The organism is Methylobacterium sp. BI1 (genome assembly GCF_056680125.1).
In genome coordinates this window covers 3,027,720-3,473,809 of record NZ_CM155267.1, presented here as the reverse complement: position 1 = coordinate 3,473,809, position 446,090 = coordinate 3,027,720, and the positions used below count along the sequence as shown (strand labels likewise).

Below are 446,090 nucleotides of genomic sequence, written 5' to 3'. Positions count from 1 at the left end.
GCCCCGCCACCGTACGGGCGGTGATCAAGGCCCTGTTCACCGCGCAGTCGCAGATCGAATCCGATCGCGCCGCGGCGCTGAAGGACACCGTCGGCACCTATTACAAGACCACCATGGAGGCGGCGGTCGATGCCTCCGCCAAGCAACCCGTCTGCACGGATCAGCGCAACCAGACCGACTTCATCATCGCCCGCGGACAGTCGATGAAGGAGATGGGCTACGTCAAGACGGCGCCCGGGCCGGATGCCTTCGACTGGAGCCTGATGGAGCAGGTCATCGCCGAGAACCGGCCGCTCTATGACGGGCTAAAGCTGAAATCGGCCTGACGGACCCCGCGTCTCCCGGCCCCGGTGCCGGACCCGATTCCCGATCTTCCGCCCGATTCCCGATCCTCCGAAAGGCAGCCTCATGGCCGCGACGGACGTTTCCCTCGGCGCAGCGACGCCGGTTCCCGCACAGGCCGCGCAGGCGGCTCCGGGACAGGGGCGGGCCTTGGCTCCCCCGCGATACCCCCGCCTGCGCGCGGGTCTGGCGACCCTCGGCTGGAGCCTCGCCTCCCTCGGCCTGTTCGCCGGCCTGTGGGAGGCCCTCTGGGCCCTCGGGTTCCTGAACCCGCTGCTCCTGCCGCCCCCGCACCTGTTCCTCGCCGACCTGCCCGCGACCCTGAAGTACTTCGACCGGTCCAACCGGATCGGCAGCCGCAGCGAGGGCGGGGGCGTGATGCCGCTCCTCGCCACCATCGGGTGGACGACCATGCGGGTCACGGTCGGTCTCGTCCTCGGCTTCGTCGGCGGCGTACTGGTGGGCGCGCTGCTCCACTATGTCCGGCTGTTCCGCAACCTCGTCCTGCCCACGGTGCTCCTGCTGGCGCCGATCTCGCCGGTGGCCTGGCTGCCGGTGGCGATCTTCGTGTTCGGCATCGGCGACGTCCCGGCGATCTTCCTCGTGTTCATCACGCTCTTCTTCGCGATCGCGCTGACGACGAGCGCGCAGATCGCGGCGGTGCCGGTCACCTATCTCAACGTCGCCCGCATCATGGGCGCGGATGCGCGCCAGACCTTCGTCCGGGTGGTGCTGCCGGCGATCCTGCCGGGGCTGTTCATGACCCTGCGCCTCAACCTGTTCGCCGCCTGGATGGTGGTGCTGATCGCGGAGGCGGTGGGCGTCGGCAGCGGCCTCGGGCAGATCGTCTCGCTCGCCCGCTCGACCTTCAACGCCCGCCTCAGCTTCTTCACCATGGCGATCATCGGCCTGCTCGGCTTCGGCTTCGACTGGGCCCTGCGCCAGGTCCAGGCCCGGATGCTGTGGTGGATCGCCCCCCAGGGAGGCGGTCGATGAACGCTCCGGTCCGGACCCCCGCGCTCCGCCGCCCGGCCGTGAACCTGTCGGGTGTCGGCAAGACCTGGACGCCCGCCGGACGCAGCCCCGTCCAGGCCCTGCGGGACATCGACCTCGACATCGCCCCCGGCGAGTTCGTGGTCTTCCTCGGCCCCTCCGGCTGCGGGAAGTCGACGCTGCTCTACATGATCGCCGGGCTGGAGCCGGCGAGCGCCGGCACGATGGAGGCGGACGGCCTGCCGATCGCGGGGCCGTCGGCCGAGCGCGGCCTGATCTTCCAGGACGCCTCGCTGTTCCCCTGGCTGACGATCCTGGACAACGTCGCCTTCGGCCTCTCCATCGGCGCGGTCCAGAAGCTGAAGCGCCGGGAGATTGCCGCCGAGATGCTGCGGCGGGTCGGCCTCGCCGACATGATGGACAAGAAGCCGGACGAGCTCTCCGGGGGTATGCGCCAGCGCGCCGCCTGTGCCCGGGCGCTCGCCCTGCGCCCGAAGGTCCTCATGATGGACGAGCCCTTCGCGGCCCTCGACGTCCAGACCCGCGCCAAGATGCAGGACTTCCTGCTGCAGATCTGGCGCGACAGCGGCGCCTCCATCGTCCTCGTCACGCATTCCATCGACGAGGCGGTCGCGCTGGCGGATCGGGTCGTCGTGTTCACCGCCCGTCCCGGCCGGGTGAAGACCATCGTGCCGGTGGATCTGCCCCGCCCGCGCAACCCCCGCGACCCGCGCTTCCACGACCTGCGCGACCGCTTCGGCGAACTCCTCGCCGACGAGGTCGACCGGGCCTTCGCGGAGCAGGAGGCGCGCTGAGCGCCGGTCCCGTCCGCCCCCATCGCTCTCAACCGCCTGAAGGATCAGCATGACCGAGATCATCGTCGAGGCCCGCACCATCGTCACGGGCGTACAGGACCGGCATACCCCGATCGTCCACGACAATGCCGCCGTGCTGGTGCGGGACGGCGTCGTCGTCGAGGTCGGCGATCCGGCGGCCCTGCGCGCCGAGGCACCGGACGCGACCGTGCATCGCTACCCGCGCCACGTGATGCTGCCGGGCTTCGTCAACAGCCATCACCATGTCGGGCTCACCCCCCTGCAACTCGGCTCGCCCGACCACGCCCTGGAACTCTGGTTCGCCACGCGCATCGCCGCCAAGCGGGTCGACCACGAACTCGACACCCTCTATTCCGCCTTCGAGATGCTCGCCTCCGGCGTCACCACCGTGCAGCACATCCACGGGTGGATGGCCGGCGGCTACGCGCAGGTCCACGGCGCGGCCTCGCAGGTGCTCGGCGCCTATCGCAAGATCGGGATGCGGGCCTCCTACTGCTACGCCGTGCGCGAGCAGAACCGCCTCGTCTACGAGGCCGACGAGGCCTTCTGCGAACGCCTGCCCCAGCCCGTCGCCGGGCAGCTGATGGCGCATCTCAAGGCGCAGTCGATGCCGTTCGCGGATTTCCTGACCCTGTTCGAGACCCTGAAGGCGGAGAACGCGGGCGAGCGCCTCACCCGGATCCAGCTGGCCCCGGCCAACCTGCACTGGTGCAGCGACGAGGCGCTGCAGACCCTCGATGCCACCGCGCGCAAGCACGGCGTGCCCATGCACATGCACCTCCTCGAGACCGCCTATCAGAAGGAATATGCCCGGCGCCGGACCGGCAAGACCGCCGTGCGGCACCTGCACGACCTCGGCGTGCTCGGGCCGCACCTGACCCTCGGGCACGGTGTCTGGCTGACGGCGGAGGATGCCGATATCGCTGCCGAGACCGGCACCTGCATCTGCCACAACTGCTCGTCGAACTTCCGCCTGCGCTCCGGCGTGGCGCCCCTCAACCTCTACGAGGCCAAGGGCATGACCGTCGGGATGGGCCTCGACGAGGCGGGCCTCAACGAGGATCGGGACATGCTCCAGGAGCTGCGCCTCGTCCTGCGGGCTCACCGTACCCCCGGCATGGACGACGACGTGCCCACCTGCCCGCAGGTCCTGCGGATGGCGACCGAGCACGGCGCCAAGACCACGGCCTTCGGCCAGAGCATCGGCCGACTCGATCCGGGCCGCTTCTTCGACGCGGTGCTGATCGACTACGACAAGGCGACCTATCCCTACCAGGACACCGACATCCCGATCCTCGACGCGCTGATGCAGCGCGCCAAGACGGGGGCCGTCGATGCGGTCTTCGTCGACGGGCGGATCGTCTACGCCGACGGCCGTTTCACCCAGGTCGACCGCGATGCCGTGCTCGCCGAGATCGCCGAAACCCTCGGCCGGCCGCGGACCCCCGAGGAGGTCGCCCGGCGGGAACTCGGGCGCGCCGTCACGCCCTACGTCAAGGCCTTCTACGACGGCTACCTGCCCGACACCCCGCGCCAGCCCTTCTACGCGCCGTCCTCGCGCGCCTGACGGCCCGCGCACGATCCGCCACGGAAACACGGGGTCCGACACGAGGACGAGTGGACATCCTGTTCGACGAGCCGACCGGTGCCCTCGACCCCGAGATGGTCGGGGAGGTGCTCAGCGTCATCCGCGAACTCGCCAAGGAGGGCACGAACTCGCGAAGGAAGGCCTCCCGATGGTCGTCGTGACCCACGAGATGCGCTTCGCCCGCGATGTGGCCGACACGATCATCTTCATGGAGGGCGGCCGTATCCGGGAGGTCGCGCCGCCAGGGACTTTCCTCACCGATCCGCAATCGGAACACGCCAGGCGCTTCCTGACCCGCCCCTGACCGTCGGTCCTGCGGCTCGCCCTGCGGTTCGTGGAGATGGAGGCTTTCATCCGCTTCCGGATCCGCGAGGGGACAGGCGGAACGCTCGAATCGGGTCGAGTCACGCCCGTCCCCTCTGCGACCGGGTCGGGTGGCCACCGGAACGGCGGCACCGGGTGGTGTGCTGCCGGTCCGCGTTCGGAATCCTTCGCGGAAAGGAGGCCGTTCCTGGCATGGGCGCCCGTCCGAGCGCGACGACCGTTCACACGGCCTTGCCCGCGAGATGGCCGATGCCGGCCGTGACGGCCATCGCCAGGGCGCCCCAGAACGCCACGCGCGCGGTCGCGCGCAGCACCGGCGCGCCGCCGACCCGCGCGCCGAGCGCCCCCAGGACGGCGAGGAACACTAGCGACGCGGCGGAGACGAGGGTGACCACGCGGTCCGTGGGCGAGACCGCGGCCACGAGGAGCGGCATCGCCGCTCCGGCCGAGAAGGTCGCCGCCGAGGTCAGCGCCGCCTGAATGGGACGCGCCGTCGTGAACTCCGAGATACCGAGCTCGTCCCGGGCATGGGCGCCCAGCGCGTCCTTGGCCATGAGCTGGTCGGCGACCTGCAGCGCAAGCGCGCGGTCCAGGCCGCGGCCGATGTAGATCGCCGCCAGCTCCTCGCGCTCGGCGGCCGGGTCCTGTTCGAGCTCGCGGCGCTCGCGGCTGAGATCGGCCCGCTCGGTGTCGGACTGGGAACTGACCGAGACGTACTCGCCGGCCGCCATCGACATCGCGCCGGCCACCAGCCCGGCCGTGCCGGCGACCAGGATCTCGCCGGTGGCCGCCGCCGAGGCCGCGACGCCTACGATCAGGCTCGCGGTGGAGACGAGCCCGTCATTGGCCCCGAGGACCGCGGCGCGCAGCCAGCCGATCCGGTCGATCAGGTGGCTCTCGGCGTGGGGTGGGCGCATGGCGGTCAGGGTCTCCCGGTCGGAGTGGTGGGGCCTCGTTCCGGCAGGATGCGGCGCAGGATGCCGTCGTGCCAGAGGTAGTGGTGCACCAGGGCCGCCAGAGCGTGGAACAGCGCAACGGCCATGAGAAGGTTGGCCGCGAGCCCGTGCCAGTGCGTCAGCGGCCGGCGCCACTCCGGGTCGCCGAGCCTCGGCAGGGCAAGGGGACCGCCCAGGTTCACGCCGCGCACGAGGGCGTTGGCGATGCCGAGGCCCGCGATGACGAGGAGCAGCAGGTACAGGGCGGCGTGGGTCGCCTTGGCGAGCCCATGCAGGGGGCCGGGATCCGCGACGGGCAGCCGACGTCCCCGGGTCTGCCGCCAGGCCAGCAGGGCGACGATGACGCCGGTGAGGACGAAGCCGAGGTCGACATGGGCCGACCAGATTCCGGACCGGAGGGCGCCCTTCGGGACGAGATCTTCCAGGAAGGTGCCGATCAGCCAGAGCGCCAGCACCAGCGCGGCCGTCAGCCAGTGCAGGGTGATAGTCACGCCGTCGTAGACCGGATGTCGGGGATGCATCGCAGACCTCGTGAGAAACCATCGGCGACGGAATACGCCCCTACGGGCGGGGGCCGGCAGGCGCCGGAGACGTCTGGGGCGACAGGTCGACGGGCTTGTTGTCGTTGAGGTCCCAGCCCGTGTTCGGATCGGTCTTGGTCCGCTGGAGCTGGGCACGCATCTGCCACTGGTACTTGGCGATGCCGTGCTCGACCTCCTGCAGCAGGTTCGAGGTCGTCGGATCGACCGGTTCCGTCGCCTTGATGGCCGCGTTCACCTCCTCGCCGACGCGCTTGTAGGCGTTGGTGAACCAGGCCAGGATCTGGGCATCGTCGAGGAAGCCGCCGGGGATCTCCGGAACGCCGGACGTCCGCACGATGGTGTTGGCGCGCCCATCGGCCGAGGCCCCAACGGCGAGCAGGCGTTCGGCGATGGTGTCGGCGTACTTGGACAAGCCCTCGTAATGCTTCTGAAGAAGCAGGTGCAGCGGGTAGTACAGGGTGCCGGACGCGTTCCAGTGCGCCTGCTTGGTCTGAAGCTGGAGCTGCTGCAACTCGGTGAGCGTCTGCTGCAGGGCCGCGACGTCCTTCTTCACGGCGTCGGCACCGCCGTCCAGGCCGATGACGGGCAGCCCCGACATCTCGTTGGTCGGGAAGGCGCCGACCGGCTGCGGGCTCGTCGTCCGGGTCTGCGAGGCGGCGCGGACATCGTCGGTCCTGGTCGCCGCGGCGGGCTGGTCGGCCTGGGCGAGATCGATCCGCGACAGGACCGTCATCGCATTCGATGCGGTCGGAGAGGCAACGGGGGCGCCGTTGGCCAGCACGGGAAGCGGAAGGGCCGTCCCGACGAGGAGCAGGGCCGAGAGGAAACGCAGGTTCGTCATGGGATGCCGCTGTTGACCTTGGGCTGGACGCCGCCGGGAAAGGCGGCGTGGGCCTGGGAAACGGCTGCAGTTTAGAAGCGTTCGAGAATGAACCGGAATTTAGGATTCGGGTTGCGGCCGGAATCACCGATCACGCCGCGCCCGCATCGGTCGCGCCGTTCCGGTGCCGCTCAGTCCCCTTCGTTCAGGCAGCCCATATCGGGTGGTGCCGTCGAACAGTTCAACGAACAGGTCTGTTCGGCCCTGCAGGACCATTGCAGCGAACCGCGACTGATGCAGGAACCCGCACAGTGCTTGTGCGGCACGCCGACGGGCTCGGTGAAGGATGGCGGCACCGCTCTCGGCGGCCCCGACGGCCGCGCCAATGTCGGCGACGACAGCATGGCCAACCCGAAGAACAGGCAAAATCCCGTCCGGAGATTGAGAGCCTCGAAATCGATCATCCCCAAGGATCGATACGCGGGCGCCCATCGACACCAGATCTAAATTAAAATTCATTTTCGAGCGAAGGACTTGAAGACAGACCCGACGAGAATATCGGCGCGAACCGAATGCAGGTATCCTGACGACGTCGGAAGCATTCGCATCAGGGTCCAGGCCCGGTGATCCCGGCACGCTCAGGCACGGTCGCAGGACCTTGGCCTCCCGGACAGGCGACCTCGAAGCGACACCCGCCGCCGGCCCGCTCGGTCAGGGCCAGCGCGAATCCGTGCAACTTGGCGATGGCGGCGACGAGACCGAGACCGAGGCCATTGCCTCGCGTCTGGCGGGCTCGCTCCGCCCGGTAGAAGCGCCGGAACACCTGCTCCCGCTCGGCGGCGGGGATCCCGGGCCCCGTATCCTCGATCACGATCAGGGCCTCGCCGTCCCGGTGCAGGAGGCCGATCCCGACCCGGCCACCCGCGGGCGTGAACTTGATCGCGTTGTCCAGGAGGTTCGACACCGCCTCGAAGATCAGGCTGCGGTCGCCCGCGACGGGCGGCACCGCATCGTCGATGTCCGGGGCCAGGGCGACCCCCTTCTCCTCGGCCAGCGGCTCGAACAGCTCGACCGCTTCGCTCAGCACGAGCCGCAGGTCGACCGGGCCGAAGGCGGCGCAGCGCCGGCCATGCTCGATCTCGCCGATGCGCAGCACCGCCGTCACCATGTCGAGGGTCTGGTCGATCCAGACCAGACCCTGGTCCACGGCCTGGCGCAGTTCGGTGAGATCCCGGGCCTGCGTCCGGCCGCGCTCCAGGCGAAGCCGGAGGCGCGTCAGGGGCGTCCGCAGGTCATGGGCGACGGCGTCACCGACGCCGCGCACCTCCTCCATCAGGCGCTCGATCTCGTCGAGCATCCCGTTGACGTCCTGGGCCAGGCGATCGAACTCGTCCCCGGCCGGGCCGACCGGCAGGCGCTGGCGCAGGTCGCCGCGCATCACGCGCGCGACCGCCGCCTCGGTCGCGGCCAGCCGTCGCCGGGCCCGTCCGGCGAGCAGCACGCCGCCGAGGATCGAGAAGGCCAGGGTCGGAACGAGGGCAAGGCCCAGCGCCCGGATCACCGTGGCCTTGGCGCGGTCGATCTCGTCGGTGTCGTGGGCCACGACCACCACGCTGCCGTCCTCCAGGGACCGGGCGGCCGACCAGAGTTCCTCGTGCAGGCGCCGGCCCGCGATGGCGACCTGCGTGCCGATCCGGTGGACCTCGCCGTCCAGCGGCAGGTCCGCAGGCCGCGCGTCGAGGTTGCCCGCGAGCTTGCGCCCCGCGGCGTCGAACAGGCCGGCGAAGTGCACGCTGTGCAGGTCTTCGCTGATCCAGGTCTCGATGCGGACCGCCGCCTTGGCGGGATCCCGGGCGGCATAGCGCGCTTCGTGGCGCAGGACCTGGGCGAGTTCGTCCTGCATGAAGGCGGCGGTCTGCCAGTACACGAAGGCGAACAGCAGCAGCGACAGCAGGGTCGACCACAGGGCGATGCCGAGGGCCCACCGGAAGGCGGTGGAGCGCATGACGCTAGGCATCGGGCGTCAGGGTGAAGCCCTCTCCCCGGACATTGTGGATCAGGATCGGCTCGCCGCCGGTCTCCAGCTTCCGGCGCAGGCGCCCGAGATGCACGTCGATGAGGTTCGACTTCGGGGTGAAGCGGTAGTTCCACACCTCCTCGAACATCATCGCCCGGGTCACGACCTGTCCGGGGCGCCGCATCAGGTATGCGAGCAGCTTGAGTTCGCGCGGCAGTAGGTCGAGGTCGCGTCCGCCCCGGCGCCCGGTTCCGGCGATGAGGTCGAGCTCCAGGCTGCCGACCCGCAGGACGGTCTCGCGCGTGTCGGTGGGGCGGCGCAGCAGCGCCTCGATCCGGGCCGCGAGCTCGCCGAGGACGAAGGGCTTTCCCAGGTAGTCGTCTCCGCCGGCGCGCAGGCCCCGGATGCGCTCGTCGACGTCGCCGAGGGCGCTCAGGACCAGGGCCGGGGTCCGGTCGCCCGACCCGCGCAGGTCCTGCAGCAAGCTCAGACCGTCCAGGCCGGGCAGCATCCGGTCGAGGATGATGGCGTTCCAGGTTTCCGCCCGCGCAGCCTGTGCGCCCTCCGGACCGGTCGAAACCCAGGCCACCGCGTGACCGCGCCCGCGGAGATCGCCCAGCACCTCTTCGGCCGTCGCGGCATCGTCCTCGATCAGCAGCAGCCGCGCCACCCGTGTTCCCCCGGTCACCCGTCATCGCCCAGGAGCACCATATGGGGCGGCTGGCTCGAAACCCGCCCCGAAACCACCCGTGTGAACCCGAATTTAATGGCGACGCCCGCAGCCCACCCTATGTCTTAGAATAGATCTAAACTGATGGGTGGACGTTCCGGTGCTGGTGGAGGGGGAGACACGCGCAGCCGCGGACGGCGAGGCTCGGCCGCCCATGCAAGGCGCGGCGCGTCGAGCCCCGGAGACTGCTGCGCAGGGCATGACCGAGGCGGCGGATCCGAAGTCCGCCATGGCCGGGCGTCGCTGGACGATGGCGCTGATGGTTGTCGCGTTTGCCCTCGGCCTGACCGGATGGTGGTACCGGGAGGCGGTGCAGGCGTTCGCCGAACCGCTGCTGGTTCGGGCCGGGCTGTCCTCCCGTCCCGAGGCCGCCACACGATTCGGGTCCGCTTCGCCCGAGCGCGCAACCGCGTCCGAGGCGCCCGCCGAGGACACTGTCGTGACGCTGGATGCCGAGGGGCAGCGGCGTCTCGGACTGGCCTTCGGACAGGCCGAAAACCGGCGGATCGTCCTGCCGGTCCGGACACCCGGCACCATCGCCTTCGACGAGCGCCGGGTCACCCGCCTGAAACCCCGGACCTCCGGTCGCGTGCTCAGTCTCGCGGTTCAGCCCGGCGACCGCGTCGGCGCCGGACAAACGCTCGCCACACTCGATGCCTCCGGCGTCCTCGACGCTCGCAACGGCCTCGCCGCGGCGCAAGCCAGCCTCGGAGAAGCCCAGTCGACGGAAAAGGTCGCCGAGACCAACCTCAAGCGCGGCAGCGACCTCGTGAAGATGGGCGGGGTCGCCCAGGCCGAGGTCGACCGGCGCCAGGTCGATCGCGCGAAAGCGCATGCAGCCACCCTCTCGGCGCAAGCGCAGGTCGACCTTTATCGCGCGCAGTACGAGCGTCTCGCACCCGCGCCCGGTCAGGCCCCCGGCACCAGCGCCATCGTCTCGCCGATCGACGGCGTGGTCACGGCAGCCGGGATCACCTTGGGCGAAGTCGTCGATACGAACCGCGATGCCTTCACCGTGGCCGACCCGTCGCAGATCCAGGTGCTGGCGAACCTCTACGGACACGACATCACCACCGTGAAGGCCGGCGACCGGGCGACCATCGAGGCTCCGGTCGTGGCGCATCCGCGCTTCGAGGGCCGGGTGCGCTCGGTCAATGCCGCCATCGACCCGATGACCAACACCGCCCCGGCCCGGATCGAGGTCGCCAATCCCGACGGGAGCCTGCGCGCGAACATGTTCGTGTCCGTGGAGATCGCCGCCGATCTCGGGCGCGCGGGCGTCACGGTGCCGTCCGCCGCGATCCAGCAGACGGAAGCCGGACCCATCGCCTTCGTGCGGACGGGCGCGGACCGCTTCGAGAAGCGGGCGCTGATGCTCGGCGTCCAGCGTACCGACTGGGTCGAGGTGACGTCCGGCATCACGGCGGGCGAAACGGTCGCGACGGAGGGAAGCTTCGGCCTCAAGGCCATCCTGATGCGCGCGCTGCTCGGCGCGACGGATTGAGGTCGCGATGAACGCCTGGTTCGCCCTTCTCATCCGCCGCCGCTGGCTCGTCCTGGTCCTGGCCCTCGCCGGGGCCGTCGGCGGCATCGTCAATCTCGAAGGCCTGTCCATCGACGCGGTCCCGGACATCTCCCCGAAGCAGGTGATGGTCCTGACCCTGTCGCCGGGCCTCGGCCCCCTGGAGGTCGAGCGGCTGGTCAGCTTTCCGGTCGAGAACGCCATGGCCGGCGCACCGGGGCTGACCGGGATCCGCTCGACCTCGCGCTACGGCGTCTCGGCCGTCTACGTCACCTTCGACGACGCCCTGTCGATCACCGAGGCGCGCGCGCAGGTCTTCCAGCGCCTGCCCCTGGCCAAGGCGACGATGCCGGCCGGCGTCGGCGACCCGGAGATGGGTCCGATGGCGACGGGCCTCGGCGAGATCTACCAGTTCGAGGTCCGGGGACCGGGCTACGCGCCGATGGCCCTGAAGCGCATCCTGCAATGGACCATCGCGCCCAAGCTCAAGCTCACCCCCGGCATCACCGACGTGAACGTCTATGGCGGCGAGATGCCGACCTACGAGGTCCGCATCGCCGCCGAGAGCCTCCACCGCTACGGCGTGACGATGGGGCAGGTCTACACGGCGCTGTCCGAGAACAACGCCGCGCGGGGCGGCGCCTACATCGAGCACAACGACCAGCAGGAGGTCATCCGCGGCCTCGGCCTCGCCAAGGGCACCGCCGACCTCGCCGCGACCGTCGTGGCCACGGGCCCGGGCGGCGTGCCGGTGACGGTCGCCACCCTGGGCGAGGTGGTCGAGGCGCCGAAGGTCCGCCTCGGCGCCGTCACCCACGACGCCGCTGGCGAGACCGTCGTCGGCATCGCCATGATGCAGCAGGGCGAGAACGCCAGCGCGGTGGTCGAGCGGGTCAAGCAGACCCTCGCGGATCTCCGGCCGCAACTGCCGCAGGGCGTCGAGATCGTGCCGTACTACGACCGCAGCACCCTGGTGGCGCGGACCATCCGCACCGTCGAGCACAACCTCCTGGAGGGGGCGGTGCTCGTCATCGTCGTGCTGCTGCTCCTTCTGGGCAATCTCCGCGCCGGCCTCGTGGTGGCGGCCGCGATCCCGCTCTCGATGCTCATGGCCTTCGCGGGCATGCGGCTGTTCGGGCTCTCCGGCAACCTGATGAGCCTCGGGGCCATCGATTTCGGCCTCATCGTCGACGGCGCCGTGGTGATGATCGAGAACGTCCTGCGGGCGCGCGGCGAGCACCCGGACCGTCCGGCCGAGACCGTGATACGGGAGGCGACCGTGGAGGTGGCCCGGCCGATCCTGTTCGCCGTCGCCATCATCATCCTGGTCTACCTGCCGGTCCTCGCCCTCGAAGGGGTCGCGGGCAAGATGTTCCGGCCGATGGCGCTGACCGTCATCCTGGCGCTCGCCGGCTCGCTCGTGCTGACGATGACGCTGATGCCGGCCCTGGCCGCCATCGTGCTGGCCGGCCCCGGCATCGGCGAGCGCGAGACGCGCCTCGTCCACTGGGTCCGCAGCGCCTACACGCCGGTCCTGCGGCTCGCCGAGCGCCGCACCGGCCTGACCGTCCTCGTGACCCTCGGCCTCTTCGCCGGAAGCTGCTGGCTGGCAACGCGCCTGGGCGGCGAATTCCTGCCCAAGCTCTCGGAAGGCTCCATCGTCATCACCTCGGAGAAGCTGCCGGGCATCAATCTCGATGCCTCCCTCAAGGTGATGCACCGCATCGAGCAGACCCTGAAGTCGTTCCCGGAGGTGAAGCGCGTCGTCTCGCTGACCGGCAGCGCCGAGATCCCGACCGACCCGATGGGCGTCGAGTCCACCGACAGCTTCATCACGCTCACCGACCCCTCGACCTGGACGACGGCCGAGACCCAGGACGGGCTCGTCGCCGCCCTCGACAAACGCCTGCGCGAGGCGGTGCCGGGCGTGTCCTACGCGTTCTCGCAGCCGATCCAGATGCGGATGGACGACCTGCTAGAGGGCGTACGCGGCGACGTCGCGATCAGCCTCTACGGCGACGACCTGAAGGTCTTGAAGGACAAGGCGGACGCCATCGTGCGCGTGGTCTCCGGCGTCTCGGGCGCGGCCGACGTGAAGGCCGAGGCGCAGGCCGGCATGCCGGCGCTCTCCATCCAGGTCGACCGGGCGGCGGCCGCCCGCTACGGCGTCAACGTCAGCGACGTCCTCGACGTGGTGGAGAGCATCGGCGGCCGCACCGCCGGCATGATCTACGGCGACGACAATTCCATCACCGACATCGTGGTCCGCCTGCGCGCCGGCGACCGCGGCGACGTCGCGCGCATCCGCGACCTGCCGGTCGGGCGGAATGGGAAGACGCTCGTGCCCCTGTCGCTGGTCGCCTCGGTGGAGGTGGCGACGGGTCCGGCCCAGATCAGCCGCGAGCGCCTGCAGCGCCGGATCTCGGTCCAGGCCAATGTCCGCGGCCGCGACGTGCAGAGCTTCGTGCGCGACGCCCAGGCGGCCGTGACGGCGCAGGTCAGCCTGCCGCCGCGCTACGCCCTGCAATGGAGCGGCCAGTTCCAGAACCTGCAGGAGGCGACGGCCCGGCTCTCGGTGGTGGTGCCGGCGGCGATGGCGGCAATTCTGGTGCTGCTCGTGGTGATGTTCGGCGATGTCCGCCTGGCCGGACTGATCTTCCTGAACGTGCCCGTGGCCGCCACCGGCGGCATCGTCGCCCTGTACCTGCGCGACCTGCCGTTCTCGATCTCGGCGGCCATCGGCTTCATCGCCACCTTCGGCATCGCCATCCTGAACGGCGTGGTGCTGACGAGCTACATCCGCGACCTGGAGCGCCTCGGCCTCGACCCGCGCGAGGCGGCGACCCGGGCCGCCGAGATGCGCCTCCGGCCCGTGCTGATGACCGCCCTCGTGGCGACCCTCGGCTTCCTGCCGATGGCGCTCTCGACGAGCGCCGGCGCCGAGGTGCAGCGTCCCCTGGCCACGGTGGTGATCGGCGGCCTCGTCACCGCCACGCTCCTGACGCTGGTGGTCCTGCCCGCCGTCTATCCGTACCTGGCGCATCTCCGGCTGCCCTGGCGCCGCCGCGCGGCCGAACCGGTTCAGCCCGTTCGCCGGGGCCGGTCGGCCCGCGCCGATGTCTAGGATGCCGGATGTCCGAGTTGGGCTCCGTGCATCGTAGGCCTTGTCGGCGATCTGGCGCTTGGGCGGCACGACAGCCGATTGGCGGGCGACGCGCTCGATCGACCCGGGTCGCCGAATGGGTCGCTCCCGAACTGCGGGATCCGTTCCGTGAGAGGAGCCGCCGAAAACGGTTAGGCGGAGAGTCTGAGGATGACCGCGGACGACCCGGCGATATGGGCCAGGGTGACCAGGACGGACCCGGTATGGAGGACGGCGAAGCGCTTGCGTTTGCCCGTGTCGGTCGCGACGTTGATGGCCGGCATGAGGATCTGGCGCGCGAGGAGTGCCGTCACCGCGATGAGCCCCAGGATGACGGCGGAGGTCGTGTCGACGGCGGCTGAGAGCGCGGCGCCACCGAGAGCGCATCCGAAGACGAAGACGTAGAAATGCGGGAAGGCCCGGCGCAGGAGCGGACCCGCCTCGGCGGGCGGCAGGGCGCTGAACAGGAACGCGGCGAACCCAAACGAGTAGAGAACCATCCCGCCGAACAGCAGGGCCGTGAGAAGGAGAGCCGCTTGCGAGAGCATCGTGACCGAACCTCAGTGGTTTTGCCCGCCCGCGTGGGGCGCCGTCGCTCCCGCGTGGCTCCGACGTGCCATGTCCGTCTTCGCAGGGACGGTCCCGCGAGCCGAAATCCGGCCGAAGGGACGACCAGGGCCTAGATCGACTTTTCCGAAGACTGCTTCGCGCAGGCCGTGAAAACATCCGCGACGCGCAAATCGGCATGGGGGGTCATTCCGGCCGCATCATTCAGGCAGGACAGCACATCCTTGCGAGGGGCCGCTCCACCCAGGGAGTCCTCCAGCTGCTTCAGGACGCGGTCCCGGTCCGCACCGGAGGCCGTCTTCCAGTCGCGCAGGGTATCCTGCGGTTCCAAGGCCATGGCCGGCGTCGCAACCGAGGCCAGCATGAGGACCAACACGGCACGAATTGGCATTTGGAGCCTCCGCAGATGCGTCGCTTCGGGAAGGGTGTCGATGCGCCCCCGTCCCGTCCTCGGGCCGGCAGACACCCGAGTTTCCCGGAGCCTGAGGGTATCTGTGAAGGCGAACCGACATGGCGATGCGCCTTACCACCGCATGCATGGGTTCAGGGTATGCACAGCCCCGGAGGCGCGGCGACACGGAAAGGGCTTGGCCGCGACCGAACGACCGCCGGAGCGCCGGTCAGATGCAAAGCCGCGCGAGGCTGCAGAACGTTGCTCGATCGGATGAACCCCTCCCGGGCGAACACTTGGTCGAGACGGGTCCGGCGAACGAACGCCCCCCGTCGCCTGGCCTGGGGCAAGGCAGTGCTGCGGGCGCCGCCGGACGGCGAATCCCCGCCTGAGCCATGACGGCTCCGGGCTGCGGCGGCCTTCCGGCGACGCGGTCAATCGCCCGGATCGGCCCAGGCGGCGAGGCCGCCGGACGCCAGGGCGTCGCGGGCGCAGTCGGCCCCGAGGACGGCGATCTCTTCGAAACTGGACCAGGCGCGGAGATCGATGCCGGCGAGGGCCGGCTTCAGCACCACGCTCGCCTGGCTGACCGCCATCATACTCTGGGCGTCGCTGGAGACGGTGGCGGCCCGGAGGAGCAGGGGGGCGATCGCCGGCATCGCATCGGGTGCGCCGAGCCAGCGCCGCAGGGTGCGGCCGCGCCAGGACCGCGTCGGCATGGCCTGGAAGGCGAGGTCGCTCCCGACATCCACCGCCAGGACCCGGCCGCGCTTCAGCCGGGCCATCACGTCGGCCGGGAGGTTGTTCATCATTCCGCCGTCGACGAGGACGCCCTCGGGCGTGCAGACCGGCGGCAGAAGTCCCGGGATCGCGATGCTGGCGCGCAGGGCCTCCGCGACGCGGCCCGCGCGGTGGATCATCGCGCTGCCCGTCGTCAGGTTCGACGAGACGCAGAAGAACGGCAGCCACAGGTTCTCGATCGTCGCGGTCCCGAAGCGTTCGGCGAGCCCGGCATCGACCTTCGCGCCCCGGGTCAGGGCGAGGTAGGGCAGGGTGTAGTCGTTCAGCGGATTCCGACCGACGAAGGACTCGATCGTGCGCGCGCGGATCTCCGCCACGTCCCATCCCATGGCGACGCTCGCGGCGATGATCGCCCCCATGCTGGTGCCGCCGACCAGGTCGATCGCCAGGCCCGCCTCCGCGAGCACCTCGAGAACGCCCAGATGCGCCAGGCCACGGGCTCCGCCCCCGCCCAGGACCAGCCCGCGCGCGCAACCGCTGACGAGCCGGGCCAGGCGGGCCATATCGGGGGCGCGGCCCGGGCGGACATGGATCGCCAGGGCGGCGGGACGCACGGCCGGAAGGGCGGCGGTGTCCGGATGGAGCGGCCTCGGCAGGTGCGCATCCGCGCCCTGGCAGATGACGAGATCCGTTTCCACCCAGTCCGAGCGGAGGCGCCCCCCATAGGCGCGCGCCGCCGGACGCGGCGGCGCACCGGGATCGGCCAGCAGCAGAACGTGATCGGCGTGACGCAGGCAGAGCTGGCACCAGGGGCAGTCGATCTCGTGGGCGACGAAGATCGTGCGGGCATGCGCGGCCTCGAAGGCATGGAACCAGGCCTCGTCCGCCCCGGCCGGCCAGTCCGCGAGGCATCCGGTCCGGCCGGGCAGGACGGCATCGAGCGCTTCGGCGAGGCGAAGGCCGAAGCCGGTGGTGTCGGGGCCGTCCGTCACCGCCAGCACCGCGAAGCTGCGGGGCCGGTCGTCCAGGGGCTTGCCCTCGTAGACGGCGCGGAGGCGCTCGGCGACGAGGCGGCTGAAATAGAGGAGCGTCGCCGGGTGCTGCGCGATGATCCGCTCGAAGGCAGGGCGCGCCAGGTACAGAACGTGACTGTCGCGCAGGGCCGTCGCCGTGGCGGAGCGTGGCGCCGCGGAGAGGAGGGCCATCTCGCCGAGGGTCTCGGGCGGAGCGAGGCGGGCGATCCGCTTCGGGCGGCCGGTCTGGGGATCGCGCTTCGAGATCCCGATGCACCCGGAAACCAGCGTATACAGCCCGTCGCCGGCGTCGCCCTCCGCGAAGAGCGTCGCGCCGCCGGGAACGGCGAGGGACACCATGTGGGCTGCGACGGCGTCCGCGAGTGCGGGCTCCAACCCGGCGAGAAACGGGATGTCGCCGAAACCCACGCCGTGCCCGCTCATGCCGGATCGGCCTTCAACTGCTGGGCGGCCCTGGCGTAGCCTCCATCGGCGCCGTCGACGAAATGGACGTGGCCGGCACGCATCACCGAGGGGCTGATGCAGGTCACCACGGCCGAATCCTGACGGGTCAGGCCGAAGCGCAGGAGCCCCGCGGTCCGGGCCGCGGCGAGCTGCGCTTCGATCGCGTCGGCGGTCGCGTGGGGACAGGCGACGGTCAGGCGCAGACCGTCGTCGAACTTCCGGAAATCGGCATTGGCGGCGAGGTGGCGCCGATAGGTGCGCGGGGAAAACCCGCCGACGGGCAGGCCGAGCCGGAACACCGCATAGGCGAGGCAGGCCCGTCCGAACACGGCGATGCGGCGGAGCATCCGCGAGCCGGCCAGGGGCCCCGCGGCCGCGACCTCCGCCGCGAGGCCGGACCAGGGCGCGCGCATGTTCGGTCCCTGGGGCGGCAGCGGCCGTCCCGCGGCGGGGCTCGCCTCCACCACCGACAGGACCGCCTCGAGGGCGTTCCGCAGGTCGCGGCGGTCCGCCCCCGGTCTCGGGACGACGATGAGCGAGAGGACGACGCCATCCTTCGCCGCCAGGGGTTCGAAGCGGCAGGCCAGCCCGGTGAGGTCCGGCCGCGGTCCGTCCACCGTCGGCGTCAGGGCATAGGCGCCGCGCTTCATCAGCGTGTCGGCGAGGGTCAGGCCGCCGCCCATGAACATCGCGTAATCGGCATGCGCGGACGCCGCGTAGCGGGCGACCCGCAGATCGGCCCCGGCGGCGCGCAGGGCACCGACGGGGATCAGGGCCGTGCGCAGGTCGAGCGCGAGTTCGGCGCGGACCCAGCCGGCGGTCGCGGCGAGCACGCCGGCCACCGCCGCACGGTCGGCCGGGGCCACGAGCACGCTCGCGCCGTCGCCTCCGAAGGCGTAGCCGAACGAGACGCCCTTGAGCGCGTTGCGGACCGCTGCGATCACGGCCGCACCGGCGAAATTCACCGCCCGATAGCGCCCCTGCGCGATGGCGCCCGTCGAATCGACCACGTCGCAGAGACCGACCGCCCAGTCGTCCGGCACGCGTGCGTAGCGGCTCTCGTCGAGAACGTCGGCGAAATGTCCGAGGCAGGGCAGGGAGGCGTAGGAAAACGCCGGCTCGCCCGCTCCCGTGTCGTGACCACGCTCGTCCTGACCACCCTCGTCCTGGCGCATCGCCCGCCACCCCCGGGCGGCTCCGGTCGCCGCCTCCCTCTGCCGAACGACGGCACGGGTCCGGAGCCGTTCCGATTAGCGGGTCGACCCCTTGGTGCCGCCGAACATCATCTCCGAGTCATCGGCATAAGGCGAGACATCCTTCACCCTGTCCACCGGGAGCAGGACCATCATCCGTCCGTTCGGTGCCCTGACGACGTTGAACTTGCGGCCGTTCCTGTCGGATGCGACGGCGACGGAGGCCTCCATCGTCTCGAACGGCGACAGCGCGAAGCGCGTGCCGTAGGCCTCGATGGACCCGTCGGTTTGCGCCAAAGCCGGGGACGCCCACGCTGCGACACAGGAGAAACCCGTCGCGATCGCCAAGCGGATCATGTCTCGCATCCTTCGGAAACGTCGTGACCTCGAAGGGGCAAGCCGATCACGCACCGGACCGTCGCCGGACCCCTTCGCTCCGTTCGACGGTAACGCCTCGATGGCAGGACCGTACAATACCGAAATGGCATGGTGACGATCAGCGTTCTGCGGGCTTTCACGGCGGCGAAGACTGTCGAATCGGCGCCGTCCCTCCGTTGCACGAGGGCGCGACAGGACGATCGCTTGCCATTCTGTGGCCAGGGCGGCGATCCGGTCGCCCGGGCTCGCCGGCGACGGCCGAGGCCGAGGTCTGGGCATCGGCCTCGGCGGCGGGGCGGCCGAACCGTGCGCCGGAAGGTGTTTTGCGAGTTGCCGGCATCAGGCTCACCCCGGCGCGAGGCCCGAAATCCGGATGCCGAGCCTCTCGGGACCGCGCAGGGACGCCCCCGGCCGGTAGGGCGGGGGATCCGCCATCAGACGGGGCGCGACCAGACGGCGGCTGAGGGCCACCAGGGCGATCTCGGCCTCGATCCGTGCGAGCGGGGCGCCCATGCAGTAGTGCAGCCCGCCGCCGAAGCCGAAATGCTGGTTGTCCTCGCGGTCCGGATCGAAGCGGTCCGGCTCCCGGAAGCGGGCCGGGTCACGGTTGGCGGCGGCGAAGAGCAGGATGACCGGCGCCCCCTTGGGGATGGTGCGCCCCGCGATCTCGATGGCCCCGAGGGCCTTCCGGGTCCGGAAATGCACGGGCGGCTCGTAGCGGAGCAGCTCCTCGATCACGCGCGGCGCCCGCTCGGGATCGGCGCGCAGGCGCTCCAGCTCCCGGGGATGGCGCAGCAGGGTCAACATGCCGTTGGTGATCAGGTTCACCGTGGTCTCGTGCCCCGCCACCAGCAACAGGATCGCCGTCGAGATCAGGTCGAAATCACCCATCGCCGGCTTGCCGGAGGGGCTCGGCACCGCGAGGGCGCTGAGCAGGTCGGCCGTGGGGCGCCGCCGCTTCTCGCGGATCAGGGCCCGCATGTAGCCGGAGATCGCGTCGAAGGCCGCGACCGTCCGGTGCCGGCTGGCCTCGTCGTGCCGGGCATCGGGCTCCAGGGCGGTGGCGAGCTGCGTCGCCCACGCTTGGAACTGCGGCTCGTCCGCCTCCGGCACGCCGAGCATGTCGCAGATCACCGAGACCGGGAGCGGGTAGGACAGGTCCTCCACGAGGCAGACCTCGTCCCGCCCCCGGCAGGCGTCGATGAGGGCATCCACGTCCCGTACGACGCGCTGCCGCAGCGCCCGCACCCGCGCCACCGAGAATTCGCGCATCACGGCATGGCGGAGGGTGTCGTGATCGGGCGGATCGCGGAAGATCAGCGGGCGGTGCGCGGTGGCGATCCGGTCCTTGAGGGGGTTGAGGAGCCAATCCTTGAGAGGGTTGCCGGTGCGGGGGCGGTGGGACGGCGGCAGGTCCTCCGAGCTGAGGCGGGGATCGAAGATCAGGCTCCGGATCGCCGCATGCGTGCTCACCACGGCGCTGCCGTCGCGCTGGATCGCCACCGGGCTTTCGCGGAGGCGCGCGTAGAGCGGATAGGGGTCGGCCCGGTTGGCCGGGTCGAGCACCGCCTGGAACAAGGTATCCTCAGCCATGGCGAACCCCGATCGGGTGGAAGGTGGCACGCGCGGGCGGAAAGCCCGGCGCATGGGCGAGGAACGTCCCCTGGTCGGTCGCCTCCTCGATCGGCGGAAACGCCCGGCCCTCCGCGACCGCCTCGGCGTAGGCGGGGAGCCAGCGTGCCTGGTCGAACGACACGGCACCGATGCTGCGCCCGGCGCGTCCGTAGACGGCCAGGAAGCGCCGCGAGGCGCGCGTGCCCTGCACGATCGCGACCGCGTCGGCGCCGGCGTTCGCGCCCACCGCTTTGATGTTGATCCCGAACTGGCTCGACCAGAAGGCCGGCAGATGCCGATAGGTCTGCTGGTCCTCCGCCGCCGCCAGCATGTTGCGCGCGGCCTGTGCGGATTGGGCGACGGCGTTGCCCCAATGCTCCACCGACATCAGGCGGTCGCCGCAGAGCGCGTTCGGCCAGCGCGCGACGTCCCCGGCGGCGTAGATGTCGGGGCAGGGCGTGCCGTCGGCGCGCAGGACGCGACAGGCGCCGTCGCAGGTCACGCCGCGCGAATCCGCCATCAGGCCCGCATCCGCCAGCCAGTCCGTGGCACGCGTCGCACCGAGGGCCACGATCACGAGGTCGGCCTCGACGGCGCGCCCGTCCGCGAGCTGCGCGCGGACGACCCGGCCCGACGCGTCGCCCTCGAAGCGAAGCACCTGTGCGCCGGCCTGGAAGGTGACGCCGGCATCCCTCAGGCAATCCACGAGCACGCCGCCGACCCAGGTGCCGAGGGAACGGGCGAGCGGCGTCGGGTTGGGATCGACCACGGTGACCGGCAGTCCGAGATCGCGGCAGCAGGACGCCGCCTCGCAGCCGATCAGGCCGGCGCCGACGATGAGGACGCGCCGCGGGGCGCCGGCCAGTGCGGTCCGCAGGCGGGCGGCATCGTCCCGGCTGCGCAGGGTGAAGACGTTCTGCAGGCGCCCCCCGGAAGCCGCCGGCCAGGGCCGCGCCTGCGCCCCGGTGGCGATGAGCAGGCGCTCGTAGGCGAGCCGCGTCCCGTCCGCGAGGGTGATCGCGCGCGCCTCCCGGTCGAGGGCGGTCGCCGCGTGGCCCAGGCGCCAGCGCGCGTCGTGGGCGACGAGTTCCGGCAGCCCGGTCGCGTCCGGTGCCAGTTCGCCGGACAGGACGTGCTTCGACAGGGGCGGCCGGTCATAGGGCCGATGCGGTTCGTCGCCTACGATCGTGAGACGCCCGGCATAGCCGTTGCGGCGCAAGGCCTCCGCGCCCCGGAGGCCGGCCAGCGAAGCGCCGACGACGACGATGCCGGCCGTGTCCCCGGCCGTCACGATGCGTCTCCGGGCTCGACCTGCAGGCTGATGGCACGGACCGGACAGGCCTGGACGGCCCGCTCGATCTCGCCCCGACGCGCACGCGGCGGCGCGGGATCGTAGAACAGGATCTCGTGGCCCCGCACCGCGAAGGCACCGGGTGCCGCGTAGCAGCACTGGGCGTAACCCTGGCAGCGGTTGAGGTCGACCACGACCCGCAAGGGGACGGGCGGGTCCGGGATCGGATCGGCGACATGCGTCATGGGTCGTGCCTCGCGGGTCGTCAGATGCCGATGAAGGGATCGACGTGATCGTCCGCCTGCGGAATCAGGCGGGCGACGGACGTCCAGGGCAGGCCGGTGGTGCCGACCAGCACCAGGGTGGCCATGAAGCCGACCAATCGCAGCGCGTCGCGCGGCGCCGGGCGACGATCCGGTGCGGACCGACATCCACGCCGGACTCCGCCGGGGAGCGTGAGCGCGCTCATGCGACGGCCTCCTCGACGACGGCGTGCGCCCCGGCGGCCTGGTCGATGGCATCGAGGATCGCCCGGCCCGAATCCAGCGCCTGGAAGTCGCGCGCCAGGGCCGCGGCACGGCTCCGGAAGCGGGGGCTCCCGAGAACCGTGTCGATCGCCGCGCGAAGGGCGTCGGACGTCGGGGCGTTCGTCGCCAGGTTGAGACCGGCTCCGGCCCAGGCGATGCGCGCACCGACCTCGGCCTTGTCCTCGGTGAGCCCCGCGGCGACGATGGGGACGCCCACCGCCAGGGCCTGCGAGACGCTGCCATAGCCGCCGTTGGTGACGAGGAGGCTGACCTGCGGAAGGAGAGCGTCGAACGGCAGGAACGAGGCCACGCGCGCGTTGCCGGGCAGCGGCGCCGTCAGGGCTTCGACCGGGCGGCCACCGGTCGTGACGACGACGAGAAGGTCGTCGCGGTCGGCCAGGGCGGCGAGGGTCGGCTCGATCAGTTCACCGAAATCCGCATTGGCCAGCGTCCCCTGCGTGACCAGCACGACGGGCTTGGCCGGATCGCGCGCCTGCCACCACGCGGGCAGCGCCGCGTCGGACTTCTGCGCCGGCAGGAGACCGACGAAGCGAAGATTGCGCGGCAGGCGTCCGAAATCATACTCGAAGGCCGGAACGGTCGGCTGGAGGAACAGGTCCGGCAGGACGGCGATGGCGTGCGGGAGCGAGGCCGGCAGGGCTGGGACGCCCAGCCGGGCCAGCTGCGTGTCCGTCGCGGCGCGGACGGGATCGACGAAGGCCGTGTCCATGCCGGCCTTCAGGAGGGCATAGTGGGCGCGCTCGGCCTCCGTCCGCGCCGGCGGGAGGCCGAGTCCGACGGGGGCCAGGTCCGGCCGGTCGAGGAACAGGAAGCTGACGTTCAGGGTGACGATGGGGGGACGCGGGCCGGACCCGAGCAGCAGGGGCAGCACCCCGAGCATCATGCTCCCGGCGACGATCACGTCGGGTTCCTCCGCGGCGATCAGCGTCCGCAGGACCCCGGTCTGGAGGGGGATGGGATCGATGAAGCGCCGGGCGAACTCGATCCGATAGCGCTCCGGACCGGCCGGCAGGTCCGTCGCCCGGTACTCGGCCGCGTCGCCGTCGTCGTACGGCGCGAACCGGAGGCCGGACGCCTCGATCTTCGTCCGGAACCGCTCGGCGGTCATCATGACGACGTCGTCGCCCCGCGCCGCGAGCCGACGGCCGACGGCGAGGAGGGGGTTGATATGCCCGGTCAGGGCCGTGGCTGCGATCAGCACCTTCATGGTGAAAACTCCTCGCTGCGCGGGTTGCGATGCTGGGATCTCGCGACCGGACCGCGATGGGTTACGCGGGTCCCGCGGCCTGCGTGCGCCTGCGCACCGGCCCCTGCCCGGACGCGGCCACGCGGCCGCTTCACAAAGGCGGGCCCGGCGGATGCACGCATGCGACCGGCACCGGCCGTCGAAGGGCACGCCGACGACCCGAGCCATCGCCGTCGGCCCTCCGGGTCGCCCGTCCGAGGACCGGCCTCGGGCAGGCCTGGCGCTGCCGGCAGGGTGCAACGACAGCGCTCCGCGTTCAAAATTTCCGCAAGATTTTCACAAGACCTCCGAAATTGTCCCGATCCCCGTCCACGGCATCATACGGTCGCCAGCCTAGGCGTCGCGCAGTTCCGGCGCTCATGCCGTTTCGGCATTGTCGTCATAGGGGCTCTTTATATTGGATCGGCGACATCGCGGATCCTTGATATCCTCGATCGCGGATGTCCGGATCGTCGACCGCCGGAGGGGCCGACGGTGCGACGCCGCACGGCCTTTGCGGGCGTGACGTAACGCGGGCGCCGCGGTCGCGAACTCCCGGCATCCACCCAGGAGATATGCCATGCCCCCCCTGCGTCGCACCGCGCTTCTCACCGCCGCCCTGACCCATGCGACGGCCTTCGTCCTGGTCGTCGGTACGGCCTCCGCGAAACAGCCCGCGCCTTCGCCGCTTCCCGCGGCCTCGGCCCTGCTCCGTCCCATGACCGCCGGGAACGCGACGAAGGTCCCCGGCATCGGTCCGGCCAACCCTGGGGTGCCCGGCCCGGTCCGGGCGGCAGCCGACGGGCACCTCGGCCGGCTCTTGCGAGGGGCCGTCTGCACGGGTTGCTGAGATCGGTTCCGGACGACGGAGCCATCCATCCCGCCTTTGCCTCACGACCGCTCGGGCCGCAGGATTTGCGGTCTCGGCCCACGTCCTCCAGCGCTCCCGCGCGAAGCTCCGCCGGAGCCGGCGCGATCCAGGCGCGATCAAGCCGCGATCACAGCGCGATCAAGGAAGGTCAGGACCATGGAACTTCACGAAATCCGCTACTTCCTCGCGGTCGGCGAGACGCGCAACTTCACGAAGGCCGCGGACGCCTGCCACGTCACGCAACCCGCCTTGACGCGGGCGATCCGCAAGCTCGAGGACGAACTCGGCGGGATGCTGGTGTCCCGCGAGCGCGGCAACATCCACCTCACGGATCTCGGCCGTCTGCTCGAGCCGAGCCTGCGCGCGATGATGGTCCAGGCGGGCGAGGCCAAGCGCACGGCGGAGAGCTTCCTGCGCCTGAAGGGGGCGCCGATCCGGCTCGGGGTGATGTGCACCGTCGGACCGGTCCGGTTCACCGGCTTCCTCAACGAATTCCGCGTCTCGCATCCCGGCATCGAACTGACGCTGATCGAGGGCATGTCCTCGGAGCTCAAGGAACTCCTGCGTAGCGGCGACCTCGACGTCGCCGTGATCTCGGACCCGGAGGGGTTCGAGCCGCCGCTCCACGCGAGCGTGCTCTACCAGGAGCCCTTCATCCTCGCGTGTGGACCGACCCACGCCTTCGCCGCCCGTACGGCGATCACGCTGGAGGACCTCGAGGGCGAGATCTACCTCCAGCGCATCCATTGCGAGTACCGGGATCGCCTCGCGCAGATGCTGGCAGAGCGCGGCGTCACCATCCGGCGCGCGCACCGCAGCGAGCGCGAGGACTGGATCCAGAGCATGGTGGCGGCCGGCATGGGCGTCTGCTTCCTGCCGTCGTTCTCGGCGACGGTCCCGGGCCTCGTGCAGGTCCGTGTCGTCGACCCCGAGGTCGCGCGCGAGGTCTGCATCGTGACGATCGCCCAGCGGCATCCCTCGCCGCCGATGGCGGCCCTGCTCGCGGCGCTGGATGCCTATGCCTGGACGAACGACGGCGAGTCCCACGACCGGACGGAGCCGGCCCGGCCGGGCGCGGGCGAATGGGCGCGCGTCTGACAAGGGCCGGAGAGGCGGCGCCGGCGCGCTACGGCACCGGGACACAGAGGTGCCGGTCCAGCGCATCGAGGGCCGGAACAGCCCCCGCACGCCCTAGCCCGATCCGCAGGCGATCCGTCGGGACCCGCCCCAGGCGCGAGCGCCACAGGCTCGCCGGCAGGACGAGGATCCCGGCCCGGCGGGCCAGATCCCGGGCGAAGCCGTCGGCGCCCTCGGGCCCGAGATAGCGCGGGAAGGCGAAGGCCAGGTTGTGCCAGGCGTCCGCCCCTAAGGTCTCCGGATGCCGGGCGATCAGGGCGTCGAGGCGCGCGCGGCTTCGCGCACCCACCGCCCGGCTGCGGGCGAGGATGCGCGCCTCGGCACAGAGGGCCACATGGGCCAGCACCTCGCTCGCCGCGCACAGGCAGCTCGACATCCTGTTCTTGGCATTGAGGGCGGCCTCCAGGAGCCGCCGGTCGCGACAGGCGATCCAACCGACGCGGAGGCCCGCGAGGCCGAACCCCTTCGACAGGCCGTCGATGGAGATGCCGCGCTCGTAGAGGTCGGCGACCGCGGCCGTTCCCTGCGCGCGGTCCGGGGCGAGATTGGGGGCGAGATTCAGGGTATGCCGGTAGACCTCGTCGCAGACGAGCCAGAGGCCGCGCCGGCGGCAGAGCGCGACGAGGTCGCCCATCGTCGTCGCGTCCAGGGTCGCGCCGGTGGGGCTGTTCGGCATGTTCATCAGGACGAGCCGGGTCCGGGGCGTGAGCGCGGCCTCGACCTCGCCGACGTCCAGGCGCCAGCCCTCGGTCTCCCGGAGGGCCACCCCGGTGGCGCCGCAGAGGGCGGTGACGGCCTCCTCGGAGGGCTGGTAGATCGGGAGCACGACCACCGCATGGTCCCGCGGCGTCAACAGTGCCGCGACCACCGCGGCCAGGGCCTCCTGCGCCCCGGCGCAGCAGAGCACGTCGTCGGCCGTCAGCCGCCGGTGGCGGGCCGCCACGGCACCCCGCAGCCAATCCGCTCCGCGCGGGTCGAGGTAGCCGAAGCCGAGGCCCTGCCAGCGCGCGCGATCGTCCTGCCCCGCGAGGTCGAGGAGGTCGGAGAGGGTCGTCGTCTCGGAATCCGAGGCGGCGAGGTCGTGCCGGACCGCCGGGATCCAGCGGCTCAGATAGGCCGCGAGGGCGAAGGGCTCCGTCACGGGCGCGGTGCCGGATGGGCCGGCGCGGCGGTCGCCGCCACCCGCAGGAAGGTCGTGACGATCTTCGTTCCGGCTCGAAGCGTTCCCCTGAACGAGCCCGCGACCTTGGACGCGCCGGCCGTCCGGCAGCGATAGGGCAGAGGGACCTCGTCGATGCGCAGGCCGGCCCGAGCCGCCTGCATCTGCATCTCGATGTTCCAGCCGTAGGTCATCTCCCGCAGCGCCAGACCCTGCAAGGCGGCCCGGTCGATGGCCCGGAACGCGCACATGTCGCTGTAGCGGGCCCCGTAGAGCGCGCCGATGCCGAAGCCCGCCAGCCGGCCGGCCAGGACTTGGTGCCAGAGCATGGCGCCGGGCTCGCGGTCTCCGCGGGTGCGGGAGGCGAGGACGAAATCCTGCTCGCCGCGCAGCACCGGGTCGGCGATCCGCGCGATCAGGTCGCCGCGATCCGCCCCGTCGCCGTCCATGAAGACGATGACGCGGTGCGCCGGGTCGGCGGCCTCCGCGCCGCGGGCGCAGGCCCGGCCGTAGCCGTGCCCGCCGTCGATGACCCGCGCCCCCGCTTCGCGGGCGATGCGGGCGGTGCCGTCCCGGCTGCCGCTGTCGGCGACGATCACGTCGCCGGCATAGGCGGCGGGGATCTCGCGGATGACCCTGCCGATCGAGCCGGCTTCGTTCAGCGTGGGAATGACGACGCTCACAGGCTCCATCGCATCCCGCAATTCTGGCAGGGCGCCGGCGGCGCGTTCGAGAGGAGCGCGGTGCGGAAGTCGCGGTAGGCCGGGCTGTTCCAGATCTCGCGCAGGCTCTGCTGGGTGGCGTCGCCCAGGGTGTAGTTGCTGTAGCCGCGCACGGAGAAGGGAGCGATGCAGCAGGGCAGGGCCCGGCCGTGCGCGGTGAAGTACATCAGCGACCAGGGTCTCCGGCAGGTCGCCCAGGGCTGGTCCTCGCTCGTGCGCTTCAGGCTCAGGCCGGGCTCGGTGGCGCCGGAGGCGTCGAGATTGACGCCGAGGTCCCGCCCGATGGCCTGGGCCGCCGCGATCGCCGCGAGCTCCTCGCCCTGGGTCGATTCGAAGAGCGAGAGGTCGGCGCGGGCCATGCCGTACCCGACCTCGTCGAACACGAGGCGCTGGAGATGGACGTCGGTGACGCCCATCGCGGCGGCCAGGCGGACGAAGGCGGGGAGCTGCGCCACCGTCTCCCGCATGCCGGTCAGCCAGAGCGAGACGGCGGGCGTCGCGGCGCCGACCTGTTTCTGGAAGGCGACGAACTTGCCGACGTCGCGCACGATGCGGTCGAAGAAGTCCTTGCCGCGCACCTTCGCGTAGGACGTCCGGTCCGCGGCGTCGAGGGAGACGCGCAACTCGTCGAGGCCCGTATCGATGAGCGCCTGGAAGCGTTTCGGCTGCAGCAGGGTGCCGTTCGTATTGAACAGCACGTAGGTCCCCCGGTCCTTGAGGTAGCGGATCATCCGCGGCAGGTCCGCGACCAGCATCGGCTCGCCGACCCCGTGCAGGACCACGCGGGCGACGTTCGGCACCTGGTCGACGATGCGGGTGAACAGCTCCCAGCTCATGTCGGCCGGGGGCTCGAGCGCCTCGAAGGTCCGCGGGCAGGTCTCGCAGAGGAGATTGCAGCGGTTCGTCACCTCCAGATAAAGGCAGACCGGCGGGGTCTCCGCGTCACCGGAGCGTTCCCGCCCGACCTCCTCGAAGTAGCGGCGCGGGTCCTTGATCGCGGCGGAGGCTGACATCAACGCTGTCCTTCCGGGCTTGGGATCGGGGTGACGGTGCGGGCCCTGAGCAGGTCGCGGAGCGCGAGGGCGATCGCGGGCCCGAAGACGAGGCCGGGCCAGAAGAACCGCTCGTCGAAGGGGTCGACGTAGAACAGGACCGGCGCGGCCGAGAGCCAGACCACCGCCGGGATCGGCGCGACGACCGCCGGGAGGGCAAGCCAGGCGTAGTACCAGGCGTAATGCGGGTTCGCCGCGGCGGTGGTGCACGCGATGAGGATCGCGGTGTCCCGGCACAGGGCGATGGTCGCGGCCGGTCCCCACAACGCCGGCCCGCGGGCGATGCGGAAGGCCAGCGCCCCGAGCAGGATGGCGGCGCCAATCAGGTAGATCCGTCCCGCTCCGTCCGGCAGGGGCACGAGATGGGACAGCCCGGCCAGCAGCCAGACCCCCCGGCCGGAGCGATAGCCCTCCTCGTCGCCGTAGGCGGACAGGAAGCCGAGGACCCCGGAACCCACCGAGAGATAGGGGGCGTAGAGAAGGGCGATGACGGCGAGGCCGGCCAGCACCGGCCTCCAGAACCGGCCGCCGCGCAGGAAGGCGGGCGCGGCCGCCACCGGCAGGAACTTCACCAGAACGGCCGCCGCCAGCATCGCCCCGGCGAGGCCTTCCCGCGCCCGCGCCCGGCACAGGAGCGCGATGGCGAGCAGGCCGATGGCGATGGCGTCGACATGGCCGTCGCAGGCGAAGGACCAGAGCGCGAGGGGGTTCCAGGCGTAGAGCAGGACCCGTTCGCGCGGGAGCCGCGCCAGCGACAGCAGGCCCAGGAGACAGAGCAGGGCCAGGGCCTCGAAGCCGACCATGGCGAGCTTCATGCCGAACACCGTCGGCGTGAGCATGCCCACGAGGGCGAACACGGCCTGGGCCGCCGGGGGGTAGATCGTCAGCGCGTAGGTCGCGCGGTTGATCCAGGGGAACACCGCCGGGTCGCGCAGGTGCGCGAGGGCCGGATCGACGGGCAGGTAGCGGTAGGGATTGATGCCGGCGGCCTGGACCTGCCCATCCCAGACATAGCGGTAGATGTCGCTCGACAGGAACGGCAGCGCGGGCAGCAGCGCCGCGCGCATGACGAGCGCAAGGCCGACGATGATCCAGAAGGCGCAGGGCGGCAGGGCGGTCCGCAGCACGAGCCGGACGGCGAGGAGGTAGACTCCGACGCCGAGGGCCAGGATCCCGACGAAGACGTTGGCCCGCTCCGGCGAGCCGACGGTGTCGGCGCCGGGCACGTGCAGCATCAGCGCACCGAGCATGAGCAGGGCGAGCAGGAGGCCGAGCCCGGTCAGGCGTGCCAGCGGCGCGTTCATGCGGGGGCCAGACGGGCGGCGAGGCGCCCGGTCCGTTCGAGCCTGCCGAGCAGCGCCCGCGTGACCGGTGCGGGGTAGCCGCCGGTCTCGGCGATCAGCACGGACAGGGACGGGGCGTCGTCGACATCGTACCAGGGATCGAGCTCGACCAACGGGAGTCCGATCGCGCGCGCCCGCGCCCGGGTCGCCGCCGCGACCGAGCCGGTGCTCCAGGCGATATCCGCGAACATCTCGGCATGCGCGGCCTTCAGGCCGAGGAGGTAGTATCCGCCGTCGTCCGACGCGCCGAGCACGGCCCGGTCGCCCGGGGCGAGAAGCTGCTCGGCCGCCTCGATCAGCCGGCGGGTCGGCAGGGTCGGGCTGTCGGAACTGAGCACGCAGGCCGCCGCATGGCCGCGCTCCAGCATGCCCCGGATCGCGTGGAGCAGGCAGCGGCCGAAGCCCTGGACGCGCGCCGGCATCGGCGGCGTGCCGTCGGCCAGGACGAGCCCGGTCCGCGCCCCCACATGGGCGGCGACCCGGGCCTCCGATCCGTGCGGCGCATAGGCCGCGTAGGCGGTGATCGGCGCGGATCGGGCCGCGTCCGCGATGTTGGCGGCGGTGTCCCGGAGGAAGGCGGCGCTGAGCGCGGCGGCCTCGTCCGGTGTCAGCGGCGGGCACAGGCGGGTCTTGGAGCGGCCGGCCTGCGGGGCCTTCGCCATGATGCCGATGGCGCAGGTCGGAGGGCGCGGGCCGCCCGCCGCGCGGGGCTCGGCGGCGCTCACAGGCCGCTGAACCAGTTGAAGCCACGGCTCTCCCAGTAGCCGGCCTGATAGACGTTGCCGACTTCGATCGCGGTGATCCATTTCGGATTCTTGAAGCCGAGCTTCGTCGCGGTGCGCAGCCGCAGGGGGTAGCCGAACGGATCGGGCAGGGTCTCGCGGGCGTACCGGGTCGCCAGCAGCGTCTGCGGGTGCAGCGCGGTCGCCATGTCGATGCTGCTCGGATAGTCGTCGGCGGTCTTGAAGGACACGTACCGGGCCTTCAGGTCGGCGCCGATCCGCTCGAGGAAGGTCCGCAAGGGCACGCCCGACCATTGGCCGATATAGTCCCAGCCCTCGACGCAGATGTGCCGGATGATGATCTCCTTCTCCGGCAGGGCCGCGAGATCCTGCCGCGTCCAGGACCGCTTGTTCTCCACGAGGCCCGCGACCTCGAGGCGCCAGGCCTCACCGTCCACCGGACGGATCTCCTCGATCGGATAGTAGGCGTTGAAGCGCGGCGGCTTGAGCACCCGGCTCTCGGGGTATTCGGGCGCGAGCCTGTTCGGATCGAACAGGGCGGCCTGGACGCCGTCGTTGAGGGACGAGACCGCCCGCAGGGCCTTGCCGACGGCGCTGGATTCGCCGACGTCGCAGCCCGTCAGCATGGTCAGCGCCCCGAGCGAGAGGCCGCCCCGCAGGAGACCGCGCCGCTCCAGGGAGCGGATTTCCGGGCGATGGTCGTCGAGGATGTGGGGGTCCGGGCGCGATCCGGGACGGAATAGGGACCTCATCGCGGCTCTCCAGCGTGGGGGTTTCGGAGGCGAGGCGGGGCGAGGCGCGGACCGCCGCTGAGCATCGCCCAGAGGGTCCGGGGCACGAGGAGGGCCAGCGTGACGTGCACGAGCAGGAAGCAGACGATGACGGCCATGCCGAGGAAATGCGCCAGGCGGGCGCCCTGGAAGGTGCCGAACAGGTCGACGAGCCAGGAGAACTGGACCGGTTTCCACACCGCCAGACCGGTGATGACCTGCATCACCCCGGCGACCATCACGACGAGGTAGAGGATCTTCTGGACCGCGTTGTAGACGGTGAGATCGTCGTGCGAGATCTGGAAGCGCAGCGTCTCGCGCACGGTCCGGATCACGTCGGCGATTCGGATCGGGAGGAGCCGCTCGCGAAACCGTCCCGTGACGAAGCCGTAGACCAGGTAGGCGAGGCCGTTCAGCGCCAGCACCCACATCCCGGCGAAATGCCAGAGCAGGCTCTCGGCCGCCCAACTGCCCAGGCGGACCGGCTGCGGAAAGTACAGCGACCCGAAGATCACCGAGTCGTTGTAGATGCCCCAGCCCGAACCGATCATCACGATCATCGCGACCGCGTTGATCCAGTGCATGATCCGCACCGGCCAGGGGTGCAGCCGCGGTCCGTCGGACGCGAAGGATTGGGAGATAGTCACCGTCATAACCCCCTTTTCGTCGCGAAAACGAGGTTCGTTACCATGTGACCTAAAAGAAGATTGATGACATTTTGTAATCGCGAGGATGCACAAATAGTATCGTCGACAGGTCACGGTCATGTCTTGCCAAGACGAGCCGACCTCGCCGATCATGAAACCCTTTCCGCGCCGAGACCGGCCCCTCGGGGCCTGCCCTCGCGGGCCGCGCGCCGACGGAGCATCCCCATGGCCCTTCGCCTGTCCGTGATCACCCTGGCTGCGCTGGTCTCGACCGCCGCTGTCTCCGAAACGGCCGTCGCCACGTCGACGCTCGCGGAGAAGGCCGCCCGCCGCTACCCGCAGCCGGTCCGGGTCGGCGACCTCGTCGGCCGTCAGGTGCTAGAGCCGGTTCCGGCCCAGCACGTGCTCGGCCGCGTGGCGGCCATCGACCGGAACCCGCGCGGCGGGATCGACATCCTCATCCGGTCCGGAGGCTTTCTTGGTTTCGGCACGCGGCTGATCGCGGTGCCCGTCGAAGCCGTCGCGCTTCTCGGCGAGCATGTCGCCGTGCTGGACTTCACGCCGGAGCAGCTGCGCGAATTCCCGACCGTGAATGACGCCGACCTGCGCGCCCTCGCCCCCGACGCGAGCATCCGCGTCGGGCTGACGAAGCCGTTTCATTAGTCAGGCCGTCCGGACGGCTCACGGGCCGTCCGCTTGCAGGACGGGGCGAGGGACATCGTGAGCCCGGGGCCCCTCCACCGCCTTGCCCTGGGTGAAGTCGCGCCAGAGCAGGATCAGCGCCGCCATGACCGCCGGGCCGAGGAACAGCCCGAGGAGGCCGAAGGTCTCGACGCCGCCGAGAATGCCGAGCAGCACCCAGAGGAAGGGCAGGCGGGTGGTGCCGCCGATCAGGGCCGGGCGCACGAAGTGGTCGGCCACGAAGGTGACCACGAAGCCCGCCGCCACCACGACCACCGCCGGCACCACCGCGCCGTTGGCGAGCAGGATCGCCGCCGCGATGCCGAAGACCAGGGGCGCCCCGAACGGGATCATCGCCGCCACCGCCGTGAGGGCGCCCAGGAGCACCGGATGCGGCACGCCGGCGAAGTAGTAGACGATGCCCAGGAGTACGCCCTCGCCGAGGCCGACCAGCACGAGGCCGTCCACGGTGCCGTGGACCGAGGCCACCATCTGCCGCGCCACCCGCTCGCCGCGGGGACCGAACAACTTGGCGCTGGCGGCCAGCACCTGCGCGGCGACCGCGCGGCCGTCGCGGAACAGGAAGAACAGCGCCACCAGGGTGAAGCCGAACAGCACCACGCGGCGGACGATCTGCGCCCCGAGGCTGCGGGTCACCCCGATCACAGAGGAATTGTCGAAGCGGTGCAGGAGCTCCGAGCCGGCGGCCGGGTGGCTGAGGTTCTCCGCCCACCAGGCCTGCGCCTGCGCCGCGCCGAAGGGCAGGTGGCCGAGGAAGTCCGGCACGGGGATGCCGGATTTCTCGAAGGAGCGGGCCCAGGCGACCACGTCGTGCGCCTCCCGCGCTGCCTGCACGCCGAGCACCACCAGGGGGATCAGGAACACCAGGGCCACCGCCGCGGTGAACAGGAGCGGCAGCAGCAGGTTGTGCCGGCCCGGCGGCCAGCGCCGCTCGGCGCGGGCGTAGAGGGGGCCGAGGGCGATCGCCAGGATCACCGCCCAGACCAGGGCCGGGATGAAGTGGTGCAGGACCCAGATCCCAAGGCCCGCCAGGGCGAGGACCAGGGCGAGGCGCGCGAGGCTCTGCGCCGAGCCGGAGAGCGGGTGCGCCCCCGCACGCGGCGGATGATCGGGAAGCAGGCGCGGGTCGGGCGCGCCCGCCGGCGGCGTGCCGGCCGGCGTCACGGAGGGAAGCTGGACCATCGTGTTGTTCGACCTCGTGCGGAGCGGCCGCGGCGGCCACGTCCTGCCAGCCCATCTAGTCCATCGCCGCGGGATCGGAATGGAGGCCCCGGCCGGATCGCGACGCCGTGATGGCCACGGTTGCCCCTCTGGACCCCCTCGTGTAAGGGACCGCCTTCACTGTCCAGGGCGGCGGCAGCGCCGGCCCACGGGGCATGCTGCGCGACCGGGGGCACCGGGCATCATGCGCCGGATCGCTCCGGCCCCCGATCGGCACGGGCCGAATCCGGCGGGATACCCAGTCACACGGCGAGAACGCATGTCCGACCAGACCCATACCGCCACCTTCGACCGCGTCGCGGACATCATCGCCGACACCGCCGACATCCCGCGGGACACGATCACCCCCGAGAGCCACGCCATCGACGATCTCGGAATCGATTCGCTCGCCTTCCTCGACATCGCCTTCGCGGTCGACAAGGCCTTCGGCATCAAGCTCCCCCTCGAGCGTTGGACCCAGGAGGTCAACGAGGGCAAGGTGCCGGCCGAGGAGTACTTCGTCCTGAAGAACCTCTGCGCCCGCATCGACGCCCTCGTCGCCGAGAAAGCCGCCAAGGCCTGAAGCCGGACCGCCCGGGCAGCCCCCGGGCGACCGACGCCGCCCCTTCGACCCCGCCCGCCCGGGACCCAGGACGCCATGCGCCTCGAATATTTCGAGATGATCGACGCCGTGACCCGCTTCGACCGCGAGGCCGGCCGCATCGAGGCCCTGGCCCGCGTGCCGATGGAGAGTCCGGTCTTCGAGGGGCACTTCCCCGACCACCCGCTGGTGCCGGGCGTGCTGCTCACCGAGACCATGGCCCAGGCCTCGGGCTACCTCGTGCTCGCCCATCTGGGTTTTCGGCAGATGCCGTTCCTGATGGGCGTTGACAAGGCGCGCTTCCGGTCCTTCGTCGGCCCGGGCGCCGAACTGCAGATCGAGGCCAGCCTCGAGCATGACGGCTCGGGCTACGCGGTGACGAAGGCGGCGATCCAGCACGACGGCAAGCCCCTGGCCAATGCCGAATTGCGCTTCCGAACCATGCCGTTCCCGGCCGGCCTCGACGGGCCGATGCGCGCGCGGGCCCGCAAGATCGGCCTGTTCGATCTCGCGGGCGAGCCCGCGTGAGCGGGCGGGCGAGCAGATACGCATGAGCGTCCAGAGATGAGCGACGAGGTGAGATGAGCAGTTCGCGCGACGTCGTCGTCACCGGCATCGGCCTCGTCTCCTGCGCGGGCGAGGGCATCGCGGCGCATCTCGCGGCCCTCGACGCGGGCGCGCCGGCGCGCACCGACACCGAGGCCTTCGCGCCCTACACGGTGCACCCGGTGGCGCCCCTCGCCCTCGACGGCCAGATCCCGAAGAAGTCCGACCAGCGCCAGATGGAGCCCTGGCAGCGCCTGGGCGTCTACGCCGCCGGCCTCGCCCTGGATGCCGCCGGGGTGAAGGGGGATGCCGACCTGAAGGGCCGGATGCACCTCGTGGTCTCGGCCGGCGGCGGCGAGCGCGACACCGCGGTGGACGGCGCCATCCTCACGGGCCTGCGCGAGGCCGCCGATCCGGGCGCCTACCTCAACGAGCACCTGCAGAACGACCTGCGCCCGACCCTGTTCCTGGCCCAGCTCTCGAACCTGCTCGCCGGCAATATCGGCATCGTCCATGGGGTCACGGGGGCGTCCCGCACCTTCATGGGCGAGGAGGCCGCCGGCACCGACGCCCTGCGCATCGCCCAGGCCCGGATCGCCTCGGGGCAGGTGGACTGCATGCTGGTGGGCGGCTCCTACAGCGCCGAGCGGCCGGACGTCATGGTTATCCACGAGATGGGCGGCTTCCTGCGCGCCCGCGACTTCCGCCCCGTCTTCGACCGGACCCCGGCGGACGAGGCGGGCTTCATCCTCGGCAGTGCCGCCGCCTTCCTGGTGCTGGAGGCGGCCGAGCATGCCGCCGCCCGCGGGGCCCGGGCGCTGGCGCGCCTCGGCCCGGTGGCGAGCGACCGCACGACGCGCGCCCCGGGCAGCACCGAGGCCAGCCTCGCGGCCCTCTGGGCAGCGGCAGGGATCGCGGCGCCCGAGATCGTCCTCGCCGGGGCCACCGGCGTCGCCCCGGTCACGGCCGAGGAGGGCGCGGCCCTGGCGCGCCTCGCGCCGGGCGTGGCCGTGACGGCTCTGGGCGACCTCACCGGCCACACCCTCGAGACGGTGGCGCCCTTCGGCGCGGCCCTGGCCGCAGGCCTGGTCGCCGAGAAGGGCCTGCGCGAGGTCGCCGTCACGGTGGTGGGCCATCGCCGCGGCGAGGGCGTGATCCGCGTAACGGCGGCCTGACCCCGGGGCGATCCCGGACTCCGGCCGTGGCGAAATAGAGTGTAAGACGGCGCCATGACGAACCAACCTCTCAGTGACACCAGGGTTCGGGACGCGAAGGGCCGGCCGCTGGTGGCGGTCACCGGCCTCGGCATCGTCACCTCCCTCGGCCAGGGGCAGGCCGACAACTGGGCCGCGCTGACCTCCGGCCGGTCCGGCATCCACGCCATCCGGCGCTTCCCCACGGAAGGCCTGCGCACCCGCATCGCCGGCACCGTCGACTTCCTCGACACCGACCCCCTGGTGGCGCCGGCCCTGTCGCAGCGCTTCGCGGAAGCCGCCGCCGACGAGGCGATCGCGCAGTCCGGGATCGGCCGGCCCGGGGACTTCCCCGGCGCCCTGTTCATCGCCGTCCCCCCGGTGGAGATCGAGTGGCCGCAGCGCCAGGCCCTGGCCGAGGCCTCCGGCCAGACCGGCCCGATCACCTACGCGGACCTGCAGCGCGCCGCCGCGAGCCGCCGCTTCGATCCCTGGCACGACCTCTTCATCTTCGGCACGGTGGCCGACCACATCGCCGACCGGTTCGGCACCAAGGGCTCGCCGATCTCCCTCTCCACCGCCTGCTCGTCCGGCGCCACCGCGATCCAGCTCGGCGTCGAGGCGATCCGGCGCGGCGAGGTCACGGCCGCCCTCTGCATCGGCACCGACGGCTCGGTGAACCCGGAATCCCTGATCCGGTTCTCGCTGCTCTCGGCCCTCTCCACCCAGAACGACCCGCCCGAGGCCGCCTCGAAGCCCTTCTCGAAGAACCGCGACGGCTTCGTCATGGGCGAGGGCGCGGGCGCCCTGGTGCTGGAGGACGCCGAGGCGGCGCGGGCCCGCGGGGCGACGATCCTCGGCTACGTCCTCGGCTGCGGCGAGAAGGGCGACGGCTTCCACCGCACCCGTTCGAGCCCCGACGGTGCCCCCGGCATCGCGGCGATCCGCGCGGCCCTCGAGGATGCCGACACGCTCCCCGACGCCATCGACACCGTGAACGCCCACGGCACCTCGACGCCTGAGAACGACAAGATGGAGGCGATGAGCTGCGCCGCCGTGTTCGGCGACCGCATCCGCACCCTACCGGTCTCGTCCAACAAGTCGATGATCGGACACACCCTCACGGCCGCGGGCGCAGTGGAGGCGGTGATCTCGCTCCTGACCATCGCGCATGGCCGGATCCCCCCGACCATCAACTACGCGGTGCCCGACCCCGCCATCCCCCTCGACATCGTGGCCGAGGCCCGGGACGTGCCGGTGCGCCGGGTGCTGTCGAACTCGTTCGGCTTCGGCGGCCAGAACACCTGCCTCGTGCTGGCGGACGAGCCGGCATGACGACGGAGCCGAGCCCCGGGCCCGGCCGCCGCGTCCTCGTCACAGGGGGCGCCTCCGGCCTCGGCGCCGCCATCGTGCGGGCCCTGGTCGCCGCCGGCCACGACGTCGCCTTCACCTACCGCTCCTCCGCCGAGGCCGCCGAGGGTCTGGTGGCGGAACTCTCCGCGTCTCATCCCGGCCGCACGGTGACCGCGCGGGCCCTCGACCTCGCCGACCGCGCCGCCGTGGAGGCGTTCTGCGCGGACATCGAGGCCGGCGACGGCTTCCACGGCTTCGTCCACAATGCGGGCCAGTCCTACGACGCCCTGGCGGCGATGCTGGACCAGGACCGGGCCGAGGCGGCCATGCAGGTGAACTTCTGGTCGCTCACGCGCCTGGCGAAATCCCTGGTCCGGGGCATGATCCGCGCGCGGGCGGGACGGATCGTCGCCATCGGCTCGGTGGCGGCCCTCCGGGCCAACCCGGGCAACGCCGCCTACGCCGCCACCAAGGGCGCCCTCATCGCCTATTGCCGCACCCTGGCGGTCGAGTCGGCCAAGCGCGGCGTCACCGTCAACGTGATCGCGCCGGGTTTCATCGATACCGGGATGATGGCCCCCTACGCCGCCTATCGCGCCACCATGGAGCGCCAGATCCCGGCCGGCCGCTTCGCCCGGCCGGAGGACGTCGCCGCCCTCGCGGCCTTCCTGATGGGCGAGGGCGCCGCCTACATCACCGGCGCGGTGCTGCCCGTCGACGGCGGCCTCACCGCGATGATGGGCGTCCATCGTTCCTGAGGCCGAACCGAGCATGTCCCCGATCCCCGCCGCGCTGGTCCTCCTGCTCCTCGCCGCCGGTCCCGCCGCCGCGGCCGACGCGTTCCGGGTCGACGGCCTCCCGCGCGGCGAGACCCTGAGCATCCGCGAGACACCGGATGCCGCCGCCCCCGCCCTCGGCCAGGCCCCGCCGGGCGCCCGCCTGCGCGGCTTCGGCTGCACCGCCGACACCCCGAGCGGGCTGACCTGGTGCCGGGTCAAGGCCGGCCCGATCCTCGGCTGGGCCCGACGGCGCTACCTGTCGCCGGAGTGAGGCCGGCCCGGCGGGTTGATGCCTGGTCCCGCGGAGGCTAGCGAGGGGCGCATGAACGCCCAGTCCCCGCGGGGGCATCCGCGGCGCCCCGCGAACGGAAGCGAACCCCATGCAATCCCTCCAGCTCCACGGTGACCGCGACCTGCGCCTCGAGGATGTCGCGGAGCCCGCGGCCCCCGGCCCCGGCGAGGTCCAGATCCGCGTGCGCGCGGTGGGCCTGAACTTCATCGACGTCTGGGGCTTCCGCGGCATGGCCTTCGCCAAGCGCAAGCTGCCCCTGGCGGTCGGGGCCGAGGCCTCGGGCGAGATCGTCTGCGTCGGGAAGGGCGTCACGGGCCTGGCCGCGGGCGACCGGGTGGCGATGTACGGCGCCCAGACCTGCGGCCGGTGCAAGGCCTGTCGGGACGGCCGCGACAACCTCTGCGAGGACGTCTCCGGCGTGATGGGCTTCCACATCGACGGGTTCGCCCGCGAGCGGGTGACGATGCCGGCGCGCCTCGTCATCAGGATGCCGGACGGCGTCAGCTTCACCGATGCGGCCTGCGCCCCCGTGGCCTTCGGCACCGTGCAGCACATGCTGTTCGACAATGCCCGCCTGGAGCCGGGCGAGAGCATTCTCGTCCATGCCGGCGGGTCGGGCATTGGCACGGCGGCGATCAAGATGGCCAAGGCCATCGGCTGCACGGTCTTCACCACGGTGGGCGACGACGCCAAGGGCGAGAAGGCCAAGGCGCTCGGGGCCGACCACGTCATCAACTACCGCGAGGAGCGCTTCGAGGGCGAGGTCCGCCGCCTGACCAAGCGCAAGGGCGTCGACGTGGTCTTCGAGCATGTCGGCCCCGACACCTGGAACGGCTCGCTCCTCTGCCTCAAGCGCGGGGGACGGCTCGTCACCTGCGGCTCCACCTCGGGCGTCTCGACCAGCATGAACCTGATGCAGCTGTTCCAACAACAGTACCGCATCACCGGCTCGTTCGGCTGCTCGATGGCCAATATCCGCGACGCCATGGCCAAGATGGCCCAAGGCATCACTCCCGTGGTGGACACGGTTCTACCGTTGGCCGATTTCGCGCAGGGGCTGGAGCGCCTGGAATCCCGGAAGGTGTTCGGCAAGATTCTCGTGACGCTCTGAGTTGCAGCGCATGCGGGTGCCCTCCCGGGCTAAAATGAATTATGCCAGGGGCCAGGGTCGTCGCCGGAACGCCCCGCGTCACGGGATTCGTTTTGCTTCGCCTTGCCCTCGTCCTGAAGCGTAACCTGCCGCGGCTGGCCGGCCTCGCCATGATTCCCCTGATCCGGGGGCTGTTCTGGCTGGCGCGCCTCCTCGGCGCCGAGCGGGCAAGCCGGGTCGGCGGCTGGATCACCCGGACGATCGGTCCCTTCCTGCCGGCGCACCGCATCGCGACGGCCAACCTGCGCGCGGCCTTCCCCGAGCGGGACGAGGCCGCGATCCGTGCCCTCGCCCTCGAAGCCTGGGACAATCTCGGCCGGACGGGCGCGGAATACGCCCATCTCCACACGCTGTTCGATCTCGACCCGGCGGATCTCTCGGCCAGCGGCCGGATCACGGTGGCGGGCGAGACCCATTTCGCCGACCTGCGCGACGACGGGAAACCGGGCCTGATCTTCTCCGCCCACCTGGCGAACTGGGAATTGCCGGCGATCTGCGCGGCCCAGTTCGGCCTCGACGCCACCGCGATCTTCCGCCCGCCCAACGACGCGGCCTCCGCGCGCCTCGTCCAGGAGGTCAGGCGCCAGACCATGGGCGGCCTGGCGGCGGCCGGGCAGGGCGCGGTCTTCGCCATGCAGGGCGTGGTGGAGCGCGGCGGCCATCTCGGCCAGCTCATCGACCAGCATTTCACCCGGGGCGTCGTGGTGGAGTTCTTCGGCAAGCCGGTGCTGGTCAATCCGCTCCTGGGCAAGCTTGCCCGCCACTACGAATGTCCCGTCCACGGCGCCCGGGTGGTCCGCCGCGACGGCACGCGCTTCCACCTCGAGCTCACCCCACCCCTCGACCTGCCGCGGGACGCCTCCGGCGCCATCGACGTGCGGGGAGCGATGCAGGCGATGACCCGGGTGATCGAGGGCTGGATCCGGGAGAATCCCGGCCAGTGGCTCTGGATGCACCGGCGCTGGCGTCCCGCGATGCTGCCGAAGCCCAAGCCCGCGCCGGCCCCGGCTCCGAGCACGGCGGCCCCGGCCGGCGCGCCGGAGGATCGAGCGACCGTGATGACGGGGAATGATCGGGCGACGGTATCCTAACCCCATGAGTCGCGCCGCCCCGTCCCTTCCGCGCCGAACCGTCGGCCTGCGCCTCGCCCTCCTGGTCGCCGCCGGCGCCCTGTTGGCCGGTGCGACCCAGGTCCGGGCGGGCGAGCGCACCCCGGTGGTGATCGAGCTCTACACGAGCCAGGGCTGCGCCTCCTGCCAGCCGGCCTCGCGGGTGCTCGGGGAGTTCTCCCGGGAGCCCGGCGTGATCGCCCTGACCTTCCCGATCACCTACTGGGACTATCTCGGCTGGAAGGATGCCTATGCCCAGCCCGCCTTCACGGCGCGGCAGCGGGCCTACGCCTCCCTGCGCGGCGAGCGCCAGGTCTTCACGCCCCAGGCCATCGTCAACGGCGAGCCCTCGATGATCCGCTCGGATCGCAACTCCCTGGAACGGGCCCTGCGCCGGGCCCGGGCGACCAGCCCGATCCAGGTGCCGGTCCGGAGCTGGGAGGAGGGCGATCGGATCTGCGTCGATGTCGGCGCGAGCACGGGGCCGGACGCCAAGGCCGAACTCTGGCTGCTGCCGGTGATGCGCCGACGGCGCATCGCCATCGGCGGCGGCGAGAACAAGGGACAGGTGTTCGACTACATCAACGTCGTGCGCGGGATGCATCGCATCGGCCCCTGGACGGGCCATGCGGCCCACTTCGAGGTGCCCCGCCACGCCGCCCAGGTCGCCGATGCCGATTCCTACGTCGTCGTGCTCCAGGGCGGCAACGAGGGCCGTCCCACCCGCATCCTCGGCGCCGCCAAGGCACCGGGCTTCTAAAAGGCACCGGGCTTCTAAAAGGCACCGGGCTTCTGACGCGTGCCAGGCTTCTGGCGGCGCCCCGGGATCGCTCCCGGGGCACCGTTTGACCGAGCGGCCAGTCTGATCGGGCTGGGGAGGCTCAGGCCAAAAGCGGGTCCGGCGACGGCTCAGTACGTCCCGAACTTGTAGTTCAGGCCGGCGCGGACGACGGCGAACTCGTCGGAGCGTCGGCTGGCATAGCCGGTCGTAGCTGCATAACCCGTGCCGGAAACGCTGTACTGGGCGCCCGTCGAGTTCGAATAGGCGAACACGCCGTTGGTGCTGTTGCGGTCGAGGCTGACGTAGAGGCCCTCGACCTTCACGGTCACGGCGGAAGACTTGAAGAAGTTCAGGAACGAGTCGGTGGGCAGGGCGTACTCGATGCCGCCGCCCGCGGCCCAGCCCGTGCGGAACGTGTCGCTGCTGCTGTTGGGCAGGCCGAAGCTGGAGCCGCCCCCGCCGCCATAGGCGAAGCCGCCGGTGCCGTAGACCAGGGTCCGATCGAAGGCGTAGCCGAGTCGGCCGCGCACGGTGCCGAAATAATCGAGGTTCGACAGGCCGTTCGGATTGACGAAGGTCAGGTCCGCGTTGGGCGTGCCGACGAAGGACGCCGTGTTGCGGTTGGTGCCGAAGCCGAGATACTGCGCATCCGCCTCGACGCCGACCACCACGCCGGAGCCCGGCGTGAACTGGTAGTTGTAGCCGATTTGGCCGCCCCCGGTGAAGCCGTTGTTGGCGTTGCGGTTGCTGAAGGCCACGAGGCCCGGATCGGCGCCGTTGGCGATGACGCCCGAGGCGGCCGTCGTGCCGATCACGGTGGCACCGCTGCTGCTGTTGGCATCGAAGCCGTAGCCGGCGTTGAGACCCGCATAGAAGCCGGTCCAGCTGAAGACCGGAACCGTGGTGAAGACCGGCGGCGCGACGCGGCGCGGAAGGTCGGCGGCGGAGGCCGCGCCGGCGAGCAGGACAGCCATCGGGCCGGCCAGGAGAAGGGGCTTGGTCATGAGATCCTCGTTGTCTCCCTGGGGAGATGGCGAACCCGAACGACGGTTCCAACCCGCAGACCGGTGCCGGACACCCCGGGCGGAAACCCGCGGGTGCCCGGGCGTCTCCGAGACGAGGCCGGTCCCGATCTCCGCATCCGTGCGCCGGCAGACACGGGTGCAAGGGAATCGGGCGGTCGTCTGCGCCTGCCGAACCCGCCCGAGGGCGGCGGCAGATCTGTACGGACGTCCGTTCGAATGTCCGTGGCCGGTGCGACCACGTCCGGACCATGCGTGGGAAAATTACCCACGTCAATTCGAGAGCCGTCATGCGCGTGCGCCTCCACACCGGGGAGGGGGCGCGCGAACGGATGGCGTGTCGGCTCAGGCCAGCGGGCGACGCCGCGGCAAGGACGTCAGTCGACCCACTCGCCGGCGCGCATCACCGGGACCGCCCGGCCCTCGGCGGAGAGCCCGTCGACGTCGATCCGGTCGGAGCCGATCATCCAGTCGATGTGGATCAGGCTGCGGTTGGCGCCCCGGGCCGCGAGGTCGTCCTCGCTGTAGTCCGCGCCGCCGTTGCGGAAGCACTTGCTGTAGGCTTGGCCCAGGGCGATGTGGCTCGCGGCGTTCTCGTCGTAGAGGGTGTTGTAGAACAGGAGTCCCGAGGCGGAGATCGCCGAAGAGGCCGGTACCAGGGCGACCTCCCCGAGGCGGCGCGCGCCCTCGTCCGTCTCCAGCACCTTGGCGAGCACGTCGCCGCCGGTGCGGGCCTTGGCCTCGACGATGCGGCCTCCCTCGAAGCGCACCTGGATGCCGTCGATCAGGGTGCCCTGGTAGGAGAGCGGCTTGGTGCTGGTGACGGTGCCGTCCACCCGGTCCTTGTGCGGGGTGGTGAACACCTCCTCGGTGGGGATGTTGGCGTTGCAGACGATGCCGCTGCGGGAGGCCGAGGCGCCGCCGCACCACTCGTGGTCGTCGGCGAGGCCCACGGTGAGGTCCGTGCCGGGCCCGAAGAAGCGCAGGGCCGCGAAGCGATGGGTGTTGAGCGCGTCCATCCGGGCGTGCAGGGCGGCGTTGTGCGCCTCCCAGGCCGCCACCGGGTCGGGGCCGTCCACCCGGGAGGCCGCGAAGATCGCGTCCCACAGGCGGGACACGGCCTCGGCCTCCGGCAGGTCGGGAAACACCGTGCGGGCCCAGGGCGTCGTCGCCGCCGAGACGATGGTCCAGTTGGTGGAGAAGTTGGCGATGAGTTCCAGGGCGGGGACGTAGGCCTTCGACCGGGCCCGGTTGGCGCGGGCCACCTTGGCCGAATCCTGGCCGGCCAGGAGGGAAGGATCGTCACCCGCGATGGCGAGACGGGCCGCGCCGTTGCGGTAGGCCTCGGCCATGCCGCTGTAGAGCCAACCGGCGGCGGTGTCGAAGGCCGCCTCGGGGGCGTGGGTGAAGCGCGCCAGGGTGGCGGCGTCGTCCGTGTAGAAGGTGGTGACCAGGGAGGCTCCGGCCTTGTAGGCCTGCTCGGTGATGCGGCGGGCCAGCGGCACCGTCTCCAGGGGCGCGGTGATCACGAGTTCCTGCCCGGGTCGGAGACCCAGGCCGACCTTCACGGCGACTTCGGCAAGGCGCTCCAGGCGCTCGGCATGCTGCGCCTCATACGGCGACGCGGCCCCGGTCGGTGTGGACCCAGCAATTGTCTGCGCGATCCCGTCCATGCCTGTCTCCCGATGCTGCCTTCAGCGACGTGCGCTCAAGATCAGGTCTCGGGACGGCAGGTCAACCCTCGGCGGACGCAGGCCTGGCGGCCCGACCGCGGCGGGAACTCAGGCGGCGCGGGACCAGGTGATCTCGCCGAGGTTCTCGCGGAAGGCGAAGCGCAGGAGATGGTCGGAGACCACGTTCTCCAGGCGCGTCAGGGCGGCCGGATCGGGCGTCGCGACCCGCATCAGCAGGGCGTCGGGACCCGCCTCGAAAGTGCAGACCCGGTCCTCGCCGAAGGGGACGCGGCCGGCATCCTCGGTGGCTTCCACCGGAAACTTGTGGCTCCAGTGGCGGCAGAGCTGCTTGAGGTAGCGGCTCGCCTCGGCCGTCGGGACTCTCGCCTGGGAAGTCGGCATCGAACGTGTCTCCTGCTCGGTCTTCGATCGCGACGGCTGATCTGTTCTCTCTCAAGAGAGGGCGGAAGGGTTAAGACCGGGCTAACCCACCGCACTGCAACCAGCCATCCGCCGTTGTCGTGCAACCTCTTCCGCCCGCAGCGGAGCCGATTTATGGCGCATTGCCGTCGACAATCTGGCAAGGCTTTGTGCGGCGCACAACAACAATCCGGCGGGGGCCGGTCCGGTTCCGACTAAATTTTTGTCGGGGCTTCGGAAACGCCGCACGACGCCGCCGCGCCGGCGCCCCCGTCGGGCAGGACCTTGCCCGAGTTGAGGACCTTGCCCGAGTTGAGGACCTTGCCCGAGTTGAGGACCTTGCCCGGGTTGAGGATGTTTCCCGGGTCCAGGGCGGCCTTGAGGCTGCGCATCAGGTCGAGGGCCACGGGATCGGCGTAGCGCGCGAGCTCGTCGCGCTTCAGCAGGCCGACGCCGTGCTCGGCCGCGATCGAGCCGTCGAGCCCGGCGACGATGTCGTGGACGATCCGGTTGAAGCGCTCCCAGGCAGCGAGGAACGCGGCGCGGTCCATGCCCACGGGCTGGCTCAGGTTGAAGTGAATGTTGCCGTCGCCGAAATGCCCGAAGGCGCAGACCCGCAGGCCGGGCATCGCCACCTCGCAGGCGCGCGTCGCCTCGGCCAGGAAGGCGGGCAGGCGGGAGAGCGGCACCGAGACATCGTGCTTGATCGAGGCGCCCTCGGCCTTCTGCACCTCGGATAGGCTCTCCCGCAGGTCCCAGAAGGCGTTCGCCTGCGCCTCGCTCGCCGCCAGGGCCGCGTCCGCGAGGAGGCCCGCTGCCTGCGCCCGGGCGAGCAGCCCCTCCATCAGGGTGCCGGCCTCCTCGTCGGAGCGGGTGGTGGAGACCTCCACCAGGGCGTAGGCCGCGTGCGCCCCGGCCAGGGGCCGCCGGGCCCCGGCCCGGTGGCGCAGCACGATCTCCAGGCCGAAGGGCACGATGTACTCGAAGGCGGTGAGGGCCGGGCCGGCCTCCGCCCGCAGGGTCCGGAACAGGGCGAGGGCGGCCTCGGCCGAGGCGAGGCCGACGAAGGCCACGGCCCGCGAGACCGGCCGGGGATAGAGCTTCAGCACTGCCGCGGTGATCAGCCCGAGGGTCCCCTCCGAACCGAGGAACAGGTGCTTGAGGTCGTAGCCCGCATTGTCCTTGCGCAGGCCCTTCAGCCCGTTCCAGACCCGGCCGTCGGCCAGCACCACCTCCAGTCCGAGGACGAGGTCCCGGGCGTTGCCGTAGGCGAGGACCGCCGTGCCGCCCGCATTGGTGGAGAGGTTGCCGCCGATGCGGCAGGAGCCTTCGGAGGCCAGGGAGAGCGGGAACAGCATCCCGGCCTCCGCGGCGGCGGCCTGCACGTCGGCCAGCACCATCCCGGCCTCCACCGTGATGCTGGCATTGACGGGATCGACCGCCCGCAGGCGGTTCAGGCGCGCCAGGGAGAGGACGATGCCCCCCTGCGGCAGGCCGCCGCCGACATGCCCGGTATTGCCACCCTGCGCCACCATCGGCACCCCCGCCTCGGCACAGGCGCGCACCACGAAGGCGACCCCCTCGGTATCGGCGGGCCGCACCACCGCGTGGGCGCGTCCGCGCCGCAATCCGCGGGTCTCGGTAAGATGGGGGGCGAGGTCGACCGGATCGGTGAGGACGTGGGCGGCGCCGAGATGCGCGGCAAGGCGTGCCAGCAGGCGGGAAGGATCGGTCACCACGGCACTCGCAACGGCAGGCCTCGGCACGCGGCGGGATGGCGCGGCTTGGCCTGCCGCCTATGATAGGGATGGCGCGGCGTCCTGTGCAGGGCGAGCGACCGGGCGCCGCGCCGCATCCGCCCAGAAACGAGGTTGGAGAGACCCATGCTGTCCGTGATCCCGAACCCGCCCCGCATCGCCCTTCCGATCGTCGGCAGCGACGACCTCTTCCCGGTCCGCCGGGTCTACTGCGTCGGCCGCAACTATGCCGCCCATGCCCGCGAGATGGGCAAGGACCCCGATCGCGAGCCGCCGTTCTTCTTCATGAAACCCGCCGACACCCTGCAGATCGTGACCGGCACGGAAGCGGTGGACCATCCCTACCCGCCGCGTACCGAGAACTACCATTTCGAGGTCGAGATGGTGGCGGCCCTCGGCCTGGGCGGCCGCGACATCCCGGAAGCCTCCGCCCTCGACCACGTCTACGGCTACGCCGTCGGCCTCGACATGACTCGGCGCGACGTCCAGGACGAGGCCAAGCGCCTGGCGCGCCCCTGGGACCTCGCCAAGTCCGCCGACGCCTCGGCGCCGATCGGGCCGCTGCACCCGGCCTCGGCCATCGGCCACCCGGTCCAGGGCGCCGTCACCCTGGCGGTGGACGCGGGCGAGCGCCAGCGCGGCGACCTCTCCGAGATGATCTGGTCGATCCCCGAGCAGGTCGCGCTGCTCTCGACCTATTTCGAGCTGCACCCGGGCGACCTCATTTTCACCGGCACGCCCTCGGGCGTCGGTGCCGTCCGGCGCGGGGAGACGATGACGGCCGCCATCGACGGCCTCGGCGCCATCCGCCTGCGCGTCGTCTGAACCGCATGCTCCTGCAACGCCCCTGGATGCGGCGCCTGATTCACTACGGCGCCCTGGCGACGCGCGGCATGACCCTGGGCGTGCGCGGCGTCGCCATCGACGCCGAGGGCCGGGTCTGCCTCGTCCGCCACACCTACGTGTCGGGCTGGCACCTGCCCGGCGGCGGCATCGAGGCGGGCGAGAGCGCGGTGGTGGCCATGGCCCGGGAGTTCCGCGAGGAGGCCGAGATCGTGCTCGATCCCGGCCATCCCCTGCGGCTGCACGGCTTCTACCACAGCCGCGCGGGGGCCGGGCGCGACCACGTCGCCCTCTACGTGGCGACCGCCTTCGCGGTGCGGGCACCGAAGCAGCCCGACCGCGAGATCGCCGCCTGCGGCTTCTTCCCCCTCGATGCGCTGCCGGCCGAGACCACCGCCGCCACCTGCGCGCGCCTGCGCGAAATCCGCGAGGGCCTGCCTCCGTCCGCGCAGTGGCAGCCCTGAGGGGCGGTGCGATGCCGGCAAACGGCCGACGTGGCGAGCGCCTGGATTCAGCGCTTGCAACGCCCGGCGGAATGGTGTTTAGAGACGCCGTCCGGGGCCGCCGGCGGGTCTTTCCCACCAGCGGCGCGGTTGTGAGCGGGTGTAGCTCAGGGGTAGAGCACAACCTTGCCAAGGTTGGGGTCGAGGGTTCGAATCCCTTCGCCCGCTCCAATTGACCGAACGGGACGACCGAAGCGTGAGCCGCTGCAAGGCGGCTTTTTGCTTCGTTGAGACGACGAACCGTCCGGCGCGAGGGTCTCCCTCGTCACGACGGGTGTGAGCGGGTGTAGCTCAGGGGTAGAGCACAACCTTGCCAAGGTTGGGGTCGAGGGTTCGAATCCCTTCGCCCGCTCCAAATCTCCCAACCCTTTCAGAACCGACCGAACGCCCTCCGGGGCGTTTTTTCGTGGGCAAGCCCATTGGCCGGCGGTGCGGCGTCAAGCCTGCATGCGTGCAGCGGCCCGGTAGGCCGCGGGCGTCACCGCGTAGCGCCGGCGGAAATGCTGGCGCAGGGTCGCGGCGGTGGCGAAGCCCGCCGCCTCGGCGACGGCCTGAAGTGGCTGGTCCGCCTGCTCCAGCAGCTCCCGGGCCCGGGCGAGGCGCAGGTCGAGGAGCCAGCGGGCCGGCGTCGTGCCGGTCGCGGCGGAAAAGCGGCGCAGCAGGGTCCGCGGGCTCATGCCGGCCCGGTCCGCCAGAAGGGCGAGCGGCCAGTCGCGGGCCGGTGCCGCCCGCATGGCATCGAGCAGCGGCCCGATCCGCGCCGCCTCGTGGAGTGTCGGCACCGCACCGGCCACGACCTGGGCCTGGCCGCCGTCCCGGTGGGGCGGGACGACGAGGCGCCGGGCCACCGCATTGGCGGCGGTCGGCCCGAAATCGCGGCGCACGAGGTGCAGGCAGAGGTCGATCCCGGCGGCCGAGCCGGCGGAGGTCAGGATCGGGCCCTCGTCCACGTAGAGCACGTCGGGGGTGACGCGGATGCCGGGATGGCGTGCGGCCAGGGCCTCCGCATGGCGCCAGTGGGTGGTGGCGCGGCGCCCGTCGAGCAGGCCCGCCGCCGCGAGCACGAAGACCCCGGAGCAGATCGAGAGGATGCGCGCCCCGCGGGCCGCGGCCGCCCGCAGGGCGGTGGCAAGGGCCTCGGGGACCGGCTCGTCCGCACCGCGCCAGCCCGGCACCACGATGGTGCCGGCGCGCTCCAGGAGATCGAGCCCGCCATCGGCGAGGAGGCGCACGCCGCCCTCGGCCCGCATCGGCCCGGGGTCGAGCCCGGCCACGGCGAAGCGGTACCAGTCCGGCCCCATCTCGGGACGGGGCAGCCCGAAGATCTCCACTGCGACGCCGAACTCGAAGGTGCAGAGGCCGTCATAGGCCAGCACCACCACGAGACGGTCGGCGGAAGACAGGCGCGCCTGCGACTTTGGCATGATCGCGACGCTAACCGGCAATCCGGGCCGCCGCCAAGAGCCGCGCCCGCTGGTAGCTGTGTCGTCCCCGAAGCCGGAGACCGACGATGAGCCCCGTGACCGCCATACCCGCCTGTCCGCCCGCGATCGCCTGCGATCACTTCCGGCGCCGGCTGGAACTGGAGACCGACTGCGCCGACGTGGCGGCCGCCCTGGAGGCCGGCCCACCCGACTTCGTGCTGCTGCACGCCGTCGGCTCGGCGGCGGCGTTCCGGCGGCGTCACATCCCCGGCGCCGTGCATCTGCCGCACCGGCTGATCACGGCCGAGCGCCTCGCCGCCTGGCCCGCCGACACGATGTTCGTGGTCTACTGCGCCGGACCCCACTGCAACGGGGCCGACCGGGCGGCCCTGCGGCTCGCCGAACTCGGCCGGCCGGTCAAGCTCATGCTCGGCGGCCTGACCGGCTGGGCCGACGAGGACTTGGCCTTTGCGGGCGACGAGGACTTGGCTTTCGCGGGCGACGAGGACTTGCCCGGCGACTTGGCCGGTGACTTGGCCCTCGCGGGCGAAGACCAGTCCGGTGAGGGCCATTCCTGAAATCGGCCATCGTGCGTGAGCCGACTCTTCAATCTTCCTTTACCATAGGGAGAACAAAGTTGCCGTCGGGGCGGCGCCTGGGTCCGCCCCCAGCCGGACGGCCATGTTCCTCTTCACCACGCCCCCCGCCAATGCCCGCGATCCCGGCGCCAGCCGGGACCTGGGCACGCGCGACGGCGCCGCCGGGCGCACGGGGGCGTCGAGCGGGGTCATCGAGGCAATCCGCGACGGGGCGCAGACCTCCGGCGCAGGCTTCGACTACCTGCTCGCCACGGCCCAGCGTGAATCCGCCCTCGACCCCACCGCCAAGGCGGGCACCTCCTCGGCCACCGGCCTGTTCCAGTTCATCGAGCAGACCTGGCTCGGCACCCTGAAGACCGCCGGCCCCCGCCTCGGGCTCGGGACCTACGCGGACGCGATCACCAAGAGCGCCGACGGCAGCTACGCGGTGAGCGATCCGGCGGCCAAGCAGACCATCCTCGACCTGCGCCGCGATCCGCGGATCGCCGCCACCCTGGCGGGGGCCCTGACCGAGCAGAACCGGGAAGCCCTGACCAGCGCCCTCGGGCGCGAGCCCACCGGCGGCGACCTCTATGCCGCCCACGTCCTCGGCGCGCGGGGGGCCGCGGCGCTCATCACCACCGCGCAGGCGAGCCCGGCCCGCGCCGCCGCCCTCGACATGCCGGAGGCGGCCGCCGCCAATCGCGGCCTGTTCTATGACAGGACCGGGCGCCCCCGGGGCGCGGCCGAGCTCTATGCCCACCTCGCTGCGGCCCGCACGGGCACGGCACCGGCCACGCCCGCCGCCACGATCAGCCTGCCCGAGGGGACCACCGCCTACGCCTCCCTCAACGAGGGCGGCCTGCGCTCGATGTTCCAGACGGATCCGCGCCAGCAGGGCGGCGTCTCGGCCGGGGTCGCGCGCCTCTGGCAGGGGCGCAGCGGCGGCACAGATGCGGTTCGGCCGGACCCGGTCCGGGCAGCACCGACCTATTTCCCGCGCTCGGACGGCACCGAGAGCGTGACCGGCAGTGCGAGCCCCGTCGCCGCCGCGCCGGCGACCGCCGCCAACCCCGTACCGGCCGCCACCGCGGCCCTGGTGGGCGCCCCGCTGCCGCCGCGCCGTCCGGCGGAGTTCGGCGCCTCCGGCCAGGCGCCCCGCCCCGGCGCCCCCCTCGACCTGTCCCTCTTCACGATCCGGAGCGGCTCATGATCATCCGCCAGTTCCTCGCCTGGACGCAGCACAGCTCCGCGGCGCGACGGGCTGAGGCCGCGGGTGCCCTGGCCCGGGCCTATCTCTACGACGGCCTCGGCGAGGACGTGGCCTGGGAGGCGGAGGCCGCGCTCCTCGCCCTCCTGGACGATCCCTCGAGCCTGGTTCGCCGGGCCCTGGCGGAGGCCTGCGCCGCCTGCGCGAACGCCCCCCGGCCCCTGATCGTGGCGCTGGCAGGCGACCAGGCCGAGATCGCCACCCTGGTGCTGGCCCGCTCGCCCGTACTCAGCGACGCCGACCTCGTCGACGGCGTCGCCATCGGGTGCCTCGCCGCCCGTCGCGCCATCGCGGGCCGGCTCGACCTGTCGCCGGCCGTCGCCGGGGCGCTCGCCGAGATCGCAGAGCCCGAGGCCCTGGTCGTGCTGGCCCGCAACCGCAGCGCCCACATCACCACCGGCAGCCTGATGCGGATGGTGGAGCGCCACGGCGACGGGGCCGCCCTGCGCGAGGCGATCCTGGCCCGGCCCTACCTGCCCCTCGAGGTGCGCCAGAGCGTGACCACGCGCCTCGCCGAATCCCTCTCCGCCTTCGCGGTGTCCTCCGGCTGGCTCACCCCGGCCCGCAGCGCGCGCGCCAGCCGCGAGGCGCAGGAGCGCACGACGCTCGCCTTCTGCGCCGAGGCCCATCCCGTCGATCTCGCCCGGCTCGTCGCCCACCTGAAGGCCTGCGGCCAGCTCAATGCCGGCCTGCTGCTGCGGGCGATCCTGTCCGGCAACATGGCCTTCGCCGAGATGGCGCTGGCCGACCTCGCCAGCCTCCCCGTCCGCCGGGTGGCCGGGCTGATGCACGACGCCTCGACCGCCGCCTTCGCCGCCCTGCACCGCAAGGCCGGCCTGCCGCCGGTGCTGCTGCCGGCCTTCAGCGCCGCCCTGTCGGCTTGGCGCGAGGCCGGGTCGGGCGCCATCACCAGCGCCGGGGCGGGCCTGTCGCGCCTGATGATCGAGCGGGCGCTGACCGCCTGCGAGACGATGCCCTTCGCCGAGGCCCAGAGCGTCATGGCGCTCCTGTCCCGCTTCGAGGCGGAGGCCGCCCGCGACGAGGCCCGCGTGCTCGCCCGCGAACTCGCCGCCGAGGCCGAGCGCAGCGAGATCCTGCGGATCGAGCGCGAGATCCTCGACGCCGAGTGGCGCGAGGCCCAGCGCCAGGTCCTGGCCGAGTGGGATGCGCCGCAAGCCCTCGAGGCCGCACCGGCCGCCGCAGCCCGCGAACCAGCCGACGAGACCATCGCGGCGGTCGCGCCAGAGACTTTGGGAGGAACGTCGGAAGAAATCTCGGAAGAGGTGCTGGAAGCGATCCCGGAAGACGTGCTGGAGGAATTCGCGCGGGTGGCCGTCACGTCCGCTCCGGTCGCGCCGCCCGTCGTGGCGGAGCTGCCGGCCCCGGATGTCTCGGGGGAATCGGCCATCGCCCCGGTCGCGGAAATCGAGGCCGAGGCGCCGGCGGACGTCGAGTCGGCCCGCACCGATCCGGTGGGCCTGATCCTCGACGGGCTCTCCGACGCGCTGATCGCCGAGTTCGAGGGCAGCCGCGCCCGGCGCCGCGCCCTCGCCACCGAGGTCGTGCTCGATGCGATCCCCGAGGCGCTGATCGCGAGCTACCGCGAGGACCGGGCGCGCCTCGCCGCCTGAGGGGCGATCAGCCGAACTGCTCGCGCAGGATGCGCTCGTCGAGGCTGTGGCCGGGATCGTGCAGCAGGGTCAGGTTGGTGGCGTGGTCGAGCCAGGTCTCCACCGTGCAGACTCGCCGGAACTCGGTGTGGTCGGCCACCGCCGCCACCGGCCGGTGCGCGGCGTCCAGCACTTCGATGAGGATGCGGGCGTAGTCCGGCAGCAGGGCCCCGTGCCAGCGACGGGGCCGGAAGGCAGAGATCGGCGTCAGGGCCAGGAGGCGGGCGTTGAGGGGCAGGATCGGGCCGCCCACCGACAGGTTGTAGGCGGTGGACCCGGCCGGGGTCGCCGCGAGCACGCCGTCGGCGATGAGCTCCGGCAGCCGGACATGGCCGTCGATGGAGATCCGCAGCTTGGCGGTCTGGTGCGTCTGGCGCAGCATGTAGACTTCGTTCAGGGCGCGGGCCTGATGCCGGCGCCCCTCCGTGTCCACGGCCTCCATCATCAGCGGGTGGATGATGCTGCGCTTGGTGTTCTCCAGGCGCTCGAGCAGCCCGTCCTCGCGGAACTCGTTCATGAGGAAGCCGACGGTGCCGCGGTTCATGCCGTAGATCGGCTTCCCGGCATGCATGAAGCGGTGCAGCGTCTGGAGCATCAGGCCGTCGCCGCCCAGCGCCACCACCACGTCGGCCTCGTCGGGCGGCACGTGGTCGTAGCGCCGCATGAGGGTCGCGGCCGCCTGGCGGGCGTCCTCCGTGGGACTCGCCACGAAGGCAAGCCGTTCGAACCGCCGGGCCATGGGCTCACATCCGTCTTGCCGACCAACTTGCCGACGCGGAGCATTCGCGCCAGCGTCCCGATCCCAGTCCTGCCGGCACCCCCGCCGGCCCGCTCCCGCCGGTGGAGCGGCAGAGCCCTGGTCGGAGACCCATAGCATGGAGCGGCCGCTTCTCGTCTACACCACCTTCCCGGATGCCGGCACCGCCCTGAAAGTCGGAGAGGCGCTGGTGCGGCTGCGCCTCGCGGCCTGCGTCAACGTCCTGCCGGGGATGCTCTCCGTCTACGCCTGGAAGGGCGCGGTGGAGCAGGGCTCGGAGGTCGTCGCGATCCTGAAGAGCCGCGAAGGACTCGCCGAGGCCCTCGGCGCCGCCCTGAAGGCGCGCCACCCCTACGAGACGCCGATCATCCTGCACCTGCCGGTGGCGGGGGCCGATCCCGACACCGCGGCCTGGATCGCGGCGGAGACTCAGGGGCCGCCGATCGGGTAGCTCCGGCCCTTCCAGAGGGGCGTGCCGCTGCCCTTGCGCCGCAGGAGGGCCGTCCACTGGATCGCCAGGGCGACCAGCACCGTGGCCGGGTGCAGCGGCACCGTCCCCAGGGGTTCGCGGGTGACGAGGGTGATCGCCGCCCGGGTCGCCAGGGAGACGAGGGCGGCGGCGAAGGCCAGGAACGCGGCGTGGCCGGATCCGAGACCGCCCAGGGCCGCCAGGAGCAGGAGCCAGGGCAGGACGTGCCCGCCCACCAGGAGCAGGGTCCAGACCGGCAGGGACCGCGGGGTCGCCATGCCCTCGTGGGCGTTCTTCGAGAAGCCGGCCCAGCTCTGGCCGAAACCGCGATACATCCGGCAGGTCGCCAGGGCGTGCCCGGCCACGAGGTCGGTCCGGTAGCCGGCCTGGCGGAACCGGCGCGGCAGCACGACGCCGTCGTGCAGGCTGGTGCGCACGGCGCCGTGCCCGCCGGTGGCCGCGTAGGCCTCGCGGCCCACGAGGATGAGCTGGCCGCAGGCGGCGCCGAGACTCGGACGCGGGGAGGCCCGCATCATCGCCATCGGCAGGTAGCCGAGGAGCAGGAAGTTGATCATCGGCACCGTCAGGCGCTCGCCCAGCGAGCCCATCAGCTGGCGCGGCACGCCGCTGACGAGGGCGCTCTCGGTCCGGCGCGCATGGGCGGCGAGCGCCGCCGCCGCCGCGGGCGCCAGGCTCACGTCGGCGTCGACGAAGAGGAGATGTGTCCCGGTCGCGGCCTGCGCCAGGTGCGCGCAGGCGTGGTTCTTGCCCGTCCAGCCCTCGGGCAGGGGCGGGATCGAAACGAGGCGCAGGCGCGGATCCTCGGCGGCGATGGCGGTCACGATGGCGGCGGTGTCGTCGGTGGAATGGTCGTCGCCGACGAGCACCTCCAGGGCGACGCCGGCGCTCGACAGGGCCGCCCGCACGGTGGCGGCGATCACCGCGGCCTCGTTGCGGGCCGGGATCAGCACCGAGACCCGGGCCCGGACGTCGAGGTCCGGCTCGGGGGTGCGCAGGATCGAGAGGTTCACCCAGGCGACGAGGGCCGGCAGCAGCGCGCAGGCCAGGGCCAGGATCGCGAGACCGAGCATCATGGAACCGGATCTCCCTTCTGGCGGTGGGCCGGCTCGAAGCGCCGCCCCGTGACGACGGCCCCGAGGCGCCGCCAGAGATCGTAGATCCCCCCGATCCCCTTGGCACCCGACGCGAGCGGCGTGAAGCGACCGGCCTCGCGGGCGACCACGTCGGCGCTGAGCTGGTCGAGGGTGGCGGTCAGGTCCGCCTCCATCCGGGCGAGGCGCTCGGCCCGGGGCAGGGCGAGCAGCTCGACGCCGGGGATCGGTGCGCCGAAGGCCGCGAAGGCCTCGCCGCCGCGCTCCTCCCAGAAGGCGTATTCGAGGGCCAGGGGCACGAAGAGCGCGTCGGGGGCGATCTCGGGCAGGCGGCCGACCCCGGCGCGCAGGGCCAGCGGTCGGGCGCGGACGTCCTGGAAGCGCCCCTGCGCGGTGATCCAGATCATCCGGTTCGGCGCCCCCAGGATGCGCCGTGCCGCCTTCAGAAACTGGGCGGCGCCGCGGGCCGATTCGAGGTCCACCGCGAAGGCGCCCATCCGGGCGAAGACGGCGTACTTCTCCAGCATCCGCGCGTCGAAGGGGGCATAGCTCTCCCGGCGCGGAAACAACCGCCCGGCCAGGAGAATGACCACCGCGGCGTCCCACCAGGCCGGATGGTTGCAATAGACCACCACGGGCCCGGGATGGTCGGCGCAGGCCGGCACGCCCCAGCGGGCGAGCCGCAGGGCATTGAGGTGACGTCGGACGTAGCGGTCGAAATACCCGACCATGAACCGCCAGACGGCAGGCGATCGGGCGGGGCCGTCCTCGCGGGACACGCGTCGGGCCTTCAGGCGCTGGCGCGCTCCTCCCCGCCGACACCGCTGCTCCGCGCGTCGGTGTCGAGGGCATCCGCCGCGATCCAGCCCGACATCATCACCATCGGCATGCCCGGACCCGGATGGGCCGCGCCGCCGGCGAGGTAGAGGCCGCGCACCTGCCGCGAGCGGTTGCCGGGCTTGAAGGCCCCCATGAACTTGCCGTGGGAGGCGAGGCCGTAGATCGCGCCGTTGAGCACCTTGTAGCGTTCGTGGATGTCCTGCGGGGTAAGGTGGCGCTCGACGACGATGCGCTCCTCGAGATCGGGCATGTTGGCCGTGCGCTTGAGCTTGTCGAGGATGACCTGCCGGTAGGCCGGGAACATCTTCGACCAGTCGTGGTGCGGGCGCAGGTAGGGGGTGTGGACCAGGACGTAGAGCGCCTCGCCGCCCTCGGGTGCCACCGACGGGTCGGTGGAGGAGGGGGCCGCCAGGTAGGCGGTCGGGTCCGGGGCCGGCTCGCCCTTGTGGTAGATGTAGTCGAACTCCTCTTCCGGATCGCGCGAGAAGACGAAGTCGTGGTGGTTCAGGTGCTCGTAGCGCTTGTTCAGCCCGAGATAGAGCACCACGCCGGAGCAGGCCGGCTCGAAGCTCTTCTTCTCGTAGGACTTGCCGACATCGCCGCCGACGAGTTCCCGGTAGGTGCGGACCGAATCCATGTTCGAGATCACGGCGTCGAACGGGGTGATGCCGGAGGCTGTCTTCACGCCCTTGACCGCACCCTTCTCGATCGCGAGGCCGGTGACCTCGTCGCCGGGCCGCAGGGTGGCACCGAGTTCGGAGGCGAGCTTCGTCAGGGCCTCGGCCACCGCACGGGTGCCGCCCATCGGGTACCAGACACCCTCGGCAGTCTGCATGTGCGCGATGGCGCAGAGCACGGCCGGAGCGCCGTAGGGGGAGGAGCCGACATACTGCACGAAGTGGTCGAGCATCTGCGCGAGGCGGGCGTCCTTCACCTTCGAGCGGATGGTACCGGCCACCGACGAGCCCATGCGCAGGGACAGCACGTCCCGCAGGGTGCCGGGATTCATGTTGGCGCGGATGTTGATCGTGTCGAACAGGTCCTCAACCGGCTTCCAGAAGAAGAACTTGTTCGAGACGTCGTGCAGGTGCTCGGAGATCTCGAGGAACTTCTTGTAGCCCTCGCCGGCGCCGGTGCCGGGGGCGAAGCGCTCCATGTCGGCGGCCATGGTCGGCACGTCGGCCATCAGGTCGAGATGGGTGTTGTCGTCGAAGAAGCAGCGCCATTGCGGATCGAGGCGGCGCAGGTCCAGGTAGTCGTGGATGTTGCGCCCGGCCTCCTGGAAGATGCGCTCCAGCACCTTCGGCACGGTGAGGATGGTCGGCCCCATGTCGAAGCGGAAGCCGCCCTCGTGCAGGACCGCGGCCTTGCCGCCGAGCCAGTCGTTCTTGTCGTAGAGCGTGACGGTGTGGCCGCGCGCGGCGCTCACGCAGGCGGCCGCCAAACCGCCCAACCCTGCGCCGACGACGGCGACCGAAGACCCAGCCCGCATGTTCGTGTCACTCCCCGGGCCGGTCCGAAAGCCCATCCCCTGCCTGAAGCTAGACCGGATGGCCGCGCGGTCAACGCGCTAACCGGTCGCGGCGTGGCCTCACGCCGTCTTCGCCCGTACCTTCTTAGATCGTTCGCCGCGACACCAGCCCCAGCGCGACCGCCAACCCTGCCGCCGCGACGGCGGCCATCACGCCCCAGGCGGGGAGAGCGGCGGCCCACCCCTCGCTGAGGGCGTTCTGGTAGGCCTCGATCGCCCAGGCGTTGGGGGTGAGCCAGCCGGCCTCCTGGAGCCAGGGCGGCATCAGGAAGCGGGGCACCATGCTGCCGCCGACCGCCGAGAGCAGCAGGACGCCGAAGGTGGCGGCCAGATGCGCCTGCTGGCGGGTGGCGGAGGCGGCGCAGGCGGCGAGCGCCAGGCCGGCCGCCATGGCCGAGACGAGGAGGGAGGTCACCAGCCAGGCGCCCGCATGGGGCAGGATGTCGACCCCGTGCAGGAGAGCGGCGGCCGAGAAGATCAATCCGGCCTGGACGAGGCCCTGCCCCACCAGGAACAGGAACTTGCCGAGCACGACCACGGCGAGGCCACCGGGGCCCGCCATCAGCCGGTCGGCGAGGCCGGACTGACGCTCGTCCACGAGGGAAAGGGCGCCCTGCATGGCGGCGAAGAGCAGGAACACCGCGGTGATCGCCCCCGCATAGTAGCTCACGCGGTCGTTGGTGGCGCCCGAGGCGGTGCTGCGCCGCTCCACCAGGGAGGCGAAGGCGAAGGGCTCCTTGCGGGCGCGCTGCTCGGCGAAGGCCTGGTTGAGGAAGGTGCGCTCGTCCGGGCCGATCTTGCCCGAGCGCTCCACGTCGGCGACGATCCGGGCCAGGACCACGTCGGGCAGGGCCTCGTTGAGGACGCGCTGGAGCTGGCCCAGCGCGATCGGGGTGGCGAGCGCCTTGGCCGGGTTCTCGATCAGGACCACGGGCTGGTCGGCGCGGGTCGAGCCGGCATCGAGGTCGCCGCGCAGGACCAGGGCCACGTCGACCTCACCCCGGCGCACCGCCGCGACGGCGCCGTCGAGGTCCGCGGCGGACAGGCGCCCCACCCGGAGGGACGGGTCCGCCTCCAGGGCCTGCATCAGGCGTTGCGTCGTCGGCGTCCCGGCCAGATCGAGGAGGCCGAGATGGATGCGGATGCGGTCGCCCAGCGCGCCGGAGAAGATCGCGGCAAAGATCACGAAGATCACGGTGGGCAGCACGAAGGCCATCACCAGGGCGGCCCGGTCGCGCACCAAGCCGAGCAGCATCACGCGGAAGGCGGCCGAGATCATGCGCGGGTCCCCCGTGCGGCGGGGCCATCCTCGGCCGGTGCCGACGAGACCGCCAAGGCATCGCGATAGACCGCCTCCAGCCCGGGCGCGCGGATACGAATCTCGGCGATGGGCACGCCCGCATCCCGGAGATCGGCGAGCAGGTCGGCGCCGTCGCGGGGTGTGCCGCTGAGGCGGCGCGCCCGCCAAGTCGAGCCGGTGTCGACGGGCAGGAACCCGGTCCGGCGCAGCACCGCCTCTGCCGCGGCGTCGGCGGGGGCGACGAGGGCCGCCTCGTGTTCGGGGGCCTCGGCCCGGATGCGGGCGAGGAGGTCGGACAGGCGGCCGTCGGTGACGATCCGCCCCTGCGCCAGGATGGCGACCCGGTCGGCGAGGCGCTCGGCCTCGGCGAAGTCGTGGGTGGCGACGAGGAGCGCCGTACCGGCCTCGCGCAGGCGGCCGAGCACCGCATGGATCGCCGCCCGGGCGTGCAGATCGACCCCCTGGGTCGGCTCGTCGAGGAGGACGAGGCGGGGCCGCGCCATCAGGCTTGCAGCGATGTTGACCCGGCGCTGGTAGCCGCCCGAGAGCAGCCCCACCGGGCGCCTGGCGACCTCGCCAAGGGCGCAGAGGGCGAGGCCCGTCGCCACGGCTTCGGCCCGCTCGCGCCGGGGGATGCCGGCGAGCTGGGCGAAGACCGACAGGTTCTCGGCCACCGAGAGGCGGGGATAGAGGGCGATCTCCTGGGGTACCCAGCCGATCGCCCGGCGCGCCGCCGGTGTCCGATGGGGGTCGTCGCCGGCAACGCGGACGGTGCCGCCGTTGGGCGCGAGCCGGCCCGCGACGAGGCGCATCAGCGAGGTCTTGCCGGCGCCGTTGGGGCCGAGGAGCGCGAGGGTCTCGCCGGCGCCGAGGGCGAGGTCGACGCCCGCCAGCACGCGGGTGCCGCGATAGGCGAGGGCGGCGCCGGCCACCCGCAGGAGCGGCTCGGAACGGAGGCTCACGCGGCGCTCAGCGGGGCGGCAACGCGCGCGACAGGCGAACCCGCACGCCGACCCCCGGCTCGCGCACGGTGAAGCGCGCGCGCACGAAATCCGGGCGGGCGGAGCGGGCGGATTCCCCGGAGAAGCCGTAGGGCTCGAGGGGCAGGCCGAGGCCGGTCCGGTCGAGGCGGCCGTTGCGGTTGGTGTCCTGGTAGGCCACCGCGGCATAGATCCCGGGCGTCACGTCCGCGAAGACAAAGCGCTGGGCGGCGGCCCGGGGCTCGGCCTGCTGCCCCGTCCGGCAATCAGCCTCGGACAGGCCGTCCTGGCACAGGGCGACGGAGATCAGCCCCCCGGGCTCGATGCCCTCGACCTCCACCGCCACGGAGGCGGCCCGGGCCGCGCCCGAGACCAGGAGGAGGGCGCCGAGGCCGGCCAGGGGCCGCGACAGCCCCTTCAAGTGGCGTCGCCCGAGGCGGCCAGGGGCGCGGTGGCCGGGATACCGGCGCTGGCGGCCCCGACGCGCCCGGCGGAAAGCTCCTCGATGAGGAGGCGGGCGGTGATGCGCGCGCCCTCGTAGATCACCGGCAGGCCGGAACCCGGATGGGTGCCGCCGCCCACGAGGTAGAGGCCCGGCCCGAAGCGGTTGTGCGGGCGGAAGTAGAGCATCTGCATCAGGTCGTGGGCGAGGTTGAAGGTGGCGCCCTCGTGGACGAAGAACTCGTCGCGCCACTCGGTCGGATCGACGATGCGCTCGTAGCGGATGCGCGATTCGATATCGCCGAGGCCGAGCAGCTTCAGACGATCGAGGACGAGGCGGCGATAGGTCTCCCGCAGGCCCTTCCAGTCGATGCCCGCCTTCAGGTTCGGCACCGGCACCAGCACGTAGAGGCTGGTCTGGCCGGGGGGCGCCATGCCGCCGTCGGTGAAGCCCGCATGCTGCACGTAGAGCGAGGGCTGCATCGGCAGGATACCGTCGGTGATCTCCCGGATGTTGCGGGCATAATCCTCCGACAGCAGGATGGTGTGGTGGCCGAGGGCCTCCGGCATCGACCCGTCGAGGCCGAGATACAGCATGAATGTCGAGCAGGAGAGGCGCGCCTTCTCGATCTTGGCGTCGCGCCAGCGCGGCCGGTGCTGCTGCGGCACGAGGTCCTGGATGACCTTGGCGAAATCGCCGTTGATGACGACCGCGTCGGCCTGCAGGGTCTCGCCGTTGCAGACGACGCCACTGGCGCGCTTGCCCTCGAACAGCACCCGCTCGACGCCCGCCCCGAGGCGGATGTCGACGCCCATCCGGCGGGCGAGGCCCGCCATCGCCTCCGAGACGGCGCCGCAGCCGCCGACCGGGTGATAGACGCCGTGCTCGTATTCGAGGAACGACAGGATGGTGAACAGGCTGGGGCACCGGAACGGCGACATGCCGAGGTACTTGGTCTGGAAGGCGAAGGCGAGGCGGACCCGGGGGTCCTTGAAGTAGCGCCGCAGATCCTTGTCGACGCTGCGCCCCGGATGGAGGTGGGGCAGGGCGGCGATCATGGCGGGGGAGGCCATGGCCCGGAGGGTGTGGAAGGCCTGCTCGAGGACGGGCTTGAAGAACTTCAGCTTGACCCGGTTGTCGGCGAAGAACTTGCGCACGTTCTTGGCGTCGTCGGGCGCGATGCGCGCCACCTCGGCCTCGAGCCGGTCCATGTCGTTCGTGGCGCGGATCTCACCGCCCGCCTCGAACACCAAGTGGTACTGCGGATCGAGTCGCTCGAGCTTGACGTGGTCCTCCAGCCGCTCGCCGCAGGTCTCGAAGATGTCGGCGAGGATCTGCGGATAGAGGAAGAAGGTCGGGCCGATGTCGAACCGGAAGCCCCCGGGCGCTTCGACGGTCTTGGTGCGTCCGCCCACCGCCGGATCCTTCTCCAGCAGCGTGACGTGGACGCCGGCGCGGGCGAGAAGAAGCGCGGTGGCGAGGCCGCCGGGACCGGCACCGACGATGATGACGCGGCGTCCGGACAAGGTCCGCAAGCCGTCCCGAGACTGCAACAACGCTCACAACTCCATCGTCTACAGGCCCACGTGCCTCGTGCCTTTGGCATGTGGCGCGGGAGCATGGTCCGTCCAGGGCTCGCGGTCTAATCTTGACCGTAGCGGTACGGGCGGCAATGGGGGCGCAGTGTCGCGCACCGCACGCCGCCCGGCCCTGCCGCTTCCCCGTCCGACGCTACGCCGCTCGGGACAGGTGATGCAGCGCGATCGCGCCTGCCGTGGCCACGTTGAGCGAATCGAAGTCCGGCGCCATCGCGATGCGGACGGTGCGCAGACGCGCCATCAGATCGGGCGGCAGGCCCGGCCCCTCGCTGCCGAGAAGGAGCAGGGTCCGGGCGGGGGGCACCAGGGCCGCCAGGGTCTCGGCCCCGGCTGGGCTCAGGGCCAGGGGTTCCAGGGCGTGACGCGCCGCGAAGGCCAGGAGCGCATCGGCATCGGGGAGTTGCCGGAAGGGGACGATCAAGGCGGCGCCCGCCGAGACGCGGATCGCCTTGCGGTAGAGCGGGTCGCAGGTGCCGGCATCGAGGAGCACCGCGTCGGCGCCGAAGGCGGCGGCGTTGCGGAACAGACCGCCGACATTGTCGTGGTTGGTCAGGCCGACGAGGCCGACCGCGAGGGCCGGCGCCGGGGCGGGCGGCAGGCCGGGGAGAGGGGCGTCGGCGGCCTCCGCCCCGCGCAGGCCGACGCCGAGGACGCCCCGGTGGATCGGAAACCCGGTGATCGCGCTCATCACGGGCTTCGCCGCGGTGTAGACGGGCACGCGCTCGGGCAGGCGCGCCAGGGCCGTCCCCAGCCCGGGCAGGCGCTCGGGCGCCAGAAGGACCGATTCGAGGCCGAACCGGGCCCGGGCCGAGAGCATGACCCGGAGGGTCACCTCGCCCTCGACGATGAAACGGCCGGCGCGCCCGACGAGGTCGCGCTCGCGCATCGCCGCGTAGGGCGCGAGGCGCGGGTCGGCGGGATCGTCGATGACGACCGGCTCGGGCCGGGAGCGGGCGGTCAAGGCGGCGTCAGGCGCTCGCCGGACGCCCGCCCATGCGCACCGCGAGGGGATCGGCCTCGGCCTTGGTCGGCACCTTCACCAGGGCCTCGCCGTCGAGGACGACCTCGCCCGCCACCGAGCAGGTGCATTTCAGGCGCGCCCGGCGGCGCTCCGGCACCAGCTCGGCCACCTCCACCGTGACCTCGACGGTGTCGCCGATGCGCACGGGCGCGCGGAAGTTCAGGGTCTGGCTGATGTAGACCGCGCCGGGGCCGGGCAGGCGGGTGCCGAGCACCGCCGAGATCAGGCCGGCGGTGTAGAGGCCGTGGGCGATCCGGGTGCCGAAGGGCGTGCGCGCCGCAAAGTGCTCGGACAGGTGGATCGGATTGCGGTCGCCGGTGATCTCGGCGAAGCCTACCACGTCGGAGGAGGCGATGACCTTGTTCAGCGTCTCGGACAGGCCGACTTCGAGATCCTCGAAGTACAGGACGCGCAGTTCGGGCATCATCGGCAGTTTCCCCTGACTTCGGGTGTGGCACGCGGGTCTCGTGCGGCGTGGCTTTTCGCCTCGCACAGGCGGCGGACCAAATCCAGTATCCGGCCGTCGAAAAGCACCAGCCCGGATCTCGGGCCTCGACAGCCGGCGGCATCTCGCGGCATGGAGACCCTCGTGGCGCGGCGCGGTTCCGAGTCCGGGCCGACCACGCCCGCCCCAGACAGGTCGAGACGCCGCCTTTGTCCGCCACGCCCACCCCGTCCGCCACCTTGCGCCCGGTGGTCGCCCGCGTCGCCGGGTTGAATCTCGCGTATTTCGGCATCGAGATCACCGTCGCCCTGGCGATCGGCTCGCTGGCGCTCATCGCCGACAGCCTCGACTTCCTCGAGGATGCGGCGATCAACCTGCTGATCTTCGCCGGGATCGGCTGGAGCGTGCGCAACCGGGCCCGCCTCGGCGCGATCCTCGCCGTCATCCTGCTCCTCCCGGCGCTCGCCACCGCCTACGCCGCCTGGCTCAAGTTCGCCACGATGGCGCCGCCGGCCCCGATCCCCCTGACGCTCACGGGCCTGGGGGCGCTGGCGGTCAACCTCACCTGCGCGATGATGCTGGCCCGCCACCGCTCGGGGGGCGGCAGCCTGACCCGAGCGGCCTATCTCTCCGCGCGCAACGACGCCTTCGCCAACCTGGCGATCATCGCCGCCGGCCTCGCCACCGCCCTGACCCTGTCGGCCTGGCCCGACCTCATCGCGGCGGCCGGCATCGCCATCCTCAACGCGGATTCGGCGGGCGACATCCTGAAGGCTGCCCGCGCCGAGTGGCGCGCGGCCAAGGCCGCCCCCGAGACCCCAGTCCCCTGACGAGACTCCGGTCCCCTGAGAGGCTTCGAGCCCCATCATGCGCCTGTTCCCCATCTCCGACCTGCACCTCGAGCGCCGGCGCCTCGACGTCGTCCCGCGCCCGAGCCAGCCCTTCGACGTGCTGGTCTGCCCCGGCGACCTGCACGAGGGGCGGCCCGAATCGGGGCTCGCGGCCCTGATGAGCCTGGCGCAGGGACGCCCGATCGTGCTGGTGCCGGGCAACCACGAGCACTACGCCCCCACCGGCGACCGGCGCACGGCCCCGGAGCTCCTCGCCGCGCTGGAGGCCGAGGTGCTGCGCCTGCAGGGGGCGGGGGCGGAGATCCACCTGCTCCAGCGTGGGTCGGCGATCGTCCTCGACGGCGTCCGCTTCGTCGGCACGACCCTCTGGAGCGACTGGTCGCTGGCCGGCCTCTGGCTCGACGGGACCGTGGCCGACGTGCCCGAGGATCCGGTCGCCTACGCGGCCGCGCGGATGACCGATCCGGTCACGGGCTCGCGGGAATATCGGGGCTCCATCCGCAACGGCGACGGCACGGCCTGGTCGCCCGCCGACGCGATGGCCGCCCACCAGCGGGAGCGCGCCGCGCTGATCGCAGCCCTGGCCGCCCCCCATGCCGGGCCGACCGTCTGCGTCACGCACCACCCGGCGAGCCCGCGCGCGGCCGAGGCGTTCCGCCACGTGCCCGGGGTGCCCTGGTGGGTTCCGGCGTTCTACGCCACCACCGTCCTGGACGACCTGCCCGAGGCGGACCGGCCCGACCTCTGGGTCTCGGGCCATTTCCATGCCGGGCACGACCTGCGGATCGGCCGGACCCGCTGGGTGGCGAACCCGGTGGAGGGGCGGGACTTCTCCGCCGATCACATTCTCACGATCGATTGAGACCGGACGGACGCCGGTCGCGTACCTGTCCGGCAACGAAACGCCGGAGCCTCCCCATGAACGCCTTCATCGCCGTGGTCCTCGTGTGCGCCAACGGCATCCCGATCGAGGCCTGCACCGACGACAAGGCGAGCGAGGTCCGCAAGGTCCGCGTCGCCAACGAGCTCGGCTGCACCAACGGCTGGCAGGAGATCATCGCCCGCACCGACCTGCGGGACGAGGTCGGCAAGACGAGCTACCTCAAGACCGAGTGCCGCCGGGTGAAGCAGGCCGACTGAGCCCGGCCGGGGCCGGCGCCACCCCGGCTACTTGTCGTACTTGATGTAGGCGAAGCGCGGATCGGTGGGCGTGCCCTCCAGCGCGCCGCCCTCCGTACCGGGCTGCCAGCCGACCACCTCCTCGATCTTCGCGGCCAGGGCGAAGTCCTTCTCGGTGATGCCCTTGGCGGCGTGGTTGGTCAGCCGCACCTCGACCCAGGCGTAGGAGGCGGTGATGTCCGGATGGTGCCAGGCGGCCTCGGCGAGATGCCCCACCGTGTTGATCACCATCAGCGTGCCCTTCCAGCCGGCGGTCTTGTAGGTGCGCCGGATCCAGCCCTCCTCCAGGCGCCACGCCGGAAGCTCGCGCGCGAGGCGCTCCGTGACGGTGGCGTCGTCGATCACGTCGTCCCGTGTGCCGGCCATGGTCCCACCCTCCCTCGAACATGCATCGTTGCCGAATGTCTGCGCCGCGCCCCGTCCAGGCGCAAGGGATCGCGCCGGGCTCGCGAGGAACGGGGCCGGATCTGGAGGGATGTCACGCCCCGGAAGCGACCATCCGCCCGGCGGACTTGCCAATTCGTCCTGTGGACGCCCTGTGCCCGACCTCCTATGAAGATTGCCAACCAACGCCGGCCTTCACGGGACAATCCGAGCGTTCGACTTCGAATCCAGGGAGAGTCCCTCATGCTGTCACGGCGCGGATTGCTCGCGACGGCGGCACTGTTGCCCCTGCCCTGGAGCCTCGCCCGGCCCGCGCGGGCGGCCGGGCCGTCCTTCCGGGTCGGCAGCCTGCCGTTCGGCACGGTCTCCTGGGAAGCAGCGGTGATCAAGGCGCGCGGCCTCGACAGCGCCAACGGCTTCACCCTCGACGTGGTCAAGCTCGCGGGCAACGACGCGGCGCGGATCGCATTCCTGGGAGGCCAGGTCGACACCATCGTGGGCGATCTGCTCTGGGCCGCACGGCTCGGAAACGAGGGCCGGGGGATCCGGTTCTTTCCCTATTCGACGACCGAAGGCTCGCTGATGGTGCCGGGCGACAGCTCGATCCGGACGCTGGCCGACCTCAAGGGCAAGCGCCTCGGCGTGGCGGGCGGTCCCCTCGACAAGAACTGGCTCCTGCTGAAGGCCCAGGCACGGGACACCGCCGGCATCGACCTCGAGACCCAGGCCACCATCGCGTTCGGCGCGCCGCCGCTCCTGGCGCTCAAACTGGAGCAGGGCGAGCTCGATGCCGGGCTGCTGTACTGGACCTACTGCGCCCGCCTGGAGCCCAAGGGCTTCCGCCGCCTGATCGGTTCGGACGACATCATGCGCGCCTTCGGCGCCACCGGCTCGATGGCCCTGATCGGCTACCTCCTCGACGACGCCACCGTAAAGGACAAGGGCGAGGCGGTGACGGGGTTCGCCCGCGCCTCCAAGGCCGCCAAGGACATCCTCGCCAACGATCCCAGTGCCTGGGACGTGGTGCGCCCGCTGATGGCGGTCGACGACGAGGCGACCTTCCAGGCCCTGAAGCGCGACTTCCTGGCGGGCATCCCGCGCCGCCCCCTCGCCACGGAGCGCCGCGACGGCGAGACGCTGTTCACCGTGATGGCCCGCCTCGGTGGCGAGCGCCTGGTCGGCGCGGGCACGACGCTCCCCGCGGGCCTGTACTTCGACGGCACCGGCAATGGCTGAGGCCGCCCCGCGCCTGCCCGCCGCACCGCCGATGCCCTGATCCGATGGGCTTTGCCACCCGTCTCGCCTCCGTGCTGGTCCTCCTCGCGGGGTGGCAGGTCGCGGCCTCGGCCGCGGGCTCCCGGCTGCTTCCGGCGCCCCTGGCGATCCTGGACTTCATCGCGCGCGAATCCGCCACCGGCGACCTGTGGTGGAACGTCGGCATCACCCTCTCGCGGGTCGGCATCTCCTTCTTCCTGGCGATGACCCTGGGCGTGCTCCTGGGAATCGCCCTGGGGCGCTCACGCCGGCTCAACCTCGTCCTCGACACCCCGCTCCTCATTCTCCTCAACACGCCCGCCCTGGTGATCACGGTGCTGGCCTACATCTGGGTCGGCCTGAACGAGGCGGCCGCGATCGTCGCCGTGGTCCTGAACAAGCTGCCGAACGTCGCCGTCATCCTGCGCGAGGGGGCCCGCGGCCTCGATCCGCAGCTGGAGGAGATGGCGCGCAGCTACCGCTTCGACCGGCGGACCTGGATCGCGCACGTTCTGGTGCCGCAGCTCCAGCCCTTCGCGGTGGCGGCGGCCCGTTCCGGCTTGTCGCTGGCCTGGAAGATCGTTCTGGTGATCGAACTGCTGGGCCGACCCAACGGCGTCGGCTTCGCGATCAACTACTACTTCGTACAGAGCCTGAACGTGGCGGCGATCGTCGGCTACAGCATCGTGTTCATGAGCGTGATGATCGCCATCGACATCCTCATCCTGCAGCGGCTCGAAGCCTATGTCCGACGCTGGCGCTGAGGGGATGGCCGTGCCCGCCTCCGACACCGCGGGTGCGGCCCTGCGGGTCGAGATCCGCCGCAAGGTCTATGGCGGTGCCGGGCTGGAGCCGGTGGAGGCGGTGCGCGACCTCGCCTTCACGGTGACGGCGGGCGCGATCACCTGCCTGATCGGCCCCTCGGGGGCGGGCAAGACCACGACTCTGCGCATTCTCCTCGGCCTCGACCCGGACTACGAGGGCCGCGTCACGCCGCCGCCGGACGAGGCCGGCATCGCCATGGCATTCCAGGAGCCGCGCCTGCTGCCCTGGCGCACCGTCGAGCAGAACGTCCGCCTCGCCCTGCCGCGGCCGGCGCGGGGACAGTCCCTCGATGCCCTGTTCGACTCCCTCGGGCTGACCCCCTGGCGCGACCGCTATCCCGGTGCCCTGTCGCTGGGCATGGCCCGGCGGGTCTCGCTCGCCCGGGCGCTGGCGCAGAAGCCGCGCATCCTCATCCTCGACGAGCCCTTCGTCTCCCTCGACGACAACGCCGCGGCGGCCCTGCGGGGACTCGTGGTCGCGGCGGTGGAGACCTCCGGCATGGGCGTCCTGATGGTCACCCACAACGTCGCCGAGGCCCTGGAGATCGCCGATCGGCTGCTCCTGGTCTCGGGACGTCCGGCGAGCCTCCTCGGAACGATCACCCTCGACCGACCACGGGGCCAGCGCGACCGTAGCTGGATGGAAGCGAACCGGAGTTCCCTCGCCGCGCGATTCCCCAGCGTCATCGCGGGTTGATTCGCCCTGGATCGGACGGCGCGCCCGGCCCCGATCCGAGGATGTCCCCACTTCTCTCAGGGGCGGATGCGGCGAGACCGCGCATCCGACGTGCAGCGTAAACAGCTTCCCGGGAGCTGGATCGGACCGTTGACGATCCCCGAGCCGACGTAATAATTCGCACTATGTTTCATATAACGCATTTTATTTCCAATCAGGGCGCCCACTGGTGAGCGAACCCTTTGCAGACCTTACCCCTATCGCATGCCAGGACCGGCCAAGCTGTGTCTACATGCATCGCGCGCATGATCGATGGGCCGAGATGTTCAAAAATCTTTGTCTTAGCAATTCAAGATATTGCATCGCACAAATTCGTGCTGCGAAGCGTGAGCCTGATAAAACGTCTGCTCCAGGCTCACGAGGACTTGTGCGAAGCCTAGAAGCACGGGGCGCAAGCGTGTTGACGCCGCCGGAATTTTTCTTAGAGTTCGTTCAAGCTTCGGTTTCGAGGGGCGCCGCAAAGGGATAGCGGCCCCTGACTACACAGATCCTGGTTCTAGCCTTTAGTGGTTTGGAAATAAGGGTTTGGCGTCCGCTACCGAGGCGAACCTATCCCTGTCGCAAACAGTCAGATCACGGCGTGATCCTGCGGATTATCCGCATGATGACGGCTGTAAGATCTGTCGGAGGAATCCATGAGAGCGGTACATCTTCTCGCACTCGGCGCCGGCATGGTCGCTTCGACCACGGCGTTCGCCAACGAAGACGTCCTGAAGCGCACGGCCAACCCGGCCGAGCAGGTCCTTCAGACCGTCGATTACGCCAACACGCGCTATTCGAAGCTCGACCAGATCAATGCCAGCAACGTGAAGCAGCTCCAGGTCGCCTGGACCTTCTCGACCGGCGTGCTGCGCGGCCACGAGGGCTCCCCGCTCGTCGTCGGCAACATGATGTACGTCCACACCCCCTTCCCGAACATCGTCTACGCCCTTGACCTCGACAAGGACGGCGTGATCGCCTGGAAGTACGAGCCCAAGCAGGACCCGTCGGTCATCCCGGTGATGTGCTGTGACACGGTCAACCGTGGTCTCGCCTACGCCGATGGCGCCATCATCCTGCACCAGGCCGACACCACGGTCGTCTCGCTCGACGCCAAGACCGGCAAGGTGAACTGGTCCGTCGTCAACGGCGATCCCAAGAAGGGTGAGACGAACACCGCCACCGTTCTCCCGGTGAAGGACAAGATCATCGTCGGCATCTCCGGCGGCGAGTTCGGCGTGAACTGCCACGTCACCGCCTACGACGCCAAGACGGGCAAGAAGGTGTGGCGCGGCCACTCCCAGGGCCCCGACGCCGACATGATCATGGACCCCGAGAAGACCACTTCGCTCGGCAAGCCGGTCGGCAAGGATTCCTCGCTGAAGACCTGGGAAGGCGATCAGTGGAAGACCGGCGGCGGCTGCACCTGGGGCTGGTTCTCCTACGATCCCAAGCTCGACCTGATGTACTACGGCTCGGGCAACCCCTCGACCTGGAACCCCAAGCAGCGTCCGGGCGACAACAAGTGGTCCATGACCATCTGGGCGCGTAACCCCGACACGGGCGCCGCCAAGTGGGTCTACCAGATGACCCCGCACGACGAGTGGGACTACGACGGCATCAACGAGATGATCCTCACGGATCAGAAGGTTGACGGCAAGGAGCGTCCGCTCCTGACCCACTTCGACCGTAACGGCTTCGGCTACACCCTCGATCGCGCCACCGGCGAGCTCCTGGTCGCCGAGAAGTACGATCCGGTCGTGAACTGGGCCTCCAAGGTCGACATGGACAAGGGCTCCAAGAACTACGGCCGCCCGCTCGTCCAGGCCAAGTACTCCACCGAGCAGAACGGTGAGGACACCAACTCCAAGGGCATCTGCCCCGCGGCGCTGGGTTCGAAGGATCAGCAGCCTGCTGCTTACTCCCCGAAGACCAACCTGTTCTACGTGCCCACCAACCACGTCTGCATGGACTACGAGCCGTTCCGGGTCTCCTACACTCCCGGCCAGCCCTACGTCGGTGCGACCCTGGCCATGTACCCGGCCCCCAACAGCCACGGCGGCATGGGTAACTTCATCGCCTGGGACGGCGTGAACGGTAAGATCAAGTGGTCGAACGCCGAGCAGTTCTCGGTGTGGTCGGGCGCCCTCGCCACCGCCGGTGACGTGGTGTTCTACGGCACCCTGGAAGGCTACCTGAAGGCTGTCGACTCCAAGACGGGTAAGGAACTCTACAAGTTCAAGACCCCGTCGGGCATCATCGGCAACGTGATGACCTACAGCCACAAGGGCAAGCAGTTCGTCGGCATCCTGTCGGGTGTCGGTGGCTGGGCCGGCATCGGCCTCGCGGCCGGCTTGACCGACCCGAACGCCGGTCTCGGCGCGGTGGGTGGCTACGCTGCCCTCTCGAACTACACCAACCTCGGTGGTCAGCTGACCGTCTTCTCGCTGCCGAACTAATCGGTCGCACGTTACGGTAAGGCCTTGGGTGCCGGCGCGGGTTTCCGCGCCGGCACCTTTATGATTAGAGTTGGAAGAACAAGATGTGAAACACGCGGCTCGTCAGCCGACGTGGAGTTCCTGGGAGAAACGTCGTTGCATAACATCCGCAAAGCCGCCATCCGTCCCCTCATGGCGGCGTTCGCCCTCGCCACTATCTCGACCTTTGCCGTCCATGCCGAGGACGCCAAGAAGGCTGATCCGGCGCTCGCCAACCAGCTGGACCCCAACGCTCCGGATAAGGACGCCAAGCTGATCGACAAGTTCGCGGCCGTGAAGGTCGAGGATGGAAAGTATCAGGACGCCGAGGGCCACCCGACCTTCCACATCACCAACGATGGCAAGAAGTTCGACTGGTACGCCTATTCGGGCTACCGCCGCTATCACGCCGAGTGCCACGTCTGTCACGGCCCCGATGCCATGGGTTCGACCTACGCGCCGGCCCTGAAGGACTCGCTGAAGACGATCGGCTACGAGGAGTTCATCGGCATTCTCGCCGGCGGCAAGCGCGACACGCAGGCGGGCCAGGAGAAGGTCATGCCGGCCTTTGGCGACAACAAGAACGTCATGTGCTACGCGGACGACCTGTACGTGTACCTGAAGGCGCGTGCATCCGGCGCCATGCCACGCATCCGCCCGAGCGACAAGGAAGAGAAGCCCGAGGCCGCCAAGACGGCTGAGAAGGAGTGCCTGGGCGGCTGATGACGCATCCAGGCTCCCGGACGGGCCTCGCGCTCGCGCTCCTGCTGCTCGCGGCAGGAGCGCGACCCGCGCAGGCACAATCGCTGCCGGACCTCGTCACGACGGACACCCTGCGTGTCTGTGGCGACCCCGGCAACATGCCGTTCTCCGAGCGCAAGGAGGACGGGTTCGAGAACAAGATCGCGGCGATCATCGCCGACGAGCTCAAGGTCAAGATCCGGTACTACTGGCTGACGCAAGGGCCCGGCTTCGTCCGCAACACCCTCGGGACGGGCCTGTGCGACATCATCATCGGCTCGGCTGCCGGGGGTGAGCTCGTGCAGCACTCGAACCCCTATTATCGCTCCGCCTACACGCTGGTCACCCGCACGGGCGAGTTCGACGGGGTCACCCGCCTCGACGATCCCAAGCTCAAGGGCAAGTCCATCGGCGTCATCGGCGGCACGCCCCCGGTGAACCGGATGGGCGAGGTCGGCCTCGTCAGCGCGATGAAGGCCTACGCGCCCTATCAGCTCGATCCGGCCCGCAAGCACCAGACCGTCTCGGCCGAAGTTATCGCGGACCTGGCGGAAAAGCGCATCGACGCCGCCATCCTCTGGGGACCGGCCGCAGGCTGGCTGGCCAAGCAGAGCGGAGTGCCGATGACGGTGGTGCCGCTCCTGCAGGAGCCCGACCGGCCGCCGCTCACCTTCCGGATCGCCCTCGGGGTCCGGCTGGAGGAGAACGACTGGAAGCGCACCCTCAACACGATCCTGCGCAAGCGCCGCGCCGATATCGAGAAGGTGCTGCGGGACTACGACGTCCCGCTGCTGGAGGAAGAGGGCAACAAGCTCCTCGACGCTCCGAGCCCGTGATCCGGCCGAGCTGTTGATCTAGCGAGGATCCGGATTTTGCCCCTCGAAGGACGGGCGACCATATCCCTGGACGACCGCGATGGCGGCGGCGGATCGGCTCCGCCGCCGCCATCCGTCGTTCCGGCTCCGATCAGACCCGCTCGATGCCGTTGGCATCGAGCTTGGCCAGGGCCTCGGTGACCGTCTCCGGGCCGATGCGCAGGGTGGGGGCGATCTCGGCCAGGGGCACTAGCACGAAGGCGCGCTCGCGCACGAAGCGGTGCGGCAGCACGAGGCGTGCGTCCGAGATCGCCGCGCCCTGGTAGGACAGCACGTCGATGTCGATCACCCGTGGGCCCCAGCGGCGCTCGCGCACCCGGCCCATGGCGGTCTCGATGGCGAGGCCCGCCTCCAGGAGTTCGTGCGGGGTCAGGCGGGTCTCGATCCCGATCGCGGCATTGAGGAACCAGTCCTGGTCGGTGTCGCCCCAGGGTGGGGTGCGGTAGTCCGAGGAGCGCGCAGTGACGCGGATGCCCGGTGTGGCGGCCAGACGCGCCACCGCATCGGCCAGGGTCGCCGCCTTGTCGCCGATGTTGCTGCCGAGGCCGAGATAGGCGGCATGCCAGCCCGGTGCGGTACTCATCGGGCTGGCTCCCGGCGGCGCACGATCTCAATGGCGACGCCGTCGATCACGGCCGGGACCGGTGCGCTCGGCTTGTCCACCCGTACCCGAATCTCGGTGATGGACGGGTGCCGATCGAGGATCTCACCCGCGATCGCTTCGGCCAGGGCCTCGATGAGGGCGAAGCGTCGCTGCGTCGCGATCCGGGTCACGATCTCGGTGAGGTCGGCGTAGCTCACGGTCCGGGCGACGTCGTCGGAGCGCCCGGCCGCCCCGAGGTCGAGGCGGACATCGAGGGAGACGTAGAAGCGCTGCCCGAGGCGGGCCTCCTCAGGGAGGAGGCCATGGAAGGCGAAGACCGCGATCCGGTCGACGAGGATGCGGTCGCTCATGCGGAGCGTCCCATCACGGCGTCGACCACCCGCAGGGCGTCCACGTGCGGCCGGACGTCGTGAACGCGCACGATCTGCGCCCCGAGAGTCGCCGCGAGGACGTGGCTGCCGATCGAGCCGAAGAGCCGGTCGACCGGCTTCGTCTCGGAATCGTGCAGGCGTCCGAGGAGGGACTTTCGCGATACGCCGACGAGGACGGGAAAGCCGAGGGCCACGATCTCGGGCAGGCGCCGCAGGGCCTCGAGGTGCTGCGCCCAGCTCTTGCCGAAGCCGATGCCGGGATCGAGCACGATGTCGCCGTCACGCAGGCCGGCGGCCCGCGCGATGGCCAGCGAACGCTCGAAGAAGCGCAGCATGTCGGCGACGATGTCGAGGTCCGGGTCGATGGTCTCGCGGTTGTGCATGATCATCACGGGCGCGCCGTGATCGGCAGCGACACGGGCGATGTCGGGTTCGCGTTGCAGGCCCCAGACGTCGTTGACGATGCGGGCGCCGGCCTGCAGCGCCACCCGGGCCGTGGAAGCCTTGTAGGTGTCCACCGAGATCGGGACGGGCAGGCGGGGCGCGAGGTCGCGGATCACGGGCAGGATCCGGGCCTGCTCGTCCTCGGCCGAGACGGGCTCGTGGCCGGGCCGGGTGGATTCGCCGCCGATATCCACCAGGGCCGCCCCCTCGGCCACCAGGGCCTCGGCCTGGGTGCGGGCGGCCGCGACGTCGGCGAAACGGCCGCCGTCGGAGAAGGAATCGGGCGTGACGTTGAGGATGCCCATCACGAGCACGCGCCGACCGAGATCGGGCAGGAGCGTCGTCAGCGGAGCCGGCAGGTCTGGGGGCACGGGATGCTCGGGTTAAGGCGGGCGCGTCGGGGGCGCGTCCTCGGCCGGGATACCGCTGTCTTTGAACGCAGTGCCGGGTCGGAGCAACACCCATGCCGGGGCCGGGACCGAACGAAGCCCGGTCCTGCGTCGCCGCTTCGCGGCGACGTCCGGTTGACCCGGTCAGGTCCCGCCGCGGTAGCAGCGGATCTCCGCCTCGGCCTGGGCCCGGCGGAGGTCTGCCACCTGGTCGTCGAAGACCTTGGTCGACTTGAACGCGGTGGTGCGCTGGCCGATGCCCTGCCGCAGGGACAGCACGGTGCTGGCCTGGACATACTTGTCGTAGGGCAGCAGCGAGGCGAGGGCGTCCAGGGAGCAGGAGCAGCGCGACAGGGATTCACGCGACTGGCCGTTCGCCGCCATGCAGCCGAAGATGTAATCGGCCCGGGCCTCGGTGGGGTAGTCGTTCTCGGGCTCGGCCGCGGCCGCGGCACCCGCCAGGAGGGCCGCGGCGCAGGCACCGACGGCGAGGCGCGGGAGCCGCTTAACCAGCGTTCGGATCATAGGTCAGGTTCTCCTGCAAGAGTTCGCCGCCCTCGGCGTTCTTGGAGCTCGCCTCGATCGAGACCAGCTCGCCGGGCACGGCCTCGGACGTGACGAAGGTGTATTTCAGGTTCTCGAAACCGCGCATCCGCTCCTTCATCTTGTCGTCGCTGAAGGGCTGGGTCTCGATGCGCCAGGCGTCGACCTTCCGGCCCTTGTAGTCGATCTGCGTCGGCGTCACGGTGGCGTTGTCGCGCAGGCCCTTGCGGATGGCGTTCTTGATGTAGCGCGGGTTGGCCATCAGGACGCGGGCGAGGTCCATGAGGTGATGCTCGAGGAAGAGCGTCATCACCGGGTTGCCGGGCATGTCCTCGAAGGGGCCGGCCGGGAAGCGGTTGGCGCCGGAGAACATCTCCACCCGAATGTTGCGGTTGTCCGCGGCGTTGCCGGGTTCGACGCCGAGCTTGATCGTATCGGTCAGGGGCGGCCCGAACGGCCCCTTCGAGATGCCGCTGCGGCGCAGGTACTCGTAGGTGAGCTTCGAGCCGGGGGGTACGTTCTTCATCTGCGGCTGCTCGAAGAGCAGGTCCGCGGCATTGGGCGGATTCGCGGTGTTCGCCTTGGTGACGGCGGGCATCTCGGGCGCCGGAGGCGCGGCGGGCGCGGTCTGGGCGAGCGCAGGCGCGCCCGCGAGCATCACGAACGCGGCAAGTGTGACGGGCTTCAAAGCGGCGCTTCCTCATTCAGCGGCGTACGCACATTGGGCTGCACGTTACTGCCGATGGTCCGGTAGACGTAGTCGGGCGGCGTCTCGGCCGCCTCCTCGGTGGCGAGATCGCGCACCTTGGCGTGGAGCGGCGAGAGGGAACAGGCCGGGTCGGTGGCCGCCGCATCCCCCGCGAGCGCCAGGGCCTGGCAGCGGCAGCCGCCCCAATCCTTCTCCCGCCGGTCGCAGGAGCGGCAGGGCTCCTTCATCCAGTCCGTGCCGCGATAGGCCGTGAAGGCCGGGGAATTCGCCCAGATGTCGCCGAGCGAGTGGTCGGACACGTACCAGAATTCGAGGTTCGGAATCGTCTCGGCCGCGTGGCAGGGCAGCACCTTGCCCTGCGGGGTCACGTTCATGAGCTTGCGGCCCCAGCCGCCGGCGCAGGCCTTGGGGTACTTCGCGTAGTAGTCCGGCACCACGAGATCGATGACGAGCTGGCCCTTCAGGCGCTCGCGGGCGGCCTCGACGATGCGGATCGAGCGGTCGACCTCGGCCTTGTTCGGCATCAGGGCGGCGCGGTTCACGTAGGCCCAGCCGTAATACTGGGTGTGGGCCACCTCCAGGCGCTTGGCCCCGAGCTTCACCGCGAGGTCGATGAAGCCCTCGACCTCGTGGATGTTGCCCCGGTGGATCACCGAATTCAGCGTCAGGGGCAGGCCGAGCTGGGTCACCCGCTCGGCGAAGGCGAATTTCTGCGGCTGGGCGTTCTTGAGGCCGCCGATCTTCTCGGCATTGGCCGCATCGACGCCCTGCACCGAGAGCTGCACGTGGTCGAGACCGGCGTCGTAGAGGGCGTCGAGCTTCTGCAGGGCGCCCCCGACACCGGAGGTGATGAGGTTGGAATACAAGCCCAGTTTCGCGCAGGTCGCGGTGATCTCGACGATGTCGTTGCGCGCCGTCGGTTCGCCGCCGGACAGGTGGACGTGCAGCACGCCGAGACCCGCCGCCTCCGTCAGCACCCGCTGCCACGTGGCGGTGTCGAGCTCGCCCGAGCGCCGGTCGAGTTCGAGCGGGTTCGAGCAATAGGGACAGCGCAGGGGGCAGCGATGGGTGAGCTCCGCGAGGAGCCCGACCGGAGCCGGCAGGGTGGGGGCGTTCGGCGTGATCGCGTTCATCGCTCTAAGACCCGTTTGGTGGCCAGATCGTTCAGCATCACGAGGATGTCGGCCTCGATCACGGCGGCATCGGCCGTGAACTTTTCGGCCAGCAGCCCGGCGATGTCGCGCACGGACCGTTGGCCGTCGACCAGTTCGAGCACCGCCACCGCGTTGGCGTCGAGGTCGAAGGTGCGCTCGGGCGCCAGGAGGACGTGCTGGTTGCGCACGGCGTCGTGGCGCAGGCGCACGCCGCGGGGCAGGCGCGGCACGTCCTGCGCCGTGAGGGTGCCGGTGCCGGCCGCCTGGGCCACCGCCGGCTCGGGCACCAGCCCGGTGCCGGGCGTCCAGGCGTCGGGCGGGATCAGCCCGGGGGCGACGTAGGCGAAGTACAGGGCGTCGAGCTGGGTCCAGAGCACGTTGCACTTGAAGGTCAGCGCATCCATCGCCTGGCGCTGCAGGGCCGGCGTGGTGGCGTGCTCCTTGACGTAGGCGATGGCGAAGTCCGCGTCGCGCGGGGCCTGGGTCAGGCGCTTGTCGAAGTAGGCCAGCGTGTCCTTGGTGATGAAGTCGTAGTTCTTCAGCATCCCGGCCACCCGCTCCGAGATGATGGTCGGCGAGAACATCTCGGTCAGCGAGGAGGCGATCGCCTCGAGCAGCGAGCGCTCCTTCACGAAATGCACGTAGGCATCCACCGAGAACCGGGTCGCCGACAGGATGCCCTGCGTCGATTCCACGTAGTCGCGGGCAAAGCCCACGCCCTCGGCGAGCTTGAGCCAGCGCTCGATGCCACCGTCGCCGGGCGCGTCGCCGTCGTGGTCGACGATGCGCTGGCGCCAGACCCGGCGCAGGGAGGCGTCGGTCATCCGGGCGAGGACGGCGGCGTCCTTCACCGGGATCATGGCCTGGTAATAGTAGCGGTTCAGCGCCCAGGCCCGGACCTGGTCCTTGTCGAGCTTGCCGTCGTGCAGCAGCCGGTGGAACGGGTGCAGGTTGTGGTAGCGGCGCGCGCCGATGTCGCGCAGGGCCGCCTCCAGCTCCTCGGGCGAGAGCAGGCGCTGGGCCTCATCGGTCTTCGGCGTGGGGAAGGGCGCGGTCATGGCGTGGCTCGCGGATCAGCGTGGAGCGGTTTTAGGAACTTTTCTTATCAATCGCGCCGCGCCCCGTGAAGGCCGCGGGCGCACCGACGCAATTCAATCGGACACAATGTATGTCGTCGGCACTAAACTGCCAGATAGACGCGTCACGAAAGGGTCAGCGTCAAACCGTCATGGGCCACGGTCCAGCCCGCGGCCTCGACCTGACGGCGTTCGTCCGAGCCCTCCACCAGCACCGGGTTGGTGTTGTTGATGTGGACGAAGACCCGATGGCCGATCGCGACGTCGGACAGGGCCGCGATGGAGCCGCCGTCGCCGGTCATCGGCACGTGGCCCATGCGCCAGCCGGTCTTGGTGCCGACGCCGGCCCGGATCATGTCGTCGTCGAGGAGCACGGTGCCGTCGAACAGCAGGGCGTCGACCCCGCCGATGCGGGCCTTGAGGTCCTCGGTGACGCGGGCGCAGCCCGGGATGTAGGCGAGCCGCCGCCCGCCCGCCTCGATCATCGCCCCGACCGTTGTCTCGGTCTCGGCGCCGATCTCCAGGGTCTCGTCCTCGAGCCAGAGGGGCACCTTGCCGGGCACCGCGAACAGGGTGACGTGCAGGCCCGGCACCGGCTCGAAGCGCCGGTCGAGGGCGATCGGCTCGCGGGCGACGACGCCCGCGGCCATCACGTCGAACACCCGGTTGGCGTTGACCGAGTCGAGGATGCCGGCGGTGCCGTAGAGGGTGAAGGGCTGGCCCTCGCGCAGGGTCAGCAGGCCGGCGACGTGGTCGACGTCGCCGTTGGTCAGCAACACGGCATGGATCGGCGAGTGCCGCAGCCCCGTGCGCGGGTGCATCGCCGGATTGTCGAACAGCTGCTGGCGGATATCGGGGGAGGCGTTCACCAGGAGCCAGCGCTCTCCATCGGGGGAGACGGCGATGCTCGACTGGGTCCGCGGCCTGACGCGGGTCTCGTCCTCGCGGGCGAGGGAGCAGATCGGGCAGCGGCAATTCCACTGGGGAAGGCCGCCGCCCGCGGCCGAACCGAGGATCAGGACATGCATGGTGGAACCGACGCTGCCTTGGGACCCTCGGGTTCGACGAAACTTAGTTGAAGGTGTCGATCTCAGCCGACTCGTAGCTGGTGACTTCCATGCCGACGCAGATCTCGGAAACGATGGGGGCAGCCCAGGTCATGGTGTTTCTCCTGAAAGTTTCTTCTGAACGTCAGCAGCATCCCGATCGCCTCTAAGAAGATCGTAAGACACTGACGGCGCAGTGATTTCTGTCGCCGCGCTGGTATCGACAATTTGGCCCGGCAGTTCAAGCGCTAAATTGCCGGTTCCTCCCATCCACCCCCGCGAATCCGCGGCGGGCGTTAACGCGGCGTGCCGGATCAGTGCCGGAAATCCTGTCCCTTGAGATCCAGCATGAAGCCACGGCCCCGCACCGTGACGATGACGGGGCCGCCGAGGCGGACGAAGTCGGACAGCTTGGTCCGCAGGTAACCCACGTAGACATCGACGACATTCAGCGAGAGGCCGCCCTGGCCGGCCCAGAGCTTGTCGAAGATGTCGCCCCGCGAGACCGGGTGGTTGGCGTTGTCCATCAGCAGGGCGAGGAGCTCGGCCTCGCGCGGGGTGAGGCGCGCCGTCGCATCCGCGAAGCCCACCTGACGGACGGTCAGGTCGAGCATCAGCTTGCCGGCCGTGACCAGGGTGCGGGGCTCCTCCGAGGCCTTGCGGCGCAGCAGGTGAGTCTGGAGGCGGGCCAGGAGCTCGTCGAAGACGAAGGGCTTCACGATGTAGTCATCGGCGCCGAGGGCCAGCCCCTCGGCGCGGTCGCGGACCTCGTCCCGGGCGGAGAGGAAGAGAATCGGTCCCGGATACCCGCCTTCGCGCAGGGAGCGGCAGACATCGTGGCCGGAGCCGTCCGGCAGGGTGATGTCGAGCACCACCGCCTCGGGCGCCTCCGCGCGGGCGGCCGCGAGGGCGTCGTCGACCCGCCCGGCCACGCCGACGGAGAAGCCCTCCGCCTCCAGGCCGCGGGCCAGCATGGCGCGGATGTCGCTGTCATCCTCGACGATCAGTACGCGCGTCATGCCACGGTCTCCTGGGCGCCCGTCGGGTGAGGCGAGGGGGAATGCTCGGCGTCGCTGGGGGACAGCGCGGGCAGGTCGAGGGCGACCTGCGCACCGCGCCCGCCCGGCCCCGCCCCGAGGCGGATCGTGCCATCATGACGCTCCACGACCCAGCGCGCCAGGGCCAGGCCGATGCCGAAGCCGGCCTCTCCCGTGGGGCTGTCGCGGCGGAAGCGCTCGAACAGGCCGTCGCCGAGGTCCGGAAAGCCCGGCCCGTCGTCGGTGATCGTCACGACCACGTGCGCACCCTCCGCCGCCAGGGCGACCACCACCCGGGTGAGCCCGGTGGCGTGGCGCAGGGCGTTGTCGATCAGGCTCTCGACCACCTGGCGCAGCCATTCCCGGTCGGCGAGCAGGATCGGGTCGGACGCGGCGGGGTCGAGGCTCAGGTCCACGCGCCGGCGGGCGGCCTCGGAGGCCATGCCGTCGACCGCGTCGGCGAGGATCTCCCCCGCGCCCACTGGCCGGCGGTCGAGCTCGATCTGGCCCGATTCGGAGCGGGCGACGCGCAGCAGATCCTCGACCCGGCGCTTCAGGCCCAGGGCGCGCTTGCGGATGGTGGCGAAGACGGGAGTGACGTCGCGCTGGCGCGCGGCCGCGCGGGCGGCGATGTCGCACTCGCCGAGGATGACCGTCAGCGGCGTGCGCAGCTCGTGGCTGACATCGGCGAAGAAGCGCCGGCGCGAGCGGTCCACGGCCTCGAGCCGGGCATTGACGGCGCGCAGGTCGAGGGTGCGGGCCGCCACGGTGTCCTCCAGGGCCGCGCGGTCGGCGGCGAGGCGGCCCTCGCGCCGGGCGAGGCGGGCGGCCATGCGGTTGAAGTTCGCCACCAGCAGGCCGAGCTCGTCGCGGGTGGCCACCGAGAGGCGGGTGTCGAGCTCGCCCCGGCCCACGGCGCTGGCGGCGCGGCGCACCGCCTCGATCCGGGCCAGCACGGGGCGGGTCACCGCCCGGTAGAGCAGCAGCACGATGGCGAGCGCCCCCGCCACGGCGGCCAGCGAGGCGACCCGCAGGGTGCTGGAGAGCGCGCGGGCGGCGTCCGAACCGGCGATCATCGAGCGCCGCTCCACCTCGATCAGGAAGGAGAGGGGTTGCCCGGTCATGGCGCCGAAGCCGTTCAGGGCGCCCCGGATCGCCGCCTTGCGCGACTCGTCCTCGGACTGGCGCAACACCTGCGTCACCTGCCGGTCGAGGACCGCGCGGGCCGCGCGCAGCTGCGCCAGGGGCCGGGTGCGGGCGGCGTACTGGGTGCGGTCGAGGGGATCGTCGCTCGACGCGATCGAGCGCCCCAGGGCCTCGTCCACCGCCACCAGGGCCCGGTCGACGTTGGTGCGCGCCACTGCCAGGCCTTCCGGCTGGGCGTCCGGGTTGCTCACCGCCTCCAGGGCGGCGAGGCCGTACTGGGTCATGCGCCCCGACAATTCGACGAGGAGTTCCAGGCGCCCCTGCGCCGCGAGGGTCCGGTCGATGGTGCGCTCGGCCGCGCTGATCGAGGCGAGCACCCCGAGGGCGGCCAGGACGACGAGGAGCGCGGTGGCGCCGAGGAGCAGCGCGAACCGGACCTTCAGCGAGCGCATGGGTCTGCCGCCTCGACGGGCGCCGGCGGCGCGAAACCGCGGCGCGGCGTGTTCAGGCCGCCCGACGTGCGCCTTCGCATCCGGTTTGACGTGGCCAGCATGGTCTTGCCAGTTCTTCCCGATCCCGTCACCAGACAGACTTGCTCGTGACCGGACAGACTTGCGGATCAATTGCCCGCGGATCGTTTGCCCGGCATGCTTGCCTGATCCTCCCGTCTACTCGAGCGATCTTGTCGTCACCGGAGTTCGGGCAGGATCTCTAGGCTCCAAGCCGTCCCACTTGCAAGCACAGCCGCGGTCCGCGCGCTCCATCGGCCCTCACAGGTCGCGCGGCTGACTGCCCCGGACGGCGCAGCGCCACTTGGTGACGTGCCATTCCGGGTGCTCCTCCTGCCACTTGGCGATCGCACTCTGGGAATTGCGCAGGCAGATGAAGGGGCTGCGCGCCTCGTAGGAGAGATCGATCTTGTCCTCGCGGCACTGCGAGGGCTGCGACAGGAGGCAGATCGAGAGCAGGATGAGCATGGAGGGACGCCGGGTTCGCGCGGAAACGGCGCGGGGCATCCGGCACTATGGTGCCGCCCCGCGGACGAGGAAGGTCGTCCGATCGGGAGAATTGTGCAAGCCCGGCGGGCGGATCGTCCGGACCCGGGCGGGCGGGGCAGCCGTCAGGCCGCCGCCACCCACAATTCGCCCTTGCCCAGGGTCGCGAGGTCGCCCGAGTAGCGCGTGAGCGCCCCGGCGGCGAGGTCGGCGTGGTCCGGGCTCAGGGGCCGGAGCGAGCGGGCCAGGAGGCGCAGGAACACGAGATCGTGCGTGCCCGTCTCGACGAAGCTCGGGGTCAGCGCCCCGACGCCGCCGGCCAGGATGGTGCCCCGGCGCATGCCGAAGCCCGGATGGTCGCCGAGGCTCCGGGCCGCGAGGGTGCCGGCGATCATCCGCGCGCCCGCATAGGCGCCGGCCCGGCCCACCAGGATCAGGCCGCGGCGCATGCGGTCGCCGCAATAGTCCCCGGCGGCGCCGTGGATCACCAGGGTGGCGCCGTCGAGGCCCGCCTTGGCGGCGTAGACCGCGCCGCCCGCATGGTCGCCGGCATCGCCCTCGATGGTGATCGTGCCGCCGGTGGCGCCCGAGCCCGCGAAGGGTCCGGCCGAGCCGGTGACGGTGACGGAGCCCGACTGCATGCCCGCGCCGAGGCGCTGGCCGACATCGCCGACCACCCGGATGCGACCGCCGCTCAGGGAGGCGCCCACCCGGTCGAGGCGCGACGAGCCGCCCTCGATGACGAGGTCGTCCGAGCCGTCGAGGGCGAGAGTGAAGCAGTCGCCGAGGGTCAGGCCGCGCCGGCTGGTGCCGACCGGGAGCCTCGCCGCCTCGGCCTCGCTGAGGCCGCTCAGGGAGAGCGGGGTGACGTGCAGGAGGTCGAGCCGCTCCGGCGGCTCCTGGCGCAGGGTGAGGGTGCTCATGCTGCTCCGGCCTCGCTGCCCGGCTCCTTCGAGAGCAGGTTCTTCAGGTGATAGTGGTGGCGCCCGAGATTGCCGCCGTAATTGCCGGCGGTGACCGCCACGAGGCCGTGGGCCGCCCCGGCCTCGGTGGCCGCGTGCAGGGCGGCGCGCATCGATTCCGCGACCGCGTCGGAGGTGAGCGCGTCGATGACGATCTCCAGCACGACGCCGACCTCGGCCGAGAGCTCGGTGCCGGCCCGGCCCTTCAGGGTCGGGCAATAGGCGTCGTTGGTCGACGCCATCATGCCCTTGGTGCGGGCGCCGACCTTCGAGCCGGAGCGGACGATGCCGCCCGGGAAGGGCAGGATCGCGCCCGGCACCGCGCGGGCGGCCTCGACCGCGATCTCGGCGACCTTCAGGGTGTCGGCGTGCTTGCGCCCGAGGAACAGCAGGTTGCCGCCGCCCACGGCACCGTCCACCGCGCGGACGAAGTCCTCGCACAGGAACTCGCCGTCCATGACGGGGATGCGCCAGTAGCGCCGGGCCTTGCCGGTCACCGGGTCGGTCAGGCGCTTGGCCACGGCGAAGCCGTCGCCGAAGTAGCGGATCGCGCCGCCGAGCTTGATCTTCGTCGGCCCGTCGACGCCCGCGTAGCAGGCGGTGCCCGGGCAGGTGAGGATGCATTGGCCGACCCGCTTCAGGAGCTGGTCCTTGAGGCCGTTCGGCTCGAAGCCGAACAGCAGCACGCGCACGCCGGGGCGCCCGTCCGGGGTCTCCTCGGGGGAGAGATCGCAGTCGATCCCGGCCTCGGCGCCGCAGCCGATCACCGAGGTGGCGAAGCCGGTCATGACGGTGGCGGCGATCATCGCCCACTTGGCGGTGTCGTTGGTGATGACGATCGCCGTCCCGGCGACGTCGAACGCCTCCGCGAAGGTGTCGATCACCGGAATGCCGTTGAGGGTGAGGTCCGTCATCTCAGTCACCCATCCCTGCGCGACGCCCGTTCACAGCCGGCCGTTTTCTTAAGTCCGACACGTCTCTCAGGTCCGACACGTCTCTCAGGTCCGACATGCGACCTCCGCGAACACGTCCGGCTTCGGGAAGGCCTCGTCGGGCACCGCGAAGCTCTTGAGGCCGGTGCCGAAGCGGTCCTGCAGGTAGGTCTCCGAGCGGGCCGCCATCGCCTTGTCGGACTCGACGGCGAGCTCCAGGGTGCGGCCCGAGCGCCAGGCCACGACCTCGCCGTCCTCCACGATGGTCTCGCCGTCCTTGAGCACCAGCCTGGCGCGGGCGAACATGGCGGTGCGGTTCGGGTCGTCGCGATAGACCGCGACGTCGGCCCGGGCGCCCTCGCGCAGGTGACCGCGATCGGCGAGGCCGAGAAGCTTGGCGGGGCCGGAGCGGGTGAGCTGGGCGATCTCCGAGAAGCTGTACTCGCGCTCGATGGCGCAGAGGCCGGAGCGCTCGGCGATGACCTTGTGCAGGCCGGCGATCTCGCGGTCGCGCTCCTCCTTGTCCATCAGGAAGTGGATGATCCGCGGGTAGTCGGTGAAGGGACCGCCGTTCGGGTGGTCGGTGGTCAGGATGGTGCGCTCCGGCTCCTTGGACAGGAGCATCAGCTCGAGGCCGATCGCCCATTGCAGGGAGCTCACCGGCCCGCGCGGCTTGTAGAGGAACGGCACCACGCCGCCGCCCTCCGCGTCGCCCGCGGTGAGGATCCACTTCTTCGGGTTGGCGCCCTTGCGGCCCGCGAACTGGCGCAGGATGTCGAGGGAGATCGTCACGGTCTGTCCGAAGGCGACCTGGCCGACGTCGTAGGTCGCGTTCGGGTGCGCCTCCATCGCCTCGGTGATGCGCTCGGCCGCCGAGCGGAAGCCGCCGGTGAGGGGGTTCTCGGGATCGGCGACGCCGTAGCCGTAGAACTGCGCGTGGGCGAAGTGGATGCGCCGCCCTTCCGCCGCCTCCAGGGTGTCCACGAAGGACTCGTCGGCGCCCGGGATGCCGAGGTTGTTGCAGTGGACGTGCAGCGGGTGCGGCACGCCGATCTCCTCGACCGCGTCGAGGAGCGCGCCCATGATCTTGCGGGTGGAGAGGCCGTAGACCGGGATCTCGTCGTCGAGGCTGAGCTTCAGCATCCCGTCCTTGAAGGCCGAGGCGCCGCCCGCGTTGATGCACTTGACGCCGAGGCCCCGGGAGGTCGCCACCGAGAGGGCGACGAGGTCGCGCACCGCCGCCTTGCCCTCGCGCGCCCGCAGGAGCTGGAGCAGGTGGTCGTCGTTGCCCATCACCGTCAGGGCGCCGCGGTCGAGGAGCGGGATGTCGGCGAGCTCGAGCTGGGTGGCCAGCGCGTTGGACGGCGGCATCGCCGGCTCGACCGCCAGGGTGTAGCCCATCCGGGCGTAGTTCGCGCCGATCCAGGCGGCCGAGCCGCCCGCATGCGCGAAGGGATGGCCCTCGGGCGCGGCCTCGCTGGCGTAGAGCTCGGGCAGGAGCAGCCGGCTCATCACCACGTTGCCGCCGGCGATATGCGAATGCACCTCGACGCCGCCGGCCATCACCACGCAGCCGGTGGCGTCGATGGTCCGGTCGGGCGCGCGGTCGGAGGCGGCCACCACGCGGCCGTTCTCGATCCAGACCTCGCCGACCGCGTCGCGGCCGGCCGTCGGGTCAACGACCCGGCCTCCGTGAATCCGGATCAGCATGCGGCGCCCTTCTTCTGCATGAGGCGTTCGTGGATAGCGGTGAGGATGCCGGCCGCGCTCAGCTCGGCCGTCTGGCCGGTGGCCGGCGCGTAGGTGATCGCGGCCCGGCGCTCGTCCCAGAGGCTGCCGCCGGCGGTCTCGCCGGGGACGCCCACGGCGAAGACCACGTCGGCGACGTCGCCGCCGGCCTCGGGGCTGCCGACACCCACGATGGCGACGCTCGGCAGGGTGCCGAGCCAGTCGGGCCGGGGGGCGGGAAGAGAGGCGAGCCAGAGCGCGGCGTCGGCCTCGCCGGCGGCGATCTGGCGGGCGCTGTCGAAGCGCCAGGGATCGTGCTCGGGCAGGTGCCGGCCGAAGCCGACGCGGGGCGCTTGGCCGGTGGTCCAGGCGGCGAGCTGCAAGAGGGCACGGCCCTGGAACGAGTCGGAGAGGGACAGGCCGAAGAAGCGCGTGACCTCGTTGAGGTCCTTGATCATGCCCTGGAGCATCTCGACGCCGAGCTCGCCGATCTCGGCCGGGTCGTAGAGAACCACGCCGTACTGGGCGATGCCGAGCCGCCGAGCGAGATCGGCATAGGCCGCCTCGCCGCCGAGGTTGCCCTTCAGGAAGGCGCGCAGGTGGGCGATCGAGACCGCGAGGCCGCCGGTCTCGGCCGGATAGGCCACGTGCCGGGTGGCGCCGTTGCGCGGGCCGCCCAGGGACAGGATCACCCGCTCGGCGCCGGCGGCGCGGCCCCGTGTCGCCTGCGAGCCGGCGATGTCCTGGACGATCGGGCGATCCCAGGGCGCGTTGCCGACGATGAGGACCGCGTCGGCCCGGCCGACGGCCTCGGCGGGCGTCGTCGTCATGGCGCCGGTGCGGCTCAGGGCGCCGAGCTCGGCATAGAGGCTCGGGCCGGCCACGGGGTCGACGGAGGCGCCGAGGGCGTCGGCGAGGTGATAGGCCGCGCGCACCGCACTCAACTCGGCGCAGAGGCCCGCCAGGACAGCATTCTGCGCTGAAGCGAGGAGCGTGGCAGCGGCCTCCACCGCCGCGTCCGCATCCGTCGCACCACCCTTCACCCAGGCCGCCATGCGTTGCACCTTGGAAAATCGAGGGCCCGGCGCGCACCGTATTCGGCGTCGCGCGCGGCGGGACTGAGCCAGTCCATGTCGTTGGGGCGGCACGTTTGCATCGCCGCCGCGCCCCAGGCAACCCCCCTGACCCGCGGGAGGCGAATCGGGACTTGGCCCCCGCCGCGGGAGATTTGCCCGATGCGGGAGTTTTGCCCGACGCGCTTGCGACGGGTCGGCGCTCCGTGGGAGAAGCCGGCGGCGCGGGGTCAGCGGCCCGCCGGGGACACGCGGCGGCTTGGAACGGAGAGGACGGGGCGCGATGGAGGGGATCGACGTGATGCGGATCCCGAGCGGGCCGGGGGAATCCGGCGCCGGCCTTCGCGTGCACGCCCCGGCTCGCCTGCATTTCGGCTTCCTCGACCTGCACGGCGGCCTCGGGCGGCGCTTCGGCAGCATCGGCCTCGCCCTCGACGCCCCGGCCGTGACCCTGACCGCCCGGCCGGCCGCGCGCCTCGACGTGACCGGGCCGGAGGCGCGCCGGGCCGCCGCCTACGCGCTGGCGGCCGCGGGTCATCTCGGGATTCCCGGCCACGCCGCCCTGACCATCGAATCGGCGATCCCCGCCCATGCGGGCTTCGGATCCGGCACGCAGCTGGCGCTGAGCGTGGCGGCCGCGCTGGCGGGCCTCGCCGGGCGGCCCTTCGCGCCGGAGGACTTCGCCAACGCCCTCGACCGGGGCAACCGCTCGGGCGTCGGCCTCGCGGCCTTCACCCAAGGGGGGCTCATCGTCGATGGCGGCCGCGATCCCGACGGCAACCCGCCGCCGGTGATCGCCCGGCTCGCCTATCCGGAGGCCTGGCGCGTGGTGCTGATCCTCGACACCGGCATGACCGGCGTCCACGGCACCCGCGAGGTCGCGGCCTTCCGCGACCTGCCGCGCTTTCCGGAGGCCCAGGCGGCCGAGATCTGCCGCATCGTGCTGATGCAGGTGCTGCCCGCCGTGGTCACGGCCGAGCCGGACGGGTTCGGCGCCGGCATCACCCGGATCCAGCAGCTCATCGGCGACCACTTCGCCCCGCACCAGGGCGGGCGCTTCGCCAGCCCCGCCGTGGCCGAGGCGCTCGCCGCCATCGCCGACCTCGGGATCGTCGGCTACGGCCAGAGCTCCTGGGGGCCCACCGGCTTCGCCCTGGTGCCCTCGGAGGCCGAGGCCCGCGCCCTCGTGGGCATGCTGGAGCGGCCGGGACCCCTGACGTTCCTGATCGCCCGGGGCCGCAACACCGGCGCGTCGGTCACCGCGCTTTAAGACGAATCCCTGTAGAGCCGGGCTTCGGCCCACCCGAACCCGGCGGGCTTTGACAATTCGACGCCTCCGCGCACGATCGGGCCGCGTCACAGCACGAAGGGAGTCCGACGATGGCCCGCTCGATCCTGCACATGATCACGCCCCTGAAGCACATGAGCCCGTTCGACGTGAACATGGCCGTGGATGCGGGCTTCGAGACCGTCGCCACCTACACCAACGCGACGCTCGCCGACGTGACGACACTGGTCCAGGACTCGATCTTCTCGCGCGCGCCCCAGGACGGCGTGCGCACCGGGATCTTCATCGGCGGCAAGAACGCCGAGGACGCCCTCGACATGGTGGACCGGGCCCGGAAGGCCCTGGTGCCACCCTTCGCCAACCACATCTTCGCCGATCCGGCCGGCTCCTTCACCACCGGCGCCGCCATGGTGGCCGAGGTGACCCGCGCCCTGAAGACCAAGTTCGACACCGGCCTCGAGGGCAAGCGCATCGTCATCTTCGGCGGAGCCGGTGTCGTCGCCTACGTCGCCGCGGTGATCGGCGCGCTCCACGGCGCCAAGGCCGTCCTCGTCGGCCATGACGGCGAGGAGCGCGTCAGCAAGATCGCCAACACCATGCGCTGGCGCTTCGACGTCGAGGTCGAGGCGGTGGACGGCTCCACCGTGGCCGCCCGGCGCGCCGCCATCGTCAACGCCGACGTCATCCTCTCGGCCGGCCCGGCCGGTATCCCGATCCTCACCGCCGAGGATCTCGAATCCGCCCCGAAGCTCCTCGTAGCCTCGGACGTCAACGCCGTGCCGCCCGCCGGCATCGCCGGAATCGACGTCAACGCCATCGACGTGCCCCTGCCCACGGGCCGGGGCGTCGGCATCGGCGCGCTCGCGGTCGGCAACGTGAAGTACCAGACCGAATCCCGCCTGTTCCGCCGGATGCTGGAGGCCGACGCGCCGCTCTGCCTCGACTTCCGCGACGCCTACACCCTGGCGGTCGAGGTGGCGGGCTGACGGCCGGCCCGTCGGAGCCGGCACCGGCGCTGGCCGGTCGAACACTTCTCATCGCCGCCCAGTCCGGCCGCGCCCTGGCCCAGGCGGCGCGGCGGGCCGGACTGGCACCCCTCGTGCTCGATCTGTTCGGCGATGCCGACACCCGGGCCCTGGCCGCGGGCTATCGGCAGGCGGACGGTGGATTCGGGACGGGCCGCCTCGGGAGCGATGCCGTCCTCGAGGCCCTCGACGCCCTCGCGGCCGAGGCGTCCACACCGCCCCTGGGCCTCGTCCTCGGCAGCGGTTTCGAGGCCGCCCCCGACCTGATGCGGGCCCTCGCGCCGCGCCACCGCCTCCTCGGCGCCGGCCCGGATTGCGTGGCCGCCCTCAAGGACCCCTTCGCCTTCGCGGCGCTCTGCCGGGCGCACGGCGTGCCGCACCCGGCCGTCACGCGCGACCCCGTGCCCGATCGGGCCGCCTGGCTCCTCAAGCGGGCAGGGGGGTCGGGCGGCACGCATATCCGCGCCGCGCCGGGCGGCCCCGCGCCGGCGGGGGCCTATTTCCAGGCCCGGGTGCCGGGGCGGGCCGTCTCCCTGGCGATCCTGGCAGACGGGGCCGCGATCCGGGTGGTGGGCGTCACCGAGCAGTGGAGCGCCCCGTCCCCCCTCCAGCCCTTCCGCTACGCCGGCGCCCTGGAGCGGGCGCGGCACGAGCCGCCCCTGCTCCCGCCCGAGCGCGTGACCGCGATCGCAGCGGGGATCGGGCGCCTCGCCCAGGCGAGCGGGCTCACGGGGCTCGCCAGCGCCGATTGCCTCGTGGACGGGCCGGATTGGTGGCTCACGGAGATCAACCCGCGCCCGGGCGCCACCCTCGACGTGCTCGACCGGCGCCCGACGCCCCTCCTCGCCCAGCACATCGCGGCGAGCCTCGGCCATCTCCCCGAGCCGGAACCCGCACCAATGGATGCGGCAGCGTCCGAAATCTGCTACGCGGCCAGCGGCTACGCGCCGATGCCGCCGATCTCCTGGCCGGATTTCGTGCGCGACCGCCCAAGACCCGGCACCATGGTGGCGCGCCACGCACCGCTGTGCACCCTGTTCGCCACAGGGCCGGACTCGGCCGCCACGAGAGCGATGTTGCGAGGCCGGGCCGCCGAATTGCGGACCTTGCTCGCCCTGACGGAGGGACACCCATGACCACCAGCCCGAGCGGCGCGAAATTCCCGTTTCCGAGCGTCAACGCCCTGACCGCCCCCCTGGTGGAGCGGCTGGTCGCCGATGCCGAGGCCCTGCGCCTCTCCGTGACCACCGAGAACGGCGCCCGCATGGTCGATGCCGGCGCCAGCGTGCGCGGCTCCATCGAGGCCGGGCGCCGCATCGCCGAGATCTGCCTCGGCGGCCTCGGCACCGTCTCGATCGCGCCGTCGGGCCCGATCGCGTCCTGGCCCTACTCGGTGATCGTGCACGCCGCCGATCCGGTCATCGCCTGCCTCGGCAGCCAGTATGCCGGCTGGTCGCTGGCCGACGAGACCGGGGATTCCGGCTTCTTCGCCCTCGGCTCCGGCCCCGGCCGCGCCGTCGCGGTGGTGGAGGACCTCTACGGCGAGCTCGGCTACAAGGACAGCGCGACCCAGACCGCCCTGGTGTTGGAGGCGGCCGGCGGCCCACCGGCCTCCGTCATCGCCAAGGTGTCCGAGGCCACCGGCCTGGCCCCCGAGCAGCTGACCTTCATCTACGCCCCGACCCAGAGCCTGGCCGGCTCGACCCAGGTCGTCGCCCGCGTCCTCGAGGTCGCCCTGCACAAGGCCCACACCGTCGGCTTCGACCTGCACAAGATCGTCGACGGCATCGGCTCGGCCCCGCTCTCGCCGCAGCACCCGGACTTCATCCAGGCCATGGGCCGCACCAACGACGCCATCATCTACGGCGGCCGGGTGCAGCTCTTCGTGGAGGCCGACGACGCCGATGCGCAGCAGCTCGCCGAGCAGGTGCCGTCGTCGAACTCGGCCGACCACGGCGCGCCCTTCGCCGACATCTTCGCCCGGGTGAACGGCGATTTCTACAAGATCGACGGCGCCCTCTTCAGCCCCGCCGAGGTCATCGTCACCTCCGTGACCACCGGCAAGAGCTTCCGCGGCGGCAAGCTGATGCCGGAGCTGGTCGAGGCGTCGTTCCGGTAGAACGGTTCGCATGACCCCTCCCCCCACAGACCTCGGGCTTGCCGGTGGTCTGCCTTCGAGTGCTCAAGTCGGGCAGGCCCGACTTGAGGTGCGGGGAGGGTGCCTCGCGGAGCGAGGCGGGAGAGGGGGCGACCTCTCCGGACAGGGCGCTCCCCTCATCCGACCCGCTGACGCGGGCCACCTTCTCCCGCAGGGGGAGAAGGAACCAACGTCGAGGTTGTGAGAAAGCATGCGGATCGGGCTCGCGGCCGATAACGGCAACTGGCACAAGGCGCGCCTGAGGGCCGCCCTCGAACAGCTCGGCGCCGCGCCGGTGCTGTTCTCCATGGCCGACGTCGCGGTGGTGACGGGGGGCCCCGAGCCCCTGCGGGTGCCCGGCTTCGCGACCCTGCCGGACGGCGTTCTCCTGCGCACGATCGCGGGGGGCACCTTCGAGGCGACCACCATGCGTCTCGGCGTGCTGCATGCCCTGGTGGCCAGCGGCACGACCGTGTGGAATTCCCCGAGCGCGATCGAGCGCTCCGTCGACAAGGCGATGACGAGCCTGCTCATCGACCGGGCCGGCCTGCCGACCCCGGAGACCTACGTGCTCTCGAAGCGGGACGCCGCCGCCGAGGTCGTGGCCCGGGAGGCCCGTCCCGGCCGCCCCCTGGTGCTGAAGCCGCTCTTCGGCTCGCAGGGTGAGGGCCTCCAGCTGATCGAGCGGCCGGAGGACCTGCCCGACGAGGAGGCGGTGTCCCGGGTCTACTATCTCCAGCGCTACATCGCCCGCAGCGACGGTCTCTGGCGCGACTACCGGGTCTTCGTCTGCGAGGGCCGCGCCATCGCGGGCATGATCCGCGAGGGCGACGGCTGGATCACCAACGTCCATCGCGGGGGCCGGCCCCTGGCCTGGGCGATGCCGCCCGCCGCGGCCGAGCTCGCCGAGCGCGCCGCCGCCGCGGTCGGCGTCGACTATTCCGGGATCGACCTCGTCGAGGACGGGCAGGGGGGCTACCTCGTGCTGGAGGTGAACTCGATGCCGGCCTGGTCCGGGCTGCAGCAGGTGACCGAGGTCGACATCGCCCTCGCGGTCGCCCGCGGCTTCCTCAACGCCGTGCGGGCCGCCCGGCCGCCCCGCCTCGTCGCGGCCCTCGGATGATCGCGCCCGGGGCCGTCGCCGCCGCCTACCGCGCGAGTTGCCTCGACGAGCTCGACGCCCTGAAGCCCGGCAACGTCCACGCCTTCGCCGACGGCCACCGCATGGCGGTGGCGGATTTCATGACGAGCGCCGAGGTCTCGGCCCCGGCCCTGGCGGAGGCGGGGGCGCCGGTCGGCCGGCGCGTGCTGCGGGCGGTCGAGGCGACGATGGACCGCGTCGGCCAGAACACCAACCTCGGCATCCTGCTCCTCTGCGCGCCCCTCGCCCGGGCGGCGGAGGCGGCCTCTCCGCTGCACGCCGCCCTCGCCACCGTGCTCGACGGCTTCGATGCCGCCGATGCCCGCGACGTCTTCGCGGCGATCCGCCGGGCCAATCCGGGGGGCCTCGGACGGGCCGAGCGCCACGACGTCACCGATTCGCAGGGTCCCGATCCAAAAGTCCCGGCCTCGCTCCGGGCCGCCATGGCGGAGGCCGCCCCGCGCGACGCCATCGCGCGGGCCTACGTGACCGGGTTCGCCGACCTGTTCGCGATCGGGCTGCCGGCCCTGGCGGCGGCCCGGGCGCGGGATCTCAGCCCGCCCTGGTGCACCACCGCCCTGTATCTCGCCTACCTCGCCCGGGTGCCCGACAGCCACGTGGCGCGCAAGCACGGCCCCGACCGGGCGGAGGCCCTGCGGGCCGAGGCCGAGGCGCTGCTCGCCCTCGACCTCGCCACGGCTCCCGTGGAGGCCCTGCTCGGCCGGGACCGGGCCTGGAAGGCGGCCCGACTCAATCCCGGCACCAGCGCGGACTTCACGGTGGCGACGCTGTTCCTCGACCGGCTCCTCGGGGCCGGAGCCTGAATTCCGGGGGCGGAACGGGATTTCCGGGCCTCAAACGAAGGTTCCGTACACCGATGAATAAATTGCCAGGCCGACCGGCCTGCGCAGGGTTGTTCCCGGCAAGGCCCCAGAGTAGGGTCCGCGCCGCGATCCGGGCTAACCGGTCCGGTCCCTCGATGGACTGGACGCCGTGAACAAGGATAGCTGCCGGCCGCCCCCTGAGCTCGGGAGCGGCCACGTCTTTTCAAGACTTTGGGAGAAACCCCACATGGCGAAGATCAACAAGGTTATGGTCGGCGAGGCCCTCGTCGGTGATGGCAACGAAGTCGCCCACATCGATCTCATCATCGGACCGCGCGGTTCGCCGGCCGAAGCCGCCTTCTGCAACGGCCTCGTGAACAACAAGCACGGCTTCACCAGCCTGCTCGCGGTCATCGCGCCGAACCTGCCCTGCAAGCCGAACACCCTGATGTTCAACAAGGTCACCATCAACGACGCCCGTCAGGCCGTCCAGATGTTCGGCCCCGCCCAGCACGGCGTCGCCAAGGCCGTTCAGGATTGCGTGGCCGAGGGCACGATTCCCGCCGACGAGGCCGACGACCTGTTCATCCTGGTCGGCGTGTTCATCCACTGGGAAGCGGCCGACGACGCCAAGATCCAGAAGTACAACTACGACGCCGTGAAGCTCTCCATCGAGCGCGCCGTCAAGGGCGAGCCCACCGCCGCCGTCGTCACCGAGCAGCGCAACTCCGCTTCGCACCCCTTCGCGTCGAACGCTTAGATCGGGGGCAGTCCTGGGCAGAGCGCGCCTCCGCCCGCACCGCGGGGCCTGCTCCAGCGACTGGCTTCCATCTTCCTCGGACGATGAACACGACACGGGGCGGCCTTCGGGCCGCCCCTCTTTTTTTACGGATCCCGGGCGGCCTTCGGGCCGCCCCTCCTTTTTGGATCTCTGCGGCCTTCGGGCCGCCCCTTTTTTTTGGATCTCCGGCGGCCTTCGGGCCGCCCCTCTTTCTTGCGCGGGCGCTCAGCCGCGCAGCGTCCCGTCGTGGATCGCGGAGGCCACCAGGGCGCCGGCCACGCCGCGGCTTCGCAGGGCCGCGATGTCCGCCGGGCCCCGCACCCCGCCGGCCGCGTAGAGGCGCGTCGCCGGGCTCGACGCCGCCACCGCCGCCAGCCGGTCGAGATCCGGCCCGGCGCCCACGCCGATCCGCCCCAGGGTCATCACGATGACGTCCCGCGGCCAGTGGGCCGGCGTGTCGTGCAGCGCGGCGGGACCGAGGCGCTCGCCCTCCCGCGTGTCGAGGGAGAACACCGCCCGGTCGCCCAGGGCGCGGACGAGGCCGGCATCCCCCTGGCTCTCGCTGCCGATCACCGGCCGGCCGAGACCGGCGGCGAGGAAGGCCTCGACCCCGGCGGGGTCCGCAAATCCCGCATCGACCCAGAGGGTGGTGCCGGGGCAGGCGGCCGCGATGGCGGCGAGGCTCGCCCCGTCGGGGGCCGCCCCGTCGACGATCGCGTCGAGGTCGGCCACGTAGAGGATCCGGGCCGCCACCGCCGCCAGCAGCCCGCGGGCCACGTCCGCCGGCGCCGACCCCTTTGCCAAGGGCGTGACGATCGGGGCATAGGAGGCGCGGTCCCCGGCCCGCGCCCGCACCACGGCTCCGTGGCGCAGGTCGAGCACCGGAATGATCTCGAATTCGTCCGCCATCCCGCTTCCTCCCGCGTTCAGGCCCGCCCGTGACACCACCATCCGGATCTCCCGCCGCATCCCCTGACATGCCGGTGATCGGCTGGGATCTCGGCGGGGTCCATGTCAAGGCGGCCCTGGTCCGCGACGGCCGCGTCGAGGCGGTGGTGCAGGCGCCCTGCCGCCTCTGGCGCGGGCTTCCCGCCCTCGACGAGACCCTGGCGCAGCTGCCCGACTGGACGCGGGATCCGGCCGACCACGTCGTCACCATGACGGGGGAACTCACCGACTGCTTCGCCGGCCGCACCGACGGCGTGCGGCAGATCTCCGCCTTGGCCGCCGCGACGCTCACCGGCCGGGTGCGGATCTATGGCGGCCGCTCCGGCCTGCTCGCCCCCGAAGCCGCCGCCGCGCACGCCGCCGCGATCGCCTCGGCGAACTGGCACGCCACCGCCGCCCTGATCGGGCGCCACGTCGCCGACGGGCTCCTCGTGGATATCGGCTCCACCACCGCCGACCTGATCCCGATCGCGGACGGGGCGCCGGTGGCAGCCGGCTACAGCGACGCCGAGCGCCTGGAGACGGGGGAGCTCGTCTATACCGGGGTGGTGCGCTCGCACCTCGTGGCGCTGGCCGACCACGCCCCGTTCCGGGGCCGGCGCACCGGCCTGATGGCCGAGACCTTCGCCACGGCCGCCGACATCCACCGCATCCTCGGCGACCTGCCGGAGGGCGCGGACCAGCAGCACAGCGTCGACCTGAAGGGCAAGTCGCTGCCCGAGAGCGAGACCCGCCTCGCCCGCATCGTCGGCCGCGACCGCCACGAGGGCAGCGCCGCCGAGTGGCGCGCCCTGGCGGCGCATTTCGCCGAACGGCAACTCCGGCTGCTGCACGATGCGGCGGCCCTGGTGCTCTCGCAGCGCCCCCTGCCGGACGGGGCGCCCGTGGTGGTCTGCGGCGCCGGCCGCTTCCTCGCCGAACGGCTGGCCGCGCGCCTCGGCCGGCCGGCCGTCGCCTTCACCGACCTGATCGCCGGCCGCCTCGCCGAGGCCGGGGCCAACTGGGCCTCGACCTGCGGCCCCGCCGTCGCGGTGGCGCTGCTGGCCGCCGATCCCACCTGAGTTCCCGGAGGAGAGACCCCGCGCATGAGCACGCCGCAGAAACTCGCCCGCATCCTCGCTAGCCGCTCCGGCGGCGGCATCGAACTGGCCCTCGCCACGGAATCCGGCCAGACCCTGCGGGTGCTGGCGACGTCGGACCAGATCGACATGCTGGTGGACGAGCTGGAGGACATCCTGAACTCGCCGGAGGAGCCCGACGCCCCGGAGCCGCCCGCGGCGGCGTGAGGTGCAGGGGGGGTTGCAGACTCCCGTGGTCGGCGCCCGACGCCCGGTCCCCTCCGTTTGCGCCCCCTCCGAGCCCCTCGGACGGTTCGCTTCGCGGGAGCCGGGGAGAGGAGGGACTCCGTCTGGACCCGGTGGATTTTCACGGGTCCGTGTCCGAGCCCCGAGACCGTCGAAGCGGACGCTGTCGGACGGGCGGGGTTCGTCCTGCCGTCAGCCGCCAGGACGTCGTGCCGGAGACGCGTCCCCGTTCTCCAACGCGTCGAGATAAGCCCGCAGCAGCGAGGCCCGTCGCGGCCGGAAGCTGCCGCCCTCGGCACAGGCTTCGACGATCCGATCGATCCGGAACATCCGGAACGCCTCGCGCAGACGGCACCAGGCCAGAACGACCATCCGCCGCTCCGTGTACACGAGCGCCAGAGGCAGGATCGTGCGCTGCGTGGCCGAGCCGTGTTCGTCCGTGTAGCGGATGGCGAGCGCTTCTTCCCGCCAGCAGGCCTGCCGGATCAACTCCAAGCCCCGTACGGGTGGATAGCGCGCATCGGGCCGGTAGGCCTTCGACACGGCATGAAACAGGTGTTGCTCGCGATCGTCCGGAAGGGTTGCGGCGACCTTGGCCACCACCGATGCCGCCGCCGCCGCGAGTGCGGGATCGCCCATGCCGCGCACCTCCGCCATGCCGAGCGCCAACGCCTCGATCTCGAGGCGGTCAAAGGTCTGCGGCGGCAGCGCGTAATCCTCGGTCAACCGGTAGCCGTAGCCCCGCTCGCCGTCGATCCGGGCACCCGCCGCCCGTAGGCTGTCGATGTCCCGGTACAGCGAGCGCACGGAGACGCCGGTCTCCTCCGCGAGCCGTGCGGCCGTCACGGGTTTGGGCAGGGTGCGCATTGCGTGGAGGAGACGGAAAAGGCGATCGCTCCGTGCCATCGGTCTACTGCCGGTTTCTGTCAGGTAGGGCTTGGTACATCCCGGTCGCGGGGCAGGACAACACGCCCCGCGCATCGGAGAGCGCCATGACTGTCCAGACGACGACTCATCTCAATTTCCGCGGGCAGGCCCGCGAGGCCCTCGACTTCTACCGCTCCGTCTTCGGGGGCGAGCTGACGATCGTCACGTACGGAGACCTGGGGGCGACACAGGACGCGGCGCCGGCCGAGCATGTGATCTGGGGCCAGGTGGCGTCCGATCAGGGATTCCGGATCATGGCCTATGACGTGCAGCCGGAGAAGGCGTGGAACCCGGGCGAGAACGCGTTCTACGTCTCGGTCCGGGGCACCTCGGCAGAAGAGATCACCGTTCACTGGGAGAAGCTTCGCGTCGGCGCATCGGTCTTACAGCCGCTCGGCGCCTCGGCATGGTCTCCGCTCTACGGGATGCTGACGGATCGGTTCGGCGTGACCTGGGTCATAGACGTGACGGCCGCCTGACCGGACAGAGCGGTTGGCGGGCGATGAGTTTGTCCGCCGTCTGGCATCGGAGCCGACGTCGTGGGCGCCGGAGGTGTCGGGTCGGAGGCGGAACGTCCGCTTCGGGGCGACGGGCCAGGGTCCGCTCTCCAACCCGATCCGGCACGTCGCGGGCGGCGCACCGGGTCTCCGACACTCACCGCAGGAAATCCCCGAAGGACCGCGGCCCGTCCGGGACCTTGATCTCGCCCGTGACCTTGAGCGTCGTCGCGTCGATCAGGCTCAGGGTGTTCGAGCCCCAGTTCGCCACCGTCACGGTGCGGCCGTCGCGGGAGGCGGCGATGCCCTCCGGGTGGTCGCCGACCTCGATTGCCGCCACGTTGGTGAGGGTCTTCAGGTTGAACACCGTGACGGTGCCCGAATACTGGTCGGTGACGAAGCCGCGCGGGCCGGCCAGCGCGATGACGTAGGGCCGCTCGCCCGTGGTCACCCGACCGATCTCCTGCCGGCCGGGCACGTCGATCACCGAGACGTCGTTCGAGGTCACGTTGGCGGTGTAGGCGCGGGCGCCCTCGGCATCGAGGGTGATGCCGAACGGATGTTGCCCGACCGGGATCTTCTGGACTTCCCGGGCCGTGGCCACGTCCACCACCGAGACCGAATCCCCCTCGCGGTTGGCCACCAGGAGGGTGGCGCCGTCGGGCGTCACGGCGATGCCGGAGGGCGAGGCGCCGACCTGGATCTCGGTGTCGAGCCGCGCGCCGTCCGGCGAGACGACGAAGATGCGGCTGCCGTACCAGTCCGCGACGTAGACCGCGCCGGATTTCGGATTGACCGCGATGCCGAGGGGGCCGCCGGGCAGGGCGAGGGTGCCCGTCACCGTGCGGCTGGCGAGATCGACCACGGCGAGGCCCGGCCCCTCGGGGCGGGTCACGAAGGCCGTGCGGCGGTCGGGGGAGAGGGCGATGCCGGCGGGCGCACCGTCGATCGGGATCTGGGCGGCCACGCTGCCGGCCTCGAGATCGACGATCGCCAGGGTGTTGGCGCCCTGCGCGGTGACGAGGGCCTCGTCGGCCCGTGCCGGCGCAGCGAGCAGCAGCAGGCCGAGCCAGGCCAGGCTGGGGAGGAGAGGGCCGGCGAAGCGCCGGCCCGTCCCCGTTCGCGATGCGATCAAGAACCGCTCTTCTCGATCTTGGCCTTCAGGGCGTCGAGGCCGGTGCGGTAGAGGCCGCGCACGGCCTTCTGCGAGGCCTCGTCGTTCAGCTCGGGCGGCGGGTCGTTGTTCATGTAGCCGCGGTAGAAGGCGCCGTCCCAGGCGACCTTGGACTTGCCGCCACCGGCATCCTCGACCTTGATGGTGGAGGAGTAGTCGTTGACCGGCAGGGTCTTCACGTCGACCTTGGTGATCCGGTACGAGTAGCTCATCTTCTCGGCGGAGTACTTGTACAGTTCCTCGTCCACCGTGGCGCCGCCCTTGAGCGTCAGCGTCCGGGTGGCCTTGATCTCGTTGCCGCCCTTGCCCTCGGTCTTCTCGACCGGCGGCAGCCAGCTCATGTCCTGGAAGTTGCCGATCACGGCCCAGACCTTGTCCGGGGCCGCGTTGATCTCGACGGTCTCCTCGACCTTCTTGCGGGTCGGGCCGTGCGCCTGGGCGCCGAACGACACCAGGGCGAAGGCCGCCACGGTCGTCAGAGTGAGAAACTTCATCGGGTCTTCGTCTCCTCGGGAAAGCACGTTCTAGGGTGCTGGGGGGGAACGCTCGAGGATGCGGTCGTCGCGGCCGAGGGCCGCGGCGACCTTGTCCTCGATCCAGTCCCAGGCCTCGCGCTCGGCGGGCCCGGCGGTCTTGGCGATCGCGATGGCGTGGTAGCGCATCTCGGTCAGGATCTTGTCGGGCTCCAGCATGTGCAGCCGGGTGGAGAGGATCGCCGCCTCCAGCACCGCCGCCTGCGCCCGGTTGTAGCCGATGAACGGCACGTGTGCCGCCGCATGGACCATCCGTCCCCGGTAGCGGGGTCGCACGGGATCGTCCTCGATCGCCGCCACCTCGAACTCGGCATGGCCGAAGCTCTCGGCGAGGCGCCGGCCGGGGATCCGCTCGCAGGGCACGGTCGCCCAGTCGCGCCGCCCGGTCACGGCCCCGGCGATCACCCGCACGTCGCTCGGGCTGGAGGCGGCGAAGACAGGGTTGTCGGCAAGGTTGAGGATGGTGGGGGAGGGCCGGAACGGGGCCAGGATCCAGTCCGCGCCGTCCTGGATCAGCCCGAACGGCACGAGGTGCAGCGCGCCGGCCTGGTCGGTGGTGGTGACGACGGTCTCGAGGATCAGGGGCATGGGGTCACGCCTTTCCCGTCGCGGCGCGTTTCGCGTCGGGCACGAACGTGCCGCAGACGATGCGGCCGCCGCCCTCTGGCGGCGTCTCCGACACCGCGTCGCCGGCCCCGGTCTCTCCCGGCCCCGTCGTCTCCGGCGCGGCCGCGCCGGCCTCGGGCGGCGTCGCGTCGCGGGCCGCGATCTCGGTAGCGGCCGGGCCGGAATGCTTGGTGTGGCCGGCCTTCTTGAAGGCGGTGGTGTCCTCCACCTCGGCATCGGCGGCCGCGCCCCAGGCCAGGGCCTCGTCCTGGACGTAGCGCTTGCCCAGCCGCCAGGCGGTCTCGGCCTTGGTCAGCTCGCCGCCGAGGTAGAAGGCGTGGGCGCCGTCGCTCCCCACGGTGCCGGTCCTCTGGAGGTCGGGGAAGAAGGCCATCGCGTCGGTGCCGACCGCGTGGAGGTCGCGGTTGAAGACGTGGATCCCGTCCTCGGCCACGGCGATGCGGTAGTTCGGGTCCTTCACCTCGGCCGCCTGGGCCGCGATCTCGTCCGGGGTCTGGACGTAGGGCCGCTTGTCGTGGAGCGCCAGCAGGGCGCGACCGTAGCCCTTGGGCAGGGCCGAATCGGCGCGGGCCGCGAACATCACCCGGCGGGCGGCGTCGTGCTCCTCCACCGTCCGGCGGGTGTGGTTCGAGACCTGGACGATGAGCACGTTGCGGATGGCGAGCTCCGAGCACATCCCGACCAGGAGGGCAGTGACGCCCAGGCTGTCGGCCTCCGTGAGTTCGGTGAGGTTGCCGGTCCCCATCATCATCTCGATGCCGGGCCAGCGCCGCCGGGTCTCGTGGTAGCGGGTGATCGATTCGACGAAGCCGAAATGGATCGGCTCCAGGATCGGGTCGGCCATGTAGGGCCGCCCCGCCTTCTCCATGCGTTCGATGGCGCGGTCGAGGGAGGACAGGTCGTCGGGGCGCACCGGCACCAGGACCGGCACGGCGTCGGTCTCGAAGGCGAGGTCGAGGGTCTGCTCGTTGAGGCTCAGCAGGTAGTCCGCCCCCGCCCGGGCGCCCCGGGTCAGCTCGTCGAGGGAGAACGAATCGACGCTGACCCTGAGCCCGGCGCCCTTGAGCAGGCGCACGCAATCCTCGAGATGCGGGAAATCGGTGTCCGGCAGGCCGCCGAGGTCGATCACGTCGGCCCCGCGGCGGGCGAGGTCGAGGCCCTTGGCCAGGATCTGCTCGGGCGTCATCTTCGAGGCGTCGACGATCTCGGAGAAGATGCGCAGGTCGTGGCGGGAGAGGTCGACCGTGCGGCCGGCGAGGCCGAGATAGGCCGGCAGGTCGACGATCTCGTCGGGGCCGCGCTCCACCGGCAGGCCGAAATGCGCGGCCAGGGCCTCCGGGTTGGCCCGGCAGCGCCCGGGCAGGATGATGCGGCTGGCGCCCTCCGGGATCGTCACCCGGCGCCGGATGATCTCCTCCGTCATCAGGGCGGCGACCTTCACGCCGGCATCGGCGATGCTCCAGGCGAAGCGCTCCGGCGGCAGGGTGGCGGCGACCTTCTCCAGGCGCGCCTTGGCCATGCGGCCGGTGATGAAGACGAGGTGCTCGGGCGCGCTCATGCGGCGGCCCTTGTTGCGTCGGCCGCGGACGGAAAGGCCGCGCCGGGACCCAGGATGGCGATGCGCCCGGCATAGCGCGCCGCGAAGGCCGGGAAGGCCGCGTCGACGAAGCTGCGGGCGGCGAGATCCGCCCAGTCCGTCATCCCCGCCGGCCGGTCGGCAGATTTCACCAGGCAGCAGCGCGGCGCGCCGATCGCGGCGGCGAGCCAGAGGGCGAGGCTGTCGGAGGTGACGTCCCAGGTCTCGGGAATGTCGGGGTGGCCGGCCTTCAGGGCGGCCGGGTCCCAGACCGGAACCCGGCCGGACGCCAGGAGAGCGGTGATGGCCTCCGGGTCGCGGGCGGGGACGAGGCGCGGCTCGAGCTCCGAAAAGACCTCGGCCATGCGGCCCATGGCGTCGAGGGCGAGGCGGTGGGCGAGGGCATCGGAGACGCCGAGGGCCGCCTGGGCGGTTCGCACCGCCTCGGCGAAGGGTCCGCCGCCGGGGACGACGACGCAGGGTCCTGCGGCCCCGTCGGCGAGGTGCGCGAGACAGGCCCGCAGGCGGGGCGCATCGGCGACGAGGCTGCCGCCGAGCTTCACCACGGTCGGGGCGACCGGCGCCCGCATCAGGCGGCGTCCCGCCGGGCCGAGGCGCGGATCAGGCGCACGGCCTCCGCCACCCGGACGGGATCGAGGCCCTGCCGCCGGTCGCCGGCGGCGCAGAGGCCGCCGCGGAAGCCGAGGTAATGCGGACCGAGGGGGGCCAGGATCGCGATGTCGGTCAGCGCCAGGGAGCCGGCGAGACCCGAGACCAGACCATGGTCGCGGCAGGCGCGGGTGAAGGCCGCCAGCGCCGGCGGGGCCAGATGGTCGGTGAGCCGTCGGCCGTCCTTGCCCGCGGTGTCGATCATCGCGCCGAGGAAGCCGGCCCGACGCAGGCGAGGCACGAGGGCGGCGGCCTCGCCGGCCTCCGCGAACAGCACCGCGATCAGATGCCCGGAGGCCGCCATGGCGGCGCGGGCGAGGTCGTCCCCGGATGCGTCGTGACCCACGGCCACCTTCACCACGTCGACGCCGGTGGCCGCCATGGCGGCGATGGCGGGAACCAGGGCCGCCGGGTCCGGCTCGCCCGCCACGGCGCTGGCCAGGGTGCGGCCGCCCACCTGCGCCACGATGGCGCGGACGGTGGCAGGGGGGAGGGCGCCCAGCGCCCCGCGCTCGGGGTCCTTGGCATCGACGAGGTCGGCGCCCGCCCGGGTCGCGAGTTCCGCCTCGTCCGCGCTGCGCACGCTCACGAGGAGCCGCGGCGCCGGCGCGTCGGCGTCGAAGGACCGGAGATCGAAGGGTCGGGACACGCGGGGCACGGACATCAGCGCGGGTTTCGGTTGCTCGGGGCCTCGGGAGGAAGCCATCGACGACGCCCGGGTCGGGAAGCGCCGCGCCCAGAGAGGCGCGGCCGGGGCAGGTTCGGCCTCAAGCTGGCGCTTCCGGCCTGAACGGGGGCCTAGCGCATGGGCGGGGATAAGGGAAATCCCCGTCGTTCGAAACGCCGCCCGGTCAGGACCGGTTCGGCAGGGGCTCGGTGAGGAGGCGGTTCTTCACCACCCAGCGCATGGCATGGGCCCAGGTGTCGTCGGTGTCGGCGCGGATCACCACCCGGCCGCCGCGGATGACCTTGCCGGTGGCGGCCTCCGCGATGGTGACGGTGAGGTTGAAGATCTGGTTGGAGCCCTTCTCGACGTAGCCGCTGACCGCGAGGTCGGCCCCCAGGGTCTTGGCGATGGTGGCGGCGCAGCCGTCGCACTTGTAGAGGGGCGCCTGCTTGGCGATCTCGGCCGCCTGGGGGGCGACGTCCACGGGCTCGATGCTGTCGGCCAGGGCCTTGCGCAGTTCGTCCGTGACGAGGCCGAGGCGCCGGACCTCGTCGGGCCGGGCCTTGCGCCCGCCGACCACGCCGGGATCGAACAGTTCGACCCCGAAGATCGCGGCCTTTTCCGGCGCGGCCTGGGCGGGGGCCGCGAAGGCGCCGGCGGCGAGGAGGGCGGCGAGCCCGAGCGCTGAGCGGACCGGAGACGGGGCCATGATCGGAGACAGGGCCATGGACGAGGTACTCCGCTGAAGGCGGGGCCAGGAGGGACCGAGGGAACGCGCCGGGCGCCCGCACGATCCCGCCGGCCGATCAGTTCCGCGAGATCTGCCCGGAAACGGTCCGGCGCGCAAATGCCGCCGCGCCGCGGGATGGGGCGGGGCGGGGCGCAGGGCTTCGTACGGGGCGCCCTTAGGAACTGCTTAGCAATCCGCGATTGAGCGCGACGGCCCAATGTTGTTAGCCTCGCGGCTACATGCCCAGCCCCGCACGCCTCCTCCTCGCCCCGCTCGCCCTCAGCCTCGGGCTGTGCGGCCTCGCCCCGGCTTCGGCCCAGGGTCCCGCCTCGGCACAGGAGCCGGCCGCGGCGCCGGCCACACCGGCGATCCCCCCGAGCGAGACGCATATCGGCCTGATCTACCGGCCCGAGCCCGCGCCCTCCTCCTACGACGCCGAGGCGATCCCGGAGGACGAGGGCGTCGCCGGCGCCCGGATGGCGGTCAAGGACAACAACAACACCGGCCGCTTCACCAAGCAGACCTACGTCCTCGACGAGGTCGCCCTCGCGGGGGACCAGGACGGGGTGGCGGCGGCCCGCGACCTGGTGGGCCGGGGCATCCGCTACCTCGTGGTGGCGCTGCCGGCGGCCGAACTCCTCGCCATCGCGGACGCGCTGAAGGGGCAGGGCGTCACGATCTTCAACATCGCCGCCCCCGACGACCGCCTGCGCGGGGCCGATTGCCGCCGCAGCGTCTTCCACGTCCTGCCGAGCCGGGCGATGCAGACGGATGCGCTGGCGCAGTTCTTCACCCTGATGCGCTGGCGCAAGATGTTCCTGATCGTCGGGCCGCAGGAGAACGACCGCCTCTACGCCGAGGCCTTCAAGAACTCCGCGAAGAAATTCGCCCTGAAGATCAACGCCGAGAAACCCTGGACCTTCGGCCCCCTGGCCAAGGCGCGCGGCGACACCCCGACCCGCTCCGAGGCGATGGTGTTCACCCGGGGCCTCGACTACGACATCGCGGTGGTGGCCGACGAGGCCGGCGACTGGGGCGACTACGTTCCGTTCCGTACCGTCGACCCGCGCCCCGTGGCCGGCACGCAGGGGCTGATCGCCACGACCTGGCACCCGATGCTGGAGACCTGGGGCGCGGCCCAGGCGCAGAACCGCTTCCGCCGGCAGTCGGGGCGGCTGATGCGGCCCCTCGACTACCAGGCCTGGGCGGCGGTGCGCTCGGTGGGCGAGGCGGCGACCCAGAAGAAGACCGCCGACCCGGCGGTGCTCGCGCCCTACTTCGCCGATCCGGCCTTCAGCCTGCCGGCCTACAAGGGTGTCTCCCTGAGCTATCGCCCCTGGGACCACCAGCTGCGCCAGCCGATCATCGTGGTGCAGCCCAAGGCGATGGTGTCGGTGGCGCCCGAGCAGGGCTTCACACACCAACGCACGCCCCTCGACACCCTCGGCATCGACCTGCCGGAGACCACCTGCAAGTTCCCCGACTGATCCGTACCGTTGCCCGTCCCGTTGCCCGTCACATTCGCGCGAGGCCCGGATCCGCGGGGCCGCCTGCGGCAACACGGTCTCCCACCCGCTTGCGGTCCCGCGCTCCCCGTGAGACGGGGCTGCACTATAGTAACGCCCAATCAATCGCGCACGAGACAGCGATGGCCCAGAGGAGGAACCCCATGAGCCGCGGCGACAGGACACACATGTCCGGATCGGTCCTGGGCCTGGCGCTGCTGGCCGGCGTTTCGCTGGCCAGCCCGGCGCAGGCCTATACGGTCTACGTCACCAACGAGAAGGGCAACTCGGTCAGCGTCATCGACACCGAGACGATGGCGGTGACCGGGACCTGGAAGGTCGGACGCCGCCCGCGCGGCGTCACCACCAGCAAGGACGGCAAGGAGCTGTTCGTCTGCGCCAGCGACGACGACCGCATCGACGTGCTCGACACCAGCACCGGCAAGGTCGTGCGCTCCCTGCGCTCGGGGCCCGACCCGGAGCAGTTCATCCTCGGGCCCCAGGGCAACCTGCTCTACGTCGCCAACGAGGACGACAGCCAGGTCACCGTCATCGACATCGAGAAGAACAAGGTCATGGCCGAGGTGCCGGTGGGCGTCGAGCCCGAGGGCATGGGCCTGTCGCCGGACGGCAAGATCCTGGTGAACACGTCCGAGACCACCAACATGGCCCACTTCATCGACACCACGACCTTCGCGGTGATCGACAACGTGCTGGTCGATGCCCGCCCGCGCTTCGCCGAGTTCACGGCGGACGGGAAGTATCTCTGGGTCTCGGCCGAGGTCGGCGGCACCATCAGCGTCATCGACGTCGCCGCCCGCCGGGTGATCCAGAAGATCACCTTCAAGATTCCGAGCGTGAACGACGAGGCGATCCAGCCCGTGGGCATCCGCATCACCAGGGACGGCAGCAAGGCCTTCGTGGCCCTCGGCCCGGCCAACCGCATCGCGGTGATCGACGCCAAGTCCTACGCCGTGGAGAAGTATCTCCCCGTGGGCCAGCGCGTCTGGCAGCTCGCCTTCACCCCGGACCAGAAGCTGCTCTTCTCCACCAACGGCTCCTCGAACGACATCTCGGTCGTGGACGTGGCGGCCGAGAAGGTGGTGAAGAGCATCCCCGTGGGGCTTCTGCCCTGGGGGGTGGCGGTCTCGCCGAACTAGGCAGCATCCCATCGGCCATGCTTCCGGATGGGCTCATCCGCGTTTCCGGCAGCTGGACGCGTCCCTCTCCCCCTTGTGGGGAGAGGTCAGGAGTGGGGGGGTGCCGCCGGCCTCGGGGGCCTGAGGGTCACCCAGCCACCCCCACCTCCAAATCCTCCCCGCAAGGGAGGCGAGCTTCGCGAGATCGAACACGACGACCGCTCCAAGGCGGCACCGCCCTCGGGCGGCCAACGGGAGGACAACACATGACGCGAACGATGCGGCTCGCCGCGCTCGCCCTGGCGACGCTCCTCGCCACCGGGTCGGCCCAGGCCCTCGACCTGACGAAGAAGCGTCAGAACCTGCCCGACCTCGTCCTCGGCAACGAGGAGGGCAACGACTTCGTCGTGGAGAACAAGGAGATCGAGCTCGAATCCGGCAAGGCCTACCGCCTGCGGATCGTCGCCAAGGGCCGGCAGGAGTACAAGTTCTACGCCACCGAGTTCTTCCGCAACATCTGGTTCAACCAGATCGTGATCCAGCACCTGGAGATCCACGGCAGCGGACCGCCGGACCATTTCGAGTTCGACGATCCGGGCGAGATCGCGATCGAGTTCGTGGCCATCCGGCCCGGCGAGTATCCCTGGTCGGTCCATGGCCTCGAAGCCAAGGGCATGACCGGCAAGTTCATCGTGAAGTAGGATTCCCGTCGATGCGCGCGCCCCCGGTTCTCGCCCTCTCCGTTATGCTCGCCCTCGGGAGCGTCGCCGCCCGCGCGGACGACAAGGCCGCCTGCCTGGAGGGCATCGCGATGATCAAGGCCGAACTCGCCAAGCCCGCCCCGGAGGCGGTCCAGCCCAGGCTCAGGAAGGCCCTGCGGGTGGCCGAGCGCGAGATGGGGGAGGGCGAGTTCGACGAGTGCCTCGACGCGGTCGGCGATGCCAGGCGGGCGCTGAAGCCATGAGTTCGGGAGAGCGCGCGAGCCCCGCCCTCGAGGTCGCCCATGTCAGCCACCGCTTCGGCGCGCGGGCGGCCCTCTCCGACGTATCCCTCAGCGTCGCGCGCGGGCGCTTCACCGCCCTGCTCGGGCCGAACGGGGCCGGCAAGACCACCCTGTTCTCGGTGATCACCCGCCTATATTCGAACCAGGACGGCCGGGTCTCGATCCTGGGCCACGCCCTCGACCGGGAACCGAGCCGGGCGCTCGCCCGCCTCGGCGTGGTGTTCCAGGCCCGCACCCTCGACACCGACCTCACCGTCGCGCAGAACCTGCTCTACCACGCTAGCCTGCACGGCATCGCCCGCAAGGCCGCCAAGGCGCGGATCGCCGCCCTCCTCGACCGCGTCGGCTTGGCCGACCGGCGCGACGACAAGGTGCGCACCCTCTCGGGCGGCCAGTCCCGGCGCATCGAGATCGCCCGCTCCCTGGTGCACGAGCCCCGGCTCCTCCTCCTCGACGAACCCACCGTGGGTCTCGACCTCGAATCCCGCGCCGACATCGTCGCCATCGTCCGCGCCCTGGTGCGGGAGGAGGGATTGTCGGTGCTCTGGGCCACCCACATCTTCGAGGAGATCGACGCGGGCGACGACGCGGTCGTGCTGCACCGGGGCCGCATCGTCGCCCGCGGCACCGCCGGCTCCATCGCGCAGGGCGACGAGACCCTGGAGGCGGCCTTCCGCCGGCTCGTCGCCGAACCCGCCCGGCAGGCCGCATGAGCACAATCGAGCGCACTACCCCCCCGGCGGCCGTCTCGGCACCGGCCGAGGCGCCGGTGCCCCATCTCGGGCGCCTCGACGCCGTCGGCTACCTGATCTGCCTCGGCGGCATCGTACGCCGGGAGCTGCTGCGCTTCTTCAACCAGAAGGAGCGCTTCTTCTCGGCCCTGGTCCGGCCACTGGTCTGGCTGTTCATCTTCGCGGCGGGCTTCCGCAACACGCTCGGCGTCTCGATCGAGCCGCCCTACCAGACCTACGTGCTCTACGAGGTCTACGTGGTGCCGGGCCTCGCGGTGATGATCCAGCTCTTCAACGGCATGCAATCCTCGCTCTCGATGGTCTACGACCGCGAGGTCGGCTCCATGAAGGTGCTGCTGACGAGCCCCTATCCGCGCTGGCTGCTGCTGCTCGCCAAGCTGATCGCCGGCGTCACCGTCTCGGTGGTGCAGGCCTACGCCTTCCTGGCCATCGCGTGGTTCTGGGAGCTTGACATCCCGGCCATCGGCTACCTGGCGGCCCTGCCGGCCTTCATCGCCTCGGGGCTGATGCTCGGCGCGATCGGCCTGCTGCTCTCCTCCATGGTCAAGCAGCTGGAGAACTTCGCCAGCGTGATGAACTTCGTGATCTTCCCGATGTTCTTCGCCTCGTCGGCGCTCTACCCGCTCTGGCGCATCCGCGAATCCTCCGAGACCCTGTACTGGATCTGCCAGCTCAATCCCTTCTCCCACGCCGTGCAGCTCGTGCGCTTCGCCCTCTACGGGCAGTTCGAGCCGATCGCCTGCGCGGTGGTCGTGGGGACCACGCTCGCCTTCTTCACCCTCGCCGTCGTCGCCTACGATCCGGGCCGTGGCATCATGGCCCGGCGCGGCGGCCCGGCCGGAGACAATTCCTGATGACTTCTCGCCTGATGACGTCCCGCACGCTCCCCCTCCGCGCCCTCGCGGGCCTCGCCCTCCTCGGCCTCGGCGCCGGCCCCGTCCTGGCCCAGCCGAAAACCGATCCGGACTGGCCCTGCGTCCAGCGCAAGGTCTCGACCCTGAGCCCGGGTACGGTCTGGACCGGGCCGGACCTCGAGGCCGCCGGCCCCTGGGGCGACGATTTCGAGGCCGCGGCGCTGGCCCAGAAGATCGCCTCACGGCGCACGCCCCTGTCCGAGGTCGATCCGCTCCTCGACGACTTCGTCGCCAAGGCCGGCGCCGACAAGGAGAAGCGCCTCACCCGGGTCTTCGCCGGGGTCTTCGAGGTGATCAACGGCGAGCGCAACAAGGTCGTCGCCGGCATCGGCCGCTACGCACAGGGCCAGCGCCGCATGGCCGAGCGCATCCGCGACGAAGCCGACCAGATCAGCGCCACCAAGGATTCCCCCAGCGCCCAGGATGCCCGCGACATCCCCAAGGACGCCTCGGAGCTGGAGACCAAGTTCACCTGGGACCGGCGCATCTTTCAGGAACGCAGCCAGTCGCTCACCTATGTCTGCGAGGTCCCGACCCTGCTCGAGCAGCGCCTCGGCGAGATCGCCCGCAAGATCCAGGCCCGCCTCTGACGGGCCCCGGCGGCCCGGGGCCCTGGCTGCCCCGAACCGCCTTGCCACTTTCTCCCGGACGACTTGCTGAACTCTCCCCAAACCTTTGAAATCGTAAGAAAAATCGTGTCCGTTGCGCCACGCCGCGCAACCAACCGAGCCGGCATCGCGCAAAAGCGCTGAATCGGCGCGGCGCGCGATTGTTCTCGACGCGCGATCCTCGCAAGACTGTGTTCGAAGCCCCGACCAAGGGGCAGGCACACGAAGACGATCTTGGGGGACTGGGGATGACGAAGCGGACACTGCGGAGCAGCTTGCTGCTGTCGGTGGCCTTGCTGCCGGGCGCCGTACTGGCGCAGGGTGCCGGCGGCCAGCAATCGGTGACGCTGAGCGAACTCGACGTGGTCGCGACCACGCCGGTCGGCGCCACGGGCGGCGGCGGCGGACAGTCCCTGTACAAGATCCCCAACACCGTCGAGACCGTGACGGCGGCCGACTTCGCGCAGGACCGCGCCACCCTCGACCCGACCTTCACCCTGGCGCGCAAGACGCCGGGCGTGAACCTGTCGGACGGGCAGGGCAACAGCTTCCGCCAGACCCTGACCTATCGCGGCTTCGACGCCTCGCCGCTCCAGGGCGCGCCGCAGGGCCTCGCGGTCTACCAGAACGGCGTGCGCATCAACGAAGCCTTCGGCGACGTGGTGAACTGGGACCTGATCCCCTCGGTGGCGATCAACCGGATCGACGTCGTCACCGGCAACCCGATCTTCGGCCTCAACGCCCTCGGCGGCGCGGTCAACATCGAGATGAAGAACGGCTTCACCTGGCAGGGTAAGGAGATCACCGTCAGCGGCGGCTCCAACGGGCGCATCCTCGGCTCGCTGCAATACGGCGAGGTCATCGGCCCCTGGAGCTTCTACTTCGCCGGCGAGGGCCTGCGCGACGAGGGCTGGCGCATCAAGTCGCCCTCCGAGATCGGCCGCGTCTACGCCGACCTCGGCCACAAGTCCCTCGACTCCGAATTCCACATCATCGCGTCGGGCGCCAAGACCTTCTTCGGTGCCGCCGCCGCCACGCCGGTGGACTTCACCCGCGTCAACGAGCGGGCGATCTTCACCTCGCCCCAGACCATCTCCACCGAGCAGGGCCAGATCCAGGTCACCGGCAAGGTCGCGATCTCGCCGACCTGGGACCTGCAGGGCAACGCCTACGTCCGCCGCCTCAGCCAGTTCGTGATCGACGGCAACGACGGCAACTTCGAGCAGTGCAGCACGCGCTCCAGCAACCGCGGCTTCCTCTGCTTCGAGGATGACGGCTTCGAGCGGGGCGCCCTGAGCGACCGCGCCTTCCGCGACCAGTTCACGATCCTGGGTGGCCGGGGCCAGCGCATCCCCTTCACGGCGGGCGTGCCCTACGGCACCCTCGACACGATCCGCACGGAGGCCACCGGCTACGGCGGCACCCTGCAGGCCGCCAACCGCGACCAGGTCTTCGGGCACAACAACACCTTCGTGGTCGGCGGCAGCATCGATGCGGCCAACTACACCTACAAGTCGTCGAGCACCCTCGGGGTGATCAACCCGGACCTCACCGTCACCACCGATCCGCTGAACCCGAACTACGGCACGATCCCGGGCCTCGGCACCGAGGCGATCCGCACGGCGGCGGCCCTGGGCATCGCGCCGAGCAACGTCACGGGCTCGAACCTCTACATGGGCCTCTACGCCCTCGACACCTTCGACGTCACCGATGCCCTGTCGCTCACCGCCGGTGCGCGCCTGAACTTCGCGCGCATCTCGACCCAGGACCAGACCGGCTTCTCGCCGGACGTGACGGGGACGCACTACTTCACCAAGGTGAACCCGGTGGTGGGCGCGACCTACCGCTTCTTCCCCTGGCTGAACCTCTACGGCGGCTACTCCGAGTCGAACCGCGCGCCGACGCCCCTCGAGCTCGCCTGCGCCAATCCCGACCGGCCCTGCCTTCTGCCGAACTCGCTCGTGGCCGACCCGCCGCTCAAGCAGGTCACCGGGCAGACCTACGAAGTGGGCTTCCGCGGCACCGTGCCGAACTTCTACGAGAACGGCCTGTTCAACTACAAGATCGGCGCCTTCCGCACCGACCTGCGCAACGACATCCTGCAGGTCGCAGTGCCGGGCAACGCCGCCCGCGGCTACTTCGTCAACGTGCCGGCCACCCAGCGCCAGGGCATCGAGGTCTCGGGCGAGTATGTCGGCGAGCGCCTGAGCCTCTACGGCAACTACGCCCTGATCGACGCCACCTTCCAGTTCGAGGGCGAGCTCTCCTCGCCCAACAACCCGCTCGCGGATGACGGCCTGATCAACGTCCGGCGCGGCAACAACGTCCCGCTGATCCCGAACCACCAGTTCAAGGCCGGGTTCAACTACCTGATCACGCCGATCTGGACCTTCGGCATGAACTTCCAGGCCTTCTCGTCGTCCTACTTCCGCGGCGACGAGTCGAACATCAACCGCAAGCTGCCGGCCTACTTCACCGCCAACCTGAACACGAGCATCCAGATCAGCCCGAACGTTCAGGTCTTCGCCCTGGTCACGAACCTGTTCAACAACCGCTACGCCAATTTCGGCACCTTCGCCGAGACCGGGCCCGTGGCGGGCAACTTCGTGATCAACGATCCGCGCACCACGACCCTGGTGCAGCCGCTCTCGGCCTATGGCGGCGTCCGCGTGACCTGGTAATCCGGCGCGCCGGTTCGGCCCCCCCCGAACCGCTTGGCCGGCCAGCCCGCCTAACACGCCCCGGCGGGGCAAGGTTCGGTGGAACAAGACCAGGCAGGCACGACCTCAACTCTTCCGGACGAACGACGAACGGCGCAGCCTCCCAGCTGCGCCGTTCGTCGTTGGGGCACCCGAATTCACGCCCGAAACCGCACTCTCACCTCACGATTCAGTGATTTTTCCACTTCAACCCAGGCATGAGTCCAAAACATCCCCTCGGGGGTTGCCGGATTCTCCCGATTCTTCTACCAGATCGCAAGTTGAGTCGTCGACTCGACTCGCCATGACTCGGCCCGACTCGGTCCCGTCATGTCGTTTTCTGGGAAGTACCTGACAGTTCTTCCCGATGATCTTCGGAGTATTCAGATATGTCGTCCCGCCTGTCCGCCGTCACCCTCCTCGCCGTCCTGCTCGGCGCCGCTCCGGCCTTCGCAGCCGACGTCTCGGCCTTCGATCCGGACAAGGACGGCACCATCGACCTCGCCGAGGCGCAGGCCGCCGCTTCCAAGAAGTTCGACATGCTCGACCCCGACAAGGACGGCACCCTCGACGCCAAGGAGCTGAACGGCCTCCTGAGCGCCGCCGAGCTGAAGGCCGCCGACCCGGACAACGACGGCACCCTCGACAAGAAGGAGTACCTCGCGGTGGTGGCGGCGCGCTTCAAGGCCGCAGACCCGGATGCCGAGGGGACCATCGACGCGAAGGAACTCTCGTCGCCCGCAGGCGTCTCTCTGGCGACCCTGATGAAGTAAGGCTGCCCGCGGGGTGGCCGACCCACCCCGGAGAGCCCATCCATGCGGATCACCACCGTCCTGCCCGCCGCCCTCATCCTGCTCGGCGCGGCCGGACCCGCCTTCGCCTCGTCCTGCTCGGAACAGATCGCCACGATCGAGCGTCGCCTCGACAGCACCGGAGCCGAGCAGGTCACGGGCAAGGAGCCGCCCGGCGGCCCGACCTCGTCCCACTCGGACAAGGCCCTCGACAAGGCGCCGAACGTCAAGCCGACCGATCCGTCGACCACGGCCAGCGCCGGCGGCGTCGCCGAGGCCCGCGACCTGATCAAGAAGGCCCGGGCCCAGGACAAGGCCGGCGACATGAAGGGCTGCGAGGACACCATGACCGAGGTCAAGAAGAAGGCCGGCGCCCTGCCGTAGCACTTCCTCCCGCTTCGACCCCGCGCAGACGGCACAAGGGCCGCTCCCCTCCCGGGGGCGGCCCTTGTCGCGTTCCAGGGGCGACGGCCCCGCCGGATCAGCAGGCGTTCGTCAGTAGGCGTTCGTCAGTAGGCGTTCGTCAGTAGGCGTTCTTGGTCCGGAACAGCGAGACCGGCGTCGCCAGCATGATCTTCACGTCGAACAGGATCGACCAGTTCTCGATGTAGTGCAGGTCGTGCTCGACGCGCTTCTGGATCTTGTCGCTGGTGTCGGTCTCGCCGCGCCAGCCGTTGACCTGGGCCCAGCCGGTGATGCCGGGCTTGACCTTGTGGCGGGCGAAGTAGCCGTCCACCACCTGGTCGTAGAGGGTGTTGGCCGCCTTGGCCTGGAGGGCGTGCGGGCGCGGCCCCACCAGGGACAACTCGCCCTTGATGACGTTGAAGAGCTGCGGCAGTTCGTCCAGCGAGGTCTTGCGGATGAAGCGGCCCACGGGCGTGACGCGCGGATCGTCCCGGGTCACCAGCCGGGCGGCGCCGGCATCGCTCTGGTTCACGTACATCGAGCGGAACTTGTAGACCTCGATCAGTTCGTTGTTGAAGCCGTAGCGCTTCTGTCGGAACAGCACCGGCCCGGCGGAGGTCAGGCGCACCGCCAGGGCGACCGCCAGCATCACGGGCGCCAGGGCCACCAGCATCGCGCAGCCGACCACCCGGTCGAAGATGCTCTTGGCGACGATGTCCCAGTCGGCCATCGGCTTGTCGAAGATGTCGAGCACCGGCACGGCGCCGAGATAGGAATAGGCCCGCGGGCGCAGGCGCAGCTTCGAGGCCTGGGCCGAGAGCCGGATGTCGATCGGCAGGACCCAGAGCTTGGCCAGCATCTGCAGGATGCGGTCCTCGGCGGCGATCGGGATCGTGAAGATGATGAGGTCGAGGCGCGTGCTGCGGGCATAGGCGACGAGGTCGCTCACGGTCCCGAGCTTCGGGTAGCCGGCCACCACCGTGTCGGAGCGCATGTCGCCGCGGTCGTCGAACACGCCGACGATGCGCACGCCGGACTCCGATTCCGCATCGAGGGCGCGGATCAGGTCCTCGGCGACGGGGCCGCCACCGACGATGGCGGTGCGCCGGTCGAAATGGCCGCGCTGCGCCTGGGCGGTGATGAAGCGCGCCAGGACGAAGCGCCCGGTCAGGAGGGCGGCGAGGCCGGCGGCGAAGACGCTGGCCATCCAGACCCGGGAATAGTGGTCGGCGATCTTGGCGAACACCATGGCGGTGGCCACCAGCAGGAAGGCCAGCGACCAGGCACCCACCAGCCGCAGCGCGGAGCCGCGCAGGGTACGGAACGCCGCCATGCGGTAGGCGCCCGCGGCCTGGAGCAAGCAGACGGCCAGGGCGGCGAGGCCGAGGGTGGCAGCGAGGTAGCGGGGCGACAGCGGCACGATCCCGGCGAGCTGCAGGCGCTGGATCACGAGGCCGAGGCTCGCCACGAGGGCGAATTCCGCGATCCGGACGCAGCCGGCCAGCACCACCGGCGAGAGCAGCTTCGGGGCGGCCGGGTGCATCCGCGCCTCGGCGGGGGGCAGGGCCGCCGCCGGACCACCCTCGGACTGGGGTCCGAAGCGGCCCGCGGCCTCCAGCAGGTCACGGACATCGAAGGCGCTCATGGCTGACTTCCGGGCTCGGGTACGCGTGTTGGAAACGGGAGCGGGGTTACGGGTCGGATCGGGGCGGAGGAGCGGGCGTCACGGGCAGGGTGGGCAGTGGCGGGACCGAACGGGGCAGCACATCACCGGGCAGTCGTCACGGAGACGTGGGGGCGACGGCGTGGCCGGCGCCGGGAACCCGGGCGCGCAGGGCCGCGGCGTAGCCGGAGAGCACGTCCGACCCCATGCGGGTCATCGAGAAGCGGGCGCGGACCGAGGCCGCCAGGGTCTCGAAGCGCTGGCGGGACGCCTCGGGATCCTCGTCGAGGACCCGCGCGATCGCCTGGGCCAGGGCCCGGCCGTCGCGGGGCGGCACCAGATCGGAGGCCGCGGCTCCGAAGATTTCCGGGATGCCCCCCACATTGGTGGCGACGAGGGGCTGGCAGGCGGCCGCCGCCTCCAGCACCACGTAGGGCAGGGACTCGGCCAGCGAGGGCACCACCATGAGCCGGCCCCGGGCCAGGACCGGGCGGATGGCCTGCGGCGGCTCGAAGGACACCGCCTCGCCGAGGCCCATCGCCACCACGCGGTCGGCCAGGATGGCGGAATCCGGGCCGGAGCCCACCATGAGCAGCCGCAGGGGACGGCCCGCGGCGCGCAGACGCAGGAGGGCGTCGAGGAGGAAGGGCACGCCCTTGGCGTCGCGCAGCTCGCCGATATAGACGAGGTCGACCCGCTCGGCGGCCGGCACGATGGGGGCGAATTCGGCCTCGCTGATCCCGTTGTGGACGATGCGGGTGATGCGGCGCGGATCGCCCGCATAGGCCCGGTGCCGCCCGGCGACGTACTCGCTCTCGAACAGGAACACGTCGGTGCGCAGCCCCATGAGCCGCTCGAGGCCCATGTAGAACCGATGGCGCAGGGTGCCGGGCTTGTAGTTGTAGCTGCCCCCGTGGGGGGTGTAGGCGCGGATGGGCGCGGAGCCGGGCACCACGGCCATGCGGGCGTAGACGCCGCCCTTGGCCCCGTGCCCGTGCAGGACGGTGGCCCCCACCGCCGCGGCGCGCCGGGCGATGGCGCGCAGCGCCGCGAGGTCGGAGGGATGCGGGTTGCGCCGCATCGGCAGGCGGGTGATGCCGAGGGCGAGGCAGGGCGCGAGCTCGGCCAGGGCCTGGGCGGCGCGCTCGCCGCCGGTGGAGGCGTCGCAGACGAGTCCGACCTGGTGGCCCGCCGAGGCCTGCAGGCGGGCGAGATCGACCACGTGCCGGAACAGCCCGCCCACGGGCGCGCGGAACACGTGCAGGATGCGCTGCGCGGGGAGGCCGCCCGAGGCGGCACTGAGGGCCGCGCCCGGGCTGCTGGCACCGGTCGGACCGAGGGGGGACGCGTTCACGACAGCTGCTCCACGCACCGTAGCGCGAGCGGCCGGGCCGCTCGTCCGTCGGGAGACCATGCGCGCGACCGGTGCGCGGACCGTTAAGGCGGTGCCCGCGCCGAAGCGTGCGAATGCCCGGACCAGCGGAATAGTTCTCGGTTCAGTTAGGCGAGTCCTAACCGCCGCGGCGGCATCCTTCGCATCCGGCCGGGGCCGGGACGCGGGCGCTCAGAAGAAGCGTTCCTTGATCACGATCGTGTCACCGGGGCGCACCGGGTAGGTCATCGGCACGATGCCGGAGACGAGGCCGTCCCGGCCCTCGCGGGTGAGCACGGCGTAGTCGCGGGCGGCGCGGGGGCCGAAGCCGGCGGCGATGGCCACCGCGGTCTCCACGGCCATGCCGTTGACGTAGGGGTACTGGCCCGAGGTCGTGACCTCGCCGAGGATGTAGAACGGCCGGTAGGCGTCCACTTCCACGGTGACGTGGGGCTCGCGCACGAAGCCGGCCGAGAGCTTGGCCTCGATCGTCCGGGCCGCCTGGCTGGTGGGCTGGCCGCCGACCTTCACGAGACCGATGAGCGGCATGGCGATGTTGCCGGCCCCGTCGACCGCGTAGATGTTCGAGAGGTTGTCCTGGCCGAAGACGATGACCCGGAGGCGGTCGCCGGCGGAGAGGGTGTAGCGGGCACCGATGGAGCCGGTGCCCGTCGCGTCGAGCTGATCGGTCCGGAAATCCGGGCGCAGGCAGCCGCCGAGCGCCAGGCTCGACGTAAGAGCTAAGAGGAGTGATCGCCGGTTCATCACTACTGCCGTCGTGAGGAGAATTCGAACCGAGCCCTAAGCCGATATGGTTAACGAAGACTGACGTCCCGCCTCGGCCCGCACGAAACGCGTGGTTCTTAACGTCTGGTCAACCTTAAACCGGTCTAGTCGTGGAAAGCCGGCCACCCTGCGGTCGACATCCTTGCCTTGCGTAAAGATCGAGCCATGCCCCGCTCTTCGCTGTTCGAGCCCACGCGCGATGCGTCCCCTGCCGGAAGCGAGGGCCTGGGGCTGTCGCAGCTCGCAGGCGTGCTGCGCCGGTCCTGGCGCTGGATCGTCATCCCGACCGCCCTGGCCACCATCGGCGCCATCGCCTTCGTGCAGGTGGTCTCGCCCCGCTACACCGGCGAGGCGAAGATCCTGCTGGAGAGCCGTGACACGCCCTATACCCGCACCGCCCAGGAACGGGGCGAGCAGCCCCAGCCCATCGACGAGCAGGCGGTGGCGAGCCAGGTCCAGGTGGTGATGTCGCGCGATCTCGCCCGCGAGGCGATCCGCCGGCTGTCCCTGGCCGGCAACGCGGAATTCGACCCCGGCGTCGCCGGCTTCGGCCCGCTCCAGCGCGCCCTGATGATGATCGGGCTGGCCAAGAACCCGATGGAGCGTCCGCCCGAGGAGCGGATGCTGGAGACCTACTTCGACCGCCTGACCGTCTACCCGGCCGGCAAGTCGCGCATCCTCACGGTGGAGTTCCGCTCGAAGGACCCGCACCTTGCGGCCCAGGCGGCCAACACCATCGCCGAGCTCTACATCGCCTCCCTCGACGCGGCCAAGACCGACACCGCCCGCTACGCCTCGACCTGGCTCGGCGGCAACATCGAGACCCTGCGCACCCGCGTGGCCGAGGCCGAGGCCAAGGTCGAGACCTACCGCGCCAGCCATGGCCTGATCGCCACCGGCGGCGCCGGTGGCCAGCCCCTCGGGGCCCAGCAGCTCGGCGAGCTCTCGACCCAGCTCTCCCAGGCCCGCACCGCCAAGGCCGACCTCGCCGGGCGCGCCAAGCTGATCAAGGAGATGATCAAGGACGGCCGCGCCTTCGAGATCCCGGATGTCGCCAACAACGAGATCATTCGGCGCACCGTCGAGCAGCGCATCACCCTGCGCAACCAGCTCGCCCTCGAATCCCGGACCCTCCTGTCCGCCCATCCGCGCATCAAGGAACTGACCGCGCAGATCTCCGACCTCGACGCGCAGATCAAGGCTACCGCCGAGCGCGTGGTCCGCACCCTGGAGAACGATGCCCGCATCGCCGAGGCCCGGGTCGAGAGCCTGAGCGCGGCGGTGGACGCGCAGCGCGACGTGGTCTCGAAGGGCAATTCCAGCGAAGTCCAGCTCCGCGCCCTGGAGCGTGAGGCGAAGGCCCAGCGCGAGCAGCTCGAATCCTACCTCGCCCGCTACCGGGAGGCCTCGGCCCGCGACGCCGAGAGCGCCGCCCCGGCCGATGCCCGCGTGGTCTCGCGCGCCATCACCCCCGAGACGCCGTCCTTCCCCAAGAAGCTGCCGATCGTCCTCCTGGCGGCGGTGCTCGGCCTGCTGTTCTCCATGGGCGGCGTCATCGCCCACCACCTCCTCGGCGATCCCGACGGCCCGGGCCGTCGCCGCCGGCGCGAGGCGGACTCCGAGGCCGAGGCCGAGCGCCCCGCCTATGGCCGCCAGCCCTTCGCCTTCCCCGAAGCCTCCCTCGCCCTGGCGCGGCAGGGCGCCACCGCGCAGGCCGCCGGCCTCGATGCCGCCCCGCCGACGGCCGAAGCGGCCCCCACCCGGCCGACCCTCGCCCCGGCCTGGACCGGGACGGCCAAGGCTGCGGAGACCGAGCCGACGCCCGCCCCGACCTCTCCTCCGGCTCCCGCCGAGGCGGGCGCCTACGCCCTCGACCCGCTCGTCGCCCGCCTGCGCACCGGCGCCGGCCCGGCCCGGTCGGGCGCCGGCCGCGCCGTCCTGGTGATCGAGGCCGTGCCGGCCAAGGCCTTGGAGGCGGGCCTCGCCGTCAGCCTCGGCAGCAGCCTCGCGGCCGACGCGAGCGTCGTGGTGCTCGATCTCAACGGCCCCGCCTGCGGGGCGGAGGATGCCGGCCTCACCGACCTGGTGGCGGGCGAGGCCGCCTTCCTCGAGGTGATCCAGTCGATCCCCGGCTCGCGCCTGCACGCGATCCCGCGCGGCTTCATCGACGCGGGAATCCTGGTCGAGGAGCCGCAGGCCCTGGCGATCACCCTCGACGCCCTGGCCCAGGCCTATGACTGGGTGGTGTGTCGGCTCGGCACGCCGCAGGCCCGCACCGCCCGCGACATCCTCGCGGTGGCGGGCAGCCTGATGGATACGGCGATCATCGCCTCGGACCGCGACCCCGAGGATGCCGACCTTCTCGACCTCTACGCCCTGGCCGAGGCCTCCGGCGCCGCCCAGATCCTGGTGGCCCAGGACCAGGCCGCCGCGGCCCTGGCCCCCGAGGCGCCTGCCTTCGCCGAGGAGGCGATGCCCCTGCGCCTCTCGGCCGCCTGAACCCCGGCCGCCCTCGATCGTCCGGCTTGACCGTCAGTCGGCCGCCGCCCGGCGCCGGCGCAGGCGCGCCACCAGGGCCATCAGGCGCGGGTCGCGCTTGATGCGGCGCTTGAGGCGGGCGGCCGCGACGGTCCGGAGGGCGAAGGCCTGGCCGCGGAGGGTCACCGGCAGGGCGACCTCGCCGAGTTCGATGGTCTCGTCGCAGATGCTGCTCTTGTAGCGGGCCTCGCCGACGCCGAGGTCGAAGCTCCGCCGGCCCCGGGCCGTCTGGTCGCCGATGAGGTGATGCAGCAGGATGTCGCCGGGGCTCGAGCGGCTCACCGCCGGGTCGGCGTCGAAGGCGGTGAACATGCCGCTGTAGCGCTGCCCGTCGACCGCCCCGCCGAAGACCGCGAAGATGCGCCCCGTCTCGACGGCGACGAGGGTCGTCAGCTCGAGGACCGACCCGCCCGCCGGGTCGGCGGCCCGGGCGAGGAAGTCCCGCACCGCCGGATCCGCATAGGGGTCGACGAGCCCCATGGCGGCGAAGCGCGCGGCCTTCTGCCCGTAGAACGCGGCGAGGGCGCGCTCGATTTCCTCGGGGGTCTCGGCGCGCCGGCAGGCCACGGACCCGAAGGCCTCCACCAGCTTGCGCTCCTTGGCGCGCAGCTTCTTGCGGGCATCGCTGCTGAAGACCCGCTTCAGCGTGGTCTCCGGATCGGGGCCGAGGATCAGCCCGTAGCCGTCGCTCGGGGCGGGCTCGGCCCGGTGGTGCAGCGGATTGGCCGCGCCGTCCCAGAAGCGGGGCTGGTGCGAGAGGGCGAAGACGTCGATCCCGGCCTCGCGGCCGAACCGGTGCAGGGCCTCGACGAGATCCTCGGGCGGCATCGCCGCCGCCTCGCGCGAGGCGAAGAGCGGCATGTGGTAGTTGGCGTGCTTCTCGCCCACGACCCGGGCCACGGTCGCCCCGCCCTCGCGGGCGACCACGAGGGGGAGGAGCACGCGGGGACGCCCGGCCGCATCGCGCAGGACCACGATCCGCAGGTCCGCCCCCGGGGCGGTCCGGGCGAAGGCCGCGACCCAGTCGAAGCGCTGGTAGGGCGTCGCCAGCACGGCCGGATCGGCCTCCAGGCCGCGCCACAGGGCCTCGGCGGCGGCCAGATCTGGGAAGACCTCCGCGACGAGGCCGTGCCGCACCCGCGCGCGCATCGCTCCGGCTCCGGTCAATTCATGGGCGAGAACGGCCATGCCATCATCCTTGCCATCATCCTGGGTACCCGCCGGATCGGGATCCGCCGGATTGCTCGGCCGACCCTGCCCCCGCAGCCCTTAACCCCGCGGTGATGCCGGGGCGGCACGCGGCCCCTGTCTGTGTGCGTGGGTAACGAAACCTTGCCGGTTGCCATGATCCCCTGGGGCGACGCCGAAACGGATTCACCATGTCCGCATCCCAGCCCCCCGCCGCCCCCACCGCCTCCGCCGCCCCCTTGAGCCGGCGCCACCGCCTGTTCGCGGCGGGCTTCCGCGCCATCGCGGCCAGCCGGGCGGACCTCTGGCTCGGCCCGGTGGCCCGCGGGCGGGGACTGATCCTGACCTTCCATCACGTCCGCCCGCAGCGCCCGGAGGCCTACGATCCCAACGGGCTCCTGGCGATCACCCCGGATTTCCTCGACCGGACCCTGGCACTGGTACGCCGGCGCGGCTTCGAGATCCTCGGCCTCGACGCCCTGCCGGCGCGCCTCGCCGCGGGGGGACGCCCGTTCGTGGTCCTCACCTTCGACGACGGCTACCGCGACAACGCCGAGCACGCGGCCCCGATCCTGCGGCGGCACGGGGCGCCCTGGACGCTGTTCGTCACCAGCGACTTCGCGAGCGGGCAGGGGCGCCTGTGGTGGCTCGAGCTGGAGGGAGCGATCCGCCGCCTCGATCGGGTCCGGGTGCCCGCGGCGGGCCTCGATCTGCCGGCACGCCATGCGGCCGAGAAATCCGCCGCCTTCGACACGGTCTACCGCCAGCTGCGGTCTGGCCCGGAGGCACGGCTCCTCGCGGTCATCGCCACGCTCTGTGCCGAGGCCGGCCTGGCACCGGGGCGCCTGGCCGGTGGGCTCTGCCTGTCCTGGTCCGAGCTGCGGGACCTCGGCCGCGACCCCCTCGTCACCTTCGGCGCCCACACGATCAGCCACCCGATGCTGGCCAAGCACGACGCGGCGGTGGCGCGCCGGGAGATCGCGGAGGGGCGGGCACGGATCGTGGCCGAGCTTGGCCGCCCGGTCACGCACCTGTCCTACCCGGTGGGCGATCCGACCTCCGCCGGCCCGCGCGACTTCGCCCTCGCCCGGGACCTCGGCTTCGCCACGGCGGTGACGACCCGGCCGGGCCATCTCTTCGCGGCCCATGCGGACCACCTGCACGCGCTGCCGCGGGTCTCGGTGAACGGCCACCACCAGACGGAGGCCGCGCTCTCGGCCCTGCTCTCGGGCGTGCCGTTCCTGGCCTGGAACCGGGGCCGCCGGCTCAACGTCGCCTGAAGCGCCAAGCGCCGGCGCCGAGGCCGGCGCGACGTCGCCGGCGGCGCTCAGCGCCGGCGGCGGTGGCGGCGATAGGAGCGGCTCTCGCCGCCCGCGATGGCGAAGCTGGCGCTCTGGCGGCCGCGGCGGGCGTGCCGGCCGCGCCGCGTGCGATGGCCGATGGAGGCGATCGCCGCCCCCGTCGCCGCGGCGCTCGCGGCGATGCTCTGGGGGATAGCCGCGAGCGCGCTGGCGACTTCGGCCGAGGCCGAGGCGGCGCCGGCGGAGACGCCGCCGGCGACGTTCTTGGCGGCCGGGCCGAACATGGCGAGGCACTGGTTGTAGGCGAGGTCGTTCTTCAGGCGCTCACAGTCGGAGACCGAGCGGGGCGCCCCCTGCGCCTGCGCGGGGGTCACCGCCAGGAGGGGAAGGGTCGACAGGACCGCGAGGCCGAGCAGAAGCGAGGGCGTGCACAGGCGTGGCATTGAGCGGGACGACGGCCTTTTAACGAATGACACGGCGCGCTTCTGGCGCGCGAGTGCGGCGAAAACCCGACGCCGGCCGACGTTTTCTGGCCGGTCCGGGGGTTCTCCCCGGTTCCCGGCGCGTCAGCCCCGATCCCCGGCGTCGTTCTTGCCCATCCAGCTGATCAGCGGCATCAGCGGGAAGATCCAGGCGATGCCGAGGAGGGCATAGAGCACCGCCTGCACGGCGGCCGGCGTCTCCGAGATCCGGCTGTCGGCCAGCGCCATGGCCAGCGGCGCGTAGATGATGATGAAGGCCAGCATCACGATCGTGCCGATCAGCGAACGGGTGCGGCGGCGCATCGGCCTGGTCCTCGAAGCGAACGGATATCTCCCAGCGGGGTAGAGCGCCGGGCGACCGATGGCAACGGCCGGGCCCGCGACCCTTTTCGCACCCCGCCCCGGGGCTCTTACCCGGCTCCTGTCCGGACTTCTGGCCGCAATCCTCCGCCTCAGAGCTCCGCCGAGCGGTTCGACAGCTCCATCCGCAATTGCCGGGCGGCCTCCTGCAGGGCGGCGTCGCGGCGGCGGCGGGGCCGGGGCACCGTGACGGGCATCTCGGCCGCCAGCCGGCCGGGACTGCCGGCGAGCACGACGACCCGGTCGGCGAGGGTCACCGCCTCGTCGATGTCGTGGGTCACGAACAGGATGGTCTTGCCCGTCGCCGCCTGGATGCGCTGCAATTCGTCCTGCAGGCCCTCGCGGGTGAAGCTGTCGAGGGCCGAGAACGGCTCGTCCATGAGGAGCACGTCCGGGTCGACCGCGAGCGCCCGCGCGATGGCGACGCGCTGGCGCTGGCCGCCGGAGAGCTGGTGCGGCCAGCGCTGGCCGAGATCGCCGAGGCCCACGAGGTCGAGCATCGCCTGCGCCTTGGCCAGGCGCTCGGCCTTGGACAGGCCGCCGCCCTCGAGCCCGAAGGCCACGTTGGCGATGACCCGGCGCCAGGGCAGCAGCCGCGCGTCCTGGAAGACCAGGGCCATGGGCGTGCGGCAATCGGGCCGGGCCCGGAGGTGCACGCTGCCGGCGCTCGGCCTGGCGAGGCCGATCAGGACGCGCAGGACGGTGGACTTGCCGACCCCGGATTCGCCGACGATGACGAGGAACTCCCCGCGCGCCACGTCGAGGTCGAGGTCCTGCAGAATGACGGTCCGGGTTCCGGCGCGCTCGTAGGCGAGGCTGAGGCCCGCGATGGAAATGATCGGCTCGGACATCTCAGGCGCGCCACCGTAGGAGCCACCCCTGGAGGGCGACGAAGGCCGTGTCGAACAGGCCGTAGAGGGCGGCCATGGTGAGCATGTAGACGACGACGATGTCGGTGGAGAGCAGGCTGGAGGCCTGCATCATCCGGGCGCCGACGCCGGGCACGCCGAAGATCTCGGCGGCCACCACCGCCATCCAGGCCTGGCCCAGGGCCGTGCGCAGGCCCACGAGGATGCCCGGGGTCGCGGCCGGGAGCAGGATCTTGGTGAGCCGGGACCAGGGCGAGCCGAAGCCGAAGGCCTGGGCCACCTCGACGAGGTCGCGGTCGACGCCGCGCACCGCCCCCTGCGTGGCGAAGAAAACGATCCAGAACACGCCGATGGCGATGATGAAGACGGCGGCCTCCGGCTGGACGCCGAACCAGATGATGGCGAAGGGCACCCAGGCGAGGCCGGGAATCGGCCGCAGCAGGCGCACGATCCAGGCGGTCGCCGCCTCGAAGCCGCGGAACATGCCGCTGAGGAGGCCGAGCGCGATGCCCGCCCCGGCGCCGACGCCGAGGCCGGTCACGTAGTGGCTGAGGCTCGACAGCACCGCCTCGCCCCAGACGCCGAGGCGCACCTCGTTGAGGAAGGCGGCCGGGATCGTGCTCGGCGGCGGCAGGAAGGCCGGGTTGATGAGGCCGAGGCGCGGCATCGCTTCCCAGAACAGCAGGAAGGCGAGGAGCCCGGCCGCCGCCAGGGCGGTGGAGCGCAGGGCCATCATGGCCGGCGCCCCGGCAGGCTGCGGGCCGGACCGGAGCGGGGGCTGCACCGCGGCGGAAGGGGTCTGGGGGTCATCGGGCTCGTGGGGTGTGACGGCGGCGCGGCGGCGCCGGGCGGAGCGGACGCGGAGGGACGGGTGACGGCATTCAGGCCCCGCACGAGGCGGCGTCGCGACTCCGCGGCCCCACGACGGGCTCGGGCGTGCGGGAGCGCCCGGGCACCGGGCCGGCGGACAGGGCGATGGCGTCGTCGCGGCTGACGCCGGCCAAGCCCGCGACCGCGTGGTCCGCGTCGGTGAGGCGCCGTGCGAACGGGTCGCCGATGAAGCCGGCGGTGCCGGTGAGGAAGACGCGCATGGGGTCCCTGGCGGCCGTCCGAACCGGGTCGAGCCTGTCCCCGACCTACACGCAGCGCCGCGCGACCTCAAGAAAGCGGGCGGCCGTCCCCATGCGGACGCCCCGGAGGCCGTTGGGCCCGGTCATCGCGTCCGGCGGCCGAGGGCCCTCGTCCCGGCACGGATCGGGCTCGCCGGACACCCGCCGGCACCACCGCGTCATCCCGGGGCCGCGCGGTGGAGCCCGGGGTCCGGAAACACCGCTGGGATAAGACCGTCCACGGGGCGAGGAGGGCCGCGCCGTGCCGGATCGCCCCCGTGCGGAGCGGTGGGACGCGACGGGCGGCCCCTCAGAACACGTGCCGCAGGATGAAGAACAGCCCGCCCGCCAGGATGATGGCCGCCGGCAGGGTCAGCACCCAGGCGAGGGCCATGTTGCGCACGGTGGCGACCTGCAGGCCCGAGCCGTTGGCCGCCATGGTGCCGGCCACGCCGCTCGACAGGATGTGGGTGGTGGAGACGGGCAGGCCGTAGAGCTCGGCCAGCCCGATGGTGCCGGCGGCCACCATCTCGGCCGAGGCGCCCTGGGCGTAGGTGAGGTGCGACTTGCCGATCCGCTCGCCCACCGTGACCACGATGCGCTTCCAGCCCACCATGGTGCCGAGGCCGAGGGCGAGGGCGACGCAGACCTTCACCCAGGTCGGGATGTAGCGGGTGCCGTCGTTGAGCAGGCCCTCGTAGGCTTTGAGGGTCCTGGCCTCGGCCTCCGGGAAGCCGGCGCCGGCGGCCGGCAGCAGGCGCACCGCGTCGGCGGCGAGGTACATGTCGTTGCGCAGGTTCGGGGTCGCGGCGGCGGGCACCTGGCGGATCGCGCCGTGGCGCTGGACCGAGGCGGCGATGTCGTCCGAGAGGGCGGCGAGGGCCGCGTAGACGGTGGGGGTGTCCAGCGCCTTGGCGCGCAGGGCCTCGCCGACCTGGCCCCGGGCGGCCGCCGCGTCGGGGCGCGGCGCGCTCCCGGCCCGGGTGGCGAACACCGCGCTCGCATCCTTCGATTGCTGCACGAAGGCCGGGGTCGTGTCGTCCGACATGGTGCGGTTGAGGGCATAGGCGGTGGGGGCCGCGCCGATGAGGATCAGCATGATCAGGCCCATGCCCTTCTGGCCGTCGTTGCCGCCGTGGAAGAACGACACCAGGGTGCAGGTCAGGATGAGCAGGCCGCGGATCCAGAGCGGGGGCGGGGCCTCGCCCCGGGGCGCCTCGTAGAGATCCCGGCGCTTGACCACCGCCTTCATGACCAGGAGCAGCAGGGCCGCCAGGACGAAGCCGAGGACGGGCGAGAACAGCAGCCCCTCCAGCACCTTCACGGCCTGTCCCCACTCGACCCCCGAGGTGCCCTGGCCCTCGGGCGCCATCAACTGGTTGGCGAGGCCGACCCCGATCACCGAACCGATCAGGGCGTGGGAGGAGGAGTTCGGCAGGCCGAGCGCCCAGGTGCCGAGGTTCCACAGGATCGCGGCGATCAGGAGCGCGAAGATCATCGCGTAGCCGGCGGACGAGCCGACCTGCAGGATCAGCTCCACCGGCAGCAGGGTGACGATGGCGTAGGCCACCGCGCCGGAGGACAGCATGACCCCGAGGAAGTTGAAGGCGCCGGACCAGATCACCGCCACCACCGGCGGCAGGGCGTGGGTGTAGATCACCGTCGCCACCGCGTTGGCGGTGTCGTGGAAGCCGTTCACGAACTCGAAGGCCAGGGCGATCAGGAGCGCCAGGGCGAGGAGGGCGAAGGCCCCGATCGCGAGGGGCGTCTCGCCGACGGCGTTCATGTCGTGGACGAGGCTGTAGCCGGCATAGGCGAGGCCGCCGAAGAGGACGAGGGCGAAGGCCAGGAGGCCCGAGACGTGGATGCGGCCGTCGAGGTTCGGGCCCGGGCGGCGGTCCGGCCCCGCCTGCGGCGCCGGGGGGAGTCCGGGGGCGATCGCATCGGCCATGGTTCGGGTCTCCCGGCGGGGTGATCGCCGCGGCCGGGTTGATCCCGGCGCGATCCCCGCACGTCCCCGCTCTATGACGGTCCTGTCTCAGGACGATGACAGCCGCACGCCGCCCGACATCGGATCGGATGAAAGCCATCCGTGATTCGTAATGGTTGCCGAAGCAGCCTGACGCCGCTTAAGCAAGCGGCCCGAAACCTGTGCGCTGCAACACACGCATGCGTCAGCACTTGTTTGCCGAGGGGCAAACCCCAGATATAACAGCATCATGACGCTGTCGCGTCCGGTTCGGCCGCGCTTTCGACCTGCTCAAGGTCCGCGATTCTTCCCATTCATGTCCGCGGGTCGCCCGCTGTGTCCATGCAGGGGAGAGGCCCTCCCGAAGGCGACACGCTCCCGATCCGTCACACGCCGCTGGGCCCCGCCCGCGAAAGCCAGTCCGCGAGTCATCCGATCCATGAACCAGCTTGTCCGCATGTCACAGGTCGGCGAGGCCGATGCCATCGCCGAACCCTCCGCCGAGCTGCGGGTGCCGTTCGCGCAGTCCGGTGCCTTCGTCTGCAAATTCATCATCGGCGAACCCAATGACCGCGCCGTCTGCTGCGGCGCCCCGGCGCCGGACGGCAAGAGCTGGTGCGCGTTCCACCGCCGCATCGTGTTCGAGCCGGCCCGTCCCGGTCGCCTGCGCTGATCCGCAACTCTTCACGCGTACGCTGCCTTCAGCCCCGCCGGCACCTCCGGCGGGGTTTTCGTTTGGAGGGCGGATTTCGTTTGGGGAGCCTAGCGGCCCCTAGTCGTCGCTGTCCTCCTCGTAGGGGCGGTAGGTGCGCAGGCGCCGGCCATCGGGGAACTCGACGGTGCGGGACCGCACCACGAGGTAGCCGGCCTCCTGGGCCTGCCGGATCCGGCGGGCCCGGTCGTCCTCGTACACGAACGGACCGCTCGACTCCGGAACGACGCCGTAGCTGTAGCGAACCACCGGCGGCCGCATCGTCATGCGCCGGATGGCGGGGTCCTGATAGTCCTGAGCGCGCGTCACCGTCCGGACGGCAGGACGACGCGCCGGGGCTGCCGCCGGACGCGCGACCCGCACGCGTGCTTGGGTATTCCCACGCGCACTCTTCGCGCGCGCAGTCTTCGGCGTCCGGACCGCCGCGTGCGTCGGGCGCCGCGCTTCGGCGGGCGCCGCGGCCGCCTGCCTGGGCGCCTCCGGAGTTGCCGCCGGTGTGGTCCCCGGGGACTTGATCGAAGGAGATTTGGTGGTCGCGGGCTCGGCCTCGGCGGTCCCACGGGGCGGCGGGTCGGTCCAGGTCCGGCCGGATGTGGAGGACGCCGGCGTCTGCGCCTGCGCGAGGGCGGGCAGGACACCCAGCACCAGAGCGAGGAACCCGAGGCGGCGAGGGACGGCGAACGTCATGGGAACCTCCCAACGAGTCTTACGCTGCGATGAATGTTAATGCCGCGCCAAGATCTGCGGCCCGTCCACCGGCAGAAACTTGGTGAATCAGGCGCCGACATTGGCCCCGTGGCGGGAAACTTAGCGAAACCTTAAGAGTTCGTCCACGCACCGCAACCACCGGCGTGCCGCAGGACACAGCTGTTCGCGACGGGCCAGGGCCCGGCATCTGGCTTCGCCGTTCCAGGCATGGGAAAGGTCGGGCGACCCGGCATTGCCGTGGAGCGCCCCGCGACCATCTTCGTTGACGCTCCACCGGCGTACCCGGCGTGGAGAGGAGAGCCATTTGATGAGACGACTTCCGTCGGTCCTTGCCCTCGCGGCCAGCACGGCCTTCGCCGCCTCGGCGGCCCTCGCGCAGCCCGCCCCGGCGGCGCCCGCGGAGGCAGCGCCCCCTGCGGCGCCGCAGACCTTCGAGAGCCCGATCCAGAACGGGAAGGGCGAGCCCATCGGCAAGATCATGATCCGCGACGGCGCGAGCTCCCTGGTCATGCGCGTGACGATCCAACCCGGCGGCCTGCCCCCCGGCTGGCACGGCATCCACTTCCACGCCGTGGGCGATTGCTCGGACACCGCGAAGTTCGAGAAGTCGAAGGCCCACGTGAACCACGACCAGAGCAAGCACGGCCTGCTCAATCCGGAGGGCCCGGACGAGGGCGACCTGCCGAACGTCTTCGCCAATGCCGACGGGTCGGTGAACGCGGAGGTGTCGAGCGAGACGCCGCTGACCGGCGAGGGCGCCCTCAAGGACGGCGATGGCTCGGCCCTGATCATCCACGCCAACGAGGACGACCACACCACTCAGCCCATCGGTGGCGCCGGCGCCCGCATCGCCTGCGCGGTCATCAAGTAGGCTTTGGGAAGTCAACGTCGGGCCGATCCCGCGGAGCCGCTGGCTCCGCGGGATCTTCCGGAACAGATCTACTTCTGGACGACGCTGACGAGCTTGGCGCCGCGCGCCTTCCGCTCGGGCAGGGCGGCCTTGACGGTGTTGAGGATGCCGGCGGCGTCGAGGCCGGCCTCGGCGTACATGGCGTCGGGGGTGTTGTGGTCCTGGTAGCTGTCCGGCAGCGTCAGCGTGCGCACCCGGACCCGGCCCGCATCCAGCGCCCCCCGGTCGGCCAGCAGGTGCAGCACCATCGCGCCGAAGCCCCCCACCGAGCCCTCCTCCAGCGTCACCAGCACCTCGTGGCGCGCGGCGAGATCCAGGATCAGCGCCTCGTCCAGCGGCTTGGCAAAGCGCGCATCCGCCACGCTCACCGCGATGCCCTCCGCCTCCAGCGCATCGGCCGCCTTCAGCGCCTCCGACATCCGCGTGCCCAGGGACAGCAGCGCCACCCGCGCGCCCTCCGGCGCCCGCACCATCCGGCCCCGGCCGATCGGCAGCGCGACCCCGCGCTCGGGCAGGTCCACCCCCACCCCCTCGCCGCGCGGGTAGCGCAGGGCGATCGGGCCGGTGTCGTGGGCATGCGCGGTGGCCACCATGTGCACCAGCTCGGCCTCGTCGGAGGCCGCCATCACCGTCATGTTCGGCAGGCAGCAGAGATAGGCCAGGTCGAAGGCGCCCGCATGGGTCGCCCCGTCCGCCCCCACCAGCCCGGCCCGGTCCATGCAGAAGCGCACGGGCAGGTTCTGCAGGGCCACGTCGTGCACGACCTGGTCGTAGGCCCGCTGCAGGAAGGTCGAGTAGATCGCCACGAACGGCTTGTAGCCTTCCGTCGCCAGCCCGCCCGCGAAGGTCACCGCGTGCTGCTCGGCGATGCCGACGTCGAAGGTGCGCTCGGGATGCGCCTTGCCGAACAGGTCGATGCCCGTGCCCCCCGGCATCGCCGCGGTGATCGCCACCACCTTGTCGTCGGCGTCCGCCGCCTTGATCAGGCTCTCGCCGAACACCCGGGTGTAGGCCGGCGCGTTCGGCTTGGCCTTGGCCTGAACCCCCGAGAGCACGTCGAACTTGACCACCCCGTGGTAGCGGTCGGCGGAGGCTTCCGCCGGGGCGTAGCCCTTGCCCTTCTGGGTCACCACGTGCAGCAGGATCGGGCCCTGCTCGGAGTCGCGCACGTTCTTGAGCACGGGCAGCAGGTGGTCGAGGTTGTGCCCGTCGACGGGCCCGACATAGTGGAAGCCCATCTCCTCGAACATCGTGCCCGAGCCCACCACCAGGGAGCGGGCGTATTCCTCGGCCGCAGCCGCGCGCTGGTAGAGGCCCTTGGGCAGGAGCTTGCCCAGCTGCTTGGCGGTCTCGCGCAGGGACTGGTAGGTGCCGCCCGAGGCCAGGCGCGCGAAGTAGGCCGACATGGCGCCCACGGGCGGCGCGATCGACATGTCGTTGTCGTTGAGGATGACGATGAGGCGCGAGTGCAGGGCGCCGGCATTGTTCATGGCCTCGTAGGCCATGCCCGCCGACATCGAGCCGTCGCCGATCACCGCCACCATGTTGCGCCGCTTCGGGATCGGCGCGCCCTGCGCCTTGGCGCTCGCCTCGTCGAGGTCGCGCGCCACGGCCATGCCCAGCGCCGCCGAGATCGAGGTGGAGGAATGGGCCGCCCCGAAGGGATCGTAGACGCTCTCCGCGCGCTTGGTGAAGCCCGACAGGCCGCCGGGCTGGCGCAGGGTGCGGATGCGGTCGCGCCGGCCGGTGAGGATCTTGTGCGGATAGGCCTGGTGCCCGACGTCCCAGACGATGCGGTCGTCGGGGGTGTCGAACACGTGGTGCAGCGCCACCGTCAGCTCGACCACGCCCAGACCCGAGCCGAGATGCCCGCCCGTCACCGAGACCGCGTCGATCATCTCGGTGCGCACCGCGTCCGCCACCGCCTGCAGCGCGCTCTCCGGCAGTTGCCGCAGCGCCGAAGGCTCCGCCAGACCGTCCAGAATCGCCGTCGCCTCCGACGCGGTCACCGAACCCTGATCTTTGGAGGTCATCTCTTGCGAGGTTTCTTGCCGTGACACCGAACCAACCTCACGCCCGGAGGGAAAACATGCGCGCAATCGCTTGGCGCCAATGAAGAATTTCGTTCGGGAGCAAGACCGCTCCCTAGTCGACGTCGAGGGGCGCGACGCCCGCCGCCTGGCCGTCGGCACCCAGGGTGATCTTCTGGATGCGTGCCTCGGCCTTCTGCAGCAGCCCTTCGCAGTGGCGCTTCAACGCCTCGCCGCGCTCGTAGATCGCCACCGACTCGTCGAGGGGGACGTCCCCCTTCTCCAGGCGGCGCACGATGTCCTCGAGTTGCTCCAAGGCCTTCTCGAAGGGCAGGTCGAGGCTCGGCTCGTCCGTACCGGACGTCGACGCAACGGCGGGTCGCGTGACACTCATTCTAAACTACCCCATGATTCTGACGGTCTAAGCCGCGGGCCCGGAAGCCGACAACCCGATCCGGCCGGCGACGCGTCGTTTCGTCGTCCGGGGCGGCGTTTGCGCCACACCCCGACGGACCGGTTTCGGCGCGACGACGGGCGGGACGCCCAAAGCTGGATCCATTTATCTGGGAAGAACTTACTCGACGACCTGGAGGTTGGAGCTGAACTCCAGCCGAAACGGCTCCCCCTCGAAGGCTTCCGCACCACGACCGATCGCCGCGATCGCCGCGACCATGCGGCCGTCGCGGCCCAGCATGCGGTCGGCCAGGGCCACGAACAGGGCGTTGGGCGTCGCCGACGGGGCGACCGCGCGGAGCGCCCGGGCGATCCCGGCCTCGTCGCGCTCCGGGGCCAGGGCACAGGCGACGATGTAGGCCGCCGCCGTCGAGCGGCTGATCCCCGCATAGCAGTGGATCAGCAGGGGCTGCGCCCGGTCCCAGCGTCGTGCGAAATCGAGGATCTGCGCGATGTGAGCCTCGCCCGGCGTGACGTGTCCGTCCATCGGCGCCACGATATCGCTGACCTCCACGACGCAGTGGCGTCCCTCCGGGATGACCGCGGGACGGGCGATCGCGGTGCCAACCTTCATCAGGGTCATCAGGTGGGTGGCGCCGGACCCGTCGAGGGTCTCGGGCAGCCGCGACAGGGGGCAGACCTTGAGATGCGGCATCAGGTGGACTCCGGACGCGCGAGACTATCGAAGCGGGCGAGGAAGCGCGCCTGCGCCACGGCGGTGGGCCAGGGAACCAGCAGCGCCTCCGCCTCGGGACCGAGGGGGGCCCGGGCGCCGAAGATCGCATCGGCCTCCGACCCGGAGAATCCGGCCAGGCGCGTCGCCTCGTGATAGGCGGCGATGCCGTCGGCCCGCTTGACCAGGGCGAACAGCGCCGCACCCGGTTCGGGAAGCCCGAAGCGCTGGCGGATGGCGGTGAGGAGCCGGCGCTCCACTGCCTTGTAGGAATCGCCGATCGCGGCCTTGAAGGGCGAGATGATGTCTCCGATGACGTATTCGGGGGCATCGTGCAGCAGCAGCTCGAGGCCGTCGCCGGCGCCGAGGCCCGGCGCCTCCCCGCGGCCGATCGCCTCCACCAGCAGGGCGTGCTGGGCCACGGAGAAGACGTGCGGCCCGGCGGTCTGCCCGTTCCAGCGGGCGACGCGGGCGAGCCCGTGGGCGATGTCGGCGATCTCGATGTCGCGGGGGGCCGGATCGAGGAGGTCGAGGCGCCGTCCGGACAGCATCCGCTGCCAGGCGCGGCCGGGATCGCCGCTCATGCCGAACGCCCGAAGGCGTGATCCGGGATGGCTCGATGCCCCAGGGCGGCGCAGGGCCCGTGCCGGTGGCAGCCGACGAGGTGATCGTTGACGAGGCCGACCGCCTGCATGAAGGCATGGACGATGGTCGGCCCGCAGAAGGCGAATCCCTCCGCCTTCAGGGCCTTGGACAGCCTGCGGGAGATGTCGGTTTCGGTGGCGATGCCTGCCCGGTCCCGCGCCGTGCCCTGGACCGGAGCCCCGTCGACGAAGTCCCAGAGGAAGGCGGAGAAACCCGTGCCGCGCGCCTCGATCGCGAGGTAGGCCCGGGCGCCCGCGATCGTGCCGACGATCTTGGCCCGGTTCCGGATGATGCCGGTATCCTGCATGAGACGGTCGACATCCGCGTCCGTGAAGCGCGCGATCGCCTCCGGGTCGAAGCCCGCGAAGGCGCAGCGGAAGCCCTCGCGCCGGCGCAGGATGGTGATCCAGGACAGGCCGGCCTGGAAGCCGTCGAGGATGAGCTTCTCGTAGAGGGCACGGCCGTCCCGCTCCGGCACGCCCCACTCGGTGTCGTGATAGGCGACGTAGACGGGGTCGAGCCCGGCCCACCAGCAGCGGGCGCAGCCGTCGGGATGGTGGATCAGGCCGGAGGCGTCGGTCAGCATCGCCGAGGGTTTAGCCGGGTGCGGCGGCGGCGTCGATGCCGGGGCGGTCTCAGCCGGCCGGCGCGGTCTCGGGAAAGGCGAAGGTCGCGAAGGACGGCTTCTCGACGCCGACCGGAACCGTACCCGCCCGCAGCGGTTCGCCGGCCGCCAGGGCGTCGGCGAGACGGTCGAGGCGGAGCAGTGCGAGGGCCCGGCCGCCCGCGACGCTGCCGACGGTCCCGAGCGCGCGCTGCCCGGCGATGATCTCGGCCCCGGTCTGCAGCGCCTCGTCCGCGACCGCGACCAGCGGGACGATCCGGGTCCGGGCCGTGCCGCGATGCTGCATGCGCGAGACCACCTCCTGGCCGACATAGCAGCCCTTGCGGAAGTCGACGCCGCCGAGCTGGTCCATCAGGGCCTCGTGCGGGAAGGCGTCGGACCAGGGGAAGTCGCGCCCGCCCTCGGGAATGCCGAGGGCGATGCGGTGGACGTGGTAATCGGCCTCGGTCGCATCCGCCGAGAAGGCGCCGAGCGCGAAGGTCAGGCGCTCGCCCAGTGCCCCGAGGCGGCCGTCGCGTCGGCGGGTCACCGTGGCGGCGGTCTCGGCCCCGTCCCAGGCGGCGGCCACGCCGAGGGTGGGTTCCAGGGCGATCGTCACCTTGGCGCGCAGGCGGTAGAGCCCGAGGCGCTTGGCGAGATCGGGCGCGCGCTCGGCGGCGGCGTCGAGCTGGAAGCCCTCCGGCGTGCGGCCGACGAGGAAGTCGAACAGGATCTTGCCCTGCGGCGTGAGCAGCGCCCCGAGGCGCGCCTCCCCGGGCTCCAGGGTCTCGACGTTGCAGGTCACCACGCCCTGCAGGAAGCTCGTCGCGTCCTCGCCCGAGACGGTGACGACGGCGCGGTCCGGCAGCAGGGCGATCGGCATGACGACTCCTTGACACGAGCGGCGGCGGCATTGCGCACCGTCCGGGCCTGACATAAGCCGCCCGCGACCTCGTCTCAATGTGCGTCCGGAGCGCGGACGGCCCCAGGAGATTCGGAATGGACCAGCCCTTCGACCTCCTCCTCACCGGCGGCACCGTGGTGAACCAGGACGGCGCGCACCGCGCCGACCTCGGCATCCGCGCCGGGCGCATCGCGGCGATCGGCGACCTCGCCTCCGCTTCCGCCGGCGAGCGGCGCGACTGCACCGGCCTGCACCTGCTGCCCGGCGTCATCGACAGCCAGGTGCATTTCCGCGAGCCGGGACTCGAACACAAGGAAGACCTCGAATCGGGCTCGCGCGCGGCCGTCATGGGCGGCGTGACCACGGTTTTCGAGATGCCCAACACCAATCCGCTCACGACCAGCGCCGAGGCCCTGGCCGACAAGCTCGCCCGGGCGCACCACCGGATGCACTGCGACTTCGCGTTCTGGGTCGGGGGCACCCACGAGAACGCGCACCTGGTGCCCGAGCTCGAGCGCCTCCCCGGGGCGGCCGGCATCAAGGTGTTCGTCGGCTCCTCCACGGGCTCGCTGCTGGTCGAGGACGACGCCGGCGTCACCGAGATCCTGAAGCGGACCCGCCGGCGCGCGGCCTTCCACGCCGAGGACGAGCCGATGCTGCGGGCGCAGAAAGACCGGCGCGTGCCGGGCGACCCGTCCTCGCACCCGGTCTGGCGCTCGCCGGAGGCGGCCCTCAAGGCGACGGAGCGGCTCGTGCGCATCGCCCGGGCGACCGGCGCGCGCATCCACATCCTGCACATCTCGACGAAGGAAGAGATGGCGTATCTCGCCGGGGCGAAGGACGTGGCGACCTGCGAGGTGACGCCGCACCATCTCACCCTCGACGGCGACGAGGCCTATGCCCGGCTCGGCACCCTGGTGCAGATGAACCCGCCGGTGCGGAGCGCCGACCACCGCGACGGCATCTGGCACGGGCTCTCCCAGGGCGTCGCCGACATCCTCGGCTCCGACCACGCGCCGCACCTCCTGGAAGAGAAGGCCAAGCCCTACCCGGATTCACCCTCGGGCATGACCGGGGTGCAGACCCTGGTGCCGATCATGCTCGACCACGTCGCCGCCGGCCGCCTGTCGCTCGCCCGGTTCGTGGATCTCACCAGCGCCGGCCCGAAGCGGCTGTTCGGAATCGCCCGGAAGGGCCGGCTCGCGGTCGGCTACGACGCCGACGTGACGGTGGTGGACCTGAAGCGCCGCGAGACCATCCGCAACGATTGGATCGCCTCGAAATGCGGCTGGACGCCCTACGATGGCGTCACCGTGACGGGGTGGCCGGTGGGCACCCTGGTGCGCGGCAACAGCGTGATGTGGGAGGGGGCGCTGACCGCGCCGTCCCGCGGCGAGGCGGTGCTGTTCGAAGAGGCCCTGCCTCCGGCCTGAAAGCCGGCGCGCAGCAAAAAGGGCAGGCGCCCGGCGCCTGCCCTTCGGTCGTCTCGTCGGTCGCGCGCAGGGGCGCGCCGGACCCGATCGTTAATGCTGCGGGCTGGTGGTGAAGGCGCCGCCGCGGATCCGGTCCGGGAAGCCCTCGGCGTAGCGGGCGGTGGCTTCCTCGCCGTAGGTCGTGACGAGTTCCTGGAAGGCCGCGAACAGGGCGGCCTGGGCCATGCAGTCGCCGTCGAGCCCGTCGAGACAGCCTTCGGCGAACGCTTCCGAGACGTAGCCCAGAGCGACGCGCTTGTCGTCGAGATCCGCCTCGAAGGGCGCGGAGACCGTATCCATGTGCATGGGCCACATCATCGTTTGCGCCGGTGAACGACCCGGCGAGTAACCACGAGGATAGGGCGATCGGCGGAGTTCGCAAAGCCAGGAATTGCGAAGCGGTTAACGCGGGCACTCAAATTCTTGGTTTTCGTGTGCCGCTCGCATCCTGTGGCCGCCCGGCATCACTACCCGCCGAACCGGCTCGCCAGGGCGTGCGACAGGCGCTCGCCCTCTGCCACGTAGCGGGCGGCCGCCTCTGTGGCAGCGGGGGTGCAGACCCGGTAGGTCAGGCTGTAGCCGCGATAGCCGCGATTGTAGGCCCCGGCGAGACGGTCGCGCCGGCTCGGGGTCACGCCCTCGGCCTCCATCAGGGCCTTCATCCGGGCCGGCCACTCGGCGGCATCGGGGGCGGCGCAGAGGTCGCGCAGAAAGGCCAGCGCGCCGATGACCTCCGAGAGCCGGAGCAGGTCCCGGTCGTAGGGCGCCGGCGGCGGCTCGGCCGGGGCCGGCGGCTCCTTTTCCTTCTCGGCCGGCTTCGGCGCGGCGCGGGACGACCCGCCGCGGGATTGCTGGGCGGACCCGGCCTCCGGCAGGGCCATCAGCACCGAAAGTCCGCACAGGATCGCGATCCCCGCACCACGGACCGTCACGCCCCGGGCTCCCCGCGCCGGTCGGCAAGGGCGAAGGCCTCGCGCACGGTCCCGGCGAGGCCGGGGGTCGTCGCCAGGGTCTCGAGCTCGGCCAGCGTGGCCCAGCGCACGCCCAGGGCTTCCGGTCCGGCCATCGGCTCGCCGCCGGTCCAGCGGGCCGCGTGGGGATGGACGACGTAATGGTGGCGCACGCGCCCCTCCGGGTCGCGCAGGATGATCTCGGTAGGGCTAAGCACGCCGACCACCGCGGCCGACAGGCCGACCTCCTCCTGCAACTCGCGCAGGGCCGCCTCGGCCAGGGGCTCGCCCGCCTCGACGAGGCCGCCGGGAAGGGTCCAGACGCCGCGCATCGGCTCGTTGGCCCGGGCGGCGAGGAGCACGCGGTCGTCGCGCAGGACCGCGATCGAGGTGCCCACGAAGGGACGGGTCGGGAACAGGCGCGACGCCGCCTCCGGATCGGTGCCGCTCACGGCGTCACCACGGCGATGCGCCCGTCGGCGAGGCCGACGAGGAGGCGGGCGGCCGGGCCGCGGCCGAGGCTGGCGAGGCCGAAGGCGGCGAGGCCGGGCAGGGGCGCGCGCGACCGCTCGCGGATGCCCTCCGTCAGGGAGAGGATCGCCACGGCGCTCCGGTCCGCAATCGGCAGGGCCAGCTCGGGCGCGCCCTCGCGCTCCGGTTCGACCAGGGCCGCGAGGTCGACCTCGCCCTCGCCCGGGGAGACGTTGGTGTAGCCCGGTGCCTCCCGGGTCAGGCGCAGGACGCCGCCCTCCAGGGTCCAGAGCTGCAGCTGGCCGGCGCCGTCGGGAGCCGCCACGGCCGCGATCTGCGGCCGGCCGCTGCCGGAGAAATCCGCGATGGCGGCGGGCTTCAGGGGCTGGCCTCCGGGACCGGCGGCCTGATCCGGACCGCGGGCCATCAGGGTCCAGGCCGCTCCGGGTGCCGCCGCGGCACCGGGCTCGGCCTTGGCGAACAGGGCGAGGGCGGCCCCGCCCGCGGGCGCGACCGTGACGGCGAGGACGATGGGCTTGCCCTCCAGGCGGGCGATCCGCGGCCGGCGCAGGGCGAAGGCCGTGTCGGGAGCGGGCGTCAGGCTGGTGGTGACGACCGGCACGGGCTTCGGGTCGCCGCCCATCGCCACCGGCTGGCGCTCGCGGATGACCAGGGTGCCGGCCTGCTCGGGGCCGCCGGCGAGGGGTGGCCGGGGATCCGCCAGATGGGCGCTCAACGGACCGGAAACCGCGCGCCGGGAGCCGGGCAGGGCGCCGCGCGGGGTCTCGGCGGCCGCCAGTCCCTCCACCGCCTCGGCGCCGAGCAGGGTGGGGGTCACGCGCCCGCTGACGAGGCTGAGAGCTGCGCCGCCGGTATCGCCCCAGACCACGGCGATCGGCGCCTCCGGCTCGACCGTGGCGGGATTGGCGCTGCGGGCGCGGGCGATGGGCAGCAGGCCGGAGGTCGCCACCGCGATCGCGACCTCGCTGCCGGGCCCCCGCAGGGCCCGGGCCCGGAAGGGCAGGTCGAGGATCGTCACCGACGGCTCCGCCCAGGCGGGGGTCGCGGCGATCAGGAGTCCGATGAGAAGCGCGCGGCGCGCCCCCCGTTCAGACATGCTGGCCGCCGTTGATGTGCAGCTCGGCGCCGTTCACGTAGGAGGAGGCCTCGGTGCACAGGAAGTAGATCGCCTTGGCCACCTCGTCGGGGGTGCCGAGACGGCGCTGCGGGATGCCGGCCACGATCTTGTCCGTGCCCGGCGACAGGATCGCGGTGTCGATCTCGCCGGGCGAGATCGCGTTCACGCGGACGCCGAGTGGGCCGAAGTCGCTCGCCATCTCCCGGGTCAGGCCGGCCAGGGCGGCCTTGGAGGTGCCGTAGGCGGCGCCCGCGAAGGGATGCACGCGGGAGCCCGCGATCGACGTGACGTTGACGATGGAGCCCTTGGCCCGGGTCAGTTCCTCGCAGAGGCCGCGGGCCAGGAGGAGGGGGGCGAAGAGGTTGACCTGGAACACCCGCTGCCAGTCGCCGAACTCGGTGGCGATGGCGCCCAGGCGCTCGCCCTGCGGACCCTTCGGCGAGATGCCGGCATTGTTGACCAGCGCGTGCAGGAGGCCGCCCTCGGCGGCGAGGCGGCCCGCCACCTCCTCGATGCCCCGCACCGTATCCTGGGGGTCGGACAGATCGACCTGGAGGTGATCCTCCGGACCCATCTCCCAGGGACAGTTCTCCGGGAAGGGATGACGCGAGCAGGTGATCACCCGCCAGCCGGCGGCCGAGAACCGTTTGACGGTGGCGTGGCCGATCCCACGGCTCGCCCCCGTGAGCAGCATGATGCGCCGGCGTTCGTTGGATGAGGCCAAGACCGTTCCTTCAGGATCGGGAGGCGTCCGGCCGGCGGAACCGCCGTGCCGCCGAGAAACCCCCACGCCACCTTCAGGTCTAAGGGGCGCGGGGGCTAAAATCCAGGGTCATCCCGCGACGCACCAACGAGCCGGCACACCGACGGCGGAGGAGGTCGCCCTGCCTCGCAAATCCTGACTCAGGGATAGAGTCGCGCCCCATGCCAAGCCCCGCCCTCGGAGGCGGCGCCGTCGCGGGTGAAGCGGACGCGATCGTGCAGGCGGAACGGACCGTTCTGCCAGAACTCGATCGAGACCGGCGCGATGCGAAAGCCCGTCCAGTTCTCCGGACGCGGCACCGGGCCCTCCCCGTAGCGCTCGGCCAGGGCCTCGACGGCGCGCTCCAGGGTCGCCCGGTCGGCGAGGGGCCGCGACTGGCGGCTCGCATGCGCCCCGAGGCGGCTGTTGCGGGCACGGCTGGCGAAGTAGGCATCCGCCTCCTCGGCCGTGACCTGGGTCACCGGGCCGCGGGCGCGGACCTGACGGCCCAGGCTCTTCCAATGCAGCACCAGGGCAGCCTGCGGATTCTCGCGCAACTCGTCGCCCTTGGCGGAGTCGACGTTGGTGTAGAACACGAAACCGCGGTCATCGACGCCCTTCAACAACACCACGCGCACGTCCGGCAGTCCGTCGGCGCCGGCCGTGGCCAGCGCCATCGCGTTGGGATCATTGGGTTCCGAAGCCTCGGCCTCGGCCATCCAGGCCGCGAACAGGGCCCAGGGATCGGTGGTGCGGGGGAAATCGCCGTCGGGTCCAGTGGCGTCCTCGGCCCCGCTGCGGGAAGCGGGATCATCGATCCTTAACCGTTCCAAGGCGTAATCCTGTGGTGAGATCCGGGTCGGGGGCACCGACGTGGGACACGAACGTTTCGGCCCAACACGTCGTTTGAGATCAGGTGTAATGCGTCGGCTCGACTGTAAAGCCCAGGCCGTCCCGGAAATTCGTGCCCGCCGCAGGTCGCCCAGCGTCCCGCACCGCGCCACGCGAGCCCTCGGCCTCAGCGTGCTGCTCGGCCTGAGCGGTTGCGGCCTGCCGATCATCACTTTCCAGGCGGAGGAGACGGCGGCCGGCGCCGTGGCGGGGGCGGCCCAGCGCGGCGACACGGCGCGCGCAGCGCTGCCGGACGAGCCGGCGACCACGGGCAGCATCGACAAGCGTCCGCTGGGCTTCGGCAACGACCTCGGCGCCGAGGATTGGCGCCGCGCCAACGCGGCGCTCGCCGTCGCTCTTGATCCGCAGGGCAACGGCCGGCCGGTGAAGTGGGACAACCCGGAAACCACCCTGCGCGGCTCGGTGAATCCCACGGGGCTGCCCTACGTCGCCAACGACCTCGTCTGCCGCGACTTCCTGGCCTCCGTCATCTCGCCGGCGGGCAGCCGCTTCGTGCGCGGCACCGGCTGCAAGCCCTCCGGCGGCGAGTGGACCCTGACCAAGGTGCGGGCCGCCAGGGCATCGTCCTGACGGCTGGCACGGAGGATTGCGGCGGGGTCGTCCGGATCACGGGGCGAACAGAAGCATTGACGCCGCGCCAATCGGAGCGAATTCTCGCGCGAGACCGTTGCAGAGAAGCAACAGGCCGTCCACATGACAGACGAATCCGAAGGTGCCGGGCCCGTGCCCGGTCCCAGGCGGCACCGAGAATCCTGAAGACCGATGCGAAATCCCTACGATGTGCTGGGTGTCTCCAAGGGCGCCAGCGAAGCCGATATCAAGAAGGCCTACCGCAAGCTCGCGAAGGCCTATCATCCCGACCGCAACCAGGACGACGCCAAGGCCAAGGACCGCTTCGCGGAGGCCAACAGCGCCTACGAGATCCTGGGTGATGCGGGCAAGCGGGCGCAGTTCGACCGCGGCGAGATCGACGCGGACGGCAAGCCGCGCGCCACGGGCTTCGAGGGCTTCGGCGGTTTCGGCGGCGGGCGCAGCGGCGGTGGCGGTGGCGGTGGCTTCGACTTCGAGAGTGCCGCGCGCGGCCGCGGCCCCGGCGGGGGCGGCGGCATCGGCGAGGACATCTTCTCCCACCTCTTCGGCGACGCTTTCCGGGCCGCCGGCGCCGGCCCCGGCGGCCCGCAGCGCGGCCCCGTCAAGGGCGAGGACGTGGCGGCCGAACTCAGCGTGACCCTCGAGCAGGTCGCCAGCGAGGAGAAGCTGCGCCTGTCCCTGCCGGGCGGGCGCGACGTGGACGTGGTGGTGCCCAAGGGCGTGGTCGACGGCCAGACCATCCGCCTGCGCGGCCTCGGCAACCCCGGCGGCCTGCGGGGCGCGCCCGGGGACGCGCTGCTGACCATCCGCATCCTCCCCCATGCCCGCTTCAGCGTGGACGGCGCGGACCTGCGCGGTACCGTGGATGTGCCCCTGGAGGACGCGATCCTCGGCGGCCCGATCCGGGTGCCGACCCTCACCGGCGCCGTCGAGATGAAGATCCCGCCGATGACCGGCTCGGGCCGCACCTTCCGTCTCCGGGGCAAGGGCCTGCCGAAGAAGGACGGGACGCGGGGCGATCTCCTGGCCGTCACGGCCGTGACGCTGCCCAGCGGCGAGGATCCGGCACTCACCGAGTTCGCCCGGGCCCGGCGCGCGGCCAAGGCCGGCTGACGCCACCGCCCGGCGGGGCCGGCCGTTCAGGCGCCTCAGGTAGCGCGCGCGACGGGACTCCGGCGCTGTCAGGCTCCGGACTTCCGTCCCAGGCGCGCCTCCGCTAAGGATGCCCGGCGCGAACACGCCGATCCGTCGCCCGACGGGCCCGTCGGCACGCGCCACGGCTCTCGCTCAGGTGACACATGGCGGACACGCACCCGGTTCACGATCACGTCGGCGGCCTTCTCGCCGGCAAGCGCGGCCTGGTGCTCGGTGTCGCCAACAACCGCTCGATCGCCTGGGGTATCGCCAAGAGCGCGGCCGCCCACGGCGCCAAGCTCGCCTTCACCTATCAGGGCGACGCCCTGAAGAAGCGCGTCGAGCCCCTGGCGCGGGAACTCGACGCCCACGTGGTCGGGCATTGCGACGTCACCGATCCGGCCTCGATCGACGCGGTCTTCGCCGCCGCCGCCGAGGTGTTCCCGGAAGGCATCGACTTCGTCGTCCACTGCATCGCCTTCTCGGACAAGGACGAGCTGACGGGCCGCTACGTCGAGACCTCCGAGGCGAACTTCACCAAGTCGCTCCTGATCTCCTGCTATTCGTTCACGGCCGTCGCGCAGCGCGCCGAGAAGCTGATGCCGAACGGCGGCTCGCTCCTCACGCTGACCTATTACGGCGCCGAGAAGTGGATGCCGCACTACAACGTCATGGGCGTGGCCAAGGCCGCCCTCGAGGCCTCCGTGCGCTACCTCGCTGCCGATCTCGGCCCCTCCAAGATCCGCGTCAACGCGATCTCGGCCGGCCCGATCAAGACGCTGGCGGCCTCCGGCATCGGCGATTTCCGCTACATCCTGAAGTGGAACGAGTACAACGCCCCCCTGCGGCGCACCGTGACCATCGAGGAAGTGGGCGAGACCGCCACCTACCTCGTCTCGGACATGAGCAAGGGCATGACCGGCGAGATCCTCCACGTGGATGCCGGCTACCACGTCGTCGGCATGAAGAACCCGGAAGCCCCGGACCTCAGCCTCGACAAGGACTGACGGGACCGGCGGCGGTCCGCCCTCAGTCGTCCTCGGCGAAGGCACCGAACACCTTCAGGCCCTCGATCCAGGTCGCGCCCTCGCGCTTGACGACCCGGTGGGGACGCGTGCCGCCCTGCGCCAGGATGGCGTCGGCCAGCCGCTCGGAATGGGTCACGAGCCAGACCTGCGTGCGTTCGGAAGCCTTCACGATCAGGCGGGCGAGGGGCGCCAGCAGATCCGGATGCAGGCTGGTCTCGGGCTCGTTGAGGGCGATGAAGGGCGGCAGCCGATAGGCGAGCAGGGCACCGGCGAGGGCCAGGAAGCGCAGCGTCCCGTCGGAGAGTTCGGCCGCCTCGAAGACCCGCCTCGGATAGTCGGGAAACACCATCCCGAACCGCGCCTGCCGCCCCGGGACCGGAAGGTCGAGGCGGGCGCCGGGGAAGGCGTCGTCCACGGCGGCTGCGAGGTCGACGGTGTCCTGGCGGATATGCGCGAGGGTTGCGAACACGGCGGCGAGGTCCGAGCCGTCCGACGACAGGGTCGGGGTCGTCACCGCGAGGCAGGGGCGACGCAGCGCCGAGGCGGCATCGGTGCGGAAATCGTGGTGGAAGCGCCAGGCCGTCAGGGCGCTGCGGACCTGATGCAGTTCCGGATAGGCGCCGCCATCCTGGATGGTGCCGAGCACCGTCTCGGACGACAGCAGATCCTCCCCGAGACTGCGCTTGAGTCCCTCGCCGTCGCGCAGGAAACCGCCCGGTCCGTCGCGGTGGAGCAGGGTGGCCGGTCGCCGGGACGAGATCAGGCGAAGCCGTTCGGTCTTGAACTCGGGCTCAAGGGGAAATCCGGCCGCGGCCTTGGGCGGCTTGCAGCCGACCTCGACGGCATAGTCGTAGGCGAGGCCGCTGACGTCGTCGGCGAGTTCGACGCTCCAGCGGATCCGAGCCGACTCGTGGACCTTGCGCATCCCGGCCCAGCTCACCGAGTCGATGCCGCCCTCGGCCACGAGATTCCGGATCAGGACGCCGGTGGCGGCCGATTGCAGGCATTCGAGTGCCCGGTAGAGGTTGGTCTTGCCGACGCCGTTGGCGCCGATGAAAACCGAGAGGGCGCCCACGGGTAAGCGGATTGCGTGCAGCGAACGGTACCCCGACACGGCGACGTCACGGACGGCCAGCATACGCGCGCTCCCATCATCCGCCGAAGCCCCGTAAGCCCCGGGAAGCAACGATTGATTGCAGCCGGGTGCCGGGTCAATCCGGAACGGTCATCCCTGCGATGCCGGCTTTCGCCTCGGGAAATCGCGGGTCCATCGCCTCCAGGGTGTCGGCGATGGTGCGGGCGATGAGGAGGTTGCGGTACCATTTCCGGTTGGCCGGGACCACGTGCCAGGGCGCGTGCGGCGTGGAGCACGCGGTCAGCGCATCCGCGAAGGCCGCCTGATAGGCGTCCCAGGACCGGCGCTCCACCAGGTCGGCCGGATCGAATTTCCAGTGCTTGTCGGGGTTCGCGATCCGGGCCTCCAGGCGCTCCTTCTGCTCGTCCTTGGAGATGTGGAGGAAGAACTTGAGCACGGTGGTGCCGGCGGCGGCGAGCATCCGCTCGAAATCGTTGATCTGGTCGTAGCGGGCCCGCCAGACCGGCTCGGGCACGAGGTCCTTGACCCGGACCACGAGCACGTCCTCGTAATGGCTCCGGTTGAACACGTTGATCATGCCGCGCGCCGGCGCCTTGGCGTGGTAGCGCCAGAGGAAGTCGTGGTCGCTCTCCTCGGCGCTCGGCACCTTGAACGACCACACCCGGCAGCCCTGCGGATTGACGCCCTCGAACACCGCCCGGATCGTTCCGTCCTTGCCGCCGGTGTCGATGGCCTGGAAGACGACGAGCAGGCTGCGCTTGTGCTCGGCGTAGAGCCGCTCCTGCAGGGTGGCGATGCGGGCCCGCTCGGTCGACAGCGCCGCCTTGGCCTCCTCCTTGTCCAAGCCGCCGTCGGTATTCGCGTCGATCGCGTCGAGGTCACAGCGGGTTCCCGGCTGAACGGTGACGATGCCGGGGGCGGCGGGGGCGAGACGGGGATCGATGGTCTCGCCGGCCGCGGTCGCCCGGCTCTCGGCCTCGCGCGCCCAGTGCGCCGAGGAGGGCGGCCGGTGCCCGGCCCGGCGGGCCTCGCTCTTCTTGTCCGCCTTGCCGCGCGAGCCGTCCTTGCGGTGCGAGCCGTCCTTGCGGTGCGAAACGTCACGCTGCGACGCGGAAGCCCCGGTTTCTTCCGGGCTCTGGCCCCGGCGATGCTTGCCGTGATGCTTCGACATGACGAGACTCGCTGTTTCGGTGGACGGCGGACGGGGCGACCGCCGGTATGCAGGCCAGGATGGCAGGGCCAGGATGTGAGTGCGAAAACGATAGCCCGGCTCGGCCGTTCCGCCGAGCGGCGGGCATGAGGCCGTGAACCCGATCTACTTCATCCGCCACGGCCAGACCGACTGGAACGCGGAGGGACGCCTCCAGGGCCAGCGGGACATCGACCTGAACGCCGAGGGCCTGCGTCAGGCCGGTGCCGTGGCCGACCGCCTCGCCGCGGCGGCCGGCGATGCCGACCTCGCCGCCATGGACTTCGTCGCCAGCCCGCTCACCCGGACCCGCCGGACCATGGAGACGCTGCGGGCGGCCCTCGCCCTCGACCCGGAGGGCTATCGCCGCGATCCGCGCCTGGCCGAGATCAGCTTCGGCGCCTGGGAGGGCTCGACCTGGGCCGAGATCCGGCGCTGGGACCCGGCCGGCGCCCTGGCCCGCGACCGCGACCGCTGGGGCTATCGTCCGCCCGGCGGCACCGGCGAGAGCTACGCCATGCTGGTGGAGCGGGTCACGCCCGCCATCGCCGAACTGACGCGGCCCACCGTGATCGTCGCCCATGGCGGCGTCGCCCGGGCGATCCTGGTGATCCGGGGCCACCTCGGCATCCGCGACGCGCCGCGCATCGGAATCCGCCAGGGCAGCGTCCTCGTCCTCGACCGGGCCGGCTGGCGCTGGGCCTGACCGGTTGCGCCCTGCGCGTTCGACCCCGGTTCAAGCCTGCCGCCCAAACGTGCTAGACGCGCCGTGATTTCGGCGCGATCCGGGCGCCTACCCGGCCAAAAGGACGGCGCCCGCTCGATCGGGCGCCGACAGCGGAGCAGCGGATGACCAGTCTCGCCGAGACGACCCGGCCTCGGGCGGCAGCGCGCGGGCCTCAGGAGACGAGTCCCTCGACGGAAGCGGCCGGCCCGCGGGCGGTCCTGCGCGGCGCGGTCCGCCCCGACCTCATCCGCGACGAGACCCTGAGCGAGATCTTCCGCGCGAGCGCCGCGGCACGCCCGGACCATCCGGCCCTCGTCGACGGCGCCCGGACCGGTCCCGACGGCGTCCATCCGGCCTTCACCTATGCGGAGGTCGAGGCGCGGGCCGCGGCGATCGCGCGCGGCCTCGCCCACCGGGGCATCGGCCCGGGCGACGTGGTCGGCCTGTGGATGGCGCGGGGCCCCGACCTGCTCATCGCCCAGATCGGCATCGCCCTTTCGGGGGCGGCCTGGCTGCCCTTCGACGCCGAGGCCCCGGCCGACCGCGTCGCGGTCTGCCTGGAGGATGCCCAGGCCAAGGCGCTCCTCGTCTCGCCCGCCCTGGAGCCGCAGGCCCCCGCCGGCACGCCGGCCCTGACGGTCGCGGGCCTCGCGTCCGCGACACCGGCGGAGGCCGCGCTCCCCGACCTGCGCGCGGCCGGCCTGACGCCGCAACACCCGGCCTACCTCATCTACACCTCGGGCTCGACCGGCGTGCCGAAGGGCATCGTCATCAGCCACGCCAACATCTGCCACTTCCTGCGCTCGGGGAACGCCCTCTACGGGATGCGGCCGGACGACGTGGTGTTCCAGGGCGCGTCCGTGGCCTTCGATCTCTCGATGGAGGAGATCTGGGTGCCCTACCTCGTGGGCGCGACGATGTTCGTGGCCTCGCCCGCCATGATGGGCGACGTCGAGAGCCTGCCGGACATCATCGCCCGGGCCGGCGTCACCGTCCTCGACACCGTGCCGACGCTGCTCGCCATGATCTCCCGGGACCTGCCCACGGTGCGCCTCGTGCTGCTCGGGGGCGAGGCCCTGCCCGAGCCCCTGGTCGCCCGCTGGGCGAGCGGCGCGCGCCAGCTCTTCAACACCTACGGTCCGACCGAGGCCACGGTGGTGGCCACCGCCGCCGAGATGCAGCCCGGCACGCCCGTGACCATCGGCGGCCCGATCCCGAACTATTCGGTGTATGTCGCGGGCGAGGCGCTCGAGCTCCTCGCGCGGGGGCAGCAGGGCGAACTCCTGATCGGCGGCCCCGGCGTCGCCAAGGGCTACCTGAAGCGCCCCGCGCTGACCGCGGAAAAGTTCATCGCCAACCCCTTCGACTCGGATGGGACCGACCCGGTCCTGTACCGCTCGGGCGACGCGGTCTCCCTCGACGCCGCCGGCAACATCCTGTTCCACGGTCGCATCGACGACCAGGTGAAGATCCGCGGCTTCCGGGTGGAGCTCGGCGAGATCGAGTCGCGCATCCAGGTCCTGCCCGGCATCAACCAGGCCGCGGTGGTGCTGCGCCAGGACGATGGGGTCGACCGCCTCGTCGCCTTCCTGGTGCCCGAGCGCGGCACCGAGATCGACAAGGCCGCCCTGCGCCAGACGCTCGCCGAGCAGATGCCGCCCTACATGGTGCCGGGGCATTTCGAGGTGGTGGAGGTGCTGCCGCGCCTGACCTCGGGCAAGGTCGACCGCAAGGCGCTGCGCATCGCCACCCTGACGGTGGCCGACACGTCGGGCGAGCAGGAGCCACCGCGCAACGAGACCGAGGCCGCGCTGCTCGCCGCCGCCCACCGCATCTTCGGCAACCAGGCCATCCCCTTCGAGGGCGACTTCTTCGCCGATCTCGGCGGCCATTCGCTGCTGGCCGCCCGCTTCGTCGGCGCGGTCCGCGAAGTGCCGGCGCTGGCCGCCATCACCCTGCAGGACGTCTACGGCCGGCGCACCCTGCGGGCCATGGCCGACACCCTGATCGAGCGCACCGGCGGCGTCGGCACCGAGATGGCGATCCGCGATCTCAGCTTCCCCGCCCCCTCTCTCCGCCGGCGCTTCCTCTGCGGCCTCGCCCAGGCGGCGGCCCTGCCCTTCGTCATCGCGCTGGCCACGGCGCAATGGCTCGGCATCTTCGTGACCTACCTGCTGCTCACCGGCGGCGGCCTCGGGTTCTTCGGCGAACTCGCCGTGCTGCTGCTGGTCTATATCGGCATCAACGCCGTGACGGCCGCCATCGCGGTGGCGGCCAAGTGGCTGATCCTCGGGCGCACCCGGCCCGGGCGCTATCCCCTCTGGGGGGTCTACTATTACCGCTGGTGGCTGGCGCAGCGGCTGACGCCGCTGGTCCACATCAAGTGGCTGCAGGGCTCGCCCGCCATCGTGTTCTACCTGCGGCTGCTGGGCGCCGACATCGGCAAGGACGCGCTGATCTCCGACGCGGAGATCGGCGCGCCGGACCTGCTCAGCGTCGGCCCCGGCGCCTCGCTGGGCGGCCGCCTCGTCATCGCCAACGCGGAGGTGGTGGGCGATGCGCTGATCATCGGGCGCGTCCGCATCGGCGCCGACGTCGCCATCGGCGCCTCCTGCGTGATCGGACCCGACACCGTCATCGGCGACCATGCCGAGATCGGCGACCTCACCACCATCCCCACCGGCACGCAGGTGGGGAACGCCGAGATCTGGGACGGCTCGCCCGGGCGCAAGGTCGGCGCGGCCGATCCGGAGGCGCTGCCCGCGCCCGCCACGGCCTCGCCCGGGCGGCGCTTCGCCTTCGCGGCCCTCTACACCTTCCTGCTGGCGGCGATCCCCGCCATCGGCCTGCTGCCGATCTTCCCGGCCTTCTACATCTTCGACCAGCTCAGCGATTCCCTCGGGGACATCACCGACATCGACTACCACTGGTACCTGCCGCTGCTGACCTGGCCCACCGCCATGCTGATGACGGCGGGCACGGTGCTGCTGATCGCGGCGATCCGCTGGCTGGTGCTGCCCCGCGTCTCCTCGGGCACCCACTCGATCTACAGCGGCTTCTACATGCGCAAATGGGCCGTGGCGCTCGCCGCGGAGGTGACGCTGGAGACGCTCTCGTCCCTGTTCGCGACGGTCTACATGCGGGCCTGGTACCGCCTGATGGGCGCCCGGATGGGGCAGGGGGCCGAGATCTCCACCAACCTCGCCGGGCGCTACGACCTCGCCGATATCGGCGCGCGCAACTTCATCGCCGACGAGGTGGTGTTCGGCGAGGAGGAGATCCGGCGCGGCTGGATGACGATGCACGAGGTCCATACCGGCCCGCGCGTCTTCGTCGGCAACGACGCCGTGGTCCCGCCGGGGGCGGTGATCCCCGAGGACGTGCTCATCGGCATCAAGTCGAAGCCGCCGGCCAACGAACTGATGACGCCGGGCGACACCTGGTTCGGCTCGCCGCCGATCAAGCTGCCCTCGCGCCAGCGGGTCGATCTCGGCTCGAACACCCAGACCTACGAGCCCGGCATCGGGCCCAAGCTCCGGCGCGGCATCTTCGAGGCGTTCTCGACCTCGTTCTCGCCGATGCTGTTCATCACCCTCGCGATCTCGGCGATCGATTTCTACTTCTACCCGGCGATCCTGGCCCAGGACTGGACCGGCCTCGCGGTCAGCTTCGTGGCGGTCTCCGTCGCCATCGCCTTCATCCAGTCCTTCACGGTGATCGCGGTGAAGTGGCTGCTGATGGGCGTCTACAAGCCCGGCATGCAGCCGATGTGGTCCTGGTGGGCCATGCGCACCGAGGCGGTGGCGGTGCTCTACTGGGGCCTGGCCGGCAAGGTGCTGCTGGAGCACCTCGTCGGAACGCCGTTCCTGCCCTGGATGCTGCGGCTCCTCGGGGTGAAGGTCGGCCAGGGCGTGTGCATGCTCACCACCGACATCACCGAGTTCGACTGCGTCACCATCGGCGACTACGCCACCATCAACCGCACCTCGGCCCTGCAGACGCACCTCTACGAGGACCGCATCATGAAGGTCGGCCGGGTCGAGGTGGGCCGGGGCGTGTCGGTGGGCGCCTTCTCGACGGTGCTCTACGACACCAAGGTCGGCGACTACGCCCGCCTGCGCCCGCTGACCATCGTGATGAAGGGCGAATCGATCCCGGCCCATTCGGAGTGGGAGGGAGCGCCGGCCGTGCCGGTGGTGCACGCGACGACGTGAGGGGCGGCGCTGGACCGGCGACGGCGACCTGCTAACCTGGTCAGTATGACCAGATCGTCGAAGTCACCCGAGTCATCGCTTCCGCCGGGCGCGTGGCCGTTGCAGGACGCCAAGGCACGCTTCAGCGAACTCGTGCGCCGTGTCCGCAGCGACGGCCCCCAGCGCGTCATGGTGCGCGGGCGCGACGAGGTGGTGGTGATCTCCGCCGAGGAATTCCGACGGCTCAAGGGTGAGCTCGACGGCTCGGCCCTGGTCGCCGCGATGCAGGCCGTACCCGCACCGGACGTCGATCTCGATCCGCCGCGCAGCGTCATGCCTGTGCGCGACGTCACCCTGTGACCGGCTGGCTTCTCGACACGAATATCCTGTCCGAGCTGCGCAGGACGAAACCGGAGCGGCGCGTGGTGGATTTCGTGGCCGGGCAGCCCTTCGACCGTCTCTACGTCAGCACCGCGACCCTGGCCGAGATCCGCTTCGGGATCGAATGCGTCGCGGATGTCGGCCGGCGTGCAGAACTCAATACGTGGCTGATCCTCAGGGTCCGCCCCCCTGTTCGAGCACCGGGTGCTGGAGATCACCGAGGACGTGATGTTCACCTGGCGCCTCCTCGTGGAGGAAGGCCGCAAGGCGGGCCATACCTTTCTGCAGCCCGACCTGATCATCGCGGCCACGGCCCTCCGGCATGGATTGACGATCGTGACGCGGGATGTCGCGGATTATCGCAAGACCCGCGTGCCGCTCCTGAATCCGTGGACCGACGCATGCCCATGAGGGAGGCCGCCGGCCATCCGCCAACGTCGCAGGTCCGCTGAAAACCCCAGCGGACCCACCGCGCGACGTTGGCCTCAGGCGGCCTCGGGCTTCGGGCCGAGGCGCTTGTCGAGGTAGGTGTCGACGGTCTGGGTCAGCTCGTCGACCTTGCCGTCGAAGAAGTGGTTCGCGCCCTCCACCATCTGGTGCTCGATGATGACGCCCTTCTGGGTCTTCACCTTCTCGATCACCGGCATGACCTCGCGGGCCGGGGCGACCCGGTCCTCGGAGCCGTGCACGAACAGGCCCGAGGACGGGCAGGGGGCCAGGAAGGTGAAGTCGTAGCGGTTGGCCATCGCGGCGATCGAGATGAAGCCCTCGATCTCGGGGCGGCGCATCAGCAGCTGCATGCCGATCCACGAGCCGAACGAGACGCCGGCGATCCAGCAGGCGCGGGCCTCCGGGTTCACCGACTGCACCCAGTCGAGGGCCGAGGCCGCGTCGGAGAGCTCGCCCGTGCCGTGATCGAACGCGCCTTGGCTGCGGCCGACGCCGCGGAAGTTGAAGCGCAGGGCCGCGAAGCCGCGATTGGCGAAGGTGTAGAAAAGATTGTACACGATTTGATTGTTCATCGTGCCGCCGAACTGGGGGTGCGGATGCAGCACGATCGCGATCGGAGCGCCCTTCTTCTTGGGCGCCTGGTAGCGCCCCTCGAGACGGCCGGCGGGACCGGTGAAGATGACTTCGGGCATGGAAACCAACACTCCTGAGCGGATGTCCCGGTCGGGCATCGCGCGGTGGATCGCCGACGCGAGGGGAACACGCGCGCGTCCGACGCCTGGGCAAAGCCGTGAGGCGTGCCTTGACTCGCTCGGCCACGAACCTAAAAGCGCTCTTAGAATAATTCTAGCGAACTAGAATCGTTCTAAACAAGCGCAGCTCCGGCCAGCTTCGGATCGGCGCGTTCCCCGCACGGTGGGCGATCGGAACACGTATCGTGTCCGCGCCTTAGCATGATCGTGGGGGGCAAAAGCAAGGATTTGTCGCTTTCGCACTTGACGCCGCCAGTGGTTTTTCCCGGATGACTTCGCCCCGCGCCTATCTCGACCACAATGCGACCTCGCCGGTTCGGCCGGAGGTTGCGGCTGCCGTGGCGCGGGCGCTGACCCTGCCGGGCAACCCCTCGTCGGTCCATGCGGAGGGCCGGGCGGCCCGTGCTGCCCTGGAGGCCGCCCGCGAGGCGGTCGCCCGGCGGGTCGGCGCCGGTACGGGCCGGGTGGTGTTCACCAGCGGCGGCACCGAAGCTGCCAACGCGGTCCTGTCCGGTGCCCTGGCACGGGTGGGCCATCCCGCCCCGACGCGCCTCATCCTCGGCGCCACCGAGCACCCCTGCGTCTCGGCCGGACACCGTTTCCCGGCGGAGGCGGTCGACGTCGTTCCCGTGGACGCCGCGGGCCTGGTCGATCTCGGCGCCCTGGAGGCCCTGCTCGCCCGTCATGCCGGGGCGGGCGTGCTGATCTCGGTCCACGCCGCCAACAACGAGACCGGCGTGGTCCAGCCGCTCCCGGCGATCGTCGCCCTGGCCCGGGCGCATGGCCGCGCCCTGGTGCACACGGACGCGGTCCAGGCCATCGGCAAGATCCCGATGGACATGGCCGCCCTCGGCCTCGACGCGCTCACCCTCTCGGGCCACAAGTTCGGCGCGCCCAAGGGCATCGGCGCCCTGGTGCTCGCCGAGGGCGTGACGCTCGGCGCAGGCTTCCTGCGCGGCGGCGGCCAGGAGGCGCGCCTGCGCGGCGGCACCGAGAACCTGCCCGGCATCGTCGGGCTGGGGGTCGCCGCCGACCTCGCCGATCCCGCCTCCGCGGACCGCCTGGCGGATCTGCGCGACGGCATCGAGGCGGCCTTGCGCGCCTGCGCACCCGACCTCGCGGTGTTCGGTGCCGGCGCCCCGCGCCTGCCCAACACCCTGTGCTTCGCCGTCCCGGGGCTCGATGCCCCGACGGCGCTGATGCGGCTGGACCTGTCGGGCGTCGCGATCTCGTCCGGCTCGGCCTGCGCCTCCGGAAAGGTCGCGCGCTCGCCCGTGCTCGCGGCCATGGGCGTGACCCCTGCGCTCGCCGCAGGGGCCCTGCGCGTGAGCCTCGGGTGGAACAGCACCGAAAGCGACGCAGCGCGGTGTCGCGCCGCCTGCGAACGCCTGGTGGAGACCCTATATCGACGGCAGGGGCACGCGGCGTGAGTGCCGCCTTCCCAAGCCATCCGACCCACACCCGGCCCTTGACGCCGGGCATGTCAGGAGACGTGTAATGCCTGCAGTGCAGGAAACCATCGACCGGGTCCGCTCGATCGACCTCGACCAGTACAAGTACGGGTTCGAGACCACCATCGAGATGGAGAAGTCCGAGAAGGGCATCTCCGAGGACGTGATCCGCTACATCTCGGCCAAGAAGGACGAGCCCGAGTGGATGCTGGCCTGGCGCCTGGACGCCTACAAGCGCTGGCAGACCATGCAGGAGCCCGACTGGGCGCGGGTCTCCTACGACAAGGTCGACTACAAGGACATCTACTACTACGCGGCTCCGAAGCGCCCGGCCGCGCTGTCGCTCGACGAGATCGATCCGGAGATCCTGAAGACCTACGAGAAGCTCGGCATTCCGCTCCGCGAGGTCGAGGTGCTGGAGGGCATCGCCCCCGAGCGCCGGGTCGCGGTCGACGCCGTGTTCGACTCGGTCTCGGTGGCCACCACCTTCAAGGCCGAGCTGTCCAAGGCCGGCGTGATCTTCATGCCGATCTCCGAGGCGATCCGCGAGTACCCCGACCTGGTGCGCAAGTATCTCGGCTCGGTCGTGCCGGTGACCGACAACTTCTTCGCGACGCTGAACTCGGCCGTCTTCTCCGACGGCTCGTTCGTCTACATCCCGCCGGGCGTGCGCTGCCCGATGGAGCTGTCGACCTACTTCCGCATCAACGAGCGCGACACCGGCCAGTTCGAGCGCACGCTGATCATCGCCGACAAGGGCTCGTACGTCTCGTACCTCGAGGGCTGCACCGCCCCGAAGCGTGACGACAACCAGCTCCACGCCGCCGTGGTCGAGCTCGTCGCCCTCGACGACGCCGAGATCAAGTACTCGACCGTCCAGAACTGGTACCCGGGCGACAACGAGGGCAAGGGCGGCATCTACAACTTCGTGACCAAGCGCGGCGATTGCCGCGGCGCCAACTCGAAGATCTCCTGGACCCAGGTCGAGACCGGCTCGGCGATCACCTGGAAGTACCCGTCCTGCATTCTGCGCGGCGACAATTCCCGCGGCGAGTTCTACTCGATCGCGGTGTCGAACGGCATGCAGCAGGTCGATTCCGGCACCAAGATGATCCACCTCGGCAAGAACACCACCAGCCGGATCATCTCGAAGGGCATCTCGGCCGGGCGCTCGCAGAACACCTACCGGGGCCTCGTCTCGGCGCACCGGAAGGCGACGGGCGCGCGCAACTTCACCAACTGCGACTCGCTCCTGATCGGCGACCAGTGCGGCGCGCACACCGTCCCCTACATCGAGTCGAAGAACAGCTCGGCGCAGTTCGAGCACGAGGCCACCACCTCGAAGATCTCGGAAGACCAGATGTTCTACTGCCAGCAGCGCGGCCTCTCCAACGAGGAGGCGACCGCGCTCATCGTCAACGGCTTCGTCCGCGACGTGCTGCAGCAGCTGCCGATGGAGTTCGCCGTCGAGGCCCAGAAGCTGATCTCGATCAGCCTCGAGGGCTCGGTGGGGTAGGGCGCAGCTTTCCCTCTCCCTCCGCGGGAGACGGTGGCCCGCGAGGCGGATCGGATGCGGGGACGCCTTGTCCGAAGAGGCCGCCCCCTCTCCCGCCTCGCTCCGCGCGGCCCCCTCCCCCGCAGAGGGGGGAGGGTCGCGGGCACAACGCATTCAAATTCCAGGACTAACCTGTCATGATCGAAATCAAGAACCTCACCGTCGCCATCGAGGACAAGCAGATCCTCAACGGCCTCAACCTCACCGTGAACGACGGCGAGGTCGCCGCCATCATGGGCCCGAACGGCTCGGGCAAGTCGACCCTGTCCTACGTCATCGCGGGCAAGGAAGATTACGACGTCCTCGACGGCGAGATCCTGCTCGACGGCGATAACATCTTGGAGATGAGCCCCGACGAGCGCGCAGCCTCGGGCGTGTTCCTGGCCTTCCAGTACCCGCTGGAGATCCCGGGAGTCGGCACCATGACCTTCCTGAAGGCGACCCTGAACGCCCAGCGCCGCGCGCGGGGCGAGGGCGAGCTCTCGACCCCCGACTTCATCCGCCGGGTGAACGCGGCCGCCGAGAAGCTCGAGATCAACAAGGACATGCTCAAGCGCGCCCTCAACGTCGGGTTCTCCGGCGGCGAGAAGAAGCGCATGGAGATCCTGCAGATGGCCCTGCTGGAGCCGAAGTTCTGCGTCCTCGACGAGACCGATTCCGGCCTCGACATCGATGCCCTGCGCATCGTCTCCGAGGGCGTCAACGCCCTGCGCGCGAAAGGCCGCTCCTTCCTGGTCATCACGCACTACCAGCGCCTGCTGAACCACATCGTGCCGGACGTCGTCCACGTGATGTCGCAGGGCCGCATCGTGAAGTCGGGCGGCAAGGAGCTCGCCCTCGAGCTCGAGGCCTCCGGCTACGCCGAGTACCGGACGGGCGAGGCCGCCTGATCATGGCCGACATCACCCCCCTCCGCACCGCGGCCGAGACCGGGCTGTCCAAGCTCTTCGAAGCCACCAAAATGAAGTACCCCACGGGCGTCTCGATCGCCCGCGAGGAGGCGTTCCGCTACTTCGAGGCCGTCGGCCTGCCGACCCGCCGCGTCGAGGCCTTCAAGTACACCGACCTGCGCTCGGCGTTCCGCGATGCCGCCCACCCCGCCGAGATGCCCTCCGCCGAGACCGCCAAGGCGGCGTCGGCCGGGGCCAAGGGCTTCGCGGGCATCGAGGCCGTGCGCCTCACCTTCGTCAACGGTCACCTGGTCGAGTCTGAATCCGACCTCGGCCGCATCCCGGCCGGCGTCACCGTCACGCCCCTGACCCGGGCGCTCACCGAGGGCCACGCGCTCCTCGACCGGCTGACGCCGGTGCGCCAGGCCTCCGAGAACCCGATCTACCAGCTCAACACCGCCTTCCTGGCGGATGGGGTGGTGATCGCCGTGGAGCCTGGCGCCCAGGTCGAGACCCCGCTGCACCTGCGCTTCGTCGCCTCCGGCACCCAGGCCTTCTCCACCGCCACCCGCGCCCTCGTGGTGCTGGGGGAGGGCGCCGACATCATGGTGCTGGAGAGCCACGAGGGGCCGGACGGCGTCGCCTACCAGCCCAACGACGCCCTCGACGTGACGGTGGCCGACAACGCCACCTTCCGGCATGCCCGCCTGAACGCCGAGGGCCGCGAGGCCGTGGCACTGTCGACGCTCTCGGTGAAGCTCGGCGCCGCCGCCGCGGTTGAGACCGTCAACGTGGTCGTCGGCGGCGTGCTCTCGCGCCACCAGGTCTACCTGAACTTCGCCGGGGCCGACGGGCGCGCAGTGGTGAACGGGGCGGCCATGCTCAACGGCCGGCAGCTCGCCGACACCACCTTCCTGGCCGACCACGCCGCCACCGGCGGAGTCAGCCGCGAGCTGTTCAAGACCGTGGTGGACGGCGAGGCCACGGGCGTGTTCCAGGGCAAGATCATCGTCCAGCAGGCGGCCCAGCAGACCGACGGCAAGATGATGTCGGCCTGCCTCATCCTGTCCGACGACGGCCAGATGATGAACAAGCCCGAGCTGGAGATCTTCGCCGACGACGTCGCCTGCGGCCACGGCGCCACCTGCGGCGCCCTCGACGAGGACCTGCTGTTCTACCTGATGCAGCGCGGGCTTCCGAAGGCCCAGGCCGAGAGCCTGCTGGTCCAGGCCTTCCTCGGCGCGGCCATCGAGTCGGTCAGCCACGACGGCGCCCGCGAGGCGCTGGTCGGCACCATCGAGGCGTGGCTCGCGGCGCGCGGCTGATCGCACCCCGCCGACGGCCCTTCCCCGCGACGGGGGAGGGCCGCGCGTCCGACACCACACAGGTCCACCCATGAACGCACCCGTCCCGAACACCCCCTACGACGTCGCGGCGATCCGGGCGCAGTTCCCGATCCTCGCCGAGAAGGTCTATGGCCGGCCGCTGGTCTATCTCGACAACGCGGCCTCGTCGCAGAAGCCGCGCGCGGTCATCGACGCCATGGTGAACTGCATGGAGACGGGCTACGCCAACGTCCATCGCGGCCTGCACTTCATGGCGAACGCCGCCACGGAGGGCTTCGAGGGCGCGCGCGAGACCACGCGGCAGTTCCTCAACGCCGACTCCACCGACGAGATCATCTTCACCCGCAACGCCACCGAGGCCTACAACCTCGTGGCCTCGTCCATGGGCTGGGCCGGCCTGATCGGGGAGGGGGACGAGATCATCCTCTCGATCATGGAGCACCATTCCAACATCGTGCCCTGGCACTTCCTGCGCGAGCGGCGTGGGGCGGTGATCAAGTGGGCGCCCGTGGACGACCAGGGCAACTTCCTGGTCGAAGAGTACGAGAAGCTCTTCACCGCGCGGACGAAAATGGTGGCGATCACCCACATGTCGAACGTTCTCGGCACGGTGACGCCGGCCCGGGAGATCGTGCGCATCGCCCATGCCCACGGCGTGCCGGTGCTCCTCGACGGGGCCCAGAGCGCCGTGCACCAGCCCATCGACGTCAAGGCGCTGGACTGCGACTTCTTCGTCTTCACCGGCCACAAGGTCTACGGGCCCACCGGCATCGGCGTGCTCTACGGCAAGAAGGACTGGCTGGAGAGGCTCCCCCCCTACCAAGGCGGCGGCGAGATGATCCGCACCGTCAGCCAGGACTCGGTCACCTACAACGATCCGCCGCATCGCTTCGAGGCCGGCACGCCCGCGATCGTCGAGGCGGTGGGCCTCGGCGCGGCGCTCGAATTCATGATGGGCGTCGGGCGCGAGAAGATCGCCGCCCACGAGGCGTCCCTGCTCGCCTATGCCCAGGAGCGCCTCGGCGCCATGAACTCCCTGCGGATGATCGGTACGGCGAAGGACAAGGGCGGCGTCATCGCCTTCGAGATGAAGGGGGCGCATGCCCACGACATCGCCACCGTGATCGACCGCTACGGCGTGGCGATCCGGGCGGGGACGCACTGCGCCATGCCCCTCCTCACCCGCTTCGGCGCGACCTCCACCTGTCGCGCCTCCTTCGGCCTGTATAATACGACGCAGGAAGTGGACGCCCTCGCCGAGGCCCTGGCCAAGGCCGAGATGATGTTCGCCTGACGCATTCCGGCGGCGCGCGGGGTCGCGGGCGCGCGATCCGGGGCGCCGCCCCGAGACGAGGACAGTTTCATGAGCGATTCGGCCATCACCGGCGGGGCGAACACCCCCACCATCGCGAGCGACTCGGCGATCCCGCCCGAGGAACTCGACCGCCTGACCGACGACATCGTGGTCGCGCTGAAAAGCGTCTACGACCCCGAGATCCCGGCCGACATCTACGAGCTCGGCCTGATCTACAAGGTCGACATCGCCGACGACCGCAAGGTCGCCATCGACATGACCCTCACGGCCCCGGGCTGCCCCGTGGCGGGCGAGATGCCGGGCTGGGTCGAGACGGCGGTCGCCGCCGTGCCGGGCGTCCAGTCCTGCGCCGTCACGATGGTGTTCGACCCGCCGTGGGACCAGAGCCGGATGTCCGACGAGGCCCGCGTCGCCCTGGACATGTGGTAGCCGGCGGTCAGGCGACCGGGGGCTCGCGCAGGTCCATGAAGGTCATGTCTGCGTAGATATCCGACAGCGCCAGCTGGGCACCGATGATGGGCAGTTCGACGATCGCGTCCATCGCCTCGTAGGCCTGCGTCTCCCAGCCCTCGCCGTCGCGACGGTATAGAGTGGCGCTCGGCCACCGCGTCTCGACGAGGAGGATGTAGGCGATGGTCGGATGTCGCTTGTACTCTTCCAACTTGCGGAAGCGATCGATGGTGCTTGTCGAGGGAGACAGCACTTCGACGACGAGCCTCGGCAGGCGACTCTCGTAGCTATCGGGCACGAGGTCTCCGCACTCGACCGTCACGTCCGGACGGCGCAGGGTCGTGATACCGGTGCGCAGCCCGATGTCGTCCGTGGTGGGGCGACACCCCGTTCCTCGCAACTGCGCGTAGAGGGTGCCGATGATGTTGACCGTGACGCGATCATGCTGCGTGCTCGCGCCGGTCATCATCTTGACGTGCGGCACCGGCACGCCCTCGACGAGTTCGTAGAGGATCTCCTGGCGCTGCTGCCAGGCAAAGAACGCCTCGATGCTCATCGCCTGTCGCGCCGTCTGTGCCATGAAAGCCTCCGCTCTCGGGCCGAACATAACAGAATTTGGATCGCGGGCGCCCGCGTCCTTGGTCGGCCATGGACCCCGGCCCTCGCAATCCTTATCTTAACCGGGTTCAATCACCCTCACCCGCCCGGGCCTTGAACCCGGCTGTCGGAGAGACATCATGGCATCGAAGTTCAAGGTCCTGTCGCTGACCGACGCGGCGGCCGATCGGATCAAGGCGATCATCGCGGATGCGGACCAGCCCATCGCGGGCGTCCGGGTCGGCGTGAAGAACGGCGGCTGCGCCGGCATGTCCTACACCATGGAATATGCCGAGGGGCAGAAGCCCGGCGAGGACAAGGTCGAGGATCGCGGCGTCACCGTCTTCGTCGATCCGAAGGCGCTGCTGTTCCTGCTCGGCACGCAGATGGACTTCCAGACCAACAAGCTTTCGTCCCAGTTCGTGTTCAACAACCCGAACCAGACCTCGGCCTGCGGCTGCGGCGAGTCGGTGGCGATCACCCCGGTGAACCCCGAGGCGGTCCACGCCAGCGCCTGAGGCGGAAGGCCGGGTCAGGCGACGCTCGACACGTCCATGTCGAGGTCGTCGACCGTGCGGTTGCGGCCGTCGCGCTTGGCCCTGAACATACACTGGTCGGCGCGCTCGAGCAGCGACACCGCGGTGTCGCCCGGGCGATGCGCCGCGAGCCCCAGGGAGATCGTGATCTTTCCGAGCGACTCGCCGGTGGAGCGCTTCACGAGTTCCCGGGCCATCACGCTGGTCCGCACCGTCTCGGCGACCGCGTAGGCGGCCGTCCGGCTGGTGGCGGGCAGCAGCATGGCGAATTCCTCGCCGCCGAAGCGGGCAAGGACGGCGCGGGGGCTGACATGCTCGCGCATGACCAAGGCCACGAGGCGCAGCACCTGGTCGCCGGTGATGTGGCCGTAGACGTCGTTGAAGCGCTTGAACGAATCCACGTCCACGACGACGAGGCAGGCCGGCGCGGCGGCGGAGGCTCCCTGCACCAGCTGGCACAGGCTGTCCTCGAAATGCTTGCGGTTCGACAGGCCGGTGAGCGGATCGGTGAGACTCTCGAGGCGGGTCGCCTCCAGGGTCTCGCGCAGGGTCTCGATCTCGCGCCGGCTCTCGCGCATCCGCGCCTCGAGGGTGCGGTTGTTGGCGGTGACCTCGCGGGTGGTCGCCACCAGGGCGGCGACGACCTTGTGCACGCTCGCCGCGGTCGGGACCGTCCCGTCCAGATCCTTCGCCAGGTTGCGCAGCGACGCATCGTACTGCGCGGTGGAGCCGAGGGAGAGGTCCAGCACCTCCATCACCCCGGCGATCTCGGAGAGCACGCTGCTGCTCGCCCGCTCGGTGGCGTCCGACAGGCGCGTGGGATCGAGGTAGGTCTCGAACAGGCCGTCGACATCGGCCTCGGTGAGACGCCCGGAGGCCGCCGTAAGGCGCTTGAGGGCATCGTTCATCTGCGGCTGGGTGCCCGAGACGTAGGCGTACCAGACCGCGTAGGCGCGCGGCTCGGCCGATGGGCCGTAATCGCGAATCAGCGCGTTGGCACGCTCGGCCAGCGCAAAGCTCCGTTCGCGGTCGCCATGACTGCCGCCCATCGTTCGTCCAACCGTCCCATCCCCCCGGCCCGATTCCGGAGCGGAGCGTCCCCGCATCGCCGTATCCTACGGAACCGATCGTGGAGATGCCGTTAAGGTCGGCCTGGGCGAACGACTTACGACGCCGTTCGCCGGACGAGACCGGTCTGGATACCGGTCTATTTGGAGGATTTGACCACGGCCGGACGCAGGAGGAAGGCCGGCACGTGCGAGCCGAGACCCACCGGCGTCTCGCCCTCGTCCTCGTCGCCGCGCCGCCGCGGCGCACGACGCTCGTCGCGGGACCGCTCGGCCGCGCGCTCGGGACGGGGTGCCCGCTGCGGGGCCTGGGCCGCGGGAGCGGGGGCGAGATCCTGCGCAACCTCCGCCTCGGGGGCCGCTCGCTCGGACGAACCCCGGCGGGACGACCGCCCGCCCCGTCCGTCCCGGCGCCCCTCACGCCTGGGGGCGCGCTCCTCGACGGACGCCTCGGGCCGGTCGCCGGCCTCGGGCCTCGCCTCGGATCGGGCGCTCTCGGCCTTCGGCTCCGCACGGCCGGCCGATGCGGCGCGTGCCTCGGGATTCCGGCCTTCGGAGTTTCGGGCGTCCGGCTTGCGCCCCTCGGAGCGGCGGGCCTCGCCGCCGCGGACCTGGCGGCCGGTCTTGCCGCGGTAGCGCGTGCGGGTCGACTCCCCCTCCGCGGAGGGGGCGGATTCGGGCACCGAGGCGAGGTCGCCCTCGGCCCAGGGGATCGGCTGGCCGATCAGGGCCTCGATGGCGTGGAGCGAGCGCTCGTCGGCCCGGCTGACCAGGGTGAAGGCGTGGCCGGCGCGGCCGGCGCGGCCGGTGCGGCCGATGCGGTGCACGTAGTCTTCCGGGTGATGCGGCACGTCGAAGTTGAAGACGTGGCTCACCGCCGGGATGTCGAGGCCGCGCGCGGCCACGTCGCTGGCCACCAGGAGCGGCACCTCGCCCGAGCGGAAGCCGTCCAGCGCGATGGTGCGGGCGCGCTGGTCCATGTCGCCGTGCAGGGCGGCCACGTTGAAGCCGTGGCTCGCCAGGGACTTCTGCAGCAGCGCCACGTCGCGCTTGCGGTTGCAGAAGATGATGCCGTTGTTCAGCTCGGCCTCGCCCCGGATGAGGCGGCGCAAGAGGTCGCGCTTCTCGTGCCCCTCGGAACTGGTGGCCACGAGCTTCTGCACGATGGTCGAGGCGGTGGAGGCGGGCCGGGCCACCTCGATCCGCTGCGGCGTGTGCAGGAACATGTCGGCCAGCCGCTCGATCTCCGGCGGCATGGTGGCGGAGAAGAACAGGGTCTGGCGCGTGAAGGGCACCATCTTCACGATGCGCTCGATGTCGGGGATGAAGCCCATGTCGAGCATGCGGTCGGCCTCGTCGATGACGAGGAGCTCGACGCCGGTGAGCAGCAGCTTGCCGCGCTCGAAATGGTCGAGGAGCCGGCCCGGCGTCGCGATCAGCACGTCGGTGCCGCGCATCAGCTTGGCGTCCTGCTCCGCGAACGAGACGCCGCCGATGATCAGGGCGACGTTGAGCTTGTGGTTGACGCCGTAGCGATCGAAATTCTCCACCACCTGGGCGGCGAGCTCGCGGGTCGGCTCCAGGATCAGCGTGCGCGGCATGCGGGCCCGGGCACGGCCGTTCTCCAGCAGCGTCAGCATCGGCAGCGTGAAGGCCGCCGTCTTGCCGGTGCCGGTCTGGGCGATGCCGAGGACGTCGCGGCGCGCGAGCACGTGGGGGATGGCCTGGGCCTGGATCGGCGTGGGCTCGGAATAACCGGCCGCCGTGACGGCCTGGAGGACCTTGTCGCTCAATCCGAGGTCGGCAAAAGACATATTCTATGAGAACCGTTGCGCGCGGGAATGGACCAACCGGCGCGGAGGACATCGACACGGCGACGGCTGGCATCAGGGGCGGCTTCGACACACGACCCGCCGCGCACACGCGTTGCGGGGACACTTAGGGCCTTGCACGGCCTTGTCAATCGACGGCAACCCAAGCAGGACGGCTTATCCGCAACCCCGTGCCCCGCGCGCTCGTGGCCGGTCCCTTGCTCGGGCCCTCGCCATCGCCACCCGGGACGAGGTCCGAACCGCCTTGCGCATCCTGCTCATCAACCCGAACACCACCGCGTCGGTCACAGACCTCGTGGCCGGCCATGTCCGGTCGATCGCCGGGGACGGCGTCACCCTGGTGCCCGTCACCGGGCGATTTGGGGCCCGCTACATCGCCAGCCGCGCGGCGGCGGCGATCGCCGGTCACGCCGTCCTCGACGCCTTCGCCGCGCACGGGGCCGGCTGCGACGCGGTCTACCTCGCCTGCTTCGGCGATCCCGGCCTCGCCGCCCTGCGCGAGGTGGCCCCGATGCCCGTGGTCGGGATGGCGGAGGCCGCCTGCCGGGCCGCGCATGCGGGCGGGCGGCGCTTCGCCATCGTCACGGGCGGCGTCCTCTGGGGACCGATGCTGACCGAGTTCGTCGCCGGCCTCGGCCTCGGCGATCATCTCACCGGCGTGCGCACCGTCGCGCCCACGGGGGGCGAGATCGCCGCGGACCCGGAGGCGGCCCTCGGCCTCCTCGCGGCGGCCTGCACCGCCTGCGTCCGGGAGGACGGCGCCGAGGCGGTGATCCTCGGCGGGGCGGCCCTGGCCGGCCTCGCGGCCCGCATCCAGCCCGCCGTCCCGGCGCCGGTGCTCTGCTCGGTGGAAGCCGGGACCCGCGCCGTCCTGGCCGCCGCGGCCGGGGGAGGGCGCCGGGCGGGCGAGACGCCGCCGCTCGCGAGCGAGGGCCTGTCGCCGGCGCTCGCGGGCCTGCTGGCGGGCACCTGACGCCCCCACGCTCGTACGCGCAAAGCGCGAAGTCACACCTATCCCGGGTCACTTGTTCCGGGTCGCTTGTTCCGGGTCACTTTGCGACGCAAAGAATTTGCTTGCATCGGCTTTGCGAGCCCATATACTTTGCAACACAGAGTGAGGCCCATGCCATGACGGATCTGGACAAGGCCCTGGCCGACATCGTCGCGATCCGCGCCCAGCTGGTGCGCGGCAGCGCCTTCCGGGGCTACGGCGCGGCCGCCTTCGCGGCCACCGCCGGCTTGGCGCTGGTGACGGCCACGGCGCAGAGCCTCTTCCTCGACGATCCGACGGGGCAGCCCCTGCTCTTCTTCGGCGGCTGGATCGCCACTGCCTGTGCCGCCCTCGGCCTCGTCGGTTGGGAGATGCGGGCCCGGGCCCGCCGCCACAGCGGCGGCTTCGCCGACGCGATGATCGGGGACGCGGTGGAGCAGTTCCTGCCCGCCGGTGCCGCCGGAGCGCTGCTCGCCCTGGTGCTGGCGCGTGTCTCGCCCGAGAGCCTGTGGCTGCTGCCCGGCCTGTGGCCGGTGCTGGTCAGCCTCGGGATCTTCGCCGGCGCCCGGGTCATGCCGCGCGGGGTCGCCCTGGTGGGCGCCTGGTACCTCGTGGCGGGCCTCGCGGTGCTGGTGGTCACGGCCGAGAGCCACGCCCTCCTGCCCTGGGCGATGGGACTGCCCTTCGGGGTCGGGCAGGGGTTGATGGCGCTGGTCATCCGCCAAGCCTCCATCTCGCACCCGGCCTCGCCCCGTCACCGAGCCCCGGAGGCGGCCGATGACGACGCGTGAGGCGGCCCCCTTCGCCTATGACGGGCTCGACCGGGTCATCCACGAGAAGGCCCGCCTCGGTCTCCTCACCTCCCTGATCGCGCATCCGAAGGGACTCGCCTTCTCCGACCTGAAGCAGCTCTGCGGCCTCACCGACGGCAATCTGAGCCGGCACCTCCAGGTGCTGCAGGAGGCGGGACTCGTCGAGATCCGCAAGGGCTACGACGGCAACCGGCCCCTGACCACCTGCGGCCTGACCGCCGCAGGGCGCGGCCGCTTCCTCGACTACCTCGCGGTGCTGGAACGCGTGGTCCGCGACGCCGCCGAGGCGGCCGAGCGCGCCCCCGAACCCGAATCCGGCGGCCGGCCCCGCCCGGCCTGATCCAGGTCCGCGTCGCTCAACGCCCGAGATCCGTCCTCCATTTATTCGGAAACTTTACAATGCAAAGCACTCTGCAGAACCGAATCCATGTCGGCATCATCATGGACGGCAACGGCCGCTGGGCGACCGAGCGCGGATATCCGCGCCTGGCGGGCCACAGGGCCGGCGTCGCGGCGACCCGGCGGGTCGTGGCGGCGGCCCCCGGCGCCGGGATCGGCACGCTGACGCTCTACGCCTTTTCCAGCGACAACTGGCGCCGGCCGCCGGAAGAGGTCGCCGGCATGATGGGCCTGCTGCGGCGCTATCTCCGGACCGAGGCGGAGCGCCTGGCGCGCGCGGGGATCCGTCTCAGCGTGATCGGCCGGCGCGACCGCCTGCCGGAGGGCCTCACCGCAGCCATCGACCGGGTGGAGCGCCTGACCGCGGCGGGCACCGCCCTGCACCTGCGCGTCGCGATCGACTACTCCGCCCGGGCGGCGATCCTGGCGGCTGCCGCGACGCTGGCGGCCGACGCGGCAGGGGACGCGGGTCCGCCCTCGGCGGCCGCCTTCGGCCATGCGGTCAGCGGCGCGGCGGTCCCGGATGTAGACCTCGTGATCCGCACCAGCGGCGAGCAGCGCCTCTCGGACTTCCTGCTCTGGGAGAGCGCCTATGCGGAATTGTACTTCACGCCGGCGCACTGGCCGGACTTCGATGCGGACGATCTCGCCGCCGCCCTCGACGCCTTCGCCGGACGGCAGCGCCGCTTCGGCGGTCTTCCCGCGCCGGCCCGCGCCGCCTGACGGTCTCCTCATCGCGCACCGTAGCGGCAGGCAAGAAAACACCGATCCGCATCAACTCCCGGCAGAATGCTGCCGACGCTGCAGATCTCAAGAAAGTGTTGAGCTGGGCCTTGATTTCAACACGGCATGCACAAGCCGAAGATCAGCTGTTTCTCGTGGATGTGCGTGATGGCACCTGGGCACAAAGGCCAGGATGACCGATCGCTAACCTTTACCCTTCTTTGACATCTGGGGGCCTAATAGGTGGCCTTGTTGCAGGAAAGCGACAGACCTCGCGTCGGCCAGGGACTACAAGCGCGCCGGCTCTCGCCAACCAGGACCAGGTAAACCAATGAAAAGACTGCTTCTCGCCTCCACCGTGCTCGCCGGCCTGACTGCCGTCGCTTCGGCCGCTGACCTTCCGCGCCGCGCGGCTCCCCCGGTGTTCGTGCCGGTGCCGGTGTTCACCTGGACCGGCTTCTACGCTGGTTTCAACGCCGGTTACGGTTTCGACGCCTCCAGCAACAACCAGGCAACCGTCATCGGCGTGAACGGCGCCAGCACGCTCGTCCTGCCGGGCTCGACCGCTGTCGTCGCCTTCGGCAACGGCCGCAGCAACGACGGCTTCGTCGGCGGTGGTCAGATCGGCTACAACTACCAGTTCACCCCGGGCTCCGGTGTCGTGATCGGTGTCGAGGCCGACGCCCAGTACGTCGACTTCGGTCGTGACCGGAACCGCTTCTCCTCGACCGGCCCGCTGGCCGCCCAGCAGGTCTTCAACCCGGCCGGCGTCTCGGGCCTCGACTACTTCGGCACCGTCCGCGGCCGCCTCGGCTACGCCTTCGACCGCACCCTCGTGTACGGCACCGGCGGCTTCGCCTACGGTTCGGGCGGCGGTCGTGACTTCGGTCTGACCAACTCCAGCCGCGACGACTTCCAGACCGGCTGGGCTGCCGGCGGCGGCGTCGAGTACGCGCTCCCCACCGACTCGTTCCTGAACTTCTTCAAGTCCTCGGCCGTCACGCTGAAGATCGAAGGTCTGTACGTGAACCTCGACCAGGGCAACCGCAACAACGGCGCCTTCGCGGTCAACAACGTCGGCAACGTCGTCACCACCACCAGCCCGGGCGTCGTCCTGGTCAGCGGCGGCCGTCAGGTGCGCGACACCGAGTTCGCCGTCGTCCGCGCCGGCCTGAACTACAAGTTCGGCTCCTACTAGGATCTGAACCAACGGCCTCCCGCGCGATCGATCCGGTCGCGCGGGCCCCGGTCAACAAGAAAGCCCGGCCTCGCGGCCGGGCTTTCTTGCGTTTGGGCTCCTCTTCGAGGCGGACGCCCGCTCGGGAACCGCAGATCGTCGCCCGTGCCCCCGGAATCCCGAAGGCGCGGGCGATCGGCGTTCAGATGTCGAGCTCGGCCCCGTCGGCGAAGGCCGCGCGCTCGGAGATGAAGGTGAAGCGCGCCTCGGGCTTGTTGCCCATCAGCCGCTCGACCGCGTCCCCGGTGGAGTCGCGGGCCTCGTCCAGCACCTCGACCCGCAGGAGCGTGCGCTTCTTGGGGTCCATGGTGGTCTCCTTCAGCTGCGCCGGCATCATCTCGCCGAGGCCCTTGAAGCGGCCGATCTCGACCTTGCCGTTCTTGAACACCGTCTTGATCAGCTGGGCCTTGTGGTCGTCGTCGCGGGCATAGGCCGTCTTGGCCCCCTGGCTGATCCGGTAGAGGGGCGGGATCGCCAGGTAGAGGTGCCCGCGGTCGATCAGCTTGGGCATCTGCCGGTAGAAGAACGTGATCAGCAGCGAGGCGATGTGGGCGCCGTCGACGTCGGCGTCCGTCATGATGATCACCTTCTCGTAGCGAAGGTCCTCGGAGCGGTAGCCCGTGCCGGTGCCGCAGCCCAGCGCCTGGGTTAGGTCCGAGATCAGCTGGTTGGCGCCGAGCTTGTCCCGGCTCGCCGAGGCGACGTTGAGGATCTTGCCACGCAGGGGCAGGATCGCCTGGGTGGCGCGGTCGCGCGCCTGCTTGGCCGAGCCGCCGGCCGAGTCGCCCTCGACGATGAAGATCTCCGAGCCGGCCATGCCCGCCTTGGAGCAGTCGGCGAGCTTGCCCGGCAGGCGCAGCTTGCGGGTGGCGGACTTGCGCGCGACCTCCTTCTCCTGGCGCCGGCGCAGGCGCTCCTCCGCGCGGTCGATCACCCAGTCGAGCAGCTTGTTGGCCTGGGCCGGGGAGGCGGCGAGCCAATGATCGAAGGCGTCGCGGATCGCGGTCTCGACGATGCGCGAGGCCTCGACGGTGGCGAGCTTGTCCTTGGTCTGGCCCTGGAACTCGGGCTCGCGGATGAAGACCGAGAGCATCGAGGCGCAGGTCGCCATCACGTCGTCGGTGGTCACCGCCGTCATGCGCTTGGCCTGGCCGACGCGCTCGGCATGCTCGCGCAGGGCCCGCAGCAGGGCGACGCGCAGGCCGCTCTCGTGGGTGCCGCCCTCCGCCGTCGGGATGGTGTTGCAGTAGGAGGCCGAGACGCCGTCGTCGGTCACCATCCAGGCGACGGCCCATTCGAGGGAGCCGTGCCCGCCCGGCTTGGTGATCTTGCCGGAGAAGATCGCGTCGGTGACGAGCTCCTTGCCCTCGAGATCGCGGGCGAGATAGTCGCGCAGGCCTCCGGGGAAGCGGTGCACGGTCTCGGCCGGCACGTCGTCCATGCCCTCGAGGAGGGTGGGGGCGCAGCGCCAGCGGATCTCGACCCCGCCGAACAGGTAGGCCTTGGAGCGGGCCATCCTGAACAGGCGTCGGGGGTCGAACTTCAGCGCCCCGAAGATCTGGGCATCGGGGTGGAAGCGCACGCGGGTGCCGCGCCGATTCTGCACCCGGCCGACGGTTTCCAGGGGACCCTGCACGTGGCCCCGCGAAAAGGTCTGGCGGTAGAGGGTCTGGCCGCGGGCGACCTCGACCTCGAGTTCGTCCGAGAGGGCGTTGACCACTGAGATGCCGACGCCGTGCAGGCCTCCGGACGTCTCGTAGACCTTCGAGTCGAACTTACCGCCCGCGTGCAGGACGGTCATGATGACCTCGAGGGCGGACTTGTTCTCGTATTTTGGGTGCGGGTCGACGGGGATGCCGCGGCCGTTGTCGGTGACGACGAGGTGGCCGCTCTCCTCCAGCTCCACCTCGATGAAGCTGGCATGGCCCGCCACCGCCTCGTCCATCGAGTTGTCGATCACCTCGGCGAAAAGGTGGTGCAGGGCGCGCTCGTCGGTGCCGCCGATATACATGCCGGGGCGGCGCCGCACCGGCTCCAGCCCCTCCAGAACCTCGATGGTGGAGGCGTCGTAGCCGGCTTCCGCCGCGGCGGGCGGCGGTGCGATCGGCGCCACGGCGGCGTCGAGCTTGCGGCGCTCGGTGGGCTTCGGCAGGGGCGCCTTGCCACCGGCGAACAGGTCGCGTGCGGGGTCGCTCACCGGAGCGCCTCGCGCGGGTGATGGTGAGGCCGCGGGCTTCGCGGGCCGGATCGCAGAGTGAGACCGTGCAGCATTCGCCTTCATCCTCTCACCATACCGGAACAAACCGGAAACAGAAAGGGGTTCCCGCTCCGCGGGGCGGGAGCTGGGAGCCCCCACCGCACAGGGCGTACCACCCCATGACATGGTATGGGGGTGGTTAAGAAGAGCTGACGGTGGCGTGATCCGTGGATCGTTGCTCCGGGCGCCGTGCCTGCCTCCCGCTTCAGGTCCCGACGCGGCCGCCCCCGCGGCGGGTGATCGTCAGCACGGCGGGGCGGGGCGGCATCGCCGGGTCGAAGTCGGGCCAGCGGGTGGCGGGCGCCTCGAAGGTGGCGGGCACCGCCTTCGGGTCCTCCTCGTCGGCCTCGCCGGGATGCTGCACGGCCACGAAGAAGGTGGTGTCGTCGGGGGTGAAGTAGGGGCCGCACATCTCGGCGCCGTGGGGCACGCGGAAGAAGTGCTTGCCCGTGCCGCGGCCCGCCCCCTCCGTCTCCATCGCCCAGATGCCGTCGTTGCGGCCGGTGCGCGAGGGCGCGTTGCCGTCCGTGGCGACCCAGAGGCGACCGAGGCCGTCGACGGCGCAATTGTCCGGCATCCCGAACCAGCCGTTCGGCGTGGTGGCCGACGAGAAGGTGGCGCCCACCGCGGCGATGCCCGGATCGCCGCAGCGGACCAGGATCTCCCAGGCGAATCCCGTGGCGGCGTGGTCGCCGTCGTCGGGGGTGAGCTCGACGATGTGGCCGAAGCGGTTGTCGGCGCGCGGGTTGGCGCCGTCGACCTGATCCGCCCTGCGCTTCCCATTGTTGGTCAGCATCACGTAGACCTTGCCGGTCCTCGGGTTGGCCTCGACGTCCTCGGGCCGGTCCATCTTGGTGGCCCCGAGCCGGTCGGCGGCGAGGCGGGCGCCGATCACCACGTCGGCCTGGGACGCGAAGCCGTTCTCGGGCGTCAGCGGCCCCTGGCCGAAGACCAGCGGCATCCAGGTGCCGCGCCCGTCGGCGTCGAAGCGGGCCACGTGCAGGGTGCCGGAATCGAGGAGGTCGCGGTCGCCGCTGTCGGCCCGGCCGGCGGTGACGAACTTGTAGACGTAGTCGAAGCGCTCGTCGTCGCCCTGGTAGATCACGTACTGACCCTGCTTGGCCACGATGCCGGCCGCGCCCTCGTGCTTGAAGCGCCCCAGGGCCGTGCGCTTCTTCGGGACGCTCGTCGGGTCGAAGGGGTCGATCTCCACCACCCAGCCGAAGCGGTTCGGCTCGTTGGGCTCGCGGCCGAGGTCGAAGCGCTCGTGGAAGCGGCCCCACGCATAGGCGCCGGCCGGCAGGTTGAAGCGCTTGTGGTTGGCGGCCTCCGGCGAGCCGGCGGGAAGGGTGCCGGAGAAGTAGTAGTTGATGTTCTCCTCGCAGGTCAGCCACGTTCCCCAGGGGGTCGTGCCGCCGGCGCAGTTGTTGATCATCCCGAGGGGCGCCCGGCCGGTTGGGTCGGCGGCGGTCTTCACCCGGTCGGTGCCGGCGGCCGGGCCGGTCAGCACCATCGGCGTCCCGGCCGTGATGCGGCGGGCGTATTGCGAATCCGGGACCACCGTCCAGCGGCCATCCTGGCGCCGGATCTCGATGACCGAGCCGCCATGGGCCGCCATCTCGATGTCGACGAGCTCCCGCGTCATGCCCTTGAAGTCGACCGCCTTGCCGTCCTGGCGCCCGAGCCCGGGGAACATCAGTTCCTCGTTGGTGTATTCGTGGTTGACCACCAGGAGGCCGTGCGCCGCCGGGTCGGCCGCCCCCGGCATGGGGAAGTAGCCGACGAAATCGTTGTTGTAGCCGAATTGCTGCCCCTGGGCGGCCGCGGTCTGGTTGCGCGGATCGAAGGCCGGCGCGCCGGGCAGCACCGGGTCGCCCCAGCGGATCAGGATCTCGGCCTCGTGCCCGGCGGCGACGTGGTGGTGCGCGTCCGAGCCCGCTTCGATCTCGGCGAAGGGGAAGCGGGTGCCGGGGGCTTCCGCCGCCTGCGCCGCACCGGCGGCCAGGGCGCGGGGCGTCACCACCGCCGCGATGGCGCCGACCCCGAGGAGCCCGCGCAGGAGGTCGCGCCGGTCGAAGCGCGCCGCCACCACGTCGCCGAAGGTCGGATTCGGGCTGCCGTTCGACCCGCGATCCTCGGCGGCCTCGGCGGCCTGCGAGCGGGTGCGCGTCGGTTCGGTCATGGGGCGGGTCCGGGAAGGCGGGTGGCAACCCCTCCCGCTAGCCGGCCCGCATGGCACCGGTGTGACAAGTTCCTGCCGGACGCCGGCCGGCGACGCGCCCCCGGGCTCGTGTCCGCGCCGTCGCGCGCGAGGGCCCCTGCGACCGGCGTGGTTCCGGGTGAACCCTCGCCGGCCGCGGGACGTCGGGACTTTGTCCCACGCGCCTCAGGCCTGTTCGCCTCAGGCCTGTTCGCCTCAGGCTTTCTTGCGAGCCGCCGCAGCGGGCTTCTCGGCCGCGGCCTTGGCGGTGCTCGTCGCCGGCTTCTTGGCCGCCGCCTTCGCGGCGGGCTTGGCCGGGACCTCGGCGGCGGATGCCGCGTCCCCGTCGGCCTCCTGCGCCACCGCTTTCTTGGTGGGCGCCTTCTTCGTCGTGGTCTTCTTCGTTGTAGTCTTGGTCGAAGCCTTGGCGCCCGCCGCCTTGCGGGCCGGGGCCTTCTTCTTGCCCCCGCCCGCGGCTTCCCGGGCGGCGATCAGCTCCAGGGCCTGGGGCAGGTCGACCGCCTCGGCGGCCATGGTCTTGGGCAGCGTCGCGTTGGTGGTGCCGTCGGTGACGTAAGGGCCGTACTTGCCCGACTTCACCACGATGGGCTTGCCCGTCTCCGGGTGCTCGCCGAGGGGACGGCCCGGATCGGCCGCCGGGCCGCGCCGGCCGCCGCCCTGCTCCTTGGCGACGATGAGGTCGATGGCCCGGTTGGCGCCGATCTCCAGCACGTCGTCGTCGCGCCCGAGATTCGCGTACATCTTGCCGTGCTGCACGTAGGGTCCGAAGCGGCCGAGATTGGCCAGGATCGGCTCGCCGGTCTCGGGGTGCCGCGCCACCTCGCGCGGCAGCGCGAGCAGCTTCAGGGCCATCTCCAGGTCGACCGAGGACGGGCTGGTGCCCTTCGGGATCGAGGAGCGCTTGGGCTTGGGCGCCTCCTTGTCGGTGGAGGCCTCGCCAAGCTGGACGAAGGGTCCGAAGCGGCCGTCGCGCACCGTCACGGGCAGGCCGGAGACCGGGTCGTTGCCGAGCACCCGGGTACCGGGCTGGCCGCCGTTCTCGGAGGAGCCCTCGCCGTCGCCCTCGACGCCGGAGGCGGCGAGCTGGCGGGTGTACTTGCACTCCGGGTAGTTCGAGCAGCCCACGAAGGCGCCGAACTTGCCGAGCTTCAGGGAAAGCTGGCCGGAGCCGCAGGTCGGGCAGGTGCGCGGGTTCGAGCCGTCGGCCTTCTCGGGGAAGATGTGAGCCCCGAGGAGATCGTTGAGGGCGTCGAGCACCTCCGCGACGCGCAGCTCCTTGGTGCCGGCGATGGCCGCGGAGAACTCGCGCCAGAAGTCGCGCAGCACCTCGCGCCAGTCGATCTCGGCGTTGGAGACCCGGTCGAGCTGCGTCTCGAGGTCGGCGGTGAAGTCGTACTCGACGTAGCGCTTGAAGAAGCTTTCGAGGAAGCCGGTGACGAGGCGGCCCTTGTCCTCGGCCACGAGGCGCTTCTTGTCGATCCGCACGTATTCGCGGTCGCGCAGGGTCTGCAGCACGGCGGCATAGGTGGAGGGCCGGCCGATGCCGAGTTCCTCCATGCGCTTGACGAGGCTGGCCTCGGAATAGCGCGGCGGCGGCTCGGTGAAGTGCTGGGTCGAGGCGATGCGCTCGCGCTTCAGCGGGTCGCCCGCCTTCATCGGCGGCAGGCGACGGCCGTCCTCGTCCTCCTCGTCGTCCTTGCCCTCCTGGTAGAGGGTGAGGAAGCCGTCGAACTTCACCACCTGGCCGGTGGCGCGCAGCTCCAGCGTCCGCGGCCCGACCTGGGCGACGACATCGACGGTGGTGCGCTCCAGCTCGGCCGATTCCATCTGGCTCGCGACGGTGCGGGTCCAGATCAGCTCGTAGAGCTTGGCCTGCTCGGCATCGACGGTGCGGGCCACCGTCTTGGGCAGCCGGCTCATGTCGGTGGGACGCACGGCCTCGTGCGCCTCCTGGGCGTTCTTGGCCTTGACGCTGTACTTGCGCGGCGCCCCCGGCAGGTAGCGCTCGCCGTATTCCTTGCCGATGACCCGCCGGACATCGGCGATCGCCTCCGGCGCCATGTCGACGCCGTCGGTCCGCATGTAGGTGATCAGGCCCACCGTCTCGCCGTCGATCTCGACGCCCTCGTAGAGCTTCTGGGCGGCGCGCATGGTCTGGGCCGGCGCCATCCCGAGCTTGCGGGAGGCCTCCTGCTGCAGGGTCGAGGTGGTGAAGGGCGGGGCGGGGTGGCGCTTGGCGGGCTTGGCCTCGACGCTGCCGACCGAGAAGGTGCCGAGTTCGAGGTCGCGCTTGAACGCCGCCGCCTCCTCGCCGGTGCCGACGTCCAGGCGCTGGATGCGCTTGCCGTCCGCGCCGGTGAGGCGGGCCTCGAAGCTGGCGCCGGTCTCCGTCACCAGGGTCGCCACCAGGGACCAGTATTCCCGCGGCTTGAAGACCTCGATCTCGCGCTCGCGCTCGCAGACGAGGCGCAGCGCGACCGACTGCACGCGGCCGGCCGAGCGGGCGCCCGGCAGCTTGCGCCAAAGCACCGGCGAGAGGTTGAAGCCCACGAGGTAGTCGAGGGCGCGGCGGGCCAGGTAGGCGTCGACCAGGGCCTGGTCGATCTGCCGGGGCTGGCGCATGGCGGTCTCCACCGCCGCCTTGGTGATGGCGTTGAAGGTCACGCGCTCCACGGGCATGCCCTTGAGGGCGCGGCGGGCGGTGAGGGCCTCGACCACGTGCCAGGAGATGGCCTCGCCCTCGCGATCCGGGTCGGTGGCGAGAATCAGGCCGTCGGCGCCCTTCAGCGCCTTGACGATGTCGGAGACGCGCTTCGATCCGCGATCGTCGAGCTCCCACAGCATGTGGAAGTCCGCCTCCGGATCGACGGAGCCGTCCTTGGCTGGAAGGTCCCGGATATGGCCGAACGAGGCGAGAACCTCATAGTCGCGGCCGAGATACTTGTTGATCGTCTTGGCCTTGGCCGGCGACTCGACGACGACGACTTTCATGTGCTGGTACTAGCCTCTCGTCAGGGCCTGACCCACAGCAACGACCGTACGCAGATTGTGCGGGGGGCATCGCCACCCGTCCGGAGAGGGGGTCGGCGCGGGGGAGAAGTGGGTCAAGCCCAGGGGGATGTCAAATGACCCCCCCGGCCCGGCCCGGCCTCACCCCCGTTTGGCGAAGGTCAGGGCTGCGTCGAGCGCGCCGTTCAGGGTGGTCACGAGCACGTCGGCGGAGAGGGTGCGGCGCAGCCGGTCGAGGGAGGCCGGATCGCGCTCGCGCCAGAAGCCGACGAGGACCCGGACGCCGGGAATCGCCCGCCGCGCCTGACGGACGTTCAGGCGGATCTGCGACAGGCTGACGGGCTCCAGGTAGGAGAAGCAGACCAGGGCGATCCCCGAGAGGTCGTCCGGCGTCTCGCCCCGGCGCAGCTCCGCCATCGACATCACCTGGGCGCCGAGGCCGTGCCGGCCGAGGATCTGGCCCAGCATCGCGGTCGCCGCCTCGTCGAAGGGCCCGCGGCTCGAGACGCAGAGCACCGGCCGGGGCGCGCGCCAGCGGGCCGGGAGGTCCTCCGGACGCAGCACCACGGTCGCGACCTGCCTGTCGGGCCCGATGGCCGCGATGGCCGCCGAGGTCTCGGAATTGCCGGCCGATCCGGAGGAGCCGATCTTCCGGCTCGCCGGCATGGTGCCGAGCCGGGCGACGACGGTGCGCAGGGCGGTGCCGACTTCGTCCTGGCGGGTCCGGTCGAGGGTCCCGCGGGAGAGGTCCTCCTGGGCCATCAGCAGGCCGGCCAGCACGACCTCGTCGTAGTAGGTGACGAGGGCGCGGGCCTTCAGGAACATCCGTCCCTGGTCGATCGCCTCCTCGGGATCGCCCGCCAGCATGCGCTGGTAGAAGATCTCCGGCGGCGCCAGGGCCGGGCGGTCGCCCAGGATGACGTCGAGGTACCAGAGCCGCTCGATGTGGCGCCCCAGCACCACGAGGCAGACGGTGATGGGGGTCGCCAGCACCAGGCCGATCGGTCCCCACAGGAAGGCCCAGAGGGTGGCGGCCAGGATCACCGCGATGGGGGAGAGCCCGGTGGAATGGCCGTAGAGCAGGGGCTCGACCACGTGGCCGGCGATGGGCTCCACCACCACGAACAGGATCGCGGTGGCGATGACCATGCTCCAGCCCGGATCGACGGCGGCGGCCACGATGAGGGGCAGGAGGGCGCTGATCGCCGCGCCGATATAGGGCACGAAGCGCATGATCGCGGCGAGCACCCCGAACAGGATCGGGTTCGGCACCCCGATGACCCAGAGGCCGAAGCCGATCACGATGCCGAAGGCGATGTTGAGGACGAGCTGGGCGAGGAAGAACCGGCTCAAACGGGCCACCGCGTCGTCGATGGCGGCCGTGGTCCGGCGGAGATCCCCCGAGCCCGCCAGCCGGATCGCGCGGTTCCGCAGGTCCTCCCGCTGCAGCAGGATGAAGATCGTGAAGATCAGGATCAGGCCGGTGGTGGCGAGGGGATGCAGGATCGGGCCGGCGACGGCACCGAGGGTTCCGAGCAATCCGGCCTTGGCCGACGCGATCTGGACGTGGAGGGGATGGGCGAGGCTGCCCGCGCTGCCCTCGGGCGGGGTGGCGTTCGGGTCCGGCTGCAGCTCGGCGCCGAGGTCCTGCACCATGTCGACCATGCGGGAGAGGGTGCCGCTGCCGGCGGTCGCCTCCTTCAGAGAGGCGATCTTCTCGCGCATCGTCACCTGGTAGCGCGGCAGGTCGGAGGCGAGCTGCGCCGCCTCGTTGGCGATCAGGAGCGACACCCCGAGGAGCGCCCCGAAGGCCGTGAGCACCACCGCGAGGACGGCCAGGGCCCGGGGCACCCGGATGCGGCGCAGGAGGCGCACGCCCGGCACCAGGACGAAGCTCAGCAGGATTGCCAGGGTCACCGGCACGAAGATGTCGCGGCCGAGATACAGGGCCGCCGCGATGGTGATCACGAGGAGGCAGGAGGCCAGGGTCGTGAAGACCGGCATCGCCTGCCGCAGGAGGCGGGCGGTGATGGGATCGTCGCTCATGGATGGAATCGGTCTCGTTGGGGTGAGCGACGCGGCTGCCGATGCACACGCATCGGGCGCGCGGGGCGGCCCGCCTCAGGCGATGGCGGGCGCCTGCGGACCGACGGCGGCGTTGATCTGGGTCAGCAGCTTGGAGAAGTCCACCGGCTTCGGGTGGTAGTCGTTGCAGCCGGCCTGGATCGCCTTGTCGCGATCGCCCGACATGGCGTGGGCGGTCAGGGCGATGATCGGGATGCCTTTGGTGTCGCTGCCGGATTTCAGCACGCGGGCGGCCGACCAGCCGTCCAGGATGGGCAGGTTCATGTCGAGCAGGATCACGTCCGGTTGCCCGGTGCGGGCCTGCTGCACGCCGGATTCGCCGTCATGGGCGAGGATCACGTCGTAGCCGCGCCGCTTCAGCCGGCGGGACAGGAAGTCCCAGATCTCCTCGTGATCTTCCACCAGAAGAATTTTCGCCATCGCCCCACTACCCTTCGATCGTCTTCGGCCCCGCTGCCGCCGGATCTGTCGCGGTCCGAACGGTCCGCACGGGACCCAACCCCCGATACACGAGCCTCCCGCGCAAGACAGTCTTGTGAGCAAGACGCGTGCACGGGCCGAGCGGTGAACGCGCGATCGGCCCGAACGGTCCATGGCATCCCACGCGATCGAGCGACACAGGGTCCGTGCCGTGTCCCCCTTCCCCCTCAAGGGGCGCGTGGCACCGGCGCCGGAGGATCGAGGCTCGTCCGCGGACGGTCGTCGCTGAAGCGGCCCTGGCTCCCCGGCAGGAGGCCGTTGTTCTGCATCCAGATCATCAGCATCACGGCCGCCAGCAGCGTCGCGAAGGAGGTGAGGCGGCCGATGTCGCGTCGCCGGACGACCATCACGATGAAGGTCCCCAGGAGCAGGAGGAACAGGACGAGGAGCAGCATGCGGCCTTCCCGGACGGGCCGTCCGGCCGGATCGATTCCGGCGCGGACCGCGGGGCAACGGGATCGATGCCGCCGCCGTTCCCGACCCGCCGGGCCTACGGGGAACCGGGCTTCCACGAAAGAGGCGCCCACGGAACAAGGTTCGGCGCGGGGCCCTTCTCGAAGGGATGGCCCGCACGCGGCCACGGCGTCCCGCAATCCCTCGATCCATTCCGCCCGCGCGCCGGATTCCCGGCCCCCGGGCCACCGGAGATCCGCCATGAAGGCACTGTGCTGGCACGGCAAGGGCGACATCCGCTGCGACACGGTCCCCGATCCGCAGATCGAGGATGCCCGCGACGTCATCATCAAGGTGACGAGCTGCGCCATCTGCGGCTCGGATCTCCACCTGATGGACGGGCAGATGCCCACCATGGAATCCGGCGACGTCCTCGGCCACGAGTTCATGGGCGAGGTGGTGGAGGTCGGGACCGGCTTCACCAAGTTCCGCAAGGGCGACCGCATCGTCGTGCCCTTCAACATCAATTGCGGCGAATGCCGCCAGTGCCGGCTCGGCAACTGGTCGGTCTGCCAACGCTCGAACCGCAACGCCGCCATGGCGGCCGCCCAGTTCGGCTACACCACCGCGGGCCTGTTCGGGTACTCGCACCTCACTGGGGGCTATGCCGGCGGCCAGGCCGAGTACGTGCGCGTGCCCATGGCCGACGTCGCCCCGATGAAGGTGCCGGACGGCATGGACGACGAGTCGGTGCTGTTCCTCACCGACATCCTGCCCACCGGCTGGCAGGGCGCCGAGCATTGCGAGATCAAGGGCGGCGAGATCATCGCGGTCTGGGGCGCCGGCCCCGTCGGGCTGTTCGCGATCCAGTCGGCCAAGATCATGGGCGCCGAGCGCATCATCGCCATCGAGACCGTGCCCGAGCGCCTGGCGCTGGCGCGCCAGTACGGCGCTACCGACGTCATCGACTTCATGAAGGAGGACGTCTTCGAGCGCATCCAGGAGATCAGCAGGGGGGAGGGCGCCGACGGCGTCATCGACTGCGTCGGCATGGAGGCCACCGCCGGCCACGGCATCGCCGGGGTGATGAGCACCCTGCAGGAGAAGCTGACCTCGACGGAGCGCCCCTACGCGCTCGCCGAGGCGATCAAGGCCGTGCGCCCCTGCGGCATCGTCTCGGTGCCGGGCGTCTATGGCGGGTCGGTGCCGGTCAACATGGGCTCGATCGTGCAGAAGGGCCTGACCCTGAAGAGCGGCCAGACCCACGTGAAGCGCTACCTCGAGACGCTGACGAAGCTGATCCAGGCCGGCCGGTTCGACATGACTTCTCTGATTACGCACCGGTCGATCGACCTCGCCGACGGTCCTGATCTCTACAAGACCTTCCGCGACAAGAAGGACGGCTGCGTGAAGGTGGTGTTCCACCCCAACTGAGCCGCGCCCCGCATGACCGGGGCGGAATCGCATCAGGCAGAGCCCGCGTCGCGCGCCGGATTTCGGCGCGCGGCCGGACAATAGCCCGCAGATCAACCAAGGATATCTCGGCCCTCTTGCTCGGATGTGCATTGCGGGTCGCCCCCGGCATCCGCTAAAGCCGGGCAATGTCAGACTTGGAATCGCTCCTCGACCGTCTCAAGGACGCCCAGAGGACCCTCATCACGGAAGCCGCGAAGATCGAGATGCTGCCGCCCGACAGCGTGCTGCGACGCGTGGCCGACCTCGAGAACACGATCGCGGCCGTGGAGGCCCTGATCGAGGAGCAGGCCCATCGCCGTGGCCGCGCCACCGGCTGAAGCCCCGCCGAAGGCCGGAGCCGAGGCCCGGCCCGAGAGTCCGACTGAGGCCAAAACTGGGACCAAGGCCGAGACCCGGACCAAGGTGAAGGCCCGGCCCAAGACTCGGCCCAAGACTCGGCCCAAGACTCGGCCCAAGACTCGGCCCAAGACTCGGCCCAAGACTCGGCCCAAGATTCGGCCAAAGACCGAAAAGGCCGAAGGCGCGCCGCCGCTCGTGACGCCGGACGGACGCTACCTCGTGGTGCGCGGCCGGCTCTGGCGCCGGACCCGCCCCGATCTCGACCCCGCCGCGCGCGACACGCTCGTCGCCGCCCTGATGGCGGCGCGCCGGGCCGTGAAGGACGGCAAGGCGGCCGGGGATCCGGAGGCGGTGGCGCAGGCGCGCCGGGCCGTCGATGCGGCCAAGCACGGCCTGGGCGAGCGCGGCCCCGTCTGGTGGGACGACGGCGCGCCCGACCTCAACCGGCACATGGCCCGCACCACCCCCTACGCCGCCTGGTTCGCGACCGAGGCGGAGGGGCGGACGGGTGCGGCGGGATAGCGCGCCGGCTGGACCCGCGCAACGATTTCGCCTATGTCGGGCGTGCGGTTGATGACCGGTTCGTAATAACGTTTCAGGACCCGGAGGGCAGTACTCCGGCGCCTCCACCATAAGCCCATCCGCGTCCGCGGGTGGTCTTCTGATGGGGGCGAAATAGGATCGACTGGGCGGTAAAGGGATCGCGAGTTCGCTCACACTTCGGTGCGGGACGATGCGGCTGTCGGTAAGGACTCGACCGGTTCGACGCAGGCAACCCCTGTTTCGAGCATTTGGCCAAAACTCTAAATGCCAACGATAACGTTGTCATGGATGCCCGCCTCGCGGCGTAAGCATCTTGCGGTAGGGTAACCGTCGAAACAGAACCCGGAGCTTCGGCTCCGGGACCCACCTTTTCCGCACAGCTTGAAATCGTCGTGAGACCGGCCCCACGCGCGGCCCGGGCGCATAGCCGCATCCGCTCTCCGGGCCGCTGGCCCGAACACGAAAAAACCCCGGCGCCCTCGGCGCCGGGGTTTTCGCGCATCGCGGGACGCCCGCACGGGGCGGGCGTCCCGGATTCCGGATCAGACCGGGGTAGTCGGGTAGGCGCGCACGCGGTTGCGGCCCTCGACGGTGCCGCCCAGGGCGTTGCCCGGAATCGCGTCCGGCGAGGTGGCGGCGGCCGCCTGCGGGGCGGTCCAGCCCTCGGCCCGCCAGTTCTGCGCGCGCTCGTCGACGTCGATCGAGCCGTGCTCCTCCAGGATGTCCATCACCCGGGTCGCCTGGGTCTGGTCGGCCCGGACGGTCACGAGGGTGCCGCCACGGCGCACGCCCTCGCTGTAGGTATGGGCATCGGACTCGCTGAGGCCCGCGCCGGTGAGGCCGCCGGCCAGGCCGCCCGCCGCCGCGCCGATGCCGGCACCCGTCACCGTGGCCACCAGCCAGCCCGCCGCCACCACCGGGCCGACGCCCGGGATCGCCAGCAGGCCGAGGCCGGTCAGCAGGCCGGCCGCGCCGCCCAGGACCGTGCCCACCGTGGCACCCGCTCCGGCGCCGCTGGACGCCTTCTCGGGGGTGTCGCCGTGGACGGGCGCGTCGAGGTCGGTCGTGGAGCGCAGGCGGCCGGCATGCCGGTCCCCCTCGTTGCTGCTCACGATGCTGATGTCGGCATGCGCGACACCGGCGGCCTCCAGCTTGGAGACGGCCCGGCTGGCATCGTCGTAATCGTCGTACAGGGCGGTGATGGTCTGTTGAGCCATGGGAAACTCCTGTGTGCGGGCGAGGGGAGGGGCGGGCGGGCGCGGCCTACTGGGCCGCGACGTTGCCCTTGAAGTCGACGCCGACCTTGACGGGCTTGCCGTCGAGCATCGCTTCGCCGCGCCAGATGCCCTTGGCGTCCTTGGTCAGGCCCTTGACGTCCTTGTAGCCGGCCTCGGTGAGGCGGTGGTGCGTCTGGGCCTCGGTGAAGCTGTTGGCACCTTCCTCGAGCTTGGCGTTCGCGGCAGCCTTGGTCGTGGCGGGCTTGGTCGCGTCCGGCTTGTCGGTGTTGGGCCGGGTCACGGCCTCCTGGCCGCCGGAGGTGGCACTCGACTTGGCGTCCGGGGCCGGGGTCCCGGTGACGGTGGTCTGGGCGGAGGCCGAACCCGCACCGAGGATCGTCAGAAGGGCGAGGGTGGTCAGGGACCGTTTCACGGCGTTCTCCTTGGATAAGTCTGCGACGGGCAAGAGTCCCTCTCAATTCCGCAGCACCGCAAAGCGTTCCAAAGTGAAAACCGGGACTCTTGGCCCGAATGGCCAAGCCGAAGCGTCGTCCCAAAAGTTCCACCTCGTCCTGACAGGGATCACGGAATGAAACGACAAGATGACGAGCCGACAAAGAACTGGTTTTTCCCGGCGCATACATGGATTTTCGTACAGCCTCCCGGCGACAGATCTGCCGGCAAGGCGAAAGATCATCCGCCGATCAGGCGTTCATCCGTCGATTCAAGACAATCGCGCGCGCAGAGCCGGGACAATCGCGCGCGCGGAGCCGGGGGCAGGGGATTGGCCGGGAGGCGGCCGGACAACGCCCCGGCCCGTCCCCACCCCGAACGGCGGTGAGGCGCACCGCCGCGAAAAATCTCTCCGGCCAGGGTTGCCAGCGCAAAAAGGAGCCTCTAAACACCCGCTCACACCGGGGCGGCACCAACGCCCACCGGTCGCAGGCGCCCGTAGCTCAGCTGGATAGAGCACCAGACTACGAATCTGGGGGTCAGAGGTTCGAATCCTTTCGGGCGCGCCATTCCTTTTCAGAGACCTGTCAGTCTACTAAGGTCCTGTGTGGATTAGGGGTTTCCCAGCCTCTATCTCACGGTAGGGAGAAGCGTTTCCGACGCCTCCGGTGGCTCAATCAGGCGCTCCTGTGACCGTTCTCGTGACCGTCTTGCGCTTACTCGCTGAAGCTCCTCGTGCAGATCATTCGTGCGAAGGTGGCTGTACCGTGTGGTCATTTGCAGCGTAGCGTGGCCGAGAATGCGAGAGAGCCGGTAGAGATCTCCCCCATTCTGCACCCACCATGACGCGAACGTGTGCCGCAGATCGTGGAAGCGAAATTCCTCGATCCCTGCGCGACGGCATGCGCCTGCAAACGCTTTCTTCGGATCACATATCCGTGATCCGTCTGCTATGCAGAAGAGGTACGGTGAACATGGACGAGCACGCTCCAAGAGACCTCTGATCGTCTGTGCTGCCAGTGGTGAAATCACGCGTGGGCTGTTGGCAGTTCACTGACCTCTGTGGTGTAGCGAGGGCTGCACATCTCGAACTTCGTCGACCACGTCCGTTTATCGGTCAGTCCCGCATTATGGAGTGGGAACGCCATCGCGTTTGGAACCCCCGCGAGAAACAAATGTCACCGACGACTATGTCTGTTTGCTTTTACGTTCCTCTGTCTTTCCTGACGACGCTGATTTTCGATTTCTTCAGGAATGCCGCGTGGTGGTTGTGCGGTCTCTCTAGACGGTATCCGGCCCGCAGTCATAACGATTTCAACTTTAGCTTCTGCAGCGGATCTGGGACGCTCACCGCCTCCAGCCGCATCGTCTGCGCACGTTCAAGCGCTCGCGCGATCCCGCTTTCGCCGCCAAGGTCGAGGATGTCGTCGGCCACAACACAAGATCCGCCGGCCCATGCGGTGGTGCTGTCCATCGATGAGAAGAGCCAGATCCAGGCGCTGGAGCGGACCCGCCTCGACCGGCCACTCGCCCCCGGCCATCCGGCTGCCCAGACCCATGACTACACCCGTCACGGCACGACGACACTGTTTGCTGCCCTTGATGTCTTGGCGGGTACCGTGCTCGGCCGTTGCATGCAGCGCCACCGGAACGGTGAGTTCGTCCGGTTCCTCGACGCCGTCGAGGCCGCCGTCCCGCCCGGCATGGCGATCCACGCGATCCTCGACAACGTCGCTACCCACAAACATCCGAAGGTGCGCGCCTGGCTGGCTCGCCACCCGCGCTGGACGTGTCCCTTCACCCCGGCTTGGGCCTCGTGGCTCAACGCCGTCGAGGGCTTCTTCTCAGCGCTGACCCGTCGTCGGCTGCGGCGAGGCTCCTTCACCGGCGTCGTCGACCTGCAGGCGGCGATCAAACGCTACATCGCCGAGCACAACCGGCGCGCCAGACCTCTCGTCTGGACCAAACCCGCCACCGACATCCTCGCCGCCGTCAGCCGATCCCCTGAACCATCCGTCCGAGTCACTGCACTAGGGAGGCCCGATCTCAGATCAACGCGAAGCCGCTATTCGAGAAGTGATGGGCTGCGGTCCACTGGTCGACGGAGAAACCACTCTCGTCGTGCAGGATATCCTGAAGGATGCCGAGCAATTCGCTTTTCCCGATCTGACTGCCAAAAGCGGCGCTTCGCTCGCTGCTCGAGAGTGCCCCGCCATTGTCCCAGAAGAACCATTTCAAGGTCAGCGAAGATTGAGCGGCTTGGCCGACGTCGAAGGTCAATATAAGATCGCCGCCGTCCGAGGAGCGCATGCCGCTCACCGTTCCATCGCCCACCAACCTGGATACCGAGATCGGCTCATACGTGCGCTCGGCCCCCGGCTCGAACCGGAAGAGGCTGTCGCCCTCCGCGAGGCGGAAGCCGTTGATGGTGTCGCGACCGAAGCCGGCCGCGTTGCCCACACCGTCCGCGAACAGCAACACATAAGTGTCCGCGCCGTTGCCGGTCCAGATTTGATCGTCTCCGTCACTGAATGCGTCCGCGATGCCTCCTAGTTGAAAGATGTTGTCACCGCCATTGGCATAAATCGTATCGTTTCCGGCCCCGCCGACGATAACGTCGCTGCCGTTACCAGCGGTGACCATGTCGTTGCCGGCACCCGCGTCGATACGATTGTTTCCCCCGTTGGCGCTGATGCTGTCATCGCCATCGCCACCTTGAATGGTGTCGTCACCGTCACCGGCTGTCATCTGATCGGCGCCGTCGCCGCCACTCAGGATATTCTTTCCTCCGGCTGCATGCATCCGGTCGTTCCCACGCCCACCGATCAGCCGATCGTCTCCGATGTCTCCGATCAGGGTGTCGTCACCATCGCCACCATCGAGGGTGTCGTTACCGCCGTTACCGACCATCAGGTTGCCGGCTACGTTGCCGGTTATCCGATTGTCCGCCGCGTTGCCGATCGCGGAATCTGGATTTCCCCCGGTGAGGACGAGGTTCTCCGCATTCTCGGCAAGGACATGGGACACAGAACTGAGCACCGTGTCGATTCCTTCGCCGGCGACCTCGACGACCACGTCGCTTGAGCTATCGACGATATAGCGATCGTCACCGCCCTGGCCCCGCATCCGGTCGGCGCCATCGCCGCCATCGAGCGTATCGCTTCCCCATCCTCCCTCGATCAGGTCGTTGCCGGCGTAGCCGTAAAGCATGACCGCACTGGCCCCGGCATCGCGGTTCGGCACCGTGCCCTCGCCACCCCAACCGATGATGCGGTCGTCGAGATGGGTTCCCGTCACGACCGGATTGTGCCGGGGGTTGTCGATCACTCCGGTCACGGCGAAGTCCAAAGCGGTCGCCTGGATGAACCCTGCACCCGTCGCGGCATCAAATCCCCTGTCGAAGCCACGCGTGTCGAAATCGTCCATGTCGATGGCACTGTCCTGCAACAGGCTCCGGATGTCGGGCGATGTGAGGCGGGGATTGGCTTGAAGCATGAGCGCCGCCAGCCCGGCCGCATGCGGGGCCGCAGCTGAAGTCCCGCCGAAATTCGGGAAGCCGTCGCCGTCAGTGTCCGGGCCGAAGAACGTGTTATCTCCGTCGTCGGGTGCCATGAAGGCCGGTCCCAGCCGCACATCCGGCACGGGCATCTTGTTGCCGTGAACATCGTAGGTGAAGCGTGCCGGGCCGACGCTGGAGAACGGCTCGGACCAGGGCTGCGCTGCGCCATAGGCCGGCGTGTCGCGGTAGCCCACAGCGCCGACAGAGATGGCGTCCCGCGCCGCCGCGTGTCCGTAGAGCGTCCCGGAATCGGCGTTCGACGCGAGGGATTCGAAATAGACCGGCTGGCCGTTGCGCAAGGCGACGAACCGGAATTCGTCGGGGGGCGGCCCATCCACCAAGCCGACCTTGACGTGGAGAACCTCGTCCACACCACGGGTGGCATAGGCAATCTGTTCGATTGGATCGCCACCGATATTCGGATTGCTGATCTTGAAGAGAAACTCCTCCTGATCGTTGTAGAAGTAGAAGTCGAGATCCGATTTTGCACCATGCTCTGGGCTGATGGACCGATAGGCGTCGCTCCATTGGAGGGCGAACTGGATATAGGTGTATGCGGGAATGGTGATGGAAATGTAGTCTTGTCCGGGGGCGAACTCGTGCAGCTGCACGGTCTTGCCGTCGATTACGGTCGGGGCTGCAGCCGCCTTGAAGGGGGCGCCGTATGCGGAATTGCCGTGATTGCCGGCACTCGTGATGTAGATCACGCCTTGGGCCGTCACTTCGCTGATGGCCTGATTGATAGCGCTGTCTTGGTAGGTCGGCTCGTTCTGGTAGAAAAGATCGTCGACGATCACCTTGGCGCCCGCAGCGGCAAGGTCGCGGATCGATTGAGCCATCGTCTGGACCGTCTGTCCGCCGGCCGAAAACAGGATCGATGCCCCCGGTGCTACGTCATGGATGATCTGCGCCATGGCGTCGCCTTCGTCGAAACCGTACTCGCCCTCTTTCAGGATGCGCATGTCGGCAGGCAATTCGCCGGCTTTGCGTTCCCTTTCAGCGTGGTGCATCAGGTCGAAGCTGTCGGAGATCACGCCGACCTTCACCCCGCTTCCATCCAATCCATATTTCGCGCGGGCTGCATCGGTTCCCATCGCGTGATCGCCCTGGCTGACGACCTCGTTCGCCACCTCAGGCGCTGCCGTCCCCCGCGTCACCGACGGTCCCGCGACCGCCGATGTCAGCGGTATCTCGCGGGGTTGGCCGTATTGGAAACCTACGGGGAGCGCCGGAAAAGGCCACCGATCGACGGGATACCAAAGCCCATGACCAGATCGCAGCGACGAGAAAGCATCTGTCTCCAGCCGGGCATCGTCCTCGTCCGAGAAATCCAAGGCGGCTGAGAGGTGGTTTTCGGTCATCTGTCGTCTCCTCTGCAGTAAGACGGATGGGCATCGGACGGGGCGATCAACGGGCCTGAAAAGCGTTCGGGGCGGCCCGGCCCGATCATTCCGAGTGCGTGGAAGGGTCGTGGGGCGAGACATCAGTCCGCGCAGAGGCCGACATCCGCCCAGTGGAGAGCGGGGTGGCCACCCGGTCCATGGCGTGCGCGTCCGCGCCACCTGCCGCGATGGTGAGCCGGTGGGTGTGGAGATCGTCCAGGAGTTCCGTATGCGCGATGCTGACCATGGTCAGATCTGGGATGGCTTCGAGCAGCATCGCGTACATCCCGCGCGCGTTGCCCGGATCGAGCGCGCTGGTGGCTTCGTCGAGGAGAATGACGGATGGCTTGAGGATCAGGGCCCGGACGAAAGCGATCCGCTGCTGCTCGCCCGGTGACAGATGTTGGCTCCATTCCGCGGAGACATCGAGGTCACGGGCACGGGTGCCGAGGCCGACGCGATCGAGCAGGATACCCAGATCGATACCCTGGGGCATCTCGCGTAGGGGATAGATTACGGCGTTCCGCAGGCTTCCCACGGGCAGATAGGGCTGCTGGGGAATGAACAGCGTCGCACCCGGTGGCGGCATCGTGAGCCCCCCCTGGGTGTCTGGCCAGATCCCTGCGAGGGCGCGCAGCAGCGTGCTCTTTCCGACGCCGGACGGGCCACGGATCAGCCAGCGCTCACCCGGTTCGACCTGCCAATGCGCGAGATCGAGAAGCGGCGTTCCATCCGGCCGCGCGAGGGACAGGTGCTCGGCGAGGATCATAGGGCCGCCGGTCTCGGGCCGATGGATCACCGGTGCGACCGGTGGATGGTCGAGGAGCTTGTCGAAGCCGCGCAAGCGGCGCACGGTCCCGCGCATGCCTTGAATATCGGACGCGGCCTGCCAGAAAAAGGCGATCGCGCCGCTGTACTGATTCATTGACTGCTGGGTTTGCATCAGTCCGCCCAAAGACAATGAGCCACTGATGTAGCGAGGCAGGATCAAAAGCAGGGGGACGACGTCCTCGATCTTGCCGAAAGTTACGTTGAAGACCTGGATTTTTAGCTTCTGAACGATCTGGGCGTAGAAGTTGTTGCGAATATCCAGAAAGCGATCGACTAGAACCGCTTGCTCGGTTGCCTCGCCGCGAAGCATGGCCACCTGCTCGGATGCGCGCCGGATCTCGATGAGCTTGAACCGGAAGTCCGCGCCGAAGCGCTGTCCCGCCACTTCGAGACCAGGCAGCCAACGTCCAACATAGAAGGTTCCTACGGCATGCAGGATCGTGCAGAGGGTCGCCACCAGGACCAAGTATCCGCCCAGATGCACAGTGACGGAGCCGAGCGTGATCTGGATAGATCCAGAAGCGTTCCACAGCATCATTCCAAACGTGATGGCTGATATACTGACGTGAAAGAGTGTTAGAAAAGTGTAGAAAAAGGACTTAGTAAATTTTTCAGTGTCGTCCGCGATGCGTTGATCCGGATTGTCGAGAAGATCCAGGCGCTGATTTTCGTAGTAGATGCGCTCACGCAGCCAACGGTGAATATATCTTTCCGTGAGCCACTGCCGCCATTGGAGGATGATGACATTGGCTATCAGGCCAGCGATCCCGGATGTAACGATGTGTAAGGCGATAATAATGGCCAGCAGCCACAGTACGGAGGGAAGACGATCGATCGCCTTGTCACTCAGCATGTCATAAAGCGCCTTCGTATATCTGGTGCCGAGGACGCTGGTGTAGACATCGACGAACGTGAGGCCGAAGGTGATCAGCAGCAGGGGCCATGCCCAACGGGCGTGACGCGTGACCCAGAACCCTGCAACGAGGCGCGCAAAGTGGCGAAGCTTGTCGCCGAACGAGGCAGCCGCCTCCTCCTCAATGGTTTGCCGCCGGTCGCTCGTGATCCCGACGGACGGCCTTGCCTCCTCTCTGGCGCTAGACTGCATGAATCGATCGCCTTTGCTTCGTCTCGGAGCGGAATGAGGTCGAATGTCGGATTGCTGCGCCAGAAATCCGAACCCCTAGCCTCCGCCCGGGATCGACCGACCATCGGTCGAGGGACGGACGCGGATCGGGGGCGTCGCCTGCGGGCAGTGGCTCAACGGGGTCCCCGCCGGCAGGGGGCCTCCGCGAGGCAGTCGAGACTCGCGCGCGCCAGCTCACCGACCGCCGCTGTGAAGGCGGCGTTCGTACGCTCGAGTTGGGTGATGAAGCGGGCGTGGAGGTCCGGCTGACGCGCTTCGAAGAATGGCGGAAAGTCTGTGGTGTGGAACGAGGTGTCGCTCCGCATGATCTCATTCCGGAAGACTTCGGTGCATTCGTGGAAGGCGGCGTCATCCTGCGCCGTCCATCCGGTCGCTGCGGAAGCGATCTGCCCCCCCACCTCGCACCAGTGTGCCCCCACATCCGCTAATGTGCTTCGCGAGATCAGCGGGTCCCACGCGGCGGCTTCCGCCATCCGGCCGCAGGCCCGACCAAGGGGCGTCCGCGCTGCGTCGGTTCCGGCAATCGCCTTCGCTCGAACGATGCTCCAGCCCGCCCGGTCGAGCGGGGTGCCGGCGATCGCTTGATGGTGCAACTCGAGAAGTTCGTGCAGGGACGCCGCCACGTCGGGCGCATCCATCGTGGGCTCCGCCCTTGCGAGAGTCGAGGAGAGCATGAAGACCAGCAGGCGACCCGGCACGCCGTCCAGATCAGAGCCGGGTGTCGTCCGACCGAACCAATCCACCGCCAGTCTCGCGGCGTCACCAGGGTGGATTGTGCGGGCGAACAGGTAGTCCAACAGGAAGGCGAGGCCGGCCGGGTAGCCGGTCGTGGATTCGAACGCACCCGGATCCGCATGGCTGGCGATGCAGCCGGACGGCGGCCCGGCCGAGCCGGTCCTGCGGACACCCGCGTCGCTGACGGTTCCGTTCGCCAAATACGTATCCAGGCGCGCGAGGAGAGCGGATTGAATTCCGGCGTCGTTGGCGAAAGCGACGTATCGGGTCATGAACACGCCCTTGGATGTGATAAAACGAGGGGGATTGCGGCGATTCACAGAATATCGCGACGCAACGAGGTCTCGCAGTCGCGATCAGACCCGGATGAATAGGTCCGTGATCAAATAACCATCTGTTAAATGGGTCGTTAACTCTTGGAATAAGACTGGACCCCTTCGAAGATCTCAGCGAGATAAATTATTGATCTGTCGGATCCTGTTCGCTCAGAGATGGGAATCGATAAAGTGGCATAGGCGCGTCTTACTCAATGCTCCCACGACTCGACCTCGCTCTTCGCCGCGGTCGAACAGGACGAGGAGCGGGATCGCGCGAGCGGCGAAGCGCTCCGCCACGATCGGGCTGCTCTCGACATCGACCGTTACGACCTTGAGATCGGCTCCGTAGATTTCTGCGATTTCGTCGAGGATGGGCTTCAGCGCGCGGCAGGGGCCGCACCATTCCGCCCAGAAATCGACGAGCACCGGTACGCCGCAGGTCAGAATCTCTGCGTCGAACGTGTCGTCGTGGACGGATGAGATGGCATTGGGCATGGCGGAACTCGATCGGCTGGGGACAGGCGGTCGGCGCACTTGGATCATCGGCGACCCTCGCGAGACTTGCGTCGTGCTGCCCGCGTTCGAAGCGAGAGCGGGCAGCACGCTATAGGTCCGGTGGAGCGCGCCTTGAGCGCTTCCCGGAAAGGTGGAGCCAGTGCGCCGTGAGTGAGCGCGACCGCCCGGATTCGTCATGGGTCCGCTCGATCATTCGCGTGGCTCTCAGCCCCGGGAACGATCGGACGCACGGTCAGAAATCGATTGTCGAACGAACCATGAAGATGCGACCCTGTCCTACGGGAATGTAGAAAGGTATCGATGCAGTATTGTAGTAGTATCTATCAAAGATATTGCGTACAGACAGGTCGAATCTGACGTTCTCCATTTTGTATCCCATGACCGCATCGAAGGTCACGAAGCCTGGAATTTTCGGTGCCTGGCTCTTCGGAGCGTAATCCGAGTAACTGAAAGTTTGCCCCCGCGCGCCGCCGCCGATCGAAAGACCTCGGAGGACGCCGTCCGGGAAAGTGTACACGGCAAAAAGGTTGGCCTGCTGTGTCGGTTGCCCCGGCACGACATTGACTGGCGTTCCCGGCTTTGCTTGAATATCGGGCTTATTGACGAAATTCGTATTGCTGTAGCCGCCAATGACCTGCAGATCCGGCGTGATTTGCCCCTGGAAATCAAGGTCGTATCCCTCGGAACGATAGCCCGGTCCTAAGATATTGGCCTGTACTCTGGGATCGAAGAGAATGTTGTTGCTGAAGACATTCGAGAACCTGGCGCCCATGACGGTCAGCTGCCCTTCGAGAAGGCTGAGCTTGAACCCGTACTCGCTGGTCTCGCTGTTGATGGGAGGAGCCGGCTCGGTCCGGTTGATCAAAGCGGTCTGTGCTTGGAAACCCGTTCCCACGCTGCCGTAGACGCTCGCCCAGGGTAGAACGTCGTAGACTGCCCCAGCGTTGTAGGTCAGGGCCGATTGATCCATATTCGTTCTGCTAGTGCCAAAGCTTTGCTGCTCGTACCAGTCATTACGGACGGACCCGAGGATGTGGAGCCGCTCCACAAGATCGATCTTGTCCTGGAACGAAATTCCTGTCTGCTCGCCTAAGGTTCTCGTCCTAAATGCAAAATTCGATCCAAACCACGATTTCGTCGTATACCCGGGAAAAGGCAAATTCCTCAGCGGATCTAATAGGCTGAATTTCACGTCATTGTAATAAGGATTTCCTTTCACGTTGCTGTCAGAACTTCGATAATCGAAACCGAACCGCATCGTATTTTTGAAATATTCGGCTGTCTGTTGGATTTGAAGATCTGTTTGCGTATTCAGCCGCTGCTCAATACCTTCCTGTCGGTTGCCAATCGGGGTGACAATCGGAACCCCGTTAATTTTATCAACAACGCCTGCCGGGACGAAGCCCGCGCCAGCATTGTCCGTGAGGTAGAAGGCCGTGCGATTGCGCAGCTTGAAGTCGAAAAGTCCCAGTTCACCGGCATCGTAGGCCCCGATCCGATGTTCGATGTCGCTGTAGGGATTGAACGACCGACCGGATTGGAAGCTGTTGATGTTCCCGAAGCCGCTCTCCCGCGGGACGCGAATGGGGCGAAGGTTCGTATCGAAGTCGCCCACGGTCACCGGAGAATAGCCAGCGAGAGAATCGATGAAACGGATGCCGACGGTCACCTTTGTGTCCGTGCCCTGCCACCGCACCACCGGCGAGATCAGGCCTTCGTGTGGACTGTTATCTCCGCCGAACGCGTAGTTCGCCGTGTTGCCAGAAACGTTCAGCCGATACGTGACGCCTTCGAGTCCCGAGATTGGGCCGCCAAAGTCGAAAGCGAGCGTTCGGTAGAAGCGGCTGCCGAAGAACAAGTCCATGCGCCGGATCGGTTCGGACGTTGGTTCCTTCGTGATTACGTTGATGGCACCACCGCTCAGGGTCTGTCCGGTGAGCTCGGTGGTCGGGCCCTTGATGACATCGATGCGTTCGACATCGGCGATCGGGATGTTGACACTCAGGGGGCCCGCCGACATGCCGCCGACCAGGAATTCGCTCTGGTTGAAACCGCGGATCGTGTAGCTCGTGCGGCTCAAGGGCTGATCGCCACCTTCCTCGATCCGCACGTTGCTGACGTTTCGCGCCGCGTCGTAAACGCTGGTCTGCGCTTGCGCACGGATCACCTCATCGGTCACGCCGGTGATGGAGCGCGGATTTTCCCGCAACGGGATGTCGAGCCGGGAAGACGATTGGGTTCTGCCCGCGGCGAAGCCGGCATCGCCTCCCTGTGCGTCGGTGACGTCGATCGCCGCGATATCGCCAGCCTTTGGAGCCCCTCCGCCCACAGGTGCTCCCGCCCGGATCATCAGAGCGCCTCCGGGGCCCGGTACGGCGACGAGCCCCGTTCCGGCGAGGGCACGCGCCAGCGCCTCCGGAACGCTCATGTGCCCGACGATCGGCCCGGCCCGGCGTCCGCGGGTCAGGGCCGCCGGAAAGCTGATCGGCTGCGATCCCACACGCGCTATCTGTGTCAGGACGCTATCGAGTTCGCCGGCCGGAATATTCAGTGTGACATCGCCCGCCGCCCAGCTCGCTGTCGCCGGCACGGCGAAAGGTGAGACGACGGCCGTGGTCGCCATCAGCAATGCCAGGAACGGACCGGAACGACGGCGTTGCAGCAAGCTGCACATCGTCGTCGGGCCCATGGATGAGCCGCGTGACCTCTCTTCTCGAACCGACCGAATGTCGCGGTCCCCAGCCCGTGTCCGCATCCCGGCAACCCCCTGCGAAGGAAATGCTTCGCTTCACCGGGTCTGACGTTCAGCGGCACGGAAGCGTCAGCGCGCTGGGCTAAAATTTTCTTGCGAACGGAACTTTCGATCGTGAGCCGATTCCAAAGCGTGATCCTCGCAGATGCGCTCCGCCTTCCTCCCGAACAGGGTCACGTACGATGTTCGGGTGGAGTCGCGATTGTCCCGACGGCCTCTCGTCACCTGAACGGTTTGCCCGCACTTGTGTTTGCTTCAACCCCACCGGGTTTCCCGAAGGCAATTTGGTGTGGGTCAGGTTGCCAAGGCTCGCATCTCGGTCCGGGCATAGTAGCGCGCTTCAGCCCCGGCGGGAGAGATCTTCCCGATTGGTTTGAGCAGGCGGCGGGTTTTGAACCCATCGACCCATTCGAGGGTGGCGAACGCGACGGCCTCGAAGGAGCGCGACAGGCAGCGGCGATGGATCACCGCAGCTTTGAACAGGCTGTTGATCGTCTCCGCCGGCGCGTTGGTCGTAGCTGTCGCCGACGCTGCCGACGGACCTCGACATCAGCCTGGGCGAGCCGATCGGTATAGCGCAGGGCAAGGTATTGAGTGGATACAAACGGTGGTTGCGACGGCCTCGCGGAGGGCGTTCGTGCTGGCAAGTCGGCGGCGTTCGGATCGGGCACTTCGAGAGAAGCTGCGATCGCCGGGTCGTCCCGGGGTCGGGCTGCAGGGGACGCGACGGGGGTTTCGGGCATTCATTGCCCGTGGCCTTTCGAGTCCGTGCTCGGGTCGCCCCGCAAACCCTTGTCCCGCCCAGACTGCCGGATCCAGTTCCGGAGTGTCTCGCCCGAACAGTCGATCTTGGCCGCGATCGAACCGATCGCCGCCCATTGCGGGGTATGCTCGCCTTGATGGTTCAGCACCATCCGCACCGCTCGGGCGCGGACCTCACGAGAATATGGCAGTGTTCGCTTCGTCTTGGCTCCACCTTCTCAAGAATTGGAGCCTCCGGGAAACCCGGCGCCGGTCATACGCCGTGCTTTTGTTCGACTGTGCCGAATGACAAACCAGGAGGGACCTGCTCCTTGCTGCCAACACAAGCGTCTCGCCCCTTCAAGATCGCTCGCACAAGCTCAAATCGGTCGAGAATCCTTCGTAGGCCGTGTGAATAAACTAACTCGATAGCCGGATCTCTCGGTCCCTTGGCGACCGTCTTCACCAGTGCTGCGATACCTAGACAGAGCTCATCTCTGAGCCGCCGCGTTTCATATCCCTGGGTACGCATCGGCGCATATACCGACCCCTCATCAGCGTCCGGCAGTGCCACAGAGAAACTTACGAAAAATATTGAACCCAAGCGACCAACAGAAAACAATAATCAATAAGATAAATCCCTGAGATAGCGTGGCATCAGAATTTCTGCACAACTTCCAAGGTAAAATCGAAATAAAATCGATGGATATATGAATTTTTATTCTATTTCTGAATTTTATTCACATAGAAAATATTGCTTAAAGGTTGATTAGGGCCAGCGGACAGCCTGCTGCGGTCGCTATCTCGTGCGTCGATACGAACGATATCCAAGTCAAAGGCCACCCATAGCGCGCAGACGCTTCCGGGCATGACAAATTGGCCTGGGATTTGCATTTGACAAACCGGGAGAACAGAACAGCACGCACTGAACGTTTACTGTATAATTACAACAAATTGAGCCATTGCCGATGTATCAAGCGCGTAAAAAGGACGATGAATGCCCCAAGCGATATTTCATCGAAATCATACGGTGCTAGATCACTTGTTTCGGACGCACAGCGGGTGGTTGTCTGGTTGGCTAAGTAGGCAGCGCTGGACTGTGCAATCGTCCGATGACCTGACATCGGACGTCTTCCTTGCTCTGTTGACAATACCCAACTTGGAAGCAGTGAGCCAGCCGCGCGCAATGATGACGACGATCGCGCGTCGCCTCATCCACGATGCGCGTCGACGGGACGATCTTCGACGCTCCTATGAATCGGAGTTGATGGCCCTCCCGGAGGCGCTGGAAATCTCAGCCGAGGACCGGTTGATCCTCATCCAAGCACTTCAAGCTTTGGACGCGATGCTCTCAACCTTATCCCACAAAGCGAGGACCGCGTTTCTGAGAAGTCAGATCGAAGGTGTTTCTTACGCAGAGATTGCAGACGAACTTGGTGTTTCGGTCAGTATGGTCCGCAAGTATGTTGCTCAAGGACTGCGCGCAGCCTATGCCACGGTCGATCGACGAGGTTGAGCAGCGTGGGTCGGTCGCATGTCGCCAATGCAACAGCTTGAGGACCCGCACGCGGAAGCCGCGGTCGAGTGGATGGTGGAGATGAATTCGGGCACGATGTCCGAAACTCAGCTCCACGCTTTCGAAACGTGGTTGAGGGCGGATCCCGCCAACGAGACCGCCTGGATTCGGCTCCAAGAGGGCCTGCTGCCATGCGGTATTGCCGCGCGAAACGGGATGATGGGACATGACCTCCTGACCCGGCGTCTCGCGGCGACGCGGCGGAGCCGCCGGACCTTCATCACGGGCTTCGCCGGCGTGATCGGCGTGGGAACGATCGGCTCCGGCATCGCTGACCGGTTCGTACCACTCGGCAACATCCTGGCTGATCGCTTCACACACACGGGCAAGCAAGAGACAGTGACGCTTCCCGATGGAAGCGAAATTGTTCTTGCGTCGCGCACTGCGGTCAACATCGTCTACGAGACCGGATTGCGCGCCGTACAACTCTTGAGCGGTGAGATACTGGTCCGGGCTGCCTCAAGGGCAACGCCTTTCGAAGGCCGAACCGGTTCGATGGTGCTGGAAACCTTCGCCGGGACCTTTCTCGTCGAGAACCGCGGCGAGCGCCTCGCCGTGACCGGCGTGCAGGGGTCGGGCCGCATCAGGCACGCTCCGGGAGGCTATGAGCCGGTTGCTCCCGGAGACTTGGTAGAGTTCGCTGACGGGAACACACAGCGGCGGAAGGTCGATATCGAGGCCGCAACGTCTTGGCTCAATGGATTGCTCGTGGCCAAAGACAGCAATCTGATCGCGATCACGACTCAGTTGCAGCGCTACTTCTCTGGCATCATCCAAGTGGATCCCATGATCGGGGACCTGCGCGCCACGGGCGTCTTCTCCCTGCGCAATCCGGAGGCAGCCCTCGACGCACTCGCCGAGTCGCTCAATCTTTCGATCACACGTGTCTCCCGACTCTGGATTAGGCTCGGTCCGTCGGGGCGAGGCACGGTGTGACAATTATTTTTCGTTACCTGCACCAACTCTTTCGCAGGCTCGACGGTCAACCTGGGCAGGCAGGAAACGGAGAGCTGACGTAGATGAGGGACTTGTCAGGACGAGTGAACCACGCTCCTCTGATTCGTCGGCGAACGTATCGCTGATCCTGCCGGTGGCCATCGCACACGCCGATCGAACGTACCGATTCAACGCCCCACGCGGCGAGCTCGGCACTGTGCTCACCCGAATCGCCTTGGCCTCGGGAACCCCGATCGTCGCGCCGGCCATGTCCGATCTCACGGTCCTGCCGTTCGCGTTTCCATCCGTGCGGAGCAAGAGGCTTACAGCCGAATCGGATGGCGGATGCCTGACCTCGGATGGTGGCGCCCCGCTGCTAGCCCAGGCCGCCCGGCGATTGGACATCGCTTTGAAACTCACCGCGGTGATCCGGGATCGGCAAGACTGGAGCCGGATCGCACATCCGGTACCCGAGATCCTGCTGGCCCGCAGGGGCATTGTCTCGCGGGTCATTTCGCCTCCCTCAGGTCCGTGGTCTCAAGCTCGCCCAGCTTGAAACATGGCTCGCATACCCGCCGGTCACACCGGCTGCAATTTATCTTCTGATTTCAAATACACCCGCGATTTCACCTACATGGGCGCTCGAATTTATCCTCGAACCGGAGCGCCATCTCTTTCCAAAGCCGTCGCTGGGAAGGACAATGCCTTCCGCTGACAGTCTGATGCGGATGCCGGCCCGAGATCCGTCGCGCCGGGAGGCCGGGGTTCGGCAGGCGTGGCCGCGGTGGTCGCGGCAAGCCCTTGGAGGGCCTGTCCCGGCGCCCTATCTCCGGAGCATGACAGAGCCGCCGGACGACAACCTGGATCACTACGCGCTGGGGTTCTACGCCCCCGGCAAGGGTCTGCGGCGGGAGGATTGTCCCTATGCCGAGGGCACCGAGGCGCAGGCCCGGTGGGTGGCGGGCTATGACGCCGCCCTGAAGGAGGGCGAGGGCGCGTGATGGTCTTCCTCCGCCTGCTCCATCTCCTCCGCGTCTGGACCCTGGTATCCGTCCCGGCCGGCATCGTGATCGGCAAGCTCCTCAAGGCGAACCGCCGGGCGACCAGCCGGCCCGTCGACCGTCCGTAGGGGCGGCGCGGCACCGGTCTTCATCGGCGATCGTGCCGTCGCCGAGCCCAGCGCCGGCCGGGGACCGAGCCCCGCCACGTCCTTCGCACACCCGCACGCAGCACCGCGCGGATCAGGAGAGGTGAGGAGCGTGATGTCACGACGTCTGGCCGCCCTTCCGAGGCTCGTCCGCGTGGCGGCCTGGCTGAGCGTGGGCGCCCTGGTCTGGCTGTCCTGGATTCCGCGGGACTGGGAAGCGCGCACCTCCCTGCCGGGGCAGGTCGAGCACGCCGTCGCGTATGCCGGGACGGCCGGCCTGTTCGTCCTCGGCTACGGTGCCGGGCTGCGCTGGTGGCGGATCGGCGTCCCCCTCGTCGTCCTGGGGGCCATCATGGAGGTCGGCCAGCTCTGGGTGCCCGGCCGGACGGCACAGGTCATCGACTTCCTGGCCAGCGGATCGGGCGCCCTCGTCGGCGCTGCCTGCGGCACGGCCATCGTCCGGCGTCTGCGCGCGCACGCGCCGCCATCGCGTTAGGGGCTGGCCGAGCCAGGCGCCGTCACGGGGACGGCCCGCAGGCTCCCCGTCACGCTTCCCAGGGTGCGGCGGGCGAGGCCTTGGAATTCCAAAGGAGCGAGGTCACGACATAGGTCGCCTCGACCGCCACCAGCATCCAGACCGCATCGGTCAGGACGATCCCGAGGGACCGCTGCTCCAGGGCGCCCTCGATGCCGATCGCGACCGCCAGCAGCGATACGATCACCAGAAGGCCCGGCAGACGAACGGCCTGGCTTGCGGCGGCTCCGAGTGAGGCGAAACAGATCAACAGCATGTGCACACCAACGACATCGGTGGCCAGACTACCTAGGTATTAAGACGACACAAGCGAAAATAAACAGCAGTTTTGTGCTTTGCACCATTTCAGCTGCACTGCAATCATTATTCAAGGATCAGCCTCAGCACAGCGTAACCGACCCAACAGAGGAAGACGATCCAGGCGAGCGTCAGGCCGAACCCGAGCCCCAGGACCGCGAGGGTCGAGACCTTGTGCAGGACACGGCCGAGGGCGGCCTGTCGCGGCGGGATCGCGGGCGCGTCGACGAGCGGTTGGGGATCGTCCGGATTCTCCGGTAACCGGTTCATCGATATCGACCTATGGAGATGAAGACAGTCGTGCAGCCTGGGGACGGCAGCCCTCAACGCAGCCGGACGCGCGATTGTTTCCGGGCTCGCTCGGCGCTCAAGACATCGTGCGATCGGCGCAAGCATATCCGTCTTCGCACGAATTTTCCGGCTCTAGCGACGAAGTACGAAAGCTTTGCGTCGAAGATCGGCTTTCTTTTTAAGAACTCTGATTCAAGACAGACATCTTCGGCATTCAGACTTGCCAAAGTCTTCGATTGAGATCGCAGCGGGACCGGACGCTTCTACCGGACGACCGATCTGTCTCGGCGGCCGAGATTCGGCGTGGCGGGACGGGACGACCGTGCCGCCGGCCAGGCGTGTCGGGTGGGAGCGTCCGTCCGACTGGACGGGCGCCCAGCACCGGGGCCCGGACCGGCAGCGATGCACAGGTTCGCACATCGCCCCGCACCGAACCCATCCCGCCCTTGATCGTTATACAGCGACTGCCTATTGCATGTTTGCTGTACGGACAGATCGGGACGATGGAGACCGCGTCGAGAATGGTGTTCCACCTGGAGCTTACGCCTGAGCTTCCCGCGTCCGAGGTCGACGGCGCCCCGCCCGGGCCCGATGGGCCCAAGGCCGTCCCCGCAACGGACGAGGCGGCCCAGGCCGGATCGGGAAAGGCAGAGTCGGGAAAGGCAGAGTCGGGCAGGCCCGACGGACGGCCGATCATCGAGGCCGGCGAGCGGTTCGGGCTGGGCGCCCGGTTGCGCACCCTCTACGCCTCGAGCTTCGGCGCCCGGACGCCCGAACATCTCCTGATCCTCGTCTCCCGTCTCGAGGCGGCCCTGAACGGCGGCGACGGCGGCGGCGACACGTTCCGCGAGGACCTTCTCGGGCTGCTTCCCGACCTGCGGCGCTTCGCGCAGTCGCTCGCGCACGGCGCGGACCAGGCCGAGGATCTCGTTCAGGAAACGCTGCTGAAGGCGTGGCAGAACCAGAAGCGCTACCGGCCCGGTACCAACCTGAAGGCCTGGACCTTCACGATCCTGCGCAACCAGTTCTACACCGAGAAGCGGAAGTCGCGCCGCGAGGTGGCGGATATCGACGGGGCCGCCGCCGGGCAGCTGATCGAACTGGCCGACCAGCTGCACCGGGTTGCCCTCCGGGAGGTCTGGTCCCGCATCCGCACCTTGCCCGAAGCGCAGCAGGAGGCGCTGCTCCTCGTGGCCGCCCAGGGCATGACCTACGAGGAGGCCTCGGCGGTCCTGGGCTGCCAAGTCGGCACCGTGAAGAGCCGGGTCAGCCGGGCGCGCAAGAGCTTTCCCGACACCCTCGGGATGCCCTGACCGTCCGGGGCTCACCCGCCCCTGCGCGGCCGGGGCGGCGGCCCTCGAACGGGGTCGGTCCGACCGGGGTCAGGTATGGAAACCGGGATGGTGGAGCCCGCCGCCGCCGTGATCCGACAGGCCCACCAAGCCCACCTCCGCAGGGGGGCTGGGTTCCGCGGGCATGCCCGCCGGTTCGGGAACGGCCGAGGCCTGTCCGGGGGATGCGAATCCCGAAGAGGCATGAGCCGCGTGTGCCGATCCCGCGTGTGCCGAGCCCGGCTGCGGGGCGGGGGCGTGCGGCGCCTCCGCGGCGAAGACCAGGTTGCCGCCGGCATCGACGCTCGCCGCGAGGGGGACGCTCGCCGCGGCGGGCTTGACCGGGTCCGGCCCGGCGGCGTCCGGAGCGCCCGCATGGGCGGCGTCCACCGGCGGGGCCTGCGCGTGCGACCCCGGGGCGGGATCGGACGCCGCCACGGTCCTGCCCTGTCCGGCTCCCATCGCGGCGCCCCCCGGCGCCGCGTGCGCCGGGTCGGGGCCGGCCGCCGGAGGCTCTCCCGCTGCGCTCCCCGGGTGGGCCGCGTGGACCGGGGCCGCGTCCGGCGCCGCGTGGCTGCCCGGAGCCGGCTCCGCGGCCTGTAAGGCCTGGCCCCGGTCCGCGGCGGCCGCGTGGCCCTCGCCGGTCCGAGCCGGGCCGTGACCGGCGTCCGCCACGTCGGCCCGCGCGCCCGGGTCGCCGCGCCCCTGGACCGGCTCCGGATGGTTCGGCCCCGCCTCCGGCGCGCCCGCAGCGTGCCCGGCCGTTTCGGAACGCGCGCCGACGCCCGGCCGGCCGGCTTCATCGGCCGGGCCGGAGGGCTGGGATCCGGCAGCCCCGGTCATCCCGGGGGTCGCCCCGGCCTGCGCTGCCGCGGCGTGATCCGATGCGGCGTGATCCGAACCGGCATGGTCCGAACCGGCACGAGCGGAGGCGGTCTGGTGCGGCTCGGTGCGCCCGTCCTCAAGATGGGAGGACGGGGCGGGCGCCGGTTCGACGGGCGCCGACGCGGCCCGCGCCGCGCCATGCTCCTGGGCACCGGGTTCGGTAAGGCCGTCGATCCCGGCCTGGCCGCCGCTGCGGTTCGGGGAACCGCCCCCGTCCGAGCCGCCGCCGGCGCGGCCGTCCTCGGCGTGGCTCGCTCGGCCCTGGCTCGCTTGGCCCTGGCTGGCCTGGAGCTGGCTCACTTCGACCTGACCGACCTCGGCGTGGCGATCCTGCGGATGCGCGGCGTGGTCGGACACAGCCGTCGCCGCGCGGGCGCCGTCGTCGCCCGGGCCGTGACGGGCGGACCCGGCGTCGCGCCCCGCCTCGTCCGCGACCCGATCCGGGCCGCCGCGGGCCGCGTCCGACGCGCGGGCGTTCCCGCTCCGGCCCTCGTCCCGGACGGAAGCCGCCTCGGCGAGGGCCGTCGACCGCGTCTCGGCGGCGGTCGCGGCGGGGCGCGTCCAGGGGCCTTGCGCCGGCGCGGCCTCGTGCGCCGGCGTGGCCGCGTCCACCGCCCGGGTCGCGGTCGTCGGAACCTCGGCCGTGGCCGGCGCGGCCGCCCCCGGAGCGCCGTCGCCGGCGCGCGTGGCGCCGCTCTCCGCGACGGCCTCGCCCGGCTTCGACGCGCCGGCGGTGCGGGACGGGTCCGCCTCCGCCACCCGCCCGTGGGCCGGGCCGTCCGCCTCCAGGGCGGCATGGCCGGGATCGCGCGCCGGGGACGGACCGGGGCCCGGGCCGGAGGCGTCCGTCCGGCCGGCCGGCGTGACCGGCGCGGCCGGTTCGCGGGCGGCCGGCGCCGACGCGCCGCTGCCCATCGGCCCGGCCGCGCCGACCGCGCCCGGGGCGCCGGAGGTCGCGGCCGCCTCGGCGCGCTCCCAGGCCGAGGCACCGACGGCGTCCCCGGCGCCGGGGTTCGCCGCCCCGGCGGCCATCGCGTCGGATGCGGCCTCCTCCGCCGGGCGCGCGGCGGCGCCGTCGGGGGCGAAGGCGGTCGCGGCGAAGATCATCGCGGAGAACACGATGGCGTCGACCTGCTTGCGCTGGCCGTCCCGCTCGGCGGCGGCGCCGTCCGGCAGGGCGTCGGCGGCCGGCTGCGGGCGGTTCGCCGCGCCCGGCCCGGCACCGGATTCCGCCGATGCCGCCGCCCGGGCCTCGTCCGGGGCCAGGGCGAGGGCCGCCGCGGCCACGAGGGCGGCCAGGAGCGCCGCGGGATGGACGGTGAGCCGGGTGCCCTCGCCGCCGCGCGGAAACGGCAGGAGTTCGGCGTGGCGCTGCGCGATCTGGTTGATGAGCGCGCGGAAGTCGCTGTCCCACATCGGCCCGTCGAAGGCCGGCGAGGCCACGACGTAGCGGCCGTCGATCCGGGCGACGTGCAGGATCTCGTCGCCGTCCGGGCGGCAGAAGACGAACCAGGGCTCGGCCTCGTCGCTCAGGCCCTGCGCGCTGGCCACCGGCAGGCCGGCCCGGATCAGGGCGGCCTCCACGCGGTAGAACTCCGCGAGTTCCTGCTGCGACCAGCCGCCCCGGCTCGTCTGCGCCGGCCGGAAAAACGAGAGCACCGCACTCATTGGAAGTCCTCTCCCGGGAAGTCCTCTCCCGCGTTCGTCACGATCCGCCGGTCCTATCGCTCGTGGAAGGCGCGCCCGAGCGCGTCGAAGAACGGGCCGAGGAGGTATTCCAGGGCCGTGCGCTCGCCCGCCGAGACCGTGATCTCGGCCGGCAGGCCCGCGACGAGGCGGGGACGCACCGTCTCGGGCAGCTGGCGCTCGTCGATCTCGACGGTGCCGGCGAAGTAGGGTTGCTTCGTCCGCTCATCGAGCAGGCGATCCCGCGAGACCAGGGTCACGGTACCGAGGAGGGTCGGCATCCGCCGGCTCTGGAAGGCCGGAAACTTGATCTCGGCCCGCATGCCGGCCTGGACGGCCTCCAGGTCGTTGGGCGCGAACTGGACGCTGACCACCAGCCGGTCGCTGGTGGGCACGATCTCCATCAGCGGCTCGCCGGAGCGGATCACCTGGCCGAGGGTGTAGACCTTGAGGTCCTGGATCACGCCCGGGTGGGAGGCCCGGATCTCGTGCCGGCGCAGGACGTCCTGCGCCACGACGAGCTTCTCGCGCAGCTCGACGATGCGCTGGCGGGTCTCCAGCAGCTGGGCCGTCAGGGCCTCCTGCCGCTTCTGGCGCAGCTGGGCGGCCTGCATCCCGGCCTCGTTGATGCCGTTCTGCGCCTTGGCCGTCTCCGCGACCGAGCGCCCGATGACCCCCGAGAGCCGCGTGCGCTCGCGCTCCATCATCAGCACCCGGGACAGGGGAATGAGGTCCTTCTCGCGCAGGGCGCGCAGGCCCTCCAGCTCCTGCTGGATCAGGGCGACCTGCTGCTCGACGGCCGTCTTCTCCACCGCCAGCCCCGACATCTCGGTCCGCAGCTGCGTGATCTTGGCCTCGGTGAGCGAGAGCTGCAGCTGGAACGAGGCCTGGCGCTCGGCGAGCTGGCTCGCCTGGTCGTCGATCATCCGCGCGATGGCGGCCTCGCCGCGCCGCTCCGCGATCTCGGGCGGCAGGTCGAGGCGCGCGCCCGAGGCCTGCTCGGCCCGGAGCCGGGCTTCGAGGATCAGGGCGGCGTCGAGCTGGCCGCGGAACAGGTCCGCGCTGGCCCGGGACTGCAGGGGATCGACCCGCAGCAGGACCTCCCCCGCACGGACGCTCTGCCCCTCCTTGACCAGCACCTCCTGGACGATGCCGCCCTCCAGGTGCTGGACGGTCTTGCGGCTGCCCTCGGCGACGATCACCCCGGGGCTGATGACGGCGCGGTCGAGGCGCGCGAAGGCCGCCCAGCCGCCGGCGATCCCGAAGGTCGCCAGGATGAGGAGGTAGCCGGCAGCCGCGTACCAGCGCCAATCCACCAGGCGGGACAGGTCGGCCGCCGCCGGGGGCAGGGCGGGTGCCGCGGCCGGCGAACCGGCGCCCGCCCGTGGCGGGGCTTCTACCTTGGGCAGGGCCTCTCCCTTGGGCAGGGCCTCTCCCGTGGGCAGGGCCTGGGCCTTGAGAAGGGCTGAAGCGTGCGGCAGCGCCATGGCTCAGCCCGCGCTCCGCTGGGGGTCGAAGGCCCGGCGCGGCTCGGGCAGCGCCGAGACCCCGGCCGCCGGCACGACGTGCGGCACCGGGCGCGGCCCGAGCAGGGCGCCCAGGATCGACTCGGCCGGGCCGAAGCTCTGCACCGTGCCGGCATTCAGCACCAGCACGGCGTCGGCATCGGCCAGGAGGGCGAGCTTGTGCGTGACGATCACCACCGTGGTGCCGTCCGCCCGCAGGGCCGCCAGGGCCCGCATCAGGGCCGCCTCGCCGGGCTGGTCGAGGCTGGCATTCGGCTCGTCGAGGAGGACGAGGCTCGGATCGCCGTAGAGCGCGCGGGCGAGGGCGATGCGCTGGCGCTGGCCGCCGGACAGGCCGTGGCCGCCCGGGCCGATCACGGTGTTGTAGCCGTCGGGCAGGGCCTGGATCAGGTCGTGGCAGCCGGCGCGCCGGGCCACGGCGAGGACCGCCGCATCCTCCGCCGGCCCGAAGCGCGCGATGTTCTGCGCCACCGTCCCGTCGAACAGCTCCACGTCCTGCGGCAGGTAGCCGACGTGCCGGCCGAGCTCCTGCGGATCCCAGTGCCGCAGCTCCGCCCCGTCGATGCGCAGGCTGCCGCCGGTCAGCGGCCAAATCCCGGTCATCGCCCGGACCAGGGTCGACTTGCCGGCCGCGCTCGGCCCGACGACGCCCACGAGCTGTCCGGGCTCGATCCGGAAGCCGACGCCCTGCAGGATCGCCCGGGAGGCGCCGGGGGCCGCCACGGCCAGGGCCTCGGCCTCGATCAGCCCGCGCGGACGCGGCAGGGACACCCGCGCGGCCTCCGGCCCCGCCATGGCCAGGAGTTCGGCGAGGCGGCGATGGCTCGCGCGGGCGGCGGTGAAGCCCTTCCAGTTGCCCACCACCGCCTCGATCGGGGCGAGGGCCCGGCCGATGATGATCGAGGCCGCGATCATGGCGCCGCCCGTGATCTCCCGGTGGATGGCGAGGTAGGCGCCGGCGCCGAGGACGAGGAGCTGGAGGAGCAGCCGCACGAACTTCGTGGCCGCCACGATGAGCCCGGCCCGGTCGCTCGCCCGCGCCTGGAGCAGCAGCACCTCGTCGTGGCGCCCCCGCCAGAGCGCCCGCATGGCCCCCAGCATGCCCATCGCCCGCAGCACCTCCCCGTTGCGGAAGCTCGCCCCCGCCTGGTGCCCGGCGAGCCGGGCGGCCCGGCCGGCGGAGTCGAGGGCGTGCCGCGTCGCGACCTCGTTGAGCAGCGTCAGCCCGAGGATGAGCCCCCCGCCGACCAGCGCCATCGTGCCGAACCACGGATGCAGGAGGAAGCAGGCCACGAGGAAGATCGGAGCCCAGGGCAGGTCGCAGAAGGCCAGGATGCCGCTGCCGGTCAGGAACTCGCGCAGGACGTCCACGTCCCGCAGCACGGCGTCGTGCGGCCCGCCGGGCCGCAGCAGCGCCCCGCGATGGGCGGCATCGAAGATCGGCTCCGCCACCCGCCGGTCGAAGATCAGGCCGCCCCGCACGAGGAGGCGCGAGCGCAGCATCTCCAGGGCGGCGTAGACGCCGAGCCCGAAGACCGCGATCAGGGTGATGCCCAGGAGCGTGGTCTCGTTCCGGCTCGGCAGCACGCGATCGTAGATCTGCAGCATGTAGAGCGGGCTGACGAACAGCAGAAGGTTGATGAAGAACCCGAAGGCGACCGCCGTCGCCAGGACGGGCCGCATCGCACGCAGGCCGTCGCTCAGCACCGACCGCGTCGTCTGCGTGTTCATGCTGCGCTCTGCATCCTCGTGCGGGCGCAGGCGACGCGAGATCTGAGCGTCCCCGGCGATCCCGAGTCTGAATTCTTCATCCGCCGATGATAGCGCAGTTTGGACTGTTTCCAACAAGCTTGCCGGCGACGCCGCCGGGCCGTCCACGACGGGCAGCGCGACCGGGCCGCGACCGCGCGCGGGCGCCGGCCGGACCGGCGCCGTCTGGACAGTCTCCCGGGTCCTGCTCTATATGGAATTTACTGTACAAATTGATCGTGCCCCAACCATCGCTGCCCGAGGAGGGATGTCCCGCGTGTACGCTCACCACCAACGCCTGGATTCGGAGGGGGTGCTGGAACTGCGCCGGGAGGGCGGTCGCTTCCTGAAGAACCTGCGCGAGGCACGCGGCCTGTCCCAGCGCCAGCTCGCCGCCCTGGTCGGGGCCGAGTACTACACCTTCATCTCGCAGCTGGAGACCGGACGCGGCCGGATCCCGCCGGATCGCTACCGCGCCTGGGCCGCCGCCCTCGACGTTCCCGCCAAGGACCTCGTCCGGGACCTGATGCGCTTCTACGATCCGCTCACCCACGAGATCCTGTTCGCGGACGACGCGGCGGCGCCGCCCCCGAACGGCTGAGGCGCCCCGGGCCCGCGGCCCCGGGCCAGCCCCCTGCAGTGTCGGGGAGAGATGCAGGTTCAGGGACGGACCGCGTCCTCCTGCACCGGTGCGTCCGCCTTCTGGGTGGTGCGGGCGCGCTCGGCCCGCAGCTCCCGCTCGGCCATCAGCCAGAACTCGACCTCGAACCCCTCGGGGCGGTGGTTGCGCTCCCAGATCTCATGGGCGCGCTCGCGGATCCGCTCGAACGTGATCCCGTCCTCGGACATCGTGCTCTCTGCTCCTTCAGTCTCGGTCACAGCGTCACAGCCCGGTTCTTCCTGCTGGGCCAACGCTTCACCGCGGGATTTGTCCCCCGATCGGCGCGCATACGCCCCGGCCGACCGCCCACGGGGCGGTTGCCGAACCCCGGACGGGTTTGACTGCGGTACCGGAAACGGCCTAGCTTATCCGCGACGGTTCCTCTTTATCGAGGATCAAAAGGGAACGCGGTGAGGACGGGCGTCCGAGGCCGCGGCTGCCCCCGCAACTGTAAGCGGCGAGCCCATCATCAACACGTCACTGGGTGCCTTGCATCTGGGAAGACGATGAGAGGGCGGTGACCCGCGAGCCAGGAGACCTGCCGTCAGTCGTGGTCACACGCGAAACGCATCGGGCGGGGTGTCCTGGTGGGTGTCGGGGTGGATGCCGTTCGGCATCCAGGCCGGCCTCGTTCGCGGTGACGTGCCACTTCGCGCGACCCGTCGCGTCAGCCGTCCCGTCGATGCCCGTCCTCGCCCGCGCGTTCCGCTTGCCCACGCCCGATCCGGCCGCTCCGCGCGGCCCGGACGCGGCTGCGTGGCGGACAAGACCGCGTCCGGCACCTTTCAGCGATTGTAACATTATAACATTCGCTTTAGCGAGGAGGGCTCGTCGGTCCCGACCGATGCCCGCGCCCTGTCCCGGTTGCCCCATGCCCGTCGCACAGACCCAACTCCGCACCGCCAACGCCCCGCGATCCCGCCAGGATCTTCCCGTCGGGCTCCTTCCCGGCGGGTTTCTTCCCGTCGGAATTCTGCCCGTCGGGGTCCTGCCCACCCTGGTCCTGCCCCTGGCGGCCCTCCTCGGCGGCCTGCTGCCGATATCCGCCGGGGCTCAGACCCGGGAGTCCCAGACGCAGGGAGCTCTGCCGGCCGTGACCCTGGAGACCCTGGAGGTCTCGGGCTCCGGTCGCGGCGGCCCGGCCCCCGCCGAGGGGCTCAACCTGCGCAGTCCCGCCCGCAGCGCCAGCCGCCTCGGGCTGACGCCACTGGAGACCCCCGCCAGCGTCGACGTGATCGCGGGCGAGACCACCCGCCTGCGCGGCCAGAACACCGTGGCGGAGGCCGTCACCCAGAACGCCACCGGCATCACCACGGTGGCGGCCCCGGGCAACGGCAACGGCGCCTTCACGGCCCGGGGCTTCGCCGGCCCGAACTCGATCCAGCAGCTCTACGACGGCACCCGCCTGTTCGTCGGCGCCGGCACCGTGACCTTCCCGTTCGACACCTGGAACGTGGAGCGCATCGAGGTGCTGCGCGGCCCGGCCTCCGTGCTCTACGGCGACGGCGCCATCGGCGGCGTGGTCAACGTGGTGACGAAGAAGCCGGTCTTCACGCCCCTCAACGAGGCCCGCGCGGCCCTGGGCTCGGACGGCCTCGCGCGGCTCGCCCTCGATTCCGGCGGCCCCATCGGCGAGGCCCTGGCCTACCGCCTCAACATCAGCGGCAACCGCGCCGAGGGCTGGATCGCGCCGGACGGCAGCTTCCGCAACCTCGCGGTCTCAGGCGCCCTGACCCTGCAGGCGACGCCGGACCTCGCCGTCACCCTGAGCCATGATTTCGGCTATCAGGAGCCGACCCGCTACTGGGGCACGCCCCTGGTCAACGGGCGCATCCTCGAATCCATCCGGTTCAACAACTACAACGTCCGCGACGCCCGGATCCTCTGGACCGACAACTGGACGCAGCTGCGCGCCGAGTGGACGCCGAGCGCCGACGTGACCGTGCGCAACACCGCCTACCGGCTGCAGAGCCGGCGCCAGTGGCGGGACGTGGAGCAATACGCCTTCAACCGCGACACCGGGCGGATCGACCGCTCCGACTACCTCGAGATCTACCACCGCCAGGAGCAGATCGGGAACCGCCTCGACGCCACGGTCCGCGGCAGCCTGTTCGGGTTCCGCAACGAGGTCCTGGCCGGGTTCGACGTGAACCACATCGCCTTCCGGCACACCAACAACTTCTTCTTCGACACCAGCACCAGCGTCGATCCCTTCGCCTACGACCCGGGCACGTTCCCCGCCGAGGGCCGGGCCCGGCCGGCCTACGCCACCAGCACCTCCCAGGCCTCCGTCTTCGCCGAGAACCGCCTGATCCTGTCCGACCAGGTCTCCCTGCTGGCGGGCGTGCGCTACGACGCGCCCGTCCTGCACCGCACCGACCTCGTCACCGGCGCCAGCTTCGACCGCGACTTCCGGGCCCTGAGCTACCGCTTCGGCGCCGTCTACAACCCGACGCCGCTGCTGGCGCTCTATGCCCAGTACGCCACCGCCACCGATCCCGTCGGCAGCCTGATCTCCCTGTCGCAGAGTCTCGCCAACTTCCGGCTCTCCACCGGCGAGCAGGTCGAGGTCGGCGCCAAGGGCGTCGCCTTCGGCGGCCAAGTCGAGTGGACGCTCGCCGGCTACCGCATCGTCAAGGACAACCTGATCTCGGCGGTGCCGGGCCAGCCGACGCTCGCGACCCAGGTCGGGCAGCAATCCTCGGTGGGCGTCGAGGCGGCCCTGAGCCTGCACCTCGCCGAGGCCTGGCGCATTGACGCCAACCTGGCGCTGCTGCATGCCCAGTACGACCGCTTCGACCAGGCGGTCGGCGGCACGGTGGTGTCCTATGCCGGGCGCCAGCCCCTCGACGTGCCGGAGCGCGTCGGCAACCTCTGGGTCAACTGGGCCTTCGCCCCGGCCTGGGAGGCCCGGGTCGGCCTGCAGCACGTGGGCGAGACCTTCAGCGACTTCGGCAACCAGGCCCCGCGCCCGGCCTACACCCTGGTCAATGCCGGGCTCGACCATCAGGTCACGCCGGATTCGCGCCTGTCCCTGCGCGCCTACAACCTGTTCGACACGATCTACGCGATCAGCGGCAACGCCGTGAACGGGGTCGGCACCAACTGGCTCCTGGGCCGGCCGCGCTCCGTCGAGGTCGCCTACAGCGTCCGGTTCTGATGCGGGCCGTGCTCAAGCCCCTGAAGCGCTGGCTGATCCTCGGCCATCGCTGGCTCGGCATCGCCACCGGGCTGTTCCTCGCCGCCTGGGTGCTGTCGGGGCTGGTGATGCTCTACGTGGCCTTCCCGGCCCTGACCGAGGCCGAGCGCCTGTCCCGCCTCGCGCCGATCGCCTGGGACCGGGTCCTCCTCGGCCCGGACGCGGCCCTGGCCCGGGCCGGCCTCGCGGCGGAGCCCGGCGGCCTCAGCCTGTCCATGCGGGCCGGGACGCCGGTCTACCAGGTCACCACCCGCGACGGCGCCCGGCACCCGGTCTCGGCCGAGACCGGGGCGGCCCTCGGCCCGATCGACGCGGCGGCGGCCCGGGCCCCGTTCGGCGCCGGCGCCACCGTGCGGGCGGTGACCCGCGACCAGTGGACGGTGCGCGACCGCTACGACCCGGTGCGCCCCTTCCACGTGGTGGCGCTGAACGACGACGCCGGCACCGAGCTCTACGTCTCGGCCCGCACCGGGGCGGTCGTCCTCGACACCACCCGCCGGGAGCGCCTGTGGAACTGGCTCGGGGCGATCCCGCACTGGTTCTACCCGACGCCCCTGCGGGCGCGGGCGGAGCTCTGGCGCGGCGCCGTGCTGTGGGTCTCCGGCCTCGCCACCGCCGGGGTGCTCAGCGGTCTCGCCCTCGGGATCTGGCGCCTGCGCCTGCGACGGCCCTACGCCTCCGGGGCGGTGACCCCCTATCGCGGGCTCGCACGCTGGCACCACCTCCTCGGCACCCTCGGGGGCCTGAGCCTGCTGAGCTTCGTGGCCAGCGGCTGGCTCTCCATGAATCCGAACCACTGGTTCTCGCCCCGCACGCCCCCGGCGGCCCTGCGGGAGGCCTATGCCGGCCCCCCGGCGCCGATCGCCCGAGAAGCCCTGGACGCGCTGGCCCTGGACGCGCTGGCCCGGCCGGGGATCGTCGAGGTCCGGTTCACCCGGGTCGACGGCCGGAACGTCCAGGTCGCCGCCGATGCGCGGGGCCACCGGGCGGTGGCGCCCGCGCCCACGGAGGCGACCCTGCGCGCCGCCGCGGCCCGCGCCCTGCCGGAGGCCCGCCTCGCCGCGGCCGAGACCCTGACCGCCTATGACGCCTACTGGTATCCCCACCACGACACCCGGCCGCTGCCGGTGCTGCGCCTGCGCTTCGACGACCCGGCCGGGACCTGGCTCCACGTCGACCCCGAGACCGGCGCGCTCCTCGACCGCCTCGATGCCAGTGGCCGGCTCCAGCGCTGGCTGTTCGAGGCGCCGCACCGCCTCGACTTCGGAAACCTGTTCCAGGCCCGCCCGGCCTGGGACGCGGTGATGTGGCTCCTCAACGGCCTCGGCGCGGCCATCGCCCTCTCGGGCGTGGTGCTGGGCTGGCGCCGCCTGCGCCGCACGATGCGGACGGGGTAGGGGGCCTCGGCCGACCGGGCGGAGCCCGCGATGTCGCACGCTGCAACCGGACCGGGCCCGGCGACTTGACCGCCGGGCGCGACGGCGCGCGCCGGGAGAGTTGCCAGCCATGTCCGGAACCGAGATCCGCCTCGCCCTCGACGCGATCCCGATGGGGGGCATGGCCGAGGGGAAATCCGGCGACGACGCGGTGCTGTTCGTGCGCGACGCCACGGGCGTGCGGGCGTTCCAGGCGAAGTGCCCCCATCTCGGGGCGCCCCTGGCCAAGGGCGAGATCTGCGGCGGGCGCCTGTACTGCCCCTGGCACAAGGCCGCCTTCGCGCTGGCCGACGGGCGCCTGGAGGAGCCGCCGGCCCTCGACGCCCTGACGCGCTACCCCGTCCGCCTCGATGGGTCCGACGCCGTCGCGACCCTGACGCCCGAGCCGGCCAAGACCGAGCCGGCACAGGCCAGGACGGCGACGACCCAGCCGGCGCAGGTGCTCATCGTCGGCGCGGGCGCGGCGGCCGTCGCCTGCGTCAAGACCCTGCGGCGCGAGGGCTATGACGGCCGCATCACGCTGGTCGGCCGCGAGGCGCACCCGCCCTACGACCGGACCAAGCTCTCGAAGCAGTTCCTGGCCAAGCCGACCCCGCCGGAGAAGACCTGGATCGAGCCCGACTTCGACGGGGCCAACCGGGTCGAGCGCGTCACCGCGGAGGTCGCCCGGGTCGAGCCCGCCCGGCGCAGCGTCACCCTGGCGGACGGCCGGACCCTGCAGGCCGACGCGATCCTGGTCGCCACCGGGAGCCGGGCGGTGGTGCCGGACTTCCCCGGCAAGGACCTCGACGGGGTCTTCACCCTGCGCAGCCTCGACGACGCACGCCGCCTGAGCGATGCGGCGGGCGAAGCTAAATCCGGCGAAACGAAGTCCGGCGAAGCGAAGTCCGTGGTCGTGGTGGGCGCCGGATTCATCGGCCTGGAGGCCGCCGCCTTCCTCAACAAGCGCGGGCTGTCCGTCACCGTTCTGGCGCGCGAGGACATCCCCTTCGCCAAGCGCTTCGGCGAACAGGTGGGCGCGGCGCTGAAGCGCTACCACGCGGGCAACGGCGTCACCTTCGCGACCGGCTCCGTCGCCCGGATCGCCGGCACCGGCCGCGTCGCGGCGGTCGAGACCGAGGACGGCCGGCGCCTTCCGGCCGACATCGTCCTCATCGGCGCGGGCGCCAAGCCGGAGACCGGCCTGATCGCGGACGTCGCGCCGGAGGCGGATGGCGGCCTCGCGGTCGGCGGCGACCTCGCCCTCGCCGAGGGCGTCTGGATCGCGGGCGACATCGCCGCCTTCCCGGAAACGGCCAGCGGCGAGACCGCGCGGATCGAGCATTGGCGCCTCGCCCAGCAGCACGGCACGCACGTGGCCCGGGCCATGCTCGGCCGGGACGGCGCCTTCGCGGGCGCGCCGTTCTTCTGGAGCAACCAGGGCGACAAGCGGCTCGACTACGGCGGCTACGCCAAGGGCTTCGACCGGATCATCCTGCAGGGCGACCCCGACGCCCTGGACTTCATCGCCTATTACGTCACGGGCGAGCGGGTGACCGCCGCCTGCAGCATCGGCCGCAACCCGGCCTTCACCGCCTTCCTGCACCTCCTCGGCCTGGGCCGCCTGCCCCCGGCGGCGGAGATCGAGGCCGGCGCGGACCTGCCCGCGCTGGCGCGCGCCTGAGGGGACACCGGCCGTTCGGGTCAGCCCCGAACGGCGGGGACGGGTGGACGTCCGACGGCCGGCGTCCGGGTGAAGCGGGGAACGCGTCCGGCATCGGCCCTCGGGGGAGCGCCCCGGGAACCGCACCTTGCCCCACCGCCGATCGATCCGATGCCAGAGGGGGGATTGCGTGGGATTCGACGACGCTTCCGTGACGGGGATGCTGCAGGCCAAGCTGGAAAGGACGTCGTCGCTCGATGCGGACGACCGGGCGGCGCTCTGCGACCTGCCCTACACGATCCGCCGCTTCGGCGCCCGGGAGGACATCTTCCGGTCCGGTGAGACGCCGACCTATTGCTGCCTCGTCCTGGACGGCTGGGTACACCGCTACGGGACGCTCGGCGACGGCGCGCGACAGATCCTGCTCCTATATATCCCGGGGGATCTCCCGGACCTGCAGCACCTGTTCCTCCCCCGGCTCGATCACACGCTGGCGAGCATCACGGCGAGTACCCTCGCCTTCATTCCGCACACCGCGCTCTTCGGGCTGATCGCGCGGCGCCCCCGCATCATGGCCGCCCTCTGGCGCGACACGCTGATCGATACGTCGCTGTATCGCGAGCGGGTGATGTGCCTCGGGCGCCGGTCGGCGATCGGGCGGACGGCCCATTTCGTCTGCGAGATGTATCTGCGCCAGGAGGTGGCCGGGTTGGCCGGCGATCTCCGTTGCCCGATCCCCATCACCCAGGGCCAGATCGCGGATTTCCTCGGGATCACGCCCGTCCATTTCAACCGCTCGCTCGCGGCGCTGCGGTCGCGCGGCCTGATCGCGCTGAATGGCCGGACCCTCAGCATCCTGGATCTGCGCCGCCTGATGGAGGTCGCCGAGTTCGACGCGACGTTTCTTCACCTGGGCGACGATCCGACATCGCGGTTGGTCCCGGACTGCCGCGTGCCGGCGGAGTGACGGCGGCGGAGCATCCCGTCTCCTGCCGGCGACGCGCAGCCCCCTTCGCGCACCGACCAGGCCTGTGCGATCGGCGGATCACGGCGCGATCCCGTGCCCGTGCCCGTGCCCGTGCCCGTGCTTCGCGTTCCCGGCTGACGCTTTCGTGACCGGAAACAAGTTCGGGCCCGTTCTTGATATTTATCAACACATGGGGACAGACGAAAAACCGAAATCGTATCGCAGTCGACATGCGCGGGTTAGGCACCGGACGCTGTATTTCATGCGGCGCGAAGAGGCTTTACCATGAGTTCAAACACAATATTGTGGATCACGACCGTCATCATGCTTGGCGGTGGTCTTCTGATCCTCGTCACGGGCAAGCGCCGCACGCCGACGGAGAGCCTTCACACCATCCTGCACGGGATCGTGCCGATCATCGCGGCATGCTCCTACCTGGCGATGGCCACCGGACAGGGCCTCGTGCTCCTGCCGACCACCGACGCCGTGGCGGCCGGGGCCGCGACGCCGACCCGGGTGTTCTACTTTGCCCGCTACATCGACTGGACCTTCACCACGCCGCTGCTCCTGGTCTCGCTCGGGCTGACCGCCATGCGCCACGTGCGCAAGGATTACGGGGCCATCACGGGGGCGGTGCTGGCCGACGTGATGATGATCGTCACGGCGTTCGCCTTCGGCGCCTCGCTGCAGGGCTGGACCAAGTGGACCTGGTTCATCGTCTCCTGCGTGGCCTTCCTCGGCGTCTACTACGTCATCTGGAAGTCGCAGATGGACGCCAACGCCGCTGAGCGCGACGACGTCCGGGCGACCTACCGGCGCAATGCCGCGATCCTGTCCCTGGTCTGGCTGGTCTACCCGGTGATCCTGGCGGTGGCCCCCGACGGCCTCGGCATCGTCGGCGACGCCGCCAGCGTGCTGGTGATCGCGATCCTCGATACGGTCGCCAAGGTCGTCTACGGCTACATGGCCGTTGTCTCGGACACGAAGGCGACGGACCGGGACCTGGCCGAGACGCCGGCGAGCACCACGCCCCTGCGGCGGGCCGCCTGATGCGCGGGCCGGGCGGGCGGGCGCCGCTCCTCCCGCCCGGCGCCGCCATGCCCTGCGGGATCGCCCTGCCGGTCCTGCTGGCCGGCCTGCTCGGGCCGTGGTCCGTCCAATGGGTCTGTGCCGTCGGCATCATCGTCGTGCTCGGCGTGCCGCACGGGGCCCTCGACGTCGAGATCGGGCGCACGCTGCTGCGCCGCCGCCTGGGCCGGGCGTGGTTCCCGGCCTTCGCCACCCCCTACCTCGCCCTGGTGGCCGGCGTCCTGGTCGCGTGGCGATGCGTGCCCGAAACGACGCTGGCGGGCTTCCTGGCACTCTCCGTCTGGCACTTCGGCACGGAGGAGAGCGAGGGCGGCGGCCTGCCGGCCCTCGTCCGGGGCGGCCTGCCGATCGCGCTCCCCGTCCTGCTCCATCCCGACGCGACGGCACGGGTCCTGTCCGCGGCCACGGGCCTGGCCTGGACCGTCCCGCCCCCGTGGCTGGCCTGGGCGAGCCTGCTGTGGCTGCCGCTGGCGGGCGCATGGGTCGCTCTGGCCATCCGCGACGGTGACGTCCGTCGGCTGGCCCTGCCGCTGGCCCTGAGCCTCTGCTTCTGGGCCCTGCCGCCCCTCGTCGCCTTCGCCCTCTACTTCGTCGTCGTCCATGCCCCGGCCCATACGGCCGCCCTGATCCGGCATCCCACCCGCGTCCCCCGGGTGCACGACGGGGCGAGCGCCTGGTGGCGGGCCTTGCCGACCACGCTCCTCACCGTGCTCATCGGCGCGGCCCTGTGGCCGCTCCATCAGGGCGATCCGGCGGTCCGGCTCGTAGGCCTCACACTGCAACTGCTCGCAGCGTTGACGCTGCCGCACATGCTCCTCGAAGCATGGCTCACGCGAACGGACCGCATCGCCGCCTGGAAACCGACCGTAGCAGGCTAAAAATCGGCCTCCTCATCCATATGGCAAATGGAACATCGCGGCGATCTCAGATGTTGAGGGGCGCTGTTGTTGATCAGACTGGATCTATAGCCGCATGATCGCATCAAGAACATTTGATGAGCCGGAAATTTAGCGATCAATCCGGATTTTCGACACAACTTATCGCGAAAAGGTGAAGCGTCATGGTCGGCATTGTCGTCGTCACGGGGGCAGGCGCGGGGGTCGGCCGCGCCACGGTGGACGCGTTCGCGCGGCGGGGCTACGACGTCGCCCTCCTGTCCCGCGATCCCGGCCGGCTGGAGCGCGCGGCGGCCGCGGTCCGGGGGTACGGCGTGCGGGCCCTGGCCGTGCCCACCGATGTCGCCGATGCCGAGGCCGTCGAACGCGCCGCCGATCGCATCGAGCGGGAACTCGGCCCGATCGACATCTGGGTCAACGTGGCCATGGCGACCGTCTTCGCGCCCGTCCACGCACTGACGCCGGCCGAAGCCGAGCGCGCCACCCAGGTGACCTATCTCGGCCAGGTCTACGGCATGATGAGCGCGCTGAAGCGGATGCGCCCCCGCAATCGCGGCACCATCATCAACGTGGGCTCGGCGCTGTCCTACCGCTCCGTGCCACTGCAGGCCCTCTATTGCGGGGCGAAATCGGCGATCCGGGGCTTCACGGATTCCCTCCGCTCCGAGCTGATCCACGACAAGCTCGACATCCAGCTCACCACGGTCGACCTGCCGGCGGTGAACACGCCGCAATTCGACTGGGCCCTGAACAAGATGGGCCGTCGCGCCCAGCCCGTCCCGCCGATCTACCAGCCCGAGGTCCCGGCCCGGGCCATCGTCTTCGCGGCGGAGCACCGCCGCCGGGAGGTCTGGGTCGGCTACCCCACCGTCCAGGCGATCCTCGCCAACCGCATCGCGCCCGGCCTGCTGGACCGCTACCTCGCCAGGACGGGTTACAGCAGCCAGCTGACGGACAAGCGCCTGCCGGGCGATGCCCCGGCCAATCTGTTCGCGCCGGTGCCCGGCGATTACGGCGCCCATGGCCGCTTCGACGGGCGCGCCCGCTCCGGAAGCTGGGAGATGTTCACCGACCGGCATCGCACGGCCTTCTTCGCGGCCGCCGCCCTCGGCGCGGTCTTCGGGCTGCATCGCCTCGCCAAGAAGTATCGGATCTGAGGCGTCCGCGGGCACCCCGGGCGGCGCCGGCTCCCACCGCCGGTGGGGTTCGGCGCCGTCAGGTCCGCCGGCCGGCTCAACCCGCCGCGCGCCCCTGGGTGTCGCGGCACAGGTCGGCCGCCTCGGCCATCGCCGCGCGGCCCTGGCGCAGGGCGGACTCCGCGTCGGGCAGGGAGTAGAGGGCGCCGCGCACCACCTGCTCCGCCTCGCGGACCGTCCAGCGGTAGCGGGTGGCGTCCTCGGGGCAGGGCTCAACGTCCAGGGTGAGGGGACCCATCGCTTCGCGCGCCATCGTGACCTCCTGCGGTGCCGGGTTCACGGCCTTCGGCGGGTGGACAGTCGGGGAACTCCATCCAGTCCGTGAAGGCCTCGGCGGGGTAGCTGTGCTGGCAGGAGGCGACGTGCCAGGGCCGGGGATCGCCGAGGCCCGCCGGGTCCCAGCGGATCACCGCGCGCCGGTCCGGGTCGGCCCGGTGGATCGCGATGATCCAGCGGCCGTCCTGCGGGGCCCGGTCCATCGCCCTCCAGGTGCGCATCCTGTTCCCTCCCCCTCCGAGGCCACAGGAACGCGCGAACCGGGCGAACCGTTCGGCAGACCGTTGCGGTCGACCCCGGCGCGGAGGCCGGGGTCGACGGGCGGCCTCAGAGGACCGGCATCGCCCCGGCCACGGTGACGAGGGCGCCGGAGGTGTAGCTGCTCTCGGCCGAGGCCAGCATCACGTAGGCGGAGGCGAGCTCCGCCGGCTGGCCCGGGCGCCCGAACGGGACCTGGCTGCCGAAGGACTTCACCGAATCGTCGCTCATCCCCGCCGGGATGAAGGGCGTCCAGATCGGCCCCGGCAGCACGCCGTTCACCCGGATGCCCTTCTCGGCCAGCAGTTGCGACAGGCTGAGCACCATGTTGCTGAGCGCCCCCTTGGTGGCGCTGTAGGCCATCAGCGAGGGCATCGGGTGCTTGGAGTTCACCGAGGAGGTGAAGATCACCGAGGCCCCGGGCTTCAGGTGGGGCAGGGCGGCCTTGGTCACGTAGAACGGCCCGAACACGTTGGTGCGGAAATGGTCCTCGAAGACCGCGTCCTCGATGGCGTCGAGCCCCTGGTTCGGCTGCTGGAAGGCGCCGTTGTTCACCAGCACGTCGAGGCGGCCGAATTCGGCGACCGTGCGGGCCACGAGCTCGCGGCCATGGGCCGGGTCCTTGAGGTCGCCCGGCAGCAGCAGGGCGCGCCGGCCCGCCTTCTCGACCCAGCCGGCCACCGCCTCGGCATCCGCCTGCTCCTCGGGCAGGTAGGCGATCGCCACGTCGGCCCCCTCGCGGGCGAAGGCGATGGCCACCGCCCGGCCGATGCCGGAATCGCCGCCGGTGATCAGGGCGGCCTGGCCCGTCAGCTTGCCAGCGCCCCGGTAGCTCTCCTCGCCGTGATCGGGCTCGGGCATCATCTTGGCGGTCTTGCCCGGGAAGCTCTGCGGCTGGCTCTCGAAGGGCGGGCGGGGATAGGTCGTCAGGGGGTTGTCGGTCACGCGGCGTCTCCGTTGGAATGCCGCGTCAACCGGAGGTCGCGTCGCGGCGTTCCCGGCACGCGATGCCGCGCGACCTCGTCACGATCCTCCCGGTATACCGCGCGCCGCCAGGCCGGCGACGCCGTCCCGCCCGAGGGCGATCCGGTGGTCGACCGCCTCCGCCGCGAGCCCGATCAGCGCCCCCGCGGCGACGTCCACCGGGAAGTGCGCGCCGCGCAGGACCTGGACCGCCACCACCCCGAGGGCCGCCGCCGTCGCCACGCCCCGGATCTCCGGATAGGCCCGGCCGGCCGCCGTCGCCACCGCGACGCTCAGGGCCGAATGTCCCGACGGAAACGACTGCCACGGCCCGACATTCGGCCCGAACCAGCCCTTTTCGTAGAGGCCCTCATCCATCAGCACGTTGGGCCGGGTCCGGTGCACGACCCGCTTCACCGTGGTCTTGGTGGTCGCCGCCAGGATGCCGGACAGCAGCATGTGCCGGCCGGCCTCGGCCAGGGACGGATTCCGCCGGAGCACGCCGAGGGCCAGGGTGCCCGTGGAGAGCGCGAGCAGCCATTTCCAGCCGCCCGCCTCGCTGGCCGCCGCCAGGGCCCGCACCCGGCGGGTGTCCTTGGCGCGCGCCAGCGCGACGCCGAGACGGATGTCCGCCGCTTCGAGGCGCCGACCCATCCCGACCGATCCATCCGTCATCCGTTCGTCCGCCATCCCCGAGAAGCACGGCCGTAAACGCGGTCCCCGGCGGATCGTTCGCCGCACGCCCAGTGGTCGCGCCCGCCGGCGGCCGGTCTCCGCGCCCTGCGCCGAAGGGCGGCTTCGCCGTGGCACGCCGGCGTGACCCATCAAAGATCAAGACTTCGCCCTTAGCCGGCTTCGGCCGCGAAGATAACGCCACGTCGTCACGACGAATCTGCAGGATTCGGCGCGTGCCGGCCATGATCCCGTCACCTTCGCGTCGGATGGCGAGGCATCACGTGACAAGCGCTTGCCGTCCTGCGGACGAGGGCGGATCGCCACGGGGCGAGCGCATGAGGGTTGTTGGAAGCATGACGAATCGATCCACCATCGCGGGCGCCGCGCGCCGGCTGGCGCCCCTGGCTGGGCTCGTTGCCGCCGTTCTGCCGAGCCTCGCACTGGCCGCCGCCCCCAACGATGCCAGCGGCACCTGGCTCACCGAGGATGGGCGCGCCCGCATCCGCACCGAGAAGTGCGGCCCGCAGAACACAAACCTGTGCGGCTACGTCGTCTGGCTGAAGGTGCCCCTGAACGACCAGGGCCAGCCCCGCATCGACTTCAAGAATCCCGATCCGAAGAAGCAGTCCCGCCCCTCCCTGGGCCTGCAGCTGATCATGGGCCTGAAGCCGCAGCCCGACGGCCATTACGGCGGCAAGATCTACAACGCCGACGAGGGCAAGTTCTACGACGTCACGATGTGGTCGGACCAGCCGACGGAACTGTCGGTGCGCGGCTGTCTCCTCGGCTTCCTCTGCGGCTCGCAGACCTGGAACCGGGTCAACGACGTGGTCCCGGGCCAGCTCACCGGCCCGACCAACGGTCCGGGCGGTCCCCGCGCCGATGCGGAGTGGGCTCCCAAGGCGGCGCCGACCGCCGGAGCGGGTGCGCCCGCCGCGACCGGTACGGCCAAGACGCCCGCGCCGAAGCCGGCGGCCAAGCCGGGCGCCGCTCCGGCGGCGCCCCCGGCCGAGTAGTCCGGCGCCGCACCGCGCAGGGGGTCACGAACCGCCGCCGTCCCGCTGAGGGTCGGCGGCGGTTCGCGTTTCCGGGGCCTTCAATCCACCAGGGCGGCGTAGGTCAGCACGCGCAACTCGCGTCGCAGCGGCAGGGCCGAGGAGGGGATGAGCTGCGTCAGAAGCACCACGGCGAGATCCTCGGCCGGGTCGACCCAGAAGGCGGTGCTGGCCAGTCCGCCCCAGGCCACCTCGCCCGGCGTGCCGACGATCTGGGCACGGGCCGGATCGAGCATGACCGAGAAGCCGAGGCCGAAGCCGATCCCCGTATAGGCGGTCTCGGAGAAGCGCGGCTGGCCCATCGCCGCCAAGTCCCCGTCGAGATGGTTCATCAGCATGAGGTCGACGGTCTTGCGCCCCAGGAGCCGGGTGCCCTCGAGTTCGCCGCGCCCGAGCAGGAACCGGCAGAAGCGCATGTAGTCGGACGCGGTCGAGACGAGGCCACCGCCGCCCGAGGCCACCGCCGGCGGGCGGGCGAAGCGACTGCCGACCGCATCGTCGTAGAGCTTCAGCGTGCGGTCCCGGAACAGACTGTAATTGGCGGCCAGACGCGGCAGCTTTTCGGCGGGCACGAAGAAGTCCGTGTCGACCATGCCGAGGGGGCCGATCACCCGCCGGCGCAGGAAATCGGCGAAATCCTCGCCGGACACCACGGCCACGAGGTGTCCGAGGACGTCGGTGGCCACCGAATAGTTCCACTCGGCGCCGGGCTGGGCGAGGAGCGGCTGCCGGGCCAGCCGGGCCACCACCTCGGCGAGGCTCGCCTCCTGGGCCTCACCAAAATCGACGCCGTTCTGGCGATAGAGGGCATCGACGAGGGTCGCCTCCATGAAGCCGTAGGTAAGGCCGGAGGTGTGGGTGAGGAGGTCGCGGATCGTGATCGGGCGTCGGGCCGGCTCGCTGTCGAACTTCGCCCGGTTGCCCCCGGTGAGAACCCGCAGATCCGAAAATTCGGGCAGGAAGCGGGTGATCGGGTCGTCGAGCTGGAAGCGGCCCTCTTCGTAGAGCATCATCACCGCCACCGAGGTCAGCGGCTTCGTCATCGAGTAGATGCGCGCGATGGTGTCGGGGGTGAAGGGCGCGTCGCGGGCGATGTCGGCCCGGCCATGAGCGCGGAAGAAGGCCGTCCGGCCACCGCGGGCCAGCATCACCGACAGGCCCGCGACCTTGCCGTCGTCGACGAGGCGCCGCATCCAGCCGTCGATCCGCTCCAGGCGGTCCGGGCAGAGCCCGAGGGCCCGCGGCTCGCTTGCGATCTCACCGTGCATCACACCTGCTCCGTCCCTGGCTCCGTGCCCTGCCGACCGGACTTGCCATAGCGGCGTGGCCGGACGGCGCAAACCCTGGCGTGCGCCAACACGCAGACGCGCTCGCCCGCACGCCCCATCCCCCCTCGAAGGCCGACCCTCCTCCGAAGCCGTCCCTCCGCCAAGGCTATCCGGCGCTCCCCTCGCGTCCAGAGGGCGGCCCCCGCAGGGCCGAACGGAACGCTTTGCGCTGAGACCGTGGTTCGGTCCATGGAGCAACCATGATCCACCTGATCTTCGGCCTGCCCTGCCTCTACGTCATCGCCCGGGGGGTCTGGCCGCTGCCCTGGCCGCTTCCGCTTAAGCTCGGTCTGGCCGCCCTCCTGCTGGTCGCCTCGCAGTATCACCTGTGGAGCCGCCTCTCCTCCGGCTCGGTCTTCTCACCCGAGTTTCCGCGCCCCATGGTGATGCTGTTCAGCGGGGCGTTCGGTGCGATCATCCTGCTGGCGCTGCTGCTCTTCGCGCTCGATGCCGTCGCGCTGGCGTCCCTGGCCCTACCCGGCGGCAATTGGGAGGTTTCGAGCGCCTGGCGCATCGGCGCGGCCCTGGCGGTCTCGGTCCTGGCGGCGGTCGCAGTGCAGCAGGCCGTGCGCGTGCCCCCGCTGAAGGATGTCACGGTCGCGGTCCGGAACCTGCCGCCGGGCTTCGAGGGATACACCATCCTTCACCTCACCGACCTGCACATCAGCCGCCTGTTTCCCGCGACCTGGGCACAGGCGGTCGTCACGCGCGCCAACGGGCTCGGCACGGATGCGATCCTGGTCACGGGGGACTTCATCGACGGTTCGTTCGCGGCCCGACAGGCCGACGTGGAGCCGCTGCGCGCCCTGACAGCGCCGGATGGCGTCTGGGCCATCCCCGGCAACCACGAGTACTTCTTCGACGTCGAGACCTGGATGCGCCACTTCGCCGGCATGGGGATGCACATCCTTGCCAATGCCCATGCGGTCGTGACCCGCGGCGGCGACGCGCTCGTACTGGCGGGGGTCACCGATCGCTCGGCACCGGCCAGCGGCCATCCGGGGCCCGACCTCGACGGTGCCCTGGCGGGCGCGCCCACGGATGCACCGATCGTGCTCCTGGATCACCAGCCGGCGAACGCTCCGCGGGCCGCCGCGCGCGGCGTGGCGCTGCAGCTGTCCGGCCATACACACGGCGGCATGATCCTCGGGCTGGACCGGCTCGTGGCGCGCGGCAACAACGGATTCGTCTCCGGCGCTTACCAAGTCGGCGGCATGACCCTCTACGTCAACAACGGCACGGGCCTGTGGGCCGGCTTCGCGCTCCGCCTCGGCCGCCCATCCGAGCTGACCCGCATCACCCTGCGCCGCGCGTCCTGAGGGGCGAGGGCACCGATGCCGTGCGTCGCTCTCGCCGTCCGCTGGGCCGGGACCGGCGGCGATGCCGGTCCAGGCCAGCCCGCGCTTCACCATCCCATGGTGCCGGGGCCGCCCTTGAACGGGCCGACAAGGCCGGGCGTGATCCAGCCGCCGTAGAAGCCGCCGGGCTGCGGCGTCGCCCGCGCGTCGCCGACGAAGCAGGCCTCCATCGGACCGGCATAGAAGGCGATGTAGCCCGCGATCGCGGTGAAGTCCGGCGTGGGGTCGGGGTAGGCCCAGGCGGCGCCCTCGGCGCGGAAGCCGCCGGCGGCGACGTCGTACAGGACGGCGCGCCCCTTCCACTCGCAGATGCCGGCCCGGCGGGCGGGCCCGAGCACGCCGGCCACCACGTCGCCGGGCGGAAAGTAGTAGGTCGGCGGATGGCTGGTCTCCAGCACCCGGTATCCGGCACCGGTCTCGGCGATGGTCCGGCCGTCGAGCACGACCCGCAGCCGCTCGGGGACCCTTTCGAGGCGGGGCGGGCGCGGGTAGTCCCAGACGCTCTCCTGATTCGGGCCGGGCGGGATCGGAGTGGGCCACATGCGCTCGGGACCTTGCCTCGCGGGGATCGGAAGGTCGGACAGATAGGGCAGGGCGTTGCGGCCGACCGGTTTTCAGGAGACCGGATTTCCCCCTCCCGCGTTTTCCCCTGGCGCAGGGCATGCTAGCGCAGGCCCGGATCAGACGAAGGGACAACCTGCGTGACCGACCCGACCGCCTTCGCCCTCTATCTCGACTTCGACGGCACCCTGGTGGAGATCGCGCCCAAGCCTGACCAGGTCCGGGTCGATCCCGCCCTCGCTCCCGCCCTGGAGCGACTGCGTGCCCGGCTCGGGGGGGCCCTCGCCATCGTCACGGGCCGGCCCATTGGGGTGATCGACGATTTCCTGGTCCCCGCCCGCTTCGATGTCGCCGGCCTGCACGGGGTCGAACGGCGGGTCGACGGCGTCGTCTCGGGCGGCTCCGCCGAGGATCACCCGGAGCTGCGCGCCCAGGTGCCGGCCCTCCAGGCCGCCGTGACCGCCCTCGAGCACGTCCTCATCGAGGACAAGGGCGCCTCCGTGGCGGTGCATTGGCGCCTCGCCACCCCCAGCGATGCCGCCGCGGCCGAGGAGGCCGTGAAGGCCGCCGCCGCCGCTCTCGGATCGGCCTATCGGCTGCAGCTCGGCAAGGCGGTGGGCGAGATCGTGCCCGCCTCGGCCACCAAGGGCCACGCCATCCGCGCGCTCGCCGAGAACCCGCCCTATGCCGGCCGCAGGGCGATCTTTCTCGGAGACGACCTCACCGACGAGAAGGCCTTCGCGGTGATCAACGAGACCGGTGGCGTCAGCATCCGTATCGGCGGAGCGGAGACGATCGCCTCCCGCCGCCTCATCGATCCCGAGGATGTGCGCCGCCTGCTCTATGCCTGGGCCGAGGGCGCACCGATCGACCCAGACGCCCTGCCGGCCGCCTGAGCCGCCTCCCACCACCGATCCCCTAACCTCCGTTCCCCCGGGCCCCAGACGGAAGCGCCGCCTATGTTCGAATTTCCCGTCCTCGTCGGCGATATCGGCGGCACCAACGCCCGCTTTGCCCTGGTCCCCGAGGCGGGGGCGAAGCCGATCCTCCTCTCTCACGAGGAGACGGCCGGACATCCCGATCCCAGCGCCGCCATCCGGGCCTCCCTGGCCAAGGGGAACGGTGCCGCCCCGCGCTCGGCCATCCTGGCCGTGGCGGCCCGGGTCGACGGGCCGGCGGTGCAGCTCACCAATGCCCATTGGGTGATCGAGGGCGCCCGGATCGGACAGGATTTCGGCCTGTCGCGCTCGGTGGTGGTCAACGACTACGTGCCCGTCGCGGCGGGTGCTGCGGGGATCAGCCCCTCCGAGCTGACGCCCATCGGTCCGGACCGGGAGGAGGGCCGGGCCGGCGATCAGGGCGCGCGCCTCGTCCTCGGGCCCGGCACCGGGTTCGGTGCGGCGGCCCTGTTGCCGGTGGGTCAGCGCCTCGTCATCGTCTCGACCGAGAGCGGCCACGTGGATTTCGGGCCGAGTTCGCCGGCCGAGCTCGCCCTATGGCCGTATCTGGAGCGGGTCGAGGGCCGCATCACCGTCGAGACCCTCCTCTCCGGCCCCGGCCTGACCCGGCTCCATGCGGGCCTGCACCGGCTGCGCACCGGCGCCGACGGCGCGCGCCTCGACCCGGCCGGGGTCACGGAGGCCGGGCTCACCGGCGCCGACCCAGACGCGGCAGCCGCCCTCAATCTGTTCGCCAAGCTCCTGGGCCGCGTCTGCGGCGACCTCGCGCTCACCTTCCTGGCCACCGGGGGCGTCTATATCGGCGGCGGGATCGCGCCACGCATCATCGACGTGCTCCGGCGCGGCGCCTTCCGCGCAGCCTTCGCGTACAAGCCCCCCTTCGTGGCGCAGATGGAGGCGATCCCGACCAGCGTCATCGCCGTTCACGATCCCGCGCTGACGGGCCTCGCCGCCCTCGCCAGCCAGCCCGACCGGTTCGACTATCACGGCCAAGTCTGGCAGGCGCCCTGACCGATCGCGGAACCATGCGCACGGGTCGGTGGAGGCTCGCTCGACTGGTCGCGGGCCTTGTCGCCCTGGGCGCCACCCTGGTCGGACTCGTCGTCCTCGCCGCGCTCCTGACGGCACAGCGGGGCGACCCGGACCTCTATCCGCCGGCAGACGCGGACAGTGTCGACATCGCGCTGGTGTCCCACGGCTGGCATTCCGGCCTCGTGCTGCCGCGGGCGGCCCTGACCGGCGCCGGGAGCGGGGCGGCCCTCGCCAGCATCGCCACGCGGTTCCGCGCCTATCCGCAGATCGAGTTCGGTTGGGGCGAGGCCCGCTTCTACCGGGCAACGCCGACCCTGGCCCAGTTCGATCTCGGTCTCGCCCTCGCGGCCCTGTTCACGCCGGGCGGACGGGCAGGGGTGGTCCAGGTGGTCGGCCTCAAGCGGCCAGTGCGTGACAGCTTTCCCTACTCGGACCTCGTGGCGCTGCGGATCTCGAAACCCGGCCTCGCGCACCTTCTTGCCCGCCTGGAAGGAAGCTTCCGCCTCGTCGACGGGCAACCGGTCGCCGGCGGTCCGGGCCTCTACGGGCCGAGCCTTTTCTATGACGGGGCAGGTCGCTTCTCCTATGCCAACGTCTGCAACCACTGGGCGGCACGCCTGTTGCACGCCGCGGGACTCCCCATCACCCCCGTCCTCGACACGCACCCGATGGGTCTCCTTCTCGATCTGCGCTTTCGGTCCGGACTTGCTCCCCTCCCGCCGGCCGCCAACCTGTCCAAACCGTAATCTTCACGCCACGCCCGGGTCAGGCGGCGCTCTCTACAAACCCGATCACGGCCTGCCGATGGCGGCCCCCCGATCCGGAGACCCCTATGACCGCTCAGCCCAACCGTCTGCGCCGCAACGCCCTCGCCTCCGTCGCCGTGGCCGCCCTCGTGGCGACCGGCGCCGCCGGCGTCGGCCTGACTCAGCCGGCCGCGCCGGCCTACGCACAGTCCCTCTCCAAGAACCCAATCGAGACCCCCGACCATCCGCCGGGCTCCTTCGCCAGCGTCGTTGATAAGGTGAAGCCGGGCGTCGTCGCCGTGAAGGTGAAGCTCGACGACAGTGCCGATTCCGACGACGAGGACGGCCCCGGCCAGGGCCAGCAGGTCCCGCCGCAGCTGCGCGAGTTCTTCAAGCGCTTCGGCCAGGGCGGACCCGGTCAGGGTGGTCCGGGCCAGGGCTTCGGCATGCCCAAGCGCCAGGGTCAGCGTGGCGCCATGGGCTCCGGCTTCATCATCTCGGCGGACGGCTACGTCGTCACCAACAACCACGTGGTCGACAAGGCCAAGTCCGTTCAGGTGACCCTGGACGACAACCGCACCCTCGACGCGAAGGTGATCGGCAAGGATCCCAAGACCGATCTCGCCCTCCTCAAGATCACAGAGGGCGGTACCTTCCCCTACGTCTCCCTCAGCAAGTCGGCGCCCCGCGTCGGTGACTGGGTGGTGGCCATCGGCAACCCGTTCGGCCTCGGCGGTACGGTGACGGCAGGGATCGTGTCGGCCCGCGGCCGCGACATCGGTGCCGGCCCCTACGACGACTTCCTTCAGATCGACGCGCCGATCAACAAGGGCAATTCCGGTGGCCCGACCTTCAACGTCGGCGGTGAGGTGGTCGGCGTGAACACCGCCATCGCGTCGCCTTCGGGCGGCAGCGTCGGCTTGGCCTTCGCCATCCCGGCTGAGACGGTGCAGGCGGTGGTCGACCAACTCCGGGCCGACGGTAAGGTGGCACGCGGCTACCTCGGCGTGCAGGTCCAGCCGGTGACGAAGGACATCGCCGACGGCCTCGGCCTCGACAAGGCCAAGGGCGCCCTGGTGGATCATGCCGAGGCGGGTACGCCCGCGGCGAAGGCGGGCCTGAAATCCGGCGACGTGATCGAATCGGTCAATGGGGCCCCGATCAACGACGCCAAAGAGCTGTCCCGCAAGATCGCCGGCATCAAGCCGGGGGCCAAGGTCGAGCTGACCTACCTGCGCGGCGGCAAGTCCGACACCGCGACGGTGGAACTCGGTGTCCTGCCCAACGACACCAAGGTGGGAAGCACCGATCGCGGCTCCTCGACCAACGGCCAGCCCCGCCTGGGGCTCAGCCTCGCCCCGGCCTCCGAGGTCGGTGCCGGCTCCGAGGGCGTGGCTGTGATGGAGGTCGACCCCGAAGGTCCGGCCGCCGCCAAGGGCATCGAGCAGGGCGACATCATCCTTGATGTGGCAGGCTCCAGCGTCTCGCAGCCCTCGGAGGTGGCCGAGCGTGTCCGCTCCGCCGAGTCGAGCGGCCGCAAGGCGGTGCTGATGCGGGTCAAGAACGCCAAGGGTATCACCCGCTTCGTCGCGGTGGCTCTCAACAAGGCGGGCTGATCCAGGGCCCCCATCCGAAGGGACTCGAACGAGACCGAACGCCGGCCCACCCCGTGGGTCGGCGTTCGCCGTGGCTCTCCCAGGCGGATGGGTGGGACGTGGCGACATCACAGGCATGGAGACCGAAGGCGTGGAAACTGACGGCATGGAATCGGATCCGCGCCGCCTGGCATGCCACGCAACCCTGAGACCGGGAGACCCGCGCGCAGGCGGGGTGACGCGGGCGGTACGAAACGTCATGGTGCGCGCGCTTTTTGAACGCCCGCGCGGCCCCATTCGGACTTGAGCCCACCATGACGACGATCGCCGACCGCAGCACGGCTGACCTCGCGGACCTGCGCGCGCAGGCGCAGAGCGCCTACGACGCCTTCAAGGCCCGCGGCCTCAAGCTCGACATGACGCGCGGCAAGCCGGCACCCGAGCAGCTCGACCTCTCCAACGGCATGCTCGTGCTGCCGGGCAACGGCGACTACACCACCGTGGCGAAAGAGGATGCACGCAATTACGGCGGTCAGCAGGGCCTGCCCGAACTGCGGGCGCTGTTCTCTCATCTCATCGATGCGCCGGCCGATCAGATCGTGGTCGGCGGCAATTCCAGCCTCGCCCTGATGCACGACACCATCGTGTGGGCCCTTCTGAAGGGCGTGCCGGGCTCCGAGCGGCCGTGGTCGCAGGGTGAGACGCCGGTCTTTCTCTGCCCGGTGCCGGGCTACGATCGCCACTTCGCCCTCTGCGAGGAGTTCGGGATCCGCATGGTCCCGGTGCCGATGACGGGGCAGGGGCCCGACATGGACGTGGTCGAGGAGTTGGTCGCCGACCCTGCCGTGAAGGGCATGTGGTGCGTGCCGAAATACGCCAACCCGTCGGGCGAGATCTTCTCCGACGAGACCGTCCGGCGTCTCGCCACGATGAAGACCGGCGCTCCCGATTTCCGGCTGTTCTGGGACAACGCTTATGCGGTGCACCACCTCACCACCGACCGCCACCCGGTGCGCGACATTCTCACCGCCTGCGCCGAGGCCGGCCATCCCGACCGCCCCTTCCTCTATGCCTCGACCTCGAAGATCACCCTGGCGGGCGCCGGTCTCGCGGTCTTTGCCGGCTCGTCCGAGAACACGCGCTGGTTCCTGGCGCGCGCCGCCAAGCAGACCATCGGCCCCGACAAGCTGAACCAGCTCCGCCACGTGCGCTTCCTGCGTGACGCCGCCGGCCTCCAGGCCCACATGGACGCCCACCGAGCCCTCATCGCGCCGAAGTTCGCGGCCGTGCAGGAGGCGCTGGAGCGGCACCTGGGCGGAACCGGGGCCGCCCGCTGGACCCGGCCCGACGGCGGCTACTTCATTACAGTCGAAGCCCGCGAAGGGACCGCCACCGAAGTTGTGCGGCTCGCCAAGGAGGCAGGCATCGCTCTGACCCCGGCCGGCGCGACGTCACCCTATGGCCGCGACCCGAAAGACAGCGTCCTGCGTCTTGCGCCGACCTTTCCCAGCCTCGACGACGTTACGAAGGCGGCCGAGGGTATTGCCCTCTGCATCCTTCTTGCATCCCTCGAAGCCGAGCACCGGGCCCGCGCGCGCTCGGCAGCCTGAACCCTCTGTCGCATTCCGGAAACGTCCGCGCCGGATGATGCGGCGCGTATCCGGGAGGCAACGCGATGGTGACCTTAAGGATGGTGACCCCGAGAACGCGGCAGCGCGCCGGCGTGCTTGTTCTGCCTGGCCTGGCTCTGTGCCTCCTCATGGCCGAGGCGACCCCGGCACAGGCGCGCACCGCCTGGGCGTCCGGGACCTTCGTCTATGCAGACCTTTGTACCCTGCCGGAGACCGGCGCTCGCAGCGGCCAGCGCATCACCCTGCGACGATCGCCGAACGGGGACGGGCTGACCTACGAAGGGGCCGAGCAGGGCGGCCCCCGCGCCGCCGCCGAGATCACCCTAGACGACGCCACCAAGGCGATCCGCTTCGCAGTGGAGACCGAAGCGGGGCCGCTCCACTTCCAGGGCGTCGCCGGCGCAGATGCTCTCACGGGCACCTTCGAGGACGAGGCCGGCGCGCATCCGGTGTTCCTCCCGCGGGTCCTGCGCTCCCATGCGCACGAGGCCTGCCACGGCGACACCACGGGTTCGATCGCCCCGCGGCGGTAAGTGGTGGGCGCGGTCCGTCTCCTGCGCTAGATCGGACCGATGACGCTTCCCCTCCGGCTCGCCGCGATCCTGCTTTTTCCGATGCTGTATGCTGCGGCTCCTGCAGCGGCGGCGGATGGCTGCGATGCCCTGGCCGCGCGGATGATTCGCGCCACCGGCGCATCCCTGGCCGGTCGCGAGGGCGCGCGCGCCGTATTCCGCGCGGCCGATGCCGAGCGGATGAGCCTCGACTGCCGGGCGCACCGGATGGTCTTCTCCGCCCTGGAGCGAGAGCCGACGCGCCGCTACTACGCCTTGATCGGCCTCGCCGCCTGGGCGCTCACCGGGGCGAAACCCGAGACTGTCGAAACTCTCGCCCTCAGACTGCAGCAAGGCGCCCTGATCACGGGACGCCCGCAGGAGGGCGTTGCCGGGCGCGCGGCGCTCCGCTGCGAGACGGCACCCGATACCGATCCGTTCGCGTCGCCGCGGACCCGTTGCGTGCTGATCCCCAGCACCCGGACCGTGCTTCGCCACCGTGCCGGCCTTCCCGTGGGAGCGCAGGCGGGCTAGACCGGCGCCATGCCTGAGATCGCTTCGCCCGAGCCCGCGTCTTCCACCGCTCCCATCGTGACGGCCGGGTCGGTCGCGTTCGCGAACCACCTGCCCTTCGCGCTGATCGCCGGCCCGTGCCAGCTCGAGAGTCGCGACCATGCCATCGAGATCGCCGACGCCCTGAAGGCGATGACCGACCGCCTCGGGATCGGTCTCGTGTTCAAAGCCTCGTTCGACAAGGCCAACCGGACCTCGGGCACCACCGCGCGCGGCGTCGGTCTCGGCGGCGCGTTGCCGATCTTTGCCGAGATCAAGGCACGCTTCGGCTTACCCGTCCTCACCGACGTGCACGAGGCGACGCAATGCGCCCCTGCCGCCGAGGTGATCGACGTGCTCCAGATCCCGGCCTTCCTCTGCCGGCAGACTGATCTCCTGCTCGCGGCCGCAGCCACCGGCCGGGTAGTGAACGTGAAGAAGGGTCAGTTCCTCGCGCCCTGGGACATGGCCCACGTGGCCGCCAAGGTGACGGGGGCGGGCAACCCCAACGTGCTGGTCACCGAGCGCGGTGCCTCGTTCGGCTACAACACCCTCGTCTCCGACATGCGCAGCCTGCCGATCATGGCGCGGGTCACGCACGGCGCCCCGGTGGTGTTCGACGCCACCCACTCGGTGCAGCAGCCCGGCGGCCAGGGCGCGACCTCGGGCGGTCAGCGGGAATTCGTCTCCGTGCTGGCGCGCGCGGCGGTGGCGGTGGGCGTCGCCGGTCTGTTTATCGAGACCCATCCCGACCCGGACCGCGCCCCCTCCGATGGACCGAACATGGTCCCTCTGGAGGCGATGCCGGCACTGCTCGCCGAACTGCAGGCCTTCGATCGCCTCGCAAAGGCAGGGATGGTCGACCGGGAATCCTGAGAGCAGCAAGAATCTCTGTCCAGGCCAAGCCCGTCCAGGGGCAAGCGCTTCAGTGCCGGACTACGGGGGGCGATTCACCAAAACGAGCGAATCAAGCCGCGCTTTGTCCGGCCAGGAAAGCTCGGGGGAACGATCGGAACATCTTGACGTTGGAATATCCAATACGTTCTCGAACGATGATGGACACCATGCGCAAACTTGCCTTGATTTCCGCCCTTACCTTGTCGCTCGGCGGTCTCGCCGCAGCAACCTCCGCTGAGGCCGGCCCGCGCGGTCATGGCTATGGTCATGGGGGCTACGGTCACGGACATGCTTATGGGCACCGGGGTTATGGTCGCGGCTACGCCTATGGCGGACGTCGTCGGGGAATTGGAACCGGCGCCGCTGTGGGTTTAGGTATTGCCGGGCTTGCAGCCGGTGCAATCGCAGCCGGTGCAGCACGCGATGCCTATTATCGTGATGGATACGCTCGGCCTGCCTACGGTTATGGCGCTCCGGCTTACGGCTACGGATACTAAATCCATAAACCTGGAATAAACGGCGCTTAGCTGAGATAAGGTTCTGGGCGGTCGATGAAAATCGATCGCCCATTTTACATTCCACTTCCGCGCTTGAAACAAGTCCCCCAGGCGTAGGAGAGAAATGTTCTCATTTCAAAACCTGACGCACCCACGGGCAGATCGACTTTTGCGCTTCAATCGCATTTGCTTTGGCGACATCCGCTTGTCAGCGCAGGCTGGGTCCGTACCACGCACTGTCGGCCCCTCAGTTCTTCGGACTTTTTATCCGTCCGAACCCGTATCGATTTTCGTGCCTCATTTCACAAGCTTCGCAGAGGGGATCGGGATCTGATCCCTGCAATCGCGGAGGGACGGAATGGCGACTCTGACGGACCTCAACGCAGAACAGCGTGACGAGATCACCTACCTGTCTGGCCTCAATGAGGACGGCACGATCTCAAATGGTAGTTATTGGAGCTATGCCTACAACTGGGCAAGCACAACTCAGGTTTGGATGAACAAATGGTACAACGACAGTGAAGGCGCTCCGCACGCAGTTACGAGCCAAGCCGGAACACCGGGCGGAACGGTCACCTATTCTTTCGAACCCAACATGCTGCCTCAGGCACAAGCCGCCTATACTTCTGCCTTGAACCTGTGGTCGGACATAGCCAATATCCAGTTCAAGTATGTTCCAACACCCGAAAAAGCAAATATTCAGTTCAAAATCGAGGGCCTGCCAGCTAACTGGCCAAATAATGGCCGCGAGCCGTACGGCAGCAAGGATATCCCCTCGCAGACCTCGCCCAAGCCTGGCCTAGGCGGCCAAAGCAACACGGGAGTCGAAGCCTCGGACGATGCCTGGGGCAGTTTCAGCATCGAGAACTCAAACACGATGGGAGCTGTCTTCCATGAGACGGGCCATCTTCTTGGTCTCGGACATGGAGGACCTTACAACGGCGGGACCTTTAATGGTCAGCATGGTCCATACGATACGAATATCTGGACATTGATGTCCTATCTTACGGCCGGCGACCCGAATGCCACCTTCGCATCCCAGCAACCCGTCATCACAGACTGGCAGGGGGGACAAGCCCAAACGCCGATGGCGCTCGACGTTCTCGCAATGCAGCGGTTCTACGGAGAGTCGAACAGCAGCACCTTCGCGGGCGGCCAGACTTACGGCTTCCATACGAACATTACCGGCACCTCCCGGGATTTCTTCGATTTCACCAAGAACACCACCCCATTCGTCACCCTCTACAATCGCGGCGTCGACAACACCCTCGATGTTTCGGGCTTCAACACGAACACGCGGATCAATCTCAACCCCGGCACCTTCAGCACCGCCAGTTCCAACGATGCCGTCACGAACAACATCTGCATCTCCTTCGGCACACGGATCGACAAGGCCGTCACCGGCTCAGGGGATGACGTCATCTACGGCAACGGCAACAGCAACGTGGTCGACGGCGGCAGCGGCAACAACACCTTCGTCGTCACCGGCTTCAGCACCAACTTCAAGATCGACAGAACCAGCGCCACGAGCGCCACGGTCACCGACAAGACCACCGGTGCCGTCGATACCCTGACCAACATCGAAAGAATCAGGTTCGCCGATCCCGTCTGCTTCACCACGGGCACGCGTATCGCCATCGTCCGGGACGGCATCCCCTGCGAGCTACCTATTGAGGACCTGCGCCTGACCGATGTGGCGGTTACGGCCACGGGCGGACGCCGCGCGATCCGCTGGATCGGCCAGCGGGAGGTTCGACCCGACGCCTATCCCGTGCCCGCAACGCAGTGGCCGGTGCGCATCCTGGCTGGGGCCTTCGGCAGGGATGCCGGCGGTCGGGCTGTTCCGGCCCGGGACCTTCGCCTCTCGCCCGGGCACCCGGTGCTGATCGGCGCCGAGGCGCGGAATGGGGGCGGCGTGCTGACCCCCATCATGAATCTCATCGATGGAATCGCGATCCGCCGGGAGGCGGTAGACAGGGTGACCTACTGGCACGTGGAACTCGAACGGCACGATATCCTGCTGGCCGAAGGCCTGCCAGCCGAGTCGTACTTCGAGAGCGGCGCGCGCGCGTGGTTCGACCGGGACACCGTGCAGGCCTGGTGGAGCGACATCGACGGGATCGCGAGCCCGAGGCCTGGCCGCTGCCGACCCGTAGCGTTCGACGGTCCGATCGTCGAGGCCGAGCGCTGCCGGATACGCACAGACTTACGCCTGCGTCTGGCAATGCAGGCCGCCTGGCCCAGCAACGAGACGCAGACGCTGGAGGCGGCCTGAGCCAAGACCGCCCCCGATCTCAGCGAGCCCGGTAGGGTGGCACGCCGGGATCCGGAAGCCAGACGGATTTCGGCGGCTCGCCCGTCTGCCAGAACACGTCGATGGGAATGCCACCGCGGGGATACCAGAAGCCACCGATGCGCAGGTATCGGGGCGTCAGCAACTCGGTGAGGCGCAGACCGATACCCACCGTGCAATCCTCGTGGAAGGCTCCGTGATTGCGGAAGGCCGTCAGATAGAGCTTCAGCGACTTCGACTCGACGAGCCACTGGTCGGGCACGTAGTCGATCACCAGGATGGCGAAATCCGGCTGGCCGGTGACTGGGCAGAGTGAGGTGAACTCCGGCACGGTGAAGCGGGCGAGATAGTCGGTGGCCGGATGCGGGTTCGGCACCCGGTCGAGGCGAGCCGTCTCCGGACGATCCGGAAGGGGCGTCATCTGTCCGAGTTGCAGGCTCTCGGCGCCTGAAGGCGGCTGCGTCATGGGTAAGATCTTCCGAAGACGAGTGGCGGACCTCGTCGCAAGCGTCAGGCCTTATGACGAAATCCAACCAATTCGCCAGCCATGTGCCTGCGGCGAGTGGCAGGCGCGGGGTCCGCGTGCCATATGGGGTGTATGAGCGACGATAACACGGCTACCTACCCCTACACCCTGGAGATCCAGCCGCCCAAGGCGCCGGGCAGTCCATATCAGTGGGCGATTCGCCGGAAGGGGAAGCTGATCCAGCGCTCCGACCGCAATCATCCCACCGAGGCGAAGGCGCGCGAGAACGGGATGGCACAGATCGAATTGCTGCTGTCGGGCGCCGGAGACCGCTGACGCGATCCGGCCCGGACGGGGCACGACAGAATCTGTCGACCTGTAGACGACGGCGGATGAACGGTGCTTGCCCGACGCGAGGCGTTGGCGGATAAGCCTCGGCGGGATCACCCCATCCCGAAGGCGGCCGATAGGGCTGCCTCCGGGAGGGGCCCGGCCTCACGCGACTGAGGCCTCGACAAGCCGAAACGTCCGGAAGGCGCCTGCATGACCGCGATCACCAATATCGCCGCCCGTGAGATCCTCGACAGCCGAGGCAATCCGACCATTGAGGTCGACGTTCTGCTTGAGGACGGTTCCTTCGGCCGTGCAGCCGTACCGTCGGGCGCCTCTACCGGCGCGCACGAGGCGATGGAGCTGCGCGACGGCGACAAGGGTCGCTACGGTGGCAAGGGCGTGCGCAAGGCGGTCAACGCCGTGCAATCCGACATTCTCGACGCCATCGGCGGCATGGATGCCGAGGATCAGATCGCCATCGACGAGGCGATGATCGAGCTCGACGGTACCCCGAACAAGAGTCGCCTCGGCGCCAACGCGATTCTCGGCGTGTCGCTGGCCGTGGCCAAGGCGGCGGCCGAGACCGCCGGCCTGCCGCTCTACCGCTACATCGGCGGAACGCAGGGTCGGGTGCTCCCCGTGCCGATGATGAACATCATCAACGGCGGCGCGCATGCCGACAATCCGATCGACTTCCAAGAATTCATGATCATGCCGGTGGGCGCGTCCTCGCTCGCCGAGGCCGTGCGCATGGGCGCCGAGGTGTTCCACACCCTGAAGGGCGCCCTGAAGAAGGCCGGCCACAACACCAACGTGGGCGACGAGGGCGGCTTCGCCCCGAACCTGCCCTCCGCCGAGGCGGCCCTCGACTTCGTGATGCAGTCGATTCAGGCGGCCGGCTTCAAGCCCGGCACCGACATGGTGCTGGCTCTGGACTGCGCCGCCACCGAGTTCTTCAAGGACGGCGCCTACCACTATGAGGGCGAGGGCCAGACCCGCGATATCGAGGCGCAGGTCGCCTACCTCGCCGGCCTCGTGGACGCCTACCCGATTCTGTCGATCGAGGACGGCATGTCCGAGGACGACTGGGAGGGCTGGAAGCTGCTCACCGACCGGGTCGGCGACCGCTGCCAGCTCGTGGGCGACGACCTGTTCGTCACCAACGTGACGCGCCTGTCGCGCGGCATCGCCGAGCAGACTGCCAACTCCATCCTGGTGAAGGTCAACCAGATTGGCTCGCTCACCGAGACGCTTGCGGCCGTCGATATGGCCCAGCGCGCCGGCTACACCGCCGTGATGTCCCACCGCTCGGGCGAGACCGAGGACTCGACCATCGCCGATCTCGCGGTCGCGACGAATTGCGGACAGATCAAGACCGGCTCGCTCGCCCGCTCGGACCGGTTGGCCAAGTACAACCAGCTCATCCGCATCGAGGAGGGCCTCGGCTCTCAGGCCCTCTATGCCGGCCGTAACGCCCTCAAGGCGCTCGCCCGCCGCTAGAGCCGGCGCCCCCCTGAGTGAATCCGACACGGCCGCGGAGCGATCCGTGGCCGTGTTGCGTCGCGGGGAGCGCCCTATCTTCCCGGGATGTCCGCCTCTCAAACCACAAATCCTGCGCTGACCGTCTACCACGATGGCGCCTGTCCCCTCTGCGCCGCGGAGATCCGGCTGTACCGGCGCTCCGAGGGAGCCGGGCAGGTCGCCTGGATCGATGTCAGCGCCGAAGGTCCGGCGGAGCTCGGCCCCGGCCTGACGCGCGAGACGGCCCGGGCTCGTTTTCACGTCCGGCGCCCCGATGGCACCCTGGTTTCAGGGGCCGCCGGGTTCGCCGCGCTCTGGGCCGTTCTGCCGCGCTGGCACCTCCTCGCGCGTCTGGCCCACCTGCCGGGCGTGCTCGGCCTGGGTGAGCTCGCCTACCGTCTCTTCCTGCCGTTGCGGCCCTGGATCGCCCGCTTCGTTCGGGGCGGTGGACCACGCTGCGACAAGGCTTGCGGATAGGCCGTACGCGGGCGCAGGAGCAGGGAGGGAGTTCACTCCTTCGAGGCGGCGCATGCTCAATCCCATCCAGGCCTTCTGGCTCCGGCCACGCCTCCTCGTCAGCGTCGGGCTCACCCTGGTGCTCGCCCTGATCCTGCCCTTCGCCGACCTGTCGGTCCGACTTCTCATCGGATGGTGTCTCGGGGTTCTGGTCTATTGCGGACTCATCGTCGGCAAAGCCGTCCGTCAATCGCAGGAGTCCCTGCGCGCCGAGGCCTCACGCCTCGATGACAGCGCCTTCACGGTCACGCTCTTCGCGATCCTGGCGGCGGCGGCGAGCTTCGGCGCCGTAGCCATGCTGGTTCTCGGCGGAAACGGCAGCGAAGCCTATCGCGTGGCCCACTTGGCCCTCGCGGCCGCCACGATGATCTGCGCCTGGCTTTTCGTGCAGGTCGTGTTCACGGTGCATTACGCGCACCTCTACTACGGCGCCGACCAGGACACCTCCCGCGGCGGCCTCGACTTCAACGGCGACGAGAACCCGGATTTCTGGGATTTCTTCTACTTCTCGGTCACCATCGGGGCGACGTCCCAGACGTCGGACACCGATATCACCAGTAAGGCGATGCGCCGCATCGCGACGGTGCAGACGATCTACGCCTATTTCTTCAACACCAGCGTCCTGGCGCTGGCCATCAACATGGCGGCCGGCGTCGCGCAGCATTGAGCACGCCGGTGCCGGAACGCATCAGGGCGCGGCCTCCAGGGCCTCGCGGGCATCCGCGTGATCGTCCGCCGTAGCCTCCGGTGCCTCCTGCAGGTCCGGCGCCCGATCGTTGCGGCACAGGCTGATGAGGATTGGGAAGTGGTCCGACTGGATGTGGGCCAGGCGCTCGATCCGGCCGAGCAGGAAGTCGTCGCTGAAGAAGATGTGGTCGAGGGGCCAGCGCAGAAGCGGCCACTTCGCATTGAAGGTCGGATAGAGACCGCGCCCGATGCGCGGGTCGAGGAGCCCGCTGATCCGTTGAAAGAGGTCGTTGGTCTTGGACCAAGCGACGTCGTTGAGGTCACCCGCCACCACCGCGGGACGCCCCTCCGCCTTCACCTCGCGGGCCACCAGGACGAGCTCGGCATCGCGTGCGGCGCTGCTCTGGCCTGGGTGAGGCGGGCGCGGATGCACGCCGAAGAACGTGAAGGTCTCGCCCGAGCGCAAGGTCACGCCGGTGCGCACGGAGGGGACATCGTCTTCCAGGAGGAAGCGCACCTGCGGGTCGGTAAGGGGGAGCTTCGAGTAGAACATCAGCCCGTAGGTGTTGCCCTGCGGCTGGGCCAGCACGTGGGGGTAGCGGGCCCGCAGGGGCTCGAGTGCCTGGGCCCAGGCCGCATCGGTCTCGACCAGCAGCAACAAGTCGGGATCCTGTGCAGCGACGAGATCGAGGATCGGCGCGTAGACTCTGTTCGATTCGAGCACGTTGGCGATCATGATCGACACGCCGGCCTCGGAGCGGCAGGCGCCGGCCTCCGCGGCCACGGCCTGCGGCGAGACCAGACGCGTGAACGGGTAGATGCAGGTCCCCTGGTAGGCTAGGGCTGCCACGAGGCCCGCGGCGAGTGTCAGCCCCGTAGCATCGCGGGCGACGAGCAGCAGGCCCAGGATCACCGGCACGATCAGGGCCGCAATCTGCAGTCGCGGGAAATCGAAGGTGCGGATGAAGCCAGAATTGCTGGGAACGAACGGCAGCAGCGTCGCCGCGACGAGGAGCACGCCGAAGGCCTTGAGGCCCAGTGCCATCCATGTCCCCGCCACACTTCACCTCCCATGCCGTCGCCGGCACGCCATGGCCAAGCGTTGCGGAACGTCCCAGCGCCGGAATGGTGCCCGCATGGCCCGCCGGGAGGTCGGTCATGGAGCCTGACAGCGCAGAGACCGCCGCAGCATGCGCCCGGGTCGACGCGCTCCTCACGCGCCTCGAAACCGCAGCCTTCACCAGCTTTGCCGAGGGTGAAGCCCGCGACCTCGGTGGCCTGCCCCTGGGGCGGGAAGCCCTGGCGGCACGGCTCGGCGAGACCCCGGAACCACCGGCGTGGTGGGACCCGAAGCAGGCCGGCTTCGCCCTGGCGGGGGCGGACCTGACCGATGCGCACCTGGAGGACACGGATCTCACGGGTGCCAACCTCGCGGGGGCCAATCTCGCCGGAGCCCTCGGACGCTCCGCGCGCTTTGCCGGCGCCACGGTGGAGGAGGCGAACTTCGCCGGCGCCGATCTCAGCGGCGCCCGCTTCACCGGCATCGCCGGTGGCGAAGCCAATTTCGATGACGCGATGCTGGAGGATGCGCATTTCGGGGGCGCTGCGATGCGCTTCGCCAAGCTCCGCCGGGCGCTCCTCGATGGCGCCCATTTCGACGGCGCAGACCTCTGGGGCGCCGACTTCACCGGTGCGGATGCCGACTACACGCATTTCCGCGGCGCTCGCCTGGACGAGGTCAAGCTCGTGGGCGTCAACCTGACCTACGCGGATTTCGAGGGCGCCAGCCTCAAGAAGACCCAGCTCTGCGGGTCACGCCTGCGAGGCGCCAATCTCACCGGGGTGAAACTCGACGGGGCCGACCTGTCCGGGGCCGACCTGTCCGAGACCAGTCTGGTGCGGCTCAATCTTTCCACCTGCGACCTGCGCCATGCGCGCTTCGCCGGGGCCTGGCTCAACGGCACCCGGATGCGGGTGGACCAGCTCGGCGGCGCGGTGGGCGAGGAGATCGCCCGGGACTACGTCGCCGCGCAAGCGAGCTACCTCGCCCTGGAACAGAACTTCAAGAGCATCGGCAACCAGGATGCGGCGAGTTGGGCCTACAAGCGCGGCCGCCGGATGGGCCGGCTCCACGCAGGAGCCCAGGCGCGGGCGGCCTGGGAGAAACGCGTGGGCCCGGACCTCGCCCGCCACGGCTATCAATGGGTGGCCGACCGCTTCGTGGAATGGCTCTGCGACTACGGCGAGAGCCTGTCGCGCATCGCCCGCGCCTTCGTCATCCTGATCTTCGTGTTCGCGGTGCTCTACGGCTTGACCGGCGGCCTGATCCCGGAGGGAAGCGACGGACGGGCGACCTACAACCCCCTCGATCTCGTGAGCTACAGCGCCCTCAACATGATGACCGCCAATCCCCCCGAGATCGGCGTGAAGCCGGTCGGTCGCGTCACCAACCTCCTGGTGGGCATCGAGGGCGCGGCCGGCATCATCCTGATGGGCCTGTTCGGCTTCGTCCTCGGCAATCGGCTTCGGCGCTGATCGACGAGCCCCGATCGGCCGTTCTCCCGCCATGACCTCGCTCACCGCACGCCTCGCCGGGCTCTACGAAGGCGATACCGACGGGGCACATCGCTTCCGCTACGGCCTCCTCGTGTTCGATGCGGCCACCGTCGCCTACGTCGTGGTGACCTCGTTCCTGCCGCGCTATCCCTGGATCGAGGGGATCGACGTCGTCCTCGGCCTCGTCGTCCTGCTCGACTTCCTGGCGCGCCTCGCCATCAGCCGAAACCGGGCGCAGGAATTCCTGCACCTCTCCACCTGGGCCGACATCGCCGCGGTGGTGTCGTTCCTCGCGCCGGTGGTAGGGGAGGGGGTCGGCTTCCTGCGCATCCTCAGGACCCTGCGCCTTCTGCGCACGTACCAGCTCCTCGATCGCCTTCGCGCCGACAGCACCGTCTTCCGCGCTAACGAGGACGCGATCCTGGCTGCCACCAACCTCGCGGTCTTCGTCTTCGTGATGACCGGGATCGTCTACGCCACGCAGCATGGCAGCAACCCGGCGATCGGCAATGCCATCGACGCGCTCTATTTCACCGTGACCTCGCTGACGACCACAGGCTACGGCGACATCACCCTGCCGGGCCCGACCGGGCGCCTGATCTCGGTCGCCGTCATGATTTTCGGCGTGACGCTGTTCCTGCGCCTCGCCCAGGTGCTGTTCCGGCCACCCAAAGTGCGGTTTCCCTGCCCAGCCTGCGGCCTGCAGCGCCACGACAGCGACGCGATCCACTGCAAGGCCTGCGGCACGCGTCTCGCCATTCCGGACGAGGGTGCCGATTGAGCGCACCTGGCACCCGGTGCGGCGAGCCCTTGGATGAACGGAAACGGTGCCGGCGCGTTTGCGAGCGTCAGAGGCGTGATCCTGATCTTGCGATCCTATGATGGTGGGGGCTGGTGCGGAACACCATCGCCACCGCGACCATGCCGGCCCCTCCTCCCGCCCGCCCGGGCGTCAACCCCGTGAACCGCATCGCATGACCAGCGCCTACCCGAAGCGTCCCGATCGTGGTTGGCGCAAGCCCCGCATCCTCGCGGGCCTGCCGAGCTCCCCCCTCGCCCTGGTGCTCATCGGCATCGCTGTGGCGGCCGGCATCGGAAACTATCTGGCCGGCGAGGCCAGCCGAAGCGAAGCGGCGCGCCAGCACGCGATCCTCAGCGAGAGCGAGCGCCTGCTGTCGAACATGGTCGAGCTCGAGACCGGCATGCGCGGCTACGTGCTGTTCGGCGAGGAACCCTACCTCGAGCCCTATCAGGCCGCGCAGAACACCATCGACGGGCAGCTCGACACCATCGAGGCCCTGACGAAGCGAACCGATGCCCAGGCGCCCGAGCACATGCGCGACCTGCGCCGGTTCGTCGAGGCGAAGCGGACCTACGCCGCCCACGTCATCGACCTGCGCCGGAACCAGGGCTACGACGCGGCCGTCTCGCTGGCGCGCATGGGGGAGGGCAAGCGCACCATGGACGGTGTGCGGGCGGCCGCGAAGGGTGTCCAGAACCACGCGAACGCCGTCCTCGCCACCAGCGAGGAGCGGGACCGTGTGCTGTCGCTCGTGCTGCTTCTCGTGTCGATCGCCTCGGCCCTCGGGGCGGTCGGGCTGCTCGGGCGCCTCGCCCTGGTACGCCGTCGCGACGAGCAGCGCACCGCCGCCCTCCTCGACGGCGTCTTCGCCAACGCCCCCGTCGGCCTCGGCTTCCTCGACCGTGACCTGACGATCCAGCACATGAACCGGGCGCTCGCCACCATGAACGAGCGGGGCTTCGGCGCCGATCTCGGAGCGCCGATCTGGGCCAACGTGCCGACGCTGCAGGAGCAGCTCATCCCGAAGCTCAAGGCCGCCCGCGACGAGGGCCTGGTGACCACCAACGTCGACGTGGCGGTGCCCACCCCGAGCGCCCCGCGCGGCGTGCGCCATTTCCAGATGAGCTTCTATCCCCTGCGCGGACGGAGCGGCTCCGCCCGCACCGGCGGCGTCCAGGCCGACGGCGTCGGACTCGTGGTCTCGGACGAGACCCTGCGCAAGCTCTCCGAGGAGCGCATGCGCCACAGCGAGGAGCGCTTCCGCTCCCTCACCGAGGCCACCACCGCCATCGTCTGGACGACCAATCCCGAGGGTGGCTTCGAGGTGACGCCCTCCGAATGGACCCGCTTCACCGGTCAGACGCCTCAGGAGGCCGCTGGAGCCGGATGGCTGGGCTCGATTCATCCCGACGATCGCGAACGCACCAACGCGGCCTGGCTCCAGGCGCTGGAAACCCTGGCACCCTACGAGATCGAGCACCGCGTCCGCCGCCAGGACGGAGTATGGCGGATCATGTCGGCCCGCGCCGTCCCGATCCTGGAGGAGAACGGCAGCATCCGTGAATGGGTCGGCACCCATTCCGACGTCACCGCTCGGAAGGAAGCGGAACTCGCCCTGGAAGCCGCCAAGGAGGCGGCCGAGGAAGCCAACCGCGCCAAGAGCCAGTTCCTAGCCAACATGAGCCACGAGTTGCGGACCCCGCTCTCGGCGGTGATCGGCTATTCCGAGATGCTGCAGGAAGAGATCGAGGATCTCGGCGAGGAGGGGCTCCTCGCCGACATGCGCAAGATCGAGGCGAACGCCCGCCACCTGCTGGGCCTCATCAACGACGTCCTCGACCTCTCGAAGATCGAGGCCGAGCGCATGGAGATCTATGCCGAGGCCTTCCCGGTCGCCGAGACCGTGCGCGACGTCGCCGCGACCGTGGAATCGCTGGTCGACAAGAAGGGCAACAGCCTCGCCCTCGAGATCGCGGACGATCTCGGCGAGGCGCAGACCGACCAGACCAAGCTGCGCCAGTGCCTGATCAACCTCCTGAGCAACGCGGCGAAGTTCACCGAGGCCGGGCGCATCACCCTGGCGGTCACCCGCCTAGCGCGCGAGGGGGCCGACTGGCTCGTCTTCCGGGTGACGGACACCGGCATCGGCATGAACGCCGAGCAGCAGGCCAAGCTGTTCCAGCGCTTCACCCAGGCCGACGCCTCGACCACCCGCCGGTTCGGCGGCACCGGCCTCGGCCTCGCCATCACCCGCGCCTTCGCCGAGATGCTGGGTGGCCGCATCGAGGTGGAGAGCGAGGAGGGCACCGGAACGACCTTCACCCTGGCGGTGCCCGCGGCCTACGTGCCCCCGAACCCGGTCGAGGCGGCCCATCACGACCACGATGCCCTGCACCGGACCGGCGAGGCACGACCGGTCGCGGGCGGCCATGTCCTGATCATCGACGACGACGCGTCGACGCGCGACCTCCTCGCGCGCTTCCTGGAACGCGACGGCTTCGCCGTGGCGACCGCCCGCGACGGGCGCGAGGGCGTGGAGCGGGCCCGTGAGCTCATGCCCCGTGTCATCCTCCTCGACGTGACCATGCCCCGCATGGATGGCTGGTCGGTGCTGCGCACTCTGCGGGCCGACCCGGAACTCGGGGCGACCCCGATCATCATGGTGACCGTTCTCGACGAGCAGAACCTCGCCTTCTCGCTGGGCGCCACCGATTACCTGCAGAAGCCGATCGAGTGGGGCCAGCTCAAGTCCGCCATGGAGCGCTTCAAGCCCTCAGAGCACAAGGGCCCCGTGCTGATCATCGACGACGATCCGGATGCCCGCGAGCGCCTCTCCGCGATGCTGACTCGCGAGGGCTGGCGCGTCGCCTCGGCCGAGAACGGCGTGGCCGGCCTGGAGGCGACGGCGGCCAAGAAGCCCTGCCTCATCCTCCTCGACCTGATGATGCCGGAGATGGACGGCTTCGGCTTCCTCAGAGCTTTGCGCGAGCGGGCCGAGTGGCGCGACATCCCCGTTGTCGTCCTCACCGCCAAGGACATCACGGCGGACGACCGCAGGCGGCTCGCAGGGCGTGCCGATCGGGTCCTGCAGAAGGGCGGCCTGAGCCTCACGGATCTGGCTGAATCCCTTCGGCCGCTCGTCGCGCCCGGGGTCTGACGACGCCGGGCCGGGAGGCACTCCGAGCGCGCTTGCCGGCCTCTGCGGGGCGGCCTATAGCCCTGGACCCAGCATGACAGCCGCGCCTCCCAGCTTCCCCCACCGGCACCTGCTCGGGATCGAGGGGCTCACCCGACCCGACATCGAGATCCTGCTCGACAGGGCCGAGGATGCCGTCGCCCTTTCGCGGCAGGTCGAGAAGAAGCGCACCACCCTGCGCGGCCGTACGCAGATCAACCTGTTCTTCGAGCCCTCGACGCGGACGCAGAGCTCCTTCGAGCTCGCCGGCAAGCGCCTCGGCGCCGACGTCATGAACATGTCGGTGGCCTCGTCGTCGGTGAAAAAGGGCGAGACCCTCATCGACACCGCCGCCACCCTCAATGCCATGCGGCCCGACATCATCGTGGTGCGCCACCATGCGGCCGGCGCCGTCCACCTCCTGGCCCGCAAGGTCGACTGCGCCGTGGTCAATGCCGGCGACGGCGCCCACGAGCACCCGACGCAGGCGCTCCTCGATGCGCTGACCATCCGGCGCAACAAGGGCCGGATCGAAGGCTTGCGGATCGCGATCTGCGGCGACGTCCTGCACAGCCGCGTGGCGCGCTCGAACCTGATCCTGCTCCAGGCGCTCGGTGCGCGGGTGCGGGTCATCGGCCCCTCGACCCTGCTGCCCACCGGCATCGAGCGCTTCGGCGTCGAGGTCTTCACCGACATGCGCAAGGGGCTGGAGGGCTGCGACATCGTCATGATGCTGCGCCTGCAGCGCGAGCGCATGAACGGCTCCTTCGTGCCCTCCGTGAAGGAGTATTTTCGATATTTCGGCCTCGATGCCGACAAGCTGCGACTGGCCGCCCCCGACGCCCTCGTGATGCATCCGGGCCCGATGAACCGAGGCGTCGAGATCTCCTCGGAGATCGCCGACGGGGCGCAGTCGCTTATCCGCGAGCAGGTCGAGATGGGCGTGGCCGTGCGCATGGCGGTGCTGGAAGCCCTGGCGACGCATCTGCCGAACGCGTGAGGCGTCTGCCCACCGGCCTATAGGCTGAGCAGCGCTCCCTCCGCCTCCGGCACCCCTTCTGCGAACACCACCCGCGTGCCAGCGAGGCGGACCTCGCCGCCCGCGACGAGGGCCAGGGCCTGGGGATAGAGCCGGTGCTCCTGCACCAGGATGCGGGCAGCGAGGGCATCGGCGTCGTCACCGGGTCGGACCGGCACGGCCCCCTGCGCGATGATCGGACCGGCATCGAGCTCGGGCACGACGTAGTGCACGGTGCAGCCGTGCAGCCGCACCCCGGCGGCGAGCGCCTGTTCGTGAGTGTGCACGCCCTTGAACAGCGGCAGCAGGGAGGGATGGATATTGATCATCCGGCCGGCCCAGGTCTCGACGAACCCGGCGGTGAAGATCCGCATGAAGCCGGCGAGGCATACGAGGTCGATGCCGGCGGCTTCCAATTCGGCGTGCAGCGCGCCGTCGAAGGCCTCCCGGCTCGGATAAGCCTTGTGATCGAGGGCATAGGTCGTGATGCCACGCTCGGACGCGTAGGCGAGACCGGCCGCTTCGGGGCGATTGGATGCCACCAGCACGATCTCGGCAGGGTAATCCGGCGCCTCGGCCGCCGCGATCAGCGAAGCCATGTTCGAGCCACGCCCCGAGATGAGGATCGCGACGCGGGTCTTGCCTCCGACCGATGATGTCCGCGCGGCCGCCATCAGAAGGCGAGCCGGCCTTCGAAGGTCACGGGCTCGGCCCCGCGCGGGGTGATTCGGCCGAGACGGACGGGGGAGGCGCCCCCCAGGTCGAGGGCCTTCGACACCGCGCTCACGCTCTCGGGCGCCACCACCACGACCATGCCGATGCCGCAGTTGAAGGTGCGCAACATCTCGGATTCGGCGACCCCGCCGACCTCCGACAGCCAGCCGAAGACCGGCGGCGGGATGATCGCGTCGAGGTCGATGCTGATACCGACGCCGTCGGGCAGCACCCGGGGCAGGTTGTCGGGGAACCCGCCGCCCGTGATGTGGGCCAGCGCCTTGATCCCGTCGGTGGTGCGCAGCGCCGCCAGCAGCGGCTTCACGTAGATCTGGGTCGGCTCCAGCAGGGCCTCGCCGAGGGTCCGGGCAGGCTCGAAGGGTGCGGGATCGTCGTAGGACAGGCCGCTCTTCTCGACGATCCGGCGCACCAACGAGAAGCCGTTGGAATGGACGCCCGAGGACGGCAGGCCGAGGACGACGTCGCCGGGCACGATGTTGCCGCGCGGCAGCAGGGTCCCGCGTTCGGCCGCGCCGACGCTGAAGCCGGCCAGGTCGTAGTCGGAGCCGTCGTAGAGGCCCGGCATCTCGGCGGTTTCGCCACCGATGAGGGCACAGCCGGCGAGCCGGCACCCGGCCGCGATGCCGCGCACGATGTCGGCGCCCACCCCCGGCACCAGCTTGGCGGTGGCGAAATAGTCGAGGAAGAACAGGGGCTCGGCGCCCTGTACGATGATGTCGTTGACGCACATGGCCACCAGATCGATGCCGATGGTGTCGTGCCGGTTCGTCTCGATGGCGATCTTCACCTTGGTGCCGACGCCGTCATTGGCCGCCACCAGGATCGGGTCCTTGAAACCCGCCGCCTTCAGATCGAACAGGCCACCGAATCCACCGATCTCGGCATCCGCCCCCGGCCGGCGGGTGGCGCGTACCAGCGGCTTGATCGTCTCGACCATGGCGTTGCCGGCATCGATGTCGACGCCCGCTTCCGCGTAGGTCATTCCGTGTCTGGGCTCGCCGGTCATCCGCGCCGCTCTCCGAAGGTCCGTGTTGCGCGACCTCTAACCGCTCCCGCGCGCCTTCGCGAGTCCGTCCTCGCAGCGGATGGGTATTCGCACCGAGGTCCGCGGCCGGGCTCCGATCGGAGGGAGCGCATGAAACGTCGGCATGAGTCCAGCAGCCTTGACCGCGTCCCCTCCCGTTCCCACTGTTGATCTGCGAACGGCGACGTCGCGCACACGACGATTGGGACGGGGAACGGCCGATGCGCGGCAGGGCGATGATCGGGCTGATGGCCCTCCTGGGCTTCGCCCTCCTGCTCTATCTACTCGCCGACGTCATGCTGCCCTTCGTGGCGGGCCTCGCCCTGGCCTACCTCCTCGATCCGATCGCGGACCGGCTCGAGCGCCTCGGGCTCGGGCGGCTCTCGGCCTCGCTCCTCATCCTCGCGGTCTTCGTGGTCGGGCTCGTGGTGGTCCTGCTCCTCGTCGTACCGCTCGCCGCCAATCAGGTCTCCGCCCTGGTGGCGACCCTGCCCGGCATGGTCTCGCGACTGCAGGGCATCCTCGCCGAGCGGGCGGGCCCACTGCTGCAGCGAGTGGGCGGCGCCGACGTACTCACCGATCTGCAGTCCCAGGTCGGCACCCTGGTGGGGCAGGGCGGCACCTGGTTCCTGACCTTCCTGAAGTCCCTGTGGTCGGGCAGCCAGGCGCTGATCTCCATCGCGTCGCTCCTCGTCGTCACGCCCGTGGTCGCGTTCTACCTCCTCGTCGATTGGGACCGGATGATCGCGACCCTCGACGGTTGGGTGCCGCCTCGGCATCGCCCGGTGGTCCGGCGCCTCGGGCGCGAGATCGACGGGGCCGTGACGGGGTTCGTCCGCGGGCAAACCCTGGTCTGCCTCATCCTCGGCACCTTCTACGCGGTCGGATTGTTCCTCGTCGGATTGAACTTCGGCGTCCTCATCGGCCTGATCGCGGGCTTCCTCACCTTCATTCCCTATGTGGGGACGCTGACCGGCTTCCTGCTCTCGGTCGGCGTCGCCCTGGCCCAGTTCTGGCCGGGTTCCGACTGGCTGCATATCGGCCTGACCATCGGGGTCTTCGTGGTGGGACAGTTCCTCGAAGGCAACATCATCTCGCCCAAGCTCGTGGGCGAATCGGTGGGTCTGCACCCGGTCTGGCTGATGTTCGCGCTCCTCGCCTTCGGCTCGCTGTTCGGATTCCTCGGGCTGCTGCTGGCCGTGCCGGTGGCCGCATCCATCGGCGTGCTGGTCCGTTTCGTCCTGGAGCGCTACCTCCAGAGTCCGCTCTACTACGCGGACGCCCCCGCGCTCCTGTCCAAGCCCGAACCCTGAATGGCAACGCGCGACACCATTCCTCCGAAGCAGCTGGCCTTCGACCTGCCGGCCGACCCGCGCTACGGCCGCGAGGACTTCCTGGTGGGGCCGGCCAACGAGGCCGCCTACACGCTAATCGAGGCTTGGCCGAATTGGCCCGACACGGTGTGCCTGCTCACGGGGCCGCCGGGCAGCGGCAAGAGCCACCTCGCCTCGATCTGGGGAACCCGCTCCCATGCCTGGACGGCCCAGGCTTCCGAGATCACCGCAGCGACGGTGCCGCGCTTCCTCTCCAACGGCGCCCTGGTGATCGAGGACATCGACCGGGTGGGAGCGGACGGGAGTGCGCCCCGCGACGAGGCGGCCCTGTTCCACCTCCTCAACCTCGCACGCGAGCGCGGCTGCCCGGTGCTGGTCACCTCCGCCACCTCGGTGGAGGGGCTGGGCCTGACGACGGCGGACCTTCGGTCCCGCCTGCGCCTCGCCCACGGCGCCACCATCCTGCCCCCGGACGACGCCCTGTTGCGTGCGGTCCTCGTCAAGCTGTTCGTCGATCGGCAGCTCGTGGTGGATCTTGCCATCGTGGAGGCCCTGGCCCTGCGGATCGACCGTTCCCTCGGGCGTGCCCGCGAGGTGGTCACCGCCCTGGACCGGGATGCCTTGAGCCGGGGCCGGCGCATCACCAAGCCACTGGCGCTGGCGGTGTTGGAGCGCCTCGGATTCGGGTCGGGAGAACCGGAAGACGAGGATGAGGCGGATTCCGGGGATCATGCCCCGAACTGAGGTCGGCCCGCCGATACGATCGATGGCCAACGACCGTGCCGAAGATCGTCATGCAACCGTCACAAACGCCGGCGCAGCCCATGCTACGACGCCGACCCTCGAAGACCTGTAGGAGACGAACTCTTGGCGGACATGGACTCGGACACGACCGCAGCGGATGCCGGAACCCCGCGTGTCACCGAGGGCCGCACGCGGGCCGCCCGGCCCGCCGCCCGGCGGACCGGGCAGCCCGCAGCGGTGGCCTCCAAACCCCAGCAGGGGAGGACGAGCCGAGACGTCACCACGGATGCCAGGGAATCCGTCTCCGATGCCCTGCCGGATGCCGATCTCGACCTGCCGCCTCCGGGAGATCTGCCGCCCCCTCCCACCGAGGTCCTGCCGGGTGCGGAGGCGCGGGATTCCGTGCGCGAGGCGGGGCTCGCCCTGCGCCACTCCCCGGAGCGCTTCGTCAACCGCGAGCTGTCCTGGCTCCAGTTCAATCGGCGCGTGTTGGAAGAGGCCTCCAACGCCAATCACCCCCTCCTGGAGCAGGTCCGGTTCCTCTCGATCTCGGCCAACAACCTCGACGAATTCTTCATGGTGCGCGTCGCCGGCCTGCACGATCAGGTCCGTGCCGGTCTCGTCCTGCCCTCGCAGGACGGCCTGACACCGGCCGAGCAGCTGACGCGGGTGGGGACCGAGGTCTCGCGCCTCGCCCTCGACCAGCAGGCGCGCTGGCGCGAACTGCGCGGTGAACTGCTCGGCGTCGGCATCGAGCTCATGGAGCCCGCCGGCCTGACCCAGGATCACAAGGCGTGGCTGGAGGACTACTTCCTCAACCACGTCTTCCCGGTCCTGACGCCGCTGGCCATCGATCCGGCCCACCCGTTCCCGTTCATTCCGAATCTGGGCTCGACCATCGCGTTGATGCTGGTGCGCCCCCGTGACGGCCGGACCCTGCGCGCGCTGATCCGGCTGCCGGCGGTGCTCGACCGGTTCGTGCGCCTGCCGGATGCCGAGACCGATGCGACCGCCCGCTTCATCGCGATCGAGCAGGTCATCGTGCTGTTCACCGGGCGACTCTTCCCCGGCTACGCCCTGCGCGGACAGGGCGCGTTCCGTGTCATCCGCGACTCGGACCTCGAGATCGAGGAGGAGGCCGAGGATCTGGTCCTGCATTTCGAGACAGCCCTGAAACAGCGCCGCCGCGGCGTCGTCATCAGGCTGGAGGTCGAGGCCGGGATGCCCGAGGACCTGCGGGCCTTCGTGGCCGACGAACTCGAGATCGGCAGCGACGCAGTGATCTTCGTGGAGGGGATGCTCGCCCTCAACGAGCTGTCGCAGATCGTCGGCATTGATCGGCCGGACCTGAAGTTCAAGTCCTACAACCCCCGCTTCCCCGAGCGCATCCGCGAGAGCGGCGGCGACGTCTTCGCGGCGATCCGGCAGAAGGACTTCATCGTCCACCACCCCTACGAATCCTTCGATGCGGTGGTGCAGTTCCTCGCCCAGGCCGCCCGCGACCCCAACGTGGTGGCGATCAAGCAGACGCTCTACCGCACCTCTTCGAACTCACCGATCGTCGCAGCCCTGGCGGAAGCCGCCGAGCTCGGCAAGTCCGTGACCGCCCTGGTCGAGCTCAAGGCTCGCTTCGACGAGGAAGCCAACATCCGCTGGGCGCGCAACCTGGAGAAGGCCGGCGCGCAGGTGGTGTTCGGCTTCATCGAACTCAAAACCCACGCCAAGCTGTCGATGGTGGTCCGGCGCGAGGGCGACCGTCTGGTCACCTACTGCCACGTGGGCACCGGCAACTACCATCCCATCACCGCGCGCATCTACACCGACCTGTCCTTCTTCACGGCCGATCCCGCCGTGGCGCGCGACGTCAGCCGGATCTTCAACTTCATCACCGGCTACGCGGAGCCCGCCGAGTTGGAGCGGATGTCGGTCTCGCCGCTGACCCTGAAACCGCGCCTTCTGGAAAACATCGAGGCGGAGGTGGCCCACGCGAAGGCCGGACGGCCGGCCGCGATCTGGATCAAGTGCAACTCGCTGGTCGACCAGCAGATCATCGACGCGCTCTACGACGCCTCCCAGGCGGGCGTGCAGATCGATTGCGTGGTGCGCGGCATCTGCTGCCTTCGGCCCGGAATCCCAGGCCTGTCGGAGACGATCCGCGTCAAGTCGATCGTCGGGCGCTTTCTGGAGCACGGGCGCATCTACTGCTTCGGCAACGGCGTCGGGCTGCCTCACCCCAAGGCCGTCGTCTACATCTCGTCAGCCGACCTGATGAGCCGGAATCTCGATCGCCGCGTCGAGGCGCTCCTCCCGATCACCAATCCAACGGTGCATCAGCAGGTGCTGGACCAGATCATGCTGGCCAATCTCCTCGACAACCGCCAAAGCTGGCGTGTACTGGCGTCTGGTGCCAGCGAACGGATCCAACCTGCCGAAGGGGAGGAGCCGTTCAATGCGCACAAGTATTTCATGACGAACCCGAGCCTCTCCGGGCGCGGCAAGTCGTCGAAGAAGTCGAGCCCGCGCGCCCTGAGCCGACGCGCGCAGCGTGGCTGACGGACCGTCCAGAGGAGCCCGCATGGGCCTCGACCCAGCCCGCCCCGCGCCCATCCAGGGCACGCCCTTGTCCGGGGCCGGGGACCACATCGAGCCGGTGGCGATCATCGACATCGGTTCGAACTCGGTGCGGCTCGTCGCCTATGACGGCCTTACCCGGGCGCCCACGCCGCTGTATAACGAAAAGGTGCTGTGCGGCCTCGGTCGCAACGTGCTCTCCACGGGCCGCCTCAACGAGGAGGCGGTGCGCCGAGCGCTGGTCGCGCTCGCGCGCTTCCGGGTGTTGTGCGAGACCATGCGCGTATCGCGCACCTTCGTGCTGGCCACCGCGGCCGCGCGCGACGCCGAGAACGGCCAGGAATTTCTCGCCGCGGCGGAAGCCGCCTGCGGCCAGCGGATCGAACTGCTCTCCGGCCGGCGCGAGGCCGAGCTCTCGGCGCTGGGCGTGATCTCGGGCTTCCACGCGCCCGACGGGGTCGTGGGCGACCTCGGCGGCGGCTCCCTGGAACTGGTGGATGTGCGCGGGGCCACGGTCGGGATGGGCGTGACGATGCCGCTCGGCGGCCTTGCCCTCCAGGATCTCTCGGGCGGCTCGGTCAAGAAGGCCCTCAAGATCGTCCGCGAGAACCTCAAGAAGGCCGCGCCGCAGCTGGAGACCCTGCGCGGGCGCAGCTTCTACGCGGTGGGCGGCACCTGGCGTGCCCTGGCGCGGCTGCATCAATCGGCCCGGGGCTATCCGCTCCACGTCATGCACGGCTACAGCGTCGAGCCCTCGGACGAGCTGAGCTTCCTCGAGGTGGTGGAGCGTACCGACGCGGCTCTGCTGCAGGATGTGGAGAGCGTGTCCGAGGCGCGCCGTCCGCTCCTCGCCTACGGCGCGGTGGTGCTGGAGGAGATCATCCGGATCGGGCGCCCGCGCGAACTCGCGATCTCGGCCAGCGGCGTGCGCGAGGGCCTGCTCTACGAGCAACTCGACCGACATGCTCGCCTCGCCGATCCCCTGCTGGCGGCGGCGGCCGAATTGAACACCCTGCGAGCCCGCTCGCCGGGCCATGCGGAGGATCTCATCACCTGGAGCGACCGCTTCATCGCCAGCCTGGATCAGCCCGAGACCGCCGACGAGCGCCGACTGCGCCACGCGGCCTGTCTCCTGTCCGATATCGGCTGGCGGGCGCACCCGGATTACCGCGGCGAGCAGAGCGTCAACGTCATCACCCACGCGGCCTTCGTCGGGATCGACCATCCGGGCCGTGCCTATCTCGCGCTGGCCATCTACTTCCGCCACGAGGGCATCGCCCCGGAGAAGGCGAGCCCGATGCTGCGCAACCTGGCGGGCCCCCGCCTGTTCGAGCGCGCCCGCCTGCTCGGCGCCCTGCTGCGCCTCGCCTTCCCGCTCTCGGCCGGCATGGCGGGCGCCCTCGGGCGAATCCCCGTCACGATCGAGGGCGGCCGGGTGACGCTGACCCTCCCGGCGGACCAGGGTTCGCTCCCCGGCGACCGGATCCTCAACCGGGTGCGTGGCCTCGGTCGCCTGTTCGGACTCGAAGGCCGGATCGTCGAGGCGGATTGAACCAAAACGCAAGCGGAACCGTTTCCGCGTCCGGTAAGGAGATTTACGGACATGAAGTCACTCTGTGCAGCAGCGGTTCTGGGGCTGACGGTCCTCGGCTCGATGAGCCCTGTGCTGGCCCAGCCCTACCGCGGATACGATGACGGCTATCGCGGCCGCGACGACGGATATCGTGACCGCGACGGCGATTTTCGGGACCGCGGCCGCGGCTATGGGCGTCGGGATTATGGATTCGACGAAGCGGAATACCTGCGCTGCAATCCGGATGTCCGTCGGGCCGTCAATCGCGGTCAGATGGAATCCGGCGCCGCGCATTACCGGGTCTTCGGCCGTCGGGAAGGTCGGCGCCTGAGCTGCTGACGCGCGCGATCGAAGTCGGCGGCTCGGGGGCGACGTCACCGAGACGCCGGCTTCGGTGCCGAAACCCAGGTTCGGCCTCACGTCGTCCGGCGGGCATGGACCGAGGGACCATCGCGAGAGCCGGGGCTCCGTTTCGGACAAGGTGTCCATCCGGAGGACCTGCCCGGTCACCGGCTCAGGCTCCTCACTCGGAACGGTGTGCTCGCGAGCCGGCCCGCCGCCCGATGGGAGCGGAATACCCCTTCAACCAAGAAGGGCCGGGCAGCGACGATGCGTTTCAAGGATCATTTCTCGACCCTGGCGGCCGGGTATGCGGCGCACGGGCCGACCTACCCACGGGCTTTGGTCGATGCGCTCGCGGATGCCGTTCCGGCGCACTCCGTCGCCCTCGATTGCGCCTGCGGTACCGGCCAACTCTCGGTCCTGCTCGCCGATCGGTTCGAGCGCGTCGTCGCCACGGATGCGAGCGCCGCGCAAGTCGCCCATGCGACGCCGCATGCCCGCGTCGCCTACAGTGTGGCGCCCGCCGAGCGGAGCGTCCAGCCGCCGGCGAGCGTCGACCTCGTCACGGTCGCGCAGGCGGCGCACTGGCTCGAACTCCCGGAATTCTACGCCGAGGTGCGACGGGTCGCCCGTCCGGGCGCACTCCTGGCGCTCGTCACCTACGGCGTGCTGCACATCGATGAGGCGGCCATCGATGCCGTGATGCAGCGCTTTTATGGGGAAACCCTCGAAGCCCATTGGCCGCCCGAGCGCCGTCACGTCGAGGACGGCTATCGCACGCTCCCGTTCCCCTTCCCGGCCGTCGCGATGCCGGAACTCGCCATGACGCTGTCCTAGGGCCTCCCTGACCTGATCGGCTATACGGAGACCTGGTCGGCGGTCCGGGCACTGGAGACGGCCTCGGGCCGGGCACCGATCGCGGCGTTTCACGATGCCCTGGCCGCGGCGTGGGGCGACCCCGACGCGCACAGGACCATCCGATGGCCCCTGTCGCTGCGCGCCGGCCGCGTCTGACCTCCGTGCCGAGCGCGGATCAGGTCGCCCGCACCGGGAAGATCGACTTCTTCACGATGGCGTGGACGCCCCAATTGCCGTCCACCACCTGGGTGATGCCGAAATCCACGGCGACGGACATGAGGGAGATCGCTTCGTCCTCCGTCAGCCCCTGTCCATGCATCAGGAACTGCCGCATCTTGCGGAAGGCATCGCGCATGGCGAGGTCGATGGAAGATTTCGCGAAGATCGCGTTCTGCGCGTCCGGTCCGAGATCGGCCAGATAGTTCGGGTAGCTGAAGCCCGAGAGCACCCAATCGTCGGCCGTCTCGATCATTGGGAAATCGAGGGTCTCGAGGGCCGTGCCGGGGAGGTCCGCCTTCTTGTGCAGGATGAACTGGAACGTGCCGGTGAGCGAGCACTCGATGGCGGTGCCGCAGAGTTCGGAGTCACCCTGGCTCGCATGGGGGTCGCCCACCGAGAACAGGGCGCCCGGCACGGCGACAGGGTAGTAGAGGGTCGCGCCCTTGCCGATGCGCCAGTTGTCGATATTGCCGCCGGTGTAGCTCGGCGGAATCGAGTTCACCATCTCGGCTTCCTTGGGTGCCAAGCCCATCGTGCCGAAATGCGGGCGGATCGGCACGCGGAAGCCCTTGAGCACGTCGAAGTTGCGCTTCGTGCGGGTGTGGTCCACCGGCAGGCCCGGATAGTCGATAGTCGGGTGGTCGATACCGGACGGGTCGGTCACGCCCGGCCAGCGAAAGCTATAGACCGCCTGTGCCCAGTCGCGTGCGCCCGTGGCATCGACCTCGTAGATCGTCACCACCTCGCGGGGCCGATCTCCGGTGATCATGTCCTTGTAGTGGTACCCCCAGTTCGCAGCGGCGTTACTGCCAAAGGTGCGACCCTTGAAGGCCGGGTTGGCCGAGGGGCGGGGCATCACGTCGAGGATGCGGACCTCGAGGACATCGCCGGGTTCGGCTCCGCGGATGGCCACCGGGCCGGTACAGATATGCACGCCGAGGCCGCCGCCGGGTCCGAACTTGGTGTCCTCCGGCCCGGCCCCGCGCCGGGCGACGCCCTTCTTGTCCTTGGTCCAGAGAAAGACGCTCTCCGCACCGGGATCGCCGGTGACCATGCGCTCGGCATCGTCGTTGGCATGGTGCGTCAGGGTCTCGATGGTGACGTAGTCGCCGGAATCGATCTCGACTTGTGGCTTCAGGCTGCGGCTGAAATAGCCCCAGTGCACGGTCTCGGCCGTGGCCGGCAGATGGTAATGCGCCGTCCGCATGGAGGCTCGCTGCGCGCTTGCCTGAGCAAGGGCGGCACCGGGCAACGAGAGCCCACCGGCCATCAGTGCGGCGGCACCGCCCGAAGCGACGAAGCCGCTCTTCAGGAAGGCGCGCCGCTCCGGTTCGAGGTCGTCGAGCAGGCGCCGCCGGTGCTCGGTAAAGTGGTTACAACGCGGATCGTCACCTTGGCACATCGCGATCTCCCGCCTACCCATTCAGCAGGAATATTGCATGCAAAGCACCGGCCACGCTTCCGGGGCCGGGACATTCCGGCAACGAGTCGGACGCTTCTGCGTTTGTTCCTCAAGCGAGCGGCTTCGTTCGCGTGAGGGGCGTCGACGCACCCGGGCGTCCTCTCCGGTGCCGCCTCCGTTTCCGTACACAGGATGCCAGAACCTTTGACGACGGGTGTCGACCGTTCCCAACTGCACCAGATCATCGCCGGGCTCTCCGAGGGCGTGATCCTCATCGAGCCCGATCAGCGTATCACCTGGGCCAATGCGGCGGCCCTCACGATGCATGGGGCGGTCGATCTCTCCGATCTGGGTGGAACGGTCTCGGTATTTCGCGAGACCTTCGTCCTGCGATACCGCAACAACCACGTCATCACGCGCACCCCGATCGAGCGCGTTCTCGCCGGCGAGACCTTCGACGAGGTCATCGTCAATGTCCGACGAACGGACAGGCCCGACTTCGATGTGACGCAGCGCATCCGCAGCCTCATCATCAGGGATGCTGCGGGACAGCCCGATTGCCTCGTGCTGATCCTGGCCGACGTCACGTCGCAATTCGAGGCCGAGGACCGCTTCGAAAAGACATTCAGCGCCAACCCGGCACCGGCCGTGATCTGCCGGCTGTCAGATCTTCGTCACGTAAAGGTGAATCTCGGCTTCCTGGAAATGACGGGCTATCGCAGCGCCGACATCATCGGGCGCAGCGTCTACGAAGTCGACGTGCTCAACGAGGCACGCAGCCGGGACTTGGCCATCGCACGCCTCAACGCGGGCGAGACGATCCCGCAGATGGAGGCCTGCCTGCGTCTGCCCGATGGCGGTACCCGCTTCGTCATCGTGGCGGGCCAGCCCATCGACATGGGCGACGAGCCCTGCATGCTCTTCACCTTCGCCGATCTCGAACTGCGCAAGAAGGCCGAGACGGCCCTGCGCCACAGCGAGGAGCGCTTCGCCACGGCGTTCCGCCTCACGCCTGTTCCGACCCTGCTGTGTCGGGCCGACGGTCTCTCGGTGATCGGAATCAACCAGGCCTTCACGCGGATCTTCGGTCATGCGGAGGACGCGGTGGTGGGGCACGAGCTCGACGCGATCGGCCTCTGGGCCAACGACGCGCAACGCGAGCGGTTCGGACACGACCTTGCCGCGCAGGGCAGCGTTCTCGGCTTCGAGGCCTGCCTGCGAAGCCGGGAGGGGGCCGACCTCGACTGTCTCGTCTCGGCCGAGAGCGTCACCATCGGCGACGAACCCTGTCTCCTCACGGTGCTGCAGGACATCAGCGATCGCAAGCGCTCCGAGCGCGAGCTGTTCGATGCGATCGAGACCGTGATGGCCGACACCTCCTGGTTCAGCCGCGGGCTGATCGACAAGCTTGGCAGTCTTCGTCATCCGAGTTCGTCGGAGCCCGCACCGGTCAGGCCCGACCTTACCCGCCGCGAGGGCGAGGTGCTCCGCCTGATCTGCCAGGGCCTCGGCGACGGCGCCATCGCCAAGCGCCTGGGGCTGACACCCAACACGGTACGCAACCACGCTGCCGCCCTCTATCGGAAGCTCGGCATTCACCGCCGCGGCGAAGCCATCATCTGGGGACGGGACAACGGCTTCGCGTCCTAAGTCCCGGCCGCGTCTCCGTCCGAACTGCCGTACCGGTCTGGGTCGGTGTCCCGAGCAAAGAACCGCCCGCTCCTTGTCGGGAGCGGGCGGTTCTCAAAGTCTCCGGCGCGTGTGCCCGGGGGCTGACGCTAGAGCGCGGCCCGGATCGCCGCGGCGATGCGCTTCAGACCGGCCTCGACCTGGCCGCCCTTGATATGGACGCGCAGGGCCCGGCGCCGGCGCTCGGCCAAGACCGCGAAGTCGCCCCGGGCCTGAGCCGCCACCACCGTGCCGAAACCGAGGGTGCGCCCAGGAATCGCGAGATCCGCGGAAGGATCGGCCGTGATCTGCAGGAACACGCCGGTATCGGGCCCACCTTTGTAGGCCTGACCGGTGGAGTGCAGGAAGCGCGGTCCGAATTCGAGGCAGGTGGCGAGGCGGCGCTTGTCGCGCAGCGCAACCCGGGCCTCCTGCAGGATCGCGTGATGGCCGGGATTGCGCGCCACATAGGCCAGCAGCGCCACGTAGTCGCCGTCCTTCGCCCGGGCGAGATGGGCGGCAATGGCTGCCTCGAGCCCTTCGCTGGCCTGGGACAGGGCGCCGGCATTGCCCGCATCCGCGTAGAGGGCGATCGTCTCGTCAGCGAAGATCGGCGTCTCGCCCGGCAGGGCGCCGCTCTTCTCGGCCGCGTCGAACAGCTTCTTCGTCTCGATCTTGCTCGCCTCGACGTCGGGCTGGTCGAAGGGATTGATGCCGAGCATCGCCCCCGCGACCGCCGTGGCGATCTCGAACCGGAAGAATTCCTGCGGCAGCTGCTCCTCGTTGGCCAGGGTGACGTGCGCCACCGGATGCCCCTCGCGCTCGAGGTTGCGCACCGCTTCGTCTTGGTGGGGATCGGCGCGGCCGTCGAGGCGCAGATAGACGAAGAAGCGGTCGCGACCGTAGACGGCGGGCACGTCGACGGGCTCGCCGTCGATAGGGATCAGGCCCTTGCCCGCTTTGCCGGTGGATTCGGCGATGAGCTGCTCGGCCCAGGCGCCGAAGGTGTCGATGCCCGGAGAGGCGATGATCGTGACCTTGTCGCGGCCGGCGCTCAGCGCAGCCGCCCCCATGGCCGCGCCGAGGAGCACGCCCGGGTTCTGAGCCGGCGGGACGGCAGGGCCACAGGAGCGGACCATGATCCGGGCGGTGTCGAGGAAGGCCTTCACGTCGATGCCGGAGGCGGCCGCCGGTACGAGGCCGAACGCCGAGAGCACGGAGTAGCGCCCGCCGATCTGCGGCACGCCATAGAAGATTTTCCGGAAATTGTCCGTCTGCGCCGCCTTTTCCATGGCGGACCCCGGATCGGTGACGGCGACGAAGTGGGCTCCCGCCTGATCGGCGCCGACCGTTTCCTTCATCCGGCCGAGGAAATAATCCCGGAAGACGTTGGGCTCGAGGGTCGAGCCCGACTTGCTCGCCACGATGAACAGCGTGGTCGGCAGGTTGATCGCGGCTTCCGTTTCGCGGACCTGATCCGGGTCGGTGGAGTCGAGGATCCGCAGCCGGGGGAAGCCCTCACGGCTGCCATACGTTTCCGCGAGCACTTCCGGGCCCAGGCTCGACCCGCCCATCCCAAGCACGACGACATCGCTGAAGCCCCCGGCCCGAACGTCCTCGGCGAAGGTTTCGTAGTCGGCGACATGCTCGAGTTCGTCCTCGACGATCCGCAGCCAGCCGAGCCAGCGGTCCTCGTCCGCCCCGCTCCAGACGGTCTTGTCGTGCGCCCAGAGCCGGCGGATCTTGCCGGAGGCGCGCCATTCCTCGACCGCCTTCTTGGCAGCCGTGCCGAGCGCCTCTCCGAGCACCAGGGTCTGCGCGTCGAGCTTCGGCCCCAGGAAATCGGCTCGCTTGGCCGCCACCGCGCCGAGGAGCTTGTCGGCCGCGTCGATGAAGAGTTGGACGCCCTCGTCGACCAGGGTGTCGCCGACCGACTCGATGTTGATGCCGGCCTCGGCGAGACGCGCCATCACGGCCTGCGCGCCCGCGACGTCGCTCTCGATGGCGGCCTTGACGGTGCCGTGGTCGCGGAACGCGTCCATAGTGGCTGGCGGCATGGTGTTGACGGTGTCGGGGCCGATCAGCTCCTCGACGTAGAGCACGTCGGAATAGGCCTTGTTCTTCACGCCCGTGGAGGCCCAGAGCAGGCGCTGCGCCTTGGCGCCCTTCCGCGCGAGGGCCTGCCAGGCCGGCTCGGCATGGATGGCCTTGTAGCGCTGGTAAGCGAGCTTGGCATTGGCGATGGCGACCTTGCCCTTGAGGTCGTCGAAGCCCCCGGCCTCGTCCAGGGCCTTGTCGACGGCCACATCGATGCGGCTGATGAAGAAGCTCGCCACGCTGGCGACCTTCGAGACGTCGCCGCCCTTGGCTCCGAAGGCCTCCAGGCCGGCGATGAAGGCGCGGGCCACCGCCTCGTAGGTGTCGACCGAGAACAGCAGGGTGACGTTGATGCTGATGCCGTCGGCGGTGAGGGCCTGGATCGCCGGGATGCCCTGGCGGGTCGCCGGCACCTTCACCATCAGGTTGTCGCGGGCCACCATCTTGTGGAGGCGGCGGGCCTCCGCCAGCGTCTCCTCGGTGTCGAGGGCGAGATAGGGCGAGACCTCCAGGCTGACGTAGCCGTCGGCCCCGTCGCTCTCGTCGTAGACCGGGCGCAGCACGTCGGCGGCCGCCTGGATGTCGGCCACCGCGCAGCCCTCGTAGAGGTCGATGACCCGGGCGTCGCCCTTGTCCATCACGGATTTCAGGGCGTCGTCGTATTCCGACGAGCCGCCGATGGCCTTCTCGAAGATCGAGGGGTTCGAGGTGACGCCGCGCAGGCCGTCCTCGTCCACGAGAGCCTTGAGCTTACCCTGCGCAACGAATCCGCGGGCGACGAAATCGAGCCACACGGCCTGACCCTGTTCGGGGAAGAGAGCCTTGAGCGGGTTCATGGGAAACTCCTCGTCGTCCGGGCGCCGGGCAGGGAGCCGCGTCGCCGATATCCATCACCGGTTCTGCGCATCTCCCCCCCGAGGGGAGGAGAGGATGGTCGGTTGGCCGGCCCGCTTCCGGCTGCGGAGGCTGGCGGCACCGACCCGGGCCTCGGACCTCCCCCCGAAAGGGGAGAGGAACCGTTCGCGCCGACTTATTTGCTGTGCCGGGCGATCTGATCGCGGGCGGCCTGGAGCACCTTCTCGGGGGTGAAGCCGAACTTCGTCTGCAGGTCCTTGATCGGCGCCGAGGAGCCGAAGGTGTGCATGCCGATGATCGTGCCGGCCGAACCCGCATAGCGGTCCCAGCCGATGACCGAGCCCTGCTCGACGGCGACGCGGGCCAGCACCTCGGGCACGAGCACGCTGTTGCGGTAGCGTTCGTCCTGGCGCTCGAACAGGTCCCAGGACGGCATCGAGACGACGCGGGCCTTCACGCCCTCCGCCTTCAGGGCTTCGTAGGCCGTGACGCAGAGCTGCACCTCCGATCCCGTACCGATGAGGATGACCTCCGGCGTGCCCTCGCAGTCGGCGAGCACGTAGCCGCCCTTGGCGGTTCCGGATGCGGCCGCATACGTCGACCGGTCCAGGGTCGGCAGCGGCTGGCGGCTGAGGGCCAGCACCGCCGGCTGGTCCTTCAGGCTCATGATCACCCGGTAGGCCTCCGCGACCTCGTTGGCATCCGCCGGACGCAGGGTGACGAGGCCGGGGATCGCCCGCAGCGTCAGCAGCTGCTCCACCGGCTGGTGGGTCGGTCCGTCCTCACCGACGCCGATCGAATCGTGCGTGAAGACGTGGAAGACCGGCACCTCCATCAGCGCCGCGAGGCGGATCGGCGGGCGCATGTAGTCGGCGAAGACCAGGAAGGTGGCGCCGTAGGCCCGCAGACCGACGAGGCCGAGACCGTTCACGATCGAACCCATCGCGTGCTCGCGCACGCCGAAGTGGATGTTGCGCCCGCCGGGCTCGAAGGGCGTGAGCGAGCCGGCGCCCTCGAAGGTGAGGTTGGTCTTGTTGGACGGCGCGAGATCGGCCGAGCCACCCAGCATGAACGGCACGTGCTGCGCGATGGCGTTCAGCACCTTGCCGGAGGATTCACGGGTGGCGAGGCCCTTGGCGTCCGCCTCGAAGACCGGGATGTCCTTGTCCCAGCCAACCGGCAGACGGCCCTCGAGATAGGCGTCCAGTTCCTCGGCATGCGCCGGGTCCGCCGCCTTGGCCTCGTGGAAGAAGCCCTCCCAGGTGGCGTAGAGCTCGGCACCGCGCTTGCCGATACCGTTGCGGAAGTTGTCGTAGACCCCGTCGGGCACCAGGAACTGCGCATCCTCGGGCCAGCCATAGGCGCGCTTGGCGCCCTTGACCTCGTCCTCGCCGAGGGCGTCCGAATGGGCCTTGGCGGTGTTCTGCTTCTTGGGCGCCCCGTAGCCGATGATCGAGTTGACGACGATCAGCGTCGGGCGGTCGCTGGACTGGAGGAAGGTCTCCAGGGCGGACGAGATCGCGTGGACGTCGTTGGCGTCGGCGACGCGCAGGACCTGCCAGCCATAGGCGAGGAAGCGGGCCGCGACCTCCTCGGAGAAGGCGAGCTCGGTGTGGCCCTCGATCGTGATGGTGTTGTTGTCGTAGATCCAGCACAGGTTCGACAGGCGCAGGTGCCCGGCGATGGAGGCCGCCTCGGAGGCGACGCCTTCCATCAGATCGCCGTCGGAGCAGATGGCGTAGACGTTGTAGTCGAACAGCGGCAGGTCGGGCCGGTTCAGGCGCTCGCCGAGGAAGCGACCGCCCATCGCCATGCCGACGGAGTTCGCCACACCCTGGCCCAGCGGCCCGGTGGTGGTCTCGACGCCGGTGGTGAAGTGGTACTCGGGATGGCCCGGGGTGCGGCTGTCGAGCTGGCGGAAGTTCTTGAGGTCATCGATGGTGAGGGCGGGCGCGTTGCCGCCGTCCTTCTCGGTGACGCCGGCGAGATGGATCAGGCCGTAGAGCAGCATCGAGGCATGGCCGGCCGAGAGCACGAAGCGGTCGCGGTTGGGCCAATGCGGGTGCGCCGGGTCGTAGCGCAGGTAGCGGTTCCAGAGGGTGTAGGCCACCGGCGCCAGCGCCATCGGGGCGCCGGCATGGCCGGAATTGGCCTTTTGCACCGCGTCGATGGCGAGCGTCCGGAGCGTATCGATGCTGAGCTTGTCGATCTCGCTCAGGACCGCGTTCGGCTTGGTATCTGCTCCGCTCATCTCTCATCGTCCTTCATCTGTGGGCTTGTTCGCCTGGCGCGTCGGAAAACGCTCAGGCGTCGCGCCGTTGGGGTGCGGGCATGGTCGCACCCGGGGATTCGGCTTCCGCGGAGCCGCTGCTCCGCTCCCTGGCCGGCCCCTTGGCCCGGCTGTAGTTGAGAATGGTGTTGACCAGCGTGACGTGGCTGAAAGCCTGCGGGAAGTTGCCCACGAGGCGCCGGGCCTTCACATCATACTCCTCCGCCACCAATCCGACATCGTTGCAGACGCCGATCAGCCTCTCGATCAGCGCACGCGCCTCGTCGCAGCGCCCGAGACCGATGAGGTTGTCGGCGTACCAGAAAGAGCAGGGCAGGAACGCGCCCTCGTCGCCGGGCAGCCCGTCGGTGGTCTGGTTCTCGGTGTCGTAGCGCAGCACGAAGCCGTCGCGCATCAGGGTGCGCCCGATCGCCTCCACGGTCCCGACCACCCGCGGGTCGTCCTGGGGCAGGAAGCCCATATGGGCGATGAGCAGCAGGCTCGCGTCGAGGCGCTTCGAGCCATAGGACTGCACGAAGCTGTTCAGGTCCGGATCGAAACCCTTGGCACAGACCTCGGCGTGGATCTCGTCGCGGATCTCGCGCCAGCGCGCCACCGGGACCTCGCGGGCCTGCTTCGGACGATGACTGATGCCGGTGGTCCGGATCTCGTCCTGTTCGCGGGTCTCGGCCTCCTCGAAGGACCGGATGGCCCGGTCGAAGGCGACCCAGGCCATGACCTTCGAATGCACGAAGTGCCGGCGCCCGCCGCGCACCTCCCAGATGCCCTCGTCCGGCGTGCACCAGACCTTCTCCAGGTGGCGCAGCAGCGCCTCGCCGACCCGCCAGCCGTCCGCGTCCCCCTGAAGACCGCGCTGGCGCGCCTGATAGAGCGCGTCGAAGATCTCGCCGTAGACGTCGAGCTGGAACTGCTCCACCGCCGCGTTGCCGATGCGCACGGGCTTCGAATTCTCGTAGCCCGGAAGCCAGTCGAGTTCGATCTCGGGCAGCATGCGCTCCCCGGCGATGCCGTACAGGATGTGGGCCTGCTCCGGATTGCCGGCCACGGCGCGCACCAGCCAGTCGCGCCAGGCGCGGGCCTCGTCGATGTAGCCGCCATCCATCAGGGCGATCAGGGTGAAGGTGGAATCGCGCAGCCAGCAGAACCGGTAATCCCAGTTGCGCACGCCGCCGAGATCCTCCGGCAGGGAGGTGGTGGGCGCGGCCACGATGCCGCCGGTGGGCTGGTAGATCAGCGCCTTCAGGGTGAGCAGCGAGCGCTTCAGGATCGCGTCCCAGGGCGTGCCGGCGGCGGCGCGGCTGGACCAGTCGCGCCAGTAGCGATCGGTCTCGAACAGCACCTTGCGCGGCTGGATCGGCGCCGGGTCGTCCTCGTGGGAGGCCCCGTAGCTCAGGCTGAATGCCACGCTCTGCCCGGCTTCCACCGTGAATTCCGAGACGGTGGTCTGATCCTGGCCGAATGTCGGCACGAGGGTGCGCAGCACCACCTTGTGCGGCCCCGAAATCGCACGGAGATCGCCGAGTTCGTTGTGCGAGACCCAGGGCACCGCCAGTCCGTAATCGAAGCGGACGCGAAGGCGCATCCGCATGGGCACGGACCCCTCCAGCCCTTCGACGATCCTGACGAGGTGCGCGCCGTCGTTGGCGGGCATGTAGTCGGTCACCCGCACGATCCCGGCGGCGGTCTCGTGCCGGGTCTCCAGGACGAGGCTTCCCTCGCGATACGCGCGCGTCGTGGTGGCCGCATCCGCAGGACCGAGCTTCCAGTAGCCGTGATCCTCGGTACCGAGCAACGCGGCGAAGCAGGCGGCGGAATCGAAGCGGGGCCAGCAGAGCCAGTCGACGCTGCCGTCGCGGGCGATCAGCGCAGCGGTACGGCCATCGCCGACGAGCGCGTAATCCTCGATCCGTCCGGCCATTCAGGTCCTCGTGTCCGCGCCGCCGAGCGTCAAACGGCGCGCGGCGGTGCATCATCGCTGGCGTCCACCTAATCCCCGAACCCGGCAGGGTCCAGGGTCAGCGCGGCAATTGCCGCGTGTGGGACGCGCGAAACGACACCCGGATCAGCGTAGCCGCTCGACCCAGCCGGAAACGGCGGCCCCGAGCGTGGCGGTTTCGGCACCGAGCGCCGCGCCCTGCGCGCCCATGAAGGCCCCGGCCGCTGCGCTGGCCCGGGTCACGGCACGGATCGTCGGTGCGAACGGCAGGGCGACCTCCGGCAACACGCCCTCGTCCGGGTCGGCGGTGGCGCTGGCGGCCTCGACCTCCGCCACGAAGGGCAGGGGCTTGTCTGCCGCGGGAGGGGCCTTGCCGACGACGCGCGGCGCTTCGACCCGGCGGGGGGCCACCACCAGGCGCGTCGCCGTCCGGGGCATGACCCGATGGGCCTGGACGACGGGGGCCGGCTCCGCCTGGGCGACGACGACCAGCGGGAATTGGGTCTGGAAGGCGAGGGGCGCCGGGATGTGGGGCGTCTCGACCACCGCCTCGGGCGCGGCCGCGACCGCCGTCGCCGGAGCCGACGCGGGGGGCGCCACGACCGTCGGCTCGTGACAGAGGTAGGAAGCGCCGCCGAGGAGGATCGCCATCAACAGGGTAGGCAGGAGGGGCGGGGTCACGCCGCGTGCCGTGCCCGTGTCGAACGCCGAGGGAGCGGGGGGCGTGCACGCTGACATCCGGGTCACCTCGCTGCGTGATTCGACGATCGGTTCGATGGCCGTCGACATTAGCCGGTCCGTTTGCGGCGGAACCTGGGCTGTTTCCTCTCCCAACGGTAACGTTCGTCCGGGCATGACGCTTGCCTGCTGGATTTTGCCTGCTGGATTTTGCCGGTTGGATTTCTGACCGGGAGATTTCTCGCCGACGTCCCTGTCGCCCGGCGACGGAACATGGCAGGTCTCAGCCCGGCAGCGACCTGCCGCCCCTCATCCCGATCCCTCCTCAGACCCCGATGACCGAGCCGACCCTCACCGTCGCCGTGATCGATCCGAGCCGGGCGCGCGCCGCGATTCTCGAGGAGGGACTCATGGCGTCGGGCTTCACCCGCGTGGTGGTCCTGCCGGACACCGCCGACCTGCCGGCCCGGGTGGCGGCCCTGAACCCGGACGTGGTCGTGATCCACCTGGAAAGCCCGAGCCGGGACATCCTGGAGCAGATGTCGGGCCTCTCCCGGCACGTGGAGCGGCCGGTGGCGATGTTCGTCGACCGTTCCGACGTGCCGATGATGCAGGCGGCGATGGATGCGGGCATCTCCGCCTACGTCGTCGACGGCTTGCAGCCGCAGCGCATCCGCTCGATCCTCGACGTCGCGATCCTGCGCTTCAACGCCTTCGCGCGCCTGCAGCGCGAGTTGTCGGAGGCGCGGGGCGAGCTCGCCGACCGCAAGCTGATCGAGCGGGCCAAGGGCATCCTGATGACGGCCAAGGGCCTCTCGGAGGAGGAGGCCTACCGGACGATGCGGCGCAAGGCCATGAACGAGAAGCGGAAAATCGCCGACATCGCCCGCGCCATCGTGACCGCGGCGGATCTCCTGGGATGAGAGGCCTGCCCGGATGAGACTCGCCCTCGGATACGTGCCGCTCATCGACGCGGCGCCCCTGATCGCCGCCGTGGAGGGCGGCTTCACCGCCGCCGAGGGCCTGGCGGTGGACCTCGTCAGCGAGCCCTCCTGGGCGACGCTCCGGGACAAGCTGGCGCTCGGGCACCTCGACGGCGCCCACATGCTGGCGCCCCTGGCCCTCGCCAGCGCCCTCGGCATCAGCGGCCCGGAGACCGACTTGGTGGTGCCCCTCGGGCTCAGCCTCAACGGCAACGCGATCACGGTCTCGCGCCCGCTCTGGGCCGAGATGGCGCCGGAGGGCGACGATCTCGACACGATCGCACGCGCGTTTTCCCGTGTCGCACGCGTGCGGGTCACACAGGGTCGCCCCCTGACGCTGGGCACCGTGCACCCGTTCTCGTGCCATACCTACCAGCTCCGGATGTTCGCGGCCCGCGGCGGACTCGACCTCGACGCCGCGACCCGGCTGGTGGTGATTCCGCCGCCCTGGATCGCCGAGGCCCTGCGCTCCGGGCAGATCGACGGGTTCTGCGCCGGCAGTCCCTGGAACAGCGTCGCGGTGGCCGAGGGCTACGGCCGCATCATCGCCCTGGGCTGCGATTTGGCGCCGGACTGCCCGGAAAAGGTGCTGGCCCTGCCCGCCTATGCGGCGGAGACGAGCGCCGCCCTGGTCCGGGCGGTGCGCCGGGCCGGGCGCTGGTGCGCGGCCCCCGAGAACCGGGGCGAGCTGGCGAGCCTGCTCGCCCATCCGAGCCATCTCGGCATCGATCCGGGGCTCATCCGCCGGGCCCTGGCCGGCACCGTGGTCGTCGATCCGGACGGGACCGCGGCGCACGCGGCGCGCTTCGTGGTGTTCGGCGCCGAGGCCGAGCCGCCGCGGCCCGACCACGCCGACTGGATCCTCGCCCAGATGGGAGCCGCCGGGCAGGTCGTGCCCGGACCGGCCCTGGCCGAGCGCGCGCGGGGTATCATCCGGCCCGACCTCTACGCCGCGTCCCTGGCGGACTGAGCGACGAGGCTGCTGCCCGCACCGGCAACCTGCCCGCGGATTGTGCAGCGCACCCGGTGGCGCGCAAGCGGGCAGGCGGCGTCCGGCGCAGGCCGGATCCGTCCGCTTTCCGACGCTTCCGCGGGGGTGGAACGCAGCGGCGCGCGGTGAGGCATTCGGGACAAAAGCCAACCCGGCGAACATCTTGGAACGATTCCGAAGCGATCCGGAGCGCAGTGCTCCGGCCGTTCGGTAGAACTTGGCACGTCCCGTGCAGTGCATCCGAGGCTCGCCAACGATGACGAGCCTTATCCGTCGGCAGAGCCGCTGACCCGAGTCCCCCACGGAACGCAGATCTTGCGTTCGATGGATGTGCTTGGTCGGCGGTTTTTTCTTTTGGCGGGTGCTCCCTTGCTTTCGAGGATGTCGGGTTCGATGACTGACGGTTTCCGCAACAACCGCCGTGATCTGCTGAAGGGCGCTGCCGCGACGCTGTCCCTGGCGGCGCTTGCCCGCACCGCCCTGCCGGGAGGCGCCTTCGCGCAGGGCGCCGGCCCCGAGGTGAAGGGGGCCAAGCTCGGCTTCATCGCCCTCACCGACGCGAGCCCGCTCTTCGTGGCCAAGGAGAAGGGCTTCTTCGCCAAGCACGGCATGCCCGACGTCGAGGTGCTCAAGCAGGCGTCCTGGGGCACCACCCGCGACAACCTCGTGCTGGGCTCCGAAGGCAACGGCATCGACGGCGCCCACATCCTGACGCCGATGCCCTACCTGATCTCGGCCGGCCGGGTGACGCAGAACAACGTCCCCGTGCCGATGCACATCCTGGCCCGGCTCAACACCAACGGCCAGTGCATCTCGGTGGCCAAGGAGTACCTCGACCAGAAGGTCGCCCTGGACGCGCGGGTGTTCAAGGCGGCGATCGAGAAGAAGAAGGCCACCGGCAAGTCGGTGAAGGCGGCCATGACCTTCCCGGGCGGCACCCACGACCTCTGGATCCGCTACTGGATGGCCGCCGGCGGCATCGACCCGGACAAGGACATCGAGACCATCGTCGTGCCGCCGCCCCAGATGGTGGCGAACATGAAGGTCGGCACCATGGACTGCTTCTGCGTCGGCGAGCCGTGGAACGCCCAGCTGGTGCAGCAGGGCCTCGGCTACACCGCGCTCACCACCGGCGAGCTCTGGAAGGACCATCCCGAGAAGGCCTTCGCCATGCGGGCCTCCTTCACGGAGAAGTACCCGAACGCCACCAAGGCCCTGCTGATGGCGGTGCTCGAAGCCCAGCAATGGTGCGACAAGCCCGAGAACAAGGACGAGGTCGCCGCCATCGCGGCCAAGCGCCAGTGGATGAACGTCCCGGTCTCGGACGTCGCCGGCCGCATCAAGGGTACGATCGATTACGGCGACGGCCGCGTGGTCGAGAACAGCCCCTTCGTGATGAAGTTCTGGAACGACAACGCCTCGTATCCCTACCAGTCGCACGACCTCTGGTTCCTCACCGAGGACATCCGCTGGGGCAAGTTCGACGCGCAGACCGACACCAAGGCGCTGATCGCCAAGGTGAACCGCGAGGACCTCTGGCGCGAGGCCGCCAAGGCCCTCGGCGTCACCGCGATCCCGGCCTCCACCTCCCGCGGCAAGGAGACCTTCTTCGACGGCAAGGTCTTCGATCCGGCCGATCCCGCCGCCTACCTGTCCAGCCTCGGCATCAAGAGGATCGCGTGATGGCCAACACCACCACCATCGCCGCCAGCCCGATCGCCGCCGCGGCGCCCAAGCCGAAGCGGGCGCCCCTCGTCACGAGAGCCACCCTCAACACCATCGCCAAGAACCTCGCCAAGAACCTGATCCCGCCGGTCGTGGTGCTGATCGCGTTCCTGGTGATCTGGGAGATGCTGTGCTCGCGCCCCGGCGCCGGCCTGCCGCCGCCCTCGCGGGTCGTCACCGAGGCCTGGGACATCATCGCCCACCCGTTCTACGACAACGGCGGCACCGACAAGGGCCTGTTCTGGCACATCGCCGCCAGCATCCAGCGCGTGGCCCTCGGCTTCGCCCTGGCCACCGTGGTCGGCATCCTCACCGGCACCCTGATCGGGCAGTCGGAATGGGCCATGCGCGGCCTCGACCCGATCTTCCAGGTGCTGCGCACGATCCCGCCCCTGGCCTGGCTGCCGCTCTCGCTCGCCGCCTTCCGGGACGGCCAGCCGAGCGCGATCTTCGTGATCTTCATCACCTCGATCTGGCCGATCATCATCAACACGGCGGTGGGCATCCGGAACATCCCGCAGGACTACCGCAACGTGGCGGCGGTGCTGCGCCTGAACCCGCTGGAATTCTTCGCCAAGATCATGCTGCCCTCGGCGGCCCCCTACATCTTCACCGGCCTGCGCATCGGCGTCGGCCTGTCCTGGCTCGCCATCGTGGCGGCCGAGATGCTCATCGGCGGCGTCGGCATCGGCTTCTTCATCTGGGACGCGTGGAACTCCTCCCACATCTCCGAGATCATCGTCGCCCTCGTCTATGTCGGCATCATCGGCTTCATCCTCGACCGCTTCGTCGCCTTCGTCGGCACCCTGGTCACCCGCGGCACCGCGACGGCCTGAGGAGGAATTCCCATGAGCTATCTCAGCATCGAGAACGTCGGCATCAGCTTCACCCGCGCGGGCCGCACCAACGAAGTCCTGCGCGACGTCAGCGTGAAGATCGACAAGGGCGAGTTCGTCTCCCTGATCGGGCATTCGGGCTGCGGCAAGTCGACAGTGCTCAACATCGTGGCCGGCCTGCTCAAGGCCTCCACCGGCGGCGTGCTCCTCGAGGGCAAGGAGGTGAACAGCCCCGGCCCGGACCGCGCCGTGGTGTTCCAGAACCACTCGCTCCTGCCCTGGCTCACCGTGCGCGAGAACGTGGCGCTCGCCGTCGACAAGGTCTTCAAGGGCAGGAAGTCGAAGGCCGAGCGCAATGCCTGGATCGACCACAACCTGTCGCTCGTGAACATGACCCACGCCGCCGACCGGCGCCCCAGCGAGATCTCGGGCGGCATGAAGCAGCGCGTCGGCATCGCCCGGGCCCTGGCGATGGAGCCGAAGGTGCTGCTCCTCGACGAGCCCTTCGGCGCCCTGGACGCGCTCACCCGCGCCCATCTCCAGGATTCGCTGATGGACATCCATGCCCGGCTGAAGAACGCCGTGATCATGATCACCCACGACGTCGACGAGGCGGTGCTCCTCTCCGACCGCATCGTGATGATGACCAACGGCCCCTCGGCCACGGTCGGCGAGATCCTGACCGTCGATCTCGAGCGGCCGCGTCGCCGCCTCGAACTCGTGGAGGACGCGACCTACACCCATGCCCGCGCCGAGGTGCTCGAATTCCTCTACGCGCGCCACGCCAAGCCCGCCATCGCGGCCTGACAAACAGGCGCTGGCGATGAAGGAGCGTCTGGTGGTCATCGGCAACGGCATGGCGTCGTTGCGCTTCCTGGAGCGGCTCACCGAGCGGGCGCCGGGCCTGTACGACGTCACCGTCGTCGGGGCCGAACCGCAGGCGGCCTACAACCGCGTGCTGCTCTCCTCGCTGCTCGGCGGCGAGGTCGACGAGGCGGGCTGCGCCTTCCGCGGCCTCGACTGGTACGCCGACCACGGCATCCGCCTCATCACCGGCGCCCCGGTCACCGCGATCGACCGCGAGAACGGCCTGGTGATGGTGGGGGAGGCCCACGTCCTGCCCTTTGACAAGCTGGTCCTCGCGGTGGGCTCGTTGCCGATCCGGCTGCCGAAGCCCGGCATGGACCTGCCGGGCGTGCTCACCTTCCGGGATCTCGCGGATGTCGCCGCCATCCGCAAGGCGGCCGTCGAGCACGCCAAGGCCATCGTGATCGGCGGCGGGCTCCTCGGCCTGGAGGCCGCCGTCGGCCTGGCGCGGCTCGGCGTCGACACCACCCTCCTGCACGTCATGGACCGGCTGATGGAGCGCCAGCTCGACCACGCCGCCGCCGGCCTGGTGAAGCGGGCCATGGAGGCGCGCGGGGTCAAGGTGCTCCTCAAGGCCGACACCGCCGCGGTCGAGGGCGAGGGCCGGGTCGAGCGCCTGGTCCTCTCCGACGGCACCGTGCTGCCGGCCGACCTCGTGGTGATGTCGGTGGGCGTGCGGCCCAACGTGGGGCTGGCCCGGGATGCCGGGATCGAGACCGCGCGCGGCATCCTGGTGGACGACCGGATGCAGTCGTCGGATGCCCGCATCTCCGCCCTGGGCGAGTGCGCCGAGCACCGGGGCCAGGTCTACGGCCTCGTCGAGCCCGCCTACGAGCAGGCCGAGACCCTGAGCCGCCACTTCGTCGGCGAGGCGGCGAGCTACCTCGGCACCGCCCTCTCCACCAGCCTCAAGGTCTCGGGCCTGCCGGTCTTCTCGGCCGGCCAGATCGAGGCGCCCGAAGGGGCCGAGACCGTGCTGATGTCGGATCCCGGCCTCGGCCTCTACCGCAAGCTCGTCGTCGCCGAGGACCGGCTCCTCGGCGCGGTCTTCGTCGGCGACATCGCCGAGCAGGGCTGGTGCAAGGAGCTGATCCGCACCGGCGCCTCGATCGCCGAGCACCGCGACGACCTCCTGTTCGGGCGCCCCGCGCCCGCATCCCAACCCCTCGCAGCGTGAGGAGGCTACCCATGGCCGATGCATTCAACGCCGAGCAGAAGCGCTACCTCGAAGGCTTCGCCTCCGGGATCAGCGCGGCCCGCCTGACCGGCGGCCTCGCCGCCGCGCCGAGCGCCGCGCCGCCGGCCGAGCCCACCGGCCCCGACGCGATCCACATCAAGGCGCAGGACGCCACGGTGAAGGCTGGCGGCAAGCTCTGCGAGCAGGAGAAGTGGAAGCGCGCCGAGAACCCGTTCGACGGCCACAACCGCCTCATCGCCGAGGCCCAGACGGGCAGGGCGCCCAAGCCCGAGGACAATTTCCGCTGGCGCTACCACGGCCTGTTCTGGGTGGCCCCGGCCCAGAATTCCTACATGTGCCGCCTGCGCATCCCCAACGGCATCCTGCACCACTGGCAGTTCTCCGGCATCGCTGACCTGGCCGACGCCCATGGGGGCGGCTACGCCCACGTCACCACCCGGGCCAACCTGCAGGTCCGCGAGATCACCCCGGAGCACGGCCAGCCCTTCCTCGACGGGCTGGTCGACCTCGGCCTCACCGCCCGGGGTGCGGGCGCCGACAACATCCGCAACGTCACCGGCTCGCCGGTGGCCGGCATCGACGCCCAGGAACTGCTGGACACCCGGCCCCTGGCGAAGTCCTGGCACAACCACATCCTCAACGACCGCTCGCTGTTCGGCCTGCCGCGCAAGTTCAACGTCGCCTTCGACGGCGGCGGCGTGATGCCGGTACTGGAGGAGACCAACGACATCGGCTTCCAGGCCGTGCGGGTGCTGGAGGGGGCGAGCGTCGCCCCGGGCGTGTGGATGCGCCTCGTGCTGGGCGGCATCTCGGGGCACCGGGACCTCGCCCGCGACACCGGCGTCGTGCTGCGGCCGGAGGATTGCAACCGGGTCGCCGACGCCATCCTGCGGGTCTTCATCCGACACGGCGACCGCACCAACCGCAACAAGAGCCGGATGAAGTACGTCCTCGACGCCTGGGGCTTCGAGAAGTATCTCGCCGCCGTCGAGGAGGTGCTGGGGACCAAGCTCGACCGGGTCGATGCGGCCCACGTCGCGCCCCGCGGCGGCATGGACCGCTTCGCCCATGTGGGCGTGCACCGTCAGGTCCAGGAGGGCCTGAACTGGGTCGGCGTGATCCTGCCCGTCGGCAAGATGACCACCGACCAGATGCGCGCCCTGGCGGCGATCGCCTCCGAATGCGGCGACGGCGCCATCCGCATGACCGTCTGGCAGAACTTCCTGTTCTCCGGCGTGCCCGACGCCAAGGTCTCCGAGGTCCGGGAGCGGGTCGCCGCCCTCGGCCTCACCACCGAGGCGTCGAGCATCCGCGCCGGCCTCGTGGCCTGCACGGGCAATCGCGGCTGCAAGTTCGCCGCCTCCGACACCAAGGGCCACGCCCTGGTGATCGCCGATTACATCGAGGCGAACCTGACGGAGCTGGACGTTCCGGTGAACGTCCACCTCACCGGCTGCCACCATTCCTGCGCCCAGCACTACATCGGCGATATCGGGCTGATCGGCGCCAAGGTCGTGGTCTCGGAGGAGGGCGACACCGTCGAGGGCTACGACATCGTCGTGGGCGGCGGGTTCGGGGACTCGCCGAAGATCGGCACCGAGATCTGGAAGGCCGTGCGGGCCGAGGAGTGCCCGCCCCGCATCGAGGCGCTGCTGCGCAGCTACCTCGCCCGGCGCACAGGCCCGGAGGAAAGCTTCCAGGCCTTCACCGCCCGCACCGGCCCCGAGTCGCTGCGCAACATCGCCGAAGAGCAACCCGTCCTGAAGGCCGCCGCATGAGCGAGCACGTCACGCCCCCCCTGGTCCTCATTCCCGAGACCGCCCCGTTCGACCCGGACCAGCGCGCCTGGCTCTCGGGCTACTTCGCCGCCTTGCTGGGGCCCGCCGTCGAGGGCGCCACGGCCCTGGCAGCGGGCGAGGCGCCGGCCGGCGGCCCAACGCTGGCCGACAACGACGACGCGCCCTGGCACGACCCCTCCCTGCCGCTGCCCGAGCGGATGGAGATGGCCAAGGAACGGCCGGAGGCGCAGAAGCTGATGGCCGCCATGGCGCAGCAGGATTGCGGCCAGTGCGGCTACAACTGCGCCGACTACGCCAACGCCATCTTCCTCAAGAACGAGGAGCGCCTGAACCTGTGCCAGCCCGGCGGCAAGGACACGCTCCGGATGCTGAAGAAGCTCGACGAGGAGTTCGGCGCCGCCGGCGGCGCCGCGCCGAAGACGGCCGAGGCCACCGCGCCCAAGGCCGCCCCCGAGCCCGGCCCCCTCGGCTTCTGCCGCGAGAACCCCGTGGAGGCGACCTTCGTCTCGCGCACGCGCCTCAACGCGCCGGGCGGCGAGAAGGAGACTTGGCACATCGAGATCGACCTCACCGGCACGCCCATCGACTACGTGGTCGGGGATTCCCTCGGCCTGTTCCCCGCCAACGCCCCGGCCCTGGTGGACGCGGTCATCGCCGAGCTCGGCGCGCGGCCCGAGCGCAGGATCGGGGGCAAGACCCTGCGCGACCGGCTGCTGACCGACTACGCGCTGGGCGGCGCGCCGGACGGGCTCTACCAGCTGCTCTCGCTGCTCACCGCGGGCGAGGCCCGCCGGAAGGCGCAGGCGCTGGCGGCCGGCGAGGACCCGGACGGCGACGCCGCCCATCTCGACGTGCTCGGCGCGCTGCACAAGTTCCCCGGCGCCCGCCCCGACGCGGAGGTGTTCCTGGAGGCCCTCGACGAGCTGCAGCCGCGGCTCTACTCGATCTCGTCCTCGCCCAAGGCCGATCCGGGCCGGGTCTCGCTCACCGTCGACGCGGTGCGCTACAGCCACCGCTCGCGCCTGCGCCTCGGCGTGGCCTCGACCCACCTGGGCGAGCGCATCCCCGAGGGCATGCGGGTCAAGGTCTACCTGCAGAAGGCGCACGGCTTCGCCCTGCCGGAGGACCTCTCGAAGGACGTCATCATGGTCGGGCCCGGGACCGGCATCGCGCCGTTCCGCGCCTTCCTGCGCGAGCGGGACGCCACACAGGCGCCGGGCCGCAACTGGCTGTTCTACGGCCACCAACGCCAAGCCTCGGACTTCTTCTACAAGGACGAGCTCAACGCCCTGAAGGACCGCAAGGTGCTCACCCGCCTGTCGCTGGCCTGGTCCCGCGACGGCACCGAGAAGACCTACGTCCAGGACCGCATGCGCGAGACCGGCGCGGAGCTGTGGACCTGGCTCGAGGGCGGTGCGCATTTCTACGTCTGCGGCGACGCCAAGCGCATGGCCAAGGACGTGGAGCGGGCGATCATCGACGTCGCCGGGCAGTTCGGCGGCAAGAACCCCGACGAGGCGGTCGCCTACCTCGCGCATCTGAAGAAGACCGGGCGGTATCAGGCCGACGTGTACTGAGCGCGCCATCTCAACCCTCTCCCCTCTGCGGGGGAGGGTGGCCCGCGCATGCGGGTCGGGAGAGGGGAGCACCGCCCTTTCCGAAACGGTCGCGCGGGGCCCTCTCCCGCAGAGGGGAGAGGGTGGGCGGTCTGCCCCGGCCCGTCTCTTGCCTCCATCCACGACCAGAGAACCCGCCGAGGATCCCGCCATGTCCGCGCACGTCCAGGCACCGGCCGCCCCCGTCCAGACCACCTGCCCGTATTGCGGCGTCGGCTGCGGGGTGCTCGCCACGCCGGACGGGCAGGGGGGCGCGGCCATCGCCGGGGACGCGGCGCACCCGGCCAATTTCGGCCGGCTCTGCTCCAAGGGTTCGGCGCTGGGCGAGACGCTCTCCCTCGACAACCGCCTGCTCCACCCGCAGGTGGACGGCGTCCGCGCGAGCTGGGAATCGGCCCTCGGCACCGTGGCGGGGTCCCTGCGCCGGATCGCCGAAGCGCATGGGCCGGACGCGATCGCGTTCTACCTCTCGGGCCAGCTGCTGACCGAGGACTACTACGTCGCCAACAAGCTCGCGAAGGGCTTCCTCGGCACGCCGCACGTCGACACCAACTCGCGCCTGTGCATGTCGAGCGCGGTGGCCGCCCACCGGCGCGCCTTCGGCTCGGACACCGTGCCGGGCTGCTACGAGGACCTGGAGGAGGCCGACCTCATCGTCCTGGTGGGCTCGAACACCGCCTGGTGCCACCCGATCCTGTTCCGCCGCATGGTCGACGCGCGGGCGAAACGCGGCACCAAGCTGGTGGTGATCGATCCCCGCCGCACCCAGACCGGCGCGGAGGCCGACCTCTTCCTCGGCCTGAAGGCCGGCACCGACACGGCCCTGTTCTCCGGCCTGCTGGTGCACCTCGCCAGCACCGGCTCCCTGGATTACCGCTTCGTCCTCGACCACACGAGCGGCTTCGACGGCGCCCTGGAGCGGGCGCGCGCCATCGCGCCGACGCTGTCCGCCACCGCCGCCGCCACGGGCCTGTCGGAGGCCGACGTGGCCCGGTTCTTCGAGCTCTTCGCCCGGACGAAGCGCGTCGTCACCGCCTTCTCGCAGGGGGTGAACCAGTCGGCGCAGGGCACCGACAAGGGCAACGCGATCATCAACTGCCACCTCGCCACCGGCCGCATCGGCCTGCCCGGCGCGGGGCCGTTCTCGCTGACCGGCCAGCCCAACGCCATGGGCGGGCGCGAGGTCGGAGGCCTGGCCAACATGCTGGCCGCCCACATGCACTTCACCCCCGAGGAGGTGGACCGGGTCCGCCGCTACTGGTCGGCGCCCAACATCATCACGGGCGAGGGCATGAAGGCGGTCGCCCTGTTCGAGGCGATCGAGCGCGGCAAGATCAAGGCCCTGTGGGTGATGGGCACCAACCCGATCGTGTCGATGCCCCGCGCCGACCGCATCCGCCAGAGCCTGAAGGGCCTCGACCTCTACGTCGTCTCGGAGGCGGTGGCCGACAGCGACAGTGCCCGGGCGACGGGACGCCGGACCGTGCTGCTCCCGGCGCTCGCCTGGGGCGAGAAGGACGGCACGGTGACGAATTCCGAGCGCCGGATCTCGCGCCAGCGCAGCTTCCTGAAAGCCCCCGGCGAGGCCCGGGCCGACTGGCAGATCGTCTGCGACGTCGCCAAGCGCCTCGGCCACGGCGAGGCCTTCGCCTATTCGGGCCCTGCTGCGATCTTCCGCGAGCATGCCGGCCTCTCGGCCTTCGAGAACAACGGCACCCGCGACTTCGACCTCGGGGCCGTCAGCGACCTGGCCGATGCGGCCTACGCGACGAGCGCCCCCCTGCAATGGCCGCTGCCGAAGCGCGGCAAGGCGCGTGCCCGGCTCTTCGCCGACGGGCAGTTCTACACCTTCGACAAGCGCGCCCGCTTCGTGGCCGTGCAGGCCCCGGCGCTCGCCGAGGGGGTGAGCGAGGCCTATCCCCTCGTCCTCAACACCGGCCGGGTCCGCGACCACTGGCACACGATGACGCGGACGGGGAAGAGCCCGCGCCTGTCGGCCCATCGCTCGGTGCCCTTCGTGGAGATCCACCCGGACGATGCCGCGCCGCTGGGGCTGAAGGAGGGGGACCTCGCCCGCCTCAGCACGCCGCACGGCAGCGCGACCCTGGAGGCGATGGTCACCGACGCGGTGCGGCCCGGCAACCTGTTCGCCGCCTTCCACTGGAGCGCCGCCACTGCCTCGGATGCCCGCGTCGGCGCCCTGGTGCGCGGCGTGCCCGATCCGGTCTCGGGCCAGCCCGAGCTGAAGGCGACCCCGGTCGGCCTCGCGCCGGTGCCCTATCGCAACCGCGGCTTCCTGCTGACCCGGGAAGAGCACACCCTGCCGGAAGGCTGGTGGTGGGCCCGCGCCACGATCACCGGCGGCTCGGGCCTGCAATTCGCCACGCAGGAGAGCTCCCGCGCCGTGGCGCTGATGATGCGCGGCCTGTTCCAGGGCCACGAGCTGGCCGAATATGCCGACCACGCCCGCGGGCGCTACCGCTGCGCCGTCTACGAGGCCGGCCGCCTCGTGGCCTGCCTGGCCCTCGGCCCCGCCGAGGCCCGCCCGGTCTGGGACGAGGCCAAGGCCCTGTTCGCGGAGCCCGAGCCCACGCCTTCGGCCCGACGCGCCCTCCTGACGGGGCGCGCCGAGACCGCCTCGGCCGGCCCCACCGTCTGCGCCTGCCACGGCGTCGGCCTCGACGTCATCAACGGGGCCATCGCCGCGGGGGCCGGGACCGTCGAGGCGGTGGGCGCCGCCTGCAAGGCCGGCACGAATTGCGGCTCGTGCATCCCGGAGATCCGCAAGCTGCTGCCCGAGGCGCTTGCGCGCAACGCCGCATAGGCTCACTTTCGGCCCAATCGACACCCATCTCCGAGCCCCATGAGCACTCCCCGTATCCCCCGTGAAACCCGGCCCGCCGGCCCCGAAACAACGCGGGGCGGTGCCCCGGCCGGCCTGGAGCCCCTGGCCGTCCTGCCCGTCTTCGTGCCGCTGCACGGCAAGCGGGCGGTGCTGGCCGGCTCGAACGGGGGTGCTCCCTGGAAGGTGAAGCTGCTCGCCGCCGCCGGGGCCCACGTGGACGTCTACGCGCCCGAGCCGAGCGAGGAACTCCGCGCCGTGCCGGCGGAGATCGTCGCGGGCTCCGTCGCCCTGCATGAGCGCCAGTGGCAGCCCGAGGACCTCGCGGGCGCCGCCTTCTGCATCGGCGCCATGGAGGACGAGGACGACTGCATCGCCTTCGTGGCCGCCGCCCGGAAGACCGGCGCCATCGTCAATGCGGTCGACCGGCCGCATCTCTGCGACGTGAAGTTCGGCGCCATCGTCAACCGCTCGCCCATGGTGGTGGGCATCTCGACCGAGGGCGCCGCGCCGGTCTTCGGCCAGACCGTCAGGGCCCGGATCGAAGGCATGCTGCCGCGCGGGTTCAAGGCCTGGATCGGCGCCGCCCGCGACTGGCGCGAGGCGGTCACGGGCCGCTTCCACACCTTCTCGGACCGCCGCGCCTTCTGGGAGCGCTTCACGGACCGCGCCTTCGCGGAGCCCGACCGGGTGCCGACGGACCAGGACCTCGCAGAGCTCCTGGGCCAGACGGAGGCCGCGCCGAAGGGCGGGGCCGTGACCCTCGTGGGCGCCGGCCCGGGCGACGCCGAACTCCTCACCCTCAAGGCCCTGCGGGCCCTGCGCAACGCCGACGTCATCCTGTACGACGACCTCGTGGCACCGGAGATCCTCGACTACGCCCGCCGCGAGGCCCGCACCATGCTGGTGGGCAAGACCGGGCACGGCCCGTCCTGCCGGCAGGACGACATCAACGCGCTGATGGTGCAGCTCGCCAAGTCCGGCAAGCAGGTGGTGCGCCTGAAGTCCGGCGATCCCCTGGTCTTCGGCCGGGCGGGCGAGGAGATCGACGCCTGCCGGGCCGCCGGCATTCCCGTCAGCGTGGTGCCCGGCGTCTCCGCGGCGCAGGGGGCGGCGGCCTCGCTCTGCGTCTCGCTCACCCACCGCGACGCGGCGCGGCGGCTGCAATACGTCACCGGCCACGACCGGCGCGGCGCCTTGCCCGAGGACCTGAACTGGGGCGCGCTGGCCGATCCGAGCGTCACCACCGTGGTCTACATGCCCAAGAAGACCCTCGGCGTGCTGCTGGAGCGGGCGATCGCCGAGGGCCTCGCCCCCGCGACCCCGGCCCTGCTCGTCTTCAACGCCACCCGCCCGAACCAGCAGGTGGTGGAGGGCACGGCCCGCGATCTCGCGGCCCGGGTCGAGGCCGCCGGCCTCGACGGCCCGGCGTTGCTCATGGTGGGCGACGCCCTGCGCCGCGGGGGCGCCGAGGCGGCGATCGCCGCGATCGAGCCGGACAAGCTCGCGATCTGAGGGCAAAGGGCTCGCATCTGCTCAAGGCTGGCCCCCCTCTGCCGTGACCCGGCGCACCCCGGTCCGTGGCTGCAGGTTGCTCGGCTGCTTCAGGTCCCAGACCAGGCCCAGGCGCTCCAGTCCCCGCAGGAGCCACCAGCCCGCATCGGCCTGACCTGGTTCGATCCCAAGGCGCGCCGAGTCCGGCCAGGCATGGTGGGTCGCGTGCCAGGCTTCGCCGAAGGTGAGCCAGGCGGCGGCCGGCAGATCGTGGCCCTGGACCGATTCGCCCTCGACGACCCAGCCCTGCGGGCCATTGCGGTGGGTGAGGTGCACGACGAGCCAATGCCCCGTGAGCGACACCGCGATACGGACGGGAATGCCCCAGATCAGCCACGGCCACCCGCCCGCTGCGTAGAACAGCACGGCCCAGGGCAGTTGCTGGATCATCCACGTCCGTTCCAGCCACCGGAGCACGCGGTCCGTCCCGACCTGCGGCTCCAGAACGAAACGGGGCGGATGCGTCAGGATCAGGTGTGCGTGCATCTGAAGGAGTGCGTCGCGCAGCATCGGCAACCGGTTGGCATGCAGATCGTGACAGGCGGCCTGCCGCTGCGCCCAGTCCCGCATGTCATGGAGGCGGATCATCCCCACCGGCCCGGCCATGCCGACCAGCGTTCCGAGATAGATCAGGAGATGGGCGACCCAGGGTTTGGCCGAGAAGCTGCGATGCACCAGCAGCCGGTGCATCCCGACGGAATGGCCGGCGCAGAGGGTGACGACGGTGGTGGCCGCGAACAGCGCGACGGCCCCGGGCGTGACGAAGACGGGTCCGAAGACCAGAGCCGCGCCCACCATTCCGGTGATCCAGAGCGACTTGGCGGGTGCCCATTCCAGGTGTCCCGCCATGGCGGAGGTGTCCGCATCGGCGATCATCCGGGCGGTCGACGTACAGCGAGGCGCATCGCCCATGGCGGACTTCCATTCACTAATTAGGCAAACACCTAATTGCTGTCGGACGCATTCTTGTCAATGGTTAGTTCATCGCCTAATTCATCCGCCATGCAGCGCGTCTTCGAAGCCCTGTCCTCCTCCGTCCGTCGGAAGATCCTGGCCTATCTCGCCCATACCGAGCTCAGCGCGGGCGAGATCGCCGGGCGCTTCGCCATGTCGAAGCCCTCGATCTCGCAGCATCTCTCGGTGCTCGAATCAGCGGGGCTGATCGTGGGCGAGAAGCGCGGACAATTCGTGTTCTACCGGCAGGTGGAGGACAGCCTCCTCAATACGCTCAACGGCTTCGTTCAGGAGGCCTGCCCGGTCGGCCGGCCGCTCCGCCGCGAGAGCGCGGCCCTGGCGGAGGATCGGCGGCGGGGGGAGCCGGGGACGGACGCACCGCAACCGGACTGAACCCCGCCCGGCCGGGGTTCGGTGGCGACGGCTCGGTGGAGACGGTTTGGTGGATTGCCCGGGGACGGCGCCTGTGGTCTGAAGCCGCCACATCCCTGGATCGCAAGGCCGTTTTCCATGCGTCGCACGCTCCTGCCCCTCATCGCCTTCGCGGTCGGCCTCGTGGGCCTCTGCGTCGCCGCCTTCGTGGTGCTGGCGCCCAAGACCCAGGAGGCCGGGACGAGCAGCGTCGGCGGTCCCTTCACCCTGACCAACCAGGACGGGCAGCGCGTCACCGAGCGGGACTATGCGGGCCGGACGCACCTCGTATTCTTCGGCTTCACCCACTGCCCCGACGTGTGCCCGACCACGCTGCAGCAGATCGGCGACGTGCTCCAGGCCCTCGGGCCGAAGGGCCGGGACGTGCGCGCGCTGTTCATCGCCGTCGATCCCGAGCGCGACACGCCCGCGGCCCTGAAAACCTACCTGGCGAGCTTCGACCCGCGCATCGTCGGCCTGACCGGCTCGCCGGAGGAGGTGACCGCGGCGGTGAAGGCCTATCGCGCCTATGTCCGCAAGGTGCCGACCAAGGACGGCGACTACACGATGGAGCACACCGCCCTGGTCTACGTGATGAACGGCCAGAACCGCTTCCTCAACGCGCTCAATCTCGCCCGCCCGCCCGAGGAGGCGGCGGCCGAGCTCGCCAAGATGCTGTAAGCGACAAGATGCTGTCAGCCAGAAGAGGCTGTAAGCGACGCGATGCCGTAGGCAGGCAGATGCCCTTGGCGGGTCGATGCTGTAGGCGAGATCCTGTGGCTCCGGGCGGCGCGCGGCTCCGGGCCGTCGGCCCTCGCGACGGGGACCGGTGCCACCCCGAACCGTCCGCCCCGGAGCGACCATGACCGTCCTGTCCGCCTTCCCGATCACGCCCGCGAACGCCGATGGCCAGGTGGACCTCGGTGCCCTGCAGGTCCTGCTGCAGCGCCTGGTCACGGCCGGGGTCGGCTCGATCGGCCTGCTGGGCAGCACCGGCACCTACGCGTTCCTGGAGCGCCACCAGCGCCGCCGGGCCGTGGAGGCCGCCGTCGCGGCGGCGGCGGGCCGCGTGCCGGTCCTCGTCGGCGTCGGCGCCCTGCGCACCGACGCGGCGGTACGGATGGCCCAGGACGCCAAGGGCGCCGGGGCCGAGGCCGGGCTCCTGGCGGCGATGTCCTACACGCCGCTCACCGAGGACGAGGTCTTCGTGCATTGCGAGACGGTGGCGCGGGAATCCGGCCTGCCGCTCTGCCTCTACGACAATCCGGGCACCACCCATTTCCGCTTCACCCCGGCCCTGGTCGGCCGCCTCGCCCGGGTTCCGGGCATCGTCGCGATCAAGAGCCCGGCCCCCGAGCCGGGCGGGGCGGCGGCGCATCTCGGCGCGCTGCGCGCCGTGGTGCCGGCCGGGTTCTCCCTCGGCTACAGCGGCGACTGGAACGCGCTCGCGGCCCTGCTGGCGGGCGGGGAGGCCTGGTACAGCGTCGTCGCCGGGCTGTTTCCGCAGCCCGCCCTGGCGATCGTCCGGGCGGTCGAGGCCGGGGACACCGCCGAGGCGCAGCGACTGAACGCCCGGCTCGAGCCGCTCTGGGCGCTGTTCCGGACCTATTCGAGCCTGCGGGTGATCTATGCCTGCGCCGATCTCCTCGGCCTCTGCCGCGCGGCGCCGCCCCGGCCGATCCTGCCGCTGGGGGAGGAGGCGCGCCGGCGGGTGGCCGAGACCCTCGCGGCCCTGGACCTCGCCTGAGCCGGACCGCCCTCACTGCGGGCGCAGGGCGCCGCTGCGGGAGGTGCGGGCGAGGCCGTGCTCGGTCTTGTTCCAGCGGTTCGGCGCGCGGACGAGCTCGTACAGCCCCGACCAGGCGGCGAGGCTGATGAGCAGGAAGTAGACCGGCATCCCCGGGACGGCGGTGAGGAGGTCGAACCAGCCGCGCCGGACGCAGCCGAGGGCCGCCGGCAGCAGCATCGCGAGCAACCCGGCGACGAACAGGGTGACGGAGGTGCCGGTGGGGAGGTTCGCCCAGAACCCGCCGGGGGCCGGGGAGCCGCTCCACGCGAAGGCCGCGAAGTCGTAGGCCGCCCGGCCCATCAGGAACGGGTAGGCGAGGGCGGAGATCACCGTCCCGGGCACCAGGGCGACGGCGCAGAGGGTGCCGAGGGGGCCCAGCTGCCGCAGCGTCCGGCGGGGCGCGCGGGCATGGGTGAGGCTGGTCTGCAGGAATCCCTTCATCCAGCGGGTGCGCTGGTGCAGCCAGGGCCGGACCGCGCGCGGTGCCTCCTCCAGGGTGTCGCTGCGCAGGTCGCCGACGCGGTAGACCGCCCGCGCCAGGCGGATGCCGAGATCGGCATCCTCGGTGACGTTCCACGCGTCCCAGCCGTGGAGTTCGCGCAGGACGCCGGTGCGGAAATGCGTCGAGGTGCCCCCGAGGGGAATCGGGACGCACCAGGAGGCGAGGGCCGGGATCAGGACGTCGAAGAGGGCGGCGTACTCGATGGCGAAGCACCGCGTGAGGCGCCCGTCGTCCATGTTGTCGATGACGAGGCGGCCCTGGAGGCAGGCCGTGATGCGGGAGGTGCGGGCGAAGCGCGTCGCCGCCGCGCGGAGCTGACCCGGGTCGGGCACGTCCTCGGCGTCGTAGACCACGAGGCAGGCCCCGCGGGCCAGGGGCAGGGCGGCGTTGAGGGCGCGCGGCTTGGTGCGGGGCAGGCCCGCCGGCACCCGGACGACCTCGAACCGGGCCGGCAGCGCCGCCGTCGCCAGGGCCGCGCCGGTCTCGCCGTCGTCCGCCTCGATCACCAGCTTGATGTCGAGCTTGGCCGCCGGGTAGTCGAAGCGCGACAGGGCCGCCACGAGGCGGGGCACGACGGGGGCCTCGCGGTGGAGCGCCACCAGCACCGTGTAGACCGGCAGGGCGGCGTCCGGCAGCGCCGCCTCGGGCGGCCGCTCCGCCTCGACGCTGACGGCGGCGATGCGGACCGTGACCATGACCAGGAAGCCGAGCTGCATCAGGGTCCAGGCGCCGGCCAGCACGGGGGCGGGGAGGAACGCGGCGGCGATGCCGGCGGCCCCGAGGACGAGGCCCGCGATGGCGAGGTGCGGCCCCTGCGTCTCCGCCCCCAGCGCCCAGTCGGGCCGATGGCGCTGGAGCGTATCGGCCGCCGCGGCCGCGATGCCCGCCGGGTTGGCGGCGAACACCGCCGCCTGGAGGGCCCGCGGCGTGGTGATGGCCGCCCGCGTGCCCGTCCGCAACAGCGCGGCGATGGCGGCCCCGCGCGGGGCGCGGACCGTGGCGGGCCCCGGGGCCAACAGGGGCGCGACCCCGGCCACGAGGCTGTCGGGATAGTGAGTGCCCTCGCCGAGGCGCAGGTCTCCGGCCAGGAACGGGACGCCGAGGGCGGCGGCGAGGCCGCGGTAATAGGCCTCCTCGGTGATCAGGTCGGCGTGGATCAGGGCCGCGGCGGCATCGGTGCCGCAGGTCCGCGCCAGGGCGGCGGCCCAAGTCAGGCGGACCGCATCGAAGCCCTGGCGCGCGAGGAACGCGATCTCGGGCGGCAAGGGCTCGGACAGCACGGGCTCGGACAGCACGGGCTCGGACAGCACGGGCTCGGACAGCACGGGCTCGGACAGCACGGGAGCAAGCCGGCCGTCGGGGGTGCTGAAACCGCGAAGCGACACCGCGCGCGACCTCCCGGCGGCCCGCGGATGTGCTAGGGGAGGGCCGTGAGCCAGTCCGTTTCCACGCGCAACCCACGCGCCACGAATACAACCTCCGCGTTTGTCGGCCGAAAGGCAAGGCGACTCCGGGGCCGGGCGGCGGCTTGTGCACTGGCGGCGCTCGTGTGCGGCCTCGGCGCCGCACCGGCGGCCCGGGCCGAGGGCGTGACGATCCCCAACTTCTGGAACCCCCGCGCCCGCCAGGAGCGCATGGAAACCCAGCCGAGCGCGCGCACGGTCCGCTTCCTCACCGACGACGACTTCCCGCCCCTCCACTTCGCCGGCCCGGACGGCACGCCCACCGGCTTCGTGGTCGAGCTCGCCCGCGCGGTCTGCGAGCGCCTCGCCATGACCTGCACGGTTCAGGCCCGGCGCTTCGACACCCTCCTCGACGCCCTGGCCGACCGGCAGGGGGACGTGGTCGCCGCGGCGATTCCCCTGACGCCGGCCCTGCGCGCCCGCTTCCTCGCCACGCGCCCCTATTTCCGCTGGCCGGCCCGCTTCGTCGCCCGGACCGACAAGGGCCTCCCCGCCCCCTCGGCGACCGCCCTGGCGGATCGGAGCGTCGGCGTGGTCGGCGGCACCGCCCACGCGGCCTACCTCAAGGCGTTCTTCCCCAGGGCGGTCGCCCGGGACTTCACCGACCTGGCCACCGCCGAGGGCGCCCTGCGCCGGGGCGAGGTCGACTACGTCTTCGCCGACGGCCTCAACCTCGCCCTCTGGATCGGCGGCGTGGACGCCGCGGGCTGCTGCGCCTTCACGGGCGGCGACTACCTCGAGAACCGCTACTTCGGCGAGGGCATCGGCCTCGTGACCCGCTCCGACGACCCGGCCCTGTCGCGGGCGCTCGACGACGCGCTCCAGCGCCTCTGGGACGAGGGAAAATACGCCGAGCTGTATCTGCGGTTCTTTCCGGTGAGCCCGTTCTAGGATCCGGCGCGCCGAATCCGCGGCCCGGCCGTTCCGGCGCGGCGATCGGGCGTTGAGGCGGGACGCATCCCGCGCACCGAGGAGCCCTCCGCCATGCTGCTCTACGAGCATCCGCTCTCGTCCTACGCCCAGAAGATCAAGATCGCGCTGCGCGAGAAGGGCGTGCCGTTCACCGCGGAGCTTCCCGAGGACTTCGGCACGGGACGGGACGCGGGGCCCTTCGCGGCCGCCAATCCCCGCACCGAGGTTCCGGTGCTCCTCGACGGGGACGTGACGCTGTTCGAATCCACCGTCATCCTCGAATACGTCGAGGAGCGCTGGCCGGAGCCGACCCTGCTGCCGGCCGAGCCCGCGGCGCGGGCCTTCGCGCGGCTTACCGAGGAGGTCTGCGACAGCCAGTACGAGGCGGTGAACTGGGGATTCGGCGAGGTTCTGTGGTTTCGGCGCGCCACCGGGGACCTCGCCGCGCACCTGCGCGCCCAGGCGGCGGCGCAGACGGCGGTGCTCCAGGGCTGGCTGTCGCAGCGCCTCGGCGGCGCGGACTGGTTCGGCGGCGCGCGCTTCGGCTGGGCGGACGCGGCGGCGGCCCCGATGGTCAACCGCTCCGTGCATTACGGCCTCGGGCCCGCAGCGGGAACCCCGCTCGCCCGCTGGCACGCCCGGGTGAGCGCGCGCCCCGCGGTGGCGGCGACCTTCGCCGAGTTCGACGCGGCCGCCGCCCGGATGGCCGAGGCCGCCGACCTCTACACCTCCGGCGGACGCCGCCGCGAATACCGCGACCATCGCCTCGACTGGATGATCCGCTCGGGCGGCATCGCGGTCGTCCTCGCCGGCCTCCGCGACGACACCATCCGCTTCTCCTGGCCGGCGCCCCCGACCGAACCCGTCTCCGGGTGACCGCCTCTCAGAGGCGCAGACGCCCGGCACCGGCCGCGACGGCGAGGAGGAGGGCGGCCACCGCGAGGAAGGCCAGGGTCAGGCTGGTGGCGTGGGCGAGGAGCCCGATCGCGGCGGGGCCGGCCAGCACCCCGGCATAGCCCAGCGTGGTCACGGCCGGGATCGCGAGCGCGGCGGGCACGCTCTCCTGCCGGCCGGCGGCGGTGAACAGCACCGGCACGATGTTGGCGCAGCCCGCCCCCACCAGGGCGTAGCCGAGGAGCGTCGCCGGCCAGAGGGGCACCGCCGTCGCGAGGCCGAGCCCGGCGGCGGCGAGGAGGGCGCCCAGGACGACGATGCGGCGGCGTCCGATCCGGCGCACGAGGGCGTCGCCGGTGAGGCGGCCCAGCGTCATGGTCAGCGAGAAGGCCGCGTAGCCGAGGCCGGCCCGGGCCGGATCGAGGCCGCGCTCCTGGATCAGGAAGACGCCGCTCCAGTCGAGGGCCGAGCCCTCCGTGAGGAACACCACGAAGCACAGCAGACCGATGCCGAGCACGGGGCCGCGCGGCAGGGCGAAGGCCGGGCCTCCGGGACCGTCCGCCACCGTCGGAAGGATGCCGGGCAGGGCCACGACGAAGGCGGCCGCGATGGCGGCGACCACGCCCAGGGTCGCGGCCGCGGGCGCCAGGCCGAGGCTCAGGAGCGCGCTGAAGCCGGCCGCCCCCAGGATGCAGCCGAGGCTGTAGAGGCCGTGGAAGCCCGACATCATCGGGCGCCCCGCCCGGCGCTCCACCGCCACCGCCTGCAGGTTCATCAGGCAGTCGAGCAGGCCGAGGCCGATGCCAAGGCCGGTGAGGGCGGCGGCGAGGACGGGCAGGCCGGCGGCGCGGGACAGCACCATCAGGGCCGCGCCGGTGACGAGCACGGCGGCCGCCAGCACGGGGCGGGTGCCGAAGCGTCCCGCCAGGGCGCCCGCCACCGGCATGGTGGCCAGGGAGCCGATGCCGAGGCAGAGGAGGAGCAGGCCCAGCGTGCCGTCATCGAGGCCCGCCCGCGCCTTCACGAGGGGCACCAGGGGCGCCCACGCCGCCACGCCGAAGCCGACGATGAGGAACAGGAGCCGGGTGGCGCGGGTCTCGGCGAGAGGGGCCGCCGGCCGGATCGGACGAAGCGCGGCGGACGCAGCGCGCGCGACCGTGGATCGCGCCGTCAGGAAGCTTGCAGACGTCGGTTTTGCAGATGCGGACGTGGAGCGTGCGGGCATCGAGGAACGTGCGGACATGGATCCTTTCGGGTGCGCCGGACGGGGCCGCGCAGCGGAACGGGACGGTGTTTCGCAGGCGCACGCGGCAACGATATGAAGCCGGACCGCGCCGGGCACACGTCAGGCCCGCGACCGGTGCATCCGCGGCCGATGCCGCGGTCGCGGTTCAAGGCGGCGCAGCTCCGGGCGGGGAGGGGGAGGGGATCAGGCCCGACAGCACGGGCTGGCACGAGGGGGCGCGGGCGCGGCACGAGACGCTCGGGACCGGAAATCGGCGGGGCGGCGTGAGAGCGCGCAGGGTTTCGACCGCGTTTTCACGGCCTCATGCCGGCGGATCGATCCGCGTTGACCCCCCGGGTCGCCCTCCCTACGGTGCCGGCCTCCGCGAATTCCCGCTCCCCGCCATCCTTGCAGAACTGACGCTGTCCCCATGCCGTCCCCGCTTCCCTCCGACCCCGATCTCATCGCGGCGGCCGCCACCGCCGCGGCCTGGCCCTTCGAGGAGGCGCGCAAGCTCGTGGCGCGGCTGGAACGCCGTCCGAAATCGGAAGTCCTGTTCGAGACCGGCTACGGGCCCTCGGGCCTGCCGCATATCGGCACCTTCGGTGAGGTCGCCCGCACCTCGATGGTGCGCCACGCCTTCCGGGTCCTCACCAACGACAGCGTGCCGACCCGCCTGATCGCGTTCTCGGACGACATGGACGGCCTGCGGAAGGTGCCGGACAACGTCCCGAACAAGCCCCTGCTGATCGGCGCCCTGAACCAGCCCCTGACCCGCGTGCCGGACCCGTTCGGCACCCATGACAGCTTCGGCGCGCACAACAACGCCGAATTGCGCCGCTTCCTCGACGCCTTCGGCTTCGACTACGAGTTCCGCTCGGCCACCGAATGCTACCGCTCGGGCGTGTTCGATACGGCTCTCCTCACGGTGCTGGAGCGCTACGACGCCGTGATGGCGATCATGCTGCCGTCCCTGCGGGCCGAGCGCTCCGCGAGCTACTCGCCGTTCCTGCCCCTCCACCCGGTGACGGGGGAGGTGATGCAGGTGGCCATCGACGAGGTCCGGGTCTCGGCCGGAACCCTGGTCTGGCGCGACCCCAAGACCGGCGAGGGCTACGAGACTCCGGTGACCGGCGGGCACGCCAAGCTGCAGTGGAAGCCCGACTGGGCCATGCGGTGGGTGGCCCTGGGCATCGACTATGAGATGGCCGGCAAGGACCTCATCGATTCCGTCAAGCTCTCGGGCGAGATCGCCCGGGCGCTGGGCGGCGAACCGCCGGAGGGGTTCAACTACGAGCTCTTCCTCGACAAGGACGGCAAGAAGATCTCGAAGTCGAAGGGCAACGGCCTCTCGATCGACGATTGGCTCGTCTACGGCACGGCCGACAGCCTGGCGCTGTTCATGTACAACAAGCCGCGCGAGGCCAAGCGCCTGTTCGTCGAGATGATTCCGCGCCAGGTCGACGACTATCTCAACTTCCTGGAGAAGTTTCCCGGTCAGGAGCCGGCCCAGAAGCTCGGCAACCCGGTCTGGCACCTGCATGCCGGACATCCGCCGGCGGCCGAGGCGGTCGGCAAGGGCGGTGCCCTCACCTTCGCCATGCTCCTGAACCTCGCGGCGGTGGCCAACACCGAGGACCCGGCGGTGCTCTGGGGCTTCATCCGCCGCTACGATCCGGATGTCGGACCGGAGACCCACCCCGTCCTCGCCCGCCTCGTCGGCCACGCGCTGGCCTACTTCCGGGACCTGGTGCGCCCGGCCAAGACCTACCGGGCGGCCACCGACGCGGAGCGGGCGGCCCTGGAGGACCTCGCGCAGACCCTCGCCGCGCACGAGGGCTCCGTCGATCCGGAGGGCCTGCAGGCGGTGGTCTACGAGGTCGGACGCCGGCACTTCCCGGACCTGTCCGGCAAGGCCAAGAGCCCGGACGGGCGCCCCGGCGTGTCCCAGGCCTGGTTCACCACCATCTACAACGTGCTGTTCGGAGAGGCCCGCGGCCCGCGCTTCGGCTCCTTCATCGCCCTCTACGGCGTCGCCGAGACGCGGGCGCTGATCGCCCAGGCCCTCTCGGGGGCCTTCCTGGCGGACGCTCCGGCCCCCTGAGGCGGACGAGCCTGCGTCGGTCCCGCGGGAGCGGCGCAGGATAATGTCTGCGTATCGAGGTGTGATTGCGCACAATTGTGCTTGTCGGCAGGGCGCTGGGCGGATAGAACGCCCATCCACTGGACAGAAAAAAGGCCGCCCCGGTGAGGGAGCGGCCCGAAGTCTAGGGAGGAAACGCCCAAGAAGGGCACACCGCGGCGACGCCATCGCCGCGGTGCATGGCCATCAAATGCCATTTCGCACCGCACCATGCAATTGCTTCCGTGTGGGAGCGGGCATGCGCCCAGCGCATGAAAACGATTTCAAGCGCCCTTGCCCAAGCGCCGCTGCCTCCATCCTGCGGGAGGCCCTTTCCGTCAGTGCTCGATGGGATCGGCCAGCCCGAGCTGCGCGAGGCTGAACGCCCAGACCCGTTCCTGAAGCGCCGTGTCCCGGCCCCGCGCCGAGGGCGCCACCGGCTTGCATCGGTCGAAATAGAGTCCCGTCCGGCCTTCGACCTCCGGTGCGGTGGCGAGGTAGAGGGAGGTCGCCGCGCCATCGGCCGGCTTCGTCATGAAGGGGCGGATCAGGCGCCAGCCGAGGCCGAACCAACCGCCCGTCTCCGACGCGAAGCCGCTGGCGATGACGCCGGGATGGAGGGCGTTGCTGGTGACGCCGGTACCCGCGAGCCGCCGCGCCAGGGCCGCGCTGAACAGCACGTTGCCGAGCTTGGCCTGGGAATAGGCGGCGATCGCGCTGTAGCGCCGCGCGTGGCCGATATCGTCGAAGGCGATGCGGCCGCGCCGATGCGCCGTCGAGGCCACGCTGACGATGCGGGCCGGCGCGCCGGCCTTCAGGAGATCGAGGAGCGCGAGGCTGAGCTGGAGATAGGCGAGGTGGTCCAGCGCCCAGGTCCGCTCGATGCCGTCCGCCGTCGCGGCGTAGCGGTCGAAGATCGCACCGGCATTGTTCACCAGCACGTCGAGGCGCGGATACAGCGCCCGGACCTCCGCGGCGAGGCGGCGGATCTCGGCCTGGCGCGACAGGTCGGCGACGAAGCCGTCGACCTGCGCGCCCGGCACCGCGTCGCGGATCTGCCCGGCGGTGCGACCGGTGCGGCCGGCATCCCGGCCCACGAGTCCGACGCGGAACCCCGCCCGGGCCAGCCCGAGCGCGGTCTCGGTGCCGATCCCGGAGGTGGCGCCGGTGACGAGGGCGATCCGGCCGGCCACGGAGGCGGTCCTAGAACACCGCCTGCCCGATGGCGAAGGCGACGACCACGATGACGATGGCCACCACCAGGAACAGGCCGAACAGGATCCGGGCCAGGGAGCCGGCGCCGGAGGCGATGCCGGTGAAGCCGAGGCCGCCCGCGATGAGGGAGATCACGAAACAGATGAGGGCCCATTTCAACAGGGTCATGCGCTACACTCCAGCTCGCGGAACCGACCGATAACCGCCTGGGACGGCAAGCGTTCCGCCCAAGCTCGGCCGTTTTACGAGCCGTGCCCGCCGGGGGCCGGCGCGGCCGGACGGGCCTCGGTTCCGGCCCGCTCCAGGAGGATGTGCGCCAGGGCATGGTAGAGCCCCTCGCGGCAGACCGCCTTCGAGACCGCGTCGGCGATCAGCGCCGCCACCATGAGGGGGATCATCAGGGCATGGTCCTGGGTCATCTCGGTGACGATGACGAAGGCGGTGATTGGCGCCTGCAGGGCCCCGGTCAGGTAGGCGACCATGCCGAGCAGCACGAGGGCGGCCACCGGCACGCCGGAGAACCAGCCCTGCAGGGCGGCGCCGAGGCCGGCCCCGACGCTGAGGGAGGGCGCGAACAGTCCGCCGGGAATGCCGCTGATCGCCGAGAGCAGCGACGCGACGAACTTCAGCGGCGCGAAATCCGGATGGGACTCCCCGGTGCCGTGCAGGAGGGCGCGCGCCTCCTCGTAGCCGGTGCCGTAGACTGTTCCGCCCGAGGCGAGGCCGCACAGGGCGACCCCGAGGCCGCAGGCTGCCGCGAAGGCGACGGGACGGGCGACGATGGCGGCTCCGAGGCGCCCGGGCAGGCCGCGGGCGAACAGGATGACGATGCGGGCGAACCCGCCGCCGGCCAGGCCCCCCAGCGCCCCGATCACCGGTACGGCGATCCAGCCCGGCCCGAACGGCAGGGTGGCGCTGGACGTGCCGAAATAGGTGTAGTTGCCGGTGAGCGCCATGGCGGTGAGCCCGGCCGCCACGATGGCGGCGACGATCAATCCGCCGGTGCGGGCCTCGTAGGCCCGGCCGAGCTCCTCGATCCCGAACACGATGCCGGCGAGCGGCGTGTTGAACGCCGCCGCCACCCCGGCCGCGCCCCCGGCGAGGATCAGCCCCGGCACGCGTTCCGGCGTGAGGTGGCCGGCCGCCGCCATGATCGCGGCCCCGACCTGCACCGTCGGCCCCTCGCGCCCGGTGGAGGCGCCGAACAGCAGGCCGAGGCTCATCACCACGATCTTGCCCGCCGCCACCCTGAGGGAGACGAGGGCCCGGCGCAGGGCGAGCTGTCCGGTCTGGCGCGCCGCGATCACCTGCGGGATGCCGGACCCCTGCGCGTTCGGGAAGACCTCCCGGGCGAGCCAGGCGCAGAGGGCGAAGCCGAGGGGCGTCAGGCCGAGGGCCACCCAGGGCGAGACCCCGAGCACCTGCCGGAACGCCCCCTGGGCGGCATCGGCGAGCCCCGCCATCAGGACGGCGGCGAGCCCGACGCCGATGCCGCCGACGAGGAACAGGAGGCGGTGGCGCCACAGCCCGAAGGCGTCGAGGGTGGCCCCGCGCAGGCGCCGCATGCGCGGCATCACCCCGGACCGGACCTTGGCGCGCAGCACCTTCACGCGCAGCACTTTGGCGGGACGGGTTGGGGGCATGCGATCCGGGGCTCGGGCGGGTCAGTCGGAGGCGGGGGCGGGCGAGGTTCAGGCAAGGGGCATACCCCGGCAGCCCTTAAGCCTTGTCCTCCGCTTCCGCCCGGCAGAGGTCTTCGACGGTCCGGAGATAGGCCTTGGCGTCGAATTTCCGCAGGGAATTCTCGCTCTGGTAGCGCACCGTCCCGAAGATCTTGCGTCGGGCCCAGGGGCGGTCGTGCAGGCCGTAGACCCAGGCGACGTTGGTGAAGGAGTTCGGGTCGCGTCCGTCGAGGAAGTAGCGGTTGTTGAGCCGCAGCGTGCGGGCGAAGCCCTCCTCGGGGGTGGGCGACCATTCGAGGATCTTCTTGCCCCAGTACATGCGCAGGTGATTGTGCATGTAGCCGGTCTCGCGCATCTCGGCCTGGGCGGCGTTCCAGTAGACGTCGTGCGTCCGTCCTTCCGCGAGCTCGGTCTCGGTATAGGTCTTCGGCCTGGCGTCGCCGGCATGGTCGGCCAGGACCTTGCGGGCCCATTCGGGAACGGCGCGCTCGTAGCGGTCGTAGCCGTCCGTGTAGTGGACGTGGTTCATCGCCAGTTCCCGGCGGATGACGACCTCCTCGACGTAGGACGCCTTGTCCTCGCGTCCCCCCGTCTTGGCGGCCCGAACCGCCAGGACGATCTCCACCGGCGAGATCTGCCCGAAATGCAGGTAGGGGCTCATGTGGGAGGCCGCCCCGGCCTCGGGCCGGTTGCGGTCGCTGCCGTAATCGGCGAACGGGCCTTCGAGATAGGCCTTGAGGCGCCGCCGCGCCTCGGTCTCCCCGCCGGTGAAGCGCCGCACCGGTCCGACGGCGCGGTCGAGGCTCATGCCGGCCAGCACCTTGGCCGGGTCGCTGATGTCGACCTCCGATGTCGGCAGGCCGCGCCCCGCCGGGTGCTTCACCGCCCGGGCGGTCAGGGGCGCGACGTAGTCGTCGAGGTGCTTGTGCAGCTTCGGGCGCAGGGTGCGGGCGGCGTATTCGTGCTTGGCCGAGGCGACCTCCACCGGCACCACGACGTCCCCCTCCACCTGCACGATCCGGGTGTCGACGGCCTCGACGATCTCGTCGTACCAGCGCTTCTGGATCGCGAGGTAGCCCCGGTCGAGGACGAGGAGGGCGGCCTCCTTGGCCAGATCGATGGCGACCCGGGCGGGGGAGGCCTTGCGCAGGCAAAAGCCGATGTCGCGGGCCTCGAGACCAGAGGCCGCGTCGGCGAGTCCCTGGAGCAGGAAGGCGTAGTGCCGGGCATTGGCTTCCGGAAAGCCGTTCTTGCCGTCGAGCAATCCGAAGCCGGCGAGCACCGGCAGGCCGAGCCGGTTGGCCTCCGCGATGGCGAACTCGAGCGCCGGATTCTCGTGGGCCCGATTCGCCTGCTGCAGCAGATAGAGCACGTAGCGCCCCTCCGCCCGGGGCTCGGCCTGCTTGAGGATCCGAATCCGTCCCGCCTGAATTGCCATCGTCGCTCATCGCCTCCTGATACTCGTCACGAAAGGTTGGGCCGCCGCCCGTCGCGACGCCCCAGGCAGAAGATTCCACCCCGGCCGGATCGACGCCGAAATATCCAACCTCTGGCGGCGCGAAAACTGAGTTCGAACAACCCTTTAGTGTCGCGTCACTTGAGGCTGCCCCATCCGGGAGTCACGAGAATTTGCGGCTGCTCGGGTGCGTCATTTTGGATACATCGATCGGGCGATGTGTTCCGGAACACGAAAAGCGACACGGATGCTGCCCTATCCGCCTTGCAATTCTGCGCGAGAGGATCAGATTGTGCATTGCGGGAACGCGATGGCGTCGCGGTCCTGCTGCCCTCCTTGGGCGTTTCCTCCCTAGACTTCGGGCCGCTCTTCGGAGCGGCCTTTTTTCTGTCCCGACCGGCTCCTTCTGTCCCGACGGCCTCAGCCGCGCGCACGGGCCCGGATCATGAAGTTGTCGTAGGTGTATTCCGCCACCTGGAACCAGAGGTACTCCTCGTTCCGGAAGGTCTTCATCGCTTCGTGGACCCGCTTGAAGTCGGCGTTCTTGGCGCCGATCTCGGCATAGACGTCGTTGGCGGCCTTGAGGGCCAGCTCCATCACCTCCTGGGGAAACGGCCGCAGCTGCGCCCCGCCTGCCACGAGGCGGCGCAGGGCGCGCGGGTTGCGCGCATCGTACTTGGCCTGCACGTCGGCATGGACCTGGGCCGCCGCCGCCTGGAGGACTGCCCGGTAGCTCTTCGGCAGGCCCTTCCAGGCCTCGGCCTGGATCCAGAGATGCAGCGTCGAGGCGCCCTCCCAGAAACCGGGATAGTGATAGGTCGGAGCCACCTTCTGCAGCCCGAGCTTCTCGTCGTCGTAGGGGCCGATCCACTCGGCGGCGTCGATCGTCCTGCCCTCGAGAGCGGCGTAGATGTCCGGCCCCGGCGTGGCCTGCGGCACCACCCCGAGCTTGGCCAGGACCTGTCCGCCGAGGCCTCCGATCCGCATCTTCAGGCCCTGCAGGTCCGCCTGCGCCTTGATCTCGCGCCGGAACCAGCCGCCCATCTGCGCGCCGGTATTGCCGGCCGGCAGGGCGACGAGCCCGTGCTTGGCGAAGATCTCCCCGAACAGGTCGGCGGCACCCCCCTGGAGCCACCAGGCACTCTGGCCGCGCGCATTCAGGCCGAAGGGCAGGGCGGTGGCCAGGGCGAAGGTCGGGTCCCTGGCGAGCCCCAGGGTCGCCGGTCCGTAGCCCATCTCGACGGTGCCGGCGGCCACGGCATCGAGGAGGCCCTCGGCGGGCACCGGCTCGCCGGGGCCCGAGGGCTGGATCTGGAAGCGGCCGTCGGTGGCCTCCGCGACGATGCGGGCGAGCAGGTCGGTGGCGCCGAACAGGATGTCGAGGTTCTTGGGGAAGGCGCAGGCCAGGCGCCAGCGCAGATCCGGCGTCGCCTCGGCCCGTGCGGGGCGTGCCAGGAGAGTCGCCGCGCCACCGAGGCCCGCGGAGAGGAGAGCACGGCGCCCGGTCGTCGGGCGCGCGGGAGATGGGGGCATGACGCCTCGCTGAGAGATCTCGAATCGTCCTGTTCCGGCGCGTCGCGGCCGATCCGCGGCCCGAATGTCCGCCGTTCACGAACGACGAAGGGCCGGAAACGATCCCGAAACGTGCGGATGACCCGCACAGGCAGACCGGACGTCACGCGCTCCGGGGCAAGCTGCGCCCGAATTCGTAAGCGCGACTCGACCCCGGCTACTTAGCGTACGTGAAGGCGCCGTCGTTCCAGACGTAGAGGACATAGCCCTGAGCGGTGACGTCCCCCTTCCCGTCGAACCCCACCGAGCCGAGCACCAGGTCGAAGCGCTCCGCGTGCAGGGTGGCGGCGATCCGCTTCGAATCCGCCGTCTTCGCGAAGTTGCCGGCGGCCACGAGGGCCTGGAGGGCGGCGTAGCCGTAGATCGTCGAGCCTTCGGGCTCGACCCCCTCGGCCTTGAAGGCCGCGACCACCGCGGCGGCCTCCGGCTTGCGGCGGGGATCGAGGTAGAAGGTCATCAGCACGCCGTTGCTGGCCGGCCCGGCGATGGTGGCGAATTCCTGGGTGGCGATGGCGGAGGTCCCGAACCATTGCGGCTTGAAGCCCCGCTCCGCCGAGATCCGCACGAGGCGGCCCATCTCGCGGGCATCGCCGCCGTAATACGCCACCGCGATCCCGGCCTCCTTCAGGCGGTCGGCGAGGGCCGCGTCATCGGCATCCCCCGCCGCGAAGGCGGTGGCGATGGCCTCGTTGATGCCGATCCGGTTGAGGTTCTCCTTAGTGGCGGCCGCGAGGTTGCGCGAGCCCGGCGTCAGGTCGTTGAGGATGGCGATCTTCTTCTCGCGGAACCGCTCGGCCAGCACGGTGGCCGAGAGCTTGGCCTGATCGTCGTCGCGCCCGCAGACCCGGAAGATCGTCGGCAAGCCCCGGTCGGTGAGCTTGGCGGCGACGGAGGCGGCGGTGATCATCACCGTGCCGTTGGCGGCGTAGACCTCGGAGGCCGCCAAGGAGGCGTTCGAGCAGACATGGCCGACCACGAGGCGCACGCCCTGGGTCGCGTAGTGGTTGGCCACCGCCACGGCCTTGTTGGAATCGCAGGCATCGTCCTGCACGTCGAGCACGATGGTCTGGCCGTCGAGTCCGCCCTTGGCATTGGCGTCGCGCGCCGCGGCCTGGACCCCGCGCAGGACCTGCTCGCCGACGGCCACGTAGGCGCCCGAGCGCGGGACGGCGACGCCGATCACCACGTCGGCCCGGGCCGGTGCGGCGCCGAGGATCGCGGCGGCGAGGAACAGGCTGCCAGCCAAGCCGCTGCCAGCCAAGCCTCCGGCGCGCCCGAAGCGCCGGGCCGCGCGTCTGAACCTCATCCCGCCCCGTCTCACGCCTCGGTCGACCTCGCTTACAGATAGAGGCGGATCGGCCAGCCGCCAAGGTTCGGCGCACGCACCGGGTCCACGGCCCGGTGCCTGCCGGCATCGCTCGAGCCCGAGCGACCCGTGCGCGATGCCGCGCCAGAACGCAAGAGGGACCTGCAAGGGGGACCTGCAAGAGGGACCTGCGGCGCGGGCGCGCCCGCCCGGGGCGCGCGCCTTATCGGGCCGTCGCGTAGACCGAGGCGCCGGCGGTGATCGGCGCGGTGACGGTTGAGAAGACGGAGAGGACCTTCTGGACTTCGGTGAAGGGGGCGTTGGAGACGTAGACGAGGTCGCGGTTGCGCATGCGGAAGGCCTGGGTGAGGAACAGGCTGTTGGGGTCGCGCATGTTGATTCGGTAGACCACCGGCACCAGGGGGGTGCCCAGCAGCGGGCTGCCCGGCTTCAGGCGGCGCACCACCGCGGCCGGCTCGAAGCGGAAGATGAAGGTGCCCGAGGGATCGGCCTGGAAGTCGGACAGGCCGCGCGCCTTGGCGAGCGCCTGGGCGAGGGTGATGCCCTCGGCCTGGAACGGGATCTCGGTGGCGTTGCCCAGCGCGCCCACCGCCAGGAAGGTCTGGGGATCGCGCACCAGGGTCAGGGTGTCGCCCGGGCGCAGGAAGATGTTCTCGGCCGGGTTCGACACCACCGTGGTCAGCGGCACCGTGGCGGTCTGCGGGCCGCGCGAGAGCCGCACGAAGGTCTCGTTGACCGGCGCGCGCACGCCCCCGGCGGTGGCGACCACGTCGAGCAGGCGGTCGCCCTTGCCCGAGAGCGGCACCCGGGCCCCGGCCACGACCTCGCCGGTGACGGTCACGGTCTGGGACACCGCCTTGGTCACCGAGACCAGCACCTGGGGCTGGATCGCCTTGCCGGCGAGCTCGGTCTCGATCAGGGCCTGCACGTCCTGGGGCCGGCGCCCGGCCACCTGGATGCGCCCGGCATAGGGCACGCTGATGGCCCCGTCGCGGGGCACCACCTGCTCGGGGATGAGGGCGGACTTGGAGCCGGCCGAGAAGCGGTCGGCCACCAGCGGGCCGGAGAACAGACCGCCCGAGCCCGCCTCCCAGACCGAGACGGCCACGTAGTCGCCGACCCCGATCACGGGCTCGAGGGAGGGACGCCGGTCCCCGAAGGAGGCCAGCAGGCTGTCCAGCGCACGCCCGCGCAGCGCCTCGATCGTGGCCGCCGACAGGTCCACGATCTCGTAGCGGGCAAACGTCCCCTCGCTCGTGGACACGTCCGCCCCATCCACAACCGCACCCGTCGTCGGTCCGGCCGCGGGCAGAAGCGACGAGCAGCCCGACACCGTCAGGGCGGTGCCCAGGACGGTGCAGAGGGCCAAAGGCAGTGCGCGCATGCGGGATCGCCTGTCGGTTTCTCTCATGGGCTGCCTAGACCATCGCCGGGTCTCTGTCCGTGGCGGCCGGGACACAGTCTCGCGGTGAGCACCCGTGACCCGCCCTTCGTCCCCACTACCCACGTCTTTCCCAAAAAATCGTGTCCGCGACGATACTTGAAAGGAGCAACGCGTTGTGCGTTCTCGTCGGGACGACATCACTAAATTCGCCTAACCTGGGTTTCGGCAGAATCGGATTCGATGACAGCGTCGTTCGACTACACACCGCCTGGGCTCGCCCAGGGTGTTCCGGGATCGGTCCGACGGCGGCACGTCTTCTATATTCCCGGTTACGATCCTGAGGGCAGCAGCCGCTATCGAATGCTGTTCGTTCGAGAGCTGGCCCGCTACGCCAAGCGCTTCGGAGAGCCGAAACGCGCGGTGTCCGGGGCCCATCTCAGCGCCGACGGGCTGGTTCAGAGCTGGCGCGTGGCCGGCCAGCCTGCCACGCAGGGCGCCGAGACCACCTACGACGTGCTGCTCTGGGACGACATCGTCCGCGCGGACTTCCGGCGCCGGCGTCCGCTCAGCGTCGCCCTCCTGGTCGTCGGCACCCTGCAGGCCATCGTCTGCGGCCTGATGCTGCGATTCTACCGGCTGAACTGGAAGTACGGCAACATCATCCTCTACCCGCTGGTGATGGTCCTGCTGCTGGCCCTGTGCACCCTGGCCATCGCCGCCTTCGTGCACGCCCATCTCGGGACGGCCTTCGGGCACAGCCTCGGATGGCCGCTCTGGGTGACGCTGCCGGTGGGCCTCCTCATGGGCCTCGCCTGGATCAAGGCGATGGAGGCCTTCCTCAACCGGATCTTCTTCTGGCAGCTCCTGAACGACTGGGTCTTCAACTGGCAGCACGGCCAGGGGCGAAGACCGGATTACGAGCGCCGGCTGGAGGCCTTCACCGCGCATATCCTCGCCCGCTGCACCACCCTGTCGGCCGGCGACCCCCTCGACGAGATCCTGATCCTCGGCCATTCCTCGGGCGCGCTGAGCGCCGTGGAGGTGGCCGCCCGGGTCCTCGCCCGCGATCCGCATCTCGGCACCGGCGCGACCACGCTCGCCCTCGTCACCCTGGGGTCCGGCCTGCCCCTGGTGGCGATGCAGGGCACGGCGAAGGGCCTGCGCTGCGAGATCGCCAGCCTCGTGACCTCGCAGCGCCTCGTCTGGGCCGATTTCCAGGCGCCCCAGGACTGGATGAACTTCCCCGGATTCAACCCGGTGGTGCACCTGGACCTCGACCTCCAGGGCCGGGCGGTCGCCAACCCGCTGGTGCGCTCGGCCCGGTTCCGCGAGATCATCAGCACGGAGACCTACCGGAAGGTGCGCTGGCGTCCGTTCCGGATGCACTTCCAGTTCCTCCTGGCCAACGACCGGCGCGGGTACTACGACTTCTTCGCGATGACGCTGGGCCCGCAGCGGCTGCGCGAGCGGGCGCTCGACCCCATTCTGCCCGACCCCGCCTGGCCTGACCCCACCTCGCCCGACCCCGCATGGCCCACCCCCGCCTCGCGGAGTCCCGATCCGCCCGATGCCTGTCCGGGGACGCCGCTCGCCTCCTGAGGCCGGGGAGGCCCGCCTTCGCCCGGCATGTTTGCGCACAGCCTCCGCACCCCGCGGCCTGCTAAGAGGCGGGGGCCGGCCCAGCCGGGGCGGCTGCCAGGAAGGGACGCACGATGTCATCAGGCCAGATTCCGGTCCCGGGCGGCAGGCCCACGGTCCTCGTGGTGATGGGCGTCTCGGGCTCGGGCAAGAGCACGGTGGCGTCCCGCCTCGCCGAGCGCCTCGACTGGACCTTCGTCGACGGCGACAGCTTCCACAGTCCCGAGCACGTGGCCAAGATGCGGGCGGGGCACCCCCTCGACGACGACGACCGCGCGCCCTGGCTCGCGGCGATCGGCGCCTGGATCGACACGCAGTTGCAGCGGCGCGCCCCCGGCGTGGTGGTCTGCTCGGCCCTGCGCCGGGCCTATCGCGACGTGCTGGTGCGCGGTCGCGCAGGGGTCCGGATCGTCTACCTGGAGGGCGACCGCGCCCTGATCGAGGGCCGCCTCGCGCGCCGGCAGGGGCATTTCATGCCGGCAGGCCTCCTCGACACCCAGTTCGCGATCCTGGAGCCGCCGGCCGCCGAGGAGAATGCCGTGGCGGTGCGCATCGATGCGGCCCCCGAGACCATCGTGGCAACGATCGTGGCCCGGTTGGGATTGGAGGAGGGCACCCCGCAACCCTGAGCCCCCCGGTTTCCATGCCCCAGTCCTCCGAACCGACCCCCGCCGCGATCGCCCTGGTGATCTCGGACGTCGACGGCACCCTGGTGACCACCGACAAGAGCCTGACGCCCGCGACCCGTGCGGCCGTGCGGCGGCTGGAGGCGGCGGGCATCGCGTTCACCATCGCGTCGAGCCGGCCGCCCGTGGGTCTGAAGTCGCTGGTGGCCGAACTAGGGCTCACCCTGCCGATGGGAGCCTTCAACGGCAGCACCCTGGTCGCTCCCGATCTCACCCTCCTGTCGGAGACGCTGATCCCGGCCGAGGCCGCCCGCGAGGCCGTGCGGCGCTTCGCCGAGGCCGGACTCGACACCTGGGTGTTCGCGCAGGGGCAATGGAACCTCACCGATCCGCGCGGGCCCTACACCGACCTCGAGCGCCGGACCCTGCAGGCCGAGCCGAACGTGGTCGCGGACCTCGCCCCCCTCCTGGACCGGGCCGCCAAGATCGTCGGCGTCAGCGCCGATGCGGCGCACCTGGAGGCCTGCGAGGCGGAGACCGCCGCGGCGCTGGCGGGGCGGGCCGACGTCCATCGCTCGCAGGCCTATTATCTCGACGTGACGCCCCCCGGCTCCGGCAAGGCCGCCTTCGTGGATGCCATGAGCCGGCATCTCGGCCTCGACCGCGCCCGGATCGCGACCCTGGGCGACGCGGCCAACGACGTGCCGATGTTCGCCCGCAGCGGATTTTCCGTGGCCATGGGCAACGCCGCACCGGCGGTCCAGGCCGCGGCGCGGGCCGTCACGGCCACGAACGACGCGGACGGCTTCGCCAAAGCCATCGACGAATTCATTTTGCGGCGCTGAGGCGACCGCCGCCCCGTCGACCGCCCGGGGCCGCGAGGTCCTTGGCAACATTGGCGAATCGCTTCGGACACAATCCGGACACGGCCGCGGCGACTGTGCCATGTGCGACACAGCACATGGGGAAACGGTCACGCTCGGCCCGCCGGAGCCGCTTTCCGGCCTCAATTCGCCCGGACCTTGACCGTCCAAGAACAAGGACGATCCGGGTCTCCGATGAACCAGCGCTTCCTGCTCCTCGCCGTCGCGGCGGTCGCCATGCCGTGCGGGATGCTCCCGCCCGGCGCGGCCCTGGCCCAGGGCACGGCGGCGCGGGACAACATCGATGCGCTGATCGAGCAGCAGGCCAAGGCCAACGGGGTGCCGTCGAGCTTCGTCCACCAGGTCGTCAAGCGCGAGAGCAACTACAACCCGAACGCCAAGGGCGGCAGCGCGCTCGGGCTCATGCAGATCAAGCACGCGACCGCCCGGGGCCTCGGTTACCAGGGGGATGCGGCGGGCCTGTTCGATCCGCGGGTGAACCTCCGCTACGGCATCGCCTACCTCGCCGGCGCCTACCGGGCCGCCAAGGGCGACATCGCCCAGGCCTACAATTTCTACAACCGGGGCTACTATTACGCCGCCAAGCGCCTCGGCATCGAGACCAGCGTCCCCGAGGATCTGGAGACGCCGAAATCCGGTGAGGCCTTCGCGAACGCCTTCGCCCGCGCCGACAGCCCTGCCGTCACCGCCGCCAACACCGCGCTCGCCTACGCCCCGAGCCCCGCCGCCAACGGCGTTCCCACCGAGACGGTCGCGGTGCCGCTGCCGCCCCGCCGGCCCACTTCCCTCGCCGGTCTCGGCACGGTCGAGGTCGCGGCCCTGGCGCCGGCCGACGCCGCCCCGGCTCCCGCCGCGGCCATCAGCCCCCATCCCGGCATCGTCCCGGGCATGACCCAGGCCGGCGCCCAGGTCGAGGCCGTGTTCACGGAGACGATCGAGGTGCCGCTGCCGCCCCGCCGTCCGTCGGCGCTGGCCCTGGCCGCGGTCGGCCGGCCGGTGGTGGCGAAGAAGGCCCCGGTGGCCGGCACCGTGCTCGAGGCTTCGGCCCTGCCGCCCGCAGCGCAATAGGCCGTCCCCGTCCTCGCTCCCTCCCGCGCGGCGTTTGCGCGCAAGGACGGTCCCGACCCGGCTCGGCCGTCACGGCGCCGAGGGAGACATCACAGGGCCGATTCTCCGGCTTTCCCCCGTTCTGGTGCCCCTGACCGCTTGCGTCGGACCGCACCTCGCCTCACATGGTGCAATGCGAAGCCCCGTGCTTCGGTCCGGCTCGGCACGATCATCGCAACGATCCGGGCGCGTTGTTCCGACTTCGGATATCCGCGTTGTTGTTGTTTGACAGATTCGAAACGCCGAAGCTGGGCATAATATTTCCACACCCGTGAGCATAGCTCAGGGATCGACCCCCTGTTGTGGCATCCTGCGTGCGGGCTTCGGCCCGACCGCGAACCGAGGAAACGGACGACGGCATGGCCGGCGCGGTAGAACAAGAATCGACCTTCCTGGCTGATCTCGGCCGGCGGGTTCGTCATGCCCGGACCGTGCGGGGCCTGTCGCGCAAGCTTCTCTCGCAGACCTCCGGTCTGTCGGAGCGCTACATCGCGCAGCTCGAGAGCGGGCAGGGCAACGTCTCGATCATCCTGCTGCGCCGGGTCGCCAATGCCATGGGCGTACGCCTCGACGACCTGATCGCCGGGCAGGAGACCCTGCCGGATTGGCACGTGATCCGCGATCTCCTCGGCAACGCGTCGCCGGAGCAGGTCGCCCTGGCCAAGGGCATCCTGTCGGGCCAGTCCTCGGCCAGCGGCGAGGCTCCGCAGCCGCGCGTCGCCGTGGTCGGCCTGCGCGGCGCCGGCAAGTCGACCCTCGGCCGCCGGGTCGCCGACCGCCTGGGCTGGACCTTCGTCGAGCTCAACGCCGAGATCGAGCGCGAGAACGCGCTCTCGGTGAAGGAGATCTTCGCGATCTACGGGCAGGAGGGCTACCGCCGCCTGGAGCAGGCGGCCCTGCGCCGGCTCACCGAGCATCCCGGTCCCCTCGTGCTCGCCACCAGCGGCGGCATCGTCGCGGAGCCCCTCACCTACGACCTGCTCCTCCAGGCCTTCTTCACGATCTGGCTGCGGGCCCGGCCCGAGGAGCACATGCAGCGCGTGCGCGACCAGGGCGAACTCACCACCACCGGCGACCACCCCTCGGCCATGCAGGAACTGCGCGCCGTGCTCGCCAGCCGCGAGCCGCTCTATGCCCGCGCCTCGTCGGTGGTCGACACCTCCGACGTGCCGGTCGACGTGATGGTCGACCGCCTGGCCGAGGCGATCGAGGCCCGGTTCGGAACCCTCGACCACCGCCGCAGCGCCTGACGCGCCGCGTTCCGACGAACGCGATCCGGACGGCCTCTCCGGTCCGGTCGCCCGCCCGGATGCCGCACGGACTTGATCGACCGTGCACGGCACACCAAGCTATGGACCGCACGGCCCGGCACCGGTTTCCTCTGCCGGCCCGCGCACCGACAGGTACAACCATCCCTTAGCGCCGGGAGGCGGGAGCAGAATCCCGCCGACGCGGCGCGACCCGCGCGGCGAGTCTCGGTATACACAGGGCCGCCGCGACGTGCCCGGTCCAGAGGAGGACCCGATGTCCGCCAGCCCCTTCCCCATCGCCGCGAAAGGCGCCGAGCCGCTGGCGGTGTGCGATCCGATCTGGGCGCGCCTGCGGACCGAGGCCGAGACGATCGTGCGCGAGGAGCCGCAGCTCGCCTCGTTCATCGTGGCGACCGTCCTCAACCACACCTCGCTGGAAGGCGCCGTGGCGCACCGCGTGGCAGCCCGCCTCGGACACGCCTCGCTGCCGGCCGAGCTCATCGCCCACGGCTTCTTCGAGGCGATCACCGCCGAGCCGAGCCTCGGCCAGGATTTTCGCGCCGACATCGCCGCGGTGCTCGATCGTGACCCGGCCACCAGCCGGGCCATCGAGCCGGTGCTGTACTTTAAGGGCTTCCACGCCATCCAGGCGCATCGCCTCGCCCACTGGTACTGGACGGCCGGGCGGCGCGACCTCGCCCTCTACCTCCAGAGCCGGTCCTCCGAGGTCTTCCAGACCGACATCCACCCGCAGGCCCGGATCGGACGCGGCATCTTCCTCGACCATGCCACCGGCCTCGTGGTCGGCTCCACGGCGGTGATCGAGGACGACGTCTCGATCCTCCACGCCGTCACCCTCGGCGGAACGGGCAAGCAGGGCAGCGACCGCCACCCGAAGATCCGCCACGGCGTGATGATCGGTGCCGGCGCCAAGATCCTGGGCAACATCGAGGTCGGGGCCTGCGCCCGCATCGCCGCGGGCTCGGTAGTGCTGCGCCCGGTGCCGGCCAACACCACCGTGGTCGGCGTGCCCGCCCGCGTGGTCGGCACCGCCGGCTGCGCCGAGCCGTCGCGGGCCATGGACCAGCTCGTCGCCATGGACCAGTTCATCCACATGGCCGAGGGCATCTGACGTCGGGCCCGACAGGCCGGCCTCGGTCCGAGGCGCGGCTTGCCCATCCCCCGACGGCGTGGCAAGCGGGGGCCAGCCCGGCCCCGGCCGCCGCCGGCAGGCCCTCGGGGCCGCCGCGCGCGACCGGCCATGAGCCGGAAAACGACCCGAACGCGAGAGGCGATCAGCGTGAACAAGACCGACATTGTGAAGGTGCAGGACTACCTCCGCCGGACCTTCGCCAACACCAACATCCGCCTCGTCCCCCGCCCCAAGAAGGACGACTCGGCCGAAGTCTATATCGGCGAGGAATTTCTCGGGGTGGTGTCGGTGGACGATGAGGATGGCGACCGTTCGTTCAACTTCGCCATGGCGATCCTGGACATCGACCTCGAGGATTGAGGTCTCTCGCCTGCCGCAGGGGCGATCCCGCCGCACGGGCCTGTGCGTGGATTTAACCCTGACGGCAGGAAACCCTTAACGTTTCGTAAACGACGCGGCACACTGCGCGCCACATCGCCTCTCGATGGTGGAGCGTACGCGTCATGACCCTCAGCCCCTCGGCCCTCGACTCCCTGCAGACCCTCTGTGTCGGCCTTGCCCTGTCGGGCCTGCTCGCCAGCGCCTTCGAGCTGTTCACCGAGCGCCGTGCGAGCTTCAGCCTGCTGGAGCGCGGCGGCGTCACGGCGGTGGCGGCCCTGCCGATGCTGGCCTTCGGCGCGCCCTTCATCATTCTGCGCAACACCGTGCGCGGTCGCCGGCTGGAGCGCCGCCCGATCCCCTTCGTGATGATCGCCACGATGATCGCCTGCGGCTGGAGCCTGATGTCGGGCCGCGTGGCCCTCGATCTCGCCCACCTGATCGCGGGGGTCTGAGTATCCGTCGCCGGCCCCGGGCCGGTCCCGGCAAGCACTTTCCGGCAAAAACCTCCTGGGCAAACACTTCCCGGCAAGCACCCGGACCGCCGAGACAAAGAAGGCCGCTCCTCCCAGGGGCGGCCTTTTGCGCGCGCCCTCAGCGGTTGGCGGTGGCCACCGGCGACGCGCCGCCGTTCAGGGTGACCCAGGCCAGGCCGTCCTGTCCTTCGCGCTTGATGAAGGTGTAGCCGGTGCGCGGGCCGGACAGGACCGCGTTGGTCTTGTTGTCGAGGATCAGGTCGCCGCGATCGGTGCGGACCATCAGCACCGCGTGTCCCTCGCCGATCTCGTCGATGACGACGGTCATGCGCAGGGCCCGGCGCGGAAGCCCGCGCTCCACCAGCATCCGGCGCTTGAGGAGTTGGTAGTCCTCGCAGTCGCCGAAGCCGTCGTCGGGATAATCCCAGCGGTCGACCACCCCCCAATGGGCGAGGTCGGTGATCGGCTTGATCCGGGCGTTCACCCGCCGGTTGACCCGGTTCAGCAGGTCTCGGATGCGTGGGGTGAGGGCGATGACGGCCGGCTGCGTCGTGTCGACGGTGCATTCGGCGGGCATCCGGGCGCAGAATGCGGTCCAGGCGGCGACCGGCCGGGCGGGGGCGCCTTCGTCCAGGGCCGCGGCATCGGGCAGGGCCGCGACAGTCTGGGCCTCGGTGCTGGCACCGCCGATGAGCAGGATGGTCCCGACGAGGCCGAACTGCACCGTGCGGGCGAGGCGTCGCCAAAGTCTCCCGCGCGGCCCGTGCGGCAATCCCTCGACGCTTCGCAGTATCGCGTGCCGCATGCCGGTCGCCCTGCCATCCCCTGGTGGAGCGACAAGGTTTACACGGGAACGATCCCGGCTCAATCAGAAAGTTAAACCCGCGTTAACGCGCGCCCGGGCGCGTTGGTTCCACACAGGTTCGTGCGACGAGAGGATGTTTTCGGATCGCACCGTGCCGTCGGGACGGCCGGGACCCGTGAGCCCATTCGGCCTGCACCGGCTTGCTCAGCGGTTGGCGGTGGTGACGGGCGAAGTCACCCCCCCAAGCGAGACCCATGCCACCGTATCCGCGGACTCGCGTTTGATGAAGACGTAGCCCGTCCGGTACCAGGCCAGGACCTCGCTGGTCTTGTTGTCGAGGATGAAGTCGCCACGGTCGGTAACCAGGGTCAGCACGGCGTGACCCTCGCCCTTCTCGTCGATCACGACGGTCATCCGCATCGCCCGGCGCGGCAGGCCGGCCTCGGCGAGGAGCTTGCGCTTGAGCAGCTGGTAATCCTCGCAATCGCCCGAGCCGTCCTCGGCGAGGTCCCAGCGATCCGGCACCCCCCAGTGCTCCTGGTCCGTCACGGCGTGCAGGGACTTGTTCACGCGACGGTTGACCGAGACGATGGTGCTCCAGAGGGCCGGCGTGAGGGCGATGCGGTTGGGCTCGTTCGCGTCGATCACGCATTCCGCGGCATAGCGCTGGCAGAAGGCGGCCCAGGCCGGCAGCGGACGGGCCTCGGCCAGGGTCATGGCAGCGGGGGAGGGCGTGGGCAGGGCCGCCAGGGTCTGGGCCGTCGACGCACCGGTCGTCAGCGCGGCCAGCACCGCGAGCAGGATCAGCGCAATCGTCTTCGTCCGGTCCATGGCGGCGTCCTCACGTCCTATGCCGCCAGGGTGCCGCCGCGGGGCCTGTTCCGCGCTGAAGTCGATCCGCGCAATTTTATCGATTCGCCGGCGCGATTGGGGCTCTCGCGCGACAGGCCGAACACGCCGTCTCGCCGATGGCGCGAAACGGCGCGGTTCCGCCAACGGGTCGGTAACCGTGCTCGGAGAGGGGGCGTTCGGGACGAGGCGCGGGCGGGTCCGCCGTGACACCCGGGAGCGCCCTTGCTATGCCGCGGCCTGGGCGAGGGGGCGGAGCGTTCCCCGCGGGACGGACGTCCCCGCCGAGCCCCGGACACGGAATTTTACGGCACCATGAACATCTTCGCCACCTTCGAGGCCCGCGTGCGCGGCGCCGTGCAGGCCCTCATCCAGGCCGGGCAGCTGCCCGAGGGGCTCGACCTCGCCCGCGTGGTGGTGGAGCCTCCGCGCGACGCGAGCCACGGCGACCTGGCCACCAATGCCGCGCTGGTGCTGGCCAAGGAGGCGAAGACCAATCCCAAGGCGCTGGGCGAGACCCTGGCCGCGGCCCTGCGCGCCGACCCCGACGTGACGGAGGCGAGCGTCGCCGGCCCCGGCTTCATCAACCTCCGGCTGGCCCCCGGCACCTTCCACGCCGTCGTCCGGGCGGCCCTCGCCGAGGGCGAAGCCTACGGGCGCGGCGCCATGCCGGGGGGGCGGGTCAACATCGAGTACGTCTCGGCCAATCCCACGGGTCCGATGCATGTGGGCCACGGGCGCGGCGCGGTGTTCGGCGATGCCCTGGCCAACCTCCTGGTAGCGGCCGGGCGCGACGTGACGCGGGAATACTACATCAACGATGCCGGCGCGCAGGTCGACGTGCTCGCCCGCTCGGCCTTCCTGCGCTACCGGGAGGCCCTGGGCGAGACGGTCGGCCCGGTGCCGGAAGGGCTCTATCCGGGCGACTACCTCGTGCCGGTGGGCGCCCGGTTGGCCGAAATCCATGGCCGTGCCCTCCTCGACCAGCCGGAGACGGAGTGGCTGCCGACGGTGCGGGCCTTCGCCATCGCGGCGATGATGGACCTGATCCGGGACGACCTCGCCCGCCTCGGCATCCATCACGACGTGTTCTTCTCCGAAGCCACCCTCAAGGCGGAGGTGCCCGTCCTGCTGGCGGAGCTTCGCCAGAAGGGTCTCGTCTACGAGGGACGCCTGCCGCCGCCCAAGGGGCAGCTGCCCGAGGACTGGGAGGATCGTGAGCAGACCCTGTTCCGCACCGTGGAGTTCGGCGACGACGTGGACCGGCCCCTGCTGAAGTCGGATGGGTCCTTCACCTACTTCGCCTCCGACATCGCCTATCACCGGACCAAGATCGCCCGGGGCGCCACGGACCTCATCGACGTGCTCGGCGCCGACCATGGCGGCTACGTCAAGCGCATGCAGGCCGCCGTGAAGGCGGTCAGTGACGGCCGCGCCACCCTCGACGTGAAGCTGTGCCAGCTCGTGCGGCTGCTACGCGCGGGCGAGCCCGTGAAGATGTCGAAGCGCGCCGGCGAGTTCATCACTTTGCACGAGGTCGTCGACGAGGTCGGGCGCGATCCGGTGCGCTTCATGATGCTCTACCGGAAGAACGACGCAACCCTCGACTTCGACCTCGCCAAGGTGGTGGAGCAGTCGAAGGAGAATCCGGTCTTCTACGTGCAATACGCCCATGCGCGCTGCGTCTCGGTGTTCCGCCAGGCCGCGCAGGCGATGCCGGGCGAGGATCTGTCCCGGGCCGGGCTCCTGGGCGAGGCCGACCTGTCGCGGCTCACCGATCCGGGCGAGGTCGAGATCATGCGACTGATCGCGCAGTACCCGCGCGTCATCGAGGCGGCGGCGAGCGCCCATGAACCGCATCGAGTGGCGTTCTACCTTTATGAACTCGCCTCGTCGCTGCACGGTTTATGGAACAAAGGCAAAGACTTGCCGCAATTACGGTTTATTAATCCTGACGACCGAAACTCCACACGGGCTCGATTGGCCCTCGTTGAGGCGTTGCGGGGCGTTGTCGCCTCCGGCCTCGCGGTGTTGGGCGTCACCGCGCCGGACGAAATGCGGTGAGGTGATCTCGGCGTGAAGAGGGATGCTGCCATGACGACGAACGCTTCGCGGGCGACGGTCGATTTCGACGCTTTTGCGCGGGATCTGCAGCAGCCTCCGGCGCCGGCCCAGGCACCCGTCCAGGGTGTCGCACCCGTTCAGGCCCCGGCCGCGGCCAAGGCCGACCCCCTGGCCGAACTCGCCCGCATCGTCGGGCAGGACGATCCCTTCCGTGCCCTGCTCCAGGCCCGCGATTCCCGTGCCGATGCGGCCGCGCGGGGCCGGATCGAGCCGAGCTTCGGCGAGGGCCCCGTCCAGGGCCGCCCGGCCCCGGCCCATCAGACCCATGGGCATGCGCAAACCGCCGTGTACGCCCAGGCGCCCGCGCATCAGTCCGCTCAGCAGCCGGTCTCGCCCACGGACGCCTTCGACCAGTATCTCGCCTCCGTCGATCACGGTGCCTATGCCGATTCGCAGGGCGCCTATCCGGATCCCAACGCGGCCGAATTCGCACCCAACGACGCCGATGACCGTGTCCGCGCCCTGGAGCGGCCGCGCAAGCGCAGCCGCCTCGTCTCGGTGGGCGCCGGCCTCAGCGTCGTCGCCCTCTGCGTCACCGGCGCCCTGGCCTGGCGCGGCCTTCACGGCCAGTCCGGCAACGGCGGCGGCGTCCCCACCATCCTGGCCGACACCGCGCCCCTGAAGATCGCGCCGCAGAAGTCCGACGGGGTCGAGATCCCGGACCAGAACAAGCAGATCTACGAGCGCACCGCCAAGGACGGCCAGATCCGCATCGTCAACCGCGAGGAGCAGCCCCTCGACGTGGCCCAGGCCGCCCGCGCGGCCCTCGGGACCGGCGAGGGGGGAGCGACCCCGGGCAGCGCCGCTCCGGCATCGGCGCCGCAGCCGGCCCAGCAGGGCGGCCTCGGCGATTCCCTCGGCGAGCCCCGTCGGGTCCGCACGGTCTCGGTGAAACCCGATACCCCTCCGCCGCCGCCGCAGCGCGAGGCGTCCGCCGAGGCGACGACACCGTCGGTGATCCCGACCATGACCCTGCCGGGCGCCACCAGCGACGGCGCCGCCGCCAGCCCGTCCCTGCGCCAGCGCGCGACCCGTCTGCCGCCGCCGGTGGCGACGACCCCGGTGGCCGAGGCGCCTGCCGCGACCACCCCGGAGCCCGCGCCGGCCCCCGCTCCGCGCGTCAAGGCGCCCCAGCGCGTGGCCGCCGTGGCCCCGGAGGCGACCTCTGCCATCGCCGCCCCGCCGCCCGTCGCGGCAGCGCCGGCCGCGGTCTCCGCGGGCGGTGGCGGCTACGCCGTCCAGCTCGGCGTCCGCACCAGCGAGAGCGAGGCCCAGGCCGCCTTCCGCCAGATGCAGGGCAAGTACAGCCAGCTTTCCGGCCAGCCGGCCCTGATCCGTCAGGCCGAGGTCAACGGCAAGACGATCTACCGCGTCCGCGTCGGGCCCCTCGGCAGGACCGAGGCGAGCAGCCTGTGCACCCAGCTCCAGGGTGCCGGCGGCCAGTGCTTCGTGGCCAAGAACTGAGGCCCGGCCGGAGACGCGGGCGGAACCGGGAACGCGGGAAGAGCCGGGCACCAGCGCGCGCCCGGGTCGCTCGACTGTCTTGCCAGCGCGGCACCTTCGGGGCGGAGATCCCGCCCTGTGTCCACCGCGCCACGCCCGCATCCTCCCGTGCGCGCCCCATTCCGTTCGACGTTTTCCGGCCGCATCCTGCCCCGATTGGCGTGGTGTCGATTCGTCGCCGAACCTTTTCGACCGTCGTCCCGCCCCGCCGGCCCAATCCACCGAGCCAATCCACCGAGGATGCGTCCCCGATCATGACCTCCCGTGCCCTGATCCTCGGCTGCGCCGGCAAGACCCTCTCGGCGCAGGAGGCCGCCTTCTTCCGGGACGTGGCGCCCTGGGGCTTCATCCTGTTCAAGCGTAACATCGGGACGCCGGACGAGGTCCAGGCGCTGACCGACGCCCTGCGCGATACGGTCGGCTGCGCCGACGCCCCGATCCTTATCGACCAGGAGGGCGGCCGGGTGCAGCGCATGGGACCGCCGCACTGGCCGGCTTATCCGGCAGGGCGTCGCTTCCGCGGGCTCAACGGTTCGGCCGCGGCGATCGCACATCTGGGCGCCCGGCTGATGGCCCATGACCTCGCCAGCGTCGGCATCAACGTCGACTGCGCCCCGGTTCTCGACGTGCCGGTGGCCGGCGCCCACGACGTGATCGGCGACCGCGCCTACGACACCACCCCCGAGCGCGTGGCCGAGATCGGCCGGGCCGTGGCGGAGGGCCTGATGCAGGGCGGGGTGCTGCCCGTGATGAAACACATCCCCGGCCACGGCCGTGCCGGGTGCGACAGCCACAAGGGCCTGCCGGTGGTAGAGGCGGACCTCGCCACCCTCGGCGCCCAGGATTTCGTCCCCTTCCGGGCGCTGGCCGACCTGCCGATGGCCATGAGCGCCCACGTGGTGCTCACCGCCCTCGATCCCGCCCATCCGGCGACGCAGTCGGCCACCGTGATTCGCGACATCATCCGCGGCGCCATCGGTTTCGACGGCTTGCTGATGACCGACGACCTCTCGATGCACGCCCTCCAGGGCACGTTCCGGGCCCGGACCGAGGCCTGCTTCGACGCCGGGATCGATGTCGGCCTGCACTGCAACGGCGATCCGGACGAGATGCGGGGCGTCGCCGAGGGCGCCCCCGCCCTGGCCGGCGCCGCCCTGCGCCGCGCCGAGGCCGCGCTGGCCCGTCTGCCCGCCGGACCCGACGCCTTCGACGTGCACGAGGCCCGTGCCCGCTTCGCGGCGGCCCTGTCGATGGCCGCCTGAGTTCTCTGTTGCCTGAATTCTTGATTGCCTGAGTTCTCGGTTGCTCGAGTTCCTGGCAGGTTGAGTTCCCGCGCGCCTCGCCGGATGAGGCGACAACGGCGTGCGGCTGGTCTATGAACCGGCGGTGGGCCGGAAATTTGCATGCCCGCGATGCGGCGATCGGAACGGAGCGAGAGTCACCCGCACTTCTTGTGCTCGGGGTGCCCGATCCTTAGGTTCGCCCTCAATCGACACACGAGACGGCGCCGCGCAGCATTCAGGCTGTGGCGCGGGAGGTTGCCATGGGCAGCATGAGTATCTGGCACTGGATCATCGTCGCCGGCATCGTGATGCTGCTGTTCGGCCGCGGGAAGATTTCGGACCTGATGGGCGACGTCGCCAAGGGCATCAAGGCCTTCAAGAAGGGCATGGCCGAGGACGAGACTGCGACCACCACGGCCGTGCCGCCGCCGAGCGCGGGTGAGCCGGTGCGGACGCTGCCCCATCAGGGGGAGCCTGCCACTGCCAACACGGTATCGGCCGACCGCAAGGTCATCTGATCCGCCGCGCGAGAATGAGGCGCTGCGGCCGATCGTCGGTCTGGCGCACGGCGCCGCGACCTGCCATGGGCAGCGCGCCGTGGATGGGCGGCGCACGGTCGCGGGACAGTCGACACCATGTTTGACATGAGTTGGGGCGAGGTGATGCTGATCGGCGGCGTTGCCCTCATCGTCATCGGTCCGAAGGATCTGCCGAAGGCCCTGCGCACGGTCGGCCAGATCACGGGTAAGATGCGTCGCATGGCCGGCGAGTTCCAATCGCAGTTCAACGAGGCGATCCGCGAGGCGGAGTTCGACGAGATCCGTCGCGAGGTGGACGGGGTCAAGCGTTCGGCGAGTACGATGGGGCCGACTTTCAACCCGGTGCAGACCATCCGCGACGAACTGAAGGGCGCCGTCGACGGCCGGCCCGAGACGAAGACCACCCCTTCGCCGACCCAGGGCCTCGCCAACGTCGCCGACCAGCTGGCCGAGCGCGACACGACGATGCCGGCCCCTCCTGCGCCGATGCCGTCCGAACCCCTGCCATCCACGACATCCCCGCCCGAGCCCGTTCGACACGTGCCCGGGCCCGTGGAGGCGCTCCCCGACCTGCCGGCCCGACCGGCCCCGGAGGCGCCCGCTCCGACCGCGACCCATGCCTGGACCGCCGAACCGCTGCCCGCCACCCCCGACCCGACTTCCAGCGCGTCGCCTCGCTCCGAGACGCCGGCCAAACCCCAGCTTGATTCCGGCCGATGATCAACGAGACCGACGAAGCCGAGATCGAAGCCTCGCGGGCCCCGCTCCTCGACCATCTCATCGAATTGCGGTCGCGGCTGATCAAGTCGCTGGCCGCTTTCGTTGTGATGTTCTTCGGGTGCTTCTTCTTCTCGCGGCACATCTACAACATCCTCGTCTACCCCTACGTCTCCGTAGTGGGGGTCGAGAACGCCAAGCTGATCGCGACGCACTTCCTCGAACAGGTGTTCACCAACATCAAGCTCAGCGTGTTCGGGGCCGGCTTCCTGGCCTTCCCGGTCATCGCCACGCAGATCTACGCCTTCGTGGCCCCGGGCCTCTACCGCAACGAGCGCCAGGCGTTCCTGCCGTACCTCATCGCCACGCCGATCTTCTTCATCCTCGGCGCCCTGGTGGTGTTCTTCCTGGCGATGCCGCTGCTGATCCAGTTCTCGGTCTCGCTGCAGCAGATCGGGCAGCCGGGCGAGGCGACGATCGCGCTCCTGCCGAAGGTGGACGAGTACCTCTCGCTCATCATGACGCTGATCTTCGCCTTCGGCATCGCTTTCCAGTTGCCGGTGATCCTGACCCTGCTCGGGCAGATCGGCGTGATCGATACGGCGTTCCTGCGCGAGAAGCGCCGCTACGCCATCGTCATGGTCTTCGTGGCCGCCGCCGTCCTGACGCCGCCGGACGTGATCTCGCAGCTCTCCCTCGCCATCCCCATGCTGCTGCTCTACGAGGCCTCGATCTTCTCGGTGGCCCGCGTCGAGCGCCGCCGGGCCGCCCAGCGCAAGGCCGAGGGGCTCGACCCGTAAGGCCCCGGCCCTACGAGGCCTCGGCCGTCAGGGCCGAGGCGACAGGCGCGGCCGGATCACGCCAGCGGTTCAGCTCGGTGTCGATCGCCCCTTGCGTGCCGCGCATGAACTCGGCGCCGCTCAGGCCCGGGGGCAGGGGCGGAAGGTAGCTCACCGTCACGGCGCCTGGGCTGTGGCGGGCTCCCCCATGTGGCCAGTACAGGCCCGAATTCACCGCCACCGGCAGCACCGGCAGGCCGAGCTTGGCATAGAGCAGCTCGACCCCGCGCTTGAACTGGACCGGTTCGGCGATGCCGCCGCGGGTGCCTTCCGGGAACATCAGCACCGAGCGCCCCTGCGCGATCGCCGCGCGGCTCTCGTCGATCATCACCCGCAGGGCTTGGGTGCCGTTGGCCCGGTCGATGATGATCATCGGTGAGCGGCGCAGGAACCAGCCGACGATGGGGATCGCCACCAGTTCCCGTTTGGCCACGATCGCGACGTTGGGCACCAGCACGAGGAAGGCCAGGGTCTCCCAGGCGGACTGGTGGTTGGCCACGATGAGGCAGGGCTCGGCCGGGATGCGGGCGCGGCCCTCCTCGACGTAGGTGAGCCCGACGATGCGGGCGAGGCCGAACAGGATGCCCCGCGACCAGAGGCGCGTGAAGGCGCGGATGGGCCGCGCCGGCGCGCCCAGCAGGGCGAGCACCGCCAGCGGCACGATGAACAGGGCGGTCCAGGCGGCCCAGTAGGCGTTGAAGAGCGCGGAACGGATGCGCGACACGTGACGATCCCTCGATCTCGCCCCGGGCGCGATCCCTCGCGGATCAGCAGCCCCAGGCGCGGTATTTCCCCGGCGACGGCGGCGGCGATCCGGTCTATGCCGGCCCGCCGCGCCGACGCGCGCACGATCCTTTAAACATTTTCCAGTTTCACGCGAGCCGAACGCCGTGCGCCTCACCGTCACCACCTGGAACATCAACTCGGTGCGCCTGCGCATCGATTCGGTCCTGCGCTTCCTCGCCGAGGCCCAGCCGGACGTGCTCTGCCTGCAGGAGACGAAGTGCCCGGACGACGCGTTTCCCCTGAAGGCCCTGCGGGGCTCCGGCTACGAGCACGTCGTGTTCGCCGGGCAGAAGGGCTATAACGGCGTCGCGATCCTCTCGCGCTTTCCGCTCCTCACGCGCGACGTGATGGCATTCTGCAAGCGCCAGGACGCGCGTCACATCTCGGCGGTGCTCGGCCCGGAAGCCGGGAAGGCAGCCGGGATCGTACTGCACGATTTCTACGTGCCGGCAGGCGGCGACGTGCCCGACCGCGGCCTCAACCCGAAATTCGCGCACAAGCTCGACTTCCTCGACGAACTGCGCGCCTGGGGCGGCCGGCGGGTCACGGGTCCGGCGATCCTGGTCGGCGACCTCAACGTGGCGCCCCTGGAACACGATGTCTGGTCGCACAAGCAACTCCTCGACGTGGTGAGCCACACCCCCATCGAGACCGAGCGGCTCGAGACCCTGCGGGGCGAGGCCGGCTGGGTCGATGCCGCCCGTCTGCTCGTGCCGGAGCCGACGAAGATCTACACGTGGTGGAGCTACCGCTCCCCGGACTGGGCGGCGGCCGACAAGGGCCGGCGCCTCGACCATGCCTGGGTCTCCCCCGACCTCGCCGACACGGTGCGGGACATGACGGTCGCCCGCCACGTTCGGGGCTGGGAGCGCCCCTCCGACCACGCGCCGGTGACGCTGACCCTCGAACTCTGAGGCCTGTCACCGGCCGGTCATGCGCGAGGCGTAGGGGCGGCGTCCATCATCCCCGATGGACAGCCCGAGAGCCCGCATGAATCCCGCAGCACGGGCGGTCCGCCGCGAAACCAGCCTTGGCCTGACCCAGGCCGTGCATCGCAGCCGCGCCCTGTCCCGCGCCGGCCTGTCCGAGCGACTGTTCACCCTGGCCTTCAGCGGGCTGGTCTATCCCCAGATCTGGGAGGATCCGGCGGTCGACCTGGAAGCGCTGGCCCTGGGGCCGGAGGACCACGTCGTCGCCATCGCGTCGGGCAGCTGTAACGTCCTGTCCTACCTCACCGCCGATCCGGCGCGGATCAGCGCGGTCGATCTCAACGGCGCGCACATCGCCCTGGGGCGCCTCAAGCTCGCGGCCCTGACCCGGCTGCCCGATTCGGCGGCCTACCTGCGCTTCTTCGGACGGGCCGACACGGCCGACAACATCGCCGCCTACGACGCGCGGATCGCGCCCCACCTCGACGCCACCGCGCGCGCCTACTGGGAGGCCCATCGCCTCGACGGGCGCCGGCGCATCGCGGCCTTCTCGAAGAACGTCTTCCGCCACGGCCTGCTCGGGCGCTTCATCGGGATCGGCCATCGGCTGGCCCGGCTCTACGGCTGCGACCTCTCCGCCGTTCTCAGGGCCCGCGACCGCACCGAACAGCGCAGCCTGTTCGCGGCCCACGTGGCCCCCCTGTTCGAGAAGCGCCTGGTGCGCTGGCTGATCCGGCACCCGGCCTCCCTCTACGGCCTCGGAATCCCCCCGGCCCAGTATCGGGCCCTCGCCCAGGACCATCCGGGCGGCATGGTCGACGTGCTGCGCCATCGCCTGGAGCGTCTCGCCTGCGATTTCGACCTCGCCGACAACTACTTCGCCTGGCAGGCCTTCGGCCGTGGCTACGCCCCGGGTCCCGACGCCGCCCTGCCGCCCTACCTGCAGCCGCGCCACTTCGAGACCCTGCGGGCCCGGTCCGGACGCGTGAGCTACCGCCAGCAATCGATGACGGCCTTCCTGGCCGCCAGCCCGGACCGGAGCGCGGACGCCTACGTGCTCCTCGACGCGCAGGACTGGATGAGCGACGCCGACCTGACCGCCCTGTGGACCGAGATCACCCGCACCGCCCGCCCGGGCGCACGGGTCATCTTCCGCACGGCCGCCGACGAGCGCTGCCTGCCGGGCCGGATACCGGACGGAATCCTAGAAGCCTGGGACTATGCCGAGGCCGAGAGTCGCGTGGGGCAGGCCCGCGACCGCTCGGCCATCTACGGCGGCTTCCATCTCTACCGCCGGCGGGCCGCGTGAGCGACGCGGCACAGGCGATGGACCGGATGTACCGGCGCCAGCGCCACCTCTACGACGCCAGCCGCAAGTTCTATCTCCTCGGGCGCGACCGGCTCATCGCGGACCTCGCCGTGCCGGCGGGCGGCGCGGTGCTGGAGATCGGCTGCGGCACCGGGCGCAACCTCGTGCGCATCGCCCGAACCTACCCGGAGGCCGCCTGCCACGGCCTCGACGTCTCGGCGGCGATGCTCGCCACGGCTGCCCGGAGCGTCGCCCGCGCCAAGCTCGAGCCCCGCATTCGCCTCGCCCGCGGGGATGCCACGGCCTTCGATCCTGAGGCCCTGTTCGGGCGGCCACGCTTCGACCGGATCGTGATCTCCTACGCCCTGTCGATGATCCCGCCCTGGGAGCGGGTGCTGGCCGAGGCCGCCGGACACCTCGCGCCGGGCGGACAGCTCCACGTGGTGGATTTCGGCGATCAGGCGGGCCTGCCGCGGGCCGCCCGCAGCCTCCTCGCCCGATGGCTCGCGGCCTTCGCGGTGACGCCGCGCACGGACCTGCCGCGGGCGATCACGGCGGTAGCCTCCGCCCTGGACGCCGAGGCGCGGGTGCACCAACGCTTCCGCGGCTACTGCGTGCAGGCGGTGATCACGCGCTGAGGCGGGGCAGGACGCTCCCGACGGCCATCGCAGGCGGCGAATGATTCAGCCGGCTCCGGAACGCCCGGGCGCGACGCGGCATTGGGTTTCCGACGCGGCGGCTTCCAGGCCGCCGACCCCAACCGGAGGTCTCCCCATGCGCAAGCTCCTCGTCGCCTTCCTGCTCCCGAAGCTCGTCTCCTATCTGCGCCGGCGCTATTCCGGCCGTCCGAGCCCGCGCCACTACTCCTGAGTGTCAGCGCGCCGGGACCGCTTGCAGGCCCGGCGCGCGCATCCGGCGCTGCCGCGCTGCCCGTCGGCCGTAGCCGAAATAGATCGCCAGCCCCACGACGAGCCATAGGGCGAGGCGCAGCCAGGTGTCCCCGGGTAGCCCGAGCATCAGCCCGAGGCAGGACAGGATGCCGAGGACCGGCACGACCGGCATGCCCGGCACCCGGAAGGGGCGAGGGCGCCCCGGATCCGTCCGGCGCAGCACCAGGACGGCGGTGCAGATCACCAGGAAGGCGAAGAGGGTGCCAATGCTCACCAGTTCGCCGAGGAGGTCGATCGGAACCAGCCCCGCCACCAGGGCCGTCACCGCACCGATCGTGACCTGGCTGATGGCCGGCGTACGGAAGCGCGGATGCACCCGCGCGAAGGCCGGCGGCAGCAGACCGTCGCGCGCCATGGCGTAGAAGATCCGCGCCTGACCGTAGAGGGCGGCGAGGGCCGCCGTGGTCAGGCCGAGGATCGCCCCGATCTTGATCGCCACCGCGAAGGCCCCGAAGCCGATCGCCTCCACCGCCTTGGCGATGGGATCGGGCACGTCCAGGGCCTTGTAGGGGACGAGGCCGGTGAGCACCGCCGCCACCGCCACGTAGAGCACCGTGCTGATCGCCAGCGACCCGAGGAGCCCGATCGGTGCATCGCGCTGGGGGCGGCGCGTCTCGCCCGCCGCCGTCGAGATCGTCTCGAAGCCGATGAAGGCGAAGAACACCACGCCGGCCCCGCGCAACACGCCGCTCCAGCCGAACGCGCCGAAGGTGCCGGTGTTCTCCGGCACCAGGGGGGACCACAGCCCCACATCCACGTGGGCGGCACCCACCCCGACGAAGGCCAGGATGATCGCGACCTTGATCACCACCATCACGGCGTTCACCCGGGTCGATTCGCGGTTGCCGCGCACGAGGAGCAGGGTCAGCAGGCCGATGATGGCCGCCGCCGGCAGGTCGAACCACGCAATGGCGCCGCCTGGCAGGGGGGTGAAGGGCGCCGCCGAGAGGACCGGAGGCAGGTGCAGGCCGGCATTGCCGAGGAGCGAGCGGGTATAGCCCGACCAGCCCACCGCCACGGTCGCTGCGCTCATCGCGTATTCGAGGACCAAGTCCCAGCCGATGATCCAGGCGCAGGCCTCACCCAGGGTTGCATAGGCATAGGTGTAGGTGCTGCCCGGGGCCGGCACCATCGCGGCGAGCTCGGCATAGCAGAGCGCGACGAACCCGCAGGCTATGCCGCCGAGCACGAAGGACAGGGTCAGGCCCGGGCCGGCATAGTTCGCCGCGGCCGTGCCGGTGAGGACGAAGATGCCCGCCCCGATGGTGGCTCCGACCCCGAGGGCGACGAGGTCGAAGGCCGAGAGCGAGCGCGGCAGGCGTGAGGTCCCCTCGCCCTCGGCGTCGGCCGCCAGGATGTCGGCGACGGATTTGCGCGCGGTGAGGCTGTTGCCCGTCATCGGCCGGACCTTCGCATGGCGGTGAATCGCGTGCCAGTCGGCGCAAGTCCCGGGCCAGGCAGCGGGTGCCGAGCCCTCGACGAGCCCTTGTCGCGGAGTTCACGCCAGCATCGCGCTTCCCCGCCTGGCGGCAACCTGCCCGTGTTGTCAGGACCGGACCTCGGTGGTAGATCTCGCACGACATCAAGAGTCGGGGCGATCCCTGACGCCAACCTGCTCTCCCGGGCAAGGTGGCACCCTCCGGCGATCGGCGGGGATGTGGCCGGACCGGCAACCAAACGGGCTTCGCCATATCTCTGCTCGGCCGGCCGCTGCACTCCTGATGCGGACCTTGGCCAGACGAGAGCGACCCATGTCCCCCGAGCCCCAGCAATTCGCGAGCGACAACTACGCCGGCATCTGCCCCGAGGCCTGGGCCGCCATGGACTCGGCCAATTGCGGCTCGGTGCCGGCGTACGGCGAGGACCCGTGGACGAAGCGGGCGGCCGACGCCTTCAGGACCCTGTTCGAGACGGACGCCGCCGACGTCTTCTTCGCCTTCAACGGGACGGCCGCCAATGCCCTGGCGCTCGCCTCGCTCTGCCAATCCTATCACAGCGTCATTTGCTCGGCCTCGGCCCATGTTGAGACCGACGAGTGCGGCGCGCCCGAGTTCTTCTCCAACGGCTCGAAGCTGCTCGTGGTGGCGAGCCCCGACGGCAAGCTCGACCCGGCCCTGATCCGAAGCGTCGCCACCGGTCGCTCGGACATCCATTTCCCCAAGCCCCGGGTCGTGACGATCACCCAGCCCACCGAGACCGGCCAGCTCTACAGCCTCGCCGAGATCCGGGCGATCGCCGCCACCTGCCGGGATCTGGGCCTGCGCCTCCACATGGACGGGGCGCGCTTCGCCAATGCCTGCGCCAGCCTCGACTGCAGCCCCGCCGACATGACTTGGAAGGCCGGCGTCGACCTCCTCTGCTTCGGCGGCACCAAGAACGGCATGGCGGCGGGCGAGGCGATCCTGTTCTTCGATTCCGCCCTGGCGGAGGATTTCGGGTACCGCTGCAAGCAGGCGGGCCAACTCGCCTCGAAGATGCGCTTCCTCTCGGCCCCCTGGGTCGGCGTGCTGGAGGGCGGGGCCTGGCTGCGCCACGCGGCCCACGCCAATGCCTGCGCCCGGCGCCTCTCCGCCGCCGTCGCGGACGTGAGCGCCTTCACCCTGATGTTCCCGGTGGCGGCCAACGCGGTGTTTCTGCGCGCCGCGCCCGAGCATCTCGAGGCCCTGCGCGCCCGGGGCTGGCGCTTCTACACCTTCATCGGCGGGGGTGCCCGATTCATGTTCGCCTGGGATTCGGATCCCGCCCGGATCGACGCCCTGGCCAGGGACATCCGCGCGGTGGCCGGCACCGAGGCCGCCGCGGCCTGAGCACGCCCTCCCCGAAGTCTCTCCGCCGAGCCGCGACACCCCGAGGGCTGGCGTCGGGGCGGGTTTCGTGTATGGTCCGCGCCGCTCCGACCCGTGCGAACGGGGCCGGGGCACAAGCTGCTTGTGGGCCTGACCGTGCTGGACGACATCCCGGCACCGGCCTTCCACGAGCGTGGCGCGGCCCTCGCGACGAGGCCGCCCTTTCCGAAAACCCGTACCGAAAGGCACTGCGATGTCGATCACGGCAGAGCGCAAGACCGCGCTCATCAAGGAATACGCGACCGGCGGCAAGGACACCGGCTCTCCGGAGGTCCAGGTGGCGATCCTCACCGAGCGGATCACCAACCTGACCGGCCACTTCAAGACCCACGGCAAGGACAACCATTCCCGCCGCGGCCTCCTGAAGATGGTCTCGCAGCGCCGCTCGCTGCTCGACTACGTCAAGCGCAAGGACGAGGCCCGCTACCGCAGCCTCATCGAGCGTCTCGGCATCCGCCGCTAAGCACGGCACTCCCACGCGGTTCCGGGCCCGGCCCGGGGCCGCGTTTTGACAGTTCGGGCGGCCGGAATGGGTCCGGCCACTCGAAGACCCGGGCGACTTGAAGGCGGATGCGTCGGGGACAGGATCGCGGGGGGCGCGGCGTGCGGCGCCCCCCGCCATCTTGCCCCTGACGGCGCCGGGTTCGCCCGACCGCAGGAAGGCTAGACATATGTTCGATATTCAACGCGAAGAGCTGATGTGGGGCGACCGCAAGCTCGTCCTCGAGACGGGCAAGGTCGCCCGCCAGGCCGACGGCGCCGTGATGGCGACCTACGGCGAGACCTCGGTGCTCGCCACCGTCGTGTCCGCTAAGGAGCCCAAGGCCGGCATCGACTTCTTGCCGCTGACCGTAAACTACCAGGAGCGCGCCTACGCCGCCGGCCGCATCCCCGGCGGGTACTTCAAGCGCGAAGGCCGTCCGTCCGAGAAGGAGACCCTGGTCTCCCGCCTGATCGACCGCCCGATCCGCCCCCTCTTCGTCGAGGGCTGGCGCAACGACACCCAGGTCGTCGTCACCGTCCTGACCCACGACCTCGAGAACGATCCCGACATCCTCGCGATGGTCGCGGCCTCCGCCGCCCTGACCCTGTCGGGCGTGCCCTTCATGGGCCCGATCGGCGCCGCCCGCGTCGGCTACACCAACGGCCAGTACACTCTGAACCCGCATGTGGCCGACCTCGAAGCCTCGACCCTCGACCTCGTCGTCGCCGGCACCCAGGACGCCGTCCTGATGGTCGAGTCGGAGGCCAAGGAGCTCGGCGAGGAGGTCATGCTCGGCGCCGTGATGTTCGGCCACAAGCATTTCCAGCCGGTCATCGAGGCGATCATCCGCCTCGCCGAGAAGGCCGCCAAGGAGCCGCGCAACTTCTCCGCCCCCGAGAACGGCGACGTGGAAGCGGCCGTGCTCGAGGTCTGCGAGGCCGACCTGCGCGCCGCCTACAAGAACACCGTCAAGCAGGAGCGCTACGCCGCCGTCGACGCCGTCAAGGCGAAGGTGATGGCCGCCCTCTGCCCCGCCGAGGGCGAGGCCCGCTTCCCGGCCGAGAAGGTCAAGGCCGCGTTCAAGGAAGCGCAGTCGAAGGTCGTGCGCTGGAACATCCTCGACACCGGCTCGCGCATCGACGGCCGTGACGTCCGCACCGTGCGCCCGATCGAGTCCCAGGTCGGCGTGCTGCCCCGCGCCCACGGCTCCTCGCTGTTCACCCGCGGCGAGACCCAGGCCCTCGTGGTCGCCACCCTCGGCACCGGCGAGGATGAGCAGTTCATCGACGCGCTGGAAGGCACCTACAAGGAGACCTTCCTGCTGCACTACAACTTCCCCCCCTACTCGGTGGGCGAGACCGGCCGTATGGGCTCCCCGGGCCGTCGCGAGATCGGCCACGGCAAGCTCGCCTGGCGCGCCATTCACCCCGTGCTGCCGCCGGCCCACGAATTCCCGTACACGATCCGCGTCGTGTCCGAGATCACCGAGTCGAACGGCTCCTCCTCGATGGCCTCCGTCTGCGGCGCATCGCTGTCGCTGATGGATGCCGGCGTGCCGCTGCGCCGTCCGGTGGCGGGCATCGCCATGGGCCTCATCCTCGAGGGTGAGCGCTACGCCGTGCTGTCCGACATCCTCGGCGACGAGGATCACCTCGGCGACATGGACTTCAAGGTGGCGGGTACCGAGTCCGGCATCACCTCGCTGCAGATGGACATCAAGATCGCCGGCATCACCGAGGAGATCATGAAGGTCGCCCTGCACCAGGCGCAGGAAGGCCGCGTCCACATCCTCGGCGAGATGTCGAAGGCGCTCACCGATGCCCGTCCCGAGCTCGGCGAGTACGCGCCGCGCATCGAGACCATGCAGATCCCCACCGACAAGATCCGGGAAGTGATCGGCACCGGCGGCAAGGTGATCCGCGAGATCGTCGAGAAGACCGGCGCCAAGATCAACATCGACGACACCGGCACGGTGAAGATCGCCTCCAGCGACGGCAAGGCCATCAAGGCCGCCTACAACTGGATCCGCTCGATCGTGGCGGAAGCCGAGCCGGGCATGATCTATGACGGCACCGTCGTGAAGACGATGGAGTTCGGCGCTTTCGTGAACTTCTTCGGCGCCAAGGACGGTCTTGTCCACATCTCGGAGCTCGCCGCTCAGCGGGTCGCCAAGGTGACGGACGTCGTCAAGGAGGGCCAGAAGGTCAAGGTGAAGTTCCTCGGTCAGGACGACCGCGGCAAGATCCGCCTCTCGATGAAGGTCGTCGACCAGGAGACCGGCGAGGACATCACCGAGAAGCTCAAGGCCGAGCGCAATGCCGAGCAGGACCGCGCCCGCGGACCTCGCCAGGAGGCGTAAGCTGCAGGCAACTCCCGGCCGGGTGCGCGAGCGCCCGGCCGAACGGTCGAAACGAGAAGAGCGCGGTCCCATCGGGGCCGCGCTCTTCTCGTTTCGGAAGCGGTGAAATCCGCGATCGGCCGAGGGTCAGGCCGCACGCTCCAGCAGGTGCGCGATCAGCGCCGCGGCGGCGCTGTCCGGATCGCGATCGTTCCAGATCGTGCATTCGGCCACGATCGGGACGATGCGGTCGAGGCGCGTGCGCAGATCACCGTCCTCGGGCCGGGCGCGGGTGGCAAGACGCTGGGCCAGCACCTCGGGGGCCGCCGTGACGGCGACGACACCGACATCCGGCAGGGTCTCGCGGGCCTGCGCCACGATGCGCCGGGAAACGTTGCAGATCACCACCCGTCCCGCCCGCGCCTGATCCAGGGTCTCGCCGGGAATCGCGTAGCCGAGGCCGTGCGCCCGCCAGTGCAGGGCGTAGGCGCCGGCGGCGGCGCCTGCGGCGAAGGCCGCCTCCGTGAGGGCGACGTTGTCCTCGTGGGCCGAGGGGGCCCGGGTGACGAGGCGGCGCGGGAAGACGAAGCGCGGGTCGTGGCCGAGCGCATCCCGCGCCAGCCGCAGCAGGGTGTCCTTGCCGGCCCCGCTCGGGCCGACCACGAGAACGAAACCGCCCGGCATCACACCACCCGCTCGCCGGCGCGCCAGACCTGACGCACCACCGGCACGCCCCGGGCGAGGCGGACGCGGACGAGGTCGGCGCGCAGGCCGGGCTCCAGCCGGCCGCGATCGGTCAGGCCCGTCGCGCGGGCGGGGTTCGCCGTCACGGTGGCGATGGCGTCCGGCAGGGCGATGCCGGGGACGCGCTCGGGCAGCCCGAAGGCCGCCATCAGCAGGCTCGCCGGCACGTAGTCCGAGGACAGGATGCTGAGGGTGCCGGCCTCCGCCAGGGTGTGGGCGGCGACGTTGCCCGAATGCGAGCCGCCCCGGATCAGGTTGGGCGCCCCCATCATCACGGTGATGCCGGCCGCGTGCGAGGCCTCGGCCGCCTCCACGGTGGTGGGGAATTCGGCGAGCACCACCGATTCATCCCGCGACAGCGCGACATCCGCCAGGGTGGTGTCGTCGTGGCTGGCCAGCGGGATGCTGAGGGCGTGGGCGAGGGATACCAGGGCGGGCCGGTTCACGGCGTTGAGGGCGCGGCCGTCGCGCATCTTGCGGGCGGTGCTGAGCTTTATCTCCTCGAGGGAGCGGCCGCCGCGCCCGGCATACACGTAGTACTTGTCGACGTCACGGAACTGGCGCTGGCCCGGCGTGTGGTCCATCAGCGACAGCAGGCCGATGGGATAGCGCCCGGCGAAGGCGTGCACGGTGTCGACCACGTCGGGGGAGGGAATCTCGCAGCGCAGGTGCGTCCGGTGCTCGGCCCGGAACAGGCCGGCCTCCCCGGCCTCGGCCAGGGCGGCGGCGAGCAGCTCCAGCTCCGTGCCGAGGCCGCTGCCGTCCGGGTCGGTGCCGGCGCGCAGCGAATCGAACACCGTGGTGATGCCCGACGCCGCGATCTGGGCGTCGTAGGCCAGCACCGCCCCGAGGGGATGCCAGCGCACGCCGGGGCGCGGGGCGTAGTGGCTCTCCAGGTGGTCGGTGTGGAGTTCGACGAGGCCCGGGATGACGGTGTCGCCGGCGCAGTCGAGGCCGCGCTCGGGGGCACGTCCGCTGCCGATCTCGGCGATGCGCCCGTCGACTACGGCGAGCCAGCCCGCCTCGACCCGGTCGGGCAGGACCAGGCGCGCGTTCTCGAGGATCTCGACCCGGTCCGTCATGCCCGCCCTGTCCCCCGCCGTGTCCCGCATGCTCTGTTCCCGATCCCGCATCATGCCGCCAGCGCGCTGCGGAAGGCCGAGACGTCGACGATGCGCGTCGCCACCGCCTCGCGCACGTCCGCGTCGTGAAAGATGCCGAGGATGGCGGTGCCGGCGGCCCGCTTCTCGGCGATGAGGTCCACCACCACGGCGCGGTTCCGCGCGTCGAGGGAGGCGGTGGGCTCGTCCATGAGCAGGATCGGCCGGTCGGCGATGAGGCCGCGGGCGATGTTCACCCGCTGCTGCTCGCCCCCCGAGAAGGTGGCGGGCGGGAGGGCCCACAGGCGCTCGGGCAGATTGAGGCGGGCCAGGAGCTCGGCCGCCCGGGTCCGGGCCGCCGCGGGGGCGAGGCCGCCGTCCAGCCCGGCGGCCTCCACCACGGCGCGGGCGCCGACCCGGGGAATCACCCGCAGGAACTGCGAGACGTAGGCGAGGGTGGTGCGGCGCAGGCCCAGGATCTCCCGCGGCGCGGCCGTGGCGAGGTCCACGGTGCGGGCCCCGTCGCGGACCCGGATCGCCCCGGCGGCGCAGCGGTAATTGCCGTAGGCCATCTTCAACAGGGAGGACTTGCCGGCGCCGGAGGCACCGCCCAGCACGACGCACTCGCCCGGATGGACCGCCAGGGTGGCGCCGGCGATGACCGGCAGCACGGCGCCGCCGCGCAGGTGCAGGGTGAAGCTCTTGGCCACGTCCTCGAAGGCCAGCAGGGGCGGGAGGGGCAGGGGGGATGGAGCAGGCGTCATGCGGCGAGCACCGAGGAGACGAGGAGCTGGGTGTAGGCGGCCTGGGGGTCGTCGAGGACCTGGTCGGTCAGGCCGGTCTCGATCACCCGGCCGGCCCGCATGACGAGGACCCGATGCGAGAGCAGGCGCGCCACGGCCAGGTCGTGGGTGACGATGATGACCGCGAGGCCGAGCTCGGCCACCAGGCCCCGGATCATGTCGAGGAGCCGGGCCTGGACCGAGACGTCGAGGCCCGAGGTCGGCTCGTCCATGAGGACGAGGCGGGGGGCGGTGACGAGGTTGCGGGCGATCTGCAGGCGCTGGCGCATGCCGCCGGAGAAGCGGGTCGGCGGGTCGTCGATGCGGTCGGGAGCGATCTCGACCCGGGCGAGCCAGTCGAGGGCGGTGGCGCGGATGCGGCCGTAATGGCGGTCGCCGACCCCCATCAGGCGCTCGCCCACATTGCCCCCGGCCGAGACCGCCATGCGCAGGCCCTGCGTCGCGTCTTGGCGCACGAAGCCCCAGTCGGTGCGCATCAGCGCGCGCCGCTCGACCACGCTCAGGGTGTCGAGGTCCCGCGTGGCGCCGTCGCGCATGCGGTAGGCGACCGACCCGGCATCGGCCGCGACCTCGCCGGCGATGAGCGAGAGCAGGGTCGACTTGCCGGAGCCCGATTCGCCGACCACCGCCAGGACCTCGCCGGGGTCGAGGGTGAAGCCGATGCCATGGCAGGCGAGGCGGCGGCCGTAGTGCTTGGTCAGGCCGTCGACGGTCAGGAGCGGTTCCATCACGCGGCTTCCCCGGTCTGGCCGTCGGCGCGGCGGGTCTCGTCAAGGCGGGTCTCGCAATAATCCGTGTCCGAGCAGACGAACATCCGCCCCCCGACGTCGTCGAGGACGACCTCGTCGAGATAGACGCCCTCGGCGCCGCAGAGGGCGCAGGGGCGCTCGAAGCGCTGGACCCGGAAGGGATGGTCCTCGAAGTCGAGGCTGCGCACCCGGGTGTAGGGCGGGATCGCGTAGATGCGCTTCTCGCGGCCGGCCCCGAAGAGCTGCAGGGCGGGGCAGTCGTCCATCTTGGGGTTGTCGAATTTCGGGGTCGGGGAGGGGTCCATCACGTAGCGGCCGGCCACCTCCACCGGATAGGCGTAGGTGGTGGCGATGTGGCCGTGGCGGGCGATGTCCTCGTAGAGCTTCACGTGCATCAGGCCGTACTCGGCGAGCGCGTGGAGCTGGCGCGTCTCGGTCTCGCGCGGTTCGAGGAAGCGCAGGGGCTCCGGGATCGGCACCTGGTAGACGAGGACCTGACCCTCGGCGAGGGGCGCCTCCGGGATGCGGTGGCGGGTCTGGATCACGGTGGCCTCAACCGTCCGCGTCGTCGTGGCGATGCCCGCGGTGGCGGTGAAGAAGCGCCGGATCGAGACCGCGTTGGTGGTGTCGTCGGCGCCCTGGTCGATCACCTTGAGCACGTCGGCGGCCCCGAGGATCGCGGCGGTGACCTGCACGCCGCCGGTGCCCCAGCCGTAGGGCATCGGCATCTCGCGGGCGGCGAACGGCACCTGGTAGCCCGGGATCGCGATGGCCTTGAGGATGGCCCGGCGGATCATCCGCTTCGTGCTCTCGTCGAGATAGGCGAAGTTGTAGCCGGTGCCCGCCGAGACGGTCGCCACGGTGGAGGCCGTGGACAGGGCTGCTGCGGGATGGAGCGGGCTCATTCGGCGGCCTCCCGCAGGGGGGATTCGTCGGATTCGGATTCGGGCGAGGGCGGCGCGGCCGCCCGGGCGGCGTGCTCGGCGCGCAGGCGCCGCACCAGTTCGAGCTCGGCCTGGAAGTCCACGTAGTGCGGCAGCTTCATGTGCTCGACGAAGCCCGTCGCCTGCAGGCTGTCGCAATGGGCGAGGACGAATTCCTGGTCCTGGGCCGGCACCCCCACGGCCTCGCCGAGTTCGGCGGCCCGCAGCGAGCGGTCGACCAGCGCCATGGCCATGGCCTTGCGCTCGCCCTGGCCGAAGACCAGGCCGTAGCCCCGGGTGAATTGCGGCGGCACCGCCCCGTGGCCGTGGAACTGGTTGATCATCTGGCACTCGGTCAGCTCGACCGCGCCGAGGCCGACCGGGAAGCCGAGTTCCTCCGGGGTGAATTCCAGCTCCACCGCCCCGACCCGGATCTCGCCGACGAAGGGATGGGTGCGGCCGTAGCCGCGCTGCGTCGAGTAGCCGAGGGCGAGGAGGAAGCCCTCGTCGCCCCGGGCCAGCCCCTGCAGCCGCACCGCGCGGTCGGCGGGGTAGTCCACCGGCTCGCGGGTGAGGTCGCCCACGGGGGCGCCCAGGTCGGGCGGCGAGGGTTCGAGCAGGCCCGCCTGCCCCAGGAGATCGGTGACCCGCGGGCAGGCGGCGGCATCGGCCTCCGGCTCCGCCTCGGCGGCGGCATCGGGAGTGGCGCCGTCGGCCAGGGCGAAGTCCACGAGGCGGTGGGTGTAGTCGAAGGTCGGGCCGAGCACCTGTCCGCCGGGCAGGTCCTTGAAGGTGGCGGAGATGCGCCGGGCCAGCGCCATCGCGCCGGTATCCACCGGCGCGGTGGCGCCGAAGCGCGGCAGGGTGGTGCGATAGGCCCGCACCAGGAACACCGCCTCGACCACGTCGCCCCGGGCCTGCTTCAGGGCGAGGGCGGCCAGATCGGGATCGTAGAGGGAGCCCTCGGTCATCACCCGGTCCACGAGAAGGCGCATCTGCTCACGGATCTGCGCCACGGAGAGCTCGGGCACCGCCGGGTCGCCGCGCCGGACCTCGGCCAGGAGCCGGTGGGCGTTGTCGATGGCGGCCTCGCCGCCCTTGACCGCTACGTACATGGCAGAGCCTCCGAATCCCGAAGCGCTTCGGCGGCGACGGGCCGGGCCGAGCGCGGCAGCCCGGCGAGGCGGCCCGGCGCCACGAAGAGGCAGTCGATCCCCAGGGGGAAGCCCGCCTGGTTCGCGGCCCAGCGCGCAGCCCAGTCGGCGGGCAGGGGCCCGGCGGCGAGCCGCGCCGTGCCGCGGATGCCGGGTCCTGCGAAACCCTGCCCCGCGAAACCCGGCCCCGTGAAACCCTGCCCTTCCGCGTCCGAGAGGGTGTCGACGGCCAGGATCAACGTGGCGGAGGCATCCGGGTAGGCCGGGGTGCCCGGCGCGAAATCCGTGAAGGGCGGGCAATGGGCCGGATCGGCGATCAGCGCGAAGGCGGCCTCTGCGGGGGCCGCGACCAGGGGCGCCCCGGTGTGGAAGCGCAGGAAGCCGGCGACCGCCGGGTCCGCCCGGAGCGGCGCATCGAGCCAGACCGGCGTGTCGGCGTCGGTCAGCGCCAGGGCCAGGGCCGCGAGCTCGGGGGTGAGGGGGCCCGGGGGCTCCAGGGCGGTGACCAGGGGGCGGATCCGCCCGGGCCGGCTCAGGGCCTCCATCGCGGCGCGGAAGACGGCCTGTCCGTCGTGGACGGGATCGGCGAAGCCGCGGGCCAAGGGGCTGGGGTTGGAGTTGGGGTTGGGGTTGGCCATCAATCCTCTCCCCGCGCCAGGGTGAAGAAGTTCACCCGGGTGGCCGCCGCCTTGCGGGCGGCCCGTTGCGCCGCCGCCGCCCGGCGGCCGGCGATCTCCGCCAGGGCCGCCTCGAGGGCGGGCCGCGCGTCCGGACGCTGCCAATGGGCGTCCAGGATGGCGGCGAGGCGGGCGCGGGCCCGGTCGCGGCCGAGATGATAGGCGAAGCCGGTCTCGCCCCCGGGCAGGCGCACCGCCGCCCGGGTCACCGTGGCTTCGCCGGCATTGAAGGGCCGGCCGTCGCCGCCGATTCGCCCGCGGACCATGACGAGACCCGTCTCCGGCGCCCGCAGGTCCTCCGCCTCGGCCGCGGCGCCGGCCCGCGCCAGGGCGGCGCGCAGGTCGTCCACGGAGGCCTGGCCGGCCAGGGCCATGGCGCGGCGGCGCGCGGCGAGGTCTGGCATCCCTGGCTCAGGTGGTGTTTGGCTGGCGCTCGGCATCGATCGGTCTCCAAACCTGTCTATATGTGTAGACAAGTGGATGAGCGGGCGCAAGGGCTATCGAGGACGTCATGCAGGCCACCCACGCGAGACAGCCATGACCGAGGCGGGCGACACCCGCGTGACGGCGCTCCAGCGCGGGGGCGGCCTCGCCGCCTGGCGGCAGATCGCGGACGCCCTGGCGGGCGAGATCCGCAGCGGGGCCCTGGCGGCCGGGGCGCAGCTGCCGGCCGAATCGGCGCTCGCCGCGCGCTTCGGCGTGAACCGGCACACGGTGCGCCGGGCGCTGGGGGTGCTCGCCGAGGGCGGGCTGGTGCGGACCACGCAGGGCCGGGGCAGCTTCGTGGAGCAGGGCCCGATCGCCTACCCGATCGGGCCGCGGACCCGCTTCTCGGAGATCGTCTCGCGCACCGGGCGCGAGGCCTGGGGCGACCTGATCGCCGCCGCCACCGTCCCGGCGGATGCGGACTGGGCCGAGGCCCTGGGGATAGCCCCGGGCGCGCCGATCCTCGAACTCCTCACCGTGCACCGGGCCGACGGCGCCCCGATCTCGACGGCCCGGACCTGCCTGCCCCTGCCGCGCTTCGCCGGCTTCGACGCCGCCTACGCCGCCAGCGGCTCGCTCACCCGGGCCTATGCGGGCTTCGGGGTGGCCGACTACACCCGGCTCTCCACCCGGATCGGCGCCCGCCCGGCCAGCGCGGACGAGGCGGAGCGCCTGGACATCGCCCCCGGCCGCACCCTGATCGCCCTGTCGAGCGTGAACGTGGACGGCGCGGGCACGCGCATCCAGGCCACCCGCAGCCTCTTCGCCGCCGACCGGGTGGAACTGGTGGTGGAGTGAGGCGGGCTCCGATCCGGCCGGGGCGGGCGACGTGCTGGCAGTACGGGAAAGGCCAGGAGAAGGACGAGGCGGACGGGCACGGCGTCGCGGCCGGTCCGATGCGGTCGCGGCACCCGGCCGCCGCAGGCTTCGTTGAGATCGCGGCCCGGGCGGTCTATGCACGGGCCCCATGGACCTCCAAGCTCCCGTGAGTCGCTCCGTGGCTCCCCTCGCCTGCACGCCGCCGCTGAACCGGACGGCGGCGCCGTTCCTGCCCATGAGCCGCGCCGAGATGGACCGGCTCGGGTGGGACGCCTGCGACATCGTCCTGGTGACGGGCGACGCCTACGTGGACCATCCGAGCTTCGGCATGGCCATCATCGGCCGGCTGCTTGAGGCGCAGGGCTTCCGGGTCGGCATCATCGCGCAGCCCGACTGGCAATCGGCGGAGCCGTTCAAGGTCCTGGGCCGGCCGACGCTGTTCTTCGGCGTCACCGGCGGCAACCTCGATTCGATGGTGAACCGCTACACGGCGGACCGGCGCCTGCGCAGCGACGACGCCTATACGGCCGGAGGGGAAGGCGGCGCCCGGCCGGACCGCTGCACCATCGTCTACACGCAGCGCTGCCGCGAGGCCTACAAGGACGTGCCGATCATCCTCGGCGGCATCGAGGCCTCCCTGCGCCGCATCGCCCATTACGATTACTGGTCCGACAAGGTGCGCCGCTCGATCCTGGCGGATGCCAAGGCCGACCTGCTCCTCTACGGCAATGCCGAGCGCGCCGTGGTCGAGGTGGCCAACCGCCTCGCGGCCGGCGAGGCGCCGCAGGATCTCCATTCGGTCCGGGGCGTCGCCCTGTTCCGCCGCGTGCCCGAGGCCTACACCGAATTGCCCGCCGACGACCTCGATTCGGCCGACGAGGCCGCGAGCCGCCGCCCCGGTGAGACCGTGATCCGGCTCCCCGCCTACGACGAGGTCAAGGACGACAAGGAGGCCTATGCCCGCGCCTCGCGGGTGCTGCACCGGGAGGCCAATCCCGGCAACGCGCGCCCCCTGGTCCAGCGCCACGGCGACCGCGACCTCTGGCTGAACCCGCCGCCGATCCCGCTCTCCAGCGAAGAGATGGATGCGGTCTACGACCTGCCCTACGCCCGGGCGCCCCATCCGTCCTACGGCGACGCGAAGATTCCCGCCTGGGACATGATCAAGTTCTCCGTGACGATCATGCGCGGCTGCTTCGGTGGCTGCACCTTCTGCTCCATCACCGAGCACGAGGGCCGCGTCATCCAGAACCGCTCGGAAGGCTCGATCCTGCGCGAGATCGAGCACATTCGCGACAAGACCCCGGGCTTCACGGGCGTGATCTCCGACGTGGGCGGCCCCACGGCCAACATGTACCGGATGGCCTGCAAGGACCCGAAGATCGAGGCGGCCTGCCGGCTGCCCTCCTGCGTCTTCCCCGACATCTGCCCGAACCTGAACACCTCGCACGACGACCTGATCCGGCTCTACCGCAAGGTCCGCGAGGTGGAGGGCGTCAAGAAGGTGATGGTCGCCTCCGGCGTGCGCTACGACCTCGCGGTCCGGAGCCCCGAATACGTCGAGGAGCTCGTGACGCACCACGTCGGCGGCCGGCTCAAGATCGCCCCCGAGCACACCGAGCGCGGCCCCCTCGACCTGATGATGAAGCCGGGCATCGGCACCTACGACCGCTTCAAGGAGATGTTCGACGCCGCCGCCCAGAAGGCCGGCAAGAAGTACTACCTGATCCCGTACTTCATCGCGGCGCATCCGGGCACGACCGACGGGGACATGCTCAACCTCGCCCTCTGGCTGAAGAAGAACGACTACCGCGCCGACCAGGTCCAGACCTTCCTGCCCTCGCCCATGGCGACGGCGACGACGATGTACCACACCGAGATCAACCCGCTGCAGGGCGTGCGCCGCGGCGGCAGCGAGCCGGTCGACGCGATCAAGGGGCTGCGGCAGCGCCGGCTGCACAAGGCCTTCCTGCGCTACCACGACCCCGAGAACTGGCCCCTGCTGCGCGAGGCGCTGCGGGCGATGGGCCGGGGGGACCTCATCGGGCCGCGGCCGGACCAGCTGGTTCCGTCGTCGCAGCCGTCGGGCACGGGCTCCGGGGCCGGCAAGGGACGCGGCCAGCCGCACCCCGCGCGCCATCCGGGCGCGCCGCGCTTCACCACCAAGGGCGTGCCCCTGCGCAAGTGACCCCCCTGGGCCGATGACGGCCGCGCGCGGTGTGCGCCGTCTCACCCCGCTGCGGGGACGGGTGCCTTAGGCAGGCCGGATGAGCCTGCACATCCACGACCTCAGCGTCCCGATCTTCGTCAACGCCCTGCGCAGCATGAGCGCGTGGCTCGACAAGGCGGCCTCGGAGATGCCGGAGGCCGCGTTGATCGGCCGGCGGCTGGCTCCGGACATGAAGCCGCTGCCGGCCCAGTACCAGATGGCTTCCGACAGCGCGAAGAACGCCGTGGCCCGCCTCGCCGGGATCGCGGCGCCCGCGATGCCCGACGTCGAGGCGACCTTCGCCGAGCTCCAGGCGCGCTGTGCCCGGACGATCGCCTTCGTCGAGGGCGTCGATCCGGCCGCCCTGAGCGCGGAGCGCGACGTGGAGCTGACGTTCCCGAACGGCATGGGATACCGCTTCAGCGGGCAGGCCTACCTCACCGGCTTCGCGCTTCCGAACTTCTTCTTCCACGTCACCACCGCCTACGGCATCCTCCGCAGCGCCGGCGTGGGCCTCGGCAAGATCGACTACCTCCAGCATCTCGGCCCGCCGACCCTCCACGCCCCGAAGTAAGTCCCCGCGCCAGCGCCGGGCCTCGATCCAGCGCCGAGCCTTGATCCAGCGCAAGGCCGCGCCGACCCGGTGATGCGATGAGCCCGGCGGAGACAGGCGGGCACGGGCGCGACCATGACGACGGCGGGCGCAGCCATCGGCACACCGGAGACAGCGCGCGCCCACGGCGCCGGCCGGGACCGGCGCGCCTGGATCGGCGTCCTCTCGCTCGCCGGCCTGCCCCTCGCCGGCCTCGTCCTCGGCCTGGCGGCGCAGGCGGCCGGACAGGCCGGGATCGCGGCCTGGGCTTGGTCCGTCCCGACCTTCGCGGTCCTCGGGGTCCTGGCGATCCAGGTCGTCACCCACCTCGCCCGGGGGGATGTCGGCCTCGACCTCGTCGCCCTCCTCGCCATGGGCGGCGCGCTCGCCCTGGCGCAGCCCCTGGCGGGCGTCGTCATCGCCCTGATGTACGCGGGCGGGCAGGCGCTGGACGCCTACGCCGCCGGACGCGCCGGGCAGGCCATGACGGCCCTGCTGGCCCGCCAGCCGCGCACGGCCCAGCGGGAGGAGGGCGGCGCGGTCCGGGAGGTGCCCATCGGGGTGCTGGTCCCGGGCGACCGCATCCTCGTCCGGACCGGGGACGTCCTGCCGGTGGACGGCCGCGTCGCCGGCGGGCCGGCGCTCCTGGACCAGGCGACGCTGACGGGCGAGGCCCTGCCGGTCGCCTTCGGGCCGAACGCCGCCGTGGTGAGCGGGGCGGTCAATGTCGGGCCGCCCTTCGTGCTCCTGGCCGAGCGCCGGGCGGCGGAGAGCACCTATGCGGGCATCGTCCGGCTGGTCGAGGCGGCCCGGGCCCGGAAGGCGCCGATGGTGCGCCTCGCCGACCGCTACGGCCTCGCCTTCCTGGGCCTGACCCTCCTGCTGGCCGGCGGCGCCTGGGCGGCCACGGGCGATCCCCTGCGGGCCCTGGCGGTGCTCGTCGTCGCCACGCCCTGTCCGCTGATCCTCGCGGTCCCGGTCGCCCTCGTCTCGGGCCTCTCGCGGGCCGCCGGCCTCGGCGTCCTCGTCAAGGGCGGGGGCGCCCTGGAGCGGCTGGCGCGGGTGCGCGTCCTGGTGATCGACAAGACCGGCACGCTCACCGTCGGGACGGCGCGGCTGACCGGCCTGCGCGCCCTCGCCCCCTTCGCCCCCTTCGCCGAGGCGGAGGTTCTGGCCCTCGCCGCCTCCCTCGACCAGGCCTCGAGCCACCCGCTCGCCCGGGCGCTCGTCGAGACCGCCCAGGCGCGCGGCCTGTCGCTCACGCGGCCGCAGGCGGCGCGCGAGATGCCCGGCGCCGGCATGGCCGGCCGCGTCGCCGGACATGACGTCCGGGTCGGCGGACCCCGCCTGATGGCGACCCACGGCATCCCGTTCCCGCAGGGGGAAGGCGTTTCGGGGGAAGGCGATCTTGGGGAAGGCGATCCGGGAGAGGGCGCGGCGGGCGCCTCCGCGATCGTTCTGGTCGCCGTGGACGGCCGGCCCGCCGGGATCCTGACCTTCGCGGACCCCCTCCGGCAGGATGGGGGGCAGGCCCTCGCGGACCTGCGGGCCTGCGGCATCGCGCGGGTGGTGCTCGCGACCGGCGACCGGCGGGCGCTGGCGGAAGCCCTCGTCGCCGGCCTGCCGGTGGACGCCGTGGCGGCCGATCTGGACCCCGCCGGAAAGACCCGGATCGTGACGGCCGAGCGGGCCAACGGACCCGTGATGATGGTGGGCGACGGGGTCAACGATGCGCCCGCCCTGGCCGCCGCCGACCTCGGGGTGGCCCTGGGCGCCCGTGGGGCGGCGGCCGCGGCCGAGGCGGCGGACGTCGTCGTCCTGGTCGACAGCCTCGCCCCCCTGGCGCAGGCCATCCGCATCGCGCGGCGGGCCCGCGCCATCGCCCTGCAGAGCGTGGCGGCCGGGCTCGGCCTGTCGCTGGCCGGCATGGCGGCAGCCGCGGCGGGCCACCTCACACCCCTGCACGGCGCCCTGCTCCAGGAAGCCATCGACATCGCCGTCATCCTCAACGCCCTGCGGGTGCTGGGCGGCCCAACCCCGCCCGCGGCGGCGCCACCGGCGGTCCCTTGAGCTGGATCAAGGCCGGGGCGCGCCGGACGAACCAGGATGTCCCGGCCCGGGGATCGAGCGCCCCGGGCCGGGGACGGGATGGGAGACGGCCGTGGGTTACGCGAACATCCTGGTATCGGTGGACCTGGATCGCGGGTCCGCCGAGCGGGTCCGGCTCGCCGCCGGCCTGGCGCGGCGCTTCGAGGCGGACCTGACGGGCATGGCGGCCTGGCCGATCGCCGGACCGTCCGCGATCACGAACCTCCAGGAGGACGCCATCCTGCGCGCCCGCGACGCGGCCGCCCGGACCCGGGACCTGTTCGCGCGCCAGTCCGGCGAGGCCCTCCGCACCGCCTGGCGCTTCACCGAGGGGCCTCCCGCCGCCAGCCTCGCCCGGGAGGCCCGCGCGGCGGATCTCGTGGTGGTCGGGCGCCAGTGCACCGACGATAGCGCCTACGATGGTCCGGACGACGGGTTGCCCGGCCCGATGGCGGTGCCGCCCGGTCCGCTGCTGATGGCAGCGGGGCGTCCGGTCCTGGTCGTGCCCCCGGGCCTCGCGCATCTGGGCGCCGACCGCATCCTCGTCGCCTGGAAGGACACCCTGGAGGCCCGACGCGCCGTCGCGGCGGCGGTGCCGTTCCTCCGGCAGGCGGACCACGTCTTTCTCGTCTCGGTAGGTCCCGAGGCGCCGTTCCAAGGCCCCGCCCAAGGCCCCGCCCAGGGTCTCGCCCAGGGTCTCGCCCAAGGTCTCGCCCAGGGTCTCGCCCAAGGCGCCGCGCAAGGCCCCGCCCAAGGCCTCGAGGCGGTGGCGGACCACCTGACGCGGCACGGCGCCAACGTGACGATCCACCGCCTCGGCGCATCCGCGCGGGGCGAGGCCTCCGAGCTCCTCCGGTTCGCGCGGCGCGAATATGCCGACCTCCTCGTCCTGGGGGCCTACGGCCATTCGCGGCTGCGGGAATGGATCTTCGGCGGCATGACCCGGGACGTCCTACAGACGACGCCCATCTGCGCCCTCCTGTGCCACTGAGGCACCCACCCCGTGGAGGCTCGGGCCGGCACGGCCTCACGGGACCCGGTGACGGCGTCCGGACCTGACCCACGGCGCCTGGACGGCATCCGCCGCAACCGGCGCCGCGCGCCGGTCGACGGGGTGCGGGACCGGCCCTCATCTGCGTCGGCGGCAGGACGTCATGGGGCCGCCCGCGCGGACCGGACTCCCGGGAGGCCGCCCCGCGCCGGCCCGGCCACCGCCCGGACTCACTCGACGAAGCCCCAGGCGGCGTCCCGCGCGCGCCGGTCGTCCTCGTCCATCGGCCGCATCCAGTCATCCTGGCCAGTATTCCGGCGAGCATCCTGGCAAGCGTCCCGGCAAGAGTCCTGGCCAGCGTCCCGGCGAGCATCTTCGGCGCGCCCCGGTGCGGGCGGCGCGCGCCGGACCGGAGAGGCCCGTTCCGCCGTGCGGCGCGGGCCGGGGCGGGGCGGATCCCATGCCCGTACCCCGCGTCCCGCGCCCGAACCGCCGGAATGTCGTCTGGGAGTCGTCATGATATCGCTCCGCGTTGGGCCAGACATCAATGGGCCGGCAATCGATGCGCCGGATTCGATGCGCCGGAATCGATGCGACAAGCATCAATGGGCCAAGCATCAATGAGCCAGGAACAGGGCCGCCGGGCTGCCCCGAAGCAGCGCCCGGGTGACGCCGCCGAAGAAGAACTCCCGGATGGGGGAATGCCGGTAGGCGCCGGCCACGATCAGGTCGGCCCGGAGCATCCGCGCCTGGTTGCACAGCGTCTCCGCGATGCCGTCCGCCACCGGCACGTCGACGACGGTGACGGCCACGCCGTGCCGCGCGAGATGCGGGGCGAACTCGGCGCCCGGCACGGAGGCATGGAGATCCTCCGCGTCGGCGACGCAGACGATCTCCACCACATCGGCCGCGCGCAGGAACGGCAGGGCGTCGTTGGCCGCCCGCGCCGCCTGCGCGGAGCCGTCCCAGGCCACGACGATCCGCCGCGCGGAGAAGGTCTCGATGCCAGGCGGCACGGCGATGACAGGGCGGCCACTGACGAACAAGGCCTTCTCGACGATCTCGCGGTCGATGTCGTAGGTTCGGACGCCCGCGTCGAGGACCGTCAGGTCGTGCAGGCGCGCCTGCTTCGCGAGCCGGCTAACGATTGCCGGGAAGGGCAGGCTCGGCGTCTCGACCGTGCAGACCACGCCGGCCTGCGCCGCATCCCCGGCCGCACGGTCCGCGACGGAGCGGGCCAGCGCGTCGAGCCGCCGGTCGATGGCGGCCACGCCGTCGAGGTCGAAAGCGCCGAGCCAGGCATCGTCGCCGGTCAGCCGCCACGCGGCCGACTGAACCGTCAGGTGGGCGCCCGTGGCGCGCGCGAGGGTCAGGCCGTAGCCGACGGCGCAGGAGGTCTCCGGGCGCTCGGATTCGATGGCGGTCCCGACGAGAATGTCGCGGATGGCAGCGAGCGGCGAAGGAACGGCCTTGGACATCGTTCGTCTCCGAAGTGAGCCAACCCTCAGCTTCGGCCGGTTTCGAACGGTCAGCCTTGATCCACCTCAAATCACCGCACAGAACAGAACTTGGTGAAATCTGTCTTCGGGGCCTACCGGACGGACTTTCCTTTGCGTTATCCGAAAAAACGACATGCTACCACGGTTCTGTGAAGCACCGTCCTTCGCGTCTATCTCTGCGAATTCTACGGCGCCCCGACCTGGGAGCCTCCCTGCAGGGCGCCCCCGGCGACCCATCCCGCGGCCGTGATCCGGCGGCCCCTGGCGGGTGCGAACGATGCCGAAGCCCATCGTCTCACCAGCTCCCGTCAGGGACTCGCAGACTCCCGACAGGGTGATGCAGTCTCCCGACGGGCCCGGCGACGGCGCCCTGAGCGTCGACGCGCTCCGCCGCACCCTCCACGCGGTCGGTGTCCGCACCGGGTCCCTCGACATCCCCACCGGTCGGGCGACGGCCTCGCCGACCTCGTCTATAGAGCTTGCCCGGCCGGCCCCTCAGCGCGCGGCGGCGCCGATCAGGGCCCGGCGCAGGCGCCCCGAGACGGCGTCGATGAGGGCCACGGTCACCAGGATCATCAGGATCAGGCAGGCGACCTGGCGCAGTTCGAGGACGCGGATCAGCTCGCTGAGATACTGGCCGATGCCGCCCGCGCCGACGATGCCGATGATGGTGGCCGAGCGGGTGTTCGATTCGAAGAAATACAGCACTTGGCTGCCGAGCACCGGCAGCACCGCCGGGATCAGGCCGAAGCGGATGCGGTGCAGTTCGGTGCCGCCCGCGGCGGAGACGCCCTCGCCGGCCTTGGCGTCGGCGGTCTCCACCGCCTCGGAGAACAGCTTGCCGAGCGCCCCGAAATCCGCGCACGCGATGGCGAGCGCCCCGGCGAAGGGGCCGAGCCCGACGACGTTGATCCAGACCAGGGCCCAGATCAGCACGTCGACGGAGCGCATCACGTCGAGGCCGCGCCGGACGGTGAAGCGCAGGAAGGGGTTCGGCACGACGTTGCGGGCGGCGAGGAACGCCACCGGAAAGGCCAGCAGCGCGGCCGTCAGCGTGCCGATGAAGGCGATGCCGAGGGTCTCGGCCAGGGCCTGCAGGAAGGCCCAGGCCCGGCCGCCGGTCTCGGGCGGCCACATCAGCAGGCTGAACTCGCCGAGGCGGCCGAGGCCGGCCAGGAGGCGCGCGGCGGAGAAATCGAGGCGGACCAGGGCGTAGCCCGCCAGGCCGACGAGGCCGGCCAGCGCCAGGACCGCGAGGAGCCGCCCCCGCCAGGCCGGCCGGAAGCTGTCGGGAAAGCGCCGGCGCAGGGCGGCGATCTCGGCCGGACCGAGTCCGGGGCCGGTCATCGCAGGCCTCCGAGGAGTCCGTGGCGCAGGCGCTCGGTGCCGAGGTCGATCGCCATCACGGTGAGGATGATCAGGACCAGGATTGCGCTGACGTCGGCGTAGTAGAAGTTGCGGATGGCCACGAGGAGTTCCTGCCCGATGCCGCCGGCCCCGACGAAACCCATCACGCCGGCGCCGCGCACGTTGATCTCGAAGCGCAGCAGCCCGTAGGAGGCGAAGTTCGACAGCACCTGCGGCAGCACGGCGAAGCGCAGGGTCTCGATCCGCCCGGCCCCGGCGGCCGTGAGACTTTCCACCGGCTTCATGTCGATGTTCTCGACCACCTCGGAGAACAGCTTGCCCAGCGCCCCCGTGGTGTGGATCGCCAGGGCCAGCACGCCCACCATCGGCCCGAGGCCGAAGGCGATGACGAAGATCAGGGCGAACACGATCTCCGGCACGGTGCGGCAGACCTCGAGCCCGCGCCGCACGAGGATGCAGGCCGTCCGGCTCCCCGCCACGTTGGCGGCGGCGGAGAAGCACAGGAGGAAGCCGCCGATCGCCCCCAGGAGGGTGCCGAGATAGGCCATCAGCAGGGTTTCGCCCAGGAGCCCGAGCCATTTCGGCCCGCCCCAGTACCATTCGGCGAGGTCCCCCGGCAGGTTCGCCAGGGTCAGGGGCGGCAGGATCTGGACGAGGTAGTCGGTGAAGCGGCCGAGATGGGTCGCCAGCACCCAGGGGCGCACCTCCGCGGCCCAGGCGGCGAGGCCGGCAAGGACGACGAGCCCGGCGAGGCCGGCCCAGGTCCGGCGCCGGGTCGCGGCGACGGCGGCCTCGTAGGCCCCCGCCAGGGCGGCGGCCCGGTCCGGGGGCAGGGGCACGATCCGATCGGGCAGGAGCCGCTCAGGTACGATCCCCTCGGGCATGATCCGCTCAGGCATGGTCGGCGACCCGCGACACCGTGCCGGACGCGGTCGAGAGGGGCGGGGTCAAGATTTGCGGCGCTGGTCGTCGTTGAACTTCAGCATGTCGATGATCGGCTGGTAGTCCTTCAGGGTCACGGGGGTGAGGCCGAGATCCTTGCCGTCCGAGAGCCGGTCGAAGGCCGCCTTGTCGGCCGTGGGCATCGCCACCAGGGCCGCGCGGATCTGCGCCTTGAGGGCGTCGGGCAGGCTCGCCAGCATGGCGAAGGGGCCCTCGGGCAGGAAGTCGGACTTGAACACCACGCGGAAATCGGCCTGGCTCATCGCCGACCCGTCGGGCTTCTTCAGCATGCCCTTGGCCGCCATGCGGGTGACCATGGTGTCGGTGTCGGTGTTGTAGAGGTTGGCCGCCGCGTCCACGGTGCCCTGCACCAGGGCCAGGACGGCGTTCTCGTGGCTGCCGGCATAGACCGTCTTGCCGAAGAACGTGTCGACCGGGTGGCCGGCCTTGCTGAGGAAGTAGCGCGGCGCCTGGTTGCCGGAGGTGGAGTTCGGGTCGACCAGGGCGAGGTTCTTGCCCTTCAGGTCCTCGATCGTCCTGTAGGGGCTGTCGGCGCGCACATAGATCACCGCGTAGTAGCCCGAGGCGCCGGTGTCGTGACGCTGGTTGACGATGGGCTCGACCTTGACGCCGGTCATCACCGCGCGGGCGAAGGAGGCCGGACCGTAGAAGGCGAGCTGAGCGTTGCCGGCGCGCTGGCTCTCGATCACGGCGGCGTAGTCGTTGGCGATGCGCAGCTTCACCGGCACGCCGAGGGCCTTCGACAGGTAGGCGGTCATCGGCGCGTAGCGGTCGGTGGTGCCCGAGGCGTTCTCGGCCGGGATCACCGCCAGGGTCAGCTCCGGATAGGCCGCTGTCCAGTCCTGCGCAGCGGCCGGGAGGGCGAGGAGGGCGAGCGCGAGGGCGCCGGCGAGGGATCGGCGGGTCAGCATGGGTATCTCCCGGGGGTGAGGGATCCGATTCAGGAATCAGGCGACCAGGGCGGCGGGATAGGCGGGGGGCCGCACCGGCTCCGGCGCGTCGAGGACCTCGCCGTCCTCCAGCCCGTAGAGCTGGCGGGCGACCGCCTCGGTGAGGTCGGCGGGGGCGCCGTCGAACACGAGGCGGCCGTCGGCGAGGCCGACGAGGCGGTCGCAGTAGTGGCGGGCCAGGTCCAGGGAATGCAGGTTGCACAGGACCGTGATGCCGTGGCGCCGGTTGGCCTCGGCCAGGGCGTCCATGACGATGCGGGTGTTGCGCGGGTCGAGGGAGGCCACGGGCTCGTCGGCCAGGATCAGGTCGGGGGCCTGCATCATCGCCCGCGCGATGGCGACGCGCTGCTGCTGGCCGCCGGAGAGCTGGTCGGCCCGGTGCCCGGCGAAGTCGCCCATGCCGAACCCGTCGAGGGCGGCCAGGGCCAGGGCGCGCTCGCGCTCGGACCAGAGCTTGAACAGCGAGCGGTGCCGGGGCACCTCGGAGAGCCGGCCCATCAGCACGTTGCTCAGCACGTCGAGGCGGCCGACGAGGTGGAACTGCTGGAAGATCATGGCGCAGCGCGTCCGCCAGCGCCGCAGGTCGCGGCTGCGCAGGGCCGTCACGTCGAGGCCGTCGAACAGGATGCGGCCGCCCGTCGGCTCGGCCAGGCGGTTGATCATCCGCAGCAGGGTCGACTTGCCGGCGCCCGAACGGCCGATCACGCCGACGAAGCGGCCGCGGGGGATGGCGAGGGAGACGCCGTCCACGGCGCGGCGCTCGCCGTAACGGCGCGTCAGATCTTCGAGGATCAGCATGCGGGTGTCCGGCGCTTCACGATGAAGGCCGGTAAACCCGCGGGGCACGACAGCATCATGACAGTTGCTCGGCTAATCAATTAGCCTATCCGCTCAGGCCTCTGCTTCGTGACGCTCCAGGAAGGCCTCGATCGACAGGGCGCGGAAATCCGGCAGGGCCCGGCCCAGGCGCGCATGGTCCCAGTCCCACCAGGCCAGCGCCTGCAGGCGTTCGGCGATCGCCTCGGGGAACCGGCGGCGCACCACCCGGCCCGGATTGCCGACCACGATGGTGTAGGGCGCCACGTCCCGGGTCACGATCGTGCCCGCGCCCACCACCGCCCCGGTGCCGATGCGGCGCCCGGGCAGGATGACGGCGCCGTGCCCGATCCAGACGTCGTGGCCGATGGCGACGGGCAGGGCCCGGCGCCGGGCGAAGAAGGCCGCCTCGTCCGTCTCCCCCGGCCAGTAGGCGCTGGCCCGGTAGGTGAAGTGGGATTGCGAGGCCCGCTCCATCGGATGGTTGCCCGGATTGATCCGCACGTGCGAGGCGATGGAGCAGAACTTGCCGACGGTCGTGTAGTTCGCCTGCCCGTCCTCGACGATGTACGAGTAATCGTCGAGGCTGGTCTCGCTGAGGCGCGTGCGCGCACCGACCTCGGTGTAGCGGCCGAGGCGGCACGCCGAGAGCGCGGCGGTGGGATGGACGGCCGGTTCGAGGCCGAGGCGATCGGAGACCATCGCGGGATCCTGTCGGGCGGGGGAAGGAAGGTCGGGCGGGGGAAGGAAGGTCGGGCGGGGAAGGAACGTCAGGCGGAGAAGGGGAGGCGGCGCAGCAGGCGGAACGGCGCCGCGCCGTCCTGGACGACCACGCTCACCGCATCGACCGTCAGGTCGGGCAGGTCCGCGGCGGCCGCGGCCAGCAGGGGCAGGGCGGTCGCCCCGTCCTCCGGACCGAGGGGGCCTGTGAGCGTCATGTGGAAGCGGAAGGCCTCGAAGACGTGCGGATAGCCCCAGCGCTCCAGCAGCGCCCGGCCGCGGGAATCGAGCCGCTCCGGGCGGCGGCGGGCCCGCTCGGCCTCGCTGAGGGGGGCCCGCAGGGGGTCGAGGGCCGCGACGCACTCGGCGGCGAGGAGACCGAGGCCGACGGGAGGGGCGTCCGGCACCAGGGCGGCGAAGGCCCCGAGGACGGCGACCCGCAGGGGGCCGACGGGCAGGGGGCTCCGGTGCGCCGCCAGGGCCTCGGCGGCAGCCAGGAGATCGGCCTCGCTGGCGCCGGGGGCGAGGCGCATCGGCGCCTTCAGGGTGGCGTGGAACCCGTAGAGGCGCGGCTCGGCGGTGTGCGCGTCGAGGATCGCCCGGAGCGCCGCCGGGCCGGGGGCCGGGCCGGGACCGAGGATCGCGTCGCCGAAGGCAGCCAGGGCCGAGCCGGGGGCGGGCGTGAAGTACAGGGCGTATCGGGCGGGTCGGTCCAAGGGTGTCGTGTCCTGGCGGGGCGCAACCGGTCTTGGTTGCGCGGGAGATGCGGCTGCGCGCGAGGTGCCGAAGCGCGCATACTACGGCCCCCCGACGCCGATATGACAGGCTGTGCGCCGTCCGGGGCGCGATGAGGCGATGGCCGTGTCCCCTCGCAGGCACAGACAGATCCGGGCCCTGATCCTGCCTTCGCTGACCCTGGCGGCGGCCGTTCTGGGGGCCGGCGCGCAGGCCGCGGGCGACACGCCCGCGCGCCGCTTCACGGCGGCCTACGGCCTGAGCTTCCTGAACCTGCCGGCGGGCGAGGCGAGCCTCGCGGTCGAGCGGGCGGACGAGCGCTACGCCCTCGAGCTCGAGGCGGGCCTGCGCGGCCTCGCCGGTTTCTTCTTCGACGGGGCCGGCAAGGCCACCGTCGCGGGTTCGACGAATCGCGCCGGCGCGGTCACCGCCACCTTCCGGATCGACAGCCGCTACGGCGGCAAGCCGATCGCGGTGGCGCTCGACCTGGCCAGCGGGCGCGTGCGCAGCGCCAGCGTCGAGCCGCCCCCGACCCCGCGCGACGACCGGGTCCCGGTGGCGCCGGAGGACAAGGTCGGCGTGGTCGATCCCCTGACCATGCTGACGATCCCCCTCGGGGCCGCGTCCCTGGACCCGGGCCTGTGCGACCGCCGCATCCCGGTCTTCGACGGGGCGAGCCGGGCCGACCTGGTGCTGTCGCGGGGCAGCCTCGCGACGGTGACGGAGGGCGCCTATCGCGGCCCGGCCCTCGACTGCCGGGTGCGCTGGGTGCCGATCTCCGGGCACCGCTCCGGCGGGAGCAACGTCCGCCGGATGGCCGCCAACGACGACATGCGGGTGCGCTTCGCCCCGATCCTCGACGGGACGCTGCTGCTGCCGCTGTCGATCACGGTCGGCACCGGATGGGGCACGGTGCGCATCGAGGCGACCCGCTGGGGTGGTGCGGCGCCGGCCGGCCCGGACGCCCCGGCGGCGAAGGCCGGCGTCACCGTGCGCCTGCCCAACGCCCGCTAGTGGTCTGAGTTAGAAGTTCTCTGACAGAAGCGTCCGACGCTTGCGAGGATCGCATCAGCGGGTTTGGTCCAGACGAAGGGCTTTGGATCGGTGTTGGTCTGAGCGATGTAGGCGTGGATCGCAGCTTCGAGATCGCTGGTCTGTTGGAAGGCACCACGCTGCAGACGTCGACGGGTGAGCAGGGCAAACCAACCCTCGACGAGATTGAGCCATGATGCGGACGTCGGCGTGAAATGAAGGTGCCAACGCGGACGCTTCACGAGCCAGTCGTGGATCAGCTTGGTTTTGTGGGTGGCCGCGTTGTCGAGCACGAGGTGCACGTCGAGATCGCTTGGGACGGCCGCTTCGATCTGATCGAGGAAGTCGCGGAACTCGACCGAACGGTGCCGGCCTGTGCAGTGGCCGATCACCGTCCCGGCCTGGACGTCGAGGGCGGCGAACAGGTCGGTCGTACCCTGGCGACGATAATCGTGAGTTCGGCGCTCCGGCTGGCCGGGCCGCATCGGCAGCACGGGGGCCGTGCCCGTCAGCGCTTGGATCTGCGGCTTCTCGTCGACGCACAGCACCACGGCACGATGCGGCGGAGCCATGTAGAGGCCGACCACGTCCCGGACCTTGTCGACGAAGGCGGGATCGGTCGAGAGCTTGAAGGTGTCGGTCTTGTGCGGCTGCAGCCCGAAGGCACGCCAGACTCGCGAGACCATGCTCTGGCTCATGCCGACCCGCCGGGCCATGGCGCGGGTCGACCAGTGGGTGGCGTTCTCTGGCTGGCTCTCCAGCGTGAGGGTGACCATCCCTTCGATGGCCGTGTCCGTGACGGCACGTGGCGCACCGGAGCGGGGCAGGTCGACGAGGCCGTCGAGGCGATGAGCGAGGAAACGGGCGCGCCACGTCGTGACGCTCATCCGGCTGACGCCGAGATCACGGGCAACGCCACTGTTGGTCGATCCCGGCTCGGCGCAGGCCAGCACGATCCGCGCGCGCTGAGCCAAGGCTTGGCCGACATTGCGACGGCGGATGAGCCCCGCTAGGCGCGTGCGCTCGTCCTCAGTCAAATGGAGAGGAGCAGGTTTTGGACCACGGGCCATCGGTCACCTCCGTGCGGACATCCCCCACACGTAGGTGCAAGCTCAAAATCTGCAACAGAACTTCTAACTCAGACCACTAGGGAGCGGCAACGGTTTCCCGCCGTCGCGGGTTCTCTTCCCGCTCAGCGCTGCCATCGGGATCGAGGAGGTCGCATGCGCGTCACACGCCTGACGTCGGCCCAGCTCTTCACCGCCTTCGCCTCGAAGGTGGCGCGCACCGCCGGGCGGCCGGCGACCTTCGCGGTCAGCATCGCGCTGATCGTGATCTGGGCGGTGACCGGGCCGCTGTTCGGCTTCTCCGACACCTGGCAGCTCATCATCAACACCGGCACCACCATCGTGACGTTCCTGATGGTGTTCCTGATCCAGAACACCCAGAATCGCGACGGCGCGGCGATCCAGGCCAAGCTCGACGAGCTGATCCGGGCCAGCGCCGCCCAGAACCGCTACATCGGCATCGAGAGCCTCACGGAGGAGGAGCTCGACGCCCTCCGGGCGCGCTGCGCGCGGCGCGCGCCGCTGGACGATCTCGAAGCGGCCGCCTGCGCGGCCGAGGCGGAGGCGCACCGCAAGGCCGAGGCCGCCGCCGCGCGGGCCGGCGGCCTGAGCGCCTATCCGCGCTGATCCGTGGCCAGGACAAGGATCGGGTCGGCCGGACGACACCGTGCCGCGCCGCACCCGCGCGGTGGAACGCCCGTTCCCCCCGCCGCGTTCGCCCCGCGACGCAGCACAGGAGACCCCAGCATGGCCAACGCGATGATCCACGACATCTTCAGCGGCACCCCGAACCTCACGACCACGGAGCGCGCCGTCTCGGTGGTGCTCGGCCTCGGCATCGCCGCGGCGGCGGCGCAGCCCCGCCCGAACAAGTGGCTCAGCCTCGCGGCCCTCGTGGTCGGCGCCGGCCTCGCCATCCGCGGCGCCACCGGCCACTGCGCCGTCAAGGCCGCCACCGAGGCCTGACCGGCCCCGCGCCCGGTGCCCGAACGGCATCGGGCGGTCCGGTTCGGGCGATCGGGTTCGGACATGAAAAAGGGGCGCCTCGGTGAGGCGCCCCTTTCGCGTTCGGTTTTGAATTCGCGTGGACTTACAGCGTGGTGGTCGAGCGGCGGCCCTGGATGAAGCCGTAGATCGCCAGCACGACGATCGCGCCGACGACGGCGCCGATCAAGCCTGCGCCCTGGTTCGGACCGTACCAGCCGAGGGCCTGGCCGAGGAACGTGGCGACGAAGGCGCCGACGATGCCGAGGATCGTGGTCAGGATGAAGCCGGCGGGCTCGTTGCTGCCCGGCATGATGAACTTGGCGATGACACCGGCCAGAAAGCCGATGATGATGGTCCAGATGATACCCATGAGCTGATCCTCGAACTTGGCCGAACCCTCTGGGTCGGACGTCACTGGCGGTAGCGGCCGGCTTCCTAGCCTTGGCCTTAACGCATGGGGTGAGAACGCCGCACCTGTGGGATGAGTTGCGCTGCACGACGCGACTTTGTCGCGTGGTCGGAAAAGCCGATCCGGCCTCGCAGGATCGCGGCGCGCAGCGGGCGCGGGGGGCCTTTACGTTCGGGTCCCCGACGCGGCACAACGCTTGCCCCGAGCCGGGATGCCGAGGGGGTATCCCAGGGGTGCCGCGCGGCATCCCGCGGCCGACACGCGAGAGGCACGTTTTCCCGTCATGACGATCCAGCGCTTCGAATCCGGCCCCCGCATGAGCCAGGCCGTCACCTACGGCGACATGGTTTTCCTCGCGGGCCAGGTGGCCGGCACGGTGGTGGGCGCCGGCGTCACCGCGCAGACCCAGGAGATCCTGGGCGAGATCGACCGCCTGCTGGCGGCCGCCGGCACCGACAAGAGCCGCATCCTCACCGCCACCATCTACCTCGCCGACATCGCCACCTTCGCGGAGATGAACGCGGCGTGGGACGCCTGGGTGGCGAAGGACAACCCGCCCGCCCGCGCCACGGTGGAGGCCAGGCTCGCCGCCCCCGAATACCTCGTCGAGATCGTGGTCGTGGCCGCGAAAGGGCAGGCATGATCCGAGCCGGCACCCGCCGCGCGCTTCTGTCCGGGGGGCTGTTCGCCGGGGCGCTCGCCGCCCTGGCGCTCGGCCTGCCCGGGGCGCGGGCCGAGACGCCCGCGCCGCAGGGCGAGCGCGTGGTCAACATCTACAACTGGTCGGACTACATCGACCCGAAGATGCTCGACGCCTTCACGAAGGAGACGGGCATCAAGGTCGTGTACGACACCTACGACAACAACGAGATCCTCGAGACCAAGCTGCTGGCCGGGCGCTCGGGCTACGACGTGGTGGCGCCCTCCGGGCCGTTCCTGCAGCGGCTGATCCGGGCGGGCGTGTTCCAGCCCCTCGACAAGGCCCGGATCCCCAACCTCGTCCATGCCTGGCCCGAGATCGCGGCGCGGCTCGCCACCTACGACCCGGGCAACACCTACGCCGTCGACTACATGTGGGGCACCACCGGCATCGGCGTGAACCTCGCCCAGGTGCGCGAGCGCCTGGGCGCGAACCAGCCCCTCAACACCTGGAGCCTCGTCCTCAATCCGGGCCTGATGGCCAAGCTGAAGGATTGCGGGGTGATGCTGCTCGATTCCCCCGAGGACCTGATCCCGAGCCTGCTGCCGTTCTACGGCTTCAAGCCGGATTCCAAGCGCTGGGACGACATCACCCAGGTCACCGACGCCCTGTTCAAGGTCCGCGGCTCGGTGCGCAAGTTCCACTCCTCGGAATACATCAACGGGCTGGCCAACGGCGACCTCTGCCTGGCGGTCGGCTATTCCGGCGACATCATGCAGGCCAGGAAGCGCGCCGAGGAGGCCAAGAACGGGGTCGAGATCGGCTATGTCATTCCGCGCGAGGGCGCGCTGATGTGGTTCGACGCCTTCGCGATCCCGAAGGACGCGCCCCATCCCGCCGAGGCCCACCTGTTCCTCGACTACATGATGCGGCCCGAGGTGGCGGCGGCCAACACCAACTTCGTCTCCTACGCCAGCGGCAACGCGGCGGCCCGGAAGTTCGTCAAGCCCGAAATCCTGGCCAATCCCGGCATCTACCCGGACGAGGCGACGATGCAGCGCCTCGCCAGCAACACCGCCTGGGACGACCGCACCCAGCGCTTCGTCACCCGGAGCTGGACCCGGGTGCGCACCGGCCGCTGAGGCCGTCCCTCCCGAATCCCCCCCAAACGAGAACGGCGGCCCCGAGGGGCCGCCGTTTCGTGTTTTCGGACGCTCCGCCCGAAGGGTCAGTTGCTGGCGAGGTGGGGCATCGGGTCGACCGGGGTCGCGCCCTTGCGGATCTCGAAGTGGAGCTGGGGCGAGGTCACGTTGCCGGAGGCGCCGGACTTCGCGATGGTCTGGCCGCGCTTGACCTTCTCGCCGGGGCGCACGTCGAGCTCGCCGTTATGGGCGTAGGCCGAGACGTAGCCGTTCGAGTGGCGCACCAGGACGAGCTTGCCGTAGCCCTTCACGTCGGAACCCGCATAGGCCACGGTGCCGTCCTCGGCCGCCTTCACCGCGGTGCCCTCGGGCACCGAGATGTTGATGCCCTCGTTGCCGGAGGTGCCGTAGCCCGAGATCACCCGGCCCTTGGCGGGCCAGCGGAACGACTGCTCGGGGGCGGCGACCGACCCGGTGCTGGCGGGCTCGGCCTTGGGCGCCTCGACGGCGGCGACCTTCACGGGCGCCTTCGCGGCCTCCTTGGCGGCAACCTCCGCGGCCTTCGCCTCGGCGACCTTGCGGGCGGCCTCCTTGGCGGCGTCCGCCTTGGCCAGCTTGGCCGCCTCGGCCTCGGCCGACTTGCGGGCCGCCTCGGCCTTCTTCGCAGCGTCCTTGGCAGCGTCCGCCTTCACCTCGGCCTTGGCTTCCTTGATCTCGATCTTGCGGACCGCCTTGTCCTCGGCCTTGGCGACGGCTTGGCCGGGACGGATATGCGCCTTGCGGGCCTCGGCGGCCTTGGTCTCGGCGAGCTTGGCGGCGGCCGCCGCCTTCTCCGAGGCCTTGCGGGCCTCGGCAGCCTTAGTCTCGTTCGCCTTGGCGGCCTCCACGAGCTTGCGGGCTTCGGCGAGCTTGGCGGCCTCGGCCTGGCGCTTGGCCTCGACCTTGGCCTCGGCGGCCTCCGCCTCGCGGCGGGCATCGGCGGCACGCTTCTCGGCGGCCCGGTCGATCACCTTGGGGGCCGGCGCGGCGGGGACCGCGCGGGTGCTCATGCGGGCCGCATCGGGATTCATGCCCGAGACCGCCGAACCCGTCATGGCGCCCGAGACCGGCTCGGTGGAGGCCAGCCGGGTGGTCTGGGGCCGGGCCGGGGCCGGGGCCGCCGCCATCGGGCGGGGCGACATGGCCGCCGGCGAGGAGGCCGCGCCCGGGGCCCCGAGGGCCTGGGACTGGATGCGGCTGGTGCGCACCACCGGCGCCGGGGCGATCTCGCCGTCGGGCAGGCTGCCCGTCGCGGCGGGCTCGCTCGACAGGTTCGAGGCGAACGGATTGCCGAAGGGATCGCCCAACCGGGACGCATCCGAAGAACAGGCGGCCGCACCGCCTCCAATCACGCCGATGAGCGCGAAACGCGACAGCGTCCTCAACCCTCGACCAGTCCCGCGAACCCGCATCGACGCACCTGTTTGCCTGACGCAACTTGATGACGTCATTCAAACCCGATTCAGGTTAAGCAACCGTTCCGATTCACCACGTTTGCGCCCCGACCGGCCCCCCGCCGGAACCTTTCGCACTACAGGACGCGGGCGCGTCCGGGGGTCAGCGGCGCCAGCCGGACGGCCGCGCCGGGGCGGGCATCCAGGGTGCCGTCCGGCCCCCGCATCCAGGTGACGAGGCCCGCCGCCTCGGGCCGGCCGACCGGGGCGACCAGGCGGCCGCCGGGGCCGAGCAGGGCGCCGAGATGCTCGGGAATCGCCGGCACCGTGCCGTTGAGGAGAATGCGGTCGAAGGGCTCCGCCCCCCGCAGGGTCGCCGGGTGCAGGCCGTCGCCGACGGTGATCGTGGCGAGCGGCCGGTCCTCCGGCACGAGATTGTCGCGGGCCTCGTCCGCCAGGGTGGCGTAGCGCTCGAGGCTGTGGACATGGGCGGCCCCGAGGCGCAGCAGCAGGGCGGTGACGTAGCCCGAGCCGGTGCCGATCTCGAGGATGCGGGCGCCCGGGCGCAGGGCCAGGGCCTTCAGCATCGCCGCCACCGTGGTCGGCGCCGTCATGGTCTGGCCGCAGGCCAGCGGCAGGGCGAGGTCGCGCCGGGCGAGGTCGCGGTGCCGGGCCGGGGCGAAGCGCTCGCGCGGCACTCGTTCCATCGCCCGTAAAGTGTCGGTGTCGCGCACGCCGCGGCCCCGCAGGGCCATGACGAAGGCGGCATCCTCGATCGAGCCCTCGTGCATCATGGCCGGATCCCGATCAGCTCCGCGGTGCCCGGCCCTACGGCGCGAAGCCCTGCGCGAAGCGCGTCAGGCTCGGCTCGTCGGTGAGGTCGAGGCGCAGGGGCGTGACCGAGATGCGCTTCTCCGCAATGGCCTTGAGGTCGGTGCCGTGGCCGGGCTGGAAGGTGGCCTTGGCGAAGGCGAGCCAGAAATAGGGATTGCCGCGCCCGTCCTGGCGGGCGTCGATCTGGAGCAGGGCCTGGTTGCGGAAGCCCTGCGCCGTCACCGCCGTGCCCAGGACCTCCCCGGGCTCGCAATCAGGGAAGTTCACGTTGACGACGATGCCGGGCTCGATGCCGATGTCGAGGATCTTGCGCACCACCCCGGGCCCGTGCTCGGCGGCGCAGTGCCACTTGATGGCGCCGCGCCCGCCGGCGCCGTAGGCTTGGCTCAGGGCGATGGAGCGCACGTTGAGGATCGTCCCCTCCATGGCCGCCGCGATGGTGCCCGAGTAGGTCACGTCCTCGGCGACGTTCTGACCGCGGTTGACGCCCGAGAGCACGAGGTCCGGCCCGTGGTCCTTGAGGATGTGGCGCACGCCCATGATCACGCAGTCGGACGGCGTGCCCTTCACGGCGAAGCGCTTCTCGGCGACCTGGCGCAGGCGCAGGGGGTCGTTCAGGGAGAGGGAATGCGAGACGCCGGACTGGTCGGTCTCCGGCGCCACCACCCAGACGTCGTCCGAGATGGCCCGGGCGATCCCCTCCAGGGTCTCGAGACCCGGCGCGTGGATGCCGTCGTCGTTGGTGACGAGAATGCGCATCAGCTCTTGAACCCCTCGATCCGCTCGATCCCGCCCATATAGGCCTTCAGCACGGACGGCACCGTGACGCTGCCATCCGGGTTCTGGTAGTTTTCCATGACGGCGATGAGCGCGCGGCCCACGGCCACGCCGGACCCGTTGAGGGTGTGGACGAAATTCACCGCCTTGCCATCCCGGGCGCGGACGCGCGCGTTCATCCGCCGCGCCTGGAAGTCGCCGCAGACCGAGCAGGACGAGATCTCGCGAAACGTCTCCTGGCCCGGCATCCAGACCTCGATGTCGTAGGTCTTCTGGGAGGCGAAGCCCATGTCGCCTGTGCAGAGCGTCATGATCCGGTAGGGCAGGTCGAGCTTCTTCAGCACGGCCTCGGCCGAGCCGAGCATGCGCTCGTGCTCCGCGGCCGACTGCTCCGGCGTGGTGATCGAGACGAGCTCGACCTTGTTGAACTGGTGCTGGCGCAGCATGCCGCGGGTGTCGCGGCCCGCCGAGCCGGCCTCCGCCCGGAAGCACGGGGTGAGGGCGGTGAAGCGTAAGGGAAGCTCCTCCTCACGAAGAATGCTCTCGCGCACGAGGTTGGTGAGGGGGACTTCCGCCGTGGGGATGAGCCAGTGCTCGCCCGCCTGGAACTGGTCGTCCCGGAACTTCGGCAACTGCGCCGTGCCGAACATCGCCTCGTCACGCACCAGGATCGGCGGCGCCACCTCGGTGTAGCCGTGCTCGCCGGTGTGCAGGTCGAGCATGAACTGCCCGAGCGCCCGCTCCAGGCGGGCGAGCTGGCCCTTGAGCACCACGAAGCGGGCGCCGGACATCCGGGCGGCGGCCTCGAAATCCATCAGGCCCGAGGCCTCGCCGATCTCGAAATGCTGCTTGCCCGTGGCGAGCTGCGGACGCTGGGCCTTGAAGGCCCGGTACTCGACGTTGCCGTGCTCGTCGGCGCCCTCCGGCACGTCCGGGTTCGGGCGATTCGGGATCGCGGCGAGGCGGTCGTCGAGGGACTGTCCGGCCTCGGCCTGCGCGGCCTCCAGGGTCGGGGCCTCGTCCTTCAGGCGGGCGACCTCGGCCATCAGCGCCTGCGCCCGGGCCTCGTCCTTGGCCTTCTTGGCGCCGCCGATCTCCTTGGCGAGGGCGTTGCGGCGCTCCTGGTTGCCTTGCGCGGCCGAGATCGCGGACTTGCGCGCGTCATCCAGGGCGATCAGCACGGCGGCGAGCGGCGCCAGCCCGCGGCGGCGCAGGGCCTCGTCGAAGGCGTCCGGATTGTCGCGGATGGCGCGGATGTCGTGCATGGGCTCGGCTCGTACGATGCGAGCCCGACGCTTAGCCGCATCGGTACGGGCGCGACAAGCGCGGCGGCGCCCCGGGTGCCCGACCGGCCGCTACTGCGCGCGGATCTGGCGCTCGGCCGCCTTGTCCTCGCTGCGCCCGTAATTGATGAAGAACAGGCTGCCCTCCACCGGGCGGCCCTTCTGCAGGTTCGCGAGCTGCACCGTGGTCTGGTAGCCCTGCGGGTCCGTGATCCGCCACTGGCTCAGGGTCTTCACCTCGGGATCGAAGAACAGCTGGATCCGCGAGGTGCCGCCGAGCGTCGAGCGGTCCTCCAGGGAGATCCGCAGGCCGCCGGGATCGTTCGCCACGTCGGTGACGGAGAGGTCGCGGGCGAGGTCGATCTTTTCGCGCAGCAGGAATTTCAGCGGCGTCTGCGAGATGAAGTAGAGGTCCTGGGTGCCGAGCTTGCGGTCCTTGACCGCCACCGAGGTGCCGTCGGCCACGATCTCCAGGGGGGAGGGCTGGTCGTAGTCGAAGCGCAGCCGGCCGGGCTTGGCGAGCGTCAGCTTGCCGCCGATGCGGCGCCCGTCCGGCCCGATCTGGATGAAGCTGCCGGTGAGCGTGGTCATGCCGTTGAAGTAGGCATTGGCCTGCGCGACCACGGTGGCGTCGTCGGCCTCGCCCGCGACGGCGGCCGCGGCGGGCGCACCAACGGCCGCGACCTTGGCGGCCTTTCCGTCGACAGCCTTCGCGTCGGCGGCCTTGGCATCCGCATTCTTCGCGTCCGCACCTTTGGCCTCGCCCTTGGGGGCCTTCGCGTCGGTCTTGGCCGCCTTGTCGGACGGCTTCACGACCTTCGGCGCCTGGGCGACGGGCTTCTTCGGGGCAGCGGCCGGGGGCGCTGCCTCCGGGGCGGGCTCCGGCTCGGGCGCGGGGGCCGGCTGCTCCTTGCGGCCGAACAGGCCATCGAGGAACGAGGAGACCTGGGCGGCGGCGGGCTGCGGCTGCGCGAGGCTGGCCGCCAGGACGAGCAGCGGACCGGCGGCGAGGCGGTGACGGCGGCCGATCATCGGGACGCTCCCTTGAGGCGATGCGAAGGCGTTCGGGTCGAGTGCGGGTGGTGCCCGCTTAGAAGCCCGCCCTGTGGCGAATATGCGACGGGTGGGGCGGCAACCGCCCCACCCGCGCCCTTCGTCTCAGTCGTCGTAGTCCATCATGCCGGAGGCGGCGTGGCCGCCCTCCATCAGGATCTCGCGCTTGCCGGCATGGTTGGCCGGGCCGACGATGCCCTCGATCTCCATCCGCTCCATGATGGAGGCGGCGCGGTTGTATCCGATCTGCAGGCGGCGCTGGATGTAGGAGGTCGAGGCCTTGCGGTCCCGCATCACCACCTGCACCGCCTGGTCGTAGAGCTCGGCGCCGGGATCGATGCCGCCGCTGCCCGCATAGGCGCCCGCGTCGAAGATCGGGGCGTCGCTGTCCTCGATCTCGGCGGCCTGGGCCTTCTCGGCCCGGTCGGCCTTGTCGGCCTTCGAGCCCTTGGCGGGCTTCTCGTCGCCGCTGCCGTCATCGGCCGTGACGGCCTCGAGGTAGGAGGGCCGGCCCTGGCGCTTGAGGTGGGCGACCACGCTCTCGACCTCGGAGTCCGAGCAGAACGGCCCGTGCACGCGGGTGGTGCGCCCGCCGCCGGCCATGAACAGCATGTCGCCCTGGCCCAGGAGCTGCTCGGCGCCCATCTCGCCCAGGATCGTGCGGCTGTCGATCTTGCTCGTCACCTGGAAGGAGATCCGGGTCGGGAAGTTCGCCTTGATCGTGCCCGTGATCACGTCGACCGAGGGACGCTGGGTCGCCATGATCAGGTGGATGCCGGCCGCGCGCGCCATCTGCGCCAGGCGCTGGATCGCGCCTTCGATGTCCTTGCCCGCCACCATCATCAGGTCGGCCATCTCGTCGACCACGATCACGATGTAGGGCAGCGCCGAGAGGTCCATCTCCTCCGTCTCGTAGACGGCCTGGCCGGTCTCGCGGTTGAAGCCGGTATGGACCTCGCGGGTGATGACCTCGCCCTTGGCCCGGGCCTCCGCCATGCGCGCGTTGTAGCCGTCGATGTTGCGCACGGCGATCTTGGACATCTTCTTGTAGCGCTCCTCCATCTCGCGCACGGCCCATTTGAGGGCGATGACCGCCTTCTTCGGGTCGATGACGACGGGAGAGAGCAGGTGCGGGATGCCGTCGTAGACGGAGAGCTCCAGCATCTTCGGGTCGACCATGATCAGGCGGCACTCTTCCGGCTTCATCCGGTAGAGCAGCGACAGGATCATGGTGTTGATGGCCACCGACTTGCCCGAGCCGGTGGTGCCGGCCACCAGCAGGTGGGGCATCTTGGCCAGGTCCGCGATGATCGGCTCGCCGCCGATGTTCTTGCCGAGGCACAAGGCGAGCTTGTGCTTGCTCATCCCGAAATCGGCCGAGGCGAGGAGCTCGCGCAGGTAGACGGTCTCGCGGGTGTCGTTGGGCAGCTCGATGCCGATGACGTTGCGCCCCGGGACCACGGCGACGCGGGCGGACACCGCCGACATCGAGCGGGCGATGTCGTCCGAGAGCGAGATCACGCGGCTCGACTTGGTGCCGGGGGCGGGCTCCAGCTCGTACAGGGTGACGACGGGGCCGGGACGCACCGCCAGGATGTCGCCGCGCACGCCGAAATCCTGGACCGTCTGCTGCAGGTTGAGGGCGTTCTGCTCCAGCACGTCGGCATCGACCTCCTCGGTGCCGGTGGCCGGCGGCTCGGCCAGCAGGTCGAGGGCGGGGTGCTCGTAGTCGGCGTTCTCCACGAAGGACATCGGCACATGCCGGCCGGCCGGAATGAGGAGCGGGCGCTCGGGCAGGATCGCGCGCGGCATGTGGACGGCCGGCACTTCCGGCGCGGCGGCCTCAGCCTCGGGCGCGGTGGCCTCGGCCTCGGCCTCGACCTCATGGGTCGGCGCGAACGCATCGACCGGCGCCGGGACCTCGGGCTCGGTCGCGATCTCGGGCTCGGGAGCGGACAGGCCCTTCGGATTGCGCAGCAGCACCGGGCGCGTCGGGATCGGGGTCGGCACGAAGGCGGGCTCGGCCGCCCGGGCCTCCGCGACCGGGGCGAGGACTACCGGAGCCGGGACCACGGGAGCCAGGACCAGGGGAGCCTGGGCGAAGGGCGCGACGGGGACGAACTGCATCGCCCCCGGCAGGGCAGGGGAGGGGGCCGGCAGAGGCGCCGCGGCCATCGGGGCGGCGGCCTCGGCGGGAGCGGCCGGACGGCCGGCGCGGATCGCCGCACGGGCCGCCATGGCGTGGAGCGGGGCCGGACGGACCGGCGCGGCGGCGGGAAGCGCGTTGTCCTGGCCCTCGACCGGGCGCGGCGGCCCGAAGGGCTCGAACCGCACGAGGTGTTCCAGGCGGTAGCCGGCCCGGGCCGGTACCATCTCGGCGGTCACGGGCGCGTCGGCGGGTGCGGGGGCTTCGGGCCCGACCAGCGCTCCGGTACCGTCGAAGGTGGAGACTTCGGACGCCGGGATTTCGGACGCCGGGATTTCGGACGCGGAGACGTCGGGCGTCGGCAGCGGCGCGGGCTCGGCCTGGATCGCCGACCAGGCGTCGAGGGCGGAGCCGTCGCGGCCGTCGAACCAGGCCTGGACCTCGGACCAGTCCGGCACGTCCGACCAGTCGCGATCGTCGGGGATCACGGCCGCCTCGACGGGTGCGGTCTCCGCGAAGGCCGTTTCGACAGGGACGGCCTCGATCGGGGCGGGCTCCGGCGCGAGGGCGGCGGGAGCCTCCGTATTGGGGCGGACCTGGCGCCGGTCGGGGCTGCGGAAGAAGCGCACGCCGGGGGGCGCGACGAAGGGCTGGCGCCACAGGGGCTCGGGCACCTGGGCGGCCAGGGCCTCGGCCTCGGCCTGGGCCGCGAGGGCGGCCTGCTCCCGCGCCTCGGCCTCGAGCCGGAGCGCCTCCTGCTCGGCCTGGAGGCGCAGGGCCTCGGCCTCGGCCTCCGCATGGGCCTGGGCGCGGGCGGCGCGCTCGGCATCCAGCGCCCGCTGGCGGCGCTCGTGCAGGACCGGGTCGGGGGTACGGGTGTAGCGCACGGCCGGGCCGGCCGGGGCCGCCGCGGCGGAGGCCGGGGCCTCGCCCGCCTCGGGCATGATCGCGGCCGGGCGGCGCGGGGTCCGGATCAGGACGCGGGGCGCGGGCGCGTCGGCCTCCATCAGGCCGTCGTCGAAGCCGGCCGCGGGGGCCGCGCGGCGCGGGATCATGTCGAGGGTGGCGCGGTCGTCGAAGACCTGGGCGGGCCAGGCCTGGATCGCGGGGGCGGGCCGGAAGGCGAGGCCGACCTCGTTGCGGCCGACCAGGGCCTGCGGGCTCGTCATCCAGCTCGGGGTCGGGCGGGTGGCCGCCACCGTGTAGTCCGGCCGCTGCGGCGGGCCGGCGAGGCGGCGGGAGAGGGTCGCCCGCAGGTTCATCAACCGGTGCGCCAGGGCGCCGATCGACAGGCCGAGGCGGTCGCCGCCGCGAACGGGGCGCGAAGGATCACGATGGGAGTAGGGGAGCCGTCCCGATGCGCGCATGATTGGCCGGATGTACTCAAAACGGGTCCGCCGCCGGGAGCGGCGCGGTTCAGCGCTGAGTTAGGGGCATCGTCGTTAACAGACGCTTGATCCGACCCCGCGACTGCGGCCCGATCGCCTTGAGCGAGGCGCCCGTTCCGGGCCCTCCGCACCCGGAGCCCCCTCGCCCCGGCCGCTTAAGCCTTGCGCTGGAGGCGGATGGCGGCAGGGGTTAAGGTGCGGCGCGACCAGCCCGGAGCCCCGTCCCTTGCCCAACCCCTCGGCGACCCCGCCCGCCCCGTCCGATCCCGGCTTCCGCTCACTGTACCGGCACGGCTTCGCCCGGGTGGCCGCCTGCACCACCCGCAGCCACCCGGCCGACCCGGCCCGCAACGCCGACGGCATCCTCGCCCTCGCCCGGTCGTGCGACGGGGCCGGCGCCGCCGTGGCGGTGTTCCCGGAGCTCTGCGTCTCGGCCTACGCCATCGAGGACCTGTTCCTGCAGGTGACGGTGCTCGACGCGGTGGAGGCGGCGGTGGCGCGCCTCGTGGCGGACTCGGCCGCGCTCCGGCCCGTCCTCGTCGTGGGTGCGCCCCTGCGCTGGGGCCATCGGCTCTACAACTGCGCCCTCGCCATCCACCGCGGCCGCCTCCTCGGGGTGGTGCCGAAAAGCTTCCTGCCGACCTACCGGGAGTTCTACGAGAAGCGCCACTTCGCCTCCGGCGCCGGGATCGTGGGCGAGACCATCCGGGTCGCCGGCCTGGAGGCGCCCTTCGGCACCGACCTCCTGTTCGCCGCCGCGGACCTGCCCCACCTCGTCCTCGGCGTCGAGGTCTGCGAGGACCTCTGGGTCCCCGCCTCCCCCGGCACCGACGCGGCGCTCGCCGGCGCCACCGTCCTCGCCAACCTGTCGGGCAGCCCGATCACGGTGGGCCGGGCGGACTCCCGGGCGATGCTGTCGCGGGCCGCCTCGATGCGCTGCCTCTGCGCCTACGTCTACGCCGCCGCCGGCACCGGCGAATCCACCACTGACCTGTCCTGGGACGGGCAGACCAGCATCGACGAGAACGGGGAGCGCCTCGCCGAGGGGCCGCGGTTCTCCTCCGAGCCCGTGATGACCCTGGCCGACATCGATCTCGGCCGCCTCGCCCAGGAGCGCCTCCAGATGGGCAGCTTCGACGATTCGGGCCGGGCCGGGCCTCGCGGGCCGGCCTATCGCCGAGTGGCCTTCCGGCTCGATCCGCCGGCCGGCGACCTCGGGCTGAAGCGCACGGTCGAGCGCTTCCCCTTCGTGCCCGCCGATCCGGCCCGCCTCGCCCAGGATTGCTACGAGGCCTACAACATCCAGGTGGCGGGCCTTGCCCAGCGCCTGGAGGCGACGGGGACGAAGAAGGTCGTCATCGGCGTCTCGGGCGGCCTCGACTCGACCCACGCCCTGATCGTGGCGGCCAAGGCCCTCGACCGCCTCGGCCTGCCCCGGGCGAACATCCTGGCCTACACCCTGCCGGGCTTCGCCACCTCGGAGGGCACCAAGGCCAACGCCCACGCCCTGATGCGGTCGCTCGGCACCACCGCCCGCGAGATCGACATCCGCGAGGCCGCCACCGTGATGCTCAGGGGGATGGACCACCCGTACGGGCGCGGCGAGCCGGTCTACGACGTCACCTTCGAGAACGTGCAGGCGGGCCTGCGCACGGACTACCTGTTCCGGCTCGCCAACCAGAACGGCGCCATCGTCATCGGAACGGGCGACCTGTCGGAGCTGGCGCTCGGCTGGTGCACCTACGGCGTCGGCGACCAGATGAGCCATTACGGCGTCAATGCCGGCGTGCCCAAGACCCTGATCCAGCACCTGATCCGCTGGGTCATCGCCTCGGGCCAGTTCGCGCTGGAGGTCGGCGTCACCCTGCAGGCGATCCTCGCCACCGAGATCTCGCCCGAGCTGGTGCCCGTGGACGCGGGCGCGACGCCGCAGAGCACGCAAGGGGTGATCGGCCCCTACGCGCTGCAGGACTTCAACCTGTTCTACACCCTGCGCTACGGCTTCCCGCCCTCGAAGATCGCCTTCCTGGCGCTGCACGCCTGGGGCGACGCGGAGGCCGGCTCCTGGCCACCGGACTTCCCGGATGCCGAGCGCGGCGCCTACGACCTCGCCGAGATCCGGCGCTGGCTCGCGGTGTTCCTGAAGCGTTTCTTCGGCTTCAGCCAGTTCAAGCGCTCCGCCCTGCCCAACGGACCCAAGGTCTCGGCCGGGGGCTCGCTGTCTCCGCGCGGCGACTGGCGCGCCCCCTCCGATGGCAGCGCCGGGCCCTGGCTCGAAGAGCTGGCCCGCAACGTTCCGGAGACCTGATCGACACAGTGCTGTCCGATTGCCTCCTTAGAGCGTAGCTTGGGTGGGCGAATCGGAGGTTGACCGATGCAGAATTACAACGTTTTCTGCTTCAGGAGCGTCGAAGGCCTGTGCTGCGCCGTGCCGGAGAGCCGCGCCGTGCCGCCCTTCCTCGGGAACGGCCGCTGGGCCTTCGGCGGCAAGCTCGAGGCGGTGGGCGACGCCCCGGCCGATTTCGACGACCGCGCGGCCGAGACCGCCGTGCGCTTCAACGGCTTCTACCTGTTCCAGACCATGGACAGCCGCTTCCACTGAGCCGGACGGAGAACGCGGCGTCGGGTCCGCCAAGCACCGCTTCCCAGGAATCCGGGGCCAGGAATCCGTGGCCAGAAATCCGTGGCCAGGGATCCTTGGAACGAACGCGGCGATCATTCCTTAAGGGGCCCCGTGCCAGGGTGCCCCCGCGTGGAACGCGGAGTCGGAGACCGACCCCGGGGTGGAGCAGCACGGCATGTCGGAGCATCGCAGGGAGTCGCGCCTGAGGACCTTCCTCAAGGGCCGGATCATCTTCAACAAGGGTGCCTCGACCATGGACTGCCTGGTCCGGGACCTGTCCGCCTCCGGCGCCCGGCTCGCCCTGACCGAGACCTCGACGCTGCCCGAGAGCTTCGACCTCTACATCCCGCAGAAGGACCGGACCTACCGCGCCACCCTGTGCTGGCGCCGGGCGGACGGCATCGGCATCACCTTCGCGGACGAGGCCGCGCCGGCGCCCGTCCCCGCGCCTCGCCCCGTCCCCATGCCCGCCCCCGCGCCCGCCGCGGCTCCGCCCCCGGCGGACGAGGGCGCCGCGATGCTCGCCCTGGTGCGCCGGATCAGCGAACTCGAGGCCGAGAACGCCGCCCTGCGCCGGCTCCTCGCCAGTGCGCCGGTGAGCGGCGCCGCCTGACTCAGCCGGCCGCGAGGGCTGCCCGGATGCGGGCGGCGTGCTCCGCCAGGACCGTCCGGTCCGCCATGCCGCCGGTGTGGCGCTGAAGCGGCACGCCCTCGAAGCGCGGGACGATGTGGACGTGCAGGTGGAACACCGTCTGCCCGCCCGCCGGCTCGTTGTACTGGAACACCGTCAGCCCCTCGGACGCGAAGGCCGTCTTCACCGCCCGGGCGACGCGCTGCACCGTCCGCGCCAGGGCCGCGAGGGAATCCGGGTCGGCGTCGAGAAGGCCCCGCGCCGGAGCCTTGGGAATCACCAGGGTGTGGCCGTCCCCCTGGGGCATCACGTCCATGAAGGCGAGGGTGTCGGCATCCTCGTAGACCCGCTCGGCGGGGATCTCCCCGCGCAGGATCTTGGCGAAGATGTTGTCGGGATCATAGGCGGGCGTGGGGCGCGTCTCGGTCAAGGCAGCCGGCTCCGGTTCTGGGGCATGCGTTTCGGCGCGCACGATGCACAGGCCGACGCGCCGCGTCCACCGTCCCGGGCGCCCGCGGACCGGCCCGGCCGGCGCGCGCGGCACCGCGAACGGACCGGCTCAGCCGGCCCTTGACCTTCCCACCATGGGAAGCCCCATCTGAGGGAAACACCGCGCCGCTCCCTCCGGCGCATCTCGACATGGACCGGACGCGGACCGAAACCGCCGCGTCCCGGCCCGATCCCGTGGCGACGCGCCTCGCCACGGGATCCGCACGGAGATCCCGATGTCCGACACGACCCAGACCGCTACCCGGACCGCCACCCTGTTCCGCATGGTGATGCCGGAGCACACCTGTCCCTACGGGCTGAAGGCCAAGGACCTCCTCGAGCGCCGGGGCTTCTCGGTCGAGGACCACTGGCTGACGACGCGGGCGGAGACCGACCGCTTCAAGGCCGAGCAGGGGGTCAAGACCACGCCGCAGACCTTCATCGACGGCCGGCGGGTCGGCGGGTTCGACGACCTGCGGCGGCATTTCGGACAGGCCGTCCCCGACCCGGACGCGACCCGCTACACCCCGGTCGTGGCGGTGTTCGCGATGACGGCGCTGATGGGGCTGGCGGCGAGCTACGCCGTGTTCGGCACGCCCTTCACGGCCCGGGCGGTGGAGTGGTTCATCGCCTTCAGCATGTGCGTGCTCGCGATCCTGAAGCTGCAGGACGTGGAGACCTTCTCGTCGATGTTCCTGGGCTACGACCTCCTGGCCCGGCGCTGGGTGCGCTACGCCTACGCCTATCCCTTCCTCGAAGGCCTCGCGGGCCTCCTGATGGTCGCCGGAGCCTGGAACGGGATCTCGATTCCCGTGGCCCTCTTCATCGGCGGCATCGGCGCCGTCTCCGTGTTCAAAGCCGTGTACATCGACCGGCGCGAGATCAAGTGCGCCTGCGTCGGCGGGTCGAGCAAGGTGCCCCTCGGCTTCGTCTCCCTCACCGAGAACCTGATGATGGTCGGGATGGCCCTCTGGATGCTCACCCGGGCGATGTGACGGCGCCAGGATCCGGCAGGCCGCACGAACGGGGCGTCCCGATCATCCCGCCGGGGCGGACGGAGGCGCGAACCTTCCGGGTCTCCCGCGCGTTGCCTGCGCTTTGCCCCCCAACGGCGACGCTTGGCCGAAGGCACGGCCCGCAGCCGAGCCCGCCGGGATCACGTCATCCGTTCCAAGAAGCCCGAGAGATCCGTCCCGCATGGCCCACGAGAGCACCAGCGCCATCTACACCGCGGCCGGGGCCAACCTCGCCATCGCGGCGGCCAAGTTCGTCGGCGCCTTCCTCACCGGCAGCTCGGCGATGCTAGCCGAGGGCGTCCACTCGGTGGTCGACACCACCAACCAGATCCTGCTCCTCATCGGCATGAAGCGGTCGCAGCGTCCGGCCACAGCGAAGCACCCGTTCGGCTACGGCCGCGAGGTGTACTTCTACGCCTTCATCGTCGCGCTGTTCATCTTCCTCGGCGGCGGCGCCTTCGCGGTCTACGAGGGCATCCACAAGCTCCAGCATCCCGAGCCCTCGGCGGATGCCATGGTCTGGGGCTACCCCATCTCGGGCTTCTGGGTGAACGTTGCGATCCTGGGCTTCTCGGTGATGGCAGAGGGCTATTCCTGCTTCGTGGCCATGAAGGCGTTCTGGGCCGAGAAGGGCCAGCGGCCGCCCCTCGCCGCCATCCGCCGGAGCAAGGACCCGGCCCTGTTCACCGTGCTGGCCGAGGACGTCGCCGCCCTGATGGGCCTCGTGGTGGCCCTGGCCGGCGTGATCCTGGCCCGGGTCCTCGACATGCCGTCCCTCGACGGCTGGTCCTCCATCGGCATCGGCCTGATCCTGATCGGGATGGCGGCCTTCCTGATGATCGAGACCCACGGCCTCCTCATCGGCGAGGCCGCCGACCCGGAGCTCGTGGCGGCGATCCGCGCCGTGGTGCGCGACGAGGCAGGCGTCCACCACGTCAATACCGTGCTGACCCAGCATCTCGGCCCGTCCGACGTCCTGGTGAACATCAGCCTCGACATGGACGACGACCTCAGCGCCGGCGCGATCGAGGCCATGGTCTCCCGGGTCGAGGCCCGGCTGAAGGCGCGCAGCCCCGATGTGACCCGGGTGTTCATCGAGGTCCAGGCCCGGGCGACCCCGGCCCCGGACGCCCTCGGCGCCGCCCCGGCCTCGGCCAACGCCTGACGCAGGGCGTCAGCCGCCGTCCGGCCGGGTCTCCGCGACCAGCGCGCGGATCTGCGCGGCGAGGGTCTCGATCGAGAAGGGCTTGGTGACCACCGCCATGCCGGGGGCGAGGTGGCCGTGGTTGAGCACGGCGTTCTCGGCGTAGCCGGTGATGAACAGCACCTTCAGGTCCGGGCGCAGGACCCGGGCCGCATCCGCCATCTGCCGGCCGTTCATGCCGCCGGGCAGGCCGACATCGGTGACGAGGAGGTCGATGCGCGCCTCCGATCGCAGCACCTTGAGGCCGGCCACGCTGTTGCCGGCCTCGATGGGGGTGCAGCCGAGGTCCTCGAGGATGTCGTGGACCAGCATCCGCACGGTGGGCTCGTCGTCCACCACCAGCACGGTCCGGCCCTGGGCCGCCCGGGTCAGGGCCGCGGCATCCGCGGACGGATCCTCGTCCGCGACCGCGCCGTGGTGGCGGGGCAGGGAGAGGCACACCGTGGTGCCCTGGCCGGGGGCCGACCGGATGCGGACCGCGCCGCCCGACTGCTGGGTGAAGCCGTAGATCATCGACAGGCCGAGGCCCGTGCCCTCGCCCAGGGGCTTCGTCGTGAAGAACGGCTCGAACACCCGCGCCACCACCTCCGGCGGCATGCCGGTTCCGGAATCGGTCACGGACAGCGACAGGTACGGCCCCTCCGGCAGGTCGCGCTGACGGGCCGTGGGAGCGTCGAGCCAGGTGTTGGCCGTCTCGACGGTGATGCGCCCGCCCCCCGGCATGGCGTCGCGGGCGTTGATGCAGAGGTTCAGGAGGGCGTTCTCGAGCTGGGAGACGTCCACCAGGGCCGTCCACAGGCCGGGGGCGTCGACGACCGAGACGGAGATACCCGGGCCGACCGTGCGCTGGATCATCTCGTGCATCCCCGCCACGAGGCGGTTCACGTCGGTGGGCCGCGGGTCGAGGGTCTGGCGGCGCGAGAAGGCGAGGAGGCGGTGGGTCAGGGCCGCGGCGCGTCGGGCCGCGCCCTGGGCCGCCGCCACGTAGCGCTCGACGTCGCCGAGGCGCCCCTGCCGCATGCGGGTCTGCATCATCTCCAGGGAGCCGGCGATGCCCGCCAGCAGGTTGTTGAAGTCGTGGGCGAGGCCACCGGTGAGCTGGCCCACCGCCTCCATCTTCTGCGACTGGCGCAGGGCGTCGGCCTGCTCGCGCTCCAGGGTGGTGTGGCGCCCGGAGGCGTAGACCCGGCCCGCCTCGAAGGTAGCCGTCCAGGCGAACCAGCGATACGAGCCGTCCCGGTGCCGGAGCCGGTACTCGTGCGGGACCGTCCGGGGCTCCCGGAAGACCGCGGCGAAGGCCGCCTGGGTCGCCGCCAGGTCGTCCGGGTGGGTGTAGTCGACGAAGGACCTGCCCAGGAGCTCGTCGGCGCCCCAGCCGAGCAGCTTGGTCCAGGTCGGGTTGACGCTCTCCAGGGTGCCGTCCGGCAGGGCCACGACGAGCAGCTCCTGCGACAGCCGCCAGGCCCGGTCGCGCTCGGCCGTCTGCGCGGCCACCCGCGCCTCCAGGGTCAGATTGAGGCTCTGCAGAGCCGCGGTCGCCGCGTCGGCCGTGCGCCGGGCCGCGACGAGCGCCCGCTCGTAGTGGCGCCGGTCGGAGGCGTTGAACACGGTGATGCGGATGAACCGCACGGCGCCGGCCTCGTCCCGGCGGACCACCGCGTTGACGAGGACCGGCAGCGCGGTCCCGTCGGCGCGGACGAGGTCGAAGGCGACCTCGTTGAAGAAGCCCTGCATCCGCAGCAGGGGCGCGAAATGGGTCTCGTAGTAGATCTTGCCGGCGATGTTCAGGAGATCGAGGAACCGGCGTCCCACGAGCTGTTCGGCCGCGTGGCCCGTCCAGGCCGCCAGCGTCCGGTTGACCTTGGTCAGGCGCCCGTTCGGCAGGGCCGACGCGTAGCCGCAGGGCGCGTTCTCGAACAGGTCTTCGAGATCGTCGGTCTCCGCGGCCGGCGCGGCGGTCTCCGGCGGGCCGGGAGTCACCGCGTCCACGGCGGAGGCCTCACGACCGGCCCCCGCTCACAGGAACGCCTCGATCGCCGCGACCGTCGCCTCCGGCGCGCTCAGGTTCGGGCAGTGCCCGGTGGCGTCGAGGAGGACGAGGACGCTGTCGCGCAGGTGCCGGTGCACGTATTCGCCGACCTCCCGGGGGGCGAGGATGTCCTCGGCGCACTGGATCACGAGGCAGCGCGCCGTGACGTCCGCGAGGTCGGCCCGGTTGTCGGCCAGGAAGGTGGTCCGGGCGAAGTGCCGGGCGATGTCGGGATCGGTGCGGCAGAAGCTGTTGACGAGTTCCCCGCCGAGTTCGGGCCGGTCGGGATTGCCCATGATCATCGGCGCCATGGCCTGCGACCAGCCCATGTGGTTGCTGTCGAGGAAGTCGAGGAGTTCCTCCACCTGCGCCCGGCTGAAGCCGCCGACGTAGTCGCCCTCGTCGATGTAGCGTGGCGAGGGGCAGACGAGGACGAGGTGCGTGAACAGCTCGGGCGCCCGCTTGGCCGCGAGGACGCCCACCATGGCGCTCACCGAGTGGCCGACGAAGACGCCGCCGCGGACGCCGAAGGCCCGCGCCAGGGCGACGACGTCGTCGGCGTAGCCGTCGAGGCTGGCGTACCGGTCCGGGTCGTAGGCCGCGAGGTCGGAGCCGCCGGCGCCGACATGGTCGAACAGGATCGTGCGGAAGCGATCCGCGAAGGCGGGTGCCACGGACCGCCACATGTTCTGGTCGCACCCGAAGCCGTGGGCGAAGACCATGGCGGTGTCGCCCGTCCCCGCCTGCTTCGCATTGTGCCGCTCGATGACCGACAAGTCTCGATTCTCCCCGCCAGCGTCCCGTCTAGCACGCCGCGCGCCGGGATGCGCGGCAGCGCCCGCCGTGAGGGCCCGCGGGGGAGGGCCGGCCCCGGGAGGGCTGCCGACACGCATGTCCCGGACGGCCTCCCCACCCTCAGGAGCTGGCGCGGCGCAGCGGTCCGATTGCCTGAGAGACCGGGGTCGAACGGCGCCCCCCGGCCAGCCGATCAGCCCCAGCTCTTCCCGACGGCGTGCCGAACGGCATCGGAAATCACCGTGTCGAACGCGACCATGTCCCGCGCGGCGTCGACCGATCGCAGCAGGCTCGCGAGCGCCAGGATGTCCTCCGAAGGCTTGGGATGCGACATCTCCATGGGGGCGACCCCGAGGCGGTCCAGGAGCGCGGTGTAATACTCGTTCGTATAGTCGCTGTGCCCCACGACCTTGATCCGCGCGATGATCTCCATGGCGACGATGGAGTTGCCGGGCCCGAACGGGTCGCTCGGCGAGCGGGTTCCGAACTGCCGGCAGAGCGGGTTGTAGAGGAAGCGGTAGCACGTCTCGGGCAGCATCCGCAGGAAGCGCTTGATGTTTCGGCTGTTCGACAGGTCGTACTCAGCCGCGAAGCGGACGGATTCGAGGAATGCGCCCAGGCGCCAGCTCTGCGCGGGGTCGTCCGCGATCGGCTTCTTCGATTGCAGCCACCGCATGCGGGCGGCCATCTCCACGAAGGGGTCCTGGACCAGGACGCCGCTCACGCAATTCTCGTCCTGGTAGAACACCTCGTAGCGCGGAAAGATCACCGCCCCCGTGATGAGCGACGACGTCAGCCAGGGGGCCTGCATGATGCTCTGCACGACCTCTTCCGAGAGCCGGTCGACGTTGAAGTAGCTATACTGGAACAGGTCGAACAGGTTCTGCTCGACGAAGGTATTCTTCTGAATCGTCGTGGTGAGGTTGATCAGCTTGGCCGGAAGGAAAATCTTTTCCCGCAGGGCTCGGTAGATCAGGATGTTCGTATCGGCATCATAGATCTCGATCCGATTCGCGGAGTTGAGCTCCGGCAGTTCCTGCTCGGTGATCATGTAGACGCATTGACCGGTCGAGTGCCAGCCATGCGCGCGGATGTTGTCGTCGGTGAGCCAGGCCGACAGCTCCAAGGCCCGGCGCCCGTCGACGGAGATGAAGACTTTGCTGATCGCACGCGGATTGTCGGGCGCCAGCCAGAAGTGTATCCCCCCGGTCACTTCCTTGTTGACGAAAAATCGCATCGTTGGGTCCTACGGAACACCTGCGCGGATCGCCCGACCGGCAGGCCTGCACATGCCTGTATTGACGAAAAGACCGCGACTTCCGAACACCTCGCGGCGGAGCGGCGCGCCGGACCGGATGCCTGGGCTCCCCATTCGATCGATCCAGGGCTCCAATCTCCGGATTCCGCGGCGAAGACGGACCGTCCGCCCGGACAATCCGCACCGCGCATCGCACAGGTCTCACACCGGGGTTTCGATCTCGGTCGGACCCGAACCCTGACCTCCCCCGACCCGCCTGGGCATCGGGCGCCGCGTTCTCGCATACCCTGAATTCTCTCGTCCAGCGCCATCGGGTCTCACGGCCGATCCGGGCGACCGGCCAGGCCCGTCGCACGAGACGCGCGCGGGCGTGGAAGCCTCCCGCGGGGCGTCCGGCGCCGGCCGCCGGGCAGGGGGCGGGCCCCGCTCAGGCGAGTTCGAGTTCGAGGGCGACGTCGGTCAGGTAATAGGCGATGCGGCGACGCGCCTCCGGGTCGGCGCAGGCGACGCTGAAGCCGACGGTGAGGGTCTGGCCCGCGTAGCGACGCAGGACAGATTCCGCCATCAGGGCCGCTTCCCGCTCGGCCCGCGCGGTGAGGACGCGGCGGCCGTCGCGGGTCTCCAGGGTCACGCGGTAGATCTGGGCGTTCATCATGGATCAGTCCCTGCGAACGGGAACGGTGACATCGACCGGACCCGCGCACGGCCCTAGCAACGGCGGAGACGGCAAGACCGATCCACGCAAGACCGATCCCCGGCAACGCCAGCGGTGATGCCGAGGCTGATGCAAGCTTCGAACCTCCGGCTCCGCCCCCAGGTTCGCAGGCTCGCGACCCCGTGAAGACGGGCCGGCGCCCAGCGCCGGGACGGGTCCGGCCGCCCCGGCGAGCGAAGGCGGACGGAACCGTCGCCGGGAGCTCGGCATTTTGTTCTCCCGCGCCGGACCCCGGCCCGCGGGGCAGGGCCCGTGCCGTGCGGGCGGACCGAGGTAAGCGTATGACGATGTCGAGATGGGCGACGTCCGGTTTGGTGGCTTCGGCCCTGGCAATGACCTGCCTTTCGGGGCCCACCCGCGCGCAGGCCGGCGCAGGCGCCGGGACACCGGCGCCGACCCGGACGCTCGTGCACACCAAGACGCTGCTGCACGGCAATTACTGCGGCCCGGGCAACAACGCGCCGCTCGCGCCCACCGACGCTCTCGACGCGGCCTGCGCCCGCCACGATGCCTGCACGCCGGATGAGGGCCTGCCCACGCGGGCGTGCAACCTGCGCCTCCAGGCGGAGGCCGAGGGCATCGCCCAGGATTCCCGCCAGCCCGCCGCGCTGCGGGCCCTGGCCGGGGTGGTCGCCTCGGGGGCCGCGATGATGCCCTACGACGCGGCCCAGCCCAGCCTTGCCCCGGCCCGGGTCCAGCCCGAGCGCGGCGCGTCTCTGGTGCGGGAACCCTACCGGTCGGACGACGCGGACGGCGCGGGCGACGACGCGCCCCCCGAGTAAGGCGCGGCTTCTGCGAGCTGGGGCCCTCTCAGGACGCCGCCGCCTCGCCGCCCTCCATCCCGAGGGAGCCGACGAGGAAGGCCCGCGCCCGGCTGACGCGACTCTTCATGGTGCCGACCTGGCAGCCGATCAGGGCTGCTGCGGCCTCGTAAGTCATGCCCTGCGCCGCCACGAGCACCAGCGCCTCCCGCTGGGCGGGCGGCAGCTTGCCGAGATGCTGCCAGACCCGGCGCAGGTCGCTGCTCGCCTCCTGCGCAGCCGGCGCCACGACCTTCGCCGCGAAGGCCCCGTCCGCATCCTCCACCTCGCGCTTCCGCTTGCGGCACTCGGTGTAGAACTGGTTGCGCAGGATGGTGCAGAGCCAGGCCTTGAGGTTGCTGCCGGGTTCGAAGCGATGCCGGTTGGCCCAGGCCTTCAGGAGCGTCTCCTGCACGAGGTCGTCGGCGGCATTCGGCGCGATGGCGAGCGACAGCGCGAAGGCGCGCAGGCCGGGCAGGGCGTCGAGGAGCCCGGCGCGGAAGTCCGCGGCGGCGGGCGGGTTGACCTCCAGCCGGGCGATCAGGTCGAGCAACGCCGTCGGGGGCGCCTCGGCGAGAACCTCGGCGTAGAGAGCCTGCAGCTCGGAGCCGAGATGCAGCCGCACGGCCTCGGGCATGGCCCGGCCCGCCGCCGCAGCGCCCACCTCCCCGTTCGCCGATACCGATCGACCCGTGCCTGCCGCCATGCCGTATCCCCGCCCCCGGACCGCACCGCATGCCGGGACGATCCGGCAATTCGGTCGGGAGTATCTGGCATACCAAGGCTGAACGCCGGCTAACGAATTCTTCACCCGATCGTCGAAGGCGTGGACCGGGCGGGCCGGATTCGCGGCCGGACCGGCCGCCGAATCACGCCGGGCGGATGGACGTCCCGGCGCGCCCCCTGTCCGGTCAAGCGGTTCCGGCCCCTGTCGGATCGGGACAGGACTTTCCTAACCTTGGCTGCCGATCGCGTCCCCGCGGCTGGGGATGGCGGTGGCGGGGGCGACGCGCAACCTCCGCAGAGGCATGGGTCCCCCCTCAGGCGGCGGGCGCGGGCTCCGCCAGGGCGGCCGCGATGTCGGCCTCCAGGGCCTCCGGCTTGGTGGAGGGCGCGTAGCGGGCGATCACCCGGCCGTCGCGTCCGACTAGGAACTTGGTGAAGTTCCACTTGATGGCACGGCTGCCGAGGAGGCCGGGCTTCGCCTGGGTGAGGTGCGCGAAGACCGGATCGGCCCCCGGTCCGTTCACCGCGACCTTGGCGAGGACCGGGAAGCTGACGTCGTAGGTCAGGTTGCAGAAGGCGGCGATCTCGGCGGCATCGCCCGGCTCCTGCGCGCCGAACTGGTTGCAGGGAAAACCGAGCACCACGAGGCCCTCAGCCCGGTGCTTCTGCGCCAGGGTCTCGAGCCCGGCATATTGCGGCGTGAACCCGCATTTCGAGGCGGTGTTGACGATCAGGATCACCTGCCCGCGGTGCTGGGCCAGGGGGTAGGGCGACCCGTCGGCCGCCCTCGGGATCAGGTCGTGCAGGCTGTTCATGGACATCGACCGTGCGGCGTGCGGGAGGCGGGCGCCTTTCCTAAGGCCCCGCCGCCCCGGTTCGCAATGCCCCGTGGCCGCCCGTCAGGCGGCGGTTCGCCGCTCCACGAGGCGGGCGAGGAAGGCCGAGCCGAGGGGAATGATGCTGTCGTCGAAGTCGAAGCTCGCATTGTGCAGGCCGGGACCGGGGGTCGAGCCGATCCACGCATAGGCGCCGGGCACCCGCGCGACCATGTCGGCGAAGTCCTCGCTGCCCATGCGGGGCTTCGACTGGTCGTCGACGCCCTCGGGGCCGAACAGCTCGCGGGCGACGGCGGCGGCGGCGGCGGCGTGTTCCGGGCTGTTCATCAGCACCGAGAACACGTCGCGGATGTCGACGTCGATCGTCGCCCCGTAGGCGGTCGCCAAGCCGGCGGCGATCTCGCGGATGCGGGTGGTGACGAGGGTGCGCAGGTCCGCGTCGAAGGTCCGCACCGTGCCGGTGATGTGGGCGCCCTCCGGGATGACGTTGTAGGCCGCGCCCGCGTGGAACTGCGTCACCGATAGGACCGCGCTCTTGAGCGGATCGGCGTTGCGCGAGACGATCGACTGCAGGGCCTGGACCAGGGTGGAGCCGACTACGATGGGGTCGATGCCCTGCTGCGGCTGGGCCGCGTGGGCGCCGCGCCCGGTGATGCGGATGTCGAAGAAGTCCGCCGCCGCCATGGCCGGGCCGGGGCGCAGCTTGATCTTGCCGTGCGGGCCGTTGGGCTGGTTGTGGATCGCGTAGATCTCGTCGCAGGGGAATTTGTCGAACAGGCCGTCGGCGATCATCGCGCGGGCACCGCCCTGGCCCTCCTCGGCCGGCTGGAACACGAACAGGGCGGTGCCGTCGAAGTCCCGGGTCTCGGCGAGGTAGCGCGCGGCGCCCAGCAGCATCGTGGTGTGGCCGTCATGGCCGCAGGCGTGCATCTTGCCCGGCACCGTGGAGCGGTAGGGCAGGTTGGTCTCCTCCTCGATCGGCAGGGCGTCCATGTCGGCGCGCAGGCCGATGCGGCGGCCGGAGCCGCTGCGGCCCTGGAGCACGCCCACCACCCCGGTGCCGCCGATGCCGCGATGGACGGCGATGCCGTAGCGGGCCAGTTCCGCGGCGACGATGCCGGAGGTGCGGACCTCCTCGAAGCCGAGCTCGGGATGGGCGTGGAAGTCGCGCCGGATCGCCACGAGGTCGTCGGCGAAGGTCTTGATGCGGTCGATGGGGCTCACGGATCGTCCTTGGGCTCTCGCGCCACTCGGGGGCGGGCTGGGCTGGGTCGGAGGGGCGTCCTCAACCGGAAGGATTCGCCTCCGGCGCGGCCCCAGGCAAGTCGGATGCCGGTTCCGCGGAGGCTTCGGACAAGGATTCGCGCCGGAAGGGCGTCAGCGTGTCCAAGACTTCTGCGGCCTCCAGCACGTGTTCGCGCTCGCGCCTCAGGTAATCGGCCACCGCCCGACGCAGGGCCGGGTCGGCGATGTCGTGGGCCGAGTGCATGAGGACCGGGCGGTAGCCCCGGGCGAGCTTGTGCTCACCCTGCGCGCCCGCCTCGACGCGCTTCAACCCGCGGGCGATGGCGAAGTCGATGGCCTGATAGTAGCAGACCTCGAAATGCAGGAACGGGTGGTCCTCGACGCAGCCCCAGTTGCGGCCGTAGAGGGCCACGTCCCCGATGAGGTTGATGGCGCCGGCCACGTAGCGGCCCGCGCGCTTGGCCATCACCAGCAGGACCCGCTCGGGCATGCGCTCGCCTAGGAGCCCGAAGAATTTGCGGTTTAGGTAGGGGCGGCCCCACTTGCGCGCGCCGGTATCGGCGTAGAATTCGTAGAAGGCGTCCCAGTGGGCGGGGGTCAGGTCGGCGCCGGTGACGTGCTCGATGGTCAGGCCCGGCGCCAGGGCGTCGCGGCGCTCGCGCCGGATCGCCTTGCGCTTGCGGGACGCCAGGGCCCCGAGGAAATCCTCGAAGGTGGCGTAGTCGGCATTGTCCCAGTGGAACTGCTGGTCGACGCGCTGGAGGAAGCCCAGAGCCCCGGCCTGGGCCCATTCGCGCTCCTGCATGAAGGTGACGTGGATCGAGGAGGCCTTGGTCTCGGCTCGCAGAGCGCGCAGGCCGGCGACGATCGCGGAGGCCGCCTCGTTGACGTCCTGCCCCGGGGCGATGAGGAAGCGCGGGCCGGTGACGGGGGTGAAGGGCACGCTGACCTGGAGCTTCGGGTAGTAGCTGCCGCCCGCGCGCTCGTAGGCGTCGGCCCAGCCGTGGTCGAAGACGTACTCGCCCTGGCTGTGGGACTTCAGATAGCAGGGGGCCACGCCCACCAGGCGCCCCGCGCGCTCCACCGCCACGTGCAGGGGCAGCCAGCCGGTCTTGCGCGAGACGCAGCCCGAATCCTCCAGCGAGGACAGGAAGGCGTGCGAGGTGAAGGGATTGTGTGTCTCGTCGCCCCCCGAGAGGGTCTCGGCCGAGGTTGCGCAGGCATCCCACTCGGCCGCGTCGATCCCAGAGAGACCCGGCACCGCCCGGACCTGCAGTTCCGTCACGGTCTCGGCCGGAGAGCCGGATGCGTCGCCGGATCCGAGTTCCGGGCCGGACACGGCTTCGTCGCCGGATCGATGTGTCTCGCCGGGGTTCGTCATCGCCGGGCAATCTAGTCCCCGGGGCCCGGCGGGCCAAGGGCGGCCCGGCGCCCCGCACCGTCGCAGGGGGAGCGACCGGGGCCCTACGGGCGGAACCCCTCGAACACCATCTGGTCGGCATGGGCCTCGGCGTGGCGGCGCTGGTCCGGGTTGCGCACGGTCCAGGTCATCACCGGGCGCTGCCCGAGGATCCGGCACAGAACGGTGGGCGCGCAGGGCAGGTCGTCCACCCGCCAGGACAGGAAGTCCGGCCGGGTCTCGTCGAAGTGCAGCAGGTCGGAAAGGGCCCGCCGCCGGCTCGGGGCCAGCTTGGCGTAGGCCGGATCGTCCTGGCGCGTCTCGGCCACGATGCCGCGCGGGAGCCCGGGCGCCAGCGTCCGCAGGGCGGCGACGATGTCCGGATCGAAGGACTTCAGCGCCACCGGGCCGTCATAGGCGACCGCGAGGGCGGCCACGCGCTCGGCGAGCCGCAGGTCGCCGGTGTGGCGCGACTTCACCTCGATCACGAGGGGCGTGCGCCCGCCGATCCGGGCGAGGAAGTCCGGCAGGGTCGGGATGCGCTCGGCGCTGCCCGCCACCGCCAGGGCCGCGAGGGCGGCGGCCGGACGCGCGCCGACCGCCTCCGTCGCCGTGGTCAAGCGGCCCAGGGTCTCGTCGTGGAACACCATCGCCTCGCCGTCGGCGCTGCGCTGCACGTCGCACTCGATGGCGTAGCCGCCCCGAATCGCCGCCTCCGCGGCTGCGAGGGTGTTCTCCGGCACACCGCCCGCCCGGTCGTGCAGGCCGCGATGGGCGATGGGCTGCGCAGTGAGCCAGTCGGGGGCGTTCGGGCTCATTTGACCTCGAACATCGCCTCGACCTCGACGGCCGCGTCGAGGGGCAGCTCCGCGACGCCGACGGTGGAGCGGGCGTGGCGGCCGCGGTCGCCCAGGATCTCCACCATGAGGTCGGAGGCGCCGTTCATGATGCCGGCCAGCCCCGCGAAGGTCGGGACCGCGTTGATGAAGCCGCCGAGGCGGATGCACTGCACGACGCCGTGGTCGAGGTCGCCCACCGCCGCCTGGAGCTGAGCCAGCACGTTGAGGGCGCAGAGCCGAGCGGCGGCGACGCCGTCCTCGGCCGAGACCTCGGCCCCGAGCTTGCCCTTGTGCGCGTCGGCGATTCGGCCGTCGGCCCCGAAGCAGATCTGTCCGGAAATCACCACGAGGTTGCCGCTGCGCACGAAGGGCACGTAGTTCGCGACGGGGGCCGCGGCCTTGGGCAGGGTCAGGCCGAGGGCCTCCAGGCGTTCCGTGACAGTGCTCATGCTGCGTCGTTCCTCTGCTGGGCGGCGGCGGGGGGTCCGGCCGGCGTGACGCGGCTCTGAGCACTTCCACGTCGTAGGCGCAAGGCACGACGGAAGGCGGGCCGCGCATCGCGCGCGCAACAGCCTAATTGGCAGGCATGTCAGGTCTGTGAACCCGGTCTGTCGTTGACAGAATTGGGCATTTCTCTAGTAATCGCGCGCGTGCCGCCCCATCCGAGGCGGCACTTTCATTTGGTGCGGTCGCGTTCCTCGCGTGCCCGCGAGACACACGGGAAGACGGGATCGTGACATCCGCCCTTCTGCCGACCTATGCCCGGGCTCCCATCGCCTTCGAACGCGGCGAGGGCGCATGGCTCGAGGCGCGCAGCGGCGAGCGATACCTCGACTTCGGCGCCGGCATCGCGGTGAACGCGCTCGGCCACGCCCATCCGCACCTCGTGCAGGCCCTGACCGCGCAGGCGCAGAAGCTCTGGCACACCTCGAACCTGTTCGAGATCCCGGAGGGCGAGCGGCTGGGCCGGCGCCTCGTGGACGCGACCTTCGCGGACGTGGCCTTCTTCGCCAATTCGGGCGCCGAGGCCAACGAGGCCGCCATCAAGATGGCGCGCAAGTACCACGCTGCCGACGGTCATCCGGAGCGCTTCCGGATCATCACCGTCGAGGGCGCCTTCCACGGCCGGACCCTGGCCACGATCGCGGCCGGCGGCCAGCAGAAGTACATCGAGGGCTTCGGCCCGAAGGTCGACGGCTTCGACCAGGTGCCCTTCGGCGACCACGAAGCCCTGCGCGCCGCCATCGGCCCGGAGACGGCCGCGATCCTGATCGAGCCGATCCAGGGGGAGGGCGGCGTGCGCCCGGTGCCGCCGCAATGCCTGCGCGGCCTGCGCGAGCTCTGCGACGCGCACGGCATCCTGCTGATCATGGACGAGGTCCAGACCGGGGTCGGGCGCACGGGCAAGCTGTTCGCGCACGAGTGGTCGGGGGCGGCCCCTGATATCATGAGCGCGGCCAAGGGCATCGGCGGCGGCTTCCCCCTCGGCGTCTGCCTCGCGACCGCGAACGCCGCGCGCGGCATGACCGCGGGCAGCCACGGCACCACCTTCGGCGGCAACCCGCTGGCCATGGCGGTGGGCAACGCCGTCCTCGACGTGGTGCTGGCCGACGGCTTCCTCGATCATGTCCAGCGCATGGGCATCATCCTGAAGCAGCGCCTCGCCGCCCTGCAGGACCGGCACCCGGCCGTCATCGCGGACATCCGCGGCGAGGGCCTGATGCTCGGCCTCAAGCTCCACGTGCTGAACACCGAGTTCGCCGCCGCCGCCCGCGACGCCCACCTGCTGGTGATCCCGGCGGGCGACAACGTGGTGCGCCTGCTGCCGCCGCTCATCATCACCGAGGCCGACGTGGCGGAGGCGGTCACCCGCCTCGACACGGCGGCCGGCCGGCTCGGGACGCGCCTGCGCGGTGCCGCCGAGTAACCGCGAGACGCGAGTCACCGCCAGACATGGGACGCGCCGGACCGCCGCCCATCCCGGCCGCAACGCCGGACCCGCCCCGACCGAAACGGCCCTGACCGGATTTGCCCAGACCGGGACCACGCACACGAAGAACGGACCGATGACCACGACACTGAACGGGACCGGCCACGGAACCCGCCACTTCCTCGACCTCAAGGATTTCTCGGCCGAGCAGCTGCGCACGGTGCTGGACGCCGCCGCCCGCATCAAGGCGCGCCGCCGCAAGGGCACGCTGGCCGAGGACCGCCCCCTCATCGGCAAGACCCTGGCGATGGTGTTCGACCGGCCCTCGACCCGGACCCGGGTTTCGTTCGACGTCGGCATGCGCGAGCTCGGCGGCGAGACCCTGATGCTGACCGGCAGCGAGATGCAGCTCGGCCGGGGCGAGACCGTGAGCGACACCGCCCGGGTGCTCTCGCGCTACGTCGACGCGATCATGATCCGCATCCTGGACCACGGCCTGATGCTGGAGCTGGCCGAGTACGCCACCGTGCCGGTGATCAACGCCCTGACCAAGGTCTCGCACCCGTGCCAGATCATGGCCGACCTCCTGACCTTCGAGGAGCATCGCGGGCCGATCCAGGGCCGCACCGTGGCCTGGTCGGGGGATGCCAACAACGTGCTCGCCTCCTGGGTGCACGCCGCCGCGCGCTTCGACTTCACCCTCAACATCGCGGCTCCGCCGGAGCTGTCGACGCCCCAGCCGCTCCTTGACTGGGCGAAGGCGCAGGGCGCCGCCATCAACGTCACCACCGACGCCTACGAGGCGGTGGACGGAGCGGATGCGGTGGTCACCGATTGCTGGGTCTCCATGGGCGACGAGGACGACCAGCACCGGCACAACCTGCTGGTGCCCTACCGGGTCGACGCCCGACTGATGGCGGCCGCGGCCAAGGACGCGATCTTCATGCACTGCCTGCCGGCCCATCGCGGCGAGGAGGTCACCGCCGAGGTGATCGACGGGCCGCAATCGGTGATCTTCGACGAGGCCGAGAACCGCCTCCACGCCCAGAAGGGCATCCTCGCCTGGTGCTTGCAGGCCCACGGCCTCTGACGGCCGGGACCGCCCCGGGGAAACGGCCCGGTGCGGGACCACCCGTGCACGGGCCGCATCCCGGCCCCGTCGCGCCGCCGGGCCCGGACGCCTATATAGGGACCATCCTTCCCTGAGGGTTGGGCGCGGCCGCGCGACGAGCGCGGCCGTTCCGACCGGTGCGCCGCCGACACCGTTCGGCGATCTCATGACCCTGCCCCCGAAGGGTCGCGTGGTCCGTGGCCCAGCCCTCGCGTTCGTCGAGCCCGATCGGAGCTGCCATGACTTCTGGAATGCCTGCTGGAACGACCGCCGGATCCGTCCCGCCGCTCCTCATCGAGGGCGACGACGACGTGGTGCTGCCCTTCGCCGTCGAAGCCCTCGACGTACGCGGCCGCGTGGTCCGCCTCGGCCCGTCCGTCGACACCATCCTGCGCCGGCACGGCTATCCCGACGCGGTGGCCCGCCTCCTCGGCGAGGCGGCGGCGCTCACCGTGCTCCTCGGCTCGTCCCTGAAGTTCGAAGGCCGCTTCCAGCTCCAGACCAAGACCGACGGCCCGGTGGAGATGATCGTGGTCGACTTCGAGGCGCCCGACCGCCTGCGCGCCACCGCGCGCTTCGACATCGCGCGGGTGGAGGCCCTCGGCACCGGCCCGCTCCGGGACCAGGACCTGATCGGGCAGGGGCACCTGGCCATGACCATCGACCAGGGTCCCACCAGCAGCCGCTACCAGGGCGTCGTCGCCCTGGAGGGCCAGAGCCTGGAGGAAGCGGCGCACCAGTATTTCCGCCAGTCCGAGCAGATCCCGACCCAGGTCCGCCTCGCGGTGGCCGAGCAATATGCCGGCGGCGCCCGCACCTACCGGGCCGGCGGCCTTCTGGTGCAGTTCCTGCCGCAATCCATCGACCGGGCCCGCCTCGCCGACCTGCCCCCGGGCGACATCCCCGAGGGCCACGCCCACCTCGACGCGAACGGCGTGCCCGAGGACGATGCCTGGGTCGAGGCGCGCAGCCTCGTCTCCACCATCGAGGACCACGAGCTCGTCGACCCGGAGGTCTCGGCCGAGCGCCTGCTCTACCGCCTGTTCCACGAGCGCGGCGTGCGGGTGTTCGAGGCGCAAGCCGTGCGCGAGCAGTGCCGCTGCTCGCCCGAGCGGGTGATGGGCATGATCACCTCGTTCTCGCCCCAGGAGCGCCGGGACATGATCGCCGATGACGGCCGCATCGGCATCACCTGCGAGTTCTGCTCGCGGCGCTACGACCTCGACCCGGCGGCGGTGGAAGCCGAAGTCGCGGCCCAGTCGGACAACTGATCCAAAGCTGCCGCGACAGGTGTCGTGGCAGCATCGTCAAGCTTGACCGTTGTCGAAGACAAGACGCTGCAAGTGCTCGCATCCACAGCCGGGATTTGTATTTGAACCGTTTCTGAGGTTTCGACGTTTGGGGTTTCTCAAGAGTGCTCAACAAGAGCTCAGGAGGAACGTCGATGAAGAAATTCGTGCTCGGCAAAAATCTGGTCAGCAAGAATCTGGTCAGCAAGAATATCGTCGTCGGTCTGACGGCACTGCTGATGACGACGTCAGCCTACGCCCAGGGCGCGGGTCAGGCCGGCACCGCCGGCGGCAGCGAGGCCGGCGGCCGTGGTGGGGCCGCGGCCCGCAGCCAGGGCGGCGCCGAGGGCGCTTCAGGTGGCACCCGCAGCGAGATGGGCGGACGGGCCGAGGCCGGCGGACGCCGCGAGGGCGGCCGCATGGAGAGCGGCGGCCGCGGCGACACGGCGGCCCGAGAGTCCCAGGGCCAAGCCTCCCAGGGCCAAGCCTCCCAGAGCCAAGCCTCCCAGAGCCAAGCCTCCCAGAGCCAAGCCTCCCAGAGCCAAGCCTCCCGGGGCCGGGATTCACAGAACAAGGATTCGCAGTCCCGCAGCGCGGACCGGGGCGACCGCGACGGCGCGCGCGGCGACCGGGCGACCCGGACCTCGTCCCGCCAGGATTCCGCGTCCCGAGAAGATCGTGTCGGCGGCCGCGAGCAGCGCGACCGCGTCTCGGTGAACACCCGCAGCGAATCGCGCAGCGAGCGCTTCGAGGGCGGACGCCGCTCGGGCCGCTTCGTCTTCATCGGCGGCCAGCGCGTGGTCTACGGCTCGCCGGAATACCGGCGCCTCGTCACCATCGAGCATCGCGGCGGCGACCGCGTGGTCGAGCGCTCGCGCCGGCGCTACGTCACCATCCGGGGCCAGCGCGTCCTCTACGGCTCGCCCCAGTATCGCCGCCTCGTGCGCGTCGAGGAGACGACCACCCGCCGTCCCGGCATCCGCTACGTGGTGGTGCGCGGCCAGCGCGTGGTCTACGGCTCGCCCGAGTACCGGCGCCTGACGGTGACCGAGCGCCGGGGCGGCACCGTCGGCGCCCGCTTCGAGGAGCGCGGCTTCCGCGGCAAGGCGGTCTCGTCCCGCACCGAGGAGCGGCGGGACACGCGCAACGTCCGCTCGACCGAGAGCCCGTCGCGCGACGGCATCCGCAACGCCGACACCCGCCAGCAGGGCGGCCGCAACGGCGCCTCGGCCGAGCGTGACACGAACCGCGACCGCGGGACCGAGGGCTCTGGCATCCGCAACGCGGCCGACCGCTCGGGCGGCGCCGAGCGCGGCACGATGAACACCGGCAGCCGGACCGGCGGTTCCGAGCGCGGCATGAATGCCGGCGCGCAGGGCGGCAAGGCCGGCAGCATGGGTGGCGGAAACACGGGCGGTGGCGAGCGCGCCGGCGGGCAGGGCGGCGCGGGCCGCAACTGACCGCCAGCAAGTCACGAACCCGATCGTCACGCCGATCGCCTGATCGAAACCGGCGCCGGGTCTCCTCGCGGAGGCCCGGCGCCGCGCGTCGCGCTCAGGCCTTCAGGACCGGATCGGCGATCTCGCCGCCGCCCCGGCGGGCGAGGTAGGCGGGCTGGAACAGGCACATCCGCACCGCGTCGCGGTACTTGCCGTTGACGAAGAACTCGTCTTTCAGGATGCCTTCGGGCTCGAAGCCGCAGCGCTCGTAGATCCGCACCGCTCGGGCGTTGTCTTTGTCCACGTGCAGGTAGAGCTTGTGGATGTTGAGGACGCTGAAGGCGTAGTCCATGGCGATGCGCGTGGCCCGCGGGGCGTAGCCCTGGCCCTGGAAGGCCGGGTGGATCGCGATCTGGAATTCGCAGCGCCGGTGCAGGTGGTTGATCTCCACGAGCTCGACGAGGCCGGCGGGCGCCCCCTCCGAATTGGCGATGATGAAGCGCCGCTCGGTCTGGTTGTGGATGTTGCGCTCGTAGAGCTGCGCCAGTTCGGCGAAGGACTCGTAGGCCTCCTCGAACCAGTAGCGCATGATGCTGTCGTTGTTGTTGAGCTGATGCACGAACATCAGGTCCTCGCGCTCCAGCGGGCGCAGCTTCACCGGCCCGTCCGCCGCGATGGTGCGGGGCACGAAGGCGGTCATGGCGTCACGCAGGCCGCCGCGAGGCGGTCCATGAAGGCCTCGCCGGCCCTGAGCGCCGCGAGGGTGATGTACTCGTCCGGCTGGTGCGCCTGGTCGATGGAGCCGGGGCCGCAGACCACGGTGGGGATGCCGGCGACCTGGAAGCGTCCGGCCTCCGTGGCGTAGGGCACCGAGATCGTGTGGTTGCGCTCCGCCACCCGGAGGGCCAGCCGCTCGGCGGCCGAGCCGGGCTCGGGGGCGAGGCCCGGCACCGAGACCTCCTCCAGGGTCTCGATCCGCCCGTAATCGCCGTAGCGGTTGAGCCGGTCGCGCAGCACGGTGCGCACCTTGGCCTCGAACAGGGCCGGGATCTCGCCCATGTCGAGGTCGGGCAGGCCGCGGAACTCCCAGTGGAAGGTGCAGACCTTGGGCAGGATGTTGCGGGCCGTGCCGCCCGCGATGGTGCCGACATGCACGGTCGTGGCGGGCGGGTCGAAGCGGCCCGAGGCGTCGCCCCTGGCGATCATCGCGTCGGCGATCCGGTTCAGTTCGGAGACGAGGTCGGCCGCCGCCATCACGGCGTTGGCCCCGAGCATCGGCTTGGCCGAGTGCGCCTCGTGCCCGTGCACGGTGGTGAGGTAGGTGACGATGCTCTTGTGCGCGTCGGCCACCTCGAGGTCGGTGGGCTCGCCGACGATCACCGCGGCCGGGCGCGGCAGGTCGGCCCCGAAGCGCGCGATGGTGTCGGTCACGCCCAGGCAGGTGGTCTCCTCGTCGTAGGACAGGAGGATGTGGATCGGACGCTTGAGGTCGGCGGCCTGGAAGCGCGGGATCGCCGCGAGGGCCAGGGCGCAGAAGCCCTTCATGTCGACGGCGCCGCGCCCGTAGGCGCGTCCGTCCGCCACCCGCAGGGTGAAGGGGTCGGCGCTCCAGGCCTGGCCCGTCACCGGCACCACGTCGGTATGGCCCGAGAGCACGATGCCGCCGTCGACCATCGGCCCGATGGTGGCGAACAGGGCCGCCTTGTCGCCGGTGGCGTTGGGCACGCGCACGAAGGGCACGCCGAGGGCGTCGAGGGCGGCCGCCACGCTGTCGATGAGGGCGAGGTTCGATTTCGAACTCTCGGTGTCGAAGGCCACGAGCCGCGCCAGCCAGTCCAAGGTCTCCGGGCGCGGGCCTTCGGCGGACATGGCCCTAGTGCACGCTGCGGCGGACGTGGGGCGAATCGAGCGAGAAGGCCGGGATCTCCGCCTCGAAGCTCTCGCCGCCATGGGTCGCCATGGTGTAGCTGCCGGCCATCAGGCCGTCGGGCGTGGTGAGCGGGCAGCCGCTGGTGTAGCTGAACGATTCGCCCGGCTCGAGCACCGGCTGCTTGCCGACGACGCCGGCGCCGCGGACCTCCTGGGTCTCGCCGCGCCCGTCGACGATGCGCCAGTGGCGGGAGCGCAGCTGCACCTGCTCGGGGCCGTTGTTCACGATCTCGACCGTGTAGGCGAAGAAGTAGCGGCTCTCGGCCGGCGACGATTCTTCCTCGACGAAGCGTGGCATCACGGTCACGCTGATTCCGCGCGTCTGAGCCTTGTACATCCCCGTCATGCCTCCCTGGCCGGACCTGAACCCCGAGCGCGCTGCGTTCGCGACAAGCACAGGGCGCCGTGGTACGGCCCTCGCAAAACCGCGTCAATCGTGGCGAATGCGGGGGTGCCCGCGCAAGATCGAGGTCCGTGTCCCGTGGTCGAGGAGACCGTTTCGCCCCTGTCCGTCCGGTCCGCCGGCCGGGCCCTCCTCGCCAGCCTCGCCCTCGCGGGCCTGACCGCCGCCTTCGCCTGGGCGGCGCCCGAGCGCAACGGCTGGGCCGCCCTGGCGCTGGCCGTGGCGCTGGCCCTCGACCGGCTGGCGCAGGGGGCGGGGGCCTGGCTCGCCCGCCGCGGGGGCGGGGCGCCGCGGATCGCCGGCCTGCCCTCCGTGGTGCTGGCCTTCGGACCGGCCGCCGGCCTCGGCGCGGTCCTGTTCGCCGTCGCCCTGGCGGTCTGGCCCGCCGGATTCCCGATCCTCGCCAGCGCCCTGGCGGGGCTGATCGCCATGGGGGCCATCGCGCGCCTCGCCCTCGCCTGGATCGTTCTGCGGATCGACCGGGATCCGGAGGCTTAACCGGACCTTAGGCGATCCGGCCGCATTTCGTGCAGGATGCGGCGTTCCCGCCCCGGCCGCCGGGGTGGTGTCCGATGGACCAGCGGGTGGTGCGAGCGGATGCAAGACGGGATTCTGGCCGGGATTCGGGACGGGGCCGAAAGCCACCCGCACGGGATTTGGGCCGCGGCCGGAATCGCGGCGCTGACGCGCGCCGGCGCGATCCGGCCCGAGACGCCCTACGCGGCCGACCAGATCCAGCCCGCGAGCCTCGACCTGCGCCTCGGCGCCCGGGTGTTCCGCGTGCGCACCAGCTTCCTGCCCGGCACCCGCACGGTCTCGGCCTGCATCGCGGCCTTCGCGCTGCACGAGATGGACCTGCGCCAAGGGGCGGTTCTGGAGACGGGCTGCGTCTACATCGCCGAGCTGCAGGAGCATCTCGCCCTGCCGGGGGACCTCGCCGCCAGCGCCAATCCGAAGAGCTCCACCGGCCGCATCGACGTCTTCACCCGCGTCATCACCGACCGGGGCGCCGCCTTCGACCAGGTCGAGGCCGGCTATCACGGCCCGCTCTACGCCGAGATCTCGCCCCGCACCTTTCCGGTGAAGGTCCGCACCGGCTCGCGCCTGTCGCAGATCCGGTTCCGGCGCGGCGAGCCCCGCCTCAGCGACGCCGAGCTCGCGGCCCTGCACGCGGCCTCGCCCCTCGTCGACGCCCCGAACCCGACCTTCCAGGGCGGCATCGGCGTCTCCATCGACCTCGCGGGCTTCTCCGGCCTCATCGGCTACCGCGCCCGGCGCCATACCGGCCTCGTCGACGTCGACGCCCCGGGCGCCCACCGGGCGGCGGATTTCTGGGAGCCCCTGCACGCCGACCCGTCCCGGGCCCTGATCCTCGATCCCGGCCAGTTCTACATCCTGGCCTCGAAGGAGGCGGTGCAGGTGCCGCCGGACTTCGCCGCCGAGATGGTGCCGTTCGACCCCCTGGTGGGCGAGTTCCGGGTTCACTACGCCGGATTCTTCGATCCCGGCTTCGGCTTCGCCGCCGCCGGCGGGGCGGGGGCCCGCGCAGTCCTCGAGGTGCGCTCGCGCGACGTGCCGTTCCTGCTGGAGGACGGCCAGATCGTCGGCCGCCTCGTCTACGAGCGCATGGCCGAGCGCCCCGCCACGCTCTACGGCACGGGCGCCGGCTCGAACTACCAGGCCCAGGGGCTGAAGCTCTCCAAGCATTTCGTCTGATCGGCCCGAGGGAACCGTTCCCCCTGACGGGGCGGGGGCAGCGCTCAGGCGATCCCGAGGGCCCAGATCAGCGACAGGCTGACGATCAGGAGGACGACGAGCGAGCCGGTCACCGCCAGGGTGACCCGGCCGCCGACCCGGGCCAGGACCCGCACGTCCACGCCGAGGCCGAGGGCCGCCATCGACACCACGGTGAGGAGGCCCGCGAGGCGCGTCACCGGCTGGGAGGCGGCGTCCGGGACGAGGCCGACCGAGCGCAGGGTCGCCAGCGCCAGGAACCCGAGGATGAACCAGGGCACGATCCTGAAGAAGCCGAGGCGCCCGGGCCGGCCCTTGGCCGAGGCGCCCTCCGCCGGCAGGTGCGGCGCAATGAACGAGAAGGCCACCACCACGGGCCCGAGCATCAGGACGCGCACGAGCTTGACCAGGGTGCCGACCTGGGTCGCCAGGATGCCCACCGGCACCGTGGCGGCGAGCACCTGCGGCACGGCGTAGACCGTGAGGCCCGCCAGGGTGCCGTACTGGTGCTCGGACAGGCCGGCGAGGGGGATGAACAGGGGCAGGCCCAGCACCATCAGCACGCCGAGCACCGCCGTGAAGGCAATGGCGGCGACCACGTCCTTGCTGTCGGCCCCGATCACCGGCGCCACCGCGGCGATGGCGGAGTTGCCGCAGATGGCGTTGCCGCAGGCCACCAGGATCGCCATGCGGGGCGGCAGGCCGAGCACCCGGCAGATGGCGTAGCTGGCCACGATCGCCAGCACCACCGTGGCGACGATGCCGACGAGGAGGCTCGTGCCGGAGGCGACGATGGCGCCCAGGCTGATCGAGGCGCCGAGCAGGGTGACGGCGAGCTCCAGTACCTGCTTGGCCGAGAAGGCGATCCCGGCTCGGAAGCGCTCGCCCGGGCTCCACATGGTGCGCAGCGCGATCCCCAGCAGGATCGCGATGACCAGGGCCTCGACGTAGGGGTGGCCGGTGGCGCGCTCCTCCAGGGCCTGCACGACCAGGGCCGCCGCCGTGACGGCGAGGCAGACGAGGAGGCCGGGCACCAGCGAGGCGATGCGACCGCCGGCGACCCCCGGCTTGCCCGCGCCGGCGGGAGCCGTCGGGATGCTCTTGGTGCTCATGCTGCCTTTCCGCGAGGCAATCGGAAGGAAATTCTGCCCCGGGGCCGGCGGCGAGAACAATGCTCTCCGGTGGCGAAAAACTTCGCAAAACCCATCCATTGATTGGGCAGGGTCGAAGCGCGACATTCACCCCCATGAGCAACCGGTCCGACCACGCAGCGATGGCCTACGATCCCTTCGGCGAGCCCGTCGAGATCGCGTGCCAGGGCGCGCCCAGCGCGGGCGACCGTCGGGCGCGCAACGTCGCCGTGATCGGCTTCTGGCTGATCGCCGCGACCCTGACGGCGAGCCGCGTCTACCTGGCCGACGAGCCGGTGGCGCAGATGGTCGCGAACGCTCATGCGCAGGTTGCCGCCTTCATCACCGCCATCCTGTAAGGCTCCAGCCCCGTCCGGTGCCTAATACGCCGCCGCAAGGTAGTCGGCGATGGCCTTGCCGTCGGCCTCGTCGACCGGGGCGTGATAGACCTTGCGCATCTTCGTCACCTCGCTGGTCCAGAAGGCCGCGCCCTGGCCCGGCGGCTGCATCGCGATGTAGTCGACCGAGTGGCAGCTCTGGCACTGGGCCTCGGCGGCCGCGAGGCCGGCCTCGTGGCCGGGCGCCGGGCGCAGTTGCGCGGTCGGGTCCGGCAGGGCGTAGGTCCGGGGCGCGGCGGCGGCCGGCCGGCTCGCCCAAACCGATCCCGCCAGGAGACCGGCTCCCGACACGAGGCCGGCGGCGGCCAGCGCCGCTGCGCGGAGACGCACGTTCATCCTGTTTCCCCTCATGCTGCCCGCACCCGTACGGTCTCGACCCCGTTGCGCATGTAGCCCGGCGGATTCCAGCGCGACTCCATCGGCTGGGTGGCGCCGTCATGGCCCGTCGCCCGGACCCGGAGAGCATGCGCCCCCGCGGGCAGGTCGACGGACAGGCTCCAGGGCCGGAACGCATAGCGCCCGAGATCGGGACCGAGGCTGGCCTCGGTCCAGCTCCGCCCGTCATCGGTGGAGACCGCCACGGCCCGGATGCCCGAGCCGCCGTCGAAGGCGATGCCGCGCAACGCCGTCCGCCCGGCCGGGATCGCGGCCCCGTCGGCGAGGTTGGTGACGAAGGAGCGGATGGCGAAGCGGTTGATCGGCACGGTGGCCTTGGGGGTCTGGCCGGGCTCGACGCAGGCGCAGGCATTGTCCGGGATGCGGTAGGCCGCGCGCATCCAGAAGCCCTCGTAAGGCTTGTCCGTCACCGTGATGGCATTGAGATGCTTGACCCAGTAGGTGCCGTAGAAGCCCGGCACCACCAGGCGTAGGGGATAGCCGTTGAGCCAGGGCAGGTCCTCGCCGTTCATGGCCCAGGCCAGCATCACCTCGCCGTCGCGGGCATGGTCGATGCCGAGGGCCTTGGCGAAGTCCGGGGTCTCGGGCAGGACCGGGCCGTCGAGGCCCTCGAAGACGACCTGCACCGCCCCGGCCTTCACCCCCGCCCGGTCGAGCACGGCCTTCAGGGGGACGCCGGTCCAGCGGGCATTGCCCATGGCGCCGTTGGCGAGCTGCCCGCCCGCGACGCGGGGCGTGACGAAGCCGCGGGAGTTGCCCGAGCACTGGTTGACCGCGACGATCTCGGCGCCCGGCATCGCCTTCAGCTCTGCCAGCGACAGGGCGACCGGCCCGTCCACATGGCCCGACACCGTCAGGCGGAAGGCCTCGGGGTCGATGGCGGTCGGGATGTCGGCCAGGTGGTAGCGCACGAAGAAGGCGTCGTTCGGCGTGATCACCCCCTCGTCGAACACCGCAAAGGGTGTCTCGAGCTGCGGCGGCCGCGCCGTCATCTGCAGGAGCGGGCGCTTGCCCGGATAGGCCACCAGGGGGCGCTCGCCGTTGCCGAAGGGGAGGGTGACGCTCTCGGCGCGGGCCGCCCAGGGCGCCAGGGCGGCGCCGGAGGCCGCGATCAGGCCGGCCCCGGCCCGCCGGAGGAGCGTTCTGCGATCGGTCTCGGTCATCCCGGTCTCTCCCGTCCGGTGGCTGGCGTCCCGCGCGGTCAGCGCAGGACGGAGGCGTAGTGGATGTCCTCGGTGAGGCAGGTCGACAGGCGCCACTCCACCGGCCGGTCCTCGAGATCCACGGCGACGCGGTCGACCTCCAGCACCGGGATTCCCGCCGGCACCCCCAGCAGGGGCGCCTTGTCGGGGGCCAGGGCGATCGCCTTCAGGCGTTCGTGCGCAGTGGCGATCGTGATGCCGAATCGGGTCGCGTAGAGGCTGTAGAGCGTGTTCGGCAGCTCCATCGCGGCCAGGCCGGGGAACAGGCTCGACGGGACGGCGATCGTCTCGACGAGGCAGATCCGTCCGTCGAGGGCGCGCACCCGCTCCAGCCGCACCACGCGCGCGTTGCGCAGCAGGGCGAGCCGGTCGCGCTCGTCGATGTTGGCCGCGGCCTCCGCGATCGCGACGACGCGGCTGGTCGGGGTTCCGGCGACCGCCCCGTCGGGGCGCAGCTTGAAGAAGCGGAAGACGCTCTGCTTGTCGTCGTGCTCCGCCACGAAGGTGCCGCGGCCCTGGCGGCGCACCAGCAGGCTGTCGGCGGTGAGCGCGTCGAGGGCCTTGCGGACCGTGCCCTGGCTGACGCCGAGCTCGGCCGCCAGCACCCCCTCGCTGGGCAGGATTTGGCCCGGCTGCCAGACGGCGTCGGCGAGGCGGCGCAGGAGCGTGTCGTAGACCTGCCGATAGAGCGGCCGGAAACCCACCGCATTCCCACCTGTGCGTTCCATGTCGGTGCGCCGCTGCTCCCCGGGCGTGGGCGGAGGAAAGGAGAGGTTTCCCAGCACGGTGTCCCGTCCCTCGTTAAGGCCGAGCCCGCCTCCGGGCAATCGGTCGATCCGCAGAGCCGGCGGCCGGGGGCGGGTCCCGCTCGGGAGGGCGGCCTTCATCGTCAGAGCGCCTCGATCTCGGCCACGACGGCGTCCGGGACGCCGAGCCCCTCGGCCTCGGCCCGGGCCCGGAGGGCGAGGCGGCGGGCCCCGGGCAGGCGGGCCCCGTCCTGCGTCTCGATGGAGCCGGCGAGCTCCGCGAACCGGGCCAGCGCGCCGGGGCCGAAGGCATCCGCCGCGAACGCGACGACGAGTTGCCCGGTGCCCGGCGGATCGCCCTCGGCGTCGAGGAACGAGCTCGCCTCGCCGGCGAAGCGCCCGCCGGTCAGGCCGGCGGCGAGGAGCTCCACCATCAGGGCCAGCGCCGTGCCCTTGGCGTCGCCGAGCGGCACCATGGTGCCCTTCAGGGCGGCGGCCGGGTCGGTGGTCGGCGCGCCCGCGGCGTCGAGGGCCCAGCCCTCGGGGATGGCCTCCCCGCGCTGGCGGGCGGCCATGATCGCGCCGCGGGCTACCTTCGAGAGGGACAGGTCGACCACGATCGGCGCACGGCCGGGCAGGGGGCAGGCGAAGGCGAGGGGATTCGTCCCGAACACCGCCCGGGATCCGCCCCAGGGCGCCATGGCGGCGGGGGTGTTGGCCAGCAGGATCGCCACGAGCCCGGCCTCGGCCAGGGCCTCGACGGGGCGGCCGGCCGCGCCGCAATGGTGCGAGCGCCGGATGCCGGCCGCCGCCACGCCCTGCGCGCGGACCACGGCCGGGAGCTGCTCCACCACGGCGTCGAGGGCCGGGTAGGCGAAGCCGTGGGCGGCGTCGACGGCCAGCAGGCCGGGCCTGGGCCGCGTCACCGCGACCGCGGCGTCGCCCACCACCTTGCCGGCCCGGACCTGGGCCGCATAGGAGGCCACCCGCGACAGCCCGTGGCCCTTCAGCCCGTCGGCCTCGGCCCCGACCAGGGCGCGGGCGACGCTGTCGGCGGCGGGCGCGCGGGTTCCGCAGCGGACCAGGGCCGCGCGGACGAGGGCGTGGGCGGCGGCGAGGCTCAGGGTGGTCATCGCGGGTCAGTCCTCGGAGAGGTGGCGGCGCACGGCCTGGGCCGTGACGCGGGAGACGCGCACGTTCGATTCCCGGGTCACCCCGGCGATGTGCGGCGTCAGGACGAGGTTGGGCACGTCGCGGAAGAGGGCGCCCGCGGCGGCATCGAGGGGTTCCTGCGGGAAGACGTCGAGGGCGGCCCCGCCGAGATGCCCGGCCCGCAGAGCCGCCGCCACGGCCACGCCGTCGACCACCTCGCCCCGGGCGGCGTTGATCAGCACCGCCCCGGCGGGCATCCGGGCGATGGCCTGCGCATCGATCATCCCCCGGGTCTCGGGCGTCAGGGGCACGTGCAGGGACAAGACGTCGCTGCCGGCGATGAGCGCCTCGCGATCGACGCGCGCCACCGGGCCCCCGTCGGGCCGCCAGGCCGGGTCGTCGGCCGGCAGGAAGGGGTCGTGGGCCGCGACCTGCATCCCGAGGGCGAGGGCGCGGCGGGCGGTCTCGCGGGCGATGGCGCCGAAGCCGACGAGGCCGAGGCGCTTGCCCGCGATCTCCCGGCCCATCAGGGCGTTGCGCGGCCAGGTCCCGGCCGCCACCGCGGCGCTGGCCCCGTAGGCGCCGCGCAGGAGCAGCATCGCCGTGCCGATCACGTACTCGGCCACCGCGACGTCGTTGGCGCCGGTGGCGGGATAGACGGCGACGCCGCGGGCCCGGCAGGCATCGAGGTCGATGTTGTCGAGGCCGACGCCCAGGCGCCCGACCACCTTGAGGTCGGGGGCGGCGGCCAGGAGCGCGGCGTTCACCTGGGTGCGGTTGCGGACCACGAGGGCGTCCGCGTCGGCCAGGGCCGCCCGGAGGTCCTCCGGCCGGTCGACCAGGGCCGGGTCGTAGAGGGTCGCGAAGCCGCCGAGCTCGGCCGCGACGGCGGCCTCGTCCATGAACTCGGCGATCACGACCTTCGGCACGCGGCCGGTCCGGGACGTGGTCGTCTGTGTGGGCGTCATGTCGGATGGTGTCACGGCGCTGGGCCTCCGGTTTGCGGGGACGCGGCCCGTCAGGTGGCGGGGATCGCGGCGGCCATCGCCCGGTGGCGGGCCGGGCTCGGGGCGGTGGGGACGGGCGCCTCCGCGAGCACCTCGTCCGGCTCGTCGAGGCTGTCGAGGTCGGGCTGGATGCGCCCGTCGAGGACGGCGCGGGCATGGGCGAGGTCGATCTTGCCCTCCCAGCGGGCGATCACCAGGGTCGCGACCATGTTGCCGATGGCGTTGGTGATGCAGCGCAGCTCGTTGAGGATGCGGTCGACGCCGATGATCAGCGCGATGCCGGCGACGGGCAGGAGCTGGGACGCCTGCAGGGTGGCGGCGAGCACGAACAGGATGGCCCCGGCGACCCCGGCGACGCCCTTCGAGGTCACCAGCGCGATGGCGAGGATCCCGAGCTCCTGCTCCCAGGTGAGCGGGATGTTGAGCGCCTGGGCGATGAAGCCGATCGCCATGGTCAGGTAGATGCACGAGCCGTCCATGTTGAAGGACAGGCCCGCCGGCATCACCAGGCCGGTGACGCCCTTCTCGACGGAGAGCCCGCCGAGCTTGGCCATCAGGCGCGGCAGGACCGATTCCGTGCTGGTCGTGCCGAGCAGGATGAACATCTCCTCGCGGACATAGAGGAATAGCTTCCACAGGCTCAGGCCCACGTAGAACCGCATCACGCCGCCGAGGAACAGCACGATGAACACGAAGAAGGTCAGGTAGAGGGACAGGATCAGCAGCCCGTACTGGGCCAGGATGCCGAGGCCGAACTTGCCGATGGTGAAGGCCATGGCCCCGAACGCCCCGATGGGGGCGAAGTGCATGATGATGCCGACGACCTTCATCAGGATGTCGCCGAAGGCGTGGATGACCTTGAGGGGGAACTGCCCCTTCGGACCCATGGCGGCGAGGCCCATCCCCACCAGCACGGAGAAGAACATCACCTGCAGGAGGTCGCCCTTGGCAAAGGCGTCGACGGCGCTGTGCGGGATGATGTTGGCGATGATCTCCATCACGCTCTGGGCGTGGGCCTTGCCGGCGATGGTGGCGACGCTCTTGGCGTCCAGGCTCTCCACCGTGGCGTTGATGCCGTCGCCCGGCCGGAGGAGGTTGACGAAGAGGAGGCCGGCACCGAGGGCCACGGTGGTCGAGACCTCGAAGTACACGAGGGTCTTCAGGCCCATGCGGCCGACGCTCTTCATGTCGCCCACATGGGCGATGCCGACCACCACCGTGCAGAAGATCACCGGCCCGACGACCATCTTGATCAGGTTGATGAACATGTCGCCGAGGATCTTCAGGCCGACGGCGAAGTCGGGGGCCAGCACGCCCACGACGATGCCGAGGGCGATGCCGATCAGGACCTGGCCGTAGATCGACCGCAAAAATCGTATGGGCACTAACCGCATTGGCGCGACCCGCATTGGCGTTCCTCCCACGCGCGCTTCGAACGGAATGCGCCGCTGTGCGGTCTTCATCCCTTCGCGAAAAATTCCGCCTTCGCGAAAGTTCCGCCTCCGCGAAAAACCCCGATGGCGTCGGGGCGTCCCGCCGCGTTCCGGTCCGGAACGCGGCGGGAGAGGCGGCGCCGGTCAGGCGCTCCGGTACAGCTTCGTCATCACGAACTCGCGGTGACCGAGGGATTCGGCGGCCGTGAGCCGTCCGTTCGCGGTCCGCACCACCATGTCGATCAGGGCGTCGCCGGCCTGCGGGATGGTCATCTCCCGGGTGAGCACGCCCGAGACGTCGACGTCGATGTGCTCGCCCATGGTACGCACCGTGCGCGGGTTACCGGTGATCTTGATCACCGGGACGATCGGGTTGCCGATGACGTTGCCCTGGCCGGTGGGGAAGGTGTGGACCACGTAGCCCGCCGCCGCCATCAGGGTCACGCACTCGGCCGCCGCCGAGGAGGTGTCCATGTAGTACAGGCCCGGCCCCTTGGCGGGGGACTCGGCCGGCTGCAGCGCGTCGATGTAGCGGCAGTCGTGGCCGATCTTCTCGAGGTTGCCCAGCGCCTTCTCCTCGATGGTGCTCAGGCCGCCGAGGATGTTGCCCTTGGTCGGCTGGGAATCCGAGAGGTCGTCGGTCTTGTGGGCCTCGATGACGTCGTCCTGGTAGGACTTCCACATGGCGAACCACTTGTCGCCGATCTCCGGCGTGGCGGCGCGCTCGCGGCAGAGGTGCTCGGCGCCGGTGATCTCCGACGTCTCGCCGAACACCCCGTAGACCCCCTGCGGGATCAGCTTGTCGTAGAGGTTGCCCACGGTGGGGCAGGAGGACAAGCCGGTGGTGGTGTCGGACTCGCCGCACTTGGTCGAGATCCAGAGGTCCGAGATCGGGCATTCCTCGCGGGGCAGCTCGGTGGCCCACTGCACGAAGCGCTTGGCCTGGTAGCTCGCCTTGGCGATGGTGGCGATGTCGCCATGCCCCTCGATGCCGAAACCGACCACGGGCTTGCCGGTCTTGGCGATGCCCTCGACGATCCGGTTGGTCCACTGGTCCTCGATGCCGATCACCACCACGGCGGCGACGTTCGGGTTGGAGCCGATGCCGATCAGGGTGCGGAAGTGGAGCTCGAGATCCTCGCCGAACTGCAGGCGGCCATAGGCGTGGGGCAGGGCCATCGTGCCCTTGACGGTGTTGGCGACCGCCTCGCAGGAGGCGTTCGAGAGATCGTCCAGGGGCAGGAGGACGACGTGGTTGCGCACGCCGACGCGGCCGTTCTCGCGGCGCCAGCCCATGAAGGTGGCGGCCTTGATGTCCGCCGAGGGGCGGGCGGCGCCGAGGGCGCCGGTGGCGAACTGGTCGGGGGCTCCGCCGACGAAGGGGGAGGTGGTCTCGGGGGCGTTCATGATGGTCTCTCCGGGCATCGCGACCTCACCAGCGCTTCGTCTTGAGGTTCTGGACATGGACGTGTTCGCCCTTGGCGACGTCCTTGATGATCTTGCCGATGTCCTGGCCGTACTTGATGGCCGTATCGCCGGCCTTCAGGTCGGTGAGCGCCACCTTGTGGCCGATCGGGATGTCGTGGCGGACATGCACCGCGAAGGTCGAATCGTTCTCGGTGATGACGCCGAACGCATCGGTGTCGGCACTCAGACCCTCGATGACCGCGACGGCGACGTTGTCCAGCGGGCTGTGGGCGAGCAGGTGCGGCTTCGTCCGCCCCTCGCCCGATCCGGCGTGGCTGTTCATTCCGAGATCCTCCTTGGTGAAGCCGTCGGCTCTTTGCGGCGACTGAGTCTTATATAAGACATGAGATTTTCCGGCGTCAATCCGGAAGGCGCCCGCGGCGCGCCCAGGGGACCCGATCGGAGGGATCCCCCTGTACGAATCACGCTGCCGGTGCCCCCGATTACCCGTGTCAGGCGGCGTCCCGGCCGGCGTCGGCTTGATCCGGTCGTAATCTTATATAAGACATAAATGCTCACGGCGCGTGGTCCGGCCGGCCCGCCTTCCGACGATCCCCCGAGACCGAGACGCAGCGTGAGCGAGACCCTCCAGATCGTCCTGTGCCTCGCCTGCGCCGGCCTCATCTCGGGCCTGACGGGCTTCGCCTTCGCCCTGGTGGCCTCCGGCACCCTGCTGTCGATCCGGGCGCCGGTCGAGGCGACGGCCCTGGTGCTGACCTGCAGCATCCTCTCGCAGGCCCTGTCGGTGATCCGGCTGCGGACCCTGCCGCCGCGGGCGACGGCCCTGGCGATGATCGGCCCCGGCCTGCTCGGGGCGCCGATCGGCATCTACCTCCTCAACGATCTCAACCCCGCCCTGATCAAGGTGCTGATCGGGGTCTTCCTGATCCTCTACAGCGCCGGGGTGGCGCTGCTGCGCAGCGACTTCCGGGTCTCGTTCGGCAACGCCTGGAGCGACGGCGCCGTGGGCTTCCTCGGCGGCATCCTCGGCGGCATCGCCGGACTGTCGGGCGCGCTCCCCACCGCCTGGAGCCTGGTGCGCGGCTGGGAACCGCGCATGCAGCGGGCGGTCTACCAGAGCTTCACCCTGGTGCTGCAGGTCTGGTCCCTGGCGATCCTGGCCGTGCTCAACCCGTTCCCGCCCGAGCTCCTCGGCGACCTCGCCCTCGGCCTTCCCATCGTCCTCGTCAGCGTGCTGGCCGGGCTGTCGCTGTTCGCGCAGATCGACCAGCGTCGGTTCCGCACCCTCGTCCTGGCGCTGCTCGCCGCCATCGGCGTCACCACCACCGCCCTGGCGCTCCCCGGCCTGCTGACCTGAGGCAGCCTCCGGACGGCGGAGACGTCGGCCCGCGAAGCGATCCGGCCGCCGTGGGATTCGTCGCCCGGGCGCCCGTTTAGATCTGCGCGCATCACGCAAAATTGTTGACCTTATGCGCATTATGCGCAGAATGAGCGAATCGCTGCGGTCGACTCCCGGTCACAGGCGACGAAAATAATCGTCAAACGCAAAAAAATTGCGCGAAACGCGCACGGAGGAGACGCACATGCAGATTCCGATCAAGCGGGCCATCGAGGCGGTGCCCGGCGGCATGATGGTGGTGCCGCTCCTGGCCGGCGCCCTGATCGCCACCTTCTTTCCCGGCACCCCGAAGCTGTTCGGCTCGTTCACGGGCGCGCTCTTCTCCGGCGCCCTGACGATCCTGGCGGTCTTCTACGTCTGCATGGGCGCCAGCATCGACTTCCGCGCGACGCCCTACATCATGAAGAAGGGCGGCACCCTGCTGATCGTGAAGGTCGGCATCGCCATCCTGCTGGGGCTGGTCTTCGGACAGGTCCTCGGCGAGGCGCCCGTCGCGGCCGGCATGTTCGCGGGCCTCTCCACCCTGGCGGTGGTCGCCTCCATGAACGACACCAACGGGGGCCTCTACATGGCGCTGATGGGCCAGTACGGCCGTCCCCGCGACGTTGGGGCCTACACCGTGATGTCCCTGGAGAGCGGGCCCTTCCTCACCATGGTGACCCTCGGGGTGGCCGGGCTCTCGGCCTTTCCCTGGCAGACCCTGGTGGGCGCGATCCTGCCGCTCCTCGTCGGCATGATCATCGGCAACCTCGACCGGGAGATGCGCGCCTTCCTGAGCCGGGCGATCCCCGTGATGATCCCGTTCTTCGCCTTCGCCCTCGGGGCCGGCCTCGACCTGACCAAGGTCTGGCAGGCGGGCCTGCTCGGCCTCGCCATGGGCGTCGCCGTGGTGGTCGTCACCGGCATCCCGCTGTTCTTCGCCGACCGGCTGACGGGCGGGACCGGCGTCGCCGGGATCGCGGCGGCCTCGACGGCGGGCAACGCCGCCGCGGTGCCGGCGATCGTCGCCTCGGCCAACCCGGCCTATGCCGACGCCGCCGGACCGGCGACGATCCTGGTGGCGGCCTGCGTCGTCGTGACGGCGATCCTGGTGCCGATCGCCACCGCCTGGGCCTCCCGGCGCTTCGGCGGCGGTGAGGCCGGGGGCGAGGCCGAGCTGGAGGCCGGGACCGGGAGCCCGGAGCCCGTCGCGCCCGCGCAGCCCGTCGCCGGCCGCTGACATGACCGCCGCCGATTCGGCCCGCCGCTGGCTCATCCTCGCCGACGACCTGACGGGGGCGGCCGACTGCGCCATCGCCTTCGGGCGGCGCGGCCTCGACGCGGCGGTGACCTGGGGGGAGGCGACGGGCGTCGCCGACCGGGACCTCGCGGTGCTGGCCTACGACGCCGACAGCCGCGGCCTGTCCGGGGAGGCGGCGGCGGCACGCCACGCCGCCCTGCTGGCGCGCTGGTTCGGCCCGGACCGGGTCCTGTTCAAGAAGATTGATTCGACCCTCCGGGGCCAGCCCGCCGCCGAGACCGCCGCCACCCTGGCCGTCCTGGCGGCCCGGGCCGGGTCCGCCTTCGGGATCTGCGCCCCGGCCTTCCCGGCCACGGGCCGGACCACCCTGGGGGGCCGGGTCCGGGTCGACGGCCGCCCCCTGGAGGCGGCGGAGGTCTGGCGGCGCGATCACACCTACGCCAGCGCCGACCTCGGGGCCGTCCTCGCCAGCGCGGGAATCCGCAGCGAGACGGTGCCGCTCGCGGCCGTGCGCGGGCCGGACCTCGGCGCCGCCCTCGCCCGGATCGCCGCCGCGGGGCCGGCGGTCGCGGTCTGCGACGCCGAGACCGAGGCCGATCTCGACAGGATCGCGGCGGCGGGCCTGTCCATCGCCCCGGCCCCCTTCTTCATCGGCAGCGCCGGCCTCGCCCACGCGCTCGCCGCCCTCCCGGCGGCACCGGCGATCCAGCCCCCGTCCCACGCGCCAAGCCGCTTCGGCAGCCTGATCGTGGTCGGCTCGCTGGCGGCCGCCAGCCGCGCGGCCGCCCGCAGGCTTGCCGGATGCGACGGCGTCACCCACCTGCCCGCGGACCCCGGGACGCTGCTCGCGGACGGCCCGGACCGGGCCGCCTTCGCCGACCGCGTCGCCGCCATCCTCGAAGCCGGCGGCGACGCCCTGGTGGAGATCACCACTGCGGGCGAGCCCGACATGACCCTCGGCCCGCGCCTGGCCCGGGGCCTCGCCGAGGCCCTCGACCCGGTGGCGCACCGGATCGGCGCCGTCGCGGCCACCGGCGGCGAGACCGCCGCGGCGCTGCTGGCGCGCTTCGGCGTCGACGGCATCCGCCTCGTCGACGAGATCGAGCCGGGGGTCTCCCTCGGCCTGACCCTGGGGCGCCTCACCGTGCCGGTCGCCACCAAGGCCGGCGCCTTCGGCGACGCCGACTCCCTCATCCGCATTCGCGAGCGCCTGCGCGCCGCCCGAACCGAAGGACGCTTCTCATGACCGGCCCCAGCTCCACCCGCCCGACACTGGCGATCACCATGGGCGATCCCGCCGGCATCGGGCCGGAGATCATCATGAAGGCCCTGGGACACGCCGACGTCCAGGCGACGTGCCGGCCCCTGGTCATCGGCGACGCCGAGCGCCTGCGGCAGGCCGGCCGGATCGTCGGTTCGGGCCTGACGGTCGATGCCCTGTCGGCAGCCGGGGAGGCGGATTTCGAGACCGGCGCGGTGCAGTGCCTCGACCTCAAGGTCGTGCCCGCCGACCTGCCGTTCGGGCAGGTCTCGCCGGTCGCGGGGGAGGCGGCCTACCGCTACATCGAGACGGCCGTGGCGGTGGTGCAGGCCGGGCAGGCGCAGGGCATCTGCACCGCGCCCCTGTCCAAGGAGGCGCTCCACGCCGCCGGCCACAAGTATCCAGGCCACACCGAGCTCCTCGCCCACCTCACGGGCACGCCGGAGGTCTCGATGATGCTGGTCTCGCCCAAGCTGCGGGTGATCCACGTCACCACCCATATCGGCCTCCTCGACGCCATCGCGAAGATCGAGCCCGGCCTCGTCGAGCGCGTCATCGCCCGCGGCCAAGCCGTACTGGTGAAGGCCGGCATCGCCGACCCCAAGATCGGCGTCTGCGCCATCAATCCCCATGCGGGCGAGAACGGCCTGTTCGGGCGCGGCGAGGAAGCGGAGAAGATCGCCCCGGCCATCGCGGCCTGCCGGGCCAAGGGCTGGGACGTGCGCGGGCCGCTGCCCGCCGACACGCTGTTCTTCCTCGCCGGGCGCGGCGACTACGACATGGTGGTGGCCATGTATCACGATCAAGGCCACGGCCCGATCAAGGTCCTGGGGCTCGAGGCGGGGGTGAACATCACCGTGGGCCTGCCGGTGATCCGCACCTCCGTCGACCACGGCACGGCCTTCGACATCGCCGGCACGGGGATCGCGGACGAGCGCAGCCTGATCGAGGCCCTGCGCCAGGCCGTCGACCTCGCGCCGAAATCGATCGCCGCCTGAGGCTGCGCCCCGCCCGCGGCGCGGCCGCCGGTCCGGGCGAAACGCCCTGGCCAGCGGCTGCGACCTCGGCCATGACGAGGGACCGAAGCCGGGAGAGCCACGAACCCATGTCGATGCGCAGCCAGGAGCGTCGGGCGTTGCTGCTGGAGGCGCTGAGCGTCGGCGAGATCGACGTCGACGACGTCGCGGCCCGCCTGAACGTCTCCGCCTCCACGGTCCGGCGCGACCTCCAGCACCTCTCCGCCACCCGGGCCGTGCGCCGGACCTATGGCGGGGCGATCCTGACCCGGCACCCACCCGAGACCACCCTGACGGAACGGCTGGCGGTGAACGGCGCCGAGAAGCGGGCGATCGCCCGGGCCGCCCTCGACCTCGTGGCGGACGGAGACACGCTGATCCTCGATGCTGGCTCGACGGTGGCGGCCTTCGGCCAGCTCCTGGCCAAGCGGCGCCTGCGGATCATCACCAACAACCTCGCGCTGCTGCCCTTCCTGGCCGAGGCCCCGGGCCTCGAGCTCGTCGTCCTCGGGGGGGCGCTGCGGGCCACCAGCATGAGCACCGTCGGCCCCCTCGCCATCGAGGCCCTGCGCCTGATGACGGCGGACCGGGCGATCGTCAGCGCCGACGGCGTCGTGGCCGGACGCGGCCTGTGCGAGGCGAGCCTCGACCAGGTCGCCCTCAAGTCCCTGATGATGCGTCAGGCGCGCGAGGTGATCGTGCTGGCCAATGCGGGCAAGCTCGGCCGGGCCGAGCAGACCGCCTGGGCGCCGCTGCCGCGCGACTGGACCCTGGTGACGGATTCGCCCGAGCCGCGCGAGCAGCTGCGGCGCCTGGCCGAGGCCGGCGCCCGGATCCACGTGGCCCCCGGACCGGCCCCCGACCGGGACGGCTGATCCGGGCTCCGCCCGGTCAAGGCGGTGCCGGGATCGACGGGCCTGCGCGGCGCTCGAGCGAAGCTCCGATCCGCCGCCCCGACGGAAGCGAACGGGATTGGGTCCGCGGCGCGCGCCGGCTACCGCCGCACCCTCCGTCCGGGCTAGGATCGGCCGATCCTGGGCCGGAGGCCGGACGCGTGACCCGACGCCTGATGAAGTTCCTCCACACGATGGGGTCGACCGGCCTGCTGGGCGCGATGGCGGCCCTCGTCGTCATGCTCGCCGCGGCGCCGCCGCCGAGCGCCCTCGACGGCTACGCCGCGGCCCGGGCCGCCATGGGCGCGGTCGCCACCTGGATCGTCCTGCCGAGCCTGGCGCTGACCCTGGTCTCCGGCCTGCTGGCCATGACCCTGAACCGCGGCTTCCTCAACGCCGGCTGGGCCTGGCTGAAGCTCGCCACCGGCGTGCTGATGTTCGAGGGCGTGCTCGTCTACGTGCAAGGCCCGATGCGCCAGGAGGCCGAGCAGAGCGCCCTGGCGCTGGCGGGCCGGGTCGATCCCGCCACCCTGGCAGCCACCCTCGGGCCGGAGCGCGCCACGCTCTGGGTGTTGCTGGCCGTGGCCACGGCGAACGTCGCCCTGGGCATCTGGCGGCCGCGGCTCCTGCGCCTGCCCCGCTAGGGCATCGCGGCCGGGCGGCGATTTGGCCCCTCGCCGGAACGGGGCGAACCGAAAGTTTCTCCGGCGAGAAGTCTTTCCCGGTAAAAGCCGCCATCGCGGCAGGCACAGGACAGCATTACGCCCCGCCGCCAGCGATCAACTGGCGACTGGGCGCGTCCTGAACAGGAATCGTTCGGGGCAGGACTGGGTCCAAGGCCGTAAACGCGCCCGGCAACGGGTTTAATCCCGAAAAATCCCGCCCCACCGTAGAATTATTCTGCTTGCACGGGTCCGTGGCATACCAAATAATGCAGGTGTGCTGCCCGGCAAGTGGACCACAGGATTCGCCTCAGGCGTGCGGGCTGCAATCGAGCATTCCAATCGGGATCTTCAACACAACGCATCCCGTCCCAAGCAGAACGAGGAAACGAGCTCATGGCGATGACTGCTGCCGCGCCCCCCACGACGAAACCATCCGTCAATCGATGGTTGCAACTGATTCTCGGCGTCGCCTGCATGGTCGCCGCTGCCAATATACAATATGCCTGGACCCTCTTCGTTCCTGAAATCCAGAAGACCTTCGGGTGGGATCGCGCGGCGATCCAGGTCGCCTTCACGATCTTCGTCGTGGTCCAGACCTGGCTGACCCCGATCGAGGGCTACTTCATCGACAAGTACGGCCCGAGCCGCGTGGTGCTGTTCGGCGGCCTGATGACCGGCCTCGCCTGGGTGATCAATTCCTACGCCACCTCGCTCACCGGCTTCTATGCCGGATCGGTGGCGGGCGGCATCGGCGTCGGCTGCGTCTACGCCACCTGCATCAACAACGCCCTGAAGTGGTTCCCGGACAAGCGCGGCCTCGCGGTCGGCCTCACGGCGGGCGGCTACGGCGCGGGCTCGGCCCTGACCATCATCCCGATCGCCAACATGATCGCGCAGGGCAGCTACGCCCAAGCGTTCTTCACCTTCGGCCTGATCCAGGGCGGCATCATCATGCTGGCGGCCATCGGCCTGCGCGCCCCGGCCAAGGGCGAGGTCACCTTCTCCACGAAGGTGCTGCAGACCCGGCGGGACTACACCCTGCGCGAGGCCCTGCGCACGCCGGTCTTCTGGGTGATGCTGCTGATGTTCACCTGCACGGTGACGGGCGGCCTGATGGCGGTGGCCCAGCTCGGCGTCATCGCGCAGGATCTCGGCGTGAAGGAATTCCAGGTCAACCTGTACTTCTTCGCCATGGCCGCCTTGCCCTTCGCGCTGATGCTCGACCGGGTGATGAACGGCATTTCGCGCCCGCTCTTCGGCTACGTCTCCGACCGCATCGGCCGCGAGAAGACGATGTTCATCGCCTTCACCATGGAAGGCCTCGGCATCGTCGCGCTGGGCTACTTCGGCACCAACCCGTGGGCCTTCGTCATCCTCTCGGGCATCGTGTTCCTGGCCTGGGGCGAGGTCTACTCCCTGTTCAGCGCCACGGCGGCGGACACCTTCGGCTCCAAGCACATCGGCAAGATCTACGGCGTGCTCTACTGCGCCAAGGGCTTCGCCGCCCTCTTCGTGCCGGTGGGCAACCTGCTGATGCAGGCGACCGGCACCTGGGCGACGGTGCTCTACACCGTGGCGGTGATGGACCTCATCGCGGCCTTCCTCGCCATCGCGGTGCTGCGGCCGATGCTGAAGCGCCACCACGCCGCGCAGGGCGTGGCCCAGCCGGCCGGCGTGCTGGCCCACGCCTGACCCGACCGCGCCCCGGCCCCCGGGCCGGGGCATCCCCCAGGCGCCCCGCCGCGCCCGGTCCGACGCGACGTCCCTCTCGAGCCGGGCCCGGTGCCCGGCTCGAAGCCGTCCGCACCCCGGACGGTCTCGGTCCGCCTTCCACCGGCCAAGGTTCCATAGACGATTCCGAGCAAGGTTCCGTGCAAAGGTTGCCCGATGGTCCTCTCCGTCCTCCTCGCCCTCGTGAGTATTCCCTTCGCGTTCGTCGTGCTGCAGACGGCCGACTTCAATCGCGACGTCTTCACCGTGCTGTACGTGTCGTCCCTGGGCCTGGTCCTCTCGGCCATCCTGCTGGTCGGCGGCTACTACCTGCTGCCCCTGGCACCGATCGTCCCCGAGCCGGTGCACCGCTAGGCGCAGGTCTTCGCAGGTCTTCGGCCCCTGCCATCCAGTCGTCGAGACCGGCCACGGCTGCATGCCCGCCTTGCTGTATGTGGCATGCCAAATTCCTTTGTGCAGCGCGATAAGAGACCGTCGCACTGCACCCGGGATCCCACCATGCTCACCATGTTCGTTCTCGGAATGGCCGCCGTCGCCATCGGCCCGATGCTGGCCCTGCTGCTCGACGAGGAGGCCACGGGACCGGCCGCCGCCGATACGGGCTCGGCCGGCATGTTCGTCGCGCTCAACGACAACGCCCTGCCGCCGGCCCGCCGCGCCGCCTGATCGGGGCCGCGCCACCCGCGACATCGACCCGCCCGACGGCCGTCGCGGCGGGTTTTTTCATGGGCGGCTTCGTAAGGGCGTCACAGAGGTCGTCCTGGGCCGGCCCCGGGCGGACGGCGTCAGGGCGTTCTGGGGGGCTTCGCCGCGGCGGCGCGGGCTGGCCGCGCCGGCTTGGCGACCGCCGCCGCCGCGGTCGAATCCTCGATCGTGAGACCCCCGCTCGCATCGTCGAGCACCGGGATCAGGTCGAGGCTGAGGGCGGAGCGCGCGCCGTCCCCGCGCGCCGGGGTCGCCGGCGGGGCGGCGGGGGCCGGACCAGGCGCAGCGCGAGCCGGTCCGGGCTCGACCCCGGCTCCCGCCGTCGCGACCGGCCCCCTGGCGGGCGCCGAGGGAGCCGCCGGGGCAGCAGTCGGGGGCTCGGCCGCGACTCGTGCGACCGGCTCGGCGGCCCAGACCCGGGCGGCGGCGGGCGCCTCGTCCATGACCGGGGGGGGCGCCTTCACCGTGAAAACCAGGAGGATCGGCAGGCCGAGCCCGGCCACCAGGGCGAGGCCCGCGAGGGCGCCCGAGCGCATGCCGCGCAGGATCGGATGCGGCGCCGCCTCGGAGATCGAGCGCAGCGGTCCGATCCGGTGCCGGGGGGTGCGGCGCCACCGCCGGGGCGGGGTGGGGCGGCGGGACAGGCCTTCGGAAGACTCCACGCCCATGACACAGCGTTGCGAGACCGGGACATTCCGGCAATGCAAAAGTGTTCGCCTACCGATACCGACAAATCAACATCTTTTGTCAGTGAAGCGTCGACCGAGACCGGCAAAGCTCTGTTTTCGTGCAGATCAGGCGCCCGCCGCCTCCCGGTCGACCAGCCAGACCAGGCGGCCAACACTGCGCAGGTGCCGGGCGGGCAGGTCTTCGCCGCGGGCGAGTCGGCGTAGGGGCTCCTGCTTCCCGGCCCCCGTCACGAGGACCAGGGTCTCCCGGGCCGAGGCGAGGGCCGGAAAGGTGAGGGTGATGCGCGGCACGAAGGGAGCGAGCCCCGCCTCCGGCACCGGCGCCGTCCAGGCGTGCCGCTCGGCCAGGGCCGGCTTGGCCGGAAACAGCGAGGCGGTGTGCCCGTCCTCGCCAAGGCCGAGGAGGACGAGGTCGAACAGGGGCCGGGCGGGATCGAGGACGGCGGCGCCGTAGAAGGCCCGCAGGGCCTCGGCATAGGCGCGCGCGCCGGCCTCCGGGGTTCCGCCCGTCTCCATCCCGTGCAGGTGGCCGTCCGGGATCGGCGCGTCGCCGAAGGCTTCCCGCGCCATGCGGACGTTGCTGGCCGCATCCGTCCACGGCACCATCCGGTCGTCGCCGAAGAACCAGTGCAGGCGCGCCCAGGGCAGCTGCGCCCGGTAGTCCGGGCCGCTTAGCCGGGCATAGAGGCGTTTCGGGGTCGAGCCGCCGGAGAGGCAGACCGCGATGTCCGGGCGCGGCGCCGATCGGCACAGGGCGACGAGGTGTTCGGCGGCGGCCTCCGCCACCGCGTCGGCATCGGGCAGGATCTCGGCGGCTTCGGGCAGGGGGATCATCGGCGCGGAACCTCCGGGCGGGCCGGCGAGAAACCGGGGCGGCAGGGCAGGGGTCCGGGGAACGCCCCCCGGACATGCGGAAACCCGCCGTGGGGCTATTTCGGTTCCTGGTGGCCGCCGAAGCCCTTGCGCATGGCCGAGAGCAGCTTGTCGGCGTAGCTCGCCTCCTCGCGGGAGCGGAAGCGCGCGTAGAGGGCCGCCGAGAGCACGTTGGCCGGCACGGATTCCTCGATGGCGGCGTTCAGGGTCCAGCGTCCCTCGCCCGAATCGGCGACGAAGCCGGAGAAGTCCTCCAGGCGCTCGTCCTGGGCCAGGGCCCCGGCGGTGAGGTCGAGGAGCCAGGACGAGACCACGCTGCCGCGGCGCCAGACCTCGGCGATGTCGCCGATGTTGAGCTGGAAGCGCTGGGCCTCGGGCAGGTCCTCGGAATCGGCGTGCCGGAGGATGTCGAAGCCTTCGGCATAGGCCTGCATCAGGCCGTACTCGATGCCGTTATGGACCATCTTGACGAAGTGGCCAGCCCCGCTCGGGCCGGCATGGATGTAGCCGGCCTCCGCCCGGGGATCGCGGCCCTCGCGGCCCGGGGTCTTCGGGATGGTGCCGATGCCGGGCGCCAGGGTGCGGAAGATCGGGTCGAGGCGCTCCAGGGCGGCGCCGTCGCCGCCGATCATCATGCAGTAGCCGCGCTCCAGGCCCCAGACGCCGCCGGAGGTGCCGACGTCGACGTAGTGGATACCGGCGCCCTTTAGGGCGGCGGCGCGGCGGATGTCGTCCTTGTAGAAGGAATTGCCGCCGTCGATGATGACGTCGTCCGCGGCCATCAGGCCGCCGAGGCTCGTCACCGTGGCCTCGGTGATGGCGCCCGCCGGAAGCATCACCCAGGCGGCGCGGGGCGCGGAGAGCTTGGCGACGAAGTCCTCGAGGCTGTCCGCCCCCGTGGCGCCCTCCGCCACCAGGGCGGCGACCGCCTCCGGGTTCTGGTCGAAGACCACCGCCTGGTGGCCGTCCCGCAGGAGCCGGCGGACGATGTTGCCGCCCATCCGGCCGAGGCCGATCATGCCGAGTTGCATCCGTGTCTCCCGTGCCCGCGACGGCGCACCGGACTCGCGCCCGGCCGTCGCACGCTCCCTCGCGAGCAGGGCTATCGCATTTGGCCCGCCAGGGCGAGGCGGCGGTGCGGCCGCCGCCCCTGCGTCCGGCGCGCGGGTCTCCCCCTTGCCGGACGCCGTCGCCGCCCTCAGGCGGAGGTCGGCCCGACGCCGGGCTCGGCCAGGACCGGGCTGGCGCCGACCTCGGCCGCCTGCGCCTCGACCACGGCGGCGGCCGTGACGTTGACGATGCCGCGGGCCGTCACCGACGGCGACAGGATGTGGGCGGGCTTGGCCGGGCCGATGAGCAGGGGCCCGACGGGCAGGGCGTCGGCCAGCACCTTGGCGAACTGGAAGGCGATGTTGGCCGCATCCAGGTTCGGCAGGATCAGCACGTTCGCCGCGCCCTTCAGGCGCGAGGCCGGCATCACGCGGTCGCGGATCAGCTCCGACAGGGCGGAATCGGCCTGCATCTCGCCGTCGACCTCGAGGTCCGAGCGGCGCTCGCGGATCAGGCCCAGGGCGGTGCGCATCTTCACCGCCGAGCGCGAATCCGACTGGCCGAAATCCGAGTGGCTGAGGAGCGCGATCTTCGGGGTCAGGCCAAAGCGGCTGACGTGCTCGGCGCAGGCCACGGCGACGTCGGCGATCTCCTCCGCGCTGGGATCCGGCCGCACGTGGGTGTCGGCGAGGAAGTAGGCGCCCTCCTTGGTGACGATCAGGCTCATGGCGGCGAAGTCGAGCACGCCCGGCGCGAGGCCGATCACGTCGCGGATCACCCGCAGGCGGGTCTCGAAGCGGCCCTCGAGGCCGCAGATCAGCGCGTCCGCCTCGCCGCGGCGCACCGCGATGGCGCCGATCACCGTGTTGTTGGTGCGCACCAGGGTGCGGGCGGCGTCCGGCGTGATGCCGCGCCGTCCGGCGGCCTCCAGGTAGGTCGCGACGTAGTCGCGGTAGCGCGGATCGTCCTCGGGATCGATCAGGTCGAAATCGACGCCCTGCTTGAGGGAGAGGCCGAAGCGCTTGATCCGGGTCTCGATCACCCGGGGCCGGCCGACGAGGATCGGGCGCGCGACCTTGTCCTCGCAGATCGCCTGGGCGGCGCGCAGCACGCGCTCGTCCTCGCCCTCGGTGTAGATGACCCGCTTGGGGTTCTCCTTCGCCTTGGAGAAGATCGGCTTCATGATGAAGCCCGAGCGGTGGACGAAGCGGTCAAGGCTGTCGGTGTAGGCCTGGACGTTCTCCAGGGGCCGGCCGGCGACGCCCGAATCCATCGCGGCCTGGGCCACGGCGGGGGCGATGCGCAGGATCAGGCGCGGGTCGAACGGGCTCGGGATCAGCGAGCGCGGGCCGAAGGGCCGGGCCTCGCCGCCATAGGCGCGGGCGACCACGTCGGAGGGCGTCTCGCGGGCCAGCGCCGCGATCGCCTTCACGGCCGCCTGCTTCATCTCCTCGTTGATCGAGGTGGCGCCGACGTCGAGGGCACCGCGGAAGATGTAGGGGAAGCACAGGACGTTGTTGACCTGGTTGGGGAAGTCCGAGCGCCCGGTGCAGATCATCGCGTCGGGGCGCTTCTCCTGCGCGAGGTCCGGCATGATCTCGGGGTAGGGGTTGGCCAGCGCCATGATCAGCGGCTTGTCGGCCATCTTCTCCAGGTATTCGGGCTTCAGGACGCCGCCTGCCGAGAGGCCGATGAACACGTCGGCGCCGGGGATGACCTCGGCGAGCGTCCGGGCCTGGGTCTCCTGGGCGTAGACGTCCTTCCAGCGGTCCATCAGCTCGGTGCGGCCCTTGTAGACCACGCCCTTGATGTCGGTGACGGTGATGTTCTCGACGCGGGCACCCAGCGACACCAGCAGGTTGAGGCAGGCCAGCGCCGCCGCACCGGCGCCCGAGGTGACGATGCGGACGTCGGAGAGCTGCTTGCCGGCGAGCTCCAGGCCGTTGAGGACGGCGGCCGCCACGATGATCGCGGTGCCGTGCTGGTCGTCGTGGAAGACCGGGATGTTCATCCGGGCCCGGCACTGCTCCTCGACCTCGAAGCACTCCGGCGCCTTGATGTCCTCGAGGTTGATGCCGCCGAAGGTGGGCTCCAGGGCGCAAACCACGTCGACGAGCTTGCCCACGTCGTGCTGGGCGACCTCGATGTCGAACACGTCGATGCCGGCGAACTTCTTGAACAGGACGGCCTTGCCCTCCATCACCGGCTTCGAGGCGAGTGGGCCGATGTCGCCGAGGCCGAGCACGGCGGTGCCGTTGGTGAGCACCGCGACGAGGTTCTGGCGGATGGTGAGGGTGGCGGCCTCCTGCGGATCCTCGTGGATCGCCATGCAGGCGGCGGCGACGCCGGGCGAGTAGGCCAGCGCCAGGTCGCGCTGGTTGCCGAGGGGCTTGGTCGCCTGGATCTCCAGTTTCCCGGGCCGCGGCAGTCGGTGATAGACGAGCGCTCCCGACTTGAGATCGTCGGACATATTGTCGCCCATGGTCGTCCTCCTGAGGATTGCGCGCTGCCCCGGCGTCGGAGCGCGTCTCCCATCATCGGCGGGATCTTCGCTGGGCGCTCCTGTTGCACCGGCTGCCGGATGGGCGCAACCCGCGCGCGGAGACCCGGATCGACCGTGCCCGCCCACCCTTTGGGCCGGTTTTCCCTTCGGCACAAACTCCTACGACGGGGCATTCCTGTCGCGTCCGGACCATGGCCCGGCGCTGACGATCGGCGCATTTTGTTCCATCGCGACGGGGATTGCGTTCCTGGCCGCCCCCGCGGACGCGCCCTCCGGACGGCCCGGCGTTGCGGCCCCGCGCCGAATCCCGTACCCGCTAGCGGTCCACACCGCACGACGTGAAACGATCCAAGGCCCGCGACGATGTCCGACACGCCCCCCGACCGCCTCGCTGTGAATCCCAACAGCCCGTACTACGACGAGAAGATGCTCGAGCGCGGCATCGGCATCCGCTTCAAGGGCGTCGAGAAGACCAACGTCGAGGAATACTGCGTCAGCGAGGGCTGGGTCCGCCTCTCGGCCGGCAAGACCCTGGACCGCGCCGGCAACCCGATGACGGTGAAGCTCAAGGGCCCCGTGGAGCCGTATTTTCGCGACGACGCACCGGCCGAGGGCTGAGCGTCAGGCCGACGCAGCCTCCAGCGGGAACGGCGTCCGCTCCCAGTAGGGCTCGAGCTTCGTGCCGCGGACGTTGTCCGCCTCCCAGCCGTGCAGGATGGTCGCGAGGGCGGCCCGGTCGCCGGCCAGGAGCGGTTCGGCCACGCTCAGGACCATCCGGCGGCGTCCCTGGATCCAGGGGAGATTGGGATACCGGTTTTCGCGAAGCTCCGGTTCCAGGGTTTCGTAGAGCGCCCGCGCCGCATCCAGGTCGCCGAGAGCAATGTGGAAGATCAGGCGCATTTCCGGCCATTGCGGCACCTTGATATCGGTGCCGTCGGAGTAGACCGTCCAGAATGCCGGCAGCGAATCGATCGCGCGAAGCCGGGGCAGTGCGACCGTCGCGATGACCGAGAGCAGATCCTCGATCATCGTCGGGTCCGACCAAATCCATTCCACCACGCGGGACGAGGCAGGACGATGCAGGTAGCCGGAATGGCCGATGCTCGTCATCAGATCGGAACCCGGTATGAAGGTCTCCAACATCGTCCATCGCGGCGTACAGAAGTCCTTGTGCGAACTTCGGTCGATCAGGACGCGCAACGCCACGTGGCGAACCGGAAGAAGCCAGAGATAGTGGGACCCGATCTGTTTCAGATCGTTGTACTGCGCTGCCAGGGGCCCGAAGACCTGCTTGATCTGCTTGGCGTTCGTCATCGGGAAGGCCTTATTTCATTCACGATAATGCGCTGCGTGCCAGGGAAATTGACGGCCACCATCCGTGCGATCTGGGTGGCACGCAGCGCTGCGAGGCCGCTCTTGCCGGTCTTGAAATCATGGATGCAGACCGTCAATGGGTCACTTTTTTCAAGGGCGTCAAGCCGAATCGAGAACTGAGTTCCGTAGGGTACCTCACTTGGTTTCTCTGGAATAGCCAAGTCTATTTTAGCAGGAATAAATGAAATTTCTTGAACGAGATTGGGATCGTTAAGTGCACGAATTTTTGCCGCAGCGACGGCGTGAACTTTGTTGCCAAAATCCTGCGCGTCCATGAAATTCCCGGTGGCGCGCACCTGAGTGACGGAGTCATCGAGGATCCCCTGAACCTCGCCACGACGCGGACAGGCAGCGTCCAGTTCGGCTTGATCGACCCGACCGACCCACATCGCCGGATGGTTCGCATCTGCCCCGGGCTCATACGCGCTGGCCGGCGCCTCGAAGATCGCAGTTCCGTCGCGGCTCTTCCGGAGAGACAGAACCGAGAGCAAGGCCAATGCGGCCTCGACGGTCGCCTTGATCCGTGAGCCGGAAAAGTCCGGGGCTCTCACACCCTGAACGAAGGCCTCCGGCTCCACCTGACCGTTGACCAAGGTGGCGCGCGACAGGATCTCACCCGTCTCGCCGTCGCGGATGGTCTGGGTCCGCCCCTCCATCTCGAAGAGGGTTCGGGTCCCGTCCGGCGCGACGACACCGTGCTGCTCGTCCCAGGTCTCGGAGGGCCGGCTGCGAATCCGCAGCGAGAGCACCCGCGAGCCGTCATCGGCGACGACCTCCTGCCCGCCGTCTCCAGAGGTCCATTGCCCGGCCCCGGTCTCGCCGGCGGGCGTCCGGGGCTGATCGGGATCGTACTTCCGGAAGAGGAGCTGTTCGCGAGAGAGGAGATGCCCGACGCGGAGCAGGCCGAGTTCGACCCTCAGGGCCGCGAGGTCATAGGGGAGTTTCGCGCGTTCCGCGCTCTCACGACCTGACAGCGACATGGGCGGTGCTCCGAAGAGATCGAGCGACCGGCCCATCTCTCTCACGGAACCATCAAAATATCAATAAAAACCTATCTTAGTTCTATATTCCAGTCCGTGTTCGGTCAGTCGGTGCTCACTCCGAGCTCCCGCTTCGTCCGCTCGCCGGCGAAATTCCGCACCGCCACGGCGACCGCCTCCGCCAGTGCGGCCTCGGAGGTCGGGTCGCGCAGGACGAGGCTGGTGATGGCGTCGGGGTGGTTCCGGCGCTGCTTCGGCGTGCGGGCGTGGTTCGAGACCCGCAGGGCGAAGGCGCAGGCCTCGGGCTTGAGGTAGACGCTGTCGCCCCGGGTGTTGCGGGCCACCACCGCGAAGCCCTGCGCCGTGAGGATCGCCACGGCGCGGACCAGTGCCTCGGCCGGACGGAGGAGGTGGCTCATGCGCGCCTCAGGGGTCGGGGCCTTCCCCGCGCGGGGAAGGCCGGTCTCGTCGCCTCAGGCGCCCTTCTCGGGCAGGTTGAGGCGGATGTGGAGCTCGCGCAGCTGCTTCGGCGTGGCCTCGGCGGGGGCGCCCATCATCAGGTCCTCGGCGCGCTGGTTCATGGGGAACAGCACGACCTCGCGCAGGTTCTGCTCGCCGCAGAGCAGCATGACGATGCGGTCGATGCCCGGCGCGATGCCGCCGTGCGGTGGGGCGCCGAGCTTCAGGGCGTTGAGCATGCCGCCGAACTTCTCCTCCAGCACCTCGACGCCGTAGCCGGCGATGCCGAAGGCCTTCTCCATCACGTCGGGGCGATGGTTGCGGATCGCGCCCGAGGACAGCTCGGTGCCGTTGCAGACGATGTCGTACTGGAACGCCTTGATGTTCAGGATGGTCTCGGCATCCGCCGGGTCGAGGGCGAGGAACGCCTCCCGGTCGAAGTTCGGCATCGAGAACGGGTTGTGCGAGAAGTCGATCCGCTTCTCGTCCTCGTTCCACTCGTACATCGGGAAGTCGGTGATCCAGCAGAACGCGTACTGGTCCTTGTCGGACAGGCCGAGCTCGTCGCCGATGCGGATGCGGGCCTTGCCGGCGAGCGCCGCCGCCTTGGCCTCGGTGCCGGCCGAGAAGAACACCGCGTCGCCGGCCTTGGTGCCGGTCTTCTCGGCGATCAGGGCCTGGACCTCGGCCGGGATGAACTTGGCGATCGGACCCTTGCCGGTCAGCGTGCCGTTGTCGTCCTCGAAGATGATGTAGCCGAGGCCCGGTGCGCCCTCGGCGCGGGCGAAGTCGTTGAGCTTGTCGAAGAACGAGCGCGGCTGGGTCGCCGCCCCCGTGGCGGGGATGGCCCGGACCACGCCGCCGGACGCGATCACGCCCTTGAAGGCCTTGAAGGCGACGTCCTCGCGGGCGAACGCCGCCGTCACGTCGGCGATGATCAGCGGGTTGCGCAGGTCCGGCTTGTCGACGCCGTATTTCAGCATCGCCTCGGCGTAGGGGATGCGCGGGAAGGTGCCGGTGACGCGCTTGCCCTCGGCGAATTCCTCGAAGACCGAGCGCAGCACCGGCTCCACCGCCTGGAACACGTCCTCCTGCGTGACGAAGCTCATCTCGATGTCGAGCTGGTAGAACTCGCCCGGAGAGCGGTCGGCGCGGGCATCCTCGTCGCGGAAGCAGGGTGCGATCTGGAAGTAGCGGTCGAAGCCCGCGATCATCGTCAGCTGCTTGAACTGCTGCGGGGCCTGCGGCAGCGCGTAGAACTTGCCCGGGTGGACGCGGGACGGGACGAGGTAGTCGCGCGCGCCCTCCGGCGAGGAGGCGGTGAGGATCGGCGTCTGGAACTCGAAGAAGCCGCCGTCCCGCATGCGCCGGCGCAGGCTGTCGATGATCGCGCCGCGCTTCATGATGTTGGCGTGCAGCTTCTCGCGCCGGAGATCCAGGAAGCGGTACTTGAGCCGCGTCTCCTCCGGGTAGTCGAGGTCGCCGAAGACTGGCATCGGCAGCTCGCCCGCGGGGCCGAGCACCTCGAGGTCGTCGATGTAGACCTCCAGGGTGCCGGTGGGCAGGTCGGGGTTCTCGGTGCCGGCCGGGCGGGTGCGGACCCGGCCGTCGATGCGGATGACCCATTCGGAGCGCGCCGCGTTGGCGGCCTGGAAGGCCTTCGAATCCGAATCCACCACGCACTGGGTCAGGCCGTAATGGTCGCGCAGGTCGATGAACAGCACGCCGCCATGGTCGCGGATGCGGTGGCACCAGCCGGAGAGGCGGACGCTCTGGCCGACATCGGACGGCCGGAGCGCCCCGCAGGTATGGGTCCGGTAACGGTGCATGGCGGGCTGCTGCATAACGGGCTGACGGATCACGGGCTTTGGGGATTGAGCGGCGCACCATTCACGCGGGGGAGGTGAAGTCAAGGCGACGGGGCTGCCGGGGCGAGGCACGAAGCCCGCCGGAACACGTCCGAAACGACCCCGAAACCCTTCCGGAATCGCCCGGAGATTCCCATATCAATCCCATGAATTCCAACGCTTTTTTCGACATCCTGCGGCAGGCCGCGGCGGAGGCGTCCGAGCCCACCGGCGCGCCCGCGCCCGCGACGGGCGCGCGGCAGGCAAGCGCGCGGCAGACGGGCGAGCAGCGAGAGGGTGAGCGGCAGGAGGGCCAGTGGCGCGTCCTGCCCCTCGAGGGCACCTTCGAGATCGTCTACGAGGATTCGCGCGGGGCCTGGAGCACCCGGCGGGTCGAGGCGCGGGCGCTGAAGCTCGGGCCGGGCCGGACGCTGCTGGGCGGCCTCGACCGGGGGCGGGGCGGCTACCGGGGCTTTCGCGCAGACCGCATCCACCGGCTCATCGACCCGGCCAGCGCCACGCGGATCGAGGCCGGCATCCTCGACTGGCTGCTGGCCCGGGCCGAGGCGCAGCGCCGGGAGCGCAAGGCCCAGCTCCGGGCCCTGGCGTCGCGGCGGCGCGGGGCGCGGCGGCCCCACGCGCCGCGCGACGTCGCCGCCTGACCCGCGTCCGGCGGACAGTGTTCGGGGCCGTGAATTCTGGTGACCGGGTCCGGCGTCCCTCGCCTGGGGCGAGAACCTTCGGTATAGCCGAGTCATGGATCTGATCGCCACCACTGCGGCCCTGGCCGAGGCCTGCACCCGCCTGTCCGCCCATCCCTTCGTGACCGTCGACACGGAGTTCATGCGCGAGACGACCTACTATCCCAAGCTCTGCCTCATCCAGATGGCGGCGCCCGACGGGACGGGCGTGCTCGTCGATCCCCTCTCCCCCGACCTCGACCTGGGGCCGTTCTTCGCCCTGATGGCCGACGAGGGCGTGGTGAAGGTGTTCCATTCCGCCCGCCAGGACCTGGAGATCATCTGGCTTCTCGGGGGCCTGTTGCCGCAGCCGTTCTTCGACACCCAGGTCGCCGCCATGGTCTGCGGCTACGGCGACTCGGTCTCCTACGAGCAGCTCGTCAACGACGTGGCCAAGGCCAAGATCGACAAGTCCTCGCGCTTCACCGACTGGTCGCGCCGGCCGCTCTCGGACGCCCAGCTCAGCTACGCCCTCTCGGACGTGACCCACCTCGTGAAGGTCTACGAGGTGCTGGCCGGCAAGCTCCTCTCCACCGATCGCGGCGAGTGGCTCGACGAGGAGATGAGCGTGCTCACCTCGCCGGAGACCTACCGCGCCGATCCGGCCTCCGCCTGGCGCCGCCTGTCGGGGCGGATGCGCAAGCCCCGCGAGATCGCGGTGCTGATGGAGGTCGCCGCCTGGCGCGAGCGCGAGGCCCAGAGCCGCAACGTGCCGCGCGGGCGCATCCTCAAGGACGAGGCGGTGATCGACGTGGCGACCTCCGCCCCGCGCAGCGTCGAGGCCCTGGGCCGCCTGCGCTCGATCCCCGCCGGCTTCGAGCGCTCGCGCACCGGCACCGACATCCTGGCGGCGGTGGAGCGGGGCTTCGCCCGCGACCTCTCGGACATCGCCCTGCCCGAGCGCACCCGCAGCCGCGGTGGCAACGGGGCGCTGGTCGAGCTGCTCAAGGTCCTGCTGAAGGCCGTGTGCGAGACCGAGGGCGTCGCCCCGAAGATCATCGCCACGGTGGACGACCTCGAGGCCATCGCCGAGGACGACGCGGCCGACGTGCCCGTGCTGCATGGCTGGCGCCGGACCCTGTTCGGCGAGAAGGCCCTGGCCCTCAAGAGCGGCCGCCTCGCCCTCTCGGCCGAGCGCGGCCGGGTGGTGGTGCGCGACCTGGTGTGAGCGTCTCCGGTGTGAGCCTTTCCGGCGCGCCCCGCCGCGGCGGAGCCCCGGTCGGGGGACCGCCGTGGAGCTGAAATGGCTGGAGGATTTCCTCAGCCTCGCCCAGACCCGCAGCTTCTCGCGCTCCGCGGAGGCCCGCCACGTCACCCAGTCGGCCTTCAGCCGGCGCATCCGGGCCCTGGAGCTCTGGCTCGGGGTGGCCCTGGTCGACCGCAGCACCTACCCCACCACCCTGACCCCGGAGGGCCGTCGCTTCCGCGACACCGCCGAGGAGAGCGTGCGGGTACTCCTCGGCGTCCGGGCGGACCTGCGCGCCGGCCTCGACTCCGCCGAGCCCCTGGTGCGGATCGCCGCCCTGCACACCCTGGCCCTGACGTTCTTCCCCGCCTGGTTCCGCACCCTCGCGGCGCGCACCGGACCGGTGGCGACGCGGCTGCTGCCGGACGATTTCCACGATTGCCTCCAGGCCCTGGTGGAGGGCGGCGCGGATTTCCTGCTCACCTTCCACCATCCGGGCGTGCCGATCCCCCTCGACCCGGCGCTCTACCCCCACCGGGTGGTCGGCGCCGACGCGCTGGTCCCGGTGCGCAGCCCGGACCTCGCCGCCGCACCGGAGGGCCGGCCGCTGCCGCGCCTCGACTACGGACGGGATTCGTTCCTCGGCCGCGTCAGCGCGCTGGCACAGGCCGAGCTCGGCCTGCCGCCCGGGCCGGTGGTCCATGCCAACCCGATGGCCGAGGCCCTGAAATGCATGGCCCTCGAGGGACACGGCCTTGCCTTCGTGCCGCGCAGCCTCGTCGCCCGGGAACTCGCCGAGGGCCGCCTCCTCGCCGCCGGGCCCGCGGTGCCCCTGGAGATCCGGCTCTACCGCAACGGCGCCCCGGCCCACGGCCCCCGGGCCCGAGCCGCCGTGGCGGCGATCTGGGCCGCATCCGAGGCAGGGGCGACCGACCCCGTATGATCCCTGGAGCGGGTTAGACCGAACCCGCATGATTCCTGGGGCGGGTTAGACCGAACCCGCATGGGCCGTTCCGACACGGCATTGGCCCCCGCGCCGGTCTTCGCCCATCCCCTCGCTGGGACGCGCGACGGGGATCAGGGCGATGGCGGAGAGCGAGCGGCAGGGCGCACCATTGTTGGGCGTCCTCGGCGGCATGGGGCCGATGGCGACGGTGGATTTCCTGAGGAAGCTCGTGGAGGCGACGCCGGCCGCCCGCGACCAGGACCATCTTGCCGTGATGGTGGCCCAGGCCGCCGACATTCCCGACCGGACCCGGGCGATCCTGGGGCAGGGGCCCGACCCGCTGCCGGCGATGACCCTGGCCCTGCGCCGCCTCGAGGCGGCCGGCGCCACCCGCCTGGCGATCCCCTGCAACACCGCCCATCACTGGCACGGCGCCCTCCAGGCGCTGACCCCCGTTCCGATCCTGCACATCGTCGATGCGGTGACGGCGGCGCTCGCCCGCCGGGGCCTCGCGGGCGGGCCGGTGGGGCTGCTCGCCACCGACGGCACCCTCCGGTCCGGGCTCTATCCCCGGCATCTCGGCCGCCACGGCTTCACCTGCCGGGTGCCCGCGGACCAGGCCGCGGTGATGCGGGCGGTCCGACTCGTCAAGGCGGGGCAGGGGGCGCAGGCCCGCCCCCTGCTAAAAGCCGCGGCCGCGGCGCTGGTGGCGGAGGGGTGCCGTCAGGTGGTGATGGCCTGCACCGAGATCCCCCTCGCCCTGGCGGATCCGGCCGGGCCGCAGAGCGCGGTCCTGCTCGACGCCACCGACGCCCTGGCGCAGGCCTGCGTGGCGGCGGCCGCGCCGGCCCGCCGGGCGGCGTGATCGTCCGGCCCGTCCATTCGCCGTGGCCTCAATTGGCCTTGGCGTTGACCTCGAGGCGGTCGAACAGGGCGGCCGGGGTCGGGGCGGCGCTGAATTCCAGCATGCCGATGCCGGCGGCGTTCTTCGGCCGCAGGCTCACCGAGAGGGTGCCGGGCTTGGTCACGAACTGGCCCATGGCGGCGCCGATCGCCTTGGCGCCCACCGAGTTGCCGAGGATCGCGGGCACGCCGAACACGCTCGCGGTGACGTATTCCTGCTTCAGCTCCTCGGGCTTCAGGCTGAGCACCTTGGACTGCGCGGCGATGAAGCGGTCGAACAGGCCGGAATTCTCGATGGTGAGGTCGAGGGCCTTGGCGGTGGCCGACAGCATGGCGAAGCTCGACACCGCCACGTCCGGGTTGAAGACCTCCGGGCCGATGCCGCCGATCATGCCGTTGATGCGCAGGCTGCCCATGTCCTTGCCGGAGACCGAGACCTCGCCGAGCTTGAGCTCGCGGGCGGCCTCGTCCCAGGAGGTGTCGGCCACCAGGGCGAGGTCGAGGTCGCTGTAGCCGTAGAGGCCGAGGGAGCCGAGGCCCGGCACGCCCGCCACCGCCGAGGCCGGCAGGGTGAGGCCCGACAGGCTGAGGCGCCCGGCCGTCGGCACCCCGTCGCGCGGGGGGGCGAAGTTCATCGAGCCGTCGCGGAGGCCGACATGGGTCGGCCCGGGTACCGCCGTGTTGGCGGGATCGCGGGGCGCCTTCGCCTCGGGCGGCAGGTCGAGGCTGAGATCCTTCAGGGCCAGGGTGCCGAGGGCCGGCGTCAGCAGGCGCAGCTCGGCATCCGAGGGCGGCGTGGTCAGGGTGGCGAGCTTGCGCAGGGCCGCGACCGTCGGGCCGAGGGAGAAGCCGTCGAGGGAGAGCCGGGCGAGGCGGGCCTTGGCTCCGTCGACGCCCGCGAAGCGGATGTCCTCCAGGAGGACGCCGGACCCGGTCATCCCGAGGCGGGCGATGCCGAGGCTGAAGGCGTCCCGAGGCTTGGCCTCCTGCACGCTGAGGCCGGTGGCCTCCAGGGAGCCCACCGAGACCGCCTCGGCGAGGTCGGCCCCGAGGCTCATCAGCCGCGCACGCTCGGGCGGGGCCAGGCGCTCGTAGTCGACGGCCGTGAAGGCCTGGAGCGCCCCCGTCCAGGTCGCCGGGATCTGGCGCCCGCTGAGGTCGCGCCCCTCGATCCGGGTGATCTTCACGGCGGTGCCGCGGGCATCCACGTAGGCGATGTCGTCGACCGCGAAGGTGGCGTAGATCCGCTGCAGGGCGCTCTTGCCGTCGCCCGGCTCGCCGTAGAGGCGGGCGAGGACGGTCAGGTCGAGGTCGGTCGCCCGCATCCGGCCATAGGTGCCGGTGCCCTTCTGGGGGCCGCCCTCCAGCAGGATCGAGGCCCCGGCGGCGGTGAGCTCGGCGGCGCGCCCGGCCCGGACGTCGCGGGCCACCACGTCGCGGTAGGTGACCACCGGCGTCGCCCCGGCGCTGCCGGTGCGCTCCACCCGCAATTCGGGCATGGCCAGGCTCGCGGCGTCGAGGCGCACGAGGCGGGCGGCCCAGGATTCGCCCGGGCCGGGCTTGAGCAGGGCGGTGAGCTCGTCCTTCGAGAGGCGGGTGCCGCTGGCGGTGAGGCGCGGGGCCTTCAGCACCGTGTCGCCGAAGGTCAGGGTGACGTCCTGCAGGGTGACGTCCTGGACCGCCGAGGCGGCCTCCTGGGCCTGCGCCGCACCGGGCTGCACGGCAGTCCCTGCGCCGAGGAGGACGAGGACGCAGGCCGAGGCACCGGTCGCCCACGCGCGGAGGGGGCGGCCTTTCGAGCAGGTCATGGGCTTATCCGGATCGCTGGCGAAGAGGCGCTTTCAGGGGAAAGGCCCGGAGGCGTCGGGGAGAAGGCCCATCCGTGCCGCAGTTTCACGCGGGAGGCAATCGCGGGGGCGGCCCCCGCGGGGGCCGCGCCGCATTCACAGCGAGAACGAGGTTCCGCAGCCACAGGAGGCGGTGGCCTGGGGGTTCTCGATCTTGAAGGATTGCCCGATCAGGTCGTTCACGAAATCGATGGTCGAGCCGCTCATGTATTCCAGCGACATCGGGTCGACCAGGACGGTGGCGCCGTCGCGCTCGATCGCGACGTCGTCGGCGGCCCGGGCCTGCGCGATGTCGAAGGCGTAGGAGAAGCCCGAGCAGCCGCCGCCGTTCACGCTGATCCGCAGGGAGGCGCCGGGCGGCTCGGCGCCCATGATCTCGTTGATGCGCTTGGCGGCGCGGGGCGTCAGGGTGATGTCGGCCATCGGGGTATTCTCGCGGGGTGCTCTCGAGATCCGCCGGCCGTCCCGGCCGATCTGGACCGTGGCGGCGTTGGAACAACTGCTAGAGAACACAAGATATGCCTGGGGGCCCGATGCTGCAACGCGTCAGGGACCGGGCCAGGGCGGGCAGACCGTCCTCGGTCGATCGAATGTGGGGCGGCGAGACGTGATGCAGGCGGACGAGACAGGCCCCGGCGCGGCCCGGCGGCGCGGCGAGCGCTGGCGGGCGCCCTATGCCACCGATCCGGCGGCCAGCCGCGGGCGCCTGATCCCGGAGGCGATCTCGCCCACGCGCAGCGACTTCCAGCGCGACCGCGACCGCATCATTCATTCCTCGGCCTTCCGGCGCCTGAAGCACAAGACCCAGGTCTTCGTCCATCACGAGGGCGACCATTACCGGACGCGCCTGACCCACACCCTCGAGGTGAGCCAGATCGCCCGGGCGCTGGCCCGGGCGCTCGGCCTCGACGAGGACCTCGCCGAGGCCCTGGCCCTCAGCCACGACCTCGGCCACACCTGCTTCGGGCACACGGGGGAGGACACCCTGGATGCCTGCATGGCGGCCCATGGCGGCTTCGACCACAACGCCCAGGCCCTGCGCATCGTCACCCGGCTGGAGCGGCGCTATGCCGGCTTCGACGGGCTCAACCTCGCCTGGGAGACCCTGGAGGGCCTCGTCAAGCACAACGGCCCGCTGCTGGAGCCGGACGGGCGCCCGACCCGGCGCTGGACCGGCCGCGGGATCCCGGCCGCGATCCTCGAATACAATGCCCTTAACGACCTGGAACTGGCCCGCTTCGCCGGGCCGGAGGCGCAGGCCGCGGCGCTCGCTGACGACATCGCCTATGACAGCCACGACCTCGACGACGGCCTGCGCGCCGGCCTGTTCGACCTCGGCGACCTCGCCGCGGTGCCGTTCCTGCGCGGCCTCCTCGACGAGATCGAGGGCCTGCACCCGAACCTGGAGCCCTCGCGAAAGATCCACGAGCTGGCGCGGCGCGTCATCACCCGCTTCGTGGAGGACGTCATCGCCGAGAGCACCCGGCGCCTCGCGTCCCTGAATCCCCGCACCGTGGCCGACATCCGGGCGGCGCGGGCCCCGGTCATCGCCTTCTCGGGGGCGATCGCGGAGGCGGATGCGGCGATCAAGACCTTCCTGTTCGCCCGGATGTACCGCCATCCCGGCGTGCTCGCGGTGCGCGCCAGGGCCAACACCATCGTGTCCGACCTGTTCGCGCGGTTCACGGCGGAGCCCGGGGCGATGCCGGAGGAATGGTCGGCGGGGCTGGCGGGGGCCGAGCCGGGACGCGTCGCCCGCCGGGTCGCCGACTACATCGCGGGCATGACCGACACCTACGCGGTGCTAGCCCACAAGGGCCTGTTCGCGACGACGCCGGACCTGCACTGGAGCCCGGGCGACCGCAGCCTGCCCCTCTCCGAGCCGTAGGGGCCGGGAGGGCGGCCAGGGCCTCCAGAGGGCTCTCAGCAGGGTGCCTTCAGAGCGTCAGCCCCTCGTGGAACAGGTCGGGGGAGATCGGCAGCATGAAGTGCACGCCGATGCCGCCCTCGAAGTGGCGCACCACCCGGCCGGGGGTGCGCCCGACCATCAGGCTCATGCCGATGGCGGGGGTGCTGGTCGTGCTCAGCGCCACGCCCGACATGGAGATGTCGATGATGCGGGCCGTCACCTCGCGCCCGCTCTCCAGGCGCAGGACGACGCCCGTGGCGAGGGGCGTCAGGCGCTCGTGCGTGCGGCCCTCGGGCAGGCCCAGGCTCTCGCGATTGGCGAGCCAGGTCAGCTGCGAGGCGATCTTGTCGCGCTTGCGCGGGGTGGCGCTGAGGCGGACGGCGAAGCCGCCGGGAATCAGGCGCGCGATGGTGCCCTCGATCCGGCCGACATGCTCGAGATACAGCACCACCCGCTCGCCGACCTCGCCCGGGACGGCGCAGTTCAGGCGGACGCCCCCCGGCGACATGTCGACGGTCTGGCACGGATATTCGCGCCGGTCCGCGAGCATGTAGCGCCCCAGCATCGAGACCTTGACGCGGTGGTGCCGGCGCAGGTCCGAGATCCGAACCTCACGGGGCAGCCTCGCGGGCGGACGGGCAGCGACCTCGATCATGGGGGCAGGGCGACTCGGTTCGAGGCTTCACTGCCCGTCAGGCTAACCGCCGCTGGTTACGAAAGGTTTGCCCGTCAGGCGCGGCCGCCGGGATGGACCAGGAGGTGGCCGCGGCGGAGGGGCGCACTGTCGTTGGCGGGCTCGGGCAGGTCCTGCAGGGTCGCCCGGGCATCACGGTAGGCCGGGGCGGTCTCGTGGCCGAGGATGCGCAGGGAGGTGGTGTGCATCCGCGTCAGGGGACGCAGGCCGAGCCAGTGGGGGACGCAGGTCGGGCTGAGGGCACCGAGGATGCGGGTCTGCGTCTCGCCGTGGTGGCGCAGGGGCAGCAGCAAGAGCTCGAGGTCGATGGTCTCGTCCCGCTCCGTCAGGCCCTGCAGCCCGGCCACGGCGCCCACGGTGTCGACGGCCACGGCCTCGACCAGCAGCCAGGGATCGGCGTCGGGCCGTCCCCAGAGGCCGGCGAAGTCCCGTCCCTTCAGCTCGCGCCCGAACAGGGCGCAGACATGGGTCCCGGCCAGGCGGACCGAGGCCGCCCCGCGCGGCATGTCGACCTCGAGGATTAGGCTGTCGGCGAGCAGGTTCCGGATCTCGCCGGGCTCGATCTCGCTGCGCTCCGGCGCGGCGCGGGTATTCCGCAACCGATCCCAGTAGGCGTGGAGCAGGCGGCTGGTCGGATGCTTCATGGGCGTCCTACTATGGCACGGTCCGGCGACGGACCTTCTCGAATCGGGCGGTTTCGGGACGGTTCTGGGCCAGTCCCGAAATCTGTGCCTGGCTCGGCGCAGAGCTTATGCCGGCCACCCTCGCGGCGCCCCCTTAACCCTTCATCAAGGTTAACGGGCCGGAGGGGTTGTCCACCGGCAAGTTTGCGCAGGCCTCGCGGCGCGGGCCGGGGACCGCCCGCGCCGCCGCGGTCCCGCACGGGCAGCGGCTTTTGTTCACGCCGGGCGGCTTTCCCGCGCCGCGGGGCTTGCGGCCCCGCCTGCGGCCCCGACATGGTGGCCGCATGGATGCCAGCCCCGACCTGCCGCCGCAGAACCGCGTTCCGATCTTCAACATGCCGGGCGTGGTCACCGCGTCGATCGGCGTGCTCGTGGGCCTCCACGCCCTGCGCGAATTCGTGCTGCCCGACACCTGGGACATCGCCGCCCTGATCGACCTGGCCCTGATTCCGGGGCGCTGGAGCGTGGCCGTCGATCCGGCCCGGGCGGAGGAGTTGCTGCGGGCCGCAGCGGCCCTGGCGGGCGATCCCGACACCGTCGAGGCCCGGCAGGCCTTCGCCCGCTACGTGGTGGCCGATCCGGCCGCGATGCCCTGGACCTTCGCCACCTACGCGCTGCTGCACGGCTCGTGGATGCACGTCATCTTCAACACCGTCTGGCTCGCCGCCTTCGGCTCGCCCGTGGCCCGCCGCTACGGCGCCTGGCGCTACGGCCTGATCGCCCTGGTGGGCGCCGTGGCGGGCGGCATCCTCCACGTCCTCCTCGACCCTCTCAGCACCGCGCCCCTGATCGGGGCCTCGGCCGGCGTCTCGGCCCTGATGGCGGCCGCGGCCCGCTTCGTGTTCCAGCCGCCGCCCGTCTCTGCCGGTGCGCCCCCCTGGCAGCGCCCGGCCGCGCCCCCGCTGCAGACCATCCCGGAGCTGATGCGCAACCGCACCGCGGTGGTGTTCCTGGTGATCTGGCTCGTGACCAACTTCCTGTTCGGCGTCATCGCCCTGCCGCTGGGCGCCGAGGCGACCTCGGTGGCCTGGGACGCCCACCTGGGCGGCTTCGTCGCGGGTTTCTTCCTGCTGCCGCTCCTCGACCGCGCCCGGCGCTGACGGTCGCGCCGCACCGGATAATGAATTATCTTGCGCTATTGGCGGATCAATCCTGCGGGATCTTGCCATATGCGGCCGCGCGCCACACAATCGCCATAGACCGAGCCGGGCACCCCGCCGCGACAGGCCAAGCCCGGCCGCCCCGTCCCCGGGGTGAATGTCAGGGAAAGGACACGTCTATGACCGTTGCTCGCATCCTCGCCGAGAAGGGCCGCTCCGTCGTCACGGTGGAGCCCCAGCGCACCCTCGACGAGGCCATCCACCTCCTGGCCGAGAAGCGCATCGGCGCCGTCGTCGTCAGCGATGCGGACGGGGCGGTGCGCGGCATCCTCTCCGAGCGCGACATCATGCGGGCCCTCGCCGCCAAGGGCGCCAACGCCCTCGACGCCCTGGTCTCCGAGCACATGACCGCCGAGGTCACCACCTGTACCCGCGCCTGCAGCATCGAGGAGGTCATGCACCTCATGACCGAGGGCCGCTTCCGCCACGTGCCCGTCATCGAGGACGGCCGACTGGCCGGCCTCATCTCCATCGGCGACGTGGTCAAGCGTCGGATCGAGGCCGTCGAGGCCGAGCACCGGGCCATGCGCGACTACATCACCATGGCGTAAAGGCGATCGGACCGGGTCCGGGCTTGGCTCAGGTCCGGGCGGCGGCGGCCACCACGAGGCCGCGGATCTGCGGCAGAGCGGCGCGCGCCGCCTCGCGGCCGAGGGCGATCCCCTCGGCCGCCCGGTGGAACTCGAACAGGCCCATCCCGGCCAGGCGGGGCACGATCGCGATGTCCGGCGGGTCGCCGGCCAGGCGCGCCCGCGAGATCCGGTCCTGCGTGATGTTGAAGGCGTCGAGCATCACCCGCGCCATGCCGGGGGTGGCGAGCCCGTTGGCGCGGTCGGGCATCCGCTCGGATTCGGCGCGGCCGGATTCGATGCGGCGGGGCCGGCGCAGGATCCAGCGCCGGGGCCGGCGGGGGGCGGGCAGCACCGCCTCGGCCGTGACCCGCGCGGGCGCCGCCTCCCGCACGCCGGGGCGCGGGTCGCCGTTGAGGTTGACGCAGATCACGAGGTCGGCCCCCAGGGCCCGGGCGATCGTCACCGGTACCGGGTTGACCAGGGTCCCGTCGAGGAGGAGCCGGCCGCCGCAGCGCACCGGCGGGAAGATGCCCGGCAGGGCGTAGGAGGCCCGCAGGGCCTCCACGAGGCTGCCCCGGGTGAGCCAGACCTCCTCGCCGCTGTCGAGGTCGGTGGCGACGCTGGCGAAGCGGATCGGCAGGCCCTCGATCCGGCGGTCGGCGAGGTCGTGCTCCAGGCGCCGCTTCAGGCGGTCGCCCGCGATCAGGCCGGAGCGGAGCCGCAGGTCGAGGAGCCCCATCACGCTGCGCCGGGTCAGCGACAGGGCGAAGGCCTTGAGCAGGCCGAGCTGGCCCGCCGCGTAGCAGCCGCCCACCACCGCGCCGATGGAGCAGCCCGCTACCACCGCCGGGTGGAGGCCGGCCTCCTCCAGCACCTCGATCACCCCGATCTGCGACCAGCCCCGGGCCGAGCCGCCGCCGAGGGCGAGGCCGATGCGGGGGCCGGGGGTGGGGGGCGCCGCCACGGGCTCGACGGCCCCGGCGGGGAAGCGCGCCTGGGCGGGGGCGGCGTGGCGGACCTCCGCCTGGGCGGGACGCACCGGGGACAGGCCGTCCCACATCAGCGACACCGGGTTGCGGGAGACGGGGGCCGGGGACGCGAAACGCGGCGGTCGCGACGGGGCCGGCCCCGTCCCGGGCGGGCGCGCCGCGGGCCGGGATCAGGCATCGGCGGGCCGCAGGGTCGCGTGGCCGGTCGCCGGATCGTGATCGACGCGACGATAGAAGCAGGCGCGTCGGCCGGTGTGGCAGCAGCCGCCGTCGCCGCCGACCGCGACGCGGATCAGCACGGCGTCCTGGTCGCAATCGACCCACATCTCGACCACGCGCTGGATCTGCCCGCTGGTGGCGCCCTTGTGCCAGAGCTCGCCCCGGGAGCGGGACCAGTACCAGGCCTCGCCGGTCTCCAGGGTGCGGGCCAGAGACTCGGCGTTCATGTGGGCGAGCATCAGTACCTGCCCGTCGGTGGCGTCGACAGCGATGCAGGAGACGAGGCCGTTCGCGTCGAAGCGGGGGGTGAAGGCGGCCCCCTCCTCGACCTCGGCCCGGCTGCCCGGCTCCGGGAAGGCGCGGGTCATGGGGAGACAGACGTCATCGCGGCCCGGCTCAGGACTTGTTGCGCACGAGGGTGAGGAAGCGGACCTGCTCGTTGGCGTCGTTGCGGAAGGCGCCGCGGAACTGGGTGGTGATGGTGGAGACGCCGGCCTTCTGGACCCCGCGCATGGCCATGCAGAGGTGCTCGGCCTCGACCATCACGGCGATGCCGCGGGGCTTCAGGATGCTCTCGATCACGTCGGCGATCTGGGCCGTCATGGTCTCCTGGGTCTGCAGGCGGCGGGCGAAGGTGTCGACCACGCGGGCGAGCTTCGACAGGCCGACCACGCCCTTGGTCGGGTAATAGGCGATGTGCGCCAGCCCCATGAAGGGCACCATGTGGTGCTCGCAATGGGAGTAGAACGGGATGTCGCGCACCAGCACGATGTCCGAGTAGCCCTCGACCTCCTCGAAGACCCGCTCCAGGAGCGCGTCGGCGTCCTGGCCGTAGCCGCCGAAGATCTGGCCGTAGGCCTTCACCACCCGGGCCGGGGTGTCGCGCAGGCCCTCGCGGTTCGGGTCGTCGCCGGCCCAGCGCAGGAGCGTGCGCACGGCGGCCTCGGCCTCCTCGCGGCTCGGCCGGCCGGTGGCGATGGCGTCGGGCACCCGCTGGGCGGAGCCGGGCAGGGGGGCGATCTCGGGAGCGATCTCGGGCGCGGAGGCAGGCGCCTCGGAGACGCGCGCGTTGTCGTTGCGCATGGCGCTGAGGGCGCCGTTCTGGCGGGTCGGTTCCATCCCGGATTCCTCCGTCTCGGTCAGGCGGTAGGAGAGGGACTTGAGCGCGGCATCCATGGCATCTTCCGCCCGGGCGATCCGGGTCGTCATCGGGTGGCTGTCAGGCTTTGCGTACATCGTCGAACCATGGGGCCGTCGGGGAAGGACGGCCGATGCCCGGACGGTGCCGTCTGCCGTGGCGCAACCCTGGTCGTGGGCGCGACCCGGGTCGACGAGCCGCCTCCTCGCGAAACGGTGCGTGGGGGCCTATATCGTCGTTATCGCGCCGTCGCGCAATGCAGCCCGAGCGTATCAGGTCTCCGGGATCGGAAGCCGGCTCCGCGCCGGGCGCTCCCGGCGGGACGGCACGTGAACCCGGTGGAACGGCCAGAGGAGCGGATTTTTCATGCTCGACGACATCTACAACCGTCGCATCCTCGAACTGGCCGCGGACATCCCGCGTCTGGGACGCCTGGCGGCCCCGGACGCCAGTGCCACCGCGCACTCGAAGCTCTGCGGCTCCACCGTCACGGTGGACCTCGCGGTCCGGGACGGCACGGTCACCGACTTCGCCCACGAGGTGAAGGCCTGCGCCCTCGGCCAGGCCTCGTCCTCGCTGATGGCCCGCCATGTGGTCGGCGCCAGCGCCGCGGAGCTGCGCGACGTCCGCGCCGCCATGCGGCGGATGCTGAAGGAGGGCGGCCCGGCGCCCGCGGGCGCCTGGGCGGACCTCGCCGTCCTGGAGCCGGTGCGCGACTTCAAGGCCCGGCACGCCTCGACCCTCCTGACCTTCGACGCGGTGGTGGAGGCCCTCGACCGGATCGAGGCCGGGGCGGTGGCGGCCGCGTAGGGTGCTGCTCCGCCGCGTCGCCCACGGGGTGATCCGCACGTACCAACTGACCCTGTCGAGCCTGGTGGGCCGCCAGTGCCGGCACTGGCCCTCGTGCTCCCGCTACACCGACGCGGCGATCCAGCGGCACGGTCTCTGGGCGGGGGGCTGGATCGGGTTCGCCCGCATCTGCCGCTGCGGCCCCCTCGGCACCCATGGCATCGACCTGGTGCCCGAGGCGCTGCCGGCGCGCGCCGCCTGGTTCACCCCCTGGCGCTACGGCCGCTGGCGCGGCGTGAACGCGCCGCCCTCGCCCTTCGCCTGCGAGGCACTGGGGGAGGGGGGGCCATCCGGGGAGGGAGGGCCGCCTAGACCGGCGCCGCCGTGATCCACTTCAGGAAGACCAGCGTCCCCGTCACCGTGAGGGCGCCGCCGATGCGGGTGGCGATCTGGGCGAAGGGCATCAGCGCCATCCGGTTCGCGGCGGTAAGGATCGCCACGTCGCCGGTGCCGCCCTGGCCGCTGTGGCAGGCGTTCACGATGGCGGTCTCGATCGGATACATGCCGAGCCGGCGCCCGACGACGTAGCCCGTCGCCATCAGGGTGACGACGGTGGCCACGATGGTGATCAGGTTCGGCAGCGTGAAGGCCGCCACCAGCTTGTCCCAGGGGGTGAGCGAGACGCCGATGGCGAAGAGCAGCGGGTAGGTCATGCCCACCTGCACGAACTTGTAGACGATGAAGCCGCCGGCCTGGAGCCGGGGCGAGACCGCGCTGGCGAGCTTGGCCAGCACCGCCAGGAACAGCATCGCCACGGGGGCGGGCAGGCCGGTGAGGTGGTGGCACATCACGCCGAGCAGGTAGAGCGTCACCGCCGTGAGGCCGGCCGCCGCCACCGTGGCGGCGTCGATCGGGCCGGTCTCCACGGGCGCGCCCGCCTCCATGTCGTTCTCGGTGTCGGGCTGCAGGCGGCCCTCGCCGGTGAGGTGCGGCTTGCGCTTGCCCACCGCGTTGAGGGTGCCGGCCAGGATGATCGCCGTGAGGCTGCCCAGCATCACCGGCGGCAGCACCTGGGCGAAGACGTCGCCCTGCGGGATCCCGAGGATGCTGCCGTAGCCGATGGAGAGGGGAATCGCGCCCTCGCCGACGCCGCCGGCCATGATCGGCACCACGATGAAGAAGAAGGTGTGGTGCGCCCCGAGCCCCAGCAGGGTGCCCACCAGGGTGCCGACGCAGCCCGCCGCCAGGGAGCCGAGGCCGAGGGGGACGAAGATCTTGAGGAAGCCCTTGATCAGCACGGCCCGGTCCATGCCCAGGATGCTGCCGACGATGATCGCCGCGATGTAGAGGTAGAGGAAGTTGGTGAACTTGGTGAAGTCGGTGATCGCCTTGACGATCGGCCCCGGGATCAGCGCGTAGTAGACCAGCGCCGAGGGGATGAAGGTGGCGAAGATCGCCCCCGCCCCGATCTGGCGCAGGATGGGCAGGCGCTTGCCGATCTCCGCGCAGGTGAAGCCGCCGAGCACCAGCACGGCGATCATCGTCGGCGCGTCGGCCTTGATCTCGCCCTCGGAGGTCAGCACCCAGAGCAGCGCCACCAGGATCAGGTAGACCGGCAGCGGGATGATGCCGATCTGGATGTCGACGAGGCGCCACCAGCCCTGCGGCCAGAAGCGCCGCGTCCCCACCTGTCCCCCCGGCAGGTGGGCCGTCGTGGTGATCGCGACGCCCTCGGGGTGCGCGGTCGGTACGGGGCTCGGCATGAACGTCTCTCCCGGCGAGAGCCTCGTCTGCCCCGCGGGGCCGGCGCGTCTCGTGTTTTTTGGATTTTTTTCTGGTCTCGACCGTGCGGCACGCAAGACCAGCGCCGAGCATCAGTCGGGTCGGGCCGGCCTTGTCAATTGATCGGCCGGCACGGGCGGCAATGGTGATTGAGGATCACTGGCGATTGTCAGCAACCCGGGGCGGGACCGCCGGCCGATGGTTCCGCGGCGACCCCGCCAGGCCGCGCCGCTCGGAATTCGCGTTCCTTCCCGATGCGAATGGGTCTAAACGGCCCGGCGCGGCGCCGCATCGCGCCCGCCCCGATCCGAAAACCGCCCCCGCTTACCTGCCGCGTACGCAGGAGTGAGCCTCCAAGGAGCCCCCGGCCATGCCGATCCTGACCTTCCCCGACGGCAACACCCGCAGCTACGACGCCGCGATCACCGGCCGTGCCGTCGTCGAGGGCATCGCCAAGTCCCTGGCCAAGCGCACCGTCGCCATGGCCCTCGACGGCACCGTGCGCGACCTCGACGACCTCGTCGAGCAGGATGCCCGCATCGAGTTCCTCGACCGCACCGACCCGCGCAGCCTGGAGCTGATCCGGCACGACTGTGCCCATGTTCTGGCGGAGGCGGTGCAGGCCCTGTGGCCGGGGACGCAGGTCACCATCGGCCCGGTGATCGAGAACGGCTTCTACTACGACTTCGCCCGGGACGAGCCGTTCACGCCGGAAGACTTCCCGAAGATCGAGGCGAAGATGCGCGAGCTCATCGCCCGCGACGCCCCCTTCACCAAGGAGGTCTGGAAGCGGGACGACATCCGCGCGCTCTTCGCCGAGAAGGGCGAGGCCTATAAGGTCGAGCTCGTCGACGCGATCCCGCCCGGCGAGGACCTCAAGGTCTACCGCCAGGGCGACTGGTTCGACCTCTGCCGCGGCCCGCACATGACCTCGACCGGCAAGGTCGGCACCGCCTTCAAGCTGATGAAGGTGGCGGGCGCCTACTGGCGCGGCGATTCCAACAACCCGATGCTGACCCGCATCTACGGCACCGCCTGGGCCACCAAGGAGGACCTCGACGCCTACCTGCACCGGCTGGAGGAGGCCGAGCGCCGCGACCACCGGCGCCTCGGCCGAGAGATGGACCTGTTCCACTTCCAGGAGGAGGGGCCGGGCGTCGTGTTCTGGCACGCCAAGGGCTGGACCGTGTTCCAGGAGCTGATCGCCTACATGCGCCGGCGCCTGCGCGGCGACTACCAGGAGGTCAACGCCCCCCAGATCCTCGACAAGGCCCTGTGGGAGACCTCCGGCCACTGGGGCTGGTACCGCGAGAACATGTTCGCGGCCCAAAGCGCCGGCGACGAGGCCGAGGACAAGCGCTGGTTCGCGTTGAAGCCGATGAACTGCCCCGGCCACGTGATGATCTTCAAGCACGGCCTGAAGTCCTACCGCGACCTGCCCCTGCGTATGGCCGAGTTCGGCGTGGTCCACCGCTACGAGCCCTCGGGCGCCATGCACGGCCTGATGCGGGTGCGCGGCTTCACCCAGGACGACGCGCACATCTTCTGCACCGAGGACCAGCTCGCCGACGAGTGCCTGAAGATCAACGACCTGATCCTCTCCACCTACGCCGATTTCGGCTTCGGCGAGATCGTGGTGAAGCTCTCCACCCGCCCCGAGAAGCGAGTCGGCTCGGACGCCCTCTGGGACCATGCTGAGGACGTCATGACCCGGGTGCTCGCCCAGATCGAGGAGCAGTCCGGCGGCCGGATCAAGACCGCGATCAACCCGGGGGAGGGCGCCTTCTACGGGCCGAAGTTCGAGTACGTGCTGCGCGACGCCATCGGGCGCGACTGGCAGTGCGGCACGACCCAGGTCGACTTCAACCTGCCGGAGCGCTTCGGCGCCTTCTACGTCGATGCCGAGAGCGGCAAGAAGCCCCCGGTGATGATCCACCGCGCCATCTGCGGCTCGCTGGAGCGTTTCACGGGAATCCTGATTGAGCACTTCGCGGGGCATTTCCCCCTCTGGCTGGCGCCGGTGCAGGTGGTGGTCGCCACCATCACGGGCGATGCCGACCCCTATGCCCGCGCGGTGGTCGCCGCCGCGACCCGCCTCGGCCTGCGGGTGGAGGCCGACCTGCGCAACGAGAAGATCAACTACAAGGTCCGCGAGCACTCCCTCGCCAAGGTACCGGTGATCCTCGTGGTCGGCCGCAAGGAGGGCGAGGAGCGCACCGTCTCGGTCCGGCGCCTGGGCAGCCAGCACACCCGCACGGGCGGCCTCGACGAGACCCTGGCCGCCCTGGTGGCGGAGGCGACCGCGCCGGACCGTATCCGGGCGGATTCGGTGGTCGAGACCGTGCCGAGCGCCGACGTCGCCCTGGACGGCCAGCACGGCGAAGCGCCGACGCCGTGAGGCCGCGCGTCCCGCCCCGGAGACGGGGCGGGAGATCGCTCCGGCCGGCCTCGGCTCACCCCGCCTTGGCGATGACCTCGACGTCGCGGTTCAATCCGCTCTCGACCTTGAACTCGCGGGTGTAGACCTGCCCGTCGTGGCGGGCGATCAGGACGTAGTCGCCCTCCGCCAGGGTCACCTGCGGGAAGGCTCCGATGGCCTCGCGGATGGTGTCGCCGCCCGGCGTCAGCACGCTGAAGGCGGTGCCGGCGAAGGCCTCCGCGCCTTCCGCGGCGACCAGCTTCAGGGTCAGGGTGGCGGCGCGGTGGTTGAGGGTGGCGTCCGTGACCTTGCCGTTCTCCACCTTCAGGTCCGCGCGCTGGATCGCGTTCGAGCCGCCATAAGTCGAGACCACGTGGTAGGTGCCCTCGGGCAGGCGCAGGAGCTCGCCCGCCTTGACGCCGCTGCGCACGAGGCGCCCCTCCGAGTTCGTCCCGATCGGCACGAAGACCGAGAAGGCGAGCTGGTCCGGGCTGAGCTTCACGTCGCCGATGGCGCCCGAGAGCTTGAGCGCCCCGGCGCTGACCTTGAGCTGCTCGGCGGCGGGCTGGCCCGCCATGACGACGCGGCGCGAGGCGCTGGCGAAGCCGTAGGTCACGGTGGCCACGTAGGCGCCCGGCGCCAGGGTGAAGCTCGGCTCGGCCGCCTCGGAGCGGGCCACGATGGCGGGCTTGGTGCCGTCGGTGCGGTCCTCGTAGATGCGCCAGGCGAGGCCGGAGCGCAGGGGCTTGTCGCCGCCCGCGAACACCGCCGACAGGGTCAGGGCCGCGCTCGCCGCGCCGGGCAGCGGCGGCACCGCGGGGTCCGACATCGACGGCGCCGGCATGGACGGCACAGGCATGGCCGGGGAGGGGAGGTTGGGCCCGATCCGGTTGTGGAAGGCGTTGCCGTCCTGCGCCGCGGCGCGTCCCGGGTGACCGCCGAGGAGGAGGGCGCAGCCCAGCAAGACCGATCCGTACCCTGCCCGCGTCATCCCGCACCTCCCCATCCCGGCCGGGGCGTCCCCGCCGGCGTTGCCAATCCGCCGCCGGCGCGCCATGTCACGGACGGCCGCCGCGCCCGGTGCCCGCCCTCTGGAACCGGACCATGGCGGCGGCAAGGCCGCACCGCGCCTGGGGGCCGGTCGTCCGCGGTCCCGCCTCTCTCGCCCGATCCTGCTCCAGGGATGCCATGAACGCCACCCTCGATCTCCTGCGCACCCGCCGCTCGGTCCCGCCCCTCCGCCTGGACGGGCCGGGCCCGGACGCCGCCGAGCTCGACGCGCTCCTCACCATCGCCGCGCGCGTGCCGGACCACGGCAAGCTGGCGCCCTGGCGCTTCCTGGTGATCGCGGGCGAGGCCCGCACCCGCATCGGCGCGCGCATCGCGGCGGCCTATGCCGCCGACCACCCGGAGGCCGACGCCGCCCGCCTGGATCTCGAGCGCAACCGCCTCGCCCTGGCGCCCCTCGTGGTGGCGGTGGTGTCCCGGGCCGGCCCGCACATCAAGATCCCCGAATGGGAGCAGGTTCTCTCGGCCGGCGCGGTGGCGATGAACCTCGTGGTGGCGGCCAACGCCGCGGGCTACGCCACCGCCTGGCTCACCGAGTGGTTCGCCTACGATTCCCGCATCCTCGACGTCCTCGGCCTCGACCCCGGCGAGCGCCTCGCGGGCTTCATCCATATCGGTCGCGCCCAGGAGGTGCCGCCCGACCGGCCCCGCCCGGCGCTCGCCGACATCGTCACCCGGCTCTGAGGGGCACCCCATGCATTACGACGCCGAGACCAAGGGCCTGCCGCACAACCCGCTGAAGGCCCTGGTCGCCCCGCGCCCGATCGGCTGGATCAGCGCGATGAACCGCGACGGCGCGGTGAACCTCGCGCCCTATTCCTACTTCAACGCCGTGGCGGCGGGGCCCGACATGGTCATGTTCTCCTCGGCCGGGCGCAAGGATGCGATGACCTTCGCGGAGGAGGGCGGCGAGTTCGTCTGCAACCTCGCCACCTACGACCTGCGCGAGGCGGTGAACGCCACCTCGGCCCCCCTGCCCCGCGGGGAGAGCGAGTTCGCCTATGCGGGCCTGACCCCGGCGCCCTCGCGAAAGGTGCGGCCGCCCCGGGTCGCCGAATCGCCGGCCGCGCTCGAGTGCAAGTGGCTGCAGACCGTGCCGCTGACGCCGCTCGATGGCAGCGACGCCTCGCACTTCCTGGTGATCGGGCAGGTGGTCTCGATCTATATCGACGACCGCTTCATCCGCGACGGCCTCGTCGACACCGGCGCCATGCGGCCGATCCTGCGCGGCGGCTACTTCGACTACTTCACCGCCGAACCGGAGACCCGGTTCGAGCTGCGCCGTCCGGCGGGCGGGGGCGGGTAGGCGTCCGGCCTCCCCTTACGTCAGCCGGGCGCATGTCCGCCAATCCTTGATTTCCGTAGCACTTGGTGCTACTTTTTTGGATGGCTGCCGATATCCCCAGAACCTTCAAGACGGCATGGTTTTCCAGAGCCGCTCGGAAGGCTCGCATCCCGGACGACGCGCTGTGCGAGGCGATCCGGGATGTGTCGCGAGGTCAGGCCGACGATCTGGGCGGTGGCGTCTTCAAGAAGCGCCTGGACAAGAACCGGCATCGTAGCATCATCCTGGCGAAGGGAGGTCGATACTGGATCTTCGCCTACCTGTTCGCCAAGAAGGACAAAGCAAACATCGCGGACGACGAACTGGAGGACTTTCGAACCCTCGCCAAGGCTTACGGGGCGATGACCGAGAAGCAGCTTGCCGAACTCATTGCGGACAGGGACATGACGGAGATTTGCCATGGCGACGAAAGCTAGGTTCAGGAGCGCGGCCTCCGAGGCGCTCCACACATCCGCTGCCATGCTTCACAAGGTCGGCGCCCTCGACAAGGCGACGATGCGCGACTTTGATGCGCGTCATCTGGCCGTTCCGAGCGACATCGAGCCTGCTCAAATCAAGCAGATCCGTGAGGCCAACAACGTCAGCCAGCCCGTCTTCGCGCGCTACCTCAACACGAGCGAGAGCACCGTCGAGAAGTGGGAAACCGGCGCCAAGCGGCCGAGCGGGATGGCGCTCAAGCTGCTGAGCGTCGTTCAGAAGCACGGGTTGCGGGTTCTCGCCTGAAGCACCCCTTCTTCGGTGTCGCCGCGTGGGCCGTAGCGTCCGATGCCGCGCCGGCTCAGGCCACCCGTCGCCGCCCCAGCCGCTCCGCGATGGCGATGCCGCCGATGACGAGGGCCAGCGCCAGGGCGTCGTGCCAGCGGAAGGGCTCGCCCACCAGCAGGATGGCGAGGCCGGCCCCGAAGATCGGCACCAGGTTGACGAAGAGGCCGGCCCGGTTCGGGCCGATCAGCTCGACGCCGCGCAGGAAGGCGAGCTGCGCGATGAGGGAGGGCCCGAGCGCCACGAACAGCACGATGGCCCAGCCCTTCGGCGTCGGCCAGATCGTGTGGCCCAGCGCCCATTCGGCGGCGAGGGGCGGCAGGGAGGTCACGAAGGCGGAGAGGGCCACGGCGGCGAAGAAGCTCAGGCCCGAGACCCGGGGCCGGCGCGAGAGCGCCACGGTGTAGCCGGCATAGAGCACGCAGGCGACCAGCATCAGCACGTCGCCCCGGTTGAACGCGAAGGTGGCGAGCACCCGCCAGTCGCCGTGGGTCGCCGCCACCACGGCGCCCGCGAGCGTCACGGCCACGCCGAGGAGCTGCGCCCCCGTCACCGCCACCCGGTGGACCAGATAGTTGATCAGGATGACGAGGACCGGGATCGACCCCTGGAACAGGGCGATGTTGATGCCGCTGGTGAACAGGCCGGCGGCGTAGAACAGGCTGGCGTAGAGGGTGTAGCCGCAGGCCCCCATCAGCAGCACGTAAGCCCAGTGGCGCTTCAGCCGGTCCCACTCCGAAACGAAGCCGGCCCGGGCCGGCAGCGCCAGGGCGAGGCAGGCGAAGGCCCAGCGCAGGCAGGTGAGCACCTGGGGCGAGACCTCGCCCGCCGCCCACTTGCTCGCCACCACGTTGCCGCCCCAGAGCAGCATCGTGAACACGAGGAGCGGGTAGGCCGTGGCCGCCGGCTCGGCCGCGCGTCCGGCGGGCGTCTCCGGGACGCGCATGGGGCGGATCTCCCTGGGCTCGGGCCGGGCTCGGGGCCGGCGACCGGGGGATAGCCCGCCTGTCCCCGCGGGGACAGGCCGTCCGGCGCAACACCGCCATCGAATTCCATCCGCGCACGCCGGCCCGCGCCCGCCGGCCCGCGAGCGGCGGGGGCGGGCCGGCGCAGAACCGGCGCCGTCCCCATCCCCCGGTATCGGTCCGCAGGCCGATTCCCTCTGCGGGTCAACACGGTTATGCCGGGCGGACCACAGCGGCGACACGGTCGCGGGCCAGGGGGAGGGCGAGACATCCGGTGACGTGGCGATCGCTCCTTCTCGTCGGCGTGCTGGCGGCCGGCCTCGGCGGCCTCGCCGCCTCGCCCCAGGGCGGCGTTCTCCTCGGCGAGGTCCGCGAGCGCCTCGAGGCCCTCCAGGCCCGCCCCGGTCCGGCCAGGCCCGTGCACCTGCCGGCCCAGCGCACCGCCGTGGAGGAGGGCCGCACCGTGGTGCGCCTCTCGGCCGCCGAGCGCGCCCGCATCGGCATCGCCACCGAGGCCCGGCCCCTGGCCGAGCACCGGGAGGAGTTGCAGGCCTATGGCAGCGTCCTCGACCTCGCCCGGGTCACCGACCTGACCAACGCCTATGCCAGCGCCCGGGCCGCCCTCCAGACCGCCCAGGCCCGCGCCGAGGTCTCGCGCAGCGCCCTGCAGCGGGCGAAGTCGCTCGGGCAATACGCCACCACCGTGCAGGTCGAGACCGCCGAGGGCACCGCCCAGACCGACCAGGCCGCCCTGGCGGCGGCGGAATCCCAGGTGCGCACCCTCTCGGCCACCGCCCAGCAGGAATGGGGGCCGGTGATCGGCCGGGCCATCGTCGAGCGCTCGCCCATCGTCACCCGGCTGATCGAGCGGACGAACTTCCTGGTGCAGGTCACCCTGCCACCGGGGGAGGGCCTGAAGGGCCCGCCGGCGGCGGCCTTCGCCGAGGTGCCGCCCCAGAGCGCCCGGGTCGCCCTGGCCTACGTCTCGCCCGCCACCCGCACGGATCCGCGCATCCAGGGCCTGAGCTTCTTCTACACCGTGCCGGGCGACAGCGGCTTCCTGCCCGGCATGAGCATGCTGGCCTTCCTGGCGGCCGACCGCAGCGTCACCGGCCTCAGCGTGCCCGAGGACGCGGTGGTGCACTGGCAGGGGGCGGCCTGGATCTACCGGGCGGTGGGCCCCGACGCCTTCGCCCGCCACCGGCTCAAGGCCGACCCGCCGATGTCGGCCGACGCCTACGTGGTGGAGGACCTGCCGGGCGGCACCGAGATCGTGCTCTCGGGGGCGCAGGCGCTCCTCTCGGAGGAGATGAAGAGCCAGCTCCAGGTCTCGGGCGGCGTCGATGACGATTGAGGCGAGGGGGCCCGAAGGGCCGGGCGGTCGCGGCCCGCAGGCGGCCCTGGTCGCCTTCGCGGTCCGCTTCCGCGGCATCGTCCTGGCGCTCAGCCTGGCGCTCGCGGCCTACGGCTTCGTCGTGCTGGCGGACGCCCAGTACGACGTCTTCCCGGAATTCGCGCCCCCCGCCGTGGTGATCCAGACCGAGGCCCCCGGCCTCAACCCGGAACAGGTCGAGGTGCTGGTGACGCAGCCCGTGGAGGTCGCGGTCAACGGCCTGCCGGGGGTGGTCTCCCTGCGCTCGAGTTCGATCCAGGGCCTGTCGGTGATCACCGTCACCTTCGGGGCCGGCAGCGACATCTACCGGGTGCGCCAGCTCGTCACCGAGCGGCTGACGGCGCTGGCCGGCCGCCTGCCCCAGGGCGTCCTGCCGCCGGCGATGACGGCGCTGACCTCCGCCACCAGCACGGTGCTGCTCGTGGGCCTGACGACCCGGAGCCGCTCCGACATGGACCTGCGCACCCTGGCGGACTGGACCGTGCGCCTGCGCCTCCTCGCCGTGCCGGGGATCGCCCAGGTCTCGGTCTATGGCGGCGCGGTGCGCTCGCTGCAGGTGCAGATCCGCCCCAACGACCTCGTGCGCTTCAACATCGGCGTCAACGACGTGCTGGCCGCCGCGCGCAAGGCCACCGGCGTGCGCGGGGCCGGCTTCGTCGACACCGCCAACCAGCGCATCGCCCTCCAGACCGACGGCCAGTCCCTCAGCCCCGAGGCGGTCTCCCGCACGGTGCTGATCAACGAGGGCGGGGCCAGCGTGACCCTGGCGGACGTCGCCACCGTGGTCGCCACCGGCGAGCCGGCGATCGGCGCCGCCCTGGTGGACGGCCGGCCCGGCGTGCTGCTCATGGTCGGCGCCCAGTACGGCGCCAACACCCGCGCGGTCACCGCCCGGGTCGAGGCGGCCCTGGAGGACCTGCGCCCCGCCCTGGAGCGCGAGGGCGTGACCCTGCACGCCGACCTGTTCCGCCCGGCCAACTTCATCGCCATCGCCAACGGCAACGTGCTCCAGGCCCTCGGGCTCGGCGGCATCCTGGTGGTCGTGGTGCTGTTCGTCTTCCTGTACGACTGGCGCACCGCCGTGATCTCGGCGCTCGCGATCCCGCTCTCGCTCATCGCCGCCGTGGTGGCGCTCCAGGCGCTCGGCGAGAGCCTCAACACCATGACCCTGGGCGGCCTCGCCATCGCCATCGGCGAGGTGGTGGACGACGCGGTGATCGGCGTCGAGAACGTGGTCCGGCGCCTGCGCGAGAACCGCCGCCTCGGCGGTCCGCGGCCCGAGGGCAGGGTGATCCGCGATGCCATCCTGGAGGTGCGCACGGCGGTGGCCTACGCCACCATCGCGGTGCTGCTGGTGTTCCTGCCCGTCCTCGCCCTGTCGGGCATCGCCGGCCGGCTGTTCGGCCCCTTGAGCCTCGCCTACATCCTCGCGGTGGTGGCCTCCCTGGCGGTCGCCCTCACGGTGACCCCGGCCCTGTCGATGTGGCTGCTGACGAACCGGCGCGAGGCCTCGACCCAGGACCCGCCGGTGATGCGCGCCGCCCGCCGCCACTACGCCCGCCTGCTCACCCGGATCGACCGCGCCCCGCGCCGCGTCATGGCCTGCGGCCTCCTCGTCACCCTCCTGGGCGCCGCCGTGGTGCCGTTCTTCGGCTCGACCTTCCTGCCCGACCTCAAGGAGGGCCACCTGATCCTGCACATGGCGGCCGCGCCCGGCACGGCGCTGCAGGAATCGATGCGGCTCGGCACCCGCATCACCGCCGCCCTGAAGGAGATCCCCGGCATCCGGGCGGTCGCCTCGCAGATCGGCCGGGCCGAGGCCGGGCAGGACACCGCCGGCACCCATTACAGCGAGATCCACATCGACCTGGAGCCCGGCCTCGACGGGGCGGGGCAGGGGGCGGCGGAGGCCCGGATCCGGGCCGTGATGGCGGGCTTCCCCGGGGCCGCCTTCTCCCTCAAGACCTTCCTCACCGAGCGGATCGAGGAGACCGTGTCAGGCTTCACCGCCCCGGTGGTGATCAACGTCTTCGGCACCGACCTCGGCGCCATCGAGACCGCCGCCCGGGACATCGCCCGCGAGCTCGCCGAGGTGCGGGGCGCCGTGGACATTCAACAGAGCTCTCCCGCGGGCTTGCCCCAGGTCAATGTGGGCTTGCGGCCCAACGACCTGCGCCACTGGGGCCTCTCGGCCATCGAGGTGATGGAGGTGGTGCGCACCGCCTACCAGGGCGACATCGTCGGCCAGACCTATTCCGGCAACGCGGTGTTCAACGTCCTCGTCATCCTCGATTCCGCCACCCGCGGCCGGCTCTCGGCCCTGAGCGACCTGCCCCTGCGCGGCTCCGGCGGCCGGGTGGTGCGCCTCGCCCAGGTGGCCGACATCTACGAGACCTCCGGCCGCTACCAGGTCCAGCACGAGGGCGCCCAGCGGGTCCAGGCGGTCACCGCCAACGTGACCGGCCGGGACGTCGCCGGCTTCGTGGCCGATGCCAAGCGCAAGATCGCCCGCGAGGTCGCCCTGCCCCCCGGCACCTATGTGGGCTTCGCCGGCTCGGCCGAGGCGCAGGCCCGGGCCCGGCGCGACCTCCTGGTCTATTCGGGGCTGGCCGGCCTCGGCATCGTGCTCCTGCTGGCCATCGTGACGGGGAGCCTGCGCAACCTCCTGCTGGTGCTGGTCAACCTGCCCTTCGCCTTCGTGGGTGGGGTGCTGGCGGTCTTCGCCACCGGCGCCGTGCTGTCGCTGGGCTCGATCGTCGGCTTCGTGACCCTGTTCGGGATCTCCCTGCGCAACACCATCATGATGATCGTCCATTACGAGCACCTCGTGGTGGAGGAGGGGCAGCCCTGGGACCGGAACACCGCGGTGCTCGGGGCCGCCGACCGCATGGTGCCGATCCTGATGACCTCCCTGGTCACCGGCCTCGGCCTCCTGCCCCTCGCCCTCGGGGCCGGCGAGCCCGGCCGCGAGATCGAGGGCCCGATGGCCATCGTCATCCTCGGCGGCCTCGCCACCTCGACGGTGCTCAACCTCCTGATCCTGCCGACCCTGGCCCTGCGCTTCGCGCGCTTCGGCACGCCGGAGGGCAGGGCGCTCGAACCGGTCGCCTGAGGCGCCCGCGCCGGCCCGCCGCAATTTCGGCGGACCGGCGCGCCATTCCGGGGCGGCGGCGCGGCCAGGCCCGCCCTCCGGAGCCCGTCATGCGCCCGACGCCGTTCTCCCTCCTCCTCGTCCCGCTCCTCTGGACCCTGCCCGGCGCCCGGGCGCTCGCGGTGCCGGTGGGTCCACCGGCCGAGACCGAGGCCGTTCCGGGCAACTCCACACCTGGCAATCCCACGCCCGGCAACCCGATGCCGATCCAGGTCTTCCCCCTGTCCCGGGTGGTGCCCAGGGGGGAGGCGCGGAGCATCGCCTTCTTCGCCTACCTCTATCCGGACTGCGCGTCCCAGGGGCCGGTGGTGGCCCGCATCCTGGAGCCGCCGCGCCACGGCACCGTGAGCTTCGCCCCGACGGAGTCCTTCCCGCGCTACGCGCCGGGCTCGCCGCTGACGCCGTGCAACGCCCGGAAGGTGCCGGGCCTGCAGATGACCTACGAGACGGAGGAGGGCTTCGAGGGCATCGACACCACCCGCGTCCTGACCATCCACCCGGACGGCACGGCCGCCGAATACGCCGTGAAGGTCTGGGTCCGCTAGGACGGCGGAAACGGCCGGGAAAGGCGCTCCCGGATCCCCGTCCAGACCCCGGGAACGCCGTTCGCATAAGATATATTATGGAACCAGAGGACGTCGGACCGGGGCAGGGGCCTCGTGCTACGAAGGGTTCACCCATTCCCGACACCGGGTATTCATGCAATCTCCACACGGCCGATTCACGCCGTTGCCAGTTCTCCGGCGCGCAACGGCCGCCGTGGGTGCTAAACCGCTGGCGGATGTCACAATTCCTCCCCATAATACATGATACCGGGCCCCACGCGAACGGATGCCCGTCCGATTCGATCCTCTCCGAAGCGAATGCGATGCCGATCCTTGCGCGCCCCTCCGCTGCCCTGAGCCTGGTCCTGCTGGCCGCCGGATCCGTCGCGCTCGCCGCCGGCACGCCGGCGCGCGCGCAGGCCGAGCCGCAGCGCACCGCCCTGGTGCAGCAGCCCCCGGCCGCGGCGACGGAGACGGCCCGACCGATCGTCCGGACCGCCATCCCGCGCCGGGCGCTCGCCCGCCTGCCCCGCCTCGCCGGCCTGATCGCCCAGGGCCAGCCCGTCCGCATCGTGGCCTTCGGCTCGTCCTCCACCGAGGGCTCCGGCGCCTCCTCGCCGGCCACCACCTACCCGGCCCAGCTCCAGCGCGACCTCACGGCGCGGCTCGACGCGACGGGCGCCGAGCACTCTTCCGTCACCGTGCTGAACCGCGGCAAGGGCGGCGACGATTCCGAGGCCATGGCCCGGCGGCTGGAGCGCGACGTGCTCGCCGACAAGCCGGACCTCGTGATCTGGCAGACCGGCAGCAACGACCCCATGAGCGGCGTCAGCGTCGCGCGCTTCGCCGAGCTCACCCGCGCCGGCATCCTGGCCATGCGGGCCACCGGCGCCGACGTGGTCCTGATGGACCAGCAATGGTGCAAGAAGCTCTCGACCACCGACGGGGCCGAGGCCTACGGCGCCGCCCTGCACGCCATCGCCACCGAGCTCAACGTGCCGGTGATCCGCCGCAACGCGATGATGCGCGCCTGGGCCGCCCAGGGGCTGCTCTCCCCGACCCAGATGATCGGGCCCGACGGCCTGCACATGACCGACGCCGGCTACGACCGCCTGGCCCGGGCCGCCACGGCCCAGCTCCTGGCCAATGCGGGCCTGCCGCAGGACGCGGCCGGCAGCCAGAACTGAGGCCGGGCGAGGGGGCCGGGACGAGGCGGCGGACCGCCCTCCCCCCGGCAGGTCCGGCGCGCCGCGAGCGATCCCAGGTGCCTAGAGATCCAGCGTGACGCTCAGGCCGTCATAGGCCGGCACGACGTTCGGCGGCAGCTTGGCGCTCAGGGTAGCGTAGTCGAGATCCGTGTGCAGGTTGGTCAGGATGGCCCGGCGCGGGCGCACCGTCTCGATCAGCGCCAGGGCGTCCGAGACCGAGTAATGCGTCGGGTGCGGGGTCTCCCGCAGGGCGTCGATGATCAGCAGGTCGAGGCCGTGCAGCCGCGCCTGCGACGCCTCCGGCATCAGGCTGACGTCGGGGGCGTAGGCCGCCGGGCCGAAGCGGAAGCCGAGGGCCGCCTCGTTGCCGTGCTCCATGCCGAAGGGCAGGGCCGTGATCGCACCGCCCGGGCCGTCCACCTGCATCGCCGCCCCGTCCGCCAGGTCGTGCATGTCGAGGATCGGCGGGTACTCGCTGCCGGGGGGCGTCTCGAAGCAGTAGCCGAACCGCGCCTCGAGCAGGCTGCGGGTGCGGGCATCGGCGAAGACCGGGATGCGCCGGCGCATGTGGATCACCAGGGGCCGGACGTCGTCGATGCCGTGGGTGTGGTCGGCATGGGCATGGGTGAACAGCACCGCGTCGAGGCGCTGGACCGCCGCGTCGATCAGCTGCTCGCGCAGGTCCGGCGCGGTGTCGACCAGGAGGGTGGTGGCCGCGCCGTCCCCGCTCCCGTCGCCCCTCTGCCGCTCCACCAGGAGCGAGCAGCGCCGGCGCCGGTTCCGCGGCTCGGCCGGGTCGCAGGCGCCCCAGCCGTAGCCCACGCGGGGCACGCCCCCGGACGAGCCGCAGCCGAGGATCGTCAATCGCAATGCGCCCATCGGCACCTCCGCCCCCGTTGGTATCGGAGGGGGCGGGGGCCTGTCACGCCCGATCCGAGCCCCCTGCCCGCCTCAGGCCGCGGCCTTGTGGAACAGGCGGTGGAAATTGGCCGTCGTCAGCGCGGCGAAGTCCGCCACATCCATCTCGAGGGTCTGCGCGAGGGCGCGGGCGGTGTCCGCCGTGTAGGCCGGCTCGTTGGTGCGGCCGCGATGCGGCTCGGGCGCCAGGAAGGGCGCGTCGGTCTCCACCAGCAGGCGGTCGGGCGGCACCGACCGGGCGATCGCCCGCAGGTCGTGGGAGCGCCGGAAGGTGACGATGCCGGAGAAGGACACGCAGAAGCCGAGTTCGACGCCGACCTCGGCCAGGCGCGCGCCCGACGAGAAGCAGTGCAGGACCGCCGTGAAGGCGCCGCGCCCCATCTCGTCGACCAGGATCGCCTCCATCTCCGCATCGGCATCGCGGGAATGGATGACCAGGGGCAGGCCGGTCTCGCGGGCAGCCGCGATGTGGCGGCGGAAGACGCGCGCCTGCACCGCCTCGGGGGCGGCGTTGTCGTAGTGGAAGTCGAGGCCCGATTCGCCGATGCCGACGCAGCGGGGATGCTGCGCGCGCGCCACGATGGCCTCGGTCGGCACGTCGGGCTCATCGCCCGCCCCGTCCGGGTGGGTGCCGATGGTGTGCCAGATCTCCGGGTGGGCCTCCGACAGGGCCTCGTAGGTCCGGGCCTTGGCGACCCGCGTGGAGATCGTGACCATCCGGGTCACCCCGGCCGCCCGGGCGCGGGCCAGGACGTTGGGCAGATCCTCCGCGAAGTTCGGAAAATCCAGGTGGCAATGGCTGTCGACCAGCATGAAACGGGGCTCGGAAAACGGTGGGGTGGGCAGGACGCGATCACGCAAGACGCGTTCACTCAAGACGCGATCGTCCAGGACGCCGTCGTCACGCCGACGGCGCCTCCGGCTCGACGAAGCGGGGGAACAGGCCGACGGGGGCGGGGAGCGGCGTGCCGGGCACCAGGCGACCGCCCTCCCCCACATCGGCCAGCCGGCGCCGGTCCGCCGGCACGGCCAGGAGGTCGAGGAGCTTGGCGCCGGAGCCCGGCATGAAGGGCTGCACCAGGATGCCGATGGCCCGCAGGGTCTCGGCCACGACGTAGAGCGCGGCCGCCATCCGGGCCGGATCGGATTTCCGAAGGACCCAGGGCTTCTGCGCGTCGAAGTAGCGGTCGGCGGCGGTGATCACGGCCCAGATCTCGGCCAGCGCCGTGTGCAGGGCGAGCTTGTCCATCGCCGCCCGCGCGGTGGCGGGCAGCCCGTCGGCCAGGGCCAGCAGCGCCCGGTCGTCCTCGGTGAAGTCCCCGTGCTCCGGGACCGACCCCGAAAGATTCTTGGCGATCATCGAGAGCGAGCGCTGGGCGAGGTTGCCGAGGCCGTTCGAGAGGTCCGCCGTGTAGCGGGTGATGATGGCCTCGTGGCTGTAGTTGCCGTCGCCGCCGAAGGGCACCTCGCGCAGCACGAAGTGGCGCACCGCGTCGACCCCGTAGGTCGCGATCAGGTCCATCGGGTCGACGACGTTGCCGAGCGACTTCGACATCTTCTCGCCCTTGGAGAGCAGGAAGCCGTGGCCGAAGACGCGCTTGGGCAGGGGGAGGCCGGCCGACATCAGGAAGGCCGGCCAGTACACCGCGTGGAAGCGGACGATGTCCTTGCCGATGACGTGCAGGTCCATCGGCCAGAAGGTCCGGCGCGGATCGGCGGCGTCGGGGAAACCCGTGACGGTGAGGTAGTTCGTCAGGGCGTCGACCCAGACATACATGACGTGGTCGGGGTGGCCCGGCACCGGCACGCCCCAGTCGAAATTGGTGCGGCTGACCGAGAAGTCCTTGAGGCCGGAGCGCACGAAGCTCGCCACCTCGTTGCGCCGGGTCTCGGGGCCGATGAAGTCCGGCTCGGCCTCGTAGAGGGCGAGGAGCCGATCCTGGTAGGCCGAGAGCCGGAACAGGAAGTTCTCCTCCTCCATCCAGGTCACCGGCGTGCCGGTGGCCTTGGCCACGGGGACGCCGTCGGGACCGGTCTCGAGCTCGTCCTCGGCGTAGTAGGCCTCGTCGCGCACCGAGTACCAGCCGGCATATTTCGACAGGTAGAGGTCGCCGTTGGCCTCCATCCGGCGCCACAGCTCCTGGGCGGCGGCATAGTGCGCGGGCTCGGTGGTGCGGATGAAGCGGTCGTGGCTGCAGCCCAGGGCCTCGGCCATGGCGCGGAAGCGCGCGGACATGTCGTCGACGAGCGCGCGCGGGGTGATTCCGGCCTTGGCCGCCGTCTGCTGGATCTTGACGCCGTGCTCGTCGGTGCCCGTGGAGAACAGCACGTCGTAGCCGTCGAGGCGCTTGAAGCGGGCGATCGCGTCCGTGGCGATCACCTCGTAGGCATGGCCGATATGCGGCGCGCCGTTGGGATAGGAGATCGCCGTGGAGAGACCGAAGGTCTTCGCGGTTTCCGGGTCGGTGGCGGTCACGTCGAGGGGTTCCCCGGATACAGGGTTCACAGGATCAGGCCCCGGAAACGGGTCCCGGGATCACAGGACGGCGGGAGACGACCATGCCGCGTCAGGCGGCGTCGCGGAGCGCCCCCGCCAGGTCGCCGAACAGGGACAGGACCAGCGGCCGGCGGTCGAGATTGTAGGTCGCGGCCTCCCGCGCGGCGCGGGCGATCTTGTCACACACCTCGACCAGGGCCGCAAGGCGGGCGGGCGGCGCGTGCCGGCGCCGGTCGAGCTCGGCCGAGACGAAGCGGAACACCGTGTCGAGGCTGGCCGCGAAGAGCTCGTCGGAGTCCCGCCCGCTGAGCTTCTCGGCCAGCGCCAGGATGCGGCGCCAGTCCGGATGGTCGAGGCGGGCCAGCAGGGTCTCGATCTCGGCGACCAGGCTGGCCCGGGCCGGATCGAGCAGGGCGACGGCCTCGGCGACCGAGCCCTCCGCGAGCTGCGCCGCCCGGGCGAGCGCCTCGGGGGCGGGCTGCACGAAGGGCGGGGCGAAGCCGCCGATCACCCGCGCCACCTCGGCCTCCGCAAGCGGGCGCAGGGTCAGGGCCCGGCAGCGCGAGCGGATGGTCGGCAGGAGCCGGCCCGGCGCGTGGCTGACGATGAGGAACAGGCAGCGGGGCGGGGGCTCCTCCACCATCTTCAGGAGGGCGTTGGCGCTGTTGGCGTTGAGGTCCTCGGCGCTGTCGACGATGCAGATGCGGTAGCCCGCATTGCCGGCGGTGGAGCCGAACAGCGCGAGGGCGCCGCGGGCCGCATCCACCGAGATCCGGGTCGCCAGGGTCTTGGCATTGGGGGCCCGGGTCCGGCGCAGGGCCACGAGGTTGGGATGCGACAGGACCGCGACCTGGCGGGCCGCCGGGTGGTCCGGGTCGACGGCGAGGCTCGCGGGCGCGCCCTGCGCCGCCGGGTTGGCGATGAGCCAGCGGGCGACCCGGTAGGCCAGCGTCGCCTTGCCGATGCCGCGCGGGCCGCCGATGAGCCAGGCGTGGTGCAGGCGCCCCGACGCGATCGCCGCCGCGAAGGCGGCCTCCGCCTCGGCATGGCCGACGAGGTCGGCCTGCTCGCGCGGGCGCGGGACTTCCGTCAGGTCGCCGGGCTCGACGTCCTCGGGGGCGCGCTCAGGCCGCATCGCCGTGCTCCGTCCCCGATGGGCCGCCCTGCGCGTCGCCGGTGCGGTTCCGCAGCAGCCCGGGCAGGCGCTCGGCCACCACGGCGCGGATCGCGGCCTCGACGGCATCGGCGGGCAGGGCGGCGTTGACGACGGCGCAGCGGCCCGGCTCCTCGGCCGCGATGGCGAGGAAGGCCGTGCGCAGGCGGGCGTGGAAGGCCAGGGCCTCGCCCTCGAAGCGGTCGACCCCGCCCTCGGACCCCGCGTCGCGGCGCGCCCGCGCCCGGGCGAGCCCGAGCTCCGGGTCGCAATCCAGGATCAGGGTCAGGTCGGGCCGGGTCGGGCCGACGACGACGCCCTCGAGGGCGCCCAGCACGGCCG

Annotated in this window: 419 protein-coding genes, 3 tRNA genes, 1 other RNA gene, 7 pseudogenes and 2 riboswitches (2 of these 432 cut by a window edge); of the genes and pseudogenes, 218 read left to right on the top strand and 212 right to left on the bottom strand. The window is 71.0% G+C overall.

Translation table 11 applies throughout. The features are described from left to right. The 5 genes and pseudogenes from AC1MGR_RS16380 to AC1MGR_RS16360 form a co-directional block, all read left to right on the top strand. Positions 1-326 carry the 3' end of an ABC transporter substrate-binding protein gene (locus tag AC1MGR_RS16380; protein ID WP_108037211.1) on the top strand. The gene continues 730 nt to the left of window position 1, outside the view, so the window shows 326 of its 1,056 coding nt (coding positions 731-1,056); its start codon lies beyond the left edge, outside the window; it ends in the stop codon at positions 324-326. Positions 327-408: 82 nt separating this feature from the next. Next, positions 409-1,338 carry an ABC transporter permease gene (locus tag AC1MGR_RS16375; RefSeq protein WP_480232271.1) on the top strand — a complete coding sequence of 310 codons (930 nt, stop codon included), beginning with the start codon at positions 409-411 and terminating at the stop codon, positions 1,336-1,338. Then, positions 1,335-2,150 carry an ABC transporter ATP-binding protein gene (locus tag AC1MGR_RS16370; protein WP_480232270.1) on the top strand — a complete coding sequence of 272 codons (816 nt, stop codon included), beginning with the start codon at positions 1,335-1,337 and terminating at the stop codon, positions 2,148-2,150. Before AC1MGR_RS16375 ends, AC1MGR_RS16370 begins: the two co-directional genes overlap by 4 nt. 49 nt (positions 2,151-2,199) lie before the next feature. Then, entirely contained in the window at positions 2,200-3,738 is a 1,539-nt protein-coding gene (locus AC1MGR_RS16365) for an amidohydrolase family protein (RefSeq protein WP_480232269.1), read from the top strand. A 56-nt stretch (positions 3,739-3,794) separates the two neighbouring features. Next, positions 3,795-4,063, top strand: a pseudogene (locus AC1MGR_RS16360) (hypothetical protein); the annotation flags it as partial. Between the two features lie 241 nt (positions 4,064-4,304). Here AC1MGR_RS16360 and AC1MGR_RS16355 read toward each other — a convergent pair. The 3 genes from AC1MGR_RS16355 to AC1MGR_RS16345 are packed head-to-tail and all read right to left on the bottom strand — an operon-like array spanning position 4,305 to position 6,422. After that, positions 4,305-5,000, bottom strand: a complete 696-nt coding sequence (locus tag AC1MGR_RS16355; protein ID WP_480232268.1) for a VIT1/CCC1 transporter family protein — start codon at positions 4,998-5,000, stop codon at positions 4,305-4,307. 5 nt (positions 5,001-5,005) lie between these two features. Next, positions 5,006-5,560 (bottom strand): cytochrome b/b6 domain-containing protein, encoded by a 555-nt coding sequence (locus AC1MGR_RS16350; RefSeq protein ID WP_108037196.1) that lies wholly within the window; start codon positions 5,558-5,560, stop codon positions 5,006-5,008. Between the two features lie 40 nt (positions 5,561-5,600). Beyond that, positions 5,601-6,422, bottom strand: coding sequence for a Dps family protein (locus tag AC1MGR_RS16345; RefSeq protein WP_480232267.1), 822 nt, complete (start codon positions 6,420-6,422; stop codon positions 5,601-5,603). 87 nt (positions 6,423-6,509) lie between these two features. Here AC1MGR_RS16345 and AC1MGR_RS16340 point away from each other — a divergent pair, with 87 nt between their 5' ends. After that, positions 6,510-6,908, top strand: a complete 399-nt coding sequence (locus AC1MGR_RS16340) for a hypothetical protein (protein WP_480232266.1) — start codon at positions 6,510-6,512, stop codon at positions 6,906-6,908. Between the two features lie 100 nt (positions 6,909-7,008). On the opposite strand, the gene AC1MGR_RS16335 is transcribed toward AC1MGR_RS16340, so the two are convergent. Next, positions 7,009-8,418, bottom strand: coding sequence for an ATP-binding protein (locus AC1MGR_RS16335; protein ID WP_480232265.1), 1,410 nt, complete (start codon positions 8,416-8,418; stop codon positions 7,009-7,011). Further along, positions 8,411-9,088 (bottom strand): response regulator transcription factor, encoded by a 678-nt coding sequence (locus AC1MGR_RS16330; RefSeq protein WP_108037187.1) that lies wholly within the window; start codon positions 9,086-9,088, stop codon positions 8,411-8,413. Before AC1MGR_RS16330 ends, AC1MGR_RS16335 begins: the two co-directional genes overlap by 8 nt. A 289-nt stretch (positions 9,089-9,377) precedes the next feature. Between AC1MGR_RS16330 and AC1MGR_RS16325 the strand changes: the two genes are divergently transcribed. Both AC1MGR_RS16325 and AC1MGR_RS16320 read left to right on the top strand, forming a co-directional pair. Next, on the top strand, positions 9,378-10,652 hold the full coding sequence (locus AC1MGR_RS16325; RefSeq protein WP_480234819.1) for an efflux RND transporter periplasmic adaptor subunit: 1,275 nt from the start codon (positions 9,378-9,380) through the stop codon (positions 10,650-10,652). A gap of 7 nt (positions 10,653-10,659) precedes the next feature. Then, the gene (locus AC1MGR_RS16320) at positions 10,660-13,794 is read left to right on the top strand and encodes an efflux RND transporter permease subunit (protein ID WP_480232264.1); all 3,135 of its coding nucleotides are present in this window, start codon (positions 10,660-10,662) and stop codon (positions 13,792-13,794) included. A 170-nt stretch (positions 13,795-13,964) separates the two neighbouring features. Here AC1MGR_RS16320 and AC1MGR_RS16315 read toward each other — a convergent pair whose 3' ends face one another. The 10 genes from AC1MGR_RS16315 to AC1MGR_RS16270 all read right to left on the bottom strand — a co-directional run bounded on the left by AC1MGR_RS16315 (position 13,965) and on the right by AC1MGR_RS16270 (position 23,220). Further along, positions 13,965-14,360, bottom strand: coding sequence for a DUF4149 domain-containing protein (locus tag AC1MGR_RS16315; protein ID WP_480232263.1), 396 nt, complete (start codon positions 14,358-14,360; stop codon positions 13,965-13,967). Between the two features lie 131 nt (positions 14,361-14,491). Continuing rightward, a complete protein-coding gene (locus tag AC1MGR_RS16310; protein ID WP_108037181.1) occupies positions 14,492-14,770 on the bottom strand; it encodes a hypothetical protein in 279 nt (92 codons plus the stop codon). Positions 14,771-15,204: 434 nt separating this feature from the next. Continuing rightward, on the bottom strand, positions 15,205-16,968 hold the full coding sequence (locus tag AC1MGR_RS16305) for a patatin-like phospholipase family protein (protein WP_238230169.1): 1,764 nt from the start codon (positions 16,966-16,968) through the stop codon (positions 15,205-15,207). Beyond that, positions 16,965-18,164: a DUF3095 domain-containing protein gene (locus AC1MGR_RS16300; protein ID WP_480232262.1), complete on the bottom strand. Its 1,200-nt coding sequence runs from the start codon at positions 18,162-18,164 to the stop codon at positions 16,965-16,967. Before AC1MGR_RS16300 ends, AC1MGR_RS16305 begins: the two co-directional genes overlap by 4 nt. Positions 18,165-18,239: 75 nt before the next feature. After that, positions 18,240-18,530, bottom strand: a complete 291-nt coding sequence (locus AC1MGR_RS16295; protein WP_480232261.1) for a hypothetical protein — start codon at positions 18,528-18,530, stop codon at positions 18,240-18,242. A gap of 375 nt (positions 18,531-18,905) precedes the next feature. After that, positions 18,906-20,153, bottom strand: a complete 1,248-nt coding sequence (locus tag AC1MGR_RS16290; RefSeq protein ID WP_480232260.1) for a cytochrome P450 — start codon at positions 20,151-20,153, stop codon at positions 18,906-18,908. Then, positions 20,146-21,465: an NAD(P)/FAD-dependent oxidoreductase gene (locus tag AC1MGR_RS16285; protein ID WP_480232259.1), complete on the bottom strand. Its 1,320-nt coding sequence runs from the start codon at positions 21,463-21,465 to the stop codon at positions 20,146-20,148. The genes AC1MGR_RS16290 and AC1MGR_RS16285 overlap by 8 nt, the downstream gene beginning before the upstream one ends. Further along, positions 21,462-21,668: a ferredoxin gene (locus AC1MGR_RS16280; RefSeq protein WP_108039011.1), complete on the bottom strand. Its 207-nt coding sequence runs from the start codon at positions 21,666-21,668 to the stop codon at positions 21,462-21,464. Before AC1MGR_RS16280 ends, AC1MGR_RS16285 begins: the two co-directional genes overlap by 4 nt. 62 nt (positions 21,669-21,730) lie before the next feature. Then, positions 21,731-21,934 carry a hypothetical protein gene (locus tag AC1MGR_RS16275; protein ID WP_480232258.1) on the bottom strand — a complete coding sequence of 68 codons (204 nt, stop codon included), beginning with the start codon at positions 21,932-21,934 and terminating at the stop codon, positions 21,731-21,733. Beyond that, positions 21,931-23,220 carry a glycosyltransferase gene (locus AC1MGR_RS16270; RefSeq protein ID WP_480232257.1) on the bottom strand — a complete coding sequence of 430 codons (1,290 nt, stop codon included), beginning with the start codon at positions 23,218-23,220 and terminating at the stop codon, positions 21,931-21,933. The genes AC1MGR_RS16275 and AC1MGR_RS16270 overlap by 4 nt, the downstream gene beginning before the upstream one ends. Positions 23,221-23,818: 598 nt before the next feature. Between AC1MGR_RS16270 and AC1MGR_RS16265 the strand changes: the two genes are divergently transcribed. Next, positions 23,819-24,088 carry a hypothetical protein gene (locus tag AC1MGR_RS16265; protein WP_480232256.1) on the top strand — a complete coding sequence of 90 codons (270 nt, stop codon included), beginning with the start codon at positions 23,819-23,821 and terminating at the stop codon, positions 24,086-24,088. Between the two features lie 177 nt (positions 24,089-24,265). Further along, complete coding sequence (locus tag AC1MGR_RS16260; RefSeq protein WP_108038967.1) at positions 24,266-25,207, top strand: LysR family transcriptional regulator; 942 nt, start codon at positions 24,266-24,268, stop codon at positions 25,205-25,207. A gap of 28 nt (positions 25,208-25,235) precedes the next feature. Here the strand turns inward: AC1MGR_RS16260 and AC1MGR_RS16255 are convergent, their stop codons facing one another. From AC1MGR_RS16255 to AC1MGR_RS16225, 7 genes are read right to left on the bottom strand one after another with little or no spacing between them, the layout of a single operon-like run. Continuing rightward, positions 25,236-26,387, bottom strand: coding sequence for an aminotransferase class I/II-fold pyridoxal phosphate-dependent enzyme (locus tag AC1MGR_RS16255; RefSeq protein ID WP_480232255.1), 1,152 nt, complete (start codon positions 26,385-26,387; stop codon positions 25,236-25,238). Next, positions 26,384-27,097: a glycosyltransferase family 2 protein gene (locus tag AC1MGR_RS16250; RefSeq protein ID WP_238230176.1), complete on the bottom strand. Its 714-nt coding sequence runs from the start codon at positions 27,095-27,097 to the stop codon at positions 26,384-26,386. The genes AC1MGR_RS16255 and AC1MGR_RS16250 overlap by 4 nt, the downstream gene beginning before the upstream one ends. After that, a complete protein-coding gene (locus tag AC1MGR_RS16245) occupies positions 27,085-28,140 on the bottom strand; it encodes a radical SAM protein (RefSeq protein ID WP_108038960.1) in 1,056 nt (351 codons plus the stop codon). Before AC1MGR_RS16245 ends, AC1MGR_RS16250 begins: the two co-directional genes overlap by 13 nt. Next, positions 28,140-29,483, bottom strand: coding sequence for an MptA/MptB family glycosyltransferase (locus AC1MGR_RS16240; RefSeq protein ID WP_480232254.1), 1,344 nt, complete (start codon positions 29,481-29,483; stop codon positions 28,140-28,142). The genes AC1MGR_RS16245 and AC1MGR_RS16240 overlap by 1 nt, the downstream gene beginning before the upstream one ends. Then, a complete protein-coding gene (locus tag AC1MGR_RS16235; RefSeq protein ID WP_480232253.1) occupies positions 29,480-30,247 on the bottom strand; it encodes a TIGR04282 family arsenosugar biosynthesis glycosyltransferase in 768 nt (255 codons plus the stop codon). Before AC1MGR_RS16235 ends, AC1MGR_RS16240 begins: the two co-directional genes overlap by 4 nt. Beyond that, a complete protein-coding gene (locus AC1MGR_RS16230) occupies positions 30,244-31,017 on the bottom strand; it encodes a molybdopterin-dependent oxidoreductase (protein ID WP_238230180.1) in 774 nt (257 codons plus the stop codon). The genes AC1MGR_RS16235 and AC1MGR_RS16230 overlap by 4 nt, the downstream gene beginning before the upstream one ends. Then, positions 31,014-31,688 (bottom strand): cytochrome b/b6 domain-containing protein, encoded by a 675-nt coding sequence (locus AC1MGR_RS16225; RefSeq protein WP_283207426.1) that lies wholly within the window; start codon positions 31,686-31,688, stop codon positions 31,014-31,016. The genes AC1MGR_RS16230 and AC1MGR_RS16225 overlap by 4 nt, the downstream gene beginning before the upstream one ends. 219 nt (positions 31,689-31,907) lie before the next feature. Between AC1MGR_RS16225 and AC1MGR_RS16220 the strand changes: the two genes are divergently transcribed. Beyond that, on the top strand, positions 31,908-32,345 hold the full coding sequence (locus AC1MGR_RS16220) for a hypothetical protein (protein WP_480232252.1): 438 nt from the start codon (positions 31,908-31,910) through the stop codon (positions 32,343-32,345). An 18-nt stretch (positions 32,346-32,363) separates the two neighbouring features. Here the strand turns inward: AC1MGR_RS16220 and AC1MGR_RS16215 are convergent, their stop codons facing one another. Next, entirely contained in the window at positions 32,364-33,566 is a 1,203-nt protein-coding gene (locus tag AC1MGR_RS16215; protein WP_480232251.1) for an AI-2E family transporter, read from the bottom strand. 298 nt (positions 33,567-33,864) lie between these two features. On the opposite strand from AC1MGR_RS16215, the gene AC1MGR_RS16210 reads away from it, so the two are divergent. The 9 genes from AC1MGR_RS16210 to AC1MGR_RS16170 all read left to right on the top strand — a co-directional run bounded on the left by AC1MGR_RS16210 (position 33,865) and on the right by AC1MGR_RS16170 (position 41,367). Beyond that, positions 33,865-34,167: an acyl carrier protein gene (locus tag AC1MGR_RS16210; protein WP_055949487.1), complete on the top strand. Its 303-nt coding sequence runs from the start codon at positions 33,865-33,867 to the stop codon at positions 34,165-34,167. Positions 34,168-34,242: 75 nt separating this feature from the next. After that, positions 34,243-34,713 (top strand): 3-hydroxyacyl-ACP dehydratase FabZ family protein, encoded by a 471-nt coding sequence (locus tag AC1MGR_RS16205; RefSeq protein WP_056220162.1) that lies wholly within the window; start codon positions 34,243-34,245, stop codon positions 34,711-34,713. A 53-nt stretch (positions 34,714-34,766) separates the two neighbouring features. Then, positions 34,767-35,906, top strand: coding sequence for a beta-ketoacyl-ACP synthase (locus tag AC1MGR_RS16200; protein ID WP_480232250.1), 1,140 nt, complete (start codon positions 34,767-34,769; stop codon positions 35,904-35,906). Positions 35,907-35,960: 54 nt separating this feature from the next. Further along, entirely contained in the window at positions 35,961-37,259 is a 1,299-nt protein-coding gene (locus AC1MGR_RS16195) for a beta-ketoacyl-ACP synthase (RefSeq protein ID WP_480232249.1), read from the top strand. Beyond that, a complete protein-coding gene (locus AC1MGR_RS16190; protein ID WP_480232248.1) occupies positions 37,256-38,035 on the top strand; it encodes an SDR family NAD(P)-dependent oxidoreductase in 780 nt (259 codons plus the stop codon). Before AC1MGR_RS16195 ends, AC1MGR_RS16190 begins: the two co-directional genes overlap by 4 nt. A gap of 13 nt (positions 38,036-38,048) precedes the next feature. Beyond that, positions 38,049-38,327, top strand: coding sequence for an SH3 domain-containing protein (locus AC1MGR_RS16185; protein WP_108038938.1), 279 nt, complete (start codon positions 38,049-38,051; stop codon positions 38,325-38,327). 109 nt (positions 38,328-38,436) lie between these two features. Further along, positions 38,437-39,459, top strand: coding sequence for a zinc-binding dehydrogenase (locus AC1MGR_RS16180; RefSeq protein ID WP_480232247.1), 1,023 nt, complete (start codon positions 38,437-38,439; stop codon positions 39,457-39,459). Positions 39,460-39,551: 92 nt separating this feature from the next. Further along, positions 39,552-40,589 (top strand): lipid A biosynthesis lauroyl acyltransferase, encoded by a 1,038-nt coding sequence (locus AC1MGR_RS16175; protein ID WP_480232246.1) that lies wholly within the window; start codon positions 39,552-39,554, stop codon positions 40,587-40,589. A gap of 4 nt (positions 40,590-40,593) precedes the next feature. Next, positions 40,594-41,367, top strand: a complete 774-nt coding sequence (locus AC1MGR_RS16170; RefSeq protein ID WP_480232245.1) for a DUF1223 domain-containing protein — start codon at positions 40,594-40,596, stop codon at positions 41,365-41,367. 149 nt (positions 41,368-41,516) lie between these two features. On the opposite strand, the gene AC1MGR_RS16165 is transcribed toward AC1MGR_RS16170, so the two are convergent. From AC1MGR_RS16165 to AC1MGR_RS16150, 4 genes are all read right to left on the bottom strand, one after another. Beyond that, positions 41,517-42,392 (bottom strand): outer membrane protein, encoded by an 876-nt coding sequence (locus AC1MGR_RS16165; protein WP_480232244.1) that lies wholly within the window; start codon positions 42,390-42,392, stop codon positions 41,517-41,519. A gap of 395 nt (positions 42,393-42,787) precedes the next feature. After that, a complete protein-coding gene (locus AC1MGR_RS16160) occupies positions 42,788-44,083 on the bottom strand; it encodes an aminopeptidase (RefSeq protein WP_108038928.1) in 1,296 nt (431 codons plus the stop codon). Between the two features lie 108 nt (positions 44,084-44,191). After that, positions 44,192-44,485, bottom strand: a complete 294-nt coding sequence (locus tag AC1MGR_RS16155; RefSeq protein WP_056468938.1) for a DUF2218 domain-containing protein — start codon at positions 44,483-44,485, stop codon at positions 44,192-44,194. A 233-nt stretch (positions 44,486-44,718) separates the two neighbouring features. Further along, complete coding sequence (locus AC1MGR_RS16150) at positions 44,719-46,239, bottom strand: FAD-binding oxidoreductase (protein WP_480232243.1); 1,521 nt, start codon at positions 46,237-46,239, stop codon at positions 44,719-44,721. 147 nt (positions 46,240-46,386) lie between these two features. Here AC1MGR_RS16150 and AC1MGR_RS16145 point away from each other — a divergent pair, with 147 nt between their 5' ends. The 4 genes from AC1MGR_RS16145 (at position 46,387) to AC1MGR_RS16130 (ending at position 47,961) form a co-directional block, all read left to right on the top strand. Continuing rightward, on the top strand, positions 46,387-47,085 hold the full coding sequence (locus tag AC1MGR_RS16145; RefSeq protein ID WP_238230189.1) for a fumarylacetoacetate hydrolase family protein: 699 nt from the start codon (positions 46,387-46,389) through the stop codon (positions 47,083-47,085). 5 nt (positions 47,086-47,090) lie between these two features. Further along, a complete protein-coding gene (locus tag AC1MGR_RS16140) occupies positions 47,091-47,567 on the top strand; it encodes an NUDIX domain-containing protein (protein WP_480232242.1) in 477 nt (158 codons plus the stop codon). Between the two features lie 135 nt (positions 47,568-47,702). Continuing rightward, positions 47,703-47,777 (top strand) — tRNA-Gly (locus tag AC1MGR_RS16135). A 109-nt stretch (positions 47,778-47,886) separates the two neighbouring features. Continuing rightward, positions 47,887-47,961: transfer RNA gene (locus tag AC1MGR_RS16130), tRNA-Gly, on the top strand. A gap of 82 nt (positions 47,962-48,043) precedes the next feature. Here the strand turns inward: AC1MGR_RS16130 and ftrA are convergent. Next, positions 48,044-49,030 (bottom strand): transcriptional regulator FtrA, encoded by a 987-nt coding sequence (gene ftrA / locus AC1MGR_RS16125; RefSeq protein WP_480232241.1) that lies wholly within the window; start codon positions 49,028-49,030, stop codon positions 48,044-48,046. Between the two features lie 86 nt (positions 49,031-49,116). Between ftrA and AC1MGR_RS16120 the strand changes: the two are divergent. The 3 genes and pseudogenes from AC1MGR_RS16120 to AC1MGR_RS16110 form a co-directional block, all read left to right on the top strand. Beyond that, a pseudogene (locus AC1MGR_RS16120) lies at positions 49,117-49,500 on the top strand (rhodanese-like domain-containing protein); the annotation flags it as partial. Between the two features lie 211 nt (positions 49,501-49,711). Then, positions 49,712-50,821 carry a lytic transglycosylase gene (locus AC1MGR_RS16115; protein WP_108038917.1) on the top strand — a complete coding sequence of 370 codons (1,110 nt, stop codon included), beginning with the start codon at positions 49,712-49,714 and terminating at the stop codon, positions 50,819-50,821. After that, positions 50,818-52,509 carry a DUF2336 domain-containing protein gene (locus AC1MGR_RS16110; RefSeq protein WP_480232240.1) on the top strand — a complete coding sequence of 564 codons (1,692 nt, stop codon included), beginning with the start codon at positions 50,818-50,820 and terminating at the stop codon, positions 52,507-52,509. The genes AC1MGR_RS16115 and AC1MGR_RS16110 overlap by 4 nt, the downstream gene beginning before the upstream one ends. 7 nt (positions 52,510-52,516) lie before the next feature. On the opposite strand, the gene AC1MGR_RS16105 is transcribed toward AC1MGR_RS16110, so the two are convergent. Next, on the bottom strand, positions 52,517-53,287 hold the full coding sequence (locus AC1MGR_RS16105) for an NAD kinase (RefSeq protein ID WP_108038914.1): 771 nt from the start codon (positions 53,285-53,287) through the stop codon (positions 52,517-52,519). Positions 53,288-53,423: 136 nt separating this feature from the next. On the opposite strand from AC1MGR_RS16105, the gene cutA reads away from it, so the two are divergent. After that, positions 53,424-53,756, top strand: coding sequence for a divalent-cation tolerance protein CutA (cutA, locus tag AC1MGR_RS16100; RefSeq protein WP_108038912.1), 333 nt, complete (start codon positions 53,424-53,426; stop codon positions 53,754-53,756). Here cutA and AC1MGR_RS16095 read toward each other — a convergent pair. The 9 genes from AC1MGR_RS16095 to croR form a co-directional block, all read right to left on the bottom strand. After that, complete coding sequence (locus AC1MGR_RS16095) at positions 53,735-54,868, bottom strand: glycosyltransferase family 2 protein (RefSeq protein ID WP_480232239.1); 1,134 nt, start codon at positions 54,866-54,868, stop codon at positions 53,735-53,737. The genes cutA and AC1MGR_RS16095 overlap by 22 nt on opposite strands. Beyond that, positions 54,865-55,617, bottom strand: a complete 753-nt coding sequence (locus AC1MGR_RS16090; protein WP_480234818.1) for a lysophospholipid acyltransferase family protein — start codon at positions 55,615-55,617, stop codon at positions 54,865-54,867. Before AC1MGR_RS16090 ends, AC1MGR_RS16095 begins: the two co-directional genes overlap by 4 nt. A 59-nt stretch (positions 55,618-55,676) precedes the next feature. Continuing rightward, entirely contained in the window at positions 55,677-57,218 is a 1,542-nt protein-coding gene (locus AC1MGR_RS16085; protein ID WP_480232238.1) for a phytoene desaturase family protein, read from the bottom strand. A 124-nt stretch (positions 57,219-57,342) separates the two neighbouring features. Beyond that, complete coding sequence (locus AC1MGR_RS16080; RefSeq protein ID WP_108038907.1) at positions 57,343-58,536, bottom strand: ABC transporter permease; 1,194 nt, start codon at positions 58,534-58,536, stop codon at positions 57,343-57,345. Next, positions 58,533-59,519 (bottom strand): ABC transporter ATP-binding protein, encoded by a 987-nt coding sequence (locus tag AC1MGR_RS16075; protein ID WP_480232237.1) that lies wholly within the window; start codon positions 59,517-59,519, stop codon positions 58,533-58,535. Before AC1MGR_RS16075 ends, AC1MGR_RS16080 begins: the two co-directional genes overlap by 4 nt. 7 nt (positions 59,520-59,526) lie before the next feature. Continuing rightward, a complete protein-coding gene (locus tag AC1MGR_RS16070) occupies positions 59,527-59,958 on the bottom strand; it encodes a DUF2141 domain-containing protein (protein WP_480232236.1) in 432 nt (143 codons plus the stop codon). Continuing rightward, positions 59,955-61,535: a phytoene desaturase family protein gene (gene crtI / locus AC1MGR_RS16065; protein WP_480232235.1), complete on the bottom strand. Its 1,581-nt coding sequence runs from the start codon at positions 61,533-61,535 to the stop codon at positions 59,955-59,957. The genes AC1MGR_RS16070 and crtI overlap by 4 nt, the downstream gene beginning before the upstream one ends. A 175-nt stretch (positions 61,536-61,710) precedes the next feature. Further along, complete coding sequence (locus tag AC1MGR_RS16060) at positions 61,711-62,463, bottom strand: TrmH family RNA methyltransferase (RefSeq protein WP_480234817.1); 753 nt, start codon at positions 62,461-62,463, stop codon at positions 61,711-61,713. Positions 62,464-62,545: 82 nt separating this feature from the next. After that, the gene (gene croR, locus AC1MGR_RS16055) at positions 62,546-63,025 is read right to left on the bottom strand and encodes a 3-hydroxybutyryl-CoA dehydratase (protein WP_055949554.1); all 480 of its coding nucleotides are present in this window, start codon (positions 63,023-63,025) and stop codon (positions 62,546-62,548) included. 227 nt (positions 63,026-63,252) lie between these two features. On the opposite strand from croR, the gene AC1MGR_RS16050 reads away from it, so the two are divergent. From AC1MGR_RS16050 to AC1MGR_RS16040, 3 genes are read left to right on the top strand one after another with little or no spacing between them, the layout of a single operon-like run. Continuing rightward, positions 63,253-63,873 (top strand): cation efflux transmembrane domain-containing protein, encoded by a 621-nt coding sequence (locus AC1MGR_RS16050; protein WP_480232234.1) that lies wholly within the window; start codon positions 63,253-63,255, stop codon positions 63,871-63,873. A 37-nt stretch (positions 63,874-63,910) separates the two neighbouring features. Further along, a complete protein-coding gene (locus tag AC1MGR_RS16045; RefSeq protein WP_480232233.1) occupies positions 63,911-64,756 on the top strand; it encodes a metallophosphoesterase in 846 nt (281 codons plus the stop codon). A 56-nt stretch (positions 64,757-64,812) separates the two neighbouring features. Then, on the top strand, positions 64,813-65,034 hold the full coding sequence (locus AC1MGR_RS16040) for a hypothetical protein (protein WP_055949561.1): 222 nt from the start codon (positions 64,813-64,815) through the stop codon (positions 65,032-65,034). Positions 65,035-65,061: 27 nt separating this feature from the next. On the opposite strand, the gene AC1MGR_RS16035 is transcribed toward AC1MGR_RS16040, so the two are convergent. Then, complete coding sequence (locus AC1MGR_RS16035) at positions 65,062-65,439, bottom strand: 4a-hydroxytetrahydrobiopterin dehydratase (RefSeq protein WP_056382738.1); 378 nt, start codon at positions 65,437-65,439, stop codon at positions 65,062-65,064. Positions 65,440-65,700: 261 nt separating this feature from the next. On the opposite strand from AC1MGR_RS16035, the gene AC1MGR_RS16030 reads away from it, so the two are divergent. The 6 genes from AC1MGR_RS16030 (at position 65,701) to xoxJ (ending at position 72,304) form a co-directional block, all read left to right on the top strand. Further along, positions 65,701-66,693, top strand: coding sequence for an ABC transporter substrate-binding protein (locus tag AC1MGR_RS16030; RefSeq protein WP_108038896.1), 993 nt, complete (start codon positions 65,701-65,703; stop codon positions 66,691-66,693). Between the two features lie 44 nt (positions 66,694-66,737). After that, positions 66,738-67,475, top strand: a complete 738-nt coding sequence (locus AC1MGR_RS16025) for an ABC transporter permease (RefSeq protein WP_056469008.1) — start codon at positions 66,738-66,740, stop codon at positions 67,473-67,475. Further along, positions 67,456-68,232: an ABC transporter ATP-binding protein gene (locus AC1MGR_RS16020; protein WP_480232232.1), complete on the top strand. Its 777-nt coding sequence runs from the start codon at positions 67,456-67,458 to the stop codon at positions 68,230-68,232. The genes AC1MGR_RS16025 and AC1MGR_RS16020 overlap by 20 nt, the downstream gene beginning before the upstream one ends. Positions 68,233-68,906: 674 nt before the next feature. Further along, positions 68,907-70,709 carry a lanthanide-dependent methanol dehydrogenase XoxF5 gene (xoxF5, locus tag AC1MGR_RS16015; protein WP_108038892.1) on the top strand — a complete coding sequence of 601 codons (1,803 nt, stop codon included), beginning with the start codon at positions 68,907-68,909 and terminating at the stop codon, positions 70,707-70,709. Positions 70,710-70,880: 171 nt separating this feature from the next. Next, complete coding sequence (locus AC1MGR_RS16010) at positions 70,881-71,450, top strand: c-type cytochrome, methanol metabolism-related (RefSeq protein ID WP_108039004.1); 570 nt, start codon at positions 70,881-70,883, stop codon at positions 71,448-71,450. Further along, complete coding sequence (gene xoxJ, locus AC1MGR_RS16005; protein WP_480232231.1) at positions 71,450-72,304, top strand: rare earth element methanol dehydrogenase accessory protein XoxJ; 855 nt, start codon at positions 71,450-71,452, stop codon at positions 72,302-72,304. The genes AC1MGR_RS16010 and xoxJ overlap by 1 nt, the downstream gene beginning before the upstream one ends. 130 nt (positions 72,305-72,434) lie before the next feature. Here xoxJ and folK read toward each other — a convergent pair whose 3' ends face one another. From folK to AC1MGR_RS15925, 16 genes are all read right to left on the bottom strand, one after another. Continuing rightward, entirely contained in the window at positions 72,435-72,926 is a 492-nt protein-coding gene (gene folK, locus AC1MGR_RS16000; RefSeq protein WP_480232230.1) for a 2-amino-4-hydroxy-6-hydroxymethyldihydropteridine diphosphokinase, read from the bottom strand. Continuing rightward, positions 72,923-73,297, bottom strand: coding sequence for a dihydroneopterin aldolase (gene folB / locus AC1MGR_RS15995; protein WP_108038886.1), 375 nt, complete (start codon positions 73,295-73,297; stop codon positions 72,923-72,925). Before folB ends, folK begins: the two co-directional genes overlap by 4 nt. Beyond that, the gene (gene folP, locus AC1MGR_RS15990; RefSeq protein ID WP_480234816.1) at positions 73,294-74,067 is read right to left on the bottom strand and encodes a dihydropteroate synthase; all 774 of its coding nucleotides are present in this window, start codon (positions 74,065-74,067) and stop codon (positions 73,294-73,296) included. Before folP ends, folB begins: the two co-directional genes overlap by 4 nt. Before the next feature lie 228 nt (positions 74,068-74,295). Further along, positions 74,296-74,676 (bottom strand): hypothetical protein, encoded by a 381-nt coding sequence (locus AC1MGR_RS15985; protein ID WP_480232229.1) that lies wholly within the window; start codon positions 74,674-74,676, stop codon positions 74,296-74,298. After that, entirely contained in the window at positions 74,657-75,352 is a 696-nt protein-coding gene (locus AC1MGR_RS15980) for a hypothetical protein (RefSeq protein WP_480234815.1), read from the bottom strand. Before AC1MGR_RS15980 ends, AC1MGR_RS15985 begins: the two co-directional genes overlap by 20 nt. Positions 75,353-75,378: 26 nt before the next feature. Then, the gene (gene pqqE, locus AC1MGR_RS15975; RefSeq protein WP_055951555.1) at positions 75,379-76,536 is read right to left on the bottom strand and encodes a pyrroloquinoline quinone biosynthesis protein PqqE; all 1,158 of its coding nucleotides are present in this window, start codon (positions 76,534-76,536) and stop codon (positions 75,379-75,381) included. Further along, positions 76,533-77,615: a pyrroloquinoline-quinone synthase PqqC gene (pqqC, locus tag AC1MGR_RS15970; RefSeq protein WP_108038882.1), complete on the bottom strand. Its 1,083-nt coding sequence runs from the start codon at positions 77,613-77,615 to the stop codon at positions 76,533-76,535. The genes pqqE and pqqC overlap by 4 nt, the downstream gene beginning before the upstream one ends. Before the next feature lie 143 nt (positions 77,616-77,758). Continuing rightward, entirely contained in the window at positions 77,759-78,661 is a 903-nt protein-coding gene (gene pqqB, locus AC1MGR_RS15965; protein WP_108038880.1) for a pyrroloquinoline quinone biosynthesis protein PqqB, read from the bottom strand. A gap of 43 nt (positions 78,662-78,704) precedes the next feature. After that, positions 78,705-78,794 carry a pyrroloquinoline quinone precursor peptide PqqA gene (pqqA, locus tag AC1MGR_RS15960; RefSeq protein ID WP_055889187.1) on the bottom strand — a complete coding sequence of 30 codons (90 nt, stop codon included), beginning with the start codon at positions 78,792-78,794 and terminating at the stop codon, positions 78,705-78,707. 199 nt (positions 78,795-78,993) lie between these two features. Then, positions 78,994-79,698 carry a response regulator transcription factor gene (locus AC1MGR_RS15955; protein ID WP_055951546.1) on the bottom strand — a complete coding sequence of 235 codons (705 nt, stop codon included), beginning with the start codon at positions 79,696-79,698 and terminating at the stop codon, positions 78,994-78,996. Beyond that, the gene (locus AC1MGR_RS15950) at positions 79,695-81,314 is read right to left on the bottom strand and encodes a sensor histidine kinase (protein WP_480232228.1); all 1,620 of its coding nucleotides are present in this window, start codon (positions 81,312-81,314) and stop codon (positions 79,695-79,697) included. Before AC1MGR_RS15950 ends, AC1MGR_RS15955 begins: the two co-directional genes overlap by 4 nt. Positions 81,315-81,632: 318 nt before the next feature. After that, complete coding sequence (locus AC1MGR_RS15945; RefSeq protein ID WP_056469054.1) at positions 81,633-81,839, bottom strand: hypothetical protein; 207 nt, start codon at positions 81,837-81,839, stop codon at positions 81,633-81,635. A 143-nt stretch (positions 81,840-81,982) separates the two neighbouring features. Beyond that, the gene (locus AC1MGR_RS15940; protein ID WP_108038877.1) at positions 81,983-82,780 is read right to left on the bottom strand and encodes a formylmethanofuran dehydrogenase subunit C; all 798 of its coding nucleotides are present in this window, start codon (positions 82,778-82,780) and stop codon (positions 81,983-81,985) included. Further along, positions 82,777-83,733, bottom strand: a complete 957-nt coding sequence (fhcD, locus tag AC1MGR_RS15935) for a formylmethanofuran--tetrahydromethanopterin N-formyltransferase (protein WP_480232227.1) — start codon at positions 83,731-83,733, stop codon at positions 82,777-82,779. The genes AC1MGR_RS15940 and fhcD overlap by 4 nt, the downstream gene beginning before the upstream one ends. Positions 83,734-83,817: 84 nt before the next feature. After that, positions 83,818-85,461 (bottom strand): formylmethanofuran dehydrogenase subunit A, encoded by a 1,644-nt coding sequence (locus tag AC1MGR_RS15930; RefSeq protein ID WP_480232226.1) that lies wholly within the window; start codon positions 85,459-85,461, stop codon positions 83,818-83,820. Further along, positions 85,455-86,534, bottom strand: coding sequence for a formyltransferase (locus tag AC1MGR_RS15925; protein ID WP_480232225.1), 1,080 nt, complete (start codon positions 86,532-86,534; stop codon positions 85,455-85,457). The genes AC1MGR_RS15930 and AC1MGR_RS15925 overlap by 7 nt, the downstream gene beginning before the upstream one ends. A gap of 301 nt (positions 86,535-86,835) precedes the next feature. On the opposite strand from AC1MGR_RS15925, the gene AC1MGR_RS15920 reads away from it, so the two are divergent. The 7 genes from AC1MGR_RS15920 (at position 86,836) to fae (ending at position 93,727) form a co-directional block, all read left to right on the top strand. Next, positions 86,836-87,822, top strand: coding sequence for a beta-ribofuranosylaminobenzene 5'-phosphate synthase family protein (locus AC1MGR_RS15920; protein WP_181259727.1), 987 nt, complete (start codon positions 86,836-86,838; stop codon positions 87,820-87,822). 110 nt (positions 87,823-87,932) lie between these two features. Further along, the gene (locus AC1MGR_RS15915) at positions 87,933-88,826 is read left to right on the top strand and encodes an NAD(P)-dependent methylenetetrahydromethanopterin dehydrogenase (RefSeq protein WP_108038870.1); all 894 of its coding nucleotides are present in this window, start codon (positions 87,933-87,935) and stop codon (positions 88,824-88,826) included. A 113-nt stretch (positions 88,827-88,939) separates the two neighbouring features. Further along, positions 88,940-90,001, top strand: coding sequence for an ATP-grasp domain-containing protein (locus AC1MGR_RS15910; protein WP_480232224.1), 1,062 nt, complete (start codon positions 88,940-88,942; stop codon positions 89,999-90,001). Next, entirely contained in the window at positions 89,998-90,984 is a 987-nt protein-coding gene (mch, locus tag AC1MGR_RS15905) for a methenyltetrahydromethanopterin cyclohydrolase (RefSeq protein WP_108038866.1), read from the top strand. The genes AC1MGR_RS15910 and mch overlap by 4 nt, the downstream gene beginning before the upstream one ends. A gap of 229 nt (positions 90,985-91,213) precedes the next feature. Next, on the top strand, positions 91,214-92,125 hold the full coding sequence (locus tag AC1MGR_RS15900) for a RimK family alpha-L-glutamate ligase (RefSeq protein WP_108038864.1): 912 nt from the start codon (positions 91,214-91,216) through the stop codon (positions 92,123-92,125). After that, complete coding sequence (locus AC1MGR_RS15895) at positions 92,122-92,967, top strand: triphosphoribosyl-dephospho-CoA synthase (protein ID WP_480232223.1); 846 nt, start codon at positions 92,122-92,124, stop codon at positions 92,965-92,967. The genes AC1MGR_RS15900 and AC1MGR_RS15895 overlap by 4 nt, the downstream gene beginning before the upstream one ends. A gap of 247 nt (positions 92,968-93,214) precedes the next feature. Further along, on the top strand, positions 93,215-93,727 hold the full coding sequence (gene fae / locus AC1MGR_RS15890; protein WP_056183739.1) for a formaldehyde-activating enzyme: 513 nt from the start codon (positions 93,215-93,217) through the stop codon (positions 93,725-93,727). Positions 93,728-93,973: 246 nt separating this feature from the next. Here the strand turns inward: fae and AC1MGR_RS15885 are convergent, their stop codons facing one another. Further along, entirely contained in the window at positions 93,974-94,657 is a 684-nt protein-coding gene (locus AC1MGR_RS15885; RefSeq protein ID WP_108038994.1) for a HisA/HisF-related TIM barrel protein, read from the bottom strand. A 68-nt stretch (positions 94,658-94,725) separates the two neighbouring features. Between AC1MGR_RS15885 and AC1MGR_RS15880 the strand changes: the two genes are divergently transcribed. Both AC1MGR_RS15880 and AC1MGR_RS15875 read left to right on the top strand, forming a co-directional pair. Beyond that, positions 94,726-95,757, top strand: coding sequence for a hydantoinase/oxoprolinase family protein (locus AC1MGR_RS15880; RefSeq protein WP_480232222.1), 1,032 nt, complete (start codon positions 94,726-94,728; stop codon positions 95,755-95,757). A gap of 24 nt (positions 95,758-95,781) precedes the next feature. Next, the gene (locus AC1MGR_RS15875) at positions 95,782-95,982 is read left to right on the top strand and encodes a hypothetical protein (protein ID WP_108038859.1); all 201 of its coding nucleotides are present in this window, start codon (positions 95,782-95,784) and stop codon (positions 95,980-95,982) included. Positions 95,983-96,192: 210 nt separating this feature from the next. On the opposite strand, the gene AC1MGR_RS15870 is transcribed toward AC1MGR_RS15875, so the two are convergent. Continuing rightward, complete coding sequence (locus tag AC1MGR_RS15870) at positions 96,193-96,906, bottom strand: helix-turn-helix transcriptional regulator (RefSeq protein WP_480232221.1); 714 nt, start codon at positions 96,904-96,906, stop codon at positions 96,193-96,195. An 86-nt stretch (positions 96,907-96,992) separates the two neighbouring features. Between AC1MGR_RS15870 and AC1MGR_RS15865 the strand changes: the two genes are divergently transcribed. Next, the gene (locus AC1MGR_RS15865; protein WP_480232220.1) at positions 96,993-97,406 is read left to right on the top strand and encodes a VOC family protein; all 414 of its coding nucleotides are present in this window, start codon (positions 96,993-96,995) and stop codon (positions 97,404-97,406) included. Positions 97,407-97,581: 175 nt separating this feature from the next. Here the strand turns inward: AC1MGR_RS15865 and AC1MGR_RS15860 are convergent, their stop codons facing one another. The 7 genes from AC1MGR_RS15860 to AC1MGR_RS15830 all read right to left on the bottom strand — a co-directional run bounded on the left by AC1MGR_RS15860 (position 97,582) and on the right by AC1MGR_RS15830 (position 103,397). Then, complete coding sequence (locus tag AC1MGR_RS15860; protein ID WP_480234814.1) at positions 97,582-98,502, bottom strand: beta-propeller fold lactonase family protein; 921 nt, start codon at positions 98,500-98,502, stop codon at positions 97,582-97,584. 53 nt (positions 98,503-98,555) lie between these two features. After that, positions 98,556-99,092 carry an SRPBCC family protein gene (locus AC1MGR_RS15855; RefSeq protein WP_243910543.1) on the bottom strand — a complete coding sequence of 179 codons (537 nt, stop codon included), beginning with the start codon at positions 99,090-99,092 and terminating at the stop codon, positions 98,556-98,558. A 30-nt stretch (positions 99,093-99,122) separates the two neighbouring features. After that, positions 99,123-99,719, bottom strand: a complete 597-nt coding sequence (locus AC1MGR_RS15850) for a DUF447 domain-containing protein (RefSeq protein ID WP_108038851.1) — start codon at positions 99,717-99,719, stop codon at positions 99,123-99,125. Between the two features lie 4 nt (positions 99,720-99,723). Continuing rightward, entirely contained in the window at positions 99,724-101,316 is a 1,593-nt protein-coding gene (locus AC1MGR_RS15845; protein ID WP_480232219.1) for a DUF6513 domain-containing protein, read from the bottom strand. Continuing rightward, on the bottom strand, positions 101,313-101,924 hold the full coding sequence (locus AC1MGR_RS15840) for an amino acid kinase family protein (protein WP_480232218.1): 612 nt from the start codon (positions 101,922-101,924) through the stop codon (positions 101,313-101,315). The genes AC1MGR_RS15845 and AC1MGR_RS15840 overlap by 4 nt, the downstream gene beginning before the upstream one ends. Next, the gene (locus AC1MGR_RS15835) at positions 101,924-102,667 is read right to left on the bottom strand and encodes a (5-formylfuran-3-yl)methyl phosphate synthase (RefSeq protein WP_480232217.1); all 744 of its coding nucleotides are present in this window, start codon (positions 102,665-102,667) and stop codon (positions 101,924-101,926) included. The genes AC1MGR_RS15840 and AC1MGR_RS15835 overlap by 1 nt, the downstream gene beginning before the upstream one ends. Positions 102,668-102,854: 187 nt before the next feature. Next, positions 102,855-103,397, bottom strand: a complete 543-nt coding sequence (locus tag AC1MGR_RS15830) for a DUF3280 domain-containing protein (RefSeq protein ID WP_480232216.1) — start codon at positions 103,395-103,397, stop codon at positions 102,855-102,857. A gap of 242 nt (positions 103,398-103,639) precedes the next feature. On the opposite strand from AC1MGR_RS15830, the gene AC1MGR_RS15825 reads away from it, so the two are divergent. The 10 genes from AC1MGR_RS15825 to AC1MGR_RS15780 all read left to right on the top strand — a co-directional run bounded on the left by AC1MGR_RS15825 (position 103,640) and on the right by AC1MGR_RS15780 (position 113,195). After that, positions 103,640-104,887 carry an ABC transporter substrate-binding protein gene (locus AC1MGR_RS15825; protein ID WP_480232215.1) on the top strand — a complete coding sequence of 416 codons (1,248 nt, stop codon included), beginning with the start codon at positions 103,640-103,642 and terminating at the stop codon, positions 104,885-104,887. A 206-nt stretch (positions 104,888-105,093) separates the two neighbouring features. Beyond that, positions 105,094-106,065, top strand: coding sequence for a YVTN family beta-propeller repeat protein (locus tag AC1MGR_RS15820; RefSeq protein WP_480232214.1), 972 nt, complete (start codon positions 105,094-105,096; stop codon positions 106,063-106,065). 245 nt (positions 106,066-106,310) lie between these two features. Continuing rightward, a complete protein-coding gene (locus AC1MGR_RS15815) occupies positions 106,311-106,745 on the top strand; it encodes a cupredoxin domain-containing protein (protein WP_108038838.1) in 435 nt (144 codons plus the stop codon). Between the two features lie 11 nt (positions 106,746-106,756). Further along, positions 106,757-107,008 carry a hypothetical protein gene (locus tag AC1MGR_RS15810; protein ID WP_181259726.1) on the top strand — a complete coding sequence of 84 codons (252 nt, stop codon included), beginning with the start codon at positions 106,757-106,759 and terminating at the stop codon, positions 107,006-107,008. Then, positions 107,005-107,760 carry an ABC transporter ATP-binding protein gene (locus tag AC1MGR_RS15805; RefSeq protein WP_108038836.1) on the top strand — a complete coding sequence of 252 codons (756 nt, stop codon included), beginning with the start codon at positions 107,005-107,007 and terminating at the stop codon, positions 107,758-107,760. Before AC1MGR_RS15810 ends, AC1MGR_RS15805 begins: the two co-directional genes overlap by 4 nt. Further along, positions 107,757-108,653 (top strand): ABC transporter permease, encoded by an 897-nt coding sequence (locus AC1MGR_RS15800; RefSeq protein WP_108038834.1) that lies wholly within the window; start codon positions 107,757-107,759, stop codon positions 108,651-108,653. Before AC1MGR_RS15805 ends, AC1MGR_RS15800 begins: the two co-directional genes overlap by 4 nt. Positions 108,654-108,667: 14 nt before the next feature. Beyond that, positions 108,668-109,303: a hypothetical protein gene (locus AC1MGR_RS15795; protein ID WP_108038986.1), complete on the top strand. Its 636-nt coding sequence runs from the start codon at positions 108,668-108,670 to the stop codon at positions 109,301-109,303. A gap of 266 nt (positions 109,304-109,569) precedes the next feature. After that, entirely contained in the window at positions 109,570-112,002 is a 2,433-nt protein-coding gene (locus AC1MGR_RS15790; RefSeq protein WP_108038832.1) for a TonB-dependent receptor domain-containing protein, read from the top strand. Between the two features lie 407 nt (positions 112,003-112,409). Then, the gene (locus AC1MGR_RS15785; RefSeq protein ID WP_480232213.1) at positions 112,410-112,793 is read left to right on the top strand and encodes an EF-hand domain-containing protein; all 384 of its coding nucleotides are present in this window, start codon (positions 112,410-112,412) and stop codon (positions 112,791-112,793) included. 42 nt (positions 112,794-112,835) lie between these two features. Continuing rightward, complete coding sequence (locus AC1MGR_RS15780; protein ID WP_108038828.1) at positions 112,836-113,195, top strand: hypothetical protein; 360 nt, start codon at positions 112,836-112,838, stop codon at positions 113,193-113,195. A 139-nt stretch (positions 113,196-113,334) separates the two neighbouring features. On the opposite strand, the gene AC1MGR_RS15775 is transcribed toward AC1MGR_RS15780, so the two are convergent. The 3 genes from AC1MGR_RS15775 to AC1MGR_RS15765 form a co-directional block, all read right to left on the bottom strand. Further along, positions 113,335-114,861 (bottom strand): undecaprenyl-phosphate glucose phosphotransferase, encoded by a 1,527-nt coding sequence (locus tag AC1MGR_RS15775; RefSeq protein ID WP_108038826.1) that lies wholly within the window; start codon positions 114,859-114,861, stop codon positions 113,335-113,337. A 136-nt stretch (positions 114,862-114,997) separates the two neighbouring features. Next, the gene (locus AC1MGR_RS15770; protein ID WP_480232212.1) at positions 114,998-116,233 is read right to left on the bottom strand and encodes a glycosyltransferase family 4 protein; all 1,236 of its coding nucleotides are present in this window, start codon (positions 116,231-116,233) and stop codon (positions 114,998-115,000) included. Positions 116,234-116,443: 210 nt separating this feature from the next. Next, entirely contained in the window at positions 116,444-117,016 is a 573-nt protein-coding gene (locus AC1MGR_RS15765) for a polysaccharide biosynthesis/export family protein (protein WP_056220364.1), read from the bottom strand. A gap of 186 nt (positions 117,017-117,202) precedes the next feature. On the opposite strand from AC1MGR_RS15765, the gene AC1MGR_RS15760 reads away from it, so the two are divergent. After that, a complete protein-coding gene (locus AC1MGR_RS15760) occupies positions 117,203-119,536 on the top strand; it encodes a Wzz/FepE/Etk N-terminal domain-containing protein (RefSeq protein WP_480232211.1) in 2,334 nt (777 codons plus the stop codon). A gap of 33 nt (positions 119,537-119,569) precedes the next feature. On the opposite strand, the gene AC1MGR_RS15755 is transcribed toward AC1MGR_RS15760, so the two are convergent. Then, entirely contained in the window at positions 119,570-120,763 is a 1,194-nt protein-coding gene (locus AC1MGR_RS15755) for a GNAT family N-acetyltransferase (protein WP_480232210.1), read from the bottom strand. A gap of 191 nt (positions 120,764-120,954) precedes the next feature. Here AC1MGR_RS15755 and AC1MGR_RS15750 point away from each other — a divergent pair, with 191 nt between their 5' ends. Continuing rightward, entirely contained in the window at positions 120,955-122,043 is a 1,089-nt protein-coding gene (locus AC1MGR_RS15750; RefSeq protein ID WP_480232209.1) for a polysaccharide deacetylase family protein, read from the top strand. Between the two features lie 47 nt (positions 122,044-122,090). Here AC1MGR_RS15750 and AC1MGR_RS15745 read toward each other — a convergent pair whose 3' ends face one another. The 6 genes from AC1MGR_RS15745 to AC1MGR_RS15720 all read right to left on the bottom strand — a co-directional run bounded on the left by AC1MGR_RS15745 (position 122,091) and on the right by AC1MGR_RS15720 (position 126,835). Next, the gene (locus AC1MGR_RS15745; RefSeq protein WP_108038815.1) at positions 122,091-122,507 is read right to left on the bottom strand and encodes a hypothetical protein; all 417 of its coding nucleotides are present in this window, start codon (positions 122,505-122,507) and stop codon (positions 122,091-122,093) included. A 123-nt stretch (positions 122,508-122,630) separates the two neighbouring features. Then, positions 122,631-122,849 (bottom strand): DUF2842 domain-containing protein, encoded by a 219-nt coding sequence (locus AC1MGR_RS15740; protein WP_056220380.1) that lies wholly within the window; start codon positions 122,847-122,849, stop codon positions 122,631-122,633. 149 nt (positions 122,850-122,998) lie between these two features. Further along, the gene (locus tag AC1MGR_RS15735; protein ID WP_480232208.1) at positions 122,999-123,757 is read right to left on the bottom strand and encodes an ABC transporter ATP-binding protein; all 759 of its coding nucleotides are present in this window, start codon (positions 123,755-123,757) and stop codon (positions 122,999-123,001) included. A 1-nt stretch (position 123,758) separates the two neighbouring features. Beyond that, entirely contained in the window at positions 123,759-124,511 is a 753-nt protein-coding gene (locus AC1MGR_RS15730) for an ABC transporter permease (RefSeq protein ID WP_108038984.1), read from the bottom strand. A 145-nt stretch (positions 124,512-124,656) separates the two neighbouring features. Continuing rightward, complete coding sequence (locus AC1MGR_RS15725) at positions 124,657-124,866, bottom strand: hypothetical protein (RefSeq protein ID WP_480232207.1); 210 nt, start codon at positions 124,864-124,866, stop codon at positions 124,657-124,659. A gap of 328 nt (positions 124,867-125,194) precedes the next feature. Then, entirely contained in the window at positions 125,195-126,835 is a 1,641-nt protein-coding gene (locus AC1MGR_RS15720) for an inorganic phosphate transporter (protein ID WP_480232206.1), read from the bottom strand. A 268-nt stretch (positions 126,836-127,103) separates the two neighbouring features. Between AC1MGR_RS15720 and AC1MGR_RS15715 the strand changes: the two genes are divergently transcribed. After that, positions 127,104-127,526, top strand: coding sequence for a GcrA family cell cycle regulator (locus AC1MGR_RS15715; RefSeq protein ID WP_480232205.1), 423 nt, complete (start codon positions 127,104-127,106; stop codon positions 127,524-127,526). A gap of 99 nt (positions 127,527-127,625) precedes the next feature. Here the strand turns inward: AC1MGR_RS15715 and AC1MGR_RS15710 are convergent, their stop codons facing one another. Further along, the gene (locus AC1MGR_RS15710; RefSeq protein WP_480232204.1) at positions 127,626-128,252 is read right to left on the bottom strand and encodes a hypothetical protein; all 627 of its coding nucleotides are present in this window, start codon (positions 128,250-128,252) and stop codon (positions 127,626-127,628) included. A 328-nt stretch (positions 128,253-128,580) separates the two neighbouring features. Between AC1MGR_RS15710 and AC1MGR_RS15705 the strand changes: the two genes are divergently transcribed. Beyond that, positions 128,581-129,144, top strand: a complete 564-nt coding sequence (locus AC1MGR_RS15705) for a superoxide dismutase family protein (RefSeq protein ID WP_108038805.1) — start codon at positions 128,581-128,583, stop codon at positions 129,142-129,144. Positions 129,145-129,212: 68 nt separating this feature from the next. Here the strand turns inward: AC1MGR_RS15705 and dxs are convergent, their stop codons facing one another. The 6 genes from dxs to ygfZ all read right to left on the bottom strand — a co-directional run bounded on the left by dxs (position 129,213) and on the right by ygfZ (position 134,471). Continuing rightward, positions 129,213-131,216 carry a 1-deoxy-D-xylulose-5-phosphate synthase gene (gene dxs / locus AC1MGR_RS15700; protein WP_480232203.1) on the bottom strand — a complete coding sequence of 668 codons (2,004 nt, stop codon included), beginning with the start codon at positions 131,214-131,216 and terminating at the stop codon, positions 129,213-129,215. A 112-nt stretch (positions 131,217-131,328) separates the two neighbouring features. Continuing rightward, the gene (locus tag AC1MGR_RS15695; RefSeq protein WP_480232202.1) at positions 131,329-131,607 is read right to left on the bottom strand and encodes an exodeoxyribonuclease VII small subunit; all 279 of its coding nucleotides are present in this window, start codon (positions 131,605-131,607) and stop codon (positions 131,329-131,331) included. A gap of 180 nt (positions 131,608-131,787) precedes the next feature. Beyond that, positions 131,788-132,321 carry a tyrosine phosphatase family protein gene (locus tag AC1MGR_RS15690; protein WP_480232201.1) on the bottom strand — a complete coding sequence of 178 codons (534 nt, stop codon included), beginning with the start codon at positions 132,319-132,321 and terminating at the stop codon, positions 131,788-131,790. Continuing rightward, a complete protein-coding gene (locus tag AC1MGR_RS15685; protein WP_480232200.1) occupies positions 132,321-132,923 on the bottom strand; it encodes an HD domain-containing protein in 603 nt (200 codons plus the stop codon). Before AC1MGR_RS15685 ends, AC1MGR_RS15690 begins: the two co-directional genes overlap by 1 nt. Next, positions 132,920-133,570, bottom strand: coding sequence for a DNA-3-methyladenine glycosylase I (locus tag AC1MGR_RS15680; protein ID WP_480232199.1), 651 nt, complete (start codon positions 133,568-133,570; stop codon positions 132,920-132,922). Before AC1MGR_RS15680 ends, AC1MGR_RS15685 begins: the two co-directional genes overlap by 4 nt. 49 nt (positions 133,571-133,619) lie before the next feature. Further along, positions 133,620-134,471 (bottom strand): CAF17-like 4Fe-4S cluster assembly/insertion protein YgfZ, encoded by an 852-nt coding sequence (ygfZ, locus tag AC1MGR_RS15675; protein ID WP_480232198.1) that lies wholly within the window; start codon positions 134,469-134,471, stop codon positions 133,620-133,622. Positions 134,472-134,587: 116 nt separating this feature from the next. Between ygfZ and AC1MGR_RS15670 the strand changes: the two genes are divergently transcribed. Further along, positions 134,588-135,925, top strand: a complete 1,338-nt coding sequence (locus AC1MGR_RS15670) for a dihydroorotase (RefSeq protein WP_480232197.1) — start codon at positions 134,588-134,590, stop codon at positions 135,923-135,925. Between the two features lie 90 nt (positions 135,926-136,015). Here AC1MGR_RS15670 and AC1MGR_RS15665 read toward each other — a convergent pair whose 3' ends face one another. The 6 genes from AC1MGR_RS15665 to pdxH all read right to left on the bottom strand — a co-directional run bounded on the left by AC1MGR_RS15665 (position 136,016) and on the right by pdxH (position 140,083). Further along, a complete protein-coding gene (locus AC1MGR_RS15665; protein WP_056469536.1) occupies positions 136,016-136,270 on the bottom strand; it encodes a hypothetical protein in 255 nt (84 codons plus the stop codon). Positions 136,271-136,431: 161 nt separating this feature from the next. After that, positions 136,432-136,845, bottom strand: coding sequence for a TIGR02301 family protein (locus tag AC1MGR_RS15660; protein ID WP_108040546.1), 414 nt, complete (start codon positions 136,843-136,845; stop codon positions 136,432-136,434). 47 nt (positions 136,846-136,892) lie between these two features. Continuing rightward, on the bottom strand, positions 136,893-137,366 hold the full coding sequence (locus tag AC1MGR_RS15655; RefSeq protein ID WP_108040507.1) for an NUDIX hydrolase: 474 nt from the start codon (positions 137,364-137,366) through the stop codon (positions 136,893-136,895). Next, the gene (locus AC1MGR_RS15650; RefSeq protein ID WP_480232196.1) at positions 137,363-138,502 is read right to left on the bottom strand and encodes a hypothetical protein; all 1,140 of its coding nucleotides are present in this window, start codon (positions 138,500-138,502) and stop codon (positions 137,363-137,365) included. Before AC1MGR_RS15650 ends, AC1MGR_RS15655 begins: the two co-directional genes overlap by 4 nt. Further along, a complete protein-coding gene (locus AC1MGR_RS15645; RefSeq protein WP_055954102.1) occupies positions 138,495-139,217 on the bottom strand; it encodes an SDR family NAD(P)-dependent oxidoreductase in 723 nt (240 codons plus the stop codon). Before AC1MGR_RS15645 ends, AC1MGR_RS15650 begins: the two co-directional genes overlap by 8 nt. A 209-nt stretch (positions 139,218-139,426) precedes the next feature. Continuing rightward, positions 139,427-140,083 (bottom strand): pyridoxamine 5'-phosphate oxidase, encoded by a 657-nt coding sequence (pdxH, locus tag AC1MGR_RS15640; RefSeq protein ID WP_480234813.1) that lies wholly within the window; start codon positions 140,081-140,083, stop codon positions 139,427-139,429. A gap of 103 nt (positions 140,084-140,186) precedes the next feature. Between pdxH and AC1MGR_RS15635 the strand changes: the two genes are divergently transcribed. The 3 genes from AC1MGR_RS15635 to fabI all read left to right on the top strand — a co-directional run bounded on the left by AC1MGR_RS15635 (position 140,187) and on the right by fabI (position 142,909). After that, positions 140,187-140,747: an RT0821/Lpp0805 family surface protein gene (locus AC1MGR_RS15635; RefSeq protein ID WP_480232195.1), complete on the top strand. Its 561-nt coding sequence runs from the start codon at positions 140,187-140,189 to the stop codon at positions 140,745-140,747. 192 nt (positions 140,748-140,939) lie between these two features. Beyond that, positions 140,940-141,881: a DnaJ C-terminal domain-containing protein gene (locus tag AC1MGR_RS15630; protein ID WP_108040511.1), complete on the top strand. Its 942-nt coding sequence runs from the start codon at positions 140,940-140,942 to the stop codon at positions 141,879-141,881. A 185-nt stretch (positions 141,882-142,066) separates the two neighbouring features. Continuing rightward, positions 142,067-142,909 carry an enoyl-ACP reductase FabI gene (gene fabI, locus AC1MGR_RS15625; RefSeq protein ID WP_056186907.1) on the top strand — a complete coding sequence of 281 codons (843 nt, stop codon included), beginning with the start codon at positions 142,067-142,069 and terminating at the stop codon, positions 142,907-142,909. A gap of 22 nt (positions 142,910-142,931) precedes the next feature. On the opposite strand, the gene AC1MGR_RS15620 is transcribed toward fabI, so the two are convergent. Together AC1MGR_RS15620 and AC1MGR_RS15615 are read right to left on the bottom strand one after the other, a co-directional pair. Further along, on the bottom strand, positions 142,932-144,068 hold the full coding sequence (locus AC1MGR_RS15620; RefSeq protein ID WP_480232194.1) for an AAA family ATPase: 1,137 nt from the start codon (positions 144,066-144,068) through the stop codon (positions 142,932-142,934). 73 nt (positions 144,069-144,141) lie between these two features. Beyond that, the gene (locus AC1MGR_RS15615; protein ID WP_480232193.1) at positions 144,142-145,197 is read right to left on the bottom strand and encodes a polyphosphate kinase 2 family protein; all 1,056 of its coding nucleotides are present in this window, start codon (positions 145,195-145,197) and stop codon (positions 144,142-144,144) included. Positions 145,198-145,330: 133 nt separating this feature from the next. Between AC1MGR_RS15615 and AC1MGR_RS15610 the strand changes: the two genes are divergently transcribed. From AC1MGR_RS15610 to AC1MGR_RS15590, 5 genes and pseudogenes are all read left to right on the top strand, one after another. After that, positions 145,331-145,921 carry a histidine phosphatase family protein gene (locus tag AC1MGR_RS15610; protein WP_480232192.1) on the top strand — a complete coding sequence of 197 codons (591 nt, stop codon included), beginning with the start codon at positions 145,331-145,333 and terminating at the stop codon, positions 145,919-145,921. A gap of 143 nt (positions 145,922-146,064) precedes the next feature. Beyond that, a pseudogene (locus tag AC1MGR_RS15605) lies at positions 146,065-147,651 on the top strand (amino acid adenylation domain-containing protein); the annotation flags it as partial. Between the two features lie 282 nt (positions 147,652-147,933). Next, entirely contained in the window at positions 147,934-150,156 is a 2,223-nt protein-coding gene (locus AC1MGR_RS15600; protein WP_480234812.1) for a Pls/PosA family non-ribosomal peptide synthetase, read from the top strand. A 45-nt stretch (positions 150,157-150,201) separates the two neighbouring features. After that, positions 150,202-150,495, top strand: coding sequence for a type II toxin-antitoxin system Phd/YefM family antitoxin (locus AC1MGR_RS15595; protein WP_108040521.1), 294 nt, complete (start codon positions 150,202-150,204; stop codon positions 150,493-150,495). Between the two features lie 225 nt (positions 150,496-150,720). Next, positions 150,721-150,927 carry a PIN domain-containing protein gene (locus tag AC1MGR_RS15590; RefSeq protein WP_480232191.1) on the top strand — a complete coding sequence of 69 codons (207 nt, stop codon included), beginning with the start codon at positions 150,721-150,723 and terminating at the stop codon, positions 150,925-150,927. Positions 150,928-151,001: 74 nt separating this feature from the next. Here AC1MGR_RS15590 and AC1MGR_RS15585 read toward each other — a convergent pair whose 3' ends face one another. Further along, positions 151,002-151,658: an alpha/beta hydrolase gene (locus AC1MGR_RS15585; protein WP_056186925.1), complete on the bottom strand. Its 657-nt coding sequence runs from the start codon at positions 151,656-151,658 to the stop codon at positions 151,002-151,004. A gap of 329 nt (positions 151,659-151,987) precedes the next feature. On the opposite strand from AC1MGR_RS15585, the gene AC1MGR_RS15580 reads away from it, so the two are divergent. The 6 genes from AC1MGR_RS15580 to AC1MGR_RS15555 all read left to right on the top strand — a co-directional run bounded on the left by AC1MGR_RS15580 (position 151,988) and on the right by AC1MGR_RS15555 (position 158,704). Next, entirely contained in the window at positions 151,988-153,148 is a 1,161-nt protein-coding gene (locus AC1MGR_RS15580; protein WP_108040525.1) for a cysteine desulfurase family protein, read from the top strand. 67 nt (positions 153,149-153,215) lie between these two features. Continuing rightward, on the top strand, positions 153,216-154,685 hold the full coding sequence (gene sufB, locus AC1MGR_RS15575; RefSeq protein WP_108040527.1) for a Fe-S cluster assembly protein SufB: 1,470 nt from the start codon (positions 153,216-153,218) through the stop codon (positions 154,683-154,685). 176 nt (positions 154,686-154,861) lie between these two features. Then, positions 154,862-155,614 carry a Fe-S cluster assembly ATPase SufC gene (gene sufC / locus AC1MGR_RS15570; RefSeq protein WP_480232190.1) on the top strand — a complete coding sequence of 251 codons (753 nt, stop codon included), beginning with the start codon at positions 154,862-154,864 and terminating at the stop codon, positions 155,612-155,614. 2 nt (positions 155,615-155,616) lie between these two features. Further along, positions 155,617-156,939, top strand: coding sequence for a Fe-S cluster assembly protein SufD (sufD, locus tag AC1MGR_RS15565; RefSeq protein ID WP_480232189.1), 1,323 nt, complete (start codon positions 155,617-155,619; stop codon positions 156,937-156,939). 70 nt (positions 156,940-157,009) lie between these two features. Beyond that, the gene (locus AC1MGR_RS15560) at positions 157,010-158,254 is read left to right on the top strand and encodes a cysteine desulfurase (protein ID WP_108040533.1); all 1,245 of its coding nucleotides are present in this window, start codon (positions 157,010-157,012) and stop codon (positions 158,252-158,254) included. A 69-nt stretch (positions 158,255-158,323) separates the two neighbouring features. After that, the gene (locus tag AC1MGR_RS15555; RefSeq protein WP_055954150.1) at positions 158,324-158,704 is read left to right on the top strand and encodes an SUF system Fe-S cluster assembly protein; all 381 of its coding nucleotides are present in this window, start codon (positions 158,324-158,326) and stop codon (positions 158,702-158,704) included. 7 nt (positions 158,705-158,711) lie between these two features. Here the strand turns inward: AC1MGR_RS15555 and AC1MGR_RS15550 are convergent, their stop codons facing one another. Next, positions 158,712-159,305: a Uma2 family endonuclease gene (locus tag AC1MGR_RS15550; RefSeq protein WP_480232188.1), complete on the bottom strand. Its 594-nt coding sequence runs from the start codon at positions 159,303-159,305 to the stop codon at positions 158,712-158,714. A gap of 157 nt (positions 159,306-159,462) precedes the next feature. Between AC1MGR_RS15550 and AC1MGR_RS15545 the strand changes: the two genes are divergently transcribed. Further along, the gene (locus tag AC1MGR_RS15545; RefSeq protein WP_056469484.1) at positions 159,463-159,840 is read left to right on the top strand and encodes a HesB/IscA family protein; all 378 of its coding nucleotides are present in this window, start codon (positions 159,463-159,465) and stop codon (positions 159,838-159,840) included. 14 nt (positions 159,841-159,854) lie between these two features. Here AC1MGR_RS15545 and AC1MGR_RS15540 read toward each other — a convergent pair whose 3' ends face one another. Further along, complete coding sequence (locus tag AC1MGR_RS15540) at positions 159,855-160,907, bottom strand: GGDEF domain-containing protein (protein WP_480232187.1); 1,053 nt, start codon at positions 160,905-160,907, stop codon at positions 159,855-159,857. Positions 160,908-161,065: 158 nt separating this feature from the next. After that, positions 161,066-162,739: a DEAD/DEAH box helicase gene (locus AC1MGR_RS15535; RefSeq protein WP_480232186.1), complete on the bottom strand. Its 1,674-nt coding sequence runs from the start codon at positions 162,737-162,739 to the stop codon at positions 161,066-161,068. Between the two features lie 262 nt (positions 162,740-163,001). On the opposite strand from AC1MGR_RS15535, the gene AC1MGR_RS15530 reads away from it, so the two are divergent. From AC1MGR_RS15530 to AC1MGR_RS15510, 5 genes are all read left to right on the top strand, one after another. Next, positions 163,002-163,730 (top strand): aspartate/glutamate racemase family protein, encoded by a 729-nt coding sequence (locus AC1MGR_RS15530; RefSeq protein ID WP_108040539.1) that lies wholly within the window; start codon positions 163,002-163,004, stop codon positions 163,728-163,730. A 155-nt stretch (positions 163,731-163,885) separates the two neighbouring features. Then, the gene (locus tag AC1MGR_RS15525) at positions 163,886-164,539 is read left to right on the top strand and encodes a hypothetical protein (protein ID WP_480232185.1); all 654 of its coding nucleotides are present in this window, start codon (positions 163,886-163,888) and stop codon (positions 164,537-164,539) included. After that, on the top strand, positions 164,526-164,900 hold the full coding sequence (locus AC1MGR_RS15520) for a transcriptional regulator (protein ID WP_480232184.1): 375 nt from the start codon (positions 164,526-164,528) through the stop codon (positions 164,898-164,900). Before AC1MGR_RS15525 ends, AC1MGR_RS15520 begins: the two co-directional genes overlap by 14 nt. Positions 164,901-164,959: 59 nt before the next feature. Further along, positions 164,960-165,682 (top strand): di-trans,poly-cis-decaprenylcistransferase, encoded by a 723-nt coding sequence (locus AC1MGR_RS15515; RefSeq protein WP_480232183.1) that lies wholly within the window; start codon positions 164,960-164,962, stop codon positions 165,680-165,682. Positions 165,683-166,013: 331 nt separating this feature from the next. Beyond that, positions 166,014-166,880 carry an outer membrane protein gene (locus AC1MGR_RS15510; protein WP_480232182.1) on the top strand — a complete coding sequence of 289 codons (867 nt, stop codon included), beginning with the start codon at positions 166,014-166,016 and terminating at the stop codon, positions 166,878-166,880. A gap of 181 nt (positions 166,881-167,061) precedes the next feature. Here AC1MGR_RS15510 and parE read toward each other — a convergent pair whose 3' ends face one another. From parE to AC1MGR_RS15480, 6 genes are all read right to left on the bottom strand, one after another. Continuing rightward, positions 167,062-169,116, bottom strand: coding sequence for a DNA topoisomerase IV subunit B (gene parE / locus AC1MGR_RS15505; protein ID WP_108040772.1), 2,055 nt, complete (start codon positions 169,114-169,116; stop codon positions 167,062-167,064). A 265-nt stretch (positions 169,117-169,381) separates the two neighbouring features. Beyond that, positions 169,382-171,358 carry a PhoX family protein gene (locus AC1MGR_RS15500; RefSeq protein WP_480232181.1) on the bottom strand — a complete coding sequence of 659 codons (1,977 nt, stop codon included), beginning with the start codon at positions 171,356-171,358 and terminating at the stop codon, positions 169,382-169,384. A gap of 234 nt (positions 171,359-171,592) precedes the next feature. Then, entirely contained in the window at positions 171,593-174,388 is a 2,796-nt protein-coding gene (gene topA, locus AC1MGR_RS15495) for a type I DNA topoisomerase (protein WP_480232180.1), read from the bottom strand. Positions 174,389-174,547: 159 nt separating this feature from the next. Then, positions 174,548-176,452, bottom strand: coding sequence for an AI-2E family transporter (locus tag AC1MGR_RS15490; RefSeq protein ID WP_108040778.1), 1,905 nt, complete (start codon positions 176,450-176,452; stop codon positions 174,548-174,550). A gap of 75 nt (positions 176,453-176,527) precedes the next feature. After that, positions 176,528-176,911, bottom strand: a complete 384-nt coding sequence (locus AC1MGR_RS15485; RefSeq protein WP_055955569.1) for a response regulator — start codon at positions 176,909-176,911, stop codon at positions 176,528-176,530. Positions 176,912-177,138: 227 nt separating this feature from the next. After that, complete coding sequence (locus AC1MGR_RS15480; protein WP_480232179.1) at positions 177,139-177,366, bottom strand: hypothetical protein; 228 nt, start codon at positions 177,364-177,366, stop codon at positions 177,139-177,141. Between the two features lie 259 nt (positions 177,367-177,625). Here AC1MGR_RS15480 and AC1MGR_RS15475 point away from each other — a divergent pair, with 259 nt between their 5' ends. The 4 genes from AC1MGR_RS15475 to ssrA all read left to right on the top strand — a co-directional run bounded on the left by AC1MGR_RS15475 (position 177,626) and on the right by ssrA (position 179,883). Then, positions 177,626-178,798, top strand: coding sequence for a zinc-dependent alcohol dehydrogenase (locus AC1MGR_RS15475; RefSeq protein WP_480232178.1), 1,173 nt, complete (start codon positions 177,626-177,628; stop codon positions 178,796-178,798). A gap of 167 nt (positions 178,799-178,965) precedes the next feature. Then, positions 178,966-179,157: a hypothetical protein gene (locus AC1MGR_RS15470; protein WP_056219697.1), complete on the top strand. Its 192-nt coding sequence runs from the start codon at positions 178,966-178,968 to the stop codon at positions 179,155-179,157. A gap of 217 nt (positions 179,158-179,374) precedes the next feature. After that, positions 179,375-179,701 (top strand): hypothetical protein, encoded by a 327-nt coding sequence (locus tag AC1MGR_RS15465; RefSeq protein WP_480232177.1) that lies wholly within the window; start codon positions 179,375-179,377, stop codon positions 179,699-179,701. Positions 179,702-179,757: 56 nt separating this feature from the next. Further along, positions 179,758-179,883, top strand: a transfer-messenger RNA (tmRNA) gene (gene ssrA, locus AC1MGR_RS15460). 381 nt (positions 179,884-180,264) lie between these two features. On the opposite strand, the gene AC1MGR_RS15455 is transcribed toward ssrA, so the two are convergent. Further along, on the bottom strand, positions 180,265-180,939 hold the full coding sequence (locus AC1MGR_RS15455; RefSeq protein WP_108040784.1) for a hypothetical protein: 675 nt from the start codon (positions 180,937-180,939) through the stop codon (positions 180,265-180,267). A gap of 46 nt (positions 180,940-180,985) precedes the next feature. Further along, the gene (locus AC1MGR_RS15450) at positions 180,986-181,372 is read right to left on the bottom strand and encodes a hypothetical protein (protein WP_480232176.1); all 387 of its coding nucleotides are present in this window, start codon (positions 181,370-181,372) and stop codon (positions 180,986-180,988) included. A 512-nt stretch (positions 181,373-181,884) separates the two neighbouring features. On the opposite strand from AC1MGR_RS15450, the gene AC1MGR_RS15445 reads away from it, so the two are divergent. Next, positions 181,885-181,961, top strand: a tRNA-Arg gene (locus AC1MGR_RS15445). Between the two features lie 61 nt (positions 181,962-182,022). Here the strand turns inward: AC1MGR_RS15445 and AC1MGR_RS15440 are convergent. After that, the gene (locus AC1MGR_RS15440) at positions 182,023-182,424 is read right to left on the bottom strand and encodes a site-specific integrase (RefSeq protein WP_480232175.1); all 402 of its coding nucleotides are present in this window, start codon (positions 182,422-182,424) and stop codon (positions 182,023-182,025) included. Further along, a pseudogene (locus tag AC1MGR_RS15435) lies at positions 182,421-182,519 on the bottom strand (DUF4113 domain-containing protein); the annotation flags it as partial. The pseudogene AC1MGR_RS15435 and the gene AC1MGR_RS15440, both read right to left, overlap by 4 nt. Positions 182,520-182,722: 203 nt before the next feature. Between AC1MGR_RS15435 and AC1MGR_RS15430 the strand changes: the two are divergent. After that, positions 182,723-183,392 (top strand): annotated as a pseudogene (locus tag AC1MGR_RS15430) (IS630 family transposase); the annotation flags it as partial. A 46-nt stretch (positions 183,393-183,438) separates the two neighbouring features. Here AC1MGR_RS15430 and AC1MGR_RS15425 read toward each other — a convergent pair. From AC1MGR_RS15425 to AC1MGR_RS15400, 6 genes and pseudogenes are all read right to left on the bottom strand, one after another. Next, the gene (locus AC1MGR_RS15425) at positions 183,439-186,312 is read right to left on the bottom strand and encodes a S8 family serine peptidase (RefSeq protein ID WP_480232174.1); all 2,874 of its coding nucleotides are present in this window, start codon (positions 186,310-186,312) and stop codon (positions 183,439-183,441) included. 85 nt (positions 186,313-186,397) lie between these two features. After that, the gene (locus AC1MGR_RS15420) at positions 186,398-188,269 is read right to left on the bottom strand and encodes an ABC transporter ATP-binding protein/permease (protein ID WP_480232173.1); all 1,872 of its coding nucleotides are present in this window, start codon (positions 188,267-188,269) and stop codon (positions 186,398-186,400) included. Between the two features lie 152 nt (positions 188,270-188,421). Further along, entirely contained in the window at positions 188,422-189,315 is an 894-nt protein-coding gene (locus tag AC1MGR_RS15415) for a hypothetical protein (RefSeq protein ID WP_480232172.1), read from the bottom strand. A 213-nt stretch (positions 189,316-189,528) separates the two neighbouring features. Continuing rightward, positions 189,529-189,855: a thioredoxin family protein gene (locus AC1MGR_RS15410; protein ID WP_480232171.1), complete on the bottom strand. Its 327-nt coding sequence runs from the start codon at positions 189,853-189,855 to the stop codon at positions 189,529-189,531. A gap of 253 nt (positions 189,856-190,108) precedes the next feature. Further along, the gene (locus AC1MGR_RS15405; protein WP_480232170.1) at positions 190,109-192,565 is read right to left on the bottom strand and encodes a TonB-dependent siderophore receptor; all 2,457 of its coding nucleotides are present in this window, start codon (positions 192,563-192,565) and stop codon (positions 190,109-190,111) included. A gap of 357 nt (positions 192,566-192,922) precedes the next feature. Beyond that, a pseudogene (locus AC1MGR_RS15400) lies at positions 192,923-193,224 on the bottom strand (IS3 family transposase); the annotation flags it as partial. Between the two features lie 1,142 nt (positions 193,225-194,366). Between AC1MGR_RS15400 and AC1MGR_RS15395 the strand changes: the two are divergent. The 6 genes and pseudogenes from AC1MGR_RS15395 (at position 194,367) to AC1MGR_RS15370 (ending at position 197,524) form a co-directional block, all read left to right on the top strand. Beyond that, complete coding sequence (locus AC1MGR_RS15395) at positions 194,367-194,885, top strand: sigma-70 family RNA polymerase sigma factor (protein WP_108039038.1); 519 nt, start codon at positions 194,367-194,369, stop codon at positions 194,883-194,885. Between the two features lie 18 nt (positions 194,886-194,903). Continuing rightward, entirely contained in the window at positions 194,904-195,881 is a 978-nt protein-coding gene (locus AC1MGR_RS15390; protein WP_480232169.1) for a FecR family protein, read from the top strand. A gap of 268 nt (positions 195,882-196,149) precedes the next feature. Continuing rightward, positions 196,150-196,371 (top strand): annotated as a pseudogene (locus tag AC1MGR_RS15385) (transposase); the annotation flags it as partial. A gap of 346 nt (positions 196,372-196,717) precedes the next feature. Next, the gene (locus tag AC1MGR_RS15380) at positions 196,718-196,882 is read left to right on the top strand and encodes a ribosome modulation factor (protein ID WP_108039042.1); all 165 of its coding nucleotides are present in this window, start codon (positions 196,718-196,720) and stop codon (positions 196,880-196,882) included. After that, positions 196,879-197,010: a hypothetical protein gene (locus tag AC1MGR_RS15375; protein ID WP_480232168.1), complete on the top strand. Its 132-nt coding sequence runs from the start codon at positions 196,879-196,881 to the stop codon at positions 197,008-197,010. The genes AC1MGR_RS15380 and AC1MGR_RS15375 overlap by 4 nt, the downstream gene beginning before the upstream one ends. Positions 197,011-197,143: 133 nt before the next feature. Next, the gene (locus tag AC1MGR_RS15370) at positions 197,144-197,524 is read left to right on the top strand and encodes a VanZ family protein (protein WP_480234811.1); all 381 of its coding nucleotides are present in this window, start codon (positions 197,144-197,146) and stop codon (positions 197,522-197,524) included. Between the two features lie 49 nt (positions 197,525-197,573). Here the strand turns inward: AC1MGR_RS15370 and AC1MGR_RS15365 are convergent, their stop codons facing one another. Together AC1MGR_RS15365 and AC1MGR_RS15360 are read right to left on the bottom strand one after the other, a co-directional pair. Further along, a complete protein-coding gene (locus AC1MGR_RS15365) occupies positions 197,574-197,819 on the bottom strand; it encodes a hypothetical protein (protein WP_108039046.1) in 246 nt (81 codons plus the stop codon). A gap of 107 nt (positions 197,820-197,926) precedes the next feature. Beyond that, the gene (locus tag AC1MGR_RS15360; protein ID WP_108039048.1) at positions 197,927-198,130 is read right to left on the bottom strand and encodes a hypothetical protein; all 204 of its coding nucleotides are present in this window, start codon (positions 198,128-198,130) and stop codon (positions 197,927-197,929) included. A 542-nt stretch (positions 198,131-198,672) separates the two neighbouring features. Here AC1MGR_RS15360 and AC1MGR_RS15355 point away from each other — a divergent pair. Continuing rightward, positions 198,673-199,464 carry a sigma-70 family RNA polymerase sigma factor gene (locus AC1MGR_RS15355; protein ID WP_480232167.1) on the top strand — a complete coding sequence of 264 codons (792 nt, stop codon included), beginning with the start codon at positions 198,673-198,675 and terminating at the stop codon, positions 199,462-199,464. A gap of 69 nt (positions 199,465-199,533) precedes the next feature. Here the strand turns inward: AC1MGR_RS15355 and AC1MGR_RS15350 are convergent, their stop codons facing one another. The 3 genes from AC1MGR_RS15350 to AC1MGR_RS15340 are packed head-to-tail and all read right to left on the bottom strand — an operon-like array spanning position 199,534 to position 205,310. Further along, complete coding sequence (locus tag AC1MGR_RS15350) at positions 199,534-202,035, bottom strand: hypothetical protein (protein ID WP_480232166.1); 2,502 nt, start codon at positions 202,033-202,035, stop codon at positions 199,534-199,536. A 53-nt stretch (positions 202,036-202,088) separates the two neighbouring features. Beyond that, complete coding sequence (locus AC1MGR_RS15345; protein WP_480232165.1) at positions 202,089-203,540, bottom strand: HlyD family type I secretion periplasmic adaptor subunit; 1,452 nt, start codon at positions 203,538-203,540, stop codon at positions 202,089-202,091. 3 nt (positions 203,541-203,543) lie between these two features. Continuing rightward, complete coding sequence (locus AC1MGR_RS15340) at positions 203,544-205,310, bottom strand: type I secretion system permease/ATPase (protein WP_480232164.1); 1,767 nt, start codon at positions 205,308-205,310, stop codon at positions 203,544-203,546. A 295-nt stretch (positions 205,311-205,605) separates the two neighbouring features. Here AC1MGR_RS15340 and AC1MGR_RS15335 point away from each other — a divergent pair, with 295 nt between their 5' ends. Further along, the gene (locus AC1MGR_RS15335; RefSeq protein ID WP_210205190.1) at positions 205,606-205,929 is read left to right on the top strand and encodes a helix-turn-helix domain-containing protein; all 324 of its coding nucleotides are present in this window, start codon (positions 205,606-205,608) and stop codon (positions 205,927-205,929) included. 59 nt (positions 205,930-205,988) lie between these two features. Here AC1MGR_RS15335 and AC1MGR_RS15330 read toward each other — a convergent pair whose 3' ends face one another. Next, positions 205,989-206,177: a DUF2934 domain-containing protein gene (locus tag AC1MGR_RS15330; protein WP_108039059.1), complete on the bottom strand. Its 189-nt coding sequence runs from the start codon at positions 206,175-206,177 to the stop codon at positions 205,989-205,991. A 170-nt stretch (positions 206,178-206,347) separates the two neighbouring features. Continuing rightward, positions 206,348-206,549: riboswitch (cobalamin riboswitch) on the top strand. Positions 206,550-206,860: 311 nt separating this feature from the next. On the opposite strand from AC1MGR_RS15330, the gene AC1MGR_RS15325 reads away from it, so the two are divergent. The 7 genes from AC1MGR_RS15325 to AC1MGR_RS15295 all read left to right on the top strand — a co-directional run bounded on the left by AC1MGR_RS15325 (position 206,861) and on the right by AC1MGR_RS15295 (position 216,375). Further along, a complete protein-coding gene (locus AC1MGR_RS15325; RefSeq protein ID WP_480232163.1) occupies positions 206,861-209,149 on the top strand; it encodes a TonB-dependent receptor in 2,289 nt (762 codons plus the stop codon). Beyond that, the gene (locus tag AC1MGR_RS15320; RefSeq protein ID WP_480232162.1) at positions 209,149-210,585 is read left to right on the top strand and encodes a PepSY domain-containing protein; all 1,437 of its coding nucleotides are present in this window, start codon (positions 209,149-209,151) and stop codon (positions 210,583-210,585) included. Before AC1MGR_RS15325 ends, AC1MGR_RS15320 begins: the two co-directional genes overlap by 1 nt. A 109-nt stretch (positions 210,586-210,694) precedes the next feature. Next, a complete protein-coding gene (locus AC1MGR_RS15315) occupies positions 210,695-212,287 on the top strand; it encodes an FAD-dependent oxidoreductase (RefSeq protein WP_480232161.1) in 1,593 nt (530 codons plus the stop codon). Positions 212,288-212,486: 199 nt separating this feature from the next. Continuing rightward, a complete protein-coding gene (locus AC1MGR_RS15310; RefSeq protein ID WP_480234810.1) occupies positions 212,487-213,233 on the top strand; it encodes a Crp/Fnr family transcriptional regulator in 747 nt (248 codons plus the stop codon). Between the two features lie 285 nt (positions 213,234-213,518). After that, positions 213,519-214,283: a bacteriorhodopsin gene (locus tag AC1MGR_RS15305; RefSeq protein WP_108039070.1), complete on the top strand. Its 765-nt coding sequence runs from the start codon at positions 213,519-213,521 to the stop codon at positions 214,281-214,283. Then, entirely contained in the window at positions 214,283-215,200 is a 918-nt protein-coding gene (locus AC1MGR_RS15300; protein ID WP_480232160.1) for a Brp/Blh family beta-carotene 15,15'-dioxygenase, read from the top strand. Before AC1MGR_RS15305 ends, AC1MGR_RS15300 begins: the two co-directional genes overlap by 1 nt. A 182-nt stretch (positions 215,201-215,382) precedes the next feature. Then, positions 215,383-216,375, top strand: a complete 993-nt coding sequence (locus AC1MGR_RS15295; protein ID WP_480232159.1) for an SDR family oxidoreductase — start codon at positions 215,383-215,385, stop codon at positions 216,373-216,375. Between the two features lie 76 nt (positions 216,376-216,451). Here the strand turns inward: AC1MGR_RS15295 and AC1MGR_RS15290 are convergent, their stop codons facing one another. The 3 genes from AC1MGR_RS15290 to AC1MGR_RS15280 form a co-directional block, all read right to left on the bottom strand. Continuing rightward, on the bottom strand, positions 216,452-216,667 hold the full coding sequence (locus AC1MGR_RS15290; RefSeq protein ID WP_146180511.1) for a hypothetical protein: 216 nt from the start codon (positions 216,665-216,667) through the stop codon (positions 216,452-216,454). Between the two features lie 350 nt (positions 216,668-217,017). Continuing rightward, positions 217,018-217,893, bottom strand: a complete 876-nt coding sequence (locus tag AC1MGR_RS15285) for an SDR family oxidoreductase (protein WP_480232158.1) — start codon at positions 217,891-217,893, stop codon at positions 217,018-217,020. Between the two features lie 78 nt (positions 217,894-217,971). Further along, on the bottom strand, positions 217,972-218,586 hold the full coding sequence (locus AC1MGR_RS15280; RefSeq protein ID WP_480232157.1) for a phosphatase PAP2 family protein: 615 nt from the start codon (positions 218,584-218,586) through the stop codon (positions 217,972-217,974). Positions 218,587-218,939: 353 nt separating this feature from the next. Here AC1MGR_RS15280 and AC1MGR_RS15275 point away from each other — a divergent pair, with 353 nt between their 5' ends. Then, complete coding sequence (locus AC1MGR_RS15275; protein WP_480232156.1) at positions 218,940-219,602, top strand: DUF2147 domain-containing protein; 663 nt, start codon at positions 218,940-218,942, stop codon at positions 219,600-219,602. Between the two features lie 80 nt (positions 219,603-219,682). On the opposite strand, the gene AC1MGR_RS15270 is transcribed toward AC1MGR_RS15275, so the two are convergent. Continuing rightward, positions 219,683-220,909 (bottom strand): serine hydrolase domain-containing protein, encoded by a 1,227-nt coding sequence (locus AC1MGR_RS15270; protein ID WP_480232155.1) that lies wholly within the window; start codon positions 220,907-220,909, stop codon positions 219,683-219,685. 260 nt (positions 220,910-221,169) lie between these two features. Between AC1MGR_RS15270 and AC1MGR_RS15265 the strand changes: the two genes are divergently transcribed. Further along, complete coding sequence (locus tag AC1MGR_RS15265; protein WP_480232154.1) at positions 221,170-222,288, top strand: metallophosphoesterase; 1,119 nt, start codon at positions 221,170-221,172, stop codon at positions 222,286-222,288. An 86-nt stretch (positions 222,289-222,374) separates the two neighbouring features. On the opposite strand, the gene AC1MGR_RS15260 is transcribed toward AC1MGR_RS15265, so the two are convergent. Further along, positions 222,375-222,869 (bottom strand): DUF427 domain-containing protein, encoded by a 495-nt coding sequence (locus AC1MGR_RS15260; RefSeq protein ID WP_108039087.1) that lies wholly within the window; start codon positions 222,867-222,869, stop codon positions 222,375-222,377. Positions 222,870-223,028: 159 nt separating this feature from the next. Between AC1MGR_RS15260 and otsB the strand changes: the two genes are divergently transcribed. From otsB to AC1MGR_RS15210, 10 genes are all read left to right on the top strand, one after another. Then, the gene (gene otsB, locus AC1MGR_RS15255) at positions 223,029-223,784 is read left to right on the top strand and encodes a trehalose-phosphatase (RefSeq protein ID WP_480232153.1); all 756 of its coding nucleotides are present in this window, start codon (positions 223,029-223,031) and stop codon (positions 223,782-223,784) included. A gap of 63 nt (positions 223,785-223,847) precedes the next feature. Then, positions 223,848-224,858: a glucokinase gene (locus AC1MGR_RS15250; RefSeq protein WP_480232152.1), complete on the top strand. Its 1,011-nt coding sequence runs from the start codon at positions 223,848-223,850 to the stop codon at positions 224,856-224,858. Between the two features lie 14 nt (positions 224,859-224,872). Then, positions 224,873-225,625 (top strand): DUF2459 domain-containing protein, encoded by a 753-nt coding sequence (locus AC1MGR_RS15245; protein WP_480232151.1) that lies wholly within the window; start codon positions 224,873-224,875, stop codon positions 225,623-225,625. 86 nt (positions 225,626-225,711) lie between these two features. Further along, positions 225,712-227,241: a Do family serine endopeptidase gene (locus AC1MGR_RS15240; protein ID WP_480232150.1), complete on the top strand. Its 1,530-nt coding sequence runs from the start codon at positions 225,712-225,714 to the stop codon at positions 227,239-227,241. A gap of 293 nt (positions 227,242-227,534) precedes the next feature. After that, positions 227,535-228,830, top strand: coding sequence for an aspartate aminotransferase type Ic (locus AC1MGR_RS15235; protein ID WP_480232149.1), 1,296 nt, complete (start codon positions 227,535-227,537; stop codon positions 228,828-228,830). A 113-nt stretch (positions 228,831-228,943) separates the two neighbouring features. Beyond that, positions 228,944-229,384, top strand: coding sequence for a hypothetical protein (locus tag AC1MGR_RS15230; RefSeq protein ID WP_480232148.1), 441 nt, complete (start codon positions 228,944-228,946; stop codon positions 229,382-229,384). A 39-nt stretch (positions 229,385-229,423) separates the two neighbouring features. Then, positions 229,424-229,936 (top strand): hypothetical protein, encoded by a 513-nt coding sequence (locus tag AC1MGR_RS15225; protein ID WP_480232147.1) that lies wholly within the window; start codon positions 229,424-229,426, stop codon positions 229,934-229,936. 9 nt (positions 229,937-229,945) lie between these two features. Further along, a complete protein-coding gene (gene kdsA, locus AC1MGR_RS15220) occupies positions 229,946-230,830 on the top strand; it encodes a 3-deoxy-8-phosphooctulonate synthase (protein WP_480232146.1) in 885 nt (294 codons plus the stop codon). Positions 230,831-231,018: 188 nt separating this feature from the next. Continuing rightward, complete coding sequence (locus tag AC1MGR_RS15215; RefSeq protein WP_108039206.1) at positions 231,019-231,348, top strand: hypothetical protein; 330 nt, start codon at positions 231,019-231,021, stop codon at positions 231,346-231,348. 358 nt (positions 231,349-231,706) lie between these two features. Further along, the gene (locus tag AC1MGR_RS15210) at positions 231,707-233,623 is read left to right on the top strand and encodes a Hint domain-containing protein (protein ID WP_480232145.1); all 1,917 of its coding nucleotides are present in this window, start codon (positions 231,707-231,709) and stop codon (positions 233,621-233,623) included. Positions 233,624-233,642: 19 nt separating this feature from the next. On the opposite strand, the gene queF is transcribed toward AC1MGR_RS15210, so the two are convergent. Further along, entirely contained in the window at positions 233,643-234,107 is a 465-nt protein-coding gene (gene queF / locus AC1MGR_RS15205) for a preQ(1) synthase (RefSeq protein ID WP_480232144.1), read from the bottom strand. 132 nt (positions 234,108-234,239) lie between these two features. Here queF and AC1MGR_RS15200 point away from each other — a divergent pair, with 132 nt between their 5' ends. The 4 genes from AC1MGR_RS15200 to AC1MGR_RS15185 all read left to right on the top strand — a co-directional run bounded on the left by AC1MGR_RS15200 (position 234,240) and on the right by AC1MGR_RS15185 (position 237,144). Continuing rightward, positions 234,240-234,443: a hypothetical protein gene (locus tag AC1MGR_RS15200; RefSeq protein WP_055951167.1), complete on the top strand. Its 204-nt coding sequence runs from the start codon at positions 234,240-234,242 to the stop codon at positions 234,441-234,443. Between the two features lie 207 nt (positions 234,444-234,650). Continuing rightward, positions 234,651-235,940, top strand: coding sequence for a phosphopyruvate hydratase (gene eno, locus AC1MGR_RS15195; RefSeq protein ID WP_108039107.1), 1,290 nt, complete (start codon positions 234,651-234,653; stop codon positions 235,938-235,940). A gap of 87 nt (positions 235,941-236,027) precedes the next feature. After that, complete coding sequence (locus AC1MGR_RS15190; RefSeq protein WP_480232143.1) at positions 236,028-236,438, top strand: thiol-disulfide oxidoreductase DCC family protein; 411 nt, start codon at positions 236,028-236,030, stop codon at positions 236,436-236,438. A gap of 52 nt (positions 236,439-236,490) precedes the next feature. Beyond that, positions 236,491-237,144, top strand: a complete 654-nt coding sequence (locus AC1MGR_RS15185) for a DUF1345 domain-containing protein (RefSeq protein ID WP_108039111.1) — start codon at positions 236,491-236,493, stop codon at positions 237,142-237,144. 21 nt (positions 237,145-237,165) lie between these two features. On the opposite strand, the gene AC1MGR_RS15180 is transcribed toward AC1MGR_RS15185, so the two are convergent. Then, on the bottom strand, positions 237,166-238,209 hold the full coding sequence (locus tag AC1MGR_RS15180; RefSeq protein ID WP_480232142.1) for an endonuclease/exonuclease/phosphatase family protein: 1,044 nt from the start codon (positions 238,207-238,209) through the stop codon (positions 237,166-237,168). Positions 238,210-238,322: 113 nt separating this feature from the next. Here AC1MGR_RS15180 and AC1MGR_RS15175 point away from each other — a divergent pair, with 113 nt between their 5' ends. The 4 genes from AC1MGR_RS15175 (at position 238,323) to AC1MGR_RS15160 (ending at position 244,697) form a co-directional block, all read left to right on the top strand. Continuing rightward, positions 238,323-239,699 (top strand): pentapeptide repeat-containing protein, encoded by a 1,377-nt coding sequence (locus tag AC1MGR_RS15175; RefSeq protein WP_480232141.1) that lies wholly within the window; start codon positions 238,323-238,325, stop codon positions 239,697-239,699. A gap of 31 nt (positions 239,700-239,730) precedes the next feature. Next, positions 239,731-240,501 carry a potassium channel family protein gene (locus AC1MGR_RS15170; protein ID WP_480232140.1) on the top strand — a complete coding sequence of 257 codons (771 nt, stop codon included), beginning with the start codon at positions 239,731-239,733 and terminating at the stop codon, positions 240,499-240,501. Between the two features lie 193 nt (positions 240,502-240,694). Next, complete coding sequence (locus AC1MGR_RS15165; protein WP_480232139.1) at positions 240,695-243,679, top strand: response regulator; 2,985 nt, start codon at positions 240,695-240,697, stop codon at positions 243,677-243,679. 73 nt (positions 243,680-243,752) lie between these two features. Beyond that, entirely contained in the window at positions 243,753-244,697 is a 945-nt protein-coding gene (locus AC1MGR_RS15160) for an aspartate carbamoyltransferase catalytic subunit (RefSeq protein WP_108039121.1), read from the top strand. Between the two features lie 17 nt (positions 244,698-244,714). On the opposite strand, the gene purN is transcribed toward AC1MGR_RS15160, so the two are convergent. Both purN and purM read right to left on the bottom strand, forming a co-directional pair. Then, positions 244,715-245,389, bottom strand: a complete 675-nt coding sequence (purN, locus tag AC1MGR_RS15155; RefSeq protein WP_480232138.1) for a phosphoribosylglycinamide formyltransferase — start codon at positions 245,387-245,389, stop codon at positions 244,715-244,717. After that, positions 245,389-246,456 (bottom strand): phosphoribosylformylglycinamidine cyclo-ligase, encoded by a 1,068-nt coding sequence (gene purM, locus AC1MGR_RS15150; RefSeq protein WP_480232137.1) that lies wholly within the window; start codon positions 246,454-246,456, stop codon positions 245,389-245,391. Before purM ends, purN begins: the two co-directional genes overlap by 1 nt. A 239-nt stretch (positions 246,457-246,695) precedes the next feature. Between purM and AC1MGR_RS15145 the strand changes: the two genes are divergently transcribed. The 6 genes from AC1MGR_RS15145 (at position 246,696) to AC1MGR_RS15120 (ending at position 253,875) form a co-directional block, all read left to right on the top strand. Further along, entirely contained in the window at positions 246,696-247,787 is a 1,092-nt protein-coding gene (locus AC1MGR_RS15145) for an AI-2E family transporter (protein ID WP_108039127.1), read from the top strand. Then, on the top strand, positions 247,788-248,552 hold the full coding sequence (locus AC1MGR_RS15140; RefSeq protein WP_480232136.1) for a P-loop NTPase family protein: 765 nt from the start codon (positions 247,788-247,790) through the stop codon (positions 248,550-248,552). A gap of 132 nt (positions 248,553-248,684) precedes the next feature. Beyond that, entirely contained in the window at positions 248,685-251,105 is a 2,421-nt protein-coding gene (locus AC1MGR_RS15135) for an RNA degradosome polyphosphate kinase (RefSeq protein WP_480232135.1), read from the top strand. Positions 251,106-251,127: 22 nt separating this feature from the next. Beyond that, a complete protein-coding gene (ppx, locus tag AC1MGR_RS15130; RefSeq protein ID WP_480232134.1) occupies positions 251,128-252,675 on the top strand; it encodes an exopolyphosphatase in 1,548 nt (515 codons plus the stop codon). 51 nt (positions 252,676-252,726) lie between these two features. Further along, positions 252,727-253,035 carry a hypothetical protein gene (locus AC1MGR_RS15125; RefSeq protein ID WP_480232133.1) on the top strand — a complete coding sequence of 103 codons (309 nt, stop codon included), beginning with the start codon at positions 252,727-252,729 and terminating at the stop codon, positions 253,033-253,035. A gap of 270 nt (positions 253,036-253,305) precedes the next feature. Next, positions 253,306-253,875, top strand: coding sequence for a class I SAM-dependent methyltransferase (locus tag AC1MGR_RS15120; protein ID WP_480232132.1), 570 nt, complete (start codon positions 253,306-253,308; stop codon positions 253,873-253,875). A gap of 196 nt (positions 253,876-254,071) precedes the next feature. On the opposite strand, the gene AC1MGR_RS15115 is transcribed toward AC1MGR_RS15120, so the two are convergent. Further along, positions 254,072-255,517 carry an acetamidase/formamidase family protein gene (locus AC1MGR_RS15115; RefSeq protein WP_480232131.1) on the bottom strand — a complete coding sequence of 482 codons (1,446 nt, stop codon included), beginning with the start codon at positions 255,515-255,517 and terminating at the stop codon, positions 254,072-254,074. 204 nt (positions 255,518-255,721) lie between these two features. Here AC1MGR_RS15115 and AC1MGR_RS15110 point away from each other — a divergent pair, with 204 nt between their 5' ends. Further along, the gene (locus AC1MGR_RS15110) at positions 255,722-257,167 is read left to right on the top strand and encodes a helix-turn-helix transcriptional regulator (RefSeq protein ID WP_108039141.1); all 1,446 of its coding nucleotides are present in this window, start codon (positions 255,722-255,724) and stop codon (positions 257,165-257,167) included. 128 nt (positions 257,168-257,295) lie between these two features. Here the strand turns inward: AC1MGR_RS15110 and AC1MGR_RS15105 are convergent, their stop codons facing one another. The 4 genes from AC1MGR_RS15105 to AC1MGR_RS15090 form a co-directional block, all read right to left on the bottom strand. After that, positions 257,296-260,118 (bottom strand): bifunctional transaldolase/phosoglucose isomerase, encoded by a 2,823-nt coding sequence (locus AC1MGR_RS15105; RefSeq protein WP_480232130.1) that lies wholly within the window; start codon positions 260,116-260,118, stop codon positions 257,296-257,298. Between the two features lie 194 nt (positions 260,119-260,312). After that, positions 260,313-262,388 (bottom strand): transketolase, encoded by a 2,076-nt coding sequence (gene tkt, locus AC1MGR_RS15100; protein ID WP_480232129.1) that lies wholly within the window; start codon positions 262,386-262,388, stop codon positions 260,313-260,315. Between the two features lie 52 nt (positions 262,389-262,440). Further along, positions 262,441-264,345 carry a glycoside hydrolase family 15 protein gene (locus tag AC1MGR_RS15095; RefSeq protein WP_480232128.1) on the bottom strand — a complete coding sequence of 635 codons (1,905 nt, stop codon included), beginning with the start codon at positions 264,343-264,345 and terminating at the stop codon, positions 262,441-262,443. Between the two features lie 144 nt (positions 264,346-264,489). Further along, positions 264,490-265,044, bottom strand: a complete 555-nt coding sequence (locus AC1MGR_RS15090; protein WP_480232127.1) for a hypothetical protein — start codon at positions 265,042-265,044, stop codon at positions 264,490-264,492. A gap of 43 nt (positions 265,045-265,087) precedes the next feature. On the opposite strand from AC1MGR_RS15090, the gene AC1MGR_RS15085 reads away from it, so the two are divergent. The 11 genes from AC1MGR_RS15085 to cysG all read left to right on the top strand — a co-directional run bounded on the left by AC1MGR_RS15085 (position 265,088) and on the right by cysG (position 279,413). Further along, a complete protein-coding gene (locus tag AC1MGR_RS15085) occupies positions 265,088-265,270 on the top strand; it encodes a hypothetical protein (RefSeq protein WP_480232126.1) in 183 nt (60 codons plus the stop codon). A gap of 106 nt (positions 265,271-265,376) precedes the next feature. Beyond that, positions 265,377-265,964: an ANTAR domain-containing protein gene (locus AC1MGR_RS15080; RefSeq protein WP_108039151.1), complete on the top strand. Its 588-nt coding sequence runs from the start codon at positions 265,377-265,379 to the stop codon at positions 265,962-265,964. A gap of 13 nt (positions 265,965-265,977) precedes the next feature. Beyond that, positions 265,978-266,994, top strand: coding sequence for a CmpA/NrtA family ABC transporter substrate-binding protein (locus AC1MGR_RS15075; RefSeq protein WP_480232125.1), 1,017 nt, complete (start codon positions 265,978-265,980; stop codon positions 266,992-266,994). A gap of 414 nt (positions 266,995-267,408) precedes the next feature. Further along, positions 267,409-268,698 carry a CmpA/NrtA family ABC transporter substrate-binding protein gene (locus AC1MGR_RS15070; RefSeq protein WP_480232124.1) on the top strand — a complete coding sequence of 430 codons (1,290 nt, stop codon included), beginning with the start codon at positions 267,409-267,411 and terminating at the stop codon, positions 268,696-268,698. Next, positions 268,698-269,576 carry a nitrate ABC transporter permease gene (gene ntrB, locus AC1MGR_RS15065; RefSeq protein ID WP_108039163.1) on the top strand — a complete coding sequence of 293 codons (879 nt, stop codon included), beginning with the start codon at positions 268,698-268,700 and terminating at the stop codon, positions 269,574-269,576. Before AC1MGR_RS15070 ends, ntrB begins: the two co-directional genes overlap by 1 nt. A 12-nt stretch (positions 269,577-269,588) precedes the next feature. After that, the gene (locus AC1MGR_RS15060) at positions 269,589-270,383 is read left to right on the top strand and encodes an ABC transporter ATP-binding protein (protein WP_108039165.1); all 795 of its coding nucleotides are present in this window, start codon (positions 269,589-269,591) and stop codon (positions 270,381-270,383) included. 16 nt (positions 270,384-270,399) lie between these two features. Next, entirely contained in the window at positions 270,400-271,620 is a 1,221-nt protein-coding gene (locus AC1MGR_RS15055; RefSeq protein ID WP_108039167.1) for an FAD-dependent oxidoreductase, read from the top strand. A gap of 11 nt (positions 271,621-271,631) precedes the next feature. Continuing rightward, positions 271,632-273,419 (top strand): NirA family protein, encoded by a 1,788-nt coding sequence (locus tag AC1MGR_RS15050; RefSeq protein WP_480232123.1) that lies wholly within the window; start codon positions 271,632-271,634, stop codon positions 273,417-273,419. Then, positions 273,416-275,017, top strand: a complete 1,602-nt coding sequence (locus AC1MGR_RS15045; RefSeq protein WP_480232122.1) for a sulfite reductase subunit alpha — start codon at positions 273,416-273,418, stop codon at positions 275,015-275,017. The genes AC1MGR_RS15050 and AC1MGR_RS15045 overlap by 4 nt, the downstream gene beginning before the upstream one ends. 190 nt (positions 275,018-275,207) lie before the next feature. After that, positions 275,208-277,880, top strand: coding sequence for a nitrate reductase (locus AC1MGR_RS15040; RefSeq protein ID WP_480232121.1), 2,673 nt, complete (start codon positions 275,208-275,210; stop codon positions 277,878-277,880). Positions 277,881-277,919: 39 nt separating this feature from the next. Then, complete coding sequence (gene cysG, locus AC1MGR_RS15035) at positions 277,920-279,413, top strand: siroheme synthase CysG (RefSeq protein WP_480232120.1); 1,494 nt, start codon at positions 277,920-277,922, stop codon at positions 279,411-279,413. A 21-nt stretch (positions 279,414-279,434) separates the two neighbouring features. Here cysG and AC1MGR_RS15030 read toward each other — a convergent pair whose 3' ends face one another. Further along, the gene (locus tag AC1MGR_RS15030; RefSeq protein WP_480232119.1) at positions 279,435-280,364 is read right to left on the bottom strand and encodes a fatty acid desaturase; all 930 of its coding nucleotides are present in this window, start codon (positions 280,362-280,364) and stop codon (positions 279,435-279,437) included. Positions 280,365-280,454: 90 nt separating this feature from the next. Here AC1MGR_RS15030 and AC1MGR_RS15025 point away from each other — a divergent pair, with 90 nt between their 5' ends. The 3 genes from AC1MGR_RS15025 (at position 280,455) to AC1MGR_RS15015 (ending at position 282,564) form a co-directional block, all read left to right on the top strand. After that, positions 280,455-280,799 (top strand): metalloregulator ArsR/SmtB family transcription factor, encoded by a 345-nt coding sequence (locus tag AC1MGR_RS15025; RefSeq protein WP_480232118.1) that lies wholly within the window; start codon positions 280,455-280,457, stop codon positions 280,797-280,799. A 117-nt stretch (positions 280,800-280,916) separates the two neighbouring features. Next, a complete protein-coding gene (locus tag AC1MGR_RS15020) occupies positions 280,917-281,498 on the top strand; it encodes an SCO family protein (protein ID WP_480232117.1) in 582 nt (193 codons plus the stop codon). Between the two features lie 181 nt (positions 281,499-281,679). Next, entirely contained in the window at positions 281,680-282,564 is an 885-nt protein-coding gene (locus AC1MGR_RS15015; protein ID WP_480232116.1) for a dihydrodipicolinate synthase family protein, read from the top strand. 12 nt (positions 282,565-282,576) lie between these two features. Here AC1MGR_RS15015 and AC1MGR_RS15010 read toward each other — a convergent pair whose 3' ends face one another. Next, a complete protein-coding gene (locus tag AC1MGR_RS15010; protein ID WP_480232115.1) occupies positions 282,577-284,493 on the bottom strand; it encodes a glycosyltransferase family 2 protein in 1,917 nt (638 codons plus the stop codon). A 150-nt stretch (positions 284,494-284,643) separates the two neighbouring features. Between AC1MGR_RS15010 and AC1MGR_RS15005 the strand changes: the two genes are divergently transcribed. Together AC1MGR_RS15005 and AC1MGR_RS15000 are read left to right on the top strand one after the other, a co-directional pair. Further along, on the top strand, positions 284,644-285,462 hold the full coding sequence (locus tag AC1MGR_RS15005; RefSeq protein WP_480234809.1) for a transporter substrate-binding domain-containing protein: 819 nt from the start codon (positions 284,644-284,646) through the stop codon (positions 285,460-285,462). Positions 285,463-285,555: 93 nt separating this feature from the next. Further along, positions 285,556-286,359 carry a glutathione S-transferase family protein gene (locus AC1MGR_RS15000; protein WP_480232114.1) on the top strand — a complete coding sequence of 268 codons (804 nt, stop codon included), beginning with the start codon at positions 285,556-285,558 and terminating at the stop codon, positions 286,357-286,359. A gap of 7 nt (positions 286,360-286,366) precedes the next feature. Here the strand turns inward: AC1MGR_RS15000 and AC1MGR_RS14995 are convergent, their stop codons facing one another. Next, the gene (locus AC1MGR_RS14995; RefSeq protein ID WP_480232113.1) at positions 286,367-287,620 is read right to left on the bottom strand and encodes an MFS transporter; all 1,254 of its coding nucleotides are present in this window, start codon (positions 287,618-287,620) and stop codon (positions 286,367-286,369) included. Positions 287,621-288,032: 412 nt separating this feature from the next. Between AC1MGR_RS14995 and AC1MGR_RS14990 the strand changes: the two genes are divergently transcribed. Then, a complete protein-coding gene (locus tag AC1MGR_RS14990; protein ID WP_480232112.1) occupies positions 288,033-289,706 on the top strand; it encodes a lysine--tRNA ligase in 1,674 nt (557 codons plus the stop codon). Positions 289,707-290,062: 356 nt separating this feature from the next. On the opposite strand, the gene AC1MGR_RS14985 is transcribed toward AC1MGR_RS14990, so the two are convergent. The 7 genes from AC1MGR_RS14985 to AC1MGR_RS14955 form a co-directional block, all read right to left on the bottom strand. Further along, a complete protein-coding gene (locus AC1MGR_RS14985) occupies positions 290,063-290,917 on the bottom strand; it encodes an SDR family NAD(P)-dependent oxidoreductase (RefSeq protein WP_480232111.1) in 855 nt (284 codons plus the stop codon). Between the two features lie 10 nt (positions 290,918-290,927). Then, complete coding sequence (locus AC1MGR_RS14980) at positions 290,928-291,107, bottom strand: DUF1328 domain-containing protein (RefSeq protein ID WP_056213599.1); 180 nt, start codon at positions 291,105-291,107, stop codon at positions 290,928-290,930. A 74-nt stretch (positions 291,108-291,181) separates the two neighbouring features. After that, positions 291,182-292,513 (bottom strand): chloride channel protein, encoded by a 1,332-nt coding sequence (locus tag AC1MGR_RS14975; RefSeq protein WP_480234808.1) that lies wholly within the window; start codon positions 292,511-292,513, stop codon positions 291,182-291,184. 145 nt (positions 292,514-292,658) lie between these two features. Further along, positions 292,659-294,059, bottom strand: a complete 1,401-nt coding sequence (locus tag AC1MGR_RS14970; protein ID WP_480232110.1) for a deoxyribodipyrimidine photo-lyase — start codon at positions 294,057-294,059, stop codon at positions 292,659-292,661. Between the two features lie 438 nt (positions 294,060-294,497). Further along, complete coding sequence (locus AC1MGR_RS14965; RefSeq protein ID WP_480232109.1) at positions 294,498-295,610, bottom strand: TRAP transporter substrate-binding protein; 1,113 nt, start codon at positions 295,608-295,610, stop codon at positions 294,498-294,500. A 196-nt stretch (positions 295,611-295,806) separates the two neighbouring features. Further along, positions 295,807-296,955 (bottom strand): branched-chain amino acid ABC transporter substrate-binding protein, encoded by a 1,149-nt coding sequence (locus tag AC1MGR_RS14960; protein WP_108039198.1) that lies wholly within the window; start codon positions 296,953-296,955, stop codon positions 295,807-295,809. Positions 296,956-297,178: 223 nt separating this feature from the next. Then, positions 297,179-298,360 carry a polysaccharide biosynthesis/export family protein gene (locus AC1MGR_RS14955; RefSeq protein WP_480232108.1) on the bottom strand — a complete coding sequence of 394 codons (1,182 nt, stop codon included), beginning with the start codon at positions 298,358-298,360 and terminating at the stop codon, positions 297,179-297,181. 240 nt (positions 298,361-298,600) lie between these two features. Between AC1MGR_RS14955 and AC1MGR_RS14950 the strand changes: the two genes are divergently transcribed. The 8 genes from AC1MGR_RS14950 (at position 298,601) to AC1MGR_RS14915 (ending at position 305,851) form a co-directional block, all read left to right on the top strand. After that, positions 298,601-299,959: an alpha/beta hydrolase gene (locus AC1MGR_RS14950; protein WP_480232107.1), complete on the top strand. Its 1,359-nt coding sequence runs from the start codon at positions 298,601-298,603 to the stop codon at positions 299,957-299,959. Between the two features lie 113 nt (positions 299,960-300,072). After that, positions 300,073-300,627, top strand: coding sequence for a gluconokinase (locus AC1MGR_RS14945; protein ID WP_108040125.1), 555 nt, complete (start codon positions 300,073-300,075; stop codon positions 300,625-300,627). Between the two features lie 14 nt (positions 300,628-300,641). Further along, the gene (locus tag AC1MGR_RS14940; RefSeq protein WP_480232106.1) at positions 300,642-301,469 is read left to right on the top strand and encodes a Cof-type HAD-IIB family hydrolase; all 828 of its coding nucleotides are present in this window, start codon (positions 300,642-300,644) and stop codon (positions 301,467-301,469) included. A 213-nt stretch (positions 301,470-301,682) separates the two neighbouring features. After that, positions 301,683-302,576, top strand: a complete 894-nt coding sequence (locus AC1MGR_RS14935; protein WP_480232105.1) for a transglycosylase SLT domain-containing protein — start codon at positions 301,683-301,685, stop codon at positions 302,574-302,576. 353 nt (positions 302,577-302,929) lie between these two features. Beyond that, positions 302,930-303,865 carry a helix-turn-helix transcriptional regulator gene (locus tag AC1MGR_RS14930; protein ID WP_480232104.1) on the top strand — a complete coding sequence of 312 codons (936 nt, stop codon included), beginning with the start codon at positions 302,930-302,932 and terminating at the stop codon, positions 303,863-303,865. Positions 303,866-304,139: 274 nt separating this feature from the next. Next, positions 304,140-304,997, top strand: coding sequence for a serine O-acetyltransferase (gene cysE, locus AC1MGR_RS14925; RefSeq protein ID WP_108040117.1), 858 nt, complete (start codon positions 304,140-304,142; stop codon positions 304,995-304,997). A 168-nt stretch (positions 304,998-305,165) separates the two neighbouring features. Next, positions 305,166-305,378 carry a DUF3126 family protein gene (locus AC1MGR_RS14920; protein ID WP_055950709.1) on the top strand — a complete coding sequence of 71 codons (213 nt, stop codon included), beginning with the start codon at positions 305,166-305,168 and terminating at the stop codon, positions 305,376-305,378. Positions 305,379-305,521: 143 nt separating this feature from the next. Next, positions 305,522-305,851 (top strand): DUF6949 family protein, encoded by a 330-nt coding sequence (locus AC1MGR_RS14915; RefSeq protein ID WP_055950713.1) that lies wholly within the window; start codon positions 305,522-305,524, stop codon positions 305,849-305,851. A gap of 139 nt (positions 305,852-305,990) precedes the next feature. Here AC1MGR_RS14915 and AC1MGR_RS14910 read toward each other — a convergent pair whose 3' ends face one another. Further along, the gene (locus AC1MGR_RS14910; RefSeq protein ID WP_108040115.1) at positions 305,991-306,677 is read right to left on the bottom strand and encodes a transglutaminase-like cysteine peptidase; all 687 of its coding nucleotides are present in this window, start codon (positions 306,675-306,677) and stop codon (positions 305,991-305,993) included. Positions 306,678-306,881: 204 nt separating this feature from the next. After that, positions 306,882-307,508, bottom strand: a complete 627-nt coding sequence (locus tag AC1MGR_RS14905) for a transglutaminase-like cysteine peptidase (protein ID WP_480232103.1) — start codon at positions 307,506-307,508, stop codon at positions 306,882-306,884. A 333-nt stretch (positions 307,509-307,841) separates the two neighbouring features. Here AC1MGR_RS14905 and argS point away from each other — a divergent pair, with 333 nt between their 5' ends. The 6 genes from argS to tatC all read left to right on the top strand — a co-directional run bounded on the left by argS (position 307,842) and on the right by tatC (position 314,492). After that, on the top strand, positions 307,842-309,590 hold the full coding sequence (gene argS, locus AC1MGR_RS14900) for an arginine--tRNA ligase (RefSeq protein WP_480232102.1): 1,749 nt from the start codon (positions 307,842-307,844) through the stop codon (positions 309,588-309,590). Between the two features lie 30 nt (positions 309,591-309,620). After that, the gene (locus AC1MGR_RS14895) at positions 309,621-311,114 is read left to right on the top strand and encodes an SPOR domain-containing protein (protein WP_480232101.1); all 1,494 of its coding nucleotides are present in this window, start codon (positions 309,621-309,623) and stop codon (positions 311,112-311,114) included. Positions 311,115-311,407: 293 nt separating this feature from the next. Beyond that, on the top strand, positions 311,408-312,415 hold the full coding sequence (nagZ, locus tag AC1MGR_RS14890) for a beta-N-acetylhexosaminidase (protein WP_480232100.1): 1,008 nt from the start codon (positions 311,408-311,410) through the stop codon (positions 312,413-312,415). A 281-nt stretch (positions 312,416-312,696) separates the two neighbouring features. After that, a complete protein-coding gene (locus AC1MGR_RS14885; RefSeq protein WP_480232099.1) occupies positions 312,697-312,954 on the top strand; it encodes a twin-arginine translocase TatA/TatE family subunit in 258 nt (85 codons plus the stop codon). Positions 312,955-313,071: 117 nt separating this feature from the next. Further along, positions 313,072-313,695 (top strand): Sec-independent protein translocase protein TatB, encoded by a 624-nt coding sequence (gene tatB, locus AC1MGR_RS14880; RefSeq protein WP_108040104.1) that lies wholly within the window; start codon positions 313,072-313,074, stop codon positions 313,693-313,695. After that, positions 313,692-314,492, top strand: coding sequence for a twin-arginine translocase subunit TatC (gene tatC, locus AC1MGR_RS14875; protein ID WP_480232098.1), 801 nt, complete (start codon positions 313,692-313,694; stop codon positions 314,490-314,492). The genes tatB and tatC overlap by 4 nt, the downstream gene beginning before the upstream one ends. 10 nt (positions 314,493-314,502) lie before the next feature. Here tatC and AC1MGR_RS14870 read toward each other — a convergent pair whose 3' ends face one another. After that, positions 314,503-315,255 (bottom strand): lysophospholipid acyltransferase family protein, encoded by a 753-nt coding sequence (locus AC1MGR_RS14870; protein WP_480232097.1) that lies wholly within the window; start codon positions 315,253-315,255, stop codon positions 314,503-314,505. Positions 315,256-315,421: 166 nt separating this feature from the next. On the opposite strand from AC1MGR_RS14870, the gene xth reads away from it, so the two are divergent. The 3 genes from xth (at position 315,422) to AC1MGR_RS14855 (ending at position 318,193) form a co-directional block, all read left to right on the top strand. After that, entirely contained in the window at positions 315,422-316,231 is an 810-nt protein-coding gene (gene xth / locus AC1MGR_RS14865; protein WP_480232096.1) for an exodeoxyribonuclease III, read from the top strand. A gap of 76 nt (positions 316,232-316,307) precedes the next feature. Next, on the top strand, positions 316,308-317,555 hold the full coding sequence (locus AC1MGR_RS14860) for a BtaA family protein (RefSeq protein ID WP_480232095.1): 1,248 nt from the start codon (positions 316,308-316,310) through the stop codon (positions 317,553-317,555). 26 nt (positions 317,556-317,581) lie between these two features. Beyond that, entirely contained in the window at positions 317,582-318,193 is a 612-nt protein-coding gene (locus AC1MGR_RS14855) for a class I SAM-dependent methyltransferase (RefSeq protein WP_480234807.1), read from the top strand. A 235-nt stretch (positions 318,194-318,428) separates the two neighbouring features. Here AC1MGR_RS14855 and AC1MGR_RS14850 read toward each other — a convergent pair whose 3' ends face one another. Next, entirely contained in the window at positions 318,429-319,904 is a 1,476-nt protein-coding gene (locus AC1MGR_RS14850; protein WP_480232094.1) for an amino acid permease, read from the bottom strand. Between the two features lie 175 nt (positions 319,905-320,079). Continuing rightward, a riboswitch (SAM-I-IV-variant riboswitch) is annotated at positions 320,080-320,192 on the top strand. Between the two features lie 64 nt (positions 320,193-320,256). Between AC1MGR_RS14850 and AC1MGR_RS14845 the strand changes: the two genes are divergently transcribed. The 3 genes from AC1MGR_RS14845 to pnp all read left to right on the top strand — a co-directional run bounded on the left by AC1MGR_RS14845 (position 320,257) and on the right by pnp (position 324,194). Continuing rightward, positions 320,257-321,312 carry a threonine aldolase family protein gene (locus AC1MGR_RS14845; protein ID WP_480232093.1) on the top strand — a complete coding sequence of 352 codons (1,056 nt, stop codon included), beginning with the start codon at positions 320,257-320,259 and terminating at the stop codon, positions 321,310-321,312. 232 nt (positions 321,313-321,544) lie between these two features. Continuing rightward, a complete protein-coding gene (rpsO, locus tag AC1MGR_RS14840) occupies positions 321,545-321,814 on the top strand; it encodes a 30S ribosomal protein S15 (protein ID WP_055950756.1) in 270 nt (89 codons plus the stop codon). A 208-nt stretch (positions 321,815-322,022) separates the two neighbouring features. After that, on the top strand, positions 322,023-324,194 hold the full coding sequence (gene pnp, locus AC1MGR_RS14835) for a polyribonucleotide nucleotidyltransferase (RefSeq protein ID WP_480232092.1): 2,172 nt from the start codon (positions 322,023-322,025) through the stop codon (positions 324,192-324,194). Positions 324,195-324,320: 126 nt separating this feature from the next. Here the strand turns inward: pnp and phnN are convergent, their stop codons facing one another. The 8 genes from phnN to phnG are packed head-to-tail and all read right to left on the bottom strand — an operon-like array spanning position 324,321 to position 330,727. Further along, positions 324,321-324,857 (bottom strand): phosphonate metabolism protein/1,5-bisphosphokinase (PRPP-forming) PhnN, encoded by a 537-nt coding sequence (gene phnN / locus AC1MGR_RS14830; RefSeq protein WP_480232091.1) that lies wholly within the window; start codon positions 324,855-324,857, stop codon positions 324,321-324,323. Continuing rightward, a complete protein-coding gene (locus tag AC1MGR_RS14825; RefSeq protein ID WP_480234806.1) occupies positions 324,857-325,999 on the bottom strand; it encodes an alpha-D-ribose 1-methylphosphonate 5-triphosphate diphosphatase in 1,143 nt (380 codons plus the stop codon). The genes phnN and AC1MGR_RS14825 overlap by 1 nt, the downstream gene beginning before the upstream one ends. A 50-nt stretch (positions 326,000-326,049) precedes the next feature. After that, positions 326,050-326,781 carry a phosphonate C-P lyase system protein PhnL gene (gene phnL / locus AC1MGR_RS14820; protein ID WP_480232090.1) on the bottom strand — a complete coding sequence of 244 codons (732 nt, stop codon included), beginning with the start codon at positions 326,779-326,781 and terminating at the stop codon, positions 326,050-326,052. Then, positions 326,778-327,548 carry a phosphonate C-P lyase system protein PhnK gene (phnK, locus tag AC1MGR_RS14815; protein WP_480234805.1) on the bottom strand — a complete coding sequence of 257 codons (771 nt, stop codon included), beginning with the start codon at positions 327,546-327,548 and terminating at the stop codon, positions 326,778-326,780. The genes phnL and phnK overlap by 4 nt, the downstream gene beginning before the upstream one ends. Then, positions 327,548-328,474, bottom strand: coding sequence for an alpha-D-ribose 1-methylphosphonate 5-phosphate C-P-lyase PhnJ (locus AC1MGR_RS14810; RefSeq protein WP_480232089.1), 927 nt, complete (start codon positions 328,472-328,474; stop codon positions 327,548-327,550). The genes phnK and AC1MGR_RS14810 overlap by 1 nt, the downstream gene beginning before the upstream one ends. Beyond that, complete coding sequence (locus AC1MGR_RS14805; RefSeq protein ID WP_480232088.1) at positions 328,471-329,607, bottom strand: carbon-phosphorus lyase complex subunit; 1,137 nt, start codon at positions 329,605-329,607, stop codon at positions 328,471-328,473. Before AC1MGR_RS14805 ends, AC1MGR_RS14810 begins: the two co-directional genes overlap by 4 nt. Further along, positions 329,598-330,284, bottom strand: coding sequence for a phosphonate C-P lyase system protein PhnH (gene phnH / locus AC1MGR_RS14800; RefSeq protein WP_480232087.1), 687 nt, complete (start codon positions 330,282-330,284; stop codon positions 329,598-329,600). Before phnH ends, AC1MGR_RS14805 begins: the two co-directional genes overlap by 10 nt. After that, positions 330,284-330,727 (bottom strand): phosphonate C-P lyase system protein PhnG, encoded by a 444-nt coding sequence (gene phnG, locus AC1MGR_RS14795; RefSeq protein ID WP_108040074.1) that lies wholly within the window; start codon positions 330,725-330,727, stop codon positions 330,284-330,286. Before phnG ends, phnH begins: the two co-directional genes overlap by 1 nt. 133 nt (positions 330,728-330,860) lie before the next feature. On the opposite strand from phnG, the gene phnF reads away from it, so the two are divergent. From phnF to AC1MGR_RS14770, 5 genes are all read left to right on the top strand, one after another. Then, the gene (phnF, locus tag AC1MGR_RS14790) at positions 330,861-331,607 is read left to right on the top strand and encodes a phosphonate metabolism transcriptional regulator PhnF (RefSeq protein WP_108040072.1); all 747 of its coding nucleotides are present in this window, start codon (positions 330,861-330,863) and stop codon (positions 331,605-331,607) included. Positions 331,608-331,863: 256 nt separating this feature from the next. Continuing rightward, the gene (locus AC1MGR_RS14785; protein WP_108040127.1) at positions 331,864-333,816 is read left to right on the top strand and encodes a YgiQ family radical SAM protein; all 1,953 of its coding nucleotides are present in this window, start codon (positions 331,864-331,866) and stop codon (positions 333,814-333,816) included. A 79-nt stretch (positions 333,817-333,895) separates the two neighbouring features. Continuing rightward, complete coding sequence (locus AC1MGR_RS14780; protein WP_480232086.1) at positions 333,896-334,411, top strand: DUF1993 domain-containing protein; 516 nt, start codon at positions 333,896-333,898, stop codon at positions 334,409-334,411. A 114-nt stretch (positions 334,412-334,525) separates the two neighbouring features. Further along, complete coding sequence (locus AC1MGR_RS14775; protein WP_480232085.1) at positions 334,526-336,499, top strand: heavy metal translocating P-type ATPase; 1,974 nt, start codon at positions 334,526-334,528, stop codon at positions 336,497-336,499. A 91-nt stretch (positions 336,500-336,590) separates the two neighbouring features. Next, positions 336,591-337,508: a universal stress protein gene (locus AC1MGR_RS14770; RefSeq protein ID WP_480232084.1), complete on the top strand. Its 918-nt coding sequence runs from the start codon at positions 336,591-336,593 to the stop codon at positions 337,506-337,508. A gap of 617 nt (positions 337,509-338,125) precedes the next feature. Here AC1MGR_RS14770 and AC1MGR_RS14765 read toward each other — a convergent pair. From AC1MGR_RS14765 to AC1MGR_RS14735, 7 genes are all read right to left on the bottom strand, one after another. After that, positions 338,126-338,986: a universal stress protein gene (locus AC1MGR_RS14765; protein WP_480232083.1), complete on the bottom strand. Its 861-nt coding sequence runs from the start codon at positions 338,984-338,986 to the stop codon at positions 338,126-338,128. Positions 338,987-339,502: 516 nt separating this feature from the next. Continuing rightward, positions 339,503-340,354 carry a phosphonate ABC transporter, permease protein PhnE gene (gene phnE, locus AC1MGR_RS14760; protein ID WP_480232082.1) on the bottom strand — a complete coding sequence of 284 codons (852 nt, stop codon included), beginning with the start codon at positions 340,352-340,354 and terminating at the stop codon, positions 339,503-339,505. Further along, entirely contained in the window at positions 340,351-341,229 is an 879-nt protein-coding gene (phnE, locus tag AC1MGR_RS14755; protein WP_480234804.1) for a phosphonate ABC transporter, permease protein PhnE, read from the bottom strand. Before phnE (AC1MGR_RS14755) ends, phnE (AC1MGR_RS14760) begins: the two co-directional genes overlap by 4 nt. A gap of 93 nt (positions 341,230-341,322) precedes the next feature. Further along, positions 341,323-342,249 (bottom strand): phosphonate ABC transporter substrate-binding protein, encoded by a 927-nt coding sequence (gene phnD / locus AC1MGR_RS14750; RefSeq protein ID WP_108040057.1) that lies wholly within the window; start codon positions 342,247-342,249, stop codon positions 341,323-341,325. 36 nt (positions 342,250-342,285) lie between these two features. After that, positions 342,286-343,086 (bottom strand): phosphonate ABC transporter ATP-binding protein, encoded by an 801-nt coding sequence (gene phnC / locus AC1MGR_RS14745; protein WP_480232081.1) that lies wholly within the window; start codon positions 343,084-343,086, stop codon positions 342,286-342,288. 93 nt (positions 343,087-343,179) lie between these two features. Beyond that, positions 343,180-343,806 carry a DapH/DapD/GlmU-related protein gene (locus tag AC1MGR_RS14740; protein ID WP_108040053.1) on the bottom strand — a complete coding sequence of 209 codons (627 nt, stop codon included), beginning with the start codon at positions 343,804-343,806 and terminating at the stop codon, positions 343,180-343,182. Positions 343,807-343,874: 68 nt separating this feature from the next. Further along, positions 343,875-344,540 (bottom strand): DUF1045 domain-containing protein, encoded by a 666-nt coding sequence (locus tag AC1MGR_RS14735; protein ID WP_480232080.1) that lies wholly within the window; start codon positions 344,538-344,540, stop codon positions 343,875-343,877. Between the two features lie 139 nt (positions 344,541-344,679). Here AC1MGR_RS14735 and AC1MGR_RS14730 point away from each other — a divergent pair, with 139 nt between their 5' ends. Further along, a complete protein-coding gene (locus tag AC1MGR_RS14730) occupies positions 344,680-345,573 on the top strand; it encodes a DUF3108 domain-containing protein (protein WP_480232079.1) in 894 nt (297 codons plus the stop codon). Here AC1MGR_RS14730 and AC1MGR_RS14725 read toward each other — a convergent pair. Next, positions 345,570-346,661 carry an IS630 family transposase gene (locus AC1MGR_RS14725; RefSeq protein ID WP_480232078.1) on the bottom strand — a complete coding sequence of 364 codons (1,092 nt, stop codon included), beginning with the start codon at positions 346,659-346,661 and terminating at the stop codon, positions 345,570-345,572. The genes AC1MGR_RS14730 and AC1MGR_RS14725 overlap by 4 nt on opposite strands. A gap of 153 nt (positions 346,662-346,814) precedes the next feature. On the opposite strand from AC1MGR_RS14725, the gene AC1MGR_RS14720 reads away from it, so the two are divergent. Both AC1MGR_RS14720 and AC1MGR_RS14715 read left to right on the top strand, forming a co-directional pair. Beyond that, positions 346,815-347,285: a low affinity iron permease family protein gene (locus AC1MGR_RS14720; RefSeq protein ID WP_480232077.1), complete on the top strand. Its 471-nt coding sequence runs from the start codon at positions 346,815-346,817 to the stop codon at positions 347,283-347,285. Positions 347,286-347,405: 120 nt separating this feature from the next. Further along, positions 347,406-347,624 (top strand): YgaP family membrane protein, encoded by a 219-nt coding sequence (locus tag AC1MGR_RS14715; RefSeq protein ID WP_056216439.1) that lies wholly within the window; start codon positions 347,406-347,408, stop codon positions 347,622-347,624. Between the two features lie 124 nt (positions 347,625-347,748). Here the strand turns inward: AC1MGR_RS14715 and AC1MGR_RS14710 are convergent, their stop codons facing one another. Beyond that, positions 347,749-348,015: a GlsB/YeaQ/YmgE family stress response membrane protein gene (locus tag AC1MGR_RS14710; protein ID WP_108040045.1), complete on the bottom strand. Its 267-nt coding sequence runs from the start codon at positions 348,013-348,015 to the stop codon at positions 347,749-347,751. 322 nt (positions 348,016-348,337) lie between these two features. Between AC1MGR_RS14710 and AC1MGR_RS14705 the strand changes: the two genes are divergently transcribed. Both AC1MGR_RS14705 and AC1MGR_RS14700 read left to right on the top strand, forming a co-directional pair. After that, positions 348,338-348,697, top strand: coding sequence for a RidA family protein (locus AC1MGR_RS14705; RefSeq protein WP_108040043.1), 360 nt, complete (start codon positions 348,338-348,340; stop codon positions 348,695-348,697). Then, positions 348,694-349,836, top strand: a complete 1,143-nt coding sequence (locus AC1MGR_RS14700; RefSeq protein WP_108040041.1) for a polyamine ABC transporter substrate-binding protein — start codon at positions 348,694-348,696, stop codon at positions 349,834-349,836. The genes AC1MGR_RS14705 and AC1MGR_RS14700 overlap by 4 nt, the downstream gene beginning before the upstream one ends. Positions 349,837-349,922: 86 nt before the next feature. Here the strand turns inward: AC1MGR_RS14700 and AC1MGR_RS14695 are convergent, their stop codons facing one another. From AC1MGR_RS14695 to AC1MGR_RS14670, 6 genes are all read right to left on the bottom strand, one after another. After that, entirely contained in the window at positions 349,923-351,287 is a 1,365-nt protein-coding gene (locus AC1MGR_RS14695; protein WP_480232076.1) for a M23 family metallopeptidase, read from the bottom strand. 119 nt (positions 351,288-351,406) lie between these two features. Further along, complete coding sequence (locus AC1MGR_RS14690; protein WP_480232075.1) at positions 351,407-352,063, bottom strand: protein-L-isoaspartate O-methyltransferase family protein; 657 nt, start codon at positions 352,061-352,063, stop codon at positions 351,407-351,409. Between the two features lie 34 nt (positions 352,064-352,097). Beyond that, positions 352,098-352,862 carry a 5'/3'-nucleotidase SurE gene (gene surE, locus AC1MGR_RS14685; protein WP_108040035.1) on the bottom strand — a complete coding sequence of 255 codons (765 nt, stop codon included), beginning with the start codon at positions 352,860-352,862 and terminating at the stop codon, positions 352,098-352,100. Beyond that, positions 352,862-354,145 (bottom strand): serine--tRNA ligase, encoded by a 1,284-nt coding sequence (serS, locus tag AC1MGR_RS14680; RefSeq protein ID WP_480232074.1) that lies wholly within the window; start codon positions 354,143-354,145, stop codon positions 352,862-352,864. Before serS ends, surE begins: the two co-directional genes overlap by 1 nt. A 90-nt stretch (positions 354,146-354,235) precedes the next feature. After that, complete coding sequence (locus tag AC1MGR_RS14675; protein ID WP_480232073.1) at positions 354,236-355,195, bottom strand: LolA family protein; 960 nt, start codon at positions 355,193-355,195, stop codon at positions 354,236-354,238. A gap of 126 nt (positions 355,196-355,321) precedes the next feature. Further along, complete coding sequence (locus AC1MGR_RS14670; RefSeq protein WP_480232072.1) at positions 355,322-358,729, bottom strand: DNA translocase FtsK; 3,408 nt, start codon at positions 358,727-358,729, stop codon at positions 355,322-355,324. A gap of 247 nt (positions 358,730-358,976) precedes the next feature. Here AC1MGR_RS14670 and AC1MGR_RS14665 point away from each other — a divergent pair, with 247 nt between their 5' ends. The 3 genes from AC1MGR_RS14665 (at position 358,977) to AC1MGR_RS14655 (ending at position 361,986) form a co-directional block, all read left to right on the top strand. Next, a complete protein-coding gene (locus AC1MGR_RS14665) occupies positions 358,977-361,058 on the top strand; it encodes an NAD(+) synthase (RefSeq protein ID WP_480232071.1) in 2,082 nt (693 codons plus the stop codon). A gap of 66 nt (positions 361,059-361,124) precedes the next feature. After that, positions 361,125-361,352, top strand: a complete 228-nt coding sequence (locus tag AC1MGR_RS14660) for a hypothetical protein (protein WP_108036018.1) — start codon at positions 361,125-361,127, stop codon at positions 361,350-361,352. Between the two features lie 196 nt (positions 361,353-361,548). After that, positions 361,549-361,986: a PilZ domain-containing protein gene (locus AC1MGR_RS14655; RefSeq protein WP_108036358.1), complete on the top strand. Its 438-nt coding sequence runs from the start codon at positions 361,549-361,551 to the stop codon at positions 361,984-361,986. A gap of 1 nt (position 361,987) precedes the next feature. Here AC1MGR_RS14655 and AC1MGR_RS14650 read toward each other — a convergent pair whose 3' ends face one another. Next, a complete protein-coding gene (locus tag AC1MGR_RS14650; RefSeq protein ID WP_108036020.1) occupies positions 361,988-362,434 on the bottom strand; it encodes an HIT family protein in 447 nt (148 codons plus the stop codon). A gap of 295 nt (positions 362,435-362,729) precedes the next feature. Between AC1MGR_RS14650 and AC1MGR_RS14645 the strand changes: the two genes are divergently transcribed. Further along, the gene (locus AC1MGR_RS14645) at positions 362,730-363,488 is read left to right on the top strand and encodes a glutaredoxin family protein (RefSeq protein WP_108036022.1); all 759 of its coding nucleotides are present in this window, start codon (positions 362,730-362,732) and stop codon (positions 363,486-363,488) included. Between the two features lie 202 nt (positions 363,489-363,690). Continuing rightward, on the top strand, positions 363,691-364,674 hold the full coding sequence (locus tag AC1MGR_RS14640) for a cation diffusion facilitator family transporter (RefSeq protein ID WP_480232070.1): 984 nt from the start codon (positions 363,691-363,693) through the stop codon (positions 364,672-364,674). A gap of 9 nt (positions 364,675-364,683) precedes the next feature. Here AC1MGR_RS14640 and AC1MGR_RS14635 read toward each other — a convergent pair whose 3' ends face one another. The 4 genes from AC1MGR_RS14635 to AC1MGR_RS14620 all read right to left on the bottom strand — a co-directional run bounded on the left by AC1MGR_RS14635 (position 364,684) and on the right by AC1MGR_RS14620 (position 369,450). After that, positions 364,684-366,702, bottom strand: coding sequence for a hybrid sensor histidine kinase/response regulator (locus AC1MGR_RS14635; protein WP_480232069.1), 2,019 nt, complete (start codon positions 366,700-366,702; stop codon positions 364,684-364,686). A 27-nt stretch (positions 366,703-366,729) separates the two neighbouring features. Continuing rightward, on the bottom strand, positions 366,730-367,518 hold the full coding sequence (locus tag AC1MGR_RS14630; RefSeq protein WP_480232068.1) for an alpha/beta fold hydrolase: 789 nt from the start codon (positions 367,516-367,518) through the stop codon (positions 366,730-366,732). Positions 367,519-367,730: 212 nt separating this feature from the next. Beyond that, positions 367,731-368,774 (bottom strand): hypothetical protein, encoded by a 1,044-nt coding sequence (locus tag AC1MGR_RS14625; protein WP_480232067.1) that lies wholly within the window; start codon positions 368,772-368,774, stop codon positions 367,731-367,733. Between the two features lie 448 nt (positions 368,775-369,222). Next, positions 369,223-369,450: a hypothetical protein gene (locus tag AC1MGR_RS14620; protein ID WP_108036028.1), complete on the bottom strand. Its 228-nt coding sequence runs from the start codon at positions 369,448-369,450 to the stop codon at positions 369,223-369,225. A gap of 347 nt (positions 369,451-369,797) precedes the next feature. Between AC1MGR_RS14620 and AC1MGR_RS14615 the strand changes: the two genes are divergently transcribed. Further along, the gene (locus tag AC1MGR_RS14615) at positions 369,798-370,292 is read left to right on the top strand and encodes a hypothetical protein (protein WP_480232066.1); all 495 of its coding nucleotides are present in this window, start codon (positions 369,798-369,800) and stop codon (positions 370,290-370,292) included. Positions 370,293-370,320: 28 nt separating this feature from the next. Here AC1MGR_RS14615 and AC1MGR_RS14610 read toward each other — a convergent pair whose 3' ends face one another. From AC1MGR_RS14610 to AC1MGR_RS14585, 6 genes are all read right to left on the bottom strand, one after another. Beyond that, positions 370,321-371,016: a sigma-70 family RNA polymerase sigma factor gene (locus tag AC1MGR_RS14610; protein ID WP_108036030.1), complete on the bottom strand. Its 696-nt coding sequence runs from the start codon at positions 371,014-371,016 to the stop codon at positions 370,321-370,323. A 334-nt stretch (positions 371,017-371,350) separates the two neighbouring features. Further along, a complete protein-coding gene (locus tag AC1MGR_RS14605; protein WP_108036364.1) occupies positions 371,351-371,851 on the bottom strand; it encodes a glutathione peroxidase in 501 nt (166 codons plus the stop codon). Between the two features lie 84 nt (positions 371,852-371,935). Continuing rightward, entirely contained in the window at positions 371,936-373,096 is a 1,161-nt protein-coding gene (locus tag AC1MGR_RS14600; RefSeq protein ID WP_108036032.1) for a M20 aminoacylase family protein, read from the bottom strand. A 61-nt stretch (positions 373,097-373,157) separates the two neighbouring features. Then, positions 373,158-374,498 (bottom strand): GNAT family N-acetyltransferase, encoded by a 1,341-nt coding sequence (locus AC1MGR_RS14595; protein WP_480232065.1) that lies wholly within the window; start codon positions 374,496-374,498, stop codon positions 373,158-373,160. A gap of 83 nt (positions 374,499-374,581) precedes the next feature. Continuing rightward, positions 374,582-375,334 (bottom strand): glycerophosphodiester phosphodiesterase family protein, encoded by a 753-nt coding sequence (locus AC1MGR_RS14590; protein ID WP_480232064.1) that lies wholly within the window; start codon positions 375,332-375,334, stop codon positions 374,582-374,584. Then, entirely contained in the window at positions 375,331-375,804 is a 474-nt protein-coding gene (locus AC1MGR_RS14585) for a RidA family protein (RefSeq protein WP_108036036.1), read from the bottom strand. Before AC1MGR_RS14585 ends, AC1MGR_RS14590 begins: the two co-directional genes overlap by 4 nt. A gap of 284 nt (positions 375,805-376,088) precedes the next feature. Between AC1MGR_RS14585 and AC1MGR_RS14580 the strand changes: the two genes are divergently transcribed. From AC1MGR_RS14580 to AC1MGR_RS14565, 4 genes are all read left to right on the top strand, one after another. Beyond that, on the top strand, positions 376,089-377,282 hold the full coding sequence (locus AC1MGR_RS14580; RefSeq protein ID WP_108036038.1) for an aspartate aminotransferase family protein: 1,194 nt from the start codon (positions 376,089-376,091) through the stop codon (positions 377,280-377,282). A gap of 139 nt (positions 377,283-377,421) precedes the next feature. Next, positions 377,422-378,375: an ornithine carbamoyltransferase gene (argF, locus tag AC1MGR_RS14575; RefSeq protein ID WP_480232063.1), complete on the top strand. Its 954-nt coding sequence runs from the start codon at positions 377,422-377,424 to the stop codon at positions 378,373-378,375. A 272-nt stretch (positions 378,376-378,647) separates the two neighbouring features. Next, positions 378,648-379,667 carry an Hsp33 family molecular chaperone gene (locus AC1MGR_RS14570; RefSeq protein ID WP_480232062.1) on the top strand — a complete coding sequence of 340 codons (1,020 nt, stop codon included), beginning with the start codon at positions 378,648-378,650 and terminating at the stop codon, positions 379,665-379,667. Positions 379,668-379,840: 173 nt separating this feature from the next. Continuing rightward, positions 379,841-381,145 (top strand): hypothetical protein, encoded by a 1,305-nt coding sequence (locus AC1MGR_RS14565; RefSeq protein ID WP_480232061.1) that lies wholly within the window; start codon positions 379,841-379,843, stop codon positions 381,143-381,145. 94 nt (positions 381,146-381,239) lie between these two features. On the opposite strand, the gene speG is transcribed toward AC1MGR_RS14565, so the two are convergent. Genes speG through apaG form a run of 3 tightly spaced genes read right to left on the bottom strand, consistent with a single transcriptional unit; the run spans position 381,240 to position 383,390 of the window. Continuing rightward, positions 381,240-381,824 (bottom strand): spermidine N1-acetyltransferase, encoded by a 585-nt coding sequence (gene speG, locus AC1MGR_RS14560; RefSeq protein WP_108036046.1) that lies wholly within the window; start codon positions 381,822-381,824, stop codon positions 381,240-381,242. Then, entirely contained in the window at positions 381,821-382,993 is a 1,173-nt protein-coding gene (argE, locus tag AC1MGR_RS14555) for an acetylornithine deacetylase (RefSeq protein WP_480232060.1), read from the bottom strand. Before argE ends, speG begins: the two co-directional genes overlap by 4 nt. A gap of 4 nt (positions 382,994-382,997) precedes the next feature. Further along, a complete protein-coding gene (apaG, locus tag AC1MGR_RS14550; protein ID WP_055950877.1) occupies positions 382,998-383,390 on the bottom strand; it encodes a Co2+/Mg2+ efflux protein ApaG in 393 nt (130 codons plus the stop codon). A gap of 144 nt (positions 383,391-383,534) precedes the next feature. On the opposite strand from apaG, the gene AC1MGR_RS14545 reads away from it, so the two are divergent. Together AC1MGR_RS14545 and AC1MGR_RS14540 are read left to right on the top strand one after the other, a co-directional pair. Beyond that, positions 383,535-383,954 carry a hypothetical protein gene (locus AC1MGR_RS14545; protein WP_480232059.1) on the top strand — a complete coding sequence of 140 codons (420 nt, stop codon included), beginning with the start codon at positions 383,535-383,537 and terminating at the stop codon, positions 383,952-383,954. A 99-nt stretch (positions 383,955-384,053) separates the two neighbouring features. Next, positions 384,054-385,172, top strand: a complete 1,119-nt coding sequence (locus AC1MGR_RS14540) for a 2'-deoxycytidine 5'-triphosphate deaminase (RefSeq protein WP_480232058.1) — start codon at positions 384,054-384,056, stop codon at positions 385,170-385,172. Between the two features lie 44 nt (positions 385,173-385,216). On the opposite strand, the gene AC1MGR_RS14535 is transcribed toward AC1MGR_RS14540, so the two are convergent. After that, positions 385,217-386,302 carry a YeiH family protein gene (locus AC1MGR_RS14535; RefSeq protein WP_480232057.1) on the bottom strand — a complete coding sequence of 362 codons (1,086 nt, stop codon included), beginning with the start codon at positions 386,300-386,302 and terminating at the stop codon, positions 385,217-385,219. 134 nt (positions 386,303-386,436) lie between these two features. Between AC1MGR_RS14535 and AC1MGR_RS14530 the strand changes: the two genes are divergently transcribed. Continuing rightward, on the top strand, positions 386,437-386,679 hold the full coding sequence (locus tag AC1MGR_RS14530) for a hypothetical protein (RefSeq protein WP_480232056.1): 243 nt from the start codon (positions 386,437-386,439) through the stop codon (positions 386,677-386,679). A 21-nt stretch (positions 386,680-386,700) separates the two neighbouring features. Here the strand turns inward: AC1MGR_RS14530 and sorB are convergent, their stop codons facing one another. The 8 genes from sorB to AC1MGR_RS14490 all read right to left on the bottom strand — a co-directional run bounded on the left by sorB (position 386,701) and on the right by AC1MGR_RS14490 (position 394,404). Continuing rightward, positions 386,701-387,054 (bottom strand): SorB family sulfite dehydrogenase c-type cytochrome subunit, encoded by a 354-nt coding sequence (gene sorB, locus AC1MGR_RS14525; RefSeq protein WP_480232055.1) that lies wholly within the window; start codon positions 387,052-387,054, stop codon positions 386,701-386,703. Positions 387,055-387,065: 11 nt separating this feature from the next. Next, positions 387,066-388,277, bottom strand: coding sequence for a SorA family sulfite dehydrogenase catalytic subunit (gene sorA, locus AC1MGR_RS14520; RefSeq protein ID WP_480232054.1), 1,212 nt, complete (start codon positions 388,275-388,277; stop codon positions 387,066-387,068). A 38-nt stretch (positions 388,278-388,315) separates the two neighbouring features. Next, positions 388,316-389,044, bottom strand: coding sequence for a GntR family transcriptional regulator (locus AC1MGR_RS14515; RefSeq protein WP_108036370.1), 729 nt, complete (start codon positions 389,042-389,044; stop codon positions 388,316-388,318). Positions 389,045-389,205: 161 nt separating this feature from the next. Beyond that, positions 389,206-390,195 carry an Ldh family oxidoreductase gene (locus tag AC1MGR_RS14510; protein WP_108036060.1) on the bottom strand — a complete coding sequence of 330 codons (990 nt, stop codon included), beginning with the start codon at positions 390,193-390,195 and terminating at the stop codon, positions 389,206-389,208. Between the two features lie 6 nt (positions 390,196-390,201). After that, positions 390,202-391,143 carry an NAD(P)-dependent oxidoreductase gene (locus AC1MGR_RS14505; protein ID WP_480234803.1) on the bottom strand — a complete coding sequence of 314 codons (942 nt, stop codon included), beginning with the start codon at positions 391,141-391,143 and terminating at the stop codon, positions 390,202-390,204. Between the two features lie 89 nt (positions 391,144-391,232). Next, positions 391,233-392,591, bottom strand: a complete 1,359-nt coding sequence (locus tag AC1MGR_RS14500; RefSeq protein ID WP_480232053.1) for a cation:dicarboxylate symporter family transporter — start codon at positions 392,589-392,591, stop codon at positions 391,233-391,235. A gap of 207 nt (positions 392,592-392,798) precedes the next feature. Next, positions 392,799-394,061 (bottom strand): UxaA family hydrolase, encoded by a 1,263-nt coding sequence (locus AC1MGR_RS14495; RefSeq protein WP_480232052.1) that lies wholly within the window; start codon positions 394,059-394,061, stop codon positions 392,799-392,801. 25 nt (positions 394,062-394,086) lie between these two features. Beyond that, a complete protein-coding gene (locus AC1MGR_RS14490) occupies positions 394,087-394,404 on the bottom strand; it encodes a UxaA family hydrolase (protein WP_108036064.1) in 318 nt (105 codons plus the stop codon). Positions 394,405-394,695: 291 nt separating this feature from the next. Here AC1MGR_RS14490 and AC1MGR_RS14485 point away from each other — a divergent pair, with 291 nt between their 5' ends. From AC1MGR_RS14485 to AC1MGR_RS14445, 9 genes are all read left to right on the top strand, one after another. After that, on the top strand, positions 394,696-395,439 hold the full coding sequence (locus AC1MGR_RS14485; protein WP_480232051.1) for a sulfite exporter TauE/SafE family protein: 744 nt from the start codon (positions 394,696-394,698) through the stop codon (positions 395,437-395,439). A gap of 226 nt (positions 395,440-395,665) precedes the next feature. Continuing rightward, positions 395,666-396,700, top strand: a complete 1,035-nt coding sequence (locus AC1MGR_RS14480; protein ID WP_108036068.1) for a 2-keto-3-deoxygluconate permease — start codon at positions 395,666-395,668, stop codon at positions 396,698-396,700. A gap of 1 nt (position 396,701) precedes the next feature. After that, the gene (locus AC1MGR_RS14475; RefSeq protein ID WP_480232050.1) at positions 396,702-397,967 is read left to right on the top strand and encodes a four-carbon acid sugar kinase family protein; all 1,266 of its coding nucleotides are present in this window, start codon (positions 396,702-396,704) and stop codon (positions 397,965-397,967) included. Further along, positions 397,964-398,980 carry a 4-hydroxythreonine-4-phosphate dehydrogenase PdxA gene (gene pdxA, locus AC1MGR_RS14470; protein WP_480232049.1) on the top strand — a complete coding sequence of 339 codons (1,017 nt, stop codon included), beginning with the start codon at positions 397,964-397,966 and terminating at the stop codon, positions 398,978-398,980. Before AC1MGR_RS14475 ends, pdxA begins: the two co-directional genes overlap by 4 nt. A gap of 107 nt (positions 398,981-399,087) precedes the next feature. Continuing rightward, positions 399,088-399,873, top strand: coding sequence for a DeoR/GlpR family DNA-binding transcription regulator (locus tag AC1MGR_RS14465; protein ID WP_480232048.1), 786 nt, complete (start codon positions 399,088-399,090; stop codon positions 399,871-399,873). A gap of 194 nt (positions 399,874-400,067) precedes the next feature. Continuing rightward, on the top strand, positions 400,068-400,535 hold the full coding sequence (locus tag AC1MGR_RS14460) for a hypothetical protein (protein WP_480234802.1): 468 nt from the start codon (positions 400,068-400,070) through the stop codon (positions 400,533-400,535). A gap of 414 nt (positions 400,536-400,949) precedes the next feature. Then, positions 400,950-402,248, top strand: a complete 1,299-nt coding sequence (gene oxlT, locus AC1MGR_RS14455; RefSeq protein WP_480232047.1) for an oxalate/formate MFS antiporter — start codon at positions 400,950-400,952, stop codon at positions 402,246-402,248. 195 nt (positions 402,249-402,443) lie between these two features. Continuing rightward, positions 402,444-402,641, top strand: coding sequence for a hypothetical protein (locus AC1MGR_RS14450; protein ID WP_108036078.1), 198 nt, complete (start codon positions 402,444-402,446; stop codon positions 402,639-402,641). Positions 402,642-402,785: 144 nt separating this feature from the next. Then, positions 402,786-402,953: a hypothetical protein gene (locus AC1MGR_RS14445; RefSeq protein ID WP_480232046.1), complete on the top strand. Its 168-nt coding sequence runs from the start codon at positions 402,786-402,788 to the stop codon at positions 402,951-402,953. Between the two features lie 119 nt (positions 402,954-403,072). On the opposite strand, the gene AC1MGR_RS14440 is transcribed toward AC1MGR_RS14445, so the two are convergent. The 4 genes from AC1MGR_RS14440 to AC1MGR_RS14425 all read right to left on the bottom strand — a co-directional run bounded on the left by AC1MGR_RS14440 (position 403,073) and on the right by AC1MGR_RS14425 (position 408,086). Beyond that, the gene (locus AC1MGR_RS14440; RefSeq protein ID WP_480232045.1) at positions 403,073-403,654 is read right to left on the bottom strand and encodes a hypothetical protein; all 582 of its coding nucleotides are present in this window, start codon (positions 403,652-403,654) and stop codon (positions 403,073-403,075) included. 132 nt (positions 403,655-403,786) lie between these two features. Next, positions 403,787-404,515, bottom strand: coding sequence for a 6-phosphogluconolactonase (gene pgl / locus AC1MGR_RS14435; RefSeq protein WP_480232044.1), 729 nt, complete (start codon positions 404,513-404,515; stop codon positions 403,787-403,789). 95 nt (positions 404,516-404,610) lie between these two features. Beyond that, positions 404,611-405,585, bottom strand: a complete 975-nt coding sequence (gene gnd / locus AC1MGR_RS14430; protein WP_480232043.1) for a phosphogluconate dehydrogenase (NAD(+)-dependent, decarboxylating) — start codon at positions 405,583-405,585, stop codon at positions 404,611-404,613. A 167-nt stretch (positions 405,586-405,752) separates the two neighbouring features. Further along, a complete protein-coding gene (locus AC1MGR_RS14425; protein ID WP_480232042.1) occupies positions 405,753-408,086 on the bottom strand; it encodes an NADP-dependent malic enzyme in 2,334 nt (777 codons plus the stop codon). Between the two features lie 384 nt (positions 408,087-408,470). Between AC1MGR_RS14425 and AC1MGR_RS14420 the strand changes: the two genes are divergently transcribed. Then, positions 408,471-408,725, top strand: a complete 255-nt coding sequence (locus AC1MGR_RS14420; RefSeq protein WP_108036089.1) for a DUF3297 family protein — start codon at positions 408,471-408,473, stop codon at positions 408,723-408,725. A gap of 3 nt (positions 408,726-408,728) precedes the next feature. Here the strand turns inward: AC1MGR_RS14420 and AC1MGR_RS14415 are convergent, their stop codons facing one another. From AC1MGR_RS14415 to aspS, 4 genes are all read right to left on the bottom strand, one after another. Next, positions 408,729-409,421 (bottom strand): hypothetical protein, encoded by a 693-nt coding sequence (locus tag AC1MGR_RS14415; protein ID WP_108036090.1) that lies wholly within the window; start codon positions 409,419-409,421, stop codon positions 408,729-408,731. Then, the gene (locus AC1MGR_RS14410; RefSeq protein WP_480232041.1) at positions 409,418-410,461 is read right to left on the bottom strand and encodes a hypothetical protein; all 1,044 of its coding nucleotides are present in this window, start codon (positions 410,459-410,461) and stop codon (positions 409,418-409,420) included. Before AC1MGR_RS14410 ends, AC1MGR_RS14415 begins: the two co-directional genes overlap by 4 nt. Before the next feature lie 104 nt (positions 410,462-410,565). Then, complete coding sequence (locus tag AC1MGR_RS14405; protein WP_480232040.1) at positions 410,566-410,880, bottom strand: hypothetical protein; 315 nt, start codon at positions 410,878-410,880, stop codon at positions 410,566-410,568. A 54-nt stretch (positions 410,881-410,934) separates the two neighbouring features. Further along, positions 410,935-412,749: an aspartate--tRNA ligase gene (aspS, locus tag AC1MGR_RS14400; RefSeq protein ID WP_480232039.1), complete on the bottom strand. Its 1,815-nt coding sequence runs from the start codon at positions 412,747-412,749 to the stop codon at positions 410,935-410,937. A gap of 185 nt (positions 412,750-412,934) precedes the next feature. Here aspS and AC1MGR_RS14395 point away from each other — a divergent pair, with 185 nt between their 5' ends. The 4 genes from AC1MGR_RS14395 to cuyB all read left to right on the top strand — a co-directional run bounded on the left by AC1MGR_RS14395 (position 412,935) and on the right by cuyB (position 416,504). Next, positions 412,935-413,429 (top strand): hypothetical protein, encoded by a 495-nt coding sequence (locus tag AC1MGR_RS14395; RefSeq protein ID WP_480232038.1) that lies wholly within the window; start codon positions 412,935-412,937, stop codon positions 413,427-413,429. Between the two features lie 94 nt (positions 413,430-413,523). Further along, on the top strand, positions 413,524-414,675 hold the full coding sequence (gene rnd / locus AC1MGR_RS14390) for a ribonuclease D (RefSeq protein ID WP_480232037.1): 1,152 nt from the start codon (positions 413,524-413,526) through the stop codon (positions 414,673-414,675). 64 nt (positions 414,676-414,739) lie between these two features. Beyond that, positions 414,740-415,636 (top strand): LysR family transcriptional regulator, encoded by an 897-nt coding sequence (locus tag AC1MGR_RS14385; protein ID WP_108036098.1) that lies wholly within the window; start codon positions 414,740-414,742, stop codon positions 415,634-415,636. Positions 415,637-415,778: 142 nt separating this feature from the next. Next, on the top strand, positions 415,779-416,504 hold the full coding sequence (gene cuyB, locus AC1MGR_RS14380) for a cysteate racemase (RefSeq protein WP_480232036.1): 726 nt from the start codon (positions 415,779-415,781) through the stop codon (positions 416,502-416,504). 28 nt (positions 416,505-416,532) lie between these two features. Here cuyB and AC1MGR_RS14375 read toward each other — a convergent pair whose 3' ends face one another. Both AC1MGR_RS14375 and erpA read right to left on the bottom strand, forming a co-directional pair. Then, positions 416,533-418,350, bottom strand: coding sequence for a hypothetical protein (locus AC1MGR_RS14375; protein ID WP_480232035.1), 1,818 nt, complete (start codon positions 418,348-418,350; stop codon positions 416,533-416,535). A 135-nt stretch (positions 418,351-418,485) separates the two neighbouring features. Next, on the bottom strand, positions 418,486-418,812 hold the full coding sequence (gene erpA / locus AC1MGR_RS14370) for an iron-sulfur cluster insertion protein ErpA (protein ID WP_108036103.1): 327 nt from the start codon (positions 418,810-418,812) through the stop codon (positions 418,486-418,488). 187 nt (positions 418,813-418,999) lie between these two features. Between erpA and AC1MGR_RS14365 the strand changes: the two genes are divergently transcribed. Continuing rightward, on the top strand, positions 419,000-420,277 hold the full coding sequence (locus tag AC1MGR_RS14365) for a deoxyguanosinetriphosphate triphosphohydrolase (RefSeq protein ID WP_480232034.1): 1,278 nt from the start codon (positions 419,000-419,002) through the stop codon (positions 420,275-420,277). 49 nt (positions 420,278-420,326) lie between these two features. Here AC1MGR_RS14365 and AC1MGR_RS14360 read toward each other — a convergent pair whose 3' ends face one another. Beyond that, positions 420,327-420,953, bottom strand: a complete 627-nt coding sequence (locus AC1MGR_RS14360; RefSeq protein WP_480232033.1) for a PilZ domain-containing protein — start codon at positions 420,951-420,953, stop codon at positions 420,327-420,329. A 74-nt stretch (positions 420,954-421,027) separates the two neighbouring features. Next, positions 421,028-421,636 (bottom strand): PAS domain-containing protein, encoded by a 609-nt coding sequence (locus AC1MGR_RS14355; protein WP_108036108.1) that lies wholly within the window; start codon positions 421,634-421,636, stop codon positions 421,028-421,030. A gap of 323 nt (positions 421,637-421,959) precedes the next feature. Between AC1MGR_RS14355 and AC1MGR_RS14350 the strand changes: the two genes are divergently transcribed. Together AC1MGR_RS14350 and AC1MGR_RS14345 are read left to right on the top strand one after the other, a co-directional pair. Further along, entirely contained in the window at positions 421,960-422,775 is an 816-nt protein-coding gene (locus AC1MGR_RS14350) for a rhomboid family intramembrane serine protease (protein ID WP_480232032.1), read from the top strand. Between the two features lie 179 nt (positions 422,776-422,954). Next, positions 422,955-423,386, top strand: coding sequence for a CBS domain-containing protein (locus AC1MGR_RS14345; RefSeq protein ID WP_108036110.1), 432 nt, complete (start codon positions 422,955-422,957; stop codon positions 423,384-423,386). Positions 423,387-423,414: 28 nt separating this feature from the next. Here AC1MGR_RS14345 and AC1MGR_RS14340 read toward each other — a convergent pair whose 3' ends face one another. The 3 genes from AC1MGR_RS14340 to folE form a co-directional block, all read right to left on the bottom strand. After that, positions 423,415-424,467, bottom strand: coding sequence for a patatin-like phospholipase family protein (locus tag AC1MGR_RS14340; protein ID WP_480232031.1), 1,053 nt, complete (start codon positions 424,465-424,467; stop codon positions 423,415-423,417). 99 nt (positions 424,468-424,566) lie between these two features. After that, complete coding sequence (gene hisI, locus AC1MGR_RS14335) at positions 424,567-424,983, bottom strand: phosphoribosyl-AMP cyclohydrolase (RefSeq protein ID WP_480232030.1); 417 nt, start codon at positions 424,981-424,983, stop codon at positions 424,567-424,569. Positions 424,984-425,011: 28 nt separating this feature from the next. Then, positions 425,012-425,791 carry a GTP cyclohydrolase I FolE gene (gene folE, locus AC1MGR_RS14330; RefSeq protein WP_480234801.1) on the bottom strand — a complete coding sequence of 260 codons (780 nt, stop codon included), beginning with the start codon at positions 425,789-425,791 and terminating at the stop codon, positions 425,012-425,014. A 328-nt stretch (positions 425,792-426,119) separates the two neighbouring features. On the opposite strand from folE, the gene AC1MGR_RS14325 reads away from it, so the two are divergent. Then, positions 426,120-426,563 (top strand): iron-sulfur cluster assembly scaffold protein, encoded by a 444-nt coding sequence (locus AC1MGR_RS14325; protein ID WP_108036114.1) that lies wholly within the window; start codon positions 426,120-426,122, stop codon positions 426,561-426,563. A gap of 4 nt (positions 426,564-426,567) precedes the next feature. Continuing rightward, a complete protein-coding gene (yidD, locus tag AC1MGR_RS14320) occupies positions 426,568-426,930 on the top strand; it encodes a membrane protein insertion efficiency factor YidD (RefSeq protein ID WP_480234800.1) in 363 nt (120 codons plus the stop codon). On the opposite strand, the gene AC1MGR_RS14315 is transcribed toward yidD, so the two are convergent. Continuing rightward, on the bottom strand, positions 426,911-428,305 hold the full coding sequence (locus tag AC1MGR_RS14315) for a 2-hydroxycarboxylate transporter family protein (RefSeq protein WP_108036115.1): 1,395 nt from the start codon (positions 428,303-428,305) through the stop codon (positions 426,911-426,913). The genes yidD and AC1MGR_RS14315 overlap by 20 nt on opposite strands. A 389-nt stretch (positions 428,306-428,694) precedes the next feature. On the opposite strand from AC1MGR_RS14315, the gene thrS reads away from it, so the two are divergent. Further along, entirely contained in the window at positions 428,695-430,722 is a 2,028-nt protein-coding gene (gene thrS / locus AC1MGR_RS14310) for a threonine--tRNA ligase (RefSeq protein ID WP_108036117.1), read from the top strand. A 55-nt stretch (positions 430,723-430,777) separates the two neighbouring features. Here the strand turns inward: thrS and AC1MGR_RS14305 are convergent, their stop codons facing one another. Then, a complete protein-coding gene (locus AC1MGR_RS14305) occupies positions 430,778-431,734 on the bottom strand; it encodes a hypothetical protein (RefSeq protein ID WP_480232029.1) in 957 nt (318 codons plus the stop codon). 197 nt (positions 431,735-431,931) lie between these two features. Between AC1MGR_RS14305 and AC1MGR_RS14300 the strand changes: the two genes are divergently transcribed. The 4 genes from AC1MGR_RS14300 (at position 431,932) to AC1MGR_RS14285 (ending at position 433,879) form a co-directional block, all read left to right on the top strand. After that, complete coding sequence (locus tag AC1MGR_RS14300) at positions 431,932-432,495, top strand: nitroreductase family protein (RefSeq protein ID WP_108036119.1); 564 nt, start codon at positions 431,932-431,934, stop codon at positions 432,493-432,495. 10 nt (positions 432,496-432,505) lie between these two features. Beyond that, complete coding sequence (locus AC1MGR_RS14295; RefSeq protein WP_480232028.1) at positions 432,506-433,117, top strand: flavin reductase family protein; 612 nt, start codon at positions 432,506-432,508, stop codon at positions 433,115-433,117. A gap of 80 nt (positions 433,118-433,197) precedes the next feature. Then, on the top strand, positions 433,198-433,572 hold the full coding sequence (locus AC1MGR_RS14290; protein ID WP_480232027.1) for a type II toxin-antitoxin system RelE/ParE family toxin: 375 nt from the start codon (positions 433,198-433,200) through the stop codon (positions 433,570-433,572). Then, positions 433,556-433,879, top strand: coding sequence for a helix-turn-helix domain-containing protein (locus tag AC1MGR_RS14285; protein WP_108036125.1), 324 nt, complete (start codon positions 433,556-433,558; stop codon positions 433,877-433,879). Before AC1MGR_RS14290 ends, AC1MGR_RS14285 begins: the two co-directional genes overlap by 17 nt. Positions 433,880-433,934: 55 nt before the next feature. Here AC1MGR_RS14285 and AC1MGR_RS14280 read toward each other — a convergent pair whose 3' ends face one another. Next, on the bottom strand, positions 433,935-434,864 hold the full coding sequence (locus AC1MGR_RS14280; RefSeq protein WP_480232026.1) for a DMT family transporter: 930 nt from the start codon (positions 434,862-434,864) through the stop codon (positions 433,935-433,937). A gap of 293 nt (positions 434,865-435,157) precedes the next feature. On the opposite strand from AC1MGR_RS14280, the gene AC1MGR_RS14275 reads away from it, so the two are divergent. From AC1MGR_RS14275 to AC1MGR_RS14260, 4 genes are all read left to right on the top strand, one after another. Then, positions 435,158-436,237 (top strand): efflux RND transporter periplasmic adaptor subunit, encoded by a 1,080-nt coding sequence (locus AC1MGR_RS14275; RefSeq protein WP_480232025.1) that lies wholly within the window; start codon positions 435,158-435,160, stop codon positions 436,235-436,237. Next, positions 436,227-439,388, top strand: a complete 3,162-nt coding sequence (locus AC1MGR_RS14270; RefSeq protein ID WP_480232024.1) for an efflux RND transporter permease subunit — start codon at positions 436,227-436,229, stop codon at positions 439,386-439,388. The genes AC1MGR_RS14275 and AC1MGR_RS14270 overlap by 11 nt, the downstream gene beginning before the upstream one ends. 89 nt (positions 439,389-439,477) lie before the next feature. Next, positions 439,478-439,972, top strand: a complete 495-nt coding sequence (locus tag AC1MGR_RS14265; RefSeq protein ID WP_480232023.1) for a hypothetical protein — start codon at positions 439,478-439,480, stop codon at positions 439,970-439,972. Positions 439,973-440,295: 323 nt separating this feature from the next. After that, positions 440,296-441,159, top strand: coding sequence for an SGNH/GDSL hydrolase family protein (locus AC1MGR_RS14260; RefSeq protein ID WP_480232022.1), 864 nt, complete (start codon positions 440,296-440,298; stop codon positions 441,157-441,159). 81 nt (positions 441,160-441,240) lie between these two features. Here AC1MGR_RS14260 and AC1MGR_RS14255 read toward each other — a convergent pair whose 3' ends face one another. The 5 genes from AC1MGR_RS14255 to tmk all read right to left on the bottom strand — a co-directional run. Further along, positions 441,241-442,059, bottom strand: coding sequence for an MBL fold metallo-hydrolase (locus tag AC1MGR_RS14255; protein ID WP_108036137.1), 819 nt, complete (start codon positions 442,057-442,059; stop codon positions 441,241-441,243). Positions 442,060-442,131: 72 nt separating this feature from the next. Next, complete coding sequence (locus tag AC1MGR_RS14250) at positions 442,132-442,911, bottom strand: TatD family hydrolase (protein ID WP_480232021.1); 780 nt, start codon at positions 442,909-442,911, stop codon at positions 442,132-442,134. An 88-nt stretch (positions 442,912-442,999) separates the two neighbouring features. Then, positions 443,000-444,574, bottom strand: a complete 1,575-nt coding sequence (gene metG / locus AC1MGR_RS14245) for a methionine--tRNA ligase (RefSeq protein WP_480232020.1) — start codon at positions 444,572-444,574, stop codon at positions 443,000-443,002. A 91-nt stretch (positions 444,575-444,665) separates the two neighbouring features. Next, the gene (locus AC1MGR_RS14240; protein WP_480232019.1) at positions 444,666-445,730 is read right to left on the bottom strand and encodes a DNA polymerase III subunit delta'; all 1,065 of its coding nucleotides are present in this window, start codon (positions 445,728-445,730) and stop codon (positions 444,666-444,668) included. Further along, positions 445,720-446,090, bottom strand: the 3' portion of a protein-coding gene (tmk, locus tag AC1MGR_RS14235) for a dTMP kinase (protein ID WP_480232018.1). Its footprint extends 358 nt past the window's final position; only the last 371 of its 729 coding nucleotides appear in the window; its start codon lies beyond the right edge, outside the window; the stop codon is at positions 445,720-445,722. Before tmk ends, AC1MGR_RS14240 begins: the two co-directional genes overlap by 11 nt.

Excerpts from the sequence above, each read along its gene's own strand:
- AC1MGR_RS15950 (WP_480232228.1), bottom strand. The coding sequence starts at position 81,314 with ATGCGCTCGCTGAAGGTCCGGTTCGCGCTGCTCCTCGGCGCCACCGCG.
- AC1MGR_RS14585 (WP_108036036.1), bottom strand. The coding sequence starts at position 375,804 with ATGAGCACTGTCACGGAACGCCTGGAGGCCCTCGGCCTGACCCTGCCC.
- AC1MGR_RS15660 (WP_108040546.1), bottom strand. The coding sequence starts at position 136,845 with ATGGCCCTGCCGGAGGCCGGGTCCGCCCAGCAATCCCGCGGCGGGTCG.
- AC1MGR_RS16250 (WP_238230176.1), bottom strand. The coding sequence starts at position 27,097 with ATGGAGCCTGTGAGCGTCGTCATTCCCACGCTGAACGAAGCCGGCTCG.
- AC1MGR_RS14845 (WP_480232093.1), top strand. The coding sequence starts at position 320,257 with ATGTCCCCCGAGCCCCAGCAATTCGCGAGCGACAACTACGCCGGCATC.
- AC1MGR_RS14730 (WP_480232079.1), top strand. The coding sequence starts at position 344,680 with ATGGCCGTGTCCCCTCGCAGGCACAGACAGATCCGGGCCCTGATCCTG.
- pdxA (WP_480232049.1), top strand. The coding sequence starts at position 397,964 with ATGACCGGCCCCAGCTCCACCCGCCCGACACTGGCGATCACCATGGGC.
- AC1MGR_RS14285 (WP_108036125.1), top strand. The coding sequence starts at position 433,556 with ATGGCGACGAAAGCTAGGTTCAGGAGCGCGGCCTCCGAGGCGCTCCAC.
- AC1MGR_RS15920 (WP_181259727.1), top strand. The coding sequence starts at position 86,836 with ATGGAGGGGATCGACGTGATGCGGATCCCGAGCGGGCCGGGGGAATCC.
- AC1MGR_RS14515 (WP_108036370.1), bottom strand. The coding sequence starts at position 389,044 with ATGGAACGCACAGGTGGGAATGCGGTGGGTTTCCGGCCGCTCTATCGG.
- phnL (WP_480232090.1), bottom strand. The coding sequence starts at position 326,781 with ATGACGCCTGCTCCATCCCCCCTGCCCCTCCCGCCCCTGCTGGCCTTC.
- AC1MGR_RS15190 (WP_480232143.1), top strand. The coding sequence starts at position 236,028 with ATGTCCGCCTCTCAAACCACAAATCCTGCGCTGACCGTCTACCACGAT.
- AC1MGR_RS14565 (WP_480232061.1), top strand. The coding sequence starts at position 379,841 with ATGAAGAAATTCGTGCTCGGCAAAAATCTGGTCAGCAAGAATCTGGTC.
- AC1MGR_RS16170 (WP_480232245.1), top strand. The coding sequence starts at position 40,594 with ATGAGTCGCGCCGCCCCGTCCCTTCCGCGCCGAACCGTCGGCCTGCGC.
- AC1MGR_RS15880 (WP_480232222.1), top strand. The coding sequence starts at position 94,726 with ATGCCGGTGATCGGCTGGGATCTCGGCGGGGTCCATGTCAAGGCGGCC.
- sorA (WP_480232054.1), bottom strand. The coding sequence starts at position 388,277 with ATGACCGAGACCGATCGCAGAACGCTCCTCCGGCGGGCCGGGGCCGGC.
- AC1MGR_RS14395 (WP_480232038.1), top strand. The coding sequence starts at position 412,935 with ATGAATTCCAACGCTTTTTTCGACATCCTGCGGCAGGCCGCGGCGGAG.
- AC1MGR_RS14425 (WP_480232042.1), bottom strand. The coding sequence starts at position 408,086 with ATGGGCGACAATATGTCCGACGATCTCAAGTCGGGAGCGCTCGTCTAT.
- AC1MGR_RS14260 (WP_480232022.1), top strand. The coding sequence starts at position 440,296 with ATGCCGATCCTTGCGCGCCCCTCCGCTGCCCTGAGCCTGGTCCTGCTG.
- AC1MGR_RS15810 (WP_181259726.1), top strand. The coding sequence starts at position 106,757 with ATGCGCGCGCCCCCGGTTCTCGCCCTCTCCGTTATGCTCGCCCTCGGG.
- AC1MGR_RS15795 (WP_108038986.1), top strand. The coding sequence starts at position 108,668 with ATGACGTCCCGCACGCTCCCCCTCCGCGCCCTCGCGGGCCTCGCCCTC.
- nagZ (WP_480232100.1), top strand. The coding sequence starts at position 311,408 with ATGACCTCCCGTGCCCTGATCCTCGGCTGCGCCGGCAAGACCCTCTCG.
- AC1MGR_RS14765 (WP_480232083.1), bottom strand. The coding sequence starts at position 338,986 with ATGTCCAAGGCCGTTCCTTCGCCGCTCGCTGCCATCCGCGACATTCTC.
- AC1MGR_RS14405 (WP_480232040.1), bottom strand. The coding sequence starts at position 410,880 with ATGAGCCACCTCCTCCGTCCGGCCGAGGCACTGGTCCGCGCCGTGGCG.
- AC1MGR_RS16350 (WP_108037196.1), bottom strand. The coding sequence starts at position 5,560 with ATGCATCCCCGACATCCGGTCTACGACGGCGTGACTATCACCCTGCAC.
- AC1MGR_RS15980 (WP_480234815.1), bottom strand. The coding sequence starts at position 75,352 with ATGCTCGCGGGCGCGCCTGCGCTCGCCCAGACCGCGCCCGCCGCGCCT.
- AC1MGR_RS15635 (WP_480232195.1), top strand. The coding sequence starts at position 140,187 with ATGCGTCGGCTCGACTGTAAAGCCCAGGCCGTCCCGGAAATTCGTGCC.
- AC1MGR_RS15060 (WP_108039165.1), top strand. The coding sequence starts at position 269,589 with ATGAGCTATCTCAGCATCGAGAACGTCGGCATCAGCTTCACCCGCGCG.
- dxs (WP_480232203.1), bottom strand. The coding sequence starts at position 131,216 with ATGACCTCCAAAGATCAGGGTTCGGTGACCGCGTCGGAGGCGACGGCG.
- argS (WP_480232102.1), top strand. The coding sequence starts at position 307,842 with ATGAACATCTTCGCCACCTTCGAGGCCCGCGTGCGCGGCGCCGTGCAG.
- AC1MGR_RS15350 (WP_480232166.1), bottom strand. The coding sequence starts at position 202,035 with ATGAGTGCGGTGCTCTCGTTTTTCCGGCCGGCGCAGACGAGCCGGGGC.
- AC1MGR_RS15730 (WP_108038984.1), bottom strand. The coding sequence starts at position 124,511 with ATGATGGCCCTGCGCTCCACCGCCCTGGCGGCGGCCGGGCTCCTCGCC.
- ppx (WP_480232134.1), top strand. The coding sequence starts at position 251,128 with ATGGGCCTCGACCCAGCCCGCCCCGCGCCCATCCAGGGCACGCCCTTG.
- AC1MGR_RS16370 (WP_480232270.1), top strand. The coding sequence starts at position 1,335 with ATGAACGCTCCGGTCCGGACCCCCGCGCTCCGCCGCCCGGCCGTGAAC.
- AC1MGR_RS14885 (WP_480232099.1), top strand. The coding sequence starts at position 312,697 with ATGGGCAGCATGAGTATCTGGCACTGGATCATCGTCGCCGGCATCGTG.
- AC1MGR_RS15695 (WP_480232202.1), bottom strand. The coding sequence starts at position 131,607 with ATGAGTGTCACGCGACCCGCCGTTGCGTCGACGTCCGGTACGGACGAG.
- AC1MGR_RS15380 (WP_108039042.1), top strand. The coding sequence starts at position 196,718 with ATGACAGAGCCGCCGGACGACAACCTGGATCACTACGCGCTGGGGTTC.
- AC1MGR_RS16355 (WP_480232268.1), bottom strand. The coding sequence starts at position 5,000 with ATGCGCCCACCCCACGCCGAGAGCCACCTGATCGACCGGATCGGCTGG.
- AC1MGR_RS15270 (WP_480232155.1), bottom strand. The coding sequence starts at position 220,909 with ATGCACGGTGAGATCGCAAGCGAGCCGCGGGCCCTCGGGCTCTGCCCG.
- AC1MGR_RS16335 (WP_480232265.1), bottom strand. The coding sequence starts at position 8,418 with ATGCCTAGCGTCATGCGCTCCACCGCCTTCCGGTGGGCCCTCGGCATC.
- phnH (WP_480232087.1), bottom strand. The coding sequence starts at position 330,284 with ATGGCCAACCCCAACCCCAACTCCAACCCCAGCCCCTTGGCCCGCGGC.
- AC1MGR_RS15325 (WP_480232163.1), top strand. The coding sequence starts at position 206,861 with ATGCCCGTCGCACAGACCCAACTCCGCACCGCCAACGCCCCGCGATCC.
- AC1MGR_RS16155 (WP_056468938.1), bottom strand. The coding sequence starts at position 44,485 with ATGCCGACTTCCCAGGCGAGAGTCCCGACGGCCGAGGCGAGCCGCTAC.
- AC1MGR_RS15775 (WP_108038826.1), bottom strand. The coding sequence starts at position 114,861 with ATGAGCGCCTTCGATGTCCGTGACCTGCTGGAGGCCGCGGGCCGCTTC.
- gnd (WP_480232043.1), bottom strand. The coding sequence starts at position 405,585 with ATGCAACTCGGCATGATCGGCCTCGGCCGGATGGGCGGCAACATCGTC.
- AC1MGR_RS16110 (WP_480232240.1), top strand. The coding sequence starts at position 50,818 with ATGATCATCCGCCAGTTCCTCGCCTGGACGCAGCACAGCTCCGCGGCG.
- AC1MGR_RS14265 (WP_480232023.1), top strand. The coding sequence starts at position 439,478 with ATGCGCCCGACGCCGTTCTCCCTCCTCCTCGTCCCGCTCCTCTGGACC.
- AC1MGR_RS14615 (WP_480232066.1), top strand. The coding sequence starts at position 369,798 with ATGTCGAGATGGGCGACGTCCGGTTTGGTGGCTTCGGCCCTGGCAATG.
- AC1MGR_RS15720 (WP_480232206.1), bottom strand. The coding sequence starts at position 126,835 with ATGGCCGATGCGATCGCCCCCGGACTCCCCCCGGCGCCGCAGGCGGGG.
- AC1MGR_RS15555 (WP_055954150.1), top strand. The coding sequence starts at position 158,324 with ATGAGCGATTCGGCCATCACCGGCGGGGCGAACACCCCCACCATCGCG.
- AC1MGR_RS14240 (WP_480232019.1), bottom strand. The coding sequence starts at position 445,730 with ATGCGGCCTGAGCGCGCCCCCGAGGACGTCGAGCCCGGCGACCTGACG.
- kdsA (WP_480232146.1), top strand. The coding sequence starts at position 229,946 with ATGCCTGAGATCGCTTCGCCCGAGCCCGCGTCTTCCACCGCTCCCATC.
- phnF (WP_108040072.1), top strand. The coding sequence starts at position 330,861 with ATGACCGAGGCGGGCGACACCCGCGTGACGGCGCTCCAGCGCGGGGGC.
- AC1MGR_RS14975 (WP_480234808.1), bottom strand. The coding sequence starts at position 292,513 with ATGCCGCGCATGCGGCGCCTGCGCGGGGCCACCCTCGACGCCTTCGGG.
- AC1MGR_RS14670 (WP_480232072.1), bottom strand. The coding sequence starts at position 358,729 with ATGCGCGCATCGGGACGGCTCCCCTACTCCCATCGTGATCCTTCGCGC.
- AC1MGR_RS15225 (WP_480232147.1), top strand. The coding sequence starts at position 229,424 with ATGACGCTTCCCCTCCGGCTCGCCGCGATCCTGCTTTTTCCGATGCTG.
- AC1MGR_RS14695 (WP_480232076.1), bottom strand. The coding sequence starts at position 351,287 with ATGCGGGTTCGCGGGACTGGTCGAGGGTTGAGGACGCTGTCGCGTTTC.
- AC1MGR_RS16320 (WP_480232264.1), top strand. The coding sequence starts at position 10,660 with ATGAACGCCTGGTTCGCCCTTCTCATCCGCCGCCGCTGGCTCGTCCTG.
- AC1MGR_RS15550 (WP_480232188.1), bottom strand. The coding sequence starts at position 159,305 with ATGGCACAGACGGCGCGACAGGCGATGAGCATCGAGGCGTTCTTTGCC.
- AC1MGR_RS15320 (WP_480232162.1), top strand. The coding sequence starts at position 209,149 with ATGCGGGCCGTGCTCAAGCCCCTGAAGCGCTGGCTGATCCTCGGCCAT.
- AC1MGR_RS15050 (WP_480232123.1), top strand. The coding sequence starts at position 271,632 with ATGGCCGATGCATTCAACGCCGAGCAGAAGCGCTACCTCGAAGGCTTC.
- AC1MGR_RS16220 (WP_480232252.1), top strand. The coding sequence starts at position 31,908 with ATGGCCCTTCGCCTGTCCGTGATCACCCTGGCTGCGCTGGTCTCGACC.
- AC1MGR_RS15390 (WP_480232169.1), top strand. The coding sequence starts at position 194,904 with ATGTCGCCAATGCAACAGCTTGAGGACCCGCACGCGGAAGCCGCGGTC.
- AC1MGR_RS15490 (WP_108040778.1), bottom strand. The coding sequence starts at position 176,452 with ATGAGCGACGATCCCATCACCGCCCGCCTCCTGCGGCAGGCGATGCCG.
- AC1MGR_RS15000 (WP_480232114.1), top strand. The coding sequence starts at position 285,556 with ATGCTGCTCTACGAGCATCCGCTCTCGTCCTACGCCCAGAAGATCAAG.
- AC1MGR_RS15045 (WP_480232122.1), top strand. The coding sequence starts at position 273,416 with ATGAGCGAGCACGTCACGCCCCCCCTGGTCCTCATTCCCGAGACCGCC.
- phnG (WP_108040074.1), bottom strand. The coding sequence starts at position 330,727 with ATGCCAGACCTCGCCGCGCGCCGCCGCGCCATGGCCCTGGCCGGCCAG.
- AC1MGR_RS15945 (WP_056469054.1), bottom strand. The coding sequence starts at position 81,839 with ATGCTCATCCTGCTCTCGATCTGCCTCCTGTCGCAGCCCTCGCAGTGC.
- AC1MGR_RS15595 (WP_108040521.1), top strand. The coding sequence starts at position 150,202 with ATGACCAGATCGTCGAAGTCACCCGAGTCATCGCTTCCGCCGGGCGCG.
- AC1MGR_RS15170 (WP_480232140.1), top strand. The coding sequence starts at position 239,731 with ATGACCTCGCTCACCGCACGCCTCGCCGGGCTCTACGAAGGCGATACC.
- AC1MGR_RS14995 (WP_480232113.1), bottom strand. The coding sequence starts at position 287,620 with ATGTCCGCACGTTCCTCGATGCCCGCACGCTCCACGTCCGCATCTGCA.
- AC1MGR_RS14460 (WP_480234802.1), top strand. The coding sequence starts at position 400,068 with ATGAAGTTCCTCCACACGATGGGGTCGACCGGCCTGCTGGGCGCGATG.
- fhcD (WP_480232227.1), bottom strand. The coding sequence starts at position 83,733 with ATGACGGACCTCACCCTCAACGGCATTCCGGTGATCGACACCTTCGCG.
- AC1MGR_RS15865 (WP_480232220.1), top strand. The coding sequence starts at position 96,993 with ATGACTGTCCAGACGACGACTCATCTCAATTTCCGCGGGCAGGCCCGC.
- AC1MGR_RS15245 (WP_480232151.1), top strand. The coding sequence starts at position 224,873 with ATGCGCACGGGTCGGTGGAGGCTCGCTCGACTGGTCGCGGGCCTTGTC.
- AC1MGR_RS15930 (WP_480232226.1), bottom strand. The coding sequence starts at position 85,461 with ATGCTGATCCGGATTCACGGAGGCCGGGTCGTTGACCCGACGGCCGGC.
- AC1MGR_RS15800 (WP_108038834.1), top strand. The coding sequence starts at position 107,757 with ATGAGCACAATCGAGCGCACTACCCCCCCGGCGGCCGTCTCGGCACCG.
- AC1MGR_RS14420 (WP_108036089.1), top strand. The coding sequence starts at position 408,471 with ATGTCCGACACGCCCCCCGACCGCCTCGCTGTGAATCCCAACAGCCCG.
- AC1MGR_RS15560 (WP_108040533.1), top strand. The coding sequence starts at position 157,010 with ATGAACGCACCCGTCCCGAACACCCCCTACGACGTCGCGGCGATCCGG.
- AC1MGR_RS14475 (WP_480232050.1), top strand. The coding sequence starts at position 396,702 with ATGACCGCCGCCGATTCGGCCCGCCGCTGGCTCATCCTCGCCGACGAC.
- purM (WP_480232137.1), bottom strand. The coding sequence starts at position 246,456 with ATGACCGGCGAGCCCAGACACGGAATGACCTACGCGGAAGCGGGCGTC.
- pqqC (WP_108038882.1), bottom strand. The coding sequence starts at position 77,615 with ATGACCGCGCCCTTCCCCACGCCGAAGACCGATGAGGCCCAGCGCCTG.
- AC1MGR_RS15540 (WP_480232187.1), bottom strand. The coding sequence starts at position 160,907 with ATGGGCGGCAGTCATGGCGACCGCGAACGGAGCTTTGCGCTGGCCGAG.
- AC1MGR_RS16290 (WP_480232260.1), bottom strand. The coding sequence starts at position 20,153 with ATGGCTGAGGATACCTTGTTCCAGGCGGTGCTCGACCCGGCCAACCGG.
- AC1MGR_RS16265 (WP_480232256.1), top strand. The coding sequence starts at position 23,819 with ATGCCCCCCCTGCGTCGCACCGCGCTTCTCACCGCCGCCCTGACCCAT.
- AC1MGR_RS16020 (WP_480232232.1), top strand. The coding sequence starts at position 67,456 with ATGTCCGACGCTGGCGCTGAGGGGATGGCCGTGCCCGCCTCCGACACC.
- AC1MGR_RS15125 (WP_480232133.1), top strand. The coding sequence starts at position 252,727 with ATGAAGTCACTCTGTGCAGCAGCGGTTCTGGGGCTGACGGTCCTCGGC.
- folK (WP_480232230.1), bottom strand. The coding sequence starts at position 72,926 with ATGAGTACCGCACCGGGCTGGCATGCCGCCTATCTCGGCCTCGGCAGC.
- AC1MGR_RS15310 (WP_480234810.1), top strand. The coding sequence starts at position 212,487 with ATGCTGCAGGCCAAGCTGGAAAGGACGTCGTCGCTCGATGCGGACGAC.
- AC1MGR_RS14895 (WP_480232101.1), top strand. The coding sequence starts at position 309,621 with ATGACGACGAACGCTTCGCGGGCGACGGTCGATTTCGACGCTTTTGCG.
- AC1MGR_RS14785 (WP_108040127.1), top strand. The coding sequence starts at position 331,864 with ATGAGCCGCGCCGAGATGGACCGGCTCGGGTGGGACGCCTGCGACATC.
- AC1MGR_RS15760 (WP_480232211.1), top strand. The coding sequence starts at position 117,203 with ATGCCCCGCTCTTCGCTGTTCGAGCCCACGCGCGATGCGTCCCCTGCC.
- AC1MGR_RS15715 (WP_480232205.1), top strand. The coding sequence starts at position 127,104 with ATGACGCTGTCGCGTCCGGTTCGGCCGCGCTTTCGACCTGCTCAAGGT.
- AC1MGR_RS15240 (WP_480232150.1), top strand. The coding sequence starts at position 225,712 with ATGACCGCTCAGCCCAACCGTCTGCGCCGCAACGCCCTCGCCTCCGTC.
- AC1MGR_RS14605 (WP_108036364.1), bottom strand. The coding sequence starts at position 371,851 with ATGAACAGCCTGCACGACCTGATCCCGAGGGCGGCCGACGGGTCGCCC.
- AC1MGR_RS15395 (WP_108039038.1), top strand. The coding sequence starts at position 194,367 with ATGCCCCAAGCGATATTTCATCGAAATCATACGGTGCTAGATCACTTG.
- AC1MGR_RS15750 (WP_480232209.1), top strand. The coding sequence starts at position 120,955 with ATGTCCGCATCCCAGCCCCCCGCCGCCCCCACCGCCTCCGCCGCCCCC.
- AC1MGR_RS14510 (WP_108036060.1), bottom strand. The coding sequence starts at position 390,195 with ATGACCACCCTGAGCCTCGCCGCCGCCCACGCCCTCGTCCGCGCGGCC.
- AC1MGR_RS14955 (WP_480232108.1), bottom strand. The coding sequence starts at position 298,360 with ATGCGCGCACTGCCTTTGGCCCTCTGCACCGTCCTGGGCACCGCCCTG.
- ygfZ (WP_480232198.1), bottom strand. The coding sequence starts at position 134,471 with ATGCCGATCGCCCTGCTGCCGGACCGCGCCGTCGTCACCGTCTCGGGC.
- AC1MGR_RS15290 (WP_146180511.1), bottom strand. The coding sequence starts at position 216,667 with ATGGCGCGCGAAGCGATGGGTCCCCTCACCCTGGACGTTGAGCCCTGC.
- AC1MGR_RS15330 (WP_108039059.1), bottom strand. The coding sequence starts at position 206,177 with ATGTCCGAGGACGGGATCACGTTCGAGCGGATCCGCGAGCGCGCCCAT.
- xoxF5 (WP_108038892.1), top strand. The coding sequence starts at position 68,907 with ATGAGAGCGGTACATCTTCTCGCACTCGGCGCCGGCATGGTCGCTTCG.
- AC1MGR_RS14970 (WP_480232110.1), bottom strand. The coding sequence starts at position 294,059 with ATGGCAATTCAGGCGGGACGGATTCGGATCCTCAAGCAGGCCGAGCCC.
- AC1MGR_RS16195 (WP_480232249.1), top strand. The coding sequence starts at position 35,961 with ATGACGAACCAACCTCTCAGTGACACCAGGGTTCGGGACGCGAAGGGC.
- AC1MGR_RS14530 (WP_480232056.1), top strand. The coding sequence starts at position 386,437 with ATGAGCAACCGGTCCGACCACGCAGCGATGGCCTACGATCCCTTCGGC.
- AC1MGR_RS16375 (WP_480232271.1), top strand. The coding sequence starts at position 409 with ATGGCCGCGACGGACGTTTCCCTCGGCGCAGCGACGCCGGTTCCCGCA.
- cysG (WP_480232120.1), top strand. The coding sequence starts at position 277,920 with ATGAGCACTCCCCGTATCCCCCGTGAAACCCGGCCCGCCGGCCCCGAA.
- AC1MGR_RS14810 (WP_480232089.1), bottom strand. The coding sequence starts at position 328,474 with ATGAGCCCGCTCCATCCCGCAGCAGCCCTGTCCACGGCCTCCACCGTG.
- AC1MGR_RS14535 (WP_480232057.1), bottom strand. The coding sequence starts at position 386,302 with ATGAGCACCAAGAGCATCCCGACGGCTCCCGCCGGCGCGGGCAAGCCG.
- AC1MGR_RS14490 (WP_108036064.1), bottom strand. The coding sequence starts at position 394,404 with ATGAACAGCCACGCCGGATCGGGCGAGGGGCGGACGAAGCCGCACCTG.
- AC1MGR_RS14660 (WP_108036018.1), top strand. The coding sequence starts at position 361,125 with ATGCAGAATTACAACGTTTTCTGCTTCAGGAGCGTCGAAGGCCTGTGC.
- AC1MGR_RS14950 (WP_480232107.1), top strand. The coding sequence starts at position 298,601 with ATGACAGCGTCGTTCGACTACACACCGCCTGGGCTCGCCCAGGGTGTT.
- AC1MGR_RS14805 (WP_480232088.1), bottom strand. The coding sequence starts at position 329,607 with ATGTACGTAGCGGTCAAGGGCGGCGAGGCCGCCATCGACAACGCCCAC.
- phnC (WP_480232081.1), bottom strand. The coding sequence starts at position 343,086 with ATGCTGATCCTCGAAGATCTGACGCGCCGTTACGGCGAGCGCCGCGCC.
- AC1MGR_RS14610 (WP_108036030.1), bottom strand. The coding sequence starts at position 371,016 with ATGGCGGCAGGCACGGGTCGATCGGTATCGGCGAACGGGGAGGTGGGC.
- AC1MGR_RS14940 (WP_480232106.1), top strand. The coding sequence starts at position 300,642 with ATGCCCCAGTCCTCCGAACCGACCCCCGCCGCGATCGCCCTGGTGATC.
- AC1MGR_RS16245 (WP_108038960.1), bottom strand. The coding sequence starts at position 28,140 with ATGTCAGCCTCCGCCGCGATCAAGGACCCGCGCCGCTACTTCGAGGAG.
- AC1MGR_RS14445 (WP_480232046.1), top strand. The coding sequence starts at position 402,786 with ATGCTCACCATGTTCGTTCTCGGAATGGCCGCCGTCGCCATCGGCCCG.
- AC1MGR_RS15680 (WP_480232199.1), bottom strand. The coding sequence starts at position 133,570 with ATGCTGACCGACGCCTCCGGCCTGATCCACCATCCCGACGGCTGCGCC.
- AC1MGR_RS15805 (WP_108038836.1), top strand. The coding sequence starts at position 107,005 with ATGAGTTCGGGAGAGCGCGCGAGCCCCGCCCTCGAGGTCGCCCATGTC.
- AC1MGR_RS15020 (WP_480232117.1), top strand. The coding sequence starts at position 280,917 with ATGCGTCGCACGCTCCTGCCCCTCATCGCCTTCGCGGTCGGCCTCGTG.
- AC1MGR_RS14905 (WP_480232103.1), bottom strand. The coding sequence starts at position 307,508 with ATGGACCGGACGAAGACGATTGCGCTGATCCTGCTCGCGGTGCTGGCC.
- sufB (WP_108040527.1), top strand. The coding sequence starts at position 153,216 with ATGCCTGCAGTGCAGGAAACCATCGACCGGGTCCGCTCGATCGACCTC.
- AC1MGR_RS16190 (WP_480232248.1), top strand. The coding sequence starts at position 37,256 with ATGACGACGGAGCCGAGCCCCGGGCCCGGCCGCCGCGTCCTCGTCACA.
- AC1MGR_RS15765 (WP_056220364.1), bottom strand. The coding sequence starts at position 117,016 with ATGAACCGGCGATCACTCCTCTTAGCTCTTACGTCGAGCCTGGCGCTC.
- AC1MGR_RS16365 (WP_480232269.1), top strand. The coding sequence starts at position 2,200 with ATGACCGAGATCATCGTCGAGGCCCGCACCATCGTCACGGGCGTACAG.
- AC1MGR_RS16205 (WP_056220162.1), top strand. The coding sequence starts at position 34,243 with ATGCGCCTCGAATATTTCGAGATGATCGACGCCGTGACCCGCTTCGAC.
- AC1MGR_RS15480 (WP_480232179.1), bottom strand. The coding sequence starts at position 177,366 with ATGCTGCTCCTCGTCCTGTTCCTCCTGCTCCTGGGGACCTTCATCGTG.
- AC1MGR_RS15015 (WP_480232116.1), top strand. The coding sequence starts at position 281,680 with ATGACCGTCCTGTCCGCCTTCCCGATCACGCCCGCGAACGCCGATGGC.
- AC1MGR_RS15725 (WP_480232207.1), bottom strand. The coding sequence starts at position 124,866 with ATGCGCGTCTTCCTCACCGGCACCGCCGGCTTCATCGGCGACCCGTTC.
- AC1MGR_RS15275 (WP_480232156.1), top strand. The coding sequence starts at position 218,940 with ATGACGAATCGATCCACCATCGCGGGCGCCGCGCGCCGGCTGGCGCCC.
- AC1MGR_RS15785 (WP_480232213.1), top strand. The coding sequence starts at position 112,410 with ATGTCGTCCCGCCTGTCCGCCGTCACCCTCCTCGCCGTCCTGCTCGGC.
- AC1MGR_RS15470 (WP_056219697.1), top strand. The coding sequence starts at position 178,966 with ATGTCAGACTTGGAATCGCTCCTCGACCGTCTCAAGGACGCCCAGAGG.
- AC1MGR_RS15885 (WP_108038994.1), bottom strand. The coding sequence starts at position 94,657 with ATGGCGGACGAATTCGAGATCATTCCGGTGCTCGACCTGCGCCACGGA.
- AC1MGR_RS15855 (WP_243910543.1), bottom strand. The coding sequence starts at position 99,092 with ATGAAGTTTCTCACTCTGACGACCGTGGCGGCCTTCGCCCTGGTGTCG.
- AC1MGR_RS14590 (WP_480232064.1), bottom strand. The coding sequence starts at position 375,334 with ATGAGCCCGAACGCCCCCGACTGGCTCACTGCGCAGCCCATCGCCCAT.
- AC1MGR_RS16045 (WP_480232233.1), top strand. The coding sequence starts at position 63,911 with ATGCGCCTGTTCCCCATCTCCGACCTGCACCTCGAGCGCCGGCGCCTC.
- croR (WP_055949554.1), bottom strand. The coding sequence starts at position 63,025 with ATGATGCCCGAACTGCGCGTCCTGTACTTCGAGGATCTCGAAGTCGGC.
- AC1MGR_RS14300 (WP_108036119.1), top strand. The coding sequence starts at position 431,932 with ATGAACGCCACCCTCGATCTCCTGCGCACCCGCCGCTCGGTCCCGCCC.
- AC1MGR_RS16010 (WP_108039004.1), top strand. The coding sequence starts at position 70,881 with ATGGCGGCGTTCGCCCTCGCCACTATCTCGACCTTTGCCGTCCATGCC.
- AC1MGR_RS15820 (WP_480232214.1), top strand. The coding sequence starts at position 105,094 with ATGTCCGGATCGGTCCTGGGCCTGGCGCTGCTGGCCGGCGTTTCGCTG.
- cuyB (WP_480232036.1), top strand. The coding sequence starts at position 415,779 with ATGGCGGAGAGCGAGCGGCAGGGCGCACCATTGTTGGGCGTCCTCGGC.
- AC1MGR_RS15535 (WP_480232186.1), bottom strand. The coding sequence starts at position 162,739 with ATGTCTTTTGCCGACCTCGGATTGAGCGACAAGGTCCTCCAGGCCGTC.
- AC1MGR_RS14720 (WP_480232077.1), top strand. The coding sequence starts at position 346,815 with ATGCGCGTCACACGCCTGACGTCGGCCCAGCTCTTCACCGCCTTCGCC.
- ntrB (WP_108039163.1), top strand. The coding sequence starts at position 268,698 with ATGGCCAACACCACCACCATCGCCGCCAGCCCGATCGCCGCCGCGGCG.
- AC1MGR_RS14620 (WP_108036028.1), bottom strand. The coding sequence starts at position 369,450 with ATGATGAACGCCCAGATCTACCGCGTGACCCTGGAGACCCGCGACGGC.
- AC1MGR_RS15410 (WP_480232171.1), bottom strand. The coding sequence starts at position 189,855 with ATGCCCAATGCCATCTCATCCGTCCACGACGACACGTTCGACGCAGAG.
- AC1MGR_RS16040 (WP_055949561.1), top strand. The coding sequence starts at position 64,813 with ATGAACGCCTTCATCGCCGTGGTCCTCGTGTGCGCCAACGGCATCCCG.
- pqqA (WP_055889187.1), bottom strand. The coding sequence starts at position 78,794 with ATGACCTGGGCTGCCCCCATCGTTTCCGAGATCTGCGTCGGCATGGAA.
- AC1MGR_RS15160 (WP_108039121.1), top strand. The coding sequence starts at position 243,753 with ATGACAGCCGCGCCTCCCAGCTTCCCCCACCGGCACCTGCTCGGGATC.
- AC1MGR_RS14375 (WP_480232035.1), bottom strand. The coding sequence starts at position 418,350 with ATGACCTGCTCGAAAGGCCGCCCCCTCCGCGCGTGGGCGACCGGTGCC.
- AC1MGR_RS15485 (WP_055955569.1), bottom strand. The coding sequence starts at position 176,911 with ATGGCGAAAATTCTTCTGGTGGAAGATCACGAGGAGATCTGGGACTTC.
- hisI (WP_480232030.1), bottom strand. The coding sequence starts at position 424,983 with ATGACCCGCGCCTTCCCGGAGCCGGGCAGCCGGGCCGAGGTCGAGGAG.
- sufD (WP_480232189.1), top strand. The coding sequence starts at position 155,617 with ATGGCCGACATCACCCCCCTCCGCACCGCGGCCGAGACCGGGCTGTCC.
- AC1MGR_RS16095 (WP_480232239.1), bottom strand. The coding sequence starts at position 54,868 with ATGATGCTCGGTCTCGCGATCCTGGCCCTGGCCTGCGCGCTGCTGCCG.
- AC1MGR_RS14705 (WP_108040043.1), top strand. The coding sequence starts at position 348,338 with ATGACGATCCAGCGCTTCGAATCCGGCCCCCGCATGAGCCAGGCCGTC.
- AC1MGR_RS14945 (WP_108040125.1), top strand. The coding sequence starts at position 300,073 with ATGTCATCAGGCCAGATTCCGGTCCCGGGCGGCAGGCCCACGGTCCTC.
- AC1MGR_RS14645 (WP_108036022.1), top strand. The coding sequence starts at position 362,730 with ATGTCCGACACGACCCAGACCGCTACCCGGACCGCCACCCTGTTCCGC.
- mch (WP_108038866.1), top strand. The coding sequence starts at position 89,998 with ATGACCACCAGCCCGAGCGGCGCGAAATTCCCGTTTCCGAGCGTCAAC.
- AC1MGR_RS14305 (WP_480232029.1), bottom strand. The coding sequence starts at position 431,734 with ATGACGCGGGCAGGGTACGGATCGGTCTTGCTGGGCTGCGCCCTCCTC.
- tkt (WP_480232129.1), bottom strand. The coding sequence starts at position 262,388 with ATGAGCGGAGCAGATACCAAGCCGAACGCGGTCCTGAGCGAGATCGAC.
- AC1MGR_RS15985 (WP_480232229.1), bottom strand. The coding sequence starts at position 74,676 with ATGATCCGAACGCTGGTTAAGCGGCTCCCGCGCCTCGCCGTCGGTGCC.
- AC1MGR_RS16345 (WP_480232267.1), bottom strand. The coding sequence starts at position 6,422 with ATGACGAACCTGCGTTTCCTCTCGGCCCTGCTCCTCGTCGGGACGGCC.
- AC1MGR_RS15500 (WP_480232181.1), bottom strand. The coding sequence starts at position 171,358 with ATGACCGAACCGACGCGCACCCGCTCGCAGGCCGCCGAGGCCGCCGAG.
- AC1MGR_RS14775 (WP_480232085.1), top strand. The coding sequence starts at position 334,526 with ATGACGACGGCGGGCGCAGCCATCGGCACACCGGAGACAGCGCGCGCC.
- erpA (WP_108036103.1), bottom strand. The coding sequence starts at position 418,812 with ATGGCCGACATCACCCTGACGCCCCGCGCCGCCAAGCGCATCAACGAG.
- AC1MGR_RS16145 (WP_238230189.1), top strand. The coding sequence starts at position 46,387 with ATGCTGTCCGTGATCCCGAACCCGCCCCGCATCGCCCTTCCGATCGTC.
- AC1MGR_RS15830 (WP_480232216.1), bottom strand. The coding sequence starts at position 103,397 with ATGGCCCTGTCTCCGATCATGGCCCCGTCTCCGGTCCGCTCAGCGCTC.
- AC1MGR_RS14450 (WP_108036078.1), top strand. The coding sequence starts at position 402,444 with ATGGTCCTCTCCGTCCTCCTCGCCCTCGTGAGTATTCCCTTCGCGTTC.
- AC1MGR_RS16085 (WP_480232238.1), bottom strand. The coding sequence starts at position 57,218 with ATGCGGGCTGGGTCTTCGGTCGCCGTCGTCGGCGCAGGGTTGGGCGGT.
- folB (WP_108038886.1), bottom strand. The coding sequence starts at position 73,297 with ATGAGCGACCGCATCCTCGTCGACCGGATCGCGGTCTTCGCCTTCCAT.
- AC1MGR_RS15405 (WP_480232170.1), bottom strand. The coding sequence starts at position 192,565 with ATGGGCCCGACGACGATGTGCAGCTTGCTGCAACGCCGTCGTTCCGGT.
- pqqB (WP_108038880.1), bottom strand. The coding sequence starts at position 78,661 with ATGCATGTCCTGATCCTCGGTTCGGCCGCGGGCGGCGGCCTTCCCCAG.
- AC1MGR_RS16230 (WP_238230180.1), bottom strand. The coding sequence starts at position 31,017 with ATGAGGTCCCTATTCCGTCCCGGATCGCGCCCGGACCCCCACATCCTC.
- AC1MGR_RS15080 (WP_108039151.1), top strand. The coding sequence starts at position 265,377 with ATGACCGAGCCGACCCTCACCGTCGCCGTGATCGATCCGAGCCGGGCG.
- fae (WP_056183739.1), top strand. The coding sequence starts at position 93,215 with ATGGCGAAGATCAACAAGGTTATGGTCGGCGAGGCCCTCGTCGGTGAT.
- AC1MGR_RS15305 (WP_108039070.1), top strand. The coding sequence starts at position 213,519 with ATGAGTTCAAACACAATATTGTGGATCACGACCGTCATCATGCTTGGC.
- apaG (WP_055950877.1), bottom strand. The coding sequence starts at position 383,390 with ATGTACAAGGCTCAGACGCGCGGAATCAGCGTGACCGTGATGCCACGC.
- AC1MGR_RS14740 (WP_108040053.1), bottom strand. The coding sequence starts at position 343,806 with ATGGTCTCCGATCGCCTCGGCCTCGAACCGGCCGTCCATCCCACCGCC.
- AC1MGR_RS16140 (WP_480232242.1), top strand. The coding sequence starts at position 47,091 with ATGCTCCTGCAACGCCCCTGGATGCGGCGCCTGATTCACTACGGCGCC.
- AC1MGR_RS14250 (WP_480232021.1), bottom strand. The coding sequence starts at position 442,911 with ATGCTGGTCGACAGCCATTGCCACCTGGATTTTCCGAACTTCGCGGAG.
- AC1MGR_RS15870 (WP_480232221.1), bottom strand. The coding sequence starts at position 96,906 with ATGGCACGGAGCGATCGCCTTTTCCGTCTCCTCCACGCAATGCGCACC.
- AC1MGR_RS15850 (WP_108038851.1), bottom strand. The coding sequence starts at position 99,719 with ATGCCCCTGATCCTCGAGACCGTCGTCACCACCACCGACCAGGCCGGC.
- AC1MGR_RS14640 (WP_480232070.1), top strand. The coding sequence starts at position 363,691 with ATGGCCCACGAGAGCACCAGCGCCATCTACACCGCGGCCGGGGCCAAC.
- AC1MGR_RS15340 (WP_480232164.1), bottom strand. The coding sequence starts at position 205,310 with ATGAACACGCAGACGACGCGGTCGGTGCTGAGCGACGGCCTGCGTGCG.
- AC1MGR_RS14270 (WP_480232024.1), top strand. The coding sequence starts at position 436,227 with ATGACGATTGAGGCGAGGGGGCCCGAAGGGCCGGGCGGTCGCGGCCCG.
- AC1MGR_RS15925 (WP_480232225.1), bottom strand. The coding sequence starts at position 86,534 with ATGGCGGCCTGGGTGAAGGGTGGTGCGACGGATGCGGACGCGGCGGTG.
- phnD (WP_108040057.1), bottom strand. The coding sequence starts at position 342,249 with ATGCTGACCCGCCGATCCCTCGCCGGCGCCCTCGCGCTCGCCCTCCTC.
- AC1MGR_RS15455 (WP_108040784.1), bottom strand. The coding sequence starts at position 180,939 with ATGGCTCAACAGACCATCACCGCCCTGTACGACGATTACGACGATGCC.
- AC1MGR_RS15420 (WP_480232173.1), bottom strand. The coding sequence starts at position 188,269 with ATGCAGTCTAGCGCCAGAGAGGAGGCAAGGCCGTCCGTCGGGATCACG.
- AC1MGR_RS15120 (WP_480232132.1), top strand. The coding sequence starts at position 253,306 with ATGCGTTTCAAGGATCATTTCTCGACCCTGGCGGCCGGGTATGCGGCG.
- AC1MGR_RS16305 (WP_238230169.1), bottom strand. The coding sequence starts at position 16,968 with ATGAGCGGGCACGGCGTGGGTTTCGGCGACATCCCGTTTCTCGCCGGG.
- AC1MGR_RS15740 (WP_056220380.1), bottom strand. The coding sequence starts at position 122,849 with ATGCGCCGCCGCACCCGTTCGCTGATCGGCACGATCGTGATGCTGGCC.
- AC1MGR_RS16080 (WP_108038907.1), bottom strand. The coding sequence starts at position 58,536 with ATGATCTCGGCCGCCTTCCGCGTGATGCTGCTCGGCTTGGTGCGCGAC.
- xoxJ (WP_480232231.1), top strand. The coding sequence starts at position 71,450 with ATGACGCATCCAGGCTCCCGGACGGGCCTCGCGCTCGCGCTCCTGCTG.
- AC1MGR_RS15235 (WP_480232149.1), top strand. The coding sequence starts at position 227,535 with ATGACGACGATCGCCGACCGCAGCACGGCTGACCTCGCGGACCTGCGC.
- purN (WP_480232138.1), bottom strand. The coding sequence starts at position 245,389 with ATGGCGGCCGCGCGGACATCATCGGTCGGAGGCAAGACCCGCGTCGCG.
- AC1MGR_RS15315 (WP_480232161.1), top strand. The coding sequence starts at position 210,695 with ATGTCCGGAACCGAGATCCGCCTCGCCCTCGACGCGATCCCGATGGGG.
- AC1MGR_RS16215 (WP_480232251.1), bottom strand. The coding sequence starts at position 33,566 with ATGGTCCAGCTTCCCTCCGTGACGCCGGCCGGCACGCCGCCGGCGGGC.
- AC1MGR_RS15745 (WP_108038815.1), bottom strand. The coding sequence starts at position 122,507 with ATGCCACGCCTGTGCACGCCCTCGCTTCTGCTCGGCCTCGCGGTCCTG.
- AC1MGR_RS15360 (WP_108039048.1), bottom strand. The coding sequence starts at position 198,130 with ATGAACCGGTTACCGGAGAATCCGGACGATCCCCAACCGCTCGTCGAC.
- AC1MGR_RS15365 (WP_108039046.1), bottom strand. The coding sequence starts at position 197,819 with ATGCTGTTGATCTGTTTCGCCTCACTCGGAGCCGCCGCAAGCCAGGCC.
- AC1MGR_RS15105 (WP_480232130.1), bottom strand. The coding sequence starts at position 260,118 with ATGAACCCGCTCAAGGCTCTCTTCCCCGAACAGGGTCAGGCCGTGTGG.
- AC1MGR_RS14935 (WP_480232105.1), top strand. The coding sequence starts at position 301,683 with ATGAACCAGCGCTTCCTGCTCCTCGCCGTCGCGGCGGTCGCCATGCCG.
- AC1MGR_RS15370 (WP_480234811.1), top strand. The coding sequence starts at position 197,144 with ATGTCACGACGTCTGGCCGCCCTTCCGAGGCTCGTCCGCGTGGCGGCC.
- AC1MGR_RS14825 (WP_480234806.1), bottom strand. The coding sequence starts at position 325,999 with ATGACGGACCGGGTCGAGATCCTCGAGAACGCGCGCCTGGTCCTGCCC.
- AC1MGR_RS14495 (WP_480232052.1), bottom strand. The coding sequence starts at position 394,061 with ATGAACGCCCCCGAGACCACCTCCCCCTTCGTCGGCGGAGCCCCCGAC.
- tatC (WP_480232098.1), top strand. The coding sequence starts at position 313,692 with ATGATCAACGAGACCGACGAAGCCGAGATCGAAGCCTCGCGGGCCCCG.
- AC1MGR_RS15825 (WP_480232215.1), top strand. The coding sequence starts at position 103,640 with ATGCCCAGCCCCGCACGCCTCCTCCTCGCCCCGCTCGCCCTCAGCCTC.
- AC1MGR_RS15755 (WP_480232210.1), bottom strand. The coding sequence starts at position 120,763 with ATGGCCGTTCTCGCCCATGAATTGACCGGAGCCGGAGCGATGCGCGCG.
- AC1MGR_RS15040 (WP_480232121.1), top strand. The coding sequence starts at position 275,208 with ATGTCCGCGCACGTCCAGGCACCGGCCGCCCCCGTCCAGACCACCTGC.
- AC1MGR_RS14980 (WP_056213599.1), bottom strand. The coding sequence starts at position 291,107 with ATGACCCTGTTGAAATGGGCCCTCATCTGTTTCGTGATCTCCCTCATC.
- AC1MGR_RS15735 (WP_480232208.1), bottom strand. The coding sequence starts at position 123,757 with ATGTCCGAGCCGATCATTTCCATCGCGGGCCTCAGCCTCGCCTACGAG.
- AC1MGR_RS14690 (WP_480232075.1), bottom strand. The coding sequence starts at position 352,063 with ATGATGCACGAGGGCTCGATCGAGGATGCCGCCTTCGTCATGGCCCTG.
- AC1MGR_RS15355 (WP_480232167.1), top strand. The coding sequence starts at position 198,673 with ATGGTGTTCCACCTGGAGCTTACGCCTGAGCTTCCCGCGTCCGAGGTC.
- AC1MGR_RS14280 (WP_480232026.1), bottom strand. The coding sequence starts at position 434,864 with ATGCGCGTCCCGGAGACGCCCGCCGGACGCGCGGCCGAGCCGGCGGCC.
- oxlT (WP_480232047.1), top strand. The coding sequence starts at position 400,950 with ATGGCGATGACTGCTGCCGCGCCCCCCACGACGAAACCATCCGTCAAT.
- AC1MGR_RS15185 (WP_108039111.1), top strand. The coding sequence starts at position 236,491 with ATGCTCAATCCCATCCAGGCCTTCTGGCTCCGGCCACGCCTCCTCGTC.
- AC1MGR_RS16270 (WP_480232257.1), bottom strand. The coding sequence starts at position 23,220 with ATGAAGGTGCTGATCGCAGCCACGGCCCTGACCGGGCATATCAACCCC.
- AC1MGR_RS15815 (WP_108038838.1), top strand. The coding sequence starts at position 106,311 with ATGACGCGAACGATGCGGCTCGCCGCGCTCGCCCTGGCGACGCTCCTC.
- AC1MGR_RS16240 (WP_480232254.1), bottom strand. The coding sequence starts at position 29,483 with ATGAACGCGCCGCTGGCACGCCTGACCGGGCTCGGCCTCCTGCTCGCC.
- AC1MGR_RS15600 (WP_480234812.1), top strand. The coding sequence starts at position 147,934 with ATGGCCGACACCCTGATCGAGCGCACCGGCGGCGTCGGCACCGAGATG.
- AC1MGR_RS15645 (WP_055954102.1), bottom strand. The coding sequence starts at position 139,217 with ATGCTGCTCACGGGGGCGAGCCGTGGGATCGGCCACGCCACCGTCAAA.
- AC1MGR_RS15140 (WP_480232136.1), top strand. The coding sequence starts at position 247,788 with ATGGCAACGCGCGACACCATTCCTCCGAAGCAGCTGGCCTTCGACCTG.
- AC1MGR_RS16060 (WP_480234817.1), bottom strand. The coding sequence starts at position 62,463 with ATGCGCGAGCGCGACCTCGTCGGGCGCGCCGGCCGTTTCATCGTCGAG.
- AC1MGR_RS14360 (WP_480232033.1), bottom strand. The coding sequence starts at position 420,953 with ATGATCGAGGTCGCTGCCCGTCCGCCCGCGAGGCTGCCCCGTGAGGTT.
- AC1MGR_RS15115 (WP_480232131.1), bottom strand. The coding sequence starts at position 255,517 with ATGTGCCAAGGTGACGATCCGCGTTGTAACCACTTTACCGAGCACCGG.
- AC1MGR_RS15620 (WP_480232194.1), bottom strand. The coding sequence starts at position 144,068 with ATGCTGGCCGTCCGTGACGTCGCCGTGTCGGGGTACCGTTCGCTGCAC.
- AC1MGR_RS15780 (WP_108038828.1), top strand. The coding sequence starts at position 112,836 with ATGCGGATCACCACCGTCCTGCCCGCCGCCCTCATCCTGCTCGGCGCG.
- fabI (WP_056186907.1), top strand. The coding sequence starts at position 142,067 with ATGGCGGACACGCACCCGGTTCACGATCACGTCGGCGGCCTTCTCGCC.
- AC1MGR_RS14540 (WP_480232058.1), top strand. The coding sequence starts at position 384,054 with ATGCAAGACGGGATTCTGGCCGGGATTCGGGACGGGGCCGAAAGCCAC.
- AC1MGR_RS16160 (WP_108038928.1), bottom strand. The coding sequence starts at position 44,083 with ATGGACGGGATCGCGCAGACAATTGCTGGGTCCACACCGACCGGGGCC.
- AC1MGR_RS14960 (WP_108039198.1), bottom strand. The coding sequence starts at position 296,955 with ATGAGGTTCAGACGCGCGGCCCGGCGCTTCGGGCGCGCCGGAGGCTTG.
- AC1MGR_RS15025 (WP_480232118.1), top strand. The coding sequence starts at position 280,455 with ATGCAGCGCGTCTTCGAAGCCCTGTCCTCCTCCGTCCGTCGGAAGATC.
- AC1MGR_RS16210 (WP_055949487.1), top strand. The coding sequence starts at position 33,865 with ATGTCCGACCAGACCCATACCGCCACCTTCGACCGCGTCGCGGACATC.
- surE (WP_108040035.1), bottom strand. The coding sequence starts at position 352,862 with ATGCGCATTCTCGTCACCAACGACGACGGCATCCACGCGCCGGGTCTC.
- AC1MGR_RS15790 (WP_108038832.1), top strand. The coding sequence starts at position 109,570 with ATGACGAAGCGGACACTGCGGAGCAGCTTGCTGCTGTCGGTGGCCTTG.
- AC1MGR_RS16025 (WP_056469008.1), top strand. The coding sequence starts at position 66,738 with ATGGGCTTTGCCACCCGTCTCGCCTCCGTGCTGGTCCTCCTCGCGGGG.
- AC1MGR_RS15200 (WP_055951167.1), top strand. The coding sequence starts at position 234,240 with ATGAGCGACGATAACACGGCTACCTACCCCTACACCCTGGAGATCCAG.
- pqqE (WP_055951555.1), bottom strand. The coding sequence starts at position 76,536 with ATGAACGCGATCACGCCGAACGCCCCCACCCTGCCGGCTCCGGTCGGG.
- AC1MGR_RS16340 (WP_480232266.1), top strand. The coding sequence starts at position 6,510 with ATGAACCGGAATTTAGGATTCGGGTTGCGGCCGGAATCACCGATCACG.
- AC1MGR_RS14315 (WP_108036115.1), bottom strand. The coding sequence starts at position 428,305 with ATGCCGAGCCCCGTACCGACCGCGCACCCCGAGGGCGTCGCGATCACC.
- AC1MGR_RS15845 (WP_480232219.1), bottom strand. The coding sequence starts at position 101,316 with ATGAGCGCGCCCGAGCACCTCGTCTTCATCACCGGCCGCATGGCCAAG.
- AC1MGR_RS15345 (WP_480232165.1), bottom strand. The coding sequence starts at position 203,540 with ATGGCGCTGCCGCACGCTTCAGCCCTTCTCAAGGCCCAGGCCCTGCCC.
- AC1MGR_RS16260 (WP_108038967.1), top strand. The coding sequence starts at position 24,266 with ATGGAACTTCACGAAATCCGCTACTTCCTCGCGGTCGGCGAGACGCGC.
- AC1MGR_RS15955 (WP_055951546.1), bottom strand. The coding sequence starts at position 79,698 with ATGACGCGCGTACTGATCGTCGAGGATGACAGCGACATCCGCGCCATG.
- tatB (WP_108040104.1), top strand. The coding sequence starts at position 313,072 with ATGTTTGACATGAGTTGGGGCGAGGTGATGCTGATCGGCGGCGTTGCC.
- AC1MGR_RS15030 (WP_480232119.1), bottom strand. The coding sequence starts at position 280,364 with ATGGGCGATGCGCCTCGCTGTACGTCGACCGCCCGGATGATCGCCGAT.
- AC1MGR_RS15705 (WP_108038805.1), top strand. The coding sequence starts at position 128,581 with ATGAGACGACTTCCGTCGGTCCTTGCCCTCGCGGCCAGCACGGCCTTC.
- AC1MGR_RS14715 (WP_056216439.1), top strand. The coding sequence starts at position 347,406 with ATGGCCAACGCGATGATCCACGACATCTTCAGCGGCACCCCGAACCTC.
- AC1MGR_RS14325 (WP_108036114.1), top strand. The coding sequence starts at position 426,120 with ATGCTCGACGACATCTACAACCGTCGCATCCTCGAACTGGCCGCGGAC.
- AC1MGR_RS16325 (WP_480234819.1), top strand. The coding sequence starts at position 9,378 with ATGGCCGGGCGTCGCTGGACGATGGCGCTGATGGTTGTCGCGTTTGCC.
- cutA (WP_108038912.1), top strand. The coding sequence starts at position 53,424 with ATGGAGCGGCCGCTTCTCGTCTACACCACCTTCCCGGATGCCGGCACC.
- AC1MGR_RS15525 (WP_480232185.1), top strand. The coding sequence starts at position 163,886 with ATGACGGATCTGGACAAGGCCCTGGCCGACATCGTCGCGATCCGCGCC.
- AC1MGR_RS15180 (WP_480232142.1), bottom strand. The coding sequence starts at position 238,209 with ATGGCACTGGGCCTCAAGGCCTTCGGCGTGCTCCTCGTCGCGGCGACG.
- AC1MGR_RS15425 (WP_480232174.1), bottom strand. The coding sequence starts at position 186,312 with ATGACCGAAAACCACCTCTCAGCCGCCTTGGATTTCTCGGACGAGGAC.
- aspS (WP_480232039.1), bottom strand. The coding sequence starts at position 412,749 with ATGCACCGTTACCGGACCCATACCTGCGGGGCGCTCCGGCCGTCCGAT.
- AC1MGR_RS15510 (WP_480232182.1), top strand. The coding sequence starts at position 166,014 with ATGAAAAGACTGCTTCTCGCCTCCACCGTGCTCGCCGGCCTGACTGCC.
- AC1MGR_RS16200 (WP_480232250.1), top strand. The coding sequence starts at position 34,767 with ATGAGCAGTTCGCGCGACGTCGTCGTCACCGGCATCGGCCTCGTCTCC.
- cysE (WP_108040117.1), top strand. The coding sequence starts at position 304,140 with ATGTCCGCCAGCCCCTTCCCCATCGCCGCGAAAGGCGCCGAGCCGCTG.
- AC1MGR_RS15070 (WP_480232124.1), top strand. The coding sequence starts at position 267,409 with ATGACTGACGGTTTCCGCAACAACCGCCGTGATCTGCTGAAGGGCGCT.
- AC1MGR_RS14365 (WP_480232034.1), top strand. The coding sequence starts at position 419,000 with ATGCAGGCGGACGAGACAGGCCCCGGCGCGGCCCGGCGGCGCGGCGAG.
- AC1MGR_RS15055 (WP_108039167.1), top strand. The coding sequence starts at position 270,400 with ATGAAGGAGCGTCTGGTGGTCATCGGCAACGGCATGGCGTCGTTGCGC.
- AC1MGR_RS15580 (WP_108040525.1), top strand. The coding sequence starts at position 151,988 with ATGACTTCGCCCCGCGCCTATCTCGACCACAATGCGACCTCGCCGGTT.
- AC1MGR_RS14255 (WP_108036137.1), bottom strand. The coding sequence starts at position 442,059 with ATGGGCGCATTGCGATTGACGATCCTCGGCTGCGGCTCGTCCGGGGGC.
- AC1MGR_RS14700 (WP_108040041.1), top strand. The coding sequence starts at position 348,694 with ATGATCCGAGCCGGCACCCGCCGCGCGCTTCTGTCCGGGGGGCTGTTC.
- AC1MGR_RS15515 (WP_480232183.1), top strand. The coding sequence starts at position 164,960 with ATGCAAAGCACTCTGCAGAACCGAATCCATGTCGGCATCATCATGGAC.
- AC1MGR_RS15895 (WP_480232223.1), top strand. The coding sequence starts at position 92,122 with ATGATCGCGCCCGGGGCCGTCGCCGCCGCCTACCGCGCGAGTTGCCTC.
- AC1MGR_RS15900 (WP_108038864.1), top strand. The coding sequence starts at position 91,214 with ATGCGGATCGGGCTCGCGGCCGATAACGGCAACTGGCACAAGGCGCGC.
- AC1MGR_RS15300 (WP_480232160.1), top strand. The coding sequence starts at position 214,283 with ATGCGCGGGCCGGGCGGGCGGGCGCCGCTCCTCCCGCCCGGCGCCGCC.
- AC1MGR_RS14480 (WP_108036068.1), top strand. The coding sequence starts at position 395,666 with ATGCAGATTCCGATCAAGCGGGCCATCGAGGCGGTGCCCGGCGGCATG.
- AC1MGR_RS15295 (WP_480232159.1), top strand. The coding sequence starts at position 215,383 with ATGGTCGGCATTGTCGTCGTCACGGGGGCAGGCGCGGGGGTCGGCCGC.
- AC1MGR_RS16185 (WP_108038938.1), top strand. The coding sequence starts at position 38,049 with ATGTCCCCGATCCCCGCCGCGCTGGTCCTCCTGCTCCTCGCCGCCGGT.
- queF (WP_480232144.1), bottom strand. The coding sequence starts at position 234,107 with ATGACGCAGCCGCCTTCAGGCGCCGAGAGCCTGCAACTCGGACAGATG.
- AC1MGR_RS14965 (WP_480232109.1), bottom strand. The coding sequence starts at position 295,610 with ATGCCCCCATCTCCCGCGCGCCCGACGACCGGGCGCCGTGCTCTCCTC.
- AC1MGR_RS14675 (WP_480232073.1), bottom strand. The coding sequence starts at position 355,195 with ATGATCGGCCGCCGTCACCGCCTCGCCGCCGGTCCGCTGCTCGTCCTG.
- AC1MGR_RS14595 (WP_480232065.1), bottom strand. The coding sequence starts at position 374,498 with ATGACGAACCCCGGCGAGACACATCGATCCGGCGACGAAGCCGTGTCC.
- AC1MGR_RS14780 (WP_480232086.1), top strand. The coding sequence starts at position 333,896 with ATGAGCCTGCACATCCACGACCTCAGCGTCCCGATCTTCGTCAACGCC.
- thrS (WP_108036117.1), top strand. The coding sequence starts at position 428,695 with ATGCCGATCCTGACCTTCCCCGACGGCAACACCCGCAGCTACGACGCC.
- AC1MGR_RS15690 (WP_480232201.1), bottom strand. The coding sequence starts at position 132,321 with ATGCCGCATCTCAAGGTCTGCCCCCTGTCGCGGCTGCCCGAGACCCTC.
- AC1MGR_RS15250 (WP_480232152.1), top strand. The coding sequence starts at position 223,848 with ATGTTCGAATTTCCCGTCCTCGTCGGCGATATCGGCGGCACCAACGCC.
- serS (WP_480232074.1), bottom strand. The coding sequence starts at position 354,145 with ATGCACGACATCCGCGCCATCCGCGACAATCCGGACGCCTTCGACGAG.
- AC1MGR_RS15650 (WP_480232196.1), bottom strand. The coding sequence starts at position 138,502 with ATGTCTGAACGGGGGGCGCGCCGCGCGCTTCTCATCGGACTCCTGATC.
- AC1MGR_RS15520 (WP_480232184.1), top strand. The coding sequence starts at position 164,526 with ATGACGACGCGTGAGGCGGCCCCCTTCGCCTATGACGGGCTCGACCGG.
- folP (WP_480234816.1), bottom strand. The coding sequence starts at position 74,067 with ATGGGCATCCTCAACGTCACGCCCGATTCCTTCTCCGACGGCGGCCGT.
- AC1MGR_RS15475 (WP_480232178.1), top strand. The coding sequence starts at position 177,626 with ATGAAGGCACTGTGCTGGCACGGCAAGGGCGACATCCGCTGCGACACG.
- AC1MGR_RS14625 (WP_480232067.1), bottom strand. The coding sequence starts at position 368,774 with ATGCGATTTTTCGTCAACAAGGAAGTGACCGGGGGGATACACTTCTGG.
- AC1MGR_RS15075 (WP_480232125.1), top strand. The coding sequence starts at position 265,978 with ATGAGACTCGCCCTCGGATACGTGCCGCTCATCGACGCGGCGCCCCTG.
- AC1MGR_RS15940 (WP_108038877.1), bottom strand. The coding sequence starts at position 82,780 with ATGAGCACCCTCACCCTGCGCCAGGAGCCGCCGGAGCGGCTCGACCTC.
- AC1MGR_RS14345 (WP_108036110.1), top strand. The coding sequence starts at position 422,955 with ATGACCGTTGCTCGCATCCTCGCCGAGAAGGGCCGCTCCGTCGTCACG.
- AC1MGR_RS14860 (WP_480232095.1), top strand. The coding sequence starts at position 316,308 with ATGAATCCCGCAGCACGGGCGGTCCGCCGCGAAACCAGCCTTGGCCTG.
- AC1MGR_RS14355 (WP_108036108.1), bottom strand. The coding sequence starts at position 421,636 with ATGAAGCATCCGACCAGCCGCCTGCTCCACGCCTACTGGGATCGGTTG.
- folE (WP_480234801.1), bottom strand. The coding sequence starts at position 425,791 with ATGGATGCCGCGCTCAAGTCCCTCTCCTACCGCCTGACCGAGACGGAG.
- AC1MGR_RS15840 (WP_480232218.1), bottom strand. The coding sequence starts at position 101,924 with ATGCGGGCGCCGGTCGCCCCGACCGTGGTGAAGCTCGGCGGCAGCCTC.
- AC1MGR_RS16315 (WP_480232263.1), bottom strand. The coding sequence starts at position 14,360 with ATGCTCTCGCAAGCGGCTCTCCTTCTCACGGCCCTGCTGTTCGGCGGG.
- AC1MGR_RS16115 (WP_108038917.1), top strand. The coding sequence starts at position 49,712 with ATGTTCCTCTTCACCACGCCCCCCGCCAATGCCCGCGATCCCGGCGCC.
- AC1MGR_RS16030 (WP_108038896.1), top strand. The coding sequence starts at position 65,701 with ATGCTGTCACGGCGCGGATTGCTCGCGACGGCGGCACTGTTGCCCCTG.
- AC1MGR_RS15670 (WP_480232197.1), top strand. The coding sequence starts at position 134,588 with ATGGACCAGCCCTTCGACCTCCTCCTCACCGGCGGCACCGTGGTGAAC.
- AC1MGR_RS14415 (WP_108036090.1), bottom strand. The coding sequence starts at position 409,421 with ATGACGAACGCCAAGCAGATCAAGCAGGTCTTCGGGCCCCTGGCAGCG.
- AC1MGR_RS15585 (WP_056186925.1), bottom strand. The coding sequence starts at position 151,658 with ATGCCCGAAGTCATCTTCACCGGTCCCGCCGGCCGTCTCGAGGGGCGC.
- ftrA (WP_480232241.1), bottom strand. The coding sequence starts at position 49,030 with ATGCCAAAGTCGCAGGCGCGCCTGTCTTCCGCCGACCGTCTCGTGGTG.
- AC1MGR_RS14990 (WP_480232112.1), top strand. The coding sequence starts at position 288,033 with ATGCCGTCCCCGCTTCCCTCCGACCCCGATCTCATCGCGGCGGCCGCC.
- AC1MGR_RS15915 (WP_108038870.1), top strand. The coding sequence starts at position 87,933 with ATGGCCCGCTCGATCCTGCACATGATCACGCCCCTGAAGCACATGAGC.
- AC1MGR_RS15260 (WP_108039087.1), bottom strand. The coding sequence starts at position 222,869 with ATGTGGCCCACTCCGATCCCGCCCGGCCCGAATCAGGAGAGCGTCTGG.
- AC1MGR_RS15415 (WP_480232172.1), bottom strand. The coding sequence starts at position 189,315 with ATGACCCGATACGTCGCTTTCGCCAACGACGCCGGAATTCAATCCGCT.
- AC1MGR_RS15135 (WP_480232135.1), top strand. The coding sequence starts at position 248,685 with ATGGACTCGGACACGACCGCAGCGGATGCCGGAACCCCGCGTGTCACC.
- AC1MGR_RS14290 (WP_480232027.1), top strand. The coding sequence starts at position 433,198 with ATGGCTGCCGATATCCCCAGAACCTTCAAGACGGCATGGTTTTCCAGA.
- AC1MGR_RS15875 (WP_108038859.1), top strand. The coding sequence starts at position 95,782 with ATGAGCACGCCGCAGAAACTCGCCCGCATCCTCGCTAGCCGCTCCGGC.
- AC1MGR_RS15835 (WP_480232217.1), bottom strand. The coding sequence starts at position 102,667 with ATGTCCGTGCCCCGCGTGTCCCGACCCTTCGATCTCCGGTCCTTCGAC.
- AC1MGR_RS15545 (WP_056469484.1), top strand. The coding sequence starts at position 159,463 with ATGGCATCGAAGTTCAAGGTCCTGTCGCTGACCGACGCGGCGGCCGAT.
- AC1MGR_RS14570 (WP_480232062.1), top strand. The coding sequence starts at position 378,648 with ATGCCTGCTGGAACGACCGCCGGATCCGTCCCGCCGCTCCTCATCGAG.
- AC1MGR_RS16275 (WP_480232258.1), bottom strand. The coding sequence starts at position 21,934 with ATGAGCGCGCTCACGCTCCCCGGCGGAGTCCGGCGTGGATGTCGGTCC.
- AC1MGR_RS16105 (WP_108038914.1), bottom strand. The coding sequence starts at position 53,287 with ATGGCCCGGCGGTTCGAACGGCTTGCCTTCGTGGCGAGTCCCACGGAG.
- AC1MGR_RS15280 (WP_480232157.1), bottom strand. The coding sequence starts at position 218,586 with ATGACGGATGGATCGGTCGGGATGGGTCGGCGCCTCGAAGCGGCGGAC.
- AC1MGR_RS14655 (WP_108036358.1), top strand. The coding sequence starts at position 361,549 with ATGTCGGAGCATCGCAGGGAGTCGCGCCTGAGGACCTTCCTCAAGGGC.
- topA (WP_480232180.1), bottom strand. The coding sequence starts at position 174,388 with ATGAAAGTCGTCGTCGTCGAGTCGCCGGCCAAGGCCAAGACGATCAAC.
- AC1MGR_RS15710 (WP_480232204.1), bottom strand. The coding sequence starts at position 128,252 with ATGACGTTCGCCGTCCCTCGCCGCCTCGGGTTCCTCGCTCTGGTGCTG.
- AC1MGR_RS16225 (WP_283207426.1), bottom strand. The coding sequence starts at position 31,688 with ATGACGGTGACTATCTCCCAATCCTTCGCGTCCGACGGACCGCGGCTG.
- AC1MGR_RS14855 (WP_480234807.1), top strand. The coding sequence starts at position 317,582 with ATGTACCGGCGCCAGCGCCACCTCTACGACGCCAGCCGCAAGTTCTAT.
- phnE (WP_480232082.1), bottom strand. The coding sequence starts at position 340,354 with ATGACCGGCCCCGGACTCGGTCCGGCCGAGATCGCCGCCCTGCGCCGG.
- AC1MGR_RS14465 (WP_480232048.1), top strand. The coding sequence starts at position 399,088 with ATGTCGATGCGCAGCCAGGAGCGTCGGGCGTTGCTGCTGGAGGCGCTG.
- AC1MGR_RS16310 (WP_108037181.1), bottom strand. The coding sequence starts at position 14,770 with ATGCCAATTCGTGCCGTGTTGGTCCTCATGCTGGCCTCGGTTGCGACG.
- AC1MGR_RS16090 (WP_480234818.1), bottom strand. The coding sequence starts at position 55,617 with ATGGTCGGGTATTTCGACCGCTACGTCCGACGTCACCTCAATGCCCTG.
- AC1MGR_RS14350 (WP_480232032.1), top strand. The coding sequence starts at position 421,960 with ATGGATGCCAGCCCCGACCTGCCGCCGCAGAACCGCGTTCCGATCTTC.
- AC1MGR_RS14710 (WP_108040045.1), bottom strand. The coding sequence starts at position 348,015 with ATGGGTATCATCTGGACCATCATCATCGGCTTTCTGGCCGGTGTCATC.
- AC1MGR_RS15630 (WP_108040511.1), top strand. The coding sequence starts at position 140,940 with ATGCGAAATCCCTACGATGTGCTGGGTGTCTCCAAGGGCGCCAGCGAA.
- AC1MGR_RS15665 (WP_056469536.1), bottom strand. The coding sequence starts at position 136,270 with ATGCACATGGATACGGTCTCCGCGCCCTTCGAGGCGGATCTCGACGAC.
- argF (WP_480232063.1), top strand. The coding sequence starts at position 377,422 with ATGACCACGACACTGAACGGGACCGGCCACGGAACCCGCCACTTCCTC.
- AC1MGR_RS14850 (WP_480232094.1), bottom strand. The coding sequence starts at position 319,904 with ATGACGGGCAACAGCCTCACCGCGCGCAAATCCGTCGCCGACATCCTG.
- speG (WP_108036046.1), bottom strand. The coding sequence starts at position 381,824 with ATGACCGCCTTCGTGCCCCGCACCATCGCGGCGGACGGGCCGGTGAAG.
- AC1MGR_RS14340 (WP_480232031.1), bottom strand. The coding sequence starts at position 424,467 with ATGTGGGACGGCCTGTCCCCGGTGCGTCCCGCCCAGGCGGAGGTCCGC.
- AC1MGR_RS14410 (WP_480232041.1), bottom strand. The coding sequence starts at position 410,461 with ATGTCGCTGTCAGGTCGTGAGAGCGCGGAACGCGCGAAACTCCCCTAT.
- argE (WP_480232060.1), bottom strand. The coding sequence starts at position 382,993 with ATGTCCGCCGAAGGCCCGCGCCCGGAGACCTTGGACTGGCTGGCGCGG.
- AC1MGR_RS15215 (WP_108039206.1), top strand. The coding sequence starts at position 231,019 with ATGCGCAAACTTGCCTTGATTTCCGCCCTTACCTTGTCGCTCGGCGGT.
- AC1MGR_RS15265 (WP_480232154.1), top strand. The coding sequence starts at position 221,170 with ATGATCCACCTGATCTTCGGCCTGCCCTGCCTCTACGTCATCGCCCGG.
- AC1MGR_RS14915 (WP_055950713.1), top strand. The coding sequence starts at position 305,522 with ATGACCCTCAGCCCCTCGGCCCTCGACTCCCTGCAGACCCTCTGTGTC.
- AC1MGR_RS16180 (WP_480232247.1), top strand. The coding sequence starts at position 38,437 with ATGCAATCCCTCCAGCTCCACGGTGACCGCGACCTGCGCCTCGAGGAT.
- AC1MGR_RS15685 (WP_480232200.1), bottom strand. The coding sequence starts at position 132,923 with ATGAGCGGCGATCCCGGCCGCGCCTGGCAGCGGATGCTGTCCGGACGG.
- phnN (WP_480232091.1), bottom strand. The coding sequence starts at position 324,857 with ATGCCGGGCGGTTTCGTTCTCGTGGTCGGCCCGAGCGGGGCCGGCAAG.
- rnd (WP_480232037.1), top strand. The coding sequence starts at position 413,524 with ATGGATCTGATCGCCACCACTGCGGCCCTGGCCGAGGCCTGCACCCGC.
- eno (WP_108039107.1), top strand. The coding sequence starts at position 234,651 with ATGACCGCGATCACCAATATCGCCGCCCGTGAGATCCTCGACAGCCGA.
- AC1MGR_RS15165 (WP_480232139.1), top strand. The coding sequence starts at position 240,695 with ATGACCAGCGCCTACCCGAAGCGTCCCGATCGTGGTTGGCGCAAGCCC.
- AC1MGR_RS16300 (WP_480232262.1), bottom strand. The coding sequence starts at position 18,164 with ATGCGCCAGGACGAGGGTGGTCAGGACGAGCGTGGTCACGACACGGGA.
- pgl (WP_480232044.1), bottom strand. The coding sequence starts at position 404,515 with ATGATCCCCCTGCCCGAAGCCGCCGAGATCCTGCCCGATGCCGACGCG.
- rpsO (WP_055950756.1), top strand. The coding sequence starts at position 321,545 with ATGTCGATCACGGCAGAGCGCAAGACCGCGCTCATCAAGGAATACGCG.
- AC1MGR_RS16165 (WP_480232244.1), bottom strand. The coding sequence starts at position 42,392 with ATGACCAAGCCCCTTCTCCTGGCCGGCCCGATGGCTGTCCTGCTCGCC.
- AC1MGR_RS15210 (WP_480232145.1), top strand. The coding sequence starts at position 231,707 with ATGGCGACTCTGACGGACCTCAACGCAGAACAGCGTGACGAGATCACC.
- AC1MGR_RS15095 (WP_480232128.1), bottom strand. The coding sequence starts at position 264,345 with ATGGCCGGACGGATCGAGGATTACGCGCTCGTCGGCGATGGCCGTACC.
- phnK (WP_480234805.1), bottom strand. The coding sequence starts at position 327,548 with ATGGAACCGCTCCTGACCGTCGACGGCCTGACCAAGCACTACGGCCGC.
- pnp (WP_480232092.1), top strand. The coding sequence starts at position 322,023 with ATGTTCGATATTCAACGCGAAGAGCTGATGTGGGGCGACCGCAAGCTC.
- AC1MGR_RS14910 (WP_108040115.1), bottom strand. The coding sequence starts at position 306,677 with ATGCGGCACGCGATACTGCGAAGCGTCGAGGGATTGCCGCACGGGCCG.
- AC1MGR_RS15175 (WP_480232141.1), top strand. The coding sequence starts at position 238,323 with ATGGAGCCTGACAGCGCAGAGACCGCCGCAGCATGCGCCCGGGTCGAC.
- sorB (WP_480232055.1), bottom strand. The coding sequence starts at position 387,054 with ATGAACGTGCGTCTCCGCGCAGCGGCGCTGGCCGCCGCCGGCCTCGTG.
- AC1MGR_RS15615 (WP_480232193.1), bottom strand. The coding sequence starts at position 145,197 with ATGTCGAAGCATCACGGCAAGCATCGCCGGGGCCAGAGCCCGGAAGAA.
- AC1MGR_RS14295 (WP_480232028.1), top strand. The coding sequence starts at position 432,506 with ATGCATTACGACGCCGAGACCAAGGGCCTGCCGCACAACCCGCTGAAG.
- AC1MGR_RS14725 (WP_480232078.1), bottom strand. The coding sequence starts at position 346,661 with ATGGCCCGTGGTCCAAAACCTGCTCCTCTCCATTTGACTGAGGACGAG.
- AC1MGR_RS16035 (WP_056382738.1), bottom strand. The coding sequence starts at position 65,439 with ATGGCCGGCACACGGGACGACGTGATCGACGACGCCACCGTCACGGAG.
- AC1MGR_RS15145 (WP_108039127.1), top strand. The coding sequence starts at position 246,696 with ATGCGCGGCAGGGCGATGATCGGGCTGATGGCCCTCCTGGGCTTCGCC.
- sufC (WP_480232190.1), top strand. The coding sequence starts at position 154,862 with ATGATCGAAATCAAGAACCTCACCGTCGCCATCGAGGACAAGCAGATC.